The organism is Sphingomonas sp. G5 (genome assembly GCF_052660795.1).
Map to the genome: position 1 here is coordinate 681,543 of NZ_CP109660.1, position 456,722 is coordinate 1,138,264.

Genomic DNA, 456,722 nt, shown 5'->3' on the forward strand with positions numbered 1-456,722 from the left:
ATGATCCTGATCGGCATGCCCGGCATCGAGAAGCAGTTCACTCACTACCCACAGCTCTACAGCCGACTCGGGTTCGCCCACCAGTACCGCCCCCTCGGCCACGACGAGCTGCTGTTCGTCCTCGAACGTCAATGGCGCAAGCTCGGCAAGACCCTCGACCCCGACGACTTCACTGACGCGCAAGCCATCGCCGCCGTCGAACGCATCACCCGCGGCAACTTCCGTCTCCTCGAACGTCTCCTCCCACAGATTCAACGTGTCCTGAAGATCAACGAGCTCGACGTCATCACCAACGACGTCGTCGAAGCCGCCCGCAGCACCCTCGTCATCGGCACCACCTAACCCGACACGGAACGCAGCGAAAACCGCGACACAGAGCGAAGCTGCTCACACGTCAGGATCGCCGTGGCCGAGCATCCGTCGACCACGCGTGAGACGCTGTTACGCCTCCTGGAGACCGATCCGCGGCGGCGCGGCGTCGTGCATCACGCGGCACGTGAGCGTCTCGAAGCCGAGGGCGTTCGCTTCGACGAAGACGGGGGGATCGTCGCCGAGTGACGCCCGGACTCTGTCGTTGACCTACGTCATCACGTGCGGTGTTACGCCCCGCTACGCCCCAGATCGCCCGCCCCCGCGGCATCCCGTAGCTTCATCTCACCAACCCCTCCGAAGGCAGGTGAAGCCATGTCCCGCACGATCTCGTCGACAGTCCACCCGATCCAGCGCTGCATGGCAGCCTCGAACCCGTCTGCCTGGTGGGACGGCCTCGTCATCGAGGCCAACGGCTCGACCGCAACGGTCGCCCTGCTGAACGGCACAACGGTTCAGCTGCGGATCGTCGGTCCGGCCGTCGATATCGAGGCGGGGGAGCCGGTGGCGTACCACCCGGTCGCCGAACTGCTCAGCGCGTCCGCGATCATCACGACCGCGCGCGCCGCATAACGGAGCGCCCGTCGACGTGAGTTCGGTGGGTGGTGCTTCGCGAACCGCTGCAGGCGATTGCGCCTTGGCGAAGTCGGGTCGCGACTGAGTTGATGCTTGTCGCGGTTGCGGGTTTGAGTCCGAGGCCCGTGATTGACTCGTGATTATGAGCCCCATTGCGCAGGCCGCCCTTCGAGGTGGCATCCCGCTCGTCATCATGGGCGGAATCGGAAGTGCGCTCCTTCTTCAAGGGCAAGCGGAGAACGGACGCGCGACGCTCGCGGTCGCCGTCATAAGCGCTGCGGTTGCCGGTACCTCGGTCATCTATCAGATCGACCGCTGGTCGCTGCGACGGCAGTCAATTCTTCACTTCGCGATCATGGCGGTGACCGTGTTGCCTGCCCTTTTTCTCAGCGGATGGTTTGCGATAGATACTCCCGCTGGCGTTCTTCTTGTTATCAGCTTGTTTCTGTTTGTGGGATTCGTCCTCTGGTCGAGCTTCTACCTGATCTTCCGCGCGATTAACGCTCGGCCGGCGCGAGCATCGCGCTGAGAAGCACCTCGCCCGCTCCCTGGTTGATGGCTGAAAAGCCGAGCGGCCGCCGACGACACGTCAGCGGCCGCGCGAAGAGGAGAACTCAGGCGGTCATCGAGGACATCATGGCCTCGCACTTCATGACCATGTCGTCGCAGGCCATAGCGCAGTAGCGGCACATCTCGTCCATGTCGCCGTGCGCGCGGCACTCGGCGGCGCACGCCTTGCCCATGGTCATGCAGGCGGTCATCATGGCGCTCATCACGTCCATGTTCATTCCGGCCGGACGCATCATCATGTGCATCGTCGCCTGAGCCATCTCGACCATGTTCGAGCACATGGCGCAGCACGTGGCCATCTCGGCGCCATGCATCATGTCGCTGCCGGCGCACATCGCCGCGGCCATCGCACACGCGTTGAGCGACTGCATGCATTCCTGCATGGCATCCATGTCCATGGTCATCTCGCCCATGTCCATCGACTTCATCATGTCCATCGTGTCCATCTGGATCTCCCGTGCTCTCGTCGGTTCGGAGGAACCGGAGGCCGCGGAGGGACTCCGGCGTAACCGAATGCTACGCCCGCGGCCCGGGCGATCGACAGGCCTCGGAGCAGGTTGATCAGGTCGCCGTCTCGTTGTATCGGGATCACCGCCGCTGGCCCTTCGGAGGCTGACCGTCGGCTACTTCGTGGCCGGAGCTCGAAGCGCTGCCCGGGGCTCTGCTGCTGTCGTCACCGCATCCGTCAAGACGCCGAGGTGCCCGCGCTCGAGCGCCGCGTGACCGCGAGGGCTACGGCCGCAATCGCGGCGGCGACGACCATGACGACAGCCAGCGGTGCGGCGGTGCCCTCTCCGCCCAGACTCACCAGCGGCGAGACCAACGCGGCGAGACCGAACTGCAGTGCTCCGAGCACGGCCGAGGCGCTTCCGGCGATCTGGGGGACGGCGCTGAGCGCCAGGGCGGTGGCGTTTCCGAACACCAGGCCCAGCGACCCGACGGCGGTGAACAGCGGCACCGTGAGCCAGAAAGCCGGCGCTCCGAAGAAGACGAGCAGGGCGAAGGCGACGGCAGAGGCGGTTACCAGCGCGATCCCGAGCGTCAAGACGCTCTCGACCGAACGGGTGGCGGTGAGCTTGGGTGACAGGGCGCTCACGACCACCAGCGCCAGCGCATTCAGGCCGAAGAGCAGGCCGTAGGCAACCGTGTCGAGTCCGAGCATGTTCTGGTACAAAAACGGCGACGCCGAGATGTACGCCATCATCACCGCGAAGCCGAAGGCGAACACGGCCGTGTAACCGATGAAGGTTCGCGACCGCAGTGCGCGAAGGGGAGACCCGGATGCCACCCGCTCGGCGCGCAGCATGTCGCGGCGGGCGCGCAGATGCGTCTCGCGCACCACGGCGAGCACGGCGACGAGCATGGCCACCGAGAGTCCCAGAACGATCGCCAGCAGGCCGCGCCACCCGATCGGTCCGACGAGCAGGCCCCCGAGGAGCGGTGCCACGACCGGGGCGACACCGCCCACGATCATCATGAGCGAGAAGGCACGCGCGGCGGCCTTGCCGGTCGACAGGTCGGAGATGACCGCGCGACCGATGACCATTCCCGCTGCCCCACCGAGGCCCTGGAACAGACGCGCGGCGACGAGGACGGCGACGTTGGGCGCGAACACCGCGACGGCGCTCGCGAGCACGCAGAGGGCGGCGCCGACGACGAGGGGCGGGACGCGGCCGAAGCGGTCGGAGAGCGGGCCGAAGACGAGCTGCCCGACGGTCACGCCGATGAGGAACGCCGTCAGTGTGAGTTGCACGGTCGTGGCCGAAGTCGCCAGCTCGACGGTCATCTGCGGGAACGCCGGCAGGTAGAGATCGGTGGCGAAAGGTGCGACGGCGCTCAGGAGCCCGAGTACCAACAGGAGCGGCGTCGTGATGCCCTTCGGATGAAGGGAAAGGGGTGCCGCCGGGGTGCGGAGGGAGCCGGTGTCGATCGTCATAGTTATGAAAGCATAACCGAATGATGCGGCTGTTACAGTAGAGCCGTGACCCCCTCGGTCTCTGATGGTGCTCTCGCCGAGCTTGCCGACGTCGTGATGCGCGTCGCGCGCGAGATCGATCCGAAGGGGCCACAGGCGCCCGACATCGTGCCGCTCACCGGCACGGAAGCCCTCGTCATGAGATGGGTGCACCACAATCCCGGCGCCTCACCGAGCGCCGTCGCCAGAGCGACAGCGTTGCAGCGCAGCAACTGCAGCGTCGCGCTGCGCTCGCTGGTCGCGAAGGGCCTGATCGAGCGTCAGACCGCCCCGGATGACGCCCGAGTGACGCGCCTGCATCCGACCGCTCTTGCGGATGAGAGCGTGCAGAAGCTTCATGCGTACTGGGCAGACCGCCTGCGGAGGGCGCTCGACGGCGATGAAGCCGGAGTGCAGGCGGCGGCGGCCCTGCTCGCCCGCATAGAAGAGGAACTGCGCCACGGTGGCGACCCTCCGCCGATGTCAAGCTGAGGTCGCGCTGCGACAGAGCTTCGGGGGAGTTGATCACGTGGTGCAGCGGGCGGGGCGCGAAGAAGTCGTTCCGCTGCGAACATCGTTGGAATGAAGGTCCGTTTCGCGCGTCACACCGACCATCTCGACGACATCGTTCGGTTCTACCGCGACGGGGTCGGGCTCCCCGTGCTGGGCGGCTTCGAGGATCATGCGGGATACGACGGGGTGTTCCTCGATCTCCCCGGAAGTGGCGCGCATCTGGAGTTCACCACGGGCGGCGGTCACTCGGCGCCGATGCCGGATCCTGAGTCGGTGCTCGTTCTGTACTTCGACGACGACGAGGAACGCCAGAGCATCGCGGCTCGCCTTGCCGGGCGAGAGGTTTCGCCCTCGAACCCCTATTGGCGGACGCACGCTCTGGCGTTCGCCGACCCCGACGGGTTCCAGGTGCTCCTCGTCTTGGAGCGGTGAGGACGGCGTCGACCAAGCCTTGGGTCTGCAAAAGCCCTCGTCCTAGCGTGCCCGGATGCCGACCGACTTCAGCTCCAGCCCGGCGAGGCGCTGCATGATGACGGGGTCGCCTCGACGCCAGGCGCTCACAGCGTCGGGATCGACTTTCGCGAGAACGCCGACCTTCTGATGCGTGAGGGCCCGCAGGGCGAGAAGGTCGGTAGTGAGGCCTGAACGCACCAGGTTGCGGGTGCGCGTCGCGCGCGAGATGAAGCGCAGCCGCGGGACGAGCCACACCAGCAGAACGATGAGGATCGGCAAACCCGCGACTCCCACGCCGAGGGCGATCGCCGCCTGCCGGACGAGGTCTTGCTGTGTCTGGCCGACGGCCGCGAGGGTGTCGCCCGCGGAGCTCGCCGTGGTGAACGGACCGCTGATCCCCTCGCCGATGAACGGGACTCCTCCGAGGCGGGTGCCGGCGTCGGACATCGACGCGCGGAAGTCCACGCCGGTCGACTGTATCTGGCGGCCCAACTGCGCGAGCTGGTCGACGGCGGAGAAGACGGTGACCCCGGCGGTGATGCTCAGCGCAATGAGCACGAGCGCGATGAGGTCGACGGTCACCTGACGCGCGCGCTGCACGGCGAAGTCGGAATACAGTTTCACGCCGTCACTCTCCCACGCGGGGTATGCGATCGCGGGGAACGAGGAATGGGCGCCGCGTCAGGTCGACGGGCCGACGCGCCGGAACCGCGGGCCCGAGTAGCCGTCGCGTTCGACGTGCTCGGTGAACATCTCGACCGGGCGCACCCAGGACGAGTGATCGCCATAGAGCGTGCGGTACGAGACGAAGACCTCTTCGGTCTCCGAGTGCTTCGCGGTGCCGAAGACCTCGTAGCGCTGGCCTTTGAAGTGCTCGTAGATGCCGGGTTCGATATCGACCGGCTCGCTGCCGTCGGTCTTCACGACAGTTCGGCAGGAGCCGTGCTGACCGCGCCGTCGGTGCGCGACTGCAGGTACTCGCAGAGCTTGCCGGTCGTGAAGAGTTCTTCACCGAGGGCGATGAGGTGGCTGCCCGAGAGCGGGAACTCGCCGGAGCGTTCGGAGAGGGATGCCGTCCACTTCCGCTCGCAGTCGACGTTCAGCGAGATCGACGCGGGTCCGTGGTTGAGGTGGATTGCCACCATGCCGGATTCGAGGTGCTCGGGGTCGTCCTGACGCAGGACGTGCACGGTGGCGTGGGCGACACGGTCGTGCTTCTCGTACTCGGTGACCCACTCGTGGATCTCGGCGTAGGTGGGACGAGCGGCGCAGGTCATGTGTCGAGACTAGCCGTCCGGGCCTCGCGCGACGGCTGCTCTCATGCACCCTCTCGCGGCGATCAGAACGGCGCGGTCAGCGTGTGAGGTGGAGCACGACGAGACAGGCGCCGGCCGCCCAGCTCCGCGTCAGGTTCGGTCGTGTCAGCTGCCGGACCGCTGCACGCCAGCGAGATCGTGCAGGCCGCGGAAGCCCGCCTCGTGCTGCTCCCGGAGGGCCTCCCACCCGGCACTCGGGTCCATCGACTCGGGAGAGGGAATCGCTACCGCGAACCCGTGCTGGGCGCGCGGAACCGCCTCGCCGGGCAGCCGCAACTCCTGCGTGAATGCGCCGGTATCGGGCGCGAACGTCAGGGTGTGCGCGGCGATGTCGTGGTCCCAGTCGGCCGACGGCCACGACATGAAGGCGACGTGGCGCGGGGGATCGAGCGGGGCCGTGACGGACACCCAGCAGCCGTGGTGATCTTCGCCGGGGGAGAGGATCGTGTACGTCCCGCCCTCGCGGTAGATCAGCAGCGCTTCGCGGAACGGCTTTTGCGAGAACATGGCCGTGTAATAGAGGGCTTGCGCGTAGATCGGCTGTCCGAGGGTCAGGGTGACAGTCTGCTGCGGCATCGGGTGGGTGTCCTCTCGAATGCGGGCGGGGTCTCCTCTATCCAGCCATGCGAGCCGCGGGCCGAGGTTGCGCGGAGCGAGGTCTTCGCTATGACGTTGCTGACCGCGCGCGGAACTCAGCGCAGACGTCGAGACGCGGCATCCCTCGTCCGAAGGGAAATCTCACGCCACCGCCCGGACCACCCCCGTGATGATCAGCGTGATCACCGTCGTCCACAGCACGATCGCGGCGGCCTGCCAGGCGAGCACGCGCATCGGCGGCACGCCGGTGGAGGTGAGGGCCGCGGCGGTGAACTGCGTCGGCAGCAGCAGGGGGCCGAGCAGGCTCACGCCCGGGGTTCCGTAGCGGTGGTAGGCCTTTTCGAACTTCTCGCGGCGGGCGGTCGGGGGCTTCTCGATGGCGCCGCGGCGGGTGGTGACGGCGGTGCGCACGCGAGAGGTCGCGAGCACGACCACGGCGACGCAGATGATGTTGCCGACCGCGCCGGCGATGGCGGCGACGATCGGAGGGATGCCGCCGATGATGCCGATCGCCGCGGCACCTTCGCCCTCGATGAACGGCACGGCACCCGCGAGGGCGAGGATGAGCGGTTGGACGAGGTCGGGCACGTCGGCGACGAGGCCCTGGAAGCCGAGGATGAGGTCCGACACGGGATTCGACATGGGGACTCCGGGGGAATGAGGACGCGGCGTGTTCCGCGGTGATTCCATCCCATCGGCGGGCGGCTCGTCGCGGCAGTGTCGCGGTGTCACGACCGGGCGGGAAAATGCGGCGCCCCACCCCTGACGAATGTCAGGGGTGGCCTTCACGGCGTCTTCCGGATCGCGTATCGTCGCAAGCCCCGTGGCCGATCCGAAGGAGGAACCGTGCCGAGCTTCCTCGTGTGGATCGAGTACCTCTTCTGGGCGGTCATCGCGGTCGGGGTGCTCGTTCGTCTCGGCGTCGCGCTCGGACGTCGTCGCTCGGGCCGGCGCAAAGACGCCGTGCGACAGGCGATCCGCCCCGTGATCGATGCGGGTGCGGTCGAGTCCGCGTTCTACGGATGGACGCCATCGACCTCGGGGCAGCTTCGGCAGGAGCCCACCTCGATCGAGACGGCGCAGGACCGCGACCGCGTTCCGCCCGAGCTCCCCGACGACCGACCGCTGAGGTGACGCTCCCGCGGCATCCGCGCCGGATTTCGGACAGCCTGAACACTGGGAATGCCGCTCGGCGACCCGCGTCATCACGGGGTGAGGCAACCCGAAATCCTGTCAATCGCGCTCTCAGCTTGCGTTCAGAAATATCGCTGGCCGAGGCTGGAGGCAACGAAGGGGAGTAGCTCCGGGCCGCCTCCGGCCCGCGGCGGTGTCGACATACTGGCGTTCACGATGATCGCCCGGCATCCCACCTCGACCGCTCAGCGGTGAGGCGAGCGAGACCTTCGGCCCGCCCAGGCCGAAGCGTCGCTGTCCCGTCTTCGGTCGCGTCCGACCGGAGTTCTTCCATGCCACGCGCTCTCATCCGCCGTATCGGCCTGTGCCTGCTGATCGCGGCCCCCGCGATCGTCTTCCGGGTGCTCGGGTTCCACCCGAACGCCGTGCTCGATCTCATCGTCTTCGGTGCGGCCGTCGTCGCCGCGAGCTTCCTTCTGGCGTGGGCCGCCGAGGCCGCGCAGAAAGACATCTCGGGCCCGCTGGCCATCGCCATCCTCGCCCTGATCGCCGTGCTCCCGGAGTACGCGGTCGACCTCTACTACGCGTTCCGGTCGGGGTACGACCCGTCGTACGAGCAGTTCGCGGCGGCGAACATGACCGGCTCGAACCGGCTCCTTCTCGGCTTCGGGTGGCCGCTCGTCGTGATCGTGGCGTTGACGGTCGCGAACCGCGTCGCGAAGAGCAAGAAGGCCGCACGGGTGACGTTCCTGCAGCTGCCGCGCGAATCCCGCCTCGACGTGGGCTTCCTCGCGGTGCTCGCGGTCGTCGCCTTCGCGATCCCGCTGCTCGGCCACATCCCGATCTGGTTCGGACTCGTCCTCATCGCCGCGTTCGCCTTCTACCTCTGGCGCGCAAGCCAGGCCGAGAGCGACGGCGAGGAGCACTTCGTCGGCCCCGCCGCGCTCATCGCCGACCTGCCCCAGCGGCCGCGCCGCCTCACCGTCATCGCGCTGTTCGTCGTGGCCGCGGCCATCATCCTCGCGTGCGCCGAACCGTTCGCCGAGGCGCTCGTGGAGTCGGGTTCTGCGCTGGGAATCGACAGCTATTTCCTCGTGCAGTGGCTGGCGCCGCTGGCATCCGAGGCTCCCGAATTCATCATCGCCGTGATGTTCGCGCTGCGCGGGATGGGGGCTGCCGCCATCGGCACCCTCATCGCGTCGAAGATCAATCAGTGGAGCCTGCTGGTCGGCTCGCTGCCCCTCGCGCACTTCTTCGGCGGCGGTGGGGGAGACCTTCCCCTCGACGCGCGCCAGATCGAGGAGTTCGTGCTCACCGGTTCGCAGACCGTGATGGGCGTGGCCATCATCATGGCGCTGCGGTTCCACTGGTGGTCGGCGGCGTCTCTCGCGGCGATCTTCGCGGTGCAGTTCTTCGTCACCGACACCGGAGGCCGGTACATCCTGTCGGGGGTGCAGATCGCGATCGCGATCGTCGCGCTGATCATCCACCGACGCAGCATCCTGCCGACGCTGGCGGCGCCGTTCCGCCGTCGGGTCCGCGGCGACGGGAGCGACGATGCGCTTCTCGCGGGTGCGGAGCCGGCGGCGTCGGGACCGCGACGAGAGGGCGCCTGAGCGGACGGCGGGCACGGAACCCAACCCGTGCCCGCCCCCTCTCGCGGGGCCGTCCTGCCCCGCCCGTGACGAATGTCATGCCCGTACTGTGGCGGGTGTGAGCGCCCCCGCACCCGCACCCCTCCGCACTCCCGCGGCGACCTACGCCCGTGACGTCCGCGTCACCTGGTGGTACACCGCCGCCTCGGTGATGTTCCTGCACGTGTTCGCCCTCTTCCTCTGGACGTTCGTCGTCGTCATGCGGGGGACGCCGCTCGACATCGCGCTGGTCCTGATCGGGGCGGCCGGGTCGATGGCATCCGGAGTCCTTCTGCTCGTGCACTACCGCCGCGAGCCCCTCGACGACGGCGACGACTCGGCGCGGCGCCGGGTCTGGCCCCTCGTGCTGGTGGGGATCGCCTCGGCGGCGGTGTTCGGCCTGGGGGCGGGATCCGTGCTCGTCGCGGTGGCCCTCGCGGCGCAGGCGCTGTGCACGGTGCGGTGGCGGGGCGGCATCCGGCTGCGGCTCGTCGTGCTGCTGCTGGTCGTGATCGTGGCGGCGTGGGTCGTCGAGGCCACGCGCCTGAATCCCGACGGCTACCTCACCCTGACCTTCGCCCTGCCGTTGTTCGCGTCGATGCTCGCGCCGCTGACCGCCACCTCGCTCTGGTGGTGGGACATCGTGCGCGAACTCGACCGCGCCCGCCGCGCCGAGGGTCGCCTCGCCGCCGCGCAAGAGCGGCTGCGCCTCGCCGGCGACCTGCACGACCTGCAGGGCCACCACCTGCAGGTGATCGCGCTGCAGCTCGAGCTCGCCGAGAAGATGATGGGGCGGGATCCGGATGCCGCTGTCGAACAGGTCCGCGCCGCTCGCGCGAGCGTCGACGAAGCTCGACGCGGCACGCGGGATCTGGCCGCGCGGTTCCGCGGCGTGCCCCTGCCCGACGAACTCGCCAACGCCGCCGACCTGCTCCGCGCCGCGGGCCTCACCGTCGACCTGCTGGTCGATACCGAGGCCGGTCGCGCGCCGGCGGACGTGCTCGGGCCGGTGGTGCGCGAGTCCACGACGAACGTGCTGAAGCACGGCGGCGGGGTGTCGGCATCCCTCTCCCTCGCCCGTCATGAGGGGTCGTGGGTGCTGATCGTCGAGAACGACGCGCGGGGGGCCGCGTCTGTCGTCGGCGATGGGGCGGGGCTGTCGGGAATCGTCGAACGCGTGGGTTCGGTGGGAGGGGCAATGGATGCCACCCGCCTCGGCGACCGATTCCGCCTCACTGTCCGCGTGCCCGAGGGGGTGACGGCATGATCCGCGTGCTCATCGCCGACGACGAAGACATGATCCGCACAGCGCTCGCCGCCCTGCTGCGGTTGGAGGACGACCTCGAGGTCGTCGCCGAGTGCCGCGACGGCGAGACCGCCGTGGCCGAGGCGCAGCGTCTGAAGCCCGACGTGTGCCTGCTCGACCTCGAGATGCCCGGGCTCGACGGCGTCGACACCGCGGCGAAGATCCTGCGGAGCGTGCCCTCTCGCTGCGTGATCGTCACGCGGCACGCGCGGCCGGGGGTGCTGCGGCGGGCGCTCGGTGCGGGAGTGAGCGGATTCCTGTCGAAGTCGCGACCGGCGGACGACGTGGCGGCCGTCATCCGCGAGGTCGCGGTCGGGCGCCGGTACGTCGACCCCGAGGTCGCGGCCGACGCGCTGAGCGACGAGCGCAGCCCGCTCACCGACCGGGAGCTCGACGTGCTGCGAGCCGGCGCACGAGGGCAGACGGTTGCCGAGATCGCGGCATCCCTCCATCTGTCGGCGGGGACGGTGCGCAACCACGTGTCGTCGGTGCTCGGCAAGCTCGGACTCGCGAGTCGGCAGCAGGCGACGATCCACGCGCGCGAGCGGGGGTGGATTTAGTCGGTGCATCCGACGGGCGAGGGGACGAGTCGGTGGCGACCGTGACGCGGCCGTCGCGAGCGAACGGAGGGGACGAGCGCGGAGGAGCCGACGCACGCGGCGTCACGATGCCCAACGCTCGGCCGAGTGGAACTGGCCGCGCCCCAGCCGGGCGCGCGTATAGGTGACGCCGCGCAGACGCGTGAGGTCGTTCTCGAGGAAAACGCGCAAGAGCTTGGGCGTCACGCCCAGTTCTTCGGCGATGTCGTTCTCGGGCAAACCCATCGCTTCGAGCCGGGCGAATCGCTCCGGATCGACGAGGAGCCGAGCGGCGTACGCGTCGGCGGCGGCCTCCGCACGGGGATCACCCGGGCCCCGGTGTCCGTGAAAGGCGTGTCCGAGTTCGTGTGCGACGACGCAGGCGCGCTCGACGGGGGTGAGGGTGAAGTCATACACGATCATGCGACGCTCGTGATCGTAGAAGCCCCGATAGGGTTCGGGGAGATGAGCGACGTGAACGGTGACCCCGAGGCGTGCCGCGAGGGCGAGTAGTTCTCGCAAGGCTCCTCCGTCGATGATCAGTCGGTCGACCTCGTCCTCTCGTCGGTGTTGGCGGCGTCGAGGAGACCGGGAGAGACGTGACCGAGGTAGGTCACGTTGTCTGTTTCGTCGAGGGTACGAGGGGCTTCCGACATGGAGGCGAGCAGCTTGACGAGGCCGTCGTGCGGCGAGCCGCTCGACGTGGAGCCGTCGTCGCTGTAGTCGACGAGGGCCATGTCGACGATCTCGCGCGTCGGCACGCGCAGGACCGCCGCGATGCGCTCGAGCTCGGAGACCGTGGTCTCGTTCACCCCGTCTTCGCGTCGCTTCAAGTTCGACAGGGGGATGCCGGTTTGCCGCGCGAGAGCCTCGCGCGTGACATCTCTGCGCCGACGCGCCGCCCGGATCGCCGAACCCAGATGCCGGTCGAACGGGTGGGGCGTCTTCTTCTTACGGGCCATGCCCCCAGCGTAGGAGAGTCCTCCCGTTTCACCGGGCGGGTGAAATCGTTTGAGGGAGTCAAACGTGACCCTCTAGCATTCAAACATGACCACTGAGGCGCGCGGGGAGCACCCGACAACGGACGAACAGGGCGCGCTTCCCGGCGGCGATCGCGGCGCGTGCTCGAAGCGAGATATGTCGGTGCGTGAATTCCTCGCGGAAGGCGCGCGGCGCGGCGTCACGACGGAACAGATGTTCCCGGAGTGAGGCATTCGAGGCATCCGGTCCCCCCGGCGTCGGGTACGTCGTCGTCGCGGCACACGCCCGAGCGGCCCGCTCGGGTAACCGAAAGCCGGTTCACCGCCCGCATCGGGCCCCGACCATCCGCCCAGCCGCCTCGCCGATGTTTCGACCCACTGCAAGAGACGAAGGAAATGACATGACCGAACAGACCATCGAGCGAGAGATCGTCTCGGCCATCGTCGAACGACTGGGGCTCGAGATCGATCCTGTCGACGTCGACCTCGACGCGCCGATCTTCTCTTCCCTGGCGGAGGGAACGGAACACGAGGAGTCCTCGCTCAACCTCGACTCCATTGACATCCTCGAGGTCGTCCTCGCCCTCAACGCGACCTTCGATGTCGAACTCCCCGACGATCAACCCGAGGTCTTCACGTCCGTTCGTACGATCGCGGATTACGTGCGCGCGCACCGCGTCGACGCCGCCTGATCGGCGCCCGCTGACCACCGTCGAGAGGCTCCACCGAGGATGAGCACACGCGTATACGTCACCGGCGTCGGGTTGCTGAGTCCGATCGGGAACACGATGAGCGAATTCACCGAATCGCTCCGCGCGGGATCGAGCGGATTTCGGGCGATCCCGTACTTCGACACCGCAGCCTTCCCGTTCGACCGTGGAGCGGTCATCACCGAGTTCCCGGCGGAACTCACGACCCTCGTGGCGGAGCATCCCGAGTGGGAAACCGCGGAGCACTACGGCGTGCACTGTGCGGCCGTCGCGCTTGCCGACGCCGGGTTCGCCGTCGAAGCGCTCGACCCGTTCCGCACGGCCGTGGTCATCGCTTCGTCGAACGCGGGCGTCGAGACGAATCACACGTACGCGCAGCAGAAGCTCCGCGACGAAGTGATCCCGGGGGCGACCGTCGTGCGAACGCCCGCGACGGTCACCGCGACGATCCGCCGTGCGTTCGGATTGCGCGGGCCCCAAGCCGCGGTCTCCACCGCCTGCGCGGCCGGAAGCAACGCCGTCGGCCGCGCCTACGACTTCATCACGACCGGGCAGGCGGACGTGGCCATCGCGGGCGGTGCGGAACCGTTCTCGATGCTTTCCTTCTCCGGCTTCACCCTGCTCAAGTCGCTGACGCACGACGCCGTGCGGCCGTTCGACGAAGGGCGAGACGGTACGGGTCTGGGAGAAGCGGCATGCGTGTTCGTCCTGGAGAGCGCGGAGTCCGCGATCGCGCGCGGCGCGACGATCTACGGCGAAGTCTGCGGCTACGGCCTCTCCGACGACGCCTTTCACGCGACTGCCCCCGATCCGAGCGGAACCGGTGCCGTTCTGGCGATCACGCAGTGTCTCGCCGACGCCCGGATACGGCCGGAGGACGTGGACTACATCAACGCTCACGGAACCGGAACGCGTTACAACGACGCCATGGAACTCGCCGCGCTGACCCGCGTGTTCGGAGACAGCCTGGCACGTATCCCCATCAGCTCGACGAAGCCGCTGCACGGACACACTCTCAGCTGCGCGGGCAGTCTGGAGATGCTCGTGTGTCTCGCCGCGCTCGAGGGTGGTTTCGTTCCCGGCAACATCGGCACCACGGAGCCGATGCACGAATTCGCCGGACTCGACATCCCACACACCTCCCGCGACGTCGATGGGATGAGCGTCGCGATCTCCACCTCGTTCGGGTTCGGGGGGAACAACACCTGCGTCGCCCTCCGGAGGGTGAGGCGGGGAGAGTGATCGACGCACCGACGTCGCTCGCGCGACATTCTCATCCTGCTCTCGCGCCCGCGGGAATGATCTTCGACGCGTTGGACATCTCCGTCGAGCCGAGCGCGGTCGTGGTCATGGCATCCGGAATCCGGTACGCCGATCCGGACGGCCTCGATGACTTCGGCGGACTCGATGCGGCATTCGATCTCTTCGAGGCCGCGGGGTTCAATTGCGAGCAGTTCCGGAGCATGGACGCCGGGCCGTTCCTCGATGCCGCTCGTCGGGAACACGCTCTCGCCGAGCGGCGCTGGAGAGCGACACCGTTCTACTCCCTCCATCCCGAGTGCGACCCGGTGAGCGGGGCGACGACCGTGCGCCCTGTCGCTCTGAGCGAATTCGGCGACACGACCGTGCGGATCACCTCGACGTTCGCCGACTGGACGGCGTCCTACGAGGATCTGCTGCGCGGCGAATCGTCCCTGTGGGGATACGCGGCGCCCGTGCCCTCGCTGCGAGCGATCCTGGCACCCGCGCGCTACGACCTCGCCGCGCGGGCCCGACGGTCCCTCCGACTCCTCTTCCTGCGAATGGCGACGGCCCGGGACGGCCTGTCCCGACTCGAGTCGTTCGTCTCGAGCCGCCCTCTGCGCGAGAAGACCCAGGCGTACCGGCGCGGCATGGCGGCGATGGGCGCCGGCGACGACTCGTTCCACCGCTCCGTGCTCGTGGCGGCGATCGAGTCGTACGGCACGGCAACGGTTCCCGATGAGACACACGCGGGCTTCGCCCGCTCGGCCGCGCTGCACCTCGAGTTCCTGGACGGCGCCGATGCGGCGCTCGCCGAGATCGCCCGCGTCGAGCGCGCCGCGCTCGCCGCCCATGCACGCGGTGTCGCGGGACGGGTCTGCTCATGAAACTCACGCCACGCACGCAATGGCCCGACCCCTACCTCAGAGGGTCCCATTGCTTCTCGACCATGATCAGAAACGCGTTCCTCGGGACGGAGTTCGTCTTCGATGAAGAGCTCGCGTACGTCATCGGCGGCGGACTCGGGCTGCTGTTCCACCGCGACGGCGACACCTACTACATCAACAGTCGCATTCACGACCTCGAGCACTTCTTCGCGCGACGAACGGGCTCGCGCATCGAGTTCGTCTCCCACGCCACGGCGGACGCGATGCTGGCCCGCACCCGTGAGTGGGCAGACGCGGGCACGCTCCCGTACCTGTACTGCGAAGCGCGAGAACTGTCGACTTTCCGCGGCGTGCTTCCCTGGGAGGAGGTCCACGCCTTCGGCGAGCACGCGTTGCCGGTGCGGTCGGTCTCGGCGGCCGGCTCGTTGCTCGTGAACGACTACCTGTGGGCGCATCCGATAGAGATGGACGCGGAGGAGGTCGCGACGGCGGCGGCGATGCCGAGTGACGGTGCGATCTTGATGGCCTGCCCTGCCCGCCGATTCGCGGTCGGCCGGCTCATCCCGCCCGAGCACGTGCCCGACGTCCGCGAGGTACTCGCCCTGTCCCTCGTCGAGAGCGCGGAGCTCTTCCTTAACCCCGCGAACAACAGCCAGGGGGAGCGGGCTCTCAAGGCCTTCGAGCGAGAACTGGCATCGATGCCCGACACGGTGACTCCCCTCGTCATGCAGGTCGAGCTGGTGTCGATGGCGACGACGCTGGAGAAGATCGGTTCCGGTGGCGGTGCCGGGCGGCACCTGTTCGCACGGGGTCTCCGGGCCGCCTCGACGCACCTGGACAACGGCCGTCTCGCGGCGATCGCTACGGAGTACGCCGCCCTCGGCGGGAGGTGGCGTGCACTCGCTCGGGGCATGCGCGCCCACGCCGCACAGCAGGATCCGCGCGTCGGATGGGCGAGCGTGATCACCGCGGTGCGCGAGATCCGGCGGCGCGAGGTCATCGCCGTCACCGAACTGCTGCGCGTCAGCTCCGCTCTCCTGGGGGAGGCCGCGTGATCGTCGCACAGTGGACCGATCGCTCCGAGTACGGCGCGGGTGGACGGCCGTTGCGCCGTGCGGCCGGTCGGGCGCTGCTCTCGGACACGGCACGACTTCTGGGGCTCGGCGGCCTGCGGGTACGCCGTCGTCCCGGCCAACGACCCGAGGCCGAGACTCCCGGCGTCTGGTTCTCGATGTCGCACACGGGCGACCTGACGGTGTGCGCCGTGGCGACGAGCAACGTGGCCATCGATATCGAGCAGCAGAATGCGCGACGGGAGCGTCGCATGGTGAGCGGTCCACCGGTCCGCTTCTTCACTGCAGCGGAGCGGGAGCTCATCGCACGCGACCCCTCTCGCCTGCTTCCCGTCTTCACGGCCAAGGAGGCGTGGGCGAAGTATCTCGGCCTCGGCCTCGCCCTCGGGTTCGGCAGCTTCGATGAGGCCAGCGTTGTCGCTCGCGACCCGGGTGTCGAGTTCACGCGGGTTTTCATCGACGGCACGGTAGGCACCGCGGTCCACAGGGCGGGAGAGGGCCTCGTCATCCGCCGGCGATCGCTGCGCCCGGAACAGCTCGCGGCGGGGGCCGACATCGATCGAGCGGAGCGGGCGCGATGATCGGAATCGCCGTACGAGACGTGGTCCACTACCGGCGTGAGACGGTCGGCGTCGTCGCGCAGGTGGCCGTGGGTATCGCGCTCTTCGTCATCGCTCTGTCGTTCGTCGCAGCGATCGGGCAGAACGCGGATCGACTGCTCTTCGGCACCGTCGGGGCGCCCTGGCTCGTGCAGCCGGCAACGCGCGATGACGTCCTCTCGGTCGACGCACACGAGATGTCGGACATCGCCGCTGCCGTGGGGGCGACGTCCGTCCATTCGCGCCTGGATCTGAGTGCCAACCTCGAGAGCCCCTCGGCCTCCCCGGATCGGCCGGCGAGCGCATCCGTGACTCTCGTCGGCGCGGACCTGGCAGCCGAACGCACGCTGGCCGAGAACTTCGGACTCCCTCCAGAGCCGCTCGGCGCCGATCGCATCGTGCTCACCGACAACGTCGCCCGGCAACTCGGAGTCGCCTCTGGTGATGTGCTCGTCATCTCGATTGGCGCCGCCCGACTCACGTACACCGTCGACGCGGTGGTCACGGCATCCACACCCAGCTTCACCCTCGAGAGCTGGGTGCTCGTCGATCGAGAGTCGCTCGCCCGGAAAGTCTTCGGCGACGCCGACCGAGCCAACGAATTGCTGATCGATGCACCGCAGACCAGCACCGTCCGCTCCGAGATCGACGCCGCAACCGCCGGCCTCGGCTGCGCGACCACACTCTCCCTCTGGTCGGACACGATGTGGTCGTCCCTCATGCTCGGACCGGCGATCTGGGGTGTCGTGCTCGTCGCGGCGTCGACCTTCACCTTCTTGATCATCTGCATCGGCTTGACCTCGCTCGTCTACTCCGCCTTGCTCGCCCGCGTCGCAGACATCGCCGTGCTGAAGACAGCAGGAGCCCGATCGAGTGCGCTGGGGCGGATGTACCTGACCGAGGTCGTCGCCCAGTACGTGATCGGCTACGTCGTCGGCGGCATCCTGGCCGCGGTCCTGATCGCCGGCGCGAATGCCGTCGGTTTCACCTCGACCGACCAGGCGTTCACCTTCGTGGTCGGGGCGACGACTCTGTCCTTCGCGCCGACGTGGTGGGCGTTCCTCGCTCCGCTCGGCATCGGCTTCGTCCTGACCGTCGCCGTGCTCTGGTTCCCCATCCGTTCGCTGTGCCGGTACCCGGTGCTCGACCTCCTGGAGATTCGATGACCGCATCACGGATCGCGCCGCCGAACGAGATCAGGTTCTCGGTCCGTTTCGCCGAAACGGACATGGCCCGCGTCTACCATCACAGCAACACGTTCGTGTGGTTCGAGGCCGGCCGCTTCGCGCTCATCGAAAAGATGATCGGCGGACAGCCGATGATCGAGGTCGACGGGGTACCGATCTTCGCCCCCGTCACGAAGACTCGTGTCTCGTTCACGGGCTTCGCCAGGTTCGGCGACGAGCTGCGGCTCGAGACCTTCATCAAGCCGCAGGAGACCACGAAGCTCGTCTTCTACTACCGACTGACGAAAGTCGTTGACGGAGCCACCGTCGCCCTCGGGACGACCGAACACGTCACTCTCGTGGAGGGCGGGAGATTCCTCTTCCGCTGGCCGGAGGCGGTCGGGGAGAAGATGAAGACGTTCTTCTCCGAGAATCCCGGCGTGGTGACCGACGGGCGGGGTTTCGATGCGAAGCTCTGATGTCGTGGTCGTCGGCGCCGGAATGGCCGGTCTCGTCGCCGCGGCGCGAATGCTCCACCACGGTCACCGCGTCGTCGTCGTGGAGCGCACAGGTCAGGCGGGCGGTTACTTCGGCGGCTTCGAGAACGAGGCGGGAGACCGATTCGATCTGGCCGTCTCGCATCTCCTCGGCGGAGGGGAAGGCGAGTCCCTCGCTCGCTTGCTCGCGTCGCTCGACCTGAGTGCCGCGGTGGAGTTGGAACCGTTCGACATCGCTGACATCCTCACGATCGGCGAGCGGCGTATCGAAATGCCGATCGGACTGGACCGACTCGAGAAGGAGCTCGCGCGAGAGTTCCCGGCATCCGTCGACGACCTGGCCCGCTTCTTCGACTTCCTGCGGTCGTTTCTCAGCGACGACTCAGCAGATCCTCGCGAACGCGGACGCTTCATGATGCGCCATCACCGTCGCGGGTTCGAGGAGTTCTGCCGGGAGACGATCACCGACCCCGAGCTGCGGACGGCCCTGGCGATGAGGATCCAGTGCGACGACTCATCGCTGCTGGTCATGGCCGGATTCATCACCGAGTGCTACGGCAAGGGGATGGTGTATCCGCGCGGCGGTGTGCGGAACCTCGTCGAATCGATCGTGGACCGCCTGCGGAGCGCGGGCTGCGAGATCATCTTCGACTCCTCGATGACGAACCTGGTCATCGAGGGCAGCCGAGCGAGCGGGGTCGTTCTCGCCGACGGCACGGTGCGACGCGCGGACGTGGTGTTCTTCACCGGGGACGCCCCGAGCCTCGGCGCCCTGCTGGAACGTCACGGTCTCGCCGGCATCGACGCGGGCGGCCGGAGACGAGGGCACTCGTCGCTGAGCCTCTTCCACACTCTCGCCGGCGTCGATCTGACACGCTTCGGTCGTGCCGCGCGTCACTACGTGACTGCGTCGACCGACGTCTTCGAGACCTACCGCGTTCTCGAAACAGGTGCCCTGCCCGAGCACCCGGTCATCAAGGTGCACGTCGTCACCAACATCGATCGCACCGTCGCCGCCCCCGGTCGAGACCTCGTGCGGATCGAGGTCGACATGTACCACGATCCCGACCTCCACGATGCGGATTTCTATGCGGAGTACGCAGATCGCATCGAGGCGACGCTCGCCGGCACGCTCCTGCCCGAACTGCGAACGAGCAGCGTCTATCGACGCATCGTCACACCCATCGACTACGCCGAGTGGTTCGGACACACGGGAGGGTCGGCGACGGGGTGGGCGCACGACGTCGACAACTACATGGTTCGGCGCATCAGCCAGAGGACGAGCCTCGAGAACCTTTTCATCACGGGCCAATGGGGGGAGCACGGCTCGGGATTGCCGCAGCTGATCGCCTCTGCCGACCGGTCCGTCTCCCTCGCGCAACAGCAGCTGAGAAAGCGAGAAAGAGCATGAACGAGCCCCTGGCGATCACCGGCGTCGGCGCGATCTCGTCGCTGGGCCTGTCGGCGAGAGAGCACGCGAAAGACCACGAGAACTGGATCTTCGCCGATGTCGACACGGTGGAGGCCACGTCCTCCGGTTCGATCGGGCACTCGGTCCGTGAGGTGCCGGCGGGGTTCCGGATCCGGGACTACGTCACGTCGGTGGGTCTGCGGCGCAAGCAGAGGTTCAGCCAGCTCGCGATGGCAGCGGCCGTCGACGCGTTCGCGGGGGCCCACTTCGCCGAGCTTCCCGCCGACGCGGAACGGATCGGGATCGTCGCGAACACCGAGTACGGACCGCAGCGGGTCGTCAGCGACTATCTCGACGGCCTGCTCGGGGGCGGGCTCATGAACGCGAGCCCCGCACTGTTCACCCAGACCGTCTACAACGTGGCCAACGGCCAGGCCAGTCTCGCGCTCGGTCTGAAGGGTGCGAACTCGACCCTCGTCGGCGGTTCCGCGGTCGCTTACGGAGCGCAGCTGATCGAGACGGGCAAGGCCGACGCGATCTTCGCGATGTCGCTCGACGAGACGAACGAGATCATGACGGACCACTTCGATGCCGCCGCTGCGGACCTCGACCGCGAGCTTCCCTTCAGCACGGGCGAAGCGGCCGCTGTCGTGGTCCTCGAATCCCCGCGATCGGCCGGGCGACGCGGTGCCGAGCCCATCGCGCACCTCCTCGGGCTCTCCCTCGCCTCGGCGACGAGTGCCGGCGTCAGTTACGTGGACTGGCCGGAGAACGACGACACGATCGCGCACACGATGCGGGCAGCCCTCGGCGATGCGGGACTCGGGGTGGGCGACGTGGACATCGTCGTCGGTACAGCGAACGGACTCGGCGCCATCACCCGGAACGAGATCGCTGCGATCCGGGGGATCGGACACCGAGGTCCTATCGCCCTGCCCCGACTCCTTGCCGGCGAATGCTTCGGCGGCAACGAGGCGCTGGCCCACGTGCTCGCTCTGTCCGCAGCCGAACCCGGCCAGACATTGCTGGTGACGGTATCGACGGTGAACGGCGGCGTCACCTCCGCCCTCGTGAGAAAGGCCTGATCTCAATGCAAGACGCACGAGTGTGTGTGACGGGGGCGACGCGCGGGATCGGCCTCGCGATCGCTGAACGATTCCTCGCGGACGGCGCATCTGTCGCCGTGAACTATCGCAGTGACCGTCCGGAGACCCTCGCCGTTCTGGACCGGCTCGAGAAAGAGCACCCCGGGCGGGTCCTTCCGGTCCGAGCCGATATCTCGTCGTTCGACGAGGTGAAGCGCATGTTCCAGCAGATCAAAGCAGCGTGGGGAGGCCTCGATGTGCAGGTGAACAACGCCGGTCACGCGCAGGACTCTTTCGCGCTCATGATGAGCGAGGACGCCTGGCGATCGGTCGTCGACACGGATCTCTCCGGCACATTCGCGTGCGCCAAGCAGGCCGCGTGGCTCATGGCGGCGCAGAGGTCGGGAACGATCGTCAACATCTCCTCCGTGAGCGCCATCACCAGCCCCGCGGGTCAGGCGAACTACGCGGCAGCCAAGGCCGGGGTTGTCGCCTTCTCGCGGACGCTCGCCAAGGAACTCGCGCGCATGAACATCCGCGTCAATGTGATCGCTCCGGGGTTCGTCGAAACGGAGATGCTCGATCAGCTGCCGTCGGCGATGAAAGACGAGTATCTGGCGCTCATCCCCGACCGGCGATTCGGGAGTGCGGAGGAGATCGCCAACGCCGTCTTCTTTCTCGCGAGCCCTGCGGCTTCGTACATCAACGGGCACTGCCTCGTCGTGGACGGGGGCTTGACCGCATGACCGGGCCGATGAACGCTCCCCGCTCCGCCCCCGTCACCGCCTCTCAGATCATGGAACGGTTGCCGCATCGTCATCCGTTTCTCCTCCTCGATCGCGTCGACGAGCTCGTTCCTGATGTGCGGATCGTCGCCATCAAGAACGTGACGATCAACGAGCCGTACTTCGCCGGACATTTCCCCGGCAACCCGATCATGCCCGGCGTGATGATCATCGAGGCGCTCGCGCAGACGGGCGGCCTGCTCTTCGACATCGGGGGCCGTCTCTGCGTGCTGGCTCGGATCGACGCAGCGCGATTCCGGGGGGTCGTGCGCCCGGGTGACCGGCTCATCCTGACGGCCGACAATCTCGCCCGCCGTGCATCGATGGGCAAGGTGCGTGCGGCCGCCACCGTCGATGGGCGCACCGTCGCGAGCGCCGAGATCAGCTACAGCTTCGTCGAGGGGGCGTCCTCGTGATCGTCGTCGACCATCTCCATCGCACCTATGGTGACGGCCCCGATCTTCTGCACGCGAATCGCGACATCTCTCTTCACGTCTCCTCGGGTGAGTTCGTCGTGCTCGCGGGACCGTCCGGGTCGGGCAAGACCACGCTCCTCAACATCATCGGCGGTCTCGATACTGCATCGTCGGGATCGGTTCGGGTCGACGGCGTGGAGGTGACGGCCCTGTCGCCCCGAGCGCTCGCCGACTTCCGCCGTGACCGCGTCGGATATGTGTTCCAGCGGTCGAACCTCGTCTCATCGCTCTCGGTCTACGACAACGCGGTGTTACAGCTCCGGCTGCAGAAGAGGTTGACCCGTGCGGCGCGTGAGCGTACCCGTGCCCTCCTCGAAGCGGTCGGGCTCGGCGACAAGCTCGACGCGCTCCCCGCGCAGCTATCGGGCGGGCAGCAGCAGCGCGCGGCCATCATCCGCGCGGTCGCGAGCGATACCGCTCTGGTCGTGGCGGATGAGCCGACGGCGAGTCTCGACTCGGTGAGCGCCGACGGGGTTCTCCGGCTCTTACGTCGGCTCAACGACGAGCACGGCGTGACGATCCTCGTCTCGTCTCACGACGACCGTGTGATCGAGACGGGGCGACGCGTGATCCACCTGACCGACGGTGCGATCGTCTCGGATTCGGGAGTCCCCAGCGGAGGTGGGTCGTGAAGATCGTCGCCGTCCACTCGAGCCCGCGGCCGAACACCCTGAGTCACACGCGGGTGCTGCTTTCCGCCGTGCGGGATTACCTGCTCGGTCGTCGACCCGACTGGTCGTTCGACGACATCGCCCTTTGGGGTCGAAGAATCTCGGTGTGCGACGGCAATGGGCGATGCTTCCGCACGGACGGCTGTGTGTTCGACGACGACGTGGAACGGATCATCGAGCAGATGCTCGATGCAGACGGCGTGATCCTGGCGAGTCCGAACTACTGCGCCAACGTGAACTCGACAATGATGACCTTCGTCGAGAGAACGACGCGCCTGAGCCACCGCCGACTGCTCGCGGGAAAGGGAGCGTTGGCGTTGTCGACGTCCGCGAGTCCGGTCGATTCCACTCATGCCTCGGACTATCTCCGACGAGTGCTCGGCAGCTACGGTGCGAGCGTCGTCGAGGCATACAACGTCGGAAGCCCGATGATCGTCTTCGACTATGGCGACTCGGAGCACGGCCGGATGATGCGCCGTCGCGTCGACGACTTCATCGACGCGGTCTCCGATCCATCGCGACATGTTCCGGATGAGAACTTCGGTGTCGATGTGCGGCAGCAGCTGCGCGACAACCCCGAGTTCACGAGGCGGCTGTTCCGCAGCGATGCCGCTTACTTCGCTGCATCCGAACGTCGGGAGGCAGCCGCTCATGGCTCGGACCGATGACTCGTCCTCGCGTCGCGGACACGCAGGCTCCGGTGAGCGAGGAGCGGGTGTGACGGCGCGCTACATCCTGTTCATGGCGTTCGCGATGATCCGCGCCGATCGGCGAACGGTCCGCACCTTCTCGAGCGTGGCCGTTGCGACGCTCGGCCTTCTGCTTTCCTTCGCCGCCATCAACGGCATGGGCACGATGATGACGCAGTCCGCGAAGGACCTCATCAGCGGTGATGTGTCCGGCTTCGCCCCGGGGTACCGGTACTCGATGCTCAACCCCGCGACCGACGTGGTCTCGTACCTCGACGACGCCGGTGGGCAGTTGGTCTCGGATCTGCGGCGATCGACGGGAGTCACCGCCGTCCGGCCGAGGATCACGGCGGGTGCGCAGCTCTCGGCGCGAGGGACCGATACCGGCGTCGTCGTGGTCGGATCGGACACCGCGGCAGAGGGCTATGTGCTCCTTGCGGGCTCGGCACCGAGGGGAGCCGGGGAGGTGTGCATCAATCAGCGGCAACGCGACGACCTCGGCCTCGCGGTCGGCGACACTCTGACGCTGTCCGTCGCGGGCGCGCCGGAGTCCAACGCCTCGACGCCGGTGCGGGTGTCGTGCGTATACGACAACAGTCGGTTCGGCCTGTTCCGCTCCAGCTTCATCGTGATGGACGTCGCCGGCGTGCAGCAGATCCTCCAACGTCCCCACGCGCTGACACAAGTGCTTCTCACGGTGGCGCCGGGGGTCGACGCAGCGGCCGAGACGACGGCGTTGGCGACCCGGTTTCCGGGGGTCGCCTTCTTCACCGCGCGAGACACCGCCGGGCTCATCTTCGGGATCCGGGCGGCCCAACGCACGACCATGTGGGCGCTCGTCGGCGTGATGGCGCTGATCTGCGCGGTGCTCGTCGCGAACGTCGTCGCTTTCGCGCTCCGACGGCAGCGCGGCGAGATCGCCACGATGCGGGCGATGGGCTTCGGGGCGAACGCGGTGCGCGCGGTGTACGCCGCACAGACGTTGATCGTCGGAGCCTCGATGATCGCGGTCGGAACGATCGTGTCGATCGTGAGCGTCGTGATATGCGGGGTGATCGGCATCCCGATCGGGAGTGGCGTGCAACTGTTCGGAGAACGCACGCTTCGGCCGTGGCTCGGCATCGGCGATGTAGCCGTCACCGCCGCGGTGATGCTGATCGCCCTGCTCCTCGGGAACGTCCTCTCCACCCGGAGGATGTTGCGCCTGTCGCCGGTCGCGATCGCTCGCGACGTCTGATCCGCCGTCCATGAACCGAGAGAAGACCGCACCCATGGCTCGTCTGTCGCCTTACCGTCGTGGCCACTTCGCGCCCGTTCGGGAGGAGGTGACCGCCTTCGATCTGCCGGTCACGGGCATCATTCCCGAAGACCTCGACGGGCGTTACCTGCGTAACGGCCCCAACCCGCTCGGTGTCGAGCATCCGCGTTTCCACTACTACCTCGGCGCCGGGATGATCCACGGAGTCCGCATCTCCGGGGGCCGCGCCGAGTGGTATCGCAATCGATGGGTCCGGCAGGCTCCGGTGTCTCGCGCGCTGAGGGAGCCGCGGCGCACCTACCGAGTTTTCGGAGGGATGGATGCCGCATCGAACATCAACGTGATCGGCCACGCGGGAAGGACCCTTTCCCTCACAGAGGGGGGAACACTCCCGTTCGAGCTCACGGACGAACTGGACACTGCCGGCCCATGCGACTTCGAGGGTGATCTGCACGGGGCGATGTCTGCTCATCCGAAGGTCGACCCGGTCACCGGGGACCTCCACAGCCTCGGCTACTTCGCGGGGTCGTCCACGGTGGACTACACCGTGGTCGCAGCAACGGGGGCGGTGGTCCATAGCGAGAGCATCGAGCTCCCGCATGCGACGATGATGCACGATTTCGCGCTGACACCGAGCTACCTCGTCCTCATGGATCTGCCGGTGACCTTCCATGCGCTGTCGGCCGTCGCGGGCGACCCGTTCCCCTTCCGATGGAACCCGAGGGCGGTGGCGCGGCTGGGCCTCCTGCGGCGCGGGAGCTCCGAGGCGGAGCCGAAGTGGTTCGAGATCGAGCCCGTGTGGGTCTACCACACCGTCAACGCGTACGACACGTCGAGCGGCATCGTCCTCGACGTCGTGACGCACCCATCCATGTTCCGCGGACGCACGGGGGAGATCAGCGGTCACGGGACTCCGTCGCTCGAACGCTTCACGATCGACACGCGTACGGGTCGAGTGAGGCGAGAGATTCTCGACGATCGCCCGCAGGAGTTCCCCCGTGTCGATGATCGCGTTCTCGGGCGTCCGCACCGATTCGTCTACACCGCGAGCGCCGCCGCGTTCGTCGACACGTGGAGGCCGCGAGAGCTCGACACGATCGCGGACGCCGAGTTCGACAACGTCCTGTTCCGGCACGACCTCCTGGGCGGTCGTACCCAGCGGCGGAGCTTCCCCCGGGACGCGGCGATCGGAGAGGCGGTGTTCGTGGCGCGACGCGGGGGGACGGGCGCCGAAGACGACGGCTACGTGCTCAGTTACGTGCACGAGCCCGGGAGGGGAGCCAGCGACCTCGTGATCCTGTCCGCCGCCGACTTCGAGGGCGACGAACTGGCACGGGTCCATCTGCCCGCGCGCGTACCGCTCGGGCTCCATGGCAACTGGATCCCGGTGGAAGAGCGCGCCGCCGCAGCGCTCTCCGACGGGGGAGCGACCGCAGTGGATGCGCACGACGTGGCCACTCCGCCCGTCCCGGAGACGGGCCCGTGAGGACGGGACAGCGCCGCGGATGCACGGGGAGAGGGAAGAAGGAGCGCTCATGTCGATAGAGGTCGTCAATCTCTGCAAGGACTACGGGGGACGGCGCGCTGTGCACGACGTGTCCTTTTCTGTGCCGTCGGGTTCCGTCTTCGCGTTCCTCGGGGAGAACGGCGCGGGTAAGTCGACGACGATCGGCTGCATCACGACCACGCTCGCGCCGACGTCGGGCGTGATCTCGGTCAGCGGCTACGACGTGGAGCATCACCCGCACGACGTTCGTGCGAGCATCGGAGCCGTCTTCCAGTCCTCCCTTCTCGACCCTCTGCTCTCCGTGCGCGAGAATCTCGCGGTCCGAGCCGGTTTCTACGGACTCGACACGCGCGAGGCGGGTCGCCGTATCGGAATGCTGTCCGATCTCGTCGGACTCGGCTCATTCCTCGAACGGCGATACGGGACGCTGTCCGGCGGTCAGAAGCGGCGGGCGGACATCGCCCGTGCGCTCGTGCACGAGCCGCGTGTGCTCTTCCTCGACGAGCCCACCGCCGGTCTCGACCCTCAGTCCCGGGAGAGGATCTGGGCGACGATCCACGAGTTGCGCGCGACCGCCGGGACGACGGTCTTCCTCACGACGCATTACATGGAGGAGACAGAGAACGCCGATCGCGTGTGCATCATCGATCGGGGGCGGATCATCGCCGGGGGGACGCCTGCGCAACTGCGCTCTCGATACAGCTCCAGCATCCTCACCGTGCGGTCCGAGGACCACGCCGGGGTGATCGCCGCGTGCCGCGCCCGGGGGATCGATGTCCGTGCGGTGGGTGCTGATCTCGTGATCCCGATGGCGTCGTCGCAGACAGCCAAAGAGCTCCTCGCGGTCCTTCCGATCGACGACTTCGAATTTCGCCACGGAACGATGGACGACGTGTTCCTCACCCTCGTCGGGGGAGCGGACGCATGAGGAGCATCGCCGTGCTGACGACTCGCAACCTCCGCGTGTTCTTTCGAGACCGCGTCGGAGTGTTCTTCTCCTTGCTCTCCGCGCTCATCCTCATCGCGCTCTACGCTCTCTTCCTCGGCGGCATCCAAGTCGACAGCCTCGAAGCGCGGTTCCCGACGGCTCCGGATGCCGATGTCCGATGGTTCGTGAACTCCTGGGTGTTCGCGGGGATCACCATGATCACCACGTTGACGACGTCGATCGCCGCGCTCGGCGTCTTCGTGGACGACAACGTCTCGGGCCGCTTTCGCGACTTCATCGTTTCGCCTATTCGCCGGACTCATCTCATCCTCGGGTACATGATCGCGGGTTTCACGGTCTCCGTCGTGATGACCTCGATCATCATCGCGATCGGCCAGGTGTACCTTCTGACCCAGGGCGACGAGTTGCTGAGCCCCGCCAATGCGGGCGAGACCTGGGGGGCCGTTCTTCTCTCGAGCGCCGCGTTCTCGGCGCTCGCCGCTTTCGCGGTGACGTTCCTGCGGTCCGCGGGAGCATTCACCGCCCTGTCGACCGTCGTCGGGTCGTTGATCGGGTTCTTCTCGGGCGCGTATGTTCCCGCGGGCACCCTGCCGACGTCCGTTGTCGATGGCATCAACCTCCTCCCGTTCGCGCAGGCGGCCATGCTCATCAGACGCCCCTATACCGAGCAGGCGCTCGTCGCGCTCGTCGGGGGACAGGAGGAAACGGCACGCGCCCTTCGCGAGTTCTACGGGATGTCGGCCTCGGTCGGCGGGTTCGCGGTCAGTGCCGGCGTCGCGGTGGGCACGCTCGTGATGGTCGCCGTCGTGTTCGCCTGTCTCGGTGCGTGGCGGTTGTCGCGGACCATCCGGTGATCGTCGTGGTCGACATCCGTGTGTTCGATCCGGTCCGCGACGCGCACCGAGTAGCGGCGTTCTACAACGAAGAGGGGTACGGCCCCATCGCTTCGGGCCGTGCGACAACCGCCGGCATCCTCCTCGACATCCTCACCGAACGCGCCGTGAAGCTGTTCATCGTGGCGGAGCAGCACGGCAGGATCGTCGGGACCCTCGGGTACGCCAGGATGTCCGGTCGCCGCGTCGCCCCGGACGGGCAGCTGTTCGCCGTGATGTTCTTCGTCAGCCCCTCCCTGCGCGCCGGTTTCCTCGTCGGTCGGTTGTTCAACGATTCCTTCGCGCGCTTCGCCGACCTCGGTGCGCGATCCCTGCGCGTCGAAGTCGATCCCGCGAATCGTCGGGCTTTCCCCCTCTACGTCCGTATCGGGTTCCGACTGGTCGGTGACGGACGCCCCGACGAGGACGGCTATCTCGAACTCGTCAACCATCTGCCGGGTGTGGCGGCCGCGCTCCAGCCCGAACGATCATCGATGTCGGGCCCCTCTCGGTACAGTGCCCAGACGATCAGGGAGGCGCGCAGGCAGACCCTGACCAGTGGCGTCGGACGAGATCGAACGGGCGAACCGACGATCTCTTACCACCTCGAGATCGATGGTCGTCCGGTCTCGGCGGTGACCCACGCCGACACCGGAGAGATTTTGTCGGCCACCGTCGGGGGACTCCGGATCGACGGTCGGCGGATCGGCGCGGAGCCCCTCGCCGGTGACTCCCCCGCAGAGGTGGTCCATCCCCTGCCCGGCGGCTTCTCCGCGGTGCTGCAGACTGCGGACGGCGCGATTCGCATCGAGCATCCCCGTCATCTCGGTCCGCTCGCCCTGGATCCGTTCCCCGTGGATCGGCGGATTCCGGCCGGGGTCCGTCGTCCGGCGGCACGGATGGTCACGAGCACCGTGGAGGATCAGCGGTGGATCTCTACCGATGGAGAGATCGTGAGGACCGTCGAGTTCGCACGGGGAGGGCTCGACGTCGCGGTGACGCATCGCGACGGGGAGCGCATCGCGATCTTCCCGTGGTCGGGGTTCCGGGCGGCAACGTTGACGGTCACGTCGCCGTCGGCTGATTCCCCCGCCTCGGCGCATTACATCCGTGGTGTGTGGCCCCGCGATCTCACGGATTTCGAGGCGGCCGCAGAGGATGTCTGCGAGGCGCAGGGTACTCAGGCGGTGTGGATCGAGACGTCGACGGGGCTCGAGCTGCGGATCGAGGTGCATTCCCCCGGACAGTGGCGGATCGAGGGTCCTCATCTTGCTCGCGTCTGCGCCGAGGCGTCGCTGAACTACAGGTATGTTCCCCGAAACGGGTCCGTCTCCGCCATCGCTGCGCGGTCGAGGAACGACGCTCGACGTGGGCGCGAGTCCACAGACCTCCCCGATACCCGTTGTCACGCGCGAGACTCGCCCGTCCGTGTCGAGGCCGCTGCTCGTTGTTCCGCCGCCGATGCCGTCGCCGTCGATGTGAACGAGGGCGTCATGGAATGGAGACTCGGCGGTGTGAGCATCGTGGAGGCGGCACCGCCGGATCGTCGGCTCGGCCCCCTGAGCGGGTTCCGCTCGTCGATGTGGTTCGCGCTGCAGCCCAGCCGGTACGACCCTGATGCGGGTGCGGTGTGGGCTCCGCCCGACCCGCGTCTGAGTTATGGAACCGGGATCGACGCATGGTGGGTCGAACCATGCTCGGGTTCGCATCTCATCCTTCACGCGCGCGCGCGGTGTGCGGGGTCGAGAACGAGCGAGCTCGTCGTGTATCTCGCGGTGCCGGATGCGGAAGCAGAACTCTGGGACCCCGAACAGGGGTGGTATGCGGAGAGCGCAAGCGGATCCACCTGGCGAGCGTGGACGACGCGATGTCGTATGCACACCCCTCACGGAGTGATGGAGATCGAACCGACGGTGGGGCTCTTCCCCGAGATTCTGGTGAGACGGGGGTCATTCGGCGTCGTCCTGGCGATGCACTCGCAGACCGACCTCCTCGGAGTCGAGGCGGCGTGGCACGTGCGTTTCATCGCTCGCGCGTCCGCCTCATCCGCGCCGGCCGATGGGTGATGCGCTCCGGGTGGCACAGGATGCCGCCCGCGCGGCGTCGTCACCCCGCCCGCTGTCGATCGCGGTCGTCCCGAGCCAGACGACCGCCGGGACGTGCGCTCGCGCCTCGACGGCCCCACCCGGGATCGCGTACCGTCGACGCGTGACGAACGGGATCTTCAGCTCGGTGAGATGTGAGACCGAGGTGCGGGAGACCGAGACGCCGTACGTCGACCAGCGGAACATCCACTTCTCCGTCAACCGGTGCGGCTTCCACATCGTCGAGTTCTTTCACCCCGGGCAGCGCCCCGAGGCCGGGAGCGAGGGCGATCGCCGCGGCCCCGACCGCATGTTCCGGTTCGAGAAGCGGATGCCGGCATGAGCGGCGGCCTGCCCGCGATCGAGTTCATGTTCCCCGGGGCGGGGCGCGACCGGATCGTCGCGGCGATCCGTGCGGGAGAGAAGACGGCGACCAGCTCGCTCGTGCGGGAGTATCTGGTCGCGGGAGACCCGCTGCCTGCCGTCGGGGACCGCGGCGCGGTGGTCGACTCGGCCGGTGAACCGGTGTGCGTCATCGAGACGACCGGGGTGGAGATCGTCGCTCTGCGGGACGTCTCGCTCACCCATGCGCTCGACGAGGGCGAGGGATACACGTCCGTCGCGGAGTGGCGCCGCGGACACGTGCGGTTCTGGACCTCGGATGCCATGCGTGAAGAGCTCGGGGATGATTTCGTCGTCGACGACGACACGTCGGTGGTGTTGGAGCGGTTCGCGGTCGTGGGGTGAGCCTCGCGGTCAGTCGACGACCGCGGCGACCGCCTCGATCTCGACCAGCTGGTCGTCGTAGCCGAGAACGGTGACACCCATCAGCGTGCTGGGCACGTCATGGTCGCCGAAGGCGTCGCGGACGACGTCCCAGGCGGTGACGAGGTCGGCCTGGCGGGCGGAGGCGACGAGCACGCGCGTGCTGATGACATCGGTCATCTTCGCGCCGGCCGCGCCCAGAGCCCCCGTCATGGTCTCGACGCATTTCGCCGCCTGCGCCGCGTAGTCGCCCACCCCGGCCGTCGAGCCGTCGTCGTTCAGCGGGCAGGATCCGGCGAGGAAGATCAGCCGGGCGTTCGCCGGAGCGGTGGCGGCGTAGGCGTACTGGGCCGCATCCGACAGGGCGGCGGCGCGGATGAGGGTGACGGCGGAGGGCATGGGGCTCCTGACGGCGAGGCGAATGTCGGGGGTCATCGCCAGACTAGGCGCATGCCTCTGTTCGACCACCTCAGTGTCAGCGTCGCCGACCTGGAACGTGCCATCGCGCAGTTCGATCCGATCCTCACCGCCCTCGGCCTGGAGCGGACGGACGGCGGAAACGGTGCGTCGTGGTACGCCGAGGGCGAGACGGAGCTCATCGTGCTGCCGGCCCGAGACGCGGCATCCGGTCCCCATGAACACGGGCGGGTCGGCTGGCAGCATCTCGCCTTCGCCGTGAGGTCGCGAGCCGAGGTCGACCGCATGCACGCGCTGGCGACGGATGCCGGCTGGACCGTCGTCCGCGAGCCCAAGGAGTACCCCCGGTTCACGCCGACGTACTATGCGTCGTTCGTCGAGAACGCGGACGGCATCCGGATCGAGTTCATGCACAACCCGGGGTGAGCGGCATCCCCTCCCGTCGAAGGGGCAAGGGTCGGGGGTCTCCAGCCCCGTCTAGTAGGGTTGTCGACTGGCGAAGATCTCTTGATATCGAGAGAGTTCGCCTCCTCCCACCACCGATCGCCCAGCGAAGGATTGTCCGTGGATCTCTACGAGTACCAGGCACGTGATCTGTTCGAAAAGTACGAGGTGCCGGTACTCGCCGGCATCATCGCCGACACCCCTGAGGAGGCGAAGGCGGCCGCGGAGAAGCTCGGCGGTGTCGTCGTCGTCAAGGCTCAGGTCAAGACCGGAGGCCGCGGCAAGGCCGGCGGCGTGAAGGTCGCGAAGAACCCCGACGAGGCATTCGAGGCGGCCCAGGCCATTCTCGGCCTCGACATCAAGGGTCACGTCGTCAAGCGCGTCATGGTCGCCGCCGGCGCCCGCATCGCCAAGGAGTTCTACTTCTCGGTGCTGCTCGACCGCGCCAACCGCTCCTACCTCTCGCTCTCGAGCGTCGAGGGCGGCATGGAGATCGAAGAGCTCGCCGTCGAGCGTCCCGAGGCGCTCGCGCGCATCGAGGTCGACCCGATCGAGGGCATCACGCCCGAGAAGGCCCTCGAGATCGCCAAGGCCGCGAAGTTCGACGACGAGCTGGCCCCCAAGGTGGCCGACGTCTTCGTCAAGCTCTTCAACGTCTACAAGGGCGAGGACGCCACCCTCGTCGAGGTGAACCCCCTCATCCAGAGCGAGGACGGCGACATCATCGCCCTCGACGGCAAGGTCTCGCTCGACGAGAACGCCGGCTTCCGCCACCCCGACCACGAGGCGCTCGAAGACAAGGACGCGGCCGACCCGCTCGAGGCCAAGGCCAAGCAGCACGACCTCAACTACGTCAAGCTCGACGGTCAGGTCGGCATCATCGGCAACGGCGCGGGCCTGGTCATGTCGACCCTCGACGTCGTCGCCTACGCCGGCGAGAAGCACAACGGCGTCAAGCCCGCCAACTTCCTCGACATCGGCGGCGGCGCCTCTGCGACCGTCATGGCCGCCGGTCTCGACGTCATCCTCGGCGACGAGCAGGTCAAGAGCGTCTTCGTCAACGTCTTCGGCGGCATCACCTCGTGCGTCGCCGTCGCCGAGGGCATCGTCAAGGCCCTCGAGATCCTCGGTGACGCCGCCACGAAGCCGCTCGTCGTGCGCCTCGACGGCAACCAGGTCGAAGAGGGTCGCCAGATCCTCGCCGCCGCCAACCACCCGCTCGTCACCCTCGCCGCCGGTATGGACGAGGGCGCCGACAAGGCCGCCGAACTGGCCAACGCGTAAGGGATAGGGACAGAAACAATGTCGATCTACCTCAACAAGGACTCCAAGGTCATCGTCCAGGGCATCACCGGCGGTGAGGGCACCAAGCACACCGCCCTCATGCTCAAGGCCGGCACCCAGGTCGTCGGTGGCGTGAACGCCCGCAAGGCCGGCACCACGGTCTCGCACAAGGACGCATCGGGCAACGACGTCGAGCTCCCCGTCTTCGCGTCGGTCGAAGAGGCCATCCGCGAGACCGGCGCCGACGTGTCGATCGCGTTCGTGCCCCCGGCCTTCACCAAGGACGCGATGGTCGAGGCCATCGACGCCGAGATCCCCCTCCTCGTCGTCATCACCGAGGGGGTGCCCGTCGGCGACACCGCCGAGGCGTGGGCGTACTCCAAGGCCAAGGGCGAGAAGACCCGCATCATCGGCCCGAACTGCCCCGGCATCATCACGCCCGGCGAGGCGCTCGTGGGCATCACTCCCGCGAACATCACCGGTAAGGGACCCATCGGCCTCGTGTCGAAGTCGGGCACCCTGACCTACCAGATGATGTTCGAGCTGCGCGACCTCGGCTTCTCGACCGCCATCGGCATCGGCGGCGACCCGGTCATCGGCACCACGCACATCGACGCCCTCGCGGCGTTCGAGGCCGACCCCGAGACCAAGGCGATCGTCATGATCGGCGAGATCGGCGGCGACGCCGAAGAGCGCGCCGCCGACTTCATCAAGGCGAACGTCACCAAGCCGGTCGTCGGTTACGTCGCGGGCTTCACGGCCCCCGAGGGCAAGACCATGGGCCACGCCGGTGCCATCGTCTCGGGCTCGGCCGGTACCGCTCAGGCGAAGAAGGAGGCCCTCGAGGCCGCCGGTGTCAAGGTCGGCAAGACGCCGTCCGAGGCCGCCGCCCTGATGCGCGAGATCATCGAGAGCCTGTAAGCAGCACTCTCTGCGGGGCCCGGATGCCACGGCATCCGGGCCCTTTCGCATGTCCGGCGGGGGCGGGGTGCGGGTGGCCTCGCGCGCGACAGGGTTGCGTGCGTGCGACGACGGGGCGCGAGATCACGTGACTCCGCCGAGAACACCTGCCCCGGCGTGTGCGCTCGCCCCGATCACGTGATCTCGGCGGCCGGGCCTGGGCTTCCCGTGCGAGGTCTGGCAGCCGGGCGCCGCCGCCGGGGCCGCATTGCGCGCCGTGCGGAGCACCGCGACAGAGAAGGGGCCCGGATGCCGTGGCATCCGGACCCCTCGCTGGCGCAGGCGTCAGCCGAGCAGGGCCTCGACCGGTCCGCGGGCGAAGAAGACCACGAAGCCGGCGGCGACGATCCACAGCAGCGGGCTGATGCGGCGCGCGCGACCCGACAGGGCCTGGATCAGCACCCAGCTGACGAAGCCTGCGCCGATGCCGTTCGCGATCGAGTAGGTGAGGGGCATCACGGTCACCGTGAGGAAGACCGGGATGAGCACCGACATGTCGCTGAGGTCGACGTGGCGGATCTGCGCCATCATCAGCGCGCCGACGATGACCAGGGCCGCGGCGGCGATCTCGGTGGGGACGATGCTCGTCAGCGGGGTGAAGAACATTGCGAGCAGGAACAGCGCACCGGTGACGACGTTGGCGAGTCCCGTGCGGGCGCCCTCACCGATGCCGGAGCCCGACTCGATGAACACGGTGTTCGACGACGACGAGGTCGCACCACCCGCGACGGCGCCGATGCCTTCGATCACGAGCGCCGAGCGCAGACGCGGGAAGGTGCCGTCGGGGGCGGCGAGGCCCGCTTCGCGGGAGAGGCCGGTCATCGTGCCCATCGCGTCGAAGAAGTTCGTGAACACGAGCGTGAAGACGAGCATGAGGGCGGCGAGCACACCGATGCGACCGAACGAGCCGACCAGGTCGACCTGACCGACGAGTGACAGGTCGGGAAGGCCGACCCACTGCGCGGGGAGCGTCGGCACGCTGAGGCCCCAGCCGCCGGGGTTGCCGTCGGCCTTCGCGCCGAGGCCCGTGACGGCCTGGACGATGACCGCGATCACGGTGCCCGAGAGCAGACCGATGAGCAGCGCTGCCTTGACCTTGCGCACCAGCAGCACGGCGGTGATGACCAGGGTCAGCACGAACAGGGCCGTGGGGATCGTGGTGATCGAGCCTCCGACGCCGAGTCCGACCGGCGGAGAGCTGAGACCGGTCGAGGTGACCAGACCGCTGTCGACGAAGCCGATGAAGGCGATGAACAGTCCGATGCCGACCGTGATCGCCGTCTTCAAGGCGAGGGGCACCGCCTCGAAGATCATGCGGCGCAGGCCCGTGACGGCCAACAGCACGATGATGAGGCCGTTGATGACGACGAGGCCCATCGCCTCGGGCCAGGTGACCTGACCGACGATGCCGACCGCGAGGAACGAGTTGATGCCCAGGCCCGCGGCGAACGCGAACGGCAGGCGCGTGACCAGACCGAACAGCATCGTCATCACACCCGCGGTGAGCGCGGTGACGGCGGCGACCTGCGAGAAGCCGAGCGCGTTGCCGGCGACGTCAGGAGTGCCCGACAGGATGATCGGGTTGAGGATGACGATGTACGCCATCGTGACGAAGGTGACGACGCCGCCGCGGATCTCTCCGCCGACGGTCGAGCCGCGGGCGGTGATCTCGAAGAACCGGTCGAGGCCGTTCTTCGGTTCGGGGGCGGCCGTGGTCTCGGGAGCGGAAGCGCTCATGAAAGCTCCAGGGAAAAGGGGGAGGGGCTAGACCGGAGGGGAAGACGCCGACGTATCGTGTGAGCTATGTCACTCTCAGGAGAGTATCTCCCCAGCACCAGCGAATGGGCCCGTCAGCAGGCAGAGACCTTCGAAGCCACGGGGGGCAAGGAGTCCGCCGACATGCGGGGCGTACCCATCATCGTCCTCACCACCGTCGGCGCCAAAACCGGTGGTCTGCGCAAGACCGCCCTCATGCGCGTCGAGCACGACGGAAAGTACGCGGTCGTGGCATCCAAGGGCGGTGCTCCCGAGCATCCCGCGTGGTTCTACAACCTCGTGAAGAACCCTCGTGTGGCCCTGCAGGACGGCGACGTGAAGAAGGAGTACGACGCGCACCAGGCCGAGGGCGCCGAGCGCGAGGAGTGGTGGGGCTACGCGACCGAGGTCTGGCCCGACTACGACGAGTACCAGAAGAAGACCGAGCGCCGCATCGAGCTGTTCGTGCTGGAGCCGGTGGACTGAGGCGTCACCCGCGCGCCTGAGCTGCTGAGTGTCCAAGACACCCGGTCGTGTCGAAATTTCATCCGGGTGTCTTGGACACTCAACGCGGGTCGCACGCGCTTTGGCGCCACGCGCGGACTCGGGTGCCACGCGCGCGCGAGCTTGTCGCCGCCGAAAAGTTGAGTGTCCAAGAAACCCGGACGTTCTCGAAATTCGTCCGGGTGTCTTGGACACTCAACGAGAATCACCGGTACGAGCGGGACCGGGGAGGACGCGGCAGCGGCGGATGCCGAGACGTCACGGCCGCGAGAACGCACGGGCCCCGGACGGAGAGCGGATGCCGGGACCCAAACCTCACACCACAGTCACCGCCGCGTGAGCGAAACGTTCGCCGGGGGTAACGCCGGGGCGAGGCTGGGGGAAACCTCGGCTGCCTAGCGTCGGGGCATGGCCCGCTCGAACCCCGCAACCGGAACGAAACACGCCGCAGACGCCCCGGCAAACTCCGTCGCGTACGGTGACGGCATGCTCCACCCCGCGTCATCCGGATCCGTCGTGGTCGTGGGTGCGGGGATGGTGGCCCACCGCTTCGTCGAGAGCCTCACCAGCCGCGACACCGACGGCCGCTGGTCGATCACGGTGCTCGGCGACGAGGCCCGCGGCCCCTACGACCGGGTCGGACTGACCGGGATCTTCGCCGGCAAGACGCCGGACGACCTGGCCCTCGACGCGGCGGTCCTCGACCACGACCGTGTGCGGGTGCACACCGACGCCCGGGTCGCGAAGATCGACCGCGCCGCCCGCACCGTCACCACGGTCGGCGGCTCCCTCCACTCGTACGACCGCCTCGTGCTCGCCACCGGGTCGTACGCCGCGCGCCTCGCCCTCGACGGCTTCGACCACCAGGGGTGCTTCGTCTACCGCACGCTCGACGACGTCGCCGGCATGCGCGCCTGGGTCGCGAAGCGCTCGGCCCAGCTCGGCCGGCCCCTGCGCGGCGCGGTCGTCGGTGGGGGTCTGCTCGGACTCGAGGCGGCGGGAGCGCTGCAGGCCGAGGGCGTCTCGCCGTTCGTCCTGCAGTCGAACGAGCGGCTCATGTCGGCCCAGCTCGACCTCGGCGGCGCGAAGGCGCTGCAGCGGCTCATCGAGGCGCGCGGCATCGAGGTGCGCACGAGTTCGGTGACGACGCGGGTGGATGCCGACAAGACCGGCGCCGTGTGCGGCCTCGAGCTGCGCGACGGCACGTGGGAGGCCGTCGACATCGTCGTCTTCACGGTCGGTGTGCGCCCCCGCGACGAGCTCGCGCGCACCGCGGAGCTCGCGGTCGATCCGCGCGGCGGGGTCGTCATCGACGCGGGCTGCGATACCTCCGACCCGGCGATCCTCGCGATCGGCGAGGTCGCCAGCTTCGACGGACAATGCATCGGCCTCGTCGCTCCCGGCTACGCGATGGCCGAGGTCGCCGCGACCCGCCTGCTCGGGGGCGAGGCCGCGTTTGACGGCTTCGACACCTCGGCGAAGCTCAAGCTCTCGGGCGTCGAGGTCGCGAGCTTCGGCGACGCGTTCGCCGAGACCCCCAACGCCCTCGACGTCACGTACGCCGACCCGATCTCGGGTGTCTACAAGAAGCTCGTGCTGAGCGACGACGCGCAGACGCTGCTCGGCGGCATCCTCGTGGGTGACGCCTCGGCTTACACGTCGCTGCGCCCCCTCGTCGGTCGCGCGCTGGGCGGCGATCCCGCCGCGTACCTCCTGCCGTCCGACCTCGCGCCCGCCCCGCAGGGCGACCTGCCCGACGACGCCATCGTCTGCTCGTGCAACGGCGTCACGGCCGGTACCGTGCGCGGCGCCGTCACCGAGCACGACTGCGCGGATGCCGCCGAGGTCAAGGCGTGCACCAAGGCGGGAGCGGCGTGCGGCTCGTGCTTCACGCTCGTGAAGAAGCTCGTGGCGACCGAGCTGGCGGCATCCGGGAAGGAAGTCTCGAACGGTCTGTGCGAGCACTTCTCGTTCACGCGCGCGCAGCTGTTCGACGCCGTCCGCATCTCGGGGCTGAAGACCTTCACCGCGATCGTCGAGCGCTTCGGCACCGGCCGCGGCTGCGACATCTGCAAGCCGGCGCTCGCGAGCATCCTGGCCAGCCTCTACTCGGGGCACGTGCTCGAGGGCGAGCTCGCGACGATGCAGGACACCAACGACCACGTGATGGCCAACATCCAGCGCGACGGAACCTACAGCGTCGTGCCGCGCATCGCGGGCGGGGAGATCACCCCCGACGGTCTCGTCGTGATCGGCGAGGTCGCCCGCGACTTCGGGCTGTACACGAAGATCACCGGCGGCCAGCGCATCGACATGTTCGGCGCTCGCCTCGAGCAGCTGCCCGCGATCTGGAAGCGCCTCGTCGACGCCGGCTTCGAGTCGGGACAGGCCTACGGCAAGTCCCTGCGCACCGTGAAGTCGTGCGTCGGGCAGACCTGGTGCCGTTACGGCGTGCAGGACTCGGTCGGCATGGCCGTGCAGCTCGAGCTGCGGTACCGGGGCCTCCGCTCGCCGCACAAGATCAAGTTCGGCGTCTCGGGCTGCGCGCGCGAGTGCGCCGAGGCGCGCGGCAAGGACGTCGGCGTCATCGCGACCGAGGCCGGCTGGAACATGTATGTCGGCGGCAACGGCGGCTTCACCCCGCGCCACGCGGTGCTCTTCGCCGAGGGTCTCGACGACGACGGCCTCTTGCGGGCCATCGACCGCTTCCTGATGTTCTACATCCGCACCGCCGACCGGCTGCAGCGCACGGCTCCGTGGATGGAGGACTACGAGGGCGGCCTCGAGGCGCTCAAGGGCGTCGTGTTCGACGACACCCTCGGCATCGCCGACGACCTCGACCGCGCCATGGCCGCGCACATCGACAACTACGAGGACGAGTGGGCGGCGACCCTCGCCGACCCCGAGAAGCTCAAGCGCTTCCAGAGCTTCGTCAACGCCCCCGACACCGCCGACCCCACACTGGCGTACGTGGCCGAGCGCGGCCAGCCCCGCCCCGCGACCGCCGAGGAACGCTCCTCCGGCGCGGTCCTCATCGGCGGCACGACCCTGGCGGTGCGCTCGTGACGATCCTGGAGGCGACGAACATGGATGCCGAGACCCCGGCGCCCGACGCATCGGTCGACGCCCTCGCGGGCGTAGGGCGCTCCGCGTGGACCCGCATCTGCCGGGTCGACGACCTGCTCGTCGAGCGCGGTGCCGCAGCCCTCGTCGGCGACCGGCAGATCGCCCTCTTCCGTACCTTCGACGGGCGCATCTTCGCCACCGACCAGGTCGACCCGTTCAGTGGGGCCGCCATTCTGTCGCGCGGGATCGTCGGCGACCGCGCGGGCGTGCCCACCGTCGCCTCGCCCATGTACAAGCAGGTGTTCGACCTGCGCACCGGCGCGTGCCTCGACACACAGGGCAAGGAGCCGCTCTCGGTGCGCGTGCACCCGGTGGCGGTGACCGACGGTGACGTGTTCGTCAAGCTCGCCCCCGTGGCGGACGACGGAGAAGGAGACCCCCGATGATCGCTCTCGCAGGACTCGACCTCACCGACAAGCTCGTCGTCTGCGTGGGCGGCGGTTCCGTCGCCCAGAGACGTATCGCCCGGCTGCGCGCGGCCGGTGCCCGGGTGCGGCTCGTCGCCCCCGTCGCGACGCCGGCCCTCGCCGCCCTGGCCGCGTCGGGCGATATCGCGTGGATGCCGCGTGGGTTCGTCGCTGAAGACCTCGACGACGCCTGGTTCTGCCACACGGCCACCGGCTCGGCATCCGTCGACGCCGCCGTCGTCGCCGCTGCCGACGCCCGCCGCGTGTGGTGCGTCAACGCCGGACACGGGGGCAAGGGCACCGCGCGCCTCGCCGCCGAGACCACGAGTGGAGACGTCATGGTCGGCGTTGTCTCGACCGTCGGTGCCGACCCGCGCCGCACCGTCGCCGTGCGCGACGCCATCGCCCAGCGCCTCGCCGAAGGCGCCCTCCCGCTCCGCCGCCGACGTCGGCCGCTCGTGGGGAGCGTGGCGCTCGTCGGCGGCGGTCCCGGCCCGATCGACCTGATGACGGTGCGCGCCCGCGCCCTGCTCGCCGAGGCCGACGTCGTCGTGCACGATCGCCTCGGACCCACCGGCATACTCTCCGAACTCGGCGACGACGTCGAGCTGATCGACGTCGGCAAGCGCCCCCAGCACCACCCCGTGCCGCAGGACGAGATCAACGCGATCCTCGTCGACCGCGCTGCAAAGGGTCTACGGGTCGTCCGGCTGAAGGGCGGAGACCCCTTCGTCTACGGCCGCGGCGGCGAAGAGGTCATCGCGTGCCGGGCCGCCGGCATCCCGGTCGAGGTCGTGCCGGGCATCTCGAGCGCCATCGCCGTGCCGTCGGCGGCGGGGGTCCCCGTGACTCACCGCGGCGTCGCCGGCACCCTGCACGTCGTGAACGGTCAGGAGACCCCGAGCGAGGCCACCCTCGCGGCCCTCCGCGACGACAGCGCCACCGTCGTCGCGCTCATGGGCGTGAGCGCCCTGCCCCGTTTCGTCGCCGCGGCCCGCGCTGCCGGTGCTCCCGAGACCCGCCCCGTCGCCTTCGTCGAGAACGGCCACACCCCCGCTCAGCGCACGATCCGCACGACACTCGGAGCAGCGATTCAGGATGCCGAGGCCCACCGGCTCGCCAACCCCGCCGTGCTCGTGTTCGGCGAGGTCGCCCGGGCAGATCTGCTCATGCCGGTCGCGGTCGCGGCGCACGGGGAGGGCATCGGGTGACGACACCCGCGCGGACGATCAGCACGGTGCTCCTCGGATGCACCGTGCTGCTTCCCGTCGACCGGCGGTCGGGGGAGCTGTCGGCCGCGCTCGAACGGCACGGTGCTCGCGTGCGGGTCGCCCCGGCGCTGACGATCATCCCGCACGTCGACGACGACGAGCTCATCGCCGCCACGCGCCAGCTCGTCGCCGACCCGCCCGACGTCGTGGTGGCGACCACCGGGGTGGGTTTCCGCGGGTGGATGGAGACCGCCGACGAGGCGGGGCTCCACGACGAACTGAGCGCCGTGCTGCAGCGCGCACGGATCGTGGCCCGCGGGCCCAAGGCGCGCGGGGCGATCCAACAGGCGGGGTTCGAAGCCGACTGGGTCGCCGAGAGCGAGACCTCGGCGGAGCTGCGCGACTTCCTCGTCGCCGAGGGCATCGCGGGGCTCCATGTCGCGGTGCAGCACCACGGCTCCGGAGCCGACGGCCTCGACGACGCCTTCGAGGCAGCGGGCGCGCGCGTGACGAGTCTCACGATCTACCGGTGGGGCCCGCCGCCCGACCCCGAGGCCGTGGCCGCCTCGACCCGGCAGGTCGCCCGCGGCGAGATCGACGCCGTGCTGTTCACCTCGGCCCCCGCGGCCCGCGAGTGGATCCTGGCTGCCGAGCGCGCCGAGGCGCTCGCGGGGGTGGCATCCCGTGCGCGAGACGGACGGGTGCTCATCGCGGCGGTCGGCCCGATCACGGCCGGTCCCTTGCGCGACGCCGGGATCGATCCCCTCGTCCCCGACCGCGGGCGCCTCGGCGCGCTCGTGCGCGCGGTGGTCACGCACTACGGCGGGGCCGATGCGCCCGTCCTCGCCACGACGGCCGGGCTGCTCGGCATCCGGTCGTCGGGGATCGTGCTCGACGGGGAGTTCACGCCGCTCCCGCGCACGGGCGTCGAGATCCTGCGAGCTCTCGCGCGCGTGCCCGGCGCGGTCGTCTCGCGCGCCGACCTGGTCGCGGCGCTGTCGAACGCCGAGGCCAGCGGCCACGCCGTCGAGGTCGCCGTGGCCCGCACCCGCGAGGCGCTCGGCGGCGCCGATCTCATCCGCACGGTCTACAAACGCGGATACCGGCTCGACGTGATCGATGAGGAGGACTCATGACCGCGGTACTCATCGCCTGCGCCCACGGCACGCGGTTCGAGGAGGGGCGCGTGGTCGTGCGCGAGCTTCTCGAGATCGTACGCGCGACCGCCCCCGCCGGTGTCGAGGTGCACGAGGCGTACGTCGACGTGCACGGTCCGTACGTCACCGACGTCGTCGCGGCCGCGCGCAAGCGCACCTCAGACATCGTGATCGTGCCGCTCCTGCTGTCGACCGGGTACCACACCGAGGTCGACCTGGTGGAGGCGGCCGGCGGTCTTCCCGTGGCTCCCGCGCTCGGCCCCCACCCCGTGCTGGCGGAGATCCTCGCCGATCGCGTCCGCGAGGCGGGAGCGGGAGCGGGCGACACCGTCGTGCTGGCCGCGGCCGGTTCCACGCGGCCGGGCGCGGTCGTCGACGTCGAACGCATGGCGGAGCTCATGGCCGAGGCCGGTGTCGCAGGCCCCGTCGTGACGGCGTACGCCGCGGCATCCGATCCCCGCATCCCGGATGCCGTGGACGCTGCGCGCACCGCCGGTCAGCGAACGGTCGCGGCGAGCTACGTCCTCGCCCCGGGGCACTTCTCGCGTGTCATCGAGAAGGCCGCGGCCGACCTGACCACCGCCCCGATCGGAGCGGATCCGCGGGTGGCGACGGTGGTGTGGGAAAGGTGGCGCGACGCGCGGCGTGTGGGGACCGGCGCGGAGGCGACTGCGTCGGTCGGGGCCGCCCGGGGCGTGCTGGACGCACTGCGCGCTCTCGTCTCACGCGCTCGCCGCCGCGCCTGAGAGGCGGGCCGGGACGACGCGGGTAGGGTTCCTTTGCCCATGCATCGCCTCCTCATCGCTCTCCTCGCCGCCCTCGACGCCGTCCTGGCTGCCGCGGGCGGTATCGCGGTGGTGCTCGCGCCGCTCGCGCTGCTCTGGGTCTTCGGCATCGGCGATCCCGACTGGGGCGCGCTCTGGCCCGCGTCGGCCGCGGTCTGGCACCTCGGCCACCTCGTGCCGGTGACCATCACCCTGCCCGACGCGTACCTCGCCGCGACCGGCATCGACCCGAGCTTCGCGACCTTCACGCTCTCGCTCGCGCCCCTCGCCTTCGCCGCCTTCACCGGCCTCTTCGCCGCCCGCTCGGGTTCCCGCGCCGCCGAGGCGGGCTCCGGTCTCACCGGGTGGCTGTCGGGCTCGCTCGTCTTCGCGGCGCTCTCCGCGGGCATCGCGCTCACCTCGCAGGCCTCGCTCGTGACATCCGAGACCTGGCTCGCGATCCTGCTGCCGTCGCTGGTCTTCCTCGTGCCCTCGCTCATCGGTGCCATCGCGGGCGCGTGGCGCGTCGGCGACGACGGCCCTGTCGACGCCGTGCGCGGATGGATCGAACGGATGCCGTCGACCTGGGCGTCCGTTCCGGGACTCGCCCTGCGCGGACTCGCCATCGCGACCCTCGGGCTCGTCTCGGTGGGCGCCGTGGTCGTGCTGGCGGGGCTGATCGCCCGCGCTTCGCAGGTGATCGGGCTCTACCAGGCGAGTAACGCCGACGGCGTCGGTGCGACCGTCATCGCCCTCGGTCAGCTCCTCTACCTGCCCACACTCGTGCTGTGGGCCGTGTCGTTCGCCGCCGGACCCGGCTTCGCCCTCGGCACCGACACCGCGGTGACCCCCGCGGCGACGCAGGTCGGTGCGCTCCCCGGCATCCCGGTGCTGGGCGCGGTGCCCGATTCGACCTCGTCGTGGCTGCTGCTGCTCGTGCTGCTGCCGGTCGCCGTGGGGGCGCTCACCGGGTGGATCCTGCGATCCCGGATGCCGGTCACCGCCGGCCCCGAGCCGCTCGCGCCCCGACTGGTCCTGGCCGTCGTGGTCGCGGTGCTCACCGGGGGAGTGGGGGCGCTCGCGGCCGTCGTCTCGTCGGGGTCGATCGGCCCAGGACGCCTCGCCGACACGGGCCCGCAGCCGGGGCCGCTCGCCCTGACCCTCGGGCTCGAGGTGCTCGTGGGCCTGGCGATCCTGCTGCTCAGCCCGCGTCTCGGTGGGGACGAGGGCGACGAGCGGCACGAGGAGCCCGATGAGCGCGGCTTCTCGTACGCCGCGCGCGAGCACGTGCCCTTCGACCGCGACGAGCACGGGACGGGCCCGACCCCCACGGGTTCGCCCACCGGGGCGGGGATCCCGCACGACGTGTGGCCGAGCGCGTACCGTGACCCGGATGCCGTCGCCACCGACACCGGGCTCGGGGCGCGGGGGAGTGCTCTCGGCGCGTTCTCTTCGCCCGTGCCGGCCGTTTCCGCGCCGCCCGTTTCCGCGCCGCCGGTTTCCGAGAGCCCCGCGGCGGGTTCGAGCGGCGAGCTCAGCGACGACGAGGTGCGCGCGCGCATCCGCGCGGCCTGGTCGGAGCACGGCGGCGAGCCCGACGGCACGAGCTGAACCGGGTGTGATCGGGGCGGCCGGACAGTGGCGCCCGGAAGCGGTGTCCGAGTGGTGCTGCCGGTCCCGAGGGGCCCGCGCGCGCGGACGCACCTGCGTAGACTGAGCGCGTGCTCACGGTCGCCGTCCTCATCTCCGGCGCCGGCTCGAACCTCCGCGCCCTGCTCGAGGCGGCCTCGGCCCCCGGGTTCCCGGCGCGCGTGATCGCGGTCGGCGCCGATCGCGAGGCCGACGGCTTCGCCCACGCCGAGCACTTCGGCATCCCGACCTTGCTCGTTCCCTTCGGGGCGTTCGCGTCCCGCGAGGAGTGGGGCGCCGAGCTCGGTGCGCAGCTCGCCGTGTGGAATCCCGACCTGGTCGTGCTCAGCGGCATGATGCGCCTGCTGCCCGCGGACCTCGTCGCCGAGTGGGAACCGCGCATCATCAACACCCACCCCGCGTACCTGCCGGAATTCCCCGGAGCGCACGGGGTGCGCGATGCCCTCGCCGCGGGCGTCGATCAGACCGGAGCGAGCGTGATCGTCGTCGACTCCGGCGTCGACACCGGCCCGATCCTCGCGCAGGAACGCATCCCCGTGCTTCCCGGCGACGACGAGGACTCCCTGCACGAACGCATCAAGCCCGTCGAGCGACGTCTGCTCATCGACGTCGTCCGTCGGATCGCCGAGGGCGAGCTCGACCTCGCCGCCACGGCATCCCGAACCGCCTGACCCGCTCGACGGGCGCCGGCCCGTCACGCACCCGAACCCGACTCGAGACACAGGAGCCGAACGCCATGGCCGGACCCCGCCACGACCCCGCCGACTACCGCCCCCGCGACGTCGTCCCGATCCGCCGCGCGCTGGTGTCGGTGAGCGACAAGACCGGTCTGCTCGAACTCGGCGCAGCCCTCGCCGCCGCCGGAGTCGAGATCGTCTCGACCGGCGGCTCGGCCACGCTGCTTCGCGATGCCGGCTACGACGTCACCGACGTCTCGGCCGTCACGGGCTTCCCCGAGTCGCTTGACGGGCGCGTCAAGACTCTCCACCCGAGCGTGCACGCGGGTCTGCTCGCCGACCTGCGCCTGGCCTCGCACGAGGCGCAGCTCGAGCAGCTCGACATCCGCCCCTTCGAACTCGTGGTCGTGAACCTCTACCCGTTCGTCGAGACGGTGGCATCCGGAGCCGAGGGCGACGACGTCGTGGAGCAGATCGACATCGGCGGCCCCGCCATGGTGCGTGCATCGGCGAAGAACCACGCGAACGTGGCCATCGTCGTCTCGCCCGAGTCGTATCCCGCCATCATCCAGGCTCTGCAGACGAACGGTGGGACGAATCTCGTGCAGCGTCGCGAGCTCGCGGCGCGCGCCTTCTCGCACACGGCCGCCTACGACACCGCCGTGTCGACGTGGTTCGCCGAGGGCACCCTCGCCGACGACATCGACCTCCCCGCGCACCTGACCATCCAGGCCGAGCGCCTGTCGACCCTGCGCTATGGCGAGAACTCGCACCAGCGCGCCGCGATCTACACGCGCGTCGGCGGACATGGCATCGCCCAGGCGACGCAGCTGCAGGGCAAAGAGATGTCGTACAACAACTACGTCGACGCCGATGCGGCCCTGCGCGCCGCCTTCGACATGGTCAAGCCGGCCGTGGCGATCATCAAGCACGCGAACCCCTGCGGTATCGCGGTCGCGGCCCCGAACGCCCTCGACCCGATCGCCTCGGCGCACCTGCGCGCGCACGAGTGCGACCCCGTCTCGGCCTTCGGCGGTGTGATCGCCGCGAACCGCACGGTCACGCTCAAGATGGCCGAGAACCTGCGTGACATCTTCACCGAGGTCATCATCGCCCCCGACTTCGAGCCCGAGGCGCTCGAGGTGTTCAAGCTCAAGAAGAACCTGCGCGTGCTGCGCCTGCCGGCCGACTGGCAGCAGGAGCGTATGGACGTGCGCCTCGTCTCGGGTGGCCTGCTGCTGCAGGACGCCGACCGGTTCCCCGACGACATCGAGTCGGTGGCGAAGAACTGGGAGCTCGTCTCGGGTGAGCGTCCCGCCGACGAGGACATGGAGAGCCTCATCTTCGCGTGGAAGTCCTGCCGCGCGGTGAAGTCGAACGCGATCGTGCTCGCGAAGGGTTCGGCCACGGTCGGCATCGGCATGGGCCAGGTCAACCGCGTCGACTCCTGCCGCCTCGCGGTCGAGCGCGCGGGTGACCGCGCTGCCGGCTCCATCGCGGCATCCGACGCTTTCTTCCCCTTCGCCGACGGCCCGCAGGTGCTGATCGACGCCGGGATCACGGCGATCATCCAGCCCGGCGGGTCGGTTCGGGATGCCGAGGTCGTCGACGCCGCGCGCGCCGCCGGCGTCACGATGTTCTTCACGGGAGAGCGTCACTTCTTCCACTGAGACCGCTCGGTGCGTTCGACGCCGTCGCAGCTTCGGTTGCGGCGGCGTCGTCGCGTGTGCGGGGGCGGGGCGCGCGTGCAGGGGTGGGGCGCGTCTGCGGGGCCGGGGCGCGCGTGCAGGGGCGGGGCGCGTGTGCGGGGCCGGGGCGCGCGTGCGGGGGCGGGGCGCGTGTGCGGGGTTCTCCGAGCTGTCGAGGAGGCTGGGCGTCCGGATACTCACGCATAAACGCTGATCGCGCGCATAAACGCGATGACCACGCGTTTATGCGCGCGATCAGCGTTTATGGCAGCGCGGCGGCGGGCGCGAGGGACGGCCCAGGCAGGAGCGCGATGACGGGGCAGACCGCCGGGGCGGGGAGAGCTCCGCCCGCGTCTCGCTGCGTCAGGCGCTCATCGCGACGAGCGTGGCCACCGTGTTCGCGTTGCGCGCGGTGCCCGTCACGCCGAGGCGTTTCTCGAACCAGCCGGCCTGCAGCTTCGAGCCGCCGATGCCCTCGGGATACCGCACGAACACCTCGCAGCCGTCGAGCACCGCCTCTTCAGGAAAGTCCGCCGGCACATCGAGCGACGCTCCCGGGGCCGGGGGGTCGGCGAGGAATACCGTCTGCACCCACCGTCCTTCGGCGGCATCGGCGAAAGGGTTCCGAGCGTGCGCGTCCGCGAGCTCGGCATGGGTGCGCACGATGACCGGGAGATCGAACCCGAAGGCCTCGCGCACGGCGCCGCGCACCCGATCCGCGACCTCGCGGGGGGAGCGTCCGCCGTCGTCGAGCACGACATTGCCGGCCACCTGGAGCGTGTCGACCTCACCCAGACCCGCGGATGCCAACACCTCGCGCAGCGCGGACATCTTCAGTGAAGTGGGGCCGCCGACACCGCGGAGGAAGGCGACGGTGCGGGACATGAGGTGACTCTACGCCGTTGCCGCGCGGGCACCTCGGGTGCGAATGCCCCGTCTCACGCGGAATCGCGCCCGAGCGTCTCGAGCAGGCGCAGCCACACCTCGCTGACGGTCGGATACGAGGGCACCGCGTGCCAGAGCCGCTTCACCGGCACCTCGCCGACGATCGCCACCGTGGCGGAGTGCAGGAGTTCGGCGATGTCGGGCCCGACGAAGGTGGCGCCGACCAGCACGCCCCGGTCGAGATCGACGATCGCGCGGGCCTTGCCGACGTAGGCGTCGGACTGCTCGCTCGACCCGGCGATGCTCGCGAGGTCGTAGTCGAGCACCTTGGCGTTCAGCCCCTTCTCTTCCGCCTGCTTCGCGGTGAGACCCACCGACGCCACTTCGGGATCGGTGAACGTCACCTGCGGGACGGCGTCGTGGTCGGCGGTGGCGACGTGAGCGCCCCAGGGAGCGTCGTCGACCTCGTCGCCCTTCGCACGAGCCGCGATGACGTCTCCCGCAGCGCGGGCCTGGTACTTGCCCTGGTGGGTCAGCAGCGCGCGGTGGTTGACGTCGCCGACCGCATAGAGCCAGTCGAACCCGCGGACCAGGAGGGTGTCGTCCACATCGAGCCAGTCTCCGGCGGTCAGGCCCACGGCATCCAGCCCCAGGTCCTGCGTACGGGGCGTGCGACCGATCGCGACGAGCACCTCGTCGGCCGTGACCGCCGTGCCGTCGGAGAGCTCGAGCGTGACGCGGCCATCGTCGTCGCGGCGCGCGGAGGTGGTGTCGACGCCCGTCTTGACCGTGACCCCGCGGTCGCGGAGGGAGTCGGCCACGAGTTCGCCGGCGAACGGCTCGTTGCCGCCGAGAAGGCCCGAGCGCGCGACGATGGTGACCGCGGAGCCGAGGCTCTGGAACGCGGTCGCCATCTCGGCACCGACGACTCCGCCGCCGATGATCGCGAGAGATGCGGGGATCTGCTCGACCGCGGTGGCTTCGCGGCTGGTCCATGGCGAGGTGTCGGCCAGGCCCGGGATGTCGGGCAGGAGCGCCGCCGACCCGGTGCACACGGCGACCGCGTGGCGCGCGACGAGGTCGGTGGTCGAGCCGTCGTCGGCGGTGACGCGCACGGTCTTCTCTCCGGTGAGTCTGCCGTGTCCGCGGACGAGGTCGATGCCCGCGCCCTGCAGCCACTCGACCTGACCGGAGTCGTCGTAGTGGCTGGTCATGGTGTCGCGTCGACGCAGCACCGCGGCGACGTCGAGGTCGCCGGTGACGGCCTGCGTGGCGCCGTCGACGTCGCGAGCGGCGCGGAGGGCGGCGGCGCTGCGCAGCAGAGCCTTCGAGGGCATGCACGCCCAGTACGAGCACTCGCCCCCGACGAGTTCGGACTCGACGATGGCCGCCGTGAGACCCGCTTGCACGGCTCGGTCGGCCACGTTCTCGCCGACGGGGCCGGCGCCGATGACGATGAGGTCGTATTCGCGTTCGCTCATGGTGCTCACGCTACCGACGACCTCCGACATCGCACGGGGGTTGCGCCTCGACGGGGCGAGCAGGACGGATGGTCGAAACGGGACCCACGGCCGTGTCCGATTTCCGCCAGCCGATGTCGGAGGTCGATGGCAGGGTGGATGCCATGACCACCACCGTCTCCGAGCTTCCGGGCTTCGCCGAGCGCTATCGCGTGATCCAATCGCGCGACCGCCGCTTCGACGGGCAGTTCGTCACCGCGGTCCGGTCCACGCGCATCTACTGTCGTCCGAGCTGCCCCGCGCGCACGCCCAAAGAAGAGAACGTCACGTTCTACGCCACCTCGGCGGCCGCGCACGAAGCGGGTTACCGCGCCTGCAAGAGGTGTCTGCCCGAGGCTGCCCCCGGTTCGCCCCTGTGGGACGTCCGCGGTGACGTCGTGGCGCGCGCCATGCGTCTCATCGCCGACGGCGTCGTCGATCGCGAAGGGGTTCCGGGACTCGCCCGCCGATTGGGCTATTCCTCGCGTCATCTCACGCGCCTGCTCACCGCGGAGCTGGGGGCCGGTCCTCTCTCCCTCGCCCGTGCCCACCGGGCCCACACGGCCCGCGCGTTGCTCGTCGGCACCGATCTGTCGTCGGCTGACGTCGCTTTCTCGGCCGGGTTCTCGAGCGTCCGACAGTTCACCGACACCATCGGGGAGGTGTTCGGCATGCCGCCGCGCGACCTCCGCGCGCGGCGCTCGCCCGACTCGGGAGTCGAAGCCTCGGCGGGCGAGATCGACCTCGCTCTCCCCGTTCGCGGCCCCATCGACACGATCGGTCTGTTCGGATGGATGAGGGCCCACGCGATCCCCGGTGTCGAAGAGGGCGACGACCGTTCGTTCGCGCGGGTCGCGCGTCTTCCGGCGGGGCCGGCGTGGTTCGAGGTGCGCCTCGCCGACGACGGACGTCTCCGCCTGCGCGCCCGGCTTTCAGCGCTGGCCGACCTGGGTACTCTCATCGCCCGGGTCCGGCGGCTGTTCGACCTCGACGCCGATCCGCTCGCGATCGACGAGGCCCTCGCCCGGCATCCCGAGCTCGCCCCCGCCGTCGCCGCGATTCCGGGCGTCAGGGTGCCCGGGGCGATCGATTCCGGCGAGATGCTGCTCCGCGCCATGATCGGGCAGCAGATCAGCGTCGCCTCGGCTCGGACGATGCAGGGGCGTTTGACCGCCGAACTCGGCGAGCAGACCGCCGTCGGTCCCCGGCCGTTCACGCTCTTCCCCTCGCCTGCCGTGATCGCCGAGCGCGGGCTCGAAGTCTTGCGTGGCCCCGCCGCACGCATGCGGGCGATCGTCGAGACCGCGGCGGCACTGGCCGACGGCAGCCTCGAGCTCGGCGCCGGCGATGACGGCGCCGAGCAACGGGAGCGGCTCCTGTCGATGCGGGGGATCGGTCCGTGGACCGCCGACTACGTGCGGATGCGCGTGCTCGGCGATCCGGACGTCCTCCTCCCCGGAGACGTGGCGGCCCGCGCCGGTGCGGCGGCCCTCGGCCTGCCCTCCGATCCGGCAGGTTTCACGAGCTGGTCCCAGCGACTGGCTCCGTGGCGCAGTTACGCGATGGCGCACTACTGGTACGCCGCACCGGTGACGCAGGCCTGGCGCGCGCCGGCGGAGTCCGCGGCGGTGGTCTCCGCGGCGCCGGCCCGCCGGCGAGGCCCCCGCCTCCGCGCCGACATCGTCCTGCCCTCCTCACCCGCCCCCGAGACAGAGAGCGAGAACCTCGCATGACCGCTGCCACCCTCCAGTTCGTCGAGACCCCCGACGGGCCGTTCGCGATCCTCGCCGATGAGGCCGATCGGGTGCTCGTGTCCGGCTGGACCGACGACACCGAGGCCGTCCTTGCGCGACTTCGCCCCGAACGGCGTCCCACCGACATTCGCGCGGGCGACACTTCGGCGGCCGAGGCCGTGCGCAGGTACTACGGCGGCGACCTCGCCGCGATCGACTCCGTCGTGGTCTCGCAGTGGGGGACGCCCCTCCAGCTCGCCGGGTGGGAGGCGCTGCGAGCGATCGCGGTGGGCACGCCCCTCACCTACACGGGCTTCGCCGCGGCGCTCGGCTCGCCGTCGGCCGTGCGGGCAGCGGCTTCCATCTGCGCCCGAAACGCGGTGGCGCTCTTCGTGCCCTGTCACCGCGTGCTGCGTGGCGACGGGACGATGGGCGGTTTCGCCTGGGGCACGCATGTCAAAGAAAGCTTGCTGGAACGCGAATCCGCCGTCTGATCGGCCCGTCGTCACAAGACGCTCTTGCCTCCAGCGTTTTCTCAGGGATATTCTGGAGGGCTGCCGTCCCCCCGCGGAAGCTTCACCGAACAAGGAGGATGCCATGGACCAGATCGACGCCCCCGTCGCACCGGTTGCCGCCGCGCCCTCCGCCGCTGCACGACTCGGCCGACGCCCCTAGGGCTCCGCGTCCGCGCTCCGGCGCTCCGCTCCGCCCCGATCGACGAATGTCGTCGCGCCCCCCCGGGCATCCCTTTCCGCGCCCGATCCCGGCGCCCGCTTCGACCCCACGAGGATCATGACTCCCTCTTCGCCTCCGCCCCGTCTTTCGACACCGCGCGCGCTCGCGCGGCTTCTCCCCATCGCCCGGCCGGTGCTCCCGCGTCTCATCGCGGGTGCCGTGACCGCCCTCATTGCGAGCCTCCTGGCGCTCGCGATCCCGCTGGTTCTCGAGCAGATCGTCGCCGGCCCCATCGCCTCGCTCGATCCCGCTGCCCTGGTGTGGGGGTCGCTCGCCGTGCTCGCTCTCGGTCTCGCCGAGGCCGCGATGGTGTGGCTGCGGCGCTGGTTCGTGCTCGCGCCGGCGACGAAGGTCGAATACGACCTCCGCCAGTCGTTCTACTCGCGCTTGCAACGCCTGCCGGTCGCGTTCCACGACCGGTGGCAATCCGGTCAGTTGCTCTCGCGCATGATGCAGGACATCAGCATGCTCCGCCGCTGGCTGGCCTTCGGCGTCATCCTCCTCGTCGTCAACATGCTGACGATCGCCATCGGCGCCGTGCTGCTCTTCCGCTGGCACTGGCTGCTCGGCGCGCTGTTCCTCGTCACCTCGGCGCCCGTGATCTATGTCGGATTCCGCTTCGAGAAGCGCTACGGCGCGCTGACCCGCCAGAGCCAGGACCAGGCCGGAGACCTCGCCACGTCCGTAGAAGAGAGCGTCCACGGTATTCGCGTCCTCAAGGCTTTCGGCCGCGGTGCGCACGCCCTGAAGAAGTTCACCCGCCAGGCGGAGTCGCTGCGCGAGACCGAGATCGACAAGGCCCGCGCGGTCGGGTGGATCTGGTTCTGGCTGGTGCTGCTGCCCGACATCGCGTTCGCGGTCTGCCTGGGCGCGGGCATCGTCCTGACGCAGCTGGGTCAGCTGCAGGTACCGGAGCTCGTCGCGTTCTTCGCGATGGCGACCGTGCTGCGGTGGCCGATGGAGTCGATCGGCTTCCTCTTCTCGTTCCTGCTCGACGCGCGCACGGCGACCGACCGCATCTTCGAGGTGTTCGACGAGCAGAACACCATCGTCGATCCCGAGAACCCGCGCAGCATCGCTGAACCCCGCGGGGAGCTCACCTTCGAGAACGCCCATTTCCGGTACCAGGATGCCGCGGACACCGAGCGCGACCTGCTCGACGGAGTCGACCTGGTGCTGCACCCGGGCGAGACGATGGCGCTCGTGGGCCTGACAGGTTCGGGCAAGACGACGCTGACGACCCTCCCCGGCCGCCTGTACGACGTCACCGGCGGACGCGTGCTGATCGACGGCGTCGATGTGCGCGACCTCACGCTCGCCGAACTGCGGCGTCACGTCGGTATGGCGTTCGAAGACGCGACGCTGTTCTCGCAGACTGTGCGCGACAACGTGCTGCTGGGTCGAGAAGACCTGACGCCCGGTTCGGACGAAGCCGACGAGATCCTGCGCGAAGCACTGCAGGTCGCCCAGGCCCAGTTCGTCTACGACCTGCCCGACGGACTCGACACCGTCATCGGTGAAGAGGGGCTCAGCCTCTCCGGCGGACAGCGTCAGCGTCTCGCCCTCGCGCGTGCCGTCGCCGCGCGCCCGGCCGTGCTCGTGCTCGACGATCCGCTGTCGGCTCTCGATGTCGACACCGAGGCGCTCGTCGAGGACGCCCTGCGAGAGGTCCTCAGCGAGACGACCGCCCTGGTCGTCGCGCACCGCCCGTCGACGGTCACCCTCGCCGACCGGGTCGCCCTTCTGGAAGAGGGGCGCATCACCGCGGTCGGCACGCACTCCGATCTGCTGCGCGAAAGCGACCACTACCGTTACGTGATCTCGAGTCTCGAAGAGGCCGAACAGGCCGAACGCGAAGCCCGCACCGGGGCCATCCCCGTCATCACCGACGATGCCCTCGCCGATAAGGAGGCGACCCGATGAGCACCGCCACCGTCTCCGGAACCAGCGGCGAAGACCGCTCCGATTACACGCGCGATGAGAGCCGGTCGATCCGCCAGCGTTCGCTGCGCCTCCTCGGCACGCTCGTGTCCCCCCTGCGCTGGCAGCTCGTCCTGGCCGGTGCCGTTCTCGTCGTGTCGACCGCTCTGCGCGTCGCCGGGCCCGCGCTGATCGCCTTCGGCATCGACAACGCCCTGCCGGCCGTCATCGAGCGATCGGACTGGATGCCGACCATCGGCGTCGTCGGCGTGTACCTGCTCGCGGGCATCGGCGGTGCCGTCCTCATCGGGTGGTACGTGGTCGTCGCTGCGCGCCTCACCCAGGCCGTCATGCTCGACCTCCGCAAGCGAATCTTCCTGCACACGCAGAAGCTGAGCCTCGAGTTCCACGAGTCCTACACCTCGGGCCGCATCATCTCGCGTCAGACGAGCGACCTCGACACGATCCGCGAGTTGCTCGACGGCGGTCTGAACGAACTCGTCTCGGGTGTCCTCTACGGACTGTTCACCCTCGGCGCCCTGTTCCTCATCGACTGGCAGTCGGGTCTGATCCTGACCGTCATGGGGATCCCGATGTACCTGCTCATGCGTTGGTTCTACTCGCGCTCGCAGGTCATCTACCGCGAATCGCGCGTGATCAGCGCGCAGGTGATCGTGAAGTTCGTCGAGTCGATGACCGGCATCCGCGCCGTTAAGGCGTTCCGCAAAGAACCCCGCAACGACCAGGAGTTCGGCAAGCTCGCCGCCGACTACCGCGACGTCAACATGCGCTCGATCAAGCTCTTCGGCACCTTCGAGCCCGGGATCATGGCGGTCGCCGCGGTCTCGGTCGCCGTCGTTCTGCTCTGGGGCGGCGGCCGTGTGATCGCCGGGCCCCTCGAGATCGGCGTGCTCACCGCGGCGGTGCTGTACGTGCGCAACTTCTTCTCGCCTCTGCAGGAAGTCGCCTTCTTTCTCAACTCCTACCAATCGGCGACAGCGGCGCTCGAGAAGGTCTCGGGGGTTCTGGAAGAGGAGCCGACGGTTCCCGACCCGACCGACCCCGTCGACCTGTGGACCGCGAAGGGCCACGTGCGCTTCGACGATGTGACCTTCGGGTACTCCGACGACCGCGTCATCCTGCCGCACTTCTCGCTCGACCTCCCGGCCGGGCAGACGGTCGCCCTCGTCGGTACGACGGGTGCCGGAAAGTCGACGCTGGCGAAGCTGGTCTCGCGGTTCTACGACCCCTCGAAGGGGGCCGTGACCCTCGACGACGTCGACCTGCGCCGTCTGCACCCGAAAGATCTGCGTCGCGCGATCGTCATGGTCACGCAGGAGGCCTACCTGTTCAGCGGAACCGTGGCCGACAACATCGCCCTCGGAAAGCCGGATGCCACGATGGACGAGATCCGCGCCGCCGCCCGCGCTGTGGGGGCCGACGCGTTCATCTCGAAGCTGCCCGACGGCTACGACACCGACGTGAACAAGCGCGGTGGCCGCGTCTCGGCGGGTCAGCGTCAGCTGATCTCGTTCGCCCGCGCGTTCCTGGCAGACCCGGCCGTTCTGATCCTCGACGAGGCCACGGCTTCGCTCGACATCCCGAGCGAGCGCCAGATCCAGAACGCGCTGCAGACGCTCCTCGCCGACCGCACGGCCATCATCATCGCCCACCGCCTGTCCACGGTGGCGATCGCCGACCGCGTCCTGGTGATGGAGCACGGCCGCATCATCGAGGACGACACTCCCGCCGCGCTCATCGCGGGGACGGGCAAGTTCGCCCAACTGCACGCCGCCTGGCGCGAGTCCCTCGTCTGACCGGCAGTGCACACCGGATGCCACGTCCTCTCGGGGGCGTGGCATCCGTGTTCCTGCGGGCCCACCGGGGGCCGCCCCGCCGTCCGGGTCGCCAGCGGATTCGGACGAGTGCAGGGGATTCGGATGCAATGCTGATTCTGCCCCGAATCCGTTGCTTGGCGCCGAATCTGTTCGCGTGCATGGGGTGATCCCGCCGGCCGCGGAGCGGCGCGGGGCCTGCTCGCACTTCGCACGGCCGCACGCCGCGCGGGCAACGAATTCGGAGGTTTGCACCAGATTCGGATCGGCAGACCCGAAGCGTCCGAATCCGTTGCACTCATCCGCATCCGTTGGTCTCCGTGAGACGGGGTGGTGCCGCTTCCTCCCGGTCATCGCGCGAGATGCAGCCCCTGAGCGATCACCGTCGAGAGCGTGCGCTCCACGCTGGCCCAGTCCGTCACCACGTCGCGATAGCTGAAGCGCAGCACGGTGTAGCCGCGGGCGATCAACTCGCGATCGTGGGCGAGATCGCGCTGCCGGTCCTGAGGAGTCGAGTGATAGGCGAAACCGTCGAGCTGAACGACGAGACGGTCACCGATCAGAACATCGACGCGGTGGCCAGCGATGAGCACCTGCTGGCGCACCGACACGCCCCAGGGGGACAGGCGCACCACGAAGATCGTCTCGAGCCCGGAGTCCGACCGCCCCGTCGCGATCGAGGCCAATCGCCTCGATGCGGGAGTCCGCCATGACATCTTCGCGACGGCGTCGGGGTGCAGGCGTTCGTGCCGCAGCGCCGATTCCCACACGATCAGGGCCTGCTCGAACGGAAGACAGCTTGCGACGTGCTCGAGACAGTCGGGAACCGACTCGATGAGGTGATGTGCGGGCAACGGCACGAGAGGAGCCGACCAGTGCGTGACGACGTCGGCGGGCGGAGCGTGGCCGTCAGGTTTCACCGCGACGTGAAGCGACGAATCGACTCCCTCGGGGATCCACCAGCCACGCACGGAGGCGGCGCTGACGCATGCGAGCCTGCCGGAAGCCTGGGCGGCGCCGACGAGAGCGGCGGGGGCGTTCTTCGTCGTAACCCAGTATCGCCTGACTCGGTCGACCTCGCCCCGCGTGATGGTTGCGCGCAGTCGACTGGCCGGGATCCCGGCATCCAGGATCTGCTGACGGTGCACGATGCCGCCGCGCGCTGTCACCCACTCGGCGATGTCCATGGGCCCACCCTGCTCCACCGAGCAGAGGAGGATGCGCCGAGCCGGGGCAGATGTGCAGGGGACCGTCGATCCGCATCCTGGGGAGGAGGAGTGGCGATTAAACAGAATCGGATCGCTGCAACAGATACGGACGACGAAGCCGATAAAGAGCCGAATCTGTTGCCTGAATCCGAATCTGTTGCAACGCCAACGCAACGCCGCGCGACCGCGACGCCGCGCCCGCGCCGGGTCTTACACCCGTGCGCGAGCGATGACCTCGCCGTACTCCGTCTCGCCGACGGGCTCGAACCCCACGCGCTGGAAGAAGGCCTCGGGGCCGCCGACGCCGGGCTCGTAGATGACGTCGACGTGGTCCATGCCGCGGCCGCGGGCCTCTTCGAGCACAGCGGCGATGGCGTAGCTGCCGACACCGCGACCCTGCTCGTCGGCGTCGACGTTGATGCGCCACAGCACCGAGCGGAAGTGCTCCTCGTGCGCCTCGGGGTCGAAGTTCGCGCTGACGAAGCCGACGACCTCGTCGCCGTCGAGCACGACGCGCTGCCACGACGTCTGCGGGTTGCTGACGGTCGCCGCGATGCCGTAACTGACCGGCGCGAGGAACTGCTCCTGCCCGGGCTTGAGCGACAGGGTGTTCACGGCCACGATCGTGGCGGCGGACAGTTCGACGAGACGCAGGTCAGCCATGGGCCCAGGCTAGCGGCACCCCGACCCCGCCCCCAAGATCGCATGCCGTCGCATGCGGTTCTCGTCACCTGTGCATACGCTGGGCGGGTGCACGATGCTGACCGGCCCCTGCGAGCGCCCGAGACGAGCGCGGGGCGTCACCGGATCGCCCTGTCCTGCACGGTGCACGTTCCGCAAGGCGTTCAGGATGCCGCTCTGCTCGCGTTCGAGCAGGCTCTGCAGCGCGCGCACCTGCGTGCCGCGCCGGAGCGAGCGGCCCACGCGAACCCGGGTGCGACGGGAGAGACGCTCACCGTCTACGAACGTGGCAGCTTCCTCGCCGAAACACTCTTCAACGGGACCGGTCTGTCCCTGCTCACCACCCGTGTCGGACCCCTCTCGATGCAGGCGGTCGTCGTCCTCACGACGCGCACGGTGAACGATCTCAGCCGCGTCATCGTGTCGATGGTGGTCGGGGGAGAGGTCGCGCCCGAGATCGCCCGAGAGGTGGATGCCGCCATCGACGACCTCGTCGCTCGTGGCGTCGTCGTCGACGGCCCCGGCTGGGCGCGGGCGGTCGACGTCCCCCGCGAGAGCCTGGGGCACCCGCAGACCGCGCGAGAGCACGGCATCCGGGGCTGAGAAGTCCTCTCCAGACGGCGGAGGGATGCCGAGAACTATCTCGACATCAAGAGACTTTGCCCACGTGCGATAGGCTGAAACGCAACCCTGGCCGCCTCTACGGAGAGATCTGACGTGCCCGATTCCACCATCATTTACACGTACACCGACGAGGCGCCGGCTCTCGCCACCGCGTCGTTCCTGCCCATCGTGCAGGCCGTCACCAAGCAGGCGGGTGTCGACGTCGAAACCCGCGACATCTCGCTCGCCGGCCGCATCCTCGCGGCCTTCCCGCAGCGCCTCACGCCCGAGCAGCAGGTCGGCGACGCTCTCGCCGAGCTCGGCGGGCTCGCCACGCTCCCCGAAGCGAACATCATCAAGCTGCCGAACATCTCGGCATCCATCCCGCAGCTGAAGGCCGCGATCGCCGAGCTCCAGTCGCAGGGCTACGACATCCCGGACTACCCGGACGAGGCGTCGAGCGTCGAAGACAAAGACGTGCGCGCGCGCTACGACCGCATCAAGGGCTCCGCCGTGAACCCCGTGCTGCGCGAGGGCAATAGCGACCGCCGCGCCCCGCTCGCGGTGAAGAACTACGCCAAGAAGCACCCCCACCGCAACAAGGCGTTCGCCGAGGGCTCGAAGACCCGTGTCGCCACGCTCGGTCACGACGACTTCCGCTCGAACGAGAAGTCGGTCGTCCTCGCCGACGACGACGTGCTCACGATCCAGCACGTGGCCGCCGACGGCACCACGAAGACGCTCAAGGAGGGGCTGAAAGTCCTCCAGGGCGAGATCGTGGATGCCACGTTCCTTTCGGCTGCGGCCCTCGACGCGTTCCTCGCCGACACGCTGGCGCAGGCGAAGGCCGACGACATGCTCTACTCGGTGCACCTGAAGGCCACGATGATGAAGGTCAGCGACCCGATCATCTTCGGTCACGTGGTGAAGGCGTTCTTCGCCGACGTCTTCGACCGTCACGGCGACGCTCTCGCGGCGGCGGGGCTCACCCCCAACGACGGCCTCGGCTCGATCCTCGCCGGTCTGTCGAACGTCGAGGGCGGCGACGCCATCGCCTCCGAGATCCGTGAGGCCCTGGCATCCGGGCCCCGTCTGTCGTATGTCAACAGCGACAAGGGCATCACGAACCTGCACGTGCCCTCCGACGTCATCGTGGATGCCTCGATGCCCGCGCTCATCCGCAACGGCGGCAAGCTGTGGGGTGCCGACGGGGGAGAGGACGACACTCTCGCCGTCATCCCCGACTCGTCGTACGCCGGTGTGTATCAGGCGACCATCGACGACGTCATCGCGAACGGCCCGCTCGACCCGGCCACCATCGGTTCGGTCCCCAACGTGGGCCTCATGGCGCAGGCGGCCGAGGAGTACGGCAGCCACGACAAGACGTTCGAGATCCCGGCCCCCGGCCGCGTGCAGGTCGTCGCCTCGAACGGCGACGTGCTGCTCGAGCACGAGGTCGACGCCGGCGACGTCTGGCGCGCGACCCAGACGAAGGACGTCGCGGTCCGCGACTGGGTGAAGCTCGCCGTCACGCGCGCCCGCGCCGCCGGCGTTCCCGCCGTGTTCTGGCTCGATGAGACCCGCGCGCACGACCGCAACCTCATCGCCAAGGTGCACGAGTACCTCGCCGACCACGACACCGAGGGTCTCACGATCGAGATCCTCGCGCCGGCCGCAGCGACGACCTACTCGCTCGAGCGCATCCGCCGCGGAGAGGACACCATCTCGGTCACCGGCAACGTGCTGCGCGACTATCTGACCGACCTGTTCCCGATCCTCGAGGTGGGCACGAGCGCCAAGATGCTCTCGATCGTTCCGCTGCTCGCGGGCGGCGGCCTGTTCGAGACCGGCGCCGGCGGCTCGGCTCCCAAGCACGTGCAGCAGCTCGTCGAGGAGGACTACCTCCGCTGGGATTCGCTGGGTGAGTTCTTCGCCCTCGCGGCCTCGCTCGAGCACCTCGCCGACACCACGGGCAACGAGCGCGCCCGCGTGCTCGCGCAGACCCTCGACGCCGCGACCGGCACGTTCCTCGAGAACGACAAGTCGCCCGGCCGTGCCCTCGGCACGATCGACAACCGCGGCAGCCACTTCTACCTCGCCCTGTACTGGGCGCAGGAGCTGGCGCAGCAGTCGACGGACGCCGACCTGGCCCGGGTGTTCGCCCCGGTCGCCGAGAAGCTGGAAACGTCGGAGCAGACGATCGTCGCCGAGCTCAACGCCGTCCAGGGGCACCACGCCGAGATCGGCGGGTACTACCGACCGAACGCGGAGCTCGTCGAGAAGGTCATGCGCCCCTCGGCCACGCTGAACGCCGTGGTCGACGCCCTGCGCTGAGCCTGAGAACGGAAGAGGGGCGGATGCCGTTGGCATCCGCCCCTCTTCCGTTCGCGTGAGTGGCCAGAAATCGTCGCCCGGCCCGGCCCCAGGCGACGATTCTTGGCCCCTCACGCGCCACGGGCGCCCCGGAAGCCGGGCCGCTCACGCAGGTACGAGACGCACCGGGGGAAACGAAGAGGGGCGGATGCCGATCGGCATCCGCCCCTCTTGGGGACCCGGGCTCAGTAGTGGACCGAGACCTCGGTGCCGCGGTAGGCCCAGTCGTACAGCTCTTTGGCCTGCGGGATCGTCATGTTGATGCAGCCGTGGCTCATCGGCGTTCCGAAGTTGTTGTGCCAGTAGGTTCCATGGAAACCCTCGTCGCCGTTGAAGTACGCGACCCAGGGCACGTCCTTGGTGCAGTAGTCGTACCCGGGAACGCAGCCCATGTCCTGCATCGGGGTCTTCCAGCCGATACGGAAATTGCCGGTGTGGGTCGCGTGGTCGCCCGCGCCCGACGAGATCGTGTACGTGCGGTACACCTCGCCGTTCTGCCAGAGCGTCGTGGTCTGCGTGCTGAGGTTGACGTCGATGCGGCGCTCGGTCTTGGTGGTGTCGAACGCCGTCTCGGTGACGGGGAGGGCGTACCGCCCGTTGCCTTCGGCGAGCTGCTTCGCGAAGGCTGCGGCCACTCCGCTGGTGTCGCCGAGCGCGCGGCCGGTCTGGCCCTCGGTGAGGGCCTTGATGACTTCTCCGCCGGTGTCGACGATCACGTCGGCGTTGACGGGGGCGCGGTCGACAGCCCCGGGCAGGCCCGCGACGGCGGATTGGATCGCGGCGGTGTCGGCCGAGATGGCGAAGTCGCCCTTGCCGTCGGGGGTGACGGTGAGCCACGAGGCGGCGGTGGCGCGGTCGACGGGGACGGTGCGCTCTTCGCCGACGTAGAAGCCGACCGAGTCGAGGATGCCGTTGAGCGTGGCGACGGCGGCGCCGGCCTCATCGGTCGAGACGGGGGCGTCGACGGGCACGAGGCTCGCGGTGACGGTCGCGCTGCTCTGACCCGCGTCGAACGCGGACTGCAGGGCCGCGGTCACGGCGGCGACGTCGATGCCTTCGCCGGCTTCGGCGGGGGTGGCGACGTACGCCTGCGAGCCCGCGTCGTACGCGATGGAGGCGTCGACGGGCGCACGGTAGGTGCCGGGGGCGCGGTTCTTCAGCGCGGTGGCGGCCTCGTCGGCGTTCACCTGCACCTGCACGCCGGTGCCCTCGGGGAACCACGAAGCGGGCTTCCACATGGGGTTGTCGGCGAAGGCCTTGTCGGCGAGGGCGGCTGCGTCGACGGTCGCGCCGAGGTCGGCTCCCGTGACGGTGACAGCGCCGGCGGGGGAGTCGACGGTGATGGCGGTCTCGGCCAGGCGGTTCGAGATCGCCTGGGCGGCGGCACCGGCGGTGAGACCGCCGATCTGCACGCCCGCGACCGAGGCTCCGGGAGCGATCAGCACGAGCGAGGCGGCGATGAGAGCCACGGCCGTCGCGCCGGCGGGGATGCCGATCCAGAGGCCGGAACGGTTCTTGCGCTTCGTCGGCTCGGGCGGTGCCCAGGCGTAGGTTGCGCCGTCGGTGCCAGGTGCGCCGTCGGTCATGAGTCAAACCCCCCGATAGTCAGTCTTCCTATGCTACGAGTGGATGTTGCGCATACGCCCTGAGCAATATCACGGTCTGATCACGTCGATGGCGCGACGCGGCCATAACGGCCGAGAACGACGCGGAGGTCAGGGGCCGAAGACCTTGCCCGGGTTCAGGATGCCGAGCGGGTCGAAGGCGTGCGCGATGTCGCGTTGCAGCTTCCACTGGTCGTCGCCCAGCTCGTCGATCAACCAGCGCCGCTTCAGCACGCCGATCCCGTGCTCCCCGGTGAGGGTTCCGCCGAGCGCGAGGGCGGCGCGGAACAGTTCTTCGGCCGCCTCCCAGACCACTGGCGGCACCTCGGGGCCCTCGAAGACGAAGTTCGGGTGCAGGTTGCCGTCGCCGGCGTGCGCGACGGCGGGGATGACGAGTCCGAACTCCCGCTCGATCCGGGCGATCTCGTCGAACATGTCGGGCAGAGCGCTGCGGGGGACCGAGACGTCCTCGATGAGGGTCGTGCCGAGCGTCTCCATCGCGGGATGCATCGCGCGGCGGACGGCCAGCAGCGCCTCGCCCTCGGCGGCGTCCGCGGCCACGGCGACGGCGCCGCCCGCCTCGCGCAGGATCTCGGCGATCGCGGACGCCTCGTCGGTGGCGACGGGGCCGTCGGTCTGGATGGTCAGCTGCGCTGCGCCCTCGGGAGGTGCCGGAAGAGACAGCAGGCGGTGCGCGGCCGCGAGGCTCGTGGCATCCATCAGCTCCATGATCGCGGGCTGCACCCCCGAGGCCGTGACCGCGGCGGATGCGACGGCGGCGGCGCGGACACCGTCGAACAGCGCCGTGAGGGTGACGCGCTCGCCCTCGACGAGGCGGCGGAGCTTGAGGGTGGCGCCCACGACGACCCCGAGGGTCCCCTCGGATCCGATGATGAGGGAGGTGAGGTCGAGTCCGGTGACGCCCTTGACGCTCCGGTGGCCGAAGTGCATGAGGCGCCCGTCGGCGAGGACGACGTCGACGCCCAGTACCGCATCGCGCACGACGCCGTACTTCGCGCAGAGCAGGCCACCGGCGCCCGTGGCGATGTTGCCGCCGACCGTCGAGATGGCCCGGCTCGCGGGATCGGGGGCCCACCACACGCCGTGCGGTTCGAGCAGGGCATTGAGTTCGGCGTTCAGGATTCCGGGTTCGACCACGGCCAACAGGTCGTCGGGGCGGACCTCGAGCACGCGATCCATGCCGCGCACCGAGAGGCTGATCTCGCCGCCGCCGGTGTTGGCTCCGCCCGCGAGTCCGGTGCCGGCTCCGCGGGGGACGACCGGGGTGCGGGTGGCGGTGGCGATGCGCATCACCGTCTGGACGTCGGCGACGGATACCGCGTGAACGACGGCGAGCGGGGTGCCCTCGGCCGCATGTCCCGACTTGTCGGCGCGGGCCGCCTCGAGGGCGGTGGGGTTGGTGTCGACGCGCGGGCCGAGGTCTGCTCGGAGCAGCGCGAGAGTCTGGTCGGCCGCGCTCCGGGGGTGCACGGACGGCGCAGAGTGCGCCGTCTCGTCCGCCGTCATGCCAGGCGCCGTCGGCCGTTCAGCGCGCCGAGGACGACGGCGACGATCGCGAAGATCAGGCCGATCCAGGCCTGGCCCATGCTCCACCACGCGACGGTGGCGGCGGCGTAGACGAACAGCTCGACGAGCGCCCGCACGAAGGGGTGCACGGCGAGCACAGCCCGCGGCGAGACGAAGAGAGCCCACACGAGGATCGCGAGCGCCGGGGCGCCGATGCCGGCGATGATGTTCCCGGGGAACGGCCAGGCGAGGAAGCCCCAGATGGCCAGCGTCACGAAGGCGAACAGGCCGCAGACGACGCTCGCCATCTCCAGCGCCGACGGCCGGGGGCGCATGCCGGGAGCGAGGGGCGCCTGGGCGCGGACGTTGCGGGAGTCGGTCACTCCCTCATTTTACGCGGGCCCCGGGCTCCGGCATCCGCAATGCCTCGGCGTCGAGTCGACCGCGCGGGCGGGGAGTTCCTGTGGAGGAACGGTGGATGCCGAGACACGCGGAGCCGCGAAGGGTTTACCCGCTAAAGTGGCACCGTCGCGACTGGCGTTGAGGTGGGGAACCACCGGGGAGCGACCGCTTGACGGTATTCGACCGCACGCCTGGGTCGATGCGGTATCTACGCGGGCTCGCCGAGCCCGCGGCATCCGGAACCATCGTCAAGGAGATCGCATGACCGATCCGTACTTCAACGCCCCCCTCTCCGAGGTCGACCCCGAGATCGCCGAGGTCCTCGAGCGCGAGCTCAACCGCCAGCGCGGGTTCCTCGAGATGATCGCCTCCGAGAACTTCGTGCCCGTGTCGGTGCTGCAGTCGCAGGGCTCGGTGCTGACCAACAAGTACGCCGAGGGCTACCCCGGACGTCGCTACTACGGCGGCTGCGAAGAGGTCGACGTCGCCGAGTCACTCGCGATCGAGCGGGCGAAGACCCTGTTCGGTGCCGAGTTCGCCAACGTCCAGCCGCACTCCGGCGCCTCGGCCAACGCCGCCGTGCTGCACGCGATCGCCCGCCCCGGCGACACGCTGCTCGGTCTCGCCCTCGACCAGGGCGGTCACCTGACCCACGGCATGAAGATCAACTTCTCGGGCCGCCTGTACGACATCGTCGCCTACGGCGTCGACCCCGAGACCAGCATCATCGACATGGACGAGGTGCGCCGCCTCGCCCTCGAGCACAAGCCGAAGGTCATCATCGCCGGCTGGTCGGCCTACCCGCGCCAGCTCGACTTCGCCGCCTTCCGCGCGATCGCCGACGAGGTCGGGGCCCTTCTCTGGGTCGACATGGCGCACTTCGCCGGCCTCGTCGCCGCGGGCGTGCACCCCTCACCCATCCCGCACGCGCACGTCGTGTCGACCACCGTGCACAAGACGATCGGCGGTCCCCGCTCGGGCCTCATCCTGACCAACGACGCCGATCTCGCCAAGAAGATCAACACCGCGGTCTTCCCCGGCCAGCAGGGCGGTCCGCTCATGCACGTCATCGCCGCCAAGGCGACGGCGTTCAAGCTGGCTCTCACGCCGGAGTTCAAGGAGCGCCAGGAGCGCACCCTGCGCGGGGCCTCGATCCTCGCCGACCGCCTCACGCAGGACGATGTCAAGAACGCCGGCATCGCCGTGCGCTCGGGCGGCACCGACGTGCACCTCGTGCTCGTCGACCTGCGCGAAGCCGAGATCGACGGCAAGCAGGCCGAAGACCTGCTGCACGACATCCACATCACGGTCAACCGCAACGCCGTGCCGAACGACCCCCGTCCGCCGATGGTGACCTCGGGCCTGCGCATCGGCACCCCCGCGCTCGCGACCCGCGGCTTCGGCGACACCGAGTTCACCGAGGTGGCCGACATCATCGCGCTCGCGCTGATCCCCGGCGCCGACGTCGAGGCCCTGCGCGCGCGTGTGGCGAAGCTCGCCGAGGCCTTCCCGCTCTACCCCGACCTGCAGCAGTGAGTCCGGCCGGGGCGGGCGTCGCGCGTGCGGCCCCGTCCCGGCATCCGGCCCGTCCGTCCTCACCGGGGCGGGTCTCGGCATCCACCGGCCATCATCGCGACGTCGGGCGCCGAGCCCGGCCGGCCCCCTCCCCGCATAAACGCGATTCGCGCACATAAACGCGGGGAGTGAGCGTTTATGCGACCGAGGAGCGTTTATGCGTGACAGCGGATCTCACCGGCCCGGGGCGCCCGCGGCGACGACCCGGCGGTGTCGGACGGGTGCCCGGCCCGCCCCACCCCCGCATAAACGCGATTCGCGCACATAAACGCGGGGAGAGCGCGTTTCTGCGACCGAACAGCGTTTATGCGTGCGATTCCTCGCCCGCACGACCCCGATCGATACTCAAGAAAGAGGGATGCCATGACGGCGACGATCCTCGACGGTAAGGCCGCGTCGGCGGCGATCAAGGCGGAGCTCGCCGAGCGCGTCGCAGCGCTCCGCGAGAGGGGCGTCGTCCCGGGCATCGCGACGGTCCTCGTCGGTGCCGACCCGGCGTCGCAGCTGTACGTCGGCATGAAGCACAAGCAGTCCGAGGCGATCGGCATGAACTCGATCCAGGTCGAGCTGCCGGCCGAGGCGACCCAGGACGAGGTCGAAGCGGTCATCGACCGCCTCAACGCCGACCCCGCGTGCCACGGCTACATCGTGCAGCTGCCGCTGCCGAAGCACCTCGACACCGACGCGATCCTCGAGCGGATCGATCCGGCGAAGGATGCCGACGGCCTCCACCCCACCAACCTCGGCCGTCTCGTGCTCAACGTCAATGCGCCGATCCTCACGCCGCTTCCCTGCACGCCGCGCGGGGTCATCGAACTGCTGCTGCGAGGCGGCTACGACCTGAAGGGCAAGGAGGTCGTCGTCGTCGGCCGCGGCGTGACAATCGGTCGCTCGATCGGGCTGCTCCTGACGCGCCGCGAGATCAACGCGACGGTGACCCTCACCCACACCGGCACCGCCGACCTCGCGAAGCACCTGCGCGAGGCCGACGTCATCGTCGCCGCCGCGGGCGTCAAGCACATCGTGCGCGCCGCCGACGTCAAGCCGGGCGCCGCGGTGCTCGACGTGGGTGTCACGCGCGAGACCGATCCCGAGACCGGGAAGTCGCGCGTCTATGGCGACGTGCACCCCGACGTCGCCGAGGTCGCCGGCTTCGTCTCGCCCAACCCGGGCGGAGTCGGCCCCATGACGGTCGCCCTGCTGATGACCAACGTCGTCGAGGCCGCGGAGCGCGCGACCGCCGCCTGACGGTGAACCGCGGCCTGCCGCCGGTTGAACAGACGGAGCGTCGCGCGCAATGGGGAGGCGCGCGTGCCCGCGACGTGGCAAGGTTTTCTCATGACTGAGTCCGTGTTGAACGACCTCCTCCGCCGCGTCACCGAGAGCGGCCTGCTCGAAGACGCCCAGATCGACGAAGACAGCGTCATCGGGTCCGGACACCTCGATGCCGCCGGCGTCGAGGTGGAGGTCGACCTCGACCCCGAGATCGACGAAGACGAAGAGCCGGATCTCGAAGCGATCATGAGCAACCTCAAAGACGTGCTCTCGGTCGGTGAGGAGCGCTGGCGCGCGATCGTCGAGGAGATCTCGAGCGACATCGAGGACGCCCTCGACGACGACGAGCTCGATGCCGACGTCGACCTGCGTACCGACCTCGAGGCCATCGGCGTGGGTGTGTTCGCCGACGCGATCATCGTGGTGTTCGCCGGTCAGACATCGTTCCCCGATGCTCTCGTGCACGTTCAGCTCACGCCCGAGCTCGAGGTCGAAGACATCGAGATCATCGGTGACGACGACGAGGAAGACGACGACGCCGACGAGGACTGACTCCCGTTCGAAAGGGTCGCGCCGTACCGGCGCGGCCCTTTCGCGTTCTCAGGCAGTACCGGCGAGGGAAGCCTTCATCGACGTGACCCGCGCCTGCTCGTCGAAGCCGAAGGTGACCGAGCCGGAGGAATCGGTGACGACGGCGCCCGAGAAGGCGTCGTCGGTCCACGTCATGGTCCACCCGGCCAAGCGCGCGAGGTTCCACACGGCCGCGCGCGGATCGGCGGGCGTCGTGGTCGACATGATGCGCGGCATCCGGATCATCGCCTCGGCGACGGTGGGCGCGGGCAGCGGGGCATCGAGAAGCAGCACCGCGCGTGTGCCGGATTCGCCCGAGGGTGCGGAGTAATACGCCGAGCGGCCGGTGATGTCGACGGCGGCTCCGGCGATCTCGTGCGAGACCTGAGTGATCCAGTCAGCGTCGCCCGGGGCGTCTGCGGGGAACGGCACCTCGGGTGAGGTGAGCTCGGCGATCCCGTGGGCCTCGCCGTAGGCGCGGAGCTGCGCGGCCACACCCTGATCGCCGCCTCCCGCGGGGTGCGCCCACCCCCACAGCACGGAGCGGGGACCGGGGGCGATCGACGCGATGAGGTGCGCGCCGCAGACGAAACGTCGGGTCGGGTCTGTGGTCGACGAGAACGCGAACGTCCCCGTCGCGAGGTCGACGTCCCACCGGTGGTCGCCGAGCTGTTCCGCCGCCTGGCCCAGTGCGTCCTGGCGGAGGGCGGTGAAGAACGAGGCGCGATCGGCGAGAGCCCTGAGAGTCGGAAAAGTCGTCACCGCTCCACGCTAGACCGGTCGCTCGGGATCGCGAGCACGAGAACGAGGACTGGCCCTCGACACGACGACGGGCCGGGCCGGTGATCGCCCAGCCCGTCGTCGATTCGAGGATGTCGGCGGCTCTCAGACGATCGCGGCACGGAGCGCGGCGGCGGCGGCGCGCACATCGGGAGCGCTGTAGATGGCGCTGCCGGCGACGGCGACCTGGGCGCCCGCCTTCTGCACGTCGGCGATGCTCGACGCGTTGACGCCCCCGGCGACCGAGAACGGCACGCCCGAGGCTTCTCCGTCGCGCAGCAGCGTGGTGAAGGTGAAGCCCTCCTCGGCCTGCTCGTCGAGTCCGGCGTGCATCTCGACGAACTCGACGCCGAGGGCGATGACCTCCTTCGCGCGGGCCGGCTTGTCGGCGACCCCGATGAGGTCGACGACCACGCCCTTGCCATGCTTCTTGGCGGCGGTGACCGCTCCGACGATCGTGCTGTCCCCGGCGCTGCCGAGCACCGTCACGAGGTCTGCTCCGGCGCCGAAGGCGATGTCGGCCTCGAGCTCACCGGCATCCATCGTCTTCAGATCGGCGAAGACGATCTTGTCGGGGTGCGCCTTCTTGATGGCGGTGATGGCCGACAGGCCCTCGCTCTTGATGAGGGGCGTGCCGAGCTCGAGGATGTCGACGTGCGGCGCCGCGGCGGCGGCGAGGTCGAGGGCGGCCTCGGTGGTGAGGGTGTCCATGGCGAACTGCAGCTTCATTCGGGGGTCCTAACTGTCGGGGTGGAGGGTCATTCGAGATTCGCGTGGCGGGGCCACAGGTCGTCGGACGAGAGGCCCGAGCGCTGCCAGAGCGCGTCGAAGATCGCGTCGCCGACGAGCACGACGGCCTGCTCGAACAGGCCGCCGGCGTATTGGGTGGAGGCTGTGCCCGAGCGGTCGAGCTTGGTCGCGGCGGGCACCACGACGACGGCGTCCGCCGCCCGTCCGAGGGGTGAGTCGGGCGCGGTGGTGATCGCCACGATGCGTGCGCCGACCTCGGCGGCCGTCTCGACGGCGCGGACGATTCCGGTCGTCGTCCCCGAGCCGCTGGCGGTGAACAGCACGTCGCCGGCGCGGATCGCGGGTGCGGTGGTCTCACCGACGACGTGAACCGCGAGGCCGAGGTGCATGAGGCGCATCGCCGTCATCTGCAGGGCGAGGCCCGAGCGGCCGGCGCCGAGGACGAACACGCGGTCGGCGCCGCCCAGCACCTCGAGCACGTCGTCCGGGGCTTCGCCGGTCGCGAGGCGGTCGACGACCGAGATCAGCTCCCCCGAGATACGGGAGAGGGATGCCGCGATGCCGACGTCGGAGGAGGTCATGGCTCCATGCTTCGCCGGGGGAGCGGAGCGCGTGGCCGGTCGACGGCACAGGTCGACCTACCCGATCGGGTAGGTTGCCATCTCTGGACTAGGTTTGGGCGGGTGAAGCCGTCCGCCGAGTTGTCGTCCCCTGCGTCTCGCGCCCTCGTCATCGAGCACGAACGCATCGTCGCCGAGCAGGCCGACCGCCACGCCCTGACGCTCGAAGCGGTGCTGGCGATCCTGCGGTCCACGCGCCTCGACGACCGGGCCGCGCGCGCCCTCGCCGTGGAGACCGCGGCCGCCGCTCTCGTCGTCCTGCGGACGTCCACCGATCAGCAGCGCAGCGCCCTGCTGGAACCCGTCACCGGGGCCTTCGCCCGATTGCGCACCGACCTCCGTCCACTCGTCCGGCACGGCGACCTCGACGTGCAGTTCGTCGAACCGCCGGCGACCGGGCGCGCCCTGCCGGGCGAGGTCGCGCACGAAGCCCGGGCGATCGTCCGCAGCGCCGTGCTCGCCCTGCTCGACCGGGGTACTCCGCACCGCGTGCGCATCCAATGGGACTGCGACGGGCTGAACCTGCTCATCGGTATCCGCGACGACGGAGCGGGCACGCTCACCGCTCATGACGACTCGCTGGGGCCCATCGTCGAGCGGGTCAGCGCGCTCAACGGCGCGTTCGACGTCGCCTCGACACCCGGCTGGGGCTCCGAACTGTCGGTCGTGCTGCCGCTCGATCCGCCCCCGCGCCCCGACTTCCTCGACGAGGCGGTGGATCTCAGCCCCCGAGAGAGCGAGGTGCTCAGCCTCGTCGTGGCGGGCTCGCGCAACCGCGCGATCGCCGAACGCCTCGGGATCAGCGAGAACACCGCGAAGTTCCACGTGTCGAATCTGCTGCGAAAAGCGGGAGTCTCCACGCGGGCCGAGCTCGCGGCCCTCGGGACGGCGCGCGCTCAGTAGCTGTCGCGTTGCGGCGCGCGGGCGGTGACGAACCGCGCCGCCAGCGCCTCGGACGCCCGGGCGAGAAGTGCCACGTCGGCACCGACCGCGACGAAGTCCGCTCCCGCGTCGAGATAGGAGTCGGCCACCGCGGGGTCGAAAGCGTTCACACCCACCGGGATGCCGGCATCCCGAACCGCGGAGAACACGCGGTGGACCGCGGCCACCACGTCGGGATGCGTCTGCCGACCCAGCAAGCCCATCGACGCCGAGAGGTCGCTGGGCCCGACGAAGACGGCATCCACCCCCTCGACTGCGGCGATGTCGGCGGCGGCGTCGACGCCGGCGGCGGTCTCGATCTGCACGGTGAGCGAGACCTGGTCGGCGGCTTCGGCGAGGTAGCCGTCGACGCGGTTCCAGCGGGCGCTGCGGGCCAGGGCGCTGCCCACCCCCCGGATGCCGTCGGGCGGGTAGCGGGTGGCGGCGACCGCGGCGCGGGCTTCGGCGGCGGACGACACCATCGGCACGATGAGGTTCTGCGCCCCCACGTCGAGCACGCGCTTGATCGTGACCGGGTCGTTCGACGGCACGCGTACGACCGGGGTGACCGGGTAGGCCGCCGCCACCTGCAGTTGCCCGAGGACCTGCTCGATCGAGGTCGCGGAGTGCTCCATGTCGATCAGCAACCAGTCGAGGCCCGAGCCCGCGGCGATCTCCGCGACGACGGGATTCCCCGTGCACAGCCACATCCCGGCCAGGGGACGATCGGATGCCGCGAGGGCGGCGCGGAAGGTCGGGGTCAGACGAAGCGGCACGAGATCGTTCCCATCGGTCCGTAGTCGCAGAGGACGTCATCGCCCCGCGACACCCACATCGGGCGCGTGAACGATCCTGCCAGGATGATCTCGCCCGCCTCCAGGCGCGCGCCGTGCTGGTGGAATTTGTTCGCGAGCCACGCGACCCCGGTGGCCGGGTGGCCGAGGACGCCCGCGGCGACGCCGGTCTCTTCGATCTCGCCGTTACGGCTCAGCAGGCCGGGAACCCAGCGCAGGTCGATCTCGTCGGGACGCTTGTGCACGTCGCCGAGCACCATGGCGCCGTAGGCGGCGTTGTCGCTGATCGTGTCGACGATCGTGCGACCCTCGAGTTCGATGTGCGAGTTCAGGACCTCGAGCGCGGGGACGGCGTAGTCGATCGCGGCGAGGGCGTCGTCGAGCGTGCACTCGGGGCCTTCGAGCGGCGTCTTGAGCACGAAGGCGAGCTCGACCTCGACGCGGACGTTCGAGAAGTGGTCCACCGGGATCTCGGCCCCCGAGCGGTAGACGGTGTCGTCGAACATCACGCCGTAGTCGGGCTCCGTGATCCCTGTCGCCTGCTGCATCGCTTTCGAGGTCAGGCCGATCTTGCGCCCGACGAGCGTGCGGCCGCCGGCGAGCTGCGTATCGCGCCAGCGGCCCTGGATCCGGTACGAGTCGTCGACCGTGGCATCCGGGAATCTCGCCGTGATGCGCGGGATGACGGAGTGGGCGCGGTCGGCCTCGGCGAGTTCGGCCGCGATCGCGTCGATCTGTGCGTCGGTGAGCATGTGTTCTCCTTGGTCGGTCTCCGGAACCTCGTCCCACTTTTGGCGAAGCGTGTCCCACTTCTGGTCGGCTGGGGGGCGCTCAGGCAGCCATAAGTGGGACATCGTCGGGGGAGCGGGCGCGGTCAGAGCTGGTTGCCGAGCTTGAACTCGGCGGAGGGGGCGGATGCCGGCTCCTCCGGAGCACGGGTGTAGCTGAAGCCGTCGGCTCCGATCGTGACGGCCATCTCGCTCGAGTCCTCGCGAGCGCGGACCGGCTGCGGGTTCCCGTCGAGGTCGAGCACGAGCGAGCCCTCGGTGTACCAGCTGGGGACCACGGGGTTGCCCCACCAGTCGCGGCGCTGGTTGTCGTGGACGTCCCAGGTGATGACGGGGTTGTCGGGGTCGCCGGTGTAGTAGTCCTGCGTGTAGATCTCGACGCGGTGGCCGTCGGGGTCGCGCAGGTACAGGTAGAACGCGTTCGAGACGCCGTGGCGGCCGGGGCCGCGCTCGATGGCGTCGGATCGGCGGAGGGCGCCGAGTTTGTCGCAGATGGCGAGGATGTTGTGCTTCTCGTGCGTGGCGAAGCACACGTGGTGCATGCGGGGGCCGTCGCCGCCGGTCATCGCGGTGTCGTGCACGGTGGGCTTGCGGCGCATCCACGCGGCGTAGACGGTGCCCTCTTCGTCCTGGATGTCCTCGGTCACGCGGAACCCGAGCGACTGCATGAAATTCACCGCGCGGGGGACGTCGGGCGTGATCTGGTTGAAGTGGTCGAGGCGAACGAGCTCACCGGGGGAGTGCAGGTCGTAGCGCCACGAGAGGCGCTCCTGGTGCTCGGTGTCGAAGAAGAACTCGTACGGGAAACCGAGCGGGTCGACCACGCGGACGGAATCGCCGATGCCTTTCGTGAAGCCATTCGGCTCGCGGCGGACGTGGCAGCCGAGCTCCTCGTAGAAGGCGACAGCCCTGTCGAGGTCTTCCGCCGAGCGCACCCGGTACGAGAAGGCGGCCACGGCGGCGATCTCGCCCCGGCGGAGCACCAGGTTGTGGTGAATGAACTCCTCGGTGGAGCGCAGATAGATCGCCTCGTCGTCCTCTTCGGTGACGTGCAGTCCCAGGATGTCGACGTAGAAGACCCGGGATGCCGCGATGTCGGTGACCACCAGCTCCATGTACGCGCAGCGCAGGATGTCGGGCGCGGGGGCCTTCGGGGTGGGGATCGGGTCGTCGGAGACGATCGGGGCCTCCTGGGTCACCCAGAACCCGGATGAGGTCTTCTCTTCTTCGGTGTGCTTCGTCATTGTTCGCGTCCTTGCGTGGTTGTCGTCGGGGGTCGGAGTTGGCGGTCGAGATCACGTGACGACGACGAGCCCACCCGTCAAGGGCGGTGATGTCGTCCAGGTCACGTGATCTGGTCGGCAGCGCGGCGAGGCGATCCGCCGAGCTGCCGCGCGGACCGGGCTCAGTGCCCCGGGGCCTTGCCGAACGTCGGGTTGTGGGCCCCGCCGAGCGTGATGTGCACGGCCTGCTGGTCGGTGTAGAAGTCGATCGAGCGGTAGCCGCCCTCGTGACCGAGACCGGAGGCCTTCACCCCGCCGAAGGGGGTGCGGAGGTCCCGGACGTTGTTGGAGTTGAGCCACACCATTCCCGCCTCGACGTTCTGCGCGAACAGGTGGGCGCGCTTCAGGTCGTTCGTCCAGACGTAGGCGGCCAGGCCGTACCTCGTGTCGTTCGCGAGGGCGAGGGCCTCGTCGTCGGTGTCGAAGGGAGTGATCGCGACGACGGGGCCGAAGATCTCCTCCTGGAAGATGCGGGCGTCGGGTGCGACGTCGGCGAACACCGTGGGCCGCACGAAGTTGCCCTCCGCGAACCCCTCGGGGCGGCCGCCGCCGGCGACGAGACGCCCTTCGCTCTTGCCGAGCTCGACGTACGACATGACCTTGTCGTAGTGCTCGGGGTGCACGAGCGCCCCGACCTCGGTGGCGGGGTCGTCGGGGTAGCCGACCCTCACGCGATCGGCCTGGGCGGCGTAGCGCTGTACGAAGTCGTCGTACACCGAGCGCTCCACGAGGATGCGGCTGCCCGCGGTGCAGCGCTCGCCGTTGAGTGAGAAGACCCCGAAGATGGTCGCGTCGATGGCGGCGTCCAGGTCGGCGTCGGCGAAGACGATCGCGGGGCTCTTGCCGCCGAGCTCCATCGACAGGCCCTTCAGGAAGGGCGCGGCGTTGGCGAAGATGAGCTGCCCGGTCGAGCTCTCACCGGTGAACGAGATGAGCGGCACATCGGGATGCTTCACGAGCGCGTCGCCGGCGTCTTCGCCGAGGCCGTTGACGAGGTTGAACACGCCCTCGGGCAGGCCCGCCTCTTCGAAGATGCCCGCCCACAGGGATGCCGAGAGCGGGGTGAACTCCGCGGGCTTGAGCACCACGGTGTTGCCGGTGGCGAGCGCCGGACCGAGCTTCCACGACTCGAGCATGAACGGGGTGTTCCACGGCGTGATGAGCCCGGCGACACCGATCGGCTTGCGGTTGACGTAATTGAGCTGGCGTCCGGGAACCTTGAAGGCGTCGTCGGTCTGGGCCACGATCAGGTCGGCGAAGAACCGGAAGTTCTCGGCGGCGCGGCGGGCCTGACCGAGGGCCTGCGTGATGGGCAGGCCCGAGTCGAACGACTCGAGCTCCGCGAGGCGCTCGTCGCGAGACTCGACGAGGTCGGCGATGCGGTGCAGCACGCGCGAGCGTTCGCGGGGGAGCATGCGCGGCCACGGGCCGTCGGTGAAGGCCGTGCGGGCGGCCTCGACGGCGAGGTCGATGTCGGCCTTCTTGCCGGCGGCGGCCGTGACATAGGTCTGGTTCGTCACCGGGTCGAGCACGTCGAACGTGTCGCCGTCGACCGAGTCGACGAAACGGCCGCCGATGTAGTGCTGGATGCGCTCGGGCAGCTCGGCGGGGATACGGCGGGTCATGGATGCTCCTTCGTCGGAGGGGGCGGATGCCGATGGCATCCGGGATCAGAAAGCGGGCAGGCCGAGCACCTGGTCGGGGTGCTCGTGGATCATGTAGGCATCGAGAGTGGCCGAGCGGTGACGCCGAGAGACCTTCTCGATCTCGGCGAGCGGGGCGCCGTTCTCGATCAGCACGAGGATGTTCTCGTGCTCGCGGACCGACTCGGCGGCGCGGCCGGGGACGAAGCTGAAGGTGGAGTCGCGCAGGTGCCCGAGGCGCGCCCACTCGGCCTGCACGAGCTCGAGCATGCGGGGGTTGGCGCACTTCTCGAACAGGATCGCGTGGAACTCCTGGTTGAGCGCGGTGAAGGCGCGGGGGTCGAAGTGCTCGAGCGTCTCGACCATGAGCTCGTTGACCTGGCGCGCGCGACGTATGTCGTCGGTCGTCAGAGCTCGGGCCGACAGCGCGGTCGCCGCTCCCTCGAGCAGGCTCAGCGCCTGCATGCTGAAGCGGTAGGCGGTGTCGTCGACCATCGAGACGCGGGCGCCGACGTTCCGCTCGAACGTGACCAGCCCCTCGGCCTCGAGCTGGCGGATCGCCTCGCGCACCGGCACGACGCTCATGTCGAGTTCCCCGGCGATCGAGCCGAGCACGAGCCGGTAGCCGGGCGTGAACTCCTGCGACGCGATGCGGTTCTTGATCCAGTGGTACGCCTGCTGCGACTTGCTCTGGCTCGACGCGTGCGCGGTGGGCGGGGTCGCGGCATCCATCAGGCGTTCCTCTCGCCGTCGAAGCGGGCGCGCCACGCGGCGTTCATCGGGAAGAGTCCCTCGAGGGGATGACCGGATGCCACCTGACGGGCGATCCACGCATCCTCCTGCTCCTGTGCGAGGGCGGCGTCGACCACCTCGTCGGCCAGGGCGGGCGGGATGACGATCACCCCGTCGCCGTCGCCGACGAGGATGTCGCCGGGCTCGACGGTGGTGCCGCCGCAACCCACCGCGACATCGGTCTCCCACGGCACGTGACGGCGGCCGAGGACGGCCGGGTGCGGGCCGGCGGTGAAGACGGGGATGCCGACCGCGGCCACGGCTTCGGCGTCGCGCACGCCCCCGTCGGTGACGATCGCGGCGGCCTTGCGGGCATGAGCGCGGATTGCGAGGATGTCGCCGAGCGTGCCCGAACCGGTCTCGCCACGGGCCTCGATGACGATCACCTCGCCCTCCTCGACGGCGTCGAAGGCGCGTTTCTGCGCGTTCTGCCCGCCGCCGTGCACGGCGAAGAGGTCTTCGCGATGGGGGACGAACCGGAGGGTCCGCGCCGTGCCGACGAACCGGCTGCCGGGGGTGAGGGGGTGCACGCCGTCGATGGTCACGTCGTTGAGGCCGCGCTTGCGCAGCTGCCCGCTGAGGGCGGCGACGGGGACGCGCGAGAGCTTGTCGCGCAGTTCGGGCGAGAGCGAGGGGGCTGCGGCGGTCAGGGGAACAGGGGAGTCGGCGGGAACAGGTTCATCCGCGGCGGATCGCCCCGCGTCGGTGGCGTCCCCTGTTCCCGCGGCAGCGGCGGCCGCGGCCGACCCCCACGCCTCGGTGCGCTGGGTGTCATCGACCGCGGGCAGCGAACCGATCGCGGGATCGAACGGCCGGTCGCCCTGGGCCACCGTGGTGCGGAGCTTCCCGGTCGACAGGGGGCCGGCATCCACCTGCACCTCGACGACCTGGCCCGGCGTGACGACCGAGGATCCCGCGGGGGTGCCGGTGAGGATGACGTCGCCGGTCTCGAGGGTGAAGTGCTGGGAGAGGTCGGCGACGATCTGCGCGAGGGGGAAGATGAGCCCGGCGGTCGAGTCGTCCTGGACGAGGTCGCCGTCGACCCAGGTGCGCAGGCGCAGGTCCGCCGGATCGACGTCGCGGGCGTCGAGGAGCGCCGGTCCGAGGGGCGTGTAGCCGTCACCGCCCTTGGAGCGGACGTTCGAGCCCTTGTCGTTGGCGCGCAGGTCGTAGAGACCGAAGTCGTTCGCGGCGGTGAGGGATGCCACGTGCGACCACGCGGCGTCGGGCGTCACCCATCGGGCGGGCTCGCCGATGACGAGGGCGATCTCGCCCTCGAACGCGAGCAGCTCGGTGCCCGCGGGGCGTTCGATCTCGACGCCCGAGGGGGCGAGGGAGCTCGACGGCTTGAAGAAGTACGAGGGGGCGGCCGGGCGGCGGCCGCGCTGGTCGGCGCGCGAGGCGTAGGCCAGGTGGACGGCCACGATCTTGCCCGGGCGCTCGCCGAGGACGGCGAACCGGGGGTCGGCGATGTCGTTCATGAAGCTCCCTTGCGTCGTATTCGAAATCGTATATGATCCGAGAGGCGGGGGCAAGCACGACCCCGCCGACCTCTCGACAGCGACGTCGCGGTCTCGACGATGACGTCAAAGGAGCCACTCATGTCCACCGCACCCTCTCGCCGCTCGGCCGGGTTCACCCCGACCGGCACCATCTCGACCTCGGGCGATCGCCGCCGCGTGGTCTTCGCCACCGTGGTCGGAACCACCGTCGAGTGGTACGACTTCTTCCTCTACGCCTCGGCTGCGGGGCTGGTCTTCGGCCAGCTCTTCTTCGCGCCGGCCGGACCCGGGGTCGCGCAGATCCTGTCGTTCCTCACCGTGGGGCTCAGCTTCCTGTTCCGTCCCCTCGGCGCCTTCCTCGCCGGCCATCTCGGCGACAAGTACGGCCGCCGGGTCGTGCTGATGATCACGCTCATCCTCATGGGCGCCTCGACGACCCTGATCGGCGTGCTCCCGACCTTCGACGTCATCGGCGTCGCGGCCCCCGTGCTGCTGATCCTGTTGCGTGTGCTGCAGGGCATCTCGGCCGGGGGCGAGTGGGGCGGCGCGGTGCTCATGGCCGTCGAGCACGCCCCCAAGGCCAAGCGGAGCCTCTTCGGCGCCGCCCCCCAGCTCGGCGTTCCGCTGGGTCTGCTGCTGGCGAGCGGCATGCTCGCCCTCATGGCGGTCGTCGCCCCCGGCGACGCCTTCCTCGCGTGGGGCTGGCGCGTGCCGTTCCTGCTGTCGTTCGTCCTGATCCTCATCGGCTACTATGTGCGCCGGAAGGTCGAGGAGAGCCCGGTCTTCCTCGAGCTCGCCGAGCGCAAAGAGAAGACGCGGATGCCGATCGTGCAGCTGTTCCGCAAGCACGCGCTGCTCGTGCTGATCGCCGCCCTCGTGTTCGCCGGCAACAACGCGGTGGGCTACATGACCACGGGCGGCTACATCCAGCGCTACGCCACCAACCCCGACGGACCCGTGGGTCTGGCCACCGCCGACGTGCTCGGCGCGGTGACCCTGTCGGCGGTGTCGTGGCTCGTCTTCACCTGGATCGGCGGGTGGATCGGCGACGTCATCGGCCGACGCGCCACCTACCTGATCGGGTGGGCGGCGCTGCTGGTCGGGGTCTTCGTGCTGTTCCCGCTCGTCAACACCGCGAGCATCGGCCTGCTGACCCTGGGTCTCGTGGTGCTGACCGTGGGCCTCGGCCTCACCTACGGACCCCAGGCCGCGCTGTACGCCGAGCTGTTCCCGGCATCCATCCGCTTCTCGGGGGTGTCGATCTCGTACGCGCTCGGCGCGATCCTGGGCGGGGCGTTCGCCCCGACGATCGCCGAGGCGCTGGTCAAGGCGACGGGGTCGACCATGTCGGTGACCTGGTACCTCGCGGGCATGGTCGTGCTCGGCGCCGTCGCGACGCTCGTGCTGCGCGACCGCAGCGGGATCCCGCTGGGCCCCGACCACGAGGCCGAGCAGTCGGTCAGCCCGGTGCGCGGGCTGTCGAAGGCCTGAGCCCGGCCGTCACGGTCCCGTCGCGCTTCGGTGCGCCGGGGCCGTTCGGCGTGCCGGGGCGTGCCAGGCCCGGAGCTCTGCGGGCGTACCGAACTCCTGAGAACCGGGCCGCCGGGGGTCGGGCGGGCCGTTCTCCAGACGGCACAGCCCGAAACATTCAGGAGCTGGGCACGGCAGGGCGGGTGCCCGAGGAGGGCGCCCCGGCTCTTTGCGGACGCACGGATTCTCGGGAGTCCCGCGCCCGACCCGGTCAGCGCGCCGCGATCTCTTCCCAGTACGGTGCGACGACCGCCGCGCTCACGCGCAGATCCAGCAGGAGGAAGTCCCGCTCGGAGACCGGGCGAGTGACCCAGGATGCCAGGGCCTCGAGGTCGTCGACCGACTCGACCACCACGCCCTCGGCGCCGAACCCGCGCGCGACCGCGGCGAAGTCGACCTGGGGGATGAGCATGGGATCGGGGTGCAGGCCCTTGAGGCCGTAGTTCAGGACCTCGGCTCCGTACTGCGCGTCGTTCCAGACCACGGCGATACCGCGGCCGCCCGCGACCCGGACGGCGGTCTCGAGGTCGGCGAGGGCCATGAGCCCGCCCCCGTCGCCGGTGGTGAGCACGATCGCGGAGTCCGGGCGGGCGACGGCGGCGCCGGGGACGCTCGGGAAGCCCAGGCCGATCGACTGGTACGCCGTTCCGACCATGATCATGCGGTCGGGCGAGGCCACCGGCCAGTACATGTTCGACCAGCCGAGGAAGTGCCCACCGTCCGAGACGATCACGCGGTCCTCGGGCAGCAGTTCGGCGATGCGGGCGGCGGCGGTGCGCGGGTCGAGGCGCCCGTCGGGGCCCGTGCCCTGACCCTCGGGCTGGCGGCGGGCGGCGGCGAGGTCGAGGCCCTGGCCCCAGGTCGAGGGCGTCGCGCCCTGCGCGCGGAGGCGGCGCGTGATCTCGATGGCGACGTCAGCGGCATCCCCCCGCACGTACCCGCCGATGTGCGCGTGCGTCGCCGTCGGCGCGAGGTCGACCTGGAAGACCCGCGAGCCGGGGGAGAAGAGCTCGCCGAAGCGCATCGTGAACTGGTTCAGGCTCGCACCGAAGACGACGGCGACATCGGCCTCGCGCACGAGTTCCATCGCGCCGGGAGCGCCGAAGCCACCGGCGACACCGAGGTCGCGCGCCGGATCCGAGAACAGGCCGCGGCCCAGGGCGCTGGTCGTGGTCAGCGCTCCGGCGGTGGCGGCGAGGTCGTCCAGTGCCGCTCCCGCGCCGGCCAGCCAGGCGCCGCGTCCCCCCAGGAGCAGCGGTCGTTCGGCCGATGCCAGCGCGTCGACGATCTGGTCGATGACCTTGTCGGCGAAGGCGCCGAGAGGGGGGTGCTCGGGCGTGACCTCGGGGGCGGCGCCGGGGGCCTCGGCGGGCGGGATCGAACCGGCCTCACGGGTGGCGACGTCGTACGGGATGCCGAGAACCACGGGCAGGCGGTAGGTGAGGGCGTGCTCGATCGCGATGACGATGGTGGCCGCCGCGTCGCGGTGACCGACGGTATAGGTGCGCGCGCCGACGGCGGCGGCGAGGGCGATCTGGTCCACACCCCAGGGGCGCGGGCCCGAGGTCGGCTCATCGCCGACGATGAGCACGAGAGGCGTGCGCGCCTGCACGGCCTCGGCGAGCGCGGTGAGCGTGTTGGTGAAGCCGGCGCCGTAGGTGGCGGTGGCAGCGGCGAGGCGGCCGCAGGCGCGGTAGTGCGCGTCGGCGGCGACGACGCCCGCCGCCTCATGCCGCACGGCGACGAAGCGAGAGGGAGTCTCGCGCCCCAGCGCGTCGAGGAAATAGGCGTTGCCGTTGCCCATGACGCCGAAGACGGTGTCGATGTGGCGAGCGAGGGTGTGCGCGACGTGCGCGGAAACGGTGGGCATGACGAGGGGAGCCTTTCGAGACGGAACGGATGGATGCCGTATGTGTCTCGCGGGGATTCCGCTACGTGCCCTTTTTTCGAGCAGCGACGCACGGCCTCGTGCGCCTGACGGGATCGAGTATAGGGGCGCAGGGCGGTGGCACTCCGGGACCGGGGACGAGAATCCGGCTGCGGGGTGCGATGCCGTCGGTATTATCGAGCGATAACCTCCCCGGAAGGAGAACGGATGCCGAGCCCCCGCCGCCGCACCGCGCGCGACGACGAGTTGCTCACGGCTTCCGTCCGTGCCTTCGCCGCCCGCGGTTACTTCGGCACCTCGACCGCTCAGGTCGCGAGCGAGATGGGGGTGTCGCAGCCCTACGTCATTCGCACCTTCGGGTCGAAGCTCGAGTTGTTCGTGCGCACGCACGCGCACGCCGGGGCCGAGATCACGCGCGCCTTCCGCGGAGCCTCGGGCGCCGGCTTCGACCCCGACCGGCTGGGCGCCGCCTACCGCGAGCTCGTCCTCTCGCGGCCGGAGGCCGTTCTCGTCTGGGCTCACGCGTTCTCGGCCGCGACCGCCGAACCCGAGATCGGGGTCGAGTCACGTCGGCAGTTCGACGAGGTCTACCGCACGCTGCGCGATGCCGGCGCGAGCGACCTCGACCTCTGGGCGTTCATGGGGCGCGGAATGCTGATGAACAACCTGCTCCTCATGCAGGCCCCGCACTTCGGCGACCGCTACGACTTCGGACCTCTCGTCGACCTCGTCTTCGGGCCGCGGCCCGCAACCCCCCCGCGGCGCCGCCGGCGCCCCTCGCCTCGATCAGGAGTGACATGAGCGACCTCGTCCCGTTCACCGACAACTTCACCGATCTGTCCAACATGGACGGCTTCCAATTCGAGTTCCGCTGCGAACGCTGCGGCAACGGCTACCGCTCGGCGTTCCGTCCCGACCCGCGCGCCGCGGGGCAGAAGCTCGCCCGCGGCATCGGGAACCTCTTCGGCGGCCCCGTGTCGCAATTCGCGTCGATGGCCGATCGTTTCCTCGATCGCGGCACCAACTCACCCGCGAAAGACGAGGCGCTCCGTGCGGCGACGGCCGAGATCGCGCCGCGATTCCATCAGTGCCGGGGCTGCAGCGACTGGGTCTGCGGCGACGGGTGCTGGAACGACGGGGTGGGTCAGTGCGTGCGCTGCTCGCCGAATGCCACGGAAGAGCTGGCTCAGTTGCAGGCCGAGGCGCGACGTCGTCAGGTGCAGGAGCGGCTCGAGACCGTCGACCTGCTGGGCGGTGCCGACCTCAAGACACAGGCCCGCCCGCGCTGCGGTGCGTGCGGGGCGCAATCGCACGGCGGGAAGTTCTGCGGCGAGTGCGGTTCCCCGCTCGCGGTGGTCGCGTCGTGCGGCGGTTGCGGTTCCGAGAACCCGGCGGGAGCGCGCTTCTGCTCCTCGTGCGGGACGGGCCTGACGGGCTGACGCGCCCTAGAGTGCGCGGCGGATGGCCTCGGCCGCCGCTGTCAGCCGCGACCCGATCGCCGCGTCGTCGCGATCGGTCGCGACGTACACGGCGGCGACGGCGGCCGGCTGCCGCCCCTGCACGCTGAGCGGCGCGGCGACGGCGCGCAGGGTCGGGATGACTTCGTCGTGGCTGGTCGCCCAGCCGCGCTCGGCGGTGTCGGCGACCTCGGCCGCGAGTCGGGCGTCGGCGGCGTCGGGCCAGCGGCCCGGGGGCATCTGCGCGAGGATCGCCCGCCCCGGGGCTCCCCGGGTGACGGGATGCCGCGTCCCCGGCCGCTGCGCGACGGTCGTCGTCGCGTGGCGTGGTTCGACGCTGAGGAGGGTCACGCACTCGTCGTGGTCGAGCACGACGAGGAAGCACGTCATGCCCAGCTCGTTCGCCGCGGCCGTGAGCTCGGGCAGGGCCTCGGCCTGCAGGTCGGCGGTGACCCCCGCGGCGAGAGCCGCCAGGCCCGTTCCCAGGCGCACCGCGCCCGCGGCATCCCTCGTCACGAGTCCGTGGTCCTCGAGCGTGCGCAGGAGTCGATAGGCCACGGAGCGGTGGAGCCCGACGCGCGTGGCCAGGGCGTCGATCGTCAGCGGGGTGCGGGCATCGGCGAGTTCTTCGAGCAGGCGGATGCCGCGGCTGAGCGTCTGCGAAGCGGGCGTTGCGTCTTGCCGCGATGACATGGCTCGGCTAACCTTTCATTCGATAACAGAACGTTGAGTTCGAATATAGAACACGACGGTCTGGTGAGCAACCTCGACATCGACGTCAGGAGAAACAGTGCAGTTCCACCACCACGGCTATGTCTCGGGTGACCCGCGCGTGCAGAACGCCGCCGGAACCGGCATCGACCGGCCGGCACGCCTCCCCGACGAGGTCGACGTGCTCATCGTGGGGTCCGGTCCCGCCGGAATGCTGCTCGCGGCCCAGATGTCGCAGTTCCCGCAGCTCACCACGCGCCTCATCGAGAAGCGGGAGGGGCGACTGTCGCTGGGCCAGGCCGACGGCATCCAGCCGCGCAGCGTCGAGACGTTCCAGGCGTTCGGTTTCGCCGACCGCATCACGGCCGAGGCGTACAACATCGGCTGGATGAACTTCTGGGCACCCGACCCCGAGCACCCCGACCGGATCGTCCGCACGACGCGCACCGAGGACTACGGGTACAAGATCAGCGAGTTCCCGCACCTGATCGTCAATCAGGCGCGCGTGCTCGACTATTTCGCCGAGGCGGCGGCCCACGGGCCCGCGCGCATCGCCCCTGACTACGGCGTGGAGTTCCTCGACCTCGAGGTGCAGGGCGACCACGTCGAGGTGCGCGTGCGTACGACCGAGGGGGAGCGCGCGATCCGCGCGAAATACGTCGCGGGGTGCGACGGAGCGCGCAGCGGTGTGCGCCAGGCGATCGGCCGCACGCACGTCGGCGCAGCCGCCCGCCACGCGTGGGGTGTGATGGATGTGCTGGTGGAGACCGACTTCCCCGACTGGCGGATCAAGTGCGCGATCAACGCCGCGGCGGGCAACATCCTGCACATCCCACGCGAGGGCGGCTACCTCAGTCGCATGTACATCGACCTCGGCGAGGTCGCCGAGGACGACGACCACCGCGTGCGTCAGACGCCGATCGACGAGGTCATCCGGAGGGCGAACGAGATCCTGCACCCGTACTCGATCGACGTGAAGCAGGTCGCGTGGCACAGCGTCTACGAGGTGGGCCATCGGGTCACCGATCAGTTCGTCGATGATCTCGATGACCCGCGCGTCTTCCTCACGGGCGACGCCTGCCACACGCACAGCGCGAAGGCCGGCCAGGGCATGAACGTCTCGATGCAGGACGGCTTCAACCTCGGCTGGAAGCTCGGTCACGTGCTCACCGGCCTCGCGCCCGTCGAGCTGCTGCGCACCTACGATCAGGAGCGCCGCCCGGTCGCCCAGCAGCTCATCGACTTCGACCGCGAGTGGTCGTCGCTCATGGCCCGCAAGCCCGGTGAGATCACCGACCCCGACGAGCTCGCGACCTACTACCTCGCCACCGCGGAGTTCCCCTCCGGCTTCGGCACGCACTACGCCCCCTCGCGTATCGTCGCGGCGGACGCCGCCCAGGAACTGGCATCCGGATTCCCGGTGGGCAAACGCTTCCACAGCGTCGAGGTCGTGCGGGTGTGCGACGGCAACGCCGTGCACCTGGGCCACCACGCGAAAGCCGACGGGCGCTGGCGCCTGTACGTCTTCGCGGATGCCGAGGGCACGGCGCTGCAGGACTGGGTCGGCGCGGCGCGGGCCGTCGTCGAGCGGTTCACTCCCGAGGGAGCGGACCTCGACGCCGTCTTCGACGCGAAGGTGGTGTACCCCGGTCGCTGGGAGGACGTGGTCGACGTACCGACGCTCTTCCGCCCGCAGTCCGGGCCGCTGGGGCTCACCGACCTCGAGAAGGTGTTCGCCGCCGCGCCCTCGGCCTGGACGACGGGCGACGTCTTCGCCGAGCGTGGCATCGGCGCCGAGGGGGCCGTGGTCGTCGTGCGGCCCGATCAGTACGTCGCGCACGTGCTGCCGCTCACCGACCCGGCCGGGCTGGAGCGGTTCCTCGCCGGTGCGATGGCGGAGCCGATGGCCGCGGCATCGCGCTGACGCCGTCGACCCCGGCATCCGCACCCCCACGCATAAACGCGATCCACGCGCATAAACGCGAGCACGGCACGTTTATGCGCGCGGAAAGCGTTTATGCGTGCGTGTTCCGCTCGAGCGTCGGGCGTGCGCGCACGCGCGGGACGTCCGCCGGACGCCGTGGGCTGGCCATGACGGCGACCGGAGTCACCCCCTTGTACGCCACGTATATCGGCACGCACCCGCGGGCTGAGAAGAATGGGCGGAGAACCCCGCCCCGATCCTGGAGGATTCATGACTGATTCGCGCGAGAGCGAGCTGCTGGCATCCGTTCCCACCGGTCTGCTCATCAACGGCGAGTGGCGCGCTGCCGAGGGCGGCAAGACCGTCGCGGTCAACGACCCCGCTACCGGCGGCGTCATCCGCGAAATCGCCGACGCGAGTGTCGACGACGGGGTGGCGGCGATGGATGCCGCGTCCGAGGCGTTCCCGTCTTGGGCGGCGACCCCCGCTCGCGAACGCGCCGAGATCCTCCGCCGCGCTTTCGACCTGCTGCAGGAGCGCAAGGAAGACGTCGCGCTGTTGATGACGCTGGAGATGGGTAAGCCCCTCGCCGAGGCGCGCGGAGAGGTCGGCTACGGCGGGGAGTTCCTGCGCTGGTTCAGCGAGGTGACCGCGCACACCCAGGGCCGCTACGGCGCGAACCCCGAGGGCACCGGCCGCATGATCGTCTCGCAGCACCCGGTCGGCCCCTGCTACCTCATCACGCCGTGGAACTTCCCCCTCGCGATGGCCACCCGCAAGATCGCGCCCGCGCTCGCCGCCGGGTGCACGGTCGTCATCAAGCCGGCCACCCTCACCCCGCTCACCACGCTGTTCTTCGCGCAGATCCTGCAGGACGCGGGGCTCCCCGCCGGTGTCGTCAACGTGGTCACGACCACGAACACCGGCCCGGTCTCCGAGCGCATCATCTCCGACCCGCGGCTGCGCAAGCTCTCGTTCACCGGCTCGACCCCCGTCGGCGTGAAGCTGCTGCAGCAGGCCGCACCGGGCGTACTGCGCACGTCGATGGAACTCGGCGGCAACGCCCCCTTCGTGGTGTTCGACGACGCCGACCTCGACAAGGCGGTCGAGGGTGCGATGCTCGCGAAGTTCCGCAACATCGGCCAGGCCTGCACGGCCGCCAACCGCTTCATCGTGCAGCGCTCGATCGCCGACGAGTTCACCCGCCGCGTCACCGAGCGCGTGCGGGGCTTGAAGATCGGCCGCGGCACCGAGGAGGGCGTGCAGATCGGCCCCCTCATCGACGACCGCGCCGTCGACAAGGCCAAGACCCTCGTGGGGGATGCCGTCGAGCGCGGCGCCACCGTCACCACCGGCGGTTCGCCCATCGACGGCCCCGGCACGTTCTTCGAGCCGACCGTCGTGTCCGACGTGAAACCCGGCAGCGACATCCTCCGCGAGGAGATCTTCGGGCCCGTGCTCGCGATCATCCCCTTCGACGACGAAGACGACGCCGTGCGCCTCGCCAACGACACCGAGTACGGGCTCGTCTCCTACGTCTTCACCGAGTCGCTCGCGCGCGGCCAGCGCATGATCGACAAGCTCGAGACCGGGATGATGGGCCTCAACGTCGGCGTCGTCTCCAACGCCGCGGCCCCCTTCGGCGGCTGGAAGCAGTCGGGCCTCGGCCGCGAGGGCGGCGACGAGGGCATCCACGAGTACCTGCAGACGAAGTACACGCTGACGGCGAACCCCTACGCCTGAGCACCGGATGCCGCGATCCCGCGCCCCACGAGGGTTCGGGATCGTGGCATCCGTCGACTGCCGGCCGAGTTGCGGGCGAAACTCCTGAGTCGTCGCCCCGACAGCGGTTATTTGGGCGCCCCGGGGGTGTCGTGCCACGTTTCTCAGGAGTGTGGCGCGGCGGCGCGGAGCGTCGGGTGACCCGAGTCCCGCGGTGTCAACCGTTCGCGTGACGATCGAGGAACGCGAAGACTTCGGCGTCGTCGACCCCCGGGAACATGCCGCGGGGGAGCGGCGAGAACATGTATTGGTGCACGCGGGCGCTCGGCCACGCCTTGCCCGACCAGCGCTCCGCGGCCTCGGTGTCGGGGCGGCGGCAGCACGACTCGTCGGGGCAGTGCGAGACACCGCGTGTGGGGGTCTCGCGGCCGCGGAACCACCGCGCGTCGTCGAACGGCACGCCCACGGTGATCGAGAAGTCGCCGCTCGAGGTGCTGCCCGTCTGGGTCGAGCACCAGTAAGTTCCGGCGGGGGTGTCGGTGTACTGGTAGTGCTCGGTGGTGCGGTTGTGCTCGTCGAACGCCGACCGCGCCGAGAACTTCTTGCAGACGATCTGGCCCTCGACCGAACCGGTGACGTCCGTCGGGAGCGGCAGGTCGTCGTTCTCGTACACGCGCGAGATGGCCCCGTCGCCGTCCACGCGCATGAAGTGCAGGCGGATGCCGAGGTGCACGGTCATCAGGTTCGTCATGCGCATGGCCGCGGCCTCGTGGGTCACTCCGAACGCGTCGCGGAAGTCCTCGACAGCGAGGTTGCGGTCCTTCTTCGCCTGGGTGAGGAATGCGACCGCGCTCGTCTCGGGCATGAGGCAGCACGCGGCGTAGTAGTTGATCTCGAGGCGCTGTTGGAGGAAGTCGGCGTAGTCGGTGGGCGGGCGGTGTCCCAGCAAGCGGTGCGCCATGGCCTGCAGGGCCATCGAGCGCAGTCCGTGACCCCCGGGGATCGACGCGGGCGGCAGGTAGATGCGCCCGTTCTCGAGGTCGGTGACCGAGCGGGCCGAGTGCGGCAGGTCGCTGACGTAGAGGAGCTCGAAACCCAGCTGCTCGGCCATGATGCTCACCGTGCGGTGGGTGAGAGCGCCGGTCGAGTGACCCGCGGCCCGGAGCTGCTTCTCGGCGAGACGCTCGATCTCGGGCAGATGGTTCGACATCTCGCGCATGCGCAGGCGCAGCTCGGTGTTGGCGCGGCGGGCTTCTTCGGGGCTCGCGATCGTCTCGCGCTCGCGCCGCTGCAGTTCGCGGTGCAGGCCCAGCACGGCCTCGATCGTGTCGTCGCTCGTTCCCTTCGTCACTTTGACGGGGGGAATGCCGAGCTGCCGGAAGAACGGGCTGGTCTGGGCGCGTTCGAGTTCGATCTCGAGAGCGGCCCGCCGGTTCGGGGGTTCGCGCGAGAGCAGCTCGGTGACCTCGGTCTCGGTAGCGCGGGCGATCTCCTGCAGGAGCGAGAGCTTGGGCTCGCGTTTGCCGTTCTCGATGAGGCTCAGCTGGCTGCCGGCGACCCCGACCAGGGCGCCGAGCTCGTCGAGGGTGTAGCCCCGAGCGAGACGGTGGTGCCGGATGCGGTGACCCAGGGTCGTGAGTTCGAACGACGATGCCATTCCTTGACCATATCGAAAAATACGCAATTCTTAACGTACTTTTTCTCGAAAAGAATCGGCGTAGGCGCGCAACATGGAGGAAGACCACCGATTTCGCTCTCAACCGAGGAGAACGACATGGCACTCGCCGACATCTTCAACTCCACGCCGCGCACCGCCGCGCTCGACACTCGCGCGGGCCGCGTGCAGCGCGCCGGTCACGGAGACCGCCCCGCGGTCGAGGGCCCCGGTCTTGCCGCCCTCGTCGCGTGGGTCGACCAGGTCGCCGCTCTCACCCAGCCCGACCGCATCCACTGGGTCGACGGCTCGGCCGCCGAGAACGACGCGCTCCTGCGCGAGATGGTCGACGAGGGCAAGCTCATCAAACTCAATCCCGAATGGCGCCCCGGCTCGTACCTCGCCCGCTCGCACCCCGGCGACGTCGCCCGTCTCGAGTCGCGCACCTACATCGCTTCGAAGCGCGAAGAAGACGCCGGTCCCACGAACAACTGGATCGCCCCCGCCGAGATCCGCGAGACGCTGAACGGGGTCTTCGAGGGCTCGATGCGCGGCCGCACGATGTACGTCGTCCCCTTCTCCATGGGTGCCATCGGCGGACCCCTCAGCCACATCGGCGTGCAGATCACCGACAGCGCCTACGCGGTGGCATCCATCGGCGTCATGACCCGCGTCGGCACCGCGGTCACGCAGCAGATCGCGAACGGTGCACCCTGGGTTAAGACCGTGCACTCGGTCGGCGCGCCTCTCGCCCCCGGCCAGGCCGACGTCGCGTGGCCCTGCAACGATGAGAAGTACATCGTCCACTTCCCCGACACGCTCGAGGTGTGGTCGTTCGGCTCGGGGTACGGCGGCAACGCGATCCTCGCGAAGAAGTGCTTCGCGCTGCGCATCGCGTCGGTCATCGGCCGCGACGAGGGCTGGCTCGCCGAGCACATGCTGCTCATCCGCGTCATCGACCCCGAGGGCAAGGCGTACCACGTGGCCGCCGCGTTCCCCTCGGCCTGTGGCAAGACGAATCTCGCGATGCTGCGGCCGACGATCCCCGGCTGGCGCGTCGAGACCCTCGGCGACGACATCACGTGGATCCGCCCCGGCGAGGACGGGCGTCTGTGGGCCATCAACCCCGAGGCCGGGTTCTTCGGGGTCGCACCCGGCACCGGCGAGTCGACCAACGTCACCGCGATCGAGACGCTGTGGGGCAACACGATCTTCACCAACGTCGCGCTCCGCCCCGACGGCGACGTCTGGTGGGAGGGGCTGACCGACGAGGCGCCCCCGCACCTCATCGACTGGGAGGGCAAGCCCTGGACGCCCGCGTCGGGCCGCCCCGCCGCGCACCCCAACTCGCGCTTCACCGTCGGAGCTGCACAGTGCCCGCAGATCGCCGAGGACTGGGAGGCCCCCGAGGGTGTGCCGCTCGACGTGATCCTCTTCGGCGGTCGTCGCGCCACCAACGTGCCGCTCGTGGTGGAGGCCACCGACTGGTCGCACGGCGTGTTCATCGGCTCGACCGTCTCGAGCGAGAAGACGGCGGCGCAGGAGGGCACGGTCGGCGAGCTCCGCCGCGACCCGTTCGCGATGCTGCCGTTCTGCGGGTACAACATGGGCGACTACTTCGGTCACTGGCTGAAGGTCGGCCAGAAGCTCCGCTTCGACCGCGCGCCCCGGATCTTCCAGGTCAACTGGTTCCGCAAGGGCGACGACGGCCGCTTCCTCTGGCCCGGATTCGGCGACAACGCCCGCGTGATCGACTGGATCATCCGTCGCGTCGACGGCCAGGTCGACGCGGTCGACAGCCCCATCGGTCGTCTGCCCCGGATCGAGGATCTCGAGCTGTCGGGCCTCGACCTCCCCGCCGCCGACCTCGAGGAGCTGTTCTCGATCGACCGCAGCTCGTGGCTCGCCGAGGCCGACCTGACCGAGGAGTTCTACGACACCTTCGGCTCGCACCTGCCGGCCGCCCTGCGCGCAGAGCTCGCCGCGCTGCGCTACCGCCTGCAGCGCCCCTGAGACCGGCTCGCCCGCGCCCGTCTTGTGCGGACGGGTGAGCCCTCGAATCGACGCCCCTCCCGTTCTTGGCGCGCGGGAGGGGCGTCGATGCGCGTGCGCTCAGGATCCGGTCGGCGACTGCTCCTTTTCGCCGGGGCTGTTCGGCGTCCAGCCGTACCAGCCGGCGTCCGTCGCGATCACCGACCACGCCCCGCACGCGAACACCCGGCTCGTCGCGTAGACGTCGGGCGCGTCGTCGAGGTGCACGGTCGGGGCGGACCGTCGCTCCACCTCGACGCAGGTCTTCGGGTCGAGCGCGGAGCCGCTCCGCGTCATCGCGGTGGCGACCTCGCCGTCGCGCTTGGTCTTCAGGACGATCGCGGTCGCATCGGCGGGCAGCCAGGGCACGGTGGTGTCGGCCCGGGCGGCGACGTCGGCCGCATCGGTGTACTCCGCCGTGACCTCCTGCGAGAAAGCCTCCTGGATGCCGGTGCAGCCGGCCAGCGAGAGGGAGAGGGCTCCACCCGCGGCGACGGCGAGGGCGAGCAGGAGCGGTGAGGTGCGGTGCGATGTCATGGGTCGATCGTGACCGGGCGGGGGCTCGGGATCGTCGTCCCCGGGGATGATCCGGCATCCCTCGCGAGACGTATCCCCGCGGCAGCCGGCCGCGTCATCCTCGAGATGTACGACGGGGCGACGTGAGGCCGATGACGCGGGCCGGGGGTGATTCGTAGCGTCGGAGACATGCAGCAGCCTCCTTCCGACGCCGCGCCGATGGCCGCGCGGGTCCAGAACCTCACCAAGACCTTCGGGGCCGGCGAATCGCGCGTCCACGCGTTGGACGACGTCACCATCGGCCTCCGACGGGGCGAGTTCACGGCGATCATGGGCCCGTCCGGTTCGGGCAAGTCCACCCTCATGCACGTGATGGCGGGATTGGATGCCGCGACCTCGGGCCGCGTGTTCGTCGGCGACACCGAAATCACGGGTCTCAGCGACCTCGAGCTCACCGTGCTCCGTCGCTCGCGTGTCGGCTTCGTCTTCCAGTCGTTCAATCTCGTGCCGACGCTCGACGTGTTGGGCAACATCACGCTGCCGTTCGAGCTGGCCGGCCGATCGCCTTCGCCCGAGGCTCGACGCCGCATCGACGCGCTCGTCGAGTCGATGGGACTCGGTGACCGCCTGCGTCATCGCCCTCACGAGCTCTCCGGCGGTCAGCAGCAGCGCGTGGCCATCGCCCGGGCCTTGGCGACCCGGCCCGATCTGATCTTCGCCGACGAGCCGACCGGCAATCTCGACTCCCGCACCGGCCGCGAGGTGCTCGCGCTGCTGGGCGCGGCGAGCCGGGAGCACGGGCAATCGATCGCGATGGTGACGCACGATCCCGTCGCCGCCTCGCACGCCGACCGGGTGATCTTCCTCGGTGACGGCCGCGTCGTGGCCGACACCCCCCGCCAGAGCGCGGAGGCGATCTCGGCCTACATGCTCTCGTCCGAGGTCGGGGCGTGAGCGTCGTCGCCGAGCGGCCGGTCGGGGTGTCGCGCCCCCGCCGCCTGCCGCGCGCGGAACGCGGCCTGGGGGCATCGGTGCTCGTGGCCGCGATCTCGAGCGGCTTCGGTACGCTGCTCATCGCCGCGACGGGGTTCATCGGTGCGTGGCTGCTGGCCGCGCCGTACCTGGCGGGCCGCGAGAGCGTCGTCGCGGTCGTGGCGATCCTCAGCACGCTGCTGGTGGGCGTGGCGATGTTCGTCGCGGCGATCGTCACCACCAACACGTTCGCGACCATCGTCGCCGGGCGGACGCGGCAGATCGCTCTGATGCGCCTGATCGGGGCCTCGGCCCGATCGGAGCGGGCGCGCGTCGCTCGTCAGGGCCTCGTCGTGGGAGCCGTCGGTGCCGTCATCGGGCTGGGCGGCGGCACCGCGGCCGCGGCCGTGCTTCTGCCGGTGGCGCGTACCGTCTGGGGGATCGACGTGGGCTACGCGCTTGTCCAGCCGATGCTGGCCGCTCCCGCGGTGATCGTGACGCTCACGACGTGGGCCGCGGCCTGGGCGGGTTCGCGCCGGGTTCTCGAGGTGACCCCCCTGCAAGCGATCTCCGGGGCGACCGAACGCAATCGGAACGAGGCCGTCGGCGGTCGCGGTCGTCGCATCGCCGCGGGGATCCTCTTCGTCGGCGGCACCCTGGTGCTCGCGGCGGGAATCACCCTGGGCCTGCTGTCCCCCCTCGGCGTGGTGGTGGCGTTCGTGGGCGGCATCTTCTCCTTCACGGGACTGAGCCTCGGTGCGGCGGTGATCATGCCGCCTCTGCTGCGAGTGACCGGGCGGTTGTTCGGGCGATCCGCCGAGGCGCGCTTGGCGGCCGAGAACGCCCTGCGCTACCGGGAGCGCTCGAGCCGTATGGCGATCGGGGTCGTGATGGGCGTCACCCTGGTGACGATGTTCGCGGTCGCCTCGCAGTCGGCCCGCGAGGTGCTCATCACCTCGGGCGGCGGCGAACCCCCGGAGGAACTGCTGTCGCTCATGGACACCTTCGCCGCGATCATGATGTCGCTCGTGGCGGTGTCGGCGGTGATCGCCGCCGTCGGCCTGGTGAACCTGCTCACCCTCGGGGTGATCCAACGGCGCCGGGAACTCGGCCTGTTGCGCACCCTGGGGTTCGCCGCCCCGCAGATCCGCCGGATGGTCCTTTTCGAGGCGGCGCACCTCACCGTGACCTCGGTCGCGCTCGGTCTCGTGCTCGGCGTGGTCTACGGCTGGGCCGGGGCGCAGTCGCTGCTCGGCTCGATCGGCGTGCCGCCGCTGTTCTCGTCGCCCACGTTGATCCTGCCGAGCATCCCCTGGGTGACGGTTGCCATCGTCGCGCTGGCGACGGCGCTGCTCACCGCCGTCGCCGCCGTCACACCCACGCGCCTGGCCACCGCGGTGTCGCCGATCGACGCTCTCGCGGGCGACTGATCGGTGTGCCCCGGGTTCACGCGCCGTCGTTCAGACCAGCAGCTGATGCTTCGCGAGGTCGCGATACAGCGGAGTGGATGCCACCAGCTCGCTGTGCATGCCCTGGCCCACCACCCGGCCGTTCTCGAGGACGACGATCAGGTCGCTGTCGACGACGGTCGACAGGCGGTGCGCGATGACCAGCAGCGTGCGGTCGGTCGCCACGGCGTCGATCGCCTCGCGCATGCGCTGCTCGTTGACGCCGTCGAGCGACGAGGTCGACTCGTCGAGCAGGAGCACCGGGGGAGCGGCCAGCAGGGCGCGCGCGATCGCGAGGCGCTGACGCTCTCCGCCCGAGAGCATCACGCCGTCCTCGCCTACCGGTGCGTCGACGCCGAGGGCGTTGCGCTCGAGCACGTCGCCGAGGTTCACCGCGCGTAGGACCCGCTCGCAGTCCGCATCGGTGGCGTCGGGCGAGGCGAGGCGGAGGTTGTCGGCGATCGTACCGGCGAGCGTCGGGGCGTCCTGCTCGACGTAACCGAACCGGGCGCGCAGCTCCGTGCGCGCGAGATCACGGGCGTCGGTCCCGTCGATCAGGATCGCGCCGCTCGTCGGGTCGTAGAAGCGTTCGACGAGGGAGAGGATCGTGCTCTTGCCCGCGCCCGAGGGGCCGACGAGCGCCACTCGCGCTCCGCGCGGGACGGTGAACGACACCCCGCGCAGCACCTCGCGGTCGCTCTCCGGCTCCGCATCGCCGGCATCCAGGTGCACCTCGGCGAGCACCGAGCGCGCTTCCTGCGCGGCGGCCTCTCGCGCCTTCACGACGTGATCGGGGTAGCGGAAGCGCACGTCGCGGAACTCGACGGCCGCGGCATCCGTCATCGGAGAGGCCGCCGAGGGCCGGTCGTCGTCTTCTTCGAGGGGAAGGTCGAGCACCTCTTGGATGCGACCGAGCGCCCCGAGCGCCTGGTTCACCGAGGTGATGGCCCCGATCGCCGAGGCGAGCGGCTGCACGAGAAGGAACAGGAAGATCACGAACGTGACGAGCGATGCGACGTCGATGGCCCCGGATGCCACGCGGTACCCGCCGACGCCGAGCACGACCAACAGCGAGACCTGGAGGGCGACGAAGGCGATCGGCACGATCAGCGCCGAGACGCGGGCGATGCGCACTCCCGCCGCGTAGGCGGCGGTGGCGTTCTCGGTGACGGCGGCGATCTCGCGTTCGGTGGCGCCCGACGCGCGGATCGTGCGGATCGAGCCCACCGCCCGCTCGACGCCCGACGACAGCTCGCCGACCTTGGCCTGCTGGACGGCGGAGGCCGCGCGGATGCGTGTGCTCAGCAGCACGACCACCGCGAGCGAGGCGCCCACGACCACCACGATGAGCACGAGCAGCAGCGGGTCGATGAACGCCATCGCGATGACGGCACCGACGAGGATGAGCGCGTTGCCCACGGCATCCGCGAATCCCTGCGTGAGCACCGCATACAGCAGCGTCGTGTCGGTGCCCACGCGCGAGACCAGATCGCCCGTCCGGCGGGCGTCGAACTCGCTGATCGGCAGGCGCAGGATGCGCCCGATCAATCGGCGTCGGCTCGAGAACACGACCGCGGTGCCGGTGCGCTGCAGCAGGTAGTGCTGGAACCCCGAGATGACCGACGACAGCACCACGAACGCGACCAGCAGCCAGACCAGCGCCCCGAGGGGAACGGCCTCTTGCACGCGCGAGATGACCTGGCCCACGAGCAGCGGCTGCGCGAGGGTGGCGGCGGCGCCGAGGACGCTCAGCACTCCGACGACGACGAGCGTGCGCGTGTGTTCGAGAAGGAAGGGCAGCAGCTGACGGAACGACGCGCGCGGGCCCTCGGGCACACGGCGACCGCGCCGACCGCGCGCGGGAGCGGGAACGGACATGCTCACCTCGGGAAGAAAATGGGGTGCTTCGACCGTACCCCGCGCCATCGATCCCGTCGGTCGCGTTCCTCGCCGGTGAACAGAACACCGGATGCCACGAAGCTCAGGCCCCGCGGCATCCGGTGTGTCGAGAGCAGACGCGTTACGGCGCGGTCGCTCCCGCGGCGATGTTGTCGTCGTAGTCGACGTCCTTCGTCTCGGGCGAGAGCACGAGCGCGACGAGGGTCAGCACGCCCATGGCCGAGAGGTACAGGCCCACCAGCCACGGGTTGCCGTTTCCGGCCGCCCACAGCGCCACGGCCACGATCGGCGCGAGGGCCGCACCGAGGATCGACGAGACGTTGTACGAGATGGCCGAGCCGGTGTAGCGGGTGTTGGTCGGGAACAGTTCCGGCAGGACCGCGCCCATCGGGCCGAACGTCGCCCCCATGAGCAGGAAGCCGAACACGAGGAACGCCTGCACGAGGGCGCCGGTGAACTTCGCATCGGCGGCGGGCAGGAGGAACACCGAGAACAGCAGACCGAAGACGATGATGCCGATCGTCACGCCGATCAGCAGTCGCTTGCGGCCGATCGCGTCGGCGACCGGGCCGGAGAGCATCGTGAAGACGCCGAAGAACACCACACCGATGATCTGCATGATGACGAAGTCGGTGTAGCCGAAGCCGAGGCCGGGGACGTAGGTGGCGGCGTTGAACGCGGTGCCGGCCTTCTCGGCCGCGGCGGCCGCGCCCTCGGCGGTGGGCTTGGTGCCGTACGACAGGGTGAAGCTCGTCATGAGGTAGAAGAGCACGTAGGTGGCCAGCATGATGAAGGTGCCGAGGATCAGCTGCTTCCAGTTGCGGCGGATGACCTCGCCGAGCGGGAACTTGCGGATCGCGCCGCTCTTCTCGGCCTTCGCGAACGACTCGCTCTCGACGAGCTTGAGGCGCACGTAGAGACCGACGATGACCATCACGGCCGAGAACAGGAACGGCACGCGCCAGCCCCAGGTGAGGAATTCCACCGACCGTTGCGCCGTGCCGTCGGGGTGCGGCAGCGCGAAGTTGATGACGAGGAACACCGTGTTGGCGATGATGAAGCCGATCGGGGCACCCAGCTGGGGGAACGTGCCGAACAGGGCGCGCTTGCCCTTGGGGGCGTTCTCGGTCGCGACCAGGGCCGCGCCCGACCACTCGCCACCGAGCGCGAAGCCCTGCGCGAGACGCATGACCAGCAGCAGCACGGCCGCCCAGACACCGATCTCGTTGAAGGTGGGCAGGCAACCGATGAGGAAGGTGGCGACACCCATCGTGAGCAGAGAGGCCACGAGGGTCGCTTTGCGGCCGAAGCGGTCTCCGAAGTGGCCGAAGACGATCGCGCCGAGGGGGCGCGCGACCATGGCGGCGCCGAACACGCTGAACGACAGCAGCAGTGAGGTGGTCTCGTTGCCGGTCGGGAAGAAGAGGATCGGGAAGACGAGGACCGCGGCCGTGGCGTACGCGTAGAAGTCGTAGAACTCGATCGTGGTGCCGATGAGGCTGGCGGTGATGACGCGCGAACGGGGATTCGCGGGCGCTGCGGCCGATCGGGTGGAGGGAGAGGAGATGGTCATGACTGCCTGACGAGAAGGTCGATCAATCGCGTCCGGGATGGGGCGCAGCGGTGGCGCGCCGCGATCACGGGGGTGGGTGTGAGCGGGTGCGCGAAGGAGCACCGGGAACGTCCCCGAGTGAGGGGCGTCTAGACCCTCCAGTCTATGCGCGCGCTGAGCGGCCGCCGAACGGCGCCGGAGCTGTCGTCAGTGCCAGACGACCGCGAGCCCGGCGTTGAGCAGAGCCAGGATGCCGATGGGCCAGAAGATCGCGGGAGGAAGGGTGCCCGTGCGCTTCTGACGAGCCGAACCGATGCCCAGCAGCGCGCCGATGACGATCAGCACGACGAGCTTGACGCCGATCTTGGCGTAGTTGAGGTCGTGGTCGAGGCCCCACGGCGCAGAGAGGGCCAGGCCGGTGACCAGGGAGATGACGAGCGCGTAGCTCATCAACGGCGTCACGCGCGTGCGGCGGGCCACGGCCTCGACGACCCAGGCGCCGAAGAGGACGGCGAACCCGACGAGGTGGACGAGGACGACGACGCTGCGCAGGATCTCCATACCGGTCAGGGTAGGGATGCCGTGCCCTCGCCGCCAGGAAGGGGCGCCTCACCGTCGGGCGTCGCCGCGGGGGTGGGGCGGGGCGGAAAATGTGCAGCGGGGCGAACATCGTCCGCCCCGCTGCACATTTCGCGCCCCTCTGCCGCGTGTGAGCCCGGGCGCCGCGGACCGGGTTCAGCCGCGCAGGTCGCGCAGCACGAGGGCGGTGCGGATGGCGGCATCGGCCGCCTCTTCGCCCTTGTCTTCCTTCGAGCCCTCGAGGCCGGCCCGGTCGAGGCCCTGCTGCTCGTCGTCCAAGGTCAGCACGCCGAAGCCCACGGGCTTGCCCGCATCGAGGGCGACGCGCGTCAGGCCGTCGGTCGCCGCGGACGAGACGAACTCGAAGTGCGGCGTCCCGCCCCGGATGATCACGCCGAGGGCGACCACGGCATCCGCCCCGCCCTCGAAGGCCGCGCGAGCGGCCACGGGCAGCTCGAACGAACCGGGCACGCGCACGACGCGGTACGTCGCGCCGGTGGCGTCGAGCACGCGCTTCGCTCCGGCGATGAGGCCGTCGGTGATCACGTCGTGCCAGGTGCCGGCGATCACGACGACGTTCAGACCCGACGCGTCGACGCCGCCGGTCTCGGGTGCTCCACTGCCGGCCATCAGGCGCTCTCTTCCTTCATGTGCGCGAGGGCGTCGCGCAGGTCGTCCTCGGCGATGATGTGGCCCATGCGGTCGCGCTTCGTCTCGAGGTACTGGTGGTTGTTGGGTCCCACGCCCACGAGCAGGGGAACCTGTTCGACGACGTCGAGACCGAAGCCGCGCAGCTGCGCGACCTTGTCGGTGTTGTTGGTCAGGAGGCGCACCTTGTCGACCCCGAGGTCGGCCAGGATGCCGGCGGCCGCGGCATAGTCGCGCGCATCGGCGGGCAGGCCCAGGGCGAGGTTGGCGTCGACGGTGTCGAGGCCGCGCTCCTGCAGGTTGTACGCGCGCAGCTTGTTGATGAGGCCGATGCCGCGACCCTCGTGACCGCGCATGTAGATGACGATGCCGCCGTCGCGGTCGATCGTGTCGAGCGCCGCCTCGAGCTGGGGGCCGCACTCGCACTTGAGCGAGCCGAACGCCTCGCCGGTCAGGCACTCCGAGTGCACGCGCACGAGCGGTGCCTTCTCGGTGAGGTCGCCCGAGACCACCGCGAGGTGGTCGGTGCCGGTGATGCGGTCCTTGTAGGCGAGGAAGCGGAAGGTGCCGTGCGAGGTGGGGACGTTCGACTCGGCGCGCAGGCTCACGCGGCGGCGCGCGGGGGCGGTCGCCGGCAGCGGATCGGTCTCGTTCAGGTAACCGATGAGCTGCTCGATCGTGATGACCGGGATGCCGTCGCGCTCGCCGAGCTCGAAGAGCCCGGGCAGCCGCATCATGCTGCCGTCTTCCGCGACGACCTCGGCGATCGCGCCGACCGGCTCGAGACCCGCGAGACGCATGAGGTCGACCGCGGCCTCGGTGTGACCGGCGCGTTCGCGGACGCCGCCGTCGACGGCGCGCAGCGGCAGGACGTGACCCGGGCGGATGACGCTGGTGGGGGTCGCCTCGGGGTCGGCCAGCACGTTCAACGTGCGCGCGCGGTCGGCAGCGCTGATACCGGTGGTCACACCGGTCGCGGCGTCGACGCTCACCGTGTACGCGGTGCCGCGGGCGTCCTGGTTGACCTCGACCATCGGCGGCAGATCGAGGCGGTCGGCCCATTCGGCGGGCATCGGCGCGCACACGTAGCCGCTCGACCACCGGACGGTCCAGGCGAGGGCCTCGGGGGTCGCCAGCTGCGCCGAGAGGATGACGTCCCCCTCGTTCTCGCGGTTCTCGTCGTCGGCGACCAGGATCGGGCGACCCTGACGAAGGGCCTCCAGGGCCTCGGGGATGGTGGACAGGCTCATGCGGAGCCCCTCTCGGTCGATGCGGCGGCGGCCGCGGGATTCTGTGTCGTACGGAAGGCGAGCATGCGCTGCACGTGGCGCGCGAGGATGTCGGTCTCGAGGTTGACGGGGGTGCCGGCCTCGGCGCGGCCGAGCGTGGTCGCCTCGAGGGTCTCGGGGATGAGCGACACCTCGAGCCAGGGCTCGGCCTCGTCGGCCTCGCTGACGGCGCTCACGGTGAGCGAGACACCGTCGATCGCGATGGATCCCTTGTCGACCACGAGGGGCGCGAGGTGAGCCGGGATGCCGACCCGCACGACGCTCCACTGGGCTCCGGGCCGCACCTCGCGGACGACGCCGGTGCCGTCGATGTGCCCCTGCACGATGTGACCGCCCAGGCGACCGTGGGCGGCCGTGGCTCGCTCGAGATTGACCGGGCGTCCGGGGGCGACTCCGGCGAGAGTCGACATGTCGAGGGTCTGCTTCATGACGTCGGCGGTGAACCAGTCCTCGCCCTGATCGACGACCGTGAGGCACACGCCGCTGACCGAGATCGAGTCGCCGTGGCCGGCATCCGACACCGACAGGGGGGCGCGCAACGTCAGCCGCACGCCGTCGCCCGAGGGCTCGACGGCGGTGACGGCACCGATCTCTTCGACGATTCCGGTGAACATCAGGCCACTCCTTCGTTCTCGCCCGCGGTCGCGGGCACAGTCTCGGGGCTTCGGGGCCCGGGCACGGCCGGGCGGGCGACGATCAGGAGGTCGTCGCCGAGGGAGGTGACGGATGCCACCGACAGGCGCTTCGCGGCATCGATGCTCGGCACGCCCACGTCGCCGAGCGCGAGGCGCGAACCCCCGAGCAGCACGGGCGCGATGTAGACGAGCAGTTCGTCGGCGAGACCCTCGCGCACGAATGCGCTCGCGAGGGTCGGGCCGCCCTCGACGAAGACGCGCTGCACGCCCTGCTCGGCGAGGTCTTCGAGCACCGCGTGCAGGTCGTGCGTCGAATAGAACAGGGGGTCGCGCGGGTGACGGCGCACGGCGGCATCCGAAGCGGTCTCGCTCTCTCCGACGATGACGGGCATCGGCTGGTCTTCGAGGAGCGACCCGTCGTCCGCCCTCGCGGTCAGCGCGGGGTCGTCGGAGCGTACGGTGCCAGTACCCGCGACGATCGCATCGGCCTGTGCGCGCCGCGCGTGCACGTCTCGGCGGGCGTCGGGTCCGGTGATCCACTGGCTCGTTCCGTCGGCAGCGGCGGCGCGACCGTCGAGGCTTTGCGCCCACTTCACCGTGACGTGTGGGCGGCCCGTGCGCTGCAGGTGGGTCCAGTCCCGCACGAGCTGTTCGGCGGCATCCGCCTCGGGGCCCGATTCGACGTCGACCCCGGCGGCGCGCAACCTGTCTGCACCGCCCGACGCGGCATCGGTCGGGTCGTCCAGGGCGTACACGACCCGAGCGATACCGGCTTCGATGAGCGCGAGAGCACACGGCCCGGTGCGACCGGTGTGATTGCAGGGCTCGAGGGTCACGACGGCGGTGGCGCCGCGCGCGGCATCCGGAGACAGCTGCGACAGGGCGTCGACCTCGGCGTGCGCGGTCCCGGCGCCCCGGTGGTAGCCCTCGGCGAGGATGTCACCGGCGGGGGAGAGGATGACGGCACCCACCTGGGGGTTCAGCCCGCGCGGGCCGCGCCGGGCGAGCTCCAGCGCTCGCCGCATGGCGTCGATCTCGACGGCGGATGCCATTTCCTTGTCCTTCCCGCGGAATCGGGGCAGGGCCAGCGGGAAGGCGCGTCGCGCCATCCGTGCTGCCTCCTATCCGGACTAGCGACGGATACCCGTCGCATCACCGTCGGTCCCGGAATTCCACCGGATCGGCCCCACCGCCGGAGCGGAGGGGTTCGCGGACTATCACCGCCGGTTCGGATTCTCACCGACCCCGGAGCACGTTGTTGCACTTCTGATCCTACTCAACGTGCCTTCGGCGGTTTCATTCCCGGTCATACGGCGACGTTTCGAAAGCAGCCGGCGGTCGACGCCCCGACCTACTTGAGTAACCGCGACAAGCGCCGGTCGGCCAGGAGCTTGCCGCCGGTCTGACACGTGGGGCAGTACTCGAGAGAGTTGTCGGCGAAGAACACGCTGCGCACCTCGTCGCCGCACACGGGGCAGGCCTCGCCGCGGCGTCCGTGCACGCGCATGCCGCGACGCTTCGCATCTTTCAACTCGGCGGGCGGCTTGCCGCGGGCCGCGGTGATCGCCTCGGCGAGAGTGGTCGTCATCGCCTCGAACAGGCGATCGACCTCGTCGTCGGTGAGGTTCGCTGCCAACGCGTACGGCGACATCTTGGCGGCGTGCAGGATCTCGTCGGAATAGGCGTTGCCGACTCCCGCGATGATCGACTGATCGCGCAGCACGCCCTTGATCTGCGTACGGCGCCCGTGGAGGAGAGCGCCGAACTCGGCGCGACCGAAATCGTCGTCGAGCGGATCGGGGCCGAGCCGGGCGATGCCGGGTACCTCCGCCGGGTCGGTCACCGCGTAGACGGCCAGCGACTTCTTCGTTCCTGCCTCGGTGAGGTCGAAGCCCGATCCGTCGTCGAAGCCCACGCGCAGCGCGATCGGAGTCTTGCCGGGTTTGATGAGGGTCGTCGGCAGTGCGTCGTACCACCGCAGCCAGCCCGCCTTGGCGAGATGGAAGACGAGGTGGATGCCGCCGTCGGTCGCCACGTCGACGAACTTGCCGTGCCGCTCGACGGCCGTCACCGGGGCGCCGACCAGATCGGTCAGGGGCGGGTCGTACGTCTTGAGGGCGTTGATGGCCGACACGGTGGCTTTGTCGACGCGAAGCCCCGCGAGTCGCCCCCGCAGGAACTCGACGAGCCCTTCGACCTCTGGCATCTCCGGCATGGGCCCATGGTGCCACCGACCCCCGACATCCGGTCGGGCCTTGCGGCCGGCCTAGATCACGGGCCAGGGCTGCCGGTCGCGCCGGTCGGTACGCAGCAGACCGGCCACCCACAGGTCCGACCGGCCGAGCGAATTGACGTGCGCCTGCCGCAGCAGGCCCTCGTAGCGGAAGCCGAGCGAGCGCGCGACGCGCGCCGACCCGAGGTTGCCGACGACGGCGCGCCACTCGATGCGGGCCAGTTCCGGACGCTCGGGGGAGAAGGCCCAGTCGACCACGGCTCGAGCCGCTTCGCTCGCGATGCCGCGCCCCCGCACGGTCGACGACACCCAATACCCGATCTCCGGGGCGCCGCTCGGCAGCTTGGCCAGGCCCACCATCCCGACGAGGCGTTGCTCGAGCCGGATCGCCCACGTCGCCTCCGACCCCTCGGCCCACCAGCCGTGCGCGAGCTCGACGAATGCTTCCGCATCGGCGAGCAGATACGGCGACGGCACCGTCGTGAACCGCTGGATCGCGGCATCCTGGCACTCTTCGTGGATGACGGCGACGTCGCTCACGCGCGGCGCCGACAGCTCGAGGCGGGCGGTGCGAAGGATCTCCGGTTCCATGCGGCCACGCTACCGGCGGCGGCGGACGGGTCTCGCCCCACCTCGGTGTCGGAGAAACGCGTCGGAATCGGATGCCATGAGCCCCGGCATCCGATTGCGGTGCGGTTATCCGATTCCGATGCGCCCGCCCCGGCGGCGCAGACGACGACGCCCGCACGAGCCGAGAGGTCGCGCGGGCGTCGGAGGGGAGGGGTCAGCCGCGGCGCAGCAGACCGATCCGGTCGTACACATCCGTGAGGGTCTTCTCGGCGACGGATGCCGCCTTGCCGGCGTTCACCGCCAGCACGCGGTCGAGCTCGGCGGGGTCGTCGAGCAGTTCGAGGGCGCGGGTGCGCACGGGCTCGAACTCGTTCACGACCACCTCGGCGAGGCCCTTCTTGAAGTCGCCGTAGCCGCGACCGGCGTACTCGTCTTCAATCGAGGAGATCTCGCGGCCGGTCAGGGCCGAGTAGATCACCAGCAGGTTCGAGACGCCCGGCTTCTCGTCGCGGTCGAAGCGCACCGCGCCCTCGGAGTCGGTGACGGCGCGCATGATCTTCTTCGCGCTGACCTTCGGGTCGTCGAGCAGCCACAGCACACCGGCGTCGGACTCGGCCGACTTCGACATCTTCGACGTCGGATTCTGCAGGTCGAAGATGCGGGCGGTCTCACGTCGGATCACGGGCTTGGGCACCGTGAAGGTCTCGCCGAAGCGCTGGTTGAAGCGCTCGGCGAGATCGCGCGTGAGCTCGATGTGCTGCTTCTGGTCGTCGCCGACGGGCACCACATCGGTCTGGTACAGCAGGATGTCGGCGGCCATGAGCACCGGGTAGGTGAAGAGGCCGACGTTGGTGGCATCCGTGCCGTAGCGCGCCGACTTGTCTTTGAACTGGGTCATGCGCCCGGCCTCGCCGAAACCGGTGAGGGTGGACAGCACCCACTGCAGCTCGGCGTGCGCCGGCACGTGCGACTGCACGTACAGGGTCGAGCGCGAGGGCTCGATGCCGGCGGCGATGTACTGGGCGGCGGTGCGGCGGGTCTTCTCGCGGCGCTCGGCGGGATCGCCGGGCTGCGTCAGGGCGTGCAGATCGACGACCGAGAAGAAGGCGTCGTACTCGTCCTGGAGGTCGCGCCACTGCAGCAGGGCTCCGATGTAGTTGCCGATCTGGAGGCTGTCGGCGGAGGGCTGCATTCCGGAGTAGAGGCGCTGCTGGGTCACCCCTCGATCCTAGGCGTCGGGCGGCCGGGCGTTCGCCGAGGGATCCGTGCGCCGAGGTGAGACGGGGGAGGGATGCCGACGGACGCCCCGCCTCGGCCGGCCTCAGGCCCCGAGCGTGTAGTCGACGATGACGGGGGCGTGGTCGCTCCAGCGAGTGTCGTACGAGGGGGCGCGCTCGACGCTGTACGACGTGACGCGCTCGGCCAGGGCGGGCGTGGCGACATGGTAATCGATGCGCCAGCCGCTGTCGGTGTCGAAGGCCTTTCCGCGCATCGACCAGAACGTGTACGGCCCGTCGACCTCGCCGACGGCGCGGCGCCCGACGTCGATCCAGCCCAGGCCCGCGCCCGTCGAACCGTCGACGCCCTCGACCTGCTCGCCCTCGGGTCCGAAGAAGCGGTCGAAGTACGCGCGCTCACGGGGGAGGAAGCCCGCGTTCTTGCGGTTGCCCCGCCAGTTCTTGATGTCGAGCTCGCGGTGACCGACATTGAGGTCGCCCACCACCAGTGCCAGCTCGCGCTCGGCCTTGAGCTCGACGAGGCGGCGTTCCATGGCATCGAGGAACAACCACTTGGCATCCTGCTTCGGGGTGTCGACCTCGCCGCTGTGCACGTAGGCGCTGACGATCGTGACGGTCTCGCCGTCGATGTCGAAATCGGTCTCGATCCATCGGCCGGAGGCGTCGAGCGGCTCGGGACCGAGGTGCGTGCGGGTCTCGACACCGGGGAGGCGGCTGATGATCGCCACGCCCGCGCGGCCCTTCTGCAGCGCCTCGTCGTTGACGATCTCCCACCCCGGCAGGGCCTCAGCCAGCTGCTCGGCGGTCGCCCGCACCTCCTGCAAAGCCACGATGTCGGCGCCCGAGGCGTCGAGCCACTCGGTCATGCCCTTGCGGACGGCGGCACGGATGCCATTGACGTTGACGGAGACGATGCGTACGGAACGAGCCACCCGTCGAGCCTAACGAAGGCCTCCGACATCGAGGTCGCACGCGGCGGTGGCGGGGTACTGCTCAGTCGGGGATGAGCGACACCCGACGCGGCGCGGGGACGTCGGCCCGGGCCCGTGCCAGCTGCTTCTCCGCCGAGCGGAGGGCGCGCTTCGCGCGCCAGCGCCACGGCCACCGCGACATCGCGAGGTGCTTCTCGGCCTCGCGCACCCCGACCTGGGCGGCGATGACGAGGGCCGCCTGTTCCATCGCGAGTCGGTCCTCGGGGGAGCGCAGGGGAACGTCGCGGTCACTCGCGGACACGGCGATCCACGCGGCGGAGACGAGGATCACGATCCCGATGAAGCGGAACCACAGCAGGAACCCGATGAGCACGGCGAAGGTGGCCAGCAGAGGGTTCGACGGCGTGTAGACGAAGAGGAAGCCGGCGGCGACCTGCAGCACGACCATGCCCGTGGCGCCGACGATCGCGCCCGGCCACGTGCGTCGCCAGGTCAGGGTCGTGCCGGTGAGGAAACGGAACAGCGAGGCGAGCGCCACGGTGTTCACGCCGAAGGCCACGACGAGCGAGACGACCCGCGCGCCGACCGACCAGCCGAGGGTCTCGCGATCCCACCCGATGAAACCGAACACCAGGTCGACGGCACCGGTGGTGATCGAACCGAGCAGCGCGCCCACGAGGAGGGCGATGCCGAAGAGGAGCGAGGCGACGAGGTCGCGGGCCTTCAACAGCACGTAGTTGCGCAGATCGAAGGGGAGGCCGAACGTATCGCGTACGGCTCGGCGGGTGAACGTGACGAACCCGATCGCCGTCCACACGACCACCACGACGGCCACGACACCCGTGATCGTGAGGAGTCGACCGCTCTCTTGAGCGACGGCCTCGACCTGGTCGCGGTCGACGAGGCCGTTCTCGCTGATGATGCCGGGAATGTAGCTGTTGACGATGTGGATGAGGCCGTCGATCGCGGTCTTGCTGCCGCCGAGCCAGATGCCGACGCCGGCGAAGGCAAGGTATAGAGCCGAGAACACGGCGAACAGCCCCTGGTAGCTCATGCCCGCGGCGAGCAGGAACCCGTTGTGCTGCAGGAAGTGTCGCCAGACCCGGATCGGGAACCACTGCGCGATCCGAGCCGCACGGGCGATCGGCTGGTCGAGGCGCTCGCGCACGGCGGTCTGCGCCGCCTCGAGCCGGTCGCGCAGCGACGCGTCGTCGTCGCGCACCGTGGGAAGCGGCCGCGGGTCGTGGCGGGTCTCGGTCACCGGGAAAGCCTAATGAATGGATGCCGTGACACCCGCGTCGCGCAGAGCTCACGGCATCCGGGATGTCAGGGCCGCTCACGCCAAACGGCGGGGCGCCGAAGCGCACCCGCCGTTCGCGAGGGGGAGGGGTCAGCGACCGCCGCGGAGGACGGCCTGCTTGACCTCGGCGATGGCCTTGGTGACCTCGATGCCGCGGGGGCACGCCTCGGTGCAGTTGAAGGTGGTGCGGCAGCGCCACACGCCCTCTTTGTCGTTGAGGATGTCGAGACGCACGTCTCCGGCGTCGTCGCGCGAGTCGAAGATGAAGCGGTGCGCGTTGACGATCGCGGCGGGGCCGAAGTACTGGCCGTCGGTCCAGAAGACGGGGCACGACGAGGTGCACGCGGCGCACAGGATGCATTTGGTGGTGTCGTCGAACACCTCGCGGTCGACGATCGACTGCACGCGCTCCTTGCCGGGCTCGGGCTTCGAGTTCGAGATGAGGAAGGGCTGCACCTCGCGGTAGGAGGCGAAGAACGGCTCCATGTCGACGATGAGGTCCTTCTCGAGGGGGAGCCCCTTGATCGCCTCGACGTAGATCGGCTGCGAGATGTCGAGATCCTTGATCAGGGTCTTGCAGGCCAGGCGGTTGCGGCCGTTGATACGCATCGCGTCGGATCCGCAGATGCCGTGCGCGCACGAGCGGCGGAACGACAGCGAACCATCGACCTCCCACTTGATCTTGTGCAGCGCGTCGAGCACGCGGTCGGTGGAGTACAGCTCCACGTCGTAGTCGACCCAGCGCGGCTCGTCGTCGACCTCGGGGTCGAAGCGGCGGATGTTGAAGGTGACCAGGAACGACTGGATCCCGGTGTCTTCGGGGGTCTCCGCGACCTCGTCCGAGGTGTCGACCTGTTCGATGACGGTGGATGCCATCTCAGTACTTCCTCTCCAGCGGCGGGTAGCGGAGCTCCCCGGCCTCGTTCTTGGTGAACACCACGGGCTTCCAGCCGAGTTCGATGTGATCGGCCGGGTGCGACGAGTGGGGGTCGCCCGACAGGTACGCCATGGTGTGCTGCATGTAGTTCTCGTCGTCGCGCGTGGGGAAGTCGTCGCGCATGTGACCGCCGCGGCTCTCTTCACGGTTCTGCGCGGAGTACACGACGACCTCGGCGAGGTCGAGCAGGAAGCCCAGCTCGACGGCCTCGAGGAGGTCGGTGTTGAAGCGCTTGCCCTTGTCGTCGACGTGGATGTTCTTGTAGCGCTCGCGCAGGTCCGCGATCACGTCCATGACGTGGGCGAGGGACTCGTGCGTACGGAAGACCTGCGCGCCCTTGTCCATCTCGTCCTGCAGCGTCTTGCGGAGCACCGCGATGCGCTCGGTGCCGCTGTTGTTGCGCAGGTCCTCGATGAGGCCGCGCACCTCAGCGGCGGGGTCTTCGGGGAGCGGGACGAAGTCGGCGGTCTTGACGTACTCGACGGCGTTACGGCCGGCGCGCTTGCCGAAGACGTTGATGTCGAGCAGCGAGTTGGTGCCCAGGCGGTTGGAGCCGTGCACCGAGACGCACGCGCACTCGCCGGCGGCGTAGAGGCCAGGAACGACCGTGTCGTTGTCGGCGAGCACCTCGGCCTTGATGTTGGTGGGGATGCCGCCCATCGCGTAGTGCGCGGTCGGCATGACCGGCACGGGCTCGACGACCGGATCGACGCCCAGGTAGGTGCGGGCGAACTCGGTGATGTCGGGGAGCTTCGTCTCGAGGACCTCGGCGCCCAGGTGGGTGCAGTCCAGCAGCACGTAGTCGCGGTGGGGACCGGCGCCGCGGCCCTCTGCGACCTCTTGCACCATGCAGCGGGCGACGATGTCACGGGGGGCGAGGTCCTTGATGGTGGGGGCGTAGCGCTCCATGAAGCGCTCACCGCTCGCGTTGCGCAGGATCGCACCTTCGCCGCGCGCACCCTCGGTCAACAGGATGCCGAGACCGGCGAGGCCGGTCGGGTGGAACTGGAAGAACTCCATGTCTTCCAGCGGCAGGCCCTTGCGCCAGACGATGCCCACGCCGTCACCGGTGAGGGTGTGGGCGTTCGAGGTGGTCTTGAAGATCTTGCCGAACCCGCCGGTCGCGAAGATGACGGCCTTCGACTGGAAGACGTGCAACTCACCGGTGGCGAGGTCGTACGCGACGACGCCGGCCACCTGCGTCTTGCCCGCGGCATCCTTCACCGTGATGAGGTCGAGCACGTAGAACTCGTTGAAGAAGTTGATGCCGAGCTTGACGCAGTTCTGGAACAGCGTCTGGAGGATCATGTGGCCGGTGCGGTCGGCGGCGTAGCACGCGCGACGCACGGGGGTCTTGCCGTGATCGGCCGTGTGGCCGCCGAAGCGACGCTGGTCGATCTTGCCCTCGGGCGTGCGGTTGAACGGCAGGCCCATGTTCTCGAGGTCGATGACGGCGTCGATGGCCTCTTTGGCGAGGATCTCCGCGGCATCCTGGTCGACGAGGTAGTCGCCGCCCTTGATGGTGTCGAAGGTGTGCCACTCCCAGGAGTCTTCCTCGACGTTGGCGAGCGCCGCCGCCATGCCGCCCTGCGCCGCACCGGTGTGCGAGCGGGTGGGGTACAGCTTCGAGATGACGGCGGTCTTCGCGCCGGGTCCGGCCTCGATGGCCGCGCGCATCCCGGCGCCGCCGGCGCCGACGATCACGACGTCGAACTGGTGGTAGTGGACGCCGTCCTTGACGATCGAGTCCGAAGCGGTCTGAGTGCTCACGTGTGCAATACCTCTGCTGTCAGGGGAAAGGAGGGATGCCGTCGGCTCACGCCGCCTGGCACACGTCCCACAGGGAGCTGCTCTCGGTCACACCGAGGCAGGGGTCGAAGGTGAAGACGACGAGGGTGCCGAGCAGGATGAGGAATCCGGCCGAGGCCCACAACGACCCGATGAGGATCTTGCGGACGGTGGCGTTGCCGACGTAGTCGTTGACGATCGTGCGCATGCCGTTGGCGCCGTGGATGAGGGCCAGCCACAGCATCAGGACGTCCCACCACTGCCAGAAGGGCGAGGCCAGCTTGCCCGCGACGAACGCGAAGTCGATCTGGTGGATGCCCTCGCCCGTCATGAGGTTGACGAAGAGGTGGCCGAAGATCAGGACGATCAGCAGCACGCCGGAGGCGCGCATGTAGATCCAGCCCCACTTCTCGAGGTTCGAGCCCTTCTTGCGCACGCTGGGCGTGCGGGGCGCGGGGATCGTGGCGGCTTCTTGGGCGACGGACATCAGTGGCTCCCGGTGACGGCGCTGAAGACGTTGATCAGGTGGCGCGGCGTGAAGCCGAGCATCGTGACGACCCAGAGGCCGAGCACGCCCCACCACAGCTGACGCTGGTGACGCGTGGCCCAGGGCCAGAAGTCCACGAGGATGATGCGCAGGCCGTTGAAGGCGTGGTAAGCGATCGCGCCGACCAGGGCCACCTCGCCGAGACCCATGATCGGGTTCTTGTAGGTGCCGATGACCGCGTCGTAGGCCTCGGGGGAGACGCGGATGAGCGCCGTGTCGAGGATGTGCACCAGGAGGAAGAAGAAGATGGCGACACCGGTAATGCGGTGCAGAACCCACGACCACATGCCTTCGCGGCCCCGGTAGAGAGTGCCGCGGGGCCTCTTCGAGGTGGTCTCTTTCACCGACGGCGTGGCACGTGCTGGTGCTGACACGGTCGTCCTCCCTGATCGAACACGGTGTGGGGCCCGCACGGGCTCCCAGCGTCACACGGGCGCCACTGAATACTACGTCCGGCCTATGAACGGCGGGGATTAGGGCCGCCTAAGACTCTCTCGATATCGAGATATCTGCGGATGCCGATTCGCCGAGCGCCACCGCGCGTCCCGCCTCCGGTGGGCTCGCAGACACGACCGCTAGGGTCGGAGCCATGGCAGACCCCGCTATCGACGACTTCTACGCCGTGATTCCCGCCGGAGGGATCGGCAGCCGCCTGTGGCCTCTTTCCCGTGCCGACGCACCCAAGTTCCTCCACGACCTCACCGGGTCGGGCCAGACGCTGCTGCGCGACACCTGGGACCGGCTCGCCCCGCTCTCGGGCGAAGGGCGCATCGCGGTCGTGACCGGCCGCGCCCACCGCGCAGCCGTCGAGCGCGAGCTGCCGGGTGTACCCGATCACAACGTCTTCCTCGAGTCCGAGCCGCGCGATTCCTCGGCGGCCATCGGCCTCGCCGCGGCCATCCTCGTCCGTCGCGAGCCCGACGTCATCATCGGCTCGTTCGCGGCCGACCACGTCATCCGCCAGACCCGCCAGTTCGAGTTCGCCGTGCGGCAGGCCGTCGCGGTCGCGCGCGAGGGATACATCTGCACGATCGGCATCCAGCCCGCCGAACCGTCGGTCGGGTTCGGCTACATCAAACAGGCCGGTGAACTCATCGTCGACGGCGCCCCCGAGGCCTACGTCGTCGAGCGGTTCGTCGAGAAGCCCGACCTCGACACGGCGAAGCAGTATTTCGCCGACCGCGCCTACCTCTGGAACGCCGGCATGTTCATCACTCGTGCCGACGTTCTCCTGGCGGAACTCGCCGTCAACGAGCCGGAGCTCCACGCGGGTCTGCTCGAGCTCGCCGAGGCGTGGGACGACCGCGACCGTCGCGGCCCCGCCGTCGACCGCATCTGGCCGGGCCTGAAGAAGATCGCGATCGACTACTCGGTGGCCGAGCCCGCCGCCGAGAAGGGCCGCCTCGCGGTCATCCCGGGGCACTTCGACTGGGACGACGTGGGCGACTTCGCGAGCCTGTCGAAGCTCAACTCCTCGGGGGGTCGGAACGAACTCGCGATCCTCGGCGAGGACGCGCGCGTGCTCTCCGACGCCTCCAGCGGCATCGTCGTCTCGCAGACGAAGCGCGTCATCAGCCTCATCGGCGTGCGCGACATCGTCGTGGTCGACACGCCGGACGCCCTGCTCGTCACCACGAGCGAGAACGCCCAGCGCGTGAAGGGCGTCGTGGACGCGCTCAAGCTCACGGGTCGAGGCGACGTCCTCTAGCGCCGACGCTCGAAACGGTTCTGAGACCGGATGCCACACTTCGTGGCATCCGGTCTCTCGTTTGGCGTGATGTGTGGCGGGGGCGTGACGCGAGATTGCGTCTTTGTAACCATTGGCGCGCGCGGGGGGTCCCGGCACGCAAGCGCGGCGACACAGTAGGTAACGTGACGGGATCGTCCCTCAAACCCGTTGGGGGCATCCGTCTTGGAGGACCATTCGTGAAGACCACGAAGAAGGCCGTCGTCAGCGGCCTCGCCATGATCGGCGCCGCCGTGCTGCTCGCCGGTTGCGGCGCTGCGCCCGAGAGCAACGGCTCGACCGCTGCGGCCGGGGGAGACCTCGTCGAGGGCTTCACCCCTTGCATCATCTCGGACGACGGCGGCTGGAACGACCGCTCGTTCAACCAGTCGGCCAAGGAAGGCATCGACAAGGCCGCCAAGGAGCTCGGCGTCAAGGCGATCGACGTGGAGTCGAGCTCGGCCAACGACTACGCCCCGAACCTCGAGAACCTCGTCGCCGAGGGCTGCACGTTCATCGTCGCGGTCGGCTTCAAGCTCAGCGCCGACACCGTCGCGTCGGCCAAGGCCAACCCGAACCTGCAGTACGCGATCATCGACGACCGTGCCGACACCGACAACGACGGCAAGACGGACGCGCCGAACATCAAGCCGCTGCTGTTCGACACCGTCCAGGCCGCCTACCTCGGTGGATACGCCGCCGCCGCCTACTCCGCCGAGAACGGCGTCAACAAGGTCGGCACCGTCGGTGGCATCCCGATCCCGCCCGTCACCATCTTCATGGACGGCTTCGTCGACGGCGTGAAGAAGTACGACGAGGACAAGGGCGCCAGCGTCCAGACCTTCGGCTGGGACGTCGCCGCGCAGAACGGCTCGTTCACCGGTGCGTTCGCCGCCAACGACGCGGCCAAGCAGGCCGCTCAGGGTCTGCTCGACCAGGGCGTCGACGTGCTCCTGCCCGTCGGTGGCCCGATCTACAGCAGCGCCGCCGACGCGATCCGCGACAGCGGCTCGAAGAGCGTCATGCTCGGTGTGGACTCCGACCTGGCCAAGGCCGACCCGAACGTGTCGGACCTGGTCCTGACCTCGATCCTCAAGCGCATCGACACCGCCGTGTACGACTCGGTCACCCAGGCCGCCAAGGGCGACTTCGACGTGACGCCGTACGTCGGCACCCTCGAGAACGACGGCGTCGGCCTGGCCGACTTCAACTCGAAGTTCACCCTGCCTGCCGGTCTGCAGGACGAGCTGTCGGCTCTGCGCGAGCAGATCGTCTCCGGCTCGCTGAAGGTCACCTCGCCCAGCTCGCCGTAAGCAGCACGTCTCGCGTCGCGGTCGCTCGGACCAGGAGTCCGGGCGGCCGCGGCCGTGAGGCCCAGAGAATCAACCGCGCTCACTCGGACCAGGAGTCCGGGCGGCCGCGGCCGTGAGGCCCAGAGAATCAACCGCGGTCACTCGGACCAGGAGTCCGAGGGACCGCGGTTTCTTTCCGTCTTCTTAACGTCTTCGAATAGGGTGCACAGCATGAAGCTCGAGCTCCGCGGCATCACCAAGCGGTTCGGGTCCCTGGTTGCGAACGACCACATCGATCTGGTCGTCCAGCCTGGTGAGATCCACGCTCTCCTCGGAGAGAACGGTGCCGGTAAATCCACACTCATGAACGTCCTCTACGGCCTGTATCAGGCCGAGGAGGGCGAGATCCTGCTGGACGACGTCGTCCAGCGCTTCCGCGGCCCCGGCGACGCCATGGCCGCGGGTATCGGCATGGTGCACCAGCACTTCATGCTCATCCCCGTCTTCACCGTCGCCGAGAACGTCATGCTCGGTCACGAGAACACCAAGGCCCTGGGTGCGCTCGACCTGAACGCGGCTCGGAAACACGTCCGCGACGTGGCGCAGCGTTTCGGGTTCGAGGTCGACCCCGACGCCCTTGTCGGCGACCTGCCCGTGGGCGTGCAGCAGCGCGTCGAGATCATCAAGGCCCTGTCCCGGGATGCCAAGGTGCTCGTGTTCGACGAGCCCACGGCCGTGCTCACTCCGCAGGAGACCGACGAGCTCATGGGCATCATGCGTCAGCTGCGCGATGAGGGCACGTCCATCGTGTTCATCACGCACAAGCTCCGCGAGGTGCGCGAGGTCGCCGATCGCATCACGGTCGTCCGCCTCGGCAAGATCGTCGGCGAGGCCGAGCCCACGGCGAGCAACGGCGAGCTCGCCTCGCTCATGGTGGGGCGCGCCGTCGAGCTGACCGTCGTCAAGGACGCACCGAAGGCGGCGGCATCCGGCGGTCTGACGGTGCGCAACCTGCGCGTCGTGACCGCGGACGGCACCGTCGTCGTCGACGACGTCGACCTCGACGTGCGGCCCGGCGAGATCCTCGCCGTCGCCGGTGTCCAGGGCAACGGTCAGACCGAACTCGTGGAGGCCATCGTGGGTCTCGCCGAGGGCGTGACGGGCACCGTCGACCTCGACGGCGCCGACCTCGTGGGCAAGAGCGTGCGCGCGATCCTCGACGCGGGCGTCGGATTCGTTCCCGAGGACCGCAAGGAAGACGGACTGGTGGGCGGCTTCTCCGTCGCCGAGAACCTCATCCTCGACCGCTCCTCCGATTCCGCGTTCGTCTCCGGCGGCACGATCAAGCGCGCCGCGCTCACCGCCTTCGCTCGTGACCGCATCGCGGAGTACGACATCCGTACCCAGTCGGCATCTACCCCGGTCGGAACCCTCTCGGGCGGCAACCAGCAGAAGGTCGTCATCGCCCGCGAGATGAGCCGTCCGCTGAAGCTGTTCGTCGCCGCCCAGCCCACCCGCGGCGTCGACGTCGGCTCGATCGAATTCATCCACAAGCAGATCGTCGCCGCGCGCGATGCGGGCGTGCCCGTGATCGTCGTGTCGACCGAGCTCGATGAGATCGCCGCCCTCGGCGACCGCATCGCGGTCATGTACCGCGGCGGCATCGTGGGCATCGTGCCGGGGAACACCCCGCGCGAGGTCCTCGGGCTCATGATGGCGGGCGAGCAGCCCGCGGAGGAGACAGCGTGAGCGGCCACAACCCGAGCACGGGCGCGACCGGGGACGCAGGTCTCCCGCCCGAGCAGCTGCCGACCGCATCGGGGCCGTTGACCGGCCACAGCCCGGCCGAGACGCCCGCGCCGCCCCGCACGAACCAGTTCCTCACCGAGCTGCTGCGTTCGTCGTGGATCACGACGCTCCTCGCCGTCGTCGCGGCGATGATCGTGGGTGGCATCCTGATGGCGGCCACGAATGACCAGGTGCGCGAGACCTCCGGCTACTTCTTCGCGCGGCCCGGCGACATGCTGGGCGCGATCTGGAACTCCGTCTACGGCGGGTACGAGGCGCTGTTCCGCGGTGCGGTCTTCAACTCCCGCGTCTCCGACTTCGGCGCGCAGATCCGCCCGCTCACGAACACTCTCGGGTTCGCGGCTCCGCTGATCGCGGCCGGTCTCGGCGTCGCCCTCGCGTTCCGGGTGGGACTGTTCAACATCGGTGGGCGCGGTCAGATCCTCATCGCCTGCGCCTTCGCCGGTCTCATCACCTTCAACCTCAACCTGCCGATGATCATCCAGTTGCCGCTCACGCTCGTCGCGGGTATCGCGGGTGGAGCGATCTGGGGCGGCATCGTCGGCCTGCTGAAGGCGCGCACCGGGGCGCACGAGGTGATCCTCACGATCATGCTCAACTACGTCGCCTACTACTTGGTGACGTGGATGGTGCGCACCCCGGGACTGCTGCAGCGTCCCGCGGGCGACCAGCCGATCTCGGCGGCAACACCCGCCAACGCCCAGTTCCCCAAGCTCCTCGGGCCGCAGTTCCCCCTTCTCGACCTCGGCTTCGTGCTCGTCGTGATCGCCACCGTGTTCGTCTGGTGGCTCATGGAGCGCTCGAGCCTCGGTTTCCGCCTGCGCGCCGTGGGCGAGAACCCGCACGCGGCTCGCGCCGCCGGCATCTCGGTGCCCCGCATGTACGTCTACGCGATGCTCTTCGCGGGAGGTCTCGCGGGTCTCGCCGGTATGAATCAGATCCAGGGCGCGGTGACCACGGGCTTCGACGGTCTCATCGACTCCGGCATCGGCTTCGACGCCATCACCGTGGCCCTCCTCGGCCGCAGTCGTCCGTGGGGCGTGTTCGCCGCCGGCATCCTGTTCGGGGCTCTCAAGTCGGGTTCGTTCACGATGCAGGCGTCGCAGGGCATTCCCGTCGACATCGTGCTCGTCGTGCAGGCCCTCATCGTGCTCTTCATCGCGGCCCCGCCGCTCGTGCGCACGATCTTCTTCCTCCCCAAGAGCGAGGCCGAGCGCGCGGCCAAAGACCGGGCCAAGGCGGCCAAGAAGGCGGTGGCGGCATGACCGCGACGCATCTCGCGGATGACGCGATCCAGCTGACCACGGTGCGCGTGCGCCACATCAAGCTGGCCGTGAGCCTGGCGGTCGTGACCGTGCTGCTCGCCCTGCTGTTCGCCCTCGTCCCGCGTGACGGGCAGAGCACCTTCCGCCTCGGCGATCCGGCCTCGAACATCGACCTCGGTAGCGTCGCGGTGCCCACCGCGATCACCAGCTGGGGCGTGCTCGTGCTGCTCGTGCTCCTGGCCGCCTGGTCGGTCTGGGACGCCGTCGGCTACCGCCGCACCCCGCTGTGGCTGCCGATCGCCTTCGGCGCGCTGGCCGTGTTCGCCTTCCTCGTGTGGGCGGCGGCCGACGGCCTCGTTCCCGTCACCGGGCTGCTGTTCGGAGCGCTCTCGCTCTCGGTCCCGCTCATCTTCGGTGCCCTCGGCGGAGTGATCGGCGAGCGGGTCGGTGTCGTGAACGTCGCCATCGAGGGGCAGTTCCTGTTCGGGGCGTTCAGCGCCGCGCTCGTGGCATCCCTCACCCGCAACCCCTTCCTGGGGCTCGTCGCGGCCATGATCGGCGGCGTCCTCGTGGCCTTCGTGCTCGCGGCCTTCTCGATCAAGTACCTCGTCGACCAGGTGATCGTCGGTGTCGTGCTCAACGTGCTCGTCACCGGTCTCACGGGCTTCCTCTACGGCGCGCTGCTGGTCCCGAACGAGGACGTGCTGAACCGCCCGGAGCGCTTCCCCCGCATCGAGATCCCCCTGCTGGGCGACATCCCGATCATCGGACCGGTGCTGTTCAACCAGACCTTCATCGTCTACCTCATGTACGCCGTCGTCGCCGTGGTCGCGTGGGGCCTGTACCGCACCCGCTGGGGTCTTCGCCTGCGTGCCGTGGGCGAGCACCCCCAGGCCGCCGACACCGTCGGCATCAAGGTCAACGCGAGCCGCTTCTGGAACGTCTCGCTCGCCGGGGCGATCGCCGGTATCGGCGGTGCGTATTTCACGCTCGTCTCGGTGGGGCAGTTCACGAAGGAGATGACCGCGGGCCTGGGCTTCATCGCCCTCGCCGCCGTCATCTTCGGGCGCTGGGACCCGATCCGCGCGACGCTCGCCGCGCTGCTGTTCGGCTTCGCGACGAACCTGCAGAACCTGCTCACGGTGCTGCGCACCCCCATCCCCAGCGAGTTCATGCTCATGCTGCCCTACATCGTGACCATCATCGCGGTGGCGGGTTTCGCCGGCCAGATCCGGGGCCCCGCAGCCGCCGGAAAGCCCTACATCAAGGGCTGACCCCCCTTCCCTTCACGAGAGGACCCCCCACTCCACGATGACCGACATCGACTGGGACGAACTTCGTTCGGCCGCCACGGATGCCATGCACCGCGCGTACGCGCCCTACTCACGCTTCAAGGTGGGCGCCGCGGCGCTCGTCGCCGATGGGCGCATCGTCTCGGGGTGCAACGTCGAGAACGCCTCCTACGGTGTGACGCTGTGCGCCGAGTGCGGTCTCGTGTCCGACCTGCACATGAGCGGGGGCGGCCAGCTCGTGGCCTTCGTCTGCGTCGACGGAGAGGGGCGCACGCTCATGCCGTGCGGCCGCTGCCGTCAGCTGCTGTTCGAGCACGCGATCCCGGGCATGCTGCTCGAGACCGTCAGCGGCATCCGGACCATCGACGAGGTGCTGCCCGACGCCTTCGGCCCGCGCGACCTCGAGGAGGCTGCACGATGAGCGCCGAGCAGTACGACGCGGTCGACATCATCCGCGCGCAGCGCGACGGACGCGCCATCACCGAGGGCGAGATCCGCTGGCTGGTCGACGCGTACACGCGCGGCTACGTCATGGACGCGCAGATGTCGGCGTTCACCATGGCGGTGCTGTTGAACGGCCTCGGTCGTGACCAGATCCGCGTGCTCACCGACGCCATGATCGCCTCGGGTGAGCGCATGGACTTCGGTTCCCTCGGCAAGGTGACCGTCGACAAGCACTCGACCGGTGGCGTGGGCGACAAGATCACCCTGCCGCTCGCCCCGCTGGTCGCCGCTTTCGGCGTCGCGGTGCCGCAGCTCTCGGGTCGGGGACTCGGCCACACCGGGGGCACCCTCGACAAGCTCGAGTCGATCCCCGGTTGGCGCGCGGCGCTGTCGAACGACGAGATCATGGCGCAGCTGCGCGACGTGGGTGCGGTCATCTGCGCCGCCGGCACGGGCCTCGCTCCCGCCGACAAGAAGCTCTACGCCCTCCGCGACGTCACCGGCACCGTCGAGGCGATCCCGCTGATCGCCTCGAGCATCATGTCGAAGAAGATCGCCGAGGGCACCGACTCCCTCGTGCTCGACGTGAAGTTCGGCTCGGGCGCCTTCATGCAGGACATCGACCGCGCGCGCGAGCTCGCCGAGACGATGGTCGCGCTGGGCACGGATTCGGGTGTGAACACCACGGCCCTGCTGACCGACATGAACACCCCGCTGGGTCTCGCGATCGGCAACGCCAACGAGGTGCGCGAGTCGGTCGAGGTCCTCGCCGGCGGCGGTCCGGCCGACGTCGTCGAGCTGACGGTGGCCCTGGCCCGCGAAATGCTCACGCTGGCGGGCCAGCCCGACGCCGACGTCGAGGAAGCACTGAAGGACGGCCGCGCGATGGACGTCTGGAACCGCATGATCCGTGCGCAAGACGGAGATCCGGATGCCGACCTCCCCGCGCCCCGCGAGACCCACACGGTCCTCGCCGAGCGTTCGGGCGTCGTCTCGCGCGTCGAGGCCCTCCCGTTCGGGATCGGTGCGTGGCGTCTGGGCGCGGGTCGCGCCCGGGCGGAGGACGCCGTCGTGCACGCGGCGGGCATCGACCTGCACGTCACCGTCGGCCAGTCGGTGACCGCCGGTCAGCCGCTGTTCACCCTGTCGGCGGACGACGAGTCGCGTTTCGAGCGCGCGCTCGGCGCCGTCGAGGGCGCACTCGAGATCGGCGACACCGCCCCCGCGGCAACGCCCATCGTGCGCGAGCGCATCACCGCGTGATGGCATCCGGAAAGAAGGACACCGTGGCATCCGAAGACTTCCGCATCGGCCGGACGAAGATCGCCGAGCTGCCGAAGGTCTCGCTGCATGATCACCTCGACGGGGGCCTCCGCCCGCAGACGGTGCTCGAGCTCGCCGACGAGATCGGTCTCGACCTGCCCGCCGACGACGCGAAGGGCCTCGAGGCGTGGTTCTCCGACCACATCGACGGCGGCTCGCTCGAGGACTACCTCGAGAAGTTCTCGGTCACCGTCGGCGTCATGCAGACCCGCGAGGGCCTCGTACGCGCGGCCAAGGAGTTCGTCGAAGACCTCGCGGCCGACGGCGTGGTCTACGGCGAAGTCCGATGGGCTCCCGAGCAGCACCTCACCCGCGGCCTCAGCCTCGACGACGTCGTGGACGCCGTGCAGGAGGGGATCGAGCAGGGCGAGGATGCCGCCGACGCACGCGGGCGGGACATCCGTGTCGGCCAGCTGTTGACGGCCCTGCGCCACAACGACAACGCGCGCGACATCGCCGAGCTCGCCGTCTCGTGGCGCGGACGCGGCGTGGTCGGCTTCGACCTGGCGGGGCCGGAGGACGGGTTCCTGCCGCAGCGGCATCGCGAGGCGTTCGACTACCTGGCCGAGCAGTTCTTCCCCACGACCGTGCACGCGGGGGAGGGCGCGGGATTGGCATCCATTCGCTCCGCCCTCCTCGACGGCCGGGCGCTCCGCCTCGGCCACGGCGTGCGCATCGCCAACGACCTCGACGTCGTCTCGCGCGAGGGCGAGGAGGTGCAGGTCACCTTCGGCGACCTCGCCCGCTGGGTGCGCGACCGCGAGATCACGCTCGAGCTGTCGCCGACGTCGAACCTCCAGTCGGGAGCCGTCACGGCGTGGGGCGACACGATGGACGCTCACCCGTTCGACCTGCTGTACCAGCTCGACTTCTCGGTGACGGTGAACGTCGACAACCGGCTGATGAGTGCGACCACGCTCACTCGCGAGTTGGGCTTGCTGGCGCAGGCGTTCGAGTACGACCTCGACGACCTCGAGGCGTTCCAGCTGAACGCGGCCGCCGGCGCCTTCCTCCCGGTCGAGGAGCGCGAGGAGCTGATCGAGATCATCTCGGAGGGGTTCCACCGCTGACGCGGTGCGGGCGGCGCTCACCGGTTTCGGTGGGCGCCGTCGTCGTTTCCTAGGAACGGGCGGCACCGAGCTCGCCCGTGCCGAACTCCTGACCTTCCGCGCTGCACGCGTCGTGCGTCGGCGGTGATGGTGTCTGAGGTGCGAGGTTCTCAGGAGTTTCGCTCACCTGACCGTCCGCGCTGACCGCGGGCGGAGTCAGGGCCGCGGCAGGAAGCCCGCGAGCTGCTCGGCGATCACCCGGTCGACCTCGGCGGGGTCGGCTGTGGGGGTGCCGTCGCCGGGTTGCGGACCGTAGGAGCCGAACGAGGCGTGCGAGGCGCCGGGGATCTCGACGAAGGTCGCGGTCGCGGGGAGTTCGCCCTTGGCATCCGCGATCTTCTGCGGGGTGGACAGGCCGTCTTCGGATCCCGAGAGGCTGAGGACGGGAAGGCCGGATGCCGACAGGTCGTTCGCGCAGTACGAGGCGAAGAGCACCAGGGCGTCGGCGTCGCTGGCGAGTTGGCAGGCGCGGACGCCGCCGAGGGAATGACCGCCGACAGCCCAGGTCGACACGTCCGGCGCGAGGTCGGTGAACGTCGACAGGGGACGGGGATCGAAGAAGGCCAGGTTGAGCCAGGGGCGCGTGATCACCACGGTCACACCGTCGTCGACGACCGTGTCCGCGAGGGTGGCGATGTACCCCTCCGCCTCGACCTTCGCGCCCGGGATGAAGACCAGCCCCTGCCCGGTCGCCCCCGTCGCGGGGGAGAGGACGATGCCCGCACCGTCATCGGTGATCGTCAGAGCCTGGTTCGCCCGGGCCTCGGCGAGCGGGCCGGGTTCGGCGCCCATCACTCCCACCTGGGTGTAGACCAGGATGCCGACGACAAGCAGCACGACGAGAGCGCCCAACCCGCCGAGAGTCCACCGCAGCCATCGCCGGCGACGGCGAGGAGCGCGCGCAGGAGGGGGATCGGCGGGGGTCTCGCTGGGGGTCACCTCTCGAGCGTATCCTCGCCGGTCGGCGTCGAGGCGCGCGGTACCCGCCGCCGAAACGCCTCCGCCGATGTGGCGCGCGGGGCGGCACATCGGCGGAGGTTCGGAGCGCAGCGGGTGTCAGGCGGGAAGGGCCGCCTTGCGGGCCGACACGATCTCGACGATGCGCGCGTACAACGGGTGCTCGACGTCGAGGCCGGTGACCTCGGCGGTGAACGTCTCGGCGTCGAGCTCGCGCAGCATCCGCTGCAGGTCGACGGCCTGTGCGTCCTCGGCATCCGAGAACTCCAGCGCCGCGGCCATCGCGGACACCAGGGCGTCGACGGGAAGACCCCGGTCGACGGCCTCGGCCGCAGGTCCCACGAAACGCTCGTGACGCGAGAGCTTGCGCAGCGGCTGCCGACCCACCCGCCACACGGTGTCGGGGAGGGCGGCGTTGCGGAAGCGGCGCAGGATCGTGGAGCGGTACTCACCCTGCACGTCGGCGTCGAGCTCGTGCTTCTCGACCAGAAGGGCGCTGGTCTCCTCGAGGGCCGCCTCGACCTTGGCCGCGATCTCGTGGTTCGACAGAGCGTCCGAGATGCGGTCGATCCCGGCCTGAGCGCCGAAGTACGCCGTGGTGGCGTGCCCGGTGTTGACCGTGAAGAGCTTGCGCTCGATGTAGGGCTCGAGGTCGTCGACGAAGTGCGCACCGGGGATGTTCGGCGGGGTGTCTCCGAACGGCGGTCGCTCGATCGCCCACTCGTAGAAGGGTTCGACCGTGACGTCGACGCCGCCGCCGGACTGGGCCGGGACGATTCGGTCGACCGCGGTGTTGGCGAAGACCGCACGGGATGCCAGTGCATCCCACGACTCGCCCGAGAGCTCGACCACGTGCTCGCGCAGCTGATCGGTCGCGCCGATCGCGTTCTCGCACGCCATGATCTGCAGCGGGGGGAGGGAGGGGTCGCGGAGGGCGAGACCCGCCACGATGTGCGGGGCCACGAACTTCAGGATCGTGGGGCCGACGGCGGTGGTCACCACGTCGGCGGTCGCGATCTCGTCGACGAGCGCCTCGGCATCCACCGAACTGTCGATCGCGCGGAAGCCGGTCACCTCCTTGTCGACGCCCCCCTCGCCCACCTCGTGGACGGTGTAGGACGACGCCGAATTGATGGCCTCGACCAGGGATGCCGAGACGTCGGAGAAGACGAGCTCGTAGCCGCCCTCGTGCAGGAGCAGTCCGACGAAGCCGCGGCCGATGTTCCCGGCGCCGAAATGGACGGCCTTCATGCGTTGACGGAACCCGAGAGGGCCTCGAACAGCTCCTCGGGCGAGGAGGCGGCCTTCAGACGCGCGACGTCGTCTTCCTCGGAGAAGAGGATGGCGATCTGCGAGAGGATCTCGAGGTGCTCGTCGCCCTTGCCGGCGATGCCGATCACGAAGGTGACGGGCTCTCCGCCCCAGTCGACACCGCCGTCGTAGCGGACGACCGACAGGCCGGAGGTGAGGATGGCCTGCTTGGTCTCGTTCGTGCCGTGGGGGATCGCGAGCTCGTTGCCCATGTACGTCGACACGGTCTCTTCACGCTGCTGCATGGCGGCGAAGTACTCGGCGGTGACGGCGCCGGTGGCCTGCAGCAGGTCGGCGGCTTCCTTCATCGCCTCCTCGCGGGTGGCGCTGCCGGGGTGGATGCGGACGGATTCGCTGCGGAGGACGTCTGACATGGTTCTCGCCTTTCTCGTCGTGCTGTCCAGCCTCGCAAAACGCGGGCCGGACGGGAAGACGCCAGGGGCCGGGCTGACGCACCGGCCCCTGGCGTGCTAGGGGTTACTTCGCTTCGTGCTGCGCGCGCACCATCTCCACGACCTCGTCGTAGCGCGGCGAGTTCATGAAGTTGTCGACCGAGACGTGCACCGAATCGGGCGACTGCGCCTTCGCACGGTCGGTGAGCTGGTTCTGCGTGATGACCAGGTCGGCCGAGCCGTCGAGGTTCGCGATCGCCTGGTTGGTGACCGTGACGCCGTCGATGCCGGCCTTCTTGATCTTGTTGCGCAGGACGCTCGCGCCCATGGCGGACGAGCCCATGCCGGCGTCGCACGCGAACACGATGGTGTTCAGCTGCTTCGTGGCGACGGCGCCGCCTTCGAGCCCGCCGAGCGCCGCATCGACGTCGCGATCGGCCGTCTCGGTGGTGCCCGAGCCGGTGGTGCCGGCGGCACGGGTGCGGAGGGCGCCGAGGGCCGACGACTCCTTGCCCTTGTTCGCCGCGGTCTGGTCGATGGCCGCAGCGAAGCTGTCGCCCTCGGCCTCCTGGTCGCGCTTGCGCGAGGCGCGGAGGATGACGCCGGCCACGAGGAAGGTCACGGCCGCGGCCACGACGACCGACAGGTAGACCACCAGGAGGTTGGCGGGACCGGCGCCGATGGCGGCGACGGTGACGGCGATGATGCTGCCGGGAGCGGCCGGGAAGGCCAGGCCACCCTGGAAGATCATGTTCGTCGCGACACCCGACGCGCCACCGGCGATCAGGGCGAGGATCGTCATGGGCTTGGCGAGCGCGTACGGGAAGTAGATCTCGTGGATGCCGCCGAGGAACTGGATGATGATCGCGCCCGGAGCCGAAGCCTTGGCCGCTCCGACACCGAAGAAGGTGAAGGCGAGGAGGAGGCCCAGGCCGGGGCCGGGGTTGGCCTCGATGAGGAACAGGATCGACTTGCCGGAGTTCGCCGCCTGCTCGATGCCGAGCGGGGTGAACACGCCGTGGTTGATCGCGTTGTTGAGGAACAGCACCTTGGCCGGCTCGACGATGATCGAGAGCACCGGGAGCAGGTTGAACTGCACGAGGAACGCCACGATGCTGCCGAGGACCGCGCTGATGCCGAGGAAGACCGGGCCGAAGGCGAAGAAGCCGACGATCGCGAGGATCATGCCGAGGATGCCGGCCGAGAAGTTGTTCACGAGCATCTCGAAGCCGGGGCGGATCTTGCCGTCCCAGAGCTTGTCCATCTGCTTGGTGATCCAGGCCGCGAGCGGGCCCATGATCATCGCGCCGAGGAACATCGGGATGTTGGTGCCGACGATGACACCCATCACGGCGATGGTGGCGACCACGCCACCGCGCGCACCGTAGACGATGCGTCCACCGGTGTTGGCGATGAGCAGCGGGAGCAGGTACGTGATCATGACGCTGACCAGGCCGACGTAGCCCTGGTACGTGCCGCCGTCGGTGTTCGCGGTCAGCGCGGTCATGGCGCCGGGCCAGTTGATGGCCGCAGCGTCACCGCCGCCGCCGAGGATCTCGGCGACCGGCGCCCAGTGCCAGCCGAAGGGGCTGTTGGCACCGAAGAACCCGGCGGGGATGAAGAGCATGGTGATGAAACCCCATGCGATGAATGCCGCGATGTTCGGCATGATCATGCCGGAGAGGAACGTGCCGAATCGCTGTACCGCGATGCGAGCCCCTCCCGGCTTCTTGGTGGGTGACGTCGTCGTCATTGCTGTGTCTCCTTGACTGGCTGCACGGCCGGAGCCGCGATGGGGGTGCGGCTTACGCCGCCGAGTGGGTGGAGGCTGCCTGGGCGGCCTCTCGGGCGGAGGCCGCGTCGTCGGCGGCCAGGGCTGCCTCGGCGATGCGGCGGGCATCGTCGAGAGAGTGGGTGAGCAGGGTGGCGCGCACGTCGGCGAGGGCGGTGGGGGCCATCGACAGCGTGGTGGCGCCGAGACCGACCAGCACGACGGCGAGCAGCGGGTCGGCCGCCGCCTCGCCGCAGATGCCGACGGGCTTGCCGTTCGTGCGGCCTGCGGCCCCGACCTCGCGGATGAGGCGGAGGACGGCCGGATGCCACGGGTCCTGGAACGACGCGACCGAACCGAGCAGGCGGTCTGCGGCGAGCGTGTACTGCGTCAGGTCGTTGGTGCCGATCGAGGCGAAGTCCGCGATCTGCAGGATGCGGTCGGCGAGCAGTGCGGAGGAAGGCACCTCGACCATCACGCCGGTGGTCTTCAGGCCGTAGTCCTTGGCCAGGGCGGTGAAGTAGCGCGTCTCCTCGACGGTCGAGACCATCGGCGCCATGACCCAGAGGTCGGCCGGACCCGCCTCGGACGCCCGGGTCGCGGCATCCGCCTCCGCCAGGGCGGTGAGCTGCTCGCGCAGGATGTCCTCGCTCGCGCGGAGGGCGCGCAGCCCCCGCAGGCCCAGCGCCGGGTTCTCTTCGTGCGCGTCGTTGAGGAAGGGCAGCGGCTTGTCGGCGCCGGCGTCGAGCACGCGCACGACGACCTTCTTGCCGGGGAAAGCGCTCAGCAGTTCGATGTAGGCGGCGCGCTGCTCTTCGACGGTGGGCGCGGAGCTCGAGCTGAGGAAGAGGAACTCGGTGCGGAACAGACCCACGCCCTCGGCGCCGAGCTCGACGGCCTCGGCCGCACCGCCGGGCTTGCCGAGGTTCGCCAGCAGGGGGACCTTCGTGCCGTCCGAGAGGGCGCCGTCGGTGATCGGAGCGGATGCCGCGGTCCTGCGGGCGTCGGCGCGGTTCTGCGCGCGGGCGAGGTCGTCGTCGGTGGGATCGACGGTGACGACGCCGGCCGCAGCGTCGACGATGACGCTCTGTCCGTCGACGAGGTCTTTCGCGCCGGCCGCGCCGACGACCGCGACGATCGACTTCTCGCGGGCGAGGATGGCAGTGTGCGAGGTGGGGCCGCCCTCGGTGGTGACCAGGGCGAGCACCTTGTCGAGATCGAGCAGAGCGGTATCGGCGGGAGCGAGGTCCTTGGCGACGAGCACGAAGGGGTGGCCGGGATCCGGGATGCCGGGAGCCGCGACGCCCCGCAGGCGCGCGATGACCCGCTGGGCGACGTCGTCGAGGTCCGCTGCGCGCTCACCCAGATAGCCGCCGAGGGCCACGAGCTGCTCGCGGAAGGAGGCGAAGGCGTCGTGCACGGCGAACTCACCGGTCTTGCCAGCGGCCAGGCGGCTGTCGACCTCGGCCTCGAGCGTGGGGTCTTCGGCGATCATCGCCTGTGCCTCGAGCACGTCGCGCGCAGCTCCTCCGGCCTGGGCGCCGCGGGCCTCGAGCTCGCGGGCGACGGCGCCGATGGCCTCGCGCACGCGCGCCGTCTCGTCTTCGACGCTCAGATCGCTCTTCGCGTCCTTGGGTGCGGGCAGAGGCTCGGCCATGCGCGCGATGGGTCCCTGGGCGACGCCCAGGCCGATTCCGACTCCACGGAGTTCCGTCATGGTGCTGTGTTTCCTTTACTCGGCGTCGTGGTCGGTGGTCAGAAGCTCCGCGAGGCGCTCCAGCATCGCTTCGGCGGTGTCGCCGTCGGCGGTGAGGGTCACGTAGTCGCCCTGCTCGAGACCGAGCGCGATGATTCCGAGGATGCTCGCGGCGTTGACGGGGGTGCCGGCGTCTTTGGCGAGGGTCACGGGGATACCGGAGTCTCTCGCCGCCTGCGCGAAGAGCTTCGCGGGGCGCGCGTGCAGGCCGTGCGTCGATCCGATACGGACGGTGCGGGTCAAGTGGGGCATGGTGTCCTCTCCGTCGTTTTCAGATCGTGTCCGCGGGCTGGCGGGAACGCAGGGCGTCCTCGACCAGGGCGAGGGTTCGGGCGCCGCTGTGGTCGGTGAAGACATCGTCGGGAAGCAGCACCACGCTCACGCCGCGGGGCGTGGCCTGGAGGCGGATGTCCTCGAGTTCGAGGGCCAGGTGCGGACCCACCAGCACGATGTCGGCCGCGTCCAGGTCGATCGGGAGGGATTGCGAGGTTCCCGCCGATGCGGAGTAGTCCAGGCCCTTCTCGTGGGCAGCGCGACGGACGCGTTGCGCCACGAACGTGCTCGACGCACCCGCTCCACACACCACGAGGATCTTCATCGACCGGCCTTTCTTCCTCTCGATTTTCCGCACCCCGCTCACAGCGGACAACCAGGTTCGTTTCCCACCCCCCGGAACGCGGATGCCGTGACCCCGCCACCGTGCGCGTGCACATCCCCGCGCCCGGCGGGGGAGGGCGTGAAAGGATGGGGGAATCGCCGCTCACCGGTGCGGCGCGGAGGACGGATCGTGACGACGAAAGCTCGCCAAGACCGCCTGCTGGCCCTGTTGCTGCGGGACGGGGAATGGTCGACCGCGGCCTCGCTCGCCGACTCCCTCGGGGTGACTCCGCGCAGCATCCGCTCCTACGTCACGGCCATCAACGCTCGTGTCGCCGGCGGTGCGGCGGTCGAGTCCGGCCCCCTCGGCTATCGCGCCGGGGCCGAGGCGGCCGCAGCGCTGCGCGCCCTCACCGGAACGGATACCGGTACCCCGCGCGACCGCTTGCACACTCTCGTGCGCCGTTTGCTGGACTCCGCCGACGGCATCGAGGTCTTCGACACCGCCGATGCCCTCCACGTCAGCGCGGCGACCCTCGAGGCCGACCTGTCCCGTGTCCGCGGGCTGCTGGGGGGCACCGAGTTGACCCTCGAGCGCTCGGCATCCACCGCTCGTCTCCGGGGAACCGAGGTCGCTCAGCGTCGCCTGTTGTCGAAGCTCGCCCACGACGAGATGGACGCCGGGCTGTTCGACCTCGACGCCCTGCGCCGCACGCTCGGTGAGCAGTCGGTCGGAGCGCGCGCCTTCGGTCCGTTCAAGGCCGAGCTCGTCGCCGAGCTCGGGGCGCTCGGCTACTACGTCAACGAGATCGGCATCGGCGACGTCGTGATGCACATCGCGATCGCCGCCGACCGCACCACCCGCGACCGCGCCCTCGGCTCGCCGGGCGGCGACTCCTCGGACGCGGCGGCCGCGGTGGTCGACGTGCTCGACCGGCTCACTCGAAAGCACATCGGCGTCCAGCTCGGCTCGGGCGATCTGCGGCACCTCGCGACGCTCGTGCTGACGCGCATCGTCGCCCCGGGATCGCCGGGCGGCGACGACGTGCGCTCCCGCCTCGACCCGTCGGTCGAGGCGGCCGTGCGGCGGGTCGTCGAGAACGCGGCATCCGAATTCCTCGTCGACATCGCTCACGACGACTTCATCCTGCGCCTGGCCCTGCACGTGCAGAATCTGCTGCATCGCGCGCGTGAGCAGGCCTGGTCGCGCAATCCGCTGACGCGGTCGCTGAAGTCGACGTACCCGATGATCTTCGATGTCGCGGTGTACATCGCGAAGGGGCTGCAGGACGGTCTCGGCATCCCGATCCTCGACGACGAGATCGCCTACATCGCCATGCACGTCGGCGGCCGGCTCGAGCGCAGTCGCCGGGCCGACCAGCTGCTGACGGCGACGATCGTCTGCCCCGGGTACTACGAGCTGCACGAGCTGCTGCGCTCGAGCGTCGACCGCTCGCTCGGTCAGGCCATCGAAGTCGTGGGCGTCGAGACGCGCATCGACCCGGCCTGGGACGCGATCGACACCGATCTCGTGCTCACGACCATCGATCCGCCGCGGCCGGGGGATCGGTTCGTGCGCATCCAGCCGTTCCTCACCGGCGCCGACGTGGAGCGGGTCCAGGCCGCGGCCGGGCGCATCCGTCGCGGTCGTCGTCTCGCCCGACTGCGGGCCGAGCTCGAGGGGTACTTCGCGCCCGAGGCCTTCGTGCGGGGGCTGGATGCCGCCGAGGGCGAGGCCGGCGTCATCCGACGCCTCGGTCGGATGCTGGTGGAGCAGGGCGTCATCGACGACGCCTACGTCGCCCGGGCGGTGGAGCGCGAGGCGATCTCGTCGACGGCGTTCACCGACGCCCTCGCCGTGCCGCACGCGATGGGCATGACCGCGACCCGGACCCGCATCGCGATCGGCATCGCCGACCCCTCGATCGCGTGGGGCGAGGGCCGCGTGCAGGTGGTGGCGCTCGTGGCCTTCAGCGAGACCGATCGCGAGGCGTTCCAGACGGTGTTCGAGCAGTTCGTCGAGGTCTTCAGCGAGCGCGACAGCGTGCAGCGCATCGTTCGCCGCGGCACAGACTTCGCGGCGTTCCTGGACGAACTGGTCGCCGTGATCGACGGCTGACGCGCCCGCGCGGCGCGGCTGCGGTCGAAGCGGTGCGGCCGCCCTTACGGGGCGGGAAATGTGCACCGGGGCGGTTCTCGGCCGCCCCAGTGCACATGTCCCGCCCCGATGCGGGCGCCCGGCGGCGCTCAGCGTGGGGGCGTGATCCCGAAGGCGCGGAGGCGTCGGCCCAGTGTCGCGGCGTCTCGGATGTCATCCCACCCCCACCGGGCGAAGCGTCTGTTCGTGCTGCCTCGGATCCAGTCCTCCCTCTGCTTCTCACGGTCGACGACCTCGAACGGCGACCGTCCCTCCGCCGCGGCGAGTTCTCGATATTTCGTCTTCCCGTCGAACTCGCCCCAGGCGTCGACGTCGTCGAGACCGAAATCGACCCAGAAGGTGCCCCCGTGCGGCCCGGGCACGGGGACCTGGAGCGCCGGGGGCGCGAAGCCGAGATCGAGCAGTCGCAGTCGACTGACGCTTTCGCCCGGGAGCTGGGCACGGCCGTCCGCGAGGCGAAGAAGACGCTCGGCCGTACGCCGGTTGCGTGTGACACGGGCGGCCCACCCGAGGGCGTCCTCCCGAAAGAGCGTCGCCGCGGTCTCGTCGTACGAGCCCGGCGGGTGGAAGGCGCGTCGTCGCAGCGCCGCGTCGGCGACACTCAGCGCGACGTCACGCGTCTCGCTCCGCGCGACATCGGCGACGGTGCGCGCGAGCGGCGTGCACCGCAAGCCGTTCACGTCGACGGAGCTCGCCTCGTGGAGGTCACGGTGCCGGACGACATCCGCGGACGCGCCGGGTCGATCGTCGGCGGTCAGGAGGTGGATCTTGCCGTCGTCTCGCAGGCAGGGAAGCCCCTGGATGGCGGCGGCGGTCACGCCGCAGAACGTCGGCCGCGAGCGAGACACGAGCGCGAGCGCCCTCGCCCGAAGCACGATTCTCTGTTCCGGGCGGGTGAGGTGAGCGATGTCGGCCGCCCGGGCATACACGCCGCGGCGGACGGCGGCGAGGGAGCCCGATTCGAGTTCGCGCCGCACTCGCCGGGAACCCCACCCCAGCTCGTCGAGCTGCGTGCGACGGACGAGCGGCACCGTGAGCTCCGTTGTCATCCGCCCACGATGATGGATCGCACGTCACACCGCCGCCGCTCGAGCCCCCGTTGTGGACAGATCGAGCTCGATCGCCGTACGGGAGGATCGCCCCGACACCGCTACCGGGGCGGGAGATGTGCACCGGGGCGGTCGAAAGTCGCCCCGATGCACATTCTGCGCCCCGGGACCCCGGTTCACATCCCGATCGCGGCGAACTCGGGGGCGGTGATCGTGGGGGCGGCCACGCCGAGCAGGCGCTCGATCGCATCGGCGGCTCGAGGGGCGGCCCGGCCGTCGCCGTAGAGAAGCTGAGCGCGGGACATCTCACGATGCCGAGCGGGGTCGTCGAGCAGGGCCGACAGCTCCGCCACGACCCTCTCGCGTCGAGTGCCGATGAGACGGGCGGCTCCGGCATCCACGCCCTCTGCGCGTTCGGTCGTGTCGCGCACGACGAGAGCGGGGATGCCGAGCGCGGGCGCCTCCTCCTGCACGCCGCCCGAGTCGGTGACGACGCAGTGCGCGCGCGCCAGCAACCGACCGAACTGGGCGTACGGCAGGGGCTCGCACAGCACGACGCGATCGGTGTCGCCGGCGGCCGCGCGCACCTCGTCCCGCACACGCGGGTTGGGGTGGAGCGGCAGCACGGCGACCACGTCTGACCGCGCCGCCACGGTCTCGGCGACGGCAGCCACGACGCGGGCGAGCGGCCCGCCCCACGACTCGCGTCGGTGCACGGTGACGAGCACGATGCGGTTCCCCCCGTCGACGAGGCCCTCCATCGCGGGGTCGTCGAAGCGTTGCGGGTGGGTCTTCTGCCGGTGCAGCGCGTCGATACCGGTGTTCCCGGTGACGACGATGGCGTCGTTCGCGATCCCCTCGGCGCGGAGATGGGCTGCGGCGCTCTCCGTGGGCGCGAGGTGGAGGGAGGCCAGCGGCGCGATGAGGCGACGATTGCCCTCCTCCGGGAACGGGGAGCGCAGGTCACCCGAGCGCAGCCCCGCCTCGAGGTGGATGACGCGTGCTCCGGCGTAATACGCGGCGACCGCTGCGAGCGCGGCACTGGCGGTGTCTCCCTGCACGATGACGGCATCCGGAGCGTGTTGCTCCCACCGCGCCGCGAGTGCGGAGAAGATCGCCGAAGAGGTCTGCGCGAGCGTGCTGCCGCGGCGGAAGACATCGAGGTCGGCGTCGGGACGGATGCCGAAGGAGGCGTTGATCTGATCGGTCATCTCCCGGTGCTGCCCCGTCACCGCGACGGTGGTCCGCAGCGAGTCGCGTGCGCGCAGTTCCGCCACGAGTGGGGCGCATTTGACCGCCTCCGGGCGGGTTCCATAGACGATCTCGACGTGGGGCGGTGTCATCGGCGGACCTTCCGGGAGCGGCGCGTGCGCAGATCCCTGCGCAGGACAGCGGGAGAGGGGGTGATCGGCGTCGCGGTGTACGCGCGGGGCTGCCGCAGCGCGATGATCAACAGCAGAGCGATCGCTGCCCCGAACCCGAGGAGCACGAACACCGAACCGATGTAGCGGTGCACGAGGTCGAAGCCCTCGCGCCCGTACTGCGTGTAGGCCCACGCGGCGGAGACGAAGCGGACGATGTTGCACGTCGAGGCGAGCGACGCGGCGGCGGTGAGGCCGACGAGGACGCGACCGATGCGCGCGCGGGTGATCACGACCGCCGCGGCGGCCAGGACGAGCAGCGGAACGATGAGCACCATCGTCGAACAGAGGGTGGTGATGTCGAGGCCGACGAGCTCGGGCGTCCCGATGCCGAAGTAGACGACGGGGCCCGCGGCCGCCGCCCGACCGGGTGTGATCGGGTCGAGCGCCCAGCGGGTCAGGGCCGCCTCCGTCGTTCGTACGCGGGTCTCGTTCGCGACAAGGAGGACCGCGGCGAGCAAGAGCGGCAGCGCGAGAGCCGCCCGGGTGGTCATGAACGAGGCGCCGAAGCGCCCGAGCGAGGTGGTGCTCATACCTCCACCGCCCGCAGCAGTCGATCTGCGTCTGCGTTGCGCCGGGTCTTCGTCCAGCCGTTTCGCCGGGTGAGCAGGCGCCCCAGCGCCCGCGCGACGCAGACATAGCTCTGGTACATGTACAGCCAATACCCGAGGCCCCAGAGCAGTCCCTTCCACAGCGGGTGTCGCTCTTCTCGTCGGGTGTACACGATCGGCCACAGGGCGAAGGGAAGGATGCCGGTGGCCACCCAGAGCGGCAGGATCCACGCGGATTGCCACGCCCATGACAGGAAGCCGCCGGGAGCCAGTGCCCCCGTCACGATCATCGCGATGGCGACCGACGGCCACACGATCAGCCCCAGGAGCTGGATGTAGGGGATGGCCAGGAAATAGGCGGCTTCGAAGGCGCCCGCGTTCGTGAAGGAACGCGAACCGAAGATGCGCGGAATGTAGCGTCCGCATTGCATCCCGCCCTGACACCAGCGCGTGCGCTGCGTGAGCAGGCGGCGTGCGGAGGGAAGGGCCTCTTGCGACACGTACGTGTCGTGGACGTAGACGGTGCGGTAGCCGGCGAGCATGATGCGCAAGCCCACCTCGTAATCCTCGAGCAGGGCGTCTCCCCACGGTTCGCCGGTGTCGAGGGACGCCGCGCGCAGCGCGCTCAACCGGGTGAATTGGCCGTTGCCCCCGAGCCCGACCGACACGGTACGCATCCGGAGGATCTGCATCGCAGCGATCGTCGTGCGGAACTCGATGTCCTGCATGCGGATGAGGGAGCGCGCCCACGCCGAGGCGAGACGACCCCGCCCGGGTGAGGGGGAGGGGTCGTCCCTGTTGCTCATCCGCACCGCGACCTGCAGAGCCCCGACGAGGGGGTCTCCGAAAGCGGCAGGGCCGGCCGCTTGACGCAGGGCATCAGGGGCGAGGTCTCCGTCGGCATCGACGACGACCACGATCGTCCGGTCGTCGTCGGCGGCCCGTGCCCGCTCCCGGGAGCGCCAGGCGTCGAGCTGCACGAAGGCGGCGTTCAACGCCGCCCCTTTGCCGGACCGGGCATCGGGGAGCGTGCGGAGGACGGGATGGATGAACGAGTCCGCCCCGGCGGCACGGGCGATGAGCTCACCCGTGCCGTCGGTGCTGGCGTCGTCGATCATCCACAGATGGATCTGCGGAAACCGCTCGCGCATCCTCGTCATCGTCGCCTCGACGACGGCCGCTTCGTCCCGGCAGGGGAGGAAGGCGTGCCATTCGAAAGGGGCGGTGTCTCCCTCCGCCGCGCGCGGTCGTCGCAGGAACGGGACCACGATCAGCGTCGTGTAGGTGAGGAACATCACCAGGAACACGAAGGAGAGGGCGTAGAGGATGTCGAGGGGTGTCATCGCCGGCCACGGGCTTCCCCGAAACGGTGAGGTGACGGCGTCTGGACGCGCAGACGGTAAGCGCGCCACAGCACGAGCACTCCGACGGCGATCATGATCGCCGCGACGATCACGAGCGCTGCCAGGGGCACGGTGAGACCGGTGACGGCGAGAACCCCGGCGGCGCCGCCGCCGACTCCACGATTCACGTACATCGGGACGCTCTTCAGCTGCGTGCCGTGGCGACGGCGCGCAGGGTGCGGCGCCGGATGACGACCGCGGCCACCAGCAAGGCTGCGACACCCAGCATGCCCCCCGCGATCGACAGCGACTCGGCGCCGGCGACGGGAACGGCGAGTCTGCCGGCGTTGGGGCCGACGGTGGCGCTGGCGAGATCGACGCGCGCGAGCGATCCACCGGGGAGATAGCCGATGCGCAGCGCCGTCTGAGTGAACGACCCGTCCGCGTTGTGCTCCTGAACGTTGACCGGCAGCTGAATCAGCACGGTGAGCGCGGTTGCCAAGGGGGCGACCACGTTGTTCGTGAGACCGTTCAGCACCGGGTTGATGACCCCCTCGGCGACGCTGAGGGCGGCGCTGAGGGGAGCTCCGACGAACCCGAGCTGACCGGCTCTGGTCCGGACGGCGTCGAGAATGCTCGCCACCTGATCGGTGATCTTCTTCGCGACGGCGGTCGGGATGTACGACACGAGGTCGGTCCCCGGCGGCAGATCGTTGACGTCGGCGACGCCGGCCGCGGCCAGCACGTCGTCGAGCGTGACTTCGACCGTGCCCCCGGCGAACGGGTTCGACAGGCTCACGCCGAAACCGCCCGCCACGGCGAGCAGCGTGTCGATCGCCGGGCTGATGACGCCCACAGCGGTGTTCACGAGCGTGCCGTCGACCTCGAAGGTCGTGTCGGCCAGCACGTACTGGCCCGTCTGCGTCCCGTCGGCGGCCTGCTGCGCAGAGGCGGCGAGTGTCCCGAAGTGGGCGGTCAGACCCACGAGCTGGTTGGCCCCGCCGACGGTGAGGGTAGCCGTGTCGTTCGCACTCGGCGACCCGACGTTCGACGGGGTGACGGTGCCGACGCCGATGAGGCTCGGTGCCGCGGACACCGCGCCCGAGAAGGCGGAGGAGCTCCCGTCGTCGCGTGCTTGCGCATACTGGCCCACCGCACCGAGGCGCAGGATGCCGTTGTCGCCGAAGAGAGTGTTCGACCCGCTGCTGAGCTGCAACAGCCCGGCGAGGGCTTCGGCGTCCAGGGGCTGATCGGTCGTGACGTCGCCGCTGCCGTCGGGATTCACGGCCGTCGCCCCGCGCAGGGCGAGGACGGCGTCGGTGACGTTCGTTCCCGCGATGCTCACGTCGACGAGACGTCCGTTCGCCTGCGAGACGACGTCGGCGGCGTGGGCCGCCGTGGCGGGGATGACGAGGGCAGTGGCCAGGGCGCCCACGGCCGCGAAGCGCGCCACGCGCGCGGTGCGGGTGTGCGGATGTGTGCTGTGCAATTGCGTACCTGCTTGTCTCTCGGGTCGGGTCCGCGAAGAGGGCGTCGGTGACGGCGTGCGGACGCAGAGCAACCTATGAGTGGGGGCGGTACGCGGCATCCGTACCCGACACGGAATTCGGCGCAGAGGGGACGCGGAATTCGCGAGAAATGTACGGATACGAGTACGTAAGCGTGGACAACTAACGCAATCAGTGTGAGAAGAATGAGACCTAGGAAACACCGGGGAACCAATGGAGGACCGGCGGATTGTGAGGGGGAGCAGTCATGAACAAGGAGTTGATCTGGGGGCGGGATGAGCCCCTGCGTCGCGCGATGTGGGCGCTGGATCACCGGCGGAACGTCCTCATCACCGGAGGACGCGGTGCGGGCAGAACGCGGATTCTGAGTGCGCTGACGACGACCATGTCCACACCGTCGGTGCGTGTACGCCAGCGTCCGGGGGGATGATCTCCGTCTTCGACAGCGCGGGCGCCGCCGCCGTGGTCGAGGAGGCCCGTGTTCCCGCGATGGTGGCGGACCTGGTCGCCGACGAGACGACGATCCTCGTCGATGACCTGGATCGCTTTCCCGCCGGCCTCATCGAGACGCTCATCGGTGCGGTTCTGCATCACGGAGCGACATTCGTCGCCATCACGTGCCCCGCGGTCGTCGCCTCCGCCGTCGATCGGCGGCTGGCTGCCGCGCTGAAGACGCTGTGCGAACACCCGCGCACGGTGAGCGTGATGATCGAGCCGCTCAGCCTGGCGGATTCGACGCGTCTGAGCGACTCGCTGCGCACGCGACATTTCGGGAGCGAGCCCGGCGATGACGTGTGGAACTCCGCTCTGCACCGGCTCACCGGCGGCAACCCCGCGTTGATCGAGAAAACCGTGGAGTTCGCTGCCGCCGCGCATCGACTGGACGCCCTGATGCCGCTGGACCCGGCGTGCGATCCGCTCACGGGCCGGATCGTGGACATCGCACAGGACATGATCGCTTCCCTCACGAGCGACGAGTTGTGCGTGCTGAGCGTGATCCGCGAACTCGGACCGACGCCGTTGCGGTATCTTCGCGTGGCCGTGACGGCGGGCGCGTTGGCGACCCTGCGGGATTGCGGTCTGCTCTCCGCGTCCACCGACACGTTCAACATCGCCGCGTGCGAGATCGCGGCCCGCGTGGCGGCTGACCGCCTGGGACGGGCGGAGATCGAGGGATGCCGGGGGCGGGTGGCGGCGGGCCTGCTGGGGCTGGCCACGTCGGGAACTCGTCTCGGTATCCGAGCCGTCACCTTCTGCGCCCGATATGCGCCCGAACCCGGTGACGAGTGTGGAATCGCGACGCTTCAGCAGCTGCGTGACTCGGCGGCGCTGGCGGTGGCCCGATCATCGCGACCCGCCGATGCGATCCGTATGGCCGGGTTGGTGCTCGACCGTCCCGGGCCGGTCCCGGTGCGTTCGCGCGTGGCGCTCGCCCTGGCATACGACGCCGTGGGACGCGGTGCGGATGCCGATGTCCTCCTGGCCGATGTTCCCCCGCCCGCCGACCCGGAGGAGGCGACCCTCCTCGTCCGCGCGCTGGTGAACAGGCTCGTCGTGATCGAGGACGGAGGAGCACAGGCTCGTGAGCGTCTGAGCGTCATCTCCGAGTGGCTCGGCGACGATCCCTCCTGGGGAACCATCGCCGAGAGCGCGATGACGATGTTCCGCATCTTGAGCGATCCGACCGTCGAACCGCTCGAGATGCAGATCCCGGCCGCCCGGCCCGGTGCGGACGCGGACGCCGTCGCGTATCGGGATGCCAATGTCGCGGTCCTGTCGGCCCTGCGGGGAAACGGGGGCGCGGCCATCGCTCTGATGGAGCTTCGGCGACAACGCCATGGGCTCGACGCGGAACCGCGCCTCGACATCTACCAGCGCCACGTCCTCACGTCGATCATGCTGCAGCACGATCTGCCGGCGGTGCGGGCGTCGCTTCGTCGTCGCATGCTCACTGCTCGCTGCGTGGACCGCCAGGACGACCTGACGGTGCTGGCCATCCTCGACGCGGCGCTCCACGCCCGCCTCGGCGATGCCGACGGCATCTTCGGGAGCCTGAGCTGCCTGAGGCTCGCCCCCTCGGCGAACACCCGCGTGTGGACCGATCTGTTGCTCGCCGTGGGGTACGCGATGGTCGGTGATGTCATCAACGCCAGCGCTGCCCTCGCGCGCGCCGAAGCCGTGCCGAGCACGTGGGCCGGGCGGGCGTACGGGCTGGCGCGCACGGTCACCCACGTCCTGATCGATGTCATCGCCGGCCGCTCCCACCTGGCGTTGCACCGGATCGGCCTGGAGCTTCCTCTCGCCGAGCGCCATGCGCCGGTGTTCCTCCCCACGATGCTCGAGCTCGCTCTTCGCGCGGGAATGCGGCCGTCGGACCTGCTCTCGCGCGCCACCGGGTACGCGCGGCGATTCGATCTTCCCGCGCTCACGGCCCTGATCGAACAGGTTCGCGAGACGCTCGGCGAACCCTCGGTCCGGTCACTCGACAGGCTCACGGCGCGCGAGCGCGAGGTCGTGCTCCTGGCGGCGTCGGGTCACACGAACGCGGTGATCGCCGAACGCCTGCACCTGTCGATCCGCACGGTCGAGTCGCACCTGCATCACGCGCGGACGAGGCTGGGCATGAGTCGCTCCGAGCGGTTCGAGGTCGTGACCAGAGCGGCTCCGCGGCGAGTCTTCGCGGTTTGATCCCGCGCACCGTTCCTCGACGGGCGCGGGATCAGAGAGGGTCACCGTCGTGACGCGAGCAGCTCGTCGGCACCGGCGCGCAGCGCCTCGAGCCGACGGCGCGCCTTCTTCGCCGACGACCCGCGAACGTCGAGGTACAGCTTGAGCTTCGGCTCGGTGCCGCTCGGGCGCACGATGAGCCGCGACCCGTCGTCGAGCCACAGGCGCAGTACGTCGCCGGGGGGGAACCCGTCGACCCCGCGGAGCAGGTCGTCGACGTGCGACACCGCGATCTCGCCGACGACGGCGGGCGGCTGGGCGCGAAGGGACGCCATGATCCCGGCGATCTCGCTCACATCGGTCACGCGCACCGAGATCTGGTCGCTGGCGAACGCGCCGAACGTCTCACGGAACTCCTGCAGCAGGTCGGCGATCGTGCGCCCCTGGCCGCGTGCGTCCGCCGCCATCTCGAGCAGCGCGACGGCGGCCGAGATGCCGTCCTTGTCGCGCACCGTACCCGGGTTCACGAGGTACCCCAGAGCCTCCTCGAAGCCGAACACCATTCCCGGAGCCCGCGAGATCCACTTGAACCCCGTGAGGGTCGAGTGGAAGTCGAGACCGTAGTGCTCGGCGACCGCCTGGAGCCCCGGTGACGACACCAGAGAGCAGGCGAGGGATGCCGGCACCCCGGCCGAGGCGTCGGGCGCCGCCGCCGCAGCACGGGCTGCGCGCCACCCCAGCAGCAGACCGATCTCGTTGCCGCTCAACCGGCGCCATCCGCCCTCGGTCTCGGCATCCGGGATCGCGACGGCGAGGCGGTCGGCATCCGGATCGTTCGCGATGACCAGCTCGGCGTCGGACACCCGCGCCGTCTCGAACGCGAGGTCCATCGCGCCGGGTTCCTCGGGATTGGGGAAGGCCACCGTCGGGAAGCGTCCGTCGGGGTGGATCTGCGCCTCGACGAGCACCGGCGCGGGGTATCCGGCCTGCGTCAGCACGCGCGAGAACGTCTCCCATCCCACGCCGTGCATGGCGGTGTACACCCAGTTCAGGCCTTCGGCTCCGGCCGGGGCGGGAGCCACCGCCGCCGTCGCGGCGACGTAGGCCTCGACGACGGACTCCGGGGCGTTGGCGTACCCCACCGATCGGGGGAGGGTCGTGATGTTCCCCTCGTCGGCGATCCGCTGAATGTGCGCCGCGATCTCGGCATCCGCCGGCGCGACGATCTGCGCCCCCTGGTCGTCGCCGCCGAGGTAGACCTTGTAGCCGTTGTCGTCGGGCGGGTTGTGGCTCGCGGTGACCATGACACCGGCGTCGGCGCCCAGGTGGCGCACCGCGAAGGCCAGCACCGGCGTCGGCAGCAGGCGGGGGAGCAGGATCGCATTCAGTCCCGCTCCGGCGAAGATCTCGACCGAGTCGCGCGCGAAGACGTCGGAATTGCGGCGTCCGTCGTAACCCACCACGACGGTCGGCGTCGCGCCGGAGGAGCGTTCGATCAGGTACGCCGCGAAGCCCGCGGCGGCCTGTGCCACGAGCACGCGGTTCATCCGGTTGGAGCCGGCGCCGAGCGTTCCCCGGAGCCCCGCCGTGCCGAACGCCAGGCGCGTGGAGAAGCGGTCGTCCAGGTCGGCCGAGGCCTCGGCATCCCCCGTCTCGACCCGCGAGATGAGGTCGGTGAGCTCACCGCGGGTCTCGGCATCCGGGTCCTGGGCGAGCCAGGCGCGGGCCGCGTCGAGAACGGAGCTCACAAGGCGCCGATCACGCGGGCGAGGAGCGCCGAGATGACGGGTTCGGCCTCGCGGCCGGCTTCGAGCACCTCTTCGTGGCTGAGCGGCGTCTGCTGGATGCCGGCGGCGAGGTTCGTGATGAGCGAGAAGCCGAGGATCTCCATGCCTGCCTGGCGCGCGGCGATGGCCTCGAGGGCGGTCGACATCCCCACGATGTGTCCGCCGATGGTCTTGGCCATCTGCACCTCGGCGGGGGTCTCGTAGTGGGGCCCGCGGAACTGGGTATACACGCCCTCATCGAGGGTCGGGTCGATCGAGCGAGCGACATCCCGCAGGCGCTTCGAGTACAGGTCGGTCAGATCGATGAAGGTCGCGCCCTCGAGCGGCGAGTCGGCGGTGAGGTTGATGTGGTCGCTGATGAGCACGGGCTGGCCCGGCTTCCACGTCTCGCGGATGCCGCCGGCGCCGTTCGTCAGGATCATCGTGGTCGCGCCCGTCGCTGCCGCGGTGCGCACGCTGTGCACGACCCGTCGGACGCCGTGGCCCTCGTAGTAGTGCGTGCGAGCGCCGATGACGAGGACGTTCTTCCCGCCCGGGGTGCGGACGCTGCGGAGCGTGCCGACGTGCCCCTCGAGAGCGGGCTTGCTGAAGCCGGTGACCTCGGTGGCCGGGAACGACGCCGTCTCGTCGCCGATGAGTTCGGCGGCGCGGCCCCAGCCCGACCCGAGGGTCACGGCGATGTCGTGGTGCTCGACGCCCGAGAGGCGGGCGATGTCGGCCGCTGCGGCCGTGGCGACCTCGAACGGGTCGACCGCCGGGTCGTCGAGCGGGTGAGAAGTGCTGTTGGACATTCCCCCACTCTAGAAACTGCGGAGCCCGCGGGCCAGACGGCACACGCCCGTGTTCAGCGTGTCGGGTGAGCCTGAGCGGCGCATCGGCATCCGCCCAGCGCTGACAGAATGGATGCCATGGTGCAGAGCTTCGAGCGCAAGCAGTCCGTCGCTATCGTCGGCGGAGGCCCCGGCGGGTACGAGGCCGCTCTGTCGGCGGCTCAGCTCGGCGCCGACGTGACACTCGTCGAGCGCGCCGGTGTGGGCGGCTCGGCCGTCATCACCGACGTCGTGCCGTCGAAGACCCTCATCGCCACGGCCGACGCGGCCGTCGCCATCCGCAACGCCAGCAGCCTCGGCGTGCAGCTGTTCGCCAAGGACGACCGGGGCAAGCCCCTGACCCCCGAGGTCGCGATCAACCTCGCCGCCGTCAATCAGCGTCTGCTGTCCCTCGCCCGGCAGCAGTCCGACGACATGCGCGCCTCGCTCCTCGAAGCGGGCGTCCGCATCATCTCGGGCCACGGCCGACTCGATGGCAACGGCGCCGTCGTCGTCTCGACCGAGGCCGGCGGCACGGATTTCGATCGCATCGAGGCCGAGACCCTCGTCGTCTCGGTCGGTGCCTCGCCCCGGGAGCTTCCCTCGGCCCAGCCCGACGGCGAGCGCGTCCTCACGTGGACGCAGCTCTACAACATGAAGTCGGTTCCGTCGCACCTCATCGTGGTCGGCTCGGGTGTCACGGGGGCGGAGTTCGCCTCCGCTTACATGAACCTGGGCGCCAAGGTCACGCTCGTGTCGAGCCGCGACCAGGTGCTCCCCGGTGAGGATCAGGATGCCGCGGCCGTCCTCGAACGCGTCTTCCAGCGCGGCGGCATGACGCTGCTGTCGAAGGCGCGGGCCGATTCGGTCGTGAACACCGGCGACGGGGTGGTCGTCACCCTCGCCGACGGACGCACGATCGAGGGCAGCCACTGCCTCATGGCGGTCGGCTCGATCCCCAACACCGCCGGCCTCGGTCTGGAGCAGGCGGGCGTGCAGATGACCCCGTCGGGTCACATCCGCGTCAACCGCGTCGCGCGCACCTCGGTGCCCAACATCTACGCCGCGGGCGACTGCACGAACTTCTACCCCCTGGCATCCGTCGCGTCGATGCAGGGGCGCCAGGCGATCTTCCACGCGCTGGGCGACATCGTCATCCCGCTCGAGACCCGCCGCATCACGGCCAACATCTTCACGGCGCCCGAGATCGCCACGGTGGGCTTCAGCGAGCAGGACGTCACCGAGGGCCGTATCGCCGGCGTGGTGCGCAAGCTCCCGCTGTCGGCGAACCCGCGCGCGAAGATGCAGGGCATCACCGACGGCTTCGTCAAGCTCATCGCCCGCGAGGGCAGCGGCACCGTGATGGGCGGCGTGATCGTCGGGCCCAAGGCGTCGGAGCTCATCTACCCGATCGCGATCGCCGTCGAGCGTCGTCTCACGGTCGATCAGGTCGCGCGCGTGTTCGCGGTGTACCCCTCGCTCACCTCGAGCATCACCGACGCCGCCCGCGCCATGCACATCGTCGACCGCGACGACCCCGGCGAGGACTGAGCGTTCCGGATGCCGCGGCATCCGTCGCCCGGTCGCTGTCGCGCGGGTTTCGGTGACGCATAAACGCTTTCTGCGCCTGGAAACGCGTGCTGCTCGCGTTTATGCGTGTGGATCGCGTTTATGCGTGGGTGGGGCGCGCGGGGAGGACTCGGCGTTCCGGATGCCGTGGGCTCGCGGCATCCGTCGCCCGGGTTTCGTCCCGCGGGGTGTGGTCGACGCATAAACGCTTTCTGCGCGTGGAAACGCGTGGTGCTCGCGTTTATGCGTGTGGATCGCGTTTATGCGTGGGTGGGGCGCGCGGGGAGGACGGCGGAGACGAACGACGGCGCCGCGCCCCCGAGGGAGCGCGGCGCCGGTCGATCGGAACGCGACGTCAGCTGATCAGCAGCAACTGATGGCCGGCGGCGACGGTGGTGCCGGCCGACGCATCGATGCTCGCGACGGTGCCGTCCTTGTGGGCCTGGAGCGGCTGCTCCATCTTCATGGCCTCGAGCACGACCACCAGGTCGCCCTTGACGACCTGCTGACCCTCTTCGACGGCCACCTTGACGATCGTCGCCTGCATGGGGGACTTGACCGCGTCGCCGGTGGCGCCGGCGGCGGGCGAGGCCCCGTGCGAACGGCGCGTCGGGGGAGCGGCGGCCGGGCGACCGACCTGGGGAGCCGCGGCCGTGATCCGGTCGGGCAGGCTCACCTCGAGACGCTTGCCGGCCACCTCGACGACCACGGTGTGGCGGCCGGCGGCAGCGGCGGGAGCCTCGAGCTCGCCGTCCCACGCGGGGATGTCGTTGACGAACTCGGTCTCGATCCAGCGGGTGAAGACGCCGAACTCGCCGGTCTCGGCGGTGAAGGCGGGGTCGCGAACGACCTTGCGGTGGAAGGGCAGCACGGTCGGCATGCCGGCCACCTCGAACTCGTCGAGGGCGCGGCGCGCACGCTCGAGGGCCTCTGCGCGATCACGACCGGTGACGATGATCTTCGCCAACAGCGAGTCGAAGGCGCCCGAGACGCTGTCACCGGCGGTCACGCCGGAGTCGAGGCGGATGCCGGGGCCGCCGAACGTCTTGAAGACGTGGATGGGGCCGGGCTGGGGGAGGAAGTTCCGGCCCGGGTCCTCGCCGTTGATGCGGAACTCGATCGAGTGACCGACGGGGGCGGGGTCGTCGTAGCCGAGTTCCTCGCCCTCGGCGATGCGGAACTGCTCGCGCACGAGGTCGATGCCCGTGACCTCTTCGGACACCGGGTGCTCGACCTGCAGACGCGTGTTGACCTCGAGGAAGGAGATGGTTCCATCGGCGCCGATGAGGAACTCGCAGGTGCCCGCACCGACGTAGCCGACCTCTGTGAGGATGGCCTTGGATGCCGCATAGAGCACGGCGTTCTGGTCGTCGGTGAGGAACGGGGCGGGGGCTTCCTCGACGAGCTTCTGGTGGCGGCGCTGCAGCGAGCAGTCGCGGGTCGAGACGACGACGACGTTTCCCGCGGCATCGGCGAGGCACTGGGTCTCGACGTGGCGCGGTTTGTCGAGGTACTTCTCGACGAAGCACTCGCCGCGCCCGAAGGCGGCCACGGCCTCGCGCGTGGCCGACTCGAACATCTCGGCGACCTCGTCGAGCTCGCGGGCGACCTTGAGGCCGCGTCCGCCACCGCCGTAGGCGGCCTTGATGGCGATGGGCAGGCCCACCTGCTCGGCGAACGCGATGACCTCGTCGGCTCCCGACACGGGCCCGGGGGTTCCGGGGGCCAGCGGTGCACCGACCTTCTCGGCGACGTGGCGAGCGGTCACCTTGTCGCCGAGGGCCTCGATGGCATCGGGCGAGGGGCCGATCCACACGAGACCGGCACCGATCACGGCGCGGGCGAAGTCGGCGTTCTCGGCGAGGAAGCCGTAGCCGGGGTGGACGGCGTCGGCGCCGGAGCGGCGGGCGACCGAGAGGATCTTCTCGATCGACAGGTAGGTGTCGGCACTCGTCGACCCGTCGAGGGCGTACGCCTCGTCAGCGAGACGGGTGTGCAGGGCGTCACGGTCCTGATCGGCGTAGACGGCGACGGAAGCCTTCCCCGAATCACGGGCGGCGCGGATGACTCGGACGGCGATCTCGCCGCGGTTGGCGACAAGGACCTTGGCGATCTTCGGCATCCTCCCAGCCTATCGAGGGGGCACCCCCGGCTTTTGACCCTCCTCGACAAGAAACGCCGAAAAACGTGTGGGGGAGTCTACGAACGGTTCCACAGTGCGGTCCACGAACCGCCGAGCTCGCGGACGAGGCCCCGGACGGTCGACAGCGACATCCCGACCACCGTGGAGGGGTCGCCCTCGACACGCTCGATGAAGGCGCCTCCGAGGCTGTCGACGGTGAAGGCCCCCGCCACGAGCAGCGGTTCGCCGCTGGCGACGTAGGCGGCGATCTCGTCCTCGTCGACGTCGCCGGCGAAGGTCACCGAGGCCTCCGCCACGGCGTGCGCCTCGCGCGGTGCGCTGCCGGGGGACAGGCGGAACACGCTGTGACCGGAGTGCAGCACGCCCGTGCGCCCGCGCATGTCGAGCCAGCGGGCGGTGGCGGCTTCCGGCGTGTAGGGCTTGCCGAGGATCTCGTCGCCGAGCGCGAACATCGAGTCGCCCCCGATGACGAATCCGTCGAAGTCCGGCTCCTCCGCGTACAGTCGGCGCGCGACGTCTTCGGCCTTGCGGCGAGCGAGCAGCAGCACGTGCTCCGCCGCGGGAAGCCGCCGCCCCTCGGCGGCCTCGACCGCGGCGACCGCGGCCTCTTCGTCGACCCGAGGCGCGCGCGCTTCGGGCTCGATCCCCGCCTGCCGCAGCAGCATCAGACGGGCCGGAGAGGTGGATGCCAGACACACGCGCATGCGACAACGCTACCGACGCGCGGGCCCGGTCATGGCGCCCGGCTCGCTCCCGGTCGCATGTGACAGGCTCGGAGCATGCACGACGGCGACCTCATCGAACTCGACATCACCGGTATCGCCCACGGCGGTGTGTTCGTCGGCCGGCACGAGGGGCGCGTCGTCTTCGTCTCCGACACCCTGCCGGGCGAGCGCGTCCGCGCGCGGCTGACCGATACGCGCAAGAAGGCCTTCTGGCGCGCCGAGGCCGTCGAGGTCGTGGATGCCGCGCCCGAGCGACGCCCGCACGTGTGGCGTTCGGCCGACATCGACGTGGATCCCGCGGAGCGCGTGGGCGGTGCCGAGTTCGGCCACATCGAGCTGTCGCACCAGCGCTCGTTGAAGGAGCGCGTCGTGCGCGAGGCGATGGAGCGCGTGGGGCGCCTCGAGCTGCCCATCGATGTGCGTCCCGCCGGGGATGCGGATCACCCCGAGACCGCCGACGGAACGGGATGGCGCACCCGTGTGAGCCTGCACGTCGACGGTCAGGGCCGTGTCGGTGCGTATGCCGCACGCTCGCACCACGTCGTGGAGACGCCCGACCTGCCGCTCGCGACCGAGGCGGTCGCCCGTGCGGCCGCCGAGGTGCGCGCGGCGGCACGACCCGGGCGCATCGACCTCGTCCAGCCCGCCGACGGACGCGTCCGGGTCCTCGCGCGGCCCGACGGCGAGCGCTCGAGCGCCGCGCCCGAGGTCGTCGACGAGATCGTGGGCGAGCGCGTCTTCCGCGTCGACGCCGGGGGCTTCTGGCAGGTGCACCGCCTCGCCGCCCAGACCCTGACCACTCTCGTGAAGGCGGAACTCACCGCATCCGTGGGCGAACTCGACCCCGAGGCGACGCACCTCGACCTCTATGGCGGAGTCGGCCTCTTCGCCGCGTCCCTCGGCGAGCTGGGCGGGGCGTCCACGCGCGTCGTCAGCGTGGAGTCGGATCCCCGCGCGACGGAGCACGCCGGAGAGAACCTCGCCGAGTGGGTCGGCGCGCGCGCCGAGACGTCCCGGGTCGATCGGTATGTGCAGAACCTCGCCGCCGGTGCCTCCGAGCGCGAGCGCGAACGCCTCACGCGCGGTGTCGTGCTGCTGGATCCGCCGCGTGCGGGTGCAGGACGCGCGGCCGTGGAGGGTATCGCGGCCCTGTCTCCTTCGGCGGTCGTCTATGTCGCGTGCGATCCCGTCGCCCTCGCCCGTGATCTCGCGCTGTTCGCGGAACTCGGCTATCGGGCGGAGCGCGGCATCCGGGGCGTGGATCTCTTCCCGAACTCGCATCATGTCGAGGCCGTCACGGTCCTGCGCCGCTGACGCGCCGGACCGCGACATCGCTTCCGGCTCCGCATGCCCCCGCGCCGATACGATGTGACAATGACGCGCGTCGCCCTGATCGATGACCACGAGTCGGTCCGACTCGGGTTGGAGGCCGCGCTCGCGCGCACCGAAGCCACCGAGGTCGTCTTCTCGGGTGCGAACGTGGCCTCGTACCTGTCGTGGCGCCGGGCTGCGGCGGCGACTCCCGCCGACGTCGTCGTGCTCGATCTGACGCTCGGCGACGGGACGACGGTCTCGGAGAACGTCGACCGCGTCGTCCGCGACGGTTCGAGCGTGATCATCCACAGCGTCGCCGACCGCGCCGCCGCGGTGCGCGAGGCGCTCGCCGCCGGTGCCGCGGGGATCGTCAGCAAGTCGTCGCCGACGCACGAGGTGCTCGGTGCCATCAGTACCGTCGCCCGCGGCGAGGTGCTCGACAACGTGGAGTGGGCCAGCGCCGTCGAGGGCGATCGCGAGTTCGCCGACGCGCAGCTCTCGACCCGCGAACGAGAGGTTCTTCGCCTGTACGCCGCCGGCCTCCCGTTGAAGGCGGTGGCCGACAGACTGGGTGTCGCCTACTCCACCGCCAAAGAGAACATCACCCGCGTCCGCGTGAAGTACGTCGAGGTGGGGCGCCCGGCACCGACCAAGGTCGATCTGCTGCGCCGTGCCATGGAAGACGGCATCCTGCAGGACGCACCCGATGGCGCTCCCGGCCATGGCTGACACCCGCCGGTCCGTGCTCGACGAGGCGTGGGGACGCATCCCGCACACGCGTGAGGGGCAGGCGGAGCAGGGGGCGTTCACTCAGACGCGCATCGAGCGCGTCATCACGCTCATCGTGGGGCCGGGTTCGCTCGTGCTGGGCCTTCAGGCGTTCGTCGCCGCGTTCGGCCTCGGCGACGAGGCCGCGGGATGGCACACGCCCCTCGTCCTCGCGGTCTTCGTCCCCCTGATGGCCATGATCGTGGCCTGTACCGTGGGCCGGTTCGCGCGGGTGTTCTCGGGCGTTTTCGCGGTGGTCTTCCTGCTCGCCCTGGCGCTCTGGCCGATCGCGACATCCGGCGGCCCGACACCGGTGCCCACCGAGAATCCCTGGATCTTCTACCTCATCAACGTCGCCACCGTGGCGACCGTGGTCGCTTTTCCCCTCTCTTTGCAGATCGCGTGGACGGTCGCGGCCCCACTCCTGTTCGGCGTGGTCCGCCTGCTGCAGGCCGGTGGCCGCAGCGAGTTCTTCGTTCCGATCGCCCTCGACGTCTCGTTCGCCCTCATCCTGGGCAGCGTCCTGGTGACCCTCGGCTGGATGTACCGCTCCATCGCCGCGAACGTGGACCAGGCCCGCGCTTCGGCGGTGTCGAGCTACGCGGCGGCTGCCGCGACCGCCGCGACGGAGCACGAGCGCGTCGCCGTGGCGGCCCTCATGCACGACAGCGTGCTGGGGGCTCTGCTCGCGGCGGACCGCGCGACCACCCCTCGCGAGCGCACCCTCGCGGTCAGCATGGCGCGCGAGGCGCTCACGCGACTGGCCAACGCCGAGAAGGATTCGCTCGAGGGCAGCGACGAACCCGTGTCCGCCCTGCGACTGGCCGACGACATCGAAGCGGCCGCCGAGGACCTCGGTGTCGATCTGACCGTGATCCGCCACGTCGACGAGGGCACCCCGCACGTGCCGGGCCGCATCGCGCGTGCTCTCGTGCTCGCGGCGATGCAGGCGGTCGCCAACGCGGTCCAGCACGCCGACGCTCAGGGGCTCACCGTGCAGTTGACCGGCTACGCCTCTCCGGGAAGCGTCTCGGTGCGCGTGCGCGATACCGGACCCGGCTTCGACATCGCCTCGATACCGGCCGACCGTCTCGGTATCCGCGGTTCGATCAACGCCCGTCTCGCAGCCGTCGGCGGTCGCAGCGAGATCGACTCGCACGCTGGCGGAACCACCGTGACCCTCGAGTGGGAGAGCGGTGACCGCTGGTGACCGTTCGCTCCATCCTGTCGGTCATCGGTCTCGCCTTCACCGCCTATCTCGCCGCGCGCGGCCTCATCTGGACCTCGCCGGAGACCGTCGTGCGCGGATGGCTGATCGTCGCGGCCCTGGTGATCTATCTGCCCGTGACGTGGTTGTGGATCTTCGCGATCGGCGCGCGCGACCGGCGCGGACAGTCCTCGTCCGGGACGCGGGCACGGCTTCCCGCGTGGGGCGTCGCCCTCGCCCTCATCGTCGCGGTGGTCGTCTCGAACGCGTCGTTCCTCGCCGTGACCGAAGCCGGTCGTACGCAGCCGTTCGTCACCTGGGTGATCGGCGGGATCGGTGCACTCATGACCATCGTCATGGTGCGGCGACGCCCCATCGTCGCGTGGATCGGAATGCTCATCCTGGCGGTCTCCACCTCGTTCTGGCTCGGGCCGCTCCAGGCGCTCAGCCTCGGTCTTGTGGGCTCGATCGTCTGGGTCACGGCGGCGCAGCTGGTGACCATCGCCCTCGACCGTGCGGCCCGTGACGCCGAGCGCCTCGCCGAGCTCCAGCAGGCGGCATCCGCGTGGCAGGCCTCGCAGAGCGGCCGTCAGCGCGAGCGTCGACTCCACGTCCAGCGGGCGCTCCAGGCGGCGGGGCCGATCCTGGCCCGCACGATCGAGAACGGCGGCAACCTGCGCCCCGCGGACAAGCAGGCCGCCCGGCGCGCCGAGGCGAGCCTGCGCGACGAACTGCGCGGGAACCGGCTCCTCGACGACGGCGTCCGCGCCGAGATCGACGCCGCACGCCGCCGCGGCTCCGCGGTGAGCCTCTTCGACGAGGGCGGCCTCGAGGGGCTCGGCGCCGCCGACTTGAACGGCATCCGCGCCGAGCTGGCCGAGATCCTGCGCGAGGCGTTGTCGGAACGCGTGATCATCCGCACCTCGCCGCACCACGAGATCGCCGTCACGATCGTGGGTCGCTCCGCCGCCGGCAGCGCCGGGGGAGACGACGACCAGGTCGATCTCTGGCGCGAGATTCGTCGCCCTCGCTGACCGCGATCCGAGGCGCGCCCCTTCGCCGACAACGGACGACTCGCCGACCCGGCGGTCGATGCGGCACCGTGCGCGCGGCCGGCGGCGACGACGTGAGGGGGGTCCGTCGACGCTGCCATGCCCTCCGCGGGGGAAGAGATGAGGGTGAGGGGCGGCGAATGCGCCTGCCCCTCACCCGTGCGAACGGTTACCCGAAAACCGTCCGCGCGGCCGAATCCGGCTCTAAGGAGCGGTCCGGCCGAACGCGTGATGCGTTCCAGCTCCTCCAGTATTCGGCAGTGTCCCCGAGTCGTCTGTAGGTATTTCGGGGGACATTCCGTACGGATGTCAGCCGGTGAAACCGTGCCACCCCGCGGTGCGGTTCAGCGGGGTCCGCAGACCCCGCGCCGACAGCTCCCAGCGTGAGCGCGGAACGTCGTCGGGAACGGTGGCGTCGGCCACCTCGCGCACGTACGCTTCACCGACCACGACGATCGCCGCAGCCAACTCCTCCTCGGTGGGCGTGCCGCGGACGACCTCCGCCACGAATGGGCGGGGGGCGTCGGCGTCGAGGGCGTCGCTCACAGCGGGATGTTCCCGTGCTTCTTCGCGGGCAGGCTGGCGCGTTTGTTGCGCAGGGCCCGCAGTGCCTTGGCGATCGAGACGCGGGTCTGCGCCGGCTCGATGATCCCGTCGAGCTCGCCGCGCTCGGCGGCCAGGAACGGGGATGCCACGTTGTACGTGTACTCGTTCGCGAGGCGCGTGCGGACGGCGGCGACGTCTTCGCCGGCCTCCTCGGCGCGCTTGATCTCGCCGCGGTAGAGGATGTTCACCGCACCCTGACCGCCCATGACGGCGATCTCGGCGGTGGGCCACGCGAGGTTGATGTCGGCCCCGAGCTGCTTGGAGCCCATCACGATGTACGCGCCGCCGTAGGCCTTGCGCAAAATCACGGTGACCAGCGGCACGGTGGCCTCGGCATACGCGTAGAGCAGCTTGGCGCCGCGGCGGATGACGCCGGTCCACTCCTGGTCGGTGCCGGGGAGGTACCCGGGCACGTCGACGAGCGTGACGATCGGCACCGAGAACGCGTCGCAGAACCGCACGAACCGGCTCGCCTTCTCGCCCGCGTCGATGTTGAGCGTGCCGGCCATCTGCGAGGGCTGGTTGGCGATGATGCCGACGGTACGCCCCTCGATGCGGCCGAAGCCGATCACGATGTTCGGCGCGAACAGCGGCTGCACCTCGAGGAACTCCGCGGCATCCACGATCCCGTCGATCACGGTGTGGATGTCGTACGGCTGGTTGGGGGAGTCGGGGATGACCGTGTTCAGCGAGCGGTCGGCATCCGTCGTCTCGAACTCGAAGGGAGTGTCGTAGACGGGGATCTCGGCGAGATTGTTGTCGGGGAGGTAGCTGATGAGACCCCGCGCGTAGTCGATCGCGTCGTCCTCGTCGTCGGCCAGATAGTGCGCGACGCCCGACCGGGTGTTGTGGGTGTGGGCTCCGCCGAGTTCTTCCATGCCGACGTCTTCGCCGGTGACGGTCTTGATCACGTCGGGGCCGGTGACGAACATCTGGCTGGTCTTGTCGACCATGATGACGAAGTCGGTGAGGGCGGGGGAGTACACCGCGCCACCAGCGGCCGGGCCCATGATGATCGAGATCTGCGGGATGACTCCCGAGGCGGCGGTGTTCAGGCGGAAGATCTCGCCGTACTTGCCGAGCGCCACGACGCCCTCCTGGATGCGGGCGCCGCCCGAGTCCAGGATGCCGATGATCGGGATGCCGCTGCGCAGAGCCAGCTCCATCACCTTGATGATCTTGTCGCCGGCGACCTCGCCGAGAGAACCGCCGAACGTGGAGAAGTCCTGCGCGTAGACGGCGACGGTGCGGCCGTGGATGGTGCCGGTTCCGGTCACGACGGAGTCGCCGTAGGGACGGGACTTGTCCATGCCGAAGGCGGTGGTGCGGTGGCGCACGTACTCGTCGAGCTCGACGAAGGAGCCGGGGTCGACCAGCATCTCGAGGCGCTCGCGGGCGGTGAGCTTGCCCTTCGCGTGCTGCTTGTCGCGGGCGGCGGCTTCGGCATCGACGACCGCCTCCTGGAACCTGCTGCGGAGGTCTGCGATCTTGCCGGCGGTGGTGAAGAGATCGGGCTGGTCGGTCACGCTTTCCACCCTAGCGATCGCATCGCCGCCCGCGTTGGAGGGTGCGCACAAGCGAATGCGCGGGGCGCTGTGGCATCCGCCTATCCCTCCGCGTGCATCCCGGCAGCGACGGACGCAAGTGGATGCCGTGGAGCGGGCCCGTTCCCTAGGGTGTCCTCATGCCCATCCCCGCCGCCGGATACCCCCGAGCCGCCGCCCACAGTCCTCGCGTGCAGGTCGTCGAGACCACCGACTCCACCAACGCCGACGTGATCGCCGCAGTCACGGCCGACCCGGCCGGTTGGCCGCACCTCTCGCTGCTGGTGACCGACGACCAGCGCGCCGGGCGCGGGCGCCTCGACCGCACCTGGACCGCCCCGGCCGGGACGGCCCTCGCCGTCTCGGTGGTCGTCGACGCCACGATGATCCCCGCGGAGCAGCGCGGCTGGATCCCGCTCGCTGCGGGAGCGGCGATGACCCGCGCCGTGGGCGTCCAGCTCACGGGCCACGGTGGGACGGCCGAGCTGAAGTGGCCGAACGACGTGCTCGTCGACGGCGGCAAGATCTGCGGCATCCTGGCCGAGGTCGTCCCCGGTGCCCCCGACACCGTCGTCGTGGGGGCCGGGGTGAACACCCGCATGAGCCGAGCCGACCTCCCGGTGACGACCGCGACCTCGTTCGCGGCGATCGGCGCGGACTGCGACGACGACCGGCTGCTCGCCGACTATCTGGACGATTTCGGCAAGACCCTCGCGCGCCTCGTGCACGACGACGTCGAGCGCGTGCACCACGAGATCGAGAAGCTGTGCGCCACGGTCGGCAAAGAGGTGACCGTGGCCATGCCCGACGGTTCGGCGCTCCACGGCACCGCCGCGCGTCTCGACCGCGACGGTCGGCTCGTCGTCGAGTCCGGAACCATCGAGACCGTCGTCTCGGCCGGTGACGTGGTCCACGTGCGCTGACGGTGCCGCGCTCCGCGTGGCACCGGGGCGACCGGGCCCGCGCGTCGCACAATGAGAGCGTGACCCAGCCGTCGAACTCGATCGGGCGCCCGCGCACGCCGGCGCCGGGCACGGCCGCGCCCGAACTGCGCATCGCGCGCCTGCGCTCGCACGCGCGGCGACTCTTCTGGTCGGCCCTCGTGCTCATCGGCGTCGCGGGGGCGACCGCGTACTTCTACGACAACCTGCCGGCGCCGTACGAGAACTGGATGCTGCTGACGGCCGCGGGCGTGCTCGTGCTGCTTCTGGTGGTGATCCCGTATGCGGTGTGGCTGTCGCACACGTGGACCATCACCACGCGCCGCGTGATCGAGCGCTCGGGACCCTTCGGGGCGAACCGCCGCGAGATCTCGCACGTGCGCGGGTACGCGATCCAGATGCGCCGCGGCATCCTGCAGCGGCTGTGGGGGGCAGGGACCCTCTCGCTGTCGAACGGCGTGGAGCCGGCGCTGCGTATGAAGAACATCCCGCACGCGGTCCTCGTGCACGAGACGCTCGTCGATCAGGTCGAGGTCAACCAGATCCTCGCGCACCGCGACGCGCAGACCTTCGGCTCGGGGGCCGTCGGCGGGGTCTGAGCACCGACCTCGCGTCACCCCGGTACCCGGCTCGCGTCCCCGCGGGTGTCCAGACAGAATGGATGCCGACGGAAGGAGCGGCATGGCGCTGCGAGTCGGAGTGGTCGGTGGCGGACAGCTGGCGCGGATGATGATCGCGCCCGCCGTGGAGCTCGGGATCGAGATCCGTGTCCTCGCGGAGGACGAGGGCATGTCGGCGGCGCTCGCCGCCACGGCCGTCGGCGACTACCGCGACGCCGAGACGGTGCTGGCCTTCGCCCGCGACGTGGACGTCATCACCTTCGACCACGAGCACGTTCCGCAGGACGTGCTGGCCGCCCTCGTCGATGCCGGCGTTGCGGTGCACCCCGGTCCCGCACCCCTCGGCGTCGCGCAGGACAAGCTGGTCATGCGCGCGAAGATGGCCGAACTCGGACTCCCGCAGCCCGACTGGGCGGCGGTCTCGACGGCATCCGAGCTGCAGGACTTCCTCGACGCTCATGGCGGTCGTGCCGTCGTGAAGACGCCGCGGGGCGGATACGACGGCAAGGGCGTGCGCGTGGTCTCGGCGGCGACCGAAGCCGATGACTGGTTCGCCGCTCTCTCCGAGGACGGCAACGGGGGTTCGCTGCTGGTCGAGGAGCTCGTCGACTTCACGCGTGAACTCGCCCAGCAGGTGGCCCGGCGTCCCTCGGGCGAGGTCCGCGCCTACCCCGTGGTCGAGACCGTGCAGCGCGACGGCGTGTGCGCCGAGGTCGTCGCCCCCGCTCCTCGCGCGGACGCGCGCGTACAGCGCGTGGCCGCCGAGATCGGCGTCGCCGTCGCCGAGGGGCTCGGTGTCACGGGCATGCTCGCCGTCGAGCTCTTCGAGACGAGCGATGAGCGCATCCTCATCAACGAGCTCGCCATGCGCCCGCACAACAGCGGCCACTGGACACAGGACGGCGCCGTCACCAGTCAGTTCGAGCAGCACCTGCGCGCGGTGCTGGATCTGCCCCTCGGATCGACGGATGCCGTGGCCCCGTGGTCGGTCATGATCAACGTCTTGGGCGGTCCGACCGAGGGAACGCTCGACGAGCGCTTCGCCGCGGCCATGGCCGCGCACCCCTCCGCGAAGATCCACACCTACGGCAAGGCCCCGCGCCCGGGCCGCAAGGTCGGGCACGTCAACGTCGCAGGCAGCGACCTCGACGACGTCGTCTACGAGGGTCGCGCCGCCGCCGCGTTCTTCGACTGAGCGCGGCCAGTGAGCGCGCCGTTCCGAGATCTTCCAGCGAGTCGACCTACCCTGGACCGGTGACCCGGCCGCTGCATTCTTCCGAGACGCCCGTGGTCGGCGTCGTCATGGGCTCCGACTCCGACTGGCGCGTGATGAACGCCGCCAGCGAGGTGCTGACCGAGTTCGGCATCCCGCACGAGGTCGAGGTGGTCTCGGCCCATCGCACTCCCGACAAGCTCGTCCGCTACGGCCGTGAAGCGCGTGCGCGCGGTGTGCGCGCCATCATCGCCGGGGCCGGCGGTGCCGCGCACCTCCCGGGCATGTTGGCCTCCGTCACCGCCCTCCCCGTCATCGGCGTCCCCGTGCAGCTGGCGACGCTCGACGGCCTCGACTCGCTGCTCTCGATCGTGCAAATGCCCGCGGGGATCCCCGTCGCGACCGTCTCGATCAACGGGGCCAAGAACGCGGGCCTCTTGGCGGCCCGGATCCTGGGCAGCGCCGACGCCGACCTCGCTGAGCGCGTCGAGGCGTATGCACGTGACCTCGAGGCGCAGGTCGAGGAGAAGAACCGACGTCTGAAGGATTCCCTATGACGCTCGCGGCCGCCCGCCCCCGCTCGAGGGCGCACGTCGTCGAGCAGCGTCCGATGCGCCACCCCGATGCCACGTCGTTGCCCGTGATGACGCGGCGCGGGTGGTGGCTCGTGGCACTGAACTTCCTGCTTCCCGGATCCGCCCAGGTGCTGGCCGGCAACAGGCGGCTGGGCCGGTTCGGTCTCGGAGCGACCCTGGCGATGTGGACGATCCTCGTGCTCACGGGCCTCGGGGCGCTTCTCATGCCCAGCGGCCTGTTCGCGCTGGCCACCGGGTCGTTCATCCCCGATTTCCTGTCGTGGTTCCGCCCCCTGCCGCTGACCCTCGTGCAGATCGCCCTCGTCGGCTATGTCGTGCTGTGGGTCGTGCTGACCATCGACACGCTGCGACTCGTTCGACTCGTGAAGGTCGGGCCCCTGTCTCGCGTGGCCATGGCGATCCTCTCCGTGGCCCTCCTCGTGCTCTCCGGATCGGGAGCGGCGTGGGCGGCCCAGGCGGCCGGGACGACGCGCGACGCCTTCTCGGAGCTCTTCGCCGAGTCGGCACCCGTCGTGCCGCCATCCGACGGGTATTACAACATCCTCCTGCTCGGCGCCGACTCCGGTGAGGGACGGGACTCGATGCGCTTCGACAGCATCTCGGTCGTCTCGATCAACGCCGACACCGGCGCGACCACCATCACCGGCATTCCGCGCGACATGCCGCACTTCCCGTTCGCGCCGGGACCCATGCAGGACAAGTACCCGGACGGTCACACCGGCTATGCGAACGCGACCTGCGGCTGGGGGAGCGGAATCAACCAGCTCCGCACCGAGGTCGAGGTGTGCCAGGACGGCAACACGCTCTACCCGAACGCGGTGTCCCAGGGGTCCGAGCCTGGCATCGAGGCGACGAAGGATGCCGCCGAGGGGATCATGGGCATCCAGATCCCGTACTACGTGCTGATCGACATGAAGGGCTTCGCCGACCTCGTCGACGCGCTGGGCGGCGTCGACATCGACGTCAAGGAGCGCCTCCCCAAGGGCGGTCCCGCCTACGACGGCCAGCCGGTCGACGACTGGGCCTTCGGCTGGGTCGAGCCCGGCCAGCAGCACATGAACGGCGACACCGCGCAGTGGTACGCCCGCTCGCGCTACACGACGAGCGACTTCGACCGCATGCGCCGCCAGCGCGAGCTGCAGGAGGCCATCCTCGCGCAGACCACCCCGCAGAACGTGCTCACGCACTTCCAGGATGTCGCTGCCGCGGGCACCAACATCGTCCAGACCGACCTGCCCCAGGGGCTCATCGCCCCGACCCTGGTGAACCTGGCTCTCAAGGCCAAGGACCAGCCGGTCGGAACGCTCGAGCTGACGCCGGCGGGCGGCGTCGACGAGTTCGACCCGGACTATGCCCAGGTGCAGAAGATGGTGCACGACAAGCTGCACCCGCCGACCGAGACGGAGGCGCCCTCCTCGTGACCGTGACCCTGCGCGTCGTGCTGGACCAGCTCGTCGCCCCGACCTCCCGCGACCTCGCCGAGGCCTCGGCCTCGCTGACCGAGGCCCTCATCGCCACTGCCCCCCGGGGCTGCGACGTGGGTGCCATCGTGCCCTCGCCGGGTATCGCCGACGATGAGGCCATCGCGGGTCTCAGCTCCGAGACGCGTCTGTCGATGCGCCGCCGCGAGCTCGCGGCATCCTGGCAGCTCGGGGTGGCTCCCGGCATCGGCAAGGGACTCATCCACTCGCCGACCCCGCTGGCGCCGCTCGTGCGCCACGATCGCGTGAACGAGACGCACCAGATCGTGGTGACCCTGTGGGATCTCCGGGCGTGGGAGAGCCCCGAGGAGCTGCCCAAGGCCGAGGTCCTCGCCGCTCGCGCGCTGCTGTCGCGGGTGGGTAAGCACGCCGACGCGGTCATCGTCCCCACTCATGCGATGGCGGAGCGCCTCGCGGAGGTCGCGAAATCCAAGCTCGTGAAGAAGGTTCGCGTGATCGGCGGTGCCCCCGCCGCGGGGCTGCGCGTGCCGTCGGACGCGGTGGGGCGCCTGCGCGCCCTCGATCTGCCGCAGACCTTCGTCGTCGCCGCCGGAGGGAGCGCGGCCTCCGACGCCCTCGACGTCGCCTTCTCCGCCGTGGTCGCCTCGGGTTGGGAGGGCGACGTCGTCGTCCTCGACGTTCCCGAGGGGGACGAACCGGCCATCGCCGACCTCGCCTCCGCCGCCGGCCTCGCCGAGGGACGCGTCCACGCCCGCGGCTCCCTCGACCGCTGGGACCGTGCGGCGGTGCTCTCGCACGCGACGGCCTTCGTGACGGCGTGCACCCGGGCCGATTGGCCGTGGCGGGCGGTCGACGCCCTCACGGTGGGTGTCCCCATCGCCGCCGTCGACACCCCCGTGCTGCGCGAGGTGCTGGCCGATGCCGCCGCTCTCGCTCCCTCCGACGGGCTCGGTGCCGCTCTCTCCCGCGCCGTGGGTGAGGACGCCGAGCGCCTGCGCGTGCTGGCCGGCGACCGGGCGAAGGGATTCGCGTGGCGGGCCTCGGCCGAGCGGGTGTGGGCGCTGCACGCAGAGCTGTGACGCGGACGGCCCTATGCTCGACAGCATGACTGCGCGCGTCGGGATCGTCGTCCGTACCCGGCGGCGGCCGGACTTCCTGGGCCGGGCGCTCTCCGACATCTCCGCTCAGAGTTTCTCCGACCACCGGGTCGTCGTGGTGAACGACGGTGGAGACACCGCCGAGGTGGACGCGATCGTCGCGGCCTCCGGTCTCGATGCCATCGTGCGGCACATCGCGGACGGCGAGGGCGGACGCTGCGTCGCCGCGAACCAGGGCGTCCGAGACGCCGGGACCGAGTTCGTCGTGCTCCACGACGACGACGACCGTTGGCATCCCGAGTTCCTCTCGCGAACGGTCGCATGGCTCGACTCGACCGCTTCTGACGCGGCCGTCGCCGTGGCGACCGAGATCGTCTACGAAGAGAAGCGCGGCGGGACGTGGGTCGAGGTCGGACGGGCGCCGTTCTGGGCGGGCATGCAGCGGATCTCGTTGAGCGAGATGCTGAGCGTCAACCGGGCCGTGCCGATCTCGGTGCTCTACCGCAGGTCGATTCACGACGAAGTCGGCTGGTACGACGAGACCCTCGACGCCGTCGAGGACTGGGACCTCTATCTGCGCATCCTCCGGCATAGCGGGATCGGATTCCTCGCCGGCGAAGCGCTGGCCTTCTGGACGCAGAGACCGGATGCCACGGGTCTCGATGCCAACAGCATGTTCGCTCTCACGGAAGCACACGCCGTCGACGATGCGCGGGTGCGCGACCGGGCGCTCGCGGAGTGGATCGGGCGGGAGGGGGATGGGCTGCCGCTCTATCTCGCCTCGCTCCAGCGGCAGTTGACGAGCCATATCGACGGGGCGATCGGTCACGCGATGGAACGCTTCCGCGAGCAGATCCGCGCGGACCTTCGGCGTGAGATCGACACGCACCAGCCGCTGTGGTCGCGCCTGCGGCGATGGCGTCGTCGCGTCGGCGGCGCGAGGGGGCGCACTTAGAATCGGTGGAATGCACGCAGGTCGGTTCCGGGACGTCGTTCGCAGTCTTCGAGCGTTGAGGTTCTTGGGCTCGGCTGTGCGCGGTGCAGACCGCGTTTGGTGGGCGCGGACAATCGCGCGCAGTGCGCTCGTCGATCCCGACTACTACGCCGCTCAGCTGGGCGTCGGGCGAATGCCGCGGACAGCTGCCATCGCGCATTACGTCGTCCGAGGATTCCGGCGTGGGATGAGCCTCAACCCGCTCTTCGACGACATCGTCGCAGGAGCCGAGCTGCCCGAGGTGCTGCGCGTTCCCGCGCTGTATGCCTACCTGTTGAGCGAGCGCGAGACCGTTCGCGTCCATCCCTGGTGGGACGCTGAAGAGCACGGGCGCTTCTACGGTGGCGCGGGACTCGAGCACGCCTGGTCGCATCCGGAGTCGGAGATCACCCTTCGGGTAGCCGGACGATCGGTGACGCTGTCGGTCGCCGAGGTGCGCGGCGTGGCACTTCATGCTGCCCGTTCCTGGCGTCATCACCGAGTCGGCGGCGTGGCGCTCCCCGCGGCAGGAGCGAACGGACTTGTACGGCCGATTCAGGCACGCGACCGACGCTACGCGCGCAAGCTCTTGCAGGCTGCAACGCGCGCCGTCGGGCCGCGGAACGAATCGGTCGTGATTCCGCTCGTCGGGGTCGATGCGTCCCAGTGGGTATCCGCTCACGTGCTCGCAACCGTCGTGCCCGAAATCGTCCTGCAGGGGCATCCTCGCCGCGCCGCCTGGACACGAGTGATCGATCGGGCGAGCGCCGACCTCGCGGTCACCACGGTGGTTGCCCTCGATCCTCGCGCGGAATTCACCGACGACGAGATCGACGCGCTTCTCGAGGCAAGCGACGACCGGCACGTCGCGATGCCCGCTCAACGCACATACGATGGCACTGTCGACGGGCTTGGCGCGGCGGAGACAGGGGGACCCGTGCCGTGGGGGATCCTCTCCGATCATCCAGCCGAGGACCTGGACCCCCTCGAATCGGTTGTGTCCGTCCCCCTGCTGCGCGGGCGAAGCGTCGCGATGGCCTCCTCGCTGCTCCGGGACACCCTCAAGAGCGATGCTCACCTTTCTTGCACACAATTTGCTCGTGCGTTGAGAACCCGAGCGGGTGTCCGAGTCCTGACTACCGTGCGACCGGTCCTCGAAGAACCTCTTCACATCTTCGACGAGAAGGCGCCGAAGGTGGGGGGTGGCGCCGGCGATCGAGGGATCGCTGCCGCGATCGTCGATCAGATCGGCTTCGATCTGATCGCGTGGCGACCCGGCGACGGGGCGGTCGTGGTGCCGTCCTTGCGCTGGAGACGGCCTCGTCCGGATGCGCAGCGTTGGGCGATCAAAATCTGTGCGCCAGCCGGAAGGCAGGGAGCCGTGTGGGGTGACATGCACTTTGCCCGCGGTCTCGCCTCCGCTTTGCGTCGCCGCGGGCACACGGTCGTCATCGATGCGTTTGGCGCGCAGAACCGTTCCACGGCCTACCTCGACGACGTCAACGTCGTCGTGCGCGGGCCTTACCGCATAGATCCGCCGAAGACGGGCATCAACCTGCAGTGGATCATCAGCCATCCCGACGACATCTCGCGAGACGAGCTCTCGTCTTTCGACCAGGTGTTCGCGGCATCCGTCAGCTGGTCGAAACAGGTCGGTCAGCGTTGGGGCATCGACGTCACGCCCCTCCTGGAAGCGACCGATGTCGACCTGTTCACCCCGCGCGGCGTCGCCCGCACGGATGAGATCGTGTTCGTGGGCACCGCGCGCGGCATCGCGCGTCCGAGTGTCGTGGCGCCGTTGCGCGCGGGCATCCCCGTTCGCGTCTACGGGCCGGATTGGCGGCCGTTCATCCCGCACTCCGCCATTGCGGCGCGGACCGTCCCGCACTCCGAGCTGCCTTGTCGCTACGAGTCGGCATCGATCGTGCTCAACGACCAATGGCCGGCAATGCGTCGCCACGGGTTCATTGCTATGCGTCCCTTCGACGTGGTGGCGGTCGGGGGGCGCGTGATCTCGGAGGACGTGGAAGGCATCGGCGAGATCTTCGACGGCGCGGTTGTCACCTATCGCGATGCGGAACACCTGGTCGAGCTGCTGCGAATGGACCCCGAAACCCTCTTTCCCGACCGTGACACTTTGGCGCGTATTGCGGAGCGAATCCGCTCGGAGCATTCGTTCGACGCGCGCGCGACCGTGCTGATGGAGACCGCGCGGACCGCCGGGCGCGGCCTTCGCCGTTGACGGGATTGGTCGCCGGCCCCGCAGGAGACGCGCGGCCCCGCCCCGTAAGCTCGATATCGTGCGCTCCCTCCTCCGACGAACGGTCTGGCAGATCAACGCCATCCGTCACCGTGATCCGCTCAGCCCGACCCTGTTCGCCCGCCTGTTCGGCGCTCGGGGCCGACGCTCGTGGGACCCCGCGACGAATCCGCGTCGGATCGTGCTCTTGCGAAGTGATGAGATCGGAGACACCGCGAGCACGGTGACCCTTCTCGCTGCGCTGCGCGAGCGGTGGCCACGGGCGATCATTCACCTGGTCGTGAAGCCGGGGCCAGCATCCATGTTCCACGCGTTGCCTACCGTTGACCGCGTCATTGAATGGGTGCCGGTGACCGATGGATCCGCGCTTAAGCGACAACTTCTCACGGCACGTCAGGGGCTGAGGCGCTTCGGATTCAAGGGATACGACCTGGCCATCCTTCCTCGGTGGGACTTCGATGACACGCCCATTCGTTTCCTGGCTGTCGCCACCCGAGCGCGTTCCATCGTCGGCTTCAGCCCGGTTCCGGAGCGCGAGCCCGCGTGGCTCGGTCCGCAGGCGCCCCTTCTGACCGACGAGATATGGCGTGGGACGACTCCGTTGCGCACAGTGGATCAACTGCACCGTATCGCCCAGTATCTGGGAGTGCCTTGGACACTGCATCGGGAGCCTCCGGCTGGCGCGGGCCTCTTCGACGCGCATGACGCACAGGTCGCCGCTGATCGCGCGGGAGCGGCGGATGACACCCGTCTCGTGATCGGTTTCGGTATCGGCGCGCGTGACGCGAAGCGTCAATGGCCCGTCGAGGATCTGGCAGCGGTCGCCGAGCGTTTGGCCGCGCAGCGGCCGGTGTCCGTGCGCATTCTGGGCGGTTCGGTCGACGAGGAGCGAGGAGAGCGACTGCGCAGTCTCCTCGAAGCACACGGCATCCGTGGTGTTGATCTCACTGGGAAACTCAGCCTCAGCGAGAGTGCGGCAGCGATCGCCGGGTGCGAGGTCTTCCTAGGCAATGACTCCGGTTTGCAGCACATCTCGAGCAGCATGAACATCCCGACCGTCGTCGTCACGTGCCACCCGGCTTCAGGTTCCCCATGGAGCGACAACGCGCCCGAACGGTTCGGGCCGTGGTCCGAACGCAGTGCGGTGCTGCAGCCAGAGCGTCCCGCTGAAGGGTGCAGCGACGAGTGCATCGCCCCTGAGCCGCACTGCATCCGGGCAGTCGGAGCTGAAGAGGCTGCCGAGACGCTCGAGCTTCTGCTCGCCGGCTCGTCACGCTGATTTCGTTACGATCATCCCGTCGCCCCCTACGCCCTCTCTCGCACGTCTGGAAATTTCGCATGTCAGCATTGCCATCGATCACCCCGCAGCATGTCCTCGGGTTCGAAGGCGCTCGAGTCATCGTCATCGGCGACGCAATGCTCGACCGTTACGTCGACGGCGCGGTCGAGCGCATCTCACCGGAAGCGCCCATTCCCGTCCTGCGCGTGCGCAACGACCGGAGCGTCGCGGGCGGTGCGGCCAATGCCGCGATGAATATCGCCGCGCTGGGCGTGCGGACCACGCTGGTGGCTGCGTGGGCCGACGATGAAGCCGGTCGCGAACTCGTCCGGTTACTGGGCGCATCGGGTGTCGAGGCAGTCTCGGTCCGTCGGGGGACGGCACCGACCATCGAGAAGCTCCGCGTGGTTGCGGGCGCCCAGCAGATCGTCCGCGTCGATCGCGAAGACACTCAGCCGCTGCCGACCGATGCGGCGGACGAGGCTTTCGAAGCCGTTCGCGCGGCTCTCGCAGGCGGTTCCGACCGTGTCGCGGTCGTCATCTCCGACTACGCCAAGGGCATGCTCGACGAGGAGCTCGTTCGGCGCGTCATCGAACTGGCGCGCGCCTTGAACGTCCCCGTCGTCGTGGACCCGAAGTCCGCCGACATCCGCAAGTACCGCGGGGCGAGCATCGTGAAACCCAACTTCGCTGAGGCTATGCAGATGTCTGGTCTCGCGGCGGACGCGCCCGATGAGCAAACGCTGGACGCCATCGCCGAGCGCTTGCTCGTGGACGGGATTTCGTCGCTGGCGGTTTCGTTGTCTGCCGCCGGTGTCGAGGTCATCGAGAAGACCGCGCGCACGCGTATCCCAACCCGCGCGCGATTGGTCGCCGATGTCTCTGGCGCTGGGGACTCGGTCATCGCGGGCATCGCAGCGGGTTTGGCGAGCGGTCTGACCACCTTGCAGGCTGTCCAAGTGGGTAACCTGGCCGCGGGAATCGCCTGCGGGCGTCCCGGCACCGCGGTGGTCTCCAGCGCCGACCTCTTGAACGAACTCCTGGTCGAGTCTTCGCCCCAGGACCGTCCCGGCACCATCGAGGACTGGAACCGGCTCGCGCACCTCGTCTCTGTCGAGAAGTCGGCCGGCAAGACCGTCGTCTTCGCCAACGGTGTGTTCGATCTGTTGCACGCGGGCCATGTGGCCCTCCTCCGCGAGGCACGCTCGCTCGGCGATGTCCTGGTCGTCGGCGTCAACTCGGATGAGTCCACGGCACGTTTGAAGGGCCCCACCCGCCCCCTGCAGCCGCAGCAGGATCGCATGCACGTGCTCGAGGCGGTCCGTTACGTCGACTTCGTCACGGTATTCGGCGAGGACACTCCGCGAGAGCTGATCCGTGCCATCGAGCCCGACATCATCGTCAAGGGCTCTGACTACCGACCCGAGCAGGTTGTGGGCGGAGAGGATGCCAAGGCCTGGGGTGGCCGCGTGCACATCGTCAATCTGCTCGACGGCGTCTCCACAACCCGCCTGTCTCAGGGCCAGCAGGTTCGGCGCGGCTGAAGCCGGAGCTGATCGAAGGAAGGAAATCACCCATGGGTGTTCTGCAGGAGAATCTCAGAGAGAACGCACGACGGATGTCCGCCCTGGCTGATGACGCGGCGTTCGGGATCGCTTTCGACCGCGCCGCGGAGATCATGGTGTCATCGCTGCGCACGGGCGGCACGCTCCTGGCGTGCGGCAACGGGGGCTCCATGACAAATGCCCAACACTTCGCGGAGGAGCTGACCGGGCGCTTTCGCGGGAACCGCCCGCCGCTGCGCGCGATGGCGATCTCCGATCCGTCGCATCTCACGTGCGTGGCGAACGATTACGGATACGAGTTCGTCTTTTCGAAGTTTGTCGAGGCCTTCGCCCGCCCCGGTGATGTGCTGCTTGCCCTGTCGACCAGTGGCAAGTCGCCGAACGTGCTCCGTGCAGCAGAGGCGATGAAGTCGGCCGGTGGGCTTGTGGTGGCATCGTCCGCTACTGCGGCGTCGCCGATCGGAGGGCTCGCGGACGTCGTGATCGAACTCGGCGGCAGCCGATGGGCAGACCGCGTGCAGGAGTCGGAGCTCGTCGTCATCCACTCGCTCATGCAGGCGATCGAGGACGCATTCGGTTACTCGGCCGAGTAACCGCCCATTGCTCGTCGGATCTCCGTCGCGAAGGCTGCCAAGCTCGAAGAGGTGAGGTCGGCAGCCGGGTCGTCGTCGGTGTGTATGCGGACGGTTGCACCACCGCCGTTACGGGCGGCCAATCGACGCCCCATCTCGACATCGGAGGAAGTGTCTCCGACCATGACCGAGAGGGACCCGGTGAGGTCGTTGTTTTCGTCGAGGTAGCCGGTCGCCATCCCCGGCGAGGGTTTACGGCAGTCGCAGCTGTCTGCGTCTAGATGAGGGCAGAAACGGATGCTATCGATTCGGCCGCCGGCGTTTTGGATCGCGCGCACCATCTGCAGGTGCACCTGGCGGAGATCCCCGCGAGTCATCAGCCCCTTGCCGATGCCCTGCTGATTCGTCACCACGACGATGCGTGGCGACCAGTGGGCCAGCACCCGCAAAGCATCGAGCGCGCCCGGCTCGAAACGAAACTCGTCCCACGTGCGCACGTAGCCGCCCACGATGCGCGTGTTGATGACGCCGTCGCGGTCGAGAAAGAGGCACCAGGGTTGACCGACCCGGCGCCGGACGAGGTCATCGATGGCTGCTGTCCTGCCGGGAACCCGTGGTCCGCTCGCACTCACGACTGAGCCAGCTCCCGGAACTCCTCGTAGTCGCGGATGTAGTCCGCGTCGTCGTACGGGTGCGAGGCGAACACGATCAGCACGGCGTCGGCGCTGTAGTCATACTGCGTGCCCCAGGTCATCTTCGGCATGTAGAGACCGAGCGAAGGATCGTCCAGCACGTAGACGTTGCGCTTCGTGCCATCGTCGACGATGCACGAAACGCTTCCCGTCAGACAAATCAGGAACTGCTCGCACTGACGGTGCGCATGTTCTCCGCGCACTTCTTTGGAGGGCACGCCATGGACGAAGAACACACGTCGGGCGTCAAAGGGCAGGTCGCCGGGAAGATCGACCGGCAGCAAGGCTCCGCGAATATCGCTGACCGTCCGCAGGCGGGTCAGGCCAGCCGACATACCTGCCCCCGGCGTCGTCGCGGGGCTTTGCCCGCCTGCCGTCTCGGTGTACCCCACGATGCGCGCAGGGTTTCCGACCACGATCGCGTACGGCGGAACGTCCTTCGTCACGACGGCGCCCGCGCCGACCATGGCCCTACGACCGATGCGGACGCCGGGCAGGATCACGGCTCCGCCGCCGAGCGACGCTCCGTCTTCGATGACCGTCGTGGCGAACGACTCCGGGTACTGCTTGCTTCGGGGGAACGGGTCGTTGGTGAAGGTCACGTTCGGTCCGACGAACACGTCGTCGCCCAGTCGAATGCCGTCCCATACTTGAACGCCGGATTTGAGAGTCACCCGGTCGCCGATGCGGACGTCGTTCTCGACGAAGACGTGGTCGTTAATGTTGACGTCCTCGCCGATGACGGCGCCGGGGAGCACGTGCGAGAAAGCCCAAACCCGGGTGCGCTCGCCCACGGTGGTGCTCTCGCAGATGCCCTTCTCATGGACGAAGAACCCCGTCGATTCAGTCATCTCGACCCTCCTTGCGTTGTGTAAAAACGATGCGACCCGCGACGAAGCCCAAGGGCGCGGTCACGATGACGCTGAGCGCGTTCGCGTATGCGGGCCAGCTCAGGGCATGAATGCCCGCGATGACGACGAGCCCGATCAGGAAGATGGCGAGGTAGCACAGCGCGTAGAGGCTCGCCGCTCGTGCTGATCCGTCGCTGGTGAAGACCCATCTCGCCGCGAAGATGGTCGAGTAGGCCAGTCCGAGGGCGAACGAGACCGTGTATGCCAGCCAGCCCGGCATGAGGTAGCTGAGACCGACGAGCAGGGCGGTGGTGGCGAGAGTATTCGTCGCACCAATCAGGAGGAACCGCCACGCGGCCTGCCGTGCTGTGCGACGCCCTCCCGGTGCGAGCGTCACCACTCCTCGCGTTTCATCACGATCGACGTGGGGCGCTGCTTGGTGTTGTCGAAGATGCGCCAGACGTACGCTCCAACGATCCCGATCGATGTGATGGTGAGGAACGTGGAGAACAATATCGTCAACATGAGCGGGACGTACCCGGGCTCGTGGATCTGCCCGGCGAGGTAGTAGCCCAGGATCACGATCGCGGCGATGACTACGAGGAACCCGCCGAGGAGCCCCCCGACCAGGAGCACGTCGAGCGGGATATTCGTGAAGGCGAACACGCTATCCAAAAGGTACTTGACCCGTTTCCGCAGGGTCCACTGGCTCTCCCCGTCCTCGCGCGCTTGGCGCTCGTAAGGGATCTCGCCCCGACGGAAGCCCACCCAGTACAGCTGGGCCACCAGGCTGGAGTTCGCTTCCGTCATCTCGACCAACTGCCGGGCGACGGTGCGTGTGCACCCGAACACGTCGACCCCACCGGGGGGCATATCACGGGCGATGAACCGTCGGTACATGCTCCAGAACGTCCGCGCTCCGACGCTGGACAGTGCGGGATCGCTCCTGGCCGTACGGCGTCCCACGACCACGTCGAGCGCCCCGGTCGAGAGCGCCCGCGAGAACTCGATCATCAGCTCGGCCGGCTCCTGCAGGTCGGCGGCCATGACACCGATGGCCTCGCCTCGAGCGGCGGCCAGACCGCTGCGGATCGCGGCGAAGGATCCGAAGTTGCGCGAGTGCTGCAGGAGCTGAGAACGGAAGCGCGCGCCGGGCAGGGCAGCAGCCAGCGCTTCGTACGAACCGTCCGGTGAGCCATCGACAACGAACACGACCTCGGTGTCCGAGGGGAGAAGTCCCATGAGCCCGTCCAGCCGTGAGACGAGCGAGGGGATGTTCTTTTCGTTCCCGTAGACGGGGATGACGATCGAGAACGCCGTCACGCGATGCTCCTCAGCGCCGCGCAGACACGGTCCACCTCGTCGTCGGTCAGCTCGGGGAACAAGGGCAGGCTGAACACCTCGTCACATGCCGCTTCGGTGTGCGCCTTCGGCGTCGTCGGAGCGTGCGCGGAGAAGGCCGCCTGCTCCCAGTCGGGAAGGGGAAAGTGCACGTCGGTCGTGACTCCAGCACCGCGCAGATGAACCCTGACCGCGTCACGCTGCGAGCTGCGGCAGATCGCGAGATGGGCGCCGTGGCCTCCGGCGGCGGGAAGGACGGTGAGCACTTCCGGGGCGATCTCGGCTGCGGCGGCGCGATACCGCGCAATGATCTCCCGTCGCCGAGCATTGAACCCGTTCACGAGGGGAAGACGGAGACGAAGGAACGCCGCCTGCATCTCGTCGAGACGCGAGTTCGTCCCTCCGGATACTGCCGCGTCATATTTTGTTGCCCACCCATACTGGCGCAGCTGACGGACGCGGTCAGCGACCTCACTCGAACGCGTGACGACAGCGCCACCGTCCCCGACGGCGCCGAGATTCTTCGTTGGGTAAAAACTAATGGTGGCCGCATCACCGAAAGTCCCCGCGCGTCCGTCGCGAGAGTCGGCTCCGATTGCCTGAGCGCAGTCCTCGACGAGTGCGATACTTCTCTCGTCGCAGAGAGAACGCAGCTCGGGGATGTCGCCGATGTGACCGTAGAGGTGGGTGACGACGACGACCCCTACCTCATCGTCGAGGACGTCGCGGACCGTGTCGGCTGTCAGACAGAGTGTTGTGGCATCCACATCCGCATAACGGGGGGTCAGGCCGGCGCGTTTCACGGCTGTTGATGTGTACCCACCAGCATTGCCCGCCGTGACGACGATCGAGCGCCCCGCGGGCCTCACCGCCTTGATGGCCAGTTCGAGAGCGTCCGTTCCGTTAGCGACTCCCACCGCGTGATCGACGCCGACGTACTCGGCAATCTCGGACTCGAATGCGCGATGGTGGGCGCCGTGCACCGCATAGCCCGAATCAATGACCTCGGCGGCTGCGCGCAGGAGAAGATCGCGATCTCGACGCAACCCCCGGGAGAGGTCATTGAAGGGGATCGCAGGATGTTCGCTCATGAGTTCCTTCTGCGGACGAGATGCGTGGTGGCGCTGCCGCGTCCCCCGAGCATGTGGCTTCGACGAGGCGCCCCGCCTCGCTATCGACAGCGCCGTTGCGCAACGGTCGGAGTCGATGTCTTCCGCACCAGTGTATCGGCGCCTTTCGCGCGCTCTTGTTCTCGCGCGCGTTCCCGCTCTTCTGACAACGGCTCACGCACCGCCGTTTCGAACGCCGGCTCTTACGCGGATTCAGCCGACGTCGCTCGGGGGAGTACGAGGAACGATGTCTGCGATGGTCACGGAGTCGACGCACATGGTCCCGCCCTGCGTGTTGACCTGTAGATCACCGTCGATCGGCCCAGGTATGTACACCGCAACGGTTCCGGACTGCTCTGGACGTTGTATCGTCGTCCATCCGTCACGAAAGAGAAAAGCTACGGACGTCCCCGAAGCGCGCGAGAACCGGAGGATCACGAACTTCCGGCCGTCGCTGTGGGCCTTCGGGACAGCGATGTTTGTGCTTCCGTCGCTGCATTGCGTGTTGGACAGGGCCACCTCGGGATGGGCGATGGTCGCGGGGCCCGCTGATCCGTCGGGGCCTACGACCCACGCGCCCTCGATCGAGGTTGTCGTGCGCACATCTTTCCAACCGAGGCTGGGAAGAGCGGCAGCCACCATGTCATAAGGGTGAAGCGGAGGGAGGCCGAACGATTCGGGCAGTGGTGAGTCGATCAGGGGCGGGGGCGGGTGTGGCAGACTCGCGCGGAGCGTTTCAACCCACGCACGCGCATTACGTCCTTCATTACGGTCGATCGCGTTCGCTATGCCGTGAGACCACGACCACGTCGAGAACACGAAGATGACCACACCGGCGATGCCGACTGCGACGCGCAACGGACGACCCGATCGCGTTGTCGTGGGGGACTCGGATCGCCTCATACCTGCACGGACCGCGGCGACCAGCACGACGCCGATCGCCAGCCACAGGAGTGCGGAGCTTTCGAGCAGGTAACGCAGGTTGCGCCCACCCGTAGGTCCGAGGATGTCAGCGCGGCGGGACACCGCCACGACGTTAGCGAGCACACCGATGAGGGCGAAGGCCCATACGCCGAGGTTCGACCGATCGCGCAGAACCGTCCAGACGATGAAGGCGACGAAGATCGCTGTCGTCGCCACAATGCGCGGATCGAGCAGGGAGGAGACGACCTTCTCCATATCAAGACCGAAGAGCGAGGGGATGAGCCCGCCCATGACGCTGTCGAGGATGAAAGCAAGAGAGGTGGGAAGGCTGGGCGAGGAGCCTGATTCCTCGACATACCCACCGGTGAGGAAGACGACGACCTCAACGACGGAAACCACGATCAGCCCTGCCCAGAGAGGCCACGTCTTCAGGATGTTCCTCAGTCTTTCCGGCACCGGAAGTCCGCGCCAAATGACCAGGACGCACCACAAACCGATGTGGAGGGAGAACAGGAGATTCTTCTCGCTCATCGCGAGTGCGACGACATACAGGGCGAGGGCAGCGACGAGGTGGCGGCGACGGCGGCGTGTGACCCAGCGGGTGGCGCACCCGAGCACAGCGAGCCCGAGCGCGAGGGCGAGCATGTTCGTCAATGTCGCCGCCCACCAGAGCCGGGAGGTGAGGGGCCCCAGTGACAAAGTGAATGCCAGTGCGGCGATCACGTTGAATCGCGCCGTCCCGACGACGGCGTCGAGTGCACGGGCGGCGGCCACGAAAGCGCCGACGTTGACGAGTGCTGTGACGACGAGCGCCGCGGACCAGGACAGTCCGAAGACCGACAGGAACGCCGTGAGGAATGCTATGTAGCCGGGAACAAAGTGACCGAACCACGAGCGTAGGAAAACCTGGGGCGTGACCGGGTTGAGCTGGAAGAACTCCGCGTACACGAAATCGTCGCGGTGGAAAAAAGAGCCGCCGGCGATCAGGACCGTGGCAAGTGCGACCAGCAGAGCACCGACGACCAGTTCCCATCGGTTCCGGTCGTTCACAACAAGACGCGCAATCACGCTGGCGGACCTCCATGCATCCGCAAGATCCTATCCTCACCGTTGTCCAAGCCCCGGACGCGACCCCTGCCGGGCCGTCGATGTGTCATGCGGCGAGGTTGCGGACGTAGACGGTGCCTCTCGCCCATACTGGGGGCATGACGCGCGGCGAACGGAACACCTATGAAACGGCAGATCGCCACGTGCGATGGGGACGGGTCGGCGCGACCGCTGTCGCCATCGCGGTGGTCGTCCTTTCGCTGAGCGCGTGCGCCACCCCTCAGAACGGTCCCGGCTCGGTGGCCTCGGCTTCGCCGACGGGCAGCCCTGATGCGTCCCCGTCGGAGACACCCACCCCGGCCGTTTCGCCGACGTTGACGGACGAGCAGAGTGCCGCCCCCTCAGAGAATCCCGCCCCCGCGCCGTCTGCGTCGACTTCGACGATCACCGTCACGATCGCCAACTCGGGTTCGGACGAACAGGGGGTCTTTGCGTCAGGGCTCGTCACCGGCGCGACTGGCGAGGAAGGGACGTGTGTGCTGACCGCGACCTCGACCGACGGACGAGTTCTTGAGACCCAGGCCGCCGCACACGACACACCCGCCGCTCTGAACTGCGGGACCATGCGGATCGCGGCCGCCCCCGGAGAGTGGTCGCTCGTTCTCAGCTTCTCTTCGTCGGCGTCGACGGGGTCGTCTGAGCCGGTTGCGGTTCGTCGATCGTGACGTCGAACACCCGGCGACCCCGAGGAAGAAGCCTCACCGCAGGCTTCGTCGTCTTCGTCTCGCTCATCGCCAGCCTCGTGGCAACAGTCGCCCCCGCTCAAAGTCCGTCGGCATCCGCCGCGGATGCCAGTGCCTTCCAGCCTGGATATCTCATTTCGGATGCGAATTTCTTCGACTCATCGTCCATGTCGGCAGGCGACGTACAGAATTTCCTGAATTCGAAGCTCAGCACGTGCCGCTCGACGAATGGCATCCCCTGCCTGAAGGACTACTCCCAGATCACTCCTTCCCGTGCGGCGAACGCTTACTGTCGTGCCTTCCCCGGCGGGCAGATGAGCGCTGCCCAGCTCATCGTGGCGGTGTCGCAGGTTTGCGGGATCAGCCCCCGCGTCATCTTGGTGATGCTGCAGAAAGAGCAGGGGCTCATCACCGAGGACTCTCCTAGCTCGTATCAGTACACCGCGGCGCTCGGCCAGGGGTGTCCGGACGGGGCGCCATGCGACCCCGCATTCGCCGGGTTCTTCTACCAGATTTACGGCGCTGCTCGACAGATGCAGGTTTACATCAAGAACCCGAATTGGTTCGGCTACCAGCTCGGCTGGAACAACATCCTGTTCCAGGCAAATCCGCCGGATCGGTCGGGCGTGTGCGGAACCAAGCGTGTCTTCATTCAAAATGATGCCACTCGGGCCCTTTACGTTTACACGCCGTATACCCCGAACGACGCGGCTATGGCCAATTTGTACGGTACGGGAGATTTCTGTTCGGCATACGGAAACCGAAACTTCTGGCGTCTTTACACCGATTGGTTCGGCGACCCGACGGTCGGACAGGTGACCGGAGAGTACTTGACGGTGTGGAACTCCCTCGGGGGCTCGTCCGGCATCCTCGGCTCCCCGACGAGCACGGTTGCCTGCATCAATAACAGGTACTGCCAGCAGACCTTCACCGGCGGAACCATCTTCTGGTTTCCGGGCCGCGGTGTTTTCGGAGTGCCGAGCGTGGTCGAGTCGATGTGGCGCAATCTCGGCTTCATCGACGGGAAGGCGGGATTGCCGACGGGAGTACCGGTCTGCGCCTCGGACGGGACGTGCGCCCAGTCCTTCGACGGGGGCGTGATCTCCGCGGACACTGTCGGAGGGTCGCTCGTCGGGCTTCACATCCAATACATCTGGTTGGACGCAGGCGGCGTCAATCTCGGAGGTGCACGCGGACCTGAGGTGTGTACGTCGACGGGGCAGTGCGCACAGACCTTCGCCCGAGGAGCGTTCTTCTCCGGCGGGGCGGCAACCGCGGTCGTCGGGGGGGTCTTCAAGGCATGGGAAGCGGCGGGCATGTCCGGCGGCGCGATGGGCTATCCGTCCTCTGACGCCGTCTGCACGACCGCCGGCTGCACCCAGCAGTTCGGCGGAGGGATCATCGTCGCGTCGGGCTCGAACGCGCAGGCGATTCCCACTCTGATCGCTCAGCCTTATCTGGCGTCCGGGGGCTTGACTGCGCTCGGAGCACCCCTCGCATCCGCCTCGTGCGCTACGACCACCGCATGCAACCAGCTCTTCGAGCGGGCCCGTATCGATGTGTTGCCTTCTCGGGGTGCGATCGTCACAACGGGTGGATTCGTCGACGCCTGGCGCGCGCTCGGGTTCGACCAGAGCGGCCTCGGTCTCCCGACGGCGAATGCCACGTGTTCGGCCGTCACGTGCTCGCAGACCTTCGACAAGGGAACGCTCGTCGGCTCACCGTCGAACGGTGTCGTCGCCATCATCGGTCAGTACCGCGACGTGTGGACCGCCTCCGGGGGAGCGAGTGGCTCGCTGGGTCTTCCGCTCGTGGGTGATTCCTGCAACGGTCGGAACTGCTCACAGACGTTCCAGCGAGGTGCGCTCGTATGGACACCCACGTACGGCATGGTGACGATCGGCTCTCCGTTCCTGCAGGCGTGGCAATCCCGCGGTTCGGGTGCGGGAGCACTCGGTGCGCCGAAGGCGTCCGCCAGTTGCTCCTCGATCACCTGTTCGCAGCCTTTCGAGGGCGGGACACTCGTCGGTTCGCCTGCCAACGGGCCCGTCCTGGTCTACGGTCAATACCTCACCGTGTGGAACAACGCGGGTGGAGCAGGCGGGTCGTTCGGACTCCCGCTCGCGAATGATTCCTGCAACGGCCGCAGCTGTTCGCAGCCCTTCCAGAACGGCACCCTTGTCTGGACGCCTGCGTCGGGGATGATCGCCGTATCCGGATGGTTCCTCCAGCCGTGGAAGGCCCAGGGATCGTCCGACGGTGCGCTTGGTGCGCCGACAGCGACGCCCATCTGTTCGTCCCTGACGTGCTGGCAGCAGTTCGAGGGCGGTGTGCTGTCGGGCTCGCCGTCGAACGGTGTCGTGCCGCTCTACGGGCAATACCGCGACCTGTGGATGGCGAGCGGGGGGCCGACCGGCGCCCTGGGCCGCGTTCTCGCCCCGACTTCCTGTAACGGTCGGTGGTGTGAAGCGGACTTCGACAACGGGGCGATCTTCTGGTCGCCTCAGACGGGTGCAAATGTGGTCGCGCCTCCGATCTACGCGCGCTGGATGGGTGCTGGTGGACCATCTGGACGCTACGGTCTACCGACGGGGTCTTCGCGCACGGTGAATGGCGCCACGACACAGGACTTCCAGAACGGCAGCGTGACCGCGGGTTCGTGACGGCAGGGTGGGCAGGCCCAACCAAAGTCGTGACGACGAGGATGCTAATCTTCTCGAGGCAGTGCCGCGCGCCGAGGGGGGCTCGGATCGCGTATTCGAGTGCCCGTGGCGACCGCCTCCACCTCCGCTTCCCTTTTGTCTGGCTTCTTTGCCTACGGGACTTTGCGGAGGAGGCCAGTCCTGACGGGCTTGTGGCACGGCTCTTTAGGATGACGACGAGAGGTTTTCCCCGAGTGAGCGACGATCAGGTTCTATCGCCAGCAGCAGTCGAGGCGGTTTCGCTCGAACGGGCGTTGAAGGACGTCGAGGTGGCGAACGCAAGGGTGATCGCCCTTACCCGCCAGGTTCTGGAGCGGGAGGAACGGATAGCCGAACTCGAGTACGACATCGTGCAGCTGAAACGTCTCCTCGATCCCCGCCGCAAGATGGAGCATCTCTTCCGGAAGAACCACTCTCTCTACGTGATCGGTCGGCAGGCGAAGCGGATGCTGGGGCGGTGAGCCGTAGCGTCGAACCCCGCGTCCTACTCGCGGTCACCTTCTACAACGGGCGGGAATTCGCGCGGCGGACTATGGAGTCCATCGCTCGACTCGACCATGAAGGATTCGCTCTCGACGTTCTGGTGCTCGATGATGCGAGTCCCGAGCCCGGGTTCAGCGATCACCTGGCCGATCTTGCGCGTGAGACGGGTGCGACCTATTACCGCACCCCGCGCAATCTCGGCATCCCACGAAATGTCAATCTCGGGCTGGCGACCGCACAACATCTCGAGTACGACTACGTCGTGATCTCGAACTCCGACGTGATCTACGCGCAGAACTCGGTTCACACCCTGCTGGAAGCCCTTCGCGACCACCCCGAAGCGGCGTCGGCGACCGCCTGGTCGACCAATGTCGAGCCGTACTCCCTTCCCTGCGGTACCGACCTATACCTCGAGACGCAGCCAGTGGCCGACCTCATCGGTACGGCGTTGGAGGAACACTTCGGCCGGGCGGTCATCGACATTCCGGCGGGAATCTCGTTCGCGATGATGGTTCCGGTTCCCGTTCTTCCGGCGGTCGGTCTCATGGATCCCGTCTTCGGGCGCGGGTACGGGGAGGAGTCGGATTGGTCGGCTCGCGCCACCAGCGCCGGATTCGCCCACCTCCTGGTGACGGGAGCGTTCGTGTTCCACGCAGGCCGCGGATCCACATTGGCGGCGGGCCTCGTCTCTCAAACCGACATTGCCGACTGGACGAATCAGCACATCGTCGAGCACCGCTCACCGATGTTCCGTTGGGACGTCGATGGTTTCCTCCGCTCGGGTGTCCTCGACGAGAACAAGCCGGCAGCCGTCGCCGCCATCATCCGTCGAGCGGCGGCGGAGAACGGTTACGTACTCCTCGATGCATCACGCGACTGGGTGGATGTCGACCCCACGCTAGTGACGGTCACCATCCGTTCCCAAACCGATGAGATGTGCACGGCTCATTGGTCCGGTTTCACCACTGAAGTGGACACCGACACCGGACACACGACGGCGGCCATCTCTGCATTCTTCGGAGGAGCCGAACCGACGTACACGAACATTCCTCCCGCGACGTGGGAGGATTCCGAGCGACTCGGCTATCCGGTCGGACTATGACGGTCGTGACCACGCTCAGTTCGGCATTCGACCCTCGGAACAATTCCATCGGGTTCCTCCGATGGCTGATGGCCTTCATGGTTATCTTCTCCCACGCGGGCCCCGTTGCCGGCATCTTCGGCGCCGTGGACATCGGCGCTCAGTGGGGCGCCGAGACTTCGCTGGGCGGCGTTGCCGTCACCGGCTTCTTCTTCCTCTCCGGCATGCTCATCACGCGCAGCATGATGCGGTCGAGATCGCCGTTCCGGTACCTGTGGCATCGGGTCGTGCGCATATACCCGGCGTGGTTTTTCATCCTCGTCGTGACAGCCTTTGTTCTGGCACCATTGGCGTGGGTTCATTCGCAGGGCAGTATCCGCGGGTTCTCGTCATATCCGTTCGACTCGCCGTGGACGTACGTCTACAACAACTTCACGCTCGTGCTGAACCAGTGGGCGATCGCCGGAACCGGCGCGCAGACGCACGCCGTGCAGGTCGGTTACAACACCTGGAACGGCTCCGCATGGACTCTCATGTACGAGTTTTTCTGTTACCTGGGTGTTCTGGTGTTGGGCATCATCGGTGCCCTTCGCGGACGTATCATCGGCGCGGTGGTCGCGGGTCTTGTGATCATGCTGAGCACGTTCCAGACGTTGCACGTCGGGGATCTCGCTGGTGCGCTGCAAACGTTGTCGAACCCGCAGGTTTTGCAGTTGGCCGCACCTTTCGCATTCGGCACGCTCGTTCAGCTCTACATCGAGAAGGTCCCCTTCGATGACCGCCTGGGGATCGCCATGCTCGCCATCGCCGCTCTGTGCTGGTGGCGGGGGGGCTGGTTCCTTTTCGGGCAGTACGCCTTCTCCTACGGCCTCATCTGGTTCGGAACGCGGGTGAAGGCGCTATCCGGGTGGGACCGGCACGCCGATCTCTCGTACGGCATCTACATCGCAGGGTGGCCCGTGATGTTTCTCGCGGCGGAGTACGGACTTGCGTCGTTCGCGGGCGGATTCTGGTACCTGCTGATCGTGATCGTGGTGGTGCACGTCTATGCCTACGCGAGCTACATGCTCTTCGAAAAGCCGGCCCTGGATCTGAAGAATTGGATGCCGCGATGGCTTGCTCGTATGCGGGGACTGCCAGCCGTCGCTCCTGGCGGGGGTGGCGGAACCGGCATCCTGGTTCGCGCTCGATTCGTCCCGCTGATCCTGCTGCTCGTCGTGACCGTGGGACTCATCATCGTCGGTGCAGTGCGTACCTGGGCGTAGCCTGCGGACGTGGCAGAGGAGGACCTCATGAAGAACATCGTCGTGATCACGGGAGCTGGTGGCTACGTCGGCAGGCACGTCGTGAAGGCTGTGGCGGAACTTGGTTACGAAGCAGTGGCGGTCGTCCGCCGCCATCGCGACGGTGATTTCGATGCGGCGACGCGTGTCGTCGAGGCCGACGTACTCGCGCCGGGATTCGATATCGCGACCGTGGCTGCATCCGATCAGATCGAGGCAGTAATCCACCTCGCGTGGCAGGACGGCTTCGTACACAATGCCCCGTCTCACCTGGCCCGCCTGTCCGACCATTACCGGTTCCTCACCTCACTCGTGGATTCGGGCATCCGCCGCATCGCAGCGCTCGGGTCAATGCATGAGATTGGTTATTGGGAGGGCCCCGTCACCGCGGAGACTCCCACGAACCCCGCGACCCTCTACGGGATTGCGAAGGACGCGCTGCGTCGGTCGGCGATGCTCTCGATCGCGGATCGAGCGGAGTTCGTCTGGCTCCGGGCGTACTACATCTTGGGTGACGACCGTCGCAACAGGTCGATTTTTGCCAAGCTTCTCGAGGCGTCGGATCGAGGCGAGACGGTCTTCCCGTTCACTAGCGGGCGGACGCTGTACGACTTCATCGATGTCGCCGAACTGGGGCGTCAAATTGCGGTGGCGGCGACGTCCGACGGCGTGACAGGCACTGTAAATGTGTCCTCCGGCGAGCCCGAGTCGCTCGCAAACCGTGTGGAGCGCTTCATTTCGGAGAACCGGCTCGATATCACCCTGCAGTACGGTGCATTTCCCGACCGTCCGTACGACTCCCCGGGAATCTGGGGGGAAGCGACCGAGATCCGCGCCCTGATGGCGCGCTCTCCCTTTCCGCATTCAGCGTGAGCTCGCCCCTACGGTCCGGCGGCCGGCGCATCCGTGCTGCGGGATCAGCGTGAGCCGCTCGCGCTACCTTCCACGTCGATGCGCAGATATCCGGTCGCGCGCGGATCGAACTCCACGTTGAACGAGGTCGCCTGCATAATGTTGTGCACATCATTACCGTCGCCGTCGATGAGGGTGGCGTTGACGAAATACTTTCCGCCGCCAAGCGCGGGCTTCTTCAAAACGAAAGCCACCTCGCCTTCACCGTCGAGAGGCGGCATAGGCGTATCGAGCCAGTCAGTCCCCGTGACGAACATCTTCTGGCCCATCGTGTCATCGATCTGCACGCGGCATCCCCAGGTCTGAAGACCGGTGGAGGTCACGGTGAGGCGGATTTCGAGGTCGTCCTCCGGTTGCAGTGCGGACCCCTCTTCCTTACCGATGACGTGGGCGCTCACGCCGGTCACGGCGCTTTGCGGACGTTCGACTTGGGGCTCGGCAGCGTCCCGCTCGGCGACGCGACGCTCTTCAAGAAGGTCACGGAATCGGGCGACGGCCGTGGACGGCTTGCCATCGAAGAGGACTTTGCCCTGGTGGAGCAACACGCATCGCCCGCAGAGCTCGACGACCTGATCGAGCGAGTGCGTCACGAGGATGATCGTGCGTCCCTGCTGTTGAAACTCCCGGATGCGATCCATGCATTTGCGCTGGAACGCCTCGTCGCCGACGGCGAGGACTTCATCCACGAGAAGGACGTCGGGGTCCGTGTGCACGGCCACGGCAAAAGCCAATCGCACGTACATCCCGGATGAGTAGAACTTGACCTGGGTGTCGATGAAATCGCCGATTGACGCGAACGCGACGATGTCGTCGAACTGTGCTTCTGTCTCTTCGCGGCTGAGCCCGAGAACTGACGCATTGAGGAAGACGTTCTCTCGACCGGTGAGATCGGGATGAAAGCCTGCGCCCAACTCAAGGAGAGCGGCGAGGCGCCCGCGCTCTTCCACCGTGCCACTGGTGGGATCCACAATCCCGCCGATGACCTTCAGAAGAGTGCTCTTGCCCGATCCATTGTGCCCAATGAGGCCGATGGTCTCGCCCGCGTAGATGTCCAGATCGACGTCTCGCAGCGCCCAGAACTCTTTTTTGTGGCGGCGGCCGGCGCGCCCGAGAGTGACGACTCGTTCCTTGATCGAAGAATCTTTGCGGATGGTGAACTTCTTTGAGACGCCACGGATGCGAGCGACCTCGGGGCGGAGGGCGCCGTCTGCCGGCACAGTGGGGAGAATCGGCATGGGTTCACAGCTCCTGAGCGAAGTTGCCCTGCAGGCGAATGAAGACGCGATGGCACACCAGCAGCAGCACCAATCCGATGAGAAGAGCGATCGTCATGCGGAGGAGGAGCTCGCCGGGCCACTCGGCGGTATCGCCGGCTACCCAGAAGGCTCGCTGGAACCCGAGGACCGCGAGGGTGAGCGGGTTGTTCGTGTAGATGTCGAGGACGGTGGGCGACGGGATGAGCGTCTTCGCCATTTGCCAGGAATAGACGATCGGGCTCGCCCAGAACAAAAGCATCGTGATGACTTCGACGAGGTACTGCACGTCTCGCAGATAGACATTGACCGCGCTGAACAACAGCGCGAATGCCGTGCCGTACACCACGATGAGTGCGATGGCTGGCACGGCGTAGGCAAGCTGAGCGTGCAGCGGCGGTTTTGCGACGAGAAGCGTGGCGGCCACCAGGACGATGAGCTGGATGCCGAAATTGAACAGTGCCGATCCGACACTCGAAAGAGGGAATACCTCGCGGGGGAGATACACCTTTTTGACGAGTCCGGCATTGGTCAGTACGGATCCGGTTCCGCCCACGACGATCTCCGTGAACAGACCGATCGCCGAGAGGCCCGCGAAGACGTACACCGCGAAGTCGGGGATGCTTCTCGCGGCGCCGAGGAACTGCCCCATCACGATGAAATATACGGCGAGCTGGATCAGCGGACGGATGAGCGACCAGAAGAATCCGAGAGTGGAATCCTTGTACCGTGCCTTCAGATCGCGACGTACGAGGAGGCTCAGCATTTCTCGGTGAGAGAAGATCGCGCGAATCGCTCCCCACCATGCCCCTCGACCGGTCACCGCTCCGACGGGAGCCAGCGGGGTTGCCGCCAACCGCTCCATGCGCAGCGCGGCTTGTTCATTTGCACGAGACATTGCCCTTGATCCTACAGGGGGTTTCTCCGAGCCGTTTGGGCGGCTGTGGGATGCGCGCGCAGCGCGTCAGTCGTGCGAGGGGGCGAGGTACTCTGACAGTCGTTGCTGCCAGGTGGTGTCGAGCATGGACGTCTCGAGCACGCTGTTTCGGGGCCTGTCGGACACCGGGGTGGACGCGGTCGAATAGTACTCGTCCGTGCTCACGCCCGTGACGCGGGCGGGGTCGTGCCCCGTGAGGCGGAACACTTCTCGGGCGACGTCGCACCAACTACCTGGCTCACCCACATTCGTGACGTTGTGCACACCGAAGGGTGCTCCCGCGCTGAGGAGCTGGCGGATGCCGGCTGCGATGTCGCACGCGAAGGTGAGCCGCCCCATCTGGTCGTCGACGACGCGCGGGTCGATGCCTCGCTCGGCGAGGTCGGCCATGGTGCGAACGAAGTTATGCCCGTCTCCGACGACCCAGCTCGTGCGCACGATGTAGTGGCGGGGGACAGTGGAGACGATCGCGTCGCCGGCGGCTTTCGTCTGTCCGTAGACGCCGAGAGGCGACACCGCATCCTCCGCCGTGTAGGCGGTGCTCTTCGTACCGTCAAAGACGTAATCGCTGGAGATATGGACGAGCGTGATCCCGTTGGCCGTGGCAATTCGAGCGAGGCTGGCGACGGCTGTAACGTTCGCGGCCCACGCTTCTCTGCGGCCCTCGGGGGTCTCTGCGATGTCAACCTTGGTGTACGCGGCAGCGTTGATGATGACGTCGTAGTCACGCCAGCGACGCGCGGTATCCAGTCTCGGGGAGGTGAGGTCGAGGTCGTCACGGGTGGTGAATTCGATCCCGGGACGATCGCCGAACTCGGCGCGCAGAGCTCGACCGAGCTGACCGTTGGCCCCCGTGATCAGGATCTTCTTCGGTGGCATGGGAACCACCTCGGCAAGACGCGGATGCGCCCTGTCTTTCTCGCTGATCTCGACCTCATCGAGCGGGATGGGCCACTCGATGGCGGCCGATTCGTCGGCGAGGTTGAGGAAGGTGTACGTCGCGTCGGGCGACCAGTGGTCGTTGACGAGGTACGTGTAGGCGGTGTCGGCCTCGAGGGTCTGGTAGGAGTTGCCGACGCCGCGCGGAACGAAGATCGCCGTTGACGGGTCGAGCTCGATCGTGAAGACGGCGCCGAAGGTCTCCCCCTCGCGGAGATCGACCCATGCCCCGAAGATGCGCCCGGTGGCAACCGAGACGTATTTGTCCCAGGGCTCCGCGTGTATGCCGCGCGTGGTCCCGACCGCGTCGTTGAACGAGATGTTGTTCTGCACGGGGCCGAAGTCGGGAAGCTCGATGCCGACCGCGGTCATCTTGTCGCGCTGCCAGTTCTCCTTGAACCATCCGCGCGCATCCCCGTGCACCGGCAAGTCGAGGACGACGAGACCCGGTATCGGTGTCTCGCGCACGGCGAGGGCCTTGCCGAAGGCGATCGACATTGAGGTCACTGCCCTTTGCTGGCGTAGAAAGCTTCGACGCCGTCCTTGGCGGGTGCCCACCAGGCCTCGTTGTCGCGGTACCAGTCGATGGTGGCGGCGAGTCCCGATTCGAAGTCCCCGTATGTAGGGGTCCAGCCGAGTTCGGTGCGCAGCTTGGTCGAATCGATCGCGTAGCGCATGTCGTGGCCGGGGCGATCGGTGACGAGGTCGTAGGCGTCCTTCGGCTGACCCGTGATCTGCAGAATCAGCTCGACGACGCTCTTGTTGTCCTTCTCGCCGTCGGCGCCGATGAGGTACGTCTGACCGATCTCACCCTTGTCCAGGATGGTCAGTACCGCCGAGGAGTGGTCGTCGGCGTGGATCCAGTCGCGGACGTTCTCACCCGTGCCATACAGCTTCGGACGGACGCCGCGCAGAACGTTCGTGATCTGACGGGGAATGAACTTCTCGACGTGTTGGTAGGGGCCGTAGTTGTTCGAGCAGTTGCTGATGGTCGCGCGGACACCGAACGACCGGACCCATGCGCGCACCAGCAGGTCGGAGCCGGCCTTGGTGGAGGAGTACGGCGAGGACGGGTTGTACGGCGTCTGCTCGGTGAAGCGCGCTGGGTCGTCGAGCTCCAGGTCTCCGTAGACCTCGTCGGTGGAGATGTGGTGGAAGCGGACGTCATGTCGCCGCGCAGCCTCGAGCAGCGTATAGGTGCCGATGATGTTGGTGTCGAGGAACGGGCGCGGATCGTGCAGCGAATTGTCGTTGTGCGACTCGGCGGCGTAATGCACGACGGCGTCGGCTTCCGCCACGAGCGGACCGACGACGGCCGCGTCGGCGATGTCGCCCACCACCAGACGGACGCGGTCTTCGGGGAGACCATCCAGCGACGCCTCGTTGCCGGCATAAGTCAGCTTGTCGAGCACCGTCACCGTGTGGTCGGTATGCGCGACGACGTGGTGAACGAAATTGGAACCGATGAAACCGGCGCCGCCGGTCACGAGCAGGCGCGTCATCCGCGGCCCCTTTCAAGGATCTCGAGCAGGTAGGTGCCGTAGCCGGATTTCACCAGGGAGTTCGCTCGCTCGCGGAGAGCGGCATCGGAGAGGAAGCCCTGACGCCAGCCGACTTCTTCTGGCACACCGATGCGCAGACCCGTGCGGCGTTCGATCGTTCTGACATAGTCCGCCGCATCCGTCATCTGATCAAATGTCCCCGTGTCGAGCCACGCGGTACCGCGGGGGAGGACCTCGACCTGGAGAGTTCCGCGCCGCAGATACTCGGCGTTGATGTCGGTGATCTCGTACTCACCGCGCGCAGACGGCTCAAGATTGCGTGCAATTTCGACGACGTTGTTATCGAAGAAATACAGTCCTGGGACGGCGTAGTTGCTGCGGGGAACGGCGGGCTTTTCTTCGAGGGAGACCGCGTGGCCATCGCGGTCGAACTCAACCACGCCGTAGGCAGACGGCTCCGCCACCCAGTAGGCGAAGACCGCGGCCCCGTCGACATCGGCGTAGCGCTTGAGCTGTGTTCCCAGACCCGGCCCGTAGAGCAGGTTGTCACCCAGGACCAAGGCGACCTTTTCGTCGCCGATGAAGTCCGCGCCGATAGTGAACGCCTGCGCGAGACCGTCGGGGGACGGCTGCTGCGCGAAGGTGATGTCGACGCCGAACTGGGATCCGTTGCCGAGGAGACGCTCGAAAAATGGTGCGTCGTGCGGAGTCGTGATGATCAGGATGTCGCGGATGCCGGCGAGCATCAACGTCGACAGCGGGTAGTAGACCATCGGCTTGTCGTACACCGGGATCAGCTGCTTGGAGACCCCCAGCGTGATTGGATGCAGTCTGGTGCCCGAGCCGCCAGCGAGAATGATGCCTTTCACGCTTTTATGTTGTCACACCCTGGCCAGCGGCCCGAGTGCGAAGCGGGCCCGTCCACCCCGATTCGATCAGTCCCGCGTCGCCCAGTACGCGCTGCTGCGCATCTTCAACGACTCGCGAAGACCGATAGTTTTGTCTACCGCATCGACCGGCAGGCGCAGGCGCGGTGCCAGAGCGCCTCGGCGCCATCCCTCCCACCGGCCGACGAGTGACACGACGTCACGACGCAGCACGAGACGCGCTCCGGTGACGATCGCCTCGACGAGGAACGCCCGAACGCCCCATCGGGAGCGCAGCACGCCGTACTTGCGCAGCAGGTAGCCGCGCGCGAACCCGGAAAGACGGCGCTGCCGCACGGACTCCTTGCCTGCGCTCGCGCCGCCCAAGTGCATTCCCGAGGGCTCGGGGATCGCGACACACGACCATCCGGCCGCCCGCAGACGGAAGGCGAGATCGAGTTCTTCGCCGTACATGAAGATGTTCGTGTCGAACAGGCCCACCTCCGCGAGGGCTGCGCGGCGATAGACGGCTACGGCACCGTAGGGTCCGAGGACGGGTGGGCGCTCGGCATCGGCTCTCGAGAGCTCGGCGCCGTGGAAACGGACGAAACCCGCCCCCGTCACATCGGCCACGATGCCGTAGGAGTCGACGGTGCCGTCGGGAGCGAGAAGCAGGGTCGCGGCGCTCCCGACACGGGATGCCGGGTCGTCGGGCAGGGCGCGGAGAGCTGCAGCGACGGCATCGGGTTCGAGGACGACATCGCTGTTCACCAGCATGACGAGGCGGCCGTGACCCGCGGCCATCCCGACGTTGCACGTGCGGGCGAACCCGAGGTTGACCTCGTTGCGGATGAGCGTGACGTCGGGGAACTCGTCGCCGATCCGATCGGCGGTGTCGTCGGGGGACAGATCGTCGACCACGATGACGCGGGCCGGGACGCTTTGCGCACGGGCCGCTCGGATGCAGGAACGGACGAAGTCCCAACCCCCGTGGACGGGGATGACGAGATCGACCTCGGGATCAGCGTTCATTCGCGACCTGCCTTCCAGTGGGGGCGAGAGCCCGGCCGTCAGCGAGATCGTGCAGTGGGCGATTGCGAAGCCGACGGAGGCGGAGGGTTCAGTTTATCGTCGCGCGGTCGGGGAACCCGGTCGGTAGCATGGTCGGGTCCCCTCGACACCGACGCCATGACCTCCACAGACCCCGCCTCCGTCCCCGGTTTCATCGTTCTCGCGGCGTACCGGCCGCCCGCCGAACTCTTCTCCCGCCAGCTCCGATCGATCCAGGCGCAGACGCTGACAGCGTTCCAGTGCGTGATCGTGGCTGACGGCGGCGTCGATGAGGTTCGCGGACAGGTCGTCGACGCGGTCGGAACTGACGAGAGGTTCCGCGTCGTCGGTTTCGAAGAGCGGGTGGGCTTCTACTCCAACTTCGAACGTGGTCTCGAGGAAGTGCCCTCCGACGCACCCTGGGTCGCGCTGAGCGATCAAGACGACGAGTGGAGGCACGACAAGCTCGCGATTCTCGTTCCCGCTCTCGAGCGGGCGGCGTTGGTCAGCGGTCAAGCGCGCGTCGTGACCTACCCCGAGGGCGTCGTCGTCTCGGCATCCACCCAACGACGAGCGGTGACCGCACCGGCCCTCGTGCTCGAGAACCAGTTCTCCGGGGCTCTGTGCGTCTTCCGCGGCTCGCTGCTGCGCACCGCGCTGCCTTTCCCTCGCTACACCGGACCCGCGCAGGTGCACGACCACTGGCTCGCCGTCTGCGCCGCCGCTACGGGGGGAATCGCCGTCGTCGACACGGTGGTGCAGGACTACGTGCAGCACTCCGCGAACGTGCTCGGCGAAGCGGACACCGCGCGCCTGGGATGGCGCCAGACGCTTCGCCGTCGTCGGGATGCCGTCCGGACCGACACGCAGGGAGCGGGACCCCGGGCCGTCGCGCGCTCGATCTACCTCGTCAATGCGGGGTGGGCGGAGGTCATGATCGATGCCCTCGGCACACGCGTCGTCCGCGCGCCCGTTCAGCAGCTCGCCGCGGCCTTCGGTTCACACCGGCGTAGCGGGCGCACTGTCCAGACGGTGATCGGGGCCGCACGCCGTCGCGAGATCTCTGCGCGCTCCGCGGCCGTGTATCTCGTCGGTAGCGCTCTGTGGACGCTCACCGGTGGTGACCGCCGCGGGTAGCAACGGTTTCGCCGACGGCTCGCGACGGGCCTCACGCTCAGGCGTTGGCGACGATCGCACGCTGTCGCAGGATCTCCCGGGTAGCGGCGATACCGACGATGGTGAGCACCACCACCTCCGATGCCGCGAGACCCCAGACGACAGCGGTCGCCCCGAGCGTCGACCCCAGCAGGAACATCGCGGGAAGACCGACGCACGCCGACGAGATGATCGCCAGAAGCACGATGCGATTGCGGTTCGCGGGCACCAGCACGTTGCGGATCAGCGGCGTCGTCAACGAGATGATGAGATACGTCACCCCGTAGGCCGGGAACATCGAGGGGGGAGGCGCGACGGCGGAGCCCAAAAACGCCGCGGTCAGCCAGGGTCCGAGCAGGACCAGGACCAGCAGACCGACGATTCCCACGACGAGATGCAGAGCGAGGGCGACCAGGTGGCGCCGCGTCCGACCCTGTTCCCAGGTGGCCTCGAGGACCCACTTCTGCAGGGTGTTGCCGACGATCAGGATCGCCGTGAGCCCCACCCGATACAGCTTGTCGGCCGAGGTGAGCTCGGCGGCGGCCTGGGTGCCGACCACCCCCTGGGTGATGGGGACGGGCGCGGTCGTGTAGCTGCCCCCGAGGCCGTCGGCGCTCGCGAGGGGAAGGTTCTGACGGAAGCTCCCCGCGATGCCCGCGGGATGCAGCGGCGGGACGACCCGCCCGAAGAGATGGAGGTGGAGGGCCGCGAGTCCCACGAGTGTTCCGGCGATCATCATCAGCGGGTAGGCGACCAACTGTCCCGACAGCTGCATCACCAGAGCGCTGCCGGCCGTGAACACCGCCATGGGGATCGCCTCGTACCAGAGCACCATCTGCGCGCGTCCCGTGCCGACCGCGTACCACGACATCGTCAGTCCCGTGAGACCCGTCGCGAGGACGACGAGCGCAGCGACCCCTCCGAACGCGCCGCCGACGAGTGCCGCCGCGGCCCACGCGGCCACCCCGCCCGCGACGACGAACACCGTCAGGCGGGACCAGAAGCTGTGGGCGTAGACGTCCCTCCGGGCCTCGTCGTGCTCCGCCATCGCGATACGGGCTCCACCGGCGACGTTCCAGCCGTAGCTCGAGATCATCGCGAGGAGGCTGCCGAGCGCCTGGCCGGTACCGATCGCCGCCCACCCGTCGGCTCCCTGGATACGCGCCGCAATGGGCAGCACCAGCAGCGGCACGACGGCGACGATCATCGGCGCGGTGCCGAAGCCGATCAGACGAGCGAGAAGGACCTTCACCGGCCGCGCTCCGATAGCACCTTGTCGAGCACTCCCGCGGTCGCCTCGGCCGCGGCGTCCCAGGTGAAGCGCGACGCCCACCGCTGGGCCTCGGACCGCGCGGCGTCGTCGGCGGGAGTCCGCAACGCCGCCGTGATCGCGGCGCCGAAGGCGTTGGCATCCGTCGCATCGGCGTAGTGAGCCGCGTCGCCGCCGACCTCCCGCAGGACGGGGACATCGTGGGCGAGGACGGGAACGCGCCGACGCAGCGCGTCGACGACGGGGAGGCCGAAGCCCTCGGCGAGGGAAGGGCAGACGTACAGCGCGGCGGACTGGTAGAGCGCCTCGAGCTGCTCGTCGCTGACCCAGCCGGGCAGGATCACGTCGTGCTCGAGGCCGAGACGTGTCACCTCACCGGCGAGCGGGTCGGGCAAGCGGCTCCCGGCGACGACGGTCACGGGACGCTCGGCGGGGGCGATCGTGGCGAGGGCGGCGAGCAGTCCCGGGAAGTTCTTGTGCGGCATGCGGTTGCCGACGCTCAGGACGAGAGGTCGCCCGGTGGGCAGCGCGAGGGAGGACAGGATGCCGCGGGGGTCCGCCACGGGACGCGGTTCCGCGCTGCCGTTGTGCACCACCGACACCCTCCCGGCGGGAACGCCGAGGAAACGTCCGATACTGTCGGCGGCCGCGTGCGACACGGTGATCACGTGGTCGGCGGTCTGTGCCGAACGCCGCATGAGAGTCGAGGTCACGGCACGTTGCGCCCGCTGGGCGAGACCGCCGGGCACTTCGTCGTAGATCGCGTCGTGCACGGTGACCACGCGCGGGACGCCGCGGAAGACCGGGCCGAAGTTCGCCGGCGCCCACACCAGATCGGCGTGTCCCCGCCGCGCGAGCAGATCGGTCGCCGCGACCGCGCCCAGAGCCCACGTCGCCGGATCGGACCCTACCCACCGCACCGTCTGCACGTGGCCGGGGAAGAACGCCGAGACGCGGTCGGCACCGTCGCGACCGGTCAGCGCGGCGAAGCGCGTGTCGGGGAGGAGGGCAGCGATGCGGGGGAGCAGTTCGCGGACGTAGGTCTCGGTGCCCCCGCGCGAGCCGGTGAACCCGAGCAGATCGACGAGGACGCGGCGGTGGGCCATCAGCTCTCGATGACGGCTTCGGGGCGCTGCTCGCGCCGGGGCGTGGTCAGTACGCCCGAGAAGAAGCTCATCATCGCCGTCTGGAAGCCGAGGATGATCAACAACGCACTGGGCACGGCGATGCGCACGGCCTGTGCGGCGTTCTGCGCACCGAAGTCGAGGCTGCCCCACAACGCGACCTGCACGATGCCGATGATGATGCCGAGGAAGAACAGCCCCACACCGATCAGCAGGCCGCGCTCGGCCGACCACTTCGCCACGATGCGCCGGTATCTCTCGCTCGTCGGCAGGAATCCCTCTTGCGTGGCGTAGAGCTTGGTCAACCAGAAGAACAACAGGGACTGGAACCCGATCACGCACAGGGCACTGGCGTAGACCATGGTCGTCACGTCGAAGCCCACGTCGCCGATGCGGACCCCACCGAACGCCAGCACGCCGACGGCGATGGCGCCGAAGAAGAATGCCACGAGACCCGGGTAGACGAAGAGCCAGCGCGGAGCGAACAGCAGGAGGAAGCGCAGGTGACGCCAGCCGTCATGCCAGCTGCGCAGGTGCGGCGGGCGCGAGCGACCGTCCTTCTTGAGGGTCGTGGGGACCTCTTCGATGCGGAAGCGGGCGAGAGATGCCCGCACGACCATCTCGGAGGCGAACTCCATGCCGGTGGTCTGCAGGTCGAGCTGGCGGATGCGGGCGCGGTTGAAGCCGCGCAGGCCACAGTGGAAGTCGCGGATGCCGGGCTTGAAGAACAGCTCGCCGATGAACGACAGCACCGGGTTTCCGAGGTACTTGTGCAGCGGGGGCATGGCGCCCGGCTCGATGCCGCCGCGGAAGCGGTTGCCCATGACCAGATCTGCTCCGGCCCGCAGGCGCTCGACGAAGGGCTCGAGGTTCTCGAAGTCGTAGCTGTCGTCGGCGTCGGCCATGATGATGTACCGACCGCGGGCCGTCTCGATGCCGTTGATGAGCGCAGCGCCGTAGCCGCGACGCGGGGCGTGCGAGACGCGGGCGCCGAGCCCCTCGGCGAGGGCCTGCGAGCCATCGGTGCTGCCGTTGTCGGAGATGAGGATCTCGCCCCGGATGCCGCTGCGCTCGAGGAAGCCCTGCGCCTTGCGGATGCAGACTTCGAGCGTCTCGACCTCGTTGAGGCACGGCATGAGGATCGTCAGCTCGACGTCGGACGGTGCGGGAGTGGTCACGGGGTGTCTTCTTTCGTCTTCACCGCGGCGGGGCTCGGCAGCGACAGCGCCGAGATGATGCCGTCCACGGTGCGGCGGATGGTGCGAGTGCCGACGGCGGTGTCGTACCAGGCGCGCGCTGTGCGTCGCAGGTCGTCACCGCCCTCGGCGATGTCCCGGATGGCCCGGGCGAGATCGGCGGGGCGGGTGGTGGGGGAGACGACGCCGTTGACGCCGTCGTCGATGAGTTCGGTCGCGGCGTTGCCCTCGTCGGCGACGAGCACCACCGGAGTGCCGTGGGCATTCGCCTCGACGACGACGAGGCCGTACCCCTCGCGGCGTGACGGGTTGGCCAGGGCGAGGGCTCCGTGCAGCAGTGTGTCGAGTTCGGCATCCGAGACGAAGCCCGGGAAGTCTGTCCACTCCTCGCCGCCGACGCGTCGCACCTCGGCGCGCACGGCTTCGGAGCTGGGCCCGGTGCCGAGCACGACCAGGCGGAGGTCGGGCAGGCTCTTGCGCGCCGCCGCGACGGCGGCCGGGAGAACCTCGACGCGCTTGTCGGGGATGTGCCGGCCGACGTAGAGCACGTACGGCGGAGCCGCGGCCGCCGAGGGGGGAGCCACCTCGACGGCACCGTCGATGAGCCCGGGGCTCACGAGGGGCGCGCCACGCAGACCCTCACGGCGCAGACGGGCGGCCGAGAGCTGCGAGTGGCACGTGGCCAGCGGGGTGACCGCGATGGCCGCGCGCTGCAGGACCCAGGCGATCGTTCCGGTGACGACGCCCGAGTACTCGACCCACTGTCGGCGGTGCCACACCTCGAGGTAGTCGGCCGCCAGGCGCGTGCCCGATCCGAGCAGTGCCAGGCGGGCGGCGAAGACGTTGAAGATCGGCAGACCGCTGACGACGACGGCCGCGTACCGACGGCGCCGGCGCACCAGCGCGCCGAACAGTCCCGCCGCGTAGCGCAGGGCCGCAGGGATACGGCGCACACCGTCGTCGGAATACAGCGACAGGCGCCCGGTCACCGGCACGATACGGAAATGGTCTTCCGGCGGGGTCGCGGCATCCCACTGCACGGCGGTCAGATAGTCGACGTCGAGACCCGAGCGTCCCAGTTCGTCGGCGAAAGCGCGGTACTGCCGCTCACCACCGCCGGTGGAGTAGGGGAACAGGCAGTCGTACGCGACCGCCACGGTCGAAGCGCGCGACACCTCAGCACCCCTCGATGCGGAACAACTTGGCGGCCGGGCCCTGCGAATCCACGAGCACGAGGTGCGTGCCGGGAGTGAGGTCCTGGATGCCGCTGTAGGCCGCGGCGCCCGCGGGATCGATGACGTCCTGCGTGCCGAAGTCGAGCACGTAGTCGACGCCGAGCTGATCGACGGTGCGGCACACGGCCGGGTCGGAGTCGATGTCGCGAAGATGCGCGTTGAGGAAGAGCACCTCGGGGGAGGGGTTTCCGAAGACGTGCTTCTGGGTCACCTGGCGGTCTGCGAAGGCGAGCGCGAGGGAGGTACCCGTCCGGGGGCTCCCGGCGATGAGCGCGTCGGGGGGTGTCTCCTCGTCGAGACGCTCGAGCAGCGCCTCTTCGTCGGACGACAGGATGAGGGAGCTGTCGGTATAGGCGTAGGCCTCGTGCACCTGGGCGAGCGCGATTCGGACGTTGGGACCGATCGCCACCGAGAACACGGCGGCGATACCGACCACCACCGCGCCGACGCGGAGCCACCCGGGAACACGTCGTTCGCCAACAGTCGCTCGGACGAGATCGACGATGGCCAGCGCGCCGAGGGTGGCGACGGGGATGGCCACCAGCGGCAGCAGCGCGGCGAGCCGGTTCGAGTCGTTGTACCAGGGGTTGGTGAGCAGCTGACGCAGGGGGCTGTCGATGCGCAGGCCCGAGGCCACGGCGAACAGCGCCACCGCGACGGCGAAGGGCGCGAGGACCGTGAGCAGGCGGGGGCGGCGCGCGACGGCGGCGAAGCCCGCGATCAGCAGCAGAGAGGCGACCACGGTTGGAGTGAACCCGCGCGGTGCGGCGAACAGCCCTTCGCCGAGGGACTGCGACAGTTGCTGCCACGGTGCCCAGCCCGAGTGCTCGGCCCCGGTGCGGAAGACCGCGACGGTACCCGCCAACGCCACGGCGAAGGCGACCACGGCGATCCCGAGCCCGAGGACGGATCCGCGCGTGCGTTCGGTGACCGCGAGCACGGCGAACGCGGTGATGACGACGGCGGCGGCGAAGAACAGCAGGCTGAGGAACGCGTTGGGGTGGCCGAGAAAGGTTCCCCCGGCCAGCAGGGCGACCAGCAGAGCCGAGCGCACCAGGGCGGGGGCACCGCGCTCGGGCAGCATCGTCACGATGACCGCGAGGGCCGCGGGGAGCATGGCGTACCCGACGAGGTTCGGGTACAGCACGCCCCAGTTGAAGAACAGGGCGGGGAAGGCCCCGAACCCCGTCGACAGCGCAGCGGACACGACGTAGGCGGTGCGGCGCTGGGCGAAGAAGGCCCCGGCGAGAGCCATCACCGACGCGGGCCAGAGGATCGACACGATCGCCAGGTTCGACCCGTTCACCGCGACGGGGACGCTCGCGCCCGTCAACTCGGCGCCGAGGGTGGTGAGGGCGTGCCAGGCGTTCGGATAGAAGCCGATGTCGGAGGTGGACCCGATCTGGAACGGCGAAGCGCTGCCGTTCTGCAGGCCCAGGGCGATCGCGTTCAGGTGGACGATGTTGTCGAAGCGCTGCGCGATGTTGCCGGGAGCACCGAAGGCGCGGGCGAACATGACGGCGCTGACGAGGGCCGTCGCCACCAGCGACAGGAGCGCGACCAGTCCCGTTCGGCGCCCGGCGGGCGCGGTGTCGACCCCGGCGACGCGGCGCAGGACGAGTGCGATGCCCATGACCACGAGGGTGACCAGTGCCAGCGGCAACAGGTTCCACCGCAGACCCACGAGGGGAGCGACGGATGCCGCGGCGGCGGCGATCGTGACCGAGATCGCGGGAGCGAGCAGCAGCCGCTGGGGGCTTCGCCAGCCCCAGCCGACGGCGACCACGGCGACGCCGGGGATGATCAGAACGGCAGCGACGGCAAGGTACGCCGGAATCGCGCTGACCCAGTCACCCATGCAATTCCGTCTCCGTCCGCGGCCGTTACGACACGCCATCGTATCGGACGGTCTCTGCGGGGCCGCTGAGCGCGGCCGCGGGGGCACGGATGCGTCCCGGGTAGTATCGACCGGACGTCTCCCGCGGGGTCGTGCCCCCACTCTCGACACGAAAGACGCAGCATTTCATGGACCTTCTCATCGTCGGCTCCGGCTTCTTCGGCCTCACCATCGCCGAGCGCGCCGCCGCCGCGGGCCGCAAGGTCACGGTCATCGATCGTCGTCATCACATCGGCGGCAACGCCTATTCGGCGGACGAGCCCGAGACGGGCATCGAGGTGCATCAGTACGGCGCGCATCTCTTCCACACCTCCAACCCGACGGTGTGGGAGTACGTCAACCGCTTCACGCGGTTCACGAATTACGTGCATCGCGTCTACACGACGCACAAGAACGTGGTCTTCCCCCTGCCGATCAACCTCGGCACGATCAATCAGTTCTTCCAGGCGGCGTACACGCCCGATCAGGCGCGCGCGCTCGTGCACGAGCTCGCCGGGGAGTTCGATGCGAAGGATGCCGCGAACCTCGAGGAACGCGGGATCGCGCTGATCGGTCGTCCCCTGTATGAGGCGTTCATCCGCGACTACACCGCGAAGCAGTGGCAGACCGATCCGAAGGATCTGCCCGCGGAGGTCATCTCGCGGCTGCCCGTTCGCTACACCTACGACAACCGCTATTTCAACGACACGTGGGAGGGTCTGCCCGTCGACGGCTACACCGCGTGGCTGGAGCGGATGGCTGATCACCCGAACATCGACGTCAAGCTCTCGACCGACTACTTCGACGAGTCGCAGCCGCTGAACAAGAAGGCGACCGTCGGCCAGGTGCCGGTGGTCTACACCGGACCGGTCGACCGCTACTTCGACTACGCCGAGGGCGAGCTGTCGTGGCGCACGCTCGACTTCGAGCAGGAGGTTCTGCCGATCGGCGACTTCCAGGGCACCAGCGTGATGAACTACGCCGACGCCGACGTGCCGTACACGCGCATCCACGAGTTCAAGCACTTCCACCCCGAGCGCGCCGACCGGTACCCGACTGACAAGACGGTCGTCGTGCGCGAGTACTCGCGCTTCGCCACGCGCGCCGACGAGCCCTACTACCCGGTCAACACCGCCGACGACCGCGCCGGTCTGCTCGCCTACCGCGAGCTGACCAAGGGAGAGCGCGACGTGCACTTCGGCGGCCGCCTCGGCACGTACCAGTACCTCGACATGCACATGGCCATCGGTTCCGCTCTGTCGATGTGGAACAACCAGCTCGCGTGATGTCCCCGTGCATCTGACCCTCGGGTCGCCCACCCGCTCTGTGCCCGAGCACCGGGGGACGGAGGGGCGCTGGGCGTATCGTCGCGACGTCGACGGGCTGCGCGCCGTCGCCATCTTGCTGGTCGTGTCGTACCACGTCTGGTTCGGCCGGGTCTCGGGCGGCGTCGACGTCTTCCTCATGCTCTCGGCGTTCTTCCTCACCCGTGGGTTCGTCCGTCGCATGGCGGGCCCCGCCCCGGTGCGCCCGGTCCGTCACCTGCTCGGTGTGTTCCGTCGCTTGCTGCCGGCCGCTGCCGTGACCCTGGTCGGCATCCTGGCCGTGGTGTGGGCGGTCTATCCCGAGACGATGTACCGCTCGATCGCCGAGCAGGCGTGGGCGTCTCTCGGCTACGTGCAGAATTGGCTCCTGGCCGCCGACGCGGTGGACTACTACGCGCGCACCGACGTGCCGAGTCCGCTGCAGCACTTCTGGTCGATGTCGGTGCAGGGTCAGGCCTTCGTGCTGTGGGTGATCCTCTTGTGGGTCTGCCAGATCGCGGTCCGCCGTCGCGGGTGGTCCCCCGATCGCGTGGTGGGCGTGGTCTTCGGCGCGGTCTTCGCGATCTCGTTCGTCTACTCGGTCGTGCGCACCGCGTCGGCGCAGCAGCTCGCCTACTTCGACACCGGGGCGCGACTGTGGGAGTTCGCCGCGGGGTCCCTGCTGGTCATCGCGTTGCCCCGTGTGAGGTTCGGCGCTATCGCCCGCACCTTGATCGGGTGGGCGGGCCTCGTCGGACTCCTCGTGCTGGGTGCCGTACTCGACGTCCAGGGCGGTTTTCCCGGGTTCCTGGCGCTGTGGCCGGTGCTGTGCGCGGCGGCCATCGTGGTGGCGGGATCGGGTGAGACCGGGCGGTTCTCGCTGGCGAGGGTGCTCTCTGCGCGCCCGCTGCAGGCCGTGGGGCGGGATGCGTATGCGTTGTACCTCGTGCACTGGCCGATCCTCGTGACCTTCCTCGTCGTGAACGGCCGGACCGAGGTGGGGCTGGTGGGAGGGGCGGGGATCATCGTGCTGTCGCTCCTGCTCGCGCGGCTGTTGACCTGGGCCGTCGACCGTCCCGTGCGTGCCTGGCGGAGGACCGACACCTCCTCCCTGGTGCCGGTGACGGTTCTCGCGGTCGCCGCCGCCGTCGTGGCCGTTCCCGTCGGAGCCTGGCAGGCGTCGACGTGGCTGCAGCAGCGCGCGATCGAGGAGCGGGCGCTACAGGCCAATCCCGGGGCCGCTGTGCTGCGCGATCCTTCGTTGTCGAAACCTCCGGCAGACGCCCCGCTGCTGCCGCTTCCGACCCTGATCGACGACGAGTGGGTCCACCTCGACCGCGAGTGCTCGGGGGAGTGGGCGAACGACGTCGAGATGCTGCGCGGGACCTGCTCCGAGACCACCGGCACCCCGCGGGCCCGCCACACCATCGCCGTGATCGGCGACTCGCACGCGCAGCAGATCACGAGCGCCCTGCTCCCGGTCGCCGAGGCCAACGGGTGGGGAGTGGTCTTCCTCATCAAGGGGGGCTGCTCGATGGGTCTCGACGAGCCGGGTATGGACGAGCGCTGCGACGGGTGGCGCGAGGCGGCCATCGAGCTCGTCGAACGAGTGCGACCCGATGCGGCGCTGACGGTCGTGACGCGCTCGGATGCCGGGGAGGACGACGAGCGTCTGCGCCCGGGAATCGAACGCTTCCTCGACCGGATGGACGACGCGGGGGTGCCGGTGCTGGGCGTCCGCGACAACCCGCGTTTCGCCTTCAACATGTACGACTGCGTGGTCGGGTCCGACGATCCGCTCGACTGCGCGGTTCCGCGGTCGGCATCGCTCGCCGATCGGAACCCCGCCGACGACCTCGACCGCCCGGGTCTGCACCTCGTCGACCTCACGCCGTGGATCTGCCCCGACGACCTCTGCGTCGGCGAGATCGGGAACGTCGCGGTCTACCGCGACGACAACCACCTCAGCCGCCTCTATGCGCGTACGCTCAGTCCGTCCCTGGCCGAGCAGCTGCCGGCCACGATCGGCTGAGCCGCGGACGCACAGGCGTCCCGCGTCGCGTCAGCGCGGACGACTCAGCCGACCGGCTGCGACTGCTCCAGCGGCGGCATCGGCTTCCACGAGGAGTCGCGCAGGATGCGTCGGCCGTCGCGGAGCCCACGGAACAGGTGGCTCGTGCCGGTGATCTTGCGTTCGACCACGACGAGGCGGATGAGTTCCTTCACGAAGGTGAGCGTCGTCCCGAGCGTGAAGGGCAGGGTGCGGTAGACGCCGAGCGCGCGGTAGTACTTCTGCAGGTAGGCGCGATTGCGCATGATGTAGTACCGGTACGCGTCGCTCGACGCGTTCATGTGCCGGATGCCCATGTCCCACTGCTTGATCTCGCGCGTACGGCGCAGCACGAACTCGTTGACGATCACCGAGGGCGTGTGGCGAGAAGCGAGCCAACCGTAGAGCTGGTCGTCCCAGTAGATGAAGAAGCGGGGATCGGGCAGGCCGATCTTTGCCACGATGTCGCGGTGGATGAACATGCCCTCGAAGCAGCCTGAGTTCATCGGCTTGAACCCGGAGTCGTCGAAGGCGGCGGGGGCGAAGGGGATCGGGATCGCCATCGACTCGGCCACGCGGTACTGCCAGTAGAACTCGCTGCCGTCGTAGTCGTAGCGCCGCCCCTGGATGCTGCGGAAGCGCGGCGTCCAGTGCCCCATGCGAGCGAGCCCGTCCGTCACGACTTCGACGTCGTCGTCCATCAGCCAGATCCATTCGGATCCGAGCTCGTAGGCCGTGCGCATCCCCTCGCTGAACCCGCCCGAGCCGCCGGTGTTCGTCTCGAGACGGCGATAGACCAGCTCGGTGGGCAGGCGATCGCGGAACGATTCGACCACCGCGGTGGTGTCGTCGGTCGAGGCGTTGTCGATCACGACGAGGTGACCGGGTGCCGGGTCCATGCGTTCGATGCTCTCGAGGAGCCGCGTCAGCAGGTGCGTGCGGTTGTAGGTGACGACGACGATGGTCGCGGTCTTCGGGTCGAACGGGGCCGTGGTCACGGACGCTCCTCGAAGGTCGCGCGCCAGTTGGCCTCGGAGACGAGCTCGGGCAGGGCGCTGCGGTACTGACGGGACAGGCGGGGCCATTCGCGCTGGAGCCGTCGGTGCAGCTTCCAGCTGTCGACGAGCATGCGACGGAACATCGCGCGATCGCGCGTGTAGATGTTCTTGCCGGAGCCGTCGGCGGCGCTCACGAGGGCGCTGTCGTAGAGCGGGACGCGCCACCAGTGTGCGTCGCCCTTGCCGAATTCGACCTCGGGCTGGCTGATGTTCTCGGGCCTGGGCGTGTGGAACCAGTGCGACACGAGGGTGCGCGCGGTGAAGGTGCGCAGGGCCAGACCCGTGGGGCTGTCGAACTCGTGCTTCTTCAGGCGCTTGAACACCTGGCGCCCGTGACGCGAGCGCAGCGGCACGCCCGAATCTTTGTGCACGACGGTCTCGGCGTGTTTCTTCGCGACCGTGCGAGCGTCGGGCATGGCCGTGGCGAGATTCGCGCGCATGTGGTCCGGCCCGGAGAGCACGTCGCGCAAGGCGCGGTGGCGCAGCTCGACCGGGTAGTACTGCATCATCATGAGGTGCTTGAGGTCGACGCGTCGGCTGTGCCGGATGAGCGTCCCGCCCTGCGGCGAACGCGAGTGCAGAAGCGCGGCGACGATGCGATTGCGGGCGTGGAAGTACGCCTGCCAGTCGATCGAGTCGTCCTTGCCCAGCCACGAGACGTGCCAGAGCGCGACACCGGGCATGGAGACCGTGGGGTAGCCGGCATCCCGAGCCCGAACGCAGAACTCGGCGTCGTCCCACTTGATGAAGGCGGGGAGGGAGAGGCCGATCTCGCGCAGGATGCTGGTGGGGATGAGGCACATCCACCAGCCGTTGTAGTCGGCGTCGAGGCGCATGTGCAGCAGCGGGCTCTGGCGCAGATTGGCGACGCTGAAGTCGTGGGGGAGGCGCTCCTGGAACAGAGCCCGCCACATGAAGGGGGCATCGTCGACGACCTCGGCCCAGGCGTGGAGCTTCGGGCGGTCGAGGAGGTCGAACATATGGGCGCCGACGATCGTCGGCACCGAGGCGTACCGGCCGAACACCACCGAGCGGCGGATCGACTCCGGCTCGATCCGCACGTCGTCGTCGAGCAGCTGCACGAAGTCGCTGCCCTCCCGGGCGAGGGTCTCGACCATGGCGCGGGCGAAGCCGCCCGAACCGCCCAGATTGGGCTGGCGCAGCACCTGGAGGGTGTCGCCGAGACGCTCGGCGACCGCCGGGTAGGCCTCTTGCGCCTCGACCAGATCGGTGCCCTGGTCGATGATGAACACCCGGTCGACGACGTCGAGCACGTCAGGGGCGTCGGCGAGGGCCTCGAGCGTCGAGACGCAGTAGTCGGGCTTGTTGTAGGTCGTGACGCCGATGCTGGCCTTGCCGCCGCGGACGGGCTCCTGCTCCGTTGTCCACTCGGCGCCCTCGAACATCGCGTCCGCCTGGTCGGCGGCCACGTCGAACCAGATCCACCCGCCGTCGCTGTACTGATCGAGCACGAGGTCGAACGAGGTCGCGACGGCGTCGCCGCGCACCTCGCGCGTCTCGATGCGCTGCTTCGTGCCGCCGCCGTTCGAGCGGTACACGAGCACCGTGGCATCCCCCGAGGTGTGCACGGTCAGGCGCACGTGGCGCACGGCCGTCCAGTGCTGCCAGTACGAGGCGGGGAAGGCGTTGAAGTAGGTGCCGAAAGAGACGCGTCGGCCGGCGACGATGCGGGCGCGGTGGCGATCGAGGATGTTGCCGAGCTGGGCGACGTTGGTGACCCGCACCGGCTCCTCGTCGATGGTCGACCACGTCTCGGGGTCGACGTACAACGGAAGGAGGTCGGGGTCGCGGTCGAGCGGCAGCACGGCGTTCTGCAGGGTGTACGTCACGAAGAGATCTTTCGGTCGAGGAGCCGCGGCCGCGGACGGCCAGCGGGCAGTCTACCGGGCGCACGTGCCGCGACCCTGAGCGTTCGACGCCCCGGTGCGCGGCTCAGAGCGCGGGGCGCGGCAGTTCTCCCCGCTCGATCGAGATGCTCTGTTCGCTCGGGCCGACCCCCACCAGCGGGGTCTGCTTGATCTTCGCGCCGAAAAGGATCACGAACATCCATCCCCACAGCAGCAGGGGGCCCGAGTCTGTCAGACCCTGCACCACGAGCAGCGCGCCGACGAGGGTCGGCAGCAGGGTGAGCGGGGAGTGCGGTCGATCGTCGCGCAGATCCCAGCGCGGGCGGTCGATCGCGAAGAACCACGAGCGCCACAGGTACGCGAGGTACACGAGCGCCAGCAGCGCCACCCCCACACCGCCGAGCTGAAGGTAGGCGTCGAGCCACATGCCGTGCGCTTGCGTCACCGGCTGCCCGTGGTCGGCGATCCAGCCGCCGATGAGCGGTTCCGAGGTGATCCACGGCGTCGAGAACCCCCACCCGATGATCGGATGCTGATCCGCCCGGGCCAGCACGTCGGCCCAGATCCCCTCGCGTCCGGTGAGGTCGGCACCCCGGCCCAGCACGCCGAAGATCGTGTCGCGCCCGAACCACAGCGCCGCACCGCCGCCCAGGCCGATCGCCGCGTAGAGGAGGTACCAGCGCGTGCGCTCGCCGGGACGGCTCGCGGTGCGCATGACCAGCACGGTGCCGAGCACGAGCGCGACGAAGACCGCGGCGATCGCTCCCGTGATCGACTGCGCGCGCACGAAGAGGAAGCCGGCGACGACGATCCACACGACCAGCAGCGCACGGCGCGGCGCGCCGACCGCGAGGCGGACGCCGAACACGATGACGGCGACGAGCATCACCGCGGCCAGGAGGTCGGCGTCGCCGAAGATGCCCTGGATCCGGCCGCCCGTGAACAGGGCACCTCGAGACCAGGGAACCTGCCCCGGTTCGGTCGCGACGACGAATCCCGGCAGCAGCGGTCCTCGCACGATGACGGACACCGCGAGCTCGAAGACCAGCGACAATCCGACGACCCATTTGGCCGCCGACGCGATCGCGCGCACGACGTCTCTCCAAGTGAGCACCGCCCCGACGAACAGCGCCTGGAACGTCGTGATCCACAGGAGAAGCAGAGTCAGGACGGATGCCGCGGGCCAGGCGCTCCACAGCACCGACGCCGTCGCCCAGACGAGGTATCCCGCGGCGATCCACGGCAGGCGCCGGACGGGGACGGGCGGGCGCACGACGAGCCATACGACGGCGGACACGACGGTGGAGGCCGCGACGACGACCGCGGTGACGGTCGGACCGACCGCATTCAGCAGACCCACCCCGCCGAGGCCCAGGATGAGGAGCAGCACGCACCAGGCCCGCAGCAGCAGATGCCCGGTGGTCTCGCGCGCGGGCGCCGTCGGCAGCGCCGACACGGGGTGATTCGTGTGCATCGCCATGGTGTGTTCAGGGTAGCGGTCGGCATCCGTCGTCGTCGGGTGCGCGCATTAGGCTGACGCCGTGCTGATCGCCATCTCGAACACCCCCCGCGACTACGCCTGGGGCAGCCCCACCCTCATCGCCGATCTCGAGGGCCGCGAGCCCACGGGAGCCCCCGAGGCCGAGGTGTGGTTCGGCGACCACCCGGGTTCGCCGGCCGAGGTGCACGACGGATCCGACCGCACGCTCGACGAGTGGTTGCCCGCCGCCGCGGCAGAGCAGGGCGTTCCCGAGAAGCTGCCCTATCTTCTGAAGCTGCTCGCGGCCGGAGCGCCGCTGTCGATCCAGGTGCACCCCTCGAAGGAGCAGGCGGTCGAGGGCTTCGCGCGCGAAGAGAAGGCGGGCGTCCCGCGCGACGCGGGCGAGCGCAATTACAAGGACGACAATCACAAGCCCGAGGTGATCGTCGCCCTCAGCGACACGTTCACCGCGCTCGCGGGACTGCGCGACCTGGAACGCACGCGCACCCTCGTCGACGCCCTCGGCGACGCCCCCGCCGTGCGGGCGCTGCGTGACCGCCTCTCGGGCGACGACGCTCTGCGCTCGGCGATCGGCTGGCTGCTCGGCGGGGCGGAGCGAGCCGAGATCGAAGAGATCGTGGATGCCGCGGCCTCGGCCGAGGCGCCGCAGTTCGCCGCCGAGCTGGCCCTGACGCGGTCGCTGCACTCCGCCTATCCGGCCGATCCGGGAATCGTGGTCGCGCTGCTGATGAACCTCGTCGAGTTGCGGCGCGGGGAGGCGATCTTCGTGCCCGCGGGCGTGCTGCACGCCTATGTCGCCGGCCTCGGGGTCGAGATCATGGCCGCGAGCGACAACGTCCTGCGCGGCGGCCTGACGCCCAAGCACATCGACGTCGAGGAACTGCTGGGTCTCGTCGATTTCCGTCCGGCCGAGCCGCCGTTCCTGCGCCCGGTCGCCGCGGGGGAGAACGCCGAGATCTTCGCGCCGGGGATCATCGACTTCGCCCTCGGCCACCTCGAGGCGGGCGCGCCGGGGCGAGTGGACCTGCGCGGCGTCGCGATCGCGCTCGGGGTGGCGGGCGAGACCGTGCTCACCGGGTCGTCGGGCGCGCGCATCGCCGTGCGGCCGGGCCAGGCGGCCCTCGTCACCCCCGACGAGTCGCCGCTGGCGAGCGACGGTGGGGGCGAGGTCTTCGTCGCCATGCCCGGCGCCTGAGGTCCGCGACACGCCGGGGCGGCGGGTAAAGGTTCACCTCGCCCTTGAGGGTTTACGATCCGCGACTTGACTCAGCGGAATGACACGGGTGTAATTATGACGGCGCGGAACCGCGTCATGGGGGCTCGAGCGAGGCGGAGGACGATATGGCGACATCGCAGTACCGGTCCGGTGTCCCGGAGAATTGGTTCGTCGATCCGGTGGATCTCGGTGTTCCCGGAGTCCGTCGCGACATCGACTCCACCGAAGAGAACACCCTCGCCTGGCAGACCGACGCTCTGTGCTCGCAGACCGATCCCGAGGCCTTCTTCCCAGAGAAGGGCGGGTCGACGCGGGATGCCAAGCGCATCTGCACCTCGTGCGATGTGAAGTCCGAGTGCCTCGAGTACGCGCTCCAGAACGACGAGCGCTTCGGCATCTGGGGCGGCTTGAGCGAGCGCGAGCGTCGCAAGCTCAAGCGTCGCGCCTGACCTCGTCATCCGCGGTCCGTCCGTCTGAGCGATCCGTTCGCCGACGGCGCGGCGTCCGTGATCGCGAGAGAGCGCACTTAGGCTGATCCGCGTCATGCCCGACCGTGTTCACGCCATCCTCGTCGTGCGTCCCGAAGGACGCACTCCTGCAGCGAACCATCTGGAGCGCACGCTGGCGGCTCTCGCCGCGCAGACGCGCCCCGTGGATGCGCTCACCATCGTGCTGTGCGGCGCCGACGCCGGGCTGAGGGATCTCGCCGCGTCCTCGGGTGCCGAGGGCGTCATCACGGCACCGGCCAGCACCTCGTTCGCCGCGGCCACGGCGCTCGCCACGCCCCGTCTGACCGGCGACGCCGTGTGGTTGCTCGCGCAGGACACCGCCCCCGACCCCGACGCCCTCGTGCGTCTCGCGGGCGCCCTCGAGCTCTCTCCGCCCCTCGTCGTCGCGGCCCCCAAGCTCGTGGCGTGGGACGACCGCGACGCGATCCTCTCGCTGGGCGTGAGCATGAACCGCTACGGCGGCACCGTCGAGCTCGCGGCCGGCGAACTCGACCAGGGACAACGCGACGGGGATGCCGACGTGCTCGGCGCCGACGTGCGGGGCCTGCTCGTGCGCCGCGACGCGTGGACCGCCCTCGGAGGCCTCGATCCCGCCCTCGGCGGCGCCGACGAGGGACTCGACCTCGGCGTGCGCGCGCGCCTGGCGGGTCACCTCGTCTCGCTCGTGCCCTCCGCCCGTGTCGCCGTCGCCGGAGACGGCGTGGCCGCCATGGCTCGCGGTCGTCGCCGTGCGCGCCGCCGCGCCTTCGCGACACGCACGGCGCAGCTGCACCGCCGACTCGTCTACGCGCCCGCCCCCGCGGTCGCCCTGCACTGGCTCTCGCTGCTGCCGCTGGCCCTGTGGCGCACGGTCCTGCACCTGGTCGCGAAAGTTCCCTACCGGGTGCTGCCCGAATGGGGAGCGACGCTGCTGGTGATGGCTCGGCCGGCCGCCGTCGCCCGTGCTCGCGGCCGCATCCGCTCTTCCCGGAGGGTGGGGTGGTCGCGCCTGTCGCCCCTGCGGGTGTCGCGTGCCGAGATGCGCCTGCGGTGGGAGAGCGACGTCGCCGACCCCGATGCCCCGGTGCGCTCGGAGCTGCGCTTCTTCGTCGGCGGCGGAGCCTGGGCGGTGCTCGGGGCCCTCGCTGTCTCGGCCGCGCTCTTCGCCCCGCTGCTGGCGTGGCCCGTCCTCGGCGGAGGCGCCCTGGCGCCGCTACGACAGAACGTGGCCCAGCTCTGGCAGGACGCCGCTTGGGGTGCACGCCCCCTCGGGCTGGATGTCGTCGGGCCGGCGGATCCGTTCTCGGCGCTCGTCGCGGTGATCGGCTCCCTGTCGCCGGGGGAGCCCTCGCGCGCGTTCGTGGTGCTCTGGGTGCTCGCCCTGCCGCTCGCCGTCCTCGGCGGGTGGTTCGCGGCGACCCGCGTGACGGAGTCGTCGATGCTGCGCATCGTCGCCGGCTTCGCCTGGGCTCTCGCCCCGACCTTCCTCGCGGCTCTCGTCGAGGGTCGACCCGCGGGTGTGCTGGTGCACCTGCTCCTGCCGTGGCTGTTCTACGCCGCGAGCGTCGCCCACCGGTCGTGGGCGCCGGCGGGAGCGGCATCCCTCCTCCTCGCCGCCGTCCTCGCGTCGGCTCCCTCTCTGGCTCCCGCCGTCGTGGTGCTGTGGTCGGCAGCGCTGGTGGTCGTCGCCCTGGTGGCCGGTCGCGGAGTCGCCCGGGTCGTCTGGCTCCTCGTCCCCTCCATCGTCGTGTTCGCCCCGCTCGTGTGGACGCAGGTGCGCGCGGGCAACCCCTGGGGCCTTCTCGCCGACCCCGGCGTCGCCTACGCGGGCGCCGAGGCCTCCGCGACGCCGCTCGGGCGCGCGCTGATCGCCGCGGGATTCCCCACGTCCGACCCGGGCGGCTGGGCGAGCCTGACCGGGGGACCGGTCTGGTGGGTCGGGCTGCTCGTCGCGCCCCTCGCCGTCCTGGCCGTGCTGGCGGTCCTCACCCCGCGGTGGATCACGGCATCCGCCCTCATCGTCCTCACGGTGGTGGGACTGGCCACCGCCTTCGCCGCGGTGGGCATCGCCGTGTCGTTCGACCACTCGATCCCCGTGCCGCTCTGGCCGGGAGCGGGCCTGAGTCTCGCGTGGATCGGCCTCGTCGGCGCAGCCGTCATCGCCCTCGACGCCGGGATCCCCGCGCGCGTCCACGTCCTCCGACCGGTCGGTGCGCTAATCGCTCTCGCGGCCCTCGCGGTCTCGGTCGCCCCCGCTCTCACCGCCCAGACGACCGGGACCGATAGCGGTCGCTCGGTGCTGACGAACGGTCCCGTCTCGACCCTCCCGGCGTTCGTCGCCGCCGAGGGGCGAGGATCGCTCGGCATCGGCACGATCGTCCTCGACCCCCGCGCCGACGGTCTGCGGGTTCAGGTCGTCTGGGGCGGCAGCGCCACCCTCTCGGGTCAGAGCACCGTCGAGGCCACGCGCACCTCGGCCGACGAGGACGACGTCGAGCTCGCGGCCCTCGCGGCGGATCTCGTGACCCCGTCGGCCGACGACGTGGTCTCGCGACTCGCCGAACGCGGCATCTCGTTCGTGCTGCTCGAATCGGCCCCGGCCGGCGAGGACGACGTGATCCGCGGAACGCGGCTGGGAGCCGCCACGTCGCTGGACCAGCGCGACCTGCTCGACCCCGTGGGAGCCACCTCGCGCGGCGACCTCTGGCGCGTGAACACCGCGGTCACCCCGCGCCCGCCCCTCGACGACCACCGGCTCGGACTGCAGCGCCTGGTCGCCGCCGGATCCCTCGCCGTCGTGCTGATCGCCCTCCTGCTCGCCGTACCGACCGCCGCATCGCGGCGGGTCGCCCGCCGCACGCCGCGCATCGTCGGCCCGAACCCGGGAGGAACCCGATGAGCGAGCGTCGCTTCGTCCGGGTCGCCGCCACGAGCGCCCGCGTCATCGCGGGTGCGGCCGTGGCCACGGCCGCCGTCGTCGGCACGGTCGTCGGGATCGCGGCCCCCTGGCCGCAGTACTCCGCGACCCCCGTGCGCGTGCAGGCCACCCCGGCCCCCGGCGACACCCTCCTCGCGTGCGACGGGCCCCTGCTGGCCCTCGGGCGCAGTGCCGATTCCGCGAGCTCCCTGAGCGCGGCGGCGGCGCAGCAGGTCGTCAGCGGCCCCGCAGGCTCGAACGCGACGACAACCGCCCTGACCGGGGCAACGGCCGATTCCTCCGGCGACGCCGAGGCTCTGCGCGCGTCTCCCCGCGACCGCGCTCAGACTCCTCTCGCGGCCGCCGGGTCGGCCACGGCTGCCGCGAGCGATCTCATCGGATTCGCGGCATCCGCCTGTCGCCCCCCGCTCGCGGAGTCGTGGCTGGTCGGGGGTGCCTCCACGACGGGATCGAACGACCTCGTCGTGCTGGCCAACCCCGGCGACGTTCCGGCGACCGTCCAACTGTCGGTCTACGGGGCGCAGGGCGTCTCGACCCCGGCGAGCGGTCAGAACCTCGTGGTTCCCGCGGGTGGTCGTCGCGTCGTCCCCCTCGCGGGATTGCTGCTGGGAGAAGAGAGCCCGGTCGTGCGCGTCGTCTCATCGGGTGCCCCGGTCCACGCCTCGCTCCAGGCCACGCTGACGCGTCTGCTGCTTCCCGGTGGCGCCGATCAGGTCGCACCGCTCGCCCAGGCCGACACTCGGCTGGTCATGCCGGGCGTGCAGGTGCTCGCCACCGGCGCCGGTCAGGCGGGCACGGTTCTCCGGCTGCTCTCGCCGGGCTCCGACGCCACCGCGACGGTGACGCTGGTTCCGAACGACCCCGCCGTCGCCGCTCCCGCCCCCACTGACATCCCCCTGACCACGGGCCTTCCGACCTCTCTCAACCTGTCGGGTCTCGCCGTCGGCGCCTACACGGTCGATGTCACCGCCACGGCGCCCATCGTGGGGGCGACGTGGTCGACGACCGGTTTCGGGGAGGGGTCGGACTTCGCCTGGTACGTCCCGGCGCCCGAGATCTCGGCCCCGAGCACGATCGCCGTCGCCGCGGGGGTGGGAGCGAACCTCGTGATCGCCGGCGCCGTGAGCGACACGACCGTCACGCTCACCCCGTCCGACGGAGGCGCGCCCGTCACCACAACCGTGGCCGCCGGCGCCAGCGTGGCCGTGCCGGTCGCCGCGGGCGTCTACCGCCTCGAATCGGGTTCCCCGGTCCGGGCGGCGGTCTCGTATGCGGGGACGGGGGCCCTGGCCTCCTACCCTCTGTGGCCGGCGGATGCCGCCGCGTCGGCGCTCACGATCCTGCCCTAGCGAACCGCTCGCCCGGCGCGGGTCAGAAGAAGCGGAACCGTTCGGGACCGAGGTCCCACGGGTCGCGATCGAGGTATTCGGCCGCGGCGCGGAAGACCGCGCCCTCGATGATCATGCGGCGGTGCAGGTCGTCGTCGTGGTGAGGGTGGCCCAGGCGTTCGATGGGCACCCGGTACAGGATGATGCGCTTCTCTTCGCGCAGGACCGTCCACCGCGGGATGCCGTCGGCAGCCGCGGGCGGCATGATCCCGATCTCGAACGACACCTCGCGCAGGTCGGTCCACGCCGAACGCAGGAACTCGGCCGCGGCGCCGACGGCGATGTCGAAGCGCTCGACACGCGTGTCGATCGGGGGCAGCGGGGGGCGCACGACGGGGCTGCGGTTCTCGCGGCCGTGGCGACCGTGTCGCGAGGGGCGGGCCACCGGCCGCGCTTCCCGGGATCGGCGACGCATCATGGGCCCATCCTACGTTCGAGGGGCCGGCTCGGTCGTGCCGTGCGTCGAGGCGGACCGCGGGTCCCCTGCGGCGGCGGGGGCGCGGCATCCCGGATCCGGCGGCGCGGCGTCGAAGCGCTGTCGGAGGGGCTGGCTAGGCTGGCCCGCGATGCGCGACAGACTCTGCTCGAAGGTGGGATGCGCCCGCGAGGCGATGAGCACCCTCACTTACGACTACGGCGACCAGATGGCGGCCCTCGGCCCCCTCGGTCCCGCGGGCGACCCGCACGCGCACGACCTCTGCGCGATCCACGCCGACCGCCTGTCGGTGCCCAAGGGCTGGGTCGTCGTGCGACACGAGACGCTTCGCACCTGACGCGCGGCGCTCCCGCTCGGGGCGCTCAGGCGCGCTCGGTCAGGGCAGCGGCGCGCTCGTTCTCGAGCAGCAGCGCGCGGTACTCGCGATCCCGGCGCACCGACGAGACAGCGCGGACGAGTCCTTCGTCGTCGGACGGCGGGATCGGCGACACGAAGGGGCGGACCGCCTCGGCGAGGGATGCCGCGACCCGGGCGCGCGCGGCGGGCTCGAGGGCGTCGGCCCCGCGCACGAACTGCGCGACGCGAGCGGCGAGGCGGTCGGGCAGTCGCGAGACGTCGGCGATCTCTGCCCACGACTCCCAGCCGGGCGGCAGGCCCGGCGCCGGGGGCGGAAGGCGGCGGGTGCGGGTGCGCTCGCTGGCGGTGCCGGCGAGCAGGTCGCCCAGCCGCTGAGCGCGCGGGGTGAACATGCCGACGACCGCCGCGATCGCGCCGAGGGTGAACCACACCTCGAGCACCCCGGTGAGGGATCGGATGAGGGCCTGGCGGAACCCTGCGGCCCCGCCGTCGGTGCGCACGATCCGCGCGCCCACGGCGAGGCGCCCGAGGCTCCGCCCGCGCGAGAGGGTTTCGACGGTGGTGGGGATCACGACGGTCACGAGCACGAGCAGCGAGATCACGCCGATGCGGATCGCGGCCTCGGGCAGGGTTCCGGCCGCGACCATCGTCGTCAGCAGTAGCGCTCCGCCGATCAGGAGCACGGCGCCGATCAGGAAGTCGATGAACGCTCCGAGGGCGCGCAGGAAGAAGCCGACGGGTTGCACGTCGAGGGCGACGGCCTCTCCGGTGAGCGTCTCGTCCGCGTCCGTGTGCACGAGGGCGACCGCGGGGGAGGGGGTCGTCGACGAAGCCATGCGTACAGTTGACCACATGGACCTCGATGCCCTCACGGCCGCCCGCCGCGACGAGTGGGCGCGGCTCGATGAACTGGGCCGACGCAAACGTCTCAGTGGTCCCGACGTCGACGAGCTGGTCACCCGTTATCGCGCCGCCTCGGCCGATCTCGCCGACATCAAGACCTCCGCCGGGCGCACTCCCGAGGGCGACCACGTCTCGATCCTGCTCGCGCGCACGCGCCTGCGCCTGACGGGCGTCCGTGACAACGTCCTGAAGCAGGTGCCGCGCTTCTTCGTGCTGCAGCTGCCGGCCGCCCTCTACCGCGTGCGCTGGAGCACCCTCGCCGTCACGGTCGGTTTCCTCGTGGTCTCGAGCCTCGTCGCCCTGTGGATCTCGGGCGATCCCGCGGCCGTCGCGGCCCTGGGCGAGAAGAGTCAGCTGCAGAACTACGCCGACGAGCAGTTCGTGAACTACTACCGCGAGAATCCGAATGCGATCTTCGCCGGGTCCGTCTGGACGAACAACGCCTGGATCGCGGCGCAGTGCGTGCTGTTCGGCGTGACGGGCCTGTGGCCGCTCGCCGTCATGATGCAGAACGCCATCGGGGTGGGAACCTCCGCGGCGATCATGTTCTCGTTCGACCGCGGCGACCTGTTCTTCCAGTTCATCCTCCCGCACGGTCTGCTCGAGCTCACCGCGATCTTCGTCGCGGGCGCGGCGGGACTGCAGATCTTCTGGGCCTGGGTCGCTCCCGGGCGGCGCTCCCGGGCGGCGGCGCTCGCCGCGGCGGGGCGATCGCTTGCGACGGTGGCCGTGGGGCTGGTCTTCGCCCTCGCGCTCTCGGGACTCGTCGAGGGGTTCGTGACCCCGCGCGAGTGGCCGTGGCCGATCAAGATCGCCATCGGAGCGCTCGCTCTCGGCGTCTTCCTCTTCTACATGCTCTGGGTCGGTCGCCGCGCGGCGCGCGCGGGTGAGACCGGTGACCTCACCGAATACGAGGCCGGGACTCCTACGCTGACGGCGGGATGACGGCATCCGGATGCCGAGACCGTCTCGGACGGCTGCGGACGACGTTTCCGATCGTTCTCCGGCGTGTCATTTTTGATTAAGTCAAAAGACGCTACGCTGATCGCATGCTCGACAGTCGACCGGACGCTCCCGCGGATGCCCTCATCCGCGACGCGGGTCTACGGGTGACGGCGACCCGTGTCGCCGTCCTCGAGGCCCTGCGTGCCCGGCCGCACGCCACCGCGGACGACGTCTTCGACGGGATCCGCGGTGCCCTTCCCGGCACCAGCAAGCAGTCGGTGTACAACGCGCTCGGCGATTTCGCCGACGCGGGACTCGCGCGCCGTATCGAGCCGGCCGGTCACGCCGGCACGTTCGAGCTGCGCGTGGGGGACAACCACCACCACGTGGTCTGCACCGGGTGCGGCCGCATCGAAGACGTGGACTGCGTCGTCGGTGCGGCGCCGTGCCTGCACATGCCGGAGGGCAGCGGCTTTCTCATAGAGACCGCTGAAGTGACGTTCTGGGGCGTGTGCTCCGATTGTCGAGCGACGTCCGAAGCCGAAAAACCGAGAGGATCCCGATGAGCGACGCTCTGAACGGGTGCCCCGTCTTCCACGATGGAGCCGCCCCCGACGACAACCGACTGCCCGTGGGCGAAGCCCCCGCCGACAGCGAGCCCGCCGGCGCCCTGCCGCACCCGACCCAGGGGTCCGCCAACCGCGTGTGGTGGCCCGAGACGCTGAACGTCAAGATCCTCGCGAAGAACAACGCGCTGCGCGACCCGCTGGACAAGGGCTTCGACTACCGCGCCGCGTTCGAGGCGCTCGACCTCGACGCCGTCAAGCAGGACCTCAAAGCGGTCATGACGACTTCGCAGGACTGGTGGCCCGCCGACTTCGGCCACTACGGGCCGCTCATGATCCGCATGGCCTGGCACAGCGCCGGCACCTACCGCGTGACCGACGGTCGCGGCGGCTCGGGCGCGGGCATGCAGCGCTTCGCCCCGCTGAACAGCTGGCCCGACAACGTCAACCTCGACAAGGCGCGCCGTCTGCTCTGGCCTGTCAAGAAGAAGTACGGCCAGTCCATCTCGTGGGCCGACCTGATGATCCTCGCCGGCAACGTCGCGCTCGAGGACATGGGGTTCCCGACCTTCGGCTTCGCCGGTGGCCGCACCGACGTGTGGGAGCCCGACGACGACGTGTACTGGGGTCCCGAGACCACGTGGCTCGGCGACGAGCGCTACACGGGCAACCGCGAGCTCGAGAAGCCGCTCGCCGCGGTCCAGATGGGTCTGATCTACGTCAACCCCGAGGGACCCAACGGCAACCCCGACCCGCAGCTCTCGGCGAACGACATCCGCGAGACCTTCGGGCGTATGGCCATGAACGACGAAGAGACCGTGGCGCTCATCGCCGGTGGTCACACGTTCGGCAAGACCCACGGTGCGGCCAGCGACTCGCACGTCGGCCCCAACCCCGAAGCCGCCGACATCAACGACCAGGGCCTGGGCTGGAAGAACAGCCACGGCACCGGCAAGGGCGATGACACCATCACCAGCGGCCTCGAGGTCACCTGGACCTACCACCCCACCCGCTGGGACAACGAGTTCTTCCACATCCTCTTCGCCTACGAGTGGGAACTCTTCCAGAGCCCCGCGGGCGCGCATCAGTGGCGTCCGGTCAACGGCGGGGGCGAAGGTCTCGTGCCCGAGGCGCACTCCGACGGCCGTCGCGAGCCCCGCATGCTCACCAGCGACCTGGCGCTTCGCGTCGACCCGGCGTATGAGAAGATCTCGCGCCGTTTCGCCGAGGACCCGGCCGCGTTCCAGGATGCCTTCGCCCGCGCCTGGTTCAAGCTGACCCACCGCGACATGGGCCCGCGTGAGCGCTACCTCGGCTCCGAGGTGCCCGCCGAGGTGCTCGTGTGGCAGGACCCCGTGCCCGCCGTCGACCACGAGCTGATCGATCAGGCGGATGCCGCTGCCCTCAAGCAGCAGATCCTCGACAGCGGACTATCGGTGCAGCAGCTGGTCACCACGACCTGGGCCGCCGCTTCGACCTTCCGCGGCAGCGACAAGCGCGGTGGCGTGAACGGGGCGCGCATCCGCCTCGAGCCGCAGAAGAGCTGGACGGTCAACAACCCCGAGCAGCTTGCATCCGTGCTCTCCGTCCTCGAGGGCGTGAAGGCCGCCTTCGACGCGCAGGGCGACAAGAAGGTCTCGATCGCCGACCTGCTCGTGCTGGCGGGCAACGCCGGTGTCGAGCAGGCCGCCCGCGCCGGTGGCGTCGAGGTCGAGGTGCCCTTCACCCCGGGGCGTACCGACGCCTCGCAGGAGCAGACCGAGATCGAGTCGTTCCGCTGGCTCGAGCCGATCGCCGATGGCTTCCGCAACTACGCGTCGCGCGAGGCGCGCCTGCCCGCGGAGTTCCTGCTGCTCGACAAGGCGAACCTGCTCACCCTCACCGCGCCCGAGATGACCGTGCTCGTCGGCGGCCTACGCGCGATCGGCGCGAACTGGGACGGCAGCGAATGGGGCGTCTTCACCGACACCCCCGGCGCCCTGACGAACGATGTGTTCGCGAACCTCCTCGACCTCGGAACGACGTGGAAGCCGCTGGACAGCGGCAAGCACGCCTTCGAGGGCACGAAAGACGGATCGGGCGAGAAGGTCGGGATCGGCACGCGCGTCGACCTGGTGTTCTCGTCGAACTCCGAGCTGCGCGCGCTCGCGGAGGTCTACGCCTCCGACGACGCCAAGGAGAAGTTCGTCCGCGACTTCGTCGCCGCCTGGCGCAAGGTTACCGAGCTCGACCGGTTCGACCTGGTCTGAGAACGGTTCGCTGCGGCTCGGTCGTCGCGGCACGCGGAAGGCCCGTCCCCTCGCGGGGCGGGCCTTCCGTCGTCGGTGCGCGTGACGTGTCCGGCTGCGTGAGTGCGTGCCAGGCGGCCCTTTTCGGGACATGCTCTGCGCGAAGCGGGACGCACCGACCTTGTCCCATTTACGGCTGCCTGAGTGCGCGCCAAGCGGCCCTTTTTGGGACATGCACTGCGCGAAGTGGGACGCACCGGCCATGTCCCATTTACGGCTGCCTGTGTGCTCCTCAGGCGGCCCTTTTCGGGACATGCTTTGCGAAAAAGGGGACACGGGGGTCGACGGGAGACCCCGGATGCCGCGGCTCAGGCGCGCGACAGGCGGCGAAGACCCTCATCGATCGATACCGAGGGCGCCCAGTGCAGGTCGCGGCGGATCTCGGTCTGATCGAACCAGTGCGCGGTCGAGAGTTGCTCGGCGAGGAATCGGGTCATCGGCGGCTCGTCCTGTCCCGGGCGCACCGCCCACACCCGCTCGATCAGCGACCCCGCCGCCTTGGCCACGCCCGCGGGCACGCTGAAGCGCGGCGGGGTGACGCCCGAGGCGCGGCAGATCCCGGCGAGCAGGTCGCCGACCGGCCGGGGTTCGCCGTTCGTGAGCACGTACGCGCGGCCGCTGACCTCATCGACGCGATGAAGGGCGGCCACGATGCCGGATGCCGCATTGTCGACGAACGTGGAGTCGATGAGCGCCGTGCCGCCGTCGAGCAGGGGCAGGGTGCCCCGCCGGGCACGCGCGACGACGCGCTCGATGAGCTGCGTGTCGCCCGGGCCCCACACGATGTGCGGGCGGACCGCCACGAGGGCGGTGTCTCCGCCGGCGCGCGAGAGAGCGAGAACCTCGGCCTCGGCCTTCGTACGGGCGTATTCGCCGCGCGCGGCATCCGGATCCGCGGGCTCGGCACCCACACCCGCGAGGGCGTGGCCGGCGTGCGCGACGGAGGGGGAGGAGACGTGCACGACGCGTGAGACGCCCGCGGCGGCGGCGGCATCGAGCAGGATGCGGGTGCCCTCCACGTTGACCGCGCGGAACTGGGCGGGGTCGCCCGCGAGGGAGACCTTCGCCGCGAGATGCACGACTCCGTCGATTCCCTCGAGCGCTGAGGCCACGGCATCCGGATCCGTGACGGACCCCCGCCGGTCGTCGGCGCCGTCGACGCCGGAGGGTCGGCGCTGCAGGGTGCGCACCTCGTGGCCGGCGTCCTGCAGGGCGCGCACGACCGCGCGGCCGAGGAACCCGGACGACCCGGTGGCGAGGACTCTCACGGCGCCGTCGGCTTCTCGCCGGCGAGCACACGCCCGGCCCAGGCCGAGAGACGCGAGCGGTCGATCTTGGAGTTGTGGCGGATGTCGGTCGGCAAGGTCGGGACGACCAGCACGGCCGCGAGGCGCTGCGCCGTCGCCGCGCGCACCTGATCGGTCAGGTCGGGCGATGCCAGCCCCGGGCGCCGCACGCCCGCCTCGACCACGGCGACGACGACCTGCCTGCCCCGGGGGCCCACGCCGACGGCCGCGGCGCGCTCGACCGCGGGGACCGTCTCGACGTCCTGCTCGATGCCCACGGGGGTGACGGGGCCCTCGGCGGTGGTGATGACGTGCGGGAGGCGCCCCTCGATCCACAGGCGACCCTCGGCGTCGAGGTGGCCGACGTCTCCGGTCCGGTGCCAGCGGTCGGGCAGGCCGCGCTGGGCCTCGCGATCGGTGAGGTACAGGCGGAAATATCCGCGCTTGAGGTGGGGCGCCGAGACGACGACCTCGCCGGTGACTCGCGGCTCCGTCGAGGGTTCGCCCGAGGCGCGGCCATCGGCGTCGATCGCCGAGATGCGCACCTGACCGCTGCCGAGCGGCCGACCGACGCACACGCCCCGGTCGCCCTGCGCCTGTTCGATCTCGGGCAGCGTCACGTCGGCGACGAGCAGGCACTCGGTCATTCCGTACGGGGTGTGGGCCGTCGCGTTCGGCATGAGCGCCTGCGCGCGGCGGAGCAGGTCGACGCTCACGGGAGCCCCGGTCGACAGGAACGTCTCGACGCCCTCAAGAGCGACGCGATCGTCGGCGGTGAGGGCCGACGCCGTCGCGACGACGTTCGACACGGCGGCGGGCGAGAGGAAGACGATCCGCGCGTCCGAGGCGCGCACGGCCGCGGCCACGGCGACCGCCGTCAGGGTGCGCGGGGCGGAGACGTCCATGTCGGGCGTCGCCGACCGCGTGCCCAGGGCCGGCCCCAGGAGGGCGAAGGGGGCGAAACCGGTGACGAGACCCGTCTCGGCGGTGACGTCGAAGTGCGCCGCGAGGGTGTCTCGGAGCGCCGTGAGCTGGGCGTGCGTGTAGACGACGCCCTTGGCCGGTCCCGTCGAGCCGGAGGTGAAGAGCACCGCGGCCTCGGCCTCCGGGGCGGGGGGAGCGGGCACGGCACGACCGCGTCCGGCGCGGGCGAGGCCGGACAGGCTCGCCTCGACACCCAGGGCGCGGGAGGTGACCGCCGGAAGAGCCGCAGACGAAATGCGGCGCCCCGGCCACCCCAGGGCGCGCGCGGCCGCGAGCCCCGCGACCTCGCCGATCACGACGTCGGGGACCGCACCGCGTACGGCCCGGGAGAGGCCGCGGATGCCGAGACCCCGGTCGGCCACGACCACCACGGCGCCGATGCGCAGGCACGCGTAGAGGGCGGCGGTCAGGGTGGGGCCGGGCTGCACGAGCAGCGAGACGCGGTCGCCCGCGCGCACGCCGAAGGCGTCGAGGCCCGCGGCGAGCTCGTCGACGCGAGCGGACAGCTGGCGCCAGCTCACCCGCAACGGGTTTCCGTCGTCGTCGGTGGTCATGTCGATGACGGCGGTGTCGTCGTCGTCGCGGCGCGCGTCGAGGGCGTCCCACAGGTGACCCGACACATCCCCGGGCGCGGGGGGAGTGTTGGGCGCGGGCGCGGCGGCTGCACGCCTCGCGGCGGCCGAGCGACGCGAACGGGTCGCGGGTGTCACGGCATCCACGACCTTCTCATCGAGCCAGTCGAGCACGACGTCGGCGTAGGGGCGCTCCTCGGCGATCAGGTGTCCGGCGCCCTCGAAACGATGCACGTCGGCGTGCGGCAGTCGGTCGGTGAGATCGTCGAGGTGGTCCTCGCCGAACACCGGGTCTTTAGGGCCGCGCAGAAGCAGGGCGGGCACGGTGAGTTCGCGCAGGCCCGACGACATGCGGTGCAGGGCCGGGGTGCTCTCGTGGTCGGGGGTCGCGGGGATGTCGGCGACGAAACCGCCGATGCCGCGTCGCCGGGCGACGGTCGCGTACGGGGCGCGGAAGGCGGCCTTCACCCCGGGATCGAGCTCGGCCAGGGCCAGGGTGGTGTCGAGGAACGCCGTGGTGCCCGTCGTCCCGGCAGCGAGCATGCCGCGGGCCGTGGCGACGCGCAGGGCGAAGGGGAGCGCCGCACCATCGGGGTGATGGACGGCGGTGTTGAGCGCGACGACGGCGGCGAGGCGATCGCGGTGCTCGACGGCCCAGCCGAGCGAGACGGGTCCGCCCCAGTCGTGACCGATGGTGACGACAGGACCCCGGATGCCGAGCTGCTCGACGAGGGCGTCGAGGTCGGCGATGCGCTGAGCCAGGGTGCGTCGCAGCGAGGAGCGCTCCGAGAAGCCCATCTCGAGCTGGTCGACGGCCACCACGCGCCAGACGGCCGCTCCCCCCTCGGCGCGCGCGAGCGAGGCGTTCACGAGAGCGCGCCAGAGGTACGACCACGTGGGGTTGCCGTGCACGGCGACGATCGTGCCGATCGGCTCGAAGCCGCGCTCGGCCAGGGCGTCGCCGGTGTCGAGCACGTGCCACCGGCGCGTGGCTCCCGCGTCGGCGAGCACGCCGTCGACGCTCACGAGGCGCGACAGGGCCGGATCGAGCCCGGGCAGGCCCGCCGGGGGAAGAACGGCCTGCGGTCCCGTGACGCGCGGGAAGCTCACCAGGCCAGCTCCAGCATCCCGGTGTTCAGTCCGGAGCCCACTCCCATCAGGAGGACGCGATCGCCTCGACGCAGCGTCTTCTGCTCGGCGGCGAGCGTGATCGGGATCGAGGCGGGACCCACGTTGCCGAGGCTCGGGTACGTCACCGGGACGCGCTCGCGGTCGAGCTTTGCCGCGCGGACGATCGCCGAGGTGTGGACTGACGAGACCTGGTGCGTGATGTAGCGGTCCATGCCGGTCCACGCGAACTCGCCCTTCGCCTCTTTCCACGCCGAGACGACGAGGTCGAGGCCGCCCTTGAGCAGAGCCTTGGCGTCGGTGAACATGCCGTCGACGCTGCCGACGCAGAGGTCGTAGAACTGGGTCGCGGCGCGCGTGACCCCGCCCACGATGCGGTGGCCCTCGGGGTGGTCGCTCGCCCGGCCGAGGACGGCGGCTGCGGCTCCCGAACCAAGCGTCAGGGAAGCGAACTCCTGCATGAACGCGTCACGATCCAGGTCTTCGCGCACCAGGCGGTTGATCGTGTTGACCTGGATCTCGTCGGCATCCTCGCCGTTGACGATGAGGGCGTACTTGACCTGGCCGGACTGGATCATGCCGGCGGCGAGGCTCATGCCGTTGATGAAACCGAGGCACGCGTTGGCGACGTCGAAGTTGATCGCCGAGCTCGGCAGACCCAGACCGTGGTGCAGACGCACGGCCACCGAAGGCTCGAGGTGCTTGCGCGTCACCGAGGTGTTGATGATGAGCCCGATCTCGCCGGGGTCGACCCCCGCCTCGGCGAGGGCCTGCTTTCCCGCGGCGATGGTGGCTTCGTCGGAGGACTCGCCCTCCGCCCAGTTGCGACGCTCGTTGACGCCCGCGACGCGGCGCAGGAGACCCGGCTTGAGCTTCAGTCGCTGCAGCGCCGGGGCGAGGCGCTCCTCGATGTCGTCGGACGTCGTGACGCGGCTGGGCAAGACGCTCGCCACCGAAACGAGAGCCACATCGTCGAAGTGCGTGGTGGCGTTACCTGGCAAGAGATCTCCCGCATCCTGTGCGTAGACGGCGCAGCCGGGCGCGGAGGGGACGCGTTGACGGCTGGAAGGGTACCCCCCAGGATAAGCCGCGAGATATGTCGCGGGCTGCATGGGGAGCGGGTGTGCTACAGCCGACCGGCCGCTTTCAACGCGAGATAGCGGTCGGCGACGAGCGGGGGAAGGTCGTCTGCCGACGCCGACACCGCATCGCCGCCGGCGCGCACGATCGCCGCCGCGACGCGCTCGGCGTCGTGCCGGGCGCGCTCGGCGGCGGCGGCGGCGTAGACGTCGGAAGCATCCCGGTGGGCGGGGGTCTCGCCGGGCCCGTCGGTGGCCGTGGCGACCAGCAGGCGCGAGCGGGAGGCGATCGCGGGAAGCGAGGCGAGGAACGCGCGGGCCGCCTCGGGATCGTCGGCCGCCGTGAGCAGCACCACGAGGGCCGGGCGGACGGCGAACCCGCGGACGTGCGCGAGAGCGGCATCCCAGTCGGTGTCGATCAGCTGCGGATCGACGGGTGCCATGGCGTCGACCAGGGCGGGGAGCAGGGGGCCTCCGTCGACCCGCGTCACGCGCGCCCGGGGCAGTCTGTCGAACATCAGCAGGTGCACGTGGTCGCCCGCGCGGGTGGCCAGCACCGACAGCAGCAGCGCCGCCTCCATCGCGGCGTCGAGGCGCACCCCGTCGCCCACGCGAGCCGCGGCCGTGCGCCCGGTGTCGATGACGATCACGACGTGCCGGTCGCGCTCGGGGCGCCAGGTGCGGAGCATCGTCGTGCCGGCGCGGGCGGTCGCGCGCCAGTCGATCGAGCGCACGTCGTCGCCGCGCACGTATTCGCGGAGGCTGTCGAACTCGGTGCCCTGACCGCGCACCTGCAGGCTCGTGTTGCCGTCGAGCTCGCGGAGCCGGGCCAGACGTGACGGAAGGTGCCGCCGCGACGTGAACGGCGGGAGCACGCGGATCCGGCCGGGGGCGTCGATGACGCCCTGGCGACCGGCCAGCCCCAGGGGTCCCGCCGCGCGAACGGCGACGAAGGCGCTGCGCAGTTCGCCGCGACGGCGAGGGCGCAACGGCAGGGGCGCGGAGCGTCTCTCTCCGGGCGGCACGGTGAAGCGCTGCCGCTCGGCCGGCGCCCCGGCGGTCGGCTGCCACGCGTCGCGCACGCGGGCGCGCAGCAGACGGGTGCCGAGATTGCGCACGCGCAGCTCTCCGGCCACGGTTTCGTCGCGCAGCGCCCGCTCGGGGTGCGTGCGGGTGATCTCGACCCGGCGCGGGTCGGCGGCGAGCAGGGTGTCGACGGCCGCCAGCACCAGGCACAGCAGCACCCACCCGCCGGCGACCGCCCACGCGGAGAGCCCCGCCGTGCTCAACAGCACGAGGGGCACGACGCCGAGGGCGACGAGCAGGGCGAGACGGCCGGTGACGAACATCAGATGGGAACGCGGGTCTGCTGCAGGACGGAGGTGAGGATGGCATCCACCGATACGCCCTCGATCTCCGCCTCGGGACGCAGCCGGATGCGGTGGCGCCACACCGGCACGAGCATGGTCTGCACGTGGTCGGGCGTGATCGCGGGATACCCGCTCAGCCACGCCCACGCCTTGGCGGCGGCGAGCAGGCCGGTGGACGCGCGGGGACTGACCCCGACGAGCACGGACGGGCTCTGCCGAGTCGCGCGGGCGAGGTCGACGACGTAGCCGAGCAGGTCGTCGTCGACGGCGACGGATGCCGCCGCGCGTTGCGCCGCGAGGATCTGGGGCGCCGTGACGACCGGCGCGACACCGGCGTCGTCGAGACGGCGGGGGTCGAATCCCGCGGCGTGGCGACGCAGAACGTCGACCTCGGCATCGCGACCGGGGAGATCCACGACGAGCTTGAGGAGGAAGCGGTCGAGCTGTGCCTCGGGCAGCGTATACGTGCCCTCGTGTTCGATGGGGTTCTGCGTCGCGGCGACGAGGAACGGATCGGGGAGTGCCCGGCTCTCTCCGTCGGACGACACCTGTCGTTCTTCCATGGCTTCGAGCAACGCCGCCTGCGTCTTCGGGGGCGTGCGGTTGATCTCGTCGGCCAGCAGCACGTGGGTGAAGACGGGGCCGGCCCGGAACTCGAAGGTGCCGGCGCGGGCGTCGTAGACGAGGGAGCCGGTGACGTCTCCCGGCATGAGGTCGGGGGTGAACTGCACGCGGCGGGTGTCGAGTCCGAGCGCACGGCTGAACGACCGCACGAGCAGCGTCTTGGCGACGCCGGGGACACCCTCGAGCAGGACGTGCCCGCGGGAGAGGAGCGCGATGAGGAGGCCGGTGATTGTGCCGTCCTGGCCGACGACGGCTTTGCCGACCTCGAGACGCACGCGGTGCATCGCGTCGCGCAGCTGCGCGTGGTCGTCGCTCGGCGAGACGGGGGCCGCGGCTGCGGGGGTCTCGGGGCTGTCGGTCATCGTGTGGTCCCTTCGGTTCGGACGGCGGCGCGCACGCTCTCTTCGAGATCGCGGAGGCGGTCGGCCGCCGCGACGAGTTCGCGGTCGGTACGGGGGAGGTCGTCGACGAGGATGCCGCGCACGCGCGCGCGGTCCGCGCCGAGTCTCTGGGCGACGGCATCGGCGACCTCGTGCGGGGAGGTCCGGGCGGTGAGGCCGAGAAGGCGACCCAGACGTGCCCGGGCGGCGCGGCGGAGCTCGTCGAGCGCGTGCGCAGCGTCCTTCGACGAGGCGTAGAGGCGCGCGCGGCCCTCGGTGGTCTCGGTGGCGCGGACGGTGACGGGAAGGCGCTCGGCCACGAGCGGCCCGAAGCGGCGCCCTCGCCAGATCGCGGCGGCGAGAGCGGCGGTCAGAAGCAGCAGCATGGCGGGAGTCACCCACGCGGGAGTGAGGTCGCCGAGGGTCGGGGCGGCCGTATTCTGGTCGGCGTCGGAGAGGGCGGGCACGTACCAGACGAGCCTGTCGGTCTGTCCGAGCACGCCGAGGGCGAGAGCGGCATTCCCGTCGACGGGGAGGGCCGTGTTCGTGAGAACCGAGAGCCCGTCGAGGGCGGTCACCGTCCGGCCGTCCGTTCCTTCGGACTGCAGAAGCCCGAACTCGCCGTCGACCGGGTAGCAGCCCTGGACACCGTCTCCGGGGCGCAGGAGCTCGCCCACGCGGGCCGTTCCGGCGTTCGAGGCCGCGGCGACGGTGCACTCAGGGGTCGCGGACGCGTCGGGGGAGAAGCCGCCGAGCGCGGAGCCGTCGAGGAGCACGTCCAGCGCGCGAGACCGGGGTTCGACGAGGACGACGTGCTGCGCGCGGTCGGTGAGCTCCCGCAGCGCGTCGTCCGACAGCATCGGGGCATCGCGCAGGACGAGGGTGGCGTCGCCGTCGGCGAGGGCGCGTTCGGCGGCGGCGCGGTCGCGAGCGATCGTGACGGTGACACCCTGCCTCTCGAGGACTCGCACGACCGCGCGGGTTCCATCCGGGCCGGCCGAGTCGGGGTCGAAGATCGCGCGCTGGGTGTACCCGCCGTAGACGAGGGTGCCGCCGATCAGAGCGGCGAGCAGGAGACCCGCGCACAGGGCTGCCCAGCCGAGGGCGGATCTCCGGCGCGAACGGATCGGGGCGGCCGAGGCCGTCGGCGCGCTCACCGGGATGCCACCGGTACGACGCGCGCGCGGACGGCGGCATCGTCGAGGTCGGCGACCTGTCGGTAGCGCTCACGGGTGCCGGGGCGGCGCAGGTAACGGATGTCGTCGAACGTCGTGGCGGCCGGATCGAGCAGCGGGACGAGGGCGGGCAGCGCCGTCGCCGTCTCGCGCGCGAAGGCGCGGACCGTGGCGCCGGGAGGCGGATCGACGAGCCCGCGTTCGGTGAGGCCGCGCGCGAAAGCGCGGAATCGCAGCACGATCGCGTCGTCCCACTCGCCCCGGTCGGCCGCGACCGTCGCGTCGGCGCGGAGGTCGTCGGCGGAGCGGCCGTCGTCGTCGTCGAAGAGCGCGCGAGCCGGCTCCGAGGCGCGCGTCGACAGGCGCGGTCGGCCCCAGATGAGAAGAGCGACGACGATCAGCGCGACGACGATGATGCCCAGCACGACGAGAGCGGACGGACCCCACCCGTCGTTGTCGGGGACACGCAGCAGATCTTCGAGGAACTTCCCGATGGCCTGGGAGATACGGTCGACGATGTTCGGCTCGGCCGCTTGGTACACGGGGTCGCCGAGCTCCTGCTCGGCCCAGTCCCGGGCCTGGTCGGGGTCGGGAAGCAGCGGGAAGGCGGCTGCCATGGCCGTGAGGATCACGCGTCGCCGTTCGAGCCGGGGGCGGCCCATGTCGTCTGCGCGCGATCGGGGGCGCCCGGCGCGGGCGGGGCCGCGGGGGAGTCCTGCGCGACGGGGGGCACGGGGGGAGCGGGGTAGGCCTGCGGCGCGGGGGCAGTGACCGGCGCCGCGTACGGGGGAGGCGTCGGGGCGGCTGCGGGAGCCGATGGTGCGTAGCCCGGAACAGGTCGTCCCTGGGGGGCCGCATACCCTCGCGGTGCAGCGGCGTACCCTCCCGTCGCGGGAGCGCCGTACCCCGCGTTCCCCGCCGGGGGACCGTAGCCCGCGAACGCCGGCGGAGCGCCGTAGGGCACCGGGGCGGGGCGCTCGACGACCCGGCCCACACCCACGAGGTAGGGGTCGCTCAGTTCGGCTGCGCCGGAATCGCGTGCCTCCACGTAGGACTGCAGGTCGTGGTCGAGACCTTCGACGCGCATGCGGGCGTCGACGTACACGAGGACGGCGGAGGTGGACTGCACCACGAGAGCGATGCACTGAACCAGCAGGATCCCGAACTGCCCCACGACCTGCACGACGATGAGGCCGACGAGCGCGCCGGCTCCGCTCTCGCCGGTCGGCGCGATGATCGACGGGACGAAGCCCCCGAACAGGCTCAGGGGCAGCGAGATGATCTGCGCCACGACCCCGAAGACCACCGAGATGATCACGACGACCCCGAGCGTCGACCAGAAGCGTCCGCGGGTCAGCTGCCACGATCGAGCGATCGCCCGGAAGACGGGGGCGCGCTCGAGGATGATCACGGAGGGGACGAGGAACAGCTTGGGCGTCAACCAGAGGTACAGCGGGATGAGCGCCAGGAAGAACAGCACGCCGACGAGCGCGCCGACCCAGGTCGCGGCGATGACCAGCAGCGCGACGATCCCCGCGAGGACCCCGACGAGCAGCACCACCGCACCGACCGTGAGCGCGCTGTAGCCGACCAGGCGCCAGAACACCGGACGCACCCGCGCCCAGACGGCCCTGAGGGAGGGCTTCTCCGCGACCACCGCGTGCGCCACCTCGGCCACCACGATGCCCTGCACGACGACGCCCAGAACCCCGGACAGGATGCCGAGCACCAGGGCGGCGATGGCGGTGAGGGCGATCGAGCCCGCGATGATCGCGTCGTAGTCGTCGCTGCCGTACGGGACGGTGTCGAGCCGGGAGAAGCTCGCGATCGCCACCCCGGCGATCGCCGCCGTCACGACGATGTAGGCCACGGCCTGGACGACGAGGGCGAAACCCAGCAGCACCTTGGGGTTGTGACGCAGGGCGACGAACGAACGGCCCAAGATGGTGCCGAACCCGTACGGGTGCAGCGGAACGATCCCCGGGCGCGATGCCGGGGTCCAAGACGGGTACGCGGTCATGTGGGGCCCCTCCTCGTCACATGGCGGTGCCCTCATCGTGTCACACACCCCCGACACGTACGCCTGTCGTGCAGGCAGGTCGACTACTCTCGATGGGACGTGCCCCCACCCGGGGCGTAGTGCCCGTCCCCGAGCGGGTTTCGAGACGGAAGACGTACACCCGAATGACTTCACGGATCCTGGTTGTCGATGACGACACCGCGCTGGCCGAGATGATCGGCATCGTGCTGCGCACCGAGGGATTCGAAACGGTGTTCTGCGCAGACGGCGCGCAGGCGGTGGACGCCTGGCGCACCGAGCGCCCCGACCTGATCCTGCTCGACCTCATGCTCCCGGGCGTCGACGGCATCGAGATCTGCACGCGCGTGCGAGCGGAGTCCGGCGTGCCGATCATCATGCTCACGGCGCGCACCGACACGGCCGACGTGGTCAAGGGTCTCGAGTCGGGCGCCGACGACTACATCATGAAGCCGTTCAACCCGAAAGAACTCGTCGCGCGCATCCGAACGCGCCTGCGTCCGGTGCAGGTACCGGTCGACGAGACCCTGCGCATCGGCGACCTCGTCGTCGATGTCGCCGCGCACGAGGTCCGTCGCGGCGACGCCCCGATCGCCCTGACCCCTCTGGAATTCGAGCTCCTCGTCGCGCTGGCCGAGAAACCGCAGCAGGTGTTCTCGCGCGAGATGCTGCTCGAGCAGGTGTGGGGCTACCACTACAAGGCCGACACCCGCCTGGTCAACGTGCACGTGCAGCGACTGCGCGCGAAGATCGAGGCCGACCCCGACAACCCGCGCATCGTGACCACCGTGCGCGGCGTGGGCTACCGCGCCGGCGCGGTGGCCTGATCTCCTCATGACGGGCGCGGTGCGCACCTTCCCGCGGCCGCGGGCTCGAGGATGGCGCGATTGGCGCGTCGTGCGCGATCGCCTCGCGACGCTGTGGCGCCGCTCGCTGCGCTTCCGCACGATCGTGCTCACGGTGACGCTGACGGCCGCGACGATCCTCGTCACGTGCATCGCCATGGCGCTCGTCATCCAGAACGAACTGTTCACGGCCCGCAAGGACCAGGTGCTGCTCGAGGCGCAGCGCGCCACCGCCGCGGCTCAGGCCACCCTCGACGCCGCCGTCGACTCGACCGATCCGGCCGCGGCGCAGACGCTCATGAACGGTATCGCGACGCGCCTGTCGCAGCAGTCCTCGAGCGATCTCATCGCCCTGTACCGCATCGGCCCGCCCTCCCCGCTGGCTCCGCAACCCTTCATCTCCCCGGCTTTCGAGTCCCGTATGGTCACCGACGCCCTGCGCACGCAGGTGCAGTCGAGCCCCGACCTGCAGTGGTGGCAGTCCGTGGCGCTCCCCGCCGACGACGGCCGTGAGGTTCCCGGCATCCTGGTCGGTCATCAACTGCGCTTCCCCGCGGAGGACGGGGTCGACTCGTACGAGCTGTACATGGGGTACGACCTCACCAGTGCCTCGCAGACCCTGGCCTTCGTGCAGGTGCTGCTGTGGGTCGTGGGCCTGGTCCTCGTGCTGCTCATCGGCGCCATCGCCTGGTTCGTCCTCAGATCCGTCACGACTCCGATCGCGGATGCCGCCGAGACCAGCGCCAAGCTCGCGGCAGGGGATCTGGGCGTCAGGCTCCCGGTGCGCGGCGAGGACGAGCTCGCGACCCTGAACCGCTCCTTCAACGCGATGGCCGACAGCATCGAATCGCAGATCAAGGAGCTCGCCGACCTCTCGCTCGTGCAGCAGCGCTTCGTCTCGGATGTCTCGCACGAGCTGCGCACGCCGTTGACGACGATCAAGCTCGCCGCCGACATGATCAACGACCAGCGCGAGGAGTTCGATCCCGCCACCGGCCGCGCCGCGGAGCTGCTGCACGCGCAGGTGCAGCGCTTCGAGGTGCTCCTCACCGACCTGCTCGAGATCAGCCGCTACGACGCGGGCTCGGTCCAGCTCGAGCTCGAGGCGACGAGCCTGGCCCATCTGGCCGAAGACGTCATCCTCTCCATGGAGCAGCTCGCCGAGGGCCACGGCTCCGACGTGCGCCTCGTCGCCCCGGGCGGCTACACCCCGGTCGACATGGACGCCCGGCGCGTCCGCCGGATCGTCCGCAACCTCCTCGGCAATGCGATCGAGCACGGTGAGGGACGCCCGATCGTGGTGTCGGTCGACAGCGACCGGGATGCCGTGGCCCTCGGCGTCCGCGACTTCGGCCTGGGCATGCAGCCCGACGACGTGGAGCGCGTCTTCGACCGCTTCTGGCGCGCCGACCCCTCGCGCGTGCGCACCATCGGCGGCACGGGCCTCGGCTTGTCCATCGCCCTCGGCGACGCCAAGCTGCACGGCGGTACCCTGTCGGTCTGGTCCGAGCCCGGACGCGGCTCGAACTTCGTGCTCACCCTGCCGCGCGCCGGTCAGCCGGTCAGCAGCTCGCCCCTGCCCCTCGTCCCCGACGACGAGCAGGGCGGGGCCCTCGAAGCCCTGGGCCTCACACAGCCCATCTCGACCCGACCCGGAGTGAGGAAGACGACATGAGACGCGCTCTCGCCCTCGTCGGTCTCGCCCTGGTGCTCGCGTTGACCGCGTGCACGGGCCTTCCGACCTCCGGTTACGTCAATCCCGGGCGGGGCCCCCAGGTCGACGACACGCAGGCCTTCGCCTTCGTCCCCGACGGACCGCAGGACGACGCCTCTCCCGCCGAGATCGTGGAGGGGTTCCTTCGTGCCGGTTCCGGCCCCGCCGACGACTGGGCCACGGCGAAGCTCTTCCTGGCGTCCGGGACCCAGTGGGATCCCCGCGCCCGCGTCACCATCGACCGCCTCGCCGATCGCCGCGCCGCCGCGAACGCCGACGGCACCGGAGTGACCGTCGCGCTCACCACGGTCGCGGGGGTGGATGCCAACGGTGCCTATGCCCCGACGGCCTCGGGCACCGCGGAATCCCTCTCGTTCACCCTCGCGCGCGTCGACGATCAGTGGCGCATCACGTCGGCACCCGACGGGGTCGTGCTGTACGAGGAGGTGTTCCCGACCGTCTACCAGTCGGCATCCATCGCGTACTTCGATCCCACGTGGAGCTTCATCGTCCCCGATGTGCGGTGGTTCCCGCGAGCGCTGGTGGCGAGCCGCGTGGCGACCGCCCTGGTGGACGGGCAGCCCAGCGCGTGGCTCGCCGGCGCGGTCAAGACGGCGTTCCCCGACGAGCTGTCGCTCGTGGGGCGTTCGGTGACGCTGTCCTCCAGCGGCGTCGCCCAGGTGCAGCTGCCGCGCACCGCCCTGAGCCTGGACCGCACGACGCTCGACCGCATGCAGACGCAACTGTCCAAGAGCCTGGTCACGGCCGGCATCAGCGAAGTGCAGATGACGGTGGAGGGCACCCCGGTACCCGCGTCCGAGGTGTCGGTGCGTGTCACCCGGGTCGATCCCTCTCCTGCCGTGCTGACCACCGCCGGCGCGTTCGGCGCGCTCGCCGGAGACACGGTGGAATCGCTCGGCGGACTGTCCGAGGCGATCGAGTCTCTCGCCCCGGCCGCGGTCGAGCTCGAGGCCGACCGGAGCCTCGCGGCGGTCCGCACGCAGCAGGGCGCCGTGGCGAGTGCGCTGGCGGATGGGCGTACCTTCCTGCTCGATGATCGTCCCGGATTGATCGCCCCCACGATCGACGCCGAGGGGGCGATCTGGAGCGTGCCCGCTTCCGCGCCGACGCAGCTGCGCACGATCTCCGCCGAGGGCGTGCCGCGCAACGTCGGCAATGCCTGGCCCGACGCCTCCGAGATCACCGCGATGCAGATCTCGCGCGACGGGACGAGGGTGGCGGCGATCGTCACGGTCTCGGGCACACGCGAGGTGTGGGTCGCCGGCATCCAGCGCGAGGGCGGCGAGGTCGATCTCGGCGTTCCGCACGTGCTGTCGTTCTCGCAACAGGGGGCCTTCGACCTGGCTTGGCTCGACGACACGACGGTGGGCGTCCTGGCCGACGTCGACGGCGCCAGCCGTCTGCGCGAGCTCAACGTGGGCGGACGAGGGACCGAGGCCGCGGCCCCCGATGGCGCGACCACCCTCGCCGCCGGGAGCACGAGCGTGCGCGTACTCGACGACGCCGGTCGTCTCTACAGCCGTCGTGGAAGCTCGTGGACTCTGGTGGCCACCGGTATCCGCGTGCTCGCCGCCCAGCAGGGCACCACCTCCTGAGACTCCTCCCCACCGGGGAGAGGCGGTCTTCTGTCCCCGGAGGGGGCCGCCGAACCGGCATGCCTTCGTCGGCCCCGGCACGCTGGGTCCATGTCGTTCCGCGCCGTTCTCTCCTCCTCCTTCCGCGATGCCGTGACGTTCTGGCTGCCCGTCTCGTGCGCGGGATGCGGCGTGGTCGACTCCGATCTCTGCTCCGGATGCCGTGACGCCCTGGCCCCGCAGCCGATCCGTCGTGCGATCGAGCCGGGGCTGGCGGTGACGAGCGCCCTCGTCTTCGACGGTGTCGCGGCCCGCGTCGTCCGCGCGCTCAAAGAGGAGGGTCGCACTTCCCTCGCGCGCGACCTCGCTCCCGCGCTGGACGAGGTGCTGCGGCTCTCGGTGCCCGCCGGCGCTCTCGTCACCACGATCCCGGGCACGCGCGCGGCTTTTCGTCGCCGCGGGTTCCGACCGCTCGACGTGCTGATGCAGCGTGCCGGGTGGAGGCACCGGCGGCTGCTGCGCGTCGTCCGTGCGACGCACGACCAGAGGGGGCTCGGTCGGCGCGCGCGACGCGAGAACGTGCGAGAAGCGTTCGTCAGTCGACCGGTCGCGGGAGGCGCGGTCGTCGTCGTCGACGACGTCGTCACGACGGGGGCGACCCTGGCCGAGGCGGCGCGCGCTCTGCGCGCGGCGGGAGCGGCCGAGGTCCTCGCGGTGGCGCTCGCGCACACGCCGCGACTAAGGGACTTCCCTGGTGAATCCCGGGTGATTGAGACGTGACATGGCGGTGTCGGACTACTAGCGTGGGGATGACTGAAGGCGACGGATGTTCCGCCCTTAGACCGGGCGGAACCCGGAACAAGGAGGTCACTGATGGACACCAACATCGTCGGAGTGGGAGTCGGTATCACCGATCGTTTCCGCTCGGTCGTCGAAGAGAAGGTCAGCCGCATCGAGCACCTCGCGCCTCGCGCTCAAGCGCTCGAGGTCAAGGTGACTCATCGCTCCTACCGCAACGGTCGTCTGGAGGACGACACGGTCGAGCTCACGCTCGACGGCAAGGGTCCGGTCGTCCGCGCGGAGGCCACCGACACCGACAAGTTCGCGGCCCTCGACCTCGCGGTCGACAAGATCTCCGAGCAGGTGCGTCGCGCGAAGGACAAGCGCATCGATGCGCGCAACCACCCTCGCGGGGCGAAGTTCGAGAAGGGCACCGGAGAACTCTCGGGCATCGACGTGGAGCCCGCGTCCGTCGAGGTGCTTCGCGCCGTCGCCACCGGGTCGGTCCCCGTGCAAGAGACTTCCGCCGAAGAAGAGGACTACACCCCCGTCGTCATCCGACAGAAGGAGTTCGGCGCCGAATGGATGACGGTCGAAGACGCCGTCGACCGCATGGAGCTCGTCGGTCACGACTTCTTCCTCTTCATCGACGCCCGCACCGATCACCCGAGCGTCGTCTATCGCCGCAAGGGGTGGGACTACGGTGTGATCGCTCTCGCGACCCAGGCGTCGCCGGTCGTGGAGATCGCATCCTGACCTGAGAACATCACGAAGCCCTCGGCCGAATGGCCGAGGGCTTCGTCACGCGGGTGGGGCGGGGGAGAACGCGCCGGGTCAGCCGTCGAAGATGTCGCCGAGCAGCGAACCGATGACCAGACCCCCGAGCATGCCGCCGACCATGTTGCCGCCACCCATACCGCCTCCGCGGCCGTAACCGCCGCCCCGGCCATCGTTGCCCCAGTCGTTCGGGCGGGACTGCTCGATGTCGCGCTGGGCGATCTGGAGGGCCTCGGAGGCCAGGGCACCGGCGCGTCGGGCGGTGGCCAGTGCCGTCTCGCGCTGGTCCTCGGGTACGGGTCCCAGCGGCAGGCCCGCGCGCAGGCGCTCGGCTTCGACGAAGCGCGTGCGCGCATCGGCTCCGATCCACCCGCGATGCCCGGTGATGAGCCCGCGCGCGACGGCGAGCTGACGGTCGGCGTCGTCGATCGCGTGCTCCACCTGATCCTGGGAGGGAACGGGGCGGGCCGCTCGCTCGCGCGCGAGGTCGAGATCCGCGTTCGCCTGGCGCAGCGACGACAGCGCCTGGAACGGATCGCTGCGGGATCCCGAAGCGGGGAGGGCGGTCAACGCCTGCTGCAGTGTGGCCATCGCCTGGACCACGGCCGGTGTCTGCGCACCCATCCGCGCCTCGATGAGGTCGTTGCGCGAGTCGTCGACGACGGCGGCGAGAGTCGACTCGGCGCGAAGCGCTTCGATCTCGAAGGTGTCCACGGCATCCAGAAGCGATTCCGCCCGGCGCACCGCCTCGGTGGCGGCCTCGAGGGCGACGGAGGCCTGCTCGCGCTGGCCCGCCTCACGGCGGCGCTCGGAGACGGACGCGGTGTGCACCGCGAAGTCGAGGAGCTGCTCGATTTCTTCGGGATTGCCGCCGATCTGCGAGAGGGCCGAATCGCTGTAGCGGCGCGAGAGTCGATCGACGACCTCACGGGCGTTGGGGATGCGCTGGGCGAGCCGGTCGCGGTCGGCCCGCACGCGCGCCAGTGTCTCGGGGGCGCGGCGCACGGCGTCGATCTTGGGCTGCAGCACCTGGGTGCGCTCCTCGAGGAGGTCTTCGGCCCACTCCGAGAGCTGGATGATGCGCGCATTACGCGTGCGCAGCTCTTCTTTCGTGTCGGGGATCTCGTCGTGATTCAGCTGGTGCAGCTGGAACGCCTCTGCGAGGTGGGTGCGCACGGACTCGAGGGCCGCCGCGAGGTCTTCCGTAGCCTTGTCGCCGAGCTCGGCGCGGGCGAAGTCGAGCTCGTCGGAGGTCAAGCGGACGCGCTCGTCGGCGGCGACGATCGCAAGCTCCGCCCGGCGTGCCAGATCGGCATCCGCCGCGTCCTGTTCTTCGCGCTTCCTCTTGCCCCAGAAACCGGCCATGGCTCGATCCTAGGCGTCGCTTTCCCTCCCGTCGCCGCGTGTTCGCTGGGGGCGCGCTCCGCCGCTTTCGGATTGTGGCCTCCTCGCAGGTCACGAACGGGTAACACGGATAACATGGGCGATGTATGCCTGTTCGCAGGCCGGCGTCCATGCGGGCGCCGCACCCGACAGATGGAGATGCTTCGTGGCCAATCCGCTCGAGAAACTGCTGCGCGCCGGAGAGGGCCGCATCCTGCGCCGACTGCAGGGCGTCGTGAAGGCGACCGGAGCGCTCGAAGAGGACTACGAGCAGCTCACCGACGACGAGCTGCGCAACGAGACCGTCGAACTGCGTGCCCGCTACGAAGCCGGCGAGACGCTCGACCAGCTCATGCCCGAGGCGTTCGCGGCCGTCCGCGAGGCCGCCAAGCGTACGCTCGGTCAGCGCCCCTACGACGTGCAGATCATGGGCGGCGCGGCACTTCACCTCGGCAACATCGCCGAGATGAAGACCGGTGAGGGAAAGACGCTCACCGCGGCGCTTCCGGCCTACCTCAACGCGATCGCCGGTCAGGGCGTGCACGTCATCACGGTCAACGACTTCCTCGCGAGCTACCAGTCGGAGCTCATGGGTCGCGTCTACCGCGCCCTCGGCATGACGACGGGAACGGTCGTCGCAGGTCAAACCCCCGAGGTGCGCCGCGAGCAGTACGAGGCCGACATCAGCTACGGAACGAACAACGAGTTCGGCTTCGACTACCTGCGTGACAACATGGCCTGGCGCAAAGAAGACCTCGTGCAGCGCGGTCACTTCTACGCCATCGTCGACGAGGTCGACTCGATCCTCATCGACGAGGCTCGCACCCCGCTGATCATCTCGGGCCCGGCATCCGGTGAAGCCAACCGCTGGTTCGCGGAGTTCGCGAAGCTCGCCCGCACCCTCGAGGCCGGCGTCGACTACGAGGTCGACGAGAAGAAGCGCACGATCGGTGTCCTCGAGCCCGGTATCGAGAAGGTCGAGGACTACCTCGGCATCGACAACCTCTACGAGTCGGCGAACACCCCGCTCATCTCGTTCCTCAACAACTCGATCAAGGCGATCGCGCTGTTCAAGCGCGACACCGACTACGTCGTCATGAACGACGAGGTCATGATCGTCGACGAGCACACCGGTCGCATCCTGGTGGGTCGCCGCTACAACGAGGGCATCCATCAGGCGATCGAGGCCAAGGAGGGCGTACCGGTCAAGGCCGAGAACCAGACGCTCGCCACGGTCACGCTGCAGAACTACTTCCGCCTGTACGACAAGCTCTCGGGCATGACCGGTACCGCCGAGACCGAGGCCGCCGAGTTCATGTCGACGTACAAGCTCGGCGTGGTGCCCATCCCGACGAACAAGCCGATGATCCGCAAAGACCAGTCCGACCTCGTCTACAAGAACGAGACGGCGAAGTTCGCGCAGGTCGTCGAAGACATCGTCGAGCGGCACGAGAAGGGTCAGCCCGTTCTCGTCGGCACCACGAGCGTCGAGAAGAGCGAGTACCTCTCGCGTCTGCTGGCCAAGAAGGGCATCCGCCACGAGGTGCTCAACGCCAAGAACCACGCTCGCGAGGCCGAGATCGTCGCGCGCGCCGGTCGCCTGGGCGCCGTCACCGTCGCCACCAACATGGCCGGTCGCGGCACCGACATCATGCTCGGCGGAAATGCCGAGTTCCTCGCCGTGCAGGAGATGAAGGCGAAGAACCTCGACCCGGTCGAGACCCCCGAGGCCTATGAGTCCGAGTGGGACAGCGTGTACCAGAGCATGCGCGACACCGTGGCCGAAGAGGCCGCCAAGGTCGTCGAGGCGGGTGGCCTGTACGTGCTCGGTACCGAGCGCCACGAGTCGCGCCGCATCGACAATCAGCTGCGCGGTCGTTCGGGCCGTCAGGGCGACCCCGGCGAGAGCCGCTTCTATCTGTCGCTGACCGACGACCTCATGCGTCTGTTCCAGTCCGGCGCCGCCGAGGCGATCCTCGCCCGCACGAACTTCCCCGACGACGTCGCGATCGAGTCGGGTCTGGTCTCGCGCGCGATCAAGAGCGCGCAGTCGCAGGTCGAGTCGCGCAACGCCGAGATGCGCAAGAACGTCCTGAAGTACGACGACGTCCTCAACCGTCAGCGCGAGGCGATCTACGCCGACCGTCGTCACATGCTCCAGGGCGACGACATCGCCGACCGCGTCCAGCACTTCATCGAAGACGCGATCACCGCCGTCATCGACGACCACACCGGCTCGGGTCACACCGAATCGTGGGACTTCGACGCCCTGTGGACCGAGCTGAAGACCATGTACCCCGTCAGCGTCACGATCGACGAGGTCGTGGCAGAGGCGGGTGGCAACAAGGGGCGCATCACGCCCGAGGGACTGAAGCGCGAGATCATCTCCGACGCCCGCATCGCGTACGAGAACCGCGAGAAGGCCCTCGGTGAGCAGGCACTGCGCGAACTCGAGCGTCGCGTCGTCCTGCAGGTGCTCGACCGCCGCTGGCGCGAGCACCTCTACGAGATGGACTACCTCAAGGACGGCATCGGCCTGCGCGCCATGGCCCAGCGCGACCCGCTCATCGAGTACCAGCGCGAGGGCTACCAGATGTTCCAGTCGATGATGGGGCAGATCAAGGAGGAGTCCGTCGGCTTCCTGTACAACCTCGAAGTCGAGGTGCGCAAGGTCGAGGGCGACGAGGCGCAGGTCGAGGCCAAGGGGTTGGCCCCGACGCCCGTCGAGACCCAGCGCCTGGAGTACTCCGCCGCGAACGACGCGGGAGAGGTCGAGGTCCGCAACGACCGCGGCCAGGTCCAGCAGGCGGCGACCAACCGTCTCCGTCAGGCCGAGCAGCAGGCCGAGCCCGCCGCAGAGCAGGCTCCCGCCGCCCGCGGAGCCTTCGGTCAGCGTGTGGCCCCGGCCGACGAGCCGGCCGCGAGCAACCGCGCCGACCGTCGCGCCGCCAAGAAGAAGTAAGCGCAGACCGGATGCCGCGCCCCGAGGTCGGGGGCGCGGCATCCGGTCTTTCGGGGGTGCTCCGCGGCGTTCCGAGGGGCGCGAGACGCGGCGTCGAGGGGGCCACGCGGTGTCGATTGGCCGGACGCGTGCGGGGATATCCTGAACCGATGAGCCCGCTGCGCCCCCTCGACCAGTCTTCCAAGCTGAAGGACGTCCTGTACGAGATCCGCGGGGAGGCCCTCGTCGAGGCCGATCGACTCGAGGCCGAGGGACACGCGATCCTCAAGCTCAACACCGGTAACCCGGCGATCTTCGGTTTCGAGGCGCCGCACCAGATCGTGCGCGACATGATCGCCTCCGTCCCGAGCGCCCACGGCTACAGTGACAGCCGCGGCATCCTGTCGGCTCGGCGCGCGGTCGTGTCGCGCTACGAGCAGGAGCCCGATTTCCCGCACCTCGACCCCGACCATGTGTTCCTGGGCAACGGTGTGTCCGAGCTGATCACGATGACGATGCAGGCCCTGCTCGACGAGGGCGACGAGGTGCTCATCCCGGCTCCCGATTACCCGCTGTGGACGGCGATGACGAGCCTGGGCGGCGGCACGCCCGTTCACTACCTCTGCGACGAGCAGCGCGAGTGGCAGCCCGACCTCGAAGACATCCGCTCCAAGGTCACGCCCCGCACCAAGGCGATCGTCGTCATCAACCCGAACAACCCCACGGGCGCGGTGTACTCGCGTGAGATCCTCGAGGGTATCGCCGACATCGCCCGCGAGCACTCGCTACTGCTGCTGGCCGACGAGATCTACGACCGCATCCTCTTCGACGACGCGGTGCACATCCCGATGGCCACCGTCGCCCCCGACCTGCTCTGCCTGACCTTCAACGGCCTCTCGAAGACCTATCGCGTCGCCGGCTACCGCTCCGGCTGGTTGGCGATCACCGGTCCGAAAGAGCACGCGCAGGGCTTCCTGCACGGCATCAATCTCTTGGCATCCACGCGCTTGTGCCCGAACGTGCCGGCGCAGTTCGCGGTTCAGGCGGCGCTCTCGGGGGTGCAGTCGATCGACGCGCTCATCGCCCCGACGGGTCGTCTTCACGAGCAGAGGGATGCCGCGTGGCAGGGCCTCGAAGCCATCCCCGGGGTCTCGTGCGTCATGCCGAGGGGTGCGCTCTACGCGTTCCCGCGCTTCGACCCCGAGGTGTACGAGATTCCCGACGACGGCAAGTTCGTGCGCGACTTCCTGCTCGCCGAGCACGTGCTGCTCGTACAGGGGTCGGGCTTCAACTGGCCCGCGACCGACCACGTGCGCATCGTGACGCTGCCCGAGGCCCGCGTGATCAGCGATGCGATCGAGCGCCTGGGCAACTTCCTCGTGTCCTGGAGGCCCTGAGGCGCGTGCCCGACCGCCTCGACGGCTCCTCCGGCGACGGGAGAAGCCGTCGATCAGGAGGTCGCCCGGCCGCGCGACCGGGGTGGACAACGTGCGCCCGTCCGTCGGGGGAGAGGCGGAGAACCTCGCGTCGGCGGACGCCGTTCACGCTGATGTCCGTCACAGCAGGCTGAGCGCCGTGATGCGCCAGCGTCGTTCGATCGATTCGAGGCGCAGGGCCACCGCTCGCGTGCGCATGCGGCCCGATACGACGACGGTCGCTTCGATGGCGCCGTCGCGCGGAGAGGAGAGGCGAACGCTTCGGATCTCGTGCATGACCCGGTAGACCTGGACGCGTCGGGCGCTGCGCGCTCGCGCCGCGAGGCTCGTGCGCGTGAGAAGGGTGCGGTACACCTCTTCCGACATCCACCGGGCCAGCTGCTCCGGGTCTCGAACACCGGCGACCACCTCGAGGACGCCGCGCACCATGTTGCCGACGAACACCTCGATGGGCGAGGGGCTCTCTGAGGACGGATTCTTCTCGAAGGCGCTCGGAAAGCGCTCGGTGTGCTGCTCATGTCGTGCGATCTCGCGTCGCCGGGCTGCGTCGGGCATGGATCCTCAATCTGTCGGTCGTTCGTCCAGCGGGGCGGGGATGACGCCGACAGTAGGCGGGCACACGCACACGCGCCGAGGTATCCGCTGTGTCCGTGGATTGTTTGCCTGCGGGGTGAGGCTCGGGAGGAGCGGGTGATCAGGCGTCGCGGCGGATCGCGCCGCGCCCCCACCCCTCCGGAAGGTGGCCTCGGGGGATTGCTGCCGCAGAGCCGCCCGGCGCACGAGCTCGGTCTGCTCGTCGAGATACCGGTCGACGCTGCCGTGGTCGATCCGCCACCGCGGGGGTGAGCCGATCGGAACGCCCCGGAGTCGCCCGCCCGGGACCAGGGCGCGAACGTCCGGTCGTGTGATCTCGAGCATCCGTCCGACGGCGTCCGGACTCGCGAATCGCCCTCTGGGTGAGTCCTTCTCCGCCACGAGATCACGATGTCCACCGTCCTGGGGACAGGGACGACTCACCTCCCCACCGCTGTCGCGGGGCCGAGGGGCAGAGAACGTGCCCAGCGTCTGGGCGCGAATGGACCGCCGAGGATCCCCTTAACCCTCTGAGCCGCGTCGGATTTCACCCGTGCTCTCACCCGTTTCGTCCTGACCGCGCCCACGGCGGCGGCCCACGGCGGCACCCCCCGCGGAGGTTCACCGCGGGGGCTCCCCTAGGGTGGAGGGGTGTCGACACTCAGCGAACTCGTCTACGCCCAGGGCCGCTCCAGCGAGGCCGACGTCGAGTGGTTGCACCGGCTCGCGGGCGACGGGCAGCTGCTGGCCGATCTGGCGTTCGCCGATATCGTCATCTGGGTCCCCACCCCCGACGACTCCTTCATCGCGGTCGCCCACACGCGACCCGGGGGAGCGGCGACGCTCTTCTACCGCGACATCGTCGGCGACCGCGTCCGTCCGCAGTGGCGTACCCAGGTGCGAGAGGCCTTCCAGAGCGGCCGCATCGTCGACTCGGCATCCCCCGATTGGTTCGAAGAGACGCCCACGCGCGTGCGCGCGGTGCCGATCGTGCGCGAGCTCTCGCGCGAGGGCCACGCGGTGACGACCGTGGGCGTGCTGACCCGCCACACCAATCTCGGCGAGACGCGGACCCCCTCGCGGCAACAGATCACCTTCAACGACTGCGCCGACGACGTCTTCGGCATGATCGCCTCGGCCGAGTTCCCCGACCTCTCGGCCCCGACCGCCCCCCGGCGCGGGGCTCCCCGCGCCTCTGACGGACTCATCCGTCTCGACGTGGACGGCATCACCACCTTCGCGAGCCCGAACGCGCTCTCGGCGTTCAACCGCATGGGCTTCGACGACGAGCTCGAGGGTGAGTCGCTCGCCGAGGTGACCGCGCGCATCCTCCCGGCCAAGCGCCAGGACGTCGACGAGTCCCTTCCCGTCGTCGTGAGCGGACGCGCTCCCTGGCGTGCCGACATGGAGGCGCGCGGCGTGCAGGTCTCGTTGCGCACGATCCCGCTGCGCGACCGCGGCACGCGCATCGGCGCGATCGTGCTGAGTCGCGACGTGACCGAGATCCGCCACCAGGAGCAGGAACTCATCACGAAGGACGCGACGATCCGCGAGATCCACCACCGCGTCAAGAACAACCTGCAGACGGTCGCCTCGCTGCTGCGCATCCAGGCCCGCCGCACGCACTCCGACGAGGCGCGCGACGCGCTCACCCAAGCCATGCGCCGTGTCTCGGCGATCGCCGTGGTGCACGACACCCTCTCCGAAGGGCTCGCGCAGAACGTCGACTTCGACGATGTCTTCGCGCGCGTGCTCAAGCTCGTGGCGGAAGTCGCCGCCGCCCCCAACACCCGTGCGCGCACACGCACCACGGGCAAGTTCGGAACGCTGCCCAGCCAGTTCGCCACGCCTTTGGCCCTGGCCCTCACCGAGCTCGTGACCAATGCCGTCGAGCACGGTTTGGCCGGCCAAGAGGGAGACGTCGAGATCGCGGCCGAGCGCAGCGGCGAGATGCTCGAGGTCAGCGTCCGCGACACGGGCGTGGGCCTGCCGGAGGGGCAGGTGGGCCGGGGCCTGGGCACGCAGATCGTCCGCACGCTCATCCAGGGCGAGCTCGGTGGCACGATCGACTGGCACACGCTGATGGGCAGCGGCACCGAGGTCACGATCGAGATCCCCCTGCGCTACATCGGCGGCTCCGCGGCCTGACACGCGGTCGCCGTCCGGCACCCGCCGGTTCGGAATCTCCGCTGCCGCGTGCGCGAGAGCCTCAGCGGTCGCGACCCCCGCGGAACGACGCGGTCCTCGCAGCTACCGGATGCCGTTCGGCGGGGCCGGCGCACATCCACGAGCGACTGCGCGACGAGGCGGCGGAGTCCCCGCGAACGGAAGAAGCCCGCCCCCGAGGGGAGCGGGCTCCTCGCGCGAAGGCGGTCGTCAGGAGGCGCGGCGGGCGCGGGCGGCGCGACGCTTGAGCGCGCGGCGCTCGTCTTCGCTCAGACCGCCCCAGACGCCCGAGTCCTGGCCGGACTCGAGGGCGTACTGCAGGCAGACCTCGGTGACGGTGCAGCGAGCGCAGACCGACTTGGCCTTCTCGATCTGGTCGACCGCGGGGCCGGTGTTGCCGACCGGGAAGAACAGTTCGGGGTCGACGGTCAGGCAGGCTGCTTTGTCGCGCCAATCCATGGGGGTGCTCCTTGTAACAGAAAAAGTGGTCGATTCGGCACCGGCATTCGGGTCCGGTACCCTGGTGGGAACGCGAGCGATTGCTCGCCCCACTTCGCTGTGGGAGCACACGGCTTGTTCCATGCTCCCATAGCTATTCCGCCTGATCAAGAGGTAACCGGCAGGTTTCCAGATCGTAACGGCGCAGGTGCGCCTGTCGGGGAGGGTTTCCGGATGCCGATTCGCCTTGCGGCCGCCGCACTCCTGGGGCTCGAAAGCGTCGGCATCCTGGCCCTGGCGGGCTGGCAGACGGTCGCCCTCATCGGTGGAGACACCGACTCCGCCGTCAGCTCGATCGCCCTCATCGTGCTCACCGTGATCGGCGCGGCCATCGTCGGCGCGTTCGGTGTCGCGACCGCGCGGGACGTCTCGGCCGGACGATCGGGCGGGATCGTGACGCAGCTGCTCATCCTGTCGGTGGCCATCGGAGCGGTGACGGGGGAGTGGGCGTCTCCCGGGATCGCCGTGCTCATCGCGGTCCCCGCGGTCATCGGCCTCGTCCTGCTCGTGCTGGCGGTACGCGCGTCGGCTCCGCGCCGTCGCGACGGCGACTGACCCCGTCGCCCCAGCGCGAAGACCCCGCCGACGCTGTCGCGGGGCGGGGTCGTGGCATCCGGAGATCAGGCGGCGGCGAGACCCAGGGTCTTGCGCAGACGCGCCACGTGGCCGGTGGCCTTGACGTTGTACATCGCCTCGACGATCTTGCCGTCCTCGTCGACGACGAACGTCGAGCGCAGGACGCCGGTGACCGTCTTGCCGTAGTTCTGCTTCTCGCCCCACGCCCCGTAGGCCTCGTGGACGGCGTGGTCGGCGTCGCTGAGGAGCGGGAAGGTCAGTCCGTCGCTGTCGCGGAAAGCGCGTAGCTTCTCGGGCAGGTCGCGCGAGATACCGAGCACCGTGTAGCCGGCGCCCTGCAGCGAGGCCAGGCTGTCGCGGAAGTCGCAGGCCTGGGTGGTGCATCCCGGCGTCTGGGCCGCGGGGTAGAAATACAGGATCACGCGGCGGCCGCGGAAGTCGCCCAGAGAGACGGGGTGTTCGTCCTGGTCGAGGAGGGTGAAGTCGGGGGCGTTATCGCCCTTTTCGAGGTTCGTCACCCCTCCAGCCTAGAACGCTCGATGCCCTGGAACGTCGTCAGCAGGCGCTGCAGCGAGTCGAGCCGGGCGGCGGCTCCGGGTCCCAGGCGTCCGGCCTCCACCGCCTCGATGATCGCGCAGTCGGGTGCATCGGGCAGGTGCGTGCACCCCCGCGGGCACTCTTCGGCGACCTCGGCGAGATCGGTGAAGGCGCCGAGCACGTGCGCGGGGTCGACGTGTCCCAGTCCGAACGATCTCACGCCCGGGGTGTCGATGACCCAGCCCGAGCCGCCGCGGCCGCGGTAGCGCAGCGAGACCGCCGACGACGAGGTGTGACGGCCCCGACCGGTGACGGTGTTGACGTGCCCGATCGCCCGCTCCGAGCCCGTGAGCGCGTTGACCAGCGTCGACTTGCCGACGCCGGAGTGCCCGACGAACACGGTCGAGTGGCCGATGAGCGCCTCGCCGATCTCGTCGAGGGGCATCTCGCCCTGGGCGCTCGTGAACACCCGCAGGTCGAGCCCCACGAAGTGCGCGAGGAACGCGGTCGGGTCGGCCAGGTCGGTCTTCGTGACGACGAGCAGGGGACGGATGCCGGCATCCAGCGCCGCGACTAGATAGCGGTCGACGAGACGGGCGCGGGGTTCGGGGTCGGCTGCAGCGACCACGACGAGCATCTGGTCGGCATTGGCGACGATGACGCGTTCGACCTGGTCGGTGTCGTCGGCGCTGCGGCGCAGCAGGGAGGTGCGCTCCTCGAGGCCGATGATGCGTCCGAGCGTTCCTTCGTCGCCCGAGAGGTCGCCGACCACACGGGCGCGGTCGCCGTTGACGATGGGCTGCTTCCGGAGCTCGCGGGCGCGAGTGGCCAGGACCCGGCGCTCCTCGGGTCCGTCTTCGTCGACGAGGACCGTGTACCGGCCGCGATCGACGCCGAGCACCCGGGCGATCTGCGCGTCGGCGTGGGCGGGGCGTCGCTTGGTGCGGGGCCTGTTGGCCTTCGGGTTGGGACGCACCCGGATGGACGACTCGTCGTATCGGAGGTCGTCTTCGTCGTCGTCGGGACTGTCGAGCCAGCTCACGCGTCAGTCCTCGTTCACGGGCGCGAGTCGTCGAGCATCGTCTGCCACAGGCCCGCGAACTGGGGGAGGGTCTTGGCGGTCGTGCCGATGTCGTCGATGCGCACGCCGGGCACGCGCAGACCGATGAGGGCGCCGGTGGTGGCCAAGCGGTGGTCGTGGTGCGCCTTCCACTCGCCGCCGCTGAGCGGCCGCGGGACGATGCGGATGCCGTCGTCGAGCTCGTGCGCCTCGCCGCCGAGCGAACGCAGGTTGCCGACGAGGGCCGCGATGCGGTCGGTCTCGTGCCCGCGGATGTGACCGATGCCGTGCAGCGTGGTCGGTCCGTCCGCGAAGGCGGCGAGACCGAAGAGAGTGGGGGCCAGCTCGCCCGCCGCGGACAGGTCGAGGTCGACGCCCAGGATGCCGTCGTCACCGGCGGCCACGGTGAGGGCGCCGGCGCGACGGCTGACGCGCGCCCCCATCTCGGCGAGGATGTCGACGAGGAGGGCTCCCGGCTGCGTGCTGTGCAGGGGCCAGCCCGTGACAGTGACGGAGCCGCCCGTGACCATTGCTGCCGCGAGGAACGGGGAGGCGTTGGAGAGATCGGGCTCGATCGCCACGTCTTTCGCGCGGACGGGTCCCGCCGGAACGACCCACTCGCCCGGAGCAGGACGCTCCACGTGCACGGCACGGTGGGCGAGGGCCTCGACCGTCATATCGATGTGCGGGATGCTCGGCAGGCGCGACCCGACGTGGCGGAGGTGGAGTCCGACGTCGAAACGCGCCGCCGCGAGCAAGAGGCCCGAGACGAACTGACTCGACTCGCTCGCGTCGATCTCGACCTCGCCGCCCCGCACGTGGCCGTGCCCGCGGACGGAGAACGGGAGCGCCCAGTGGCCCCCGTCGTCGATGTCGACGCCGACGTCGCGCAGGGCGCGGATCATCGCCCCCATCGGGCGGTGCAGCGCGCTCTCGTGGGCAGTGACGTGCACGTCGCCCCGGGCGAAGCCGGCCACCGGGGCGATGAATCGCATGACGGTTCCCGCCTGGCCGCAGTCGATCGTGCCGTCGCCCGCAAAGGAGGCCGGGGGAGTGACCAGCAGGTCGGGGCCGAAGGGGGAGCCGGTGTCGATCTCGTCGATCCCGACGCCGAGCACGCGCAACGCGTCGACCATGCGCGCGGAGTCGTCGGAGTGCAGGGGGCCGTGCACCGTGCCGGGGCCGTCGGCGATGGCGGCGAGGATCAGCTCGCGATTGGTCAGCGACTTCGATCCCGGGACGGTGACCGTGGCATCCAGGGGAGCGTCGAAGACAGGCGCGTTCCACTCACCGCGGGGGGTGGCGGCGGAAGGGGAATACCCGAGGGGAGACATCGGTTCCTACCCTACTGAAAGGGGAACGACACGTGACCGCACTTCTCGAACGCGACCGTCTGCCGGGGGCTGCCCCGGGGGCCGTCGACATGCTCGACGTAGACTGGCGCGCGATGAACGACACCGCAGACGCCGGCCCGCAGGCGGAGCCCCGCGCACAGTTCGAAGAGCAGGCCCTGCCCTTCATGGACCAGCTGTACGCCGCAGCCATGCGCATGACGCGCAATCCGGCCGACGCGGCCGACCTGGTGCAGGAGACCTTCGTGAAGGCCTTCGGCTCGTGGGCGACGTTCACGCAGGGGACCAACCTCAAGGCGTGGCTGTACCGCATCCTCACGAATACGTACATCAACACGTATCGCAAGAAGCAGCGCGAGCCGTATCAGAGTGCGATCGACGACCTCGAGGACTGGCAGCTCGGCGGGGCCGAGTCGACCACCGCGAGCAGCGCCCGTTCGGCCGAGGCCGAAGCGATCGACCACATGCCCGCATCCGTCGTGAAGGACGCGCTGCAGTCGATCCCCGAGGATTTCCGGATGGCGGTGTACCTCGCCGATGTCGAGGGATTCGCCTACCAGGAGATCGCCGACATCATGAAAACCCCGATCGGCACGGTCATGAGCCGTCTGCACCGCGGCCGGCGGCTGCTGCGCGACCTGCTGTCGGATTACGCCAAGGAGCGCGGCATCCAGGCCGCGACGGGAGAGACGAAATGAGTGACTGCGGCTGCGACAAGGCGCGACGCGACCTTGAGGAATACCTCCGCAACGAGGTGTGCAAGACCCAGCAGAACGACATCCGCGAGCACCTCGAGAATTGCCCCGGATGCCAGGACGAGGCTCTCGTAGCGCGCACGCTGACCGAGGTGGTCGCCCGTGCGTGCAAAGAGACGGCCCCCGACGAACTCCGCGATCAGGTGCTCTCGCGCCTTCGCGCCATCCAGGCGACGCACTGACGGCACCCGCGCCGGCCCGGCGCGTGTCGGAGGTGATCCCTAGGCTGGGGTCATGGCATCCATCGACACTCTGACGCTGCCCCTCGACCAGACCTCCGCCGCAGACCTCGCCGCCTCAGGGCTCGAGTACGCGCGAGTGGATGCCGACGGAGAGGGGTTCCGTCCTTTCCAGCGAGCGGTGGCCCGGGGCTTCCTGGGTGCGGAATCGACCGACGACGAGGCCGAGAACGCGCGAACGACGCTGCGCACCCGGCGTCTCACCGCGGTCTACGACCGTCAGGGCGTCGAACCCGAGGTGCCCGTCGGCACGATCGACTCGTGGGCGTCCGAGCTCACGACCTCGCCCGGGCGCACGACGCCGCTGTGGTCGGTCAGCGCCGTGACGGTGGCGGCGACGCATCGCCGCCGGGGCATCGCCCGCGCCATGATCGGCGGGGAGCTCCGCACGGCCGCGGCGGCGGGATTCGCCATCGCCGGCCTCACGGTCACCGAGGCCACCATCTACGGCCGGTGGGGGTTCTCTCCCGCCGCGTGGGCCTCCGACGTCGAGGTCGACACCGGCCGAGCCCGCTGGACCGGCCCGACGGCACCCGGGCGACTCGACTTCGTCCCTCGTGAGGCCGTGGTCGACCGTCTGCGGGCCGTGCACGAGCGCGTGCGCGTGCAGCGTCCGGGCTCGGTGCCCGGGTGGGACGGCCGGTGGCGCGGCGTGGCCGGTCTCACGCCCGGTGACAAATCGGGCGAGAAGGTGCGCGCCGTCGCCTACCGCACCGCCGAAGGCGACGAGACGGGGATCCTCGTCTACGTGATCGACGAGCGCGACGACTTCTCGGCTCACGATCTCGAGGTGCGCGCGATCTTCGCCGTCGACGGCGAGGCCTCGGCCGCCCTCTGGCGCTTCGCGCTCGAACACGACCTCGTCGGCCGGGTGAAGGCGTGGCTGCAGCCCTCCACACCGCCCGTGCAGTGGATGGTCTCCGACCGACGTGCCGTGACCGCGACGCTCACCGATCACCACTGGCTGCGCATCCTCGACGTGCCCGGGGCGCTGGGCTCTCGTCGATACGCGGCCGGGCTCGATGTGATTTTGCGTGTCGCCGATCCGCTCGGGTTCGCCGAGGGCACGTGGAGTCTGCGGATCGGGGCGGACGGTGAGGCTCAGGTCTCGCCCTCGATCGACCGGCCCGTCGACATCGACCTGACCGTCGGGGCCCTGAGCTCGCTCCTTCTCGGTGGGGTGCGCTCGGCCGAACTCGCGCTCTCGGGTCTCGTGCGCGGCGAGGCCCGCACGCTCGCATCCCTCGACCGTGCGTTCGTTCCGGAGGCCACCCCGCTTCTCGACATCTGGTACTGACGGCTTCTCATAGGAAATGGCAATACGCTGTCGCCGATGTCCGAATCCGCCGCTCCTCCGGCCGCCGAACGCTCTCCGTCGCGTCTGACGGCCGTGGGCGCTGCGCTTCGCCGATACGTGTCGCGCAACCCCGTGGCGATCATCGTCGCCGTGCTGGTCGTCGCGTCCGCGGCGGCGACGGGGTCGCTCTGGGGAGAGGATGCGCTCATCTGGGGCGCGGGGCCGCTGGCCACCTTCGGGAGCGGTCGGTGGTGGACGCTGGCGACCGCACTCGTCATTCCGGACTCGGCGATCGACGCCCTCTCATCGGTGCTGCTCGCCCTGACCGCCCTGGCCGCGATCGAGCGGCTGGTCGGATCGCGGCGTACGAGCGTCTTCCTGGTGGTCATCGGGCTGAGCGGCCTGGTCGTGGGCATCGGCCTCCACGCGGCGGCGTGGACGATCACCGATCTCCGCCCGGTCGTCGCCGCCGAAGTCCCGGTGCTCGACCCGACCACCGCGATCGCCGGAGCGGTCATGGCGGGGTCGGCCTTCGCGCCGACGCTGTGGCGTCGCCGTCTGCGTCTGGTGGGCTTCGCCCTTCTGGCTCTTTTCGCTCTCTACGCCGGTGACGCCGACTCCTGGTACCGGCTCTCGGCGGCGATCATCGGTCTCGTCGTCGGCGCACTGCTCGCGCGGGGTCGGGAGCGGCGGTCGTGGCACCGCAGCTCGACGCGTGAGACGCGCACCCTTCTCGCCCTGCTGGTCGCGGTCGTGGGCAGCGGGCCGATCGTCGCCCTCGTCAGCGGCGGCGGCCGCGGGCCGCTCTCGCTCGTGGTGGACGCCTACACGCAGTACGACGACGAACTCCTCTCGCAGTGCGGCAGGGTCGCCTCGTCGGTGTGCGACGAGCAGATCGCCCTCCTGATGACCCGGGGAGCAGGCCCCGCCCTCCTGGCGATCGTGCCCCTCGTCCTGCTGCTGGTGGCCGCGTGGGGCCTCCGGCAGGGACGACGCTCGGCGTGGATCGTCGCGGAGTTCGTGCTCGTGGCATCCGCGGTCCTGCCCGTCGTCTCTCTTCTCGACGGGCGCCTGCGGATCGACCCCTGGGTCGATGGCAGCGGGGCGGAGTACGTCCTGTGGGCGATCGCGACGATCATGATCCCTCTCGCGCTCGCCGCGGCGCTCGCCGTCGCGCGTGCCCGGTTCTCGGTCCGTGCGACCCGGCGCGCGGCGCGCGTCGTCGCGGCCGTGGTCTCGCTCGCCTTCCTCGCCTGCGCGACGACGCTCTTCGTCGTCGAGGCCATCGGTCATCGCGCCTTCGACCGAGACGTGTCGATCTTCGATCTGCTCGCTCTGACCCTGCGCCGTTTCCTTCCCCCCGCCTTCACCCACCCGGGCGGATCGACGGCGTTCCCGCACAGCGGACCGGCGCTGTTCGCCTACCAGTGGATCGGTGTGCTGTTCTGGGCGATCGTGGTCGCCGCGATCCTGTGGCTCTACCGCCGCTCGCGTCGCCCGGACACCGTCGACGACGGTCACTATCGCGACCTTCTGCGGCGGGGAAGCGACACCCTCGGTTTCCTCGGCACCTGGGCGGGCACCAGCCACTGGTATTCCGAGGACCGTGAGTGCGCCGTCGCCTACCGCTTGAGCGGCGATGTCGCCCTGGCCGTCGGCGACCCCCTCGCCCCCGAGGGGCGACGCGCGGAGGCGTTGCGCGGTTTCACGGACTATTGCGTCGAGCACGGGTGGACACCGGCGTTCTACAGCATCCACGGCGAGACTCTCGACGATCTGATCGCCCTCGGCTGGCGGTATGTTCCCGTCGGGGTCGAAACGGTGATGGACCTGCCCGGCCTGACATTCGCCGGCAAGGCCTGGCAGAAGGTGCGGCAACCCCTCACCCGCGCCGAGCGCGAGGGGTACACCGCCGTCTGGTCGCGGTGGCACGAACTGAGCGTCGGTCAGGCGTCGCAGGTGGTCGCGATCGACGAGGAGTGGGTCGCCGACCGCGCGCTCCCCGAGATGGGCTTCACGCTGGGTTCTCTCGACGAGCTGCGCGACCGTGACGTCCGCCTGCTGCTCGCCGTGGGTCCCGATGAACGCATCGAGGCGGTCACGAGCTGGATGCCGTCCTGGACGGCGGGCGAGATCACGGGATGGACCCTCGATTTCATGCGTCGTCGCACCGACGGACCCAACGGCATGATGGAGTTCCTGATCGCGAAGGCCGCTCTCGAGCTGCAGGAGGAGGGCGCGACCGTGCTCAGCCTGTCGGGGGCACCTCTCGCTGACGACCCCGACGAGGCAGCCGATGATGATCCGGCCCCTCTTCGCGCGTTGCTGCGCTGGCTCGCCGAGGTGCTCGAACCCGCGTACGGGTTCGCGTCGCTCTTCCGCTTCAAGGGCAAGTTCCGGCCCCGGTACCGCCCCTTGGCGTTGGCGTACCGCGATCCCCTCGAGCTGCCCGTGATCGGCGCCGCGGTGGGTCGCGCCTACCTGCCCGACGCCTCACGTCGAGAGATGGTCGCTTTGGCCCGGACCGCCTGGGAGGGCCGTCGGTGAACAAGTTCATCCTGTCGTTCGAGCTGATCGACAGCCCCATGTTGCTCATCAGCGCCATCGTCGCTGCGCTGTGCGTGGTCGCTGTCGCCGTATGGCGTCCTCGTCGGCTCGTCATCACCCTCGTGATCGGTGTCGCGGCCGGGGTGGTCATGTTCATCGTGGCGAAGATCCTCGAGTCGATGAACACGTTCCAAGGCCCGCTGCCGGGGGCTGCGATCTGGTGGGCGTCGGGAGCGGTGGCGGCCGTCGCCATCGGCATCGTCGGGATCTTCCGCCGCCCCTGGCCGCGGCGAGCGATCGGCGCCGTCGCCGTCATTGCCTCGCTCCTCGCCGGCATCCTGGGCGTGAACACCTCGTATGGCGTCACGCACAACCTGGCTGCGATCCTCGGCGTACAAGCGCTCGACCCCGCCTCCCTGCCCCCGCAAGATGCCGTCGCCGGAGACCCGGCGACGCTCTACCAGACGTGGGAGCCTCCCGCGGACATGCCGTCGAAGGGCTCGGTCAGCGCTCTCACCGGCAGCACGAAGATCCCCACCGGTCAGTACGCGGCGCGCGACGCCTCGCTCTACCTGCCGCCGGCAGCCCAGGTCGCCGACCCTCCGGCTCTGCCGCTCCTGGTGTTCATGATGGGCCAGCCCGGGTCGCCCGACCCGACGGCGCTGGCCAAGGCACTCGACGCCTTCGCCGCGAAGAACAAGGGCCTCGCACCCATCGCGATCGTCGTCGATCAGCTGACCGCCCCGGACCGCGACCCCACCTGCGTGGATTCCGCGAAGTACGGCGCCGTCGCGACCTACATCAACCAGCTCGTGCCGCAGTGGGCCGAGAAGAACCTGAACATCGTCACCGACCACAAGTACTGGACTATCGGCGGCTTCTCGAACGGCGGGTCGTGCGCGGCTCTCTACGGGGCGAAGTACCCCGATACGTGGGGCCAGATGCTCGATGTCATGGGCAATGAGTTCCCGGGATCGGAGCACGTCGATCAGACCGTGAAGGACGTCTACAACGGAAACGCGGGCGCCTTCCAGGCCAACAAGCCCGCGGTCGTCATGGCGGCGGCGGCCCCCGGCACCTACAGCGGCCACACCGCCATCTTCACGTGGGGGAGCGAAGACAAGACGTATGGTCCGGGGCAGCTCGCGAACTCGAAGGCGGCGGAAGCGGCGGGATTCACCGTTCTGACGCACATCGTCGAGGGAGCCGGTCACACCGGCGAAGCGCTCGACGGCAGCCTGGCGTATGCCATTCCGGCCCTGGCTCCCACGCTGGGGTTGGCCGCGCCGGCATCCTGAGCTCCGGCGCTCGACCGTCAAGGGTCACCGGTCCCGGCGCCGCTCGACCGTCAAGGGTCACCGGTCCCGGCGCCGCCCGACCTTCCAGGATTACCGGTTCCCGCGCCGTCTCGGGTCTGCGCGACCGCGGACGGTCCTGCGACCGCACGCGTGCCGGTCCGTGTGGCGGAGTACACGAAGGGCCCGACCGACAGGAATGTCGACCGGGCCCTTCGTGGAAGATCAGCGCGCGAGCGCTTCTTTCATGATCGTGGCGTGTTCATTCGCGTGCACCTTCGGCGAACCGGTCGCGGTCGAGGCCGCGGCCGCGCGCGAGATGCGACGGATCGCTCGGCCACCGAGCTGGTCGGCGACTTCGAGGGCGATGAACGGCCACGCGCCCTGGTTCTCGGGCTCGTCTTGAACCCACACCAGCTCGGCGTTCGGGTACTGCGCCAACACGGCGGTCAGCTCCTCGATCGGCGCCGGGTAGTACTGCTCGAGACGTACGAGGGCGATCGCGGGGTTCGGGTTCTTGTCGAGCTCGGCTCGCAGGTCCCAGTGGATCTTTCCCGCGTGCAGCAGGACGCGCGTCACGGCGTTCTTGTCGACACCGCGGTCGTCGTCGAGCACCGGCTCGAAGCGACCCTCGAGGAAGTCCTCGACGGGGCTCGTCGCTCCGCGCAAACGCAGCATCGCCTTCGGGGTGAAGACCACGAGGGGGCGACGGGGACGCTGGTAGGCCTGGCGACGCAGCAGGTGGAAGTACGACGCGGGGGTCGAGGGGCGCGCGACGATCATGTTGTCCTGCGCGCACATCTGCAGGTAGCGCTCGATGCGGGCCGATGAGTGGTCGGGACCCTGGCCCTCGTAGCCGTGGGGAAGCAGAAGCACGACGCTCGACTGCTGCGCCCACTTCTGGTCGGCCGACGAGATGAACTCGTCGATCACCGACTGGGCGCCGTTGGCGAAGTCGCCGAATTGCGCCTCCCACAGCACGAGCGCGTCGGAGCGCTCGACCGAGTAGCCGTATTCGAACGCCATCGCGGCGTACTCGCTCAGCAGGGAGTCGTAGACCCAGAATCGGCCCTGGTTCTCGCTGAGGTTCGCGAGGGGCAGCCATTCCTGACCGTTGTCGCGATCGTGGAGCACGGAGTGGCGCTGCACGAAGGTCCCGCGGCGGGAGTCCTGGCCGGCGAGTCGGACCGGGGTGCCCTCCATCAGCACCGAGCCGAAGGCGAGCAGCTCGCCGAAGGCCCAGTCGATGTTGCCGTTGCGGCTCATGTCGTGGCGCTTCTCGAGGAGCTGCTGGAGCTTCGTGTGCACCGTGAAGCCGTCGGGCTTGTTCACGAAGGCGTCGCCGATGTGATGAACGACCTCGCGCGAGACGCCGGTGGTCTCGGGAGCGCCGACCGCCGGTTCTTCGGCAGCGTCCATGGTGACGACGGGGTTCGTGCCGGTCTCGGCCTCGTGCGTGTCGGCGAAGGCGACCTCGAGGCGGTTCTGGAAGTCCTGCTTCGCCTGCTCGTACTCGTCTTCGGTGATGTCGCCGCGGCCGACGAGCGACTCGGTGTACAGACGGCGCACCGATCGCTTCGCCTCGATGAGGTTCGTCATCAGGGGCTGGGTCATCGACGGGTCGTCGCCCTCGTTGTGACCGCGGCGGCGGTAGCAGACCAGGTCGATCACGATGTCGCGGTGGAACTCCTCGCGATACATGAACGCCAGCTCCGCCGCCCGGACGACGGCCTCGGGGTCGTCGCCGTTCACGTGCAGGATCGGCGCCTGGATCGTCTTCGCGACATCGGTGGCGTACACCGAGGTGCGGGCGTCGGTCGGGGTGGTGGTGAAGCCGACCTGGTTGTTGACCACGACGTGGATCGTGCCGCCCGTACGGTAGCCGCGCAGCTGCGACATCTGCAGCGTCTCGACCACGACACCCTGACCCGCGAACGCGGCATCGCCGTGCACGAGGATCGGCAGCCACGAGAACGTGCCGATGGGCTTGCGGTCCTGCTTGGCGCGGACGATGCCCTCGAGCACGCCGTCGACGGTCTCGAGGTGCGAGGGGTTGGCGGCCAAGTACACGGGGAGCTCGTCGCCGGCGTCGCCGACGAAGGTGCCCTCGGTGCCGAGGTGGTACTTCACGTCGCCCGAGCCGCGCTTGCTGCCGATCGCCACGGCGCCCTCGAATTCGCGGAACACGTGACCGTAGGTCTTGCCGGCGATGTTGGTGAGCACGTTCAGGCGACCGCGGTGGGCCATGCCGATCGCGGCGCCGTCCAGGCCCGCGGAGGCCGCGCCCTGCAGGATCTGGTCGAGCAGGGGGATGAGAGACTCGCCGCCCTCGAGGCTGAAGCGCTTCTGGCCGACGTACTTGGTCTGCAGGAAGGTCTCGAACGCCTCGGCCTGGTTCAGCTTCGACAGGATGCGCAGCTGCTCGTCGTGGCCGGGCTTGGTGTACTTGACCTCGACGTTGCGCTGGAACCACTGACGCTGCGCCGGGTCCTGGATGTGCATGTACTCGACGCCCATGGTGCGGCAGTACGAGTCGCGCAGCACGCCCAGGATGTCGCGGAGCTTGGCGACGCGCTTGTTGCCGAGGCCGCCGGTGACGAATTCGCGGTCGAGATCCCAGAACGTGAGCCCGTGCGATTCGATCTCGAGGTCGGGGTGCGTGCGCTGGACGTACTCGAGCGGGTCGATGTCGGCCATGAGGTGGCCGCGCACGCGGAAGGAGTTGATGAGCTCCTGGACGCGGGCGCTCTTATCGATGCGCTCCGAGATGTCGACGCTGATGTCGGCCGCCCAGTGGATGGGGGCGTAGGGGATGCGCAACGCGGCGAAGATGTCGTCGTAGAAGCCGCGCTGCCCGATGAGCAGCTCGTGCACCTTCTTGAGGAACTCGCCGGAGCCGGCACCCTGGATGACGCGGTGGTCGTAGGTGCTGGTGAGCGTGATCGTCTTGCCGATCGCGAGCTCGTTGAGCGTCTTCTCGCTCGCGCCCATGAATTCGGCGGGGTAATCGAGGGCGCCGGCGCCGATGATGGCGCCCTGGCCGCGCATGAGTCGCGGCACCGAATGGACCGTACCGATGCCGCCGGGGTTGGTCAGCGAGACCGTGGTGCCCTGGAAGTCGGCCGGCGTCAGCTTGTTGTTGCGGGCGCGGCGGACGAGGTCTTCGTACGAGGCGAGGAACTCGCCGAACGTGAGCGTGTCGGCGCGCTTGATGCTCGGAACGAGCAGCGCGCGCGAGCCGTCGGGCTTGGGCATGTCGATCGCGATGCCCAGGTTGACGTGCGCGGGGGCCACTACCGAGGGCTTGCCGTCGACTTCGGCGTAGTAGACGTTCTGGCTCGGGAACTCCTTGAGCGCCTGGATCAGCGCCCAGCCGATCAGGTGGGTGAAGCTCACCTTGCCACCGCGCGTGCGCGACATGTGGTTGTTGATGACGATGCGGTTGTCGATCATCAGCTTCGCCGGGATCGTGCGCACGCTCGTCGCGGTGGGGACCGTGAGCGAGTCGTCCATGTTGGATGCCAGGGCCTTCGGCATCCCCTTCAGCACCGTCACGCGGTCTTCCTCGGTGCTCTCGGCAGCCGCGGAGGGAACCGCGTTCGGCGCCTGAGCCGGGATGGGCTGCGGCTTGGCCGGCTTCGCCGTGGTGCGGGCGACGGGCGCCTGTCCGACCACGGGGATCGGGGCCGTCACCGGCTTGGGCTCGGACCCCGCCGACGCCGGGGGCGCGGAGGGCGGGGGAGCGGCGGAGGATCCGTCGACGACCGGGTGGTACGCCTCCAGAATCGGCCACCAGGCCTTGTCTACGGAGTGCTTGTCGACTTTGAACTGTTCGTAGAGTTCGTCTACGAGCCACTCGTTCGCGCCGAACTCGCCCTCGCTCGAAGTACCGACGCCCGTCACCTGGCTCGACACAGTCGATCGCCTGCTTTCCTCGATGAAGATTCCTGTGGATACGCGCACGTCGCCGCGCTGCGTGCTTTCCAGCCTAGCCGAGGAATCTGGACGCCCTTCGGGTCTTTACATTCCCCTGATGTGGTGAGGTGGATGCCATGGAGTTCTCTGGCGCGCAGCCCGATGTCGACCTGACGTACTCGGACGTTTTTCTCGTCCCCCGCCATTCCGAGGTGCGCAGCCGCCTCGACGTGGATCTCGCCCCCGCCGACGGCAGCGGGGCGACCATCCCGTTGGTGTCGGCGAACATGAATTCGGTCACGGGGACCCGACTCGCGGCGACCCTGGCGCGTCGCGGCGGACTCGGCGTCCTGCCGCAGGACATGGCGCTGCACGATCTGGTCGAGGCCGTGTCGTGGGTCAAGTCACAGCCCGCGGCGTGGGACACCCCGCTGATCCTCCCGCCCGAGGCCACCGTCGCCGACGCGCGGCGCATCCTTCCCGCTGTGCCCGGCCGGGGCATCGTCGTGGCGACTCCTCGCGAGGACGGCGTCGTCGCCCTGTCCGAGGTTCGCGGCATCGTGCCGGCGGGGCGCCTGGCCACGGCTCTTCCCGATGCGACGCTCGGCGACATCGCCCGTCGTGACGCCGAGCCCATCGACGCGGCCGAGGTGCACGACCCCCGCGAGGTCTTCGCGCGGATCGAGGCCGCGGGCGTCGACATCGTCCCGGTCGTCGACGGTGACCGCCTCGTCGGCACGCTGTCGGCGCGCAGCGCCCTGCGCGCCTCCGTCTACCGACCGGGCGTCGACGCACGTGGCCGCCTCATCGTCGCCGCCGCGGTCGGGGTGAACGGCGACGTCGCCACCAAGGCACGCGCCCTCGTCGACGCCGGTGTCGACGTCCTCGTCGTCGACACCGCGCACGGTCACCAGGGACAGATGCTGCGCGCGCTGCGCGCGGTGGCCGCACTCGACCTCGGCATCCCGATCGCAGCCGGCAACGTGGTGACCGCCGACGGCGTGGCCGATCTCACCGACGCGGGCGCGACGATCCTCAAGGTGGGCGTGGGCCCGGGGGCGATGTGCACGACCCGAATGATGACGGCCGTCGGCCGGCCCCAGTTCTCGGCGGTGCTCGAGACCGCCGAGGCCGCGCGCAGCGTCGGAGCCCACGTCTGGGCCGACGGCGGGGTGCGCTACCCGCGCGATGTCGCCCTGGCGCTCGCCGCGGGTGCGGCATCCGTCATGGTCGGCTCGTGGTTCGCGGGAACGATCGAGGCTCCGGGCGAACTGCTCACCGACGCCGGCGGCCGCATCTACAAAGAGTCGTGGGGCATGGCTTCGACGAAGGCCGTGCAGGGGCGCTTCGGCGGCCTCGACCCGTTCGAGCGCGCCCGCAAGGAGCTGTTCGCCGAGGGCATCTCGTCGTCGCGCATCTACCTCGATCCCCAGCGTCCGGGCCTGGAGGACCTGCTCGACATGATCACCTCGGGTGTGCGCTCGTCGTTCACGTACGCCGGTGCGGCCACGGTCGCCGAGTTCCACGAGCGCGCTCGTGTGGGCCTGCAGTCGGCCGCGGGCTACGACGAGGGAAAGGCGCTGCCGGTCAGCTGGTGACCGCGCGCTCGAGGCCGACCGCGGCCTCGAGCGTGATCCATGCCCCCAGCTGCACCGAGAGGTCGAGGTCGTCGCCTTCCGCTCGCGCGGGTCGACGAGGGTCCGCCGGGAAGAGTCCCTCCCGGCACCCGCCCCAGAGGGCGTCGGCGTTTCGTGCCACGAGGCGCCGAGCCGTCCGCGCGAGGACGTCGCCCTCGGCATCCGGCCCCTTCGCGAGATCCCGGGCCGCCTGGGCCAGATAGCGGGCCAGGATGCCGGCGAACAGGCCGCCGTCGCCCCCTCCGGCCGCCGGGAAGAGACCGTCGTCGTCGGCGCACCACCGCTCGACGGCCCGTACCAGGGCGCGAGTGCGTTCGATGTGCGACCACTCATCGTGCGCGGGATCCGCGAGAGCGGGTCCGCCGATCATCAGCTCGAGGCCGATGACGGCGCCCTGGTTGTAGGTCCAGAGCTCGGGGCGGGTCACCCCGTGCTCGATGCCGTCGCGCACGAGATGCGAGGACGGATCGTCGAGGACGGACGCCATCCACCCGGCTAAGCCGGCGGCCTCGGTGCGTCGTCCGGTCAGGGCCAGCACCATGCCGCCCGGGGCGTTGGCCGGAGCGTTGTACAGCTCGCTGTCCACGCGCCAGGGAAGGGCGCCGACGGTCGGGTCCACGGCATCGGCCAGTGTCCGTGCGATCTTGCGCAGGGCGCGGGGATGCCGCCCGCTCTCCGCGAGGGCCAGCCCCATCCACGCGATGTCGTCGTAGAAGGGCGTCGTCCACCGGCCGAGCGTACGCAGGGTCACCCCGCGCGCCACGCGCCGGATGAGGCGCCGCCGACGCGCATCGGGGCGATGCGTCTCGGCGTCGGCGAGAACGTGGAGCAGGTGCGCGTGCCACCAGTAATGCCACGTCCGGGGGTTCTCGCGACCGGGCACCGCAGCGTGCGCCCAGGCGACCGGACCGTAACGGCGGAGGTAGCGATCGAGCACCGCGCGTTCCGCGGCGGCGGCGCGCTGCTGCGCCGTGGCGTCGGCATCCATTCGTCCATCCTCCCCAGCGGGTGCGGAGTTGCACGAGACGGATGCCGAGGGGCCGGGGCTGCAATAGAATCGTCCGCACGATGGACGACCCTCCCAGTTGTAGACCCAGGCCCCAACGACCCTCTTCCGCCGAGCGATCGAGCGGGGGTGATGCCTGATGGATTACGTCATGCTGGTTGTGGGGCTCGTGCTCACCGTGGGAACCGGACTCTTCGTCGCGAGCGAGTTCGCCCTCGTCAACCTCGACCGTGCCGACCTCGAATCGCGTCGTGCCGCCGGGGAGACCCGGCTGTCGTTGACGATCGATGCTCTTCGCATCACGTCGACGCACCTGTCGAGCGCGCAACTCGGGATCACCCTCACCACGCTGCTCACCGGTTACACGATGGAACCGGCGATCTCGAACCTGCTGAGGCCGGTGTTCCAGACCTGGGGACTGCCCGAGGCGATCACGGTGTCGCTCGCCGCGATCATCGGTGTCGGCTTCGCCACGGTGCTCTCGATGATCCTCGGCGAGCTCGTCCCCAAGAACTTCGCGCTGGCGATTCCGCGGCAGACAGGCAAGCTCGTCATGCCCTTCCAGGTCGCGTTCACGGCGGTGTTCAAGCCCGCGATCGTCGTGCTCAACGGCAGCGCCAACGGCGTCTTGCGCGCCATGGGCGTCGAGCCCAAGGAGGAGCTGTCGGGAGCGCGTTCCGCCGAGGAGCTGTCGAGCCTCGTCAAGCGCTCGGCCAGCGCGGGCATGCTCGAGAAAGACACGGCGTCCCTCCTCGATCGCAGTCTCACCTTCGCGCGCCTCAGCGCGGCCGATGTGATGACCCCGCGGCCGAGCGTGCACGCGCTCGCCGCGGGCGACCCCGCCGACGACGTGGTGCAGCTCGCCCGGCGCACCGGCCACAGTCGCTTCCCCGTGTACGGCGAGTCGATGGACGACATCGTCGGCGTCGTGCACCTCAAGGCCGCGATCGGCGTGCCGCGCGAGAAGCGCGGTGAGGTGCCCGTGGCCGCCCTGTCGACCGAGCCGCTGCGCGTCCCCGAGACCGTGCACCTCGACGCCCTCGTCTCGGAGCTGCGCTCGCGCGGCTACCAGATGGCGATCGTCATCGACGAGTACGGCGGAACGGCCGGAGTCGTCACCCTCGAAGACCTCGTGGAGGAGATCGTGGGCGAGGTGCTCGACGAGCACGACCGCTCACGCGCCGGCGTGGTGCGCACGAACGCCTTCGTCGCCTTCCCGGGCGATCTGCGCCCCGACGAGGCCCTCGACCGTGCCGGGGTGCGCGTGCCCGAGGGCGAGGTCTACGACACGGTGGGCGGATACATCATGGCCGCGCTCGAGCGCATCCCCGCCGTCGGCGACACCGTCGATCTCGAGGACGGACGACTCGCCGTGCAGCGCATGGACGGCCGTCGCGTCGATCGCGTGCAGTTCACGCCGACCCCGGTCGAGCAGAACGTCGGCGACCTCGTCCGCGAGGCGAAGGGCGGTGACCAGCGATGAGCGACTGGGCCGGAATCGCCTGGCTGGTGGTCCTCCTGGCCGCCAACGCCTTCTTCGTCGGCGCCGAGTTCGCCGTCATCTCGGCACGACGCTCGCAGATCGAGCCGCACGCCGACCGGGGATCGCGCGCCGCCAAGACGGCGCTGTACGCGATGGAGCACGCGACCCTCATGCTGGCGACCTGCCAGCTGGGTATCACGATCTGCTCGCTGCTGATCCTGAACGTCTCGGAGCCCGCGATCCATCACCTGCTCGCGGGACCGCTGGGGCTCACCGGCATTCCCGAGGCGGCGGTGGACGTCGTCGGCTTCGTCGTCGCTCTGCTGGTGGTGTCGTACCTGCACGTGGTGTTCGGCGAGATGGTCCCGAAGAACCTGGCGTTCTCGTTGCCGGACCGCGCCGTCCTGATGCTCGCCCCGCCGCTCGTGGCCGTCTCGAAGGCGTTCCACCCGATCATCGTGGCGCTCAACTGGACCGCGAACCACGTGCTGCGGCTGTTCCGTGTCGAGCCGAAGGACGAGGCCGCCTCGACCTACACGCTCGACGAGGTCGCCACGATCGTCACGCAGTCGCGCCGCGAGGGCGTCCTCGACGACTCGGCTGGAACGGTCACCGCCGTGGTGGAGTTCACCGAGAAGAAGGCGGCCGACATCGCGGTGCCCGTCAGCGCGCTGGTGACCCTCCCCGAGACGACCACCCCCGCAGAGATCGAGCGGGCCGTCGCCCAGCACGGCTACTCGCGCTACGTGATCGTCGACGAGACGGGGCACCCCACCGGGTACGTGCACCTCAAAGACGTGCTGCGCGCGGCGGAGGGATCGGATGCCGACATGGCGCGGCCCATCCCGAGCAAGCGCGTGCACCACATGGTGTCGATGCTCGAGACCACCGACCTCGAGGACGCTCTGGCTCTGATGCGTCGGTCCGGTCGCCACCTCGCACAGGTGCGCGACGAGCGCGGCGACGTGCAGTCGGTCCTCTTCCTCGAGGACGTCATCGAAGAGCTGGTCGGCGAAGTGCAGGACGCCACCGAGCGTCGTCGCTTCGTCTGAACACGACACCGGATGCCGCGGAGCCGGGGCTCCGTGGCATCCGGTGTCTTCGTGTGAGGTCGCGCGGGTGCGAGCGGCCGGCGCGGCGCGAGATCACGTGACCGTGCCCACAGCACCCGTCGTGGCGCGTGCTGTGGGCGAGATCACGTGATCCGGCCCCTGAAGCGGGCGGTACGGCGCGAGATCACGTGACCTGGATCGGGGCGGTGGTCAGTAGGCGCGAAGGTACTGCGCGGGGGCGGGGGAGTCCGCACCGAGAGCGGCCGCGGCGCGCAGCGCGTAGTGCGGGTCGCGGAGCCACTCCCGACCCGACATGATCGCATCGGCGCGCCCGTCGGCGAGGATCTGCTCGCCGAACGTGGGGTCGTCGATCATGCCGACCGCGCTGACCAGGAGCCCCGTCTCGCGGCGCACGGTGTCGGCATAGTCGACCTGGTAGCCGGGGCCGGGGACGATGCGCTGCTCGGGCACGAGGCCTCCGCTGGACACATCGATGAGGTCGGCGCCCGCGTCGGCGACGAGACGGGCGGCGGCCACGGTGTCGGCGACGTCCCAGCCGCCGTCGGCCGCGTCGGTCGCCGAGAAGCGCACGAACACGGCGGCGTCCCCCGCGGCGGCGCGAACCGCCTCGGTCACGCGGACCAGCAGGCGCACGCGGTTCTCGAACGACCCGCCGTACGCGTCGTCGCGGTGGTTGGTGAGGGGAGAGAGGAACTGGTGCAGCAGGTAGCCGTGGGCGGCGTGCACCTCGACGACCTCGAAACCGGCGCGAACGGCCCGGCGGGTGGCATCCGCGAAGTCGGTGACGACCTTCTCGATCCCCCCGGCATCGAGAGCGACGGGGGCGGCGAAGCTGTCGTAGGCCAGGGCCGAGGGAGCGACGGTGGTCCAACCCCCCTCGGCGGCAGCGATCGTGCCGCGGCCCCCGGTGAGGGGCGAGGTGGTCGAGGCCTTCCGGCCGGCGTGGCCGAGCTGCACCCCGGCGACGGCACCGCGCGAGCGGATCGCGGCGACGATGGGGGTCCACGCCTCCGCCTGCTCGTCGGTCCAGATACCGGCGTCCTCGGGCGAGATGCGGCCCTCGGGCGAGACGGCCGTCGCCTCGGCGATCACCATGCCGGCACCGCCCGCGGCGAACTGCGCGAGGTGCACGTGGTGCCAGTCGTTCGGGACCCCCTCGATCGCGCTGTACTGACACATGGGGGAGACCCAGAGGCGGTTGCGCACCTCGGTACCGCGGATGGACAGGGGTGTGAAGAGGGCACTCATGAGGACCTTTGCGTTCTAGGGTGACGCCATGACGGCGAAGGACTTCAGCGGGCACGATGTCGCCCGCGCACTGCGGAAGCCAACGGCGGACGACGACAAGTATGCCCGCGGGGTGGTCGGGCTGCGAACCGGCTCGGCCCGGTACCCGGGCGCTGCGGTGCTCGGTGTCGAGGCCGCGTGGCGCACCGGGACGGGGATGGTCCGCTACCTCGGCCCCGCACGTGCCCAGGACTTCGTGCTGCAGCGTCGCCCCGAGACCGTGACGGCCGACGGGCGCGTGCAGGCGTGGGTGATGGGATCGGGTACGGATGCCGCCGAGCGCGACGCGGCCGAGACCGCAGCGCTGCGCGGCATCCTGTCGGGTGAGATCCCCGTGGTCGTCGATGCCGGGGCGCTGAATCTCGTCGCGGGAGCGACGGCCCCCGTGATCGTCACGCCCCACGCGCGGGAGCTCGACCGGTTGCGCGACGGTCTCGGGTTGCCGAGGGTCGATGCGCGCGACGACGACGCGCGAGAGGCGGCGGCGCGAGAGACGGCCGAGGCCTTCGGGGGAGTCGTGCTCTCGAAGGGCGCGGTCACGATCGTCGCGGCGGCCGGGGGCTGGACGCGACGCGTCTCGGCCGGGACGCCGTGGCTCGCGACCGCGGGCACCGGCGACGTGCTCGGCGGAGTGCTCGGGGCCGTGCTGGCGGGATCGGTGGCCGCCGGGCGGGACGGCGTGGAGGATCTGGCCGCCGCAGCCGCCGCGGCCGCATGGTTGCACGGGAGGGCCGGGCGGGTGGCATCCCTCGCCCGCGGCGACGGCGGGGGCCCCATCGCGGCACTCGACGTCGCCGAAGCCCTGCCGGGCGTCGTGGCCGCGGTGCTGAGGGACTCGATCGCGTAACGGTTCTCCGCGCCGAGCCGCTCGACGGCGGGGGTCCGGCCCGCCCTGGTCCGGGGCGCCGCGCGTCGCCCGCTTAGGATGAGGCGGTGTTGAGGCGTGTCGTTCCCCTGTTGGTCGCATTCGTCGCCGTGCACGTCGTGGTGGGGATCCTGGGCTACCAGCAGCCCAACGAACCCATGGGCGATGTGTACCTGGTGTACGAACCCTGGTCGCGGTGCGCCCTCTTCGGCGGCGTCGATGTGACCTCGTGCACGCGGAGCGACGCGTGGGCCTGGCCGGGCATCACCGAGAAGTGGATCTATCCGCAGCTCGCGTTCCTGCCGATGACGTTCGCGTGGGTCTTCGCCTGGGCCGTCGGCTACACCCCGGCGTGGGCGATCACCGTCGCGCTCTTCAACCTCGTCGCCTTCGTCGTGCTGGTCGGCAAGGGGCGTTCGACCGGTCGTGTGCTCGCCGCCTGGTTCTGGCTCGCCGCCATCCTGCTGATCGGCCCCGTGGGGCTGTACCGCATCGACGGCATCACGGTGCCCTTCGCGATCCTCGGCAGCATCTGGATGCTCCGGCGCCCGTTCGTGGCCTCCCTTCTGCTCTCGATCTCGGTGTGGATGAAGGTGTGGCCCGCCGCGATCCTCGCCGCCGGGCTCATCGTCGTTCGCCGCCGGCTCGCTCTCGTGTGGGGAGCCGTCGCGGTGTCGCTCGCGACGATCATCCCCGTCGTGGCCCTGGGCGGAGCGCCCTATGTCTTCGGCTTCGTCGGCGACCAGACCTCGCGCGGCATCCAGATGGAGGCCCCCGTCGGCGGTCTGTACATGTTCCTCGCCGCGTTCTACGTGCCGGGGAGCGAGGTCTACTACGACGGCGGCGTGCTCACCTTCCAGGTGACCGGGCCCGGGGCCGAGCCCCTCATCGCCGCGATGACACCGATCATGCTGCTCACGATGGTCGCCGTCGCGATCGTCGGCGTGGCGAAGATGCGCCGCGGGGCGACCTTCCTCTCGCTCTTCCCACCACTGACCCTGGCACTGGTGACGGCGTTCATCGCGCTGAACAAGGTCGGCTCCCCCCAGTACTACGTGTGGCTGTTCGCTCCTGTCGTGCTCGGACTCATGATCGACCGCCGTCGCTGGTACGCCTTCGCCGGGATGACGCTCGTGATCGCCGCGCTCACGCAGTGGATGTACCCGCTGCTGTACGACGGACTCATGGCGACGCACCCGAACCCCTTCCCCGTGGTGGTGCTCGAGGCGCGCAACCTGCTCGCCCTCGTGCTGCTGGTGTGGGCGATCGTGCGCGTCGTGCGCGTTCCCACGGGGCGTGTGCGTCCGCCGGCGGGGCTTCGCGAGATCGTGACGGGGCGCCGTCCGATCCCGGCCCGGGTTCCGACCGGGCGCTGATCGGGGCGAGCCGTCCCGTGTCGCGGGGCGGAGACGTAGTCTCGATCCATGCTCATCGCTTTCTCGGTCGCCCCGTCCGGTGTCGGCACCGCCGCCACGGAGAACCCCGACGGATCCGTTCACGACGCGGTCGCCGCGGCTGTCGCCGTCGTGCGCGCCTCGGGCTTACCGCACCGCACGACCTCGATGTTCACCGAGGTCGAGGGGGAGTGGGACGAGGTGTTCGCCGTGGTGAAGGCGGCGACGGATGCCGTGATGCCCTACGGATCGCGTGTCTCGCTGGTGCTGAAGGCGGATATCCGCCCCGGGCGCACCGGTGAGCTCGACGGCAAGATCGAACGCCTCGAGAACGCTTTGGAGCGCCGCGCGGACTGACCCCCGGGGCGGGGGGAGCGTTCGGCGACCACGCCACTCCCGACTCTCGAAACGATTCGACCCGAGCCCGCGCGCCGACTAGCATCGCCTGGTGACCTCTTCGACGACCTCGAGAGGTGCGGCGATGCGGGCGCTCCTTTCTCTCGCCATCGGCAGTTTCGGCATCGGCATGACCGAGTTCGTGGTGATGGGCCTGCTGCCCAACATCGCCCGCGAACTCGTCCCCGGTGCGTGGGCCGCGTCCCCGGACGACGCGATCGCCCAGGCGGGCTGGCTCATCTCGCTCTACGCCCTGGGCGTCGTCGTCGGAGCTCCCACGATCGCCGGCTCCGTGGCCCGCTTCCCGCGGAACCGCGTGATGATCGTGCTGGCCGCGGCCCTGGCGTTCTTCACCCTGCTGACCGTGATCGCCCCCACGTTCGAGCTCGTCGCGGCATCCCGCTTCCTCGCCGGGCTCCCTCACGGCGCGTACTTCGGCATCGGTGCTCTCGTCGCCGCCGACGCTCTCGGCCCGGGCAACCGCGCCAAGGGCGTGGCGTTCGTCCTCACGGGCCTGACGATCGCCAACGTCGTCGGCGTTCCCCTCGGTACCCTCCTCGGTCAACAGGTCGGCTGGCGCGCCGCCTTCGCCGTGGTCACCGCCATCTTCCTGCTCGCGACGATCTGCATCGCCCTGTTCGTGCCGAAGCACCCCGGCTCACCGGGGCGGCGGCTGCGCGACGAGCTGCGAGTGTTCCGCATCGGTCAGGTCTGGCTCGCCCTCGGCATCGGGGCGATCGGTTTCGGCGGGTTCTTCGCGATGTACAGCTACATCGCCCCCATGATCACCGAGATCGCGGGTCAGCCCGAGTGGGCCGTCTCGCTCGTGCTGGTGCTCGTGGGCATCGGCATGACGATCGGCAACATCGTCGGCGGCGCCCTCGCCGACAAAGACCTGCGGTTCTGGCTCTTCACGGGCCTCGTCGCCCTGGGGGCGGCATCCGTCGGTCTGGCCCTGACGGCGGGGTGGATCGTGAGCCTGGTGCTGTTCGCGTTCCTCGTGGCGTTCTGCGGCTCGGCGCTGAGCCCCGCGATCCAGACGCGCCTCATGGACGTGGCCGAAGACAACCAGTCGATCGCCGCGGCCCTCAACCACTCGGCGCTGAACATCGGCAACAGCCTCGGTGCCTTCTTGGGCGGTCTCGCGATCGCCGCCGGGCTCGGTCTCGTGGCGCCGGCGTGGGTCGGTGCGGTGCTCGCCGCGGGTGGGCTCGTCGTGGCGATCGTGGCGTACCGGGTCGAGGACCGCACCGGACGCCACCCCGATCACCGGATGCCGGCGGCCGAGGCCGCGCAGACCGCGATCACCGGATCGATCCCGACGCAGGGTTGACGCGGTCGGCCGGCCGCCTCCCGCGAGTGTCCAGAACACCCGGACGTTCCGCTGCATTGTCCGGGTGTCGTGGACACTCACGGGTCCACCGACGACCGGGCGTCCCGCGAGGACCGGGCGTCCCGCGGCGACCGGGCGTCCCGCGGCCACCCGGCGTCCGGCGACGCTGTCGTGTCGCGCGCGTTTCGCGGCGGGCGACCCTCGAGTGTCCACGACACCCGGGCGTTTCGCGACGTCGTCCGGGTGTCGTGGACACTCGACCAGGCGCAGCGGTCGTCGCCATCACCGCCGCTCGGGCCGCGACCCGCACTTGGCGCGCGGGCGGGCTCGCGCGGTGACGGGAACCCCGTCGGGCGGATCGGCGGATGCCGTGGGCTCGCGGCATCCGCCGATCGTCAGGTCGCGAGGAGTCGGCGCAGGTGCGCGGCGACCGCGGCGGTCTCGATGAGGAAGCCGTCGTGGCCGAAGTCGCTCGAGAGGACGATCGCGCTGTCTGCGTCGAGGGTGTTCGGGATGCCGCGGGCGATGCGGTGCTGCCCGTCGATGGGGAACAGGCGGTCGCTGTCGACGCCCAGGACGAGGGTCGTGGCGGTGACGCGGCGCAGCGCGTCTTCGACGCCGTCGCGGTCGCGGCCGACGTCGTGCGAGTTCATCGCCTCGACGAGGACGAGGTAGCTGTTGGCGTCGAAGCGCCGCGTGAACTTGTTGCCGTGGAAGTCGAGGTACGACTCGACGGCGAAGCGACCACCGCGGCCGAGTGGGCTCACCCCCGACTGCCACGATCGCTGGAAACGCTGGTTCAGTTCGGTGGGGCTGCGGTAGTTGAGCAGCGCCATGCGCCGGGCGAGGGCGAGACCGCGGTGCGGGCCGTCGCCGTCGCCGGAGTCGTAGTACTCGCCACCCGCGAAGCGCGGGTCGACGCGCACGGTGTCGAGCTGCACGGAGTTCAACGCGATCTGGTCGGCCGTGGTGACGGGGGGTGCGGAGAGGATCGCCGCGCGCTCGACGCGGTCGGGGAAGCCGACGGCCCACTCGAGCGCGTGCATTCCGCCCATCGACCCGCCGACGACGGCGTTCCAGCGCTCGATGCCGAGCTGGTCGGCGAGGAGGGCCTGGGCTCGCACCTGGTCGCGGATCGTGAGGTACGGGAAGCGCGAGGCCCACTCGTAGCCGTCGGGGGCGACGCTCGCGGGACCCGTGGAGCCCTGGCAGCCGCCCAGCATGTTCGGAGCGACGACGAAGTACCGGTCGGTGTCGATCGCGGCCCCCGGCCCCACGAGGTCGCTCCACCAACCGGCCGTGGGGTGCCCGGGACCGGCGGAGCCGCGGACGTGGCTGTCGCCGGTGAGGGCGTGCAGGATGAGCACGGCGTTGTCGCGCGCGGGGGAGAGCTCCCCCCAGGTCTCGAACGCGAGGCGGAACGCCGGGAGGGACTCGCCGCTCTCGGTCTCGAAGACGCCGAAGGCGGCGAAGCGCCGGTCTCCGACGGGGTCGCCGTCGCGCCACGCGCCGGTCGCGGGGGGTCTGCCGAGGAGGGAGCGGGCGTCCGCCTCCGTCACCGGGGCCGAGGGCACCGTGTCTTCGGAGATCTGCCAGTCCATGGCATCCATTCTCCCTAGGTGAGGAGGATCGCCACGAACTGTTACGACCGGTGCGGCGACGACAAGGGTCTGCGCGGTGCCCCGACCACCGGTGAACACCGTTGTCCAGCCCCCGCCCACGCACGGGTCGGCTCGTCATGATCGCGGCATGGCGAACTTCCTCCTCATCGCGGCCTCGAGCGACATCGGTCAGGCGACGGCGACACGACTGCAGGGCGCGGGTCACCGCGTCGTGACCACCGCGCGGGACTCCTCGCGGATCGAGCCCGATTTCTTCCTGGATGCGACCGATTTCGACGCCGTCGACCGCGTCGTCGGCGAGGCGGGGGAGCTCGACGGCATCGCGGTGTTCGCGGGTTCCATGTTGCTCAAGCCCGCGCACCTGACCTCTCGCGCGCAGTACGACGACCTCATCGCCGCCTCGCTCACCACGGCGTTCGCTGCGGTGCGCGCCGCGGGCTCGCACATGCGCGACGGCGGTGCGGTCGTGCTCGTGTCGTCGGCGGCCGCCCTCGCAGGTCTTCCGAACCACGACGGGATCGCCGCGGCGAAGGCCGGAGTGATCGGACTGACCCTGTCGGCGGCGGCGAGCTACGCCGCGCACGGACTGCGCGTGAACGCCGTCGCGCCGGGTCTCGTCCAGACCCGGCTGACCGAGAAGCTCACCTCCAGCGACGTGTCGCGCACGGTGTCGGAGGCGATGCACCCGCTGGGGCGGCTCGGCGAGCCCGACGACGTGGCGCGCGCCGTGGAGTTCCTGCTCGCGCCCGAGAACGCCTGGATGACGGGACAGGTGCTCGGCGTCGACGGCGGGCTGGGGAGTCTGCGGCCGCGTCAGAAGGTGTAGCGCGGGGTTCCGCTCGTGCGCCGGCACGGCCCGGGCGGCCCGGTTCCGGTGGGGGAGGTCCCGTGGGCGGAGGGGATCCGGGCGGCGGAGGGGGAATGCGGCGACGTCGGTCCTCCGCTCCCCGAATCTCCTCCCGCGGGCTCGATCCGAGGCGGTAGGCGCGGTGTGGTCGGACCGATCGCTTCCCCCCAGATGCTCGAGATTCGGAGACGCACGAACGCCCCGCCCGGAGAGCCGGGACGGGGCGTTCGCGACACCGCGTCAGGCGCGCGCGGCCTCGGACAGGCGACGCGCCGACGCGAGGGCCTGGTCGAGGTCGGCCTTGAGGTCGTCGATGTTCTCGAGGCCCACCGACAGTCGCACGAGGCCCGGGGTGACCCCCGCGGTCAGCTGCTGCTCGGGGGTGAGCTGCGAGTGCGTGGTCGAGGCCGGGTGGATGACGAGCGAGCGCACGTCGCCGATGTTGGCCAGGTGGCTGAAGAGGCTGAGCGAGTTGACGAACTCGCGGCCCGCCTCGACCCCGCCCTTGAGCTCGAACGACAGGACCGCACCCACGCCCTTGGGGGCGTAGTTGTTCGCGGCGGCGTACCAGGGCGACGTGGGGAGGCCGGAGTAGTTCACCGTGGCGACGTCGGGGTGCGACTCGAGCCACTCCGCGATCTCCTGTGCGTTCTGGACGTGGCGCTCGATGCGCAGGGACAGGGTCTCGATGCCCTGGATGAGCTGCCACGCGCTCTGGGGGGCGATCGAGGCGCCGAGGTCGCGCAGCAGCTGCACGCGCGCCTTGATGATGTACGCGAGACCGTCGCCGACCGCCTGCGTGTAGACGGCGCCGTGGTACGAGGGGTCGGGCGTGGTCAGGCCCGGGAAGCGGTCGGAGTGCTCGGACCAGCTGAACGTTCCGCCGTCGACGATGACGCCGCCGATCGTGGTGCCGTGTCCGCCGAGGAACTTCGTCGCCGAGTGCACGATGATGTCGGCGCCGTGCTCGAAGGGTCGGATCAGGTACGGGGTCGCGATCGTGTTGTCGACGATGAGCGGCACGCCCGCGTCGTGCGCCACGTCGGCGACCGAGCGGATGTCGAGCACGTTGATCTTGGGGTTGCCGATGGTCTCGGCGAAGAACAGCTTGGTGTTCGGGCGGACGGCGGCGCGCCACTCGGCGGGGTCGTCCTGGTTCTCCACGAACGTGGTCTCGATGCCGAGCTTGGCGAGCGTGTACTTGAACAGGTTGTACGTGCCGCCGTAGATCGAGCTGGACGAGACGATGTGGTCGCCGGCCTGCGCGATGTTGAGCACGGCGAACGTTTCGGCCGCCTGGCCGCTGGCGACGAGGAGGGCGCCCGTGCCGCCCTCGAGGCCCGCGACGCGCTGCTCGACGACGTCCTGCGTGGGGTTCTGGATGCGCGTGTAGATGTTGCCGAACTCGGCCAGGGCGAACAGGTTCGCGGCGTGGTCGGCGTTGTCGAACACGTACGAGGTGGTCTGGTAGATCGGGGTGGCACGCGCCTTGGTCACCGGGTCGGGCTGGGCACCCGTGTGGATCTGCTTGGTCTCGAAACGCCAGTTCTCGGGTGCCGACATGACTGCTCCTCAGCTTCGGGAGGCCGGGCGAACGCCCTGGCCTGCTGCGAGCGTAGGGATCGCCCCGGGCAGCGACAAGCGCCCCGGACACGGGCCGTAACACCTCGGCCGTCCCGGTGACGGAAGGGACCGATAGCGTGGATGCCATGACGCGACGCGCAGTGGTGACCGGGGCAAGTTCGGGTATCGGAGAGGCGACGGCGAGGCTCTTGCGCTCGCGCGGGTGGGACGTGGTGGGCGTCGCCCGCCGCGCCGACCGTCTCGAAGCCCTCGAGGCCGAGACGGGTGTCGTCGCGCACGCGGCCGACCTCACCGACGCCGACGGCATCGCGGGTCTTGCGACCTGGCTGGGCGAGACCGGGGGCGTCGACGCCCTCGTGCACGTCGCGGGCGGGGCCCGCGGCAGCGACCGGATCGAAGACGGCGATGCCGAGGATTGGCGCTGGATGTTCGAGGCGAACGTGCTCTCGGGGCAGCGGCTCGTGGCATCCCTTCTCCCGCTCCTGCGCCGGGCCGCGGACGCGAGCGGCCACGCCGACCTGCTCTTCGTCACCTCGACCGCCGCGCAGGTGGCCTATCCGGGCGGCGGTGGGTACAACGCGGCCAAGGCGGGCGAGGCCATGCTCGTGCACGCGCTGCGCCAGGAGCTCAACGGCGAGCCGCTGCGCGTCATCGAGATCGCCCCGGGCATGGTGCGCACGGAGGAGTTCACCCTCAACCGCCTGGGCGGTGATCAGGATGCCGCCGACAAGCTCTACGAGGGGGTCGAGTCGCCGCTCGTCGCGGGCGACGTCGCCGACGTCATCGTCTATGCGCTCGATGCGCCCGGCCACGTCAACCTCGACCTGGTGACCCTGCGCCCCGTCGCGCAGTCGGCGCAGCACCTCCTGGCGCGGGGGCCTCTGACGACACGCTGACGCGATGGCGCGTCCCCCTGACCGGGGGCGCGGCTCAGGCGATCTCTCCGTTCGCGGCGGCCGGACGTGCGCTCGCCTCCGTGTCAGCGAACGCGACCTTCGGCACGAACAGGAGCAGGATCACGGCGAGGAACCCGCCGGCGCTGCAGATGATCCAGACCGTCAGGTACCCGGCGAAGGGGGCGGCCGTGCCGACCACCGCCCCCGCACCGCCCGCGAGGACGACGCCGAAGACGGCGGACGACATCGTGCCGCCCACGGTTTTGGTCGTGTTGGTGAGGGCGGTCGCCACTCCCGTCTGTCCGCGGGGAGCAGCCGCTGCGGCCGCCGCCGGCATCGCCGCGACCAGCGCCCCCGATCCGAGTCCGGCGACGCCGAGGCACAGCAGCACCTGCCAGAGCGTGGTGTGCAGCGGAAGGAACAGCGCGTAACCGACACCGACGAGCCCGGCAGCGCCGATCAGCACGAGGCGCGGACTCGCGCGCCGCGAGGTGACGGCGAAGAGGACGGCGCCCACGATGACCGACACGAGGTACACCCCGATCACGTTCGAGCGGTCTGTGGCATCCAATCCGAGTCCGTACCCGAGCGCGGGGTCCGTTCCGGCATAGGTGGCGAGGGGACCCTGCGCGCCCAGCAGGCTGATGCCCACCAGGAAGGCCGTGGTCTGCACCGGCCACATCTCGGGGCGTCGGAGGACGCGGATGTCGATCGCCGGGTCTCGCTGAGCGAGCTCGTATCGGACGAACATCGCTCCCAGCACGACGCCCGCGAGGAGGAGTCCGACGACGACGACGGGTCCCGGTCCGTCGGGCAACCGCACGAAGGACAGCGCGCCGGTGACGCACAGCAGTGCACCGGCCAGGATCGCGAAGCCGCCCACGTCGAGACGGCGCCGCCCGTCCGGCCGCTCGGACTCCGGGATCCCGAGCCAGATGACGGGGCAGACGACGGTGACCACGATCGCCGGGACGGCGAGCGAGAGGCGCAGGTCGCCTCCGGTGGCGGTGAAGAGGCGTCCGGCTGCGAGAGCGCCGACGATGGCGCCGATCTGTAATCCGACCACCAGGAGGCCGGCCGCCCGCCGCGTCCGTGACACGCCGTGCTGCACTCGACGGCCGCGGTCGAAGATGAGGGCGATCTCGAGGGGGAGCCAGACGACATAGAAGCCCTGCAGCGCCCAGGCGGCGAGGAAGGAGCCGAACGAGTCCGCGAACACGAGCCACCAACTCGCCGCAGCGGTCGCCAGGGCCGAGAACAGCAGGACGCGCTTGTGGCCGAACATGTCGCCGAGCTTGGCGAGCACGGGGAGCACGAGGGCCGAGAGCAGGAGCTGTGCTGCCTCGAACCAGTTGACGTCGGCGTCGCGGATCCCGAGGTGCGTGACGATGTCGGGGAGGAGAGGCACGTAGAACCCCTGCAGGATGCCGCTGGCGAGTTCCACCAGGACGAACCAACCGATGAGGCCCGCGGTCACCCCGAGCGCGGAGGCGCGCACCCGTGCGACCGCGCCGGAGACGCGCGACATGGCGCGAGAGTAACACCGTCGCCGCGCGTGCCGATGGCACCCCCGGACGCGGCAGAGCCCGACCCGCGGAGCCGGGATGTCGTCGCACGGATTCGGCGTGCTACGTTCACTCGTAAACGTGCAAAAAAAGGGGGCAGTCTGGAGGGGTGCGACGTGCGGTCCGCGGCAAGTGAGGGGGTCGGACTGCGAGGGAACATGACGCCGTCCGAGAGGGTGACCCGGTTCGCGCGGCTCGACGATCCGACGGTCGCCCGCCCTGCCGAGCAGCTCGACGATCCTCTCTCGCCGACTCCGACTTTACGTGCTCTCGCCCCCGCGACCTCCCCGAGTGCAGGCCGGGGCGCATCTGCATCCCGCGGGCGACCGGCGCCGGATCGAGCGTGAGCGGTTCTCGCCAGTGTCGCACCGGCACGGGTTTCGTGCGCGCTCGGGCCTGGCCGAAGACCGCGCGCGCGGGTTCCGTAGGGGGAGGCGCCTAGGGCGGGCCTCTGAATCGGCTGGCAATTGTGTTAGTTTCTGCTTGTAAACAAGCAAAAAGCAGGAGCAACCGTGTCGAGCAGCGTCACTGCACCCTCAGAGCCCGCGTCCCCGATGTCGCCGGAGCGACTCGCGCGCGAGAACCTGCCCCTGGCGAAATACCTCGCGGTCGAGAAGGCGCGCAGTGCCCAGCACGTCGACCTCGACGACCTGCTGTCGGCGGCCTATCTGGGCCTGGCGACCGCGTCGATGGAGTACGAGCCCGAACGCGGCATCCCCTTCGGCGCCTACGCGCGCACCAAGATCACCTGGGCCATCCTGAACGAGATGCGCTCCGCCGATCCCGCGGGTGAGCGCAGTCGCGAGAAGATCGAGCGCGTCCGCGTCGCCGACGAGATCGTGCGCGCGCGCACCGGCCGCGCGGCGAGCGTCCCCGAGCTGGCGGCGGAATCGGGACTCGACGCGGACGTCGTGGTGAAGATGCAGGTGCTCGACGAGATGGTCCGCACGGGAACGAGCTTCGAAGTGCAGTTCGAGGGCGATGACTCCCGTCAGCCGGTCGACCTCACCGACAGCGTGATCCTCCCCGAGCACGCCGTCGAGCAGGCCGAGAAGCAGCGCATGCTCGATCGCATCATCGGAGCGCTGCCCGATCAGATGCGTCGCGTCATCCGCGGCGTGTACCTCGACGAACGCATGGTGAAAGACGTCGCGGCCGATCTCGAGGTGAGCCACGCCTATGTGTCCAAGCTCCGCCGTGTCGGCCTGACGCTCATGCGCGAGGCCCTCGACGCGTGGGAGAACGGCACGGTCCCCGACCGATCGACCGCCACGAAGGCCGCCTTCTTCGACGGCGTCTTCGGCCCCGTCGCCGTGCCGTCGGGCCGCGGAGCGAGAGATGCGGTGTCTTCGAGCGTCGACCTGACGGGACTGGCCCTCCCCGCCTGAGCGCAGAAGTTTCCTCGGGCGGGTCGGTTACACCTCAGCGGATCCGTCGCGATGGTGGGGGATGCGGGGCCACGGACGGCGCCGCATCAAACCCCATCCACGGAGGAACAACATGGGTCTTCAGATCGCAACCAACGTCGGTGCCCTCAACGCGTACCGCAACCTGTCGGCGAACCAGAACGACGTGTCGAAGTCGCTCGAGAAGCTCTCGAGCGGTCAGCGCATCAACCGCGCGGCCGACGACGCCGCCGGCCTCGCCATCTCCGAGGGTCTGCGCTCGCAGGTCAACGGCCTGAACGTGGCCGCGCGCAACGCCCAGGACGGCATCTCGGTCATCCAGACCGCGGAAGGCGCCCTGACCCAGGTCCACTCGATCCTGCAGCGCGTGCGCGACCTCGCGGTGCAGGCGGGTAACGACTCCAACAACCCCGCGTCGCGCGACGCGATCAAGACGGAGATCGATACTCTCGGCGAGGAGCTGACACGCGTCGCCGCGAGCACCAACTTCAACGGCATCAAGCTGCTGAACGGCGAGAACGCCTCGCTGACCTTCCAGGTCGGCGCCGGTGCCGTCGCCGCCGAGGACCAGATCTCGGTCACGCTCACGGACTTCAGCACGCTGGGCGCGACCATCGGTGCGCTGACCGTCGACTCGGCGACCAACGCGGCGACGTCCATCGCGGCCATCGACACCCAGATCTCGAACGTGTCGACCGCGCGTGCCGGTATCGGTGCCGCGCAGAACCGCTTCGAGTCGACCATCAACTCGCTGCAGGTCTCGGCCGAGAACCTCTCCGCCGCCAAGAGCCGCATCGTCGACACCGACATGGCGGCCCAGATGGTCAAGTACACGGCCTCGAACATCCTCGCTCAGGCGGGAACCGCGATGCTCGCCCAGGCCAACCAGTCGGGCCAGGGCGTCCTGCAGCTCCTGCGCTGATCCGCAGCACTGACGCGCCGACGACGCCCGGGCGGGGGATTGCTCCCGCTCGGGCGTCGTTCGCCCCGGGTTCGCTTCACCGACGGAAGGCGGAGACACGATGAACATCGACGGCCTGGCATCCGGTATCAAGACCAAAGATGTCATCGACGCGCTCATGAACGTCGCGGCGATCCCCAAGACTCTGGTCAAGAACAAGATCACCGATCACACGACGATCATCACCAACCTCCAGTCGCTCAACACCTCGCTGCAGAGCCTCGACGACAAGGCGAAGACCGCGGCGACCGCCACCTCGCTCGCGCGCTTCTCGGCGGCGAGCTCCTCGGAGACCGTCACCGTCACCGCGGGGGAGAAGGCGCGGGCGTTCTCGACCGCCGTCGTGGTCGACACCCTCGCCGTCGCGCACACCATCGTGACCGCACCCGGAGGGGCGGACGCATTCGCGGGGCCGTTCACCCTGGTCGCCCGAGACGGCACGGTCACCGAGATCGCCCCGGCCGGTGCCGCGCCGAGCGACCTCGTCGCCGCCCTCAACGCCGCCGGTGCGGGCGTCATCGCCACGGTCGTGCCGGGCGGGCGGGGCGCCGACGGTCAGCCTCTCTCGCGCGTGCAGATCTCCGCGACGCAGACGGGCGCGGACGCCTCCTTCGTCCTGCACCGCGGCAGCGCCGCCGACGTCGCCGCGGGAACCGGTACCGACGTGGCGAGCCAGGCGGGTGCGGCGATCGTCGGACGGGGAACGGATGCCGTGATCCGCCTGTTCGCGGGAACGACCGCCGAGCAGACGGTCACCAGCTCCTCCAACACCTTCGTCGGAATCGGCGAGGGCATCGACGTCACGGTGCGCGCCACGTCGACGCAGCCGATCACGATCACCGTCGCTGCCGACGGCAAGGCGCAATCCGACACCGCGGCGGCCTTCGTGAAGGAGATCGCCGCCCTGATGACGCGTATCGACAACGGCTCGAAGGCCACGGTCGCCGCACCGGGCTCGGCGACCACTCTCGGAGTGTTCACCGGCGACAGCACGGTGCGTTCTCTCCGCGGCGCGCTCTCCGGTGCCGTCCAGGACCCGATCGAGGGTGTCTCGCCGTCGACGATCGGCATCAGCGTCGACAAGTACGGCGCGCTGTCGTTCGACCAGGAGAAGTTCGCCGCGGCGATGCAGGCCGATCCGGTCGCCACGCAAGCGACGTTCTCGGCCGTCGCGGAACGCGTGCACGCGACCACCGCGCGCTACTCCGACAAGTACGACGGCCTGCTGACCCAGCGCATCACGGGCCAGCAGAAAGAGGTCACGTCGCTGCAGCAGCAGGTGGAACGCATGGACCTGCGCCTCGACATGCGTCGAGCCACGCTCGAACGCACCTACTCCGCGATGGAAGTGCGGCTGTCGGGGCTGCAGTCGCAGTCGTCGTGGCTCACTTCTCAGCTGGCCGCCCTCACCCCGCCGTCGCAGTAACCGCGAACAGGAGACAGATCGATGCCCGTCACCACCCTCGCCCGCGCCCAGCAGGAATACCTCGAGCAGCAGGTGTCGTCCGCCACCCCCGAGCGGCTCGTCACGATGCTCTACGACCGGCTGCTCGTCGACGTCGAGCGCGCACGCGTCGCGCAGCAGAACGGCGACTGGCCGTCGGCGGGCACCTACCTCACGCACGCGCAGGCGATCATCGCGGAGCTGAGCGGTTCGCTCGACAGCGGCTGGGAGGGCTCGGACGGGTTGCGGGGGCTCTACACCTACATCACGGGCCGCCTCATCGTCGCCAACGTCGGTCGCGACGTGGCGGCTACGGAGGAGTGCGGAACCCTCATCGCGCCGCTCCGCGAGGCCTGGCACGCCGCGGCGGCCGCGCTCACCGTCTCGTGACGCGACGATGACCGACGACACGGCGTGGGCCGCCCTCCTAGACGCCTTCGAGCGCGCCCTCGACGCGGGGGACGAGGTCGATCCCGGGGCGTTCGAGCGACCTGCCGGACCGCCGCCGCAGCACCTCGTCACCCGCGCGCGGGACGTGCTCGAGAGGCAGCTCCGCGCGATCGAGGAGCTCGGCGTCGCCCGTGCCGAGCTCGCGCGCGAGATCGCGGCCCTACGGCGGATCCCGCCCACCCGGGTGAGCGCACCCGTCTACCTCGATGTGCGCGGATAACCGGAACCCCCCGCGCGTGCCGTGATCGCTCCGGGCCGGCATCCGTCTGCGCACCCCCTGCGCGGTTACGTCCGAGCGCCCCTGTCGCGATAGTCGGTACCGAGCACGGATCGCTCAACGACTGGCCACGGATCGGCTCGCCCCACGACCGGAGTGCCGCGTGCTCGAATCCGTCACCTCAACAGCCCTGTCCAGCGCCCTCGACGCGTTGTCGATCCGACAGCGCGCGATCGCCGAGAACATCTCGAACGTCAACACGCCCGGCTATCACGCCAAACGCGTGTCGTTCGAGAAGGAGCTCACGACCGCCGTCGAACGGGGGTCCGGGAGCGTCGAAGCGGTCGTCCAGCGCTCGCTCGAGCCCACGCGGCTCAACGGCAACAACGTCAACCTCGACACCGAGACGATGTCGAACATCGACACGGTGCTGCGCTATCAGTTCGCCGCCCAGGCCCTCAGCGGGCAGGCCTCCTCCATCACCAAGGCGATCGGGCAGGCCTCCGCATGAGTTTCGACGCGATCGGCATCGCGGGAACCGGGTTGTCGGCTCACCGCAAGTGGTTGGACGCCATCAGCGACAACATCGCCAACGTCAACACCGCCACCCCCGCGGGCCAGGACATGTTCCGCGAGAAGTACGTCACGGTGGCCGAGGGGGCCGAGACCCCCGGCGTCTACGTCACGGGTGTGCGCGAGTCGACGGCGGAGGGACGTCTGGTCTACGAGCCGGAGCACCCGTACGCCGACGAGAACGGCTACGTGCAGTACCCCAACGTCGACCTCGGCGATCAGATGAGCATGCTGATCCTCGCTCAGCGCGGCTATCAGGCCAACGCCGCCGTCATCGACCGCGCCAAGACGAGCTACGAAGCGGCCCTGCAGATCGGACGAAGCTGATGAGCATTCCCATCGACCCCGTCGCGGCCGCGGGCGTGACGCCCCTGAATCCCCTGAGCTTCGAGCAGACCACCGCGGCACCCCGGATCGGGGGTGCCGCGAGCGGACAGTCGTTCGCCGGTTCGCTCGCCGCCGCCGTCGAGAACCTGCAGCAGCTGCAGTCGACCTCGAACGGCCTCGCCGTGCAGGCCGTCACCGGAGACCTCGACGACATCCACAAGGCCACGCTCGCCTCGACGCGCGCCGGGGTCACGCTCGACCTGATGGTCGCCGTGCGCGATCGCGGTGTCGCCGCATTCAACGACGTCATGCGGATGCAGGCCTAGCCGTGCCCCGCGTGCTCGCGTCTTCGCTCGAGCGGTTCAAACGGATCGTCGCCGGCTTCAGCGTCGCCCAGCGAACGATCGCCGTGATCGGCGCCGCCCTTGTCGTGATGGGCATCATCGCGCTCGGCAGCTGGCTGGCGAAACCGCAGATGAGCCCGCTGTTCACGGGTTTGAGCCCGAGCGACGCCTCAGCCGTCGTGGAGCAGCTCAAGTCGGCGGGGGTGGGCTATGAGCTCACCGAGGGTGGAGCGACGGTCCTCGTGCCCGATGCGCAGGTCTACCCGCAGCGTCTGGCTGCCGCGGCAGCGGGCCTGCCCACCAACGACACCGGGGGGTACACGCTCCTCGACAAGATGGGCGTGACCGCGAGCGAGTTCCAGCAGTCGGTGACATACAAACGCGCCATCGAGGGCGAGCTGGCGGCGACCATCGGGGCGATGTCGGGGGTCACCGCGGCATCCGTGCAGTTGGCCATCCCCGAGCAGAGCGTCTTCGTGGCCGATAAGCAGCACCCCACGGCATCCGTCTTCGTCAAGACCCAGGGCGGTGCGAGCCTCAGCGACGATCAGATCGCCGCGATCGTGCATCTGACCAGCGCCTCGATCCCCGGGATGACCCCCGAAGACGTCGCGGTGACCGACCAATCGGGGCGGGTGCTCGCGGCGGTGGGGCAGGGGCTCACCGGTTCCGCGAGCACGCAAGCCTCGGAGCACGAGGCCAAGGTCGCCGGGGCGGTGACGAAGATGCTCGAGACCATCGTCGGCCCGGGCAACTCCACCGTCAGCGTCAGTGCCGACGTGGCCACCTCGACCTCCGAACGCATGGACGAGACGTACACCGCCCCCGAGGGCGGCGTGATGACCAACGAGCAGACCCGCACCCAGACCTCCAGCGGCGGTCAGGCGGGGGGAACGGGCGTGCTGGGACCCGACAACATCGCCGTGCCGAACACCGGGGGAGCGGGGTCGTTCGAATCCGAGGAGTCGACGCGCAACAACGCCGTCAACAAAACGACCGAGAAGACGACGACCCCGGCCGGCGACGTCACCCGGCAGACCGTCAGCATCGCCCTCGACCGCGGGTCGGTGCAGGGGGTCACGGCCGAACAGGTGCAGGCGCTGGTCACCAACGCGGCGGGCATCGACACAGCCCGCGGCGACACGGTCACGGTCGAGTTCGTCGACTTCAGCCAGAGCGCGGCTGCCACGGCCGCCGCGGCGCTCGAGGCGGCCGAGGCCGAGAAGGCCGCCCAGGCGCAGTCCGAGCTCGCGCGCGCGGCCATCATCGGCGGTTCGATCGTGCTCGCGGCCCTCATCCTCGTGATCGCTCTGCTGGTTCGTCGGCGCATGAAGCGACGCACGCTCTACACCGAGGACGGACCGATCGAGTACTTCGCGACGATGACCGAGACCGAGGAGCAGAAGCTCAAGACCCTCAAGGGGCTGGCCGAGCCCATCGCGTTGCCCGCGGTGCCGCCAACCAAGGTCATCCCCACCCTGCTCGATATCGAGGAGGAGCCGGAGTCGCCGCAGGTTCTCGTCGAGCAACGTCGGCGCGAGGTGGAGCAGCTCGCCAAGAGCGACCCGCAGAACGCGGCGAAGGTTCTCGCCCACCTCATGGACGAGGCGATGGCATGAGCCTGGTGAACACCCCGACGACGGATGCCGAGCACGCCCCCGCCACCGCTGTGACCGAGGTGCTCGCCGCGCCGGCGGTCACGATGTCGGGTCTGCGCAAGGCCGCGATCGTCATGCTCAACATGGACCGCGAGACCAGCGCCGAGGTGCTGCGTCATCTCGGCGAGGAACGCGCCGAGCTCCTGGCCGGAGAACTCGCTCAGCTCGGCAGCATCGACACCGCCGCCACCGCGGCAGCGCTCGCCGACTTCCGTCGTATCGCCTCGGGCCGTTCGCTCCTGAGCCGCGGCGGAGAGCAGTTCGCGACCGGACTGCTCGAGACGGCGTTCGGGCGCGAGAAGGCCGTGGGCATGGTGGGGCGTGTGATGTCGCAGGGCGTGGTCTCGTTCGACTTCCTCAACGCGGCGGACCCGACCCAGCTGGCCACGATCCTCGACGGCGAGATGCCGACCACCGTCGCCGTCGTGCTCGCGAACCTCCGCGCGGACCGCGCCGCCGCGGTCCTCGCCGCGCTTCAGGATCCGCTGCGCACCGACGTCGCGCAGGCGATCGCCGAGCTCGGGGTCGCCTCGCAGGAGGCGATTACCGTGGTCGCGGAGTCGCTGCGCGCGCGGACAGGGGTGTTCGGCACGCGTGAGGCGCACGAGGCCATCGGTGGTGTGCAGCCGCTGGTCGACATCATCAACCGGTCCGACACCGCCCTCGAGAAAGCGCTGTTGGCCGGTTTGGACGACCGCGACCGGGTGCTCGCCGAAGAGGTCCGCAGCCGGATGCTGACCTTCGCCGACATCTCGCGGCTCGAGGACCGCGACGCCCAGCGCGTGCTGCGGGGGATCGACCTGCGCGTGCTCGCCCTCGCGCTCAAGGGCGCCGACGAGCAGATCGGCGACGTGATCCGCCGCAACATGACCGAGCGCAACCGAGAGAACCTCGACGAGGAGACCCGGGCGCTCGGGCCCGTGCGCATGCGGCAGGTCGACGAGGCTCGTGCCGAGGTCGTGCGTGTCATCCGCGAGCTCGAAGCCGCCGAGGAGATCACGCTCGCACGCGAGGACGACGACGAACTGATCGAGTGATCGCGATGCCGACCGCCCTCCCGGATGCGGTCGGTTACGGCGGGCAGCGCCCGTCGCGATAGTCGGGGAAGAGCACGGATCGCTCGTCGACTTGGCCACGGATCGGCTTCGCCACAACCGCAGGGTGACCACCGTGTCCGATTCCGTCTTCACTCCGCTGGTTCTGCCGCGCGTGGGCGAGGCGCAACCGGACGTTCGGGCTGTCGCCGACAGAGCGCGGGCGCGGGGATACGCCGACGGGTTCGCCGAGGGGCGCCGCGACGCCCGGCTCGAGCTCGAGAGCGAGCGTCTCGCGGCCGAGCGGCGCGTCGCCGCCCGCGACGCCGCAGCCGACGCGGCCCATCGAGCGGCCCTCTCGGCTCTCGGCGAAGCGAGGGCCCGGCTCGACGCCGAGATCGCCGCTCTCGTGGCATCCGACGTGCGACGTCTCGAGGAGCTCGCGATCGAGATGACCGCCGAGATCTTGCGGACGGAGATGTCGGATGCCGCCCGCTCGGCCGCTCACGCGATGCGGCGGGCCGCCGCTCAGACGCCCCGCGCGGCATGGGTGCGGGTGCACCTGAACGAACGCGACCTGCGCACGCTCCACGATGCGGCCGCCGCGGAACTCGCGGAGGGCGTGGAGGTCGTGGCGGACGCCGACGTGGATCCCGGCGGCGCGATCGTCCGGATCGCGCACGGCAGCGTGGACACGCGGATCGGTGCGGCCCTCGAGCGGGCGCGCGCGGAACTCGCTCTGGACGACGACGGCGAGGCCGGCTCGTGAGCGTCGCCACCCGTCGCTGGGAGCGCGCACTGAGGGCGACCGGTCCGCGCCGCTCGGGGGTCGTGAAGGCTGTGGTGGGTCTCGGCGTGGAGGCTCTCGGCATCCCCGCCGCCGTCGGCGACCGCGTGCGCATCGAAGCCGCCGGCGCCGTCGAGATCGAGGCCGAGGTCGTCGCGGTCGACGGCGAGGCCGTGCGCTGCATGCCGATGGGCCCGATGACCGGTGTGCGCGTCGGCGCGGCGGTGCACCACTCCGCTGCGGCGCTGACGGTGCCGACCGGTCGCGGCCTGCTGGGGCGCGTTCTCGATGGTCTCGGTCGCCCGATCGATGGTCTCGGCCCGCTCACCGGCGCCCCCGTCGTCGCCCTGGACAACACCGCGCCCAGCGTCATCGGACGCCAGCGGATCGACCGCCAACTGGGGCTGGGGGTGCGCGCGCTCGACACGATGACCCCCGTCGGCGTGGGCCAGCGGCTCGGACTGTTCGCGGGCTCGGGGGTCGGCAAGTCGTCGCTGATGTCGATGATCGCGCGCGGCTCGACCGCCGACGTCACCGTGATCGCGCTGGTGGGCGAGCGCGGTCGCGAGGTACGGGAGTTCCTCGAGGACGACCTCGGTCCCGAGGGCCTCGCGCGCGCGGTGGTCGTGGTGGCCACCTCGGACCAACCGGCGATGGCGCGCCTGCGGTCGGCGTTCGTCGCGACGCGCATCGCCGAGCAGTTCCGCGACGACGGCCTCGACGTGGTGCTGATGATGGACTCGCTCACGCGTGTGGCGATGGCCCAGCGCGAGATCGGGCTGTCTGCGGGAGAACCGCCCGCGACCCGCGGCTACCCGCCCTCCACCTTCTCGGTGCTGGCGGGTCTGCTCGAGCGCGCGGGCACCGGGCCCACCGGGTCGATCACGGGGTTGTACACCGTGCTCGTCGACGGCGACGATCACAACGAGCCGGTCGCCGACGCCGCGCGCGGGATCCTCGACGGGCACGTGGTGCTCGACCGCGGTCTCGCCGTGCGCGGCCACTTCCCGGCGATCGACGTTCTCGGGTCGGTCTCGCGCGTCGTGTCGAAGGTGACCACGCCCGACCAACGCGAGACGGCGGTGACCCTGCGCCGCGTGCTCGCCGCGCGTCGGCAGGCGAACGACCTCATCGACATCGGCGCGTACAAGGCGGGGGCGAACCCGCTCGTGGATGCCGCCCTCGCCCATCAGGGCGCCATCGACGGGTTCCTCACCCAGCGCATGGACGATCTGACCCCGACCGACGACTCCTGGCGGCGGTTGACCGCCCTGACGACCACCTTCGGAGGACTCTCATGACGTTCCCCCTCTCCGGACTGCTGCGTGTGCGCGGCGTGCAGGAGCGCGCCGCGGCCGAGTCGCTGTCACACGCTCGCGCCGAGGCCGTCGCCGCCGAAACGGCGGTCGAGCACGCGGTATCGAGCCTGAGCGACATCGCCACCGAGATCCGCGACCCCGCGACGCTGCGGGCGATGGCCGCGGCCCGATCCTCGGGGCAGGCGGCGCTGGCCGACCTGCGTGCTCTCGCGCAGTTGCGACAGGATGCCGCGGAGGCCGCGTCTGCCGCCCACGTCGAGGCCCGCCGCGAGCTCAAGGGACTCGAGCGGCTCGAGAGCGCCCATCGCGCGAGCGAGCTCGCGCAGGAACGGCGCGCCGAACAGAGCGTGCTCGACGAGATCGCCGTGGGACGTGCGGCGCGCGACGCGGGGAGCGCCGCGTGAGCATGCTGCTGGCGACCGCGGGATCGATGCCCGCCTCGCCCCGGGGTGCGCGCTCGACGGGCGAAGGAGCGGCGACCACGGCCACGCGCACGATCTTCGCGGACGCACTGGCCCACGCCGCGGTGAGCCGGGATGATGCGGCCGGTCCGGTTCTCCCGGCCGAGCCGGTCACCGCCGCGGCAGACACCCTCGACGCCTCCGCGGACGGCTCCGATGATCGTCCTGCCGAACCGGCGCCGTCGTCGGGGTCGGAGGCCACGGCGTTCGGGGCCGAAGCCGTGACCGGTATGGCGATACCCGCCTCCATGGCGGTCCGGACGGACGTCGTTCCGGCGGTCGGGAGCTCCGCGTCGCACACCGCCGCGACGGAGCCGATCGCGGCAGCCGTTGCGGGGGAGCCGTTCGCGCAGACCCCTCCTGCGGCAGCCGGAGCGCCGGAGACCCGACCCCTCGTCGGAGTGCCCCTCGCCGGGATCGCCTCCGACGGCGCGAGACCCGCGGCCGACGGTCGCGAAGACGCGGCGCTCGTCGCGCTCGCCGCGGGGAACGGCGCCGAGAGATCGTCCGATCCGACGACGTGTGCAGCGGTCACGGCCGACACCCGAGCGAACGCCGCCCTGCCGACATCGGCGCGGCCCGGTGCCGCCGTCGCTTCCCCCCGCGAGACCGCGACGGCGGTACCGCCGTCGACCGCGAGCGTCCTCGAGGCACCTCCCGGGCTCGAGGCTCCGCGGGCCGCGTCGGCATCCACCGCCCCGCCGGTCCGTGCCCTTCCCCCGGCCGCCGCCGCGGGACCGGCGGTCATGCCCGAGGCGGCGCCCCCCGGCGGGGTCGTCGTCACCGGGCTCGCCCTCGCCGCCGCGCCGGAGGACGCGCCGGCTCGACACGAGGCGGCGCCGTCGGTGGCGGCGACCGCCGGGCCGAGCGGCGTCGCGGCGACCCCGCCCCTCTCGACATCCGCTCCCCTCGCACCCGCCCCGGCCGAGACCGCCGCGCCGACCTCGGCCCAGCGGTCGATCGCCGCTCAGGTCGCACCCGCGATCGTGCACATCGCGCAGCGCCCGGCGGGCACCCACCGGATCACGCTGACCATCACCCCCGAAGCGACGGGACCGGTGACCGTGCGCGCCCACATCGGGCCCGGGGGCGAGGTGCGCATCGACCTGGCGGGTGCGACCGAGGCGGGCCGCGACGCCCTGCGCGCCATGGTCGCCGACCTCCGCCGCGACCTGGCCGCCGTCAACCCCCACGCTCATCTCAGCGTGGGGTCTCCCCTCTCCGCCGACGCCGGAACCGGCGACCGCGGCGCCCCCTCCGAGAACGGGTCCGACCCGTCCGACCGCGGGCGCGGCTCCCGACCCGACGACACCGCCCCGTCGGCATCCACCCGCCCTGCCGCCCGTCTCCTGCCCGCGCTCTCGCACGTCGTCCCCGGCGGCGGGCTCGACATTCTCGTCTGAGAGGACCGCCATGCCCGTCACCGCCGTCACCGGCTCACCCGCCCCGATCCCCGCGAACACGACCACCGCGACGACGACCGCCGCCCCGGCGAAGAAGGGGCTCGACAGCGAGGTGTTCATGAAGCTGCTCGTCACCCAGCTGACGAACCAGGACCCGTCCACCCCGATGGACACCAACCAGATGATCTCGCAGACCACGCAGCTGGCGATGATGGAGCAGCTGACGGCGATGAGCCGCACCTCCACCGAGGCTTTCGCCCTCGACATGCGCCAGGCCGCCTCGACGCTCATCGGCCAGCAGGCCGGCTACCTCGACGCGAAGGGCGCCGCCGTCACCGGGATCGTGACGAAGGTGAGCTTCGACGGCCCCATCCCGCAGGTCACCATCGGCGACGCGACCGTCGCGCTCGATGAGATCACCTCCCTCGCCACCGCCCGGACCGGCACGTCCGCCTGACCACCCACACGAAAGAGACCTCCATGCTCCGTTCCCTCTCGTCCGGCATCTCCGGACTCCGTGCGCACCAGACCATGCTCGACACCACGGGCAACAACATCGCCAACGTCAACACCGCGGGCTTCAAGGGGGCCTCGGTGCTCTTCCAGGACACGCTGTCCCAGGCGGTCGGCGGGGCCGCGATCCCGGGCGCCGACGCCGGAGGTCGCAACCCCGCTCAGGTCGGACTCGGCGTGCAGGTCGCCGGAATCCGCACGAACTTCAGCCAGGGCGCCGCGCAGACCACCGGCCGCGGCGGCGACCTGATGATCCAGGGCGACGGGTTCTTCGCGGTGCGCTCGGGCGGAGAGACCCTCTACACGCGCGCCGGTGGCTTCGGCTTCGACGGCGCCGGCAACATGGTCACCGCCGACGGCGCGTTCGTGCAGGGATGGACCGCCCAGAACGGCGTTGTGGCCACCGGCCAGGCCGCGGGCACCATCTCTCTGCCGCAGGGGGCGGTCTCGCCGGCGCGGGCGACGACGGCGGCGACCGTCACGGGCAACCTGCCCTCGTCCGCGGCCGTCGGCGACCAGCTCGTGCGCGATATCGACGTCCACGACGCCCAGGGTGCCGCCAGGACCCTCAGCCTCACCTTCACCCGGACCGCGACGGGCTGGGACGTCACCGAACCCGCGAGCGGTGCGACCGGCACCCTGTCGTTCACCGACGGGCGCCAGACCGCAGGACTCACTCTGAACGCCGGCGGCGTCGCCGTCGACCTCACCGCGGTCACCGGCTTCGCCGACATGAGCACGGTCGCGATCACCTCGCAGGACGGTGCCGCGGCCGGCACCCTGCAGTCGTACTCGATCACGGGGGACGGCTCGATCGTCGGCACCTTCTCGAACGGCCGCACCGAGACCCTGGCGAAGGTCGCGATGGTGACCTTCGCCAATGCCGAAGGACTCGAGAAGGTCGGCGGGACGGCGTATCGCGCGACCGTCAACAGCGGCGGTGCGCAGATCGGCGAGGCCGGGCAAGCCGGCTTCGGCAAGCTCGTCTCGGGCTCGCTCGAGATGAGCAACGTCGATCTCTCGCAGGAGTTCACCAACCTCATCGTCGCCCAGCGCGGGTTCCAGGCGAGCGCACGCATCATCACCACGAGCGACGAGGTGCTGCAGGAGCTCACCAACCTCAAGCGCTGATCCTCCGCCCCTCGACGGCGCGGCCCACCCGAGTTACCCCCGGTGGGCCGCGTCGCGATAGTCGGGGCCGTCCCCTCACCCCTCGACCGGAGATCTCCCGATGATCACGCTCACCCGTCTCGACCACACGCGATTCGCGGTGAACCCCGATCTGATCGAGCGGGTGCACGAGTCGCCCGACACCACGCTGCACATGGTCGACGGTCGCGTCTACAACGTCGAAGAGAGCCTCGACGAACTCATCGACCGCATCGTCGCCTACCGCGCGCGCGTGCTCGCCGCGGCATCCGCCCTCTCGGTCCCGTCGGAGCGCTGACATGGACATCGCTTTCGTCGTCGGTGTCGTCGTCGCCTTCGGCGCCCTGTACGCCATGATCACGATGGAGGGCGCTCACCTGAGCGCGCTCCTGCTGCCGGCCCCGATGATCCTCGTTCTCGGCTCGACCATCGGCGTCGGCATCGCCAGCCATACGTTGCGCGACGCGATCGCGGCTTTCGGCTCGCTGGGGCGGATGGCGCGTGGACCGCGCTCCACCCCGGCCGCCGTGATCCCGATCCTCGTCGCCTACGCCGAGAAGGCGCGGACCGAGGGGCTGTTGCGTCTCGAGGACGAGCTCGACGCCGCCCCCGACGACTACACCCGCCGCGCCGTGCAGGCGGTGGCCGACGGCGTCGACGCCGAGGAGCTGCGCACGCTGATGGACGACGAGATCGTCACCGAGGCGGCGCGCAACCGCGTGGCCGCGCGCTTCTTCTCCGCCCTCGGCGGGTACGCGCCCACGATCGGCATCGTCGGAACGGTCGTCTCTCTCACGCACGTGCTCGAGAACCTCAACAAGCCCGACGAGCTCGGACACATGATCGCCGCCGCCTTCGTCGCGACCCTCTGGGGTCTGTTGTCGGCCAACTTCATCTGGAACCCCATCGCGGGGCGGCTGAACCGCATGGCCGCCGTCGAGCAGGAGCGCATGACGCTCGTGAGCGAGGGGATCCTGGCCATCCAGGCCGGGAGCGCGCCGCGCCTGGTCGAGGAGCGTCTGCTGGCGCTGACCACCTACAAGCCGAAGAAGAAGAAGGAGCCCCGACCCGACAAGGTCACCGCGACGGGGGATGCCGAGTGAGCAGCAGTCGACGCGCGCGCGGCCGCGGCCACGACGAGGGCGAGCACGACGAGCCCGACGAGCGCTGGGCCGTGTCGTACTCCGACATGGTGACGGTGCTGATGTGCCTGTTCATCGTGCTGTACGCGGTGTCGATCGTCGACGACACCAAGTACGAGCAGCTCAAGAACGGTCTCGCCGAGGCGTTCGGCCAATCCCAGACGCCGGGCGGCGGCGACTTCACCGAGGGTCTCGTGATCCCGCCCGAGCTGCTGGTCGAGGAGGGCGTCGAAGACGTCGCGGCGCGTGCTGCTCGCGAACGCGACGACCTCGAGCAGATGAAGCAGCAGATCACGTCGGCGCTGGCCGCTCAGGGACTGGCGGGGACGGTCGACTTCGTCATCGACGAGCGCGGACTGAAAGTGGGCCTCGTCGGCGCCGAGACGTTCTTCACCGACAACCGCACCGACCTGTCGGCCAAGGCGGATGCCGTCCTCGACGCGATCGGCGACGTGCTGGCCGCCGCGGGGAACCCCCTCAGCATCGAGGGTCATGCCGACCATCGCGCGGCGGTCGCGCCTTACGAGAGCAACTGGGAGCTCAGCAGCGGACGCGCCACCAAGGTCGCGCGTTATCTCGTCGAGCACGAGGGCATCGCCGGTTCCCGGGTGCAGGCGGTCGGCTACTCCGATCAGCGTCCGCTCGTCGAGGGCGACACCGCGGAAGATCTGGCGGCGAACCGCCGCGTCGACATCGTCGTGCAATCCACCGAGGAGGAGCAGGTGCGTGCCCTCATCCCCGGACTCGTCCAGACAGCTCCGCGGGGGTGACCCTCGTGACGACCAGCCCCCAGGAGACCGCCATGTCGACGACCGCCGTTCGAAACGACCCGTTGCGCCGCTATCCCGCCTACGACTTCGGTCGCCCCGCTCAGCTGGGGCGAGAGCACCGGCGTCGGCTCGAGGCGGCCTTCGAGGCGTTCGCGCGCCAGTGGGCCTCGCAGTTGACCGGCAAGGTCCGCATGCGCACCCATCTCACGCTCGAGGGGGTGGAGTCGATGTCGTACCAGGAGTACGCCGACACCCTCCCGACGACGACCGCGATGGTCACCGGTGCGACCGCAGGGCGCGACGAGCCCGGGGTCGTGCAGTTCGATCTGGGCGTGGCGCTGGCGTGGGTCGTGCAGATGCTCGGCGGGAGGAGCAACGCGCCGATCGAGCCGCGCTCCCTCACCCCCATCGAGTCGGCGTTGATCCGTCAGCTCATGGACCGCACCTTCGAGCTGCTGACGACGAGCCTGGGCATGCTGCTCTCGAATCCGCTCACGTACGCCGGCCTGCACGACAACCCGCAGTACCTGCAGGTCATCTCGCCTGGCGAGGCCGTCATCGTCGCGCGGTTCGACATGCGGATGGGGGAGTCGCACTCGACCGCGACCGTCATGCTGCCCACCGTCGTCGTCGACCGACTCGCCGAGAGCGAACGCGACGCCGCCTCGGCCCACCGGGCGGGTGCGACAGTGGACCAGGTCCTCGGCGCCCCACTGGAGGTGTCGCTGCGCGTCGCGCCGCGGGTCATCGGGGCCGGCGAGGTCCTGAACCTCGCCCCGGGCGACCTGCTGCGTTTCTCGCACCCCGAGACCAAGCCCTTCGAGCTCGTCGTTGGCGACACCCCGATCGCGCGCGCCGTTCCCGGTTCCCAGGGGTCGCGGCTCGCGTGCACGATCACCACCATCCTCGAGGAGACCACCCGATGAGCACCTTCCACGCCGCCGCCATGGCCGCCGCGATCGCGGCGAAGCTCCCCTTCGGCTTCCCCGTGCTGCCCACGCCCTCCACCGACCCGGGGGCGACCGGCACCGCGGTCGTCGTCGCGTTCAGCGGTGCCCCGGGCGCGAGCATCGCGATCCAGGTCGCCGACACCGCGGCCCTCGACGACGGCTCGAGCGACCGACAGCTGTCGGACCGTCTGCACCCCGCTTTCGAAGCGGCCGTGGCCGTCCTCGGAGCCGGCACGCTCGGCGAGGGGGAGGAGACGGATGCCGCGAGCGTCTTCTCCGACGCCGGCGTCCAGGTGTTCGATCTCGTGCGTGAAGACGGCAGCACCGTCGCGCGCGCGGCCATCCGCATCGACGATGCCCGCGCGGCGGCATCCACGGCGGGCCCCGTCCGGCTCAGCCGCATCGCCGGGGTCGAGATGGAACTGGTGGTCGAGATCGGACGCACCCGACTCCCCGTGCGAGACGTGCTGAGCCTCGAGCCGGGTCACGTCGTCGAGTTGGACCGCGCGGCGGGGTCCCCCGCCGACATCACCCTCAACGGGCGCCTCATCGGCCACGGTACGGTCGTCGTCGCCGACGGTGACTTCGCGGTGCGCGTCGAGCGCATCATCGACCAGGCCGGGACCGACTGAACGTGGACGAGCTGCTCCTCGCGGCACGCACCGTCGTCTCGCTCGCCGCGGTGGTGGGGCTCCTGCTCTTCTTGGCCAAGCGCGTGCAGAAGGGACAGGCGGCGGGCGACGGGCCGTTCTCGGCGCTCGTGCCCCGGCGACTCGGCCGGCTGCGCAACCTCCCGGGTCTGTCCTCCCGGCTGAACACGGCGTCCCCCTCCCGTCCGCGCGCGGAGAAGATCACGGTCGTCGCCCGCACCGGTCTCGGCGGCCGCGCCCAGCTCGTCGTGGCGGAGTTCGGGGGTATCCGGTACGTGCTGGGCGTGAGCGAGAAGGGCATCGACGTGGTCGACACGCAGGAGGTCCCGATCGAGCACGACGCCCACGCAGAGAACATCGTGACGCTGACGGATGCCGGCAGCCCGCGGGACGGCGAGAGCTCCGGGGTTCACGCGGCCTGAGCGGTTACCGCGCGCGGGCCACGTCGCGATAGTCGGTCGCGAGCACGGATCGCTCGACCCCTGGCTACGGATCGGCCTCGTCACCCACGCACGGAGTGCCGTCTTGCCCGTCCCCTCGTCGCGCCCCGCGCCCCGCCGACCTCGGCGTTCCCGCGGGCATCGGGGTACCGGCATCCTGGGTCTGCTCGCTCTCGTGGCGGTGCTGTTCGTCAGTGAGGTCGTCACGACAGGCGCGGCCGCGGCGACCACGGGGGAGCCGGGCGGCGTCAGCATCAACGGCATCAACGCGACGCCCTCCGACAGCGTCACGACGCTGTTGGGGATCACCGTGCTCAGCGTGGCGCCGGCCCTGCTGCTGATGATGACGAGCTTCACCAAGATCTTCGTGGTGCTCGCGCTGACGCGGAACGCGCTCTCGCTCCCGTCGATCCCGCCGAATCAGGTGCTGGCGGGGCTCAGCCTCTTCTTGACGCTGTTCATCATGTGGCCGGTGCTGACCGAGATCAACCAGCTCGCCGTCGCGCCGTTCACCGCGGGGCAGCTCGACTTCGGGCAGGCCTTCGACGCCGCGCAGGCTCCGCTGCGCACGTGGATGCTGCACTTCACGCGCGAAGAGGACATCGCGTTGATGCACCGCGCCGCGCAGATGGCGAACCCGGACAGCCCCGAGGTCATCCCCCTGTACACGCTCATCCCGGCGTTCATGCTGAGCGAACTGCGTGCCGCGTTCGTGATCGGGTTCATCGTGTTCATCCCGTTCCTCGTGATCGATCTCGTCGTCTCGAGCGCGCTGATGTCGATGGGCATGATGATGCTGCCGCCGGTCATGATCTCGCTGCCCTTCAAGATCCTGCTGTTCCTGCTCGTCGACGGGTGGGGGCTGGTGGTCACCTCGCTGGTGCAGTCGTATCGAGGTGGCACGTGAACCCCGAGGCGGTCATCGACATCGGTGCGAGCGCCCTCATACTCGCGGCCAAGCTCAGCGCTCCGCTGCTCGTCACCGCCCTCGTGGTCGGATTCGCCATCTCGCTCCTGCAGTCGATCACGCAGGTGCAGGAGATGACGATGTCGTTCGTACCGAAGCTGCTGGCGGTCGGGATCGCGCTCATGGTCTGCGGGAATTGGATGATCGCCGAGACCGTCGCTTTCACGCACGAGCTCTTCGGGCGCCTCCCCTCGCTCCTGAACGGCGGCGGATGAACATCCCCATCGACTTCACGTGGCTCGAGGCGACGGCTCTCGCGATCGTGCGCATCACGGCGTTCCTCGTGATCGCGCCGCCTTTCAGTCACGGCTCGATCCCCGCTCGAGTGCGCGCGATGCTCGGGGTGGGGCTCGGGCTGGCGGTGTCGCCCGTCGTCGTTCCGGGCTATCAGCGCCTGGACACCGGGAGCTTCCTGTTCGCGGCCGCGGGGCAGGTGCTCGTCGGGGCGCTGCTCGGTTTCCTGGTCCTGGTGCTCTTCAGCGCGGTCCAGGGCGCGGGATTCCTCGTCGACACCTTCGGCGGGTTCCAGCTCGCCCAGGCCTACGACCCGGGCATGAACGTCAACGGCGCGCAGTTCACCCGTCTGTTCCAGATGACGGCCATCCTGTTGCTGTTCACGTCGGATGCGTACCAGCTCGTGCTCGGCGGCCTGTTCCGCTCTTTCGATGCGGTCTCCGTCGCGGGCATGATCGATCTGTCGAGGCCCGCCGAGGTGCTGACCTCCGCGGTGGGGCAGATGCTGCTCAGCGCCGTGCAGATCGCGGGTCCGCTTCTGATCGTGCTGTTCCTCGCCGACGTCGGACTCGGTCTCGTGTCGCGCGTGGCCCCCGCCCTCAACGCCTTCGCCCTGGGCTTCCCCATCAAGATCGCACTGACCTTCCTGCTGGTGGGCTTCGTGTTCGCAGCCTTGCCCTCGGTGGTGTCCGCCATCGCCGACGAGGCCGCCCGGCTCGTGATCGGGGTGGGCGAATGAGCGGGACGGATGCCGGGGAGCGCACCGAGAAGGCGACTCCGGAGCGACTGAAGAAGGCGATTGCGAAGGGACGCATCGGTCGCAGTCAGGACTTCACCGCGTGGGTGGGGATCGGTGCAGCCGCCGTGATGATGCCCGCGACGTTGTCCTCGGCCTCTGCGGTGCTGACGGAGCAGACCCTGCGCGTGGGAGCGGTCGCGCAACACCCGACGGTGGATGCCGCCGTCGAATCGCTGGGCGCGGCGATCGCCTCGGTCGGTCAGGTGCTCCTGCCGCTCCTGGTCGTCGTGCTCGGGGCCACCACCCTCACGGCGATCGCCCAGGGCGGCATCCATCTGCGGGGCATCCCCGCGCGCGTGGAGCAATTCGACCTGATCGCGGGCCTCGCTCGCACCGTCGGCGTCGCGGCCCTCTGGGAGGGGATCAAGGCGCTGCTGAAGACCGCGGCGATCGGCGCCGCGCTGTGGAGCGTGGTCGCCGGTCTCGTGCCGATCCTCATGGGCAGCGGTCGCCACCGCATCGCGTGGCTGCTCGAGGTGGCGGGCCAGGCGGTGGCGACGCTGCTCCAGGTGGCGGTGGTCGTGGGCCTGCTCCTGGCGGCGATCGACGTCTTCGTCGTGATCTCGCGCAACCGCAAGCACACTCGCATGACCAAGCAGGAGGCGCGCGACGAGCACAAGAAGAGCGAGGGCGACCCGCTCATCCGCTCGCAGCGCCGAGCGCGTCAGCTCGCGGTGAGCCGCAACCGCATGATCGCCGCGGTGGCCGACAGCGACGTGGTGCTCGTGAACCCGACGCATATCGCTGTCGCTCTGCGCTACGTGCCGGGGACGTCGGCTCCCCGAGTCGTCGCCAAGGGCGCCGGCGTCATCGCGCAGAAGATCCGCGAGCGCGCACAGGAAGCCGGAGTGCCTCTCGTGCGCGACGTCCCGCTCGCGCGGGCTCTGCACGCGAGCGTGGAGGTCGGCCGCGAGATCCCGGAAGAGCTCTACACGGCGGTGGCGCAGGTCCTCGCCTTCATCCAGCACCTGAAGAACAGGGGCTCGCGTACGGGGACGTTCGAGATGCCCCTGGCAGCCCTGACCGGACGCGGCCTGTAGCCGCCCCAGAACCATGACACGAAGGAAGCGCACCGCATGATCGGTCAGTTGTTGTCGAAGGGCGCCGTCCCGGTCGGCGTGGTGGGAATCATCCTGCTGCTCATCGTCCCCATCCCGGTGGGACTGCTCGATCTGCTCATCGTGACCAACATCGCCTTCGCCCTGCTGATCCTGCTGACCGCGATGTTCGTGAAGAAGCCGCTCGATTTCTCGGTCTTCCCGAGCCTGCTGCTGGTGGCGACGCTGTTCCGTCTCGGCCTCAACGTCGCCTCGACGCGTCTGGTCCTGAGCGAGGCGCACGCGGGGCAGGTGATCCAGGCGTTCGGGCAGATCACGATCAGCGGGTCGCTGGTGATCGGCTTCGTCATCTTCCTGATCCTCGCCGTCATCCAGTTCGTCGTCGTCACCAAGGGCGCCGAACGCGTCGCCGAGGTGGGCGCCCGCTTCACCCTGGATGCCATGCCGGGCAAGCAGATGGCCATCGACGCCGACCTCAACGCCGGGCTCATCACCGATGAGCAGGCCCGTGCGCGCCGCGCCGAGGTGGCGGCGGAGGCCGATTTCTACGGGGCGATGGACGGTGCGAGCAAGTTCGTCAAGGGTGACGCGATCGCCGGGATCGTCATCCTCGTCATCAACTTCGTGGGCGGCATCATCATCGGCATGACCATGCACGGCATGGCCATCGACAAGGCCCTCGAGACCTACAGCCTTCTCACGATCGGCGACGGGTTGGTCACCCAGATCCCCGCCCTGCTGATGGCGGTGTCCACGGGCATGATCGTCACGCGCGAGAACGCCGAGGCCGAGCTCGGTCGTGCGGCCGGCCGCCAGCTCCTTCAGTCGCGCACCGCCCTGTTGATCACGGCGATGGCGGCCATCGCGATGGGTCTGATCCCCGGCATGCCGTTCCTGGCCTTCCTGGCGATCGGTGCGGCTTTGCTGTTCGCCGCTTCACGGGTCAAGGCGAACACCGACCGCGCGGCCGCCGACGTGGCCGACGCCGAGGCGCGCGAACGGGCGGAGGCGGCTGCGACGGAGGGCCCCGACGACCTCATGGACACCATGCGCGTGCACGCCCTGGAGATCTCCCTCGCCCCGGACATCGTCGACCTCGCGGCGGGCGGCGCCGGCGACCTGCTCTCCCGGGTGAAGTCGCTGCGGCGGAAGGTGGCCCTCGAGCTCGGAACGCTCATGCCGCCCGTGCGCACGCGTGACAACGTGGGGCTTCCCGCCGAGACCTACGCGATTCTGGTCGCCGGCATCGAGGTGGGCCGCGGCGTCGTTCCTCGCGGACACGTCCTCGCCATCGGCGCGGGGCTGCAGCACCTCCCGGGCACCGCCGTCGTCGATCCGGTGTTCGGTCTGGACGGCAAGTGGGTGCCGACCGAGATGTCGCACGCCGCCGACATGGCGGGAGCCACCGTCATCGACCGGGCCAGCGTCATCATCACGCACCTGTCCGATATCGTCCACGCGCACGCGCACCGCCTGCTCTCGCTCGAAGACGTCCGTCAGCTCACCGACCACCTGAAGCAGACCCAGCCGAGCGTCGTGGAGGAGCTGACGCCCGCGCTGCTCCCGCTCGCGCTCGTCCAACGCGTCCTCGCCAGCCTGCTCGCCGAGCGCGTTCCGATCAACGACCTCGGCCGCATCTACGAGTCGCTCGCTCTGCGCGCCAAGTCGACGACAGAGGTCCCCGCGCTCGTCGAGGCCGCTCGCGCGGCTCTCGGACCGGCGATCTCGGCGCGCTTCGCCCAGGACGGGCGCCTGCGCGTGGTGATGTTCGACACGCTCCTCGAGCAGCAGATGCTCGAGGGGCTGCGGCACGTGGAGGGTCGCGCGCAGATCGTGTTGAACGCCGATCAGACGATGCAGCTGATGGAGGGTGTCCGCCGCGTGATCGCCGACATCGACCCCGTGGGTGGCGAACCGGTGCTCGTGTGCGCGCCGTCACTGCGTCAGGGGGTGCGGGCGCTTCTGGCCGGGCAGGTGGCGGGCATGCCGATCCTGTCGTACGACGAAGCAGCCGCGGGCGGGTTCGCGACCGACGTGGTCGGCGTCGTCCGCCCGGTGCAGGCCGCCCTCCCGTCGTCCTAAGCGGAGCGAGAACACTCGTAACCGAGAAGAAAAGGTAGTCTGGCGGGGGACGGCGCCGCGGGCGCACCAGCCACGGAAGGCGGCCACACGCACATGCTCGTACTCACTCGACGCCCCGGCGAGAGCATCATGATCGGCGACGACGTGACGGTGACGGTCCTCGGGGTGACGGCGACCGGCGTGCGCATCGGCATCGACGCCCCCCGCGATAGGCGCATCCACCGCAGCGAGATCGTCGTGGCGGTGTCGAATGAGAATCAGGATGCCATCTCCGCGTCGCGATCCGTGAACGCCGAGACGGCCGTGCTCGACGCCCTCCGCGGCGGAGCGCGCGTCGAGGCATCGGACTGACGGGTTACTCGCGCGTCGCCGCGTCGCGATAGTCGGTCCCGTGGTGGGCGTACCCTCCCCACGACTCGACCCGAACGAGGTGACCCACGTGTCCGCTACCGACCTGAGCATGCAGCTGCTGCGTCAGCGTGAGGTGCTCGAGCTGATGCTCTTCAAGCTCGAAGAACTCGAGATGCTCCTGTCTACGGGACGCACGCGCTGGATCGCGCACGCCACCGCCGAGGTCGATCGCGTGGCCAAGGCTCTCACCGCGGGCACCATCGAGCGCGACACCCTCTTCGTCGACGTCGCCGCCGAATGGGGAGTCCCCGAGGCGACCTCCCTACGCGAGCTCATCGATGTGGCGCCCACCGACGCGTGGCGTGAGGTCCTGGGATCGCATCACGAAGCCCTGTCGGGCCTCGCCGCGGAGATCGCGGAGAAGAAGGGGTCGGTCAACCAGCACCTGCGTACGGCCCTGCGGGTCACGCAGGAGACGATCGCGGGCCTCGGCGAACCCACCGGCGAGTACGCAGCGAGCGGTTCCCGCGTCGCGGGCGCCGGGTCCCGACTGCTCGACGTGCAGGTGTAGACGATGTCGACGTTCGCAGGGCTCCAGGTGGCCGCCACCGGTCTCGCCGCCGCGCGCGCAGGCATGACCGTCACCGGTCAGAACATCGCCAATGAGACCACCCCGGGCTACACCCGCCAGCGCCTCGAGCAGTCGTCGGTGAGCGCGTCCGGTGCGGCCGGACTGTGGGCCACGGGGTTCTCCGTCGGCGGCGGTGTCTCCGTGCAGGGCATCGCCCGCCTCGGCGACGAGGTTCTCGACGCGCGCGTCCGCGATGCCCTCTCGGCATCCGGATTCTGGTCGGCCCGGTCCTCTGCGGCCCAGAAGGCCGAAGCCCAGATGGCCGAGCCGACGAAAGACGGTCTGGCCGCTCACCTGAATCGCTTCTGGTCCGGATGGTCCGATCTCGCCAACACCCCCGAGCCGGCGGCCGCGCAGGTGGTCCTCACCAACGCCGGGGTGCTCGCCGCGCAGATCGCCGCCGGCTACGACGCCGCGGCCGGGCAGTGGTCCGACCTGCGTGCGCAGATGGATCGCGACCTCGCGGTCGTGAACGTCACCGCGAGCCAGGTCGCCACGCTGAACGGGCAGATCCGCTCGGCCCTGCAGTCCGGGCGCACCGCGAACGAGCTCATCGATCAGCGAAACGTCCTCGCCCAGCAGCTGTCCACGACCATCGGTGCGACGGGTCGGGTCGAAGACGACGGCACGCTCACCCTGCGGATCGACGGCAACGCGCTCGTCAGCGGGGACTCGAGCCGCACCCTGACGATCACGGGGCCGCGCGCTCTCGCGGATGCCGGGAGGATCACCCTCGCATGGTCGGATCGTCCGGGTGTGCCCGTCGCCGTCACGGGCGGGTCCGTGGGAGGGGCGATCGGCGTGCTCGCGCCGGCTTCCGACGGGGGTACTCTCGCGCGCGTGGCCGACGCCTACAACGCGACAGCCACGGCGCTCGCGCAGGCGGTCAACGAGATCCATCGGTCGGGGCAGACCCGGACGGGCGCCGCCGGGGGAGACTTCTTCGCACTCGCCGCGGACGGGCCCGCAGCCCTCGGACTGTCCGTGGTCCCCACCTCCCTCGACCAGCTGGCTCTGGCTGCGCCCGGCGCGGGAGCCCTCGACACCTCGGTGGCCGATCGCATCTCGACCCTGGCCACCGCGGCCACGGGACCCAGCAAGGGGTGGGCGAGCTTCGTGACCGGTTTCGGGGTCTCCGTCGCCGGCGATGTGCAGCGCGCCGATACGGCGGACCGCAGCGCGATCGCCGCCGTCTCGGGCCAGCAGTCCCACGCGTCGGTCGACGGAGACGAAGAGACCATCAGCCTTCTCACGTATCAGACGGCGTACCAGGCGGCGGCCCGGGTGCTCACCGCCGTCGACGAGGCGCTCGACATCCTCATCAACCGCGTCGGCCTGGTCGGCCGCTGATCCGGGAGCCATCGTGATCGGACGAATCACCAGCAGCACCGTCAACCAACAAGCGCTGCGCACTCTTCAGGCGGGCCTGGCCGACCGCGCACGCCTGCAGGACAAGGCGACCTCGCAACTCGCGATCCGTACCCCCAGCGAAGATCCGACGGTCGCAGCGGCGATCCTCGGTGTGCACGGCGAGCAGGCGCGCGCGTCGCAGTACGCTCGCAACATCAGCGACGCACTGACGTGGGTCACGACGGCCGACACCGCGTTGGGCGCCAGCGTCGACCTTCTCAACAGAGCGCGCGATCTCACCGCCCAGGGCGCGAATTCCGGGGCACTCAGTCCCGCCGCACGCGACTCGATCGCCGCCGAACTCGAGAGCGTGAGCCGCGAGCTCCTCGCGCACGCCAACACCACCGTGCTCGGTCGTACGGTGTTCGCCGGTACCGACGACAGCGGTCGAGCCTTCGATTCCGCCACCTTCGCGTTCACCGGCGTGCCGGGATCGACGGTCGATCGTCGTATCTCGGAGAACGAGACGGTGCGGGTCGACCTCGACGGTGCGGACGCATTCGGGGTCGGGGGGTCCAGCGTCTTCGCGACCCTGCAGGGGATCGCCGCAGATCTGCGGGCGGGTACCGAGGTGGGCTCACGCCTCGCCGAGGTGGACGCTCACCTGAAACAGCTGGTCACAGCGCGGGGAGTCACGGGTGCCCGGCAGGCGCAGATCGAGCGCGCGCAGGCCACGAACGCGAGCGTGGGTGTCGACCTCGAGGCGCGTCGTGCCGAGGTCGAGAACGTCGACACCCTGGAGGTCTACATCGCGCTGCAGTCCGCCGAGCTCGTGTACCAGTCCGCCCTGCAGGTCACCGCCAAGACCCTGCAGACCACTCTCTTGGAGTTCGTGAGATGACGACCGCCCATCCCCTCGTGAGCCTGGACGTCGACTTCGCGGCGTCGCTACCCGGTCTCGAGCCGCGAACGTCCTTCCGTCTCGAGTCGATCGACGCAGCGGAGGGGTTGTACGCCCTGCGCTCCACGATCGACGACCTGCGCCTGTTCCTCCTCGACCCCGTGAGCGGCGGTCTGGACTACCGACCGCGCCTTCCCGCGGCCGCTCTCGCCGACATCGGGGCGGCGGCCGATGAGGCGCGGATGTTCGTCGTCGCGAACCCCGGAGAGGACGGCGTCTCCGTCAATCTGCGAGCGCCGATCCTCATCAACGCGCGGACGGGGGCGGCTGCACAGGTCATCTTCGACGACACGACGTATCCGATCCGCGCCCGTCTGGCTGCGTGATCCGTCATGGCGGCGAGGGTACGTCGTCACGTGACGATCGCGCGCCGAGACAGCGAGTAGGATCGTCGCGAATACGAGCAGAAACGACGATTCGCCCCCGCGACCCGAAACGCGGTGGCGGCGCCCGTCCGACGGCCGAGGCTTCACCGCACCCGTCCGTCCATCCCGGTTCGGTCCACCCGAAGGACACGGCCGACGACGTGCGCATCGCGACCGGCGAGGCAACCCCTCTTCCTGTGGCGACGACGACGCATACGTTCGTAACCGAGCACAAGAGAAGGGGTGGTGAGCAATGCCCGTCAGAGGAACCGATGAGCCCAAGGTGAGCAAGAGAGAGTTCATCCAGCGCGTATCCCAGCGCGCCGGATTGTCTCCGAAGGTCACGCAGGTGGCATACGAGGCGATCTTCGGGGAGATTCTCGACCTCGTGAACGCCGGCAACCGCGTCACGTTGACGGGGTTCGGGAAGTTCTACGCGCAGTCGCACAAGGGTCACAATGTCGTGCTGAACATTCGCGACAATCCCGAGAGCCGGGGTCGCGTCGACGACTACAGCGTGCTGAAATTCTCGGCGACTCGTGAGGTCAACAAGAAGGTGACACAGCCCCGCGACCTGGGCGAGGCACGGCGTCAGCGCTCGAACGAATAGCTGGCCTGTCCGATGAGGGTGAGGCTGATGCGGGCCGGGAGTTCTTCCGGGACCTCTTCGTCTTCGTCCAACGCCTCGATCTTCTGCACGGGGACCGAGAGGGTGCCATCGTCTTCGAAGACGACGTCCCGGGGAATGAACGAGAAGAACAGCACACGGTGGGTGCTGCGCAACTCGATGGTGCGGCTCGCGTCGCTGCGCTCGTGGAGGTTCAGGACCGATTCGTCCGCGAGGACGGAACCGTCGGGGTACGTCGCTTCGACCCGGTAGGTGCTCGGCTCGACCGCCTTGATGTTGAGGTCCTCGACGATGTCGGCGAATGTGGCGTCGGGGTGGTTCATCTCGAACGAGATCGCGCGCAGGTGGTCGTAGGTGAGGTTGACACGACGTGAGAACAGCGCGGCGTTCTCGATCTCGGACGCGGCGGCGTGCGGTGCCTGGTCGAGGAGGTACTCTCGCACATCGTCGGGGCTCGGGTAGTCGAATCGCATGTGGTAGTGGAACCGACCCGGTCGGTTGACGATGTAGTGGCTGACGTCCTGCACGTCGTTGACCGTAAGGCAGTAGATCCGCTTGACCGAGGACGTCCCGTCGAACAGGGTCAGGAACTGGTTCTGGCGGTTGGGGCCGTCGAGCGGACCGCGGCCCGATGAGAAGGTCTTCTCGAACTCGTCGAAGATGACGAGACATTCGTCGAGGGTGTCGAGGAAGTCGACGATGCCCTCGGCGTCCTCGCTGACGAGCACGACCGGAATGCCGCTCTCGATCGCGCGCGCGGCCAGCATGCGCAGGAACATGGACTTTCCCTGCCCTTTGTTGCCCGAGAGCATCACGCCCAGGTTGCGTTCGAAGCGCGCGTACGTGCGGAAGATCTTGTCGACCTTGGCCTCGCGGCGGCCGTAGACCTTTTCCGACCCGACGCCGAGGTTCTCGGTGCGTTGGAGGCTGAAGCCCTCCTTGATGCTGTAGCGCACCCGATACGTGCCGAGGGGAAGCGAGTCGTGAGCCTGGACGGCGGAGTCGTAGACCCGAACCTGTCCGCCGGTTTCGATGTAGGTACTGCTCACTGTGTCGGGCTCCTGTGGGGGAAAAGGGCGTGTCGAGGGGCCTGTCCCTGTCTGAGATTTACATTAGCGTCTTCTCATCTTTGTGTGAGGATTGCCCGAATTTTGACGCAAGAATGTCACACAGCCCTGCATTTCCGGGCCTTTTCGGTCGTTGCCTACCCCATACCACGTCGCATTCCTAGCGAAGAAGATGAGAACTGCGAGACGGCATTTCGCTATGGTCAGGGAAAAAGCCGAGTGCCTCCCGACACTCCAACAGGCCGTGGGGGCCACATGTCCGAAGATTCCGACCAGCGTGCGACCGCGTTCCAGCTCACGCTTCGCACCGTCGACGACGACGTCGAGCCCGAGGTCTGGCGCGCGACGATCCATAGCGGTGGAGTCACCCGCTTCGGCGGCGAGACCGGCGCGGCCGAGGCGACCGTGTACCGCGTGCACTACGCGAATCCGCGTTGGGCCGAACAGCTCCAGGATGCCGAGGCGGACCTCACGTCGATCAGCTCGGCATTCGTCGACCGCGAGCTCATCTCCTTGCTCGACGAATCCTCGTTGTTCACCGACAACCTCTGCGTCATCGCCTCGATCCACGTCGAGGATGCCCGGCAGGGGCCGTCGCTGAGCCACGAGCTCGTACGCAGCATCGCGCGGGTGTTCGACGGCGACACCATCGCGTTGCTCACCGCACGACGCACGGGGAACGACGGCGCCACCGGGTTCTGGGCCGACCGCGCGCACTGGGCGGCGATCGGGTTCGTCGACATCCCGGGGACGACCTCGATGATCCTCCCGGTGGGCGCGCGCTCCTAGAACGCCCGCCGCCGCCGCGCGCCCTTAGGGTGAGAGCAATCGAGGAGAGGAATCCGCCGTGACGGACGAACGCGAACGCCTGAGTTGGGACGACTTCGGAGCCGCCACACGCGACATCTCGCGGGCGATCGTGGCCGATGGGTTCCACCCCGAGGTGGTCGTGGCAATCGCCCGGGGCGGGCTGCTCCCGGGAGGGGCCATCGCGTACGGGCTCGGGGCGAAGAACTGCGGGGCCCTGAACGTGGAGTTCTACACGGGCGTGGGCACCGTTCTCGACGCCCCCGAGGTGCTTCCTCCGGCGCTCGACCTCTCCTACCTCTCGGGACGACGGGTGCTCCTCGTCGACGACGTCGCCGACAGCGGCCGCACCCTGGATCTCGCCGTGAGACTCCTGAACCGACAGGGCGCGGACGTGCGCTCCGCGGTCATCTACACCAAGCCCACGACGATCATCGCTCCCGACTACTCGTGGCGAGACACGTCGCTGTGGATCGAGTTCCCCTGGTCGCACCTCGGCTCGGTGCAGGAGGAAGACGCCGCGTGAGCGCGATGACGCTCCCCGAGCTCGCGGACGCGGGTCTGATCGACCGATCGTGGGTCGAGGCCCTCGGGCCGGTGGCCGCCGACATTGCCGCGGTAGGGGAGCGTCTGAGGGCCGAGGGCACGCCGTACCTCCCCGCCGGCGACCTCGTGCTGCGGGCATTCCGCACCCCGCTCGACGAGGTGCGCGTGCTCATCGTCGGACAGGATCCGTACCCGACCCCCGGCCACCCGATCGGCTTGTCGTTCGCCGTCGACCCCCACGTGCGTCCGTTGCCCCGCAGCCTGTCGAACATCTACCGCGAACTCTCCGAAGACCTCGACATCGCGCCCTCGCCGCACGGAGATCTCTCGGCGTGGGCTGCTCAGGGCGTCATGCTGCTCAACAGGGTGCTCACCGTGGCGCCGGGGGCCCCGGCATCCCACCGCGGATGGGGCTGGGAGCGCGTGACGGAGCACGCCATCCGCTGTCTCGTCGACCGACGGGCTCCGCTGGTGGCCGTGCTCTGGGGGAAGGACGCTCAGGGCCTCGCCCCCCTGCTCGGCGAGACGGCGGTCGTGGCCTCGCCGCACCCCTCGCCCCTGTCGGCCAGCCGCGGATTCTTCGGTTCCCGTCCGTTCTCGCGTGTGAACGCGCTGCTCGAGCAACAGGGGGCCCCGCCCGTGGACTGGCGCATTCCCGACTGAGACCCTCGCACGACGGATGCCGCTGTGCGGCGACCGCCCATGGGCATCCGCGTCGTCACACGTGCGAAACCGTGACGCCCGTAGAGTGGCGGGGTGCTGGAAGAGGAGTACGAGAAGAGTCGTCGGCGCCTGCCCGCCCACCTGCGCCCGGCGCCGAAGCCGGAGCAGCCCTTCGCGTTCGAGATCCGGCCGGCGTCCGAGGCGGACATCCCCGATATCCGCGAGATCTACAACTATTACGTCCGCAACTCGGTGGTGACCTTCGACGAGAAGGCCTGGTCGATCGCCAAGTGGCGTGACAAGTTCGCCACCCTTCACAAGCTCGGCCTGCCGTTTCTCGTGGCCGAGTCGCCCAGTGGACAGATTCTCGGTTACGCGCTGGTGCAGCCCTGGCAGTCGAAGTCGGCCTATCGGTACACCGTCGAGAATTCGATCTACCTCGGTCAGGCGGCGGCGGGCAAGGGCCTCGGGCGCGCGCTGCTCGAGGCGCTGATCGCGGCCTGCCAAGAACTCGGCATCCGAGAGATGGTCGCCGCCATCAGCGACAAGGGCGCCGATGCCTCGATCGCCCTGCACGAGAAGCTCGGCTTCACCGAGGTGGGCCGCATGGGCCGGGTCGGGTTCAAATTCGGACGGTGGCTCGGGGTCGTGTATCTGCAGAAGAGCATCCCGTCCACCAAGAAACGGCGGAGGCTGTTCGGCTGAGCCGCACGTGCGATGCGGATCCCCGCAGGCTCGGCAACCGGAGGCTGGAGGTGTGCATCGGGGCACGCGGCGCGGTCCTCGGAGGCGCACCGCTCCTCTCCGTCAGCGCCCGCGCGACGGCGCCGGGGCGGCCCGCCGCACCTCGTCGACCAGCGTGCGCCACGGCCCCTCGACCTGCTGATCGCCCAGACGCGCCTGGTGGACGGCGGTGTCGCCCCGGTGCACCTCGATGCGCCACTGATAGCGGTCGGCGCCCGCGGACGCGGGGGGAGCGGCATCCCAGGGACAACTCTCGACGAGCTGCTGCCACCGGGGGAGCCGGTCGCGATCGGGTTCGGCCCGCCACTGCTTCGAGAGCCCCGCGAGGCCGCCCGAGCGCACGACCAGCACGCTCCAGCGTTCTTCGTCGTCAGGCTCGGGCATCCTCCTCGACGCCGACCCCGGCCCATGCGGCGCGGACGGCGGCGACCTCCTCCGACTCCTCACCGTACTCGCTGGTCGCGGCGCGCAGGGTCGCGGTCGCGAAGGTCGAGAAGTCGGCCGTGGTCGAGAGGGTGCCCGAGGTGATCGTGCGATACCAGATGAGCCCGGCGCGCTCCCAGGCGAAGCCGCCGAGGGCGGTCGCGGCCAGGTAGAACGCGCGGTTGGGGATGCCGGAGTTGATGTGCACGCCGCCGTTATCGTCGTCGGTCTCGACGTAGTCGCGCATGTGCCCGGGCTGCGGGTCTTTGCCGAGCACGTCGTCGTCGTAGGCCGTGCCGGGCGCTTTCATCGAGCGCAGCGCTTCTCCCTGCACGTCCGCGGCGAAGATTCCGGCGCCGATGAGCCAGGACGCGTCATCGGCGCTCTGGCCGAGGTGGTGCTGCTCGGCGAGGGCCCCGAACACGTCGGACAGCGACTCGTTGAGCGCGCCGGACGGCCCCTGGTACTCGAGGCCACCGGCGGCCTCGGTCACTCCGTGCCCCAGCTCGTGCGCGATGACGCTCAGCGAGCGGGTGAACCCGACGAAGACGTCGCCGTCGCCGTCGCCGAACACCATGCGCTCGCCGTTCCAGAACGCGTTGTCGTAATCGTCGCCGTAATGGACGGTTGCGAGAAGCGACCCGCCCGCCCCGTCGATGCCGTCACGCGCGAAGGCGTCCCAGAAGAAGTCGTAGGTCTCGCCGAGTCCGTCGTAGGCCTCGTCGACGGCGGCGTCGCCGCTCGGCGCGTCGTCCTCGCTGCGGACACGCCGGCCCGGCAGGTTCTCGGTGTTCGCGGCGTCGGAGATGATGCGGTCGGGGGCCGGGGCGGTCTCGGCGACCAGCGTGTCGCCGTCGATCGACAGGCGCAGCCGCGTGCGGGTGGCGCGCGGCGGACGGGGAGCGGCGAGGGTCTTGCGCGCGGCGGCGGCGGCCCGGGCGAGGCGGGGGTCGTCGGTGGCGGCCAGTCGGTCGAGCAGGAACGGGGGAACGATGCCGGGGTTCATGCGCCGAGGCTAGCGCCGACCACCGACATCGCGGCATCCCTTGTTCGACGCGGCCGCGACGTCCTCACGACGCCGGAGCGCCGGCATCCGTCCCCGGGACGCGCGGCCGCGCGGTCGCACGCGCCTCAGGCGGGAAGAGTCGGGATGGATGCCAGCAGCTGCCGCGTGTACGCCGCCTGCGGCTGCAGCAGCACCTTCTCGGTGGGCCCCTGCTCGACGATTCGGCCGTCCTTCATCACGACGACCTGGTCGCAGACGTTCTGCACCACGCCGATGTCGTGCGAGACGAGCACGAGGGTGAGGTCTTCTTCGACCCGCAGGCGTGCGAGGAGGTGCAGGATCTGCGCGCGCACGGTCACGTCGAGGGCCGACAGCGGTTCGTCGCCGACGAGGATGCGGGGGCGGTGGACGATCGCTCGCGCCAGGGCGATCCGCTGCCGCTGGCCGCCCGAGAACTCGTGCGGGAACCGCGTGGCCATATCGGCGTCGAGACCGACCTGTTCGAGCACGTCGCGCACGCGCGCACGGCGATCGCCCTCGATCCCGAGCGCCCACAGCGGTTCGCCCACGATGCGGTCGACATTCATACGCGGGTCGAGCGAGGCGTACGGGTCTTGGAAGACGATGCCGGTCGCCCGGCGCAGCCAGTGCAGCGACCGCGCCGAACCCCGCGCATCGACGGGGCGTCCGTCGACCTCGACCGTCCCCGCGCTCGGCACGTCGAGTCCCAGCAGCAGGCGCACGAGGGTGGACTTGCCCGACCCCGATTCGCCGATGATCCCCACTGCGCTGCCCGCGAGCACCGAGAGGTCGACGTCGGCGAGACCCACTGTCCGCTCGGCGCGGCCCACGCCCCGCGTCCGCGGCGTCGGGTAGGTGCGCGAGAGACCTCGCGCGCGCAACAGCGTCTCGGTCACGGGGTCTCCTGGGCGTCGTCGGTCGCGACCCCGCGAGCGGGGAGCTCGGGATGCCACAGCGTGGCGGTCGCATCCCGCAGCAACGCCTGCGTGACGGGCGAGGACGGCGCCCGCAGCAGGTCGGTGACAGGGCCCTCTTCGACCACTCGGCCGTGTTCGAGCACGACGGCGTGGGTCGCGACCTGCGCGAGCACCGCGAGGTCGTGCGTGATGAAGACGAGGGACATCCCGACGTCGTGGACGAGAGATCTCAGCAGCGAGAGGATCCCCGCCTGGATCGTGACGTCGAGCGCCGTGGTCGGCTCGTCGGCGATGAGCAGGCGCGGGCGGCAGGCGAGGGCCATCGCGATCGCGACGCGCTGGCGCTGGCCGCCGGAGAGCTGGTGCGGGTAGCGCGAGACGATGCGCTCGGGGTCGGGGAGCGCGACGCGCTCGGCCTCGGCCACGGCGCGGCGCAGCGCTTCGCGGCGCGAGACGCCCTCGTGGATGCGCACGGACTCCCCGATCTGCCGCCCCACCGTGCGGATGGGGTTGAGGGCCGTCCGCGGCTCCTGGAAGACCATGCCGATGTCGTCGCCGCGCAGGCGGGCGAGCTCGCGGTCGGGGAGCCCGAGGATCTCGCGGCCGTCCCAGAGGATGCTGCCCGAGGCGTGCGCTCCGTCGGGCAAGAGCCCCAGGATGGCAAGGGCGGTCAGCGACTTGCCCGACCCCGATTCGCCGATGAGTCCCACGCGGGCGCCCCCGGGGACCGAGAACGAGACGTCGTCGACGACGGCGCGGTCGCCGATCTCGATCCGCAGGTTCTTCACGACCAGGCTCACGCGACCACCCCCGGCACGTGCGTGCGCGCCGCGGGGGTGCGCTCGCCGAGGGTGGGGTCGGCCGCCTCGCGCAGCGCGTCGCCCAGCAGATTCAACCCCAGCACCGTCAGCGTGATCGCCAGGCCCGGCCACACCACCGTGAGCGGATGCACGGAGATGTACGCCTGCAGATCGCTCAGCAGAACACCCCACGAGGGCTGGGTCACGGGAGCGCCGAAGCCCAGGTACGACAGCCCCGCCTCGGCGAGCACGGCCACGGCCATGCCCCACGACAGCTGCACGATGAACACCGGCGCGACGTTGGGGAGGAGGTGCCGGGTGAGGTTCTGCCCGGTCGACAGTCCGCTCGCCCGCCCCGCGAGCACGAAGTCGCTGTGCAGCACGCGCCGCAGCTCGGGCCGTGTCACGCGCGCGATGTTCACCCCGAACCCGATTCCCACCGACCAGATCACCACCGCGAGGGAGCCGCCCCACACGGCCGAGATCATCATGGCGATGATGAGGACCGGGAACGCGATGAGGATGTCCACGAGGACCGCGACGCTCTCGCGGATCCAGCGCGCGGTGAGCGAACCGAGGGCGGCGAGGACGATGCCGAGCAGCGAGGCCACCGCTCCCGCGCCGACGGCGACGACGACGGTGGTTCGCGCTCCGGCCATGAGCAGGCTCGCGATGTCGCGACCGCTGTTGTCGGTGCCGAGCACGTGCGGCCACGAGGGGTCGCTCCAGCGCGCGCGAGCGTCGACCGCGGCCGGGTCGAAGGGGGTCCAGAAAAGAGAGACGACGGCCGTGACGAGCACGAGGGCGACGATCAGGATGCCGAATCGCCCGGTGCCGAGACTCCAGAGGCGCCGGAGGGTGGTCATGAGGCCTCCCTTTGGCGGGGGTCGATGAGGCGGTGGGCGAGGTCGACCAAGAAGCCGACGAGCAGCACGAATCCCGTGAGCGCCAGCAGTTCGCCCTGCACCTTCGGCAGGTCGCGCGCGGCGACGTCGGTGACGAGCATCCGGCCGACCCCGGGGAGGGTGAAGAGCTGTTCGATGACCACGGCCCCCACGATGATCCCGGCGATCTGCAGACCCAGCACCGTGATGACCGACAGCCCGACGTTGGGCAGGCCGTGGCTCAGCAGGGCGCGGGTGCGCGTGAGGCCCTTGGCCGCTGCTGTGCGCACGTAGTCCTGGCCGAGTGCCTGCAGGGTCGCGCTGCGCACGAACCGCAGCAGCATCGCCCCCTCGACCACGCCGATGGTGAGGGCGGGGAGGATGAGGGCTCGGAACGCTGCCGCGGGATCGTTCCACCCGGCTCGGGGGAAGCCCTGGGGCGGTAGCCACCCCAGCCACACCGCGAACACGACGACGAGCATCATGCCCGCCCACACCGTGGGCACCGCTGCCAGGGCCTGCGCCCCGACGCTCAGCGCCGTGCCGCCGGCTCGTCGGCGCCCGAGAGCGGAGAGGACACCGAACGGGATGCCGACGATCAGAGCGACCGTGAGCGACATCGCCGCGAGCGGCACGGTGACGCGGGCCTTGTCCGCCAGCTCCGAGGCCACAGAGGAGCCGGTGATGAGCGAGGTGCCGAGATCACCGCGAACGAGCCCGCCGATCCAGTCGAGGTACTGCGTCCACAGCGGTGCATCGAGCCCGAGGCCCTCTCGTAGCGCCGCGACCTGCTGCGGGGTCGCCTCCGTGCCGGCGATGAGCTGCGCGACGTCGCCGGGGAGCACCCGGAGCGAGACGAAGATCAGCACGCTGGCCACGGCCAGGCCCAGCACGAGCAGGCCCAGCCGTGTCAGCGTGTAGCGGATCACTCCGCCGCGACCGTCACGCCCGACAGGGGCAGGCGCACGTTGAGCGAGTTCTTCGGGAAGTTCGCCACGTTCGTGCCGACGGCGGTGAGCGGGGTCGACAGGAACAGCCAGTCGGCGGCATCCTCGTCGCTCACGATGCGGGCGGCCTCGGCGAGCAGGTCGGAGGACTGCTGCTGGTCGGTGGTCGCCAGCGCCTGGCCGTAGAGGCTCTGGACCTCGGCGTTGTCGTAGCCGAAGTAGTACGAGGGGTTCGCCCAGTTGCCGAAGTCACGTGCTTCGACGTGGCGGACGAAGCTGAGGTCGTAGTCGTGGTTCTTGTAGACGTCCTGCAGCCAGGTGCTGAAGTCGACCGACTTCACCTTCAGCGTGACCCCGACGTCGGCGAACGACGAGACCAGGAAGGTCGGAATGGTGGTCGGATAGACGTTGGGGATCGTCAGCGTGAGGGTGAGGTTCTCGGCCCCGGCCTGGGCGAGCAGCTCACGGGCGCGGTCGGGGTTGTACGAGATGCTGCCCGACAGGTCTTCGTATCCCGGATCGAGCGGGGCGATGGGGCCGTAGAGCTCCTGGCCCGAGCCGAGCGTCTCGATGAGGGCCTTGTGATCGATCGAGAGGCGCAGTGCCTCGCGCACGCGCTGGTCGTTCAGCGGAGCGCGCTGGTTGTTGAAGGCCAACGTGCCCTTGTCGGTGGTCAGGCCGGACTCGATGGTGAAGGCGTTCGTGCCCTCGATCTGCCCGCGCAGCTCGGGGTCGATCTCGAGCGCCACGTCGACGTCGCCGGCGACGGCGGCGTTGGTCGCGGCGCTCTGGTCGGGGATGTAGTCGAGCACGACCTCGGCGACGCCGGCCTTGTCGCCCCAGTACCCGTCGTACCGCGAGAGGGTCAGGCTCTGCCCGGCGTTGCGGCTCTCGACGCGGAAGGGGCCGGTGCCGTTCGCGGCGGTCTGGAAGTTCGTCGTGTCGCCGCTCTTGAAGATGAGACCCGCGCGGCCCGTCATGGCGAAGAGGAAGTCGATGTTGGGCTTGGCGAGCGTCACGACCACCGTCGAGGCGTCGGGGGAGGCGATCGAGGACACGTTCGCCAGGTCGGAGCTGTTCTGGATGGTGGGGTCGTCCTTGGCCGTCTGCAGCGAGGTGACGACATCGTCGGCCGTGAGCGCGCTGCCGTCGTGGAAGGTCACGCCCTGGCGGAGGGTGAAGGTGTAGGTGAGTCCGTCGGGAGACACCGTCCACGCCGTGGCGAGTGCCGGGGCGATCGCGTTGGAGTCGTCGCCGTTGCGGGTGACCAGGCCCTGGTAGACGTTGTCGATGAGAGCCTGCTCGAGCGAGGCGCCGCTGGTGCGGCGGATGTCGAGGTTCGACGGCTCCAGCGACAGACGCACCGTGAGGGTGGCGTTCGGGTCGGCTTCTCCGGTGGGGTTCGGCGTCGTGTTCGAGCCGGTGCACGAGGTGAGCAGGAGCGCTCCGATCAGGAGCATGCTCGTGGCGAGAGCGGTGCGGCGCAGCATTGCGGGGTGTGTCCTTTCGCAGGCCGAGGCATCGGGGTGCTGTGGATGCCGAGCAGGGGTGGCAACAGCCTACTTTCACCCGTATTCCCTCGACGCCGTCTGTGACGGTGCGCGACGCGGGATGACGGTTCGGGTCGGCGGGTCAGGGGGTGGTCAGGAGGGGGCGGATCAGACGCGCGAGGCTCTCGGGATCTTCCTCCTGCGCGTTGTGCCCGGTGGACAGAACCCGGACGTCGGCCCCGGGCACACGCCGCGCGAGCTCCTCGGCATCCGTCTTCGTGACGAAACCGCGCTCGCCGCGCACGAGCGTGACGGGGGCGGTGACCCCGCCCAGGTCGTCCCATCCGGTCGCCGACAGCACCGCCTTCACGGCATCCGGGGTCGTGGGGTCGGCCCCGGCGTTCGCGGCGGCCGCGGCGAGGTGCGCGAAGTGATGCTTCCACTCCACCCGGCCGTCGGGGCGTACCCGGGAGTTGAGGAAGACCCCGCGCGCCGCGGCCTCGGGCGAACCGCCCAGGCCGAACGAGAGGGCGCGTTCCACCAGTTCTTCCCGTGACGACCAGTCCGTGGGGCCGGCGAAGAACGCGCGGATCTGCGCGGGACCCGCGCTCGGGTCGACCCCCGGCGTGATGTCGACGATCGCGAGGCGAGCGACGAGATCGGGACGGGATGCCGCGACCGCGGCCGCCGTGAGACCGCCCAGCGAGTGACCCACGAGCACCTGCGGACCCGTCGTCCACTGCTCGAGGGCCGTGATGACGTCGGGGGCGAGGACGCGCGCCACGTATGCCGCGTCGTCGCGCCACGACGAATCGCCGTGGCCGGGGAGGTCGAGAGCCAGAGCGGGCACCCCCAGGTGCAGCAACGTCGTGTCCCAGGTGTGGGCGTTCAGACCGGCGCCGTGCAGCAGAGTGAGCGCCGGGGGAGCGGCCCCCCAGCGCAGACCGCTGAGCGTGCGGCCGTCGGCCAGGGTGAGCCGCACCCGTTCGACGGGAGGGAGTTCGCGGCCGAGATCGGCCGCCTGGGCGGGGAGGAACGAGAACTCGTCGCGCTCGGGCATTCGATCAGCCTGTCACTGTCGACGCCGATGTCGCCATCGCCGCGCCACGGGGCGTCGCCGATTCTCCCCGCCGACCCCCGGCGGGGCCGCCGTAGGCTGTCGCCATGGGCGAAGAACGGCGCGTGCACCTGTCGAAGTCGGCTCCCGAGGCGTACGCCGCGCTGCGTGCGTTCTCGACCACCGTCGGGCGCCTCGCCGCGGAGGCCGGCATCGATGCGCGGCTGCGCGAGATCGTGCAGATCCATGCGTCCCAGCTGAACGGGTGCGCCTACTGCGTGCGCGTGCACGTGGATGGCGCGGTGAAGGCCGGGCTCGACGCCGATGTGATCGCCCAGATCGCGACGTGGCGGGAGTCGGGCGTCTTCGATGAGCGCGAAAGAGCCGCCCTCGAGCTGACGGAGTCGTTCACCTTCATCCACGAGGACGGCATCCCCGACGAGGTCTACGACCAAGCGGGCGGCATCCTGAGCGAGGCCGAGTACGTCGCGCTCAGCTGGGTGCTCGTGGCCATCAACGCCTTCAATCGCGTCGCGATCGCCGGTCGATACCCCGTGCCGCCGCGCGCTTCCTCCCCCGAGACCCCGATTCCGGATGCCGCGGCGTCGGCCGTTCCGGGGGGACCCCACGTGCACGCGGACGGCACCGCGTGACCGGCTCGCTCGTCTCGGGGGCGGTGAATTTCCGCGACGTCGGCGGTCTCCCCGCGGGAGAGCATCGCACGCGCTCGGGCGTGCTCTACCGCTCCGGCAACCTCGTCGCGGTGGACGACGCGGGCGTGCAGGACCTCCGGGATCTCGGCATCCGGCGCGTGATCGATCTGCGCGACGAGTCGGAGGTCGCCCATGCGCCCAGCCGTCTCGACGACGGCGTCGAGATCCAGCACGAACCGCTCTTCCTCGGTTCGGTCGCCTCGTTCTTCGCGCGCGACTTGAGCCTCGACGACATGTACGCCGCCCTGATCACGGACTCCGCCGACCGGGTGGTGTCGGCGGTCCGCGGCATCCTGGCGGCCCAGCCCGTGCTCGTGCACTGCACCGTGGGAAAGGATCGCACCGGGGTCACCGTCGCGATCGCGCTCGCCGCGGCCGGGGTCGACCGCGAGGCGGTGATCGCCGACTACGCCCGCACCGAGGAGTTCCTGCCCGCCGAGCGAAACGCGCGGGTGCTGGCGGCGATCCGCGCCGTGCATCCCGATAACGTCCATGCCGAAGCCCTCGCGACCCGCTCGCCCGCTCCGGTCATGCGCGCGCTGCTGCATCGGGTGGATCGGGACTTCGGCTCTTCTGCGGGGTACCTTCTCGCGAACGGGATGACCGAGGCCGAGATCGAGCGGTTGCGCCAGGTGCTGATCGACGGACCGGGCCGCCCGGCGGCGTCTTTCGACGTCGAGATACGGAGCCGGAACTCAGGTTAGGCATACCTATGTCGAGGGTATAGTGGAGGCATCATGTCGATCCCCACGGAGCACAACGCCGCCGCGTGCCGCGCGTCGCGGCACACGCGTGTGCAGCACCTCGTGACGGCTGACGAGACCTCGCTCGCCGAGCTCGAAGCCCTGCTCGCGACGCTGCCGATCTGCTCGACCGGCCGCGTGTTCGTCGAGGTTCCCGACGCGTCGTGGATCGGGTCGATTGCCGCTCCCGCCCGTATGACCCTCACGTGGCTCGACCGCTCGCGTCGCGGCGGAGCCCCCGGAACCGGCCGCGGCTGCGCGCCCGGCGAAGCCCTTTCGCGTGCCGTCTCGGGCTGGGCCGGTGAGATGCTGTGCTGCGACGACGACGCGACGCGCGTCATCCTGCTCGGCGGCTACCTCGGCACGGCCGAGATCGTCGACGAACTCGTCGCACGTCACGGCGTCGACGCGCAGGCGATCCACACGCCCGAGCGCTTCGGGCTGGCCACCGCGCGCTGAGGCGCCACGGCTCCTCGGCGCGGACGCAGGCTGTGCGCGGCGCGTTGTCGGTCGGCATCCGCCCGCTCTGCTGAGATCGCGCGTATCGCCGAGGGTTCGATCCGCCCGCTGGCTTTCCGACCGGTGCCGCGAGCTGCCGCGGAGAGTCAGGCCCCTCGACGCAGGTAGTTGCCCTCGACCAGGCCCGCCTCGATTTCGAACCGGTTGCGCAGCGGATCGCGTCCGGCCAGGGCGTAGAGCAGCGGCATGAGGAAGCCGTACCGGCGCCACTGCCGCTGGTGGATCGCCTCGTGCCCGAGCACGATGTCGGTCGGCCGGTCGTCACCGGTGAGGAAGCAACCGCCCACGCACACGCCTCCGCGGGGGAACGCCCACGATGGCAGCCCGCGGAACACCCAGAGGCCCCGACGCTTCTCGATGCGTCCCGTGCTCCACAGTGCCCCCCACACCCACCCCACGGTGCAGCCGTACCAGTAACCGACGCGGCTGATCGGAGAGTCGAGCAGCACGCCGGGCAGGAATCGGTCGACGCGCCGGCCCCGCGCCACCGCCCTGTCGGCACGCTCACGCCAGCCCGCCGGAGGCGGGGGAAGAGGGCTCATGCGAGGGCTCCGATCACGCGCAGGATCGTCCCGAGGTCGTCGACGGCTGCGGCCGGGCTCGAGGGGGCGAAGTCGGTCAGTGTCGCTCCCGCGAGCGGGAGACGCTCGCGCAGACGGCGAATGGATGCCACGACCTCCGTCGTGCGCGCACCGAAGGGCACGGCCTGGGCGATGCCGCCGATGTCGGCGGGGTCGAGCGCATCGAGATCGACGTGCACGTGGGCGCGCGTTGCTCCGGTGGCGGCGACGGCGTCGGCGAGCGTATCGGGGGAGGCGAGCTCGTCGGCGCGGATCACGGTGATCCCGTGAGCGACGACGAACGCCTCTTCCTCGGGGTCCCAGGCACGCGTCGCCACGAGCACGAGACGCGACGGCGCGATCCCGGGTTCGAGACGGAGGAGGGCCTCGCCCTCGCCGGCGATCGCCCTCAGCGCCATCCCCGCGAAGGCGCCGCTGGGGGAGGACCCCGGGGTGTTCAGGTCGGGGTGCGCGTCGATCCACACGACGGCGAGGTCGTCTCCCGCGATCGCCGAGACGGCTCCCAGCGCGACTCCGCAGTCGCCGCCCACGACGATGGCGGGCTCGTCGGACGCGCGCACGGCTTCTTCGATGCGTTCACGCATGCGCACGAGCGCGCTGTGGCGCTGCACGCGGGTGCCCTGGGCGTCGCCGGCTTCGGCCGGGGGGTCGAGGAGGGTCGTCGACGCACGCGGCAGATCGCCGGCGATGGCTTCAGCGCCGTCGACGAGCTGCATCGCCCGAGCGGAGGACGAGCCCTGCCACTGCGGGGCGACGATGAATCGGGTCATGGCGGTTCCCCTCACCGAGAGATACGAGTGCACCGCCCGAGCGATCGGGCGGTGCACTCGCGGTCGTGGGTCAGACCTGGTCGGGGCTGGGTGCGTCGATCGCGGCGCGCTGCGGACCGCCGACCTTGAGGGCCGCGAGACGGGCCTCGACCTCGGTGAGCTCTCCAACGTCTTCGAGGGCGTTGAACTGCGCATCGATGCTCGAGGCGGCGAGCTCCTGCTTGCCGGCGGCGAGGGCCTCCTGGCGGCGGATCTTGTCTTCGAAGCGGCCGAGCTCGCTCGTCGGGTCGAGCACGTCGATCGACTTGACGGCGTCGTGCACCTTGTTCTGCGCCTCGGCGACCTTGGCGCGAGCGGTGAGCTCGTTGCGCTTGGCCTTGAGCTGCTCCAGCTTGGTCTTCATGCCGTTCAGGCCGTCTTTGAGCTTGTCGACGACCTCGGTCTGCGCGGCGATGGTGGGAGCGGCGGCCTTGGCTTCTCCCTCGGCGGTGATCTGACGCTGGAGGGCGATCTTGGCGAGGTTGTCGAACTTGTCGGCTTCGCTCAGGTTGCCGCCGGCGCGCAGTTCGTCGCCCTTGCGGCTGGCGGCGAGGGCCTTGTTGCCCCACTCGGCCGCCGCCTGGACGTCTTCCTGGTGGTCGCGCTCGAGCAGACGGAGGTTTCCGATCGTCTCGGCGATGGCCGACTCGGCATCGGCGATCGAGTTCGAGTAGTCGCGGACGAGCTGGTCGAGCATCTTCTGCGGGTCCTCGGCCTGGTCGAGGAGCGCGTTGACGTTCGCGCGGACGAGGGTCTGGATGCGACCGAAGATGGACTGCTTGGCCATGCGGGGTGTTCCTTCCTGAGGGCGACGGTGTCGAGTCTGGTGGCGGATTCTACGAATTGTCTGTGATGGCACGGCGAGGCCGCGAGGGGTGGACTAGCGGCGCGACCCCCGTCCACCGCCGGCGCGGCTGCGACCGCCACCCGAAAAGCCGCCGCCGCCCCCGCTGCGCGAGCGGCCGCCGCCGGAGAACCCGCCGCCGAAACCGCCGCCGCGCGAGCGCCCGCCGCCGCCGGAGAACCCTCCGCCGAGGCCGCCCAGGCCGCCGAGGCCGCCGCCCCCGAAACCGCCGCGCGAGCGCCCGCCGCCGAGGATGGCGTTCACGGCGATGCCGCCGAGGACCGCGCCCATCATGTCGCCGCCGCCCCCGCCGGCTCCGCCGCCGAAGGCCCCGACGTCGCTCTGCGCGGCGGAGTCGGCGTCTGCCGCGAGCTGAGCCGCGCGCTGGGCGGCGGCGAGGGCTGCGGCGGGGTCGGCGGTACGCAGCTGCTCGGCCTGTACGAGGGCCGCGCCCGCCTCGGCGAGACGCGTGCGTGCCGTCGCTCCGACGGCTCCCCTGCGTGCGGAGATGAAATCCTCGGTCGCGCGCACCTGTGCGCGCGCCTGGACCAGCGTCGTGTCGAGCTGGCTTTCGGCGCGGCGACGACGCTCGGCCGCGTCGCGGGCCTCGTCGAGCACCGCGTCGATCGTGGCGTTCGCCTGCTGCAGCGCCTGGACCGCCCGCATCGGGTTGGGGCGCGGGGTCGAGAGCGCGCCGCGCGCGTCGTCGAGCTGCGACCGCGCGGAGGCCGCCGCGGCCGCGATGCGTCCCTCGGGATCGGGCAATCGAGAAGCCGCGGCGAGGTCGCCCTCGATCTCTGCGACGAGAGCCGAGGCGCGCTGCTGTGCCTCGGCCAGGGCCGATTCCAGTGCACTCACCGCTCGCTCGAGGGTGTCGGCCTGGGCCACGCCCGCCTGGGCGGCACGGATCGCGACCGCCGCTTCTCCGGTGCGCCCCGCGGCGAGAGCCGCCTCGGCGGCCGTCTCTTGGGTGCTCGCCAGCTCGAGGCGGGCTCGGGCCTGGACCGGGTTGTCGGCGACGGTGGAGAGCGCGTCGTCGCTGAAGCGCTCGGTCAGGCGCGCGAGCCCGGCCTCCGCCGCGCTGAGGGCCTCGGCGATCGTCGCGTGCTGCCGGCGGGTCGCGGCGAGGGCTCCCGGCGCATCGGCCTCGAGGGCGCGCAACTCGTCGAAGGCGGCGGCCTTGGCATCCAGAGCCTCGTCGGCGTCGGCGCACAGCCGCAGGATATCCATGTAGCCCGCGCGCTGCTGCTCGGGGGTCTCGGGAGTGCCGTCGTCGAGTTGCTGCTGGATCGAGAACGCGCGGTCGAGGTCGGCCTGGGCCTGGGCGAGCGCTTCGCCGAAGGGCGCCGCTGCCTCGTCACCGAACTGCGCGCGGGCGAAACCGAGCTCCTGCTCGCTCGTCTTGACGGCGTCGTCCGTGGCCACGAGAGAGGAACCGGCGCGACGGGAGAGGTCGTCGATGCTCTCCGACGGGGTATCGCCCGCTCCGGACGTCGCCGCGCGCCGACGCCGACGCACGGCCAGCCAGACGAGGGCGGCGGCGATCGCGAGCAGCAGGATGCCCACGATCACGATGGGCACGAGGGGCGGACCGCTCTGCGTGGCGGGAGTCGGGGGAGGGTTCGGCATGTTGCCGCCCGCCTTGGCATGCGCGGTGCGCAGGCCGTCGGCCGCGGCGACCGCCGCGCCCGCGTCGTCGCCCGCCGTGAGCGCCGGTTGCACCCGGTCCTGCTCGATCGAGCTGAGCTGGGCCGCCGAGATGCCGCCCGCATCGACGTCGCCCGAGAGGTAGTACTCGAAGCTGTCGCCTTCGATGGCCACCGCCAGCAGGTATTGGTTGGGCCCGAGCCGATTGCGGTTGGCGGTCTCGTTCGCCCAGTCGTCGGCGCCGGTGGGCTCTTCGAAGCCGTCGACGTAGACGACCCACAGATCCAGTCCCGTCTGCTCCGACAGCGTCACCAGGCGCCTCTGGACATCGGCCTCTTGCGCGTCGGTCAGCACATTCGCCTGGTCGAGGACATAGCTCGAGCCGAGGGTGGGCGGGGGGATCGCCGCAGCGCTGAGGGGGGCGACCACGACTCCGACGAACGCGAGCACCAGCACCGCGATCGTGTGCAGCACGGTCGGCTTTCGCATGCAGTCCCCTTCGGTTGCCGGATGCCTCCACCCTATAAACGACCGCCGACACCGGGGGAGGAGCGGCGCGTCCGCTGTGAGCGCACGCGAGCGCCGCCTAGGCTCGGACGCTCGGAGGTACACCATGGACGACCGCTACGGAACGGACGTGCTCGCCCGCGGGTGGCGCGAGGCCGGACGCATCGTGCCCGCCGAGGTCGCGGCATCCGCTGATCTCGTCGTCGAGATCGCGGGCGACGGCTTCGTCGGTGCGGTGACCCGCATCGACGGCATGAACGTCGAGCTGGAGGACCGCTTCGGCAGACGTCGCCTGTTCCCGCTCGGCGGAGGATTCCTCGTCGACGGCAAGCCCGTGGTGCTGAAAGCCCCCGCCGCCGCAGCGAAGGGGCGCACTCGCACGGCATCCGGGTCGTTCGCCGTCGCCGACCAGCGCGCCCGCACGGCCCGCGCCAGCCGCATCTTCGTCGAGGGAAAGCACGATGCCGAACTCGTCGAGAAGGTCTGGGGCGCCGACCTGCGCGCCGAGGGAGTCGTGGTCGAGTTCCTCGAGGGGGTCGACCTCCTCGAGCAGGCGCTGGATGCCGAGCCCCCCACCGCCGAGCGCCGATACGGGGTGCTCGTGGACCATCTCGTGCCGAACTCCAAGGAGTCGCGCATCGCCGAGAAGATCGCGCGTGGCCGTCACGGCGCGCACGTGCGCATCGTCGGCCACCCCTTCGTCGACGTGTGGCAGTGCGTCACCCCCCGCGCTCTGGGGATCACCGCGTGGCCCGAGGTGCCGCGCGGCATCGAATGGAAGGTCGGCGTCTGCCGGGCGCTCGGCTGGCCCGCCGAGGAGCAGGCCGATACCGCCCGCGCCTGGCAGCACATCCTGTCGAAGGTCACCACGTTCCGCGACCTCGAGCCGGCCCTGCTCGGCCGCGTCGAGGAACTCATCGATTTCGTGACCGTCCCGTGAGCGGCCGCAAGGTGCCCGTGCGGCACACGCCCGAGGGGCAGCCGAATAACCTGGATGCCATGGACACCGCCCCCGTCTTCCGCGACAAGCCGGTGTCGTTCGTACGCCGCAGCGGTCGCATGTCCGAGGCGCAGGATCGCGCGTGGGCGGAACTCTCGCCGTTCTACCTGCTCCCCGTCGAGCGTGCCGCCGCCACGACAAGTGTGAGGGCGGGCACCGCGATCGACCCGGCCGAGGTCTACGGCCGCACCGCACGCCTCGTGGTCGAGATCGGCTCGGGCCAGGGCCATCAGATCGTCTCGGCCGCCTCCGCCGATCCCGACAGTGACTTCTTGGCCGTCGAAGTGTTCACCGCCGGACTGGCGCGCACCATGCTCGACGCCGACCGGGCGGGCGTGAAGAACCTGCGCCTGGTCGAGGCCAACGCGCCGGAGGCCCTCGAACACCTGCTCCCGGCGGCATCCGTCGACGACGTGTGGATCTTCTTCCCCGACCCCTGGCACAAGAACAAGCACACCAAGCGTCGCCTCGTCGCCCCCGACTTCGCGCGGATCGCCGCCCAGGCCCTGCGCCCCGGCGGTACTCTGCGCCTCGCGACCGATTGGCAGGACTATGCCGACCAGATGCGCGCCGTGCTCGACGAGGCGCCCGGCTTCGAGCGAGCGTTCGCGGGGGAGTGGGCCGACCGCTTCGAGGGCCGCGTGCTCACCGCCTTCGAACGCAAGGGGCTGCGAGTCGGCCGCGCCATCCGCGACCTGACCTACACGCGGGTCTCCCCGTGACCGCGCACACCGCGGTGCCAGTCCGTGAGCGTTCCACGTGGACGCCCAAGCTCCTCCCGGCGCTGTTGGTGTGCCTCGCCGCTCCGGCGCTGTTCGTCGCGCAGATCGTGTGGCTCGGGTGGGTTCTGCTCGCCCTCGCCGTGGCATCCGGGATTCTCGTCGATCGTCGCCTGGGCGTTCCCGTCGCGCGCGGCGGGGAACCGAGCATCGCCCGCGACGTCTCGCTCGTCGCGATCGGCCAGTTCATCGTCAGCCTGATTCCTCTGCACGCCGAGCTCGACAACGCCGCCTTCGTGCGCTTCACGCTCGCTCTCGGTGGCGCGGTCGTGGTGCCGTACGTGATCTCGCGCTTCGTCTACCGCGACAACGCGATCCGTTTCCCCTGGCGCGGCGGCGGGCGATGGACCTGGTGGCAGTGGGCGTGGCTCGGCGGGGTCATCGTGCTCGGCTACCTGATCCTGCCGTTCTACTTCATCACCTCGGGGGTGTATCGCAACTGGCCTGAGGTCGTCACCCCCGAGCTCATCGCACGCCTGTTCGTGGGCGTCGGCGCCGTCGGCATCTGGGACGAGCTCTTCTTCATCTGCACGGTCTTCGTGCTGCTGCGTCGGCATTTCCCCGACCTCACCGCCAACCTGTTGCAGGCGATCGTGTTCGTGTCGTTCCTCTGGGAACTCGGATATCAGGCGTGGGGGCCGCTGCTGACGATCCCCTTCGCGATCGTGCAGGGCTTCCTCTTCCTGAAGACGCGCTCGCTCTGGTACGTCGTGACGGTGCATCTGCTCTTCGACGCCGTGGTCTTCGGCGTCCTCGTCCACGCCCACAATCCCGGGTCGGCATCCATCTTCCTGATCTGACCCCGGACGCCGGCCCCCGGCTCCCCGCTCCGCCCCACGCAAACCCCTCCGGCTCTCCACCCCACGCCCCGCACGCATAAACGCGATCGGCGCGCATAAACGCGAGCAGCGCGTGTTTCTGCGCGCGGAAAGCGTTTATGCGTGGCTCGAGCGAGGGGATGCCGCGGTGCCCGGGTCCTGCCCAGGTCGGGTCACTATCCTGGGGACCGGACGCCCTCCGCGTCCCCGGACGAGGGATCAGTACCCGGACTGCGACAAGACTGGCCAAGGAGCACTGCCATGTCGTGGATCGTCCTCATCCTGTCCGGAATCCTCGAGGCCGTGTGGGCCACCGCCCTCGGTCGTACCGAGGGTTTCACCAAGCTCTGGCCGAGCGTGATCTTCGGCGTCGCGCTCGTGGCGTCCATGGGCGGCCTCGCCTTCGCGATGCGCGAGATCCCCACGGGTACCGCCTACGCGGTGTGGGTCGGGATCGGCGCAGCGCTGACGATCGTGGTCGCGATGGTCAGCGGGACCGAGACCGTCTCGGTGGTCAAGGTGCTGCTCGTGCTGGGCCTGGTGGGATGCGTGGTCGGTCTGAAGCTCGTGGGCGACAGCCACTGACCAGGTCATTTTCCGAAAGTCAACCGGATGGAACGCACGGTTTCATCCGGTACCATCCTCTCCAACTGCACTTGTCCGGGCCAGACACCGTCGTCACTCGCCCACATCTTCCCCTGTGAAAGGTTCCGAGTGAGCGCACCGCCGAGCGAGCTTGTCTCCCCGACGCGTCCGTCGCGCGTCATCGCACGACCGAGTCGTCTCGACCGTCTGCGCGATTCGCGCCTCGGTCGCTCCTTGCGCCAGTACGGTCACGACGTCCTCCGCAAGCCCGAGGGCATCGTCCCGATCGAGCGCGGCGCGTTCACCAAGGTCCTGATCCTGTGGGCCATCGCCCGCGTGGTCAACTTCGGCATGCTGTGGGGCTTCTACTCGATCGCCAAGGCCGCCCGCTGGGGCTTCGGTCCCGACAGCGAGCGACTCGGTACGTTCTTCGACTACCTCACCGGGTGGGATGCCGACCGCTACGGTCAGATCGCCGCGCAGGGGTACCCGATGTCGCTGCCGATGAACGTGTCGGGCGACATCCTTCCCAACAACTGGGCCTTCCTCCCGGTGTTCCCCACCCTGGTCCGCGTGATCTCGGGCGCCACCGGGCTCGGCTGGCAGCCGATCGCCGTGCTGCTGAGCCTCGGGGCCAGCCTGGGCGCCACCTGGCTGCTGTTCGTGCTGATGCGCACGGTCACCAAGCCGCAGCCGGCGTGGTGGGCCGTCGTCTTCTTCTCCTTCGCCCCGATGTCGTTCCTCTTCGTGATCGGCTACAGCGAGGGACTGTTCATGCTGTTGATGTTCGCGGGCATGCTGCTCGCGATCAAACGGCGGTACCTGTGGATCCTGCCGATCGGCCTCATCACGGCCTACACCCGTCCGGGTGTTCTGGCCCTGGGCCTGGCTCTCGGCATCGTGTTCCTCGTGCGCTTCTTCCGCCGCAAGGTCGATCCCTTCCCGATGCGCGAGTGGCTCTCTCTCATGGCATCCGGACTCGTCATCGCGGTTGCGGGTCTGTCGTGGAACCACATCGCGCAGTACGTCACGGGTACGCACAACGCCTACATCCGCACCGAACTCGGCTGGTGGCTCGACTACGTCGGCAACGACGAGTTCACCCCCTTCACCCCGTGGTTCCGCCAGGCGGGTACGCACCTGGGCGTCGTCGGCATCATCCTCGTCCTCGCGCTGATCGTCGCCTTCGCGGCGCTGATGTGGTCGCGCCCCGTCCGCAAGCTCGGCCTGATGGTCGTGGCCTACGGATTCAGCTACGGCGTCTACATCTTCGCGGTGTTCCTCCCGCAGCAGAGCACGTTCCGCCTGCTCATGCCGATGGCACCCCTGCTCGGTGACGATCGGTGGTCGTCGACCCCGCGTCGGCGCACGGCGATCCTGATCGGATGCCTCGTGCTCCAGGCCGTCGCGATCCTGCTGCTGTGGACGCGCGGCAACCCGTGATCCGGGAGTGACACGACGAGAGGGGCGACGCCGAACGGCGCCGCCCCTCTCGTCGTTCCGGGGTCAGTCGGGCTCGCCGCCGGGTTCGACGGCGTCGACCACATCCTGCTCGGCGGCGTTGTCGGCATCCAGCTCCGCCGATCCGGCGGCGTCTTCCTCGGTGCGGTCGAGGGCGCCCGTCGAGGAGTCCGAGGCGCTGGCGGGCGCCGGCGCAGTCTCGGGCGGGAGGGGGATGGTGGGCTCCGCGGGCGTCGGTGCGGTCGGTTCGGCGGGGTTCGGGGCCATCGGCTCCGAGGGCGTGGGCCGCGAAGGGTCGGACGGGGTCTGGGGGAAGGTCGGCGTGCTCATGCCTCGACTCTCCGCGCCGCCCGCATCCTGTGCGAGCCCCTTCCCCAACCGGCCGCCTCGGTGTACCTGAGCGGGGTTAGGCTTTTGACGGGGCTTCGACGACAAGGGGACGATGTGTCCACGGCACACGACGTGACTCGGCGAGACGCCATCGCGCAGTACCAGCTGTTGGGCGGACCCGCCGAACCCGACCTGCAGGGGCTCGTCGAACTCGCGGCGACGGTGTGCAATGTGCCCACCGCCGTCATCAACATCATCGACGACCGCATGCAGCACCAGGTCGCCGCCGTGGGTATCCAGGCCGCTTCGTGCGCCCGCGAGGACTCCATGTGCGCCGCCGTCATCAGTACCCCGGCGCGCGTCGTGGTACCCGATGCCCGCCTCGACCCCCGCTTCGCCGAGAACGCCTTCGTGACCGGCGAGATCGCGCTCACGCGCTTCTACGCCTCCAGCCCCCTCATCACCCCCTCGGGGATCGCGATCGGCACGCTCTGCGTCTTCGACACCGAGGTCGGCGATCTCTCGGATGCCAGCAGCCGAGCCCTCGACCTGCTCGCGCACCAGGTGATCGATGTCCTCGAACTGCGTCGTGTCCAGCGCGACCTGCTCGACTCCAACGCACAGCTGGAAAGCTTCGCCGCGCAGGTCAGCCACGATCTGCGAAACCCGCTCACCGCCCTGACCGGCTTCCTCGAGCTCGCGGCCGACAGCCCCGAGATGGCCGACGCCCCCCGCGCGGCGCGGTCCCTCGCGCGGGCGGAGGCCGCGGCCGGGCGGATGACGTCGATGGTCACCGATCTGCTCGACTTCGCCCGTATGGGGGGAGCCCGTCCGTACATGACCCGGGTCGACGTGGGCGACACCGTCGACGCCGTGCTCGAAGACCTCGACGGTGCGCTCGTGGACACCGGGGCCGAGGTGACGGTGGAGACGTCGACCTTCGTGCGCGCCGACGACACCCTCCTGCGCGTCCTCCTGCAGAACCTCATCGCCAACGCCGTGAAGTTCACCGTCGCCGCCGAGAAGGTGCCCCGTATCACGGTGGGCGTCGAGACTCTTCCGGACGGGTGGCGCGTCACCGTCGACGACAACGGGGACGCGATCGATCCCGACCTGCGCGAGCGCGTTTTCGAACCCATGCAGCGCGGTCACAGCGGTGAGGTTCCGGGAATCGGCATCGGTCTCGCAACGTGTCGACGCATCGTCGAGGCGCACCGCGGCACGATCGGTCTGGACGCCTCCCCGGCCGGGGGCACGCGCGCCTGGTTCGTCCTCCCGACAGCCGGTTGATCGCTACCGGGCGACGTACCGGGACGCAACCTCCATGACGGGCATCCGGGAAGAGCCGTAGCGTGGGCGGTGTCGATGGGGTTCGTCTCGTCTCCGTCCCCCACCCGGACCGCGAGGAGGAACGCGCCATGGCACGCAACGTGCGCCTGATGCACTGCACGCCCGACGATGTCTTCCGGGTGCTCGCGAACGGCTGGCTGTACCCCCTGTGGGTGGTCGGCACCTCCCGCATGCGCGACGTCGACGAATCCTGGCCCGCCGAGGGGGCGACGCTGCACCACTCCTTCGGGTCATGGCCTGCGGTCATCGACGACACCACCGTGATGCGCGAGTGGGATCCGCCGCGGCGCGCCGTGCTGGAGCCGCACGGCGGCCCCATCGGCGTCGCTCGCGTCGCGATCGATGTGAAAGCCCGCGGTGACCGCTGCGTCGTCCGCATCCAAGAAGAACCCGTCACGGGCCCCACGAGACTCCTGCCCGACACGGTGTTCGACGCGATCACGCGCTACCGCAACGCCGAGACGCTGCACCGCCTGGCCTACCTGGCCGAGGGGGGAGCGCCCGGAACGACGGGCGGGTCTTCGGCGCTCGGCCACGAATCCACCGCCGAGAAGGAGCCGATCGACCGATGAGCGAGAGCTACGACGCGATCATCGTCGGTTCCGGTCCGAACGGGCTCGCCGCGGCCGTCACCCTGGCCCGGTCGGGGCTCGCGGTCGCCGTATACGAGAAGTCCGACACCTTCGGCGGTGCCGCCTCGACCGCCGAGCTCACCCTCCCCGGGTTCCGGCACGATGTCGGATCGGCGGTGCACCCGCTCGCGCTGGAGTCGTGGTTCTTCCGAGAGTTCGGCCTCGATCGCCGTATCCCTCTCGTCGTCCCCGAGGTCTCCTACGCCCACCCCCTCGACGGCGGGCGCGCAGGACTGGCATTTCGTGATCTCACGCGTGCGGCCGAGGGACTCGGCGTCGACGGTCCGGCGTACGAGCGCCTCATGCGGCCCCTCGTGGACCATCTGCGGGGCGTCGCCGACTTCACGGGCAACGCCCTGCTGCGCGTCCCCGGCGACCCGCTCGCGGCCTTCTTCTTCGGCATCCGCGCTCTCGAACAGGGTGGGCCCTGGTGGAACACGCGCTTTCGTGAGGAGGTCGCGCCCAGCCTCGTCACCGGTGTCTCGGCGCACACGATCCTGCACCAGCCGAGCCTGGCCGCCGGGGGAGCGGGACTCGTGCTCGCCACCTACGGCCACGGCCGTGGGTGGCCGATCCCGATCGGTGGCAGCCAGTCGATCGCCGACGCCATGATCGCCGATATCCGCGCCCACGGGGGAGTGCTGCACGCCGGTGTCGAGGTGACCTCCCTCGACGAGCTGCCCCCGGCCCGCGCCGTGCTCCTCGACACGACCCCGCGCTCCCTCATTCGGCTCGCCGGAGATCGGATGCCGGCTTCCTACCGTCGCGTTCTCGAGAGGTTCCGCTACGGGGGCGGCGTCGCCAAGGTCGATTTCGCCCTGTCAGACCCGGTGCCCTGGGCCCATGCCGACGTCGCCCGCGCCGGCACGGTGCACATCGGCGGCACCCGCGCCGAGATCGCAGAGGCCGAGAACGCGGTGGCCCGGGGCGACCTCCCCGACGCCCCCTACGTCTTAGCGGCGCAACCGACGTTGTTCGACTCCACGCGTGCGCCCGAGGGCAAGCACGTGCTGTGGGCCTACACGCACGTTCCGTCGGGGAGTCCCGCCGACCGCGAAGACGCCGTCGTCCGTCAGATCGAGCGTTTCGCCCCGGGCTTCCGCGACACCGTGTTGGCGTCCTCGTCGCGCACGGCCGTCGACATCGCCGCATGGAACCCCAACTTCCCCGGCGGCGACATCTCGGCGGGCGCCCCCACCCTCACTCAGCTCCTGGGTCGCCCGGTCTACAGTCCCGATCCGTGGCGCACGCCGATGAAGGGCGTGTACCTGTGCTCGTCATCGACCAGCCCCGGCCCGGGCGTGCACGGCCTCGCCGGGTGGCAGGCTGCGCTCAGCACGCTCCGGCACGAGTTCGGCACGCGCCTGCGCCCCGACCTCGCTCCCCGCGACGACCAGCTGCCCACGGCGACCCGGTAGCCGTGCCCGAGGGCGACAGCGTCTACCGGCTCCGGAGACGCCTCGAGGCCGCGACCCTCGGTGCCCGGGTGCGGGACGGCGAGCTGCGCTCGGGCAACGCGGCCGGACGCTCGCTCGCGGGGGTTCGCATCGACGGCTACGACACCCATGGCAAGCACCTTCTCACCCGATTCGACGACGGGTCCACCCTGCACACTCATCTGCGCATGCAGGGGAGTTGGACGATCACACGAGCAGGGCGTTCTCTCCCCGCCGCGGTGCGCGAGACGGCGCGCGTGCGGCTGCGACTCGATGACGGGAGGGAGATGTGGGGCCTCGATCTCCCCGTCGTGGAACTCGTCCCCACCGTGCTCGAGAGCCGGGCGATCGGACATCTCGGCCCCGACCCGTTGCGCGACGACTGGGATGCCGCGGAGGCGGCGCGTCGACTCTCGATCCGGCCCGACCGGCCCTTCGTCGCGGTTCTGCTGGACCAGACCGCTGTGGCCGGGCTCGGCAACCTGTGGGTGAACGAGCTCGCTTTCCTGTGTGGCATCCACCCTTTCGCGCCCATCGGGATGACCGACCTCGAGGCGCTCGTGGCTCTCGCGGCACGGTGTCTGCGGATCTCGGCGACCGTTCCCGGGATGTACCAGGTCACCACCGGTGACCGTCGGAGAGGTTCCTCGCATTGGGTGGCGGGACGCGCGGGGCGTCCGTGCCTGCGCTGCGGAACGCGCGTGAGCGTGCGCGACGAGGTGCAGAACGACCCCGAACAGCGGCGGACGTGGTGGTGCCCGCGGTGCCAGCCCCTGCCCGGAACCGCCGATGTCGGGACCCCCGGGTAGAACGGATCCATGGCCGTCGAACGCGAGAACCTCTTGCGCGTCACCCGCATCTACGCAGAGGAGGCCGCTCTCGAACTCGAGCGCGGCCGCGAGATCATCGCGCGCTGGCCCGAGGCCGACATCGTCCGGATCGCCTCGCACTGGCAGATCCCCGAGGTGCACGGCGACGAGACGAACGTCGCCCGCTGGGTGCGCATCAAGACCGAGGCGCTCGTGTTGGGCCTCAAGAAGAGTGTGGCGACGCGGGTCAACGGGCGCTCCGCCGACTTCATCGCGCCCTCGCTCTCCAACGGGTGCGCGATGGCCTGCAGCTATTGCTACGTACCGAGACGCAAGGGCTACAGCAACCCGATCACGGTCTTCGCCAACATCGAGCAGATCACCAGGCACCTCGCGCGGCACGTCGCGGCGCGCGGCCCCAAGCCCGAGCCGAACCAGTGCGATCCCGAGGCATGGGTGTACGACATCGGCGAGAACGGCGATTGCTCCGTCGATGCGTTGATCAGCGAGAACGTGCGCGACGTCTGCGATCTGTTCCGCATGACACCCACGGCCAAGGCATCGTTCGCGACGAAGTTCGTCAACCGCGACCTGCTCGAGTGGGATCCGGCGGGGCGCACGCGCATCCGCTTCTCGCTCATGCCGGCGACGACGGCGAGGGTCACCGATCTGCGCACCTCGCCGATGGCCGATCGGATCGCGGCGATCAACGATTTCGTGGATGCCGGGTATGAAGTGCACGTCAACTTCTCGCCGGTCATCCTCACCCCGACGTGGCTCGCCGACTGGGCAGAACTGTTCGATCAGCTCGACGCCGCCCTCCACGCCCGGGCGAAGGCGCAATTGGCGTGCGAGGTGATCTTCCTCACTCACAACGAGGGTCTCCACGAGGTCAACCTCGGGTGGCATCCGAAGGGGGAAGAACTGCTGTGGACCCCCGCCGTCCAAGAGGAGAAGAGGTCGCAGAACGGGGCGGTCAACGTGCGATACCGTCATCCGCTCAAGGCGCAGGCGGTGGCCGCTCTGGGCGACCTCATCGCGCTCAAGCTCCCGTACTGCCGGGTGCGTTACGCGTTCTGAGGCTCAGCTGATCTGGCCGGTGGGTGATCCCTCGGTCGTGGACGCCTCGTCGGCGTCCTGCTGGGCCGCGGCGCCCTCTTCGGGAGACTCGCTTCCCGCTCCCGGGGAGTCGTGACCGGGGGCATCGTCCGCGCGTGCATCGCGATTCGTCATGTTCATCCTCTTCGTCGTCGTTGTGGAGCGACGGTGCCACGGACCACCGTCCGTGTCCAGGGGGTGGACGCTCTCACAGGGGACGAACGCCGAAGCGCTCGGTGAAGTCTGCGCTCGCGGCATCCTCGAAGTCGTCTGCTTCGTCGCGAAGCTCGATGTCGCCCACGACGATCAGAGGTACGGCGCCAAGGCGCCGGCGGTCAACGCGAGGGCGAGGGTCGTGCCACCCACGCCGGTGGCGGTGAGCACGGTCGTCCGCTCGAATCGGCGACGGCGCGAGACGTTCGCCGGGTGAGTGGTCGAACGAACCGACGCCTTGGCCGTGTGGAGGGTGTCGTATCGGCCGACCGGTACGCCGTGCGCATCACGGGAGACGAACCCACCCGCGACCTGGTCGACGCAGCCGAAGTACTCGCCGCCGCGGTGCGCGACCCAGAAGCCGGTGTCGACCTTCGCCCACAGCACGCGGGCCGCGGCCAGGGGAGCGGGGGAGAGGGAGGTCGGGGTCGTCATGTCACGCCGCCGCGGAAAGGGTGCGACGGGCGGGGGCGGTGGTGCGGACCGTCTGCGGACGCTGCGCACTGTCGATCGCAGGGATCTCGACGTTCAGGTCGACGACGAGACCGGCCGAAGAATTGGCCATATCGGCCATGGTCTTCAGCACGGTGGAATTGAGGGTCTCAGGCTCGGCGGAGTCGAAGACGAAGCGGAGAGGGATGGCGGGCTGCAGCCACAGCGTGGAGCGGCCCGGAGTGCCGTCTACGTGCGTCCAGCTGAGCGTGAAGCTCTCGCTCCGTCGAAGCTTGGTGGCCGTGACGACCTTGATGTGGGAGAGCAGACGATCTGGAATCTGGATCGATTCGGTCGTGGTGCCGTAGAACAGGTGGCCCATGGGGTACTCCCTTCGAAAGCGATTAGCTGTCCTTAGAACATACTCGACTAGTAACTAGTTTGTCTAACTATTATTTTCGACGTATAGTTCTCGGAAGAGCGGGAGGAGTGTGCCATGACCGATGTCGGATCCACGTCTCTTCGCTCCGCGCCCGCCGAGTCCACCGAAGAGGTGGCTTACTGGTACGGCGGCGAGCCGTCGGACCGCCGCCAGCGCAGCAAGGCCGTCCTCGAAGCGCTGCGGATCTACCGCGCGGCCGAGGTCGCCATGCGTCGCCGTACTCGCGACTCGATGTCGATGGGAGAGAACGAGCTCCTCGTTCTGCGGTACCTGTTGCGCGACTCGGCCCGCCGTGTCAAACCGGGGGAGCTCACGCGCTATCTCGGTCTCTCCACCGCCTCCACGACGGCGATCCTCGACCGTCTCGAACGATCGGGGCACGTCACGCGCGCAGCGAACCCCGACGACCGGCGCAGCATCTTCATCCAGGCCACCCCCCGCGCGCACGCCGAAGTGCGGCAGACGCTCGGGAACATGCACGATCGCATGCTCGCGGCGGTCATCGACATGACGCCCGAAGAAGCCGCCGCGGTGGTCGCTTTCCTCCGACGTATGAGCGACGCCGTGGACGGCGTGGCGGTCGAGCGCCCGGCGGTTGGTTCCCCGTGATCTACGTGCTCGTCGGCGGCCCGCGCGACGGACAGCACGTGGATGACCTGCCTCGCGGCTACCGCCTCTCCCTCAGCGATCCCCAGCCCGAACCCTTCGGAGAGTTCGACACCGTCCGTGCGGTGTGGTTCGAACTCGATGAGGCCATGTTCCGCTCGCCGCAGCGGCGCGACTGAGGCGTATCTCACTCACGCCGGACCGGCAACCCGCCTCGGTTCCTCCTCCGCACCGGCGAAGGTAGGCCTATGCGATGCGTGACCTATGCCGGCGAGACCGTGATCACCACCGACGACGTTGCCGCGTCGTTGATCGAGTTGACCGCGGCGGTGGCGAAAGAGGGTCAGGCCGAAGCCGTCAGCATTCCCATCGTCACCGACGACAAGAAGGTCGCCCAGGCCGAGCTCGTGATCGGTGTCGGCAACGATGTCCTTTCCGCCCCGCTGGAGTGGCACGACGAAGAGCCGGACTTCTCGCACGCCGCCGCAGAGCTCAAGGACCACCGCCTCTTTCCGCGTCCGCATCTTCGGGCGGTCGAGCCCGCATCGACCTCCGACGAGGAACCCTTCGACTACGACTTCGATCAGCCGACGCAGGCGTGAACCGACACGGGTGAAATCGTCCCCGCGTGCGGGTGTACGCCCCGGGAGGTCTTGCCGCCGACGCTCGGCATCCGCTAGGTTCTCAAATCCGTGCCGATCGGCACGGTGAGCCGAGGAGAGACGAGACCATGACCGCGAACCGCGATCTGCGTCCGGAGCAGCAGGGAACGTACCTGTTGTTCCCGCTTTCGTCGTACCCTCCGGCGCCGGTCGTCTAGACATCCGTCTTCCCACGCCCCGCACCGTCAGGTCGGGGCGTTTCTCTTTCCACCGGGTGGGGGAGTGCCTCGTCCCGAGGCTCGACTCCGCGCGCGTCAGCGCACCACACGAAGGAAAGGACCCATGCAGAAGCTCACCGAACGTCTCGTGTCGTGGGCGAGCCTGATTGATGACAAGACCATCGACCAGGCCCGTACCTCGTCGCGCATGCCGTTCATCTACCCCCACCTCGCCCTCATGCCCGATGCCCACCTGGGCTTGGGTGCAACGGTCGGGTCGGTCATCCCGACGCTCGGCGCCATCATGCCCGCGGCCGTCGGCGTCGACATCGGGTGCGGAATGATCGCCGTCAAGACGCAGTTCCGTGCCGCCGACCTCGCCGGTCGCGATCTCGCAGAGCTGCGGCAGCAGATCGAGCGCGCCATCCCGCTCTCGGCCGGTCGTGACAACCGCAAGATCGTCGCGACCGCCGAGCCGCGGGTGGCCGAGCTCGAGGTGCTCGCCGACGAGGCCGGGTTCGACCCCGCGTCGTACGCCGGTCACTGGCGGCACCAGCTCGGGTCGCTGGGCAGCGGCAACCACTTCATCGAGATCTCGCTCGACGAGAACGACGACGTGTGGATGTTCCTGCACTCCGGCTCGCGCGGCGTCGGCAACCGCATCGCGCAGCACCACATCACGGTGGCGCAGCGGCTCGCGAAGCAGTGGTGGATCGAGCTTCCGCACCCCGACCTGGCCTACCTCGTCGAGGGCACGCCGGAGTTCACCCGGTACGTCAGCGAGCTCCGGTGGGCGCAGCATTTCGCCCTGCTCAACCGCGAAGAGATGATGGACCGCGTCGCGAACCAGCTCGGGCGATTCCTCGACGCCCCCGTTGAAGAGCGCGAGCGGATCAACTGCCATCACAACTTCACCGAGTCCGAAAGGCACTTCGGCAAGCAGGTGTGGGTGTCGCGCAAGGGCGCGATCATGGCCGACGCCGGTCGTCCGGGCCTCATCCCGGGGTCGATGGGCACGGCCTCGTACGTCGTCGAGGGCCGGGGCAACCCCGTCGCGTTGAACTCCTCTCCGCACGGCGCGGGTCGGGAGTACTCGCGGTCGGCCGCCCGCAAGACCTTCACGCGCGAACAGCTGCGCGAAGCGATGGCGGGGATCGAGTACCGAGACACCGACGCGTTCATCGATGAGATCCCGCAGGCCTACAAGCCGATCGATCGGGTCATGGCCGACGCCGCCGATCTCGTCACGGTGCGGCACACGCTGCGCCAGATCGTCAACGTGAAGGGCGACTGAGACGGATGCCATGGCTGCCACACCGCAGCCATGGCATCCGCCGTTCGGCCGGGGTGGAATACATCGCTCGGGGGATGCGCGGACGGGCGTCGTTTCGCGACGATGGGGGAGAGCTCGCGAAGCCGCGCGGGCGGACACTTCCCCCCGGAGTGAAGATTCATGACCTCTGATCGTGCCCAGACCATCGACCATCATCCCGACCCCTCCGACCGGAGTGAACGCCAGAGCACGTGCATTCGCCTCGCGCAGGCCCGCCTGGCGGCTTTCGTGGAGAGCACGGCAGACGACGTCGACGAGACCTCGGACGCGGCCGTGACCGCGCTGCGCTCGGCGGTGTCGTCGGGAGCCGACCTCGACCGCATCTCCGCCGAGCTCGAGGTGAGCACCGGTGCGATTCAGGCGATCGTCGACGGCTCGGTGCCGCTGCGCAGTCTTCATCCCGACGACCGGCTCCGGCGGGACTGAGGCCGGACTCACGGGCCGACCCGTGGGTTCGCTGCGCGGCTGACCCTGTTCGCGTCCACGGGGTTACGCTCGGGGCAGGACGACGGCGGAGGCGGCGAGATGGGCGAGCGCAGGTTCGAATGGGGCGGTCTCAGCGCCGACCGCGGCGACTACGTGACCGCGGCGGAGGCACTGGCGATGCTCGAGGTGCTCGTCGTCGCCCAGGCCGACCTCGCCGTCACGACCGAGCTGCGTGACGGCGCCGCATGGGCGCGCTTCTCGCGTGGAGAGCGCTGGGCCGTCGTCTCGACGCCCGGCTCGCGGTGGTTCTCGGTCGAGACCGACACGGGCCACCGCCTGCAGATCGTCGACGCCAACACCTCGAAGGATCAGAGCGCCCAACTGCTCGCCGTCCATGTCGATGTGGCCGAGGCGTACGTCCGCGGCGAGGCGGTGCCGGTGCGCGCCGGTGGGCTCGGCGGTTCGGTGCTCGCTATCGACGTGAACGGACGGCAGGTGCTGTTGACACAGTCCGTCGGGCGCCGAGTGCGCGGTCTGTTTGGCCGATAGGCCCGGCGGCCGCTCCGGTCAAGCCGGTGCTCCTCGCTCGCGCTCTTGCCAGGCTGGAGGGGTACGCGACGAAGGGAAACCCATGAGCGACTCGCAGAACTCCGCACCCGCCGACGACGCCGCCGACCTCGGCGACGACCCCACGGTCAAGCCGAGCCAGGAGAACGACGTCGACGAGGAAGCCAAGGCTCCCTCCAAGGACGATCCGAACGCCGACCACCGGGCGACGGGAATCGGAGTCATCGGCGACGAGTGATCCGGATGCCGCGGAGCGGGCGTCGAGATCGTCGGCGGTCGCCCCGCGGGTCGGGGCGCGCCGCTCCACGGTGCTAATCTTGACCGGTCCGCCTCCGTAGCTCAGGGGATAGAGCGTTGGTTTCCGGTACCAAAGGTCGCTGGTTCGATTCCAGTCGGGGGCACATCGAGAAGGCCGCGATCATGACGATCGCGGCCTTCGGTCTTGCCGGGTTCAGCCCTCGTCGGTGACGGACCCGGTGGGCTCGGCGTCTTCGACGATGTGCTGCGAACCGAGCTCGTCCGCGACGGCCCGTCCCTGGTCCACGGCCTCTTCGCGGCTGGAGAAGCTCGCCGAGAGCTCGGGGCGGCCCTCGACCGCGTTCTCCCACTGTCCTCGGTTCGATCGTGTGGTCACGTCGTTCTGGCTCATGGCATCCATGTCACACCCGGGCTGTGTCCTCCACCCCCGTCTTGACAGGCGTTGTCAAGACCACCACGCGTTTCCGGCGAAGGCTGACATGCTGGGCAGTACCTTCGAAAGGGGTCTGTCATGAGTGTCGGAGCCGGCATCGCGCTGTTCGTCATCGGCGCCATCCTCGCCTTCGCGGTCAATCTCCCCAATGAGTTCGTCGACCTGACCACGATCGGGTACATCATGATGGGCGCGGGCGTCGTCGTCTTCCTCATCGGTGTCGTGCTGCTCGTGCGTCGCCGCCAGACCGATACGGTGACCCGCACCGAGGGAGCCGGGGCAGCCCACGTCACGCGCTCGACCACGCGCTCCTCGAACGACGACCTCGTCTGAGTAGCTCGGGGCCGTGCCCCGGAGAACGAGAATGACCGAACCCACCCCCACCGTCGCCTACGACCGGGCCGTCGACGATCTGTTCGACGGGCGCTACCGCCTCGGTCGCGTCCTCGGCCAGGGCGGATACGCGCGTGTCTACGAAGCCGTCGACACCGCTCTCGAACGCACCCTCGCCCTCAAGGTGATCGACGGCGACGGCGCCGACCCCTCCGACGTGGCGCGCGTGCGCTCCGAGATCCGGCTGCTCGCGTCCCTGTCGCACCCCTCCCTGGTCACGCTGTACGACGCCAAGCTCGACGCGAAGCCGGCCTACCTGGCCATGGAACTCATCGCCGGCCCGACCCTCACCGACCGCATAGCGCGCGGACCGCTTCCGGGGCCCGATGTCGCCCGCATCGGTCGCGAGATCGCCGAGGCGTTCGCCGTCATCCACGGTCGCGGCATCGTCCACCGCGACGTGAAGCCCTCGAACATCCTCATCCGACCCGCCGCCCACGCCGGCGAGAGCCCGCGCGCGACCCTCGCCGACTTCGGTATCGCCTCGCTCGTCGGGGCGACACGCGTCACCCGAGCCGACACGGTCATCGGCACCGCGGCGTACCTCAGCCCCGAGCAAGCGCGGGGGATGCCCGCCGGCCCCGCGAGCGACGTCTACGCGCTCGGACTCGTCCTGCTCGAGGCGCTGACCGGCTCCCGCCCCTTCGGGTCCCGCACCCCGCACGAGGCCCTCGCCGCCCGTCTCGTCGCGGCTCCCGAGATCCCCGCGCAGATCCCGCCCGCGTGGCGTGAAGTTCTCGAGCGGATGACCGCGATCGAGCCGAACGAGAGACCGGATGCCACGGGCCTCATCTCCGAGCTCGGCACCCTCTCGGGGGTGACGGTGCCCGTATCGGCACCGGCGAAGCCGGCTTTGCCTCTTTTGACGGCCGCCCTCGCCGGTAGCACCGGCCCCACACGCGTCTTCGAGCCGTCCGTGAACCCGACTCGGCGCCGGGCCGAGACAAAGCCCTCGCCTCGCGCGCTCGTCATCGGCGCCGTCGTTGCGGTTCTCCTGGCCGCCGGAGGCGTCGGCATCGCCGCAGCTGTCGGTTCCGGGGGCGGGGCCGACGAGCCCGCTCTGCCGTCGCTTCCCCAGCCCCTCGACCAGCACATGGACGACCTCTGGAAGCAGGTGGGTCCGTGATCCGCCGCGCCGCCCCCGCCGCGGGCCTCCTCCTCGCCGCGGCCATCGTCCTCACGGCGTGCACCCCGCCGGCTGCGACCCCCACGGCCTGGCAGCAGAACGTGCAGACCGTGGCCGATCTGGCCTCCGGTGGCGACTACGCCTCGGCTCTCGCGAGCCTGGATGCTCTCGAGGCCGACGTGGTCGCCCGCCGTGACGCCGGCGAGATCTCCGCGGACGAAGCCGACGGCATCCTGAGCCGGATCGCCACCGTCCGAGCCGACCTGACCTCTCTCGTGCCGACGCCGACGCCGACGCCCACAACGGAGCCCGCGCCCACACAGTCGTCGGACACGGTCGTCGACGACGGTGGTGATGAGCCCGCCCAGCCGGCTCCGGACGACCAGAGTCCCGGCGGAAAAGACGACAAGGGACCGGGCAACGGCAATGGCAATGGCAACGGCAAGGGCCCCGGCAAGAAAGACGGCTGAGCCGCTTCGCCCGGGTCGTGCCGAGGGGGTCGGAACGCGTGCGAGGATTGCCCGGTGCCGCGCCGCGTGACCGCTGAACTCGACCTCGATCTCGGGGCCTCCGTCGACCTCATCTTCCAGATCACCGCCGCGCAGGGAGCACCCCTGGCGAGCGAGAATCTGACATTCGCACAGGGCGACCGTCTCTACGCACCGACCGAGCTCGTCGACCCTTCCGGCAGTCGACTCCATCGGCTCACCGCCGACCAGGGGCCCCTCTCGGTGCGCTACGAAGCGCTCGTCTCGGGTGCGGCCCAGAGCCCCCGCACGAGCGATCTCGAGACCATCGGGTACCTCCGGCCGAGCCGGTACTGCCAGTCCGACGAGGTCTTCGCCCAGGCGCGACGTCAGTTCCGTGGGCTGTCGGGGCGCGAGCTCCTGGCCGCGGTGTCGGACTTCGTGGCATCCACCGTCACGTACACGCCCGGGCTCAGCATGGGCACCGACAGCGCCGTGACGACCCTGTCGACCGGTCAGGGCGTGTGCCGTGACTACGCCCACGTCGTGATCGCCCTCCTGCGCGCGATGGACGTGCCGGCTCGCTACGCGGCGTGCTTCGCCCCGGGACTGGAGCCGATGGACTTCCACGCCGTCGCCGAGGCGTACCTCGACGGGGCCTGGTGCGTCATCGACGCCACGCGCCTCGCCGACCGCCGCTCGCTCGTGCGGATCGCCACGGGACGCGACGCGGCCGACTGCGCCTTCCTCAGCTTCCACGGCGGCTATGTCGGTCTGGAGCGGATGCACGTGGATGCCGTGCTCGAAGACGCCCCCGCTGCGGAGCCCGACGACCACGAGGCCCTGGTGCAGATCGCCTGACGCGGGCTCCCCGGCGACGCGCTCTAGACTTGACGGGTTATGGATCCCGCAGCCCTCTCCGCCGCCCTGCTCGCCGTCATCGCCCCGCTCGCCGAGGCGCGACGAGAGGGATCCTCGGCCGGGATCACCGCCGCCGACCTTCCCCTCGAGCGGCCCAAGAACCGCGACCACGGCGATTGGGCATCGAACGCCGCCCTGAAGCTCTCCAAGGTCATCGGGGTCAACCCCCGTGAGTTCGCGGCAGAGATCGCCGCGGGCCTCGAATCCGTCGACGGCATCGCGAGCGTCGAGGTCGCCGGCCCCGGCTTCATCAACATCCGCCTGGACGCCGCGGCCGCCGGTGCGCTGGCCCGCACGATCGTCGAGCAGGGCGCCGCGTTCGGCACGAACGACAGCCAGCGCGGGAACACGATCAATCTCGAGTTCGTCAGCGCCAACCCGACCGGTCCCCTGCACATCGGCCACACCCGCTGGGCGGCCCTGGGCGACGCGATCGCCCGCGTGCTGCTCGCGAGCGGCGCGACGCTGGTCCGCGAGTTCTACATCAACGACGCCGGTGCGCAGATGGAGCGCTTCGGCCGGTCGGTGGTCGCCGCGATCGCCGGTGAGCCGACACCCGAAGACGGCTACGGCGGCGCCTACATCGCCGCACTCGCGGAGCGCGTCCGGGCCGCCCGCACCGACATCCTCGAGCTCGACCGCGCGGAGCAGATCTCGGTCGCCACCGAGCTCGCCTACGGCTTCCAGCTCGGCGAGATCCAGGCCTCGCTCGCGCGGTTCAACGTGCACTTCGACGTCTGGTTCTCGGAGCGCGACCTGCACGCTCGCATCGAGGGCCAGCCGAGCCTCGTCGACGAGGCCGTCGACCGCCTGCGCGAGCAGGGTCACGTCTTCGACGAGGACGACGCCGTGTGGGTGCGCACGACCGACTTCGGAGACGACAAGAACCGCGTCATCCGTCGTTCGAACGGCGAGTACACGTACTTCGCCGCAGATGCCGCCTACTACCTGAACAAGGGCGACCGCGGCTTCGCGCACAAGATCTACCTGCTCGGCGCCGACCACCACGGCTACGTCCATCGCCTCAAGGCCCTTGCGGGTGCTGCGGGCGACGACCCCGAGAAGGACATCGAGGTACTCATCGGCCAGCTCGTCTCGATCAACGGTGCGCGCCTGTCCAAGCGGGCGGGGAACATCGTCGAGCTCGACGACCTGCAGGCGTGGCTCGGAACCGACGCCCTGCGCTACTCGCTCGCGCGGTACCCGGCCGACTCGCCGCTGACGCTCGATCCCGAGATCCTGCAGAAGCGCACCAACGACAACCCCGTCTTCTACGTGCAGTACGCTCACGCGCGCACGCACAATGTCGCGCGCAACGCCGCGGACTCCGGCGTCGACCGCTCAGAGTTCGCCCCCGAGCTGCTCGACCACGAGACCGAGTCGGCGCTCCTGGGCGCACTGCAGGAGTACCCGCGCATCGTCGCGTATGCCGCCGAGGTGCGCGAGCCGCATCGCGTCGCGCGCTACCTCGAAGAACTCGCGGGTCTCTATCACCGGTGGTACGACAACTGCCGCGTCATCCCGCTCGGCGACGCCCCCGTCGAGTCCGTGCACCGCACGCGCCTGTGGCTGAACGACGCCACCGGCCAGGTGCTGCGAAACGGCCTCGACCTGCTCGGCGTCAGCGCTCCGGAGCGGATGTAGACGATGACGGATGCCACGGCCCCCCGCCGCCGCACCGGTCGGTGGATCGCCGTCCTCGTGGTCGTCGTCGTCCTGCTCGCCGGGGCGATCGTGGCCGCGGAGTTCATCGCTCGCTCGGTCGTCACCAGCACGGTGCGCTCGCTCGTGGTGAAGAACGTCGGTCTGCCCGACGATCAGAACGTCGACGTGTCGGTGGCGGGCCTCGTTCTGCCGCAGCTTCTGCGCGGACGCCTCGACGAGGTCGCCGTGTCGTCGAACGACGTGACCCTCGGGCCGATCACCGGCGACGTCCGGGTCGATCTGCGCGGCGTCCCCGTCTCGGGCGACGCGGCGGCGGACGGCGGAGTGGCTTCGGTGCGTCTCGACCAGGATCAGCTCAAGGCGCTGCTCGCCGAGGTGCCCGACCTCCCGGCCAGCACCGTCACCGTCGCCGCGCCCGACGTGAAGCTGGAGACCTCTCTCTCGCTCTTCGGCATCGCGATCCCCGTCGGCGTCGGAGTCACCCCCGGTGCCGCATCGGGTGATCTGACGCTCACGCCGTCGTCGTTCCAGGTGGGCGGCAACGCGATCGACGCCGACACCCTGCGCGGCCAATTCGGCGGCGTGGCCGATTCCGTTCTGAAGACGACGAGCCTCTGCATCGCGGACCGTCTCCCGAAGGGGCTCACCCTGACGTCGGCCACCGTCCAGGGGCAGGACCTCGTCGCGACCTTCGACGTGGCCGGCGGCATCCTGAACGATCCCTCCCTGCAGAGCGACGGCACCTGCGGCTGACCGTCCCGCCCGACGAAGAGCATCGCCCCGGACGTCCGCGTGTGCGTTCATCCCGGTCGCGTGCCGCGAAGCCCCCGCCCCTTCGGAACCGAGACAGTAGGGGCGGTCGTGTGGGAAAAGGGCGGCATGCGTCGTGCCCTAGACTGCAAGGACTGCCCGCCGCGTGACTCTCCGCGCGGGTGGGAGCCGTGATCCGCGGCCGTCGCGTCGCCGCAAAACCCGATTGGTCCCCCTGTGTCCGCCTCGCACTCCGCGCTCGTGCCCGCCTGGCTCACCGCCCCGGCCGAAGCGAACGAGCTCGTCGCCTCCGTCTGGCCCGCCTCGGCCCACCGCGTCGACGACGGGTCGGTCGAAGTCGGCGGGGTCTCGGTCTTCGATCTCCGTGACCGTTTCGGAACGCCGCTCTACGTCCTCGACGAGGACGAGGTGCGCGCCCATGCCCGTCGTGCGCGCTCCGCTTTCGATGCCGCGGCCGCTCGCCACGGCATCCGGGCCCGCGTGTACTACGCCGGCAAGGCCTTTCTGTCGGCCGAGGTCGTGCGCTGGGTCGTCGCCGAGGGTCTCTCCGTCGATGTCTGCACGCGCGGGGAGCTCGAGGTCGCCCTCGCCGGGGGCGCCGAGCCCGCGCGCCTGGGCTTCCACGGCAACAACAAGAACGTGTCCGAGCTCGAGCGCGCCGTCGAGGTCGGCATCGGTTCGGTCGTGGTCGACAGTCCGATCGAGATCGAGCGCCTCGCGGCGATCGCCGAGCGGCGCGGAGCCGTGCAGCCGGTGCTCGTGCGGGTGCGCACGGGCGTGCACGCCGAGACCCACGCGTTCCTGGCCACGGCCCACGAAGACCAGAAGTTCGGCTTCTCGCTCGAGGGGGCGGCCGAGGCCGTCGCCCGTATCCGTGAGCTGTCGAGTCTGCGGTTCGTGGGGCTGCACGCGCACATCGGTTCGCAGATCTTCGACTCCTCCGGTTTCCGGGAGTCGGCCGCGCGTCTGGTCGACCTGCACGCCGACCTGCTGGCCGGGGGAGAGATCCCCCTTCTCAACGTCGGCGGCGGCTTCGGCATCTCCTACACCTCGGTCGACGACCCGAAGCCCATCGAAGAGATCGCCGACGGCATCGTCGATGCCATCGCCGACGAGTGCGCGGTGCGCGGCATCCCGATGCCCGATGTCGCCACCGAACCGGGGCGCGTCATCGTCGGTCAGGCCGGCATCACGCTCTACGAGGTGGGCACGGTCAAGACCGTGACCGCGGGGGAGGACCTCGACCGCACCTACGTCAGCGTCGACGGCGGCATGAGCGACAACGCCCGCCCCGCGCTGTACGGCGCCGATTTCTCGGCGCGCCTCGTCTCTCGCGCGAGCTCCGAGACTCCCGCCCTCTCGCGCGTCGTCGGACGTCACTGCGAGTCGGGCGACATCGTCGTGGATGCCGAGTACCTTCCCGCCGACGTGGCACCGGGCGATCTGCTCGCGGTGCCCGCCACCGGCGCGTACTGCTTCTCCCTCGCGAGCAACTACAACTACACGCCGCGCCCGCCGGTTGTCGCGGTGCGCGACGGACAGGCCCGTGTGATCGTGCGCGGAGAGAGCATCGACGACCTGCTCGCGCGCGACGCCGGGATCCCGGCATCCGATTCCCCCCTTCCCCGAGGTACGACCTCACCACCCCACGGAGACACCGAATGACCGACTACCGCACGCTTCGCGTGGCGCTCCTCGGCGCCGGCGCCGTCGGCTCGCAGGTCGCCGACCTGCTGCTCAAGCACGGCGACGAGCTCGCCGACCGCGCCGGAGCGAAGCTCGAACTCGCCGGCATCGCCGTGCGCAATCTCGACGCCAAGCGCGACGTCGATCTCCCTCAGGAGTTGTTCACCACCGACGCAGACACCCTGATCGTCGGAAGCGACATCGTCATCGAGCTGATGGGCGGCATCGAGCCCGCACGCACGCAGGTGCTGCACGCGATCGCCTCGGGCGCCGACGTCGTCACCGCCAACAAGGCGCTGCTGGCCACGCACGGCTCCGAGGTCTTCGAGGCCGCCGATCAGGTGGGTGCCGAGGTGTACTACGAGGCCGCCGCCGCCGGTGCCATCCCGATCATCCGCCCGCTGCGCGACTCGCTCGCCGGCGACCGGGTGGTACGCATCATGGGAATCGTCAACGGCACGACGAACTACATCCTCGATCGCATGGACACCGAGGGCGCCGACTTCGCCGACGTCCTCGCCCAGGCGCAGGCCCTCGGGTACGCCGAGGCCGATCCCACCGCCGACGTCGAGGGCTACGACGCCGCGCAGAAGGCCGCGATCCTCGCCAGCCTCGCGTTCCACACGACCGTCCCGCTGGATGCCGTCCACCGCGAGGGCATCACCTCGGTCGACGCCGCGATGATCGAGTCGGCGCGTCACGCCGGGTACGTGATCAAGCTGCTCGCGGTGTGCGAGCGTCTGGCCGCCGAGGACGGCGGTACCGAATCGATCTCCGTGCGCGTGTACCCGGCCCTCGTCGAACGCACCCATCCTCTCGCGAGTGTGCACGGTGCGAACAACGCCGTCTTCGTGCAGGCCGAGGCCGCGGGCGACCTGATGTTCTACGGTGCCGGCGCCGGTGGCGTGCAGACCGCCTCCGCGGTCCTCGGCGACGTCGTCTCGGCAGCGCGCCGCCACATCGCGGGTGGTGTGGGCGTCGGCGAGTCGACGCGCGCGAACCTCCCGGCCGTGCCGATCGGTCGCGTCATCACGCGTTACCAGATCACCCTCGAGGTCGACGATCAGCCGGGCGTCCTCGCGACGGTCGCCGGGATTCTCAGTGAGGGGCGCGTCTCGATCGCGACGGTCGAGCAGACGGTCATCGAGGCGACTCCGGATGCCGGAGACTCGGGCGCTGCGACAGGCTCAGCGACCGGAGCGGGATCCGCCCGCCTGGTCATCGGAACACACAAGGCACGCGAGCAGGATTTGAGCGAGACCGTCGAGCGTCTCGCCGCGAGCGGCGTCGTCGAGCGCGTGGTCTCCGTGCTGCGCGTGGAAGGGAATTGACATGGCACACCTCTGGGGCGGAGTCCTCCGCGAATACGCCGACCGTCTGGGTGTCACCGACGCCTCCACTGTCGTCACCCTCGGCGAGGGCGGCACGCCGCTGCTTCCGGCGCCGGCGCTCTCGCGCCGCACCGGCGCCGACGTGTGGGTGAAGTACGAGGGGATGAATCCCACCGGGTCGTTCAAGGATCGCGGCATGACCGTGGCTCTCTCGCGTGCCGTCGAGCACGGCGCCAAGGCCGTCATCTGCGCCTCGACCGGCAACACCTCGGCCTCCGCCGCCGCGTACGCCGCGCACGCCGGCATCACCGCCGCGGTGCTCGTGCCCGAGGGCAAGATCGCCATGGGCAAGCTCAGCCAGGCCGTGGCCCACAACGGCCGGCTCATCCAGATCCGCGGCAACTTCGACGACTGCCTCGAGATCGCGCGCGAGCTCGCCGACCACTACCCGGTGCACCTGGTCAACTCGGTGAACCCCGACCGCATCGAGGGGCAGAAAACCGCCGCCTACGAGGTCGTCGAGGTTCTGGGCGACGCCCCCGACTTCCACTTCATCCCCGTCGGCAACGCCGGCAACTACACCGCCTACTCGCGCGGCTACCGCGAAGAGGCCGCCCGCGGTGTCTCCACCCGCGTGCCGCGCATGTTCGGCTTCCAGGCCGCCGGCTCCGCGCCCCTCGTGCGCGGCGAGGTCGTCAAGCAGCCCGAGACCATCGCGAGCGCGATCCGCATCGGCAACCCCGCGTCGTGGGAGCTGGCTCTCGAGGCGCGCGACGCCACCGACGGCTACTTCGGCGCGATCGACGACGCCGGCATCCTCGAGGCGCAGAAGATCCTCGCCGGCGAGGTGGGCATCTTCGTCGAGCCCGCCTCCGCGATCAGCGTCGCGGGTCTGCTCGAACGCGCCGAGGCCGGGGTCGTCCCCGCGGGCGCCAAGGTCGTCCTCACCGTCACGGGCCACGGGCTCAAGGACCCCCAGTGGGCCCTGCGTCGCGCCGACGGCACCGACGTCTCGCCCACTGTCGTCGACGCCGCCACCTCGGAGGTCGCCTCCGTGCTCGACCTTCAGCCGGTGACCGCGTGAGCTCAGGCCCCGGTCGTCGGGTCGCCGTCCGCGTTCCCGCCACCAGCGCGAACCTCGGGCCCGGCTTCGACACCCTCGGCCTCGCCCTGAGCGTCTACGACGAACTCGTCGTCGAGCAGCTCGACGGCGATCGCCTCGAGATCGAGGTCGAGGGCGAGGGGACGGTCGACGTCCCCCGCGACGCCTCGCACCTCGTGGTGCGCGCGATGGCGCACACCTACGCCTCGGTCGGTCGCTCCCTTCCGGGGCTCCGGCTGACGGCGCACAACGTGATCCCGCACGGGCGCGGCATGGGGTCGTCGGGGGCCGCGGTGGTCGCCGGCATCCTGGCCGCGAAGGGGCTGCTCGAGGGAGAGGTCGCTTTGAGCGACGTCGATCTGCTGCGGTTGGCCACCGAGATGGAGGGCCACCCCGACAACGTCGCGCCCGGCCTGTTCGGCGGACTCACCATCGCGTGGATGGATGCCGCCGGCCCCCAGCACAAGCAGCTCATCGTCCACCGCGGCGTCTCTCCGCTGGTCTTCGTCCCGAGCTTCACCATGTCGACCGCGGTGGCGCGGAGCCTGCAGCCCCTGCAGGTGCCGCGCGAGGATGCGGTGTTCAACGTCTCGCGTTCGGCTCTGCTGATCGCGGCGATGACGCAGAGTCCCGAGCTGTTGATGGCGGCGACCGAAGACAAGCTGCACCAGAACTATCGCGCGCAGGCCATGCCCGAGACCGATCGGCTCGTGCGGGCCCTCCGCGCGGAGGGGTACGCGGCGGTCGTGTCGGGAGCCGGGCCCAGCGTGCTGGTGCTGGCCGACGGGCCGGGGCAGCGACTCGAGGCGGCGGATCTTATGGCATCCGTGGTCGACACCCCGTGGCAGGCGCTCATGCTCGCCGTCGACGTCAAGGGTGGTACAGTGAAAAACGCAGAGGGTTCCGCGTAACTTCGCGAATCTGAGCCTCTGCACCACCTGCGAAATCCGCAACACATCGCGAACCCGGTATCGGCTGCAGTCTCCCGAACCGCTGGTGTCCTTCGTCTGCGTTCTGCACGGCGAAGCGCGATCTGATCACGTTTCATTTTCTGAGGAGCACTCGTGGAGTCCATCTCCGAGACCCAGCCCGTCGACGCGCCCGAGGGCGCCGAGACCCCCGCCGACGAGCAGCCCACGGCTGCGGCGGAGGGCACCGACACCGAACAGACCCCCGAGGGCGCCGACGCCCCCGCGGCCGAGGAGCCCGCTGAGGCGGCCGCCGACGCGCAGCCCGAGGCGCTGTTCACCGACGACGCCCTCGCCGCGCAGGCCCCGGCCGAGGCGGTCGCGGACGCGCCCGCCGCCGATGCACCCGCGGCCGATGCTCCCGCCTCGGAGGCGCCTGTCGCCGCTGCTGCCGCGGAGCCCGCCGCCGAAGAGGCGGCCCCGGTCGAGAAGCCCGCACGCGCCCCGCGCAAGCGTGCCCCGCGTCGCGCCAAGAGCGCGACCGCCGAAGAGACGGCCGCCGCCGAAGCCGCCGCCGCCGAAGAGAAGGCCGCCGCTGACGCCGCCGCCGCCGAGGCGCCCGCCGCCGCCGAGGCGCCCGCCGCCGAGGCCGCGACCGACGAGTCCGCGACGACCCCGTCACCACGGCCGCCGACGTGGCCGCCGACGCCGAGACAGAGACCCCGCGGTCGCCGCTGACGCGTCCGCCGCCGAGGCGCCCGCCCCCGACACCGCGCCCGCCGAGGGCGACGCCGAGCAGGCCGACGCCGCGCCCGCCGACGGTGCCGCCGCGCCCGCCGACGGTGCCGCCGAGCAGGCCGACGAGGCCCCGGCCCGCGGCCGTGGCCGCAGCCGCTCGCGCAACCGCAACCGCAACAAGACCGACGCCGACAAGGCCGAGGCTCCGGCCCAGCCCGCCGCCGACGAGGCCGAGGCCCCGCAGCAGCAGGGCGGCCAGCGCGACAACGCCCAGCGCGACAACGCCCAGCGTGACAACGCCCAGAACGGCCAGCAGGCCCAGCAGCAGCAGGGCGGGGCGACCAACAGCCGCAACCGCCAGCGCAACAAGCGCCGCGGCCAGACCCCCACGGGCGACGAGTTCGAGACCGAGATCGGCGAGGACGACGTGCTCGTCCCCATCGCCGGCGTCCTCGACGTGCTCGACAACTACGCGTTCGTGCGCACCACCGGTTACCTGCCCGGCCCGAGCGACGTCTACGTCTCGCTCGGTCAGGTCAAGAAGTACAACCTCCGCAAGGGCGACGCCGTCGTCGGCGCCATCAAGCAGCCCCGCGAGGGCGAGCAGCAGGGCCGTCAGAAGTACAACGCCCTCGTGCAGGTCGACTCGATCAACGGCCTGTCGGTCGACGACGCCGCCGCTCGCGTCGAGTTCAACAACCTCACGCCGCTCTACCCCCAGGAGCGCCTGCGCCTGGAGACCGGCCCCGAGAAGCTCACGCAGCGCATCATCGACCTGGTCGCCCCGGTCGGCAAGGGCCAGCGCGGCCTGATCGTCGCCCCGCCCAAGGCCGGTAAGACCATCGTTCTGCAGCAGATCGCCAACGCGATCGCCACGAACAACCCCGAGGTCCACCTCATGGTCGTGCTCGTCGACGAGCGCCCCGAAGAGGTCACCGACATGCAGCGCACGGTGCGCGGCGAGGTCATCGCCTCGACGTTCGACCGCCCGGCCGAAGACCACACCACGGTCGCCGAACTGGCCATCGAGCGCGCCAAGCGTCTGGTCGAGCTCGGCCGCGACGTCGTCGTGCTGCTCGACTCGATCACCCGCCTCGGCCGCGCGTACAACCTCGCCGCCCCCACCTCGGGCCGCGTGCTCTCGGGTGGCGTCGATGCCTCGGCGCTCTACCCGCCCAAGCGCTTCTTCGGCGCAGCGCGCAACATCGAGAACGGCGGATCGCTCACGATCCTCGCCACCGCTCTCGTCGAGACCGGCTCCAAGATGGACGACGTGATCTTCGAGGAGTTCAAGGGCACCGGCAACAGCGAACTGCGCCTGAACCGTCAGCTCGCCGACAAGCGCATCTTCCCGGCCGTCGACGTCAACGCGTCGAGCACCCGCCGCGAAGAGATGCTGCTGTCGAGCGACGAGGTCAAGATCACCTGGAAGCTCCGTCGCGCGCTGGCCGGTCTCGAGCCCCAGCAGGCCCTCGAGGTCGTGCTCGGCAAGCTCAAGGAGACCCAGTCCAACGTCGAGTTCCTCGTGCAGATGCAGAAGTCGATCCCGGCGCCCGCGCGCGGCGGTGACGACAACAGCATCCGCTGATCGGGGCGGGAGGCGCGATGTCGGAGCCCGCGATGTTCGAGTCGGTCCGCGGACTGCTCGAGGAGCACAAGGCCGTCCAGGAAGAGCTTTCCGACCCGGCCGTGCACGCGGACGCCGCGCGCGCCAAGCGCGTCAACCGGCGGTACGCCGAGCTGTCGCGAATCGTCACGGCGCACGAGGCCTGGGTCGCGGCATCCGACGACCTCGAGGCCGCTCGCGAACTCGCGCGAGAGGACGAGGCGTTCGCCGACGAAGTGCCAGGGCTCGAAGAGCGGGTCGCCGAGACGCAGGAGCGTCTGCGGCGTCTGCTCATCCCGCGCGACCCCGACGACGCCCGCGACGTCATCATGGAGATCAAGGGCGGCGAAGGAGGAGCGGAGAGCGCTCTCTTCGCGGCCGACCTGCTGCGGATGTACCTGCAGTACGCGGCGTCCATGGGCTGGAAGACCGAGCTCCTCGAGCGCACCGAGTCCGACCTGGGCGGCTACAAAGACGTGCAGGTCGCGATCAAGGGATCGTCGAGCGACCCCGCGCAGGGCGTCTGGGCCCACCTGAAGTACGAGGGTGGTGTGCACCGCGTGCAGCGCGTACCGGCGACCGAGTCGCAGGGGCGCATCCATACTTCGACCACGGGTGTGCTGGTCTTCCCGGAGGTCGACGAGCCCGAAGAGGTCGCGATCGACCCCAACGATCTCAAGATCGACGTGTTCCGCTCGTCGGGTCCCGGCGGACAGTCCGTCAACACGACCGACTCGGCCGTCCGCATCACCCACGTGCCCACGGGCATCGTCGTGTCGATGCAGAACGAGAAGTCGCAGCTGCAGAACCGCGAGGCGGGCATGCGCGTGCTGCGCGCCCGCCTTCTCGCCAAGCAGCAGGAGGAGCGCGACGCGGTCGCCGCCGACGCGCGCAAGTCGCAGATCCGCGGCATGGACCGCTCCGAGCGCATCCGTACGTACAACTTCCCCGAGAACCGCATCGCGGACCACCGCACCGGTTACAAGGCGTACAACCTCGACCAGGTCATGGACGGCGCCCTCGGCCCGATCATCGAGTCGGCCATCACCGCCGACGAGGAAGCGCGTCTCGCGGCCCTCGCCGACTCCTAAGCTCGGGTGGTGCTCACCGCCGCCCAGATCGTCACCTTCGACGACACTCCGCCCCCGCCCGGGCTCTCACCGTGGGTCGGCTCGCCCGAGCAGGCGCGGCACATCGAGATCGTGGAACCGGATGCCGACTGGCCGGGGGTCTTCGACACGCTCCGCGCGGGCATCGTCGAGGCGCTCGGCGAGCGTGCGCTGCGGATCGAGCATGTGGGTTCGACGTCGGTGCCGGGGCTGGCCGCCAAACCCGTCATCGACATCGACCTGATGGTCGCCGACACCGACGACGAAGACGCCTACGTGCCCGCCCTCGAGTCGCTCGGGTTCGTGCTTCGCGTGCGCGAGCCGTGGTGGCTCGGGCACCGCTGCCTGGTCTCGGCCCAGCCGGCCGCCAACCTGCACGTGTGGCCGCCCGACAGCCCCGAGGCGGCGCGGCACCGCATCTTCCGCGACTGGCTTCGCACAGACGCGGCCGATCGGGAGCGGTACGCCGCGGTCAAGCGCGAGGTCGCGGCCGACGGCTTGATGAGCGAGTACAACGCCCGCAAAGAGGGCGTGATCCGTGAGATCTACGCACGAGCATTCGTGGCCGCGGGGCTTTTGCCCTGACGTCCGCGGTGCCGGCGTGCGACCGTCCGTCCACGACGGTGCGGGATCTCCGGCCCGGACGCAGTACGGGACGCCCCGGCGGTCGGCGACGTGCCGGATCTCCCGCGCGCCATCGCTGAGTGGTCAGGAGCCCCATACGGGCGGGTGGGGGAGCGGACCGCGACGGCTTTCGAGCTGCGCGGCGAGCGACAGCAGGACCGCCTCGCCCCCGGGACGCCCGACCAGCTGGACCGAGACCGGGTGGCCGGTGCCGTCGGCGACGACCGGGAGCGTGATCGCGGGGAGCCCCGCGACGTTGACGAAGCTCGAGTACGGCGCGTATTCGACCTGCATCGCGAACGTGCGCTCGGGGCTGTGCCCCGCGTACGCGCCCACCGGTTGGGGAGCCTGCGCGAGAGCGGGCATGAGGACGGCGTCGAAGGCGGCGAAATCCGCGATCGTCCGCCGCTCGAACGCCCGTGCGGCGGCGAGCCCGTCGAGCAGGTCGAGAGCGTCGAGCCGGCGTCCCTCCCGCACGAGCCACGCGGTCAGCGGTTCCACGAGGTCCATGTCGGCTTCGCCGAGAGGAATCCGCGCCGCGCTCGCCCGCCAGAGCACATGGAACAGCGACGCGTATCCGACCGGATGCCAGTCGGCATCCGTCACCGCGTGGCCCGCGTCGGCGAGCCAGGCGGCGGCGGTGTCGAAGGCGTGCCGGGCGTCTACGTCGAGGCGGATGTCTTCGTCGTCGTCCCACGGAGAGACGGTGGTGGCACCGATGCGGAGGTCGACCTGCTCGCGACGCGCGGCTGCGACGAACGGCCCGGTTCCCGGAGCGGCCGTGGCGTAGCGGAACGGGGCGAGACCGACGAGCGCGTCGAGCAGCAGCCCGGCGTCCTCGGCCGAGCGCGCGATCGGCCCCGTCACGGACAGGCCGTCGGGGGAGTCGAAGCCGGAACCGAGGGGCAATCGCCCGCGCGAGGGCTTCAGCCCGACGACGCCGACGGTCGAGGACGGGATGCGGATGGACCCGCCACCGTCCGACCCCACGGCCGCGGGCAGAAGGCCTGCCGCAACCGCGACCGCGGCACCCCCGCTCGACCCGCCCGCTCCCGAGGACGGGCGCCAGGGGTCGCGGGTCGGGGCGTGGATGAGCGGCTCGGTGAAGCCGGTCAGCCCGAATTCCGATGTGCTCGTCTTGCCGAGGTTGATGGCCCCGGCGGCGTCGAGGGCGTCGGCGAGAGGGTCGGATGCCACGGGCACGTGGCTCACGCGTGCCCTCGACCCGTAGCGGGTGGCGACGCCGGCGCGCGCCACGAGATCCTTGTCGGCCAGCGGGACGCCCCAGAGGGCGCCGTGCGGGGTGCCGGCGCCGATTGCGTCGGCGCGGTGGAGGGCGGCGTCCGGGGTCGTCTCGACGAAGGCGCCCAGGTCGGAGAACCGGGCGATGCGGTCGAGATAATGTGCGGTCAGCTCGCGCGGACTCACCGTCCCGCTCGTCAGCTCCGCGAGCTGCGCGACCAACGTCAGATCGTGCAGGCGCGTCATGCCACGAGCCTACGGTGTCGGGACCGTGCGACATCCGGCCGGCGGTCTGCGCGTCCGCAGCCCCGTCGCAGCACGCCGGTGACGGGGCTCGGCGATGTCGCGACCGGATCTCAGCCGGCGCGCTCCCACGCGGCCACGTCCGCGTCGAGTTGCGCGAGCACCTCGCGCGGAGAGTGACCGAGATGGTGGCGGAACGCACGATGCAGGTGCGAGAGATCGCTGAATCCCCACTTCGCGGCCAGATGCGTCATCGTCGCCCGACCGCGCTCGGCCCGCAGGTCCTCGGCGCACGCGAGGACACGCGTGCGCATCACCGTCTGTCCGTAGGTCAGGGGCGCGCTTTCGTACAGTTGGTGGAGCTTGCGCACCGAGATGGCGAAGTGGCGGGCCATCGCGGCGGGGGAGGTGTCGGCGAACCGGACGTGCCGTTCGAGATGGTGCTCGATGCTCCGGCGCAGCACCTCGTCACCGCCTGCCTCCTCGCGGAGGGCGTCGGTTCGCGTCGAGGGGGAGAGCGCGCGACTGAGGGACGCCACGGCTGCTCCCACAGCATCCGCTTCGCTGTCGCTCATTCGCGACGCCTGTGACCACGACGAGCGCAGGGTGTCGGCGAGGACGGCACCGAGCCCTGTGCCCGTCGAGAACGTGCGGGCCGTGGCCTCGGCCCGCAGGCTCTCGGGTACGTCGCGTACGGGAACGCGGAACGACACGGTGCGCCACGGGTCGAGGTAGTCCAGGGTGAACGAGCGGGTGGCATCCACGATCGTGAACGTCCCGGGGCCCCCTCTCCGAAGAGCAGCTCGGTCTCCGCCTGCAGGCGCGCGAGTTCGCCGAGACCGTCCTCAGCCAGGTCCCCGACCTCATCGCGCCGATCCCCGACCCTCTCGACCGGTTCCGCGCCCTGAAGCCCTTCTATCAGCAGATGGTGGATGCCGGTTTCGTCAAGGGCCTCATCCCCGTCGAGAACGGCGGGCACCGCTTCAGCAACCTGCAGTTCGCGCTCGCCTGCGAGGAGCTCGCGCGCGTCGAGATCAACACTCCGACCATCGTCCTCGGTACGGGTCTCGGCACGTTCCCCATCATCACGGCGGGCACACCCGAGCAGAAGGAGCGCTTCCTCGCGCCGTTCGTCGACGGCAGCCCGGCTCTCGCGGCCATCGCTTTCACCGAGGCCGCCGGGGGCGCCAACTTCGACCACCCCGATCCCCGTTACGGGGTGCAGACCTTCGCCGTCCGCGACGGGGACGAATGGGTCATCAACGGCCGCAAGGCATATACCACCAACGCCTCCGGCTGGGACGACGAGGGAGCCGACATCATCAGCGTCGTTTGCCGCATCGATGAGACGAAGCCGCCGGCCGAGTCGCTCGCGATCATCGTGGTCGAGAAGGGCACGCCCGGAGTCACGTTCTCGGGCATCATCGACACGATCGGCCACCTCGCCACCAACTCCCCGTACGTGGACTTCGTCGACGTACGCGTGCCGGTCGAGAACCTGATCGGCGCCCCCGGCGACGGGCTCGCGCTGACGAAGGGGTCGTTCTCGTGGACGTGCTCGAGCATCGCCGCGGCGGCGGTCGGCAAGATGCGCCGCGCGTTCGAGATCGCGTACGACTTCGTCTCGACCGAGAAGCGCTCCGGCAGCGTGCCGGTCATCGACCACCAGAACGCCGGCTACATGCTCGCCGACATCAAGACCCGCATCGAGGTGGGCCGCTACTTCGCCTGGAAGGCCGCGGACCACTTCGACAAGACCGGGGGCCTCGACCGCGAGCTGTCGAACATGTCGAAGATCTACAACTCCGAGCTGTCGGTGCAGACCGTCTACGACGCGATGCGCCTCGTGGGCGTGGACTCGTACGGCGACCGCGCTCCACTCGGCGACATCATGCTGGATGTGCTCTGCCTACCCATCTATGACGGGGGCAATATGGGCGTGCGTCGCCGGCATCTGCACGAGATGCTGCGTACCCCCGGGTACGACCCTCTGGCCGCGGCGGAGAACCGCCTGTCGGTCTGATCGAGCCGCTCCTGTGCGGGCCCGCGGCGATGGCGGGTCCGCACAGGAGTGTTCAGATCCAGTACTCGGGCGTCGTCAGCACCGCACGGGTGTCTTCGCCGGCGCGGCGCTGACGCGCAGTGGCGGGCACGCCCACGAGCACGCTGTCGGCCGGTGCGTCTCGCGTGACGACGGCGTTCGCCCCCACGACGGAGCGAGCCCCGAGAGTGATCGGCCCGAGGATCTTCGCCCCCGCGCCGACCGCGACCCCGTCGTGCAGGGTGGGGTGGCGCTTCCCGCCCTCGCGCTGACGACCGCCGAGCGTGACGCCGTGATACAGCATGACGTCGTCGCCGACCTCGGCGGTCTCGCCGATCACGACGCCCATTCCGTGGTCGATGAAGAAGCGGCGTCCGATCGTGGCACCGGGGTGGATCTCGACCCCGGTGAGCCACCGCGTCACCTGCGACAGGGCTCGTGCGGGAAAGCGGAGGCCGCGCCGCCAGAGGCGGTTCGCGATCCGGTACGACCAGACGGCGTGCAGGCCCGGATAGAGCAGGGCGATCTCAAGACCGCCGCGCGCCGCGGGGTCGCGGAGTTTGGCGGCCGAGATGTCGTCGCGCAGGTGGGAGAGGGCCCCCACGTCAGTCTTCGCGCAGGTGCTCGTAGAGCGCGGTCGAGAGGTACCGCTCGCCGTACGAGGGGATGATGACGACGATGTTCTTGCCGGCCGCCTCGGGGCGGCGCGCGACCTCGAGGGCCGCCCAGATCGCCGCACCCGACGACATGCCGACGAGGATGCCGTCCTTGGCCGCGGTCTCGCGGGCGAGGCGGATCGCGTCGTCGAACTCGACGTCGATCACCTCGTCGATGATGTCGCGGTCGAGGATCGCGGGCACGAAGTTGGGGCCGATGCCCTGGATCTTGTGGGGTCCGGGGTGGCCCTTCGTGAGCACGGGGGAGTCGGCGGGCTCGACGGCCACGACCTTCACTCCGGGTACGCGCTCCTTGAGCACCTGGCCGACGCCGGTGATGGTGCCGCCGGTGCCGATGCCGGCGACGAAGTAATCGACCTTGCCGTCGGTGTCGCGCAGGATCTCTTCCGCCGTGGTCTTGCGGTGGATCGCGGGGTTCGCCTCGTTCTCGAACTGGCGGGCCCAGACCGCGCCCGGCGTCTCGGCGACGATGCGCTTGGCCTCGTCGACGGCGTGCGACATGCCCTTGGTCGGGTCGGTGAGGACGAGCTCCGCCCCGAAGGCTTTGAGGAGGATGCGGCGCTCCTTCGACATCGACGCCGGCATCGTGAGAATGACCTTGTAGCCGCGGGCGGCGCCCACCATGGCGAGGGCGATGCCGGTGTTGCCGCTCGTCGACTCGACGAGCGTGCCGCCGGGCTTGAGCTCGCCCGAGGCCTCGGCCGCGTCGACGATCGCGATGCCCAGGCGGTCCTTGACGCTCGACGCGGGGTTGTAGAACTCGAGCTTGGCGAGGATCTGGCCGCCGGCGCCCTCGGCGACGCGGTTAAGCCGCACGAGCGGCGTGTCGCCGAATGCAGAGGTGATGTCGGAGTGGATGCCGGGCATGGCTCGCCTTTCGCCGTCGGTCGGGACGCGATCATTTTAGGCGAGCCTTCCGACACCGCCGGCCCGTGTGACGCCGCGCGACTAGGCTGGGCTCCCGTCATGCCAGAGACCGTCCCGCCCCCTGCCCCCGTCGCCGTTTCCGTCGCGGATGCCGTGCGCTCCGCCGCCCAGCGACTGCACGCAGCGGGAGTGCCCGACCCCCAGGTCGACGCCGAGTTGCTTACGGCCCATGTCCTCGGCTCCTCCCGCGGTGGCGTTCAAGCGGCCGCGGTCCGAGGGGACCGGATGCCGGAGCCGGCCGCGCGGGCGCTCGCCCCTCTGATCGACCGCCGCGCGGCTCGCGAGCCGCTGCAGCACCTCACCGGTCTCGCGCCGTTCCGCTCGATGGAGCTCGCCGTGGGCCCGGGCGTCTTCGTCCCGCGCCCCGAGACCGAGATGGTGGCCCAGCTCGCGATCGACGCGTTGCGCTCCGCGGCATCCGAGGCTCCGATCGCGGTCGATCTCGGCACCGGCTCCGGAGCCATCGCGCTCGCGATGGCCACGGAGGTGCCGCATTCGCGCGTGTTCGCAGCGGAGAACTCGGTCGACGCGTTCGTCTGGACGAAGCAGAACGTGGCCCGACTCCGCGCCGAAAACGTCACGCTCGCCTTCGTCGATCTCGCCGACGCGTTCCCCGAACTCGACGGAACCGTCTCGGTCGTGGCATCCAACCCTCCCTACGTCCCGGATGACGCGATCCCGCGCGATCCCGAGGTGCGCCTCTACGACCCGCCGGCGGCGCTGTACGGAGGACCGGACGGCCTGGATGCCGTGCGCCACCTCAGCCGCGTCGGACTCCGCCTCGGCCACTCCGGTGCGACTCTCGTCATCGAGCACGGCGAGTGGCAGGGGGCGGCGATTCGCGACATCCTCACCGCCGACGGCTGGCGCTCGGCTGCGACCCACCCCGATCTGACGAGCAGGGACCGCGCCACGACCGCTACCCGCCCGTGACCACGCGGGTGGCGGCGCGCGACTAGACTGACGCGCGTTATGTCACCCGTCTACGACTGCCGTGACGAATCGCAGCTGCTGTCCGGGATGCGCCACGCGCGTCAAGCGATCGGCCGCGGCGAACTCGTCGTGCTCCCCACCGACACCGTCTACGGAATCGCCGCAGACGCGTTCAACGCGCGCGCCGTCGCGGGCCTGCTCGAGGCGAAGGGGCGCGGGCGACAGCAGCCGCCGCCGGTCCTCGTTCCCGGTGTCGGAACGCTGCGGGCCCTCGTCGCAGAGATCCCTCCCGCCGTCGACGACCTCGTCCGCGAGTTCTGGCCGGGTGGACTGACGATCGTGCTCCCCGCGCAGCCCTCGCTCTCGTGGGACCTCGGTGACACCCACGGCACGGTCGCGGTCCGCATGCCCGCGCAGAAGATGACGCTCGAGCTCCTCGAAGAGACCGGGCCGCTCGCTGTGTCGAGCGCGAACCTCACGGGTAGCGCCGCGGCGGTCGACATCGACTCCGCCCGCGACATGCTCGGCGACAGCGTGGCCGTCTACCTCGACGCCGGCGTCAGCGAGACGGGCATCGCCTCGACGATCATCGACGCGACGACGCTCGTCGGGGGAGCAGAACCCCGGATCCGCGTCTTGCGCGAGGGGGCGATCTCGCGCGACCGTCTGCGCGCGGTGGTGGGCGACCTCCTCGAGCCCGATCCCGTCGACGACGTCGCCGATCCGTTGGCGGCGCCGTCCGCGACGACCCCGGATGCCGAGGCGCCGGGTCTGTGACCCAATACCTCCTCACCATCCTGTTCACGGCGGCGGTCACGCTCGCGCTGTCGTGGGTGGTGTGGAAGCTCGCCCTGCGGTTCAAGCTGTACCCCGGCATCCGTGACCGCGACGTGCACAAGACTCCGACCCCGCGGCTCGGCGGCGTCGCCATGTTCCTCGGCGTGGTGGCGGCCTTCGCGCTCTCGAGCAAAAACCCGTACTTCGCGATCTTCTGGATCGACCCCGTGCCGGTGCTCTCGCTCCTCGGCGCGGTGCTGCTCATCGTGCTCGTCGGCGTCGCCGACGATCTGTGGGATCTCGACTGGATGATCAAGCTCGGGGCGCAGTTCGTGGCGGCCGGCGTCATCGCCTGGTTCGGTCAACTGCAGATCCTGTCGCTTCCGATCGGCGCTCTCACGGTGGGATCGAGCTGGGTGAGCTTCCTGCTGACCGTGTTCGCGATGGTGGTGGTCATGAACGCCGTGAACTTCATCGACGGTTTGAACGGCCTGGTGGCGGGCGTCTGTCTGATCGCGAACGGCGTCTTCTTCGCGTACTCGTACCTTCTCGTGCGCGACACGGGAGCGAGCACCTACTTCAACCTCGCCTCCTTCATCGCGGCGGTGCTCGTGGGCGCGTGCCTGGGGTTCCTGCCGATGAACTGGACTCCGGCCAAGCTGTTCATGGGCGATGCCGGGGCGCTCATGCTCGGGCTGCTCATGGCGAGCTCCGCCGTCGCGATCACCGGTCAGCTCGACCCCGCCGTTCTCGACCCGGAGAAGATCGGCCGTTCCCAGCTGCTCGGGGCGTTCATCCCCATCCTGCTGCCCGTGGTCATCGTGCTGCTCCCCCTGCTCGATTTCGGTCTCGCGGTGGTGCGGCGGCAGTGGGCGGGCCGGTCGCCCTTCTCCCCGGATCGCAAGCACCTTCACCACCGCATGCTCGATATGGGGCACACCGACCGCGACGCGGTCCTCATCTTCTACAGCTGGACCGCCGTGGTGAGCCTCGCGTTCCTGCTGATGTACATCGGCACCCAGCAGGGCTGGCCCGGCGACTATGCGATCGGCATCGCCTTCGGCGTGACCGGCGTCGCCGCGTGCGCCGTCCTCACGCTCCTGCCCTCCCAACACCGTCTGCGGCTGACCCGCCGCCCCCGACCCACCCGACCGGAGTCCCCCTCATGAGCAGTGTTCCCCCCGCCCCTCGCCGCCCTCTTTCCAGTACCCCGGTGCTGCGCACCGCCCTGGTCTGGGGCGGCATCGTGACGGCGGTGCTCCTCGTTCTCGGTGCCGCGCTCGGCTTCCTCGTCGGAGGTGGGGGAGGCCTCGGCAGCGCGCTGTCGGGCGTCGCCGTCAGCGCGATCTTCCTCGCGGTGACGGCCATCAGCATCCTCGTGGCGAACCGCTGGTTCGGCGATCCCCTCTACGTCCCGATCTTCTTCGGGATCGTTCTGGGCGGCTGGCTGCTCAAGCTCATCCTGTTCATCGTGGCGATCGTCGTGCTGCGCGGACAGGGCTGGGTCGACCCGGTCGTCTTCTACGTGGCGCTCGTCGTCAGCGTGATCGCCTCGCTCGCCGTCGACGTGGTGGTGCTCCTGCGCATGCGCATCCCGAGCGTGAGCGATGTGACTCTGCCCACCGACCCCGACGCGGGCGACCGCCGATCCTAGGCCCCCGTATCCCATGAGGCGGCACGTCGAGGCCCACTAGTCCGCCGGCGAGACGATCGCTGCAGCCGGACTCATGGATCCGCCGGGAGTTTGATAGGGTTGCCGTAGTACCCACCCGCGATTGGAACTCTTCTCCAGGCTCGCACTTCGGGTAACAATCACCGACCATCGTCGCAACGGTTCACACCGATGCCCCGAAGCTGGAGCCAGCGCTGACTACTCAAGCTGCGACCCTGATCACGAACTTCGCGTCCGCGGGTGCCGAGTTCCACCCGCCGTCCATTTCGGAGTTCTTCCCGGATGCGGTGCTGTTCGAGGGCACGATCTTCGCGATCACGCGTATCAACCTCACGCAGATGCTGGCGACGCTGGCCCTCGTTCTCTTCCTTGTGCTCGGCACTCGCCGCATGAAGATCGTCCCCGGCCGCTTCCAGAGCGTCGCCGAGATGGGCCTCGACTTCGTCCGGGTCAACATCGCCGAGGACATCCTCGGCCGCAAGGACGGCAAGCGCTTCCTGCCGATCCTCACCACCATCTTCTTCATGGTGCTGTTCATGAACATCACGGGTGTCATCCCGTTCCTGAACATCGCCGGCACCAGCGTCATCGCCGTTCCGATGCTGCTCGCGATCGTGGCCTACGTCACCTTCATTTACGCAGGCATCAAGAAGAGTCCCGCCGGCTTCTTCAAGAACGCGCTGCTGCCCTCGGGCGTCCCGTGGCCGCTGTACATCATCATCGTCCCGCTCGAGTTCCTCTCCACGTTCATCATCCGGCCCGTCACCCTGACGCTGCGTCTGCTGATGAACATGGTCGTCGGTCACCTCATGCTGGTGCTGTTCTTCTCGGCGACGCAGTTCTTCGTCGTCGGGCTCAGCGGATGGTGGACGGCTCTCGGCGCCGGTTCGCTGGCCTTCGGCTTCGCCTTCACCCTGTTCGAAATCTTCGTCGCCTTCCTCCAGGCGTACGTCTTCGCGATCCTCACCGCGGTCTACATCCAGCTCGCGGTCGCAGAAGAGCACTGAGCGGCCCGGCGCACGCCGAGCCACCCAACGAAAGGAAAAAACCCGTGGACGCAACTACGGTTCTCGCCCAGGTCACCGGTAACGTCGCCACGATCGGCTACGGTCTCGCCGCCATCGGCCCCGCCATCGGCGTGGGCATCGTCGTCGGCAAGACGATCGAGGGCGTCGCCCGTCAGCCCGAGCTCGCGGGCCGCCTGCAGGTCCTGATGTTCATCGGTATCGCCTTCACCGAGGCGCTCGCCTTCATCGGTATCGCGACCGGCTTCATCTTCACTTGATCCCGGCCGCTCTCGATTCACTGTAAGGAGACAGGATGCTGAACGCTCTTGTCACTCTCGCCGCGGAGCCCGCGGGGGAAGCGCACAACCCGCTGCTTCCTGCGGTCTACGACATCATCTGGTCGGCGGTGTGCTTCGTCGTCATCATCTTCGTGGTGTGGCGCGTCGCTCTGCCGCGCATGGCGAAGCTGCTCGACGAGCGCAGTGCTGCCATCGAGGGCAACATCGCGAAGGCCGACGAGGCCCAGCGTCAGGCCGAGGCCGCCCTCGAGCAGTACACGGCTCAGCTCGCCGAGGCGCGCCGCGAAGCCGGTGAGATCCGCGAGTCCGCCACGCAGGACGGTCGCAAGATCGTCGCCGAGGCGCGCGAGACCGCGGCCGCCGATGCCGCTCGCATCACCGCGTCCGCGCACGCCCAGATCGAGGCCGAGCGTCAGGCCACCCTCGTGCAGCTGCGCTCCGAGGTCGGTACCCTCGCGGTCGACCTCGCCGGCAACGTGATCGGTGAGACCCTGTCCGACGACGCGCGTGCGAACGCCGTGGTCGACCGCTTCCTCGCCGAGCTCGAGGCGTCCGAGAAGGCGGCCAAGTAATGGGCAGCGCGACCACTCAGGCGCGGACCGCGACGACGGAGGCGCTGGCCTCCACGTCGGGCGTCGATCTCGACGTCGCGCGCGAGCTGTTCGCGGCCGTCGGTGCCGTGAGCGGATCGTCGCAGTTGAGCGGCGCGCTGTCCGACTCGTCGGTGCCGGCCCCCGCTCGCGCGGGGCTGGTCTCGGCCGTCTTCGGCTCCACCTACCGTCCCGCCACCGTCGCCCTGCTCTCCAGCGCCGCCCAGCAGCGCTGGTCGAACGCCGGGCAGTTCGTGGAGGGTCTCGAAGAGCTGGCGATCCAGGCGACCTCGGTCGCCGAGTCGGCGGACATCGAGTCGGAGCTGTTCGCCTTCTCGCGCACCGTCGCGAGCAACGGCGAGCTCGAGCTCGCTCTCGGTGGGCGCCTCGGCGGCGCCTCGGCGAAGGGGTCGCTCGTCTCGACCCTTCTCGACGGTCGCGCGAGCGCGGGCACTGCACTCATCGTGTCGTCGCTGGTGCAGAACGCCCGCGGTCGCCGTGTGCGCGCTCTGCTGCGCCGTGCCGAGCGCATCGTCGCCGACCAGCGCGCGCGCATCGTCGCGACCGTGTACGCCGCGGCACCTCTGAGCGCCGAGCAGCAGACCCGTCTGCAGAACTCTCTCAGCGCACGTTACGGTTCGGCGGTCACGCTGAACACCGTGATCGACCCGACGGTGGTCGGCGGTCTGCGCGTGCAGGTCGCGGACGACGTCATCGACGCGAGCGTGTCCGCACGTCTCGCTGACCTCCGCCAGCGGATCGCAGGCTAAAGACTTTCCGCCCGAGTGGGCGTGGATCTGGGGGCCGAGTGCCCCACGAACGAAGGAAGACAATGGCAGATCTCTCTATCAGCCCCGACGTCATTCGTGACGCGCTGAAGGACTTCGTCAACGCCTACGAGCCCACCGGCGCTGCGGCGACCGAGGTCGGCGCCGTCGTCGACGCGGCCGACGGCATCGCACACGTCGAGGGCCTTCCGGGCGTCATGGCCAACGAGCTCATCCGCTTCGCGGACGGCACGCTCGGCCTCGCTCAGAACCTCGACGAGAACGAGATCGGTGTGGTCGTCCTCGGCGACTTCGCCGGCATCGAAGAAGGCCAGAGCGTCACCCGCACCGGTGAGGTCCTCTCGGTCGGCGTCGGTGACGGCTACCTGGGTCGCGTCGTCGACCCGCTCGGCAACCCGATCGACGGTCTCGGCGAGATCGCGACCGAGGGCCGTCGCGCGCTCGAGCTCCAGGCGCCCGGCGTCATGCAGCGAAAGAGCGTTCACGAGCCCCTGCAGACCGGCATCAAGGCGATCGACGCGATGATCCCGGTCGGACGCGGCCAGCGCCAGCTCATCATCGGCGACCGCCAGACCGGTAAGACGGCCATCGCGATCGACACGATCATCAACCAGCGGGCCAACTGGGAGTCCGGCGACGTCAACAAGCAGGTGCGCTGCATCTACGTCGCGATCGGCCAGAAGGGCTCGACCATCGCTTCGGTGAAGGGCGCCCTCGAGGAGGCCGGCGCGATGGAGTACACCACCATCGTCGCAGCCCCGGCCTCCGACCCCGCCGGATTCAAGTACCTCGCCCCTTACACCGGCTCGGCCATCGGTCAGCACTGGATGTACGGCGGCAAGCACGTCCTCATCATCTTCGACGACCTCTCGAAGCAGGCCGAGGCCTACCGTGCTGTTTCGCTGCTGCTGCGCCGTCCGCCGGGCCGCGAGGCGTACCCCGGTGACGTCTTCTACCTGCACTCGCGTCTGCTCGAGCGTTGCGCGAAGCTGTCCGACGAGCTCGGGGCCGGTTCGATGACGGGTCTGCCCATCATCGAGACCAAGGCCAACGACGTCTCGGCGTACATCCCGACCAACGTGATCTCGATCACCGACGGCCAGATCTTCCTGCAGTCCGACCTCTTCAACGCCAACCAGCGTCCCGCGGTCGACGTGGGTATCTCGGTCTCGCGCGTGGGCGGTGACGCTCAGGTCAAGTCGATCAAGAAGGTCTCCGGAACGCTGAAGCTGGAGCTCGCGCAGTACCGCTCGCTCGAGGCTTTCGCGATGTTCGCGAGCGACCTCGACGCGGCGTCGCGCCGTCAGCTCGCCCGTGGTGCCCGTCTGACCGAGCTCCTCAAGCAGCCGCAGTACTCGCCGTACCCGGTCGAGGAGCAGGTCGTCTCGATCTGGGCCGGCACGAACGGCAAGCTCGACACCGTCGAGGTGTCCGATGTCCTTCGCTTCGAGCGCGAGCTGTTGGACTACCTCCGCCGCAACTCGACCGTGCTCGACACGTTGCGCGAGACGAACGTGCTCGGCGACGACACGCTCGCGGAGCTGGAGCAGAAGATCGACGCGTTCGCGAAGGAATTCCAGCCCGGCAAGGATCAGGGCGTCGTCGGGGCAGAGAAGGTCGACGCTGCCGAGGCGGAAGACGTCAACCAGGAGCGGATCGTCAAGGGCCGTCGCTGATAGCGACGACACGAGAACGGAATCATGGGCGCACAACTGCGGGTCTACAAGCAGAAGATCTCTTCTGCTCAGACGACCAAGAAGATCACGAAGGCGATGGAGCTCATCGCGGCTTCGCGCATCCAGAAGGCGATGGCGCGTGTGCGCGCGGCGTCGCCCTTCGCGCGGGCCGTCACGAGCGCCGTCTCCGCGGTGGCCACGCACTCCTCCGTCGACCACCCGCTGACGACGGAGCGAGAGAACATCCGCCGCTCGGCACTGGTCGTGTTCACCTCCGACCGAGGCCTGGCCGGCGCGTTCAACTCGCAGATCCTCCGCGAGGCTCTCGAGCTGGCCGAGCTCCTGCGGTCGCAGGGCAAGGACGTGGTGTTCTACCTCGTCGGTCGCAAGGCCGTCGGCTACTTCCAGTTCCGTCGCATGGCGAGCGCCGCGCAGTGGGTCGGTGACACCGACACCCCGCAGTTCTCCACCGCGGAGGAGATCTCGGATGCCGTTCTCGAGGCGTACCGCGCCGGTGGCGAGAACGAGGGTGTCGACGAGATCCACCTCGTGTACAACCGCTTCGTCAGCATGATGACGCAGTCGCCCGAATCGGTGCGTCTGCTTCCGCTCGAGGTGCTCGAGGCCGACGAGGCCCCGGGCCAGGCCGAGATCTACCCGCTCTACGAATTCGAGCCGGACGCTGAGACCGTGCTCGATGCGCTCCTGCCGGTCTATGTCCAGAGCCGTATCTTCAACGCCCTTCTCCAGTCGTCGGCTGCCAAGCACGCCGCGACCCAGAAGGCCATGAAGTCGGCCAGCGACAATGCCGACAAGCTCATCACCGACTACACCCGCCTGCGCAACAACGCGCGTCAGGCGGAGATCACGCAGCAGATCGCCGAGATCGTCGGCGGCGCCGATGCTCTGTCATCCGGCAAGTAAGTTCCCAAGGAGAGAAGAAGCCATGAGCCTCACCGCCGAGAAGACCGACGCGGCCGTCGTCGGACGCGTCGCGCGCGTCACCGGCCCGGTCGTCGACATCGAGTTCCCGCATGACGCGATCCCCGAGATCTACAACGCGCTGAAGACCACGATCACCATCGGTGACGAGTCGACCGAGATCACCCTCGAGGTCGCTCAGCACCTGGGTGACGACCTTGTCCGCGCGATCGCCCTCAAGCCCACCGACGGCATCGTCCGCGGCCAGGAAGTGCGCAACACCGGCGGCCCCATCTCGGTGCCCGTCGGCGATGTCACCAAGGGCAAGGTCTTCGACGTCACCGGTGAGGTGCTCAACGCCGCTCCCGGTGAGCAGGTCGAGATCACCGAGCGTTGGGGCATCCACCGCAAGGCGCCGAGCTTCGACCAGCTCGAGTCCAAGACCGAGATGTTCGAGACCGGCATCAAGTCGATCGACCTCCTCACCCCGTACGTCCAGGGTGGAAAGATCGGCCTCTTCGGTGGTGCCGGCGTCGGCAAGACCGTCCTCATCCAGGAGATGATCCAGCGCGTTGCGCAGGACCACGGTGGTGTCTCGGTGTTCGCCGGTGTCGGCGAGCGCACCCGTGAGGGCAACGACCTCATCGGTGAGATGGAAGAGGCGGGCGTCTTCGACAAGACCGCCCTCGTCTTCGGTCAGATGGACGAGCCGCCGGGAACGCGTCTGCGCGTCGCGCTGTCGGCCCTGACTATGGCGGAGTACTTCCGCGATGTCCAGAAGCAGGACGTGCTGTTGTTCATCGACAACATCTTCCGCTTCACGCAGGCGGGTTCCGAGGTCTCGACGCTGCTCGGCCGCATGCCCTCCGCCGTGGGCTACCAGCCGAACCTCGCCGACGAGATGGGCGTGCTCCAGGAGCGCATCACCTCGACGCGTGGTCACTCGATCACCTCGCTGCAGGCGATCTACGTCCCCGCCGACGACTACACCGACCCGGCTCCGGCGACCACGTTCGCGCACCTCGACGCGACCACCGAGCTCTCGCGCGAGATCGCGTCGAAGGGTCTGTACCCCGCCATCGACCCGCTGACGTCGACGAGCCGCATCCTCGACCCGCGCTACATCGGTGCCGACCACTACCGCGTGGCCACCAGCGTGAAGCAGATCCTGCAGAAGAACAAGGAACTGCAGGAGATCATCGCGATCCTCGGTGTCGACGAGCTCTCGGAAGAGGACAAGATCGTCGTGTCGCGCGCACGCCGCATTCAGCAGTTCCTCTCGCAGAACACCTACATGGCCAAGAAGTTCACCGGTGTCGAGGGCTCCACGGTCCCGATCAAGGAGACCATCGAGTCGTTCGACGCGATCGTCAAGGGCGACTTCGACCACGTCGCCGAGCAGGCGTTCTTCAACGTCGGCGGCATCTCCGACGTTGAGGCCAAGTGGGCGCAGATCCAGAAGGAGAACGGCTGACATGTCGTTGCGCGTGAGCCTGGTGTCGGCCGACGCCGAGGTGTGGACGGGGGAGGCCTCGCTCGTCGTGGCCAAGACCGTCGAAGGTGAGATCGGATTCATGCAGGGTCATGAGCCCGTCCTTGCGATCCTCGCCCAGGGCGAGGTGCGCATCACCCGCACCGACGGCTCGAAGATCCTCGCCAACGCCGAGGACGGCTTCCTGTCGATGGCGAACGATGAACTCACGATCGTCGCCGGAAACGCCGCACTCGTCTCCTGACGTCTTCTCTTCATTCGATGCGCGTCGCCCGGTCTCCGGGCGGCGCGCATCGTCTTTCCCACGGAGAATCCATGCTCGTCCTGCTTCCTCCCTCCGAGACCAAGCGTCCCGGCGGCGAAGGCGCTCCCCTCGACTTCGACGGGCTCGCCCTGCCGTCGCTGCGCTCTGCGCGCGAGTCGGTCGTCGATGCGCTCGTCGCTCTCTCCTCCGATGAGGAGGACGCCGCGCGGGTGCTCAAGATCAGCGCGAAGCGCCGGCACGAGGTCGCTGACAACGCGGCCCTCCGGACCTCGCCGACCCTGCCGGCGATCGATCGCTACACCGGTGTCCTCTTCGACGCTCTCGACGCGGGAAGCCTGGAGGCCCCGGCACGCTCCTGGCTCGGCGATCACGTCATGATCCACTCCGCGCCCCTCGGTCCCGTCGCTGCGCTGGATGGCATCCCGGCCTACCGCCTTGCGGCGGGCACGTCCCTGCCCGGCATCCCGTCGCTGCGACGCATCTGGGCAGGTGCCGTGAGCGAGGCGTGGGAAGAGCTCCGGCCGGATTTCGTCGTCGATCTGCGCTCGGAGGCGTACGCCGCCCTCGGTCCTCTGCCCGCCGGGGTCCCCTCAGCGTACGTCCGCGTCATGAGCGAGGACTCGGGGGGTGAGGCTCGCGCGCTGAACCATTTCAACAAGCACGCGAAGGGCGCGCTCGTACGGGCGCTGGCGTCGCAGGCCGCGCGGATCGGGTCTCTCGAAGATCTCCACGCCTGGGCGCAGGGCGCGGGGTGGACGCTCCGCGCCGGCGGCCCTGGCGAGGTGGCGCTGATTGTATGACATCCGAGTGCCCCTGTCAGGAAAGACTCAGGTTCGCTAGCATGTGACACGCGGGGGGCGCACGGATGCTCCTCGCGCACTCGCTTGGAAAGGAACTCGCATGAGTGACTCCTATTACTACGACGACGGAAGCGGCGCCGCCGCTCTCGCCGCAGTCTTGCTCGTCCTGATCCCGATCCTCTTCATCCTCGCCGTCGCGGCGTACGTGATCTCGTCGTTCCTCTACATGAAGATCTTCGAGAAGGCGGGCGTGCAGGGCAAGTGGCGCGCCTGGGTTCCGGTGTACAACGGCCTCGTGGCCGCGAAGCTCGGCGATGTCTCGCCGTGGGTGGTCCTGATCGTCGCGGTCGCCTCGAGCGTGCTGTCGAACATCCCGGTCATCGGCCCGATCTTCAGCCTCGCGATCCTCGCGGTCGCTGTGATGTACTCCTACCGCATCGGTCTGAAGCTCGGCAAGGACTGGCCGCTGCTGCTGCTGTGGCTGATCCCCGGCATCGGTGCACTCATCTGGCTCGCCGTCATCGCGTTCAGCAACAACCGCTGGAACCCCGCGATCGCTCCCGCCCCGTGGGCCAACTCTTTCCTCGCCGATAAGACGGTGTGGAACGGCATCCCGGTCCAGCCGAGCCAGCCCGTCGCCGGTAACGGTGGCGGCTACGCCGGCCCCGGCTACGGAGCGCCCCCGGCGCAGCAGCCGTACAGCCCGCCGGCGACCGGCACGACCCCGCCGCCTCCCGCGACGGGTACGACTCCGCCGCCCCCGGCGCCGCCGACCGGCCCCCAGCTCTGACCTCATCGAAGGGCTCTCCGCCACCGCGGGGAGCCCTTCGTCGTTCCCGGCGATAGCGTGGAGGGATGACGTCCCCTGCGCTTCCTCTTCGTGCCGTCGGCCGTTCCGGACTCCGTGTCTCCGCGGTGGGTCTCGGATGCAACAACTTCGGGCGCGCCGGCACGGCGACCGAAACGATCCAGGGCACGCGGGCGGTGCTCGACGCCGCCATCGACGCGGGAGTGACCTTCCTCGACACCGCCGACATGTACGGGAGAGAGTTCGGCCTGTCGGAGCGCCTGATGGGCGAGGCGTTGAAGGGGCGCCGCGACCAGGTCGTCCTCGCGACGAAGTTCGGGCACGCCGACTTCGCTCCCGCGGTCCCGGGAGGGGCGAAGGGCTCGAGGGCGCACGTGCGGCGCGCCGTCGAAGACTCGCTCCGTCGCCTTCGGACGGACTGGATCGACCTCTACCAACTGCACACACCCGACCCGGGGACGCCCATCGAGGAGACGCTCGACGCGCTGAGCGACCTCGTGCGCGAGGGCAAGGTCCGCTACGTCGGACACTCGAACTTCGCGGGATGGCAGATCGCCGAGGCCGAGCACGCGGCGACGGGAGTGCGATTCGTGTCGGCGCAGAACCAGTACAGCTTGCTCGCGCGGGCCGCGGAGCGGGAGATCCTCCCCGCGTCCGAGCGCTACGGCTTGGGGCTTCTGCCCTTCTTCCCCCTGCACAACGGATTGCTCACCGGGAAGTTCACGCGTGACGGCGGACCCGAGGGGAGCCGCATCATGCGCCAGAGGCCGCACCTGTGGCGTGAGGCTCCCTGGGACGCGCTCGAGATCTACCAGGCTTTCTGCGACGCGCGCGGCATCACCATGCTCGAAGCGACTTTCGGCTGGTTCCTGGCCAACCCCGTCGTCGCGAGTGTGATCGCCGGGGCGACGAGCCCCGAGCAGATCCGCGCCAACGCCGCGGCGGCGACCGCCTGGACGCCCAGCGCGGAGGACCTCGCCGAGATCGACGGCATCCTGCCGTTGCCCGCCGATCCTGCCGCGGGGTGACGACATGGATGTCATGTGCACGTGCGGCGCGTACGCGGATCGGCGGCGAGCGTCGACTAAGATGACAGGGCCGTGCGGATCCGCCGGCGCTGTCGGCCAACCGGAGGATTGTTCGTGCCCGAGGTGACCACCCACACGCGTACCGTCCCGCTCGGCGAGACCGTTCTCGAACTGTCGTGGGCGGCGAGCACCGAGGTCGGACGTCGCCGCGAGGTGAATCAGGATGCCGTCCTCGCCGACTACCCGCTGTTCGTCGTCGCAGACGGCATGGGCGGACACCTCGGCGGTGAGATCGCCAGCGCCAGTACCGTCGAACGCCTTCGCGCGGTCGTCGCGACCGGCCCCGTCTCGACCAAGAACATCGAAAAGGCCCTGTCCCGCGCGGTCAAGGACATCGTGGCCCACCCCGAGACGACCGACGAGGGCACGGGGACGACGCTCACGGGCGTCTATCTCGAGACCCAGACGGACGAGCCCCACTGGGTGACGCTCAACATCGGCGACTCGCGCGTGTACCTCCTTCGCGACGGCGAGATCGTCCAGGTGACCACCGATCACTCGGTCGTTCAGGAACTGATCGCGGCAGGCCGCCTGAGTCCCGAAGAGGCGGAGAATCACCCTTACGGGAACGTCATCACGCGCGCCGTCGGTCCGAGCGACAGCGTCAAGCCCGATTACCTGCGCCTCGACGTGCTCGACGGCGACCGCTTCGTGATCTGCTCCGACGGTCTGACCAAAGAGCTCACCGACTTCGGCATTCGCCACTTCCTCGAGGCGAACGCGAATCCGGCCGCCGCCGTCGAGGCGATGATGGCCGCCGCGCTCGAAAACGGTGGACGAGACAACATCTCGATCGTCGTGCTCGACGTCATCCGTCGGTCCGCCTAAATTCATCTTGACCGCGGAGACCCGCGGATTCTACGTTCGGCATATGACCTCCGCACCCGAACGGACGGCCGGCAAGGGCCTGGCCACCGGCACCCTGGGCCTCTGGGGCTCGACCGTGATCGGTCTGGCATCCACCGCCCCGGTGTATTCCCTCGTGGCCACCCTCGGCTTCGTGGTTCTCGCCGTGGGAGCCTCGGCGCCGATCGCCTTCGTCCTGGCGTTCGTCCCGATGCTCTTCATCGCCTTCGCTTATCGCGAGCTCAACAACGAGGTGCCCGACTGCGGCACGACGTTCACCTGGGGTACGAAGGCCTTCGGGCCGTGGGTCGGGTGGATGGGCGGCTGGGGCGTCGCGGTGGCCGGAATGGTCGTGCTCGCCAATCTCTCCCAGATCGCGGGCATCTACCTGTGGTCGCTCATCGGCGACGGCTCCCTCGCCGAGAACGTCCCGCTCGTCACCGCGACGGGCGTCGCCTTCATCGCGGCGATGACCTACGTCAGCTACCGCGGGGTGGAGATCGGCGAGCGCATCCAGAACATCCTTCTCGCGGCGCAGTACCTCGTGCTCGCGCTCTTCGTGGTCCTGGCGCTGTGGAAGTTCTTCGACGGGACCGCCCCCAACCCCACCCCGTTCGACCTCGCGTGGTTCAACCCCTTCGGCTTCACCGACTGGAGCGGCTTCACCGAGGCGGTCCTGTTGGCGCTGTTCATCTACTGGGGGTGGGACACCTGTCTGGCCCTGAACGAGGAGACGAAGGACCCGAAGCGCATTCCGGGCCGTGCGGCGCTGCTGACGACTGTGATCCTGCTCGGCACGTACGTGACGGTGACGGTCGCGGCGATGATGTACGCCGGCGTCGGTGAGGACGGCGCCGGTCTGGCGAACCCCGCGAACGCCGACGACGTGTTCCTCGCGCTCAAGGACGGACTGTTCGGCCCGTTCGGGTGGGCGCTCATCGTCGCCGTGCTCATCTCGGCGGTCTCGTCGACGCAGACGACCATCCTGCCCACCGCGCGTGGAACGCTCGCGATGGCCGCGTACAAGGCGCTGCCGCACCGCTTCCAGACGGTGCATCCGCGGTACCGCACACCGTCGTTCTCGACCCTCGTCATGGGCATCGTCGCGAGCGTCTACTACGTGGGCATGACGATCATCAGCGACAACATCCTGCAGGATTCGATCCTGTCTCTCGGGCTCGCGATCGCCTTCTACTACTCCATGACCGGGTACGCCTGCGTCTGGTACTACCGTCGGCAGCTGTTCTCGTCGGCGAAGAACCTCGTGTACCGCGGCATCCTGCCCCTGCTCGGCGCGCTCATGCTGACGTTCGCCTTCGTGCAGTCGGCGATCGACATGTACGACCCGGAGTACGGCAACACCGTCCTGCTGGGGATCGGCGGCACGTTTGTGGTCGGCATCGGATCGCTCGCGATCGGTGTCGTGCTGATGGTGCTGTGGTTCCTGTTCCCCGGCTCCCAGCCGTTCTTCCGGGGCGAGAGCCTCAATCGCGAGACCGAGGTGCTCGTGCCGGACGAGCCGATCGCGCACCCGCGTTCGGTCGACGGGGGTATCTGAGCGGAGACGGTCTCGGATCGGCCGGGAGAGCCGTTCTCGAGGCGTCAGACCGCGGAGCGGATGGACCCGACCTCGCGACCGCCGCCGAGCACCGACAGCGAGAGCTGCGCGACCGTGTCGTCGACCTCCTGCGCGCTCAGGGCTCCGACCCGCTCGAGCAGACGCAGGGCGACGACGTGGCCGGCACGGTTGGAGCCGTCGAGCATCTTGAGGGCGACCGTCGTGCCGTCGGGAGCGGTCATGACCTGCACGCCCTCGGCGCCCATCTTCGAGAAGACGCCGAGTCGCTCGATGACGACCGTGTCGGGTCGCCCGGGCCCGTCGATGGTCCAGGGGTTCTCCTTCACCGCGCGCACGAGTGTGCCGGCGCTCCGGTGCAGGGCGAAGGGGGAGCGTTCCGACGAGGTCGCGATGCGCTGGATGGCCCGTGCGAGCCCGACGAGGCTCATGGCGTAGACGGGCGCGCCGCAGCCGTCGATGGCGGTGGTGGTCGTGCGCTCGCCGACAAGACGCTCGACGACCTCGCGGATGTGGGCCTGGAGCGGATGCTGGGGGTCGAGGTAGTCGCTCGTGCTCCAGCCGTTGGCCACGCAGGTCGCGAGCATCGCGGCGTGCTTGCCCGAACAGTTCATGCGCAGCGGCGAGGGGGAGGCGTGGTCGCGCACCATGTCGTCGCGCGAGGCGGTGTCGGTCGGCCACGCGGCGGGGCAGCCCAGGTCGTCCTCGGTGAGGCCGGAGGACTGCAGGATGCCGCGGGCCACCTCGGCGTGACGCTCGGTGCCCGCGTGGCTCGCCATCGAGATCGCGAGACGTTCGCCGGCCAGATCGGCCCCGGCCGAGAGGCACGCCAGGGCCTGGAGCGGCTTCATGCTCGAGCGGGGGAGGAAGAGGGCGCTCGCCTCGCCGAGGGTGAGCTTCTCGGATCCGTCGGGGGCGAGGACCACGGCGACGCCGTAGTGACGGGATTCGACGAAGCCGTTGCGGTCCACGACGGCGAGCTCGACGGAGGCGGGAGGCGTTGCGGGCATCCCCCCATCGTATCCCCGGGCCCCCTCCGCCCCCGGGCGCGCGACGGCGCGTGAGAGGACCTCGGCGAGGGGAGAACCGACCGGGATCGCGACCAGAACAGGACGGGTCTCGTTCATCGGAGCGACCCGATTCGGACCCGCGTCCGGAGGGGGCGCTGCCTACAGTCGGGTCGCCCGCTTCCGCGGGCCGCTCCCCACAGCTTCGAGTCGTCTGCTCCCGCCGCCCACGAGCGCCGACTCTCCGCGGCACCCGTCCGCGCGCCGCGGGGGAGCGTACGCACCCGGAAGGACCCGTCACCCATGACCCCCACCCGATCGCGACTGCTCCGCGCGGCCGCGACCCTCGTGGCCGCCGCGAGCCTGCTGGCATCCGCTCCCCCCGCTGTTGCGGCCACGGCCCCGGCCAACGCCGTCGGGGCCGCGCAACTCGTCCTCGTCGAAAGCGTCCACGCGAGCGGCAAGGTGCTCCAGATCGGGGCCGGCGACGCGCAGGTCTCGAGCGCACCGGGAGCGACCGTCCCCGCCGTCGCCTCGATCTCGTCGATGGCGCAGGCCGACCCCCGGACGCTCTCCGCCCAGGCTCTGCGTCTGTACCCTGTCGTCGGCTCGGCCCGCACCTTCCTGATCGCCGACCAGAAGGACCGGGTCCTCATCCGCTCGCGCAACGATCAGGAGACGTTCCGCTACCTGCAGACGGCCGACGTCGCCGACTCCGCCACCGACCCCTACGCCCAGTGGGAGCTGCGCGACGCGGGCAACGGCACGGTGAACCTCGTGAACGTGCAGCGCGATCGCGACGGCAAGGAGTCGGCTCTCGACCTCTACAACTGGAAGACCGCCGACGGATCCGAGGTGCAGACCTACACCCTCAACGCCTCCGCCGCGGTGCAGCAGTGGCGCGTGCACCCCCTCACCCCGACCGTGACCTCGCCCGCGGTCGTGACGACCCCGGGCGTGCTCCCCGCGCTGCCGAGCAGCCTCACCGGGCGCTACGGCTGGGGCCGCACGATCACGCTGTCGCCCATCACGTGGGCGATGCCCGCCGCGACGACGTGGCTGACCCCCGGAGTGGTGTCGGTCGCCGGCTCCGCGAAGGGCCTCTTCGGTGAGGACGTCGCGCTCTCGGCATCCGTCGCCGTCGGCGCGCTCTCGGATGCCGCCGACTCCTCGCTCACCACCTACGCCGGCGCGACGGTGGCCGAGGTCGCCATGCGCGCCCCGAGCACGGTCCAGCGTCGCATCGGCGACACCGGGCAGAGCGTGACCGCTGCCGTGCGGTGGGACTTCTCGAAGGTGACGGATGCCGCGTTCTCGACGCCGGGGACCGTCAGGATCCCCGCGGTATCGGGACTCGGCTTCTCGGCCACCCTTGTCGTCACGGTCGCCGCGGCTCAACAGGTGAACGTCCTGCGCCAGTCGGGAGTGCACCCGGACTGGTCGTTCAAGGACTCCACGACCTTCGCGCTGACCGACGGCAACCGCACCGCCACGGGCTTCGCCGACTGGCGCTCGGGCGGGGCCGCGAACCGCGTGAACCCCAACCGCGTGACCTTCTACCTCGATCAGCCGCGACAGATCACCGGCGTGAACGTGTACGACATCGGCGGCAAGCAGAACATCGGCTCGGTCACGGTGCAGTACCGCACCACGCGCGGGGGGTGGGCGAACCTGCCGTCCGCGACGACCTGGCCGGCCGCGAACACCTCGACCGATCTGCGTCTCGAGGTCACCGCGTCCCGACCGGTCCTGGCGACCGGGCTCCGCGTGCTCGTGAAGAACAAGACCTCGTCCACCTGGATGACCCTGTCCGAGATCGAGGCCTACGGTCCTCAGCTCACCCCCGTCTCCTGAACGACACCCCCGACATGAGAAGAGATATGTTCCCTCGTCTGCGCCGCTCGGTACGCGGCATCTCGGCCGGAATGGTCGTCGGCGCGCTCGCCGTCTCGAGCCTCGCCTTCGGCGGTGCCTCGGTCGCGCTCGCCGCCTCCACCACGACCTCGACCTCGACCCCCGGCGCGCCCGCCGCCTCCTCGGCGGCGGGACCGGCGACCGCGTCGACCCCGGGCACCTCGGCGGCGTCCGGCTCCACGGCGGCGGCCGTCTCGGCATCCGGGACGTCCTCGTCGGCGGGACGCTCGAGCTTCCTGCTGCCGGTGCTGCCGGACACGCAGTTCTACTCGCGCTACAGCGCCTCGCAGTTCGTGCCGCAGTACGGCACCAACCCCTTCGAGGTGCAGACCCAGTGGGTCGTCGACAACAAGAAGACCCTCAACATCCCGTTCGCGATGCAGCTGGGTGACGTCGTCGACCAGCAGGGCAAGAGCGACCAGTGGAGCGCCGCGGCCAAGGCGATGAGGATCCTCGAAGACGGCAAGGTGCCATACTCGGTGATCCCCGGCAACCACGACGTGGCCGACCAGGGGGCGCGGTCCTCGGAGGGCAACGCCGCGAACTACCTCGCGAACTTCGGCGCCTCGACGCTGCAGCGCCAGGGCGGCTCGACCCTGCTCGGAACCTTCCAGAACGGTTACTCCTCGGCCTACCGTTTCTCGGCCGAGGGTCACGACTGGGTCGTGCTGTCGCTGGGATGGAACGCCTCGGACGACACCTTCGCCTGGGCCCAGGGGATCCTGGATGCCAACAAGGGCGTGCCCGTGATCCTGTCGTCGCACGCGATCATCGGCATCGACCAGGACCAGGTGTCGCCGACCAGCTGGTGGTACGGCGACCTGCTGTGGGACAAGCTCATCCGCAAGAACGACCAGATCGTGCTGACGCTGAACGGGCACTTCCACGGCGCGACCATGCGCACGCTGACGAACGACTTCGGGCACCCCGTGCACGAGGTGCTCACCGACTACCAAATGGCCGCGGACGGCGGGAACGGCATCATGACGCTGTTCGAGTTCGACCTGTCGGGAGGGAGTATCGACGTGTCGACCATCTCGCCGTGGGTGGGCAAGAAGCACGCCGACTCGCGGACCTCGACCGACGCCCCCGTGCTCACCGGCACCTGGCAGCAGTTCTCGCTCGCGATGGACTTCGGCTCGCGGTTCGGGTGGGGAGCGCCCTCGGCCGCCCAGGCCGATGGCTCCGACCTCACCGCCGCCGCGAAGGACATCGTGTCGCGGGGATGGACCGGATCGTCGACGGGGGAGAAGCTCGCCGCCGCGGGCGACGCCTCGGACTACTTCGCCGTGCCCGGGACCGTGGCGCACTGGCGCTTCGGCGACGTGAAGGAGGGTGTGGTCGACGAGAACACCGTCGTCCCCGACATCGCCGGGTCGAGCCCGATGTACCGTCTGCCGCTGGAACAGACCGACGCCCCCGACGAGCTCGACGACGTGGCGGTCACCCACAAGGATGTTCCGTTCTACTCCGCCGACCGCGGCGCAGTGTGCTTCAGCGACGTGCATCGCAACGCCAGCGGCCCCGACAACCTCGCCTTCCTCACGACCGAGTACGGCGCTCCGGCGACCTCTGCGCACCTGAACGCCCAGTCGGGGTACACCCTCGAGACCTTCCTGCAGATGGATGCCGACTGGACCGAGGCCGCGAACCGCTGGGGCGCCGCGATCAGCCGCGGCGGCGCGCGTAGCTGGATCGGCATCAACGACTCGTCCGACGAGGGGGCGGGAGCGGCGTGGCTGGGGATCTCGAACCTGCGCGAGTACCAGTTCTCGGCGGCGGACACCGCGTCGAAGAACTCGTACACGCTCTGGTCGGGAGAGATCATGCCCGGGAGCTGGCACCATGTCGCGATCGTGGACGACCCCGCGGCGGGAACGGTGATCATGTACGTCGACGGCGTGCCGGTCCTGCGCAACGCCTCGGGAGTGGGCGGCATGATGGCCGCCGATCTCATGCCGTGGGTGATCGGTGCGTCGCTGTGGGACACCGAGCCCGAGCACGGCTGGTACGGGTGCGTGGGTGAGACCCGCATCGTCGATCACGCCCTGCCCCGCGAGCAGTTCCTCTTCCAGCGCGCCGACCTCGACGCCACCGCCTCGGCCTTCGCCGTGACCACGCCGTTGTCGGGCGTGCTGGCCTCGACCGCGACGGTGCCGACCCTCGAGGGGCGCGGTGTCGTGGGTGCGCAGGTCGCGGTCCGCGTCGACGGGGCCGACGCGGGCTCGACAGCCGTCGGCGCCGACGGCGCGTGGCGGTTGACGCTGAAGACGCCCGTCGCAGGCGTCGGCGCGCACGCCCTGTCGTTCACCCAGTCCATCGGCACGCGGGTCGGGTCGCCGCTCGAGCTGACGGTGACGATGGGAGTGGATGCCGCGTGGACTCCCGATCCCGAGAAGGTGGCGACCGACAAGGAGGGGACGGTCACCGTCACCCCGAGCACCTTCCACGCCGGAGACACGGTGACGGTCGGCGTGCCCGCCGGTCTCGAGGGGAAGGACCTCTACGGGTTCCTCTTCTCGCAGCCGACGGGGCTGGGCACGGCGACCGTGGCGAACCGTGCGATCTCGCTCACGGTTCCCGGGAGCGTGCCCGCGGGCGAGCACCGTCTCGCCGTCTACACCGCGACGGGTGAGCTGGTGGGCTGGGCGCGCGTGAGCGTCGCTCGTCCCGTCGTGACCGTCGACCCGGCTGCGGGCGCCGGTGGCGCTGCGACCGCGGGCACCACGGGTGCGAGCGCCGGCGGGCAGCCGTCGACCCCGCGTCGGGGCGATCTCGCGGCCACCGGTGTGGCCTCGGGAGTCCTGGCCGCTCTGTCGGGCGTCGCCCTGATGCTCGCCGTGCTCGGTCTGGTGCTGCGACGGGTTCGCCGCCGCGCCTGACGATGACGCGAAAGGATCCCCGTCCGGCTCGCCCGGGCGGGGATCTTCGCGCTCCAGTGGCCCGCGCGCGGGCGCGGACGGGCAGACTGGGGACATGAACGGAGAGCACCACTACCGCCTGCGATCGACCTGGACCGGCGACCTGGGGACGGGCACGAGCGGGTACCGCGACTACGAGCGTGCCGTGACCCTCGAGGTCGACGGAAAGCCCGCGATCGCGGCATCCGCCGACAAGCCCTTCCGCGGGGACCCCGCCAAGTGGAATCCCGAAGAACTCCTGATCGCCGCGCTCAGCGAGTGCCATCTGCTGTCGTACCTGCACGCGTGCGTCACGACCGGCGTCGTCGTCACCGGTTACGAGGACGACGCCACCGGCACGATGCAGGAGGACGGCAACAGCGGGGGAGCGTTCACCGAGGTCGTTCTGCGCCCCCGCGTCCGCGTGGCCGAGGAGTCCATGATCGAGGCGGCGGTCGCCGCCCACCGGCAGGCGCGCGAATGGTGCTTCATCGCCAACTCCGTCAACTTCCCCGTGCGACACGAACCCGAGGTCACGGTCGGCTGAGCGCCGAGCGTCGCGGGGAGGATGCCGCGGCGTCGTACAGTGAGCGCATGCAGCTCGAACCCGCCCTGCGCCGACTCGACCGGATCGCCGGGGGCCGTCAGGCCGATCACCGCGTCGCCGTCTCCACCGACCCGAAGGTGCACCGCGCCTTCCGCGCCATCACGCTCCTGCTTGCGGTCGGTTTCGTGCTCGGTGTCGCGACGGTCGTCGTCGCCCTCGTCATGACGATGAACGGCGACGACGTCGGCTTCGCCGTCTGGATGCGCTGCCTCGTGGTGCTCGCCATCACCACGACCCTGTTCTACTTCCTCTGGCGTGCCCGCGTCGGCTGGTACTGGGCGTTCCGTCGGCTGCAGCTGTTCAGCCGCATCTTCCCGGTCATCGCCCTCGTCCTCGCCGCCATTCCGGGGCTCTATCCGTTCTGGGTCGTCAGTGAGCAGATTCTCTTCGCGATCCTGCTCATCGGCGTCTCGGACTACCTGCAGTCCGACGCCGTACGCGCCGCATACCCCAAACCGCAGCGCTGAGTCGGTGGCATCCGCGTGCCGCGAACCCGGCGTGTCGGGGGAGCGAGCGATCTCTGCGACGGCCTCAGGACCTCACGGCCCCGAGAACCGCGGGAACGACGGAACCCCGCCGGCATGAGGCCGACGGGGTTCCGTCGTTCGTGAGGGGCGGGATCAGCGCACGTCGTCGTCGATCCAGTCCATCGACTTGGTGACGGCCTTCTTCCACAGGCGCAGTTCTCGCTCGCGCTCGCCGTCGTCCATGTTGGGCTCCCAGCGCTTGTCTTCCTGCCAGTTGGCACGCAGGTCGTCGAGGTTGTCCCAGAAACCGACCGCGAGGCCCGCCGCGTACGCGGCGCCGAGGGCGGTGGTCTCCGCGACGACCGGACGCACGACCGGCACGCCGAGGATGTCGGCCTGGAACTGCATGAGCGCGTCGTTGGCGGTCATACCGCCATCGACCTTGAGCTCGGCCAGGTCGACGCCGGAGTCGGCGTTGACGGCGTCGAGCACCTCACGCGACTGGAAGGCCGTGGCCTCCAGCGCGGCGCGGGCGATGTGACCGCGGTTGACGTAGCGGGTCATGCCCACGATCGCGCCGCGGGCGTCAGGACGCCAGTACGGTGCGAACAGGCCCGAGAACGCCGGCACGAAGTACACGCCGCCGTTGTCGTCGACGCTCTCGGCGAGCTTCTCGACCTCGGGGGCCGAGGAGATGATGCCGAGCTGGTCGCGCAGCCACTGGATGAGCGAGCCGGTCACGGCGATCGATCCCTCGAGCGCGTAGCGGGCGGGCTGGTCGCCCAGCTTGTAGCCGAGGGTGGTCAGCAGGCCGTTCTTGGAGTGGACGATCTCTTCACCGGTCTGGAAGATGAGGAAGTTGCCCGTGCCGTAGGTGTTCTTGCTCTCGCCCGGGTCGAAGGCCGCCTGGCCGAAGGTCGCGGCCTGCTGGTCGCCCAGGATGCCGGCGATCGGGGTCTCGCGCAGAAGCGACGAGGACTCGACGGTGCCGTAGACCTCGGAGGAGGAGCGGATCTCGGGGAGCATGGAGGCGGGAACGCCGAAGTCGGCGAGGATGTCCTCGCGCCACGAGAGGGTCTCGAGGTCCATGAACAACGTGCGGCTGGCGTTGGTGACGTCGGTGGCGTGCACGCCGCCGTCGATGCCGCCGGTGAGGTTCCACAGCACCCAGGTGTCGGTGGTTCCGAACAGCAGGTCTCCGGCCTCGGCCTTCTCGCGGGCTCCGTCGACGTTCTCGAGGATCCAGACGATCTTGGTACCCGAGAAGTAGGTCGCCAACGGCAGGCCGACGATGCTCTTGTAGCGCTCCGGATCGCCGTCGGCGAGGCGGTCGACGATCGACTGCGTGCGCGTGTCCTGCCACACGATGGCGTTGTACACCGGCTTTCCGGTGTTCTTGTCCCACACCACCGCGGTTTCGCGCTGGTTGGTGATGCCGACGGCGGCGATGTCGTGGCGGGTGATGTCGGCGCGGCTGAGGGCCAGGCCGATCACCTCCTGGGTGTTGCGCCAGATCTCGGCAGGGTCGTGTTCGACCCAACCCGCGCGCGGGAAGATCTGCTCGTGCTCCTTCTGTCCGACGGAGACGACGCTCCCGGACTTGTCGAAGATCATCGCGCGCGTCGAGGTCGTGCCCTGGTCGATGGCGAGGACGTAGTCGGCCATGGATGGACTCCTTTGTCAGTGTCTGTGATGGGTGAAGCGGAAGGGAGGAGGGCGCGAGAGCGTCGGGCGACGCCCTCGCGAAGAGTGATTACTTGCCGAGACCGAGGAGCACGGGGGCCAGCAGACCCGCGAGCAGGCCACCGACGAGGGGACCGGCGACGGGAACCCACGCGTAGCCCCAGTCGCTCGAACCCTTGCCCTTGATGGGGAGGATCGCGTGGGCGATGCGGGGTCCGAGGTCACGGGCGGGGTTGATGGCGTATCCGGTCGGGCCACCGAGGGAGGCGCCGATGCCGACGACGAGCAGGGCCACGGGAACGGCCGAGAGACCGCCGATACCGGCGGGGACGCCGACGCTGGCCACACCGTAGTCGGCGAAGCCGAAGATCACGAACACCAGGACGAACGTGGCGATGACCTCGGTGAGGAAGTTGAAGCCGTACGAGCGGATCGCGGGGCCCGTAGAGAACACGCCGAGCTTGGCGGCCGGGTCGGGCTCGTCGTCGAAGTGCTGCTTGTACGAGGCCCAGGCGAGCACGGCACCGATGATGGCGCCGACCATCTGCGCGGCCACGGCCACGAGGAACTGGACGAAGGAGATCTTGCCGGCGACCAGGAGGCCGATCGAGACGGCGGGGTTCAGCTGAGCGCCGGAGTAGGCGGAGACGATGACACCGGCGAAGACCGCCAGGCCCCACCCCCAGTTGACCATCAGGGTGCCGCCGGCGTTGCCCTTGGTCTTGGCGAGGGCCACGTTGGCGACCACGCCGCAGCCCAACAGGATGAGCATCGCGGTGCCGACGACCTCCGAGAGGAAGTACAGCCCCAGGTTCACTTCTTGCATGTCGTCATCGACCTTTCTTTCGTCGCCCGGACACCTTCGGCTCGGGCGGTAGTGCGGCTCGGTGCTCCGAACCTACGGCTCACGTGCGGGCGCGCAACAGGTGGCGCGCCCGCACGTTCTCTCAGATTCGGGCCACCCCGGCCTGTGCCAGATCGACACGGTGCGCGGAGCGGAGAATCTCAGTCGTACGGGCCACTTCTTCGTCGACGTGCGCGGAGTCCCAACCGAGGGGCTCGGCGACCGCCTCGGCGACCTCTCGCAGCGTGCGCTCGGTCATGCCGCCGACGAATGCGAGATGCGTGCGGCGCAGCAGAACGTCGATCAGGTGCACGACCTGCTCGTTCTTCGCGATGAAGGCGAGCTCCTCGCGGTAGTAGCCCGCCGCATCGGGAACCGGCGTCGGCTCGGCGGGCAGGGCGGCGAGGATCGCGTCGGCGCGGGTGCCGTAGCGCTCCAGCATCGCCTCGACGAGCTCCGCGGAGTGCGCATTCGTGCGCGCGGCGATCCAGCGGCGACGCTGCTCGGGCGTGGCGGGGAAGCCCGCGCCGCCGCCGATGGGCAGCCCCTGGGTGCTGACGCGGTGGGGGCGGCGCAGCTTCTGCAGGGTCTTCATGCTGAGGTGCTCGGCGAGGGCTCGGAAGGTGGTCCACTTGCCGCCGACGAGGCTCATGGCGGGGACGCCCGCGACCTCGTCCTCGACGATGCGATAGTCGCGCGAGACGAAGCCGGGGGCGGTGTCATCGTGGCGGGGGAGCGGGCGGATGCCCGAGAACGTGTAGACGATCTGCGAGCGGTCCACGCCGATGTTCGGGAAGACGTGACCGATGAGGTCGAAGAAGTACTCGATCTCGTCGTCGGTGCACACGACCGGCTTCGAGGGATCGGCGTCGATGTCGGTGGTGCCGACCAGGACGCGGTCCTTCAGCGGGTAGATGAGGACGATGCGGCCGTCGGAGTGCTCGAAGAAGATCTCGCGACCGCCGGTGGCGGCGAGCAGCTCGGGGTTGTCGAGCACGATGTGCGAGCCCTTGGTGCCGCCCATGAAGGTCGTGTCCAGCCCCATCGCCTTGTTCGCGAGGTCGGTCCAGGGTCCGGCCGTGTTGAGGACGACCTTCGCCTTGACGCTGAACTCTTCGCCGGACACCTCGTCGCGTACGCGCACGCCGTTCGCGTCGGCACCGACGGCCGAGACGTAGTTGACGGCCTGGGTGCGGCCCGCGCCGGCCTCGATGCCGTCGCGCAGCACGTCGAGGGCGATGCGCTCGGGGTCGTGCATCGAGGCGTCGAAGTAGGTCGCGGTGTAGGCGAGGTCGGGGTTGAGCTTGGGCAGCTCGGACAGCGACTTCTTCTTGCCGAGGAACTTGTGGCGGGGGACGGATCCGCCGTCGCGCGAGAAGGTGTCGTACATGATCAGGCCGACCTTGATGAGAAGGGCGCCGCGCTCATTGGGCTTGCCGCGACCGTGCGTGACGAGAAGGCGGAAGGGTGCCGACAGGATGCCGGAGAACGTCTTGTAGATCGGAATCGTCGTCTCGAGCGGCTTGACGTAGTGGGGGGCCGTCTTGAGCAGGTCGTTGCGCTCGGTGACCGCTTCTTTCACGAGGCGGAACTCGCCGTTCTCGAGGTAGCGGATGCCGCCGTGGACCATGTGGCTGGAGGCCGAGGAGGCGCCGGAGACGAAGTCGCCCCGCTCGACGAGTGCGACGCTGACGCCCTGGAGGGCGAGGTCGCGGAGGGTGGCGAGGCCGTTGATGCCCCCACCGATGATGAGGACGTCGAGGTCTTCGGCGTCGCGGAGCGCCTGGACGTCGGCGCGGAGCGGAGTAGCGGGGGACGACATGTCGACTGCGACCTTTCGTTGTTGGTACGACGATCACAATGCGCCTGTCTGCACGTTGTTGCAAGCCCCTTGAACAAACGTGCAGAATGGTGTCCATGAAGGTAACCGAACGGTGGTGACGCAGACGGAAGAGCGCTCCCGCGACGCTCTGCGGGCGGCACAGCTCTACTACATGCAAGACCTGACGATGGATGCCATCGCTCACGAGATGCGGGTCTCCCGATCGTCGGTGTCGCGTCTGCTTCAGCACGCCCGCGACGTGGGGCTCGTCACGATCTCGATCAGCCCTCCCGACGACGCTCGGGGACAGATGGCCCAGCGGATCGCCGATCGCTTCGGCATCACGGCCCACGTCGTGCCCACTCCCGCGCGCACCTCAGAGGCCGAGCGGCTGGAACGAACGGCGCTGACCGCGGCGCGCATCCTCGCCGAGCGCGTCGAGTCATCGATGACGGTGGGCGTCGCCTGGGGGTCGACGCTCTCGGCCGTCGCCCGCCACGTGCCGCAGAAAGACGTGCACGACACCCACATCGTCCAGATGAACGGTGCGGCCAACGTCCGCACCTCCGGCATCCCGTACGCGGGAGAGATCCTGTCCAAGCTCGGAGCGGCCTGGTCGTCGTCGGTGCACCAATTCCCGGTGCCCGCGCTCTTCGACGATCCGCAGACGAAGCAGGCGATGTGGCGCGAGCGCTCGGTGCGATCCGTGCTCGAGATCCAGCAGCGCGTCGGTCTGTTCGTCTTCGGGCTCGGCTCTCCGCACGCAGACGTGCCCTCGCACGTGTACAGCGGCGACTACTTCGACGAGCGCGACCGCGCCGTCATCGAACGCGAAGGCGTCGTCGGCGACTGCGCCACGGTGTTCTACCGCGCCGACGGGTCGAGTGACATCCCCGAGCTCAACGCCCGCTCCAGCGGCCCCGACCTCGACACGGTCCGGCGCATCCCTCGTCGCTTCTGCGTCGTGTCGAGCCTGTCCAAGCTCGACGGGCTGCGCGGAGCGCTCGCCGCCGATCTCGTGACCGAGCTGGTCGTCGAGGAGTCGCTCGCGCGGCGCCTGCTCAGCGTCACGCGCTGACGCCTGTCGCGCCGAGCGCTCAGTGCTCGCCGAACCCGTCGGCGATGAGCGATTCGAGCTCGTCGAGTGCCGCTCTCGCTTCGGGACCCGACGCGCTCACTCGCACGCGCGATCCCTGCCGGATCCCCAGCGCCATCAGCGCGAGCAGGCTCCGCCCCGAGACCTCGGCGGAGCCCGTCTCGAGATCGGCGATGCGCACCTCCGCATCGTGTCGGGACGCGGCCTTGACGAAGGTGGCCGCGGGCCGCGCGTGCAACCCGGAGGGGTTGGTCACGACGGCCTCGAAGGAGAGCGTCTCGTCGGCCGGGTCGTCCGTCGCGACGGCACCGGATGCCGGGCCCCCGGCGTCTGCGCCCAGCTGCCGCGCCTTCGCGTCCCCGGCGGTGGCGCACTCGGCCGCCACGGCTTCGAGGTCGCCGCCGCCCGCGGCGGTCACCACGGCTGCGACGAGTCCCTCCACGAACGGAGCGGGACTGAGGCGGACCCGTTCGGGCTCCGCGACGAACTCCAGGGCCGTCTCGGCGCTGAGAATCGCGGAACCGAGGTCCATCAGGACGAGAACCCCGTCTCCGGAATCAGCGTCGTCGATCGCGGCGGCGATGGCCACGGCATCCGTTCCCAGATCGTCGTCGGGGCCGCCGGCTGCGATGCGAAGCGTCGGGGGGTCATCCCCGCCCATCTGCAGGGCGAGGTGCGCCGCGGCCTCCGCAAGCGCGCGCGAGTGCGAGACGGCGACCAGGCCGATCACTCGTCGGCCGCCAGGGTGTCGCGCAGAGCCTCGAGCAGCAGGGTCGCCGAGCTCGCGCCCGGGTCGAGGTGGCCCGCACTGCGCTCGCCCAGATAGCTCGCCCGGCCTTTGCGCGCCACGAGGGGTTCGGTCGCGTCGCGTCCCCGGGCCGCGGCCTCCGCGGCGGCGCGGGCGGCCGCGGCGGGGCCGTCGCCGGCGGCGGTGTCCCAGGCATCGAGGGCGGGAGAGAGTGCGTCGATCATCGTCTTATCGCCGAGCTCGGCTTTCCCACGAGCCACGACCCCGTCGACACCGGCGCGGAGGGCGGTGCCGAGGGCGTCGGCATCCACTTCTCCCCCTGCTGCGAGGGCGGGGCCCATGCGGAGGAAGAGCGTTCCGTAGAGCGGCCCGCTCGCGCCGCCGACCGATGACACGAGGGTCATGCCGACGGTCTTGAACAGGTCGGCGGGGGTATCGGGCACGGGGTCGAGCTTCGCGACGACCGCGTCGAGACCGCGGGCCATATTCGAGCCGTGGTCGGCGTCGCCGATCTCGGAATCGAGCCGGGTGAGCTCGTCCTTGTGCTGCTGCACGGCGTCGCGGAACGCGCGAATCCACGCCACCAGGTCGGCGGTCGAGACCGAGCCGCTCATGCGCCCCACCGCAGCCCCGGCGTCACGACGGGGGCGTCCCACAGGCGCAGCATCTCGTCGTCGGCTTTCACCACGGTCAGCGACGCGCCGGCCATGTCGAGGCTCGTGATGAAATCGCCGATCAGCACGCGCTGCACGTCTACCCCGGCCTCGGCGAGCAATGGCGCGATCTGTCCGTACAGCAGGTACTGCTCGATGAGCGGGGTACCGCCGAGGCCCGACAGCAGCACGATCGCCGGCCCCACGGGCTCGGCGAAGTCGCGCACGATCGGATCGACCATGAGCGCTGCGATCTCTCGAGCGGAGGCCAGCTTCACGCGCGAGCGGCCGGGCTCGCCGTGAATGCCGACGCCGACCTCCATCTCGTCGTCGGGGAGGTCGAAGGTGGGGCGGCCCGCAGCGGGGACCGTGCAGCTGGTGAGGGCCACTCCCATCGATCGGCCCGCGGCCGCGACCCGGCGGGCGAGATCGGCGACCGCGGCGAGGTCGGCCCCCTCTTCGGCGAAGGCGCCGACGACCTTCTCCAGGATGACGGTTGTGCCGGTACCGCGGCGACCCGCGGTCCAGGTGGAATCGGTCACGGCGACGTCGTCGGCGACGACGACCGACTCGACCCGCACGCCCGCGGCTTCGGCGAGCTCCGCCGCCATCTCGAAGTTCAGTACGTCGCCGGTGTAGTTCTTCACGATGTGGAGCACCCCCGCACCCGAGTCGACCGCCTGCGTGGCGGCGAGCACCTGGTCGGGGGTGGGGGAGGTGAACACCTCTCCGGCGGCCGCGGCGTCGAGCATGCCGAGGCCGACGAAACCGCCGTGCATCGGCTCGTGCCCGGATCCACCGCCCGACACCAGCGCCACCTTGCCCGTGCGCGTCGCCTCTGCCCGCAGGATGACACGGTTCTCGGCATCCACTCGGAGGTCCGGATGAGCTGCGCGGATGCCGCGGAGGGCCTCCGCCAAGACGTCGGCGGGGTCGTTGACGAACTTCTTCACGGTGCCTCCTCGTTGTGGCGACGACGGTTCGGGCCGTCGGATTCGACCCTGCTCGCCGGGCGTCGTCACGTCAAGGAGGAACTGCCGGTGAGGGTCGAGAGTCAGAGGCGCTCGTGGGGGAGCACCTGCTTGATGCGCTCGATCGGGTTCTGTGCGGGCGCCTCGTTGTAGGCGTTCGCGAGCTCCTGCTCGCTGAGGGCATGGATCGCCGCCATGATCTCGTCGGTGGCGCCGCGACGCGCGCGTCCCGAGGCGGCGGCGCCGTGCGGGGAGAGATCGAGGGGCGCGCCGAAACGCACCGTGATGCGTTCCGCGGTCGTGGGGATCTTCGCGCCGACCGGCATGACCTTGTCGGTGCCGATGAGCCCCACGGGAACGACCGGGGCGCCCGTCTGCAGCGCAAGGAAGGCGACCCCGGTGCGGCCCTTGTAGAGGCGGCCGTCGAGCGAGCGCGTGCCTTCGGGGTAGAGCGCCACGGCCCGGCCATCCTCGAGAAGGGTGCGCTGCTGGTCGAGGGCGTCGAGGGCCTTCTGGCCTGCTCCGCGCTCGACGGGGATCGCGCCGATCGCGGTGAAGAACTGGCGTGACGCCCACTTCTCGAAGTAGGCCGACTTCGCCATGAAGTGCACGGGGCGGGGGGCGGCGACGGGGATGGCGATCGAGTCGATGAACGACAGATGGTTGCTCGCGAAGATCACCGGCCCGGTACGCGGGACGTTCTCTCGCCCCTCGATGCGCGGGCGATAGACCGCGCGCGCCAGGGGGGCGATGAGGAAACGTCCGAGGCGGTAGGTCGCGCCCATCTGCTCCGGCACGGTCACGGGGGTCTCGGCGGGCAGGGGGGAACTCACTCGATGAGGCTACTCGCCGCCGCATGCTCGTGCGCGCATGGTAAGCGCGTCGACATGCCGACACGCGGCGGGCGCCCTCGTACACGGGCCTCTCAGCCGCGGCAAAGCCGGATGCGGGAGGATGGACGCTTCCTGTCTTCCCTCGAGAGGTCACCCGTGCGCTTCCGCCCGATCGCTTCCCTGTCCGTCGTCGCCGCCGCGGCGTTGCTGCTGGCCGGGTGCTCCGGTTCACCCGATGAGGCATCGACGCCCGACGCGAGCGGCTCGGCCGACGCCGGCCAGTGCCAGAGCGCGCTCGCCGACGCGCCGGCCCCCGACGGTCTCGTCGTCTCGGGCGATTTCCAGGGCAAGGTCAACGTCACTCTTCCCGACGGCTACACCCCCTCTGCTTTGCAGCGCACCACCCTGGTCGAGGGCACCGGACAGCAGATCAAGGCGGGCGACGTCCTGAAGGCCAACTTCACGCTGATCGACACCGCCTCGGGCGCCGTGCAGCTGCAGACGCTTGATACCGAGCCGGCCGGCATGGACACGCTCGTCTCCTCGCAGCAGATCTTCGGCGCCGCCCTCGAGTGCGCGCCCATCGGATCGCGCACCGTGTCGTCGTTCCCCGCCGGCACCCTGGGCGAGGGCTCGCCCGCCTTCGTGCTCGTCGCCGACGCCATCTCCGAATTGCCGACGCGCGCCGAGGGCACCGAGGTCGCTCCCGTGGACGGCATGCCGACGGTGAGCTTCGACGACAACGGCGCCCCCACGACCACGACGAACGCCGACGGCAAGCAGATGCTGCCCCAGCCGACCGCCCCGGCTCCCACCGACGTGCGCATCGAGAACCTCCGCCAGGGTGCGGGGGAGACCGTGAACGCCGGTGACCAGGTCATCGTGCAGTACACCGGAGCGCTGTATGACAGCGGGCAGGTCTTCGACTCGAGCTGGCAGCGCGGCACCCCCGCGCAGTTCCAGACCGACCAGGTCGTCGACGGTTTCCGTCAGGCCCTTGAGGGACAGACCGTCGGCTCGCAGGTCGTCGTCGTCATCCCGCCCGCCGCGGGCTACGGCGACAAGGCGCAGGGCGACATCCCGGCCAATTCGACCCTGTTCTTCGTCGTCGACATCCTGGGCGTCCAGCACGCCACCATGGCGGGCTAAGTAGGCTGAGGGCATGCGCCGCGTCCTCATCCTCGGTTCCACCGGTTCGATCGGGACGCAGGCGCTCGACGTCATCGCGAACAACGCCGACCGCTTCGAGGTCGTCGGGCTCGCCGCAGGCACCGACCGGGCCGGTGTCGAGGCGCAGGCCTCGGCCTTCGGGGTCGAGCACACGTCTCTCGGCGCCGTCGAGGCGGAGCAGCTCGTCCGCGACGTCGAGGCCGACGTGGTGCTCAACGGGATCACCGGATCGGTGGGCCTCGGCCCCACCATCGCCGCCCTCGAGGCGGGGCGCACCCTCGCCCTGGCCAACAAGGAGTCGCTGATCGTCGGCGGCGAACTCGTCACCGCACTCGCGGCACCGGGGCAGATCGTTCCCGTCGACTCCGAGCACTCCGCGATCGCGCAGGCGCTGCGCTCCGGTCACGCCGGAGAGGTGCGCCGGCTCGTGCTCACGGCATCCGGAGGCCCCTTCCGCGGACGATCGCGCGACGAGCTGCAGGACGTCACCCCCGCGGAGGCCCTCGCGCACCCCACGTGGGACATGGGCCGCGTCGTCACGACGAACTCCGCGACACTCGTGAACAAGGGCCTCGAGGTGATCGAGGCGCACCTGCTGTTCGACGTGCCGTACGACCGGATCGCGGTGACCGTGCACCCGCAGTCGATCGTGCACTCGATGGTCGAGTTCGTCGACGGCTCGACCATCGCCCAGGCGTCGCCGCCCGATATGCGCCTGCCGATCTCGCTCGGTCTCGACTGGCCGCACCGCATCGCCGGCGTGGGCGCCCCGCTCGACTGGACGCGCGCCTCGCAGTGGACCTTCGAGCCCCTCGACGAGAAGGCCTTCGGCTCCGTGGCGCTGGCCAAGAAGGTCGGCCGGGCGGGCGCCACATACCCCGCCGTGTTCAACGCGGCCAACGAGCAGGCGGTCGACGCGTTCCACGAGGGGCGTCTGAGCTTCCTCCAGATCGTCGAGCTCATCGAGCGCGTCGTCGATCGCCACGAGCCGCCCGGGAAGCTCACGCGCGAATCGCTCGCCGAAGCCGAGAGTTGGGCGCGACGCACCGCCGACGAGATCATCGCGGCGCGCTGAGTCCCGAGCGGGCGGTCGGCCGGTTCAGGCCGGGAAGTCGACCGGGCGCTCCGGGTCGGACGACGGGGTGCTGTCGACGGGGTACGGAACCGGCCACTGCGGGTCGGGTACGGGCCATCCTGCAGCACGTAGCGCGCGGCGCGACAGTTCGCGCGCCGAATACGGGGTGCGCACGCCGCGGATGTCGCGGTAGTCCTGGTGGCCGGGGCCGGCCCACAGGATCGCGTCGCCCTCTCCGACGAGCTTCACGGCCTCGAGGATCGCGCGCTCCGGCGGGGTGAACTCCAGGATCTCGGCGTCGGGTCGAGCGCGCCGTGCGCCCTCGACCAGCACCTCGCGGATGGTGTCGGGGTTCTCGTGGCGCGGGTGGTGATCCGTGACGACGAGGATGTCGCTTCCCTCGACCGCCGTGCGGCCCATGTCGTGACGCTTCGTGGCGTCGCGGTCGCCGTCGGCGCCGAACACCATGACGACCTTGCCGGGCGTCACGCGCCGGACCGCGGCGAGAGTCTTCTCAAACGCGTCGGGGGAGTGGCCGAAGTCGACGTAGACCGCGGGGCCCGCGGCGCCCGACACGAGCTGGGTCCGACCGGGCAGCGATGCCTCGATGTGCGAGCCGTCGAGGGTGCTGTAGAGGTGTTCCCAGGTGTAGCCGGTCTCGAGCAGCATGACGATCGCCAGTCCCGCGTTCGCGGCCATGTGCCGACCGATCACGGGGACGACGGTGGTGAGGGAGCGGCCCTTGCCGTCGCTGAGGGTGAACTCGGTGCCCTCTTGGCGCTCGTCGACGATGTCGACGGTCCAGTCGGCGGATGCCGCGGCGGCGGCGTTCTCGCTGATCGCCGGGGTGGCGATGGTCACGACGGGGATCTCAGCGCGTGCGGCGATCTCGGCGCCGGAGGCCGAGTCGAGGCAGACGACCCCGCGACGGGCGCGGTCGGGGCGGAAGAGGGGCAGCTTCGCCTCGAAGTACTCGCGCATGTCGGCATAGTCGTCGAGATGGTCATGGGTGAGGTTCGTGAAGCCCGCGACGTCGAAGACGAGGCCATCGACCCGGTGACGGGTGAGCGCCTGCGCGCTCACCTCGACCGCGACGGCCTGCACGCCGCGCTCGCGCATGAGGGCGAGGAGGGCGTGGAACTCGGAAGCCTCGGGGGTGGTCAGGCGCGAGACGATGACCTCGCCCGCGATGTGGCGCTCTGCCGTCGACGACAGGCCGGTGACGACCCCGAGCTGACCGAGGATGCCCTCGAGCAGGTGCGAGACGCTCGTCTTGCCGTTGGTGCCCGTTGTCGCCAACAGCTGGGGGAGCGTGTCGTCGGGCCCGGTGCCGTACACCCACGCCGACAGGTCGCCGAGGAGCGCACGAGGGTCGTCCACGACGACGATCGGAAGACCCGCGGGACCCGCGATCTCGGCGCCCGCGTCGTCGGTGATGACCGCGACGGCGCCACGCTCGGCGGCGGTGGCGGCGAATTCCGCCCCGTGCCGGTTCACGCCGCGGATGGCGACGAAGGCCTCGCCGGCCCGCAGATCGGCGGTGGCCAGCGTGAGGCCGGTGAGGGTGGTCCGGTCGACGTCGCCCACGGTGCGGACGCCGTAGCGTCGGGCGAGTTCGGCGAGGTCGCGGCGCGGCGGGTTCTCCGGGCGGAGGACGGGCGGCAGGTTCGAGGGGGCGGCGGAGGACATCGCATCCATTCTCTCATCCGGCGTCGCACAGACACCGCATCGGGGCCGCACGGGCGGTTCAAAGGCGTGCGGCGGTATCGTCGGCGGGTGACTGCGATCGCGTTCCTCATCGGCGTCATCGTGCTCGTGCTCGGCCTGGCCGTCTCGATCGCGCTGCACGAGGTCGGGCACCTGCTGCCCGCCAAGCTCTTCGGCGTGCGCGTCGGCCAGTACATGATCGGTTTCGGACCGACACTCTGGTCGAAGCGCATCGGCGAGACGGAGTACGGCCTCAAGGTGCTGCCGCTCGGCGGCTTCATCTCGATGGCCGGGATGTACCCGCCTGCGCCCGAGGACGCCAAGCCCGGCACGAAGCGCTCGCGCTTCTTCGCGACGATGGTCCAAGACGCCCGCGACGCGAACGCGGAGACGCTGATCGCCGCCGACGACCGGGTGTTCTACAAGCTGCCGGTCTACAAGCGGATCATCGTCATGCTCGGCGGCCCGGTCATGAACCTCGTCCTCGCCGTGGTGCTCTTCACGATCGCGCTCAGCGGTATCGGCATCCAGCAGGGCACCACCACCGTCGCGTCGGTCTCGCAGTGCGTCATCCCCGCGAGCGAGGGCCGCACCGAGTGCACCCCCACCGATCCCGTCGCTCCGGCGGCGGCCGCCGGCATCCAGCCCGGTGACAGATTCGTCTCGATCGACGGCACTCCCGTCTCGACGTTCGCCGAGGCCGCCGCGATCATCCAGCGTTCGCCCGGGAAGCAGCTCTCGGTCGTCATCGATCGCGACGGCGCGCAGCGCACCGTGCAGTTCACGCCCGCGACCACCGACCGCGCCGTCACCGACGCGAACGGCCGTCCCGTGGTCGACGCCTCCGGCGCGACCGAGTATCAGACCGTCGGATTCGCGGGGATCAGCCCGCAGAGCGCGCTCGTGCGTCAGCCCATCGGCACGAGCCTCGAGGCGACGGGGCAGTACATCGGCTCGGTCGCGCAGATCGTGTCGCAGTTCCCCGTGCGGATCTACGACGTCGTCGTCGACACCCTCAACGGTCAGCCGCGTGACGCGAACAGCCCCATGAGCGTGGTCGGCGCCGGCCGTCTCGCCGGCGACATCGCCGCCGTCGACGCGCCGATCCTCGACCGCGTGCAGACCATGATCACGTTGCTCGGCGGCCTGAACATCGCCCTGTTCGTCTTCAACCTCATCCCGCTGCTCCCGCTCGACGGTGGTCACGTCGTCGTGGCGCTGTGGGACGGCATCAAGCGTCAGATCGCTCGCCTGCGTGGCACGGTCGCCCGTCCCGTGGATGCCACGAAGCTCGTGCCCGTCACTTTCGTCGTCGTGATCCTGCTGGTGGCGACGGGCGGGGTTCTGTTCCTCGCCGACATCGTCAACCCGGTGCAGTTGCTGTAGCCGAGCCGGCGGATCGACCCTTTCGCGGAGAAGCGTGAGCCGGTAGGTAGTCCGCCGCGGTCAGAGCGCGTGCGCGATCAGACGCTCCAAAGTCCGCATGCCGTCGCGCGACAGGATCGACTCGAGATGCCCCTGCACGCTCGCGAACGCGGGGCCGCGGAGGGCGTAGACGTCGCCGGTCTCGGGGTCGGCCGCGACCTCGGCCGGGATCTCGATGCGACCCTCCGGGACGGGGAGGGGAGCCCCCGTCGACTCCCCGCGCGCGGTGATCGACTCGACCACGATCCCGCGCTCGGTCGTCCCCGGCGCCACGCGCGCCGTGAACGTGTTGTAGAACCCGATCGAGGCGTCCTCGCCGAAGACGTCGACGCTCTTCTGCAGGCCCTGGTGCGGCTGCGCGAGAGGAGCGAGATCGATGCCGAGCTGGTCGGCGAGGATCTGGTGGCTCAGGCAGACCGCGAGAAGCGGAGCGTGGCGGAAGAGGCGGCGGGAGACGACGCGGCGCATCGCGGACATGCGCGGGCTGTCGTCGCGCGGGTCACCGGGGCCGGGGCCCGAGATCACGAGGTCGGCGGCATCGACCTCGTCGTTCGACGCCTGCGACCAGTGCACGATACGGGTGTCGAGGCCCAGGTGTCGCAGCTGGTGCGCGAGCATCGTCGTGAAGCGGTCCTCGGCATCCACCACGAGCGCCGTGCGGCCCGCGAAAGGGCCCGACCCGTCGGGGTCCTGCGGGTTCATCCAGAAGGGCGCCAAGCGATCGTTGCGGGATGCCAGCAGCTCGGCGATCGCGGGATCCTCGGCGAGCGGTCGGCGCGGGGCGGCGGGGGCGTCGGCATCCGCCCCCTCGGGGGCAACCGGTACGTCGCGCGGAATCGCGCCGATCGCGCCGAGCACGCCGGCGGCCTTGCCGTGGGTCTCGCCCACCTCGCCGTCGGGGTCGGAATGGCGCACGAGCGTCGCCCCGACCGGGACGCGCAGGCGCCCGTCGACGAGGTAGGCCGTGCGGATGAGGATCGGCGCGTCGAGGTCGTGCGTGGGCCCCTCGACCGAGCCGTTCGGGGTGAAGAGGGCCGCGACGCCGGAGTAATAGCCACGCGGAACGGTCTCGTGCCGGGCGATCACGGTGCACGCGTTCTGCATGGGGGAGCCGGTGACCGTCGGGGCGAACATCGTCTCACGGAGGATGTCGCGCGGGTCGAGGTCGCTCGAGCCGCGCAGCATGTACTCGGTGTGGGTGAGGCGCGACATCTCCTTGAGGTGGGGGCCGGTGATGCGGCCACCGTCGCTGCAGACTGCGCTCATCATCTTGAGCTCCTCGTCGACGACCATGAAGAGCTCCTCGGTCTCTTTGGTCGAGCGCAGGAACTCGGCGAGCGTTTCGGCCGTCGCCCCGCCCGCCGGGTGCCGGAAGGTTCCCGAGATGGGGTTCATCGTGACGACGCCGTCCTTCGCGCTGACGTGCGCCTCGGGGCTCGCGCCCACCGCGATGTGATCGTCGGTGACGACAGCGAACGTCCAGTACGCGCCCTTCTCGTGCTCGAGCAGCGCGCGGAACCACGTCAGAGCGGCGATCCGGGGGTCGACGTCGACGCCGGCGACGAAGTCGCGACGGATCACGAAGTTCGCCCCCTCGCCGCGGCCGATCTCGTCGGCGATCACGCGGCGCACGATGCGGGCGTAGTCCTCGTCGCTGATGTCGAAGCCGGCGTCCGCCAACGGCACGGGGGAGGAGGGGAGGGATGCCATGGCCTCGGCCCGCGGCAAGGACACGCGGTCGCCGATCACCAGACAGCGCAGCGGGGCCCCGTCGTCGTGGCAGACGAAGCCGCGCTCGCGCACCTGTCGGTACGGGACGAGCGCGAGCACCTCGCGGGCGACGCCGTCGGCATCCGTCAACGGGATGTCGGCGAGGAGCTCGACGTCGACGACGTCTCCGGTGAGGACCTCGACGGTCGCCCCGTCACGGGCGATGAGGGCGAAGGGGGCGGAACCTGCGGCGAGGTCCGAGAGCAGGGGAGAGGGGTCGAGCCCGGTCATCGAGATGTCTTTCCGTCTGTGCTGAGCGAGGTTCCGTCGCGGCCGCCGAAAACACGAAGACCGCCGGATTCCCCAGGGGGAGGGCGGTCTGTTGCATGCGTGCGCACCGCCTAAACGGTGGGCCACCAAGATGTGTGAGCGCGCATGGCGCCGAACCTACCACAGCAGCCTTTCGGCACCGGTTCAGGCGCCGTGCGGTGAGGGCGGCGTAGGCTGAGCCCGTGCCTGCTGTGAACCTCGGAATGCCCCGCGTGCCGGAGACCCTCGCGCCCCGTCGCAAGACCCGCCAGATCCGGGTCGGCAAGGTGCTCGTCGGTGGCGACGCTCCCGTCAGCGTCCAGTCGATGACCACGACGCCCACCACCAACATCAACGCCACGCTGCAGCAGATCGCCGAGCTCACGGCATCCGGATGCGAGATCGTGCGCGTCGCCGTGCCGTCGCAGGACGACGCCGACGTGCTGCACATCATCGCGAAGAAGAGCCAGATCCCGGTCATCGCCGACATCCACTTCCAGCCGAAGTACGTCTTCCAGGCGATCGACGCCGGGTGCGGCGCGGTGCGCGTGAACCCGGGCAACATCCGCAAGTTCGACGACCAGGTCGGCGCGATCGCCAAGGCCGCGAAAGACGCCGGCGTCTCGCTGCGCATCGGCGTCAACGCCGGATCGCTCGATCGCCGCCTGCTCGAGAAGTACGGCAAGGCCACCCCCGAAGCGCTCGTCGAGAGCGCCGTGTGGGAGGCCTCGCTGTTCGAGGAGCACGACTTCCACGACTTCAAGATCTCGGTCAAGCACAACGACCCGATCGTCATGGTGAAGGCTTACCGTCTGCTCGCCGAGCGCGGCGACTGGCCCCTGCACCTCGGCGTCACCGAGGCGGGCCCCGCGTTCCAGGGGACGATCAAGAGCGCCACGGCGTTCGGCATCCTGCTCTCGGAGGGCATCGGCGACACGATCCGCGTCTCGCTGTCGGCGCCGCCCGCCGAAGAGGTCAAGGTCGGTCATCAGATCCTGCAGTCGCTGAACCTCCGCGAGCGCAAGCTCGAGATCGTCTCGTGCCCCTCGTGCGGCCGCGCGCAGGTCGACGTCTACACCCTCGCCGACGACGTCACCGAGGGGCTGAAGGACATGACCGTCCCGCTGCGCGTCGCCGTCATGGGCTGCGTCGTCAACGGACCCGGCGAGGCGCGCGATGCCGACCTGGGCGTGGCTTCCGGTAACGGCAAGGGGCAGATCTTCGTCAAGGGAGAGGTCGTCAAGACCGTGCCCGAGAGCGAGATCGTGGCCACCCTCATCGCCGAGGCCAACCGCCTCGCCGCCGAAATGGGCCCCGACGCCGCCACCGGCACCGCGCAGGTCATCACGGCCTGAGCCCCGCGCGTCGTCGCCGGCCTACCGGGCTCTCATCGCCTCCCCACAGCATTCGTTCACCTGGGTGACACCGGCCGTTCGACATCTCGGCGACGGCCGAATCACCGGTGCTCACGGAGCAGGCCTACCGTCTGATCCGGTCGCGGCGAGCGTCGCGGCCGATCCCATCGGACGGTCGGAGAGGAGACGCCGCGCACCCCGCGGCACATCACTCATGGAATCACGCACCCTCAGGCTCCATGCGGCGTGGCGCATCGCCATCGCCGGCGCGCTCGTCGTCACCGGCGCCGCGGCGCCGCTCTCGGCGAATGCAGCGAGCTACCCCAGCGACAGCGCCAAGCCCGATCTCGTCACGCTGCTCAGCGGCTACCGCGACTTCTGGACGCCCAGCGGCAAGGGCGATTTCAGCGGCACCGTGGTGAATCCGACGGTGCTGGCCTACAACGACCGGCTGACGGTGTGGATCAACAACAACGCCACCGCCGCGCAGCAGTTCCGCGCGCTGCAGGACTCCGAGTACAACAACAGCGCCAAGACCGCTTACGACCAGTCCTTCACCGTCTCGGGCGGTCTCGGCTCGTCGCTCAGCGCGATCTACGTCAAGGGTCTCAACTCGGGTGCCCTGCCCCTGACACAGGCGCTCATCAACAGCTCGAACGGATCGTCGGGCGCCTACGTGTCCACGAGCACGGCCAAGAACACGTTCAGCTACGCGCGCCCCTTCGTCAAGACCGACCCGAACGCGACCGCCGTCTCGGGCGACGACTCCGCGTGCGCGCCCAGCGTGAACAACGCCTCGTCGCTGAAGAGCATGCGCCAGGGAACGTCCTGGGCCGACGCGGACGGCAACCTGCTCATCACCCGTGTCGCACCGGTCACCGACACCACGCACCAGTTCTCTCCCAGCGACGTGCCCCTCGACGCCGCGTACGGTCAGCCGGGCATCTGCAAGGGTGGCTCGTTCCCGTCCGGCCACACGACCACGGCCTACCAGGCCGGCATCACCCTCGCGACCCTCGTGCCCGAGCTGGGGCCGGAGGTGCTCGCGCGGGCGTCCGAGAACGGCAACAACCGCATCGTTCTCGGTGTGCACTACCCGCTCGACATCGTCGGAGGCCGCATCGACGGCGAGGCCGCCCTCGCCGCCCGCTGGTCGGACGACGCCTACCGCGCCGGCGTGCTACAGCCCGCCCGCCAGGAGCTGACGACGTACCTGCAGCAGCAGTGCGGAGGCACCCTCGCCGCGTGCATCGCCGCCGAGGCGCCGTACCAGAACGACCCCTACGGCGGGAAGGCCATGCCCGGCGGAACGGCGCAGAAGGTCACCGACCGCGCCTCGGCCGTGTCGGTGTACACCGAACGCCTCACCTACGGCTTCGCCCGCACAGGCACCGCCGGTCAGCCGGCGGCCGTGCCGGCAGGCGCGTCGAACCTGCTGCTGACTGCGTTCCCGCAGCTGACCGACGCGCAGCGCACGTCGATCCTCGCGCAGACCCAGATCGACTCGGGCTATCCGCTCGACCAGACGTCCGGCGGCAACGGATCGTGGCAGCGTCTCAACCTCGCCGCCGCGATGTCGGCAAAGGTGCAGGTCAACGCCGACTCCACCGTCTCGGTGCTCGGCGTCGGCGGCACGGCCCAGGTGCTCCCCGCGCCGACCGGCACGACGCCCGCGCTGACCGCCCCGAACGGCACGACCGTCGCCGCCGGCGGCCAGCTGCAGATCGCGGGCTCGGGATTCGCCGCCGGTCAGAAGCTCACGGTGCAGCTGCACAGCGATCCGGTGACGATCGCGACCGTCACCGCCGATGCGAACGGCGCTTTCGCCGCGACCGTCACGATCCCCGCCTCGACCCCGGCCGGTGCGCACACGATCACGCTCCTGGATGCCACGGGCGCCGTCGTCGCGGGACCGCTCGCGGTCACGGTCACCGGCATGCGCCTGCCCCTGGTGAGCGGATGACGACGAGCCCCGCTCGTCGGCGCCTGGCGCTCATCACGATCACCGCGACGGCGGCTGCGGCCGTCGTCGCGGTGATCGCCGCGTGGGCGCTGGCTCCCGTCGCCCCCGCGGTCCCGGCAGCCGATCCCACGCCCTCGTCGTCCCCGACGCCCGCGACCGCCGCGTCGCCCCGTCCGGTTCCCGCGGTCGACGCCGGCGCGCTGTCGGCGTTGCCCGAGGCGCGCTACGACGCGGTGATCGGAGGGCTCCTCGTCGCCGACACGGCCCTGCCCGCGCACGCCGACGTGTACTCGACGGCATCCGATCTGCCCCTCTTCGGCGACGCCGACGACACGGGACGCGCGGGTGGCAGCGGCGGTCCCGTCGCGCGTCTGGCCGCGCACGACTTCTTGGGCGAGGCCACCCCCGTCGTCGTGGTCCGCACCGAGGGGCCGTGGGCGCTCGTGCTGACGCCCGCCCGCCGCACGCTCCCGTCGGCCGCGCCGGCGGGTCAGCCCGCGGCGGCGCAGACCGCGGCCTGGGCCCCGCTGTCGTCGCTGGCGAAGACGACCGGCCCGACGTCGCGCGTCGAGGTGTCGGTGGCGCAGCGGTCCGTGTCGATCGTCGCCCTCGACGGCACCGTGCAGGCTACGTTCCCCGCCGCCGTCGGTGCCGACGGCACGCCCACGCCGACCGGCGTCATCGGCTACCTCGAGGCGCGATACGTCGACCCGTCGCAGGGGACCGGTGATCACCCCATCCACCTGACGTCGTTGCACTCCGCCGCTGCCGACGAGCCCTTCGGCGGTCACGACGGGGGACTCATCGGCATCCACTACGCGGACCAGCGCGACGGGGCGATCTCGCACGGTTGCGTGCGGATCGGCGCCGACGCGGTCGCGGCGCTCGCCGCGCTCCCGCTCGGCACGCTCGTGGTGCTGCGCTGACGCCCACACCCGAAGGGTGACGACCCCCAGCGCGCAGGCCCAGCCGGGCACGGGGCGCCTCTGGGCATCCGGTAGCCTCGGGGGCCTATGGCCGACACCTCGCCGCCCTCCCACGCCCGCCCGCTGGTCGCCGGGGTCGTCACCGCCCTCGTCGGGTTCACCAGCACCTTCGCCGTCGTGCTCACGGGCCTGCGTGCCGTGGGGGCGACTCCCGCTCAAGCGGCCAGTGGCCTGCTCGCGATCACCCTCGTCGTCGGCATCGGCTGCATCGTTCTCGCCGGGCGCTACCGCATTCCGATCACCGTCGCCTGGTCGACCCCCGGCGTCGCGCTTCTGGCGGCCACCGGTGCCGTCGACGGCGGGTGGCCGGCGGTGGTCGGCGGCTTCCTCGTCTCCGCCGCGTTGATCCTCTGCACGGCGCTGTTCCCCCCGCTCGGCGCCCTCATCGCGCGGATCCCGGCCTCGATCGCGCAGGCGATGCTCGCCGGTGTCCTGCTGCCGCTGTGTGTGGCGCCGTTCGTCGGTCTCGTGAACGACCCCTGGGGTGTGGCACCCGTGCTGCTCGTGTGGCTCGTGGCATCCCGGTTTCTTCCCCGCTGGGCTGTGCCGCTCGCCTTCGTCGCGGCGATCGCGGTGGTCGCGGTGGAGCTGGCCCGAACGGGAGTGGACGCGGATGCCGCGACCCTGATGCCGCGCCTGGAGTTCACGGCTCCCTCTCTCACGGTCGGTGCGGTCGTGGGCATCGCGGTGCCGCTGTTCGTGGTGACGATGGCATCGCAGAACGTGCCCGGAGTCGCGGTGATGCGCAGCCTGGGCTACACGATCCCGTGGCGCCCCGCGATGCTCGTCACCGGTCTCGGCTCGGCTGCCGCGGCCGGGTTCGGCGGCCACGCGATGAACCTCGGCGCGATCAGCGCGGCGATCGCGGCCGGCCCCGACTCGCACCCCGACCCGAAGAAGCGGTGGGTCGCGGGGGTGTCGGCCGGGGGCACCTATCTCGTCCTCGGCGCCCTGTCGGCGGCGTTCGCGGCCATCGTGCTGCTGGCGCCGGCGGGCGTCATCCCGGCGGTCGCGGGTGTGGCGCTGTTCGGCGCCTTCGGTTCGGCGATCCAGCAGGCGATCGACGACCCCGGCGAGCGGGTGCCCGCGGTGGTCACGTTCCTCGTCGCGGCGTCCGGGATCGCGGTGTTCGGGGTGAGCGCGGCGTTCTGGGCCCTGGTCGCGGGGCTCGTGGTGCGCGCGGTGCTGCACGTGGGCCGCCGGGCGGCCTGAGCCCCCAGCCTGACGACGGTCGCGTCGCCGTACGGCACGAACCTTGTGGACCGTCACCGTTTCGTTATCGATCTCGTCGCCGGAAAGGGAACCGATGGCGCCCCCGCGGACATTACCGAGTGTGGATGAAGACGACGCCGGGCTGTGGGACCGGGTACGCCAAGGCACGAGCTCGCGCTCGCCGCGCTGTTCGATCGGCACGAGACGCGGCTGTTCCGCCATGCGACTCGGCTGCTGACCCATCGGGAGGATGCGAAGGATGCCGTGACCGTGGCCTTCTTCGAGCTGTGGCGCAAACGCGCCTCGGTGCGTCTGGTCGATGGGTCTCCGCTGCCGTGGCTGCTGACGACGGTGGCGCACAGTGCCCGGAACCTGGAGCGGTCGAGCAGGCGCTATCGCGCCCTGCTGGACCGGGCCCCCGTCGCCGAGCACGTGTCGACCGACGCGCCGGACGACAGCGGGGTGCTCTCGGCGCTGAAGCGTCTGCCCGAACGTGAGCAGGCGGTGGTGGTGCTGTCGGTGCTCGAGGGATATGCCGAGCGCGAGATCGCTCAAGCCCTCGGCATCCCGGCCGGAACGGTCAAATCGCGGCTCGCCCGCGCCAAAGCGAAATTGCGCGACGAGCTCGCGCTGGAAGGGGCACGGGCATGAACGACGAACTGACGCCCTCCGAGCGCGCGGCCCTGCGCGCCCGCATCGTGGGCGGCGCCCACGACATCAAGCCCGTCGGGGCGCACCGCAACGCGTGGATCGCGGGCTCCGTGGCCGCGGCGATGGTGGTCGCGATCGCCGGGGGAGTGGCGGTGACCTCGACGCTCAGCGCGCCCGAGATCGCGACGACGCCGTCGCCGAGTCCGACTGTGACGGCGGCGCCCGTGCCTGTGCCGACGCCGACCTTGACGCCGACGCCGACGCAGACTCCCACCTCCCGCCCCACGTTGCCCGTCCTCGCCTTCGACGGCGACTGTTCAGCAGTGCTCGACGAAAGTGCGGCCTCTTCGGTGGTCGGCGTTCCGATGAATCTGTGGGAGGGGCTCTCCGTCTGGGACGCGCGATCGCTGGGCGGTGTCTCGTGCCACTGGCGGACGCAGGACCCGACGGGGTGGCAGTCGGTGAGCGTCACCGTCCTTCCGTATTCCGTCGTGCCGGACACCGTCCGCGCGAAGGCCGGCGTCGCTCCGGGGTGTGAGGGCGATCCGTGCGACTATTCGGAGCGCTTCGGCGACGCGTGGGTCTCGGCGAACGCGAGTAGCGCCACCGTGGCGATGGATGCGGTGGCGGCGGTGGGACCGCGAGCGGCTGCGTCCCCGGGGACCGAGCGGGCGCTTCCAGCGAGCGCGTGGCGTCTCGATGACTGCGATAATCGACTCCGGAGTGCCGTCGAGCGGACCCTCGGGCGTTCTGGCCTCGAACCTGTCGGAACCGATGACGTGCCGCAGGGCCAAGAGTGGGACGTTCTCACCGCGCGCGGCGCCGCCGCCTGGTGTTCGGTGGCGCCTCCTGCTTACGACGCCCCCGACTATTTCACCCTGCGGCTCAGCATCGCCGCCGGCGCGCAATCGGATGCGAGCGAGGTAGAGCGGTTCGGCGGCAGTCCCATCCACGTAGAGGGCGCCCGGGCAGCGTGGTGGATACCACCCGTGAACGGGGTCGGCGGGCGGCTGCGCGCGGACGCCGGCGGGGGGATCGTCGAGGCGGTGGGCACGGATCTCACGGAGGATCAGATGAGCGACCTCGTCGCCGCCATCATCGGCGCGTTCGAGTGAACCCCGGCATCCGCCCCTCCCACCCCCGCGCCCTAGACTCGTCTCTCGTGGTCACCCGTCTGTCGAACTATTTCCTCCGCACGCTTCGCGAAGATCCCTCGGATGCCGAGGTCACGAGCCACCGTCTGCTCGTGCGCGCCGGCTACATCCGTCGCAACGCCCCGGGCGTCTTCGCGTGGCTGCCGCTCGGCCTGAGGGTCAAGGCCAAGATCGAGGCGATCGTCCGCGAAGAGATGGCGAACGCGGGTGCCTTCGAGGTGCACTTCCCGGCGCTGCTGCCGCGTGAGCCCTTCGAGGTCACCGGCCGCTGGGAGGAGTACGGCGACGCGCTGTTCCGTCTGCAGGACCGCAAGGGTGCCGACTACCTGCTCGCGCCGACGCACGAGGAGATGTTCACCCTGCTGGTGAAGGACCTGTACTCGTCGTACAAGGACCTACCGCTGACGATCTACCAGATCCAGGACAAGTACCGCGACGAGGCGCGTCCCCGCGCGGGCCTCCTGCGCGGACGCGAGTTCACCATGAAGGACGCGTACTCGTTCGACGCGACGGATGCCGGACTCGACGCCTCGTACCAGGCTCAGCGCGACGCGTACGAGCGCATCTTCACCCGCCTGGGCCTCGAGTACGTCATCGTGGCCGCCGATGCGGGGGCGATGGGCGGCTCGAAGTCGGAGGAGTTCCTGCACCCGACGCCGATCGGCGAGGACACCTTCGTGCGCTCGGCCGGCGGTTACGCGGCCAACGTCGAGGCGTTCACCACGGTCGTCCCCGATGCGCTCCCCCTCGAAGGCCAGTCCGAGCCGGTCGTCTTCGACTCGCCGAACACGCCCACGATCGCCACCCTCGTCGATCACTCGAACGCGCACCTCGACGCCCCGGCCCGCGGCATCGCCGGTCCCGCGACGGCCGAGGCGACCGCCTGGACCGCGGCGCACACGCTGAAGAACGTCGTGCTCGCCCTCACGCACCTCGACGGCACGCGCGAGCTCGTCGTCGTGGGCCTGCCCGGCGACCGCGACGTCGACGACAAGCGCGTCGAGGTCGCCTTCGCCCCGGCCGAGGTCGAGGCCGCCACCGAAGCGGACTTCGCGAAGAACCCGCTGCTGGTCAAGGGCTACATCGGCCCCTGGTCGCCCACCGGTGCGGTGCTGGGCGAGGAGTCGGCGACGAAGATCCGGTACTACCTCGACCCCCGCGTGGTCGACGGCACCGCGTGGATCACCGGCGCCAACATCGACCAGAAGCACGTGCACTCCCTCGTCGCGGGCCGAGACTTCGTCGGCGACGGCTTCGTCGAGGTCTCGACCGTGCGTGAGGGCGACCCCGCCCCCGACAGCTCCGGCCCCGTGGAGCTCGCGCGCGGCATGGAGATCGGCCACGTCTTCCAGCTCGGTCGCAAGTACGCCGAGGCCCTGGGCCTGAAGGTGCTCGACGAGAACGGCAAGCTCGCCACCGTCACCATGGGGTCGTACGGCATCGGCGTCACCCGCATCCTCGCGATCATCGCCGAGCTCAACAACGACGCCAAGGGGCTCATCTGGCCCTCGTCGGTCGCTCCGTTCGACGTGCACGTGGTGGCCACCGGCCGCGACGCCGTGGCGTTCGAGCTCGCGGCCTCCGTCTCGGAGCAGCTCGAGTCCGCCGGCCTCGACGTGCTGTACGACGACCGCCCGAAGGTCTCGCCCGGCGTGAAGTTCGGCGACGCCGAGCTCGTCGGCATCCCGCGCATCCTCATCGTCGGCCGCGGAGCGGCCGAGGGTCAGGTCGAACTGTGGGACCGCCGCACGGGTGAGCGCGAGACGGTGTCGGTCGACGACGCCGTGGCCGCGCTGACGCGCTGACCCCCTGCCTCCCCACCGCGAGGCTGCATCTCGTTGACATGTCGGTTGCAACCTGCAGTCGTCTTCTCAGCGAGATGCCGTCTCGCGGCGTCTGGAGGGCACTCGCGCGACGTTGGCATCGGTAGCGTGGATGCCATGATCTCGGCTCCCCGCCTGCCCCTGTCCGACGGCTCGACGATTCCCCAACTGGGAGTCGGCACCTACAAGGTGCCGGCGGAGGTCACCACCGACCTCGTCGCCGGAGCCCTCGCCGCCGGCTATCGGCACATCGACACAGCCGCACTGTACGGCAACGAAGTCGAGGTGGGCGAGGGCCTGCGCGCCTCGGGCCTGGAGCGCGACGAGGTCTTCGTCACCACCAAGGTCTGGAACGACGACCAGGGGTTCGACGAAACGCTGCGCGCCTTCGACGCCAGTGCGGCGAAGCTCGGCCTCGACCGCGTCGACCTGTACCTCATCCACTGGCCCATCCCCAGCGCCGATCGCTACGTCGACACCTGGCGGGCCCTGCAGCGCTTGCAGGAGGAGGGGCGCGCCACCTCGATCGGCGTCAGCAACTTCTCCGTGCCGCACCTCGAGCGTCTGCGCGAGGAGACGGGTGTCCTCCCCGCCGTGAACCAGGTCGAGCTGCACCCGCGGTTCCCGCAGGACGCGCTCGTCGACTGGCACGCCGCCCACGAGATCGTCACCGAGTCGTGGGCACCGCTCGCGCGTGGAGGTCTGCTCGACGAACCCCTGCTCGCCCGGATCGCCGAAAAGCACGGCAAGACCCCGGCCCAGGTCGTCGTGCGCTGGCACCTCGATCGTGGGCTCGTGGTGTTCCCCAAGTCGGTGTCGCTCGACCGCATCCGCGAGAACGGCGACGTCTTCGACTTCGCGCTCGACGCCGACGACCATGAGGCGATCGCGACCCTCGACACGGGGGAGCGGACCGGTCGGAACCCCGACCTCGACTGAGACGCGGGTCAGGCGTCGAGACGGGCGTAGCGGGCGCGGAACACGGTGAACACACCGTAGGCGAGAAATCCCAGCCCGACCAGTGACGCGAGTACCGGTCCCGCGGGCAGCGCGACGAGCGCGGAGGTCGCGCCGTCGAGACCGCCCGCCGTGTCGGGTTCGACGGTGACCGCGGCGACGACCACGAGCACGCCCACGATGACCAGCGCGACGCCCTTGGGCGCGAAGCCGACGACCCCGAGTGCGGTGAGCGCGAAACCCGCGGAGCCGTCGGGCGTGCGCACCTTCGCGTGGAACGACCGTCGCATCCCCATCCAGACGAACCCGAATCCGACACCGGCGACCGCGAGGCCAACCGCCCCGAGCACGAACCCGCCGATGGACCACGACAGCACGCCTTCGCTGAGGCTCTCCGCGGCCTGCTCGGCGCGCGGGCGGGCGCCCAGGGCGACCGATGCCGACACGAGGCCGATCGCGACGAAGATCAGGCCCTACGGCGCTTCGGTGACGACCCGCCCGATGCGGCTCCACAGCGTGAGGCGCCGCGGTGCGAACGCCTGCAGCAGGTGCCACGCGCCCAGCGCGACGAGCCCGACCGCGAGGGCCCAGAGCGCCGCTGCTCCGAGCGGCGCCGCGGCGAGCGCTCGGAACGCCCCCGTCTGGTCGCTGTCCTCCTTCGCGCCGAAGCCGACCGCGATCACGAGTCCGCCGATGAGCAGGTGCAGGATGCCGTTGGCGGCATAACCCGCTCGCGCAGCGACCCGGAAAGTGGGGTTCGCTCCGACCTCACGGGCGGCGGTGCGGGCGGAGGACGGCATCCCGGAACCGTATGCCCATTCCCACACGGGCGACAATCCGACCGCGCAACGGGGGTGTCGGCATCCGGTCATCCGCCGCCGCTGTGCGGAAGATCCCGTGCGGCGAACGGGTGAAGATCCTGTGTCGTTGCGGTTGCCGCCTTGGCAGTGCGGGGCGCACCTGTCTACGGTCGGAACATGCCCGAGAACACCTCTGAGCTGCGCCCCACGCACCCGCTCGCCATCGCGCCCGTCGTCGCCCCCGCGGCATCCGTCGACGGCTTCGCGAAACAGTTCCTGCAGAACCTCAACTTCGACCAGGGCGTGACCCTGTCGACCTCCGACGTCAACGATCAGTACCTCGCCCTCGCCTACACGGTGCGCGACTACCTGATGGCGCGCTGGTTCGACGACCGGGCACAGCAGAAGACGCAGCAGGCGAAGACCGTCTGCTACCTCTCGGCCGAGTATCTGCTGGGCCGACAGCTCGACAACAACCTGCTCGCGGCGCGTCTGACCGACATCGCGACCGAGGCCCTCGCGCAGTGCGGCATCGACATCGACGACCTGCGTCAGGTCGAGATCGAACCCGGTCTCGGCAACGGTGGGCTCGGGCGCCTCGCCGCCTGCTTCATCGACTCTCTCGCGACGATGAGCGTGCCCACGATCGGCTACGGCATCCGTTACGAGTACGGCATCTTCCGTCAGGCGTTCGCCGACGGTCAGCAGATCGAGCAGCCCGACGCGTGGCTGCGCATGGGCTCGCCGTGGGACTTCGCCCACCCCGAGGCCGCGCAGACCATCTCGTTCGCCGGCACCACCGAGACCTACGACGACGACGGCGTCGAACGCACCCGCTGGGTGCCCGAGTGGAACGTGCTCGCGGTGCCGTACAACATGATGGTCCCCGGCTACCACAACGGCCGCGTCAACACCCTCCGCCTGTGGCGAGCGGTCGCCACCAACGCGTTCGATCTGCACACCTTCAACTCCGGCGATTACGTCCAGTCGGTGCGCGCGCAGACCTTCGCCGAGAACATCTCGAAGGTGCTCTATCCAGAGGACTCCACGCCCCAGGGTAAAGAACTGCGCCTGCAGCAGCAGTACTTCTTCGTCGCGGCATCCATCGCCGACTTCATCGAGAACGTCCTGCCCGGCGACTTCGACCTCGAGCAGCTCCCCGAGCGCGTAATCTTCCAGCTCAACGACACCCACCCGGTCATCGGCGTGCCCGAGCTCATGCGCGTGCTGGTCGACGAGAAGAAGCTCGAGTGGGATGCCGCCTGGGCCATCACCCAGAAGTGCTTCGCGTACACGTGCCACACGCTGCTGCCCGAGGCGCTGGAGGTCTGGTCGGTCGACCTGCTCGGCCGCCTGCTCCCTCGCCATCTCGAGATCATCTATCGCATCAACGACGAGTTCCTGCTCGAGGTGCGCGAGCGCTTCGGCGACGACGAGATGCTCATCCGCAACATGTCGATCATCGGTGAGCACCCCTACCGCTCCGTGCGCATGGCCTACCTCGCCACGGTGGCGGGTTCCAAGGTCAACGGCGTCGCCGAGCTGCACTCGCAGCTGCTGCGCGACAACGTGCTCAAGGATTTCGCCGCGATGTGGCCGGACAAGTTCACCAACGTCACCAACGGCGTCACGCCCCGCCGCTTCCTGCGCCTGGCGAACCCCGATCTGTCTGCGCTCATCACCGAGGCCCTGGGCGCCGGGTGGACCGTCGACCTCGAGCGCCTCCGCGGCCTCGAGGCCCTGGCCGACGACGCGGACTTCCGGGAGCGCTTCGCGGCGGTGAAGGTGTCGAACAAGCGTCGCCTGAGCCGCGTGCTCGAAGCCCGCGGGGAGGACGCCCTCGACGACGGTCACATGCTCGACGTCATGATCAAGCGCCTGCACGAGTACAAGCGACAGACGCTGAAGGTGTTGCATATCGTCAGCACCTACGAGGGCATCGTGTCGGGTCGTCTGGACGTCGCCGATGTGCAGGCGCGGACGTTCCTCTTCGGCGCCAAGGCCGCCCCCGGCTACGGCATGGCCAAGCGCATCATCCACCTCATCAACGCCGTCGGCGAGGTGGTGAGCGCCGACGAGCGCGTGCAGGGCAAGCTCAAGGTGCTCTACCCGGCGAACTACAACGTCACGCTCGCCGAGAGCATCATCCCCGCCGCCGACCTGTCGGAGCAGATCTCGCTCGCCGGCAAGGAGGCGTCGGGCACGGGCAACATGAAGCTCGCCTTGAACGGCGCGCTCACGATCGGCACCGACGATGGAGCCAACGTCGAGATCCGCAAGCTCGTCGGCGACGACAACTTCTTCCTCTTCGGAATGAGCGAGCCCGAGGTCGAGGCCCTGTGGGCCGAGGGCTACCGCCCCGCCGACTTCTACCAGAAGGACGAACGGCTGCGGAGCGCCATCGACCTCATCGCCGCGGGCGCCTTCTCGGGCGGCGACCGCACCGTGTTCGAACCGCTCGTGTCGAACCTGCTGTACGAAGACCGGTTCATGGCGCTCGCCGACTTCTCGTCGTACCTCGACGCGCAGGATCGCGTCGACGCCGCCTACGCGGATCAGGACGGGTGGGTACGCGCGGCCATCCTCAACGTCGCGCGCAGCGGGTACTTCTCGTCGGACCGCGCCATGCGCGACTACCTGGAGCGCATCTGGCACGCCACCCCGGTGAGCTGACGCGGTTTCCGGATGCCGCGACCCGGGCGCGCGCCGAGGTCGCGGCATCCGGAAGCGCCTGGCAGCAAGACGACGGCGGATGACCGTCGCGGCGCTGCCCCGCGGACCACGACTCTGCGAGGGTGAGGGGACCCGATCCCGGAGGCCCCATGCAGCTCGCCGACTTCCCCGTGCCCGACACCCGCGCCGCGCGCGGCGCCCTCGCCCTGGCGCGGGAGTACCAGTCGCCGGCGTTCACCGCGCATGCCCTGCGCTCGTGGCTGTGGGCCGAGGCCTTCGCAGTGGTCGACGGCATCGTCGCGGTCGACCACGAGCTGCTGTACGTCGCCGCCGTCCTGCACGACATCGGCACCGTGACCGAGTTCGACAACCACACGCTGTCGTACGAGCACGCCGGCGGTCACGTGGGCATCGCTCTCACGGCCGGTGCGGGCTGGCCCCGGGACCGGCGCGAACGCGTCCTCGACGTGATCGTGCGGCACAACTGGCCGAGCGTCGACCCCGATCTGGATGCCGAAGGCTACCTGCTCGAGACGGCGACGGCGCTCGACATCACCGGCGCGCGCCCGGATGCGCTGCCCGCCGACTTCGTGCGCGAGGTGCTGGCCGCATATCCGCGCGGGACGCTCGCGGCCGAGTTCGGCGCGTGCGTCATGGATCAGGCCGCGCGAAAGCCCGACACCACAGCCCGGCGGCTGGTCGACGGGGGAGTGGTGGACAAGCTCGCCGCCCACCCGCTCGAGCGGGTCGCGGCGGAGCCGAACTCCTGAGAATCCGAGCGCGACCGCCCGAGTGACGGCCTGTTCCCGCGGATCGCGGCCGGTCCGGCCCTCATCTCTCCGGAGTTTCGCGCGGTCCCGCGCCCCGGAGACGCTGCGCCCTGCGTGTGGCTGATTCGTGCGGCACCCGGGAAACGCCTGTAGACGTGGGTCGCCGGTCGTGCTCGGGTCGCGACGGGCGTGGTATCCCGGGTATCGTAGGAGGGTTGTCGGCGCCGGTCGTGCCGACGAAAGCTGAACAACGGAGGGCCTTGTGGACATCGATCTCGCACTACTGAAGACGATCGAACGCGAGAAGGAGATCCCCTTCGACGAACTCGCGCGCATCATCGAGCAGGCGATCCTGACCGCCTACGCGAAGCACATCTCGCCGACCGGTGAGATCCCCGCGGGGGCTCGCGCCACCCTCGACCGCAAGACCGGTCACGTCGGCATCTTCACCCCCGTCACCGACGACGAGGGCGCGATCATCGGCGAGGAGGAGCAGGCCCCCGACGACTTCGGTCGCATCGCCGCCTTCGCCGCCAAGCAGGTCATCAGCCAGCGTCTGCGAGACATCGCCGACGACGCCGTGCTGGGGGAGTTCCGCGGCAAAGAGGGCGACATCGTCGCCGGCGTCGTCCAGCAGGGCCCCAACCCGCGCATGGTGCACGTCGACCTCGGCACCGTCGAGGCCATCCTCCCGCCCGAGGAGCAGGTGCCCGGCGAGACCTATGCGCACGGCTCGCGCCTGCGCGTCTACGTCACCAGCGTCTCCAAGGGCAACAAGGGTCCGCAGATCACCGTCTCGCGCACCCATCCGGGTCTGGTCCGCAAGCTCTTCGCGCTCGAGGTCCCCGAGATCGCCGCGGGCCTGGTCGAGATCGTCTCGCTCGCTCGCGAGGCCGGCCACCGCTCCAAGATCGCCGTCCAGGCGACTGACCCGACGGTCAACGCCAAGGGCGCCTGCATCGGCGAGCTCGGCCGCCGCGTGCGCGCTGTGACCGAAGAGCTCTCGGGCGAGAAGATCGACATCATCGACTACGACGCCGAGCTGCCGCGTTTCGTCGCGAACGCCCTCTCGCCGGCGAAGGTCACCTCGTCGTTCGTCCTGGATGCCACGACCAAGGCCGTCCGCGCGCTCGTGCCGGACTACCAGCTGTCGCTGGCGATCGGCAAAGAGGGTCAGAACGCTCGTCTGGCCGCCAAGCTGACCGGCGCGAAGATCGACATCCAGCCCGACAGCATCCTCGAAGACAACTGAACGTCCGATCGTCCCCACGATCGCGAGGTGTAGGATGGAAGCCGTACGAACGTGCGTCGGATGCCGCGCACGTGCCCCCCGATCCTCGCTTCTGCGTGTGGTCGCGGACGGATCCGTCCTCGTCGCAGACGAGCAAGCGGTTCTTCCCGGTCGGGGCGCGTGGGTGCACGAGACGGACGCGTGTGTGAGCAAAGCGCTTGCACGCCGCGCCTTCGTACGAGCATTGCGTGTGTCAGGCCCGCTTGACACGCAGACCTTCGAATCACACCACCAGCGAAAAGGCTGAACGGCTATGGACACGAAGTGAACGGCTCGAAATGAGACCCGTCCGCAACTAACGGTCTGCCCTGTCCGGGGTAGGCCCTCAGACAGGAGAATTGTGGCAAAACCACGCGTGCACGAGATCGCTTCCGAGCTCGGCGTCGACAGCAAGGTCGCGCTTGCGAAGCTGAAGGAGCTCGGCGAATTCGTCAAGAGCCCCTCATCCACCATCGAACCCCCGGTCGCCCGTAAGCTCCGCGCTGCGCTGGCCTCCGAAGGCTCGTCTTCCTCTTCGGATGCCAAGCCCGCCGCCTCCGCGGCGCGCCCCGCCGCCCGTCCCGGCCCGGCTCGTCCGGCCGCGACCCCCGGCAACCGTCCGTCGGGTCCCACGCCCGGACCTGCGAAGCCCGCGGCCCCCGCTGCTCCCGCAGCGGCTCCGGCCGAGGCTGCGCCCGTGGCATCCGCCCCGGCTCCCGCGGCCGCGTCTGCGGCGAAGCCGTCGACTCCGTCGTCGCCGCCGAGCCCCGGCTCGACCGCGCCGACCCCCGGTGCTGCGGCACCCGGTGCCGGTGCCCCCAAGCCCGGCCCCAGCGCGCCCCCGCGTCCGGGTGGAGCCCGTCCGGGCAACAACCCCTTCGCGTCCTCGCAGGGCATGGGTCAGCGTCCCGCCGGCCCCCGTCCGGGCAACAACCCCTTCGCCTCGGCGCAGGGCATGGGCCAGCGCCCGACCCCCGGCAACATCCCGCGTCCGCAGGCTCCGCGCCCCGGCGCTCCGCGTCCCGGTGCCCCGCGCCCCGGTGGTGCCGGTCGTCCCGGCGGTGGCGGTCGTCCCGGCGCTCCGTTCCAGCAGCGTCCCGGCGGTCCCGGTCGTCCCGGCGGCGCCGGTGGCGGTTTCCAGCGCCCCGGTGGCGGCGCTCCGGCCGGTGGTTTCGCCGGTCGTCCCGGTGGCGGCGGTGGCCGTGGCCGTGGTCCCGGCGGCGGCACCGCGGGTGCCTTCGGTAAGGGCGGCGGCAAGTCCAAGCAGCGTAAGTCGCGTCGGGCGAAGCGGCAGGAATTCGAGATGCGGTCGGCGCCGGTCGTCGGCGGCGTCAACGTCTCGAAGGGCAACGGCGAGATCATCCGCCTGCGTCGCGGTGCCTCCATCGCCGACTTCGCGGACAAGCTCGAGGCCCTGCGCGGCTACACCGTGCAGCCCGGCACGCTCGTGACCATCCTGTTCAACCTGGGCGAGATGGCCACCGCGACCGAGTCGCTCGACGAGGCCACCTTCGAGGTGCTCGGAGCCGAGCTCGGCTACAAGATCCAGATGGTCTCGCCCGAGGACGAAGACAAGGAGCTCCTCGAGGGCTTCGGTCTCGACCTCGACGCCGAACTCGAGGCCGAGAGCGAGGACGATCTCGAGATCCGTCCTCCCGTGGTCACCGTCATGGGCCACGTCGACCACGGTAAGACGCGACTGCTCGACGCCATCCGCCAGACCAACGTGGTAGCGGGCGAGGCCGGCGGCATCACGCAGCACATCGGTGCGTACCAGATCTGGACCGAGCACGAGGGCATCGAGCGCGCGATCACCTTCATCGACACCCCGGGTCACGAGGCGTTCACCGCCATGCGTGCCCGTGGTGCGCAGGTGACCGACATCGCGATCCTCGTGGTCGCGGCCGACGACGGCATCATGCCCCAGACGGTCGAGGCGCTGAACCACGCCCAGGCGGCGAACGTGCCGATCGTGGTCGCGGTCAACAAGGTCGACAAGCCCGACGCCAACCCGGCCAAGGTGCGCCAGCAGCTCACCGAGTACGGTCTGGTCGCCGAGGAGTACGGCGGAGACGTCATGTTCGTCGACGTCTCGGCTCGTCAGAACCTCAACATCCAGGCCCTCCTGGATGCGGTCCTGCTCACCGCCGACGCCGGTCTCGACCTCACGGCCAACCCGAACAAGGCGGCCCGCGGTGTCGCGATCGAGGCGAAGCTCGACAAGGGTCGCGGTTCGGTCGCCACGGTGCTCATCCAGTCCGGAACCCTCCGCGTCGGCGACGCGATCGTCGCAGGAACGGCGTACGGCCGCGTCCGCGCGATGATGGACGAGAACGGCGAAGCGGTCGAAGAGGCCTACCCGTCGCGTCCCGTCTCGGTTCAGGGCCTCAACTCCGTGCCCCGCGCCGGCGACGTCTTCATCGTCACCGAAGAAGACCGCACCGCCCGTCAGATCGCCGAGAAGCGCGAAGCGGCCGAGCGCAATGCCCAGCTGGCCAAGGCCCGCAAGCGCATCTCGCTCGAGGACTTCACCCGCGCTCTCGAAGAGGGCAAGGTCGAGTCGCTCAACCTCATCATCAAGGGTGACGTGTCGGGTGCCGTCGAGGCGCTCGAAGAGTCGCTGCTCAAGATCGAGGTCGACGACAGCGTCCAGCTGCGCATCATCCACCGCGGTGTGGGTGCGATCACCGAGTCGGACATCAACCTGGCCACGATCGACAACGCGATCGTGATCGGCTTCAACGTCCGTCCCGACACGAAGGCCCGTGAGCGCGCCGCCCGCGAGGGTGTCGACGTGCGGTTCTACTCGGTCATCTACAACGCGATCGACGACGTCGAGCAGTCGCTCAAGGGCCTGCTCAAGCCGGAGTTCGAAGAGGTGCAGTCGGGTGTCGCCGAGATCCGCGAGGTGTTCCGCTCCTCGAAGTTCGGCAACATCGCCGGTGTCATCGTGCGATCGGGAACGATCACGCGAAACGCCAAGGCACGTGTCATCCGCGATGGCGTCGTGCTGGCCGACGGCCTGGCCATCGAGTCGCTGCGTCGCTTCAAGGACGACGTCACCGAGGTGCGTACGGACTTCGAGGCCGGTATCGGTCTGGGCAAGTTCAACGACATCCAGATCGGTGACGAGATCGAGACCACCGAAATGGTCGAGAAGCCGCGAGGCTGATCACATCGAGCGGGAGTCGCGTCATGGGCGCGGCTCCCGCTTCGGCCTGCGGGGGTGTGCATTCCCCCGAGCAGAGCGGGGCCCCTACCCCGATGCTCGGAGGAATGCACACCCCCTCCGGCCTACGCTGGGGCGGCTCCGTGACGGGACGCCCGCCGCTGCGATCCACGCGCGGTGGTATGGAGAAGAAGGAGAAGGCAGTGGCAGGGGAACGACAGGCCCGAGTGGCGGACCGGATTCGCGTGGTGCTCGCCGAGCGCCTCGAGAAGGGGCTGCGCGACCCGCGGCTCGGATTCGTCACCATCACCGACGTGCGGGTCACGGGTGACCTCCAGCACGCGTCGGTTTTCTACACCGTCATGGGCGACGAAGCGCACCGCGCCGACACCGCCGCCGCGCTCAAGTCGGCGACCGGCATGCTGCGCAGCGAGGTCGGCAAGAACCTCAACACGCGCCTGACCCCGTCGCTCGAGTTCATCCTCGACGCGATCCCCGAGAACGCCGATCACATCTCGGCGCTGCTACGCGAAGCGCGCGAGCGCGACGAGTCGGTCGCGGGCCTCGCCGCCTCGGCCGCGTACGCCGGCGATGCCGATCCGTACGTCAAACCGCGTGAGGACGACGATGAGGACGCCGCAGACGACGACCTCGACGAGGACGACGCCCCGCGCGCCTGACCTCGACACCACACGGCCGGACCCCGCCTCATCGGCGGAGTCCGGCCGTTCGTCTTGCTGCGGCATCCGGACCGCCGTCCTGCAGATGAGAAGAGTGACACGCCGGTCCGGGGCAGGAACGGGGCGGCGAGTCGGGTGTCGGGTCCGCAGGACGGTGGGTGTCGAAGCGGACTCGGATTCAGGATGCCGGGTGGCCGGGCAGACGCAGGTGATCGTCGACCGCTTCGACAAGGCCGTCGGCGATGAGCGAGTCGATCGCGCGGTCGCGCTGCGCGGCATCCGGCCATTCGGGGATCATCGCGAACGCCGGGACCGCCGCGGGCGCGGCCTCGCGAAGGGTCTTCAGCACCGCCCCGCGGGTCTGCCGATCGCTGCCCTCGTACGTGGCCTGTTTGCGCCGACGGTCCTCGGATGCCGGATACCCGGCCGCCCGCCATGCGCACTGCGCCGCGAGGGGGCATGCCTCGCACTTCGGCGCTCGGGCGGTGCAGACGATCGCGCCGAGCTCCATCGCGGCGGCGTTGACGATCGCGGCCTCGGCGATGTCGGCGGGGAGCTCGGCCTCCATCGCCTCGAGGTCGCGGCGGTTCGGCGGACCGGGCTGCGCGCGACCCTCGACCGCACGGGCGAGCACGCGGCGGGTGTTCGTGTCGACGACCGGATGCCGATCGCCGTAGGCGAAGACGGCGACGGCCCTCGCGGTGTAGTCGCCGATTCCGGTGAGGGCCAGAAGCGCATCGACATCGCGGGGAACGACGCCGTCGTGACGATCGCGGATCTCGACGGCGGCGCGGTGCAGCCACAGCGCGCGCCGCGGATAGCCGAGGTTCGCCCACTGCGTGACGGCATCGCCCGGGGGAGAGGCGGCGAGGTCGGCCGGCGTCGGCCAACGGGTCAGCCACGCTTCCAGGTGGGGGACGACGCGGTTCACCGGCGTCTGCTGCAGCATGAACTCGCTCACGAGCGTGCCCCAGGCGCCGAATCCCTCGCGGCGCCAGGGGAGGTCGCGGGCCGCGTCGCGGTACCACGCGATGAGCGGGGCGGCGAGTCCTGGCATCCGTCCAGCCTACGGTCGTCAACGGGGGCCGGACTTCACGCACGAACGCCGTTCGCGCGCATGAACACGGGCTGCACGCGTTTCTGCGCGTCGATCGCGTTTATGTGTGACGGGGGACGCCGAGACCGGGCTGGCACGGGGCCGCGGGAGCGGTCGGGTGTCGGTGGTCGACCCTAGGCTGGAGGCATGTCGAGTGAGAACCCCGTCGAGACCCTGCAGCGGAGCCTGCGCGACCTGATGCGGCAGAACGCCCGCGCGGGGCGCGTCGTCGTGGCGGTCGATGCTCTCGACCTCGGCGCGGCGATGGACTTCGCGGGCGAGTTCGAGAAGGCGATCGCCGACGAGGGCACGGCGGTGTTCCATGTCTCCGTCGCCGACGGTGCGCCCGAGGTGCGCGAGTGGTTGATCACGCCGTTCCGGGCGGGCGAGGCGTTCGGTCCCGGGTACGTCGCTCCGAGCGACGCGGTGCTCGTCGTATCGGGCCGCTTCCTGCACCGCCCCGAAGTGCGCGGCCTGTGGAACTTCTCGATCTGGCTCGAGAGCAACCCGCCCATCGGCACCCCGCGCCCCGAGCTCCCCGATACCGAGAAGCAGTACCTCCGCACGGTGCGCCCCAAGGCCGAAGCGTCCGTCATCGTCGAGAACTCCGACCCCTCGCACCCCGTGCAGGTATTCGGAGACTTCTGCTGATGGTGCGTCCCGGAATCCTCCTGGTCGACAAGCCCGGAGGCATCACCAGCCATGACGTCGTCTCGCGCGCCCGGCGCGCGCTCGGAACCCGCAAGATCGGCCACGCCGGCACGCTCGACCCGATGGCCACGGGCCTGCTCGTGCTCGGCGTCGAGGGGGCGACGCGGTTGCTGACCTACATCGTCGGCGCCGACAAGACCTACGAGGCCACCATTCTGCTCGGCGTCGCCACCGACAGCGACGACGCCGACGGAGTCGAATCGGCGCGGGCGGATGCCGCCGACGTCGCGGCGGTGACCGATGACGCCATCGCGGCGGGCATCTCCGCCCTCACCGGCGACATCCAGCAGGTGCCCAGCACCGTCTCGGCCATCAAGGTCGCGGGCCGTCGCGCCTACGACCTCGCGCGCGCCGGCGAAGAGGTCGAGCTGAGAGCGCGGAGCGTCACGGTGTCGCGATTCCACGTGCGCGAGATGCGTCGCGGCGACGATGCGATCGAGCTCGACGTGGTCGTGGACTGCACGAGCGGCACGTACATCCGCGCTCTCGCCCGCGACCTCGGTCGCGCGGTCGGCATCGGAGGGCACCTCACGGCTCTGCGTCGTACCCGCATCGGGGCGTTCGACGTCGCCGCCGCGGCATCCGTCGACGACATCGCCGAAGACGCCCTCGTCGCGCCCGCGACCGCGGCGGCCGTCGTGATGAGCGTCCTCGCCGTGGGTGAGGAAGAGGCGCGAGATCTGCGGCACGGCAAGCGCATCGACGGGGGAGGCCGCCTGACCGGTGCGGTCGCTGCCGCGATCGACCCCGAGGGACGCCTGATCGGCGTCGTCGAGAAGCGCGGAACGCAGCTCAAGAGCGTCATGAACATGCCCGAGGAGGTCGCCCGATGATCCTGTGGTTCACGCTCGCACAGGTGGGGATCGCCGTGATCGCGGGTCTCGTCGCGGTCACAGCCGGTCTCATCGGCCGGCGTCCCGGAGACGTCACGGTCGGCTCTCTCGCCCTCATCGAGCTGCTGCTCCTCGTGCAGATCGTCGTGGCGATCATCGCGCCGTTGGCCGGCAACCCGCCCACCGGGAGCCTGCTGGAGTTCTGGACGTACCTCGTCTCGGCCGCGCTCGTGCCCGTGGCGGGAGCCGCGTGGGCCCTTCTGGAGCGCAGTCGCTGGAGCACCGTCGTCATGGGGGTCGCGGCCCTCGCCGTGGCCGTGATGGTGTGGCGCATGCACCAGATCTGGACCGTGCAGATCGCCTGACGCCGGAGCCCCGCTCGCCGAAGCCGCGAGCGAACTAGAATCGACAGGTCATGGCATCCACCACTCCCACCCGCTCCCGGGGGATGACCGGCATCGGCCGTGTCCTCGTCGTCGTCTACGGCATAATGGCGCTCGCCGCCACGGGCCGTTCGTTCGTGCAGATCGTGCGCGAGTTCGCCGACGCCCCCCTCGCATACTCGCTGTCGGCTCTCGCGGCGGTCGTCTACATTCTCGCGACCCTTGCGCTCGTCTTCTCGGCGCGACCGGCCTGGTACCGGATCGCGTGGGTCGCGATCGGTTTCGAGTTGGTCGGCGTTCTCGTCGTGGGAACCCTGAGCCTGGTGCTGCCCGAGCTGTTCCAACACCCGACGGTGTGGTCGGTCTACGGCTACGGGTATCTGTTCATCCCCCTCGTGCTGCCCTTCCTCGGACTCTGGTGGCTCACACGTCACCGCCGGGCGACCCGGTGATCGTCTTCCGCGACCCCGCGGAGGTGCCGGCGCACTTCGGTCCCTCGGTGGTGGCGATCGGCAAGTTCGACGGCGTGCACACCGGGCACCGTGCCGTGATCGATCGCGCGCGCATCGACGCCTCCGACGGGGCGCGGGTTGTCGCGGTGACCTTCGACCGCAACCCGCTGAGCGTGCTGCGCCCCGAGAAGTGCCCTCCCGACGTCATCGGGCCGCACCAGAAGCTCGACCTGCTCGAGCGCGCCGGGGTGGATGCCACGCTGCTGCTCACCTTCGACGAAGAGCTGGCCGCGATCCCCGCCGAGGACTTCGTGCTGCGGGTGCTCGTGCAGGCGCTGCAGGCGCGCACAGTGCTCGTGGGACGTGACTTCCGCTTCGGCGCCGGGGGAGAGGGCGACCCCGACCTGCTGACGCGCATGGGGGCGGAACACGGGTTCCGCGTCGATGTGGTGGACGACGTGCGCGCCGTCCACGCGGACCGCCGGGTGTCATCCACCTGGATCCGTGAGGCGTTGTCGGCGGGCGACGTCGCCACGGCCGCGCGCCTGCTCGGGCGGGCTCCCTCGGTGTGGGGCGAGGTCGTGCACGGACTCAAGCGAGGCCGGGAGCTCGGCTACCCGACCGCGAACCTGTCGCCCGACCTCGAGGGCTTCATCCCCGCGGACGGTGTCTACGCCGGTTGGCTCGTCGACGTCGACGGCGCACGGCGCATCAGCTACCCGGCCGCGATCAGCGTCGGCACCAACCCGACGTTCGACGATGTGCACGCGCGCCAGGTCGAGGCCTACGTGATCGACGAGACCGGTCTCGACCTGTACGGCCATCACGTCGAGGTGCGCTTCGTCGAACGAGTGCGCGAGATGACGGCCTTCGACGGCATCGACGCGCTGCTGGTGCAGATGGCGGACGACGTGGAGCGGGCGCGGGCGATCCTGCGCTGAGTGCGAGGTCTCGGGGCATCGCTCCGGGGAGGTGCGTGGCCCCTCGTAGGGTGCGCGTCCCTGCTCGCCGGTGCGTCCGCCGCGACAGGTGGTACCGGCGTTCTCGGTCGCCGTTCAGTCCTGCCGCGACAGGTGATTCCGGATGCCGAGGAACGACGCCGCGGCCCCGAGCAGCATCAGCGCGGCCGTGAAGACGGCGGCGCGGTGGAAGCCGCCGAGGTCGAGGGAGCCGCCCACGACCGCCGAGACGGCGGCGATCGCCAGGAGCCCCGCGACGCGCGAGACGGCGTTGTTGACGGCCGAGGCGATGCCGGAACGCTCGGTGTCGATGGCCCCGAGCACGGCCGCGGTGAGCGGTGAGACGGTGGCGGTGAGCCCCAGGCCCCACACGACGACGCCGGGCAGGACCTGCGTCCAGTAGTCGAAGTCGCCGCTGACGTTCAGCAGCAGCAGCGCCCCGGCCGCCATCACGATCGGTCCGAGCGTCATGAACAGGCGCGGGCCGAAGCGCCCCGCGAGGGCGCCCATCCGCGAGCTGAGCAGGATCATCAACACGGTGCTCGGCAGCGACGCGAGCCCGGCGAGGGTGGCGGGCAGCCCCGCGCCCTGCTGCAGGTACACGCTCACCACGAACCCGTTGAGCGACAGTGCGGCGTACACGAAGACGGTCGCGAGGTTGCCCGCCCAGAAGTTGCGCGAGCGGAAGAGGTCGAGCGGCATCATCGGGTCGCGGGCCGTGCGCTGACGCAGGAGGAAACCCGCGAACGACAGGATGCCGATGACCCCGGGGAGCCAGATGACGGGAGACGCCCAGCCGAGGTTGGGTTGCTCGATGAGGGCGAAGACGATGCCGCCGAGGCCCAGGGCGCACAGGACCGCGCCGAGGATGTCGACGCGGGCGCCGGGCCGGCGGTGATCGCGGTGACCGAGACGGGCGAGCAACCACATGGTCACCGCGATGGGCAGCACGTTCACCAGGAACACCAGGCGCCACGACAGCGTGTCGACGAAGATGCCGCCGATGAGGGGACCGGCGATCATGGCGACGGTCGTCGCACCGGTCCAGATTCCGATCGCGCGGGCCTGGGCGGGCCCGCGGAATGTGGAGGTGATGAGGGCCAGAGAGCTCGGGACGAGGAGGGCGCCGGCGATGCCCTGCAGTGCGCGGGCGACGATGAGGAACTCGGCGGTGGGGGCGGCGGCGATCGCCAGCGAGGTGACTCCGAAACCGATGAGACCGATTCGCAGCACCACGATGCGCCCGAGGACGTCGCTCAGTGATCCCGCGACCAGGATGAACGCGCCGAGCGTCACCAGGTAGGCGTCGACGACCCATTGCTGCGTCGAGAGTCCGCCGCCCAGCTCGCCCGCGATGGCGGGGAGCGCGACGTTGACCACTGTCCCGTCGAGGAACGACACGAACGAGGCCAGGACGGCGATCGACAGGACGACCCGCTGCTCGCGTGTCATCGTCTCGGCCATGGCCCCAGCGTACGGTTCCCGGTGATCGTGCGCGCGGGGTGGACAGCGTCTCCGATGGTGTCGGGGACGCGTCCGAGGAATACCCCCAGGGGGTATCCTGTTCTGGACGGAGTGACCGGAGGAGAAGCCATGCGCGACAACACCGAATCCCCGACGTCGACCGCGGAAGCCGTGCTCGACATCGAGGGCATGACCTGCGCCAGCTGCGTCGCTCGGGTCGAGAAGCGGCTCGGCCGCGTCGACGGCGTCGAGGCCGCGGTCAACCTCGCGACCGAGACCGCGCGGGTCCGGTACCCGGCCGACCTCGACCCCTCGGCTCTCGTCGCGGCCGTGCGCGCCGCCGGCTACGACGCCACCGTGCGCCCGCGGTCCTCGTCTCGCAACTCGACGGCGGAGGTCGCGGCATCCCTCCCGCTCCCGACGAACGAGCGACCGGATGCCGACACTCCGACCCCCCGGCCCGTCGCTGTTCCCGCGCCCGGCGGCGACGTCGACGCCACGACCGGCCGCGCCCTCGACGGGGCCGCGGACCACGGCGGCCACGTCCACGACACCGGCGACGCCCCCGAGTCCACTCCGCTCCGCGTGCGGCTGTGGGTGTCGCTCGCACTCGCCATACCTGTCGTCGCTCTCGGCATGATCCCGGCCGTGCAGTTCCCGGGCTGGCAGTGGGTGTCGCTCGTGCTCGCGACCCCGATCGTGCTGTGGGGTGGCTGGCCGTTCCACCGCGCCACGCTGCGCAATGCCCGCCACGGCGCCGCGACCATGGACACGCTCATCACCCTGGGCACGTTCGCCGCCTACCTGTGGAGCGTGTGGGCTCTCGTGTTCGGAACGGCCGGGCGGATCGGAATCCGGCACGAGGTCGTTCTCTTCGGCCCGGTGCACGACGCGACGTCGGTGGTCTATTTCGAGGTCGCGGCCGCGGTGACGGTGTTCCTGCTTCTCGGACGGGTGATCGAGCAGCGCTCCACGCGCCGAGCCGGGGCTGCGCTGCGGGCCCTCCTCGACCTGGGCGCGCGCGACGCCGAGCTCGCCGACGGTCGTCGCATCGACATCGACCGGCTGGCGGTCGGGGATGCCTTCGTCGTGCGTCCGGGAGCCACGGTCGCCACCGACGGTGAGGTGATCGAGGGGCGCGCCTTCATCGACGAGAGCATGCTGACGGGCGAAGCGCTTCCCGTCGATGTCGGGCCGGGGTCCACCGTCACCGGCGGCACGATCGCCTCGGGGGGCCGACTCGTCGTCCGCGCGACCGGGGTGGGAGAGCAGACCCGTCTGGCGCGCATCGCCCGCCTCGTCGAAGACGCCCAGCTCGGCAAGAGCCGCGTGCAGCGTCTCGCCGACCGCATCTCGGGCGTCTTCGTGCCCGTGGTCATCGTCCTCGCCGCGCTGACCCTCGGTGCGTGGCTCCTCGCCGGCCAACCCGTGGCCGCCGGCTTCACCGCGGCCGTCGCGGTGCTCATCATCGCGTGCCCCTGCGCTCTCGGACTGGCCACCCCCATCGCGATCCTCGTCGGCACCGGCCGCGGGGCGCAGCTCGGCATCCTCGTCACCGGACCCGCGGCCCTGGAGTCGGCCGAGCGCATCGACACGATCGTGCTCGACAAGACCGGCACCCTCACCTCGGGCCGGATGAGCGTGGCGCACGTCACGACCGTCGATGGTCAGGATGCCGCTGACGCGTTGCACCGCGTCGCCGCCGTCGAGCGCGGGGCGGAGCACCCCATCGCCCACGCGATCGTCGCCGCCGCGGGGGAGGGGGCGGTCGCGACGGACCTCGAGGCCCTGCCCGGCCGGGGCGTCACGGGAACCGTGGATGGCGTGCGGATCTTCGCGGGGCGTCCGGCGCTCGCCGCGGACCTCGGCGCGCGGCTGCCCGCGGCGCTCGGCGACGCCGTGGAGGCGGGGGAGCAGCGCGGCACCGTCGTCGTGGCCGGGTGGGACGACCCCGACGGCGTCCCCACCGCCCGGGTCGTCATCGAGGTGGCCGACACGATCCGCCCCGAGAGTGCCGCGGCGGTCGCGCAGCTGACCCAGATGGGCCTGGAGCCCGTGCTCCTCACCGGCGACAACGAGCATGTCGCCCGCGCCGTCGCCGATGCACTGGGCATCGAACGCGTACGCGCGGGAGTGCTGCCCGAGGGGAAGGTCGACGCGATCACGGCGCTCCGCGCGGAGGGGCGCACCGTCGCGATGGTGGGCGATGGGGTCAACGACGCCGCGGCTCTGGCATCCGCTGATCTGGGGATCGCGATGGGCGGAGGGACGGATGCCGCGCTGCACGCGAGCGACGTGGCCCTCATGCGCGACGACCCGCGGGGTATCGTCACCGCCCTCGCCCTCAGCCGACGGACGATGCGGGTCATTCGCGGCAACCTCTTCTGGGCGTTCGCGTACAACGTCGCCGCGCTGCCGCTGGCCGCGCTGGGCTTGTTGAACCCGATGCTGGCCGGGGCCGCGATGGCCTTCTCGAGCGTGTTCGTCGTGCTGAACAGCCTGAGGCTGCGACGCGCGGTGTGATCGTGCGCGCGAGGTGCCGCGGACTACCGCCTCGCGGCCTTGCGCGGCGAGAAATTCCGGCACCTCACGCAGAAAGCGGCTTGCGACCGCTAGAATGGTGGCGACCCCGACTTCCGCTGTCCTCGCGAGCCGTTCCGGCGTAGACGCGTTGCGGGTCGCCGACACCGCTTCTTCGGCGGCGGTTCGAGCGACGAACTCCCGGGGTCACTGATCCACCGGCATTCGCCGGACGCTCCGGATTGTCATCCGGACGACACGCTCAGGAGGAGCATGCCGACTACGGCAACCGCGTCCCGAGGCTCGAGCCAACGACGCAGGAAGACCACGTCATCCCGACGCGACGACGAAGCACCCGTCATCCCGATCCTCGCCCGCAAGGTGCGCGAGATCGAGGCCAAGGCGCAGCGCGGAAAGCTCGGGCCCACCAACCGCGTCAAGTTCCAGGTGATCGCCTTCCTCGTGCGCGAGGAGCGCGCCCGGGTCAAGGCCGATACCGAGATCACCGACGCCGCGCGCGCCGAGTTGCTCAAGCGACTCGACGGGGTGGCCACGATCCTCGCGAAGACCGCCGCGCGCGACACGTCGCTGATCCAGCTGCTCGAGGTCGATCAGGCCACGTCGCCGGTCGCCCGGCGTATGCGCCGCGACTGGCTGCTCGAGTCCGGTGCCGAGCTGCCGCCCGACGAGCTCATCATCACCGACAACACGCCGAAGGCCGCCCCGGTCGTTCCCGCGGCGCTCGCCGAGAAGCAGGTCATCCCCGCCTCGATCGAGGCGCGCCAGATGGCGAACCCCTTCCTCGCCCCCGACCTCACGCCCCGCTCGACGGGGGACGCTCCGCGTCGTCGCCTCGACGGCTGGGAGCTCATGGGACCGCTGTACAAGGCGTTCGAGACCGGCGCCGGCGGCTCGGCCGCGAGCATGGAGCTGCCGCCCGTCCCCGAGTTCGACCGGCTCTCGCCGCGCGGGCTCGAGGTCATGCCGCACCAGTCGCGGTTCCTCGAGGCCGTCCGCACCGGGCACCGCTCGTTCCTTCTCGCCGACGAGCCGGGCCTCGGCAAGACCGCGGAGTCGGTGCTCGCCGCATCCGTGGCCGACGCATACCCGCTGCTGGTCGTCGTTCCCAACGTCGTGAAGATGAACTGGGCCCGCGAGGTGCAGCGGTGGACGCCGCAGCGACGCGCCACCGTCATCTCGGGCGGCGGTGCCGACATCGACGCCTTCGCCGACATCTTCATCGTCAACTACGAGATCCTCGACCGGCATCTGTCGTGGCTGTCGTCGATCGGGCTCAAGGGCATCGTCGTCGACGAGGCGCACTTCATCAAGAACCTCACGTCGCAGCGCTCGCAGAACGTGCTGGCCCTGGCATCCCGTGTCCGTCAGCAGACCCGCGACCCGCTCCTTCTCGCGCTGACCGGTACCCCGCTGATCAACGACGTCGAGGATTTCGACGCGATCTGGCGTTTCCTTGGCTGGACCAACGGCGAGAAGCCCGGTCCCGAGCTGATGGAGAAGCTGGATGCCACGGGCCTCACGCCCGCGGACAAGGCGTTCTACCCCGAGGCGCGCGAGGCCGTGATCTCGATGGGCATCGTGCGGCGCAAGAAGAAAGACGTCGCCGCCGACCTCCCCGACAAGCTCGTGGCAGACCTCCCGGTCGAACTCGACGACGAATACGGCCGGTCGATCCGTCAGGCCGAGCGCGAGCTCGGTGCCCGGCTGGCCGCGAAGTACCGCCGCATTGTCGAGGCGCGCGGCGACCGGGGCCTCGCCGCCGGTGAGATCGACGACGACATCGTGCGTCTCGTCGCCCACGGTGAGCTCGAGGAATCCAAGGCCGCGGGCTCGGGCAGCGAGAACGTCTTCACAATGGTCCGCCGCATCGGCCAGGCCAAGGCGCACCTCGCCGCCGACTACGCCGTGCAGTTGCAGCGCTCGGTCGGCAAGGTCGTGTTCTTCGCCAAGCACATCGACGTGATGGATGCCGCGGAGGCCCACTTCAAAGCCTCCGGCCTCAAGGCCGTGTCGGTGCGCGGCGAGCAGACCTCGACCGCGCGCCAGGCTGCGATCGACGCGTTCAACAGCGATCCCGACGTGGGCATCGCGGTGTGCTCGCTCACGGCCGCCGGCGTCGGACTGAACATGCAGGCCGCCTCCAACGTCGTGCTCGCCGAGCTGTCGTGGACCGCGGCCGAGCAGACGCAGGCGATCGACCGCGTGCACCGCATCGGCCAGGAGGAGCCCGTGACCGCGTGGCGCATCATCGCCGCGCACACGATCGACACCAAGATCGCCGAGCTCATCGACTCGAAGGAGGGGCTCGCGGCCCGCGCCCTCGACGGCCAGGCGATCGAGCCCGGCTCGAGCGATTCGGTGCAGCTGTCGGCGCTCATGCACCTGCTGCGTCAGGCGCTCGGCGCGGCCTGACCCGGTCCTTCGCGAACGCCCCGGCCGCTTCGGCGTCGGGGCGTTCGTACGTGCGGAGGGGGTGCCGGTCTCGTGTTCGCGTCGCGGCGGGTCGGGTTGCGTCGCGTCGCGTCGCGGGAGCGGGCTGGGGCCCGGCGTCTGACGCCTTCGACGCACGGCGCGGGGCGCAGTTCGAGCGCCCGGGTCTCGGCATCCGCCCGCCCGTCCGTCATCGTGTGGCAGCGGTCCCGCCCGCGGCGATAGGGTCGAAGACGGCAACGGCGCCGCCCCCTTCACCCGAATCACAGCACCAGAGGACTCTGCCCATGAAGATCGGCATCCTGACCAGCGGCGGCGACTGCCCCGGGCTGAACGCGGTCATCCGTGGCGTCGTGCTCAAGGGCACGACGAACTACGACATCGAATTCGTCGGCATCCGAGACGGCTGGCGCGGAGTGGTCGACGGCGACTTCTTCCCGCTGACGCGTCACGAGGTGAAGGGCCTGTCCAAGGTCGGCGGCACCATCCTCGGCACGAGCCGCACCAACCCCTACGAGGGTGCACGCGGCGGCGCCGAGAACATCTCCAAGACGATGTACGGGCACCGGCTCGACGGCATCCTGGCCATCGGTGGCGAAGGCACGCTGGCCGCGGCCGACCGTCTGTCGAAGGACGGCATCAACGTCCTCGGCGTCCCCAAGACCATCGACAACGACCTTCGCGCCACCGATTACTCTTTCGGTTTCGACACGGCCGTCAACATCGCGACGGATGCCATGGACCGCTTGCGCACCACCGGTGACTCGCACCAGCGCTGCATGGTGGCCGAGGTCATGGGTCGTCACGTCGGCTGGATCGCCCTGCACGCGGGCATCGCCGCGGGAGCCCACGTGATCTGCATCCCCGAGGTGCCGATGTCGATCGACGAGATCGTCGAGCAGGTCACCCGCGCGCACGACCGCGGTCGCGCACCCCTGGTCGTCGTCTCGGAGGGCTTCAAGCTCAAGGGCATGGACGAGGCCTTCAGCGACAAGGGCCTCGACGCCTTCAACCGCCCCCGCCTCGGCGGCATCGGCGAGCTGCTGGCTCCGGAGATCGAGCGCCTCACCGGCATCGAAACCCGCTCCACCGTGCTCGGTCACATCCAGCGCGGAGGTTCGCCCTCGGGCTTCGACCGCGTGCTCGCGACGCGCCTGGGTCTGCACGCCGCCGACGCACTGCACGAAGGTGCGTGGGGTCAGATGGTCGCCATGCGCGGCACCGACATCGTGCGCGTCCCCTTCGCCGACGCCCTCGGCGAGCTCAACAGCGTGCCGCTGTACCGCTACGAGGAGGCCGCGGCCCTCTTCGGCTGACCCTTCGCCTCGACGCCCCGTCCCGCCGCGTGCGGGGCGGGGCGTTGCGCTGTTCGGTGGGGCCGTTGCGCTGTGCGGTGGGGGTGCTGTGTGGTGGGGCCGGCGGGGCTGCCGAGTCGTTACGAGAACAGGGCGGCGCGTCCAGAACAGGGCGATCGGAGCGGTTTCCTCCTGTTCTCGTGACATCTCCTGTTCTGGTGACGGGGGAGGGCCGCGGTATCGGCCGGTGGGCGCGCCGTCGTGACGCCCCCGGCCGTCACGAGAACAGGCCGGTGCGCCCAGAACAGGGCGATCGGGGTGGTTTCCTCCTGTTCTCGTGACATCCCCTGTTCCCGTGACACAGGGCAGCTGACGTGGCGGCGCAGCTCAGCGGGACGCGCGGAGGTGGCGTCCCTGGGCCATGGCGAGGCGCACCGTATCGATCACGTACTGGGGCTCGAAGAGGATCTGCACGTAGTCGAAGCGGAGGACCGTGTACCCGCGCAGCACCAGCCGGGCGTCCTGGTGGAGGTCGCGGCGCCGGTCCGCCGGTGAGCTGTGAAACGCGAACCCATCCATCTGGACCACCAGGCGCTCGCCGATCACGGCGTCGACCGGGTGCCCGTCGACCCGCACCTGCTGCCGCAGACGGACGCCGATCGTGAGCATCAACTCGCGGAAGTGCGTCTCGAGGCCCGAGTCGGAGAGGGACGTGGCGACGTGCGCGAACCTCGACGCACGGGTCGAGCGCCATCCCACTGCCGCCAGCGTGTCGGCATCCACCTTCTTCGACCGAAGGGCGGATTCCCACACGGCGAGACCGTCGGCGGGAGGAAGGCAGCGGGCGACATGGAACAGCACATTGATGATCGGTTCGAGGGGATCGGTGCGGATCACGGGTACGGGTGGAGTGGCGCGATGCAGTCGCATACCTGCGTCGTCGAGGCGCGACGCGGTGGCGGGTACCCACACGTGCACGTCTTCGCTCGACGGTGCCCAGAGGCCCATGTCGTGGGCCGCGCTCACGCACGTTGACCGACCGCCGACGGATGCCGCTCTTCTCCGGCTCGCGGGACAGTCGGGCGTGACGATCCACGAACGCCGGATGCGTTCGACCTCCGACGTCGCCGCGGCCGTCGCGACAGCCCGCGGGCCGAAGCCGGCAGCCGCAGCCGAGGACGTGTGTGCGACGCCGCCGCGTGTCGTCAACCATGCAACCAGGCTGGGTTTCATCGCTTCAGACTCGCGGCCCGGAGACACCTGTCGTCCTGTGCTTTCGCGAAGTGGGGACGGTTCGGAAGATCCGCGGCCTGGGGACGAGTGTCGGAGTAGCGTGATCGTCACGAAAACAGGAGATACGACGAGAACAGGACGAAACCGACCGATTCGCCCTGTTCTCGTGACTTTCCCTGTTCTCGTGACGAGAAGGCGAGCCGGCGAGCGGCTTACCCCGCCAGCCCCAGCACGTCGAGCAGCCACGCGATCTCGAACGCGCGCTCGCGCCAGGCGTTGTAGCGCCCGCTGACGCCGCCGTGGCCGGCGACCATCTCGCACTTGAGCAGCGCGTCGGCACCGACCTCGCGCAGACGCGCGACCCACTTCGCGGGCTCCACGTACATCACGCGGGTGTCGTTGAGCGAGGTGACAGCGAGGATACGGGGGTACTGGACGCCCTCGCGGACGTTCTCGTACGGCGAGTAGGACTTCATGTAGGCGTAGACCTCGGCGTCGTGCAGGGGGTCGCCCCACTCGTCCCACTCGATCACCGTGAGCGGCAGCGAGGGGTTGAGGATGGTGGTCAGCGCGTCGACGAAGGGGACGTCGGCCAGCACTCCGGCGAACATCTCGGGTGCGAGGTTCGCCACGGCGCCCATGAGCAGACCGCCGGCGCTCCCTCCCTCGGCGACGATCCGCTCGGGGGTCGTGTACCCCTCGGCCACCAGGTGGCGGGCCGCGGCGACGAAGTCGGTGAAGGTGTTGCGCTTCGCGCGCATCTTGCCGTCTTCGTACCATTGGCGGCCCATCTCGCCGCCGCCGCGCACGTGGGCGACGGCGAAGACGACGCCGCGGTCGAGCAGGGAGAGGCGCGGCACCGAGAAGCCCGGCTCGATCGAGTGCTCGTACGACCCGTAGCCGTACAGGTGCACGGGCCGTGCCGACGCACCGGGCTCGCCGAACGAGCGCTTCCACACCAGCGATACGGGTACCTGCGTGCCGTCCTCGGCGGGGGCCCACACGCGCGCCTGACCGTAGTCGGCCGGATCGAACCCGCCCAGCACGGGCTGGCGCTTGCGCAGGAGCAACTCGCCGGTCTCGACGACGTAGTCGTAGACGGTGCCGGGAGTGACGAACGAGCCGTAGCCGAGGCGCAGGACCGGGGGAGCGTACTCGGGGTTACCGCCCGTGCCGACGCTGTAGAGGGGTTCGTCGAACCCGATCTCGGTGACGGCACCGTCGGCGTACGACAGCATGCCCAGGCGCGCGAGGCCGTCGCGACGGTAGCCGACCACGCCCCAGTCGCGGAAGGTGTCGACGCCCAGCAACCGGTGACCGGTGCAGTGCGCGATCACCGTCTCGCGCGGTCCCTGGGGGTCGGATGCCGAGACCCGCACGAGCTCGAAGTCGAGAGCGTCGTCGTTGTGCAGGATGTACAGCACGTCCTCGCCATCGACGACCGCGTGCGAGGAGGAGTACTCGATGCCCTCGCGACGCGGCCACACCACTCGGGGTTCGCCGCGGAGGTCGTCCGCATCGAGGATCCATTCCTCGCTCGTGATCGACGAGCCCATCTCGATCATGAGGAAGCGGTCGCTGCGGGTGAAGTCGGCCCCGACCCAGTATCGGTCGTCGGGCTCGTGGAAGAGCTTCACGTCGTCGCTGACGGGTGTGCCGATCTCGTGCAGCCACACGGTGTCGGGCCTCCAGGCGTCGTCGACCGTGGTGTACACGATGAAGCGACCGTCGGGCGAGAACGTCGCACCCGAGAAGGTGCCGGGGATCTCGTCGGCGAGCGTCTCGCCGGTGGTGAGGTCGCGCACGCGAACGGTGTAACGCTCGTCGCCCGCCACGTCGATGCCGTAGAGCATGCGCGTGCCGTCGTTCGAGACCTCGAAGCTCCCGAGCGAGAAGAATTCGGTGCCCTCGGCCTCGACATTGCCGTCGAACAGCACCTGCTCGCCGGGGACGGCGGTGTCGGGCGAGAGGGTCGGCGGTGTCCAGTCATCGGGGGAGTCGAGGGGGGCGCGGCACTGGATGCCGTACTGCGCCCCGGCCACGGTGCGGCCGTAGTACCACCAGTCGCCGCGGCGCGCGGGAACCGACAGATCGGTTTCGAGGGTGCGGCCCTTGATCTCGCCGAAGATCGTGTCGCGCAGGGGGGCGAGGTGCGCGGTGCGCTCGCCGGTGTAGGCGTTCTCGGCTTCGAGGTGCGCGATGACCTCGGCGTCGTCTTTCGCGCGCAACCACTCGAAGGGGTCGTCGAACGTGTCTCCGTGGTGGGTGCGCGCCACGGGGCGGCGGTCGGCGACGGGCGGGGTGAGCTTCGGGTCGAGATCGGTCACCGTTCCACGCTAGTGCGCCCGTCCGATGTCGGTCCGCGAGAATACCCAGGATGCCGGCGTCGCGCCGCCCCGCAAGTTTGACCGCCGAGGTCCTCGGTGAAAGGATGTCGAGGCGACCCCGGTGAACGGGTGTCGAACTCCAGGTGAACTCTTCGTTCGTCGCGCCGATCCCGTCGGCATCCCCTCTTCCTTCTCACGGAAAGCGAACGGTGGAGAGCGCAGCCCTCATCATCGTGCTGGTCATCGCGCTGGCACTGTTCTTCGATTTCACCAACGGATTCCACGACACCGCGAACGCGATGGCCACGCCCATCGCCACCGGTGCGCTGAAGCCGAAGGTCGCGGTCCTGCTGGCTGCCAGCCTCAACCTGGTGGGCGCGTTCCTGTCGACGGAGGTGGCCAAGACCATCTCGGGCGGCATGATCCGCGAAGACCAATTGAGCCCCGATATCTTTCCGCCGATCATCTTCGCCGGCCTCATCGGCGCGATCACGTGGAACATGCTCACGTGGCTCCTGGGTCTTCCCTCGAGCTCGTCCCACGCCCTCTTCGGCGGTCTGATCGGGGCGACCCTCGTGGGCGTCGGTGCCTCGGCGATCGACACCGGCGTCGTGCTGAGCAAGGTCATCCTGCCGGCGCTCATCGCGCCCCTCACGGCTGGGATCATCGCCTTCGCGGTCACCAAGATCGCCTACGGCATCACCCGCCGCTACGACATGAAGGCGGACGGCCGCGACGGCTTCCGCTGGGGGCAGATCTTCACGTCGTCGCTGGTCGCCCTGGCGCACGGCACGAACGACGCGCAGAAGACGATGGGCGTCATCACGCTCGCCCTCATCACGGTGGGCTGGCAGTCGACGTCCAACCCCGACCCGCAGCTCTGGGTCGTCTTCGCGTGCGCTCTGACGATCGCCCTGGGCACGTACATGGGCGGCTGGCGCATCATCCGCACCCTCGGCAAGGGCCTGACCGACGTCAAGCCCGCCCAGGGCTTCTCGGCCGAGACCTCTACGGCGGCGACGATCCTGGCATCCAGCGCCCTCGGGTTCGCCCTGTCGACCACGCAGGTCGCCTCGGGCTCGGTCATCGGCTCGGGCCTCGGTCGCCGCGGCTCGACCGTGCGCTGGAACACCGTCGGTCGCATCATGATCGGCTGGGTGCTGACGCTGCCCGCCGCGGGTGCGGTGGGTGCCGCCGCGGCGCTGATCGTCGTCTGGCTGGGCGGCTGGGGCGTCGCTGTCGACGCGGTCATCGCCGTCGTCATCATCCTGGGACTGTTCCTGCGCTCGCGGCGGGACTCGGTCACGTCGGCCAACGCGATGAGCGAGGTCGCCGACTCGGGCGCCGCGGTCAAGGTGCCCCGCAAGCCCGGACCCACGCGTCGTCAGCGCCGTCTCGAGCGCGACAAGGCCGGGAAGGACGCCTGATGCTGATCAACTGGGAAGCCTTCCTCCACGTCTTCGTCGCCGCGATCGTCGGCGCATCGATCGTCGTGACCTTCTACTCGCTCGGCCTGCGACTGCTCGTCCGGGGTGGTCGCCCGCCGCTCGTCTCTCCGGCCGAATTCACGGACGCCATCACCGTGCTCACCGACAAGCAGAAGCGCCGGGCCGAGAAGGCGGTGGCCAAAGCGGCCAAGAAGAACCCGTTGAGCGAGGGGCAGAAGAGCGTCTCGCTGGTCGGCGCCTACTTGTGCTTCGCGGTGTGCGCCGCCGCCGTGCTCGGTGCGCTGCTGCTGATCCTCTTCAACCACTGACGTCTCGGGCGCGATGTCGGAGCCCCCTTTTAGGCTGAGGGCATGGCATCCGTGCAGTTCGGTCAACATGCGCCCGCGGCGCGCGTGATCCTCCATCTCAGCGACACCCACCTGCTGGGCGGCGACCGCCTGCTCGGCGACCGCTACGACACCGCGCTGCACCTTCGTCGCACGCTCGAGGCCGCCGAGGCGACGGGAGTGCGGCCGGATGCCGTGGTGTTCACCGGCGACCTCGCCGACCTCGGCGAACCCGAGGCCTACCGTGCTCTGCGCGACGCGGTCGAACCGTGGGCCGAGGGCCTCGGCGCGCCGGTGGTCTGGGTCGCCGGCAATCACGACGAACGCCCCGCTCTTCGTGAAGAACTCCTCGACGCCGAGCCGACCGAAGAACCCGTGACGGGTGTCTGGGATCTCGGCGGCCTGCGGCTGATCGCCCTGGACTCGACCGTCCCCGGCTGGCACCACGGCGATCTCGACGCGGAGCAGCTCGAGTGGTTACGCGCAGAACTCGCGGAGCCGGCGCCGCTCGGCACGATCCTCGCGCTGCACCACCCGCCGCTTCCCACGCACATCCCCTTCTTCGACATCCTCGAGCTGCGCGACCAGCCGGGTCTCGCCGCCGCCATCGCCGGGAGCGACGTACGGGCGATCCTCGCGGGCCACCTGCACTACTCGACCTCGGGCACCTTCGCCGGAGTGCCGGTGAGCGTCGCCGCGGCTTCCTGCTACACGATGGACCTCGCGCGCCCCGGCGACGCGGTGAACGGGATGGATGCCGGACGCTCGTTCCACCTCGTCCATGTCTGGGACGACACGATCACCCACGCCGTCGTCCCCGTCGTCGACGTCGAGGCCTCGGGATTCTTCACTCCCGAGTGGACGGCGCGCATGGCGGCGCTGAGCCCCGAGGAGCGCCTCGAGGCGTTCTCGCGCAAACGCCCCTGAGGGGCGACGCTCACCGCGCGGCGCGGAGATGCCTGGCCGCCCCGTACCGGACGCGGAGAGCGGAGACACGCCTGCGCGTTCCGGCGGACCGACCCGGTCTCGAGACGCGGCAATAGACGTCACGGAAGGTGTGGATCCGACGACCGGCCGCCGTGTCCACCGACCGGCAGTGCCGCCCTCGTTAGGCTCGTGGCATCCCTATTCGCCGTGACACCCACGAGGACTCCCACATGGCTTTGGACGCAATGACGCGCACCCGTACCGAGACCGACTCCCTCGGATCCCTCGAGATCCCCGCCGACGCGTATTGGGGGATCCACACCGCTCGTGCGCTCGAGAACTTCCCGATCGCCAAGCGCCCCATCTCGGTGTATCCCGACCTCGTGCGGGCGCTCGCGATGGTCAAGCAGGCCTCGGCTCGCGCCAATCGCGAGATCGGCGTGCTGGACCACGAGAAGGCCGACCTCATCGACCGCGCCGCGCAGCGCGTGATCGACGGCGAGTTCCACGACGAGTTCACCGTCGGCGTCATCCAGGGCGGGGCCGGCACCTCGACCAACATGAACGCCAACGAGGTGATCACCAACATCGCCCTCGAGCTGGCGGGACGGGAGAAGGGCGATTACGCCTTCCTCTCGCCGATCGACGATACGAACCGCAGCCAGTCGACCAACGACGTGTACCCCACGGCGATCAAGATCGGCCTCGCCCTGACCCTTCAGAGCCTGCTCGAAGAGCTCAAGCTCCTGCGGCAGTCCTTCCTGTCGAAGTCGGAGGAGTTCCACGACGTCCTCAAGGTGGGTCGTACGCAGCTGCAGGATGCCGTGCCGATGACGCTCGGCCAGGAGTTCCACGGCTTCGCGACGACCCTCGGCGAGGACTACAGCCGGCTCACCGAGAACGCCTACCTGCTCTACGAGATCAACATGGGCGCGACGGCCATCGGCACGGGGATCACCGCTCACGCGGGGTACGGGGGAGCGGTGCTCCGGCACCTGCGCGAGATCACCGGCCTCGACCTCGAGACGGCGACCGACCTCGTCGAGTCCACGAGCGACACGGGCGCTTTCATGTCGTTCTCGTCGTCGCTGAAGCGCAACGCGGTGAAACTGTCGAAGATCTGCAACGACCTGCGCCTGCTCTCGAGCGGCCCGCAGGCCGGTCTCGGCGAGATCAACCTCCCGGCGCGCCAAGCCGGCTCGAGCATCATGCCCGGCAAGGTCAATCCCGTGATCCCCGAGGTCGTGAACCAGGTCGCCTTCTCGGTGGTCGGCGCCGACATGACGGTGACGATGGCGGTCGAGAGCGGCCAGCTGCAGCTCAATGCCTTCGAGCCGGTCATCGCGCACTCGATCTACCAGTCGATCACGTGGATGCGTCAGGCGATGTGGACCCTGCGCGTCAACTGCGTCGACGGCATCACGGCCAACCGCGAGCGTCTCGGCGCGATGGTCGGCTCCTCTGTCGGCGTCGTCACGGCTCTGACCCCCTTCATCGGCTACGCCGCCGCGGCGGCCCTCGCCAAGACCGCGCTGCTCACGCACCGCAACGTCGCCGACCTCGTCGTCGAGGCCGGGCTCATGACGCGCGACGAGGTCATGAAGCAGATCTCTCCCGCCCGTCTCTCCGGCCTGCAGGCGGTGACGGCCGCGATCCCGATCGTGCGCGCAGCGGACAGCGTCGTCGAGGGCTGAGCGCTCGAGAACATCGAAGGGCCGGGACGCGATCGTCCCGGCCCTTCGCCGTGCGTGCCGACCTCAGTCGAGGATGCGGCAGTGAGTGGTCAGCTCGCCGATGCCGTCGATCCCGACGGTCACGGTCGAGCGGTCGCGCAGGAAGATCTGCGGGTCGCGCGAGTAACCGGCACCTCCGGGGCTGCCGGTGGAGATGAGGGTTCCGGGGAGCAGCGTCACCGACTCCGACAGCTTGTTGATGAGGGTCGCGACCGAGCGCACCATCTGGCCGGTGCTGGCATCCTGAACCGTGTGACCGTCGACGACGGTCCAGATGTGCAGGTCCTGCGGGTCGGGGATCTCGTCGGCGGTCACGACGAAGGGACCGGTGGGGGTGAAGCCGTCGAACGACTTGCAGCGCGACCACTGAGCCTCGGAGAACTGGATGTTGCGCGCCGTCACGTCGTTGACGACGGTGTAGCCCCAGACGTGGTCGAGCGCGTCCTCTTCGCTGATGTCGCGACCGGGGCGCCCGATGATGACGCCGAGCTCGGCTTCGTAGTCGACGGCCTCGCTCAGCGAACGCGGCCACGAGGTGGTCTCGCCGTGCGCGGTGAGCGAGTTCGGCCACAGCACGAAGACCGTGGGGCCGGCGTCGGTCTTCAGCCCCAGTTCTCCCGAGTGCGCCGCGTAGTTGAGGCCGACCGCGAGGATCGAGGGCGGTGCGAGCACCGCGGACGCGTACCGGATGCCGGAGAGCGGATGCCGCGGGGCACTCGTCGCGCCGTCGCGGACGCGGTCCAGCAGGTCGTCACCGCCGGCGATCAGCTCCTCGAGGGTGCTCGGGGCGCCGACGAAGAATTCGTCGACGAACGAGAACTCGTCGTCGTGGACGCTGACGAGACGGGGGGCTTCCGCCCCCTCCTGTGCACGGACGTGGGCGAAACGCATGCCTCCACGCTACCGGCCCCGGCGCGGTGGGGGTGTCCGCAAGCCCCGCAGGCCGGGTCGGAGGCCGCCCCTATGCTGTGCGCATGACCTTTCCCTCGCCGCTTTCGCAGCCCGGATCGGCCGACCCGCCCCGCATCTCGACGGCCCCTCAGCCGGCCGTCTCGGCGGCGCCGCCCCGCTCACGGCGGGGCGGTGTGGCGCTGTGGATCGTGGCGGTGCTCCTGGTGCCGCTGTTGGCCCTCCTGGTGCGCTACTTCACCGGCTTCCTCGGGACGGCGGCGTCGTTCGTCGGGCTCGTGCTCGCCGTGATCCCCTTCGTGATCGTCTGGTTCGCCGTGCGTTACATCGACCGATGGGAGCCCGAGCCGCGTCGCCTGCTCGTCTTCGCCGTGGCATGGGGTGCGATCGCCGCGGTGGCGATCGCGCTCGGCGTCGACCTCGTCATCACGTTGTTCGCCGGTCCGCAGCCGCCGGCGTTCAGCAGCGTCATCCAGGCACCGATCGTCGAAGAGGTCGCGAAGGGCCTCGGCGTACTGCTCATCTTCGCTCTCGCCCGCCGCGCCTTCGACGGTCCGGTCGACGGCATCGTCTACGGCGCTCTCATCGGGGCCGGCTTCGCCCTCACCGAGAACGTGCAGTACTTCGCCATCAGCTACCTCGAGGGCGGTCCGAGCCAGGTCGCGAGCACCTTCTTCCTGCGCGCCGTGCTCTCTCCTTTCGCGCACGTCATGTTCACGAGCGTCACCGGGTTCGCCTTCGGCCTGGCCGCCCGCCGGGGGCTGCGCACCGGCGCGGCGCTGCGGTACGGCGTCCCCGGGATCATCGGCGCGATCGTGCTCCACGCCCTGTGGAACGGCTCCGCCACGTTCTTCGACTTCTTCGAGCTGTACGCGGCGCTCCAGGTGCCGCTGTTCGTTCTGTTCCTGCTCGGCATCCTGGCCCTGCGCCGCGAAGAATCGCGACTCACGCGAGCGCGGCTGGGGGAGTACGCCGCGGCGGGGTGGTTCACCCCTCAAGAAGTCGACATGCTGGCCACCGCCCCGGGGCGGCGTTCCGCCCTGGCCTGGTCGCGGACACTGCCCGGAGACCGCTCCACGGTGATGAAGGGCTTCATCGCGGATGCCACGGCACTGGCCGCCGCGCGTCAGCGGACGCTGTCCGGACGCGACCCGCACGCCCCGGCCACCGAGCGGTATCTGCTCGAGCGCACGACGGCCGCGCGGGCGGCGCTGCTGCGTCCCTGACCCGGCGTCGCGACGGGGTCTTGACACCGTCTGAGGGGAGGAGCACCATCGATGTAGGCCAACTCAGCGCCCGGTAGACACGCAGGCATCGCCGCGGCACCGGGCGCTGAGTCTTTCTCGGGCAGGAATGTCCAGGGGGTTCGTGGGCGGCGCGTCCGTGCTTGGATGGAGTCATGACTGATCGCACCAAACCGGAGTTCGATGCTCCCAGCGGCCCCGCCCCCTCCGACCTCGTCATCCGCGACATCATCGTCGGCGACGGCGATGAGGCGAAGCCCGGCGACACCGTCACCGTGCACTACGCCGGTGTCGAGTACGAGTCGGGTGAAGAGTTCGATTCCTCCTGGGGCCGGGGCGAGAGCATCCAGTTCCCCCTCCGCGGTCTGATCCAGGGCTGGCAGGACGGCATCCCGGGCATGAAGGTCGGCGGACGCCGCGAGCTCGTGATCCCGCCGCATCTCGCCTACGGACCCGCCGGTGGGCACTTCCTGGGTGGCAAGACCCTCATCTTCATCATCGACCTGCTGAAGGTCGGCTGATCGGGAGTTCTTCACCGAACATTCACGAACCCGAGGGGGCAGAGGCTCCCTCGGGTTCGTCATTTTCCTCGATCGTGGAATACATTCGTGTGAATGGGAGTTGGATCCCGGCAGGACGCCGATACGGCTCCCCAGACCTCTAGGAGTGACATGACCGACACCACCGCCCTCGACATCCCCGGCTACAAAGCAGGCACCTGGGTCCTCGACCCGTCGCACAGCGAGGTCACCTTCTCGGTGCGCCACATGATGATCTCGAAGGTCCGCGGCACCTTCGGCATGAAGAGCGCCACGATCGTCGCTCCCGAGAACCCCCTCGAGGCGACCGTCGAGGCTTCCGTCGACGTCACGTCGGTCGACACCAAGGACGAGGGGCGCGACCAGCACCTCCGTTCGGCGGAGTTCTTCGACGTCGAGACCTACCCGACGATGGACTTCCGCTCCACCGGCGTCCGCGTCGAAGACGGCGACTTCCTCGTCGACGGCAACCTCACCATCCGCGGCATCTCCAAGCCCGCGACCTTCTCGCTCGACTTCGGCGGCTTCGGCACCGACCCGTGGGGCAACTACAAGGCCGGCGCCACCGCGAAGACGGTCGTCAACCGCGAAGACTTCGGTCTCACCTGGAACGCCGCCCTCGAGACCGGCGGCGTGCTCGTCGGCAAGGACGTCACCATCGAGCTCGACCTGCAGCTCGCGCTCCAGGCGTGATCTTCCCGCAGCTCGCGCTGCGGACCTGACACATCGCGAAGGCCCCGGGTGCTCGGCATCCGGGGCCTTCGTCGTCGCCGCGGCACGGGTGGTCAGGTGCGGACGCGTCGGGGGAGACGGATCCGTTGCTGCACGAGCAGGATGCCCACGAACACCACCGCCGCGCCCACGGGTTCGTTCCACGAGATGCGCTCGCCCAGGATCAGGATGCCGAGAGCCACCCCGACCACCGGGGTGATGTACGTGACGGTCGAGGCGCGGGTCGGCCCCCAGGCGCGCAGGGTGTTCTGGTTCCAGACGTAGGCGATCCCGGTGCCGAGGACGCCGAGGGCGACGATGCTCCCGACGACCGGAAGGGTCAGCTGCATCGGCTCGGCCAGGATGAACGGCGACAGCAGCACCATGAACGCCGCCGCCGGCCCGATGTAGCCGAACGCGAAAGCGATGCCCGAGAGGCCGGTGTCGCCGAGGAAGCGGCGCATGTATGCGAGGCTGAAGCCGTAGCAGGCCGTTGCGCCCAGGAGGGCGATCTGCGCGATCGTGCTGTCGCCGACGGCGGTCACGGCGCCGGGGGCGATGATCACGACCACGCCCGCGATGCCCACCCCGATACCGATCAGCTGGCCGACCCGGAGTCTCTCGACGCGGAACACCGCCCACGCCATGATCGCCGTCATGATCGGCGTCGTCGCGTTGAAGATGCTCACCAGGCCCGACGACACGTGCTGTTCGGCCCACGCGAACAGCAGGAACGGCACGACGCAGAAGCTCATCGAGAGTACGCACAGGTGCCCCCAGACGCGGCGGTCGCGGGGGAGGCGTTCACGACGGATCGCCACGATCGCCGCGAGCGCCAGGGCGCCGAACAGGAGCCGCCCGCCGGCGACCTGCGCCGGCGTCATGCCGGTCAGGGCCACCGCGATGAAGAGAAAGCTCGAGCCCCACACGATTCCGGTGAGGATGAACTGCACCGCGATCGAGAAGGGGGAGGGAGCGGGAGAGGGAGCCACGATTCCGACCCTAGGGCCGAGGTGCGACATCGCGTGGGCTTCGGTGATGCGACGTCCGTAATCCGCCGACGCTCGGCAGCCGGCGGGTTCCTCCGCCGCGTCAGGGCCGCGGGTCGAGGGCGTCGTACTGCCGGAATCGTGGGGAGAACCGCACGAGCGTGCCGACGAGGGCGAGGATCAGGATGCCGCCGAACAGGGGCGGAACCCAGAGGGCGGCGAGGGTCGCCAGGGTGCCGGCGTACAGGGCTCCGACGCGGGGGCCGCCGGCGACCACGACGATGAAGATCCCCTGGAGGCGGCCCCGCATGGCATCGGGAACGGCCGCCTGCATCATGGTGGACCGGTAGATGGCGCTGACGTTGTCTGCCGCTCCCGATACGGCGAGTACGACCGCGGCGAGGGCGATGAGCGCGACCGCCGCGTGGGTCTCGTCGACGAGCGCGGGACGCAGCCAGCCCAGGGTGGCGGCCAGCAGCACGAGCCCGAACAGACCGATCGATAGGCCGTAGGCCTGGATCGCGCGTTCGATGCCGAGCCCCTGTCGCCGCACGCGGCCGATCGGTCCCGAGAACAGGCTGGAGAAGAAAGCTCCGGCGGCGACGGCCGCCGTCAGGATCCCGGTCGTGATCGCCCCGCCGCCGAGCAGTACCGCTCCGATGGCCGGGAAGAGCGCGACCGGCTGTCCGAAGGTCATCGCGAGGATGTCGAGGATGTATTGCAGTCGGATGTTCGGAGCCCGCCGCAGGAAGCGCACGCCGTCGCGGAACGACTCGAGACCCGGACGCACGATCTCGCCCTCGGGGCGGAGCTTCGGCAGCGACCACAGACCGAGGAACAGCGAGGTCATCAACAGCACGTCGAGCGAGTAGGTCCAGGCGTAGCCGGCCACCGCGACGAGCACTCCCGCCAGGGCGGGGCCCGCCATCACCATGACCCCGACGGTGACCCCCTGCAGCGCGGCCGCGGCGGGCAGCAGATCGCGCGGGATGAGGCGGGGGGTGATCGCCGACTTGGTGGCCATGACGATCGAGTTGGCCGCGGAGTTCACCACACTCAGCGCGAAGAGCCAGGCCACGGTCTCGAGCCCCGTCCAGGCGAGCACGGCGAGCAGCGCCGTCGAGACGAAGGTGACGACCGCGGCGAGCAGGGCGACCGTGCGTCGGTCGAAGGCGTCGGCGAGCATGCCGCCGTAGAGTCCCGCCGCGACCATGGGGAGCAATCCCGCGACGGCGATCATCGACACCGCGAAGGTGCTCTGCGTGAGCTCGAACACGTGGAGCATGACGGCCACGACCGTCAGCTGGCCGCCGAGTCCGGCGAGCGTCGACCCGATCCACAGGCGCGCGAAGGCGGGAGAGGTGGTGAGGGGGCGCAGGTCGATGAACGCTGCGCGGGCGCCACGGCGCGGTGGTGCCGCGGGATCGGTCTTACTCACGGATCGAGGCTACGCCAGGCCTTCGACACCGCGATCGCCGCTCGGCGGCGGCTCCCGGCATCCGGAGTCCTCCGAGAACCTCACCGCAGGGCCGGGTTCGGTCTGACTCGACCGGTGCGGTTCGGGCATCCCGATGCTGGTAGACTCATGCGGTTGCCGTTCGATCGGCCGCGGATAAAGAGAGCTCGCACATCGTGTGACGGGCGCCGCGCAATGAGAAGGAAGGGGATCCCATCTATGGCACTCGAAGCAGACGTCAAGAAGGCGATCATCGAAGAGTACGCGACGCACCCCGGTGACACCGGATCCCCCGAGGTGCAGGTCGCGATGATGACGCAGCGCATCAAGGACCTCACCGAGCACCTCAAGATCCACAAGCACGATCACCACTCGCGCCGTGGGCTCTTCCTGCTCGTCGGTCAGCGCCGCCGCCTGCTGGGTTACCTGCAGGACGTCGACATCAACCGTTACCGCTCGCTCATCGAGCGTCTCGGTCTGCGTCGCTAATCGCACCAGCGTTCTATCGCGCAAAACATTCTTGGAAGGCCGCCCCACGGTGTGGGGCGGCCTTCGTCATTCCCGGATGCCGTGGCCCCGTGGCGCGTGCTCGTCGTCGCGTCTCGACGCGCGGGCGTTGCGCGGCCACGTGCACCGGGTTGCACGCATAAACGCGATCGGCGCCCATAAACGCGGTGTGCACGCGTTTATGGGCGCCAACGGTGTTTATGCGCGGCCCTGCGGCCCTGGGTCCACGGTCCGGCGGCCGCGCGGCCCTGCGACCCGCGGCCACGCGAGCGGTCGCGGGCGCCGGCCACGCGGTGGGCGGGTCAGGATGCCGCGCGCGCGGCGAGCAGGTCGGAATGCCAGCGCTCCGCCACATCGGGGTGTGCACGCAAGCGCGACTTGAGGGCGTTCTCGCCGTAGGTGGCGTGGATGGGGTTGGTGGGGTCGTCTTCGACGCCGCGGGCTTCGGCGGCGAGCTCGGCCGGCAACTCGATGATCGGCAGACGCGCATCCAGAGCGGGGTTGAAGAAGAACGGCACGGAGATGCGCTCGTCGGGGAAACGCGGCGAGATCACGCGGTGGTTCGTCGCGCGCAGGTACCCCTGGGTGGCGTACTCGAGCAGCTCTCCGATGTTGACGACGAAGGCGCCGGAGACCGGGGGAGCGTCGACCCACTCTCCCTCGCGCTCGACCTGCAGGCCGCCCTTGCCGGGCTCGACCCAGAGCAGGGTGAGGACGCCGGAGTCCTTGTGGGCACCGACGCCTTGCTGGGGCGTGGGGTCGTCTTTGCCGGGGTAGCGGACGATCTTGATCAGGGTCTGCGGGTCGCCGAAGTGGCGGTCGAAGTACTGCTCCTCCGCGCCGAGGGCGAGCGCCCACGCGCGCAGCAGCTTGCGGGCGACGCCGGTGAGGTGATCGTGCCACTCGGTGACGACGTCTTTGAGCTCGGGCTGCGCCGACGGCCACAGGTTCGGGCCGATGAGCCGGTTGTATCCCGGGCCGTCGGGATCGTCGATCGCGTCGCGCTCGGGACCGATGTCGATCTGCTCGCGCCAGTCGACGCGACCCTGGGTGCGCTCGCCGCCGACGCGGGTGTAGCCGCGGAAGTGCGGGCTCGTGACGTTCTCGATCGAGAGCTTCTCGGCCTCGGGAAGCGCGAAGAAGTCCGTGGCCGCCTGCAGCAGGCGCGCCTCCAGCTCGGGGCTCACGCCGGTGCCGGTGAGGTAGAAGAAGCCGACGTCGTGGGTCGCGGCGCGCAGCTCGTCGCGGAAGCGGGCGGCGGCATCCGGGCCCTGGTCGAGGAGCGACAGGTCGAGCACGGGGAGGTTCAGGTCGGACATGCGTCGAGGCTAGATCGTCGCCCCCGGCGCACGCCGGAATGTTGCCGAGGGTTACCGACGGCACCTCTTCGCGAGCCGAGGCCGATCAATCCCCGCCGATCGGCGGGGTGCGAATCGTCCCGGGACTTGCGTAATGTGTGCTGGTCAGGTGAGGCTGTCCTTACCTACCCGCAGCGCCGCGGCTCCACCCGAGAATCGAAAGTCGGAACACCCGCCCGTGCTCGCCACCTTCCTTATCGGCCTTCGCGAAGGCCTCGAAGCCGCTCTCGTCGTCGGCATCCTCGTCGCCTACCTCACGCGTCTCGACCGGCGCGACGCCCTGCCGCGCCTGTGGGCGGGTGTCGGGCTCGCCGTCGCCCTCGCTCTGGCCATCGGTGCGGTGTTCACCTTCGGCGCGTACATGCTCACGTTCGAAGCGCAGGAGCTGCTCGGCGGCGGTCTTTCGCTGCTGGCCGTGGCCATGGTCACGTGGATGATCTTCTGGATGCAGCGCGCCGGACGCACGCTCAAGGCCGGCCTCGAGGGCGGTGTCGACAAGGCGCTGCGCGGCGGCGTCTGGGCGCTCGTGGCGATCGGTTTCGTCTCGGTCGCACGCGAGGGGGTCGAGACGACGCTGTTGCTGTGGTCGATGGTGCAGTCTTTCGGCGACGCCCCGACAGCCCTCCTCGGGGCTCTGCTCGGACTGGCCGCGGCGGTCGTGCTCGGCTGGCTCATCGCTCGCGGAATGCTGCGCCTCGACCTCTCGCGTTTCTTCACGTGGACCGGAGGATTCCTCGTCGTGGTGGCCGCGGGCGTGCTCGCGTACGCGTTCCACGACCTGCAGGAGGCCGGTGCGCTCCCCGGTCCCTTCGGCGCCGGCGCCCCCGTCGATGCGGCGACGGGTCTGGTGGCCACCGGCTGGGCGGGCCTGCCCTTCGGCTGGGCGTTCGACGTGTCGGGGGTGATCGCCCCCGGCGGCCCTCTCGCTGCTCTTCTGCAGGCCACCATCGGCTTCATGCCGCAGATGACGTGGCTGCAGGTCATCGCGTGGACCGCGTACGTCGCGATCGTCGTGCCGCTCTTCGTGCGGGGTGTCCGCGCCAACGGACGGTCTCGTCGCGCCGCGAAAGCCGCGCCCGCTGACGCGGACACCGCCGCGCGCTCGACCCCCGACACGGCGACCGCCGCACCGTAGACCCCCGACGCCGCGCGCGTGCCCGACGCCGTGGCATCCACCCCTCCTTCCGAACGGAGCATCATGAACCCGACTCGCCTCCTCGCGGCCACGGCCGTGGCCGGCGCGGCCGTCCTCGTCCTCTCCGGTTGCGTCGCCAAGTCCGACGCCGCCGCCTCCGGAGCTCTCTCGGTCACCTCGACCGACGACGGGTGCGCCGTGTCGTCGGCCAGTGCGCCCAGCGGCACCGTCGCCTTCGACGTCAGCAACAAGACCGACCAGGTCACGGAGTTCTACCTGCTGGCATCCGACGGTCTGCGCATCGTCGGCGAGGTGGAGAACGTCGCGCCCGGCGCCTCGCGCAACCTCACGGTCGTCGCGCAGCCCGGCGACTACTTCACCCTCTGCAAGCCGGGCATGGTCGGCGACGGTGTCGGCAAGGCGAGCTTCTCGGTGACCGGAGACGCGGTCGCCGTCGATGGTCCCGACGCCGAGCAGAAGCAGCAGGCGGTCGACCTCTACGCGGCGTTCGTGAAGGATCAGGTCGGCCAGCTCCTTCCCGCGGTGCAGACCTTCTCCGCTGCGTACGAGTCGGGCGACGACGCCGCCGCGCGTGAGCAGTTCCCGCGCGTGCGGGCGTTCTACGAGCGCATCGAGCCGATCGCCGAGGCACTGGGCGACCTCGACCCGCGCATCGACTACCGCGAGGTCGACGCGGTGGCCGAGGGGCTCGACTGGACCGGATTCCATCGCATCGAGAAAGATCTCTGGGTTCCCGCGCAGGATGCGCTGAATGCCGACGGGGAGACCCCGGCCTGGAAGAACTGGGCGCCCTCGACCCCCGCCGAGCGCGCGACGTACGGCGACAAGCTCGTCGCCGACACCCAGGAACTGTATGACTACGTGCACTCCGACGCCTTCCTTCAGGCACTGGACGCGCAGGGTGTCGCGGGCATCTCGAATGGCGCGATCTCGCTGCTCGACGAGGTGGCCACCGGCAAGATCAGCGGCGAGGAGGACTGGTGGTCGGGCACCGACCTCAACGATTTCGCGGCGAACGTCGAGGGCTCGAAGATGGCGTTCTCGCTCGTGCGCGACTTCGCCGACTCGAAGGGCGACAAGGGCACCGCGCTGGTGACCCGCATCGACGGCGGCTACGCCGACCTCGAGGCCGCCCTCGCGAAGTACGGTTCGCTCGACGCCGGCTTCGTCCCCTACAGCCAGATCACCGAGGCCGACAAGCGACAGCTCACCGACCTCATCAACGCCCTCGCCGAGCCGCTGTCGCAGCTCACGGTGACGATCCTGGAGTGAGCGTGAGCGACGCGGAGAAGACCTCGGACGAGAAGGCCCCGGATGCCACGGGCCTCTCGCGCCGCGGACTGATGGGGCTGGCGCTCGGCGCCGGCGCCACGGGACTCGTCGTGGGTGCCGGTGGCGGCCTCGTCGGCGGGCAGGCCTACGCCCTCGAGCAGCAGAAGGCGATGAGGGATGCCGCGGCGGCGACGACCGGCATCCATCAACCCGGGATCACGACGCCGGTGCAGGAGCACTTGCACTTCGCGGCGTACGACATGATGGCGCGCACCACCCGCGACGACCTCGCCGAGCTGCTGTCGGACTGGACCTACGCCGCCACTCGCATGATGCAGGGGCTCGAGGTCACCGCCACGGGAGCCGTCGGTGGATCTCCCGAGGCGCCGCCGGACGACACGGGGGAGGCTCTCGGGCTTCCCGCGAGCAACCTCACGATCACCTTCGGCTTCGGCCCCTCGCTGTTCGATGCGCGTTTCGGCCTGGAAGATCAGCGACCCGACGGGCTCGAGCGACTCCCGGCCTTCCTCGGCGACGACCTCGACCCGCTGCGATCCGACGGCGACCTCTGCATCCAGGCCTGCGCCGATGACCCCCAGGTGGCCGTCCACGCAATCCGCAACCTCAGCCGCATCGCCTTCGGGCGCGCCACGATCCGCTGGTCGCAGCTCGGATTCGGTCGCACCTCGAAGACGACGTCCGAGCAGACGACTCCGCGGAACCTGTTCGGCTTCAAGGACGGAACCGCCAACATCCTCGCCGACGACACGGCCGCCCTCGACGAGAACGTCTGGGTGTCGGCATCCGAGGGTCCGGCGTGGCTTGCGGGCGGGTCGTATCTCGTCGCGCGGCGTATCTCGATGCTCATCGAGACGTGGGATCGCACGCGGTTGGCCGAGCAGGATCGCGTGATCGGGCGCGACAAGGCGAAAGGGGCTCCCCTCTCGGGCGGTGACGAGTTCACGGCGCCCGACTTCGCGGCGACGGGTTCGGCGGGAGCCCCGGCGATCGATCCGCGCAGTCACGTGCGGCGCGCGCACCCCGACACGAACGGGGGCATCCGGCTCCTCCGGCGCGGCTACAACTTCGTGGACGGCACGACCGACCTCGGTCGGCTGAACGCGGGTCTGTTCTTCTTGTCGTTCCAGAAGAGCCCGCAGCGATACATCACGGTGCAGAAGGCTCTGTCGACGGATGCCATGAACGAGTACGTGCGCCATGTCGGCTCGGGGCTGTGGGCGGTGCCCCCCGCTCCGGCCGCGGGCTCATCGGTGGGCGCCGGGTTGCTCGGCTCCTGACGGGCGGGGTGGGCCCTGACGCGTCGGTCCGGACGCGGGGTCCCGGGTGTGTGGGCCCCGAGGCGGGCGTGGAATAAAGACCGGCCCTGTGCGTTCTCCCATGTATATTCAGATGCATACAAACAGGAGGCGCATCATGAGTGAGACGAGCAACTGGCCCGGAATGCAGTTCGGTGTCATGACGGTGAGCGACATCACCCAGGACCCCACCACCGGCAAGACGCCGAGCGAAGCTCAGCGCATCAAGGACACCCTCACGATCGCCAAGCACACCGAAGAGGTCGGCCTCGACGTCTTCGCCCTCGGCGAGCACCACAATCCGCCGTTCTGGTCGTCGTCGCCCACGACGACGCTCGCCTACATCGCGGCTCAGACCGAGCGCCTCATCCTCACGACCTCGACGACGCTCATCACCACCAACGACCCGGTGAAGATCGCCGAAGACTTCGCGATGCTGCAGCACGTGTCGGGCGGTCGCGCCGACCTCATGCTCGGTCGCGGGAACACCGGCCCGGTCTACCCGTGGTTCGGCAAGGACATCCGTCAGGGGCTGCCCCTCACCATCGAGAACTACGACCTGCTGCACAAGCTGTGGCGTGAGGACGTCGTCGACTGGGAGGGCAAGTTCCGCACCCCGCTGCAGGGCTTCACCTCGACCCCGCGTCCGCTCGACGGCGTGCCCCCGTTCGTGTGGCACGGCTCGATCCGCACTCCCGAGATCGCCGAGCAGGCGGCGTACTACGGCAACGGCTTCTTCGCGAACAACATCTTCTGGCCCAAGGAGCACTACCAGCGCCTCATCACGCTCTACCGCGAACGCTTCGCCCACTACGGTCACGGCACACCCCAGCAGGCGATCGTCGGCCTCGGCGGCCAGGTGTTCATGCGCGCCAACTCGCAGGACGCGGTGCGCGAGTTCCGTCCCTACTTCGACAACGCGCCGGTCTACGGCCACGGCCCGAGCCTCGAGGACTTCAGCGAGATGACCCCGCTGACCGTCGGCTCGCCCCAGCAGATCATCGACCGCTACGCCGCGATGCGCGAGACGTTCGGCGACTACCAGCGTCAGCTCTTCCTGCTCGACCACGCGGGTCTTCCCACCAAGACCGTGCTCGAGCAGCTCGACATCCTCGGTTCCGAGGTCGTGCCGGTGCTGCGCAAGGAACTGCAGGTGAACCGCCCGGCCGAGGTGCCCGACGCCCCGACGCACGCGAACCAGGTCGAGAAGATCTATGCCGGTGCGGTTCCGCGGCAAGCCGTCCCCGGGGCGAACCGCGGCGACAACATGGTCGCGGGTAGCCCGTACCAGGACGCCGCCCCGCGCTCGGGCAGCGCCTTCGGTGCCGCCGCGACCAAGGTCGGTGCCTGACATGGCCGCCCGCCGTATCGCGGTCGTGACCGCGGGCCTGTCGACCCCGTCGTCCACGCGTATGCTCGGCGACCGGCTCGCCCACGCGGCTCTCGCCGAGTTGCGCGAGCGCGGGATCGACGCCACGAGCGACGTGTTCGAGCTGCGCGACTATGCGCACGACCTGACCGACAACCTGCTCACCGGTTTCGCGCCCGCGCCGCTGGAGCAGATGATCAACACGGTCGTCTCGGCCGACGGCATCATCGCGGTCACGCCGATCTTCTCGACGAGCTACTCGGGCCTGTTCAAGTCGTTCATCGACGTCCTCGACCCGCAGGCGCTCAGCGGAATCCCGGTGCTGATCGGCGCGAACGCCGGCACGGCTCGGCACTCGCTCGCGATCGACTACGCGATCCGCCCGCTCTTCACCTACCTTCACGCCAACCCCGTGCCGACCGGTGTGTTCGCGGCATCCAGCGACTGGGGCGCGAACGCCGACGAGGTCGCCCCGCTCGGTTCCCGCGTCGAGCGCGGCGCCCGGGAGTTCGCGGATGCCATCGCGGCCCGCGAGCCCGTGCGCGACGCCGATCCGTTCGACCCGTCGTCGTACCTCGGAGAGGGGCGTTCGTTCGGTCATCTGTTGGGTGGCCTGTCGGGGGAGTGATCCGTGACCGAAGCCCCGTCGCCCGTGTGGTGGCGGGGCTTCGTCGTGCGGGGGCCGCACCTCCGCGGCAGGTCGGTGCGGGGAATTCGTGGCGGTGGGGTGCCGGCATCCGCATCTGTCGGGTGCATCCGAGCGCGTGGCGACGGGCTGCGCGGCGGGGCGTCCCCGCACAGACCTAGGGTGGGAACCGAGCAGAGGGAGTCGACATGGATGCCGCGCAGTGGGACGAGCGATACCGCGCCTCCGCCGGGGGAGTGTGGGCCACCCAGCCGCCCGCCGTCGTGCGGGAGATCGCGGCGACGCTCTCCCCGGGAACGGCCATCGACGTCGCCACCGGCGACGGACGCACCGCGCTGTGGCTCGCCGGACGCGGCTGGGCGTGCACGGGCATCGACTTCTCGAGCGCAGGTCTCGCGCTCGCCGCCGCGCGCCCCGGAGGCGACGCGGTCACCTGGACCACCGCTGACGTCCATGACTGGGAGCCCGCGGCGCCCGTCGATCTGGTCGTCTCGTGCTATCTGCACCTGCCCGATAGCGCGGCGGCCGTATCGAGGATCGCCGACTGGGTGGCCCCCGGCGGGACCCTGGTCGTCCTCGGCCATGACGTCGAGAACATCGCCGCGGGAGGCCACGGCCCGACCGACCCGACGATCCTGTACACGCCCGAGCTGCTGCGGGGTGCGCTCGACGAGCGGTTCCGCATCGAGCGGTGCGAGCGGGTCACCCGCACCAGCGCGGACGCCGAGCTGCGTGACGGACACCCCACCGCGGCGGTCGACACGCTGTTGCACGCGGTGCGGGAGTGAATCGGTAGACGACATCGGGGGCGAGAAGAGGGGAGACCCTGTCGAAGTCGTGCGTGTTCGTCGCCGCGATGAGGTCCGCGAGGGCGCGGGCCGCGGGTGTCTGCTCTTTCATGTCACGCCTCCCGTGTCTGGCTGCCACCTCGGGTCCCGCCTCACAGCTCGATCTCCTGCACGCTCCGCAGCTCCCGTGCGGCGATCGGGCGCAGCCCGCGTCGGATGAACGTGTCGGCAGCGGCCAGGGCGCCGACGTCGATACGCGCCGCCGTCGCGATGTCGGCGATCGGCGCCTGGAACGTGCGGAACGCGCCGAGCGGCGGCACCGTCAGCCCCTGGTGCGTGTCGACGAGCGCGGTCTGATCGAGCACGAAACCGGCCGCGGCCAGCGTCTCGCCCTGCCGCCACGCCGCGATCTTCCAGAACCGCAGCGGCACCTGGATGCCGCGGTACGGCGGATCGTCGTCGTCGAGCACCGGTGCCGTGAACACCGCCAGCCGCTGATCGGTGGTCTCGGCGTAGGACAGGACGTGGTCTTCGAGCCCGAGCCACAGTTCTTTCGACTGGTTGAACCCGGCCGCTTGCGGCGCGGCGTTCGTGTAGAAGAACGTCGCCTCGGTGGCATCCCGAGCCTCGGCTGCGGAACCCCAGCCGGGGTCGCGGCGGCGCACCAGGTGACCGCGGTCGAGGTCGTTGCGGCTGTACACCTCGGGTCCGGCCTGCGCGTCGTCAGGCACGCGCGGGTCGAGACGCCACTCGCCCGTTCGCGGTTGCTCGCGCAGGGTCGCGCCGTCGATCACGACGCCGGTGACCGCCGCGAATCGGCGCCGTTCGTCGAGCAGCACCGAGAATCTCGGATAGTCGAGCCGCGTGGTCGCCGCGGCGGGCGCGGGAAGCAGCAGGGGGATGCCGAGGAAGTCCGGATCGTAGCCGTCGCTCATACCTCCATCGTGCCGGTGACATCCGACATCGCGACAGACTGGGGCGATGGAACAGCTCGTGAAGACCCGCGCCGACGCGCCCGCCGGATTCTTCGCCGCGGAAGCCGCGGGGCTGCGGTGGCTCGCGGCGGCCGGGGAGCGCGTATCGCGCGGGTCATCGCCGTCGGCGACGACCGGATCGCCCTCGAGCGCATCGCGGAGGCCGCGCCGATGCGCGCGGCGGCGGCGGACTTCGGGGCGGCGCTCGCCGCGACCCACACGGCCGGGGCCGATGCCTTCGGCTCACCGCCGCCCGGATGGGAGGGGGACGTCTTCATCGGTCGGCGCTCGCAACCCGCGCGTCCCGAACCGACCTGGGGTGCGTTCTACGCGGCTCAACGCGTCGAGCCGTTCGTGCCCATCGCGGTCGCGGCGGGCAACCTGTCGGCATCCGGTGCCGAGGTCGTCCGACGGGCGTGCGCCCTGATCGCCGACGGCGCCTTCGACGACGACGAACCGCCCGCCCGCCTGCACGGCGACCTGTGGGCTGGCAACGTGCTCTGGGCTGCGGAGGGCGTCGTGCTGATCGACCCCGCGGCGCACGGCGGGCATCGCGAGACCGACCTCGCGATGCTGGAGCTGTTCGGGTGTCCGTTCCTCGACGACATCCTTGCCGCGTACGACACCGCACACCCCCTGCGGGAGGGATGGCGGGCCCGTGTGCCGCTCCATCAGCTGCACCCGCTCGCGGTGCACGCGGCGGGCCACGGCGCTTCGTACGGGCGGGCGCTCGTCCGTGCCGCGGAGCGGACGATCGCGTTGACGTGAGGCGCGCGCAGTGCCCATATTGAGAAGCATTATCAATATGATGGATGCCATGACGTCACCCGTCTTTCCCTTCACCGCCGTCGTCGGTCAGGACGGTCTGCGACACGCTCTCACGCTCTGCGCCGTCGATCCGGCAGTGGGAGGCGTGCTGGCGCTGGGCGACCGCGGAACGGGGAAGTCGACGACCGTGCGCGGGCTCGCTCAACTGCTCGCGCGGGAGGACCTCGACATGCCGGTCGTCGACCTGCCGCTCGGGGCGAGCGAGGACCGCGTGCTCGGATCGCTCGACATCGACCGGGCGCTCCGCGGTGAGATCGCCTATGCACCGGGCCTGCTCGCGGCGGCGCACGGCGGCATCCTGTACATCGACGAGGTCAATCTGCTCGACGACTACCTCGTCGACCTGCTGCTCGACGTCGCCGCCTCGGGGGTGAACACCGTCGAGCGCGACGGCATCAGTCACACGCACCCCGCGCGGTTCGTGCTCGTGGGCAGCGGCAATCCCGAGGAGGGCGAGCTGCGCCCCCAGCTGGAGGACCGCTTCGGACTGTCGACGCCGGTCGCGACGATCCGCGACGTCGAGCAGCGGTGGGAGATCGTGCGCCGACGCTTGGCGTTCGAGCGCGATCCGCGCGGGTTCCTCGCGGAGTGGGCCGAGCGGGAGGAACGTCTCGCCGCGCGGATCCGCCTCGCTCGTGACCGGTGCGCCGACGTCGACCTCGAAGACGACCTGCTCGAGGCCGCCGTCCGCCTCTGCGTCGACGCGGGAGCGGTGGGGCACCGCGCGGAACTCGTCCTCGTGCGGGCCGCCCGGGCGGCCGCGGCGCTCGCGGGACGCCCCGCGGTCACCGTCCACGACCTCGCCGCCGTGGCGGTTCCCGCTCTGCAGCACCGCACTCCCCGCACCGCCCTCGAGCCGGTATCGGCCGCCGCCGCCCGCGTGCGGGTCGCCGCGACCGCGGTGCTGGGGCGGCGCGTTGCCTGAGACGCGCATCGCTTCCCCCGATCGCTCCGTCGCCGCGACCGGCTCGCGCGCCGATGGTGGGGTGGCAGAGCTCCGCGCGGAGATCGCGGGAGACATCCCCCTCGCGCCCGCTGCTCACGCGGTGATCGAGGCGTGGCGCTCCGGTGCTCCGTTCGGTCTCGCACTGACGGGTGACCCCCAGCGCGCCGAGGAGGTCTTCCGCTCTCTGCGTCCGCAGGCCACCCGGGTCGTTCGGCGAGCGGATGCGGACGCGCCGTCCCCGGAGACCGCCCGGGTCCTCGCGCTGTGCCTCGAGGGGGCGACGCTGCCCCCCACCGTGCGCCGCCTCTGCACCGCCGTCGTCGACGTGGGCGGACGAGTGGCACCGGGGCGGAGGCCGGCGGGCGAGGACGAAGCGGGGCTGTGGCGTCGTGTGATCAGGGTGCTGGCGGCGCACGGTGTGCGCGACGGAGCGATCGACGTCGCGGCCTGCGTCCTGGCATCCACCCTCGTCGCGGAGGGATGGAAAGGCGACCCCGTCACCCTCGTGCGCGCGATGGTCGCCGTCCCCCATGGGCGGGCGATGCGGCCGAACGGCGACAGCGACGGCGGAGGGGCGGACGGCGCGTCGGATGAGGAGCCGGACGGGACGGTTGCCGGTGACCCGTCCGGTGCGTCGACGGCGGCCTCGGAAGGGGATGCCGCCGACGACGGCGAGGGAGAGACGGGGCCGGGAGGGAGCAGGGGCGAGGAGCCGCCCGCGGATGCGCGTGAAACCGCCGCGCCCGAGGCCGGCGACGGCGGAGAAGACGCGTCGGCGGACCCGGATCCCGCGACCGACGAGGCCGCGGAGGAAGTTCCCGACGCCTCCGCTGAGGACGGCGGCGAGGCGCTCCACGAGGCGGGCGACCCGCGTGCCCCGACGTCCGAAGCCGCGCCCGCCACCGCGTCGGCCGACGGGGCGCCCGAAGCCGGTGTGGTGACCCACGATCCCGACGAGAACCCCTTCGCGCGTGCCGTCGCGCTCGCCGACCCCACTTTGAGCGACACCGTGGTGCGAGCGACGGTGCGGGCGGGGCGGAGCGCACGCCGCGGTGCAATGCGGGCGGGTAGCGGTCGGGGCCGGCCCGGTCGCGTCGTCGCCCTGGAGAGGGCGGGCGGGCGCATCGCGATCCTCCCCACGCTGCAACGCGCTCTGCGCCGGCACGCGACGACCGGCGCGACGGGCGAGCTCGCCCTCGATCGCGACGACCTACGCGGGCGTCTGCGGAACGAGCCCACGGCATCGCACACGGTGATCGTGGTCGACGGCTCGTCGTCGATGGGAACGGCCGGAGCCGCGCACGCGCGCCGCGTCGCGGACGCTGCCCTCGCGCACGTGTACCGGGACCGGGGCGACGTGAGCATCGTGCTCGCGGCCGGGTCGTTCTCGCGTGTGGTGCAGCAACGGACCGCCCGGACATCCCGCGCCCGCGCGGCTCTCGAGCGCGCGAGCGCCGAAGGCGGGGGAGGCACACCCCTCGCGGATGCCGTGAGGTGCGCTCTGGAGCAGTTCGGGGACGCACCGCGCGAGCGCTGCCGTCTCGTGATCGTGAGCGATGGTCACGCGACGGTCGACCTCGTCGGACGCGCAGACCCGTCGACCGCGACGGCCGATCTTCGCGTCCAGCTCGATCGCGCGACGGCGCGCGCCGCGCGCACCGTGTTCGTACCGCTCGATCCCCGCGGGTGGGCACCGCTGGAACGCACGCTCGCCCCGTTCCGCGCCGCGGGAGTCACGGTCTCTCCGGGCTGAACGACGAGGGGCCCGGGCCGAGGCATCCCGGCCTCGCATCCGCGCCCACCGGCGCGGCCGTCACGCCTCGACGCTCGACCGGCGTCGCGCCCGCCGCGCCAGCACGAGATCGATGCCCACGCCGATCCCGACCGCGACGACGATCGACACGACGACCGCGACCACCGGTCCGCCCGGCACGACCGCGGCTACGACCGCACCGATCACTGCCTGGTACGCCGCCCACGCCAGAGCCGCCAGCGCCGCGACGCCGAGGTAGCGCACCGGATTCACCCGCGCGGCCCCCGCCGCGAGATTGACGGCGAGCCGGGCGAAGGGCACGAACCGCGCCGTGAACAGCACGACGGCGGCGTTGCGCTCGAGGCGCGCCCGGGCCCACTCGAGCGCCGCGCGCACGCGGGGTCCACGCATCCACGCCCAGCGTTCGACGCCGACGATGCGCCCCACCAGATAGCAACAGGCGTCTCCCGCGAAAGCGGCGAGCCCCGCGACCACGATGACCCCGGCCAACGGCGGCGTCCCGTGCGACACCGCCAATGCACCGAACGCCGTCACCGCGGCCTCTCCCGGCACGACGACCAGGAACGCGTCGGCGAACACGAGCGCCGCCATGCCGAGCAGGGCCCAGGGGCTCGCCGCGATCGCCTGCAGCCAGGCGTCGACTCCGTCCATTCCGTCACTCTCCGCCGCCGATCGAGACGCCCCGCCGACGCGGCGGTGACCCCCAGGAGAGCATCGGGTGAACATCGCGAACGTCGGGCTCCCCGAGCTCCCGCGATGCCGATGCGCACCCCACCCTGGTCACGTGAGAGTCGCGCTGCTGGCCGAATCCTTCCTCCCGCACATGAACGGGGTCACCGGTTCCGTCCTCCATGTCCTGCGCCATCTGGCGGAGGCGGGACACGAGACGCTCGTGATCGCCCCCAAGTCCGGCGACGTCACCGCCGACCTGCACGGAGCCCGCACCGAGCTGCTGCGCTCCGTGCCGCTGCCGTCGTACCCCGAGGTGCGTGTCGTGTTCGCCCGCGCCGCACGCCTGGGCGCGCTGCTGCGCGATTTCGATCCCGACGTCGTGCACCTGGCATCGCCCTTCGTCCTCGGCTGGCAGGGGCTGGCCGCCGCCGACGCGCTCAAGATCCCCTCGGTCGCGGTGTACCAGACCGATGTCGTCGCCTATTCGCAGAAGTACGGCCTCCCCCACGCCACAGCCCTGGTCGCGGGGCACGTCTCGCGCCTGCACCGCCGCGCGACCCTCACGCTCGCCCCCTCGTCGGCCTCGACCCGGCAGCTCGAGGAGCTCGGGGTCGACCGCATCCGCCGGTGGGGCAGGGGAGTGGATGCCGTGCGTTTCGCCCCCGAGCACCGCGACGACGCGTGGCGCGCGCGGATCGCCCCGAACGGCGAACGCATCATCGGCTACGTGGGCCGCCTCGCCCCCGAGAAGCAGGTCGACGACCTGCGCACCCTCGCCGATCTGCCCGGTACGCGCCTGGTGATCGTGGGTGACGGACCGTCGCGTCCCGCTTTGGAGAAGGCGATCCCGGATGCCGTGTTCACCGGCCACCTGGGCGGTTCGCAGCTCGCATCGACCCTTGCGGGCTTCGATGTGTTCGTCCATCCGGGGGAGAGCGAGACGTTCGGCCAGACCATTCAGGAGGCGCTCGCGAGCGGTGTCCCGGTCGTCGCCACCGGGGTCGGCGGACCGCTGGATCTCGTGCGTTCGAGCGTGGACGGGTGGTTGTACAGACCCGGTGACCTCGGCGATCTGCGGACGCGCGTGGCGGACCTCGTGGGAGACGAGGCGAAGCGCCGTGCCTTCGCGCGCGCGGCGCGCGGTTCGGTGGAGGGTCGGACGTGGTCGGCGCTGACCGGGGCACTGATCGAGCACTACCACGACGCGGTGGCCCTCCGTCGCGTCGACGACAGTCTGCTGCGGCGCACGAGCCCGCGACCGGCGGGCACCGCGACCTCCCGGACCCGGGGGCAGTGGACGCGCTTCGTGGCGCTGGGCGACTCGCTCACGGAGGGGCTGTGCGACGCGTCGCGCATGCCGTCGGGCCAGTTCCGCGGGTGGGCCGACCGCCTCGCCGAGCTGCTCGCGGGCACGACGGATCAGGGACCGTTCCGCTACGCGAACCTCGCCGTGCGAAGCCGGCGGGTGCGGCATCTGATCGATGAGCAGATCCCGGCCGCGCTCGAGTTGAAGCCCGATCTCGTGTCGATCCTCATCGGGGCGAACGATCTCGTCGGTCCCGCCCCCGTGCTGCCGGCGCTGGTGTCCGAGGTCGAGTCGGCGGTGCGGGCGCTTCGTCGCGGCGGCGCGGACGTGCTGCTGGTCACGACGTTCCTTCCGCAGCGGCCCGCGGCCCGCATCTTCGCTCGGCGCTTCGCGGCGTACAACGTGCACCTGCGCCGCATCGCCGCGGAGCAGGGAGCGGTCCTTCTCGACCTCGAGGCCGTGGGCGAGATCGGTGAGGCGCCGATGTGGGCCGACGACCTGGTGCACCTCAGCTCCGCCGGACACCGCCTGGTCGCCTACCGGGCCGCGGAGGCGCTGGGCGTACCGGATGCGCGAGCGCTGCTCGGCCTCGACGAGGCCCTGCACGCCGACGACGCCGAGCGACCGAGCGGGACCTGGCTCACGCGCGACGCCCTGCCGTGGCTGTGGCGACGCGTGCGCGGGCGCACCGCCGGAGACGGGGTCGTCGCCAAGCACACCGGTTACGTCGAGCTGCCGACCCGCGGTGATCGGCTGCGCGCCGACGCGGTCTGAGTCTCGAGTGCGCCTCAGTACCAGCCGGTGCGTTGGGAGTGATCCCACGCCCCGCATGGGGAGCCGTATCGCGAGCTGATGTACGACAGGCCCCAGGAGATCTGGGTGTTCGCGTTCGTGCGCCAGTCGAGGCCGAAAGCGGCCATCTTGTCGCCGGGGAGCGCCTGGGGAATGCCGTAGGCGCCGCTGCCGCTGTTGTAGGCGTCGACCCGCCAGCTCGACTCACGGTTCCACAGCGAGACGAGGCACGAGAACTGGTCGTCGCCCCAGCCGTAGCGACCGATCGCGCCGCGGGCCGCGGAGCGGGCTTCGCCCGGGCTCATGACAGGGCCCGCCGGGGCGGTCGATCCGCCGGACCCGCTGCCCGCGCCGGACCCGCTGCCCGCGCCGGAGCCGCCACCGGAGGTCGAGCCGCCCGATCCGCTGCCCGAATCCGAACCGTTGCCGGGTCCGCCCGACCCGCCTCCGACCGACGCTCCGCCGCCCGCACCCGAACCGCCGCCCGCGCCCGTAGCGGGTCCGCCCGCCGACCCGCCGGGCTGCTGCGCGTCGCGTTGCACCTTCTCCTGCTCGCGCGCCGCGCGTTCCTGAGCGGCGGTGGTCGCCCGCAGTGCCGCGAGCTGGGCGTACAGATCATCGAGACGCGCCTGCGCCGCCCGCACGGTCTCGGTCTCGGCGTCGGCGTCGCTCTGCGCCGTCGCGGCGGTGGCCCGTGCGTCGTCGGCGAGGCGCGCGGCTTCGTCGCGTGCCTGCTCGGCTTGTTCGCGCAAGGAGGTGGCGACGTCGGCCGCGCTGCGGGCCCGGCCCGCGGTGCGTGCCGTGATCTCGGACACACGATCCAGGATGCCGAGCCGCTCGAGCAGCGAATCGGGATCGGCGTCCGTCAGGAGCTGCGCCACGAGGGGTCCGCCGCCCACGGTGCGGTACAACCGTGCGGCACTGGCTCCCGCGGCGGCGGCGCTGGAGGTCTCCGCGGCATCGGCCGCGGCGCTTTGCGCGGTCAGCTCCGCCGCGCGCGCCGCGGTCCGTTCCGCCTGGACGCGTGTCTGCTCGGCGACGGCCGACGCATCGAGGGCACGGTGTGACGCGGCTGCGGCATCGGCCTCCGCGGCATCCAATTCCTGCTTCACCTGGGCCACGGCGCTGTCGTCGACGACGGCGAGGGCACGGCCGGTGCGGACGTCCGCCGAGGCGGGAGAGGGCACGAGGGCCGCGCCGGCGACGACGCACGCGAGAAGCGTGTGACTCATGCGACGAATGAGGCCCATGAGGTCACGCTAGAGCACGATCCCGTGTGCTGCCCACCCCCGAACGGTGGTCGCTGATAGGGTGAGGAAGGATGCCGCCTTGGCATCGGCTCAACTACATATGAGCTCACGGAGCAGGCCGGCAGACGCTGGTCCCCTGTGGTGGACTCCCCGTCGGATCGCCGGGTGGTCGTCTACTGGTGGCCAGTCGCCGGGAATTCCGGGCCGACTCGTCGGCGCGCCCTTTCTGCCTGTTCCTGCTCCTTCGCATGTCAGCTCGTCGCCCACACGGGGCGGCGAGCCTAAACAAAGAAGGAGGGACCTCTTGGAAGGTCCAGAAATCACCGCCGCTGAAGCCGTTCTCGACAACGGCCGTTTCGGCACCCGCACCGTCCGGTTCGAGACCGGACGCCTCGCTCAGCAGGCTCAGGGCGCTGTCGCCGCGTACCTCGACGAGGAGACCATGCTCCTGTCGGCCACCAGCGCCGGCAAGCACCCGCGTGAAGGATTCGACTTCTTCCCGCTGACCGTCGACGTCGAAGAGCGCTCCTACGCCGCCGGCAAGATCCCCGGCTCGTTCTTCCGCCGCGAGGGTCGCCCCTCCACCGAGGCCATCCTCGTGTGCCGCCTCATCGACCGCCCGCTGCGCCCGTCGTTCGTCGACGGCCTCCGCAACGAGGTTCAGATCGTCGTCACCGTCCTGTCGATCGCGCCCGGCGAGTTCTACGACGCTCTCGCGATCAACGCCGCGTCGCTGTCGACCCAGATCTCGGGTCTGCCGTTCTCGGGTCCCATCGCCGGTGTGCGCCTCGCGCTCATCCCCGGTCAGGGTGAGAACGCCGACCAGTGGGTCGCCTTCCCGACCGTCACGCAGCTCGAAGACGCCGTCTTCGACCTCATCGTCGCGGGCCGCGTGCTCGACGACGGCGACGTCGCCATCATGATGGTGGAGGCCGAAGCCACCGAGGGCAGCTGGAACATGATCAAGGGCGGCGCCACCAAGCCGAACGAGCAGGTCGTGGCCGAGGGCCTCGAGGCAGCCAAGCCCTTCCTTCGTCAGCTGGTCGACGCGCAGAACGAGGTCGCGCGTACCGCGGCCAAGGAGATCCAGTCGTTCCCCGTCTTCCCGGCCTACAGCCAGGAGACCTACGACTTCGTCGCCGGTCGCGCGTACGACCGTCTGGTGCCCGTGTACCAGATCGCCGACAAGCAGGAGCGTCAGAACGCCGATGACGAGGTCAAGACCTCGGTCAAGGAGCAGCTCGTCGCCGCCGTCGAGTCGGGCGAGCTGCCCGCCGTCGCGACCCTCGAGTTCAACGCGGCCTACAAGTCGGTCACCAAGACGATCGTCCGCGGTCGCATCCTGGCCGAGGGCGTGCGCATGGACGGCCGCGGACTCGCAGACATCCGCCCGCTCGACGCCGAGGTGCAGGTCATCCCGCGCGTGCACGGTTCGGCGATCTTCCAGCGCGGAGAGACCCAGATCCTGGGCGTCACCACACTGAACATGCTCAAGATGGAGCAGCAGATCGATTCGCTGTCGCCCATCACGAGCAAGCGCTACCTGCACCACTACAACTTCCCGCCGTACTCGACCGGTGAGACCGGTCGCGTGGGCAGCCCGAAGCGTCGCGAGATCGGTCACGGCTTCCTGGCCGAGCGCGCGCTCGTTCCTGTGCTCCCCAGCCGCGAGGAGTTCCCCTACGCGATCCGTCAGGTGTCCGAGGCCCTCGGCTCCAACGGTTCGACGTCGATGGGCTCGGTCTGCGCCTCGACCCTGTCGCTGCTGAACGCGGGTGTGCCCCTTCGCGCCCCCGTCGCCGGTATCGCCATGGGCCTGGTCACCGACGAGGTCGACGGACAGACGCGCTACGCCGCGCTGACCGACATCCTCGGCGCCGAAGACGCCCTCGGCGACATGGACTTCAAGGTCGCCGGCACGAGCGAGTTCATCACCGCGATCCAGCTCGACACCAAGCTCGACGGCATCCCTTCGTCGGTGCTCGCTGCCGCCCTGACCCAGGCCAAGGAGGCTCGTCTGACGATCCTCAACGTCCTGAACTCGGCGATCGACGCGCCCGACGAGATGGCGCCCACCGCGCCCCGCGTCATCAGCGTCCAGATCCCCGTCGACAAGATCGGCGAGCTCATCGGACCCAAGGGCAAGACGATCAACTCCATCCAGGACGAGACCGGCGCCCAGATCTCGATCGAGGACGACGGCACCGTGTACATCGGCGCGACCGACGGCCCCTCGGCCGAGGCCGCCCGTGCCCAGGTGAACGCGATCGCCAACCCGACCAACCCCGAGGTGGGCGAGCAGTTCCTCGGAACCGTCGTCAAGATCGCCACCTTCGGCGCGTTCGTGTCGCTGCTTCCCGGTAAGGACGGCCTGCTGCACGTCAGCGAGGTCCGCAAGCTCGCGGGTGGCAAGCGCGTCGAGAACGTCGAAGACGTGCTGTCGGTCGGTCGGAAGATCCTCGTGCGCATCACGAAGATCGACGACCGCGGCAAGCTGTCGCTCGAGCCCGTGCTCGACGAAGACGCCACCACGCCCGAGCCGGCGGACACGCAGAGCTCGGCCGCCGCGAGCGAGGGCCCCGAGGCTCCCGCCGAAGGCTGATCGTCTCGTCATCGGATGCCCGTCCCGCTTCGCGGGGCGGGCATCCGTCGTTCGGGGGTGTGGCGCAGGGACGGCCGCTGCGGAAGCGTTACGCAATGTTTATCGCCACGGCGGGGCAATGGGCTGGCCGGTCCCGGGGAGGGCCTAGCCTCGTAGTACGTCGGGGGGCGTGGTGATACGGGGGCATCCGTACCGTCATCCGGCATCGCGGGGAGAGGACCTCACCATGAGCGGCTCGGGCGTCGACGAGACGGCCTCACCGCGCCTGCGCCGGAATCGCGCCCCGCACCCGTCATCGCCGATCACCCTGCAGGGCCCCGGTCTCGGCTCCCACGTGCGCGTCCCTCTCGGAGAGACGGGCTTCGAGGTTTTTCCGCTCTTCCTCGGCGGGGGAGAGTTCGGCTGGAACGTCGACGCGCGTTCGAGCCACGAGATCCTCGATGCCTACGCCGAGCTCGGCGGCAATGCGCTGCACACGGCGGACAGCTATGCCGCGGGTCGCAGCGAGTTCATCATCGGCGAATGGCTTCGCACCCGCCGCATGCGCGACGACGCCGTGCTGACGGTCCGTATCGGCGGTCACCCCGACAACCCCGGGCTCGATTCCGTCAACCTCGTCCGCGCCGTCGAGGCCTCGCTCACGCGTCTGGGTACCGATCGCATCGACGTGCTCTCGCTCGACGCCGCCCGGGGCGACCGGGCCCTTCTCGAGGACACCTTGGCCACCAGCGAATGGCTCGTGGAGTCGGGAAAGGTCCGCGCCATCGGCGCGCACGGCTACACGGCCGCGCAGCTCGTCGAGGCCCGGATCCTGTCTTCGGCCGGATACCCGCGCATCACGGTGCTCGACGTACCCTACAACGTGCTGCGCCGCTCCGAGTTCGAGGGCGACGTGCGTCTCATCGCCTCGGCGCAGAACATGGCCGTGACCCCCTCGCACCCGCTCGCGCACGGCTTCCTCGCCGGAGAGACGCGCACCCGCGGCCAGTCCTCCCAATCGGTGCGCGGCACGCAGGTCGCGGCGCATCTCAACCGCCGTGGTTCGCGCGTGCTCCGCGCCCTCGATGCGGTGGGCGACGAACTCGGACTCCCGGATGCCGCGGTGGCGGTGGCCTGGCTGCTCGCGCAGAAGATCGTGACGGCTCCGATCGTCAACGCCTTCGCACCCCGCCACGTCGTGGAGTGCATGCGCGCCGTGGGTGTGCGCCTGAGCCGCGCGCACCTGTCGGATATCGCCCGAGCCGCAGAGTGACCGGCCCCCTTTTCGGGGTGTGACGTAGGCTTGTCGGTGAGGGCCGGGGGACGGCAGATCGACGACGGAGTGAGCTGACGTGACGCACTACATCTACCTGGTGCGCCATGGCGAGCACCAGGATGCCGAACACGGCCTCACCGACGGACCCCTCTCTCCGCGCGGGCAGCGCCAGGCCGCTCTGCTGGCTGACCGCCTCTCCGGGCTCCCGCTCGACGCTGTATGGCACTCGCCTCTGGAACGCGCGGCGCAGACCGCCCGCGCGGTCGCCGACCGTCTTCCCGCGATCACACCCGAGTCCTCGGCGCTGCTGTTCGATTGCATCCCCACCGGGATGACGCCCGAGACGCCGGCGGTGTTCGAGCCCTTCTTCGGATCGGTGACCGAGGCCGAGATCGATGCGGGTCGCGCCCAGATGGCCGACGCCACCGCCGAGTTCCTCGCGCGCAAGGCGGGCGAGGTGCACGAGCTCGTCATCACGCACAACTTCGTGATCTCGTGGTTCGTCCGCGAGGTGCTGCAAGCCCCCGATTGGCGGTGGATGACGATCAATCAGGCCTACTGCGGTCTGACCGTCATCGCGCAGAAGAAGGGGCGGCCCTGGACGCTGCTGTCCCATAACGACCTGGCTCACCTGCCGGTGGAGTTGCGCACCGGTCTCGTCGACCCCCTTCCCGTCTGAGCTCGTCGCGGCACGTCTGTGGATAAGGCCGCAGCGCCGGGTGGTCGCGCCTAGGCTGGGGGCATGACGACGCGCGTGGCCATTGTGGGCGGAACCGGAAAGCTCGGCGGAGTGATCCGCGCGGTCGTCGAGGCCGAAGAAGGCTACGAGGTCGCGGCCGTCCTCACCTCGGCCTCCCCGCTCAGCGAGATCGACGGCGCCGACCTCGTCATCGACGCGACCACGCCCGCCGTGTCGATCGACGTGGTCCGAGCGGCCGTCGAGCGTGGCATCAACGTGCTGGTCGGCACGTCGGGCTGGTCGAACGAGCGCATCGCGCTGGTTCGTTCCCTGGTGGATGCCAGCGGCACGGGCGCCGTCTTCATCCCCAACTTCTCTCTCGGTTCGGTGATCGGCAGCGCCCTCGCGGCCGCGGCGGCGCCGTTCTTCCCGTCGATCGAGATCGTCGAAGCGCACCGCGAGTCCAAGATCGACTCCCCGAGCGGTACCGCCGTCCGCACGGCGGAGCTCATCGCGGCGGCGCGGACCGACGTCGGACCCGTCGAATCACCGCACGTCGATCAGCGGGCCCGCGGCCAACGCGTCGCCTCCGTCCCCGTCCATTCCCTGCGCCGCCCGGGCGTCGTCGCTCGACAGGAGACGATTCTGTCGGGAGCGGGGGAATCGCTCACCCTCGTCCACGACACGATCGAGCCGGCGAAGGCGTACGCCCCCGGCATCCGGATCGCCCTGGCCGCCGCGCGCGAGGCCCGCGGGGTGCACGTGGGTCTCGACAGCTTCATCGACATCGGCGTGCGCACCCGCCCCCTCCCGGCCGGGGCCCCCATCGCCGACGGCGACGTGTCGGGCCAGGTGGCGGGCGTCACCAGCGCATGAGAGTGCGGATCGCGGTAGCCGTCATGACGGTGCTGCTGCTGATGTACGTGGCACTCGCCGGCCAGCGGGCCATCGTCCTGCTCTCGAGCGGTGAGACCGTCGGTGTCGTGATGGGGGTCGCGCTCCTCGTTCTGCCGGCCCTCGCGATCTGGGCGATCGGCCGTGAGCTGTGGTTCGGCGTCCGCGCCCAGCAGTTGGGGGAGCGTTTGGATGCCGAGGGCGGCCTCCCCGAGGAAGACCTCCCCGTGCGCCCGAGTGGACGCATCGAGCGCGAGGACGGCGATGCTCTGTTCCCGCGGTACCGCGCTGACGTCGAGGAGCACCCCGGCGACTGGCGCGCCCGATACCGGCTCGGACTCGCGTACGACGCGGCCGGAGATCGTCGCCGCGCGCGTGACGCCATCCGCACGGCGATCCGTCTCGAGACGGCAGCGCGCCGCACGGCTTGATCGGACGCGGCGCCTTGGCCCTCGGCATCCGGCCCCGCTTGGGACTCGGAACGGACGCACCCGGGCGCGCACGTCGCCGTCCGCTCGGAGTCGGGAGCCGGTGGGGCAGCCGATTGTGCGCCGGCCGCCCCGTCGTTGTCAGGCCGCGTCGTGAGCGGGGACTGCCGAGGCGACGGCCTCCTCGACCGTGCGGTGCGTGAAGGCGAACCCGCTGTCCTCCAGGGCAGCGGGGCGCACGTCGGCGTCCGATGTGAGCAGGGCTTCCGTCGCATCGGATCCCAGGGCGAGCTTCACGCCCCAGATCGGCGCGCGCACGAGGTACGGACGGTTCATCCGGCGAGCGAGGGCGAACCCGAGATCGTTGGCCGTCGCCCGCACGGGTCCGGTGAGGTTGACCGGTCCCGCCAGGTCGGAATCGATGACGTGGCGGATGGCCCGCACCTCGTCGTCGAGCGAGATCCACGGCCATACCTGGGTGCCGCGCCCGATCGGACCCGAGATGCCGAGCTTGGTCAGCAGCAGCAGGGGCTTGAGCACACCCTGCTCGTGTACGACGGGCGCCGTGCGCAGCATCGCGACGCGGGCCGAGTCGCCCGCGGCGCGGGCAGCATCCTCCCAGTCGACGCAGATGTCGGCGAGAAGGCCGGAGCCGCGCTTCGAGGTCTCGGTCAGCACGGCTCCCGGCTGCGAGCCGTAGAAGCCGGTGGCGCTGGCGTTCACGAGTGCGGGGGCATCGTCGCCGAGTGAGCGGACGGCCGCCGCCAGCGTGCGGGTCGGCGTGATCCGCGACCACAGGAGCGTGCTCTTGTACGAAGGGGTCCAGGGGAAGTGGCCGATGGACGCGCCGTTCAAGCACACCACCGCGTCGGCTCCGGCGATGACGTCGGGGTCGAGCGGCCTGGCATCCTGCAGCCACTGCACCTCGTCCGCAACGGTCGGCTCGTGACGCACGAGCGAGGTGACCTCGACACCGTCACCGCGCAGTGAGTCGAGCAGCGCCAAACCGATGAGGCCCGACGCGCCGGCAAGGACGACGCGTCGGGCAGAAGTCTCAGGCAAGCGTGGCCTCGAGGGTGATGTCGATGCCGGTGAGCGCCTGCGAGACCGGGCAGTTGGCCTTCGCGTCGGCGGCGATCTTCTGGAACGTCTCGTCGTCGAGCCCCGGGACGACGGCGTTGACGTTCAGGTGACTCCCGGTGATGCCGGTGCCGGGCTTGAAAGTGATCGACGCGGTGGCGTCGACCGACTCGGGCGGGGTGCCGTTCTCGGCCAACGCGTTCGACAGCGCCATGCTGAAGCACGACGAGTGGGCGCCCGCGAGCAGCTCTTCGGGCGTGGTGACCGAGCCCGACCCTTCGCTGCGCGCTTTCCAGTTCACGTCGAACGTGCCGATGCCCGACGAGGTGAACGTGACCTCGCCCGATCCCTCGAACAGGCTGCCTTTCCAGGCGGTGGTGGCTTCGCTCGTGACGGCCATGGGGAACCTCCGTTGTCTCGGCGCGGTCAGGGGTGACCGCGACGCGGCCAGCCTAACCAGAGCGTCCGACACCGGGCGGGTCTTGACAGCGCCCTGCTCGGAGACGCTCAGGCGGCGGCGGGACCGCGTCGTCCGACGAGCCCCGCGCGTTGCAGGACGAGGTAGAGCTGGCATCCGAGGCACAGGCCGAAGGCGGCGTTCAGGAACGCGGCCATGAACGCCATCGCCGCAGCGATCGGCAGCGCCCACGGCACCCCCGCGAGGTGCAGGAGCAGGCCCACGGCCGTGACGAACAGCCCCACGCCCTGCGCGAAGCGAGGCGGGCGAGGGTCTTCGAACTCGGTCGGAGGCGCGAGACGGGGCTGCACGATACGGCGGTACAGGGCGCCCCAGGGGGCGGTGCGGGGCCAGGCGACGCCCCAGACGAAGAGCAGGGCAACGATCAGCAGGAGGAGGAAGCCGGGGTCGGAGACACGCTCGGTGAAAGACGCGGCGGGCAGGGCCCACATGTCGGGGGACACGGCAACGCCGCCTGCGGCGGGAAAACCGACGGCCCCGCGCCGTGTCGAGATTCCGACCAGGGCGAGCACTGTCGCCAGGAGGAGCAGGACGGCGGTGATGGATGCCGCGAAGCGCGGGCCGCGGGCGTCGATGCGCGAGGGTTCAGCCATGGGAGGACTCCTTCTGCAGGCGGGTCAGTTCGCTCTCGACCGCGTCGCGTTCGATCGTCCCGCTGAAACGGGTGCGCACGACCCCGCGTCGGTCGAGGACGAGGGTGGTGGGGGTCTGCAGCACACGGAAGTGCTGGGCGAGGTCGGGGCGGTGGGTCAGGTCGACGTCGACGTAGACGACGCCTCGATGGGCGTCGGCGGCCTGCGTCAAGATGCGACGCACCCCGGGGCACCGCGAACAGATCTCGGTGCTGAACTGCACCAGGGTCGCTTCGGTGCCCAGCCGCTCCGCGCCCACGAGGCCCGGATCGACCGCCTCCGCCGAGGCGACCGTCCGTGCTCGACCCTGTCGGCGGCGGAACACGACACCGGCGATCGTCGTCAGCACGACGAGCGCGCCGACCGCGAGAAGAGCGAAGGTCAGGTCCACGACCGTCAACGCTAACGCGCGGGCGCGCGAGCAGGGCCGATGAGTCCTCCCATGACGGGCGCTCCTCCCCAGGGGTGCACCGTCTCCCGAGCCGGCCGACGAAACCCCGACGAAACCCCGACGAGAGCTCGTCGCGGGTATCGTGAGGGCCGTGACCGCCGACATCCCGACGCCCTATGAAGACCTGCTCCGCGACGTTCTCGAGACGGGCGTGCACAAGTCCGATCGCACCGGCACGGGCACCACGAGCGTGTTCGGGCGTCAGATCCGCTTCGACCTCGCCGAGGGCTTCCCGCTGATCACGACCAAACGCGTGCACCTGAAGTCGATCGTGTACGAGCTGCTGTGGTTCCTGCGCGGCGAATCCAACGTCTCGTGGCTGAAAGACAACGGCGTCACCATCTGGGACGAGTGGGCCGACGCCGACGGCGAGCTCGGACCCGTCTACGGTGTGCAGTGGCGCTCCTGGCCCACCGCCGACGGCGGCACGATCGACCAGATCGCGCAGGTCGTCGAGCAGATCCGCCGTGACCCCGACTCGCGCCGTCTGATCGTGTCCGCGTGGAACCCCGCCGACATCCCCGACATGGCCCTCGCCCCGTGCCACGCACTGTTCCAGTTCTACGTCGCCGACGGAAAGCTGTCGTGTCAGCTCTTCCAGCGCAGCGCCGACATGTTCCTCGGGGTGCCCTTCAACATCGCCTCGTACGCGCTGCTGACGCTCATGGTCGCGCAGCAGACGGGCCTCGAGCCCGGCGAGTTCGTGTGGACCGGCGGTGACTGCCATGTCTACGACAACCACCGCGAACAGGTGCGAGAGCAGCTGACGCGTGAGCCGTACCCCGCCCCGACGCTGCGGTTCGCCCGGAAGCCGGAGTCGATCTTCGACTACCGCTACGACGACATCGTGATCGAGGACTACCAGCACCACCCCGCCATCCGCGGAGCCGTCGCGGTATGACCACCGTCGGGCTCGTGTGGGCGCAGGCGCACGGCGGCGTGATCGGTGCCGACGGAGGGATGCCGTGGCACGTCCCCGAAGATCTCGCGCACTTCCGCGCGGTGACCGGGGTATCCGACGTGGTCATGGGGCGGCGCACGTGGGAGTCGCTCCCGCCGCGGTTCCGCCCCCTTCCGGGGCGTCGGAACCTCGTCGTCACCCGC

At 69.9% G+C, this 456,722-nt stretch carries 427 protein-coding genes, 1 tRNA gene, 5 pseudogenes and 3 riboswitches (2 of these 436 cut by a window edge); of the genes and pseudogenes, 272 read left to right on the top strand and 161 right to left on the bottom strand.

Annotation, left to right across the window (positions count from 1 at the left end; all coding sequences use genetic code 11):
• The 4 genes from NE358_RS03300 to NE358_RS03315 form a co-directional block, all read left to right on the top strand.
• A protein-coding gene (locus NE358_RS03300) for an AAA family ATPase (protein ID WP_002857202.1) crosses the window boundary here: on the top strand, positions 1-342 show its final stretch. The gene continues 471 nt to the left of window position 1, outside the view; the window shows 342 of its 813 coding nt (coding positions 472-813); its start codon lies beyond the left edge, outside the window; it ends in the stop codon at positions 340-342.
• Between the two features lie 57 nt (positions 343-399).
• Positions 400-558, top strand: a complete 159-nt coding sequence (locus tag NE358_RS03305) for a hypothetical protein (RefSeq protein ID WP_289942644.1) — start codon at positions 400-402, stop codon at positions 556-558.
• A 171-nt stretch (positions 559-729) separates the two neighbouring features.
• On the top strand, positions 730-942 hold the full coding sequence (locus NE358_RS03310) for a nuclease (protein WP_246077928.1): 213 nt from the start codon (positions 730-732) through the stop codon (positions 940-942).
• Between the two features lie 145 nt (positions 943-1,087).
• Positions 1,088-1,474: a DUF3021 domain-containing protein gene (locus NE358_RS03315; RefSeq protein ID WP_103207080.1), complete on the top strand. Its 387-nt coding sequence runs from the start codon at positions 1,088-1,090 to the stop codon at positions 1,472-1,474.
• Positions 1,475-1,559: 85 nt separating this feature from the next.
• Here NE358_RS03315 and NE358_RS03320 read toward each other — a convergent pair whose 3' ends face one another.
• Positions 1,560-1,961, bottom strand: a complete 402-nt coding sequence (locus NE358_RS03320) for a four-helix bundle copper-binding protein (RefSeq protein ID WP_289941474.1) — start codon at positions 1,959-1,961, stop codon at positions 1,560-1,562.
• A 239-nt stretch (positions 1,962-2,200) separates the two neighbouring features.
• Positions 2,201-3,451 carry a multidrug effflux MFS transporter gene (locus NE358_RS03325; RefSeq protein WP_289941475.1) on the bottom strand — a complete coding sequence of 417 codons (1,251 nt, stop codon included), beginning with the start codon at positions 3,449-3,451 and terminating at the stop codon, positions 2,201-2,203.
• 45 nt (positions 3,452-3,496) lie between these two features.
• Between NE358_RS03325 and NE358_RS03330 the strand changes: the two genes are divergently transcribed.
• Positions 3,497-3,961 carry a MarR family winged helix-turn-helix transcriptional regulator gene (locus NE358_RS03330; RefSeq protein ID WP_289941477.1) on the top strand — a complete coding sequence of 155 codons (465 nt, stop codon included), beginning with the start codon at positions 3,497-3,499 and terminating at the stop codon, positions 3,959-3,961.
• A gap of 90 nt (positions 3,962-4,051) precedes the next feature.
• Positions 4,052-4,414, top strand: coding sequence for a VOC family protein (locus NE358_RS03335; RefSeq protein ID WP_103206641.1), 363 nt, complete (start codon positions 4,052-4,054; stop codon positions 4,412-4,414).
• Positions 4,415-4,456: 42 nt separating this feature from the next.
• Here NE358_RS03335 and NE358_RS03340 read toward each other — a convergent pair whose 3' ends face one another.
• The 5 genes from NE358_RS03340 to NE358_RS03360 all read right to left on the bottom strand — a co-directional run bounded on the left by NE358_RS03340 (position 4,457) and on the right by NE358_RS03360 (position 6,990).
• Complete coding sequence (locus tag NE358_RS03340; RefSeq protein ID WP_289941479.1) at positions 4,457-5,059, bottom strand: hypothetical protein; 603 nt, start codon at positions 5,057-5,059, stop codon at positions 4,457-4,459.
• A gap of 57 nt (positions 5,060-5,116) precedes the next feature.
• Positions 5,117-5,359 carry a DUF1653 domain-containing protein gene (locus NE358_RS03345; protein ID WP_289941481.1) on the bottom strand — a complete coding sequence of 81 codons (243 nt, stop codon included), beginning with the start codon at positions 5,357-5,359 and terminating at the stop codon, positions 5,117-5,119.
• A complete protein-coding gene (locus tag NE358_RS03350; protein ID WP_289941483.1) occupies positions 5,356-5,712 on the bottom strand; it encodes a hypothetical protein in 357 nt (118 codons plus the stop codon). The genes NE358_RS03345 and NE358_RS03350 overlap by 4 nt, the downstream gene beginning before the upstream one ends.
• Before the next feature lie 144 nt (positions 5,713-5,856).
• The gene (locus NE358_RS03355; RefSeq protein ID WP_289941485.1) at positions 5,857-6,327 is read right to left on the bottom strand and encodes a hypothetical protein; all 471 of its coding nucleotides are present in this window, start codon (positions 6,325-6,327) and stop codon (positions 5,857-5,859) included.
• Between the two features lie 162 nt (positions 6,328-6,489).
• Positions 6,490-6,990, bottom strand: a complete 501-nt coding sequence (locus NE358_RS03360; RefSeq protein ID WP_103206636.1) for a small multidrug efflux protein — start codon at positions 6,988-6,990, stop codon at positions 6,490-6,492.
• Positions 6,991-7,194: 204 nt separating this feature from the next.
• Between NE358_RS03360 and NE358_RS03365 the strand changes: the two genes are divergently transcribed.
• From NE358_RS03365 to NE358_RS03380, 4 genes are all read left to right on the top strand, one after another.
• Positions 7,195-7,482, top strand: a complete 288-nt coding sequence (locus NE358_RS03365; RefSeq protein WP_103206635.1) for a hypothetical protein — start codon at positions 7,195-7,197, stop codon at positions 7,480-7,482.
• A 332-nt stretch (positions 7,483-7,814) separates the two neighbouring features.
• Positions 7,815-9,098, top strand: coding sequence for a calcium:cation antiporter family protein (locus NE358_RS03370; RefSeq protein ID WP_289941487.1), 1,284 nt, complete (start codon positions 7,815-7,817; stop codon positions 9,096-9,098).
• A gap of 97 nt (positions 9,099-9,195) precedes the next feature.
• Positions 9,196-10,383, top strand: coding sequence for a sensor histidine kinase (locus tag NE358_RS03375; protein ID WP_289941488.1), 1,188 nt, complete (start codon positions 9,196-9,198; stop codon positions 10,381-10,383).
• Positions 10,380-10,982, top strand: a complete 603-nt coding sequence (locus tag NE358_RS03380) for a response regulator transcription factor (protein ID WP_103206633.1) — start codon at positions 10,380-10,382, stop codon at positions 10,980-10,982. The genes NE358_RS03375 and NE358_RS03380 overlap by 4 nt, the downstream gene beginning before the upstream one ends.
• A gap of 102 nt (positions 10,983-11,084) precedes the next feature.
• Here the strand turns inward: NE358_RS03380 and NE358_RS03385 are convergent, their stop codons facing one another.
• Together NE358_RS03385 and NE358_RS03390 are read right to left on the bottom strand one after the other, a co-directional pair.
• A complete protein-coding gene (locus NE358_RS03385; RefSeq protein ID WP_103206632.1) occupies positions 11,085-11,522 on the bottom strand; it encodes an ImmA/IrrE family metallo-endopeptidase in 438 nt (145 codons plus the stop codon).
• A gap of 17 nt (positions 11,523-11,539) precedes the next feature.
• The gene (locus NE358_RS03390) at positions 11,540-11,962 is read right to left on the bottom strand and encodes a helix-turn-helix domain-containing protein (protein WP_103206631.1); all 423 of its coding nucleotides are present in this window, start codon (positions 11,960-11,962) and stop codon (positions 11,540-11,542) included.
• Positions 11,963-12,047: 85 nt separating this feature from the next.
• Between NE358_RS03390 and NE358_RS03395 the strand changes: the two genes are divergently transcribed.
• The 21 genes from NE358_RS03395 (at position 12,048) to NE358_RS03495 (ending at position 30,688) form a co-directional block, all read left to right on the top strand.
• Positions 12,048-12,209 carry a hypothetical protein gene (locus tag NE358_RS03395; protein ID WP_180993375.1) on the top strand — a complete coding sequence of 54 codons (162 nt, stop codon included), beginning with the start codon at positions 12,048-12,050 and terminating at the stop codon, positions 12,207-12,209.
• A 172-nt stretch (positions 12,210-12,381) separates the two neighbouring features.
• Complete coding sequence (locus NE358_RS03400; RefSeq protein WP_103206630.1) at positions 12,382-12,672, top strand: phosphopantetheine-binding protein; 291 nt, start codon at positions 12,382-12,384, stop codon at positions 12,670-12,672.
• Positions 12,673-12,711: 39 nt separating this feature from the next.
• Entirely contained in the window at positions 12,712-13,932 is a 1,221-nt protein-coding gene (locus NE358_RS03405; RefSeq protein ID WP_289941499.1) for a beta-ketoacyl-[acyl-carrier-protein] synthase family protein, read from the top strand.
• The gene (locus tag NE358_RS03410; protein ID WP_289941501.1) at positions 13,929-14,819 is read left to right on the top strand and encodes a hypothetical protein; all 891 of its coding nucleotides are present in this window, start codon (positions 13,929-13,931) and stop codon (positions 14,817-14,819) included. The genes NE358_RS03405 and NE358_RS03410 overlap by 4 nt, the downstream gene beginning before the upstream one ends.
• 62 nt (positions 14,820-14,881) lie before the next feature.
• A complete protein-coding gene (locus NE358_RS03415; RefSeq protein ID WP_289941503.1) occupies positions 14,882-15,874 on the top strand; it encodes a DUF4872 domain-containing protein in 993 nt (330 codons plus the stop codon).
• Positions 15,871-16,473, top strand: a complete 603-nt coding sequence (locus tag NE358_RS03420) for a 4'-phosphopantetheinyl transferase family protein (RefSeq protein WP_289941505.1) — start codon at positions 15,871-15,873, stop codon at positions 16,471-16,473. Before NE358_RS03415 ends, NE358_RS03420 begins: the two co-directional genes overlap by 4 nt.
• Positions 16,470-17,657 carry an ABC transporter permease gene (locus NE358_RS03425; protein WP_289941506.1) on the top strand — a complete coding sequence of 396 codons (1,188 nt, stop codon included), beginning with the start codon at positions 16,470-16,472 and terminating at the stop codon, positions 17,655-17,657. The genes NE358_RS03420 and NE358_RS03425 overlap by 4 nt, the downstream gene beginning before the upstream one ends.
• 62 nt (positions 17,658-17,719) lie before the next feature.
• Positions 17,720-18,136 carry an acyl-CoA thioesterase gene (locus tag NE358_RS03430; protein ID WP_289941512.1) on the top strand — a complete coding sequence of 139 codons (417 nt, stop codon included), beginning with the start codon at positions 17,720-17,722 and terminating at the stop codon, positions 18,134-18,136.
• On the top strand, positions 18,123-19,565 hold the full coding sequence (locus NE358_RS03435; protein WP_289941514.1) for a phytoene desaturase family protein: 1,443 nt from the start codon (positions 18,123-18,125) through the stop codon (positions 19,563-19,565). Before NE358_RS03430 ends, NE358_RS03435 begins: the two co-directional genes overlap by 14 nt.
• A complete protein-coding gene (locus tag NE358_RS03440) occupies positions 19,562-20,650 on the top strand; it encodes a beta-ketoacyl-[acyl-carrier-protein] synthase family protein (RefSeq protein ID WP_289941515.1) in 1,089 nt (362 codons plus the stop codon). The genes NE358_RS03435 and NE358_RS03440 overlap by 4 nt, the downstream gene beginning before the upstream one ends.
• Before the next feature lie 5 nt (positions 20,651-20,655).
• Positions 20,656-21,396, top strand: coding sequence for a 3-oxoacyl-ACP reductase FabG (gene fabG / locus NE358_RS03445; protein ID WP_258027863.1), 741 nt, complete (start codon positions 20,656-20,658; stop codon positions 21,394-21,396).
• An 8-nt stretch (positions 21,397-21,404) separates the two neighbouring features.
• A complete protein-coding gene (gene fabZ / locus NE358_RS03450; RefSeq protein ID WP_103207078.1) occupies positions 21,405-21,851 on the top strand; it encodes a 3-hydroxyacyl-ACP dehydratase FabZ in 447 nt (148 codons plus the stop codon).
• Positions 21,848-22,543 (top strand): ABC transporter ATP-binding protein, encoded by a 696-nt coding sequence (locus NE358_RS03455; RefSeq protein WP_289941520.1) that lies wholly within the window; start codon positions 21,848-21,850, stop codon positions 22,541-22,543. The genes fabZ and NE358_RS03455 overlap by 4 nt, the downstream gene beginning before the upstream one ends.
• Entirely contained in the window at positions 22,540-23,250 is a 711-nt protein-coding gene (locus NE358_RS03460) for a flavodoxin family protein (protein ID WP_141375218.1), read from the top strand. Before NE358_RS03455 ends, NE358_RS03460 begins: the two co-directional genes overlap by 4 nt.
• A gap of 49 nt (positions 23,251-23,299) precedes the next feature.
• Entirely contained in the window at positions 23,300-24,508 is a 1,209-nt protein-coding gene (locus tag NE358_RS03465; protein ID WP_289941523.1) for an ABC transporter permease, read from the top strand.
• A 34-nt stretch (positions 24,509-24,542) separates the two neighbouring features.
• On the top strand, positions 24,543-26,015 hold the full coding sequence (locus tag NE358_RS03470) for a carotenoid oxygenase family protein (RefSeq protein ID WP_289941526.1): 1,473 nt from the start codon (positions 24,543-24,545) through the stop codon (positions 26,013-26,015).
• A 49-nt stretch (positions 26,016-26,064) separates the two neighbouring features.
• Positions 26,065-26,964 (top strand): ABC transporter ATP-binding protein, encoded by a 900-nt coding sequence (locus NE358_RS03475; RefSeq protein ID WP_289941527.1) that lies wholly within the window; start codon positions 26,065-26,067, stop codon positions 26,962-26,964.
• A gap of 11 nt (positions 26,965-26,975) precedes the next feature.
• Positions 26,976-27,839: an ABC transporter permease gene (locus NE358_RS03480; protein ID WP_246077932.1), complete on the top strand. Its 864-nt coding sequence runs from the start codon at positions 26,976-26,978 to the stop codon at positions 27,837-27,839.
• The gene (locus NE358_RS03485) at positions 27,812-29,923 is read left to right on the top strand and encodes a GNAT family N-acetyltransferase (RefSeq protein ID WP_289941531.1); all 2,112 of its coding nucleotides are present in this window, start codon (positions 27,812-27,814) and stop codon (positions 29,921-29,923) included. Before NE358_RS03480 ends, NE358_RS03485 begins: the two co-directional genes overlap by 28 nt.
• A 142-nt stretch (positions 29,924-30,065) precedes the next feature.
• Positions 30,066-30,284 (top strand): hypothetical protein, encoded by a 219-nt coding sequence (locus NE358_RS03490; protein ID WP_219728499.1) that lies wholly within the window; start codon positions 30,066-30,068, stop codon positions 30,282-30,284.
• On the top strand, positions 30,281-30,688 hold the full coding sequence (locus NE358_RS03495) for an ASCH domain-containing protein (protein ID WP_180993369.1): 408 nt from the start codon (positions 30,281-30,283) through the stop codon (positions 30,686-30,688). Before NE358_RS03490 ends, NE358_RS03495 begins: the two co-directional genes overlap by 4 nt.
• 9 nt (positions 30,689-30,697) lie before the next feature.
• Here NE358_RS03495 and NE358_RS03500 read toward each other — a convergent pair whose 3' ends face one another.
• The gene (locus NE358_RS03500; RefSeq protein ID WP_103206615.1) at positions 30,698-31,105 is read right to left on the bottom strand and encodes a RidA family protein; all 408 of its coding nucleotides are present in this window, start codon (positions 31,103-31,105) and stop codon (positions 30,698-30,700) included.
• Between the two features lie 51 nt (positions 31,106-31,156).
• On the opposite strand from NE358_RS03500, the gene NE358_RS03505 reads away from it, so the two are divergent.
• The 3 genes from NE358_RS03505 (at position 31,157) to sucD (ending at position 33,772) form a co-directional block, all read left to right on the top strand.
• Positions 31,157-31,549 carry a VOC family protein gene (locus NE358_RS03505; RefSeq protein WP_103206614.1) on the top strand — a complete coding sequence of 131 codons (393 nt, stop codon included), beginning with the start codon at positions 31,157-31,159 and terminating at the stop codon, positions 31,547-31,549.
• Positions 31,550-31,687: 138 nt separating this feature from the next.
• Positions 31,688-32,851: an ADP-forming succinate--CoA ligase subunit beta gene (gene sucC, locus NE358_RS03510; protein WP_103206613.1), complete on the top strand. Its 1,164-nt coding sequence runs from the start codon at positions 31,688-31,690 to the stop codon at positions 32,849-32,851.
• A gap of 18 nt (positions 32,852-32,869) precedes the next feature.
• Positions 32,870-33,772: a succinate--CoA ligase subunit alpha gene (sucD, locus tag NE358_RS03515; RefSeq protein WP_056226628.1), complete on the top strand. Its 903-nt coding sequence runs from the start codon at positions 32,870-32,872 to the stop codon at positions 33,770-33,772.
• 324 nt (positions 33,773-34,096) lie between these two features.
• Here the strand turns inward: sucD and NE358_RS03520 are convergent, their stop codons facing one another.
• Positions 34,097-35,548, bottom strand: a complete 1,452-nt coding sequence (locus NE358_RS03520; RefSeq protein ID WP_289941547.1) for an NCS2 family permease — start codon at positions 35,546-35,548, stop codon at positions 34,097-34,099.
• 66 nt (positions 35,549-35,614) lie between these two features.
• On the opposite strand from NE358_RS03520, the gene NE358_RS03525 reads away from it, so the two are divergent.
• The 9 genes from NE358_RS03525 (at position 35,615) to purH (ending at position 46,732) form a co-directional block, all read left to right on the top strand.
• A complete protein-coding gene (locus NE358_RS03525) occupies positions 35,615-36,052 on the top strand; it encodes a nitroreductase family deazaflavin-dependent oxidoreductase (protein ID WP_103206611.1) in 438 nt (145 codons plus the stop codon).
• A 504-nt stretch (positions 36,053-36,556) separates the two neighbouring features.
• A complete protein-coding gene (nirB, locus tag NE358_RS03530) occupies positions 36,557-39,136 on the top strand; it encodes a nitrite reductase large subunit NirB (protein ID WP_289941551.1) in 2,580 nt (859 codons plus the stop codon).
• Positions 39,133-39,582, top strand: coding sequence for a nitrite reductase small subunit NirD (nirD, locus tag NE358_RS03535; RefSeq protein ID WP_246077933.1), 450 nt, complete (start codon positions 39,133-39,135; stop codon positions 39,580-39,582). The genes nirB and nirD overlap by 4 nt, the downstream gene beginning before the upstream one ends.
• Positions 39,579-40,814: a uroporphyrinogen-III C-methyltransferase gene (gene cobA, locus NE358_RS03540; RefSeq protein ID WP_289941557.1), complete on the top strand. Its 1,236-nt coding sequence runs from the start codon at positions 39,579-39,581 to the stop codon at positions 40,812-40,814. The genes nirD and cobA overlap by 4 nt, the downstream gene beginning before the upstream one ends.
• Positions 40,811-41,950 carry a uroporphyrinogen-III synthase gene (locus NE358_RS03545; RefSeq protein ID WP_103206609.1) on the top strand — a complete coding sequence of 380 codons (1,140 nt, stop codon included), beginning with the start codon at positions 40,811-40,813 and terminating at the stop codon, positions 41,948-41,950. The genes cobA and NE358_RS03545 overlap by 4 nt, the downstream gene beginning before the upstream one ends.
• A complete protein-coding gene (locus tag NE358_RS03550) occupies positions 41,947-42,717 on the top strand; it encodes a sirohydrochlorin chelatase (protein ID WP_141375237.1) in 771 nt (256 codons plus the stop codon). The genes NE358_RS03545 and NE358_RS03550 overlap by 4 nt, the downstream gene beginning before the upstream one ends.
• 39 nt (positions 42,718-42,756) lie before the next feature.
• The gene (locus NE358_RS03555; protein ID WP_289941564.1) at positions 42,757-44,346 is read left to right on the top strand and encodes a cell division protein PerM; all 1,590 of its coding nucleotides are present in this window, start codon (positions 42,757-42,759) and stop codon (positions 44,344-44,346) included.
• 110 nt (positions 44,347-44,456) lie between these two features.
• Positions 44,457-45,056 carry a phosphoribosylglycinamide formyltransferase gene (gene purN, locus NE358_RS03560; protein ID WP_289941567.1) on the top strand — a complete coding sequence of 200 codons (600 nt, stop codon included), beginning with the start codon at positions 44,457-44,459 and terminating at the stop codon, positions 45,054-45,056.
• Positions 45,057-45,121: 65 nt separating this feature from the next.
• Positions 45,122-46,732 carry a bifunctional phosphoribosylaminoimidazolecarboxamide formyltransferase/IMP cyclohydrolase gene (gene purH / locus NE358_RS03565; RefSeq protein ID WP_116238575.1) on the top strand — a complete coding sequence of 537 codons (1,611 nt, stop codon included), beginning with the start codon at positions 45,122-45,124 and terminating at the stop codon, positions 46,730-46,732.
• A gap of 381 nt (positions 46,733-47,113) precedes the next feature.
• On the opposite strand, the gene NE358_RS03570 is transcribed toward purH, so the two are convergent.
• Together NE358_RS03570 and NE358_RS03575 are read right to left on the bottom strand one after the other, a co-directional pair.
• Entirely contained in the window at positions 47,114-47,635 is a 522-nt protein-coding gene (locus tag NE358_RS03570) for a DUF1697 domain-containing protein (protein WP_289941570.1), read from the bottom strand.
• A 53-nt stretch (positions 47,636-47,688) separates the two neighbouring features.
• The gene (locus tag NE358_RS03575) at positions 47,689-49,116 is read right to left on the bottom strand and encodes a dihydrolipoyl dehydrogenase family protein (protein ID WP_116238895.1); all 1,428 of its coding nucleotides are present in this window, start codon (positions 49,114-49,116) and stop codon (positions 47,689-47,691) included.
• Positions 49,117-49,184: 68 nt separating this feature from the next.
• Here NE358_RS03575 and NE358_RS03580 point away from each other — a divergent pair, with 68 nt between their 5' ends.
• From NE358_RS03580 to NE358_RS03595, 4 genes are all read left to right on the top strand, one after another.
• A complete protein-coding gene (locus NE358_RS03580; RefSeq protein ID WP_499318279.1) occupies positions 49,185-50,867 on the top strand; it encodes an AlkA N-terminal domain-containing protein in 1,683 nt (560 codons plus the stop codon).
• On the top strand, positions 50,864-51,361 hold the full coding sequence (locus tag NE358_RS03585; protein ID WP_103206604.1) for a methylated-DNA--[protein]-cysteine S-methyltransferase: 498 nt from the start codon (positions 50,864-50,866) through the stop codon (positions 51,359-51,361). The genes NE358_RS03580 and NE358_RS03585 overlap by 4 nt, the downstream gene beginning before the upstream one ends.
• A gap of 298 nt (positions 51,362-51,659) precedes the next feature.
• Complete coding sequence (locus NE358_RS03590) at positions 51,660-53,525, top strand: ABC transporter ATP-binding protein (protein ID WP_103206603.1); 1,866 nt, start codon at positions 51,660-51,662, stop codon at positions 53,523-53,525.
• Complete coding sequence (locus NE358_RS03595) at positions 53,522-55,339, top strand: ABC transporter ATP-binding protein (protein WP_103206602.1); 1,818 nt, start codon at positions 53,522-53,524, stop codon at positions 55,337-55,339. The genes NE358_RS03590 and NE358_RS03595 overlap by 4 nt, the downstream gene beginning before the upstream one ends.
• A gap of 368 nt (positions 55,340-55,707) precedes the next feature.
• Here the strand turns inward: NE358_RS03595 and NE358_RS03600 are convergent, their stop codons facing one another.
• Together NE358_RS03600 and NE358_RS03605 are read right to left on the bottom strand one after the other, a co-directional pair.
• Positions 55,708-56,544 (bottom strand): PDDEXK-like endonuclease domain-containing protein, encoded by an 837-nt coding sequence (locus NE358_RS03600; RefSeq protein WP_289941574.1) that lies wholly within the window; start codon positions 56,542-56,544, stop codon positions 55,708-55,710.
• A gap of 231 nt (positions 56,545-56,775) precedes the next feature.
• A complete protein-coding gene (locus tag NE358_RS03605) occupies positions 56,776-57,228 on the bottom strand; it encodes a GNAT family N-acetyltransferase (RefSeq protein ID WP_116238571.1) in 453 nt (150 codons plus the stop codon).
• An 87-nt stretch (positions 57,229-57,315) separates the two neighbouring features.
• Between NE358_RS03605 and NE358_RS03610 the strand changes: the two genes are divergently transcribed.
• Both NE358_RS03610 and NE358_RS03615 read left to right on the top strand, forming a co-directional pair.
• Entirely contained in the window at positions 57,316-57,849 is a 534-nt protein-coding gene (locus NE358_RS03610; RefSeq protein WP_141375247.1) for a hypothetical protein, read from the top strand.
• Positions 57,850-57,963: 114 nt separating this feature from the next.
• Entirely contained in the window at positions 57,964-60,183 is a 2,220-nt protein-coding gene (locus tag NE358_RS03615; RefSeq protein ID WP_289941577.1) for an NADP-dependent isocitrate dehydrogenase, read from the top strand.
• A 224-nt stretch (positions 60,184-60,407) separates the two neighbouring features.
• On the opposite strand, the gene NE358_RS03620 is transcribed toward NE358_RS03615, so the two are convergent.
• The 3 genes from NE358_RS03620 to NE358_RS03630 form a co-directional block, all read right to left on the bottom strand.
• Entirely contained in the window at positions 60,408-61,808 is a 1,401-nt protein-coding gene (locus NE358_RS03620; RefSeq protein WP_103206597.1) for a L,D-transpeptidase family protein, read from the bottom strand.
• Between the two features lie 129 nt (positions 61,809-61,937).
• Positions 61,938-63,353: an FAD-binding oxidoreductase gene (locus tag NE358_RS03625; protein ID WP_103206596.1), complete on the bottom strand. Its 1,416-nt coding sequence runs from the start codon at positions 63,351-63,353 to the stop codon at positions 61,938-61,940.
• Positions 63,350-63,736, bottom strand: a complete 387-nt coding sequence (locus tag NE358_RS03630) for a YrdB family protein (protein WP_258027861.1) — start codon at positions 63,734-63,736, stop codon at positions 63,350-63,352. Before NE358_RS03630 ends, NE358_RS03625 begins: the two co-directional genes overlap by 4 nt.
• A 137-nt stretch (positions 63,737-63,873) precedes the next feature.
• Positions 63,874-63,959: riboswitch (ZMP/ZTP riboswitch) on the top strand.
• Positions 63,960-64,016: 57 nt separating this feature from the next.
• Between NE358_RS03630 and glyA the strand changes: the two genes are divergently transcribed.
• From glyA to NE358_RS03645, 3 genes are all read left to right on the top strand, one after another.
• A complete protein-coding gene (gene glyA, locus NE358_RS03635) occupies positions 64,017-65,291 on the top strand; it encodes a serine hydroxymethyltransferase (protein ID WP_103206595.1) in 1,275 nt (424 codons plus the stop codon).
• A gap of 402 nt (positions 65,292-65,693) precedes the next feature.
• On the top strand, positions 65,694-66,578 hold the full coding sequence (locus NE358_RS03640; RefSeq protein ID WP_289941586.1) for a bifunctional methylenetetrahydrofolate dehydrogenase/methenyltetrahydrofolate cyclohydrolase: 885 nt from the start codon (positions 65,694-65,696) through the stop codon (positions 66,576-66,578).
• A gap of 90 nt (positions 66,579-66,668) precedes the next feature.
• On the top strand, positions 66,669-67,157 hold the full coding sequence (locus NE358_RS03645) for a cytochrome C5 (protein ID WP_103206593.1): 489 nt from the start codon (positions 66,669-66,671) through the stop codon (positions 67,155-67,157).
• A gap of 48 nt (positions 67,158-67,205) precedes the next feature.
• Here NE358_RS03645 and NE358_RS03650 read toward each other — a convergent pair whose 3' ends face one another.
• From NE358_RS03650 to hxlB, 3 genes are all read right to left on the bottom strand, one after another.
• A complete protein-coding gene (locus NE358_RS03650; protein ID WP_103206592.1) occupies positions 67,206-67,937 on the bottom strand; it encodes a DUF6882 domain-containing protein in 732 nt (243 codons plus the stop codon).
• A 123-nt stretch (positions 67,938-68,060) separates the two neighbouring features.
• The gene (hxlA, locus tag NE358_RS03655; RefSeq protein ID WP_289941589.1) at positions 68,061-68,684 is read right to left on the bottom strand and encodes a 3-hexulose-6-phosphate synthase; all 624 of its coding nucleotides are present in this window, start codon (positions 68,682-68,684) and stop codon (positions 68,061-68,063) included.
• Between the two features lie 29 nt (positions 68,685-68,713).
• Positions 68,714-69,286 carry a 6-phospho-3-hexuloisomerase gene (gene hxlB, locus NE358_RS03660; RefSeq protein WP_289941591.1) on the bottom strand — a complete coding sequence of 191 codons (573 nt, stop codon included), beginning with the start codon at positions 69,284-69,286 and terminating at the stop codon, positions 68,714-68,716.
• A 102-nt stretch (positions 69,287-69,388) separates the two neighbouring features.
• Here hxlB and NE358_RS03665 point away from each other — a divergent pair, with 102 nt between their 5' ends.
• Positions 69,389-70,228: a helix-turn-helix transcriptional regulator gene (locus NE358_RS03665; RefSeq protein ID WP_258027860.1), complete on the top strand. Its 840-nt coding sequence runs from the start codon at positions 69,389-69,391 to the stop codon at positions 70,226-70,228.
• On the opposite strand, the gene NE358_RS03670 is transcribed toward NE358_RS03665, so the two are convergent.
• The 6 genes from NE358_RS03670 to NE358_RS03695 form a co-directional block, all read right to left on the bottom strand.
• The gene (locus tag NE358_RS03670) at positions 70,222-71,022 is read right to left on the bottom strand and encodes an HpcH/HpaI aldolase family protein (protein ID WP_103206588.1); all 801 of its coding nucleotides are present in this window, start codon (positions 71,020-71,022) and stop codon (positions 70,222-70,224) included. The two genes, NE358_RS03665 and NE358_RS03670, sit on opposite strands and share 7 nt — an antisense overlap.
• A complete protein-coding gene (locus NE358_RS03675; protein ID WP_289941595.1) occupies positions 71,007-71,792 on the bottom strand; it encodes a fumarylacetoacetate hydrolase family protein in 786 nt (261 codons plus the stop codon). Before NE358_RS03675 ends, NE358_RS03670 begins: the two co-directional genes overlap by 16 nt.
• A 122-nt stretch (positions 71,793-71,914) precedes the next feature.
• Positions 71,915-73,072 (bottom strand): 3,4-dihydroxyphenylacetate 2,3-dioxygenase, encoded by a 1,158-nt coding sequence (hpaD, locus tag NE358_RS03680; protein WP_103206586.1) that lies wholly within the window; start codon positions 73,070-73,072, stop codon positions 71,915-71,917.
• 161 nt (positions 73,073-73,233) lie between these two features.
• Complete coding sequence (hpaE, locus tag NE358_RS03685; protein ID WP_289941599.1) at positions 73,234-74,736, bottom strand: 5-carboxymethyl-2-hydroxymuconate semialdehyde dehydrogenase; 1,503 nt, start codon at positions 74,734-74,736, stop codon at positions 73,234-73,236.
• A gap of 45 nt (positions 74,737-74,781) precedes the next feature.
• Entirely contained in the window at positions 74,782-75,486 is a 705-nt protein-coding gene (locus NE358_RS03690) for a GntR family transcriptional regulator (protein WP_289941601.1), read from the bottom strand.
• Positions 75,486-77,027: a fumarylacetoacetate hydrolase family protein gene (locus NE358_RS03695; RefSeq protein WP_289941602.1), complete on the bottom strand. Its 1,542-nt coding sequence runs from the start codon at positions 77,025-77,027 to the stop codon at positions 75,486-75,488. The genes NE358_RS03690 and NE358_RS03695 overlap by 1 nt, the downstream gene beginning before the upstream one ends.
• Positions 77,028-77,147: 120 nt before the next feature.
• Between NE358_RS03695 and NE358_RS03700 the strand changes: the two genes are divergently transcribed.
• Positions 77,148-78,539 carry an MFS transporter gene (locus NE358_RS03700; RefSeq protein WP_103206582.1) on the top strand — a complete coding sequence of 464 codons (1,392 nt, stop codon included), beginning with the start codon at positions 77,148-77,150 and terminating at the stop codon, positions 78,537-78,539.
• 250 nt (positions 78,540-78,789) lie between these two features.
• Here NE358_RS03700 and NE358_RS03705 read toward each other — a convergent pair whose 3' ends face one another.
• A complete protein-coding gene (locus NE358_RS03705; protein ID WP_289941605.1) occupies positions 78,790-80,448 on the bottom strand; it encodes a thiamine pyrophosphate-binding protein in 1,659 nt (552 codons plus the stop codon).
• A gap of 225 nt (positions 80,449-80,673) precedes the next feature.
• Between NE358_RS03705 and NE358_RS03710 the strand changes: the two genes are divergently transcribed.
• On the top strand, positions 80,674-81,267 hold the full coding sequence (locus NE358_RS03710; protein ID WP_499318287.1) for a TetR/AcrR family transcriptional regulator: 594 nt from the start codon (positions 80,674-80,676) through the stop codon (positions 81,265-81,267).
• The gene (locus NE358_RS03715; protein WP_103206579.1) at positions 81,264-81,905 is read left to right on the top strand and encodes a zinc ribbon domain-containing protein; all 642 of its coding nucleotides are present in this window, start codon (positions 81,264-81,266) and stop codon (positions 81,903-81,905) included. The genes NE358_RS03710 and NE358_RS03715 overlap by 4 nt, the downstream gene beginning before the upstream one ends.
• 6 nt (positions 81,906-81,911) lie before the next feature.
• Here the strand turns inward: NE358_RS03715 and NE358_RS03720 are convergent, their stop codons facing one another.
• A complete protein-coding gene (locus NE358_RS03720; RefSeq protein WP_289941609.1) occupies positions 81,912-82,616 on the bottom strand; it encodes an IclR family transcriptional regulator in 705 nt (234 codons plus the stop codon).
• A 97-nt stretch (positions 82,617-82,713) separates the two neighbouring features.
• Here NE358_RS03720 and NE358_RS03725 point away from each other — a divergent pair, with 97 nt between their 5' ends.
• Both NE358_RS03725 and NE358_RS03730 read left to right on the top strand, forming a co-directional pair.
• The gene (locus tag NE358_RS03725) at positions 82,714-84,558 is read left to right on the top strand and encodes an FAD-dependent monooxygenase (protein ID WP_289941611.1); all 1,845 of its coding nucleotides are present in this window, start codon (positions 82,714-82,716) and stop codon (positions 84,556-84,558) included.
• Positions 84,559-84,828: 270 nt separating this feature from the next.
• The gene (locus tag NE358_RS03730; protein ID WP_289941613.1) at positions 84,829-86,301 is read left to right on the top strand and encodes an NAD-dependent succinate-semialdehyde dehydrogenase; all 1,473 of its coding nucleotides are present in this window, start codon (positions 84,829-84,831) and stop codon (positions 86,299-86,301) included.
• A 196-nt stretch (positions 86,302-86,497) separates the two neighbouring features.
• On the opposite strand, the gene NE358_RS03735 is transcribed toward NE358_RS03730, so the two are convergent.
• Positions 86,498-87,937 carry an XRE family transcriptional regulator gene (locus NE358_RS03735; protein ID WP_289941616.1) on the bottom strand — a complete coding sequence of 480 codons (1,440 nt, stop codon included), beginning with the start codon at positions 87,935-87,937 and terminating at the stop codon, positions 86,498-86,500.
• A 117-nt stretch (positions 87,938-88,054) separates the two neighbouring features.
• Here NE358_RS03735 and NE358_RS03740 point away from each other — a divergent pair, with 117 nt between their 5' ends.
• Positions 88,055-89,947, top strand: coding sequence for a phosphoenolpyruvate carboxykinase (GTP) (locus tag NE358_RS03740; RefSeq protein WP_289941617.1), 1,893 nt, complete (start codon positions 88,055-88,057; stop codon positions 89,945-89,947).
• 99 nt (positions 89,948-90,046) lie between these two features.
• Here NE358_RS03740 and NE358_RS03745 read toward each other — a convergent pair whose 3' ends face one another.
• Positions 90,047-90,502, bottom strand: a complete 456-nt coding sequence (locus tag NE358_RS03745) for a hypothetical protein (RefSeq protein WP_116238552.1) — start codon at positions 90,500-90,502, stop codon at positions 90,047-90,049.
• A 168-nt stretch (positions 90,503-90,670) separates the two neighbouring features.
• Here NE358_RS03745 and NE358_RS03750 point away from each other — a divergent pair, with 168 nt between their 5' ends.
• Positions 90,671-91,435: an ABC transporter ATP-binding protein gene (locus NE358_RS03750; RefSeq protein WP_170210580.1), complete on the top strand. Its 765-nt coding sequence runs from the start codon at positions 90,671-90,673 to the stop codon at positions 91,433-91,435.
• On the top strand, positions 91,432-92,883 hold the full coding sequence (locus NE358_RS03755; RefSeq protein ID WP_289941623.1) for an FtsX-like permease family protein: 1,452 nt from the start codon (positions 91,432-91,434) through the stop codon (positions 92,881-92,883). The genes NE358_RS03750 and NE358_RS03755 overlap by 4 nt, the downstream gene beginning before the upstream one ends.
• A 30-nt stretch (positions 92,884-92,913) precedes the next feature.
• On the opposite strand, the gene NE358_RS03760 is transcribed toward NE358_RS03755, so the two are convergent.
• From NE358_RS03760 to sdhC, 16 genes are all read right to left on the bottom strand, one after another.
• On the bottom strand, positions 92,914-94,779 hold the full coding sequence (locus tag NE358_RS03760; protein ID WP_289941624.1) for an ABC transporter ATP-binding protein: 1,866 nt from the start codon (positions 94,777-94,779) through the stop codon (positions 92,914-92,916).
• Between the two features lie 142 nt (positions 94,780-94,921).
• Entirely contained in the window at positions 94,922-96,373 is a 1,452-nt protein-coding gene (locus NE358_RS03765; RefSeq protein WP_116238551.1) for an MFS transporter, read from the bottom strand.
• Positions 96,374-96,559: 186 nt separating this feature from the next.
• The gene (locus NE358_RS03770; RefSeq protein ID WP_103206568.1) at positions 96,560-96,913 is read right to left on the bottom strand and encodes a Fe-S protein; all 354 of its coding nucleotides are present in this window, start codon (positions 96,911-96,913) and stop codon (positions 96,560-96,562) included.
• Positions 96,914-97,087: 174 nt separating this feature from the next.
• Positions 97,088-97,561, bottom strand: a complete 474-nt coding sequence (gene ribH / locus NE358_RS03775) for a 6,7-dimethyl-8-ribityllumazine synthase (RefSeq protein ID WP_103206567.1) — start codon at positions 97,559-97,561, stop codon at positions 97,088-97,090.
• A complete protein-coding gene (ribA, locus tag NE358_RS03780) occupies positions 97,561-98,829 on the bottom strand; it encodes a GTP cyclohydrolase II (protein WP_289941631.1) in 1,269 nt (422 codons plus the stop codon). The genes ribH and ribA overlap by 1 nt, the downstream gene beginning before the upstream one ends.
• A complete protein-coding gene (locus NE358_RS03785; protein WP_103206565.1) occupies positions 98,826-99,482 on the bottom strand; it encodes a riboflavin synthase in 657 nt (218 codons plus the stop codon). The genes ribA and NE358_RS03785 overlap by 4 nt, the downstream gene beginning before the upstream one ends.
• On the bottom strand, positions 99,482-100,555 hold the full coding sequence (gene ribD, locus NE358_RS03790; RefSeq protein WP_289941637.1) for a bifunctional diaminohydroxyphosphoribosylaminopyrimidine deaminase/5-amino-6-(5-phosphoribosylamino)uracil reductase RibD: 1,074 nt from the start codon (positions 100,553-100,555) through the stop codon (positions 99,482-99,484). The genes NE358_RS03785 and ribD overlap by 1 nt, the downstream gene beginning before the upstream one ends.
• A gap of 56 nt (positions 100,556-100,611) precedes the next feature.
• A riboswitch (FMN riboswitch) is annotated at positions 100,612-100,760 on the bottom strand.
• A gap of 94 nt (positions 100,761-100,854) precedes the next feature.
• Positions 100,855-101,718 carry an Fpg/Nei family DNA glycosylase gene (locus tag NE358_RS03795; RefSeq protein ID WP_116238548.1) on the bottom strand — a complete coding sequence of 288 codons (864 nt, stop codon included), beginning with the start codon at positions 101,716-101,718 and terminating at the stop codon, positions 100,855-100,857.
• Positions 101,719-101,769: 51 nt separating this feature from the next.
• Entirely contained in the window at positions 101,770-102,327 is a 558-nt protein-coding gene (locus tag NE358_RS03800; RefSeq protein ID WP_103206562.1) for a GNAT family N-acetyltransferase, read from the bottom strand.
• Between the two features lie 193 nt (positions 102,328-102,520).
• On the bottom strand, positions 102,521-103,525 hold the full coding sequence (trpS, locus tag NE358_RS03805; protein WP_289941644.1) for a tryptophan--tRNA ligase: 1,005 nt from the start codon (positions 103,523-103,525) through the stop codon (positions 102,521-102,523).
• A 102-nt stretch (positions 103,526-103,627) separates the two neighbouring features.
• Positions 103,628-104,476, bottom strand: a complete 849-nt coding sequence (locus tag NE358_RS03810) for an exodeoxyribonuclease III (RefSeq protein ID WP_141375311.1) — start codon at positions 104,474-104,476, stop codon at positions 103,628-103,630.
• Positions 104,477-104,537: 61 nt separating this feature from the next.
• Positions 104,538-105,737, bottom strand: coding sequence for a YihY/virulence factor BrkB family protein (locus tag NE358_RS03815; RefSeq protein ID WP_289941648.1), 1,200 nt, complete (start codon positions 105,735-105,737; stop codon positions 104,538-104,540).
• Between the two features lie 129 nt (positions 105,738-105,866).
• Complete coding sequence (locus NE358_RS03820) at positions 105,867-106,652, bottom strand: succinate dehydrogenase iron-sulfur subunit (RefSeq protein ID WP_103206559.1); 786 nt, start codon at positions 106,650-106,652, stop codon at positions 105,867-105,869.
• A 1-nt stretch (position 106,653) separates the two neighbouring features.
• A complete protein-coding gene (gene sdhA, locus NE358_RS03825) occupies positions 106,654-108,483 on the bottom strand; it encodes a succinate dehydrogenase flavoprotein subunit (protein WP_116238547.1) in 1,830 nt (609 codons plus the stop codon).
• 46 nt (positions 108,484-108,529) lie between these two features.
• Positions 108,530-108,988 (bottom strand): succinate dehydrogenase hydrophobic membrane anchor subunit, encoded by a 459-nt coding sequence (locus tag NE358_RS03830; protein ID WP_103206557.1) that lies wholly within the window; start codon positions 108,986-108,988, stop codon positions 108,530-108,532.
• The gene (gene sdhC / locus NE358_RS03835; RefSeq protein ID WP_013583715.1) at positions 108,988-109,422 is read right to left on the bottom strand and encodes a succinate dehydrogenase, cytochrome b556 subunit; all 435 of its coding nucleotides are present in this window, start codon (positions 109,420-109,422) and stop codon (positions 108,988-108,990) included. Before sdhC ends, NE358_RS03830 begins: the two co-directional genes overlap by 1 nt.
• A gap of 215 nt (positions 109,423-109,637) precedes the next feature.
• Between sdhC and NE358_RS03840 the strand changes: the two genes are divergently transcribed.
• The 8 genes from NE358_RS03840 to NE358_RS03875 all read left to right on the top strand — a co-directional run bounded on the left by NE358_RS03840 (position 109,638) and on the right by NE358_RS03875 (position 119,269).
• On the top strand, positions 109,638-110,756 hold the full coding sequence (locus tag NE358_RS03840) for a mannose-1-phosphate guanylyltransferase (RefSeq protein WP_141375315.1): 1,119 nt from the start codon (positions 109,638-109,640) through the stop codon (positions 110,754-110,756).
• A 218-nt stretch (positions 110,757-110,974) separates the two neighbouring features.
• Positions 110,975-112,087 (top strand): BMP family lipoprotein, encoded by a 1,113-nt coding sequence (locus NE358_RS03845; protein WP_499318295.1) that lies wholly within the window; start codon positions 110,975-110,977, stop codon positions 112,085-112,087.
• 210 nt (positions 112,088-112,297) lie between these two features.
• Positions 112,298-113,815 carry an ABC transporter ATP-binding protein gene (locus NE358_RS03850; protein WP_289941660.1) on the top strand — a complete coding sequence of 506 codons (1,518 nt, stop codon included), beginning with the start codon at positions 112,298-112,300 and terminating at the stop codon, positions 113,813-113,815.
• Complete coding sequence (locus NE358_RS03855; protein ID WP_103206554.1) at positions 113,812-115,140, top strand: ABC transporter permease; 1,329 nt, start codon at positions 113,812-113,814, stop codon at positions 115,138-115,140. Before NE358_RS03850 ends, NE358_RS03855 begins: the two co-directional genes overlap by 4 nt.
• Positions 115,137-116,414, top strand: a complete 1,278-nt coding sequence (locus tag NE358_RS03860) for an ABC transporter permease (protein ID WP_289941666.1) — start codon at positions 115,137-115,139, stop codon at positions 116,412-116,414. Before NE358_RS03855 ends, NE358_RS03860 begins: the two co-directional genes overlap by 4 nt.
• Positions 116,415-116,451: 37 nt before the next feature.
• Positions 116,452-116,853: a cytidine deaminase gene (locus NE358_RS03865; RefSeq protein ID WP_013583709.1), complete on the top strand. Its 402-nt coding sequence runs from the start codon at positions 116,452-116,454 to the stop codon at positions 116,851-116,853.
• The gene (locus NE358_RS03870) at positions 116,850-118,139 is read left to right on the top strand and encodes a thymidine phosphorylase (protein ID WP_103206552.1); all 1,290 of its coding nucleotides are present in this window, start codon (positions 116,850-116,852) and stop codon (positions 118,137-118,139) included. Before NE358_RS03865 ends, NE358_RS03870 begins: the two co-directional genes overlap by 4 nt.
• Positions 118,139-119,269, top strand: coding sequence for an adenosine deaminase (locus NE358_RS03875; protein WP_246077966.1), 1,131 nt, complete (start codon positions 118,139-118,141; stop codon positions 119,267-119,269). Before NE358_RS03870 ends, NE358_RS03875 begins: the two co-directional genes overlap by 1 nt.
• A 195-nt stretch (positions 119,270-119,464) precedes the next feature.
• On the opposite strand, the gene NE358_RS03880 is transcribed toward NE358_RS03875, so the two are convergent.
• From NE358_RS03880 to NE358_RS03910, 7 genes are all read right to left on the bottom strand, one after another.
• Complete coding sequence (locus NE358_RS03880; RefSeq protein WP_289941675.1) at positions 119,465-120,247, bottom strand: alpha/beta hydrolase; 783 nt, start codon at positions 120,245-120,247, stop codon at positions 119,465-119,467.
• A gap of 117 nt (positions 120,248-120,364) precedes the next feature.
• Positions 120,365-121,516, bottom strand: coding sequence for a mannitol-1-phosphate 5-dehydrogenase (locus NE358_RS03885; protein ID WP_322475503.1), 1,152 nt, complete (start codon positions 121,514-121,516; stop codon positions 120,365-120,367).
• A complete protein-coding gene (locus tag NE358_RS03890; RefSeq protein ID WP_103206550.1) occupies positions 121,513-121,950 on the bottom strand; it encodes a PTS mannitol transporter subunit IIA in 438 nt (145 codons plus the stop codon). Before NE358_RS03890 ends, NE358_RS03885 begins: the two co-directional genes overlap by 4 nt.
• A 103-nt stretch (positions 121,951-122,053) precedes the next feature.
• Positions 122,054-123,721, bottom strand: a complete 1,668-nt coding sequence (locus tag NE358_RS03895) for a PTS mannitol transporter subunit IIBC (RefSeq protein WP_289941677.1) — start codon at positions 123,719-123,721, stop codon at positions 122,054-122,056.
• A gap of 52 nt (positions 123,722-123,773) precedes the next feature.
• A complete protein-coding gene (gene ptsP, locus NE358_RS03900; protein WP_116238543.1) occupies positions 123,774-125,456 on the bottom strand; it encodes a phosphoenolpyruvate--protein phosphotransferase in 1,683 nt (560 codons plus the stop codon).
• 15 nt (positions 125,457-125,471) lie between these two features.
• Entirely contained in the window at positions 125,472-125,747 is a 276-nt protein-coding gene (locus NE358_RS03905; RefSeq protein WP_289941679.1) for an HPr family phosphocarrier protein, read from the bottom strand.
• A 19-nt stretch (positions 125,748-125,766) separates the two neighbouring features.
• On the bottom strand, positions 125,767-126,093 hold the full coding sequence (locus NE358_RS03910; RefSeq protein WP_103206546.1) for a PTS sugar transporter subunit IIB: 327 nt from the start codon (positions 126,091-126,093) through the stop codon (positions 125,767-125,769).
• Positions 126,094-126,282: 189 nt separating this feature from the next.
• Between NE358_RS03910 and NE358_RS03915 the strand changes: the two genes are divergently transcribed.
• Positions 126,283-128,211, top strand: coding sequence for a BglG family transcription antiterminator (locus NE358_RS03915; protein ID WP_289941681.1), 1,929 nt, complete (start codon positions 126,283-126,285; stop codon positions 128,209-128,211).
• Positions 128,212-128,339: 128 nt separating this feature from the next.
• Here NE358_RS03915 and NE358_RS03920 read toward each other — a convergent pair whose 3' ends face one another.
• The 6 genes from NE358_RS03920 to NE358_RS03945 form a co-directional block, all read right to left on the bottom strand.
• Positions 128,340-129,299 carry a hypothetical protein gene (locus NE358_RS03920; protein ID WP_141375329.1) on the bottom strand — a complete coding sequence of 320 codons (960 nt, stop codon included), beginning with the start codon at positions 129,297-129,299 and terminating at the stop codon, positions 128,340-128,342.
• Positions 129,300-129,475: 176 nt separating this feature from the next.
• The gene (gene wecB, locus NE358_RS03925; RefSeq protein ID WP_289941685.1) at positions 129,476-130,642 is read right to left on the bottom strand and encodes a non-hydrolyzing UDP-N-acetylglucosamine 2-epimerase; all 1,167 of its coding nucleotides are present in this window, start codon (positions 130,640-130,642) and stop codon (positions 129,476-129,478) included.
• Positions 130,639-131,253, bottom strand: a complete 615-nt coding sequence (xrtS, locus tag NE358_RS03930; protein WP_289941687.1) for an exosortase S — start codon at positions 131,251-131,253, stop codon at positions 130,639-130,641. Before xrtS ends, wecB begins: the two co-directional genes overlap by 4 nt.
• The gene (locus NE358_RS03935) at positions 131,250-132,614 is read right to left on the bottom strand and encodes an XrtP-associated glycosyltransferase (protein WP_289941689.1); all 1,365 of its coding nucleotides are present in this window, start codon (positions 132,612-132,614) and stop codon (positions 131,250-131,252) included. The genes xrtS and NE358_RS03935 overlap by 4 nt, the downstream gene beginning before the upstream one ends.
• On the bottom strand, positions 132,611-132,808 hold the full coding sequence (locus NE358_RS03940; RefSeq protein ID WP_103206541.1) for a hypothetical protein: 198 nt from the start codon (positions 132,806-132,808) through the stop codon (positions 132,611-132,613). The genes NE358_RS03935 and NE358_RS03940 overlap by 4 nt, the downstream gene beginning before the upstream one ends.
• 11 nt (positions 132,809-132,819) lie before the next feature.
• On the bottom strand, positions 132,820-134,103 hold the full coding sequence (locus tag NE358_RS03945) for a PVV-CTERM domain-containing choice-of-anchor G protein (protein ID WP_289941693.1): 1,284 nt from the start codon (positions 134,101-134,103) through the stop codon (positions 132,820-132,822).
• Positions 134,104-134,548: 445 nt separating this feature from the next.
• Between NE358_RS03945 and NE358_RS03950 the strand changes: the two genes are divergently transcribed.
• Positions 134,549-136,810, top strand: a complete 2,262-nt coding sequence (locus NE358_RS03950; RefSeq protein ID WP_289941695.1) for a helix-turn-helix transcriptional regulator — start codon at positions 134,549-134,551, stop codon at positions 136,808-136,810.
• Positions 136,811-136,851: 41 nt separating this feature from the next.
• Here NE358_RS03950 and NE358_RS03955 read toward each other — a convergent pair whose 3' ends face one another.
• Both NE358_RS03955 and NE358_RS03960 read right to left on the bottom strand, forming a co-directional pair.
• Positions 136,852-138,537 carry a phospho-sugar mutase gene (locus tag NE358_RS03955; RefSeq protein WP_289941697.1) on the bottom strand — a complete coding sequence of 562 codons (1,686 nt, stop codon included), beginning with the start codon at positions 138,535-138,537 and terminating at the stop codon, positions 136,852-136,854.
• Positions 138,534-139,367, bottom strand: coding sequence for a purine-nucleoside phosphorylase (locus tag NE358_RS03960; protein ID WP_141375339.1), 834 nt, complete (start codon positions 139,365-139,367; stop codon positions 138,534-138,536). The genes NE358_RS03955 and NE358_RS03960 overlap by 4 nt, the downstream gene beginning before the upstream one ends.
• Positions 139,368-139,484: 117 nt before the next feature.
• Between NE358_RS03960 and NE358_RS03965 the strand changes: the two genes are divergently transcribed.
• Positions 139,485-140,936 (top strand): NAD(P)H-quinone dehydrogenase, encoded by a 1,452-nt coding sequence (locus tag NE358_RS03965; RefSeq protein WP_103206536.1) that lies wholly within the window; start codon positions 139,485-139,487, stop codon positions 140,934-140,936.
• A 373-nt stretch (positions 140,937-141,309) separates the two neighbouring features.
• Here the strand turns inward: NE358_RS03965 and NE358_RS03970 are convergent, their stop codons facing one another.
• Positions 141,310-143,076, bottom strand: coding sequence for an ATP-binding protein (locus NE358_RS03970; protein WP_289941703.1), 1,767 nt, complete (start codon positions 143,074-143,076; stop codon positions 141,310-141,312).
• A gap of 77 nt (positions 143,077-143,153) precedes the next feature.
• A complete protein-coding gene (locus NE358_RS03975; RefSeq protein ID WP_289941705.1) occupies positions 143,154-143,801 on the bottom strand; it encodes a Maf family protein in 648 nt (215 codons plus the stop codon).
• Positions 143,802-143,876: 75 nt separating this feature from the next.
• Between NE358_RS03975 and NE358_RS03980 the strand changes: the two genes are divergently transcribed.
• Genes NE358_RS03980 through NE358_RS03995 form a run of 4 tightly spaced genes read left to right on the top strand, consistent with a single transcriptional unit; the run spans position 143,877 to position 148,145 of the window.
• A complete protein-coding gene (locus NE358_RS03980; RefSeq protein WP_289941707.1) occupies positions 143,877-145,136 on the top strand; it encodes a class I SAM-dependent RNA methyltransferase in 1,260 nt (419 codons plus the stop codon).
• A 60-nt stretch (positions 145,137-145,196) separates the two neighbouring features.
• Complete coding sequence (locus NE358_RS03985) at positions 145,197-145,865, top strand: response regulator transcription factor (protein WP_103206532.1); 669 nt, start codon at positions 145,197-145,199, stop codon at positions 145,863-145,865.
• On the top strand, positions 145,858-147,114 hold the full coding sequence (locus NE358_RS03990; protein WP_246077937.1) for an ATP-binding protein: 1,257 nt from the start codon (positions 145,858-145,860) through the stop codon (positions 147,112-147,114). Before NE358_RS03985 ends, NE358_RS03990 begins: the two co-directional genes overlap by 8 nt.
• Positions 147,111-148,145 (top strand): hypothetical protein, encoded by a 1,035-nt coding sequence (locus tag NE358_RS03995; protein ID WP_141375345.1) that lies wholly within the window; start codon positions 147,111-147,113, stop codon positions 148,143-148,145. Before NE358_RS03990 ends, NE358_RS03995 begins: the two co-directional genes overlap by 4 nt.
• A gap of 327 nt (positions 148,146-148,472) precedes the next feature.
• On the opposite strand, the gene NE358_RS04000 is transcribed toward NE358_RS03995, so the two are convergent.
• Both NE358_RS04000 and NE358_RS04005 read right to left on the bottom strand, forming a co-directional pair.
• Positions 148,473-148,709, bottom strand: coding sequence for an acyl-CoA carboxylase subunit epsilon (locus NE358_RS04000; RefSeq protein ID WP_116238532.1), 237 nt, complete (start codon positions 148,707-148,709; stop codon positions 148,473-148,475).
• Positions 148,706-150,295, bottom strand: a complete 1,590-nt coding sequence (locus NE358_RS04005) for an acyl-CoA carboxylase subunit beta (protein ID WP_373458845.1) — start codon at positions 150,293-150,295, stop codon at positions 148,706-148,708. The genes NE358_RS04000 and NE358_RS04005 overlap by 4 nt, the downstream gene beginning before the upstream one ends.
• Positions 150,296-150,453: 158 nt before the next feature.
• On the opposite strand from NE358_RS04005, the gene NE358_RS04010 reads away from it, so the two are divergent.
• From NE358_RS04010 to NE358_RS04060, 11 genes are all read left to right on the top strand, one after another.
• On the top strand, positions 150,454-151,236 hold the full coding sequence (locus NE358_RS04010; protein WP_289941713.1) for a biotin--[acetyl-CoA-carboxylase] ligase: 783 nt from the start codon (positions 150,454-150,456) through the stop codon (positions 151,234-151,236).
• A gap of 59 nt (positions 151,237-151,295) precedes the next feature.
• Entirely contained in the window at positions 151,296-151,853 is a 558-nt protein-coding gene (locus NE358_RS04015; protein WP_103206528.1) for a PH domain-containing protein, read from the top strand.
• Positions 151,854-151,935: 82 nt separating this feature from the next.
• On the top strand, positions 151,936-153,069 hold the full coding sequence (locus NE358_RS04020; protein WP_141375347.1) for a 5-(carboxyamino)imidazole ribonucleotide synthase: 1,134 nt from the start codon (positions 151,936-151,938) through the stop codon (positions 153,067-153,069).
• A 107-nt stretch (positions 153,070-153,176) separates the two neighbouring features.
• Entirely contained in the window at positions 153,177-153,644 is a 468-nt protein-coding gene (gene purE / locus NE358_RS04025) for a 5-(carboxyamino)imidazole ribonucleotide mutase (protein WP_141375837.1), read from the top strand.
• Positions 153,641-155,104 (top strand): LCP family protein, encoded by a 1,464-nt coding sequence (locus NE358_RS04030; RefSeq protein ID WP_103206526.1) that lies wholly within the window; start codon positions 153,641-153,643, stop codon positions 155,102-155,104. Before purE ends, NE358_RS04030 begins: the two co-directional genes overlap by 4 nt.
• Positions 155,101-156,204 carry a glycosyltransferase family protein gene (locus NE358_RS04035; RefSeq protein WP_289941715.1) on the top strand — a complete coding sequence of 368 codons (1,104 nt, stop codon included), beginning with the start codon at positions 155,101-155,103 and terminating at the stop codon, positions 156,202-156,204. The genes NE358_RS04030 and NE358_RS04035 overlap by 4 nt, the downstream gene beginning before the upstream one ends.
• A 25-nt stretch (positions 156,205-156,229) precedes the next feature.
• Positions 156,230-157,177 (top strand): glycosyltransferase family 2 protein, encoded by a 948-nt coding sequence (locus NE358_RS04040; RefSeq protein ID WP_289941717.1) that lies wholly within the window; start codon positions 156,230-156,232, stop codon positions 157,175-157,177.
• Positions 157,178-157,403: 226 nt separating this feature from the next.
• Positions 157,404-159,437, top strand: coding sequence for a glycosyltransferase family protein (locus NE358_RS04045; protein ID WP_289941718.1), 2,034 nt, complete (start codon positions 157,404-157,406; stop codon positions 159,435-159,437).
• A gap of 58 nt (positions 159,438-159,495) precedes the next feature.
• Complete coding sequence (locus NE358_RS04050) at positions 159,496-160,734, top strand: glycosyltransferase family 9 protein (protein ID WP_289941721.1); 1,239 nt, start codon at positions 159,496-159,498, stop codon at positions 160,732-160,734.
• Positions 160,735-160,793: 59 nt separating this feature from the next.
• Positions 160,794-162,278 carry a PfkB family carbohydrate kinase gene (locus NE358_RS04055; protein ID WP_289941723.1) on the top strand — a complete coding sequence of 495 codons (1,485 nt, stop codon included), beginning with the start codon at positions 160,794-160,796 and terminating at the stop codon, positions 162,276-162,278.
• Between the two features lie 32 nt (positions 162,279-162,310).
• Positions 162,311-162,892, top strand: coding sequence for a D-sedoheptulose-7-phosphate isomerase (locus NE358_RS04060; RefSeq protein ID WP_289941725.1), 582 nt, complete (start codon positions 162,311-162,313; stop codon positions 162,890-162,892).
• Here NE358_RS04060 and NE358_RS04065 read toward each other — a convergent pair.
• From NE358_RS04065 to NE358_RS04105, 9 genes and pseudogenes are all read right to left on the bottom strand, one after another.
• Positions 162,877-163,503, bottom strand: a complete 627-nt coding sequence (locus NE358_RS04065) for a D-glycero-alpha-D-manno-heptose-1,7-bisphosphate 7-phosphatase (RefSeq protein ID WP_289941727.1) — start codon at positions 163,501-163,503, stop codon at positions 162,877-162,879. The genes NE358_RS04060 and NE358_RS04065 overlap by 16 nt on opposite strands.
• Positions 163,500-163,898, bottom strand: a complete 399-nt coding sequence (locus tag NE358_RS04070; RefSeq protein WP_435302736.1) for a sugar 3,4-ketoisomerase — start codon at positions 163,896-163,898, stop codon at positions 163,500-163,502. The genes NE358_RS04065 and NE358_RS04070 overlap by 4 nt, the downstream gene beginning before the upstream one ends.
• Before the next feature lie 54 nt (positions 163,899-163,952).
• A pseudogene (locus tag NE358_RS04075) lies at positions 163,953-164,105 on the bottom strand (DapH/DapD/GlmU-related protein); the annotation flags it as partial.
• Between the two features lie 60 nt (positions 164,106-164,165).
• A pseudogene (locus tag NE358_RS04080) lies at positions 164,166-164,414 on the bottom strand (hypothetical protein); the annotation flags it as partial.
• A complete protein-coding gene (locus NE358_RS04085; protein ID WP_289941732.1) occupies positions 164,407-164,811 on the bottom strand; it encodes a GtrA family protein in 405 nt (134 codons plus the stop codon). The gene NE358_RS04085 and the pseudogene NE358_RS04080, both read right to left, overlap by 8 nt.
• Positions 164,808-165,737, bottom strand: a complete 930-nt coding sequence (locus NE358_RS04090; RefSeq protein WP_289941733.1) for a glycosyltransferase family 2 protein — start codon at positions 165,735-165,737, stop codon at positions 164,808-164,810. Before NE358_RS04090 ends, NE358_RS04085 begins: the two co-directional genes overlap by 4 nt.
• Positions 165,734-166,846: a DegT/DnrJ/EryC1/StrS family aminotransferase gene (locus tag NE358_RS04095; RefSeq protein ID WP_289941734.1), complete on the bottom strand. Its 1,113-nt coding sequence runs from the start codon at positions 166,844-166,846 to the stop codon at positions 165,734-165,736. Before NE358_RS04095 ends, NE358_RS04090 begins: the two co-directional genes overlap by 4 nt.
• A 231-nt stretch (positions 166,847-167,077) precedes the next feature.
• Entirely contained in the window at positions 167,078-168,838 is a 1,761-nt protein-coding gene (locus NE358_RS04100; protein ID WP_289941735.1) for a hypothetical protein, read from the bottom strand.
• Positions 168,839-169,115: 277 nt separating this feature from the next.
• A complete protein-coding gene (locus NE358_RS04105; protein ID WP_289941736.1) occupies positions 169,116-169,298 on the bottom strand; it encodes a hypothetical protein in 183 nt (60 codons plus the stop codon).
• A gap of 339 nt (positions 169,299-169,637) precedes the next feature.
• Between NE358_RS04105 and NE358_RS04110 the strand changes: the two genes are divergently transcribed.
• From NE358_RS04110 to NE358_RS04130, 5 genes are all read left to right on the top strand, one after another.
• Entirely contained in the window at positions 169,638-172,241 is a 2,604-nt protein-coding gene (locus NE358_RS04110) for an LGFP repeat-containing protein (protein WP_499318306.1), read from the top strand.
• A 233-nt stretch (positions 172,242-172,474) separates the two neighbouring features.
• On the top strand, positions 172,475-172,741 hold the full coding sequence (locus NE358_RS04115) for a hypothetical protein (protein WP_289941740.1): 267 nt from the start codon (positions 172,475-172,477) through the stop codon (positions 172,739-172,741).
• Positions 172,738-173,865, top strand: coding sequence for a glycosyltransferase family 2 protein (locus NE358_RS04120; RefSeq protein ID WP_289941744.1), 1,128 nt, complete (start codon positions 172,738-172,740; stop codon positions 173,863-173,865). Before NE358_RS04115 ends, NE358_RS04120 begins: the two co-directional genes overlap by 4 nt.
• A complete protein-coding gene (locus tag NE358_RS04125) occupies positions 173,862-175,109 on the top strand; it encodes an acyltransferase family protein (RefSeq protein WP_289941746.1) in 1,248 nt (415 codons plus the stop codon). The genes NE358_RS04120 and NE358_RS04125 overlap by 4 nt, the downstream gene beginning before the upstream one ends.
• 27 nt (positions 175,110-175,136) lie before the next feature.
• Complete coding sequence (locus tag NE358_RS04130; protein WP_289941747.1) at positions 175,137-176,000, top strand: NAD-dependent epimerase/dehydratase family protein; 864 nt, start codon at positions 175,137-175,139, stop codon at positions 175,998-176,000.
• A 44-nt stretch (positions 176,001-176,044) separates the two neighbouring features.
• Here the strand turns inward: NE358_RS04130 and NE358_RS04135 are convergent, their stop codons facing one another.
• The 6 genes from NE358_RS04135 to NE358_RS04160 form a co-directional block, all read right to left on the bottom strand.
• Entirely contained in the window at positions 176,045-177,274 is a 1,230-nt protein-coding gene (locus tag NE358_RS04135) for an ABC transporter ATP-binding protein (protein WP_289941749.1), read from the bottom strand.
• 4 nt (positions 177,275-177,278) lie between these two features.
• Positions 177,279-178,190, bottom strand: coding sequence for an ABC transporter permease (locus NE358_RS04140; RefSeq protein WP_289941751.1), 912 nt, complete (start codon positions 178,188-178,190; stop codon positions 177,279-177,281).
• 66 nt (positions 178,191-178,256) lie between these two features.
• A complete protein-coding gene (locus NE358_RS04145; RefSeq protein ID WP_289942646.1) occupies positions 178,257-179,666 on the bottom strand; it encodes a sugar nucleotide-binding protein in 1,410 nt (469 codons plus the stop codon).
• Between the two features lie 5 nt (positions 179,667-179,671).
• On the bottom strand, positions 179,672-180,670 hold the full coding sequence (gene rfbB, locus NE358_RS04150; RefSeq protein WP_289941753.1) for a dTDP-glucose 4,6-dehydratase: 999 nt from the start codon (positions 180,668-180,670) through the stop codon (positions 179,672-179,674).
• The gene (gene rfbA / locus NE358_RS04155) at positions 180,667-181,539 is read right to left on the bottom strand and encodes a glucose-1-phosphate thymidylyltransferase RfbA (RefSeq protein ID WP_289941755.1); all 873 of its coding nucleotides are present in this window, start codon (positions 181,537-181,539) and stop codon (positions 180,667-180,669) included. The genes rfbB and rfbA overlap by 4 nt, the downstream gene beginning before the upstream one ends.
• A gap of 66 nt (positions 181,540-181,605) precedes the next feature.
• Complete coding sequence (locus tag NE358_RS04160; RefSeq protein ID WP_289941757.1) at positions 181,606-182,568, bottom strand: glycosyltransferase family 2 protein; 963 nt, start codon at positions 182,566-182,568, stop codon at positions 181,606-181,608.
• 156 nt (positions 182,569-182,724) lie between these two features.
• On the opposite strand from NE358_RS04160, the gene NE358_RS04165 reads away from it, so the two are divergent.
• Positions 182,725-183,723: a glycosyltransferase gene (locus NE358_RS04165; RefSeq protein WP_141375382.1), complete on the top strand. Its 999-nt coding sequence runs from the start codon at positions 182,725-182,727 to the stop codon at positions 183,721-183,723.
• A 37-nt stretch (positions 183,724-183,760) separates the two neighbouring features.
• On the opposite strand, the gene NE358_RS04170 is transcribed toward NE358_RS04165, so the two are convergent.
• The 5 genes from NE358_RS04170 to NE358_RS04190 are packed head-to-tail and all read right to left on the bottom strand — an operon-like array spanning position 183,761 to position 190,424.
• Positions 183,761-184,993, bottom strand: coding sequence for a lipopolysaccharide biosynthesis protein (locus NE358_RS04170; protein WP_141375384.1), 1,233 nt, complete (start codon positions 184,991-184,993; stop codon positions 183,761-183,763).
• Positions 184,990-186,117: a glycosyltransferase family 4 protein gene (locus NE358_RS04175; protein WP_289941769.1), complete on the bottom strand. Its 1,128-nt coding sequence runs from the start codon at positions 186,115-186,117 to the stop codon at positions 184,990-184,992. Before NE358_RS04175 ends, NE358_RS04170 begins: the two co-directional genes overlap by 4 nt.
• Positions 186,117-187,313 (bottom strand): glycosyltransferase family 2 protein, encoded by a 1,197-nt coding sequence (locus NE358_RS04180; protein ID WP_289941771.1) that lies wholly within the window; start codon positions 187,311-187,313, stop codon positions 186,117-186,119. Before NE358_RS04180 ends, NE358_RS04175 begins: the two co-directional genes overlap by 1 nt.
• Complete coding sequence (locus NE358_RS04185) at positions 187,310-188,506, bottom strand: glycosyltransferase family 4 protein (RefSeq protein ID WP_289941773.1); 1,197 nt, start codon at positions 188,504-188,506, stop codon at positions 187,310-187,312. The genes NE358_RS04180 and NE358_RS04185 overlap by 4 nt, the downstream gene beginning before the upstream one ends.
• A 1-nt stretch (position 188,507) precedes the next feature.
• Complete coding sequence (locus NE358_RS04190) at positions 188,508-190,424, bottom strand: DUF6541 family protein (protein WP_289941776.1); 1,917 nt, start codon at positions 190,422-190,424, stop codon at positions 188,508-188,510.
• A gap of 167 nt (positions 190,425-190,591) precedes the next feature.
• Between NE358_RS04190 and glf the strand changes: the two genes are divergently transcribed.
• Positions 190,592-191,728 carry a UDP-galactopyranose mutase gene (gene glf, locus NE358_RS04195; protein WP_103206496.1) on the top strand — a complete coding sequence of 379 codons (1,137 nt, stop codon included), beginning with the start codon at positions 190,592-190,594 and terminating at the stop codon, positions 191,726-191,728.
• Between the two features lie 7 nt (positions 191,729-191,735).
• Positions 191,736-193,778, top strand: coding sequence for an acyltransferase family protein (locus tag NE358_RS04200; RefSeq protein WP_289941783.1), 2,043 nt, complete (start codon positions 191,736-191,738; stop codon positions 193,776-193,778).
• A 44-nt stretch (positions 193,779-193,822) separates the two neighbouring features.
• On the opposite strand, the gene NE358_RS04205 is transcribed toward NE358_RS04200, so the two are convergent.
• From NE358_RS04205 to NE358_RS04215, 3 genes are all read right to left on the bottom strand, one after another.
• Entirely contained in the window at positions 193,823-194,794 is a 972-nt protein-coding gene (locus NE358_RS04205; protein WP_103206494.1) for a glycosyltransferase family 2 protein, read from the bottom strand.
• The gene (locus NE358_RS04210; protein WP_103206493.1) at positions 194,791-196,704 is read right to left on the bottom strand and encodes a glycosyltransferase; all 1,914 of its coding nucleotides are present in this window, start codon (positions 196,702-196,704) and stop codon (positions 194,791-194,793) included. The genes NE358_RS04205 and NE358_RS04210 overlap by 4 nt, the downstream gene beginning before the upstream one ends.
• Positions 196,705-196,807: 103 nt before the next feature.
• Complete coding sequence (locus NE358_RS04215; RefSeq protein ID WP_116238503.1) at positions 196,808-198,202, bottom strand: O-antigen ligase family protein; 1,395 nt, start codon at positions 198,200-198,202, stop codon at positions 196,808-196,810.
• Positions 198,203-198,263: 61 nt separating this feature from the next.
• Here NE358_RS04215 and manA point away from each other — a divergent pair, with 61 nt between their 5' ends.
• The 4 genes from manA (at position 198,264) to NE358_RS04235 (ending at position 204,214) form a co-directional block, all read left to right on the top strand.
• Positions 198,264-199,418 (top strand): mannose-6-phosphate isomerase, class I, encoded by a 1,155-nt coding sequence (manA, locus tag NE358_RS04220; RefSeq protein WP_103206491.1) that lies wholly within the window; start codon positions 198,264-198,266, stop codon positions 199,416-199,418.
• Positions 199,419-199,564: 146 nt separating this feature from the next.
• On the top strand, positions 199,565-199,888 hold the full coding sequence (locus tag NE358_RS04225) for a WhiB family transcriptional regulator (protein WP_074694106.1): 324 nt from the start codon (positions 199,565-199,567) through the stop codon (positions 199,886-199,888).
• A gap of 94 nt (positions 199,889-199,982) precedes the next feature.
• Positions 199,983-202,826: a glycosyltransferase gene (locus tag NE358_RS04230; RefSeq protein ID WP_289941794.1), complete on the top strand. Its 2,844-nt coding sequence runs from the start codon at positions 199,983-199,985 to the stop codon at positions 202,824-202,826.
• The gene (locus NE358_RS04235) at positions 202,823-204,214 is read left to right on the top strand and encodes a DUF5719 family protein (protein WP_289941797.1); all 1,392 of its coding nucleotides are present in this window, start codon (positions 202,823-202,825) and stop codon (positions 204,212-204,214) included. Before NE358_RS04230 ends, NE358_RS04235 begins: the two co-directional genes overlap by 4 nt.
• Before the next feature lie 22 nt (positions 204,215-204,236).
• Here NE358_RS04235 and NE358_RS04240 read toward each other — a convergent pair whose 3' ends face one another.
• Positions 204,237-204,671, bottom strand: a complete 435-nt coding sequence (locus NE358_RS04240) for a hypothetical protein (protein ID WP_246077938.1) — start codon at positions 204,669-204,671, stop codon at positions 204,237-204,239.
• A gap of 148 nt (positions 204,672-204,819) precedes the next feature.
• On the opposite strand from NE358_RS04240, the gene NE358_RS04245 reads away from it, so the two are divergent.
• Positions 204,820-205,026, top strand: a complete 207-nt coding sequence (locus NE358_RS04245) for a DUF3499 family protein (RefSeq protein WP_103206488.1) — start codon at positions 204,820-204,822, stop codon at positions 205,024-205,026.
• Positions 205,027-205,051: 25 nt separating this feature from the next.
• Here NE358_RS04245 and NE358_RS04250 read toward each other — a convergent pair whose 3' ends face one another.
• Positions 205,052-205,882 (bottom strand): RDD family protein, encoded by an 831-nt coding sequence (locus tag NE358_RS04250; RefSeq protein ID WP_103206487.1) that lies wholly within the window; start codon positions 205,880-205,882, stop codon positions 205,052-205,054.
• Positions 205,883-205,898: 16 nt separating this feature from the next.
• On the opposite strand from NE358_RS04250, the gene NE358_RS04255 reads away from it, so the two are divergent.
• The 3 genes from NE358_RS04255 to katG all read left to right on the top strand — a co-directional run bounded on the left by NE358_RS04255 (position 205,899) and on the right by katG (position 209,709).
• Positions 205,899-206,894 carry a stage II sporulation protein M gene (locus tag NE358_RS04255; RefSeq protein ID WP_289941800.1) on the top strand — a complete coding sequence of 332 codons (996 nt, stop codon included), beginning with the start codon at positions 205,899-205,901 and terminating at the stop codon, positions 206,892-206,894.
• Between the two features lie 104 nt (positions 206,895-206,998).
• The gene (locus NE358_RS04260) at positions 206,999-207,460 is read left to right on the top strand and encodes a Fur family transcriptional regulator (RefSeq protein ID WP_116238498.1); all 462 of its coding nucleotides are present in this window, start codon (positions 206,999-207,001) and stop codon (positions 207,458-207,460) included.
• On the top strand, positions 207,457-209,709 hold the full coding sequence (gene katG / locus NE358_RS04265) for a catalase/peroxidase HPI (protein ID WP_289941802.1): 2,253 nt from the start codon (positions 207,457-207,459) through the stop codon (positions 209,707-209,709). The genes NE358_RS04260 and katG overlap by 4 nt, the downstream gene beginning before the upstream one ends.
• A 347-nt stretch (positions 209,710-210,056) precedes the next feature.
• Here katG and NE358_RS04270 read toward each other — a convergent pair whose 3' ends face one another.
• The 8 genes from NE358_RS04270 to NE358_RS04305 form a co-directional block, all read right to left on the bottom strand.
• The gene (locus NE358_RS04270; RefSeq protein ID WP_141375408.1) at positions 210,057-211,016 is read right to left on the bottom strand and encodes an NAD-dependent epimerase/dehydratase family protein; all 960 of its coding nucleotides are present in this window, start codon (positions 211,014-211,016) and stop codon (positions 210,057-210,059) included.
• Entirely contained in the window at positions 211,013-213,700 is a 2,688-nt protein-coding gene (locus NE358_RS04275; RefSeq protein WP_289941804.1) for an alpha/beta fold hydrolase, read from the bottom strand. The genes NE358_RS04270 and NE358_RS04275 overlap by 4 nt, the downstream gene beginning before the upstream one ends.
• Positions 213,697-214,719 (bottom strand): 3-oxoacyl-ACP synthase III, encoded by a 1,023-nt coding sequence (locus NE358_RS04280; RefSeq protein ID WP_289941805.1) that lies wholly within the window; start codon positions 214,717-214,719, stop codon positions 213,697-213,699. The genes NE358_RS04275 and NE358_RS04280 overlap by 4 nt, the downstream gene beginning before the upstream one ends.
• 125 nt (positions 214,720-214,844) lie before the next feature.
• Positions 214,845-216,146 (bottom strand): DUF58 domain-containing protein, encoded by a 1,302-nt coding sequence (locus tag NE358_RS04285; RefSeq protein ID WP_141375414.1) that lies wholly within the window; start codon positions 216,144-216,146, stop codon positions 214,845-214,847.
• Positions 216,146-217,153 (bottom strand): AAA family ATPase, encoded by a 1,008-nt coding sequence (locus NE358_RS04290; RefSeq protein WP_289941807.1) that lies wholly within the window; start codon positions 217,151-217,153, stop codon positions 216,146-216,148. Before NE358_RS04290 ends, NE358_RS04285 begins: the two co-directional genes overlap by 1 nt.
• A complete protein-coding gene (locus NE358_RS04295) occupies positions 217,150-218,328 on the bottom strand; it encodes a DUF4350 domain-containing protein (protein WP_289941809.1) in 1,179 nt (392 codons plus the stop codon). Before NE358_RS04295 ends, NE358_RS04290 begins: the two co-directional genes overlap by 4 nt.
• Entirely contained in the window at positions 218,325-218,963 is a 639-nt protein-coding gene (locus NE358_RS04300; protein WP_147301815.1) for a DUF4129 domain-containing protein, read from the bottom strand. Before NE358_RS04300 ends, NE358_RS04295 begins: the two co-directional genes overlap by 4 nt.
• 11 nt (positions 218,964-218,974) lie before the next feature.
• Positions 218,975-220,366 (bottom strand): glycerophosphoryl diester phosphodiesterase membrane domain-containing protein, encoded by a 1,392-nt coding sequence (locus NE358_RS04305; RefSeq protein ID WP_499318312.1) that lies wholly within the window; start codon positions 220,364-220,366, stop codon positions 218,975-218,977.
• Between the two features lie 164 nt (positions 220,367-220,530).
• Here NE358_RS04305 and mtrA point away from each other — a divergent pair, with 164 nt between their 5' ends.
• The 5 genes from mtrA to hpf all read left to right on the top strand — a co-directional run bounded on the left by mtrA (position 220,531) and on the right by hpf (position 226,074).
• Entirely contained in the window at positions 220,531-221,211 is a 681-nt protein-coding gene (gene mtrA, locus NE358_RS04310; RefSeq protein ID WP_103211067.1) for an MtrAB system response regulator MtrA, read from the top strand.
• A gap of 7 nt (positions 221,212-221,218) precedes the next feature.
• Positions 221,219-222,904, top strand: a complete 1,686-nt coding sequence (mtrB, locus tag NE358_RS04315) for an MtrAB system histidine kinase MtrB (protein ID WP_103211065.1) — start codon at positions 221,219-221,221, stop codon at positions 222,902-222,904.
• On the top strand, positions 222,901-224,559 hold the full coding sequence (locus NE358_RS04320; RefSeq protein WP_103211063.1) for an LpqB family beta-propeller domain-containing protein: 1,659 nt from the start codon (positions 222,901-222,903) through the stop codon (positions 224,557-224,559). The genes mtrB and NE358_RS04320 overlap by 4 nt, the downstream gene beginning before the upstream one ends.
• A gap of 90 nt (positions 224,560-224,649) precedes the next feature.
• Entirely contained in the window at positions 224,650-225,318 is a 669-nt protein-coding gene (locus NE358_RS04325; RefSeq protein WP_289941818.1) for a ComF family protein, read from the top strand.
• Between the two features lie 93 nt (positions 225,319-225,411).
• A complete protein-coding gene (gene hpf, locus NE358_RS04330; protein ID WP_103211060.1) occupies positions 225,412-226,074 on the top strand; it encodes a ribosome hibernation-promoting factor, HPF/YfiA family in 663 nt (220 codons plus the stop codon).
• Between the two features lie 78 nt (positions 226,075-226,152).
• Here the strand turns inward: hpf and NE358_RS04335 are convergent, their stop codons facing one another.
• Positions 226,153-227,460 (bottom strand): coiled-coil domain-containing protein, encoded by a 1,308-nt coding sequence (locus NE358_RS04335; RefSeq protein ID WP_103211058.1) that lies wholly within the window; start codon positions 227,458-227,460, stop codon positions 226,153-226,155.
• Positions 227,461-227,665: 205 nt separating this feature from the next.
• On the opposite strand from NE358_RS04335, the gene secA reads away from it, so the two are divergent.
• Positions 227,666-230,440, top strand: coding sequence for a preprotein translocase subunit SecA (gene secA / locus NE358_RS04340; RefSeq protein WP_499318563.1), 2,775 nt, complete (start codon positions 227,666-227,668; stop codon positions 230,438-230,440).
• Between the two features lie 149 nt (positions 230,441-230,589).
• The gene (locus NE358_RS04345) at positions 230,590-231,816 is read left to right on the top strand and encodes a pyridoxal phosphate-dependent aminotransferase (RefSeq protein ID WP_116238485.1); all 1,227 of its coding nucleotides are present in this window, start codon (positions 230,590-230,592) and stop codon (positions 231,814-231,816) included.
• 159 nt (positions 231,817-231,975) lie between these two features.
• Here NE358_RS04345 and NE358_RS04350 read toward each other — a convergent pair whose 3' ends face one another.
• Positions 231,976-232,410, bottom strand: coding sequence for an Rv3235 family protein (locus tag NE358_RS04350; protein ID WP_220340830.1), 435 nt, complete (start codon positions 232,408-232,410; stop codon positions 231,976-231,978).
• 669 nt (positions 232,411-233,079) lie between these two features.
• Between NE358_RS04350 and NE358_RS04355 the strand changes: the two genes are divergently transcribed.
• On the top strand, positions 233,080-234,576 hold the full coding sequence (locus tag NE358_RS04355; protein WP_289941828.1) for a sensor histidine kinase: 1,497 nt from the start codon (positions 233,080-233,082) through the stop codon (positions 234,574-234,576).
• Positions 234,577-234,804: 228 nt separating this feature from the next.
• Here the strand turns inward: NE358_RS04355 and NE358_RS04360 are convergent, their stop codons facing one another.
• Positions 234,805-235,053, bottom strand: a complete 249-nt coding sequence (locus NE358_RS04360) for a WhiB family transcriptional regulator (protein ID WP_013583608.1) — start codon at positions 235,051-235,053, stop codon at positions 234,805-234,807.
• Between the two features lie 213 nt (positions 235,054-235,266).
• Between NE358_RS04360 and NE358_RS04365 the strand changes: the two genes are divergently transcribed.
• Positions 235,267-235,647: a histidine kinase gene (locus tag NE358_RS04365; RefSeq protein ID WP_116238484.1), complete on the top strand. Its 381-nt coding sequence runs from the start codon at positions 235,267-235,269 to the stop codon at positions 235,645-235,647.
• A gap of 65 nt (positions 235,648-235,712) precedes the next feature.
• Here NE358_RS04365 and bcp read toward each other — a convergent pair whose 3' ends face one another.
• The 3 genes from bcp to aroA are packed head-to-tail and all read right to left on the bottom strand — an operon-like array spanning position 235,713 to position 238,599.
• Positions 235,713-236,186 carry a thioredoxin-dependent thiol peroxidase gene (bcp, locus tag NE358_RS04370; RefSeq protein ID WP_103210042.1) on the bottom strand — a complete coding sequence of 158 codons (474 nt, stop codon included), beginning with the start codon at positions 236,184-236,186 and terminating at the stop codon, positions 235,713-235,715.
• Positions 236,183-237,247, bottom strand: coding sequence for a ribosome small subunit-dependent GTPase A (rsgA, locus tag NE358_RS04375; RefSeq protein ID WP_116238483.1), 1,065 nt, complete (start codon positions 237,245-237,247; stop codon positions 236,183-236,185). Before rsgA ends, bcp begins: the two co-directional genes overlap by 4 nt.
• A 14-nt stretch (positions 237,248-237,261) precedes the next feature.
• Entirely contained in the window at positions 237,262-238,599 is a 1,338-nt protein-coding gene (gene aroA, locus NE358_RS04380) for a 3-phosphoshikimate 1-carboxyvinyltransferase (RefSeq protein ID WP_289941868.1), read from the bottom strand.
• A gap of 32 nt (positions 238,600-238,631) precedes the next feature.
• Between aroA and NE358_RS04385 the strand changes: the two genes are divergently transcribed.
• From NE358_RS04385 to NE358_RS04405, 5 genes are read left to right on the top strand one after another with little or no spacing between them, the layout of a single operon-like run.
• On the top strand, positions 238,632-239,315 hold the full coding sequence (locus NE358_RS04385; RefSeq protein ID WP_499318314.1) for a sigma-70 family RNA polymerase sigma factor: 684 nt from the start codon (positions 238,632-238,634) through the stop codon (positions 239,313-239,315).
• Positions 239,312-239,554 (top strand): zf-HC2 domain-containing protein, encoded by a 243-nt coding sequence (locus tag NE358_RS04390; RefSeq protein ID WP_103210048.1) that lies wholly within the window; start codon positions 239,312-239,314, stop codon positions 239,552-239,554. The genes NE358_RS04385 and NE358_RS04390 overlap by 4 nt, the downstream gene beginning before the upstream one ends.
• Before the next feature lie 52 nt (positions 239,555-239,606).
• Positions 239,607-240,908, top strand: a complete 1,302-nt coding sequence (locus tag NE358_RS04395; RefSeq protein WP_289941869.1) for a GNAT family N-acetyltransferase — start codon at positions 239,607-239,609, stop codon at positions 240,906-240,908.
• Between the two features lie 36 nt (positions 240,909-240,944).
• Positions 240,945-243,455 (top strand): bifunctional lysylphosphatidylglycerol flippase/synthetase MprF, encoded by a 2,511-nt coding sequence (locus NE358_RS04400; protein ID WP_141375430.1) that lies wholly within the window; start codon positions 240,945-240,947, stop codon positions 243,453-243,455.
• Entirely contained in the window at positions 243,452-244,753 is a 1,302-nt protein-coding gene (locus tag NE358_RS04405) for an alpha/beta hydrolase (RefSeq protein ID WP_141375432.1), read from the top strand. Before NE358_RS04400 ends, NE358_RS04405 begins: the two co-directional genes overlap by 4 nt.
• A 222-nt stretch (positions 244,754-244,975) precedes the next feature.
• Here NE358_RS04405 and NE358_RS04410 read toward each other — a convergent pair whose 3' ends face one another.
• Positions 244,976-248,665, bottom strand: a complete 3,690-nt coding sequence (locus NE358_RS04410; RefSeq protein WP_103210057.1) for a multifunctional oxoglutarate decarboxylase/oxoglutarate dehydrogenase thiamine pyrophosphate-binding subunit/dihydrolipoyllysine-residue succinyltransferase subunit — start codon at positions 248,663-248,665, stop codon at positions 244,976-244,978.
• Positions 248,666-248,802: 137 nt separating this feature from the next.
• On the opposite strand from NE358_RS04410, the gene guaB1 reads away from it, so the two are divergent.
• Positions 248,803-250,263 carry a GMP reductase gene (gene guaB1, locus NE358_RS04415; protein WP_289941874.1) on the top strand — a complete coding sequence of 487 codons (1,461 nt, stop codon included), beginning with the start codon at positions 248,803-248,805 and terminating at the stop codon, positions 250,261-250,263.
• Here guaB1 and NE358_RS04420 read toward each other — a convergent pair.
• Positions 250,253-251,290 (bottom strand): glycoside hydrolase family 76 protein, encoded by a 1,038-nt coding sequence (locus tag NE358_RS04420; RefSeq protein WP_289941876.1) that lies wholly within the window; start codon positions 251,288-251,290, stop codon positions 250,253-250,255. The genes guaB1 and NE358_RS04420 overlap by 11 nt on opposite strands.
• Positions 251,291-251,459: 169 nt before the next feature.
• Here NE358_RS04420 and NE358_RS04425 point away from each other — a divergent pair, with 169 nt between their 5' ends.
• Positions 251,460-252,791 (top strand): hemolysin family protein, encoded by a 1,332-nt coding sequence (locus tag NE358_RS04425; protein ID WP_499318318.1) that lies wholly within the window; start codon positions 251,460-251,462, stop codon positions 252,789-252,791.
• Positions 252,788-253,843: a hemolysin family protein gene (locus tag NE358_RS04430; protein WP_103210066.1), complete on the top strand. Its 1,056-nt coding sequence runs from the start codon at positions 252,788-252,790 to the stop codon at positions 253,841-253,843. The genes NE358_RS04425 and NE358_RS04430 overlap by 4 nt, the downstream gene beginning before the upstream one ends.
• 210 nt (positions 253,844-254,053) lie before the next feature.
• Here the strand turns inward: NE358_RS04430 and NE358_RS04435 are convergent, their stop codons facing one another.
• Positions 254,054-255,112, bottom strand: a complete 1,059-nt coding sequence (locus tag NE358_RS04435) for an NADH:flavin oxidoreductase/NADH oxidase (RefSeq protein WP_141375440.1) — start codon at positions 255,110-255,112, stop codon at positions 254,054-254,056.
• 28 nt (positions 255,113-255,140) lie between these two features.
• Between NE358_RS04435 and NE358_RS04440 the strand changes: the two genes are divergently transcribed.
• The 4 genes from NE358_RS04440 (at position 255,141) to NE358_RS04455 (ending at position 259,139) form a co-directional block, all read left to right on the top strand.
• The gene (locus tag NE358_RS04440; RefSeq protein ID WP_289941882.1) at positions 255,141-255,998 is read left to right on the top strand and encodes an ADP-dependent NAD(P)H-hydrate dehydratase; all 858 of its coding nucleotides are present in this window, start codon (positions 255,141-255,143) and stop codon (positions 255,996-255,998) included.
• 86 nt (positions 255,999-256,084) lie between these two features.
• Positions 256,085-257,392 carry a glycosyltransferase family protein gene (locus NE358_RS04445; RefSeq protein WP_103210073.1) on the top strand — a complete coding sequence of 436 codons (1,308 nt, stop codon included), beginning with the start codon at positions 256,085-256,087 and terminating at the stop codon, positions 257,390-257,392.
• A 48-nt stretch (positions 257,393-257,440) separates the two neighbouring features.
• Entirely contained in the window at positions 257,441-257,767 is a 327-nt protein-coding gene (locus tag NE358_RS04450) for a thiamine-binding protein (RefSeq protein ID WP_103210075.1), read from the top strand.
• Positions 257,768-257,858: 91 nt separating this feature from the next.
• A complete protein-coding gene (locus NE358_RS04455; protein WP_289941889.1) occupies positions 257,859-259,139 on the top strand; it encodes an MFS transporter in 1,281 nt (426 codons plus the stop codon).
• Positions 259,140-259,534: 395 nt separating this feature from the next.
• Here the strand turns inward: NE358_RS04455 and metX are convergent, their stop codons facing one another.
• Positions 259,535-260,740: a homoserine O-acetyltransferase MetX gene (gene metX / locus NE358_RS04460; protein ID WP_116238474.1), complete on the bottom strand. Its 1,206-nt coding sequence runs from the start codon at positions 260,738-260,740 to the stop codon at positions 259,535-259,537.
• Positions 260,741-260,888: 148 nt separating this feature from the next.
• Here metX and NE358_RS04465 point away from each other — a divergent pair, with 148 nt between their 5' ends.
• A complete protein-coding gene (locus tag NE358_RS04465) occupies positions 260,889-261,587 on the top strand; it encodes an SDR family NAD(P)-dependent oxidoreductase (protein WP_289941890.1) in 699 nt (232 codons plus the stop codon).
• Between the two features lie 261 nt (positions 261,588-261,848).
• Here the strand turns inward: NE358_RS04465 and NE358_RS04470 are convergent, their stop codons facing one another.
• Positions 261,849-263,171, bottom strand: coding sequence for a bifunctional o-acetylhomoserine/o-acetylserine sulfhydrylase (locus NE358_RS04470; protein ID WP_103210083.1), 1,323 nt, complete (start codon positions 263,169-263,171; stop codon positions 261,849-261,851).
• Between the two features lie 146 nt (positions 263,172-263,317).
• Between NE358_RS04470 and NE358_RS04475 the strand changes: the two genes are divergently transcribed.
• Positions 263,318-264,088 (top strand): SDR family oxidoreductase, encoded by a 771-nt coding sequence (locus tag NE358_RS04475; RefSeq protein ID WP_180993473.1) that lies wholly within the window; start codon positions 263,318-263,320, stop codon positions 264,086-264,088.
• 34 nt (positions 264,089-264,122) lie between these two features.
• Here the strand turns inward: NE358_RS04475 and NE358_RS04480 are convergent, their stop codons facing one another.
• The gene (locus tag NE358_RS04480; protein ID WP_289941891.1) at positions 264,123-265,616 is read right to left on the bottom strand and encodes an MFS transporter; all 1,494 of its coding nucleotides are present in this window, start codon (positions 265,614-265,616) and stop codon (positions 264,123-264,125) included.
• 549 nt (positions 265,617-266,165) lie between these two features.
• Here NE358_RS04480 and NE358_RS04485 point away from each other — a divergent pair.
• From NE358_RS04485 to NE358_RS04645, 33 genes are all read left to right on the top strand, one after another.
• Positions 266,166-267,041 carry a sigma-70 family RNA polymerase sigma factor gene (locus tag NE358_RS04485; protein WP_322475446.1) on the top strand — a complete coding sequence of 292 codons (876 nt, stop codon included), beginning with the start codon at positions 266,166-266,168 and terminating at the stop codon, positions 267,039-267,041.
• Positions 267,042-267,153: 112 nt separating this feature from the next.
• The gene (locus NE358_RS04490; protein WP_103210087.1) at positions 267,154-267,981 is read left to right on the top strand and encodes a flagellin N-terminal helical domain-containing protein; all 828 of its coding nucleotides are present in this window, start codon (positions 267,154-267,156) and stop codon (positions 267,979-267,981) included.
• 100 nt (positions 267,982-268,081) lie between these two features.
• Positions 268,082-269,446: a flagellar filament capping protein FliD gene (gene fliD / locus NE358_RS04495; RefSeq protein WP_103210089.1), complete on the top strand. Its 1,365-nt coding sequence runs from the start codon at positions 268,082-268,084 to the stop codon at positions 269,444-269,446.
• Between the two features lie 21 nt (positions 269,447-269,467).
• A complete protein-coding gene (gene fliS, locus NE358_RS04500; RefSeq protein ID WP_103210091.1) occupies positions 269,468-269,854 on the top strand; it encodes a flagellar export chaperone FliS in 387 nt (128 codons plus the stop codon).
• 7 nt (positions 269,855-269,861) lie between these two features.
• Entirely contained in the window at positions 269,862-270,134 is a 273-nt protein-coding gene (locus NE358_RS04505; RefSeq protein WP_103210093.1) for a hypothetical protein, read from the top strand.
• 160 nt (positions 270,135-270,294) lie between these two features.
• Complete coding sequence (locus NE358_RS04510; RefSeq protein WP_103210095.1) at positions 270,295-270,642, top strand: flagellar basal body rod protein FlgB; 348 nt, start codon at positions 270,295-270,297, stop codon at positions 270,640-270,642.
• Positions 270,639-271,031 (top strand): flagellar basal body rod protein FlgC, encoded by a 393-nt coding sequence (flgC, locus tag NE358_RS04515; RefSeq protein WP_103210097.1) that lies wholly within the window; start codon positions 270,639-270,641, stop codon positions 271,029-271,031. Before NE358_RS04510 ends, flgC begins: the two co-directional genes overlap by 4 nt.
• The gene (gene fliE, locus NE358_RS04520) at positions 271,031-271,357 is read left to right on the top strand and encodes a flagellar hook-basal body complex protein FliE (RefSeq protein ID WP_103210099.1); all 327 of its coding nucleotides are present in this window, start codon (positions 271,031-271,033) and stop codon (positions 271,355-271,357) included. Before flgC ends, fliE begins: the two co-directional genes overlap by 1 nt.
• A 2-nt stretch (positions 271,358-271,359) precedes the next feature.
• Complete coding sequence (gene fliF / locus NE358_RS04525) at positions 271,360-272,994, top strand: flagellar basal-body MS-ring/collar protein FliF (RefSeq protein ID WP_289941898.1); 1,635 nt, start codon at positions 271,360-271,362, stop codon at positions 272,992-272,994.
• Positions 272,991-274,070, top strand: coding sequence for a flagellar motor switch protein FliG (fliG, locus tag NE358_RS04530; RefSeq protein WP_246077940.1), 1,080 nt, complete (start codon positions 272,991-272,993; stop codon positions 274,068-274,070). The genes fliF and fliG overlap by 4 nt, the downstream gene beginning before the upstream one ends.
• 133 nt (positions 274,071-274,203) lie before the next feature.
• A complete protein-coding gene (locus NE358_RS04535; protein ID WP_180993476.1) occupies positions 274,204-274,836 on the top strand; it encodes a FliH/SctL family protein in 633 nt (210 codons plus the stop codon).
• Positions 274,833-276,155, top strand: a complete 1,323-nt coding sequence (locus NE358_RS04540) for a FliI/YscN family ATPase (protein WP_103210106.1) — start codon at positions 274,833-274,835, stop codon at positions 276,153-276,155. The genes NE358_RS04535 and NE358_RS04540 overlap by 4 nt, the downstream gene beginning before the upstream one ends.
• A complete protein-coding gene (locus NE358_RS04545; RefSeq protein WP_289941900.1) occupies positions 276,152-276,577 on the top strand; it encodes a flagellar FliJ family protein in 426 nt (141 codons plus the stop codon). The genes NE358_RS04540 and NE358_RS04545 overlap by 4 nt, the downstream gene beginning before the upstream one ends.
• Positions 276,574-278,037: a hypothetical protein gene (locus NE358_RS04550; RefSeq protein ID WP_499318322.1), complete on the top strand. Its 1,464-nt coding sequence runs from the start codon at positions 276,574-276,576 to the stop codon at positions 278,035-278,037. The genes NE358_RS04545 and NE358_RS04550 overlap by 4 nt, the downstream gene beginning before the upstream one ends.
• 10 nt (positions 278,038-278,047) lie before the next feature.
• A complete protein-coding gene (locus NE358_RS04555; RefSeq protein WP_141375461.1) occupies positions 278,048-278,494 on the top strand; it encodes a flagellar hook capping FlgD N-terminal domain-containing protein in 447 nt (148 codons plus the stop codon).
• A 23-nt stretch (positions 278,495-278,517) separates the two neighbouring features.
• Positions 278,518-279,681, top strand: coding sequence for a flagellar hook protein FlgE (locus NE358_RS04560; protein WP_103210114.1), 1,164 nt, complete (start codon positions 278,518-278,520; stop codon positions 279,679-279,681).
• Between the two features lie 100 nt (positions 279,682-279,781).
• Positions 279,782-279,997, top strand: coding sequence for a flagellar FlbD family protein (locus NE358_RS04565; RefSeq protein ID WP_141375463.1), 216 nt, complete (start codon positions 279,782-279,784; stop codon positions 279,995-279,997).
• A gap of 1 nt (position 279,998) precedes the next feature.
• A complete protein-coding gene (locus NE358_RS04570) occupies positions 279,999-280,802 on the top strand; it encodes a motility protein A (RefSeq protein ID WP_289941902.1) in 804 nt (267 codons plus the stop codon).
• A complete protein-coding gene (locus NE358_RS04575) occupies positions 280,799-281,611 on the top strand; it encodes an OmpA/MotB family protein (protein ID WP_116238469.1) in 813 nt (270 codons plus the stop codon). Before NE358_RS04570 ends, NE358_RS04575 begins: the two co-directional genes overlap by 4 nt.
• Before the next feature lie 32 nt (positions 281,612-281,643).
• The gene (locus NE358_RS04580; RefSeq protein ID WP_141375466.1) at positions 281,644-282,537 is read left to right on the top strand and encodes a flagellar motor switch protein FliM; all 894 of its coding nucleotides are present in this window, start codon (positions 281,644-281,646) and stop codon (positions 282,535-282,537) included.
• Complete coding sequence (locus NE358_RS04585; protein ID WP_103210124.1) at positions 282,534-283,193, top strand: FliM/FliN family flagellar motor switch protein; 660 nt, start codon at positions 282,534-282,536, stop codon at positions 283,191-283,193. The genes NE358_RS04580 and NE358_RS04585 overlap by 4 nt, the downstream gene beginning before the upstream one ends.
• A gap of 2 nt (positions 283,194-283,195) precedes the next feature.
• On the top strand, positions 283,196-283,633 hold the full coding sequence (locus tag NE358_RS04590; protein WP_170210587.1) for a flagellar biosynthetic protein FliO: 438 nt from the start codon (positions 283,196-283,198) through the stop codon (positions 283,631-283,633).
• Positions 283,634-283,736: 103 nt separating this feature from the next.
• Positions 283,737-284,558: a flagellar type III secretion system pore protein FliP gene (gene fliP / locus NE358_RS04595; RefSeq protein WP_289941904.1), complete on the top strand. Its 822-nt coding sequence runs from the start codon at positions 283,737-283,739 to the stop codon at positions 284,556-284,558.
• Positions 284,555-284,833: a flagellar biosynthesis protein FliQ gene (gene fliQ / locus NE358_RS04600; protein WP_289941906.1), complete on the top strand. Its 279-nt coding sequence runs from the start codon at positions 284,555-284,557 to the stop codon at positions 284,831-284,833. Before fliP ends, fliQ begins: the two co-directional genes overlap by 4 nt.
• Entirely contained in the window at positions 284,830-285,591 is a 762-nt protein-coding gene (locus NE358_RS04605; RefSeq protein WP_103210132.1) for a flagellar biosynthetic protein FliR, read from the top strand. The genes fliQ and NE358_RS04605 overlap by 4 nt, the downstream gene beginning before the upstream one ends.
• Positions 285,588-286,691 (top strand): EscU/YscU/HrcU family type III secretion system export apparatus switch protein, encoded by a 1,104-nt coding sequence (locus NE358_RS04610; RefSeq protein ID WP_141375476.1) that lies wholly within the window; start codon positions 285,588-285,590, stop codon positions 286,689-286,691. Before NE358_RS04605 ends, NE358_RS04610 begins: the two co-directional genes overlap by 4 nt.
• Before the next feature lie 36 nt (positions 286,692-286,727).
• Complete coding sequence (locus NE358_RS04615) at positions 286,728-288,791, top strand: flagellar biosynthesis protein FlhA (protein WP_289941912.1); 2,064 nt, start codon at positions 286,728-286,730, stop codon at positions 288,789-288,791.
• Positions 288,792-288,884: 93 nt separating this feature from the next.
• A complete protein-coding gene (csrA, locus tag NE358_RS04620; protein WP_103210137.1) occupies positions 288,885-289,142 on the top strand; it encodes a carbon storage regulator CsrA in 258 nt (85 codons plus the stop codon).
• A gap of 88 nt (positions 289,143-289,230) precedes the next feature.
• The gene (gene flgN, locus NE358_RS04625) at positions 289,231-289,713 is read left to right on the top strand and encodes a flagellar export chaperone FlgN (protein ID WP_289941916.1); all 483 of its coding nucleotides are present in this window, start codon (positions 289,231-289,233) and stop codon (positions 289,711-289,713) included.
• Positions 289,714-289,716: 3 nt separating this feature from the next.
• Positions 289,717-291,123 carry a flagellar hook-associated protein FlgK gene (gene flgK / locus NE358_RS04630; RefSeq protein ID WP_289941917.1) on the top strand — a complete coding sequence of 469 codons (1,407 nt, stop codon included), beginning with the start codon at positions 289,717-289,719 and terminating at the stop codon, positions 291,121-291,123.
• Between the two features lie 13 nt (positions 291,124-291,136).
• Complete coding sequence (locus tag NE358_RS04635; protein ID WP_116238464.1) at positions 291,137-292,024, top strand: flagellin N-terminal helical domain-containing protein; 888 nt, start codon at positions 291,137-291,139, stop codon at positions 292,022-292,024.
• Positions 292,021-292,410, top strand: coding sequence for a flagellar assembly protein FliW (fliW, locus tag NE358_RS04640; protein ID WP_103210142.1), 390 nt, complete (start codon positions 292,021-292,023; stop codon positions 292,408-292,410). Before NE358_RS04635 ends, fliW begins: the two co-directional genes overlap by 4 nt.
• 322 nt (positions 292,411-292,732) lie before the next feature.
• Positions 292,733-293,059 (top strand): HU family DNA-binding protein, encoded by a 327-nt coding sequence (locus NE358_RS04645; protein WP_218026311.1) that lies wholly within the window; start codon positions 292,733-292,735, stop codon positions 293,057-293,059.
• Here NE358_RS04645 and NE358_RS04650 read toward each other — a convergent pair.
• Positions 293,041-294,126 (bottom strand): AAA family ATPase, encoded by a 1,086-nt coding sequence (locus NE358_RS04650; protein ID WP_289941922.1) that lies wholly within the window; start codon positions 294,124-294,126, stop codon positions 293,041-293,043. The two genes, NE358_RS04645 and NE358_RS04650, sit on opposite strands and share 19 nt — an antisense overlap.
• Before the next feature lie 273 nt (positions 294,127-294,399).
• On the opposite strand from NE358_RS04650, the gene NE358_RS04655 reads away from it, so the two are divergent.
• The 4 genes from NE358_RS04655 (at position 294,400) to NE358_RS04670 (ending at position 296,865) form a co-directional block, all read left to right on the top strand.
• On the top strand, positions 294,400-294,933 hold the full coding sequence (locus NE358_RS04655; RefSeq protein ID WP_103210148.1) for a hypothetical protein: 534 nt from the start codon (positions 294,400-294,402) through the stop codon (positions 294,931-294,933).
• Positions 294,934-294,991: 58 nt separating this feature from the next.
• Positions 294,992-295,477, top strand: a complete 486-nt coding sequence (locus tag NE358_RS04660; protein WP_103210150.1) for a phosphoribosyltransferase — start codon at positions 294,992-294,994, stop codon at positions 295,475-295,477.
• A gap of 5 nt (positions 295,478-295,482) precedes the next feature.
• Positions 295,483-296,160: a uracil-DNA glycosylase gene (locus NE358_RS04665; RefSeq protein WP_103210839.1), complete on the top strand. Its 678-nt coding sequence runs from the start codon at positions 295,483-295,485 to the stop codon at positions 296,158-296,160.
• Positions 296,161-296,253: 93 nt separating this feature from the next.
• Entirely contained in the window at positions 296,254-296,865 is a 612-nt protein-coding gene (locus NE358_RS04670) for a GNAT family N-acetyltransferase (protein WP_289941926.1), read from the top strand.
• Between the two features lie 102 nt (positions 296,866-296,967).
• Here the strand turns inward: NE358_RS04670 and NE358_RS04675 are convergent, their stop codons facing one another.
• From NE358_RS04675 to NE358_RS04710, 8 genes are all read right to left on the bottom strand, one after another.
• Positions 296,968-297,288, bottom strand: coding sequence for a protealysin inhibitor emfourin (locus tag NE358_RS04675; protein ID WP_289941930.1), 321 nt, complete (start codon positions 297,286-297,288; stop codon positions 296,968-296,970).
• Positions 297,275-298,333 (bottom strand): M4 family metallopeptidase, encoded by a 1,059-nt coding sequence (locus NE358_RS04680; RefSeq protein WP_289941933.1) that lies wholly within the window; start codon positions 298,331-298,333, stop codon positions 297,275-297,277. The genes NE358_RS04675 and NE358_RS04680 overlap by 14 nt, the downstream gene beginning before the upstream one ends.
• 125 nt (positions 298,334-298,458) lie before the next feature.
• A complete protein-coding gene (locus tag NE358_RS04685) occupies positions 298,459-299,250 on the bottom strand; it encodes an ABC transporter ATP-binding protein (protein WP_174799625.1) in 792 nt (263 codons plus the stop codon).
• Positions 299,247-300,071 (bottom strand): ATP-binding cassette domain-containing protein, encoded by an 825-nt coding sequence (locus NE358_RS04690; RefSeq protein WP_289941938.1) that lies wholly within the window; start codon positions 300,069-300,071, stop codon positions 299,247-299,249. The genes NE358_RS04685 and NE358_RS04690 overlap by 4 nt, the downstream gene beginning before the upstream one ends.
• A complete protein-coding gene (locus NE358_RS04695) occupies positions 300,068-300,937 on the bottom strand; it encodes an ABC transporter permease (RefSeq protein WP_103210160.1) in 870 nt (289 codons plus the stop codon). The genes NE358_RS04690 and NE358_RS04695 overlap by 4 nt, the downstream gene beginning before the upstream one ends.
• Complete coding sequence (locus tag NE358_RS04700) at positions 300,934-301,884, bottom strand: ABC transporter permease (RefSeq protein ID WP_289941940.1); 951 nt, start codon at positions 301,882-301,884, stop codon at positions 300,934-300,936. The genes NE358_RS04695 and NE358_RS04700 overlap by 4 nt, the downstream gene beginning before the upstream one ends.
• The gene (locus NE358_RS04705) at positions 301,881-303,392 is read right to left on the bottom strand and encodes an ABC transporter substrate-binding protein (RefSeq protein WP_289941941.1); all 1,512 of its coding nucleotides are present in this window, start codon (positions 303,390-303,392) and stop codon (positions 301,881-301,883) included. Before NE358_RS04705 ends, NE358_RS04700 begins: the two co-directional genes overlap by 4 nt.
• 142 nt (positions 303,393-303,534) lie before the next feature.
• Positions 303,535-304,452: an alpha/beta fold hydrolase gene (locus tag NE358_RS04710; protein WP_289941942.1), complete on the bottom strand. Its 918-nt coding sequence runs from the start codon at positions 304,450-304,452 to the stop codon at positions 303,535-303,537.
• A gap of 104 nt (positions 304,453-304,556) precedes the next feature.
• Between NE358_RS04710 and NE358_RS04715 the strand changes: the two genes are divergently transcribed.
• The 3 genes from NE358_RS04715 to NE358_RS04725 are packed head-to-tail and all read left to right on the top strand — an operon-like array spanning position 304,557 to position 306,364.
• On the top strand, positions 304,557-305,102 hold the full coding sequence (locus tag NE358_RS04715) for a carboxymuconolactone decarboxylase family protein (RefSeq protein WP_289941943.1): 546 nt from the start codon (positions 304,557-304,559) through the stop codon (positions 305,100-305,102).
• The gene (locus tag NE358_RS04720) at positions 305,099-305,866 is read left to right on the top strand and encodes a tyrosine-protein phosphatase (RefSeq protein WP_141375483.1); all 768 of its coding nucleotides are present in this window, start codon (positions 305,099-305,101) and stop codon (positions 305,864-305,866) included. The genes NE358_RS04715 and NE358_RS04720 overlap by 4 nt, the downstream gene beginning before the upstream one ends.
• Positions 305,867-305,899: 33 nt before the next feature.
• Positions 305,900-306,364, top strand: coding sequence for an SIP domain-containing protein (locus NE358_RS04725; protein ID WP_103210170.1), 465 nt, complete (start codon positions 305,900-305,902; stop codon positions 306,362-306,364).
• A gap of 146 nt (positions 306,365-306,510) precedes the next feature.
• On the opposite strand, the gene NE358_RS04730 is transcribed toward NE358_RS04725, so the two are convergent.
• The 4 genes from NE358_RS04730 to NE358_RS04745 form a co-directional block, all read right to left on the bottom strand.
• Positions 306,511-306,966 (bottom strand): Fe-S oxidoreductase, encoded by a 456-nt coding sequence (locus tag NE358_RS04730; RefSeq protein ID WP_289941944.1) that lies wholly within the window; start codon positions 306,964-306,966, stop codon positions 306,511-306,513.
• A complete protein-coding gene (locus NE358_RS04735) occupies positions 306,963-307,775 on the bottom strand; it encodes an arginase family protein (protein WP_103210841.1) in 813 nt (270 codons plus the stop codon). Before NE358_RS04735 ends, NE358_RS04730 begins: the two co-directional genes overlap by 4 nt.
• 70 nt (positions 307,776-307,845) lie before the next feature.
• Positions 307,846-308,601, bottom strand: coding sequence for a PspA/IM30 family protein (locus tag NE358_RS04740; protein WP_074694165.1), 756 nt, complete (start codon positions 308,599-308,601; stop codon positions 307,846-307,848).
• Positions 308,602-308,694: 93 nt separating this feature from the next.
• Positions 308,695-310,794, bottom strand: a complete 2,100-nt coding sequence (locus NE358_RS04745) for a TPM domain-containing protein (protein ID WP_499318327.1) — start codon at positions 310,792-310,794, stop codon at positions 308,695-308,697.
• Positions 310,795-310,918: 124 nt separating this feature from the next.
• Here NE358_RS04745 and NE358_RS04750 point away from each other — a divergent pair, with 124 nt between their 5' ends.
• The 5 genes from NE358_RS04750 to NE358_RS04770 all read left to right on the top strand — a co-directional run bounded on the left by NE358_RS04750 (position 310,919) and on the right by NE358_RS04770 (position 315,437).
• The gene (locus NE358_RS04750; protein WP_289941946.1) at positions 310,919-311,752 is read left to right on the top strand and encodes a DUF3097 domain-containing protein; all 834 of its coding nucleotides are present in this window, start codon (positions 310,919-310,921) and stop codon (positions 311,750-311,752) included.
• Between the two features lie 59 nt (positions 311,753-311,811).
• Entirely contained in the window at positions 311,812-312,534 is a 723-nt protein-coding gene (gene trmB, locus NE358_RS04755) for a tRNA (guanosine(46)-N7)-methyltransferase TrmB (RefSeq protein ID WP_103210180.1), read from the top strand.
• Positions 312,531-313,391, top strand: a complete 861-nt coding sequence (locus tag NE358_RS04760; RefSeq protein WP_180993478.1) for a CPBP family intramembrane glutamic endopeptidase — start codon at positions 312,531-312,533, stop codon at positions 313,389-313,391. Before trmB ends, NE358_RS04760 begins: the two co-directional genes overlap by 4 nt.
• Positions 313,392-313,595: 204 nt before the next feature.
• Positions 313,596-313,660, top strand: a riboswitch (guanidine-III (ykkC-III) riboswitch).
• Positions 313,661-313,670: 10 nt separating this feature from the next.
• Positions 313,671-313,994, top strand: a complete 324-nt coding sequence (locus tag NE358_RS04765) for a DMT family transporter (protein WP_103210182.1) — start codon at positions 313,671-313,673, stop codon at positions 313,992-313,994.
• 129 nt (positions 313,995-314,123) lie between these two features.
• Positions 314,124-315,437, top strand: coding sequence for a glycosyltransferase family protein (locus NE358_RS04770; RefSeq protein ID WP_103210184.1), 1,314 nt, complete (start codon positions 314,124-314,126; stop codon positions 315,435-315,437).
• Between the two features lie 63 nt (positions 315,438-315,500).
• Here NE358_RS04770 and NE358_RS04775 read toward each other — a convergent pair whose 3' ends face one another.
• Complete coding sequence (locus NE358_RS04775; RefSeq protein WP_170210588.1) at positions 315,501-315,785, bottom strand: hypothetical protein; 285 nt, start codon at positions 315,783-315,785, stop codon at positions 315,501-315,503.
• Between the two features lie 114 nt (positions 315,786-315,899).
• On the opposite strand from NE358_RS04775, the gene NE358_RS04780 reads away from it, so the two are divergent.
• The 5 genes from NE358_RS04780 (at position 315,900) to NE358_RS04800 (ending at position 321,092) form a co-directional block, all read left to right on the top strand.
• Complete coding sequence (locus NE358_RS04780) at positions 315,900-317,075, top strand: sensor histidine kinase (protein WP_103210187.1); 1,176 nt, start codon at positions 315,900-315,902, stop codon at positions 317,073-317,075.
• Positions 317,076-317,203: 128 nt separating this feature from the next.
• On the top strand, positions 317,204-317,707 hold the full coding sequence (locus NE358_RS04785; protein ID WP_116238878.1) for an SRPBCC family protein: 504 nt from the start codon (positions 317,204-317,206) through the stop codon (positions 317,705-317,707).
• Positions 317,704-319,185 carry a phytoene desaturase family protein gene (locus NE358_RS04790; protein ID WP_289941965.1) on the top strand — a complete coding sequence of 494 codons (1,482 nt, stop codon included), beginning with the start codon at positions 317,704-317,706 and terminating at the stop codon, positions 319,183-319,185. Before NE358_RS04785 ends, NE358_RS04790 begins: the two co-directional genes overlap by 4 nt.
• A gap of 2 nt (positions 319,186-319,187) precedes the next feature.
• Positions 319,188-320,012, top strand: a complete 825-nt coding sequence (locus NE358_RS04795; RefSeq protein WP_289941967.1) for an Fpg/Nei family DNA glycosylase — start codon at positions 319,188-319,190, stop codon at positions 320,010-320,012.
• A gap of 9 nt (positions 320,013-320,021) precedes the next feature.
• Positions 320,022-321,092 (top strand): spore photoproduct lyase family protein, encoded by a 1,071-nt coding sequence (locus tag NE358_RS04800; protein ID WP_289941968.1) that lies wholly within the window; start codon positions 320,022-320,024, stop codon positions 321,090-321,092.
• A gap of 3 nt (positions 321,093-321,095) precedes the next feature.
• Here the strand turns inward: NE358_RS04800 and NE358_RS04805 are convergent, their stop codons facing one another.
• The 3 genes from NE358_RS04805 to NE358_RS04815 all read right to left on the bottom strand — a co-directional run bounded on the left by NE358_RS04805 (position 321,096) and on the right by NE358_RS04815 (position 322,137).
• Positions 321,096-321,245 (bottom strand): hypothetical protein, encoded by a 150-nt coding sequence (locus tag NE358_RS04805; protein ID WP_289941970.1) that lies wholly within the window; start codon positions 321,243-321,245, stop codon positions 321,096-321,098.
• Between the two features lie 171 nt (positions 321,246-321,416).
• Positions 321,417-321,758, bottom strand: coding sequence for a hypothetical protein (locus NE358_RS04810; protein WP_289941972.1), 342 nt, complete (start codon positions 321,756-321,758; stop codon positions 321,417-321,419).
• A gap of 1 nt (position 321,759) precedes the next feature.
• Positions 321,760-322,137 (bottom strand): DUF7882 family protein, encoded by a 378-nt coding sequence (locus tag NE358_RS04815; protein WP_116238451.1) that lies wholly within the window; start codon positions 322,135-322,137, stop codon positions 321,760-321,762.
• Between the two features lie 114 nt (positions 322,138-322,251).
• Between NE358_RS04815 and NE358_RS04820 the strand changes: the two genes are divergently transcribed.
• From NE358_RS04820 to NE358_RS04855, 8 genes are all read left to right on the top strand, one after another.
• On the top strand, positions 322,252-322,806 hold the full coding sequence (locus tag NE358_RS04820) for a MarR family winged helix-turn-helix transcriptional regulator (RefSeq protein ID WP_289941976.1): 555 nt from the start codon (positions 322,252-322,254) through the stop codon (positions 322,804-322,806).
• Positions 322,803-322,982 (top strand): hypothetical protein, encoded by a 180-nt coding sequence (locus NE358_RS04825; RefSeq protein ID WP_103210204.1) that lies wholly within the window; start codon positions 322,803-322,805, stop codon positions 322,980-322,982. Before NE358_RS04820 ends, NE358_RS04825 begins: the two co-directional genes overlap by 4 nt.
• A 78-nt stretch (positions 322,983-323,060) precedes the next feature.
• The gene (locus tag NE358_RS04830; protein WP_103210843.1) at positions 323,061-323,405 is read left to right on the top strand and encodes a hypothetical protein; all 345 of its coding nucleotides are present in this window, start codon (positions 323,061-323,063) and stop codon (positions 323,403-323,405) included.
• Between the two features lie 342 nt (positions 323,406-323,747).
• A complete protein-coding gene (locus NE358_RS04835) occupies positions 323,748-324,917 on the top strand; it encodes an RtcB family protein (protein ID WP_289941980.1) in 1,170 nt (389 codons plus the stop codon).
• Between the two features lie 159 nt (positions 324,918-325,076).
• A complete protein-coding gene (locus tag NE358_RS04840; protein ID WP_103210208.1) occupies positions 325,077-325,382 on the top strand; it encodes a hypothetical protein in 306 nt (101 codons plus the stop codon).
• A 99-nt stretch (positions 325,383-325,481) separates the two neighbouring features.
• Positions 325,482-325,931 carry a hypothetical protein gene (locus tag NE358_RS04845; protein WP_103210210.1) on the top strand — a complete coding sequence of 150 codons (450 nt, stop codon included), beginning with the start codon at positions 325,482-325,484 and terminating at the stop codon, positions 325,929-325,931.
• Positions 325,932-326,013: 82 nt separating this feature from the next.
• Positions 326,014-326,187: a hypothetical protein gene (locus NE358_RS04850; RefSeq protein ID WP_289941985.1), complete on the top strand. Its 174-nt coding sequence runs from the start codon at positions 326,014-326,016 to the stop codon at positions 326,185-326,187.
• A 90-nt stretch (positions 326,188-326,277) separates the two neighbouring features.
• Positions 326,278-326,350, top strand: a tRNA-Arg gene (locus tag NE358_RS04855).
• Positions 326,351-326,400: 50 nt separating this feature from the next.
• On the opposite strand, the gene NE358_RS04860 is transcribed toward NE358_RS04855, so the two are convergent.
• Positions 326,401-326,598 (bottom strand): DUF2188 domain-containing protein, encoded by a 198-nt coding sequence (locus NE358_RS04860; RefSeq protein WP_103210844.1) that lies wholly within the window; start codon positions 326,596-326,598, stop codon positions 326,401-326,403.
• Between the two features lie 120 nt (positions 326,599-326,718).
• On the opposite strand from NE358_RS04860, the gene NE358_RS04865 reads away from it, so the two are divergent.
• The 14 genes from NE358_RS04865 (at position 326,719) to NE358_RS04930 (ending at position 341,048) form a co-directional block, all read left to right on the top strand.
• On the top strand, positions 326,719-326,973 hold the full coding sequence (locus NE358_RS04865; protein WP_103210212.1) for a DUF6458 family protein: 255 nt from the start codon (positions 326,719-326,721) through the stop codon (positions 326,971-326,973).
• A gap of 31 nt (positions 326,974-327,004) precedes the next feature.
• Positions 327,005-328,159 carry a serine/threonine-protein kinase gene (locus NE358_RS04870; RefSeq protein WP_289941990.1) on the top strand — a complete coding sequence of 385 codons (1,155 nt, stop codon included), beginning with the start codon at positions 327,005-327,007 and terminating at the stop codon, positions 328,157-328,159.
• A complete protein-coding gene (locus NE358_RS04875) occupies positions 328,156-328,629 on the top strand; it encodes a hypothetical protein (RefSeq protein WP_289941993.1) in 474 nt (157 codons plus the stop codon). Before NE358_RS04870 ends, NE358_RS04875 begins: the two co-directional genes overlap by 4 nt.
• 54 nt (positions 328,630-328,683) lie before the next feature.
• Entirely contained in the window at positions 328,684-329,487 is an 804-nt protein-coding gene (locus tag NE358_RS04880; protein WP_289941995.1) for a transglutaminase-like domain-containing protein, read from the top strand.
• 39 nt (positions 329,488-329,526) lie between these two features.
• Positions 329,527-331,191, top strand: coding sequence for an arginine--tRNA ligase (locus NE358_RS04885; RefSeq protein ID WP_289941997.1), 1,665 nt, complete (start codon positions 329,527-329,529; stop codon positions 331,189-331,191).
• A 3-nt stretch (positions 331,192-331,194) separates the two neighbouring features.
• A complete protein-coding gene (locus tag NE358_RS04890; protein ID WP_141375504.1) occupies positions 331,195-331,965 on the top strand; it encodes an LmeA family phospholipid-binding protein in 771 nt (256 codons plus the stop codon).
• A gap of 234 nt (positions 331,966-332,199) precedes the next feature.
• Positions 332,200-333,648 carry a diaminopimelate decarboxylase gene (gene lysA, locus NE358_RS04895; RefSeq protein ID WP_289941999.1) on the top strand — a complete coding sequence of 483 codons (1,449 nt, stop codon included), beginning with the start codon at positions 332,200-332,202 and terminating at the stop codon, positions 333,646-333,648.
• Positions 333,645-335,000 carry a homoserine dehydrogenase gene (locus tag NE358_RS04900; RefSeq protein WP_103210225.1) on the top strand — a complete coding sequence of 452 codons (1,356 nt, stop codon included), beginning with the start codon at positions 333,645-333,647 and terminating at the stop codon, positions 334,998-335,000. Before lysA ends, NE358_RS04900 begins: the two co-directional genes overlap by 4 nt.
• 1 nt (position 335,001) lies before the next feature.
• Positions 335,002-336,084 (top strand): threonine synthase, encoded by a 1,083-nt coding sequence (thrC, locus tag NE358_RS04905; protein WP_103210227.1) that lies wholly within the window; start codon positions 335,002-335,004, stop codon positions 336,082-336,084.
• Positions 336,081-337,013 (top strand): homoserine kinase, encoded by a 933-nt coding sequence (thrB, locus tag NE358_RS04910; RefSeq protein ID WP_289942004.1) that lies wholly within the window; start codon positions 336,081-336,083, stop codon positions 337,011-337,013. The genes thrC and thrB overlap by 4 nt, the downstream gene beginning before the upstream one ends.
• Before the next feature lie 153 nt (positions 337,014-337,166).
• Positions 337,167-337,748 carry a hypothetical protein gene (locus NE358_RS04915; protein ID WP_499318333.1) on the top strand — a complete coding sequence of 194 codons (582 nt, stop codon included), beginning with the start codon at positions 337,167-337,169 and terminating at the stop codon, positions 337,746-337,748.
• Positions 337,749-338,175: 427 nt separating this feature from the next.
• Positions 338,176-339,336: a transcription termination factor Rho gene (rho, locus tag NE358_RS04920; protein ID WP_499318565.1), complete on the top strand. Its 1,161-nt coding sequence runs from the start codon at positions 338,176-338,178 to the stop codon at positions 339,334-339,336.
• 32 nt (positions 339,337-339,368) lie between these two features.
• A complete protein-coding gene (prfA, locus tag NE358_RS04925) occupies positions 339,369-340,445 on the top strand; it encodes a peptide chain release factor 1 (RefSeq protein ID WP_141375510.1) in 1,077 nt (358 codons plus the stop codon).
• Positions 340,446-340,454: 9 nt separating this feature from the next.
• Positions 340,455-341,048, top strand: coding sequence for a GrpB family protein (locus tag NE358_RS04930; RefSeq protein WP_289942014.1), 594 nt, complete (start codon positions 340,455-340,457; stop codon positions 341,046-341,048).
• A 123-nt stretch (positions 341,049-341,171) separates the two neighbouring features.
• Here NE358_RS04930 and NE358_RS04935 read toward each other — a convergent pair whose 3' ends face one another.
• The 3 genes and pseudogenes from NE358_RS04935 to NE358_RS04945 all read right to left on the bottom strand — a co-directional run.
• Positions 341,172-342,575, bottom strand: coding sequence for an amidase (locus NE358_RS04935; protein WP_289942016.1), 1,404 nt, complete (start codon positions 342,573-342,575; stop codon positions 341,172-341,174).
• A 110-nt stretch (positions 342,576-342,685) separates the two neighbouring features.
• Positions 342,686-342,967 (bottom strand): helix-turn-helix domain-containing protein, encoded by a 282-nt coding sequence (locus tag NE358_RS04940; protein WP_258873355.1) that lies wholly within the window; start codon positions 342,965-342,967, stop codon positions 342,686-342,688.
• Between the two features lie 138 nt (positions 342,968-343,105).
• Positions 343,106-343,345: pseudogene (locus NE358_RS04945) on the bottom strand (cupin domain-containing protein); the annotation flags it as partial.
• Between the two features lie 29 nt (positions 343,346-343,374).
• On the opposite strand from NE358_RS04945, the pseudogene NE358_RS04950 reads away from it, so the two are divergent.
• Positions 343,375-343,701, top strand: a pseudogene (locus NE358_RS04950) (acyl-CoA dehydrogenase family protein); the annotation flags it as partial.
• 30 nt (positions 343,702-343,731) lie between these two features.
• Positions 343,732-344,595, top strand: coding sequence for an acyl-CoA dehydrogenase family protein (locus NE358_RS04955; protein ID WP_353853284.1), 864 nt, complete (start codon positions 343,732-343,734; stop codon positions 344,593-344,595).
• Between the two features lie 52 nt (positions 344,596-344,647).
• Here NE358_RS04955 and epsC read toward each other — a convergent pair whose 3' ends face one another.
• Positions 344,648-345,217 (bottom strand): serine O-acetyltransferase EpsC, encoded by a 570-nt coding sequence (gene epsC / locus NE358_RS04960; RefSeq protein ID WP_141375520.1) that lies wholly within the window; start codon positions 345,215-345,217, stop codon positions 344,648-344,650.
• Position 345,218: 1 nt separating this feature from the next.
• Positions 345,219-346,157, bottom strand: a complete 939-nt coding sequence (cysK, locus tag NE358_RS04965; RefSeq protein ID WP_141375522.1) for a cysteine synthase A — start codon at positions 346,155-346,157, stop codon at positions 345,219-345,221.
• A 99-nt stretch (positions 346,158-346,256) separates the two neighbouring features.
• Between cysK and prmC the strand changes: the two genes are divergently transcribed.
• The 17 genes and pseudogenes from prmC to NE358_RS05050 all read left to right on the top strand — a co-directional run bounded on the left by prmC (position 346,257) and on the right by NE358_RS05050 (position 361,737).
• Positions 346,257-347,150: a peptide chain release factor N(5)-glutamine methyltransferase gene (prmC, locus tag NE358_RS04970; protein WP_141375524.1), complete on the top strand. Its 894-nt coding sequence runs from the start codon at positions 346,257-346,259 to the stop codon at positions 347,148-347,150.
• A gap of 39 nt (positions 347,151-347,189) precedes the next feature.
• The gene (locus NE358_RS04975; protein ID WP_289942021.1) at positions 347,190-347,927 is read left to right on the top strand and encodes an L-threonylcarbamoyladenylate synthase; all 738 of its coding nucleotides are present in this window, start codon (positions 347,190-347,192) and stop codon (positions 347,925-347,927) included.
• Positions 347,924-349,096, top strand: coding sequence for an MraY family glycosyltransferase (locus NE358_RS04980; protein ID WP_103210246.1), 1,173 nt, complete (start codon positions 347,924-347,926; stop codon positions 349,094-349,096). Before NE358_RS04975 ends, NE358_RS04980 begins: the two co-directional genes overlap by 4 nt.
• Before the next feature lie 44 nt (positions 349,097-349,140).
• Positions 349,141-349,581, top strand: coding sequence for a Cg1360 family ATP-synthase-associated protein (locus NE358_RS04985; protein ID WP_499318336.1), 441 nt, complete (start codon positions 349,141-349,143; stop codon positions 349,579-349,581).
• A 305-nt stretch (positions 349,582-349,886) separates the two neighbouring features.
• On the top strand, positions 349,887-350,606 hold the full coding sequence (gene atpB, locus NE358_RS04990) for a F0F1 ATP synthase subunit A (RefSeq protein ID WP_499318337.1): 720 nt from the start codon (positions 349,887-349,889) through the stop codon (positions 350,604-350,606).
• 44 nt (positions 350,607-350,650) lie between these two features.
• Positions 350,651-350,884: a F0F1 ATP synthase subunit C gene (gene atpE, locus NE358_RS04995; RefSeq protein WP_043360904.1), complete on the top strand. Its 234-nt coding sequence runs from the start codon at positions 350,651-350,653 to the stop codon at positions 350,882-350,884.
• A 35-nt stretch (positions 350,885-350,919) separates the two neighbouring features.
• A complete protein-coding gene (locus NE358_RS05000; protein ID WP_103210253.1) occupies positions 350,920-351,477 on the top strand; it encodes a F0F1 ATP synthase subunit B in 558 nt (185 codons plus the stop codon).
• Positions 351,477-352,265 (top strand): F0F1 ATP synthase subunit delta, encoded by a 789-nt coding sequence (locus tag NE358_RS05005; RefSeq protein WP_103210255.1) that lies wholly within the window; start codon positions 351,477-351,479, stop codon positions 352,263-352,265. The genes NE358_RS05000 and NE358_RS05005 overlap by 1 nt, the downstream gene beginning before the upstream one ends.
• A gap of 62 nt (positions 352,266-352,327) precedes the next feature.
• Positions 352,328-353,860, top strand: a pseudogene (gene atpA, locus NE358_RS05010) (F0F1 ATP synthase subunit alpha); the annotation flags it as partial.
• Between the two features lie 123 nt (positions 353,861-353,983).
• Positions 353,984-354,883, top strand: coding sequence for a F0F1 ATP synthase subunit gamma (locus NE358_RS05015; RefSeq protein WP_103210259.1), 900 nt, complete (start codon positions 353,984-353,986; stop codon positions 354,881-354,883).
• Between the two features lie 22 nt (positions 354,884-354,905).
• Positions 354,906-356,354 carry a F0F1 ATP synthase subunit beta gene (gene atpD, locus NE358_RS05020; RefSeq protein ID WP_103210262.1) on the top strand — a complete coding sequence of 483 codons (1,449 nt, stop codon included), beginning with the start codon at positions 354,906-354,908 and terminating at the stop codon, positions 356,352-356,354.
• 1 nt (position 356,355) lies between these two features.
• The gene (locus NE358_RS05025) at positions 356,356-356,616 is read left to right on the top strand and encodes a F0F1 ATP synthase subunit epsilon (protein ID WP_058597269.1); all 261 of its coding nucleotides are present in this window, start codon (positions 356,356-356,358) and stop codon (positions 356,614-356,616) included.
• Between the two features lie 71 nt (positions 356,617-356,687).
• The gene (locus NE358_RS05030) at positions 356,688-357,437 is read left to right on the top strand and encodes a YaaA family protein (RefSeq protein ID WP_289942046.1); all 750 of its coding nucleotides are present in this window, start codon (positions 356,688-356,690) and stop codon (positions 357,435-357,437) included.
• Between the two features lie 100 nt (positions 357,438-357,537).
• Positions 357,538-358,227, top strand: a complete 690-nt coding sequence (locus NE358_RS05035) for a large exoprotein (protein ID WP_116238430.1) — start codon at positions 357,538-357,540, stop codon at positions 358,225-358,227.
• Between the two features lie 65 nt (positions 358,228-358,292).
• Entirely contained in the window at positions 358,293-359,273 is a 981-nt protein-coding gene (locus NE358_RS05040; RefSeq protein WP_141375534.1) for an aldo/keto reductase, read from the top strand.
• A 114-nt stretch (positions 359,274-359,387) separates the two neighbouring features.
• On the top strand, positions 359,388-360,161 hold the full coding sequence (locus NE358_RS05045) for a PP2C family protein-serine/threonine phosphatase (RefSeq protein ID WP_116238874.1): 774 nt from the start codon (positions 359,388-359,390) through the stop codon (positions 360,159-360,161).
• A gap of 43 nt (positions 360,162-360,204) precedes the next feature.
• Positions 360,205-361,737 (top strand): APC family permease, encoded by a 1,533-nt coding sequence (locus tag NE358_RS05050; RefSeq protein ID WP_289942051.1) that lies wholly within the window; start codon positions 360,205-360,207, stop codon positions 361,735-361,737.
• Positions 361,738-361,781: 44 nt separating this feature from the next.
• Here the strand turns inward: NE358_RS05050 and NE358_RS05055 are convergent, their stop codons facing one another.
• The gene (locus NE358_RS05055; protein ID WP_174799629.1) at positions 361,782-362,765 is read right to left on the bottom strand and encodes an asparaginase; all 984 of its coding nucleotides are present in this window, start codon (positions 362,763-362,765) and stop codon (positions 361,782-361,784) included.
• A gap of 300 nt (positions 362,766-363,065) precedes the next feature.
• On the opposite strand from NE358_RS05055, the gene NE358_RS05060 reads away from it, so the two are divergent.
• The 4 genes from NE358_RS05060 (at position 363,066) to NE358_RS05075 (ending at position 368,650) form a co-directional block, all read left to right on the top strand.
• The gene (locus NE358_RS05060; protein ID WP_499318342.1) at positions 363,066-364,616 is read left to right on the top strand and encodes an RICIN domain-containing protein; all 1,551 of its coding nucleotides are present in this window, start codon (positions 363,066-363,068) and stop codon (positions 364,614-364,616) included.
• A gap of 26 nt (positions 364,617-364,642) precedes the next feature.
• Entirely contained in the window at positions 364,643-367,558 is a 2,916-nt protein-coding gene (locus tag NE358_RS05065) for a LamG-like jellyroll fold domain-containing protein (RefSeq protein ID WP_289942056.1), read from the top strand.
• A 94-nt stretch (positions 367,559-367,652) separates the two neighbouring features.
• Positions 367,653-368,123 carry an OsmC family protein gene (locus NE358_RS05070; protein ID WP_103210280.1) on the top strand — a complete coding sequence of 157 codons (471 nt, stop codon included), beginning with the start codon at positions 367,653-367,655 and terminating at the stop codon, positions 368,121-368,123.
• 47 nt (positions 368,124-368,170) lie between these two features.
• Entirely contained in the window at positions 368,171-368,650 is a 480-nt protein-coding gene (locus tag NE358_RS05075) for a hypothetical protein (protein WP_103210283.1), read from the top strand.
• A 153-nt stretch (positions 368,651-368,803) separates the two neighbouring features.
• Here NE358_RS05075 and glpK read toward each other — a convergent pair whose 3' ends face one another.
• From glpK to NE358_RS05090, 3 genes are all read right to left on the bottom strand, one after another.
• The gene (gene glpK / locus NE358_RS05080; protein WP_074694199.1) at positions 368,804-370,315 is read right to left on the bottom strand and encodes a glycerol kinase GlpK; all 1,512 of its coding nucleotides are present in this window, start codon (positions 370,313-370,315) and stop codon (positions 368,804-368,806) included.
• 88 nt (positions 370,316-370,403) lie between these two features.
• On the bottom strand, positions 370,404-371,159 hold the full coding sequence (locus NE358_RS05085; protein WP_103210285.1) for an MIP/aquaporin family protein: 756 nt from the start codon (positions 371,157-371,159) through the stop codon (positions 370,404-370,406).
• Between the two features lie 121 nt (positions 371,160-371,280).
• Positions 371,281-372,999: a glycerol-3-phosphate dehydrogenase/oxidase gene (locus NE358_RS05090; protein WP_289942067.1), complete on the bottom strand. Its 1,719-nt coding sequence runs from the start codon at positions 372,997-372,999 to the stop codon at positions 371,281-371,283.
• Between the two features lie 115 nt (positions 373,000-373,114).
• Here NE358_RS05090 and NE358_RS05095 point away from each other — a divergent pair, with 115 nt between their 5' ends.
• Positions 373,115-374,077, top strand: a complete 963-nt coding sequence (locus NE358_RS05095; RefSeq protein WP_499318345.1) for a sugar-binding transcriptional regulator — start codon at positions 373,115-373,117, stop codon at positions 374,075-374,077.
• A 19-nt stretch (positions 374,078-374,096) separates the two neighbouring features.
• Here NE358_RS05095 and dhaM read toward each other — a convergent pair whose 3' ends face one another.
• The 4 genes from dhaM to NE358_RS05115 form a co-directional block, all read right to left on the bottom strand.
• Positions 374,097-374,825 (bottom strand): dihydroxyacetone kinase phosphoryl donor subunit DhaM, encoded by a 729-nt coding sequence (gene dhaM, locus NE358_RS05100; protein WP_289942069.1) that lies wholly within the window; start codon positions 374,823-374,825, stop codon positions 374,097-374,099.
• Complete coding sequence (gene dhaL / locus NE358_RS05105) at positions 374,822-375,457, bottom strand: dihydroxyacetone kinase subunit DhaL (RefSeq protein WP_289942072.1); 636 nt, start codon at positions 375,455-375,457, stop codon at positions 374,822-374,824. The genes dhaM and dhaL overlap by 4 nt, the downstream gene beginning before the upstream one ends.
• Positions 375,454-376,449, bottom strand: a complete 996-nt coding sequence (gene dhaK, locus NE358_RS05110; RefSeq protein WP_289942073.1) for a dihydroxyacetone kinase subunit DhaK — start codon at positions 376,447-376,449, stop codon at positions 375,454-375,456. Before dhaK ends, dhaL begins: the two co-directional genes overlap by 4 nt.
• Positions 376,450-376,550: 101 nt before the next feature.
• Positions 376,551-377,300, bottom strand: a complete 750-nt coding sequence (locus tag NE358_RS05115; protein ID WP_499318347.1) for a lysophospholipid acyltransferase family protein — start codon at positions 377,298-377,300, stop codon at positions 376,551-376,553.
• Between the two features lie 156 nt (positions 377,301-377,456).
• On the opposite strand from NE358_RS05115, the gene NE358_RS05120 reads away from it, so the two are divergent.
• Together NE358_RS05120 and dxr are read left to right on the top strand one after the other, a co-directional pair.
• Positions 377,457-378,449 carry an FKBP-type peptidyl-prolyl cis-trans isomerase gene (locus tag NE358_RS05120; RefSeq protein WP_103210297.1) on the top strand — a complete coding sequence of 331 codons (993 nt, stop codon included), beginning with the start codon at positions 377,457-377,459 and terminating at the stop codon, positions 378,447-378,449.
• Positions 378,450-378,462: 13 nt separating this feature from the next.
• Entirely contained in the window at positions 378,463-379,545 is a 1,083-nt protein-coding gene (gene dxr / locus NE358_RS05125) for a 1-deoxy-D-xylulose-5-phosphate reductoisomerase (RefSeq protein WP_289942075.1), read from the top strand.
• A gap of 24 nt (positions 379,546-379,569) precedes the next feature.
• Here dxr and NE358_RS05130 read toward each other — a convergent pair whose 3' ends face one another.
• Entirely contained in the window at positions 379,570-381,234 is a 1,665-nt protein-coding gene (locus NE358_RS05130; protein ID WP_116238872.1) for a Mur ligase family protein, read from the bottom strand.
• Positions 381,235-381,321: 87 nt separating this feature from the next.
• Between NE358_RS05130 and NE358_RS05135 the strand changes: the two genes are divergently transcribed.
• Positions 381,322-382,638, top strand: a complete 1,317-nt coding sequence (locus NE358_RS05135; RefSeq protein WP_103210300.1) for a M50 family metallopeptidase — start codon at positions 381,322-381,324, stop codon at positions 382,636-382,638.
• 60 nt (positions 382,639-382,698) lie between these two features.
• Here the strand turns inward: NE358_RS05135 and NE358_RS05140 are convergent, their stop codons facing one another.
• Positions 382,699-384,678 (bottom strand): chorismate-binding protein, encoded by a 1,980-nt coding sequence (locus NE358_RS05140; RefSeq protein WP_289942083.1) that lies wholly within the window; start codon positions 384,676-384,678, stop codon positions 382,699-382,701.
• Positions 384,679-384,899: 221 nt separating this feature from the next.
• On the opposite strand from NE358_RS05140, the gene ispG reads away from it, so the two are divergent.
• From ispG to NE358_RS05180, 8 genes are all read left to right on the top strand, one after another.
• Entirely contained in the window at positions 384,900-386,051 is a 1,152-nt protein-coding gene (ispG, locus tag NE358_RS05145; RefSeq protein WP_499318350.1) for a flavodoxin-dependent (E)-4-hydroxy-3-methylbut-2-enyl-diphosphate synthase, read from the top strand.
• Positions 386,052-386,265: 214 nt separating this feature from the next.
• Positions 386,266-388,014: a phosphatase PAP2 family protein gene (locus NE358_RS05150; RefSeq protein WP_220340828.1), complete on the top strand. Its 1,749-nt coding sequence runs from the start codon at positions 386,266-386,268 to the stop codon at positions 388,012-388,014.
• Entirely contained in the window at positions 388,011-388,940 is a 930-nt protein-coding gene (locus tag NE358_RS05155) for a L,D-transpeptidase (RefSeq protein WP_141375561.1), read from the top strand. The genes NE358_RS05150 and NE358_RS05155 overlap by 4 nt, the downstream gene beginning before the upstream one ends.
• A gap of 87 nt (positions 388,941-389,027) precedes the next feature.
• On the top strand, positions 389,028-390,212 hold the full coding sequence (locus tag NE358_RS05160) for a benzoate/H(+) symporter BenE family transporter (RefSeq protein ID WP_289942089.1): 1,185 nt from the start codon (positions 389,028-389,030) through the stop codon (positions 390,210-390,212).
• A 144-nt stretch (positions 390,213-390,356) separates the two neighbouring features.
• Entirely contained in the window at positions 390,357-390,863 is a 507-nt protein-coding gene (locus NE358_RS05165; RefSeq protein ID WP_289942091.1) for an RNA polymerase sigma factor, read from the top strand.
• Complete coding sequence (locus tag NE358_RS05170; RefSeq protein WP_289942093.1) at positions 390,860-391,978, top strand: hypothetical protein; 1,119 nt, start codon at positions 390,860-390,862, stop codon at positions 391,976-391,978. Before NE358_RS05165 ends, NE358_RS05170 begins: the two co-directional genes overlap by 4 nt.
• A 47-nt stretch (positions 391,979-392,025) precedes the next feature.
• A complete protein-coding gene (locus tag NE358_RS05175) occupies positions 392,026-393,822 on the top strand; it encodes a proline--tRNA ligase (RefSeq protein ID WP_289942095.1) in 1,797 nt (598 codons plus the stop codon).
• A gap of 135 nt (positions 393,823-393,957) precedes the next feature.
• On the top strand, positions 393,958-394,779 hold the full coding sequence (locus tag NE358_RS05180) for an aldo/keto reductase (RefSeq protein WP_289942097.1): 822 nt from the start codon (positions 393,958-393,960) through the stop codon (positions 394,777-394,779).
• Positions 394,780-394,787: 8 nt separating this feature from the next.
• Here the strand turns inward: NE358_RS05180 and NE358_RS05185 are convergent, their stop codons facing one another.
• Positions 394,788-395,267, bottom strand: coding sequence for a DUF1206 domain-containing protein (locus NE358_RS05185; RefSeq protein WP_353853285.1), 480 nt, complete (start codon positions 395,265-395,267; stop codon positions 394,788-394,790).
• A 3-nt stretch (positions 395,268-395,270) separates the two neighbouring features.
• Positions 395,271-395,597: a DUF1206 domain-containing protein gene (locus tag NE358_RS05190; RefSeq protein WP_289942098.1), complete on the bottom strand. Its 327-nt coding sequence runs from the start codon at positions 395,595-395,597 to the stop codon at positions 395,271-395,273.
• Positions 395,598-395,774: 177 nt separating this feature from the next.
• On the opposite strand from NE358_RS05190, the gene NE358_RS05195 reads away from it, so the two are divergent.
• The 6 genes from NE358_RS05195 to rbfA all read left to right on the top strand — a co-directional run bounded on the left by NE358_RS05195 (position 395,775) and on the right by rbfA (position 404,159).
• Positions 395,775-398,270: a glycogen/starch/alpha-glucan phosphorylase gene (locus tag NE358_RS05195; protein ID WP_289942101.1), complete on the top strand. Its 2,496-nt coding sequence runs from the start codon at positions 395,775-395,777 to the stop codon at positions 398,268-398,270.
• Between the two features lie 149 nt (positions 398,271-398,419).
• Complete coding sequence (locus NE358_RS05200; protein ID WP_289942105.1) at positions 398,420-399,040, top strand: HD domain-containing protein; 621 nt, start codon at positions 398,420-398,422, stop codon at positions 399,038-399,040.
• Positions 399,041-399,302: 262 nt separating this feature from the next.
• Entirely contained in the window at positions 399,303-400,292 is a 990-nt protein-coding gene (nusA, locus tag NE358_RS05205; protein WP_103210323.1) for a transcription termination factor NusA, read from the top strand.
• Between the two features lie 34 nt (positions 400,293-400,326).
• Positions 400,327-400,578 (top strand): YlxR family protein, encoded by a 252-nt coding sequence (locus NE358_RS05210; protein ID WP_289942108.1) that lies wholly within the window; start codon positions 400,327-400,329, stop codon positions 400,576-400,578.
• A gap of 93 nt (positions 400,579-400,671) precedes the next feature.
• Entirely contained in the window at positions 400,672-403,482 is a 2,811-nt protein-coding gene (gene infB, locus NE358_RS05215) for a translation initiation factor IF-2 (RefSeq protein WP_180993483.1), read from the top strand.
• Positions 403,483-403,682: 200 nt separating this feature from the next.
• On the top strand, positions 403,683-404,159 hold the full coding sequence (rbfA, locus tag NE358_RS05220; protein WP_103210850.1) for a 30S ribosome-binding factor RbfA: 477 nt from the start codon (positions 403,683-403,685) through the stop codon (positions 404,157-404,159).
• A 178-nt stretch (positions 404,160-404,337) separates the two neighbouring features.
• On the opposite strand, the gene NE358_RS05225 is transcribed toward rbfA, so the two are convergent.
• A complete protein-coding gene (locus NE358_RS05225) occupies positions 404,338-405,216 on the bottom strand; it encodes an iron-sulfur binding domain-containing protein (RefSeq protein ID WP_116238412.1) in 879 nt (292 codons plus the stop codon).
• Between the two features lie 186 nt (positions 405,217-405,402).
• Between NE358_RS05225 and NE358_RS05230 the strand changes: the two genes are divergently transcribed.
• Genes NE358_RS05230 through NE358_RS05250 form a run of 5 tightly spaced genes read left to right on the top strand, consistent with a single transcriptional unit; the run spans position 405,403 to position 408,575 of the window.
• Positions 405,403-405,906, top strand: a complete 504-nt coding sequence (locus NE358_RS05230) for a nucleoside/nucleotide kinase family protein (RefSeq protein ID WP_103210332.1) — start codon at positions 405,403-405,405, stop codon at positions 405,904-405,906.
• Entirely contained in the window at positions 405,906-406,799 is an 894-nt protein-coding gene (truB, locus tag NE358_RS05235) for a tRNA pseudouridine(55) synthase TruB (RefSeq protein WP_289942115.1), read from the top strand. The genes NE358_RS05230 and truB overlap by 1 nt, the downstream gene beginning before the upstream one ends.
• Positions 406,796-407,164 (top strand): hypothetical protein, encoded by a 369-nt coding sequence (locus NE358_RS05240; RefSeq protein ID WP_103210336.1) that lies wholly within the window; start codon positions 406,796-406,798, stop codon positions 407,162-407,164. The genes truB and NE358_RS05240 overlap by 4 nt, the downstream gene beginning before the upstream one ends.
• Before the next feature lie 50 nt (positions 407,165-407,214).
• Positions 407,215-407,634 carry a hypothetical protein gene (locus tag NE358_RS05245; protein ID WP_103210338.1) on the top strand — a complete coding sequence of 140 codons (420 nt, stop codon included), beginning with the start codon at positions 407,215-407,217 and terminating at the stop codon, positions 407,632-407,634.
• A complete protein-coding gene (locus NE358_RS05250) occupies positions 407,601-408,575 on the top strand; it encodes a bifunctional riboflavin kinase/FAD synthetase (RefSeq protein ID WP_499318354.1) in 975 nt (324 codons plus the stop codon). The genes NE358_RS05245 and NE358_RS05250 overlap by 34 nt, the downstream gene beginning before the upstream one ends.
• Positions 408,576-408,689: 114 nt before the next feature.
• Here the strand turns inward: NE358_RS05250 and NE358_RS05255 are convergent, their stop codons facing one another.
• Complete coding sequence (locus tag NE358_RS05255) at positions 408,690-410,057, bottom strand: MFS transporter (RefSeq protein ID WP_289942119.1); 1,368 nt, start codon at positions 410,055-410,057, stop codon at positions 408,690-408,692.
• Between the two features lie 129 nt (positions 410,058-410,186).
• Here NE358_RS05255 and NE358_RS05260 point away from each other — a divergent pair, with 129 nt between their 5' ends.
• The 3 genes from NE358_RS05260 to NE358_RS05270 all read left to right on the top strand — a co-directional run bounded on the left by NE358_RS05260 (position 410,187) and on the right by NE358_RS05270 (position 416,344).
• Complete coding sequence (locus NE358_RS05260) at positions 410,187-412,580, top strand: heavy metal translocating P-type ATPase (protein WP_289942121.1); 2,394 nt, start codon at positions 410,187-410,189, stop codon at positions 412,578-412,580.
• Positions 412,581-412,850: 270 nt separating this feature from the next.
• Complete coding sequence (locus NE358_RS05265) at positions 412,851-415,010, top strand: DEAD/DEAH box helicase (RefSeq protein ID WP_103210344.1); 2,160 nt, start codon at positions 412,851-412,853, stop codon at positions 415,008-415,010.
• Between the two features lie 305 nt (positions 415,011-415,315).
• The gene (locus tag NE358_RS05270; RefSeq protein WP_103210346.1) at positions 415,316-416,344 is read left to right on the top strand and encodes a 6-phosphofructokinase; all 1,029 of its coding nucleotides are present in this window, start codon (positions 415,316-415,318) and stop codon (positions 416,342-416,344) included.
• A gap of 366 nt (positions 416,345-416,710) precedes the next feature.
• On the opposite strand, the gene NE358_RS05275 is transcribed toward NE358_RS05270, so the two are convergent.
• Positions 416,711-417,349 (bottom strand): endonuclease domain-containing protein, encoded by a 639-nt coding sequence (locus NE358_RS05275; protein WP_289942127.1) that lies wholly within the window; start codon positions 417,347-417,349, stop codon positions 416,711-416,713.
• A gap of 419 nt (positions 417,350-417,768) precedes the next feature.
• The gene (locus NE358_RS05280) at positions 417,769-419,883 is read right to left on the bottom strand and encodes a S9 family peptidase (RefSeq protein ID WP_289942131.1); all 2,115 of its coding nucleotides are present in this window, start codon (positions 419,881-419,883) and stop codon (positions 417,769-417,771) included.
• Positions 419,884-420,092: 209 nt separating this feature from the next.
• Between NE358_RS05280 and NE358_RS05285 the strand changes: the two genes are divergently transcribed.
• From NE358_RS05285 to NE358_RS05300, 4 genes are all read left to right on the top strand, one after another.
• On the top strand, positions 420,093-421,310 hold the full coding sequence (locus NE358_RS05285; protein WP_103210352.1) for an inorganic phosphate transporter: 1,218 nt from the start codon (positions 420,093-420,095) through the stop codon (positions 421,308-421,310).
• A complete protein-coding gene (locus NE358_RS05290; RefSeq protein WP_103210354.1) occupies positions 421,310-421,639 on the top strand; it encodes a peptidase in 330 nt (109 codons plus the stop codon). Before NE358_RS05285 ends, NE358_RS05290 begins: the two co-directional genes overlap by 1 nt.
• 42 nt (positions 421,640-421,681) lie before the next feature.
• Positions 421,682-422,584 (top strand): phosphodiesterase, encoded by a 903-nt coding sequence (locus NE358_RS05295; RefSeq protein ID WP_289942135.1) that lies wholly within the window; start codon positions 421,682-421,684, stop codon positions 422,582-422,584.
• Between the two features lie 230 nt (positions 422,585-422,814).
• Positions 422,815-424,278, top strand: a complete 1,464-nt coding sequence (locus tag NE358_RS05300; RefSeq protein ID WP_103210358.1) for an aspartate ammonia-lyase — start codon at positions 422,815-422,817, stop codon at positions 424,276-424,278.
• A 63-nt stretch (positions 424,279-424,341) separates the two neighbouring features.
• Here the strand turns inward: NE358_RS05300 and NE358_RS05305 are convergent, their stop codons facing one another.
• Complete coding sequence (locus NE358_RS05305; protein ID WP_103210360.1) at positions 424,342-425,208, bottom strand: fumarylacetoacetate hydrolase family protein; 867 nt, start codon at positions 425,206-425,208, stop codon at positions 424,342-424,344.
• 83 nt (positions 425,209-425,291) lie between these two features.
• Between NE358_RS05305 and NE358_RS05310 the strand changes: the two genes are divergently transcribed.
• From NE358_RS05310 to NE358_RS05320, 3 genes are all read left to right on the top strand, one after another.
• On the top strand, positions 425,292-426,452 hold the full coding sequence (locus NE358_RS05310) for a PrsW family intramembrane metalloprotease (RefSeq protein ID WP_289942139.1): 1,161 nt from the start codon (positions 425,292-425,294) through the stop codon (positions 426,450-426,452).
• Between the two features lie 173 nt (positions 426,453-426,625).
• Positions 426,626-426,991 carry an FKBP-type peptidyl-prolyl cis-trans isomerase gene (locus NE358_RS05315; protein WP_013583439.1) on the top strand — a complete coding sequence of 122 codons (366 nt, stop codon included), beginning with the start codon at positions 426,626-426,628 and terminating at the stop codon, positions 426,989-426,991.
• 150 nt (positions 426,992-427,141) lie between these two features.
• Positions 427,142-427,702: a YceI family protein gene (locus NE358_RS05320; protein ID WP_103210365.1), complete on the top strand. Its 561-nt coding sequence runs from the start codon at positions 427,142-427,144 to the stop codon at positions 427,700-427,702.
• 92 nt (positions 427,703-427,794) lie between these two features.
• On the opposite strand, the gene NE358_RS05325 is transcribed toward NE358_RS05320, so the two are convergent.
• On the bottom strand, positions 427,795-428,712 hold the full coding sequence (locus NE358_RS05325) for a DMT family transporter (RefSeq protein ID WP_289942146.1): 918 nt from the start codon (positions 428,710-428,712) through the stop codon (positions 427,795-427,797).
• Between the two features lie 100 nt (positions 428,713-428,812).
• On the bottom strand, positions 428,813-430,147 hold the full coding sequence (locus NE358_RS05330) for an MFS transporter (RefSeq protein WP_246077946.1): 1,335 nt from the start codon (positions 430,145-430,147) through the stop codon (positions 428,813-428,815).
• Between the two features lie 237 nt (positions 430,148-430,384).
• Between NE358_RS05330 and rpsO the strand changes: the two genes are divergently transcribed.
• On the top strand, positions 430,385-430,654 hold the full coding sequence (gene rpsO / locus NE358_RS05335) for a 30S ribosomal protein S15 (RefSeq protein WP_013583433.1): 270 nt from the start codon (positions 430,385-430,387) through the stop codon (positions 430,652-430,654).
• A gap of 320 nt (positions 430,655-430,974) precedes the next feature.
• Here rpsO and NE358_RS05340 read toward each other — a convergent pair whose 3' ends face one another.
• On the bottom strand, positions 430,975-431,991 hold the full coding sequence (locus NE358_RS05340) for an isopenicillin N synthase family dioxygenase (protein ID WP_103210368.1): 1,017 nt from the start codon (positions 431,989-431,991) through the stop codon (positions 430,975-430,977).
• A gap of 217 nt (positions 431,992-432,208) precedes the next feature.
• Between NE358_RS05340 and efeU the strand changes: the two genes are divergently transcribed.
• From efeU to NE358_RS05370, 6 genes are all read left to right on the top strand, one after another.
• The gene (efeU, locus tag NE358_RS05345) at positions 432,209-433,165 is read left to right on the top strand and encodes an iron uptake transporter permease EfeU (RefSeq protein WP_103210370.1); all 957 of its coding nucleotides are present in this window, start codon (positions 432,209-432,211) and stop codon (positions 433,163-433,165) included.
• Positions 433,166-433,228: 63 nt separating this feature from the next.
• Positions 433,229-434,458 carry an iron uptake system protein EfeO gene (efeO, locus tag NE358_RS05350; protein WP_103210372.1) on the top strand — a complete coding sequence of 410 codons (1,230 nt, stop codon included), beginning with the start codon at positions 433,229-433,231 and terminating at the stop codon, positions 434,456-434,458.
• Positions 434,455-435,756, top strand: a complete 1,302-nt coding sequence (gene efeB, locus NE358_RS05355; RefSeq protein ID WP_258027964.1) for an iron uptake transporter deferrochelatase/peroxidase subunit — start codon at positions 434,455-434,457, stop codon at positions 435,754-435,756. Before efeO ends, efeB begins: the two co-directional genes overlap by 4 nt.
• A 136-nt stretch (positions 435,757-435,892) precedes the next feature.
• The gene (locus NE358_RS05360) at positions 435,893-437,125 is read left to right on the top strand and encodes an LLM class flavin-dependent oxidoreductase (protein ID WP_289942157.1); all 1,233 of its coding nucleotides are present in this window, start codon (positions 435,893-435,895) and stop codon (positions 437,123-437,125) included.
• Position 437,126: 1 nt separating this feature from the next.
• A complete protein-coding gene (locus tag NE358_RS05365) occupies positions 437,127-437,771 on the top strand; it encodes a CE1759 family FMN reductase (RefSeq protein ID WP_141375598.1) in 645 nt (214 codons plus the stop codon).
• A 206-nt stretch (positions 437,772-437,977) separates the two neighbouring features.
• The gene (locus tag NE358_RS05370; RefSeq protein ID WP_116238399.1) at positions 437,978-438,577 is read left to right on the top strand and encodes a class I SAM-dependent methyltransferase; all 600 of its coding nucleotides are present in this window, start codon (positions 437,978-437,980) and stop codon (positions 438,575-438,577) included.
• Positions 438,578-438,729: 152 nt separating this feature from the next.
• On the opposite strand, the gene NE358_RS05375 is transcribed toward NE358_RS05370, so the two are convergent.
• Complete coding sequence (locus tag NE358_RS05375; RefSeq protein WP_289942160.1) at positions 438,730-439,512, bottom strand: DNA/RNA non-specific endonuclease; 783 nt, start codon at positions 439,510-439,512, stop codon at positions 438,730-438,732.
• A 117-nt stretch (positions 439,513-439,629) separates the two neighbouring features.
• On the opposite strand from NE358_RS05375, the gene NE358_RS05380 reads away from it, so the two are divergent.
• The 3 genes from NE358_RS05380 (at position 439,630) to NE358_RS05390 (ending at position 443,078) form a co-directional block, all read left to right on the top strand.
• Positions 439,630-440,319, top strand: a complete 690-nt coding sequence (locus NE358_RS05380) for a fructosamine kinase family protein (protein ID WP_499318361.1) — start codon at positions 439,630-439,632, stop codon at positions 440,317-440,319.
• Between the two features lie 49 nt (positions 440,320-440,368).
• Positions 440,369-441,304, top strand: a complete 936-nt coding sequence (locus NE358_RS05385; protein ID WP_116238868.1) for a magnesium chelatase ATPase subunit I — start codon at positions 440,369-440,371, stop codon at positions 441,302-441,304.
• Positions 441,305-441,365: 61 nt separating this feature from the next.
• Positions 441,366-443,078 carry a VWA domain-containing protein gene (locus tag NE358_RS05390; RefSeq protein ID WP_289942177.1) on the top strand — a complete coding sequence of 571 codons (1,713 nt, stop codon included), beginning with the start codon at positions 441,366-441,368 and terminating at the stop codon, positions 443,076-443,078.
• A 60-nt stretch (positions 443,079-443,138) separates the two neighbouring features.
• On the opposite strand, the gene NE358_RS05395 is transcribed toward NE358_RS05390, so the two are convergent.
• Complete coding sequence (locus NE358_RS05395) at positions 443,139-443,750, bottom strand: DedA family protein (RefSeq protein WP_103210387.1); 612 nt, start codon at positions 443,748-443,750, stop codon at positions 443,139-443,141.
• 133 nt (positions 443,751-443,883) lie between these two features.
• On the opposite strand from NE358_RS05395, the gene NE358_RS05400 reads away from it, so the two are divergent.
• Positions 443,884-445,851 (top strand): GDSL-type esterase/lipase family protein, encoded by a 1,968-nt coding sequence (locus NE358_RS05400; protein WP_103210389.1) that lies wholly within the window; start codon positions 443,884-443,886, stop codon positions 445,849-445,851.
• A 14-nt stretch (positions 445,852-445,865) separates the two neighbouring features.
• On the opposite strand, the gene NE358_RS05405 is transcribed toward NE358_RS05400, so the two are convergent.
• Positions 445,866-447,119, bottom strand: a complete 1,254-nt coding sequence (locus NE358_RS05405) for an aggregation-promoting factor C-terminal-like domain-containing protein (RefSeq protein WP_289942178.1) — start codon at positions 447,117-447,119, stop codon at positions 445,866-445,868.
• A gap of 304 nt (positions 447,120-447,423) precedes the next feature.
• On the opposite strand from NE358_RS05405, the gene NE358_RS05410 reads away from it, so the two are divergent.
• The 5 genes from NE358_RS05410 (at position 447,424) to NE358_RS05430 (ending at position 452,980) form a co-directional block, all read left to right on the top strand.
• On the top strand, positions 447,424-449,721 hold the full coding sequence (locus NE358_RS05410) for a polyribonucleotide nucleotidyltransferase (protein ID WP_103210392.1): 2,298 nt from the start codon (positions 447,424-447,426) through the stop codon (positions 449,719-449,721).
• 226 nt (positions 449,722-449,947) lie between these two features.
• On the top strand, positions 449,948-450,973 hold the full coding sequence (locus tag NE358_RS05415; protein ID WP_103210394.1) for an aldo/keto reductase: 1,026 nt from the start codon (positions 449,948-449,950) through the stop codon (positions 450,971-450,973).
• A gap of 79 nt (positions 450,974-451,052) precedes the next feature.
• Positions 451,053-451,655: a histidine phosphatase family protein gene (locus NE358_RS05420; RefSeq protein WP_103210396.1), complete on the top strand. Its 603-nt coding sequence runs from the start codon at positions 451,053-451,055 to the stop codon at positions 451,653-451,655.
• A gap of 63 nt (positions 451,656-451,718) precedes the next feature.
• Positions 451,719-452,531 carry a 4-hydroxy-tetrahydrodipicolinate reductase gene (dapB, locus tag NE358_RS05425; RefSeq protein ID WP_289942183.1) on the top strand — a complete coding sequence of 271 codons (813 nt, stop codon included), beginning with the start codon at positions 451,719-451,721 and terminating at the stop codon, positions 452,529-452,531.
• Between the two features lie 2 nt (positions 452,532-452,533).
• Positions 452,534-452,980 (top strand): hypothetical protein, encoded by a 447-nt coding sequence (locus NE358_RS05430; protein ID WP_499318364.1) that lies wholly within the window; start codon positions 452,534-452,536, stop codon positions 452,978-452,980.
• A gap of 138 nt (positions 452,981-453,118) precedes the next feature.
• Here the strand turns inward: NE358_RS05430 and NE358_RS05435 are convergent, their stop codons facing one another.
• The 4 genes from NE358_RS05435 to NE358_RS05450 form a co-directional block, all read right to left on the bottom strand.
• Entirely contained in the window at positions 453,119-454,039 is a 921-nt protein-coding gene (locus NE358_RS05435; protein WP_289942185.1) for a TIGR01777 family oxidoreductase, read from the bottom strand.
• A complete protein-coding gene (locus NE358_RS05440) occupies positions 454,032-454,457 on the bottom strand; it encodes an OsmC family peroxiredoxin (RefSeq protein WP_103210405.1) in 426 nt (141 codons plus the stop codon). The genes NE358_RS05435 and NE358_RS05440 overlap by 8 nt, the downstream gene beginning before the upstream one ends.
• Positions 454,458-454,564: 107 nt before the next feature.
• Entirely contained in the window at positions 454,565-455,128 is a 564-nt protein-coding gene (locus NE358_RS05445) for a DUF4395 domain-containing protein (protein ID WP_289942187.1), read from the bottom strand.
• A complete protein-coding gene (locus NE358_RS05450) occupies positions 455,121-455,558 on the bottom strand; it encodes a thioredoxin family protein (protein WP_116238391.1) in 438 nt (145 codons plus the stop codon). Before NE358_RS05450 ends, NE358_RS05445 begins: the two co-directional genes overlap by 8 nt.
• A 151-nt stretch (positions 455,559-455,709) precedes the next feature.
• On the opposite strand from NE358_RS05450, the gene NE358_RS05455 reads away from it, so the two are divergent.
• Positions 455,710-456,519 carry a thymidylate synthase gene (locus tag NE358_RS05455; protein WP_141375614.1) on the top strand — a complete coding sequence of 270 codons (810 nt, stop codon included), beginning with the start codon at positions 455,710-455,712 and terminating at the stop codon, positions 456,517-456,519.
• A protein-coding gene (locus tag NE358_RS05460; protein ID WP_289942191.1) for a dihydrofolate reductase crosses the window boundary here: on the top strand, positions 456,516-456,722 show its start. Its footprint extends 294 nt past the window's final position; 207 of the gene's 501 nt are visible here — the first part of the coding sequence; the start codon lies at positions 456,516-456,518; its stop codon lies beyond the right edge, outside the window. The genes NE358_RS05455 and NE358_RS05460 overlap by 4 nt, the downstream gene beginning before the upstream one ends.

Excerpts from the sequence above, each read along its gene's own strand:
- NE358_RS03310 (WP_246077928.1), top strand. The coding sequence starts at position 730 with ATGGCAGCCTCGAACCCGTCTGCCTGGTGGGACGGCCTCGTCATCGAG.
- NE358_RS03315 (WP_103207080.1), top strand. The coding sequence starts at position 1,088 with ATGAGCCCCATTGCGCAGGCCGCCCTTCGAGGTGGCATCCCGCTCGTC.
- NE358_RS03320 (WP_289941474.1), bottom strand. The coding sequence starts at position 1,961 with ATGGACACGATGGACATGATGAAGTCGATGGACATGGGCGAGATGACC.
- NE358_RS03325 (WP_289941475.1), bottom strand. The coding sequence starts at position 3,451 with ATGACGATCGACACCGGCTCCCTCCGCACCCCGGCGGCACCCCTTTCC.
- NE358_RS03335 (WP_103206641.1), top strand. The coding sequence starts at position 4,052 with ATGAAGGTCCGTTTCGCGCGTCACACCGACCATCTCGACGACATCGTT.
- NE358_RS03350 (WP_289941483.1), bottom strand. The coding sequence starts at position 5,712 with ATGACCTGCGCCGCTCGTCCCACCTACGCCGAGATCCACGAGTGGGTC.
- NE358_RS03355 (WP_289941485.1), bottom strand. The coding sequence starts at position 6,327 with ATGCCGCAGCAGACTGTCACCCTGACCCTCGGACAGCCGATCTACGCG.
- NE358_RS03360 (WP_103206636.1), bottom strand. The coding sequence starts at position 6,990 with ATGTCGAATCCCGTGTCGGACCTCATCCTCGGCTTCCAGGGCCTCGTC.
- NE358_RS03370 (WP_289941487.1), top strand. The coding sequence starts at position 7,815 with ATGCCACGCGCTCTCATCCGCCGTATCGGCCTGTGCCTGCTGATCGCG.
- NE358_RS03380 (WP_103206633.1), top strand. The coding sequence starts at position 10,380 with ATGATCCGCGTGCTCATCGCCGACGACGAAGACATGATCCGCACAGCG.
- NE358_RS03390 (WP_103206631.1), bottom strand. The coding sequence starts at position 11,962 with ATGGCCCGTAAGAAGAAGACGCCCCACCCGTTCGACCGGCATCTGGGT.
- NE358_RS03395 (WP_180993375.1), top strand. The coding sequence starts at position 12,048 with ATGACCACTGAGGCGCGCGGGGAGCACCCGACAACGGACGAACAGGGC.
- NE358_RS03400 (WP_103206630.1), top strand. The coding sequence starts at position 12,382 with ATGACCGAACAGACCATCGAGCGAGAGATCGTCTCGGCCATCGTCGAA.
- NE358_RS03405 (WP_289941499.1), top strand. The coding sequence starts at position 12,712 with ATGAGCACACGCGTATACGTCACCGGCGTCGGGTTGCTGAGTCCGATC.
- NE358_RS03415 (WP_289941503.1), top strand. The coding sequence starts at position 14,882 with ATGATCAGAAACGCGTTCCTCGGGACGGAGTTCGTCTTCGATGAAGAG.
- NE358_RS03425 (WP_289941506.1), top strand. The coding sequence starts at position 16,470 with ATGATCGGAATCGCCGTACGAGACGTGGTCCACTACCGGCGTGAGACG.
- NE358_RS03430 (WP_289941512.1), top strand. The coding sequence starts at position 17,720 with ATGGCCCGCGTCTACCATCACAGCAACACGTTCGTGTGGTTCGAGGCC.
- NE358_RS03435 (WP_289941514.1), top strand. The coding sequence starts at position 18,123 with ATGCGAAGCTCTGATGTCGTGGTCGTCGGCGCCGGAATGGCCGGTCTC.
- NE358_RS03440 (WP_289941515.1), top strand. The coding sequence starts at position 19,562 with ATGAACGAGCCCCTGGCGATCACCGGCGTCGGCGCGATCTCGTCGCTG.
- fabG (WP_258027863.1), top strand. The coding sequence starts at position 20,656 with ATGCAAGACGCACGAGTGTGTGTGACGGGGGCGACGCGCGGGATCGGC.
- fabZ (WP_103207078.1), top strand. The coding sequence starts at position 21,405 with ATGAACGCTCCCCGCTCCGCCCCCGTCACCGCCTCTCAGATCATGGAA.
- NE358_RS03470 (WP_289941526.1), top strand. The coding sequence starts at position 24,543 with ATGGCTCGTCTGTCGCCTTACCGTCGTGGCCACTTCGCGCCCGTTCGG.
- NE358_RS03475 (WP_289941527.1), top strand. The coding sequence starts at position 26,065 with ATGTCGATAGAGGTCGTCAATCTCTGCAAGGACTACGGGGGACGGCGC.
- NE358_RS03495 (WP_180993369.1), top strand. The coding sequence starts at position 30,281 with ATGAGCGGCGGCCTGCCCGCGATCGAGTTCATGTTCCCCGGGGCGGGG.
- NE358_RS03500 (WP_103206615.1), bottom strand. The coding sequence starts at position 31,105 with ATGCCCTCCGCCGTCACCCTCATCCGCGCCGCCGCCCTGTCGGATGCG.
- NE358_RS03505 (WP_103206614.1), top strand. The coding sequence starts at position 31,157 with ATGCCTCTGTTCGACCACCTCAGTGTCAGCGTCGCCGACCTGGAACGT.
- sucD (WP_056226628.1), top strand. The coding sequence starts at position 32,870 with ATGTCGATCTACCTCAACAAGGACTCCAAGGTCATCGTCCAGGGCATC.
- NE358_RS03520 (WP_289941547.1), bottom strand. The coding sequence starts at position 35,548 with ATGAGCGCTTCCGCTCCCGAGACCACGGCCGCCCCCGAACCGAAGAAC.
- NE358_RS03525 (WP_103206611.1), top strand. The coding sequence starts at position 35,615 with ATGTCACTCTCAGGAGAGTATCTCCCCAGCACCAGCGAATGGGCCCGT.
- nirB (WP_289941551.1), top strand. The coding sequence starts at position 36,557 with ATGCTCCACCCCGCGTCATCCGGATCCGTCGTGGTCGTGGGTGCGGGG.
- cobA (WP_289941557.1), top strand. The coding sequence starts at position 39,579 with ATGATCGCTCTCGCAGGACTCGACCTCACCGACAAGCTCGTCGTCTGC.
- NE358_RS03550 (WP_141375237.1), top strand. The coding sequence starts at position 41,947 with ATGACCGCGGTACTCATCGCCTGCGCCCACGGCACGCGGTTCGAGGAG.
- NE358_RS03555 (WP_289941564.1), top strand. The coding sequence starts at position 42,757 with ATGCATCGCCTCCTCATCGCTCTCCTCGCCGCCCTCGACGCCGTCCTG.
- purH (WP_116238575.1), top strand. The coding sequence starts at position 45,122 with ATGGCCGGACCCCGCCACGACCCCGCCGACTACCGCCCCCGCGACGTC.
- NE358_RS03570 (WP_289941570.1), bottom strand. The coding sequence starts at position 47,635 with ATGTCCCGCACCGTCGCCTTCCTCCGCGGTGTCGGCGGCCCCACTTCA.
- NE358_RS03575 (WP_116238895.1), bottom strand. The coding sequence starts at position 49,116 with ATGAGCGAACGCGAATACGACCTCATCGTCATCGGCGCCGGCCCCGTC.
- NE358_RS03580 (WP_499318279.1), top strand. The coding sequence starts at position 49,185 with ATGGTCGAAACGGGACCCACGGCCGTGTCCGATTTCCGCCAGCCGATG.
- NE358_RS03585 (WP_103206604.1), top strand. The coding sequence starts at position 50,864 with ATGACCGCTGCCACCCTCCAGTTCGTCGAGACCCCCGACGGGCCGTTC.
- NE358_RS03590 (WP_103206603.1), top strand. The coding sequence starts at position 51,660 with ATGACTCCCTCTTCGCCTCCGCCCCGTCTTTCGACACCGCGCGCGCTC.
- NE358_RS03595 (WP_103206602.1), top strand. The coding sequence starts at position 53,522 with ATGAGCACCGCCACCGTCTCCGGAACCAGCGGCGAAGACCGCTCCGAT.
- NE358_RS03600 (WP_289941574.1), bottom strand. The coding sequence starts at position 56,544 with ATGGACATCGCCGAGTGGGTGACAGCGCGCGGCGGCATCGTGCACCGT.
- NE358_RS03605 (WP_116238571.1), bottom strand. The coding sequence starts at position 57,228 with ATGGCTGACCTGCGTCTCGTCGAACTGTCCGCCGCCACGATCGTGGCC.
- NE358_RS03620 (WP_103206597.1), bottom strand. The coding sequence starts at position 61,808 with ATGACCGACGGCGCACCTGGCACCGACGGCGCAACCTACGCCTGGGCA.
- NE358_RS03625 (WP_103206596.1), bottom strand. The coding sequence starts at position 63,353 with ATGACGGCGGACGAGACGGCGCACTCTGCGCCGTCCGTGCACCCCCGG.
- glyA (WP_103206595.1), top strand. The coding sequence starts at position 64,017 with ATGACCGATCCGTACTTCAACGCCCCCCTCTCCGAGGTCGACCCCGAG.
- NE358_RS03640 (WP_289941586.1), top strand. The coding sequence starts at position 65,694 with ATGACGGCGACGATCCTCGACGGTAAGGCCGCGTCGGCGGCGATCAAG.
- NE358_RS03645 (WP_103206593.1), top strand. The coding sequence starts at position 66,669 with ATGACTGAGTCCGTGTTGAACGACCTCCTCCGCCGCGTCACCGAGAGC.
- hxlA (WP_289941589.1), bottom strand. The coding sequence starts at position 68,684 with ATGAAGCTGCAGTTCGCCATGGACACCCTCACCACCGAGGCCGCCCTC.
- hxlB (WP_289941591.1), bottom strand. The coding sequence starts at position 69,286 with ATGACCTCCTCCGACGTCGGCATCGCGGCATCCCTCTCCCGTATCTCG.
- NE358_RS03675 (WP_289941595.1), bottom strand. The coding sequence starts at position 71,792 with ATGCTCACCGACGCACAGATCGACGCGATCGCGGCCGAACTCGCCGAG.
- hpaD (WP_103206586.1), bottom strand. The coding sequence starts at position 73,072 with ATGACGAAGCACACCGAAGAAGAGAAGACCTCATCCGGGTTCTGGGTG.
- hpaE (WP_289941599.1), bottom strand. The coding sequence starts at position 74,736 with ATGACCCGCCGTATCCCCGCCGAGCTGCCCGAGCGCATCCAGCACTAC.
- NE358_RS03690 (WP_289941601.1), bottom strand. The coding sequence starts at position 75,486 with ATGGATGCCGCGACCCCGCCCACCGCGCACGCGTCGAGCCAGAGCAAG.
- NE358_RS03695 (WP_289941602.1), bottom strand. The coding sequence starts at position 77,027 with ATGAACGACATCGCCGACCCCCGGTTCGCCGTCCTCGGCGAGCGCCCG.
- NE358_RS03700 (WP_103206582.1), top strand. The coding sequence starts at position 77,148 with ATGTCCACCGCACCCTCTCGCCGCTCGGCCGGGTTCACCCCGACCGGC.
- NE358_RS03705 (WP_289941605.1), bottom strand. The coding sequence starts at position 80,448 with ATGCCCACCGTTTCCGCGCACGTCGCGCACACCCTCGCTCGCCACATC.
- NE358_RS03710 (WP_499318287.1), top strand. The coding sequence starts at position 80,674 with ATGCCGAGCCCCCGCCGCCGCACCGCGCGCGACGACGAGTTGCTCACG.
- NE358_RS03715 (WP_103206579.1), top strand. The coding sequence starts at position 81,264 with ATGAGCGACCTCGTCCCGTTCACCGACAACTTCACCGATCTGTCCAAC.
- NE358_RS03720 (WP_289941609.1), bottom strand. The coding sequence starts at position 82,616 with ATGTCATCGCGGCAAGACGCAACGCCCGCTTCGCAGACGCTCAGCCGC.
- NE358_RS03730 (WP_289941613.1), top strand. The coding sequence starts at position 84,829 with ATGACTGATTCGCGCGAGAGCGAGCTGCTGGCATCCGTTCCCACCGGT.
- NE358_RS03735 (WP_289941616.1), bottom strand. The coding sequence starts at position 87,937 with ATGGCATCGTCGTTCGAACTCACGACCCTGGGTCACCGCATCCGGCAC.
- NE358_RS03740 (WP_289941617.1), top strand. The coding sequence starts at position 88,055 with ATGGCACTCGCCGACATCTTCAACTCCACGCCGCGCACCGCCGCGCTC.
- NE358_RS03745 (WP_116238552.1), bottom strand. The coding sequence starts at position 90,502 with ATGACATCGCACCGCACCTCACCGCTCCTGCTCGCCCTCGCCGTCGCC.
- NE358_RS03750 (WP_170210580.1), top strand. The coding sequence starts at position 90,671 with ATGCAGCAGCCTCCTTCCGACGCCGCGCCGATGGCCGCGCGGGTCCAG.
- NE358_RS03760 (WP_289941624.1), bottom strand. The coding sequence starts at position 94,779 with ATGTCCGTTCCCGCTCCCGCGCGCGGTCGGCGCGGTCGCCGTGTGCCC.
- NE358_RS03765 (WP_116238551.1), bottom strand. The coding sequence starts at position 96,373 with ATGACCATCTCCTCTCCCTCCACCCGATCGGCCGCAGCGCCCGCGAAT.
- NE358_RS03770 (WP_103206568.1), bottom strand. The coding sequence starts at position 96,913 with ATGGAGATCCTGCGCAGCGTCGTCGTCCTCGTCCACCTCGTCGGGTTC.
- ribH (WP_103206567.1), bottom strand. The coding sequence starts at position 97,561 with ATGGCCGGCAGTGGAGCACCCGAGACCGGCGGCGTCGACGCGTCGGGT.
- ribA (WP_289941631.1), bottom strand. The coding sequence starts at position 98,829 with ATGAGCCTGTCCACCATCCCCGAGGCCCTGGAGGCCCTTCGTCAGGGT.
- NE358_RS03785 (WP_103206565.1), bottom strand. The coding sequence starts at position 99,482 with ATGTTCACCGGAATCGTCGAAGAGATCGGTGCCGTCACCGCCGTCGAG.
- ribD (WP_289941637.1), bottom strand. The coding sequence starts at position 100,555 with ATGGCATCCGCCGTCGAGATCGACGCCATGCGGCGAGCGCTGGAGCTC.
- NE358_RS03795 (WP_116238548.1), bottom strand. The coding sequence starts at position 101,718 with ATGCCGGAGATGCCAGAGGTCGAAGGGCTCGTCGAGTTCCTGCGGGGG.
- NE358_RS03800 (WP_103206562.1), bottom strand. The coding sequence starts at position 102,327 with ATGGAACCGGAGATCCTTCGCACCGCCCGCCTCGAGCTGTCGGCGCCG.
- NE358_RS03820 (WP_103206559.1), bottom strand. The coding sequence starts at position 106,652 with ATGGCATCCACCGTCATCGAACAGGTCGACACCTCGGACGAGGTCGCG.
- NE358_RS03830 (WP_103206557.1), bottom strand. The coding sequence starts at position 108,988 with ATGTCCGTCGCCCAAGAAGCCGCCACGATCCCCGCGCCCCGCACGCCC.
- NE358_RS03840 (WP_141375315.1), top strand. The coding sequence starts at position 109,638 with ATGGCAGACCCCGCTATCGACGACTTCTACGCCGTGATTCCCGCCGGA.
- NE358_RS03850 (WP_289941660.1), top strand. The coding sequence starts at position 112,298 with ATGAAGCTCGAGCTCCGCGGCATCACCAAGCGGTTCGGGTCCCTGGTT.
- NE358_RS03860 (WP_289941666.1), top strand. The coding sequence starts at position 115,137 with ATGACCGCGACGCATCTCGCGGATGACGCGATCCAGCTGACCACGGTG.
- NE358_RS03865 (WP_013583709.1), top strand. The coding sequence starts at position 116,452 with ATGACCGACATCGACTGGGACGAACTTCGTTCGGCCGCCACGGATGCC.
- NE358_RS03870 (WP_103206552.1), top strand. The coding sequence starts at position 116,850 with ATGAGCGCCGAGCAGTACGACGCGGTCGACATCATCCGCGCGCAGCGC.
- NE358_RS03875 (WP_246077966.1), top strand. The coding sequence starts at position 118,139 with ATGGCATCCGGAAAGAAGGACACCGTGGCATCCGAAGACTTCCGCATC.
- NE358_RS03885 (WP_322475503.1), bottom strand. The coding sequence starts at position 121,516 with ATGAAGGCCGTCCATTTCGGCGCCGGGAACATCGGCCGCGGCTTCGTC.
- NE358_RS03890 (WP_103206550.1), bottom strand. The coding sequence starts at position 121,950 with ATGTCAGACGTCCTCCGCAGCGAATCCGTCCGCATCCACCCCGGCAGC.
- NE358_RS03895 (WP_289941677.1), bottom strand. The coding sequence starts at position 123,721 with ATGACGACGACGTCACCCACCAAGAAGCCGGGAGGGGCTCGCATCGCG.
- ptsP (WP_116238543.1), bottom strand. The coding sequence starts at position 125,456 with ATGACGGAACTCCGTGGAGTCGGAATCGGCCTGGGCGTCGCCCAGGGA.
- NE358_RS03905 (WP_289941679.1), bottom strand. The coding sequence starts at position 125,747 with ATGCCCCACTTGACCCGCACCGTCCGTATCGGATCGACGCACGGCCTG.
- NE358_RS03910 (WP_103206546.1), bottom strand. The coding sequence starts at position 126,093 with ATGAAGATCCTCGTGGTGTGTGGAGCGGGTGCGTCGAGCACGTTCGTG.
- NE358_RS03920 (WP_141375329.1), bottom strand. The coding sequence starts at position 129,299 with ATGACAACGGAGCTCACGGTGCCGCTCGTCCGTCGCACGCAGCTCGAC.
- wecB (WP_289941685.1), bottom strand. The coding sequence starts at position 130,642 with ATGACACCGCCCCACGTCGAGATCGTCTATGGAACCCGCCCGGAGGCG.
- xrtS (WP_289941687.1), bottom strand. The coding sequence starts at position 131,253 with ATGAGCACCACCTCGCTCGGGCGCTTCGGCGCCTCGTTCATGACCACC.
- NE358_RS03935 (WP_289941689.1), bottom strand. The coding sequence starts at position 132,614 with ATGACACCCCTCGACATCCTCTACGCCCTCTCCTTCGTGTTCCTGGTG.
- NE358_RS03940 (WP_103206541.1), bottom strand. The coding sequence starts at position 132,808 with ATGTACGTGAATCGTGGAGTCGGCGGCGGCGCCGCCGGGGTTCTCGCC.
- NE358_RS03950 (WP_289941695.1), top strand. The coding sequence starts at position 134,549 with ATGATCTCCGTCTTCGACAGCGCGGGCGCCGCCGCCGTGGTCGAGGAG.
- NE358_RS03960 (WP_141375339.1), bottom strand. The coding sequence starts at position 139,367 with ATGTCCAACAGCACTTCTCACCCGCTCGACGACCCGGCGGTCGACCCG.
- NE358_RS03965 (WP_103206536.1), top strand. The coding sequence starts at position 139,485 with ATGGTGCAGAGCTTCGAGCGCAAGCAGTCCGTCGCTATCGTCGGCGGA.
- NE358_RS03970 (WP_289941703.1), bottom strand. The coding sequence starts at position 143,076 with ATGCCGAAGATCGCCAAGGTCCTTGTCGCCAACCGCGGCGAGATCGCC.
- NE358_RS03975 (WP_289941705.1), bottom strand. The coding sequence starts at position 143,801 with ATGCGCGTGTGTCTGGCATCCACCTCTCCGGCCCGTCTGATGCTGCTG.
- NE358_RS03980 (WP_289941707.1), top strand. The coding sequence starts at position 143,877 with ATGCACGACGGCGACCTCATCGAACTCGACATCACCGGTATCGCCCAC.
- NE358_RS03985 (WP_103206532.1), top strand. The coding sequence starts at position 145,197 with ATGACGCGCGTCGCCCTGATCGATGACCACGAGTCGGTCCGACTCGGG.
- NE358_RS03990 (WP_246077937.1), top strand. The coding sequence starts at position 145,858 with ATGGCTGACACCCGCCGGTCCGTGCTCGACGAGGCGTGGGGACGCATC.
- NE358_RS04010 (WP_289941713.1), top strand. The coding sequence starts at position 150,454 with ATGCCCATCCCCGCCGCCGGATACCCCCGAGCCGCCGCCCACAGTCCT.
- NE358_RS04020 (WP_141375347.1), top strand. The coding sequence starts at position 151,936 with ATGGCGCTGCGAGTCGGAGTGGTCGGTGGCGGACAGCTGGCGCGGATG.
- purE (WP_141375837.1), top strand. The coding sequence starts at position 153,177 with ATGGGCTCCGACTCCGACTGGCGCGTGATGAACGCCGCCAGCGAGGTG.
- NE358_RS04030 (WP_103206526.1), top strand. The coding sequence starts at position 153,641 with ATGACGCTCGCGGCCGCCCGCCCCCGCTCGAGGGCGCACGTCGTCGAG.
- NE358_RS04040 (WP_289941717.1), top strand. The coding sequence starts at position 156,230 with ATGACTGCGCGCGTCGGGATCGTCGTCCGTACCCGGCGGCGGCCGGAC.
- NE358_RS04045 (WP_289941718.1), top strand. The coding sequence starts at position 157,404 with ATGAGCCTCAACCCGCTCTTCGACGACATCGTCGCAGGAGCCGAGCTG.
- NE358_RS04055 (WP_289941723.1), top strand. The coding sequence starts at position 160,794 with ATGTCAGCATTGCCATCGATCACCCCGCAGCATGTCCTCGGGTTCGAA.
- NE358_RS04060 (WP_289941725.1), top strand. The coding sequence starts at position 162,311 with ATGGGTGTTCTGCAGGAGAATCTCAGAGAGAACGCACGACGGATGTCC.
- NE358_RS04070 (WP_435302736.1), bottom strand. The coding sequence starts at position 163,898 with ATGTCGGCTGGCCTGACCCGCCTGCGGACGGTCAGCGATATTCGCGGA.
- NE358_RS04095 (WP_289941734.1), bottom strand. The coding sequence starts at position 166,846 with ATGAGCGAACATCCTGCGATCCCCTTCAATGACCTCTCCCGGGGGTTG.
- NE358_RS04125 (WP_289941746.1), top strand. The coding sequence starts at position 173,862 with ATGACGGTCGTGACCACGCTCAGTTCGGCATTCGACCCTCGGAACAAT.
- NE358_RS04130 (WP_289941747.1), top strand. The coding sequence starts at position 175,137 with ATGAAGAACATCGTCGTGATCACGGGAGCTGGTGGCTACGTCGGCAGG.
- NE358_RS04135 (WP_289941749.1), bottom strand. The coding sequence starts at position 177,274 with ATGCCGATTCTCCCCACTGTGCCGGCAGACGGCGCCCTCCGCCCCGAG.
- NE358_RS04140 (WP_289941751.1), bottom strand. The coding sequence starts at position 178,190 with ATGTCTCGTGCAAATGAACAAGCCGCGCTGCGCATGGAGCGGTTGGCG.
- NE358_RS04145 (WP_289942646.1), bottom strand. The coding sequence starts at position 179,666 with ATGTCGATCGCCTTCGGCAAGGCCCTCGCCGTGCGCGAGACACCGATA.
- rfbB (WP_289941753.1), bottom strand. The coding sequence starts at position 180,670 with ATGACGCGCCTGCTCGTGACCGGCGGCGCCGGTTTCATCGGTTCCAAT.
- NE358_RS04160 (WP_289941757.1), bottom strand. The coding sequence starts at position 182,568 with ATGAACGCTGATCCCGAGGTCGATCTCGTCATCCCCGTCCACGGGGGT.
- NE358_RS04165 (WP_141375382.1), top strand. The coding sequence starts at position 182,725 with ATGACCTCCACAGACCCCGCCTCCGTCCCCGGTTTCATCGTTCTCGCG.
- NE358_RS04175 (WP_289941769.1), bottom strand. The coding sequence starts at position 186,117 with ATGGCCCACCGCCGCGTCCTCGTCGATCTGCTCGGGTTCACCGGCTCG.
- NE358_RS04190 (WP_289941776.1), bottom strand. The coding sequence starts at position 190,424 with ATGGGTGACTGGGTCAGCGCGATTCCGGCGTACCTTGCCGTCGCTGCC.
- glf (WP_103206496.1), top strand. The coding sequence starts at position 190,592 with ATGGACCTTCTCATCGTCGGCTCCGGCTTCTTCGGCCTCACCATCGCC.
- NE358_RS04215 (WP_116238503.1), bottom strand. The coding sequence starts at position 198,202 with ATGGCGATGCACACGAATCACCCCGTGTCGGCGCTGCCGACGGCGCCC.
- NE358_RS04225 (WP_074694106.1), top strand. The coding sequence starts at position 199,565 with ATGGCGACATCGCAGTACCGGTCCGGTGTCCCGGAGAATTGGTTCGTC.
- NE358_RS04230 (WP_289941794.1), top strand. The coding sequence starts at position 199,983 with ATGCCCGACCGTGTTCACGCCATCCTCGTCGTGCGTCCCGAAGGACGC.
- NE358_RS04235 (WP_289941797.1), top strand. The coding sequence starts at position 202,823 with ATGAGCGAGCGTCGCTTCGTCCGGGTCGCCGCCACGAGCGCCCGCGTC.
- NE358_RS04240 (WP_246077938.1), bottom strand. The coding sequence starts at position 204,671 with ATGATGCGTCGCCGATCCCGGGAAGCGCGGCCGGTGGCCCGCCCCTCG.
- NE358_RS04245 (WP_103206488.1), top strand. The coding sequence starts at position 204,820 with ATGCGCGACAGACTCTGCTCGAAGGTGGGATGCGCCCGCGAGGCGATG.
- NE358_RS04250 (WP_103206487.1), bottom strand. The coding sequence starts at position 205,882 with ATGGCTTCGTCGACGACCCCCTCCCCCGCGGTCGCCCTCGTGCACACG.
- NE358_RS04255 (WP_289941800.1), top strand. The coding sequence starts at position 205,899 with ATGGACCTCGATGCCCTCACGGCCGCCCGCCGCGACGAGTGGGCGCGG.
- NE358_RS04260 (WP_116238498.1), top strand. The coding sequence starts at position 206,999 with ATGCTCGACAGTCGACCGGACGCTCCCGCGGATGCCCTCATCCGCGAC.
- katG (WP_289941802.1), top strand. The coding sequence starts at position 207,457 with ATGAGCGACGCTCTGAACGGGTGCCCCGTCTTCCACGATGGAGCCGCC.
- NE358_RS04285 (WP_141375414.1), bottom strand. The coding sequence starts at position 216,146 with ATGTTCGTCACCGGCCGTCTCGCCCTGCTCGTCGCCCTCGGCGTCGTG.
- NE358_RS04290 (WP_289941807.1), bottom strand. The coding sequence starts at position 217,153 with ATGACCGACAGCCCCGAGACCCCCGCAGCCGCGGCCCCCGTCTCGCCG.
- NE358_RS04300 (WP_147301815.1), bottom strand. The coding sequence starts at position 218,963 with ATGGCAGCCGCCTTCCCGCTGCTTCCCGACCCCGACCAGGCCCGGGAC.
- NE358_RS04305 (WP_499318312.1), bottom strand. The coding sequence starts at position 220,366 with ATGACCGCGTACCCGTCTTGGACCCCGGCATCGCGCCCGGGGATCGTT.
- mtrA (WP_103211067.1), top strand. The coding sequence starts at position 220,531 with ATGACTTCACGGATCCTGGTTGTCGATGACGACACCGCGCTGGCCGAG.
- mtrB (WP_103211065.1), top strand. The coding sequence starts at position 221,219 with ATGACGGGCGCGGTGCGCACCTTCCCGCGGCCGCGGGCTCGAGGATGG.
- NE358_RS04320 (WP_103211063.1), top strand. The coding sequence starts at position 222,901 with ATGAGACGCGCTCTCGCCCTCGTCGGTCTCGCCCTGGTGCTCGCGTTG.
- NE358_RS04325 (WP_289941818.1), top strand. The coding sequence starts at position 224,650 with ATGTCGTTCCGCGCCGTTCTCTCCTCCTCCTTCCGCGATGCCGTGACG.
- hpf (WP_103211060.1), top strand. The coding sequence starts at position 225,412 with ATGGACACCAACATCGTCGGAGTGGGAGTCGGTATCACCGATCGTTTC.
- NE358_RS04335 (WP_103211058.1), bottom strand. The coding sequence starts at position 227,460 with ATGGCCGGTTTCTGGGGCAAGAGGAAGCGCGAAGAACAGGACGCGGCG.
- NE358_RS04345 (WP_116238485.1), top strand. The coding sequence starts at position 230,590 with ATGAGCCCGCTGCGCCCCCTCGACCAGTCTTCCAAGCTGAAGGACGTC.
- NE358_RS04350 (WP_220340830.1), bottom strand. The coding sequence starts at position 232,410 with ATGCCCGACGCAGCCCGGCGACGCGAGATCGCACGACATGAGCAGCAC.
- NE358_RS04360 (WP_013583608.1), bottom strand. The coding sequence starts at position 235,053 with ATGGATTGGCGCGACAAAGCAGCCTGCCTGACCGTCGACCCCGAACTG.
- NE358_RS04365 (WP_116238484.1), top strand. The coding sequence starts at position 235,267 with ATGCCGATTCGCCTTGCGGCCGCCGCACTCCTGGGGCTCGAAAGCGTC.
- aroA (WP_289941868.1), bottom strand. The coding sequence starts at position 238,599 with ATGTCTCCCCTCGGGTATTCCCCTTCCGCCGCCACCCCCCGCGGTGAG.
- NE358_RS04390 (WP_103210048.1), top strand. The coding sequence starts at position 239,312 with ATGAGTGACTGCGGCTGCGACAAGGCGCGACGCGACCTTGAGGAATAC.
- NE358_RS04395 (WP_289941869.1), top strand. The coding sequence starts at position 239,607 with ATGGCATCCATCGACACTCTGACGCTGCCCCTCGACCAGACCTCCGCC.
- NE358_RS04400 (WP_141375430.1), top strand. The coding sequence starts at position 240,945 with ATGTCCGAATCCGCCGCTCCTCCGGCCGCCGAACGCTCTCCGTCGCGT.
- guaB1 (WP_289941874.1), top strand. The coding sequence starts at position 248,803 with ATGGAGTTCTCTGGCGCGCAGCCCGATGTCGACCTGACGTACTCGGAC.
- NE358_RS04420 (WP_289941876.1), bottom strand. The coding sequence starts at position 251,290 with ATGGATGCCGACGCCACGGCGCAGCAGCGCGCCGCCGCCGCGGAACGC.
- NE358_RS04425 (WP_499318318.1), top strand. The coding sequence starts at position 251,460 with ATGCTGGTTGTGGGGCTCGTGCTCACCGTGGGAACCGGACTCTTCGTC.
- NE358_RS04430 (WP_103210066.1), top strand. The coding sequence starts at position 252,788 with ATGAGCGACTGGGCCGGAATCGCCTGGCTGGTGGTCCTCCTGGCCGCC.
- NE358_RS04435 (WP_141375440.1), bottom strand. The coding sequence starts at position 255,112 with ATGAGTGCCCTCTTCACACCCCTGTCCATCCGCGGTACCGAGGTGCGC.
- NE358_RS04440 (WP_289941882.1), top strand. The coding sequence starts at position 255,141 with ATGACGGCGAAGGACTTCAGCGGGCACGATGTCGCCCGCGCACTGCGG.
- NE358_RS04450 (WP_103210075.1), top strand. The coding sequence starts at position 257,441 with ATGCTCATCGCTTTCTCGGTCGCCCCGTCCGGTGTCGGCACCGCCGCC.
- metX (WP_116238474.1), bottom strand. The coding sequence starts at position 260,740 with ATGGACTGGCAGATCTCCGAAGACACGGTGCCCTCGGCCCCGGTGACG.
- NE358_RS04465 (WP_289941890.1), top strand. The coding sequence starts at position 260,889 with ATGGCGAACTTCCTCCTCATCGCGGCCTCGAGCGACATCGGTCAGGCG.
- NE358_RS04470 (WP_103210083.1), bottom strand. The coding sequence starts at position 263,171 with ATGTCGGCACCCGAGAACTGGCGTTTCGAGACCAAGCAGATCCACACG.
- NE358_RS04475 (WP_180993473.1), top strand. The coding sequence starts at position 263,318 with ATGACGCGACGCGCAGTGGTGACCGGGGCAAGTTCGGGTATCGGAGAG.
- NE358_RS04480 (WP_289941891.1), bottom strand. The coding sequence starts at position 265,616 with ATGTCGCGCGTCTCCGGCGCGGTCGCACGGGTGCGCGCCTCCGCGCTC.
- NE358_RS04490 (WP_103210087.1), top strand. The coding sequence starts at position 267,154 with ATGGGTCTTCAGATCGCAACCAACGTCGGTGCCCTCAACGCGTACCGC.
- fliD (WP_103210089.1), top strand. The coding sequence starts at position 268,082 with ATGAACATCGACGGCCTGGCATCCGGTATCAAGACCAAAGATGTCATC.
- fliS (WP_103210091.1), top strand. The coding sequence starts at position 269,468 with ATGCCCGTCACCACCCTCGCCCGCGCCCAGCAGGAATACCTCGAGCAG.
- NE358_RS04505 (WP_103210093.1), top strand. The coding sequence starts at position 269,862 with ATGACCGACGACACGGCGTGGGCCGCCCTCCTAGACGCCTTCGAGCGC.
- flgC (WP_103210097.1), top strand. The coding sequence starts at position 270,639 with ATGAGTTTCGACGCGATCGGCATCGCGGGAACCGGGTTGTCGGCTCAC.
- fliE (WP_103210099.1), top strand. The coding sequence starts at position 271,031 with ATGAGCATTCCCATCGACCCCGTCGCGGCCGCGGGCGTGACGCCCCTG.
- fliG (WP_246077940.1), top strand. The coding sequence starts at position 272,991 with ATGAGCCTGGTGAACACCCCGACGACGGATGCCGAGCACGCCCCCGCC.
- NE358_RS04545 (WP_289941900.1), top strand. The coding sequence starts at position 276,152 with ATGACGTTCCCCCTCTCCGGACTGCTGCGTGTGCGCGGCGTGCAGGAG.
- NE358_RS04555 (WP_141375461.1), top strand. The coding sequence starts at position 278,048 with ATGCCCGTCACCGCCGTCACCGGCTCACCCGCCCCGATCCCCGCGAAC.
- NE358_RS04560 (WP_103210114.1), top strand. The coding sequence starts at position 278,518 with ATGCTCCGTTCCCTCTCGTCCGGCATCTCCGGACTCCGTGCGCACCAG.
- NE358_RS04565 (WP_141375463.1), top strand. The coding sequence starts at position 279,782 with ATGATCACGCTCACCCGTCTCGACCACACGCGATTCGCGGTGAACCCC.
- NE358_RS04570 (WP_289941902.1), top strand. The coding sequence starts at position 279,999 with ATGGACATCGCTTTCGTCGTCGGTGTCGTCGTCGCCTTCGGCGCCCTG.
- NE358_RS04580 (WP_141375466.1), top strand. The coding sequence starts at position 281,644 with ATGTCGACGACCGCCGTTCGAAACGACCCGTTGCGCCGCTATCCCGCC.
- NE358_RS04585 (WP_103210124.1), top strand. The coding sequence starts at position 282,534 with ATGAGCACCTTCCACGCCGCCGCCATGGCCGCCGCGATCGCGGCGAAG.
- NE358_RS04605 (WP_103210132.1), top strand. The coding sequence starts at position 284,830 with ATGAACATCCCCATCGACTTCACGTGGCTCGAGGCGACGGCTCTCGCG.
- NE358_RS04610 (WP_141375476.1), top strand. The coding sequence starts at position 285,588 with ATGAGCGGGACGGATGCCGGGGAGCGCACCGAGAAGGCGACTCCGGAG.
- NE358_RS04615 (WP_289941912.1), top strand. The coding sequence starts at position 286,728 with ATGATCGGTCAGTTGTTGTCGAAGGGCGCCGTCCCGGTCGGCGTGGTG.
- csrA (WP_103210137.1), top strand. The coding sequence starts at position 288,885 with ATGCTCGTACTCACTCGACGCCCCGGCGAGAGCATCATGATCGGCGAC.
- flgK (WP_289941917.1), top strand. The coding sequence starts at position 289,717 with ATGTCGACGTTCGCAGGGCTCCAGGTGGCCGCCACCGGTCTCGCCGCC.
- fliW (WP_103210142.1), top strand. The coding sequence starts at position 292,021 with ATGACGACCGCCCATCCCCTCGTGAGCCTGGACGTCGACTTCGCGGCG.
- NE358_RS04655 (WP_103210148.1), top strand. The coding sequence starts at position 294,400 with ATGTCCGAAGATTCCGACCAGCGTGCGACCGCGTTCCAGCTCACGCTT.
- NE358_RS04665 (WP_103210839.1), top strand. The coding sequence starts at position 295,483 with ATGACGCTCCCCGAGCTCGCGGACGCGGGTCTGATCGACCGATCGTGG.
- NE358_RS04675 (WP_289941930.1), bottom strand. The coding sequence starts at position 297,288 with ATGCCCGAGCCTGACGACGAAGAACGCTGGAGCGTGCTGGTCGTGCGC.
- NE358_RS04680 (WP_289941933.1), bottom strand. The coding sequence starts at position 298,333 with ATGAACCCCGGCATCGTTCCCCCGTTCCTGCTCGACCGACTGGCCGCC.
- NE358_RS04695 (WP_103210160.1), bottom strand. The coding sequence starts at position 300,937 with ATGACCACCCTCCGGCGCCTCTGGAGTCTCGGCACCGGGCGATTCGGC.
- NE358_RS04705 (WP_289941941.1), bottom strand. The coding sequence starts at position 303,392 with ATGCTGCGCCGCACCGCTCTCGCCACGAGCATGCTCCTGATCGGAGCG.
- NE358_RS04710 (WP_289941942.1), bottom strand. The coding sequence starts at position 304,452 with ATGCCCGAGCGCGACGAGTTCTCGTTCCTCCCCGCCCAGGCGGCCGAT.
- NE358_RS04715 (WP_289941943.1), top strand. The coding sequence starts at position 304,557 with ATGGGCGAAGAACGGCGCGTGCACCTGTCGAAGTCGGCTCCCGAGGCG.
- NE358_RS04725 (WP_103210170.1), top strand. The coding sequence starts at position 305,900 with ATGTCGATCCCCACGGAGCACAACGCCGCCGCGTGCCGCGCGTCGCGG.
- NE358_RS04730 (WP_289941944.1), bottom strand. The coding sequence starts at position 306,966 with ATGAGCCCTCTTCCCCCGCCTCCGGCGGGCTGGCGTGAGCGTGCCGAC.
- NE358_RS04735 (WP_103210841.1), bottom strand. The coding sequence starts at position 307,775 with ATGACCCGATTCATCGTCGCCCCGCAGTGGCAGGGCTCGTCCTCCGCT.
- NE358_RS04740 (WP_074694165.1), bottom strand. The coding sequence starts at position 308,601 with ATGGCCAAGCAGTCCATCTTCGGTCGCATCCAGACCCTCGTCCGCGCG.
- NE358_RS04745 (WP_499318327.1), bottom strand. The coding sequence starts at position 310,794 with ATGCGAAAGCCGACCGTGCTGCACACGATCGCGGTGCTGGTGCTCGCG.
- NE358_RS04750 (WP_289941946.1), top strand. The coding sequence starts at position 310,919 with ATGGACGACCGCTACGGAACGGACGTGCTCGCCCGCGGGTGGCGCGAG.
- trmB (WP_103210180.1), top strand. The coding sequence starts at position 311,812 with ATGGACACCGCCCCCGTCTTCCGCGACAAGCCGGTGTCGTTCGTACGC.
- NE358_RS04765 (WP_103210182.1), top strand. The coding sequence starts at position 313,671 with ATGTCGTGGATCGTCCTCATCCTGTCCGGAATCCTCGAGGCCGTGTGG.
- NE358_RS04775 (WP_170210588.1), bottom strand. The coding sequence starts at position 315,785 with ATGAGCACGCCGACCTTCCCCCAGACCCCGTCCGACCCTTCGCGGCCC.
- NE358_RS04785 (WP_116238878.1), top strand. The coding sequence starts at position 317,204 with ATGGCACGCAACGTGCGCCTGATGCACTGCACGCCCGACGATGTCTTC.
- NE358_RS04790 (WP_289941965.1), top strand. The coding sequence starts at position 317,704 with ATGAGCGAGAGCTACGACGCGATCATCGTCGGTTCCGGTCCGAACGGG.
- NE358_RS04800 (WP_289941968.1), top strand. The coding sequence starts at position 320,022 with ATGGCCGTCGAACGCGAGAACCTCTTGCGCGTCACCCGCATCTACGCA.
- NE358_RS04805 (WP_289941970.1), bottom strand. The coding sequence starts at position 321,245 with ATGACGAATCGCGATGCACGCGCGGACGATGCCCCCGGTCACGACTCC.
- NE358_RS04810 (WP_289941972.1), bottom strand. The coding sequence starts at position 321,758 with ATGACGACCCCGACCTCCCTCTCCCCCGCTCCCCTGGCCGCGGCCCGC.
- NE358_RS04815 (WP_116238451.1), bottom strand. The coding sequence starts at position 322,137 with ATGGGCCACCTGTTCTACGGCACCACGACCGAATCGATCCAGATTCCA.
- NE358_RS04820 (WP_289941976.1), top strand. The coding sequence starts at position 322,252 with ATGACCGATGTCGGATCCACGTCTCTTCGCTCCGCGCCCGCCGAGTCC.
- NE358_RS04835 (WP_289941980.1), top strand. The coding sequence starts at position 323,748 with ATGCAGAAGCTCACCGAACGTCTCGTGTCGTGGGCGAGCCTGATTGAT.
- NE358_RS04840 (WP_103210208.1), top strand. The coding sequence starts at position 325,077 with ATGACCTCTGATCGTGCCCAGACCATCGACCATCATCCCGACCCCTCC.
- NE358_RS04845 (WP_103210210.1), top strand. The coding sequence starts at position 325,482 with ATGGGCGAGCGCAGGTTCGAATGGGGCGGTCTCAGCGCCGACCGCGGC.
- NE358_RS04850 (WP_289941985.1), top strand. The coding sequence starts at position 326,014 with ATGAGCGACTCGCAGAACTCCGCACCCGCCGACGACGCCGCCGACCTC.
- NE358_RS04860 (WP_103210844.1), bottom strand. The coding sequence starts at position 326,598 with ATGAGCCAGAACGACGTGACCACACGATCGAACCGAGGACAGTGGGAG.
- NE358_RS04865 (WP_103210212.1), top strand. The coding sequence starts at position 326,719 with ATGAGTGTCGGAGCCGGCATCGCGCTGTTCGTCATCGGCGCCATCCTC.
- NE358_RS04870 (WP_289941990.1), top strand. The coding sequence starts at position 327,005 with ATGACCGAACCCACCCCCACCGTCGCCTACGACCGGGCCGTCGACGAT.
- NE358_RS04885 (WP_289941997.1), top strand. The coding sequence starts at position 329,527 with ATGGATCCCGCAGCCCTCTCCGCCGCCCTGCTCGCCGTCATCGCCCCG.
- NE358_RS04890 (WP_141375504.1), top strand. The coding sequence starts at position 331,195 with ATGACGGATGCCACGGCCCCCCGCCGCCGCACCGGTCGGTGGATCGCC.
- NE358_RS04900 (WP_103210225.1), top strand. The coding sequence starts at position 333,645 with ATGACCGACTACCGCACGCTTCGCGTGGCGCTCCTCGGCGCCGGCGCC.
- thrC (WP_103210227.1), top strand. The coding sequence starts at position 335,002 with ATGGCACACCTCTGGGGCGGAGTCCTCCGCGAATACGCCGACCGTCTG.
- prfA (WP_141375510.1), top strand. The coding sequence starts at position 339,369 with ATGTTCGAGTCGGTCCGCGGACTGCTCGAGGAGCACAAGGCCGTCCAG.
- NE358_RS04935 (WP_289942016.1), bottom strand. The coding sequence starts at position 342,575 with ATGACGCGCCTGCACGATCTGACGTTGGTCGCGCAGCTCGCGGAGCTG.
- NE358_RS04940 (WP_258873355.1), bottom strand. The coding sequence starts at position 342,967 with ATGGCCCGCCACTTCGCCATCTCGGTGCGCAAGCTCCACCAACTGTAC.
- cysK (WP_141375522.1), bottom strand. The coding sequence starts at position 346,157 with ATGCCCGGCATCCACTCCGACATCACCTCTGCATTCGGCGACACGCCG.
- prmC (WP_141375524.1), top strand. The coding sequence starts at position 346,257 with ATGCCAGAGACCGTCCCGCCCCCTGCCCCCGTCGCCGTTTCCGTCGCG.
- NE358_RS04975 (WP_289942021.1), top strand. The coding sequence starts at position 347,190 with ATGTCACCCGTCTACGACTGCCGTGACGAATCGCAGCTGCTGTCCGGG.
- NE358_RS05000 (WP_103210253.1), top strand. The coding sequence starts at position 350,920 with ATGCTGAACGCTCTTGTCACTCTCGCCGCGGAGCCCGCGGGGGAAGCG.
- NE358_RS05005 (WP_103210255.1), top strand. The coding sequence starts at position 351,477 with ATGGGCAGCGCGACCACTCAGGCGCGGACCGCGACGACGGAGGCGCTG.
- NE358_RS05015 (WP_103210259.1), top strand. The coding sequence starts at position 353,984 with ATGGGCGCACAACTGCGGGTCTACAAGCAGAAGATCTCTTCTGCTCAG.
- atpD (WP_103210262.1), top strand. The coding sequence starts at position 354,906 with ATGAGCCTCACCGCCGAGAAGACCGACGCGGCCGTCGTCGGACGCGTC.
- NE358_RS05025 (WP_058597269.1), top strand. The coding sequence starts at position 356,356 with ATGTCGTTGCGCGTGAGCCTGGTGTCGGCCGACGCCGAGGTGTGGACG.
- NE358_RS05030 (WP_289942046.1), top strand. The coding sequence starts at position 356,688 with ATGCTCGTCCTGCTTCCTCCCTCCGAGACCAAGCGTCCCGGCGGCGAA.
- NE358_RS05035 (WP_116238430.1), top strand. The coding sequence starts at position 357,538 with ATGAGTGACTCCTATTACTACGACGACGGAAGCGGCGCCGCCGCTCTC.
- NE358_RS05040 (WP_141375534.1), top strand. The coding sequence starts at position 358,293 with ATGACGTCCCCTGCGCTTCCTCTTCGTGCCGTCGGCCGTTCCGGACTC.
- NE358_RS05050 (WP_289942051.1), top strand. The coding sequence starts at position 360,205 with ATGACCTCCGCACCCGAACGGACGGCCGGCAAGGGCCTGGCCACCGGC.
- NE358_RS05055 (WP_174799629.1), bottom strand. The coding sequence starts at position 362,765 with ATGCCCGCAACGCCTCCCGCCTCCGTCGAGCTCGCCGTCGTGGACCGC.
- NE358_RS05060 (WP_499318342.1), top strand. The coding sequence starts at position 363,066 with ATGACCCCCACCCGATCGCGACTGCTCCGCGCGGCCGCGACCCTCGTG.
- NE358_RS05065 (WP_289942056.1), top strand. The coding sequence starts at position 364,643 with ATGTTCCCTCGTCTGCGCCGCTCGGTACGCGGCATCTCGGCCGGAATG.
- NE358_RS05070 (WP_103210280.1), top strand. The coding sequence starts at position 367,653 with ATGAACGGAGAGCACCACTACCGCCTGCGATCGACCTGGACCGGCGAC.
- NE358_RS05075 (WP_103210283.1), top strand. The coding sequence starts at position 368,171 with ATGCAGCTCGAACCCGCCCTGCGCCGACTCGACCGGATCGCCGGGGGC.
- glpK (WP_074694199.1), bottom strand. The coding sequence starts at position 370,315 with ATGGCCGACTACGTCCTCGCCATCGACCAGGGCACGACCTCGACGCGC.
- NE358_RS05085 (WP_103210285.1), bottom strand. The coding sequence starts at position 371,159 with ATGCAAGAAGTGAACCTGGGGCTGTACTTCCTCTCGGAGGTCGTCGGC.
- NE358_RS05090 (WP_289942067.1), bottom strand. The coding sequence starts at position 372,999 with ATGTCGTCCCCCGCTACTCCGCTCCGCGCCGACGTCCAGGCGCTCCGC.
- dhaL (WP_289942072.1), bottom strand. The coding sequence starts at position 375,457 with ATGAGCGGCTCGGTCTCGACCGCCGACCTGGTGGCGTGGATTCGCGCG.
- dxr (WP_289942075.1), top strand. The coding sequence starts at position 378,463 with ATGCGCCGCGTCCTCATCCTCGGTTCCACCGGTTCGATCGGGACGCAG.
- NE358_RS05130 (WP_116238872.1), bottom strand. The coding sequence starts at position 381,234 with ATGTCCTCCGCCGCCCCCTCGAACCTGCCGCCCGTCCTCCGCCCGGAG.
- NE358_RS05140 (WP_289942083.1), bottom strand. The coding sequence starts at position 384,678 with ATGACCGGGCTCGACCCCTCTCCCCTGCTCTCGGACCTCGCCGCAGGT.
- NE358_RS05150 (WP_220340828.1), top strand. The coding sequence starts at position 386,266 with ATGGAATCACGCACCCTCAGGCTCCATGCGGCGTGGCGCATCGCCATC.
- NE358_RS05155 (WP_141375561.1), top strand. The coding sequence starts at position 388,011 with ATGACGACGAGCCCCGCTCGTCGGCGCCTGGCGCTCATCACGATCACC.
- NE358_RS05160 (WP_289942089.1), top strand. The coding sequence starts at position 389,028 with ATGGCCGACACCTCGCCGCCCTCCCACGCCCGCCCGCTGGTCGCCGGG.
- NE358_RS05170 (WP_289942093.1), top strand. The coding sequence starts at position 390,860 with ATGAACGACGAACTGACGCCCTCCGAGCGCGCGGCCCTGCGCGCCCGC.
- NE358_RS05180 (WP_289942097.1), top strand. The coding sequence starts at position 393,958 with ATGATCTCGGCTCCCCGCCTGCCCCTGTCCGACGGCTCGACGATTCCC.
- NE358_RS05190 (WP_289942098.1), bottom strand. The coding sequence starts at position 395,597 with ATGCCGTCCTCCGCCCGCACCGCCGCCCGTGAGGTCGGAGCGAACCCC.
- NE358_RS05195 (WP_289942101.1), top strand. The coding sequence starts at position 395,775 with ATGCCCGAGAACACCTCTGAGCTGCGCCCCACGCACCCGCTCGCCATC.
- NE358_RS05200 (WP_289942105.1), top strand. The coding sequence starts at position 398,420 with ATGCAGCTCGCCGACTTCCCCGTGCCCGACACCCGCGCCGCGCGCGGC.
- NE358_RS05210 (WP_289942108.1), top strand. The coding sequence starts at position 400,327 with ATGGAAGCCGTACGAACGTGCGTCGGATGCCGCGCACGTGCCCCCCGA.
- NE358_RS05225 (WP_116238412.1), bottom strand. The coding sequence starts at position 405,216 with ATGCCAGGACTCGCCGCCCCGCTCATCGCGTGGTACCGCGACGCGGCC.
- NE358_RS05230 (WP_103210332.1), top strand. The coding sequence starts at position 405,403 with ATGTCGAGTGAGAACCCCGTCGAGACCCTGCAGCGGAGCCTGCGCGAC.
- truB (WP_289942115.1), top strand. The coding sequence starts at position 405,906 with ATGGTGCGTCCCGGAATCCTCCTGGTCGACAAGCCCGGAGGCATCACC.
- NE358_RS05240 (WP_103210336.1), top strand. The coding sequence starts at position 406,796 with ATGATCCTGTGGTTCACGCTCGCACAGGTGGGGATCGCCGTGATCGCG.
- NE358_RS05245 (WP_103210338.1), top strand. The coding sequence starts at position 407,215 with ATGGCATCCACCACTCCCACCCGCTCCCGGGGGATGACCGGCATCGGC.
- NE358_RS05255 (WP_289942119.1), bottom strand. The coding sequence starts at position 410,057 with ATGGCCGAGACGATGACACGCGAGCAGCGGGTCGTCCTGTCGATCGCC.
- NE358_RS05260 (WP_289942121.1), top strand. The coding sequence starts at position 410,187 with ATGCGCGACAACACCGAATCCCCGACGTCGACCGCGGAAGCCGTGCTC.
- NE358_RS05265 (WP_103210344.1), top strand. The coding sequence starts at position 412,851 with ATGCCGACTACGGCAACCGCGTCCCGAGGCTCGAGCCAACGACGCAGG.
- NE358_RS05270 (WP_103210346.1), top strand. The coding sequence starts at position 415,316 with ATGAAGATCGGCATCCTGACCAGCGGCGGCGACTGCCCCGGGCTGAAC.
- NE358_RS05290 (WP_103210354.1), top strand. The coding sequence starts at position 421,310 with ATGCTGATCAACTGGGAAGCCTTCCTCCACGTCTTCGTCGCCGCGATC.
- NE358_RS05295 (WP_289942135.1), top strand. The coding sequence starts at position 421,682 with ATGGCATCCGTGCAGTTCGGTCAACATGCGCCCGCGGCGCGCGTGATC.
- NE358_RS05300 (WP_103210358.1), top strand. The coding sequence starts at position 422,815 with ATGGCTTTGGACGCAATGACGCGCACCCGTACCGAGACCGACTCCCTC.
- NE358_RS05305 (WP_103210360.1), bottom strand. The coding sequence starts at position 425,208 with ATGCGTTTCGCCCACGTCCGTGCACAGGAGGGGGCGGAAGCCCCCCGT.
- NE358_RS05310 (WP_289942139.1), top strand. The coding sequence starts at position 425,292 with ATGACCTTTCCCTCGCCGCTTTCGCAGCCCGGATCGGCCGACCCGCCC.
- NE358_RS05315 (WP_013583439.1), top strand. The coding sequence starts at position 426,626 with ATGACTGATCGCACCAAACCGGAGTTCGATGCTCCCAGCGGCCCCGCC.
- NE358_RS05320 (WP_103210365.1), top strand. The coding sequence starts at position 427,142 with ATGACCGACACCACCGCCCTCGACATCCCCGGCTACAAAGCAGGCACC.
- rpsO (WP_013583433.1), top strand. The coding sequence starts at position 430,385 with ATGGCACTCGAAGCAGACGTCAAGAAGGCGATCATCGAAGAGTACGCG.
- NE358_RS05340 (WP_103210368.1), bottom strand. The coding sequence starts at position 431,991 with ATGTCCGACCTGAACCTCCCCGTGCTCGACCTGTCGCTCCTCGACCAG.
- efeO (WP_103210372.1), top strand. The coding sequence starts at position 433,229 with ATGAACCCGACTCGCCTCCTCGCGGCCACGGCCGTGGCCGGCGCGGCC.
- NE358_RS05360 (WP_289942157.1), top strand. The coding sequence starts at position 435,893 with ATGAGTGAGACGAGCAACTGGCCCGGAATGCAGTTCGGTGTCATGACG.
- NE358_RS05365 (WP_141375598.1), top strand. The coding sequence starts at position 437,127 with ATGGCCGCCCGCCGTATCGCGGTCGTGACCGCGGGCCTGTCGACCCCG.
- NE358_RS05370 (WP_116238399.1), top strand. The coding sequence starts at position 437,978 with ATGGATGCCGCGCAGTGGGACGAGCGATACCGCGCCTCCGCCGGGGGA.
- NE358_RS05375 (WP_289942160.1), bottom strand. The coding sequence starts at position 439,512 with ATGAGCGACGGCTACGATCCGGACTTCCTCGGCATCCCCCTGCTGCTT.
- NE358_RS05385 (WP_116238868.1), top strand. The coding sequence starts at position 440,369 with ATGACGTCACCCGTCTTTCCCTTCACCGCCGTCGTCGGTCAGGACGGT.
- NE358_RS05395 (WP_103210387.1), bottom strand. The coding sequence starts at position 443,750 with ATGGACGGAGTCGACGCCTGGCTGCAGGCGATCGCGGCGAGCCCCTGG.
- NE358_RS05405 (WP_289942178.1), bottom strand. The coding sequence starts at position 447,119 with ATGGGCCTCATTCGTCGCATGAGTCACACGCTTCTCGCGTGCGTCGTC.
- NE358_RS05415 (WP_103210394.1), top strand. The coding sequence starts at position 449,948 with ATGAGCGGCTCGGGCGTCGACGAGACGGCCTCACCGCGCCTGCGCCGG.
- dapB (WP_289942183.1), top strand. The coding sequence starts at position 451,719 with ATGACGACGCGCGTGGCCATTGTGGGCGGAACCGGAAAGCTCGGCGGA.
- NE358_RS05440 (WP_103210405.1), bottom strand. The coding sequence starts at position 454,457 with ATGGCCGTCACGAGCGAAGCCACCACCGCCTGGAAAGGCAGCCTGTTC.
- NE358_RS05445 (WP_289942187.1), bottom strand. The coding sequence starts at position 455,128 with ATGGCTGAACCCTCGCGCATCGACGCCCGCGGCCCGCGCTTCGCGGCA.